The following is a 461,373-nucleotide window of genomic DNA, read 5'->3' as shown; positions in this document are numbered from 1 at the left end:
TGGTCGGGGCGGCTGTGTTTGGGTAGGCTATATCGGTACGAACCTACGCGGGGCTTCGAATTAATGATGAACGAGTACGGCCTCAACATCCTCGACTTCCATATGGCCGTCGGGGTTGACGCCGGTGAGCCGCACAGGTACCACCTCGTTGATTAGCAACGGGTCGTACTTAGCGGCTACACGCACGTAGTTTTCCGTAAAACCGTGCATTAGGCCCGATTGCCGGTCGGTGTCTTCGGCATCTTCTTCAAACAAGACCGTGCACCGGCGCCCAATCTGACTGTCATAAAAGGCCCGGCGTTTTTTGTCTGACAGAATATGCAGCATCTTCGACCGCTCGGCGCGCACGTTGCCCGGCACGATAGGCCTGATGCTCAGGGCGTGCGTGTTGGGCCGCTCCGAGTACGTAAATACGTGCAGGTACGAGATGGGCAACTCATTCAGAAACGTGTAGGTTTCGCGGAAAAGCTCGTCGGTTTCGCCGGGATGCCCTACAATCACATCCACCCCAATGCAGGCATGGGGCAGCAGTTCCTTTATTTGGGCAACCCGCTCGGCGTACAGCTCGCGCTTGTACCGACGGCGCATCAGACCCAACACTTTGTTGGACCCCGATTGCAGTGGCACGTGGAAGTGGGGGACAAACCGCTTCGATTGAGCCACAAACTCGATAATTTCGTCGGTGAGCAGGTTAGGCTCAATACTCGAAATGCGGAATCGCTCAATGCCTTCAACTTCGTCCAGGGCTTTTACCAGATCGAAAAATGTTTCGGTCCGTTCGCCGTTGACGAGGCCAAAGTCGCCGATGTTTACGCCCGTCAAGACTATTTCCTTCACGGCTGCGGCACCCTGCCCGCGCCCGGCAATTTCGTGGGCGGCCCGCACCACATTGGCCACCGTGTCGGATCGGCTTTTGCCCCGCGCGAGCGGAATGGTGCAGTAGGAGCAGGGGTAATCGCACCCGTCCTGCACTTTCAGAAACGTGCGGGTACGGTCGTTGAGCGAATACGAAGCGTGGTAGTCCAGCACCTCTTCAATGTTGGAGTTGAACACCCGCGCCTGGCCGGTAGGGGCCTTTTCAAACGAATCGATCAGCTCATGGAGCCGGAATTTCTCGGCTGCACCCAGCACCGCATCAACGCCCGGAATGGTGGCAATCTCCTGCGGTTTCAGCTGCGCATAACACCCCAGAATAGCCACGTAGCCGTCGGGGTTGATCTTTTGCGCTTCACGCACAATCTTCCGGCATTTCTTGTCGGCATTGTCGGTCACCGAACAGGTGTTGATGATGAATATGTCGGGCTGCTGATTAAACTCCACCCGTTGGTAGCCCTGCCCTTCGAGCAACCGCCCGATGGTCGACGTTTCGGAGAAGTTTAGCTTACAGCCGAGTGTATAAAAGGCAACTTTTTTCATGATTTCCGGCCGATTGGCTTGCAAAAGTACAAAAAAACGTCGGATTGGCGGTCTCTGCGGCTCCGGTGAGCGCCCACACACCTGCCTATTTGCTCAGGTAATCGCCCACGCTGACGGCTTCAAAGGCCATACCCGTTTTGAGATCGGCGTCCGAAACGGTTCCGTGCTGTTCTATAATCTGGCGGGCGTCGTTGTCGAACACCAGTGCCCGCCCCGGTCGCACAAAGCCGAAGCCGTTATGAAACGCAAAGTAGGCAAACGACTCGGGTACGGGGGCCAGCGCATCGCGGCTCCACCGAAACGCGGTCGACTCAATACCTAACTGATGCAGCAATGTAGCGGCCAGGTCGGTTTGTGAAGCCACCTGATCCATCACGCCCGGTTTTTGAAGCGCCCCACCCAGCCACAGCATCGGAATATGAAACTCGGCGGTTTTGTTGGTGCCTATATGAGGGAGTCGGTGGCCATGATCGCCCACAATAATGACGAGTGTATTGTTCCACCAGGGTTGCTGTTTAGCCTGCGCAATAAATTCGCCTAAACTCTTGTCGGCATAGTAGTGGGCGTTCAGAAACAGCGCTTCCTCGTTTTTGCCGGGTATGGCCGTGGGCATGGGTACCTCAAAAGGCTCGTGGCTGCTGAGTGTGAAGAAGGTCGTAAAAAAAGGCGCTTTCTGCTTGCCCAGATCCGCCAGTACCCGGTTGTACACCACATGGTCGTGGGCGCCCCATTTTGAGTTCCAGGTGTCGGGTGGAAAGTCAGCTTTCGAGACAATCCGGTCGTACTGGCTATGGAACAGATACGACCGGATGTTGGCAAACTCAGTTTCTCCTCCGTAGTAAAATGCCGTTTGGTAGCCTTGTTCGCGGAGCGTGCGCGCCAGCGTCGGTAGCTTGGCCGACTTTTGCGGCACGGTCATGATCGAGGTTAGTGGCTGAGCCGGAAAACCACTCAGCAGGGCCACCAGCCCTTTTTCGCTGCGGTCGCCACTGGCATAGTAGTTGGTAAACAGCAGCCCCTCGCGGCAGAGCTTATCGAACTCGGGCGTGACCCCCGTACGACCGCCCACGGGCGAGACAATCTTGGCCGTCAGGCTCTCCCATACAATGAGGAGCACGTTGGGCCGGGGATTGTTCAGCACCCGGGCCGATTGAGGCTGACTACCCACTGGATACAGCGACTGCACCGCCTGATTGGCTACGTGCTGGGGCAGAAACTGGAACGGGTTGGTTTTATCGTCGGATTTTTCGAGAGCCGAGAAAATGAAATTCCATTGCGGATTGATAGCCGCGTGGTTGGCAAACGCAACCGGCGAGAAGAAAACCCCACTCACATTCATTGGAATTTGCTGCAAGCCGCCCCGGATCGGAATAATGAGTGCGGCTGTAGCTCCCAGCAGCGGCACAAACGACCAGCGCGGTGCCGGCCGGAGCAGCACAAACGCCAGATGATTGAGCCGGTTGAAAAAGAGAAGGCCCAGCACAATCAGCCCGATAAGAATAACCGAGAGCCATTCGAGGGGCGACGACCCGATGGAAGCCAGCGCTTCGGCAGGGGTTTTAAGGTACCGTAAAAAGGTCGTGTCGAGCCGGAAGCCCCAGGTACGGTACATCTCCATATCGATGGTGGTCATAAAACTGACCAGAATCAGCAGCAGCGACGTATAGCGGGCAAAGAACCCTGGCAACCAGCGCGAGGGCAAAAAAGCCAGCGCCAGCCCCGGCAACAAACCGGCGTACCCTGCTACGGACAGGTCCATGCGGAGACCGTGCAGCAGAATGTCGGGCCAGAGGGCCAGGTCGGCTGTTCCGTGAAATGCCTGGTATATCAGAAAAATGCAACGGTTAAACTGAAGCCAGATTGCCCAGCCAATGCCGTATAGAAGCAACCAGAGTATGCGTGTAATCATGTTTAAGTTACGGAAACAGATGTTGATGATAACCACAAAATACGCCGATGCGTGCCCAACAACGCTACACTATTTGTAAGAGCGGTGTACAGAGTTAGTAAAAGGTAGGTGTACGTTTTTGGGTGTTTGGAAGAGAAATAGTCATGATTTCGGAGAAACAGGTTTCCAGATTGGCAAATTTTAGAGAGGTTTTTGCTGAATAGTCCAAACTTATGTTTGGTATTTATGGGATATGCTTCCGAATTTTATTGTCTATTTTTTGTACAGTACGAATTATAATTATGAATTTTTTGCAAATTTCAATAAAAATGGGGGTTTGATTTGCGGTTGACTTTATTATTATCTTGTTGGCTATTACATTTGCCAACAGATAATCAACGGTTTGCCGCTACCGTTTAATCGCAACAAAACCTAACATCTATATCGTTTATCATCATGGCAAAGTGCAAACTCGAGTACATTTGGCTTGACGGATACAAGCCCACTCAAAGCCTTCGGTCGAAAACCAAAATCGTAACGGATTTTTCGGGTAAGGTAGAAGACGCTGAAATGTGGTCGTTCGACGGATCATCGACTGAGCAGGCTCCCGGCGGCTCATCAGACTGTCTCTTGAAGCCTGCTTTCGTTTGCCCCGACCCACAGCGCAAAAACGGTTTCCTCGTGATGTGCGAAGTGCTCAATGCCGATGGCACTCCCCACGAGTCGAACGGTCGCGCTACGATCGATGATGATGACAATGATTTCTGGTTTGGTTTTGAGCAGGAGTACTTCCTGTGGGATGTGGCCATCGACAAGCCGATGGGCTTCCCGGCCGAAGGTTTCCCCAAGCGTCCGCAGGGGCCATACTATTGCTCGGTAGGTGCCATGAACGCGTTTGGTCGTCATATCGTAGAAGAACACCTCGATGTGTGCCTCGATGCCGGCCTGAACGTAGAAGGTATCAACGCTGAGGTGGCAACCGGTCAGTGGGAGTTCCAGATTTTTGCCAAAGGAGCTAAAGAAGCCGGCGATCAGATTTGGGTAGCTCGCTACCTGCTGGAGCGCATCGGTGAAAAATATAACGTTGCTATCAACTGGCACTGCAAGCCCCTGGGCGATACCGATTGGAACGGTTCAGGTATGCACGCCAACTTCTCAAATACGGCCCTCCGTACCGCAGGCAGCAAAGACGTTTACGACACCATCTGTCAGTCGTTTGCACCGGTAGTGGCAGAACACATCGCCGTATATGGTGCTGATAACCACATGCGCTTGACCGGCAAGCACGAAACCCAGTCGATTGATACGTTCTCATACGGTGTGTCTGACCGGGGTGCTTCGATTCGTATCCCCATCGCAACGGTAGAGCGGGGCTGGAAAGGCTGGCTCGAAGATCGTCGGCCCAACTCGGCTGCTGATCCATACAAAGTGGCTTCACGTATCATCAAGACCGTGAAGTCGGCTGAGGTGCTCGTATAAAGGGTAGGGGTAGGATTCTATACAATCGCCCAGGTCGCGGTACGTAATCACAACCCGTTTCGGTCGTAAATCAGTTGAATCCAATTACCAACCCCATAAAATCAAACCCCATCTGCCTGGCAGGTGGGGTTTTTGTGTATAGTTGCATTGATTTTTAGCCAATCTGTTTAGTTTTGGCTTTGTTTTCACCGCATATAAATGCCACTGACTTGTTATGTCGAATTACCGTTTCAAAGCCCTCGAAATAGCCCAGAATCGTTATGCCAAACCCGTGACTCCGCCTGCTGAGCGCGTGGCCGATTTTTACGGCGTCAATACATTCAATAAAGAAACCATGCGGGCGCTGCTTTCGCCCGAAGCATACCTCCGCATCACCGAAGCCATTGACACGGGTGGCAAAATTGACCGCGACATTGCCGACGAGGTGGCCAACGCCATGAAGTCTTGGGCGGTATCGCGCGGTGCAACGCATTATACCCACTGGTTTCAGCCGCTGACCGGCTCGACGGCCGAAAAACACGATGCCTTTTTTGACCTGACGATGGATGGAAAAGCCATTGAGAAATTCAAAGGGGGAGCTTTGGTGCAGCAGGAGCCCGATGCGTCGTCGTTCCCGAACGGTGGCCTGCGCAATACCTTCGAGGCTCGCGGCTATACCGGCTGGGATCCGTCGTCGCCCGCGTTTCTGATGGACAACGGGGCCGGTGGCAAAACCCTCTGTATTCCGTCGGTATTCATCTCGTACACGGGCGAGGCTCTTGACTACAAAACGCCCTTGCTTAAGTCGCTGTCGGCTCTCGATAAGGCTGCTACGGCTGTGTGCCAGTATTTCGATCGGAATATTGATAAAGTAACGGCTACCCTCGGTGCCGAGCAGGAGTACTTCGTGATCGACAAGGCCCTGTTCTACGCCCGGCCCGATCTGGTCATGGCGGGCCGTACCGTGTTTGGGCACTCGCCAGCACGCGGGCAGCAGCTTGAAGATCACTATTTCGGCTCTATTCCGCCCCGTGTCAACGCGTTCATGGTCGACTACGAATTCGAGGCCCTCAAACTGGGTATTCCGGTTCGGACGCGCCACAACGAGGTAGCCCCCGGTCAGTTTGAAGTAGCCCCGACATTTGAAGAGGTGAACCTGGCCGTAGACCATAACGCCCTGCTCATGGATTTGATGGAGCGAGTGGCTGAGCGGCACGATTTTAAGGTGCTGTTCCACGAAAAACCGTTTGCCGGTATCAACGGTAGTGGTAAGCACAACAACTGGTCGATGGGTACCAACACGGGCGTGAACTTGCTCGGACCCAGCACCAAGCCGAAAGAAACGCTCCGGTTCATCACGTTCCTGGTAAACGTAATCAAGGCTGTACACGACCATGCCGACCTGCTGCGGGCCAGTATTGCCTCGGCCGGCAACGAGCACCGGCTAGGTGCCAACGAGGCTCCCCCGGCCATTATGTCGGTGTTTCTGGGCGAAACCCTCACGAAGGCACTCGAAGATCTCGAAACCAAAAACGAAATCGCGCTCAACAAAGGCGACAACGTGTACTACAAGCTGGGCCTGAACCGGATTCCGTCGTTGATTCGCGACAATACCGACCGAAACCGTACCTCGCCGTTTGCCTTTACGGGCAATAAGTTTGAGTTCCGGGCGGTGGGTGGTGCCGCCAACTCATCGTCGACGATGATTGTACTCAACACCATTGTGGCCGCTCAGCTGCAGCAGTTCAAGGCCGACCTCGACGTGCGGCTGAACAACGGTGAGAAGAAAGAACTGGCCATAGTCGACATCCTGAAGCAGTATTATAAAGGCTGCAAGCGGATTTTGTTTGAAGGCAACGGCTACTCAGATGAGTGGGTGGAAGAAGCGGCCCGCCGGGGTCTGTCAAACATTAACTCGACGCCCGAAGCCCTCAAAGTTTACCTCAGCCAGGAGTCACTCGATGTGTTCCAGCGGGTAGGCGTTATGGGCCATACGGAGGTGCATTCGCGCTACGAAATTGAGCTGGAGAAGTACGTAAAGAAAGTGCAGATCGAGGCCCGCGTTATGGGCGATCTGGCCATCAACCACGTGGTTTCGACGGCGGTGAAATACCAGGCCAAACTGGCCGAAACGGCTAAAAACCTGGTCGATCTGGGTATGGTGACCGAGGCAGAGCCCGTGAAAGACATTCTCCGGGAGATTTCGACCCGGGTGGCGGTAATCAAGAAAAACGTGGAAGAGATGATCGAAGCCCGTAAGCGTGCCAACAACAAGGCCGACACGGCTGAGATGGCCCGCCTGTATGCTACCGAGGTGATCGGGTATTTCGACGGAATCCGGTACGAGGTAGATAAGCTGGAACAGATTGTCGATGACGAAGACTGGCCACTGGTGAAATACCGCGAGATGCTCTTTGTGAAGTAAGCTACGGAGCGGCCCGCTGTAGTATTTCTGCGGCCCGATATGATTAGTTCTGAACGGGTCCGGTGTTTTTGATTAACACCGGACCCGTATTTTTTGGGTGCCGGCCCGACCTCCTGACCATCTCCCTTATCCTGTGCATTCTGACTTGCTTGCGCACCTGACCCGATTGCCCCACCGCGGGGCGGCCACCCCCTGCGAACGGGAAGCCGCAGCTTTACTGAGCCAATGCCTCACCGACATGGGGGCCGAGGTCCGGCTCGAACCGTTTCGAACGCCCAAAACATACGTAACCGTGGTGTACTGGCTCATTGGCGGGCTGGTGCTTGGGCTGCTGCTGGTGCGGCCGGGGGCCTGGTGGACACCCGCTTTGGCGTGGGTGTATGCGGGGTTGGCCTGGCTATATTTCAACTGGCGGTACTCACCGGTGGTGCAGTTTCCGGTGCTACACACCGCCCATAACGTAGTGGGCCGGTGGCCGGCGACTACCAACCGGCCCGAGTCGGTCAGGAAGCTGATTCTGATGGCTCATTATGATACGGCTCCTGTATCGGCCCTGTACGGGTCGAGTCAGCGAACATTTCGGGCGTCGCTCATTGTCTCGCTGATGCTCATGGTACTGGCAGCAGGGCTGGCTACGCTCGAAGCTGCCGGGGTAGGGTGGGGGTGGCTGTCATATGCCCGGTACGGACTGGTCCTCTATTTTGTGTTGCAGGCGGTGATGGGTACCATTGGCTACTACCTGCACGGCTACACCAACGGTGCCAGCGATAACGCAACGGGTGTGGTGGCGGCTCTGCAAACGGCCGACCGGCTCCGGCATAACAAACCGGCCCACGTGGATCTGGAAGTGGTGCTAACGAGTGCTGAAGAAGTTGGGATGCTGGGTGCGTATTATTACGTTGAAAAACACCGCCAAAGCTGGCCGACGGGCAAAACGGCTGCTATCAACTTCGATACCCTGGGGGCTGGTAAACTAACGGTAATCGAACAAACCGGTACCGTGGAGGTTATTCAGTACAAAAATATAGCTACGCAAACGGCCCGCGAACTGCTTCAGAATGAGCCTTTTCGGGAGCAGGTGCAGACTGGACGCTGGCACACAGCCGATTTTGATAGCGTCTGGTTTGTGCGGCAGCACATACCCGTTCTGGCGTTGTGTGCGCTCGACCAAAACGGCGAAATGCCTCGGATTCATCGCCCTGAAGATACGATTAGTGCGGTGGATCAGAGACCGTTAGATATAGCGGTTGATTTGGCCGAAGCGGTTTTCCGCCGATTGTCTGTAGCTTTGTAAGTATATGGCAACGAATCAGAATCCGGGCTTTGACCCGAAAGAAATCGAAGAGCTGCGTGCTGAGTGCAGCGAAGGTGAAACCTCGTTTGTGTACATCGAAGATCCCGATCTGGACATGCTGGAGTCGGGCGAGTGCGAGCACATTCAGTTTGTGGGTACCTACAAAGGCCAGGATGTTATCTATGATGCCCTGGTGTACACGTTGCGCCTGCATCATAGCAGCATGGTGTACGAGATGGCGGTTGAGCAACTCAAAACGTCGTTTCCGAGCTACGTACCCCCCGAGGAGCGTAAGGCGAATTATAAAATCAGCCCTGAAGACGAGGAAGAAGCCGAAACCGCGCTGACTGAGCTGATCGAAGAGCTGGAAGAAACCGAGGCTGTGAAAGTGCAGGAGCATGTAGAGCTCGACCTGGATTCGGATTATGGTATTGCGCTCGACGTGTGTCTCAACGTGGAAGAAATCAACGAAGAGGTGATCGAAGCGTTTATTCAAAAATTCAATAGCGGCACCCTGCAATTAGACACAACGCTGTACTCGTTCTCCGAAGACGGCGAAGAATAGAGGCTTTGAGTTTTTAGTTTTTGGTTTATTGTTTTTGGTTGCTGAGGATTAAGTAATTACGTACAATAAACCACGAGCCAAAAACTACGAACGTTATATGTTCACTGGAACCGATTCATACATCGCTACGCGCGAACTCAGCACGGCCGTTAACGCGGCCGTGCTGCTTCAAAAGCCTCTCCTGATCAAAGGGGAGCCCGGCACCGGCAAAACCCTGCTGGCGTTCGAAGTAGCCCGCTCGCTGGGGAAACCCCTGTACACCTGGCACGTAAAATCGACCACCTCGGCCCAGCAGGGGTTGTACGAGTACGATGCCGTTTCGCGGCTGCGCGACTCCCAACTTGCCGACCGGGGCCTCGATTCGGCCCGCATCAATGACCTCTCGAACTACATTCGCAAAGGAAAACTCTGGGAGGCCTTCGAGTCGGAAGAGCAGGCCGTGTTGCTGATCGACGAGATTGATAAGGCCGATATTGAATTTCCGAACGATCTGTTGCAGGAACTCGACCGGATGGAGTTTTACTGCTACGAATTGCAACGAACCATTTCGGCCCGGCACCGTCCGGTGGTGATTATCACGTCGAACAACGAGAAAGAGCTGCCCGATGCGTTTCTGCGCCGGTGTTTTTTCCACTATATCCGGTTTCCCGATCGCGAAACGATGGAGCAGATTGTGGCGGTTCATTTCCCCGATTTGCCCCAGGAGTTGCTAGCCAAAACGTTGTCGGTGTTTTACGCTATCCGCGACGTGAAAGCGCTCAAGAAAAAGCCCTCGACAAGTGAGCTGATCGACTGGGTGCGGTTGTTGCTGGCATCGGGTGTCACGCACGACGACCTCACCGACCTCGACACGCTCAATGAATTACCGCCTTACCTTGGGGCGCTGCTCAAAAATGAACAGGACTCTGACTTGCTGGGGGCATTGAAACGAAAGGGAACCCGACCGTATTGACAATTAACAACCAACAGTTAACAACGAATAGTGATCAGTAGGTTGTGTTGTACGCTCACTGCTTATTGTTTACTGCTCACTGTTGGTTGTTCGTTGTTCATTGTTGGTTGTTCACTGTTCGTTGTTGATTGTTCACTGTTCGTTGTTCGTTGTTACCATGTTTCTCGACTTCTTTCTGCTGCTTCGTCAACACCATCTGCCGGTTACGCTGCCAGAGTACCTGACGCTGCTTGAGGCCCTGCGGAGCGATGTGGCCGAGCCAACTATCGACGATTTTTACTTTCTGAGTAAAACGACTCTGGTTAAGCATGAGCAACACTTGGATCTGTTCGACCGGGTGTTTGGTCTGTTTGTGACGGGTCGGGAGTCGGTCGGGGCCGAGGGCCTGCCTGATATTCCGCCCGAATGGCTCCGCGATGCCATGCAGCGGTCTCTGAGCGACGAAGAAAAAGCGGCTCTGGAAGCTGCCGGGGGGCTCAATGCACTCTGGGAGCGCTTTCGAAAGTTGCTCGACGAACAGCAGGAGCGGCACGAAGGAGGCAACAAATGGATTGGAACGGGCGGAACTTCGCCCTTTGGGGTAGGGGGCTATTCGCCCGAAGGCTTCAAAACCGACAAAGGTGCCCCCGGCAAAGGGAGCGGGCGGGCGCTGAAAGTTTGGGAAGACCGGGCGTACAAAAACTACGCTGACGATATTGAACTGAATACCCGAAACCTCAAGATGGCCTTGCGCCGGTTGCGGATTCTGACCCGCGAAGGGGCCGAAAATGAACTGGACATCGACGGAACCATTGACCGAACAAGCCGCAACGCAGGTATGCTCGACATTCAGATGCAGCCTTCCCGCCAAAATCGGGTGAAAGTGCTGATGCTGTTTGATGTAGGCGGATCAATGGACGAGCATATCGACCTCTGCAATCAGTTATTTTCGGCGGCCCGCTACCAGTTTAAGCATTTGGAGTTTCTGTATTTTCATAACTGTGTGTACGAAACCCTCTGGAAAGACAATTCGCGCCGGAAAGACCGTATTCCAACCTGGGAGGTGCTCCACAAATATAACAAAGAGTACAAAGTCATTTTTGTGGGCGACGCCAGCATGTCGCCCTACGAGATTACGGCTCCCAAGGGTAGCGTAGAGCATTACAACGAAGAAGCGGGCCTGGTGTGGCTCAATCGGTTCAAGGAACAGTACCCTCATTTAGTGTGGCTCAACCCCATGATTCCGGCGTATTGGTCGTATACGCAAAGCATCGACATCATCCGGAAATGGTCGGGCAACCGGATGTTTCCGCTTACGCTCAACGGCCTGACCGGGGCCATGAAAAGCCTGAAAAATCCGAAAGTGACGTTTGATGTGTAGAGTGGTTTCTGGGCCTCCTACTGGCGAGACTTTATTTCGTTGATAAGTCGATTCCTGTAGATGAATTTGCTCGCAACGGAATAGATTAACCAGAGAATCAAGGCCGCAAAAAAGTAGCTGAACGAGTCTTTCATGATATAGAAGGCCAGGGCAATGGTCAGGGCGACAATGGAAAGACTGCCAATCAAATTTCTTGTGGCAAAGAACGTATTATTCAAAAGTTGTTCCTCAGTATACAGCTCATCTAATGTCATTTCGGAAAGTTTCTTTTTGGTTGCCATGGGGTAAAGTCAAGTAGGATGAAAGAGATTGGAACCCTGTAGATTAAGATTGCATTTATCTTATGGCATAGAAGAGGCCGACGGTCACTCCAAATTAAGCCAAAATAATCATTATCTTGCCCGAAAGGCCCAACCAGCAGTACAAAGTGCATCTCTTTTACCAGCCTGATTCCATTTCTCAACTGACCGAAGACGACTCCCGCCATGCCGTTAAAACCCTTCGGCTGGGTGCGGGCGATTCCATTGCCGTAACCAACGGGCGGGGCGCCCGCTTCGACGCCCAAATCACTAAAGCTGATGCCCGGCAGTGCGCCTTTCGCGTCCTCGACGAACAGTACACACCCGCCCGTCCTTTTTCAGTGCGTATTTGTGTGGCACCCACCAAAAACATCGACCGGATCGAGTGGTTTGTGGAGAAAGCCGTTGAACTGGGTATCGAACGAATCAGTTTCTTCTTCGGGCAACATTCCGAACGGCGGGTACTCAAACTGGAGCGGCTCGAAAAAATCGCCGTGGCCGCCATGAAGCAGTCGCTGCAAAGCTGGATGCCCCAGCTCGATGAGGCCCTGCCCCTCGAAAAGCTGCTGCCCACCATCACCGAGGGGCAACGGTTTATTGCCCACCTGCCCGTCAACACTCCGCCGGAACATTTATTCAAAAAAGCCACAATAAACGGTAGCTACACGGTGTTAATCGGACCGGAGGGAGACTTTGCCCCCACCGAGCTAATCATTGCCCAACAGGCTGGTTTTGAGAATGTAACTCTCGGCAACAACCGGCTTCGTACCGAAACCGCAGCCCTCGCGGCCTGTCAGATTCTAAACTTACTGAACGCATGAAACGAATCCTGCTTCCAGCCTTACTCATGCTGCATTGTGCCTTTTTCATTGTCCCGGCTCAGGCGCAGTATGCGTACAAAATTGCCAAACTGAAGTATAACGGCGGGGGCGACTGGTACGCCAACAAAACCTCGCTGCCAAACCTGATCAAGTTTGCCAACCAGAACCTGCGCATGAATATCTTTCCCGAAGAAGATATTGTGGAGGTAGGGAGCCCCGACCTGTTCAGCTACCCATTTGTGCACCTCACCGGGCACGGCAACGTGCTGTTTTCAACGGCCGAGGCTCAGAACCTGCGCCGGTATCTGATGTCGGGCGGTTTTTTACACATCGACGATAATTACGGTATGGACAAGTTTATCCGGCGTGAGATGAAAAAAGTTTTTCCGGAGCTGTCGTTTGTCGAGTTACCCTTCAATCACCCCATTTACAGCCAACGGTTCAAGTTTTCGACGGGTTTGCCCAAGATTCACGAGCATGATGGTAAGGCCCCACAAGGGTTTGGTTTGGTCTATCAGGGACGTTTAGTCTGTTTTTACAGTTATGAGTGTGACCTTGGCAACGGTTGGGAAGATCAGAGCGTTTATAACGACCCTGAACCCGTTCGGCAACAGGCACTTCGGATGGGGGCCAATCTGTTGCAATACGCGACAACGTCCAATTAGATCCGGCTTTAAACCGATTAGAGCGGGTATATTCAAGGTTTAATCGTATTTTTGTTTAAAATAAACGTTCAAAACAATTCCACTGTGGTTGCTATCGTCGCTTTTGTGGGGCATTGGTATCTGTCCCTGTTTTGCCAGACATTCTTTCTGCACCGCTATGCTGCCCATAAGATGTTCACCATGAGCAAATTCTGGGAGCGTTTCTTTTATTTCCTGACGTACGTCTCGCAAGGGTCGTCGTATTTGAGTCCGCGGGCTTACGCCGTGCTGCACCGGATGCACCACGCATTCAGCGACACGCCCAAAGACCCGCACTCTCCCCATCACACGAAGAACCTTCTGACGATGATGTGGAAAACCAAAAACATTTACAACGCTGTGCTGCACCGCACCCAGAAGGTGGAGCGTCAGTTTGACCGCAACTACCCGGAGTGGGCACTGATCGAGAAGGTGGGCGATTCGTGGATTTCGCGGGCTGGTTGGGGTATTGCCTACTCGCTGTTCTACATTTTCGCGTTCCTGTATCTGGATATGCACTGGGCCTTTTTCTTCCTGCTGCCTATTCACTTCCTGATGGGACCAATCCACGGTGCTATCGTAAACTGGAGCGGACACAAGTACGGTTACCAGAACTTCGACAACCACGATAAGTCGCGTAACTCGCTCATGCTGGATTTCCTGATGATGGGCGAGCTGTTCCAGAATAACCACCACAAGCGGCCCAACTCGGCCAACTTCGGAGCTAAGTGGTTCGAAATGGACCCCACGTATCCCGTTATCAAAGGCCTTGAGAAGCTGAAAATCATTAAGATGCGCCCGACCAAAGGGGCGTCGGAAGAATTTGAAACCGGCCACGAGCGTCGCATCGAAGAGCACGCATAAACCGGTCGGCGTACCGAACCCAAAAGCCCCGCTACCCTCCGTAGCGGGGCTTTTTGCTTAGGCTGGAGCTAAAACTGCGCTCGCAATAGCCTCGACTCGATTAATTAGCTGCCCCTCGGGTAGGGTAGGGAGGGCATCGAAATAAGTGTAACCCCAGCCAACGGCCGCAAACGGGATGCCTACAGCCAGCGCGGCTTCCCAATCGCGAAGCTCGTCGCCCACACATAGGGTTTGGTCTGGTGATACACCACTTTGCCGAACCACCTTGCTGAATGCTTTCGCCTTGCCAAAAATGGCGGTTCCGCAAACGTAATCGGTGATGGTTGCGGCACAATCTGGCCCCAGCACTCGCCGGATATTGGCTTCGGAGTTGGAGCTGACAATGGCCAGACGAACGCCCGCATGAGCCAGTTGTGTCAATAGTTCGGGAATGCCCTCGAACAACTGCACGTCGGTAATAGACCGAGCCATACGCCGACGAACGCTGTAGGCAATAAAAGGCACCTTCCACGGGGGAATCTCAAAATGGCGGATTAGTCCCCGGGCTCCCATTGTCCGTAGGGTATTCAGTTCGGTATCCAGAATCGGCCGGGTGCCATATTGCCCCGCTACGTCGTTGAACGTGCGCAAAAACAAGGCGAACGAATCGGCCAGGGTGCCGTCAAAATCGAAAATGACGAGTCGATACTTCATAACGGACAAGTTACAGGCAAACCGGGTGAAAATCGCGAAGGCCCTGCCCAATATGGCGTGTTGGCTGTAGTTGTTGTATAGCTTTGCACCGTACACCAGTGGCCCGTTGGGGCCAAGCAACCCCGAATGATTACCAAACCCCAATTAATTGCCCTCGACGCGGATGATACGCTGTGGGCCAACCAGCCCCATTTCGATCAGGCCGAAGCCGATCTCAAGGCGTTTCTGGCCCAGTACGGTACGCCTACCGAACTCGACGAGGCTCTGCGACAGGTGCAGATTGAAAACCTACCCCTGCTGGGCTACGGAGCCAAAGGGTTTACGCTTTCCATGATTGAGGTGGCCATCAAGCTGACGGAAGGGCAGGTGACGGGTGCGGCCATCCAGCAAATTATCGATCAGGGAAAAAAACTGCTGCGATTTCCGATTGAGTTGCTCGACGGTGTAGAAGAAGTGCTGGATGCCCTTACGCCCCAGTATTCGCTGATGCTCCTGACCAAGGGTGATTTGCTGGATCAGGAAAGCAAGCTGGCTCGCTCAGGAATTGGGGCCTATTTCAGTCATGTGGAGATTGTCAGTGAAAAAAACGAAGCCGCCTATCAGAAAATATTGGACCGGTATGGGTTGCAACCGGCCGAGTTTCTGATGATCGGTAACTCGCTCAAATCGGATATTTTGCCCGTGGCGGCTTTGGGGGGGCAGGCCATCTACATTCCCTACCATACCACCTGGCACATTGAGCAGGTCACCCCACCCGATACGGGTATCCAGTACCTCCAGCTCGATAGTCTGCGCGATTGCCTGCCGCTACTGCTAAGTGAATGAATAATGTAAAAGGCACATTCAGTACTGGACATTCGGACTTCAGACACTAGACCTTAGACTTGCTACCTCTATGTATGGAGGTCTAACGCCTAATGTCCAACATCTAATGTCCAGTACTGAGCTTAGTACATGTAAGCGGTTGGCTAATTGCGTTCGGGCAACTGCCGCAGAGGTATTATCTTGCATCCAAACTGAATCAACAATCTACACATAGTATGGAGTCGATCCTTCCACTTCCTGCCCAGGCCGTAAAGCCAGGCACCAGTACAGGCCAGCAGTTCTGGCACACCTCCGACAAAACAATTGATTCATATTCACCCGTCGACGGCAAACTCATGGCACGGGTGTACACCTCAACCCGCGCCGACTATGATCGGGTAGTCGAGACCGCCCGGCAGGCCTTTGAACAGTGGCGATTAGTGCCCGCCCCCCGCCGGGGCGAAATTGTCCGGCAAATGGGTGAGCAGTTCCGGCTCTACAAAACCGATCTGGGCAAGCTGGTAAGCTACGAAATGGGCAAATCGCTACAGGAAGGTCTGGGCGAAGTGCAGGAGATCATCGACATCTGCGACTTTGCCGTCGGGCTGTCGCGGCAACTGTACGGACTCACCATGCACTCCGAGCGCCCGGCCCACCGCATGTACGAGCAGTGGCACCCGCTGGGTGTGGTGGGCATCATCTCGGCGTTCAACTTTCCGGTGGCTGTTTGGTCGTGGAATGCCATGATTGCCCTGGTTTGCGGGGATGTGTGCGTCTGGAAACCGTCTGAAAAAACACCGCTCACCGCTCTGGCCTGCCAACAAATTATTGGTGATGTACTCCGTAATAACGATGTGCCCGAAGGGGTGTCGTGCCTGGTGACGGGTGGCCGCGATACAGGTGAGTGGCTCACCCGCGACCCGCGTGTGGCCTTGGTTTCTGCTACCGGAAGCACCCGAATGGGCCGGGCCGTAGGCGCTACCGTGGCCGAGCGTATGGGCCACTGCCTGCTCGAATTGGGCGGTAACAACGCCATTATTGTCTCACAGCACGCCGACCTGAATGTGGCTATTCCGGCTATTGTGTTCGGCGCGGTGGGTACGGCTGGTCAACGCTGTACGACCACCCGGCGGCTGATTGTGCACGAAACCGTGTATGAAGAAGTAAAAGCGCGGCTGGCGAAAGCCTACGGGCAGTTGCGCATTGGCAACCCGCTCGAAGAAACCAACCACGTGGGCCCCCTGATCGACAAGGCGGCAGTGGAAGGGTATCTGGCCGCAGTAGAGGCCGTAGGGCAGGCAGGTGGCCGGTTTGTGGTAGAGCCGGGCGTGCTGGAGGGCGAACCCTACACGTCGGGTTGCTACGTGCGCCCGTGCATTGCCGAAGCGCAAAACGACTGGGCCATTGTACAACACGAAACCTTCGCGCCTATTCTATACCTGATGAAATATCGGACCATCGATGAGGCCATTGCCCTGCAAAACGGGGTACCGCAGGGGCTTTCGTCATCAATTTTTACGCTCAATCTCCGCGAAGCCGAGCAATTCCTGTCGGCGGCCGGTTCCGACTGCGGCATTGCCAATGTGAACATCGGTACGTCGGGGGCTGAAATCGGGGGCGCGTTTGGGGGCGAAAAAGAAACAGGCGGAGGTCGCGAGTCGGGGTCCGATGCCTGGAAAGCCTACATGCGTCGGCAAACCAATACCATCAATTACGGTACGACACTGCCACTGGCGCAGGGTATCAAGTTTGATATTTGAGAGGAGTGTGAATCGATCAGGCCGGCACAATACCAGCCTGATCGATGGCAATAAGGTATGCTGTTTGTACTTACTTTTGCCCCAGAATTACCAGTAAAATTCCTTATACATCGAAATGTTAAACCTATGACTAATCTGTACAAAAGAGCTAATTGGCAGATCTTCCCGGTTGGGGTGTTCTGTCTGGCTCTACTGCTTTGTAGTAATGTGCTGGCACAAGGCATACGCTACACCATCAAAGGTCGAGTTACTGACAATGCTGGTCAGGCCATTCCCGGTGTAACGGTGCTGCTGCGTGGTACCCAACTTGGTACTACCTCCGTTGCCGATGGCTCTTACAACCTCGGCGTAACGGTTGCCCCGGGCTCCTACACGCTGGCGTTTACATCCATTGGCTACACGGGCCAGGATGTACCCGTTACGTTGGGTAATCAGGAAAATATTTCGGCTGATGCCACCCTGTCTGAAGTCAATCAGACCCTCGATGAGGTTATTGTGGCGGCTCAAACCATTTCGGGGCCACGTCGGCAGTTCGGTAATGCCATCAGCACCATCAAGGGGCAGGAGCTTACACAAACGGGTACGGGTGGGCTCATCAACTCGTTGCAGGGGCGTGTGCCGGGGGCTCAGATTACCCAAAACTCGGGCGATCCGGCCGGTGGCATCACCATTCGTCTGCGCGGAGTAAAGTCGCTGTCGGGTTCCTCAGACCCTCTCTATGTAATTGATGGTGTGATTGTCAGCAACGCCAGCGATAACGTATCGCAACAGGCAGTAGGTAATCAAATTGGCGGGGCCAATGCCGGACAGAACCGTTTGGCCGACCTTAACCCGGCCGATATTGCCAGCATCAACGTAGTAAATGGGGCGGCAGCGGCAGCGCAATACGGCTCGCGGGCTGCCAATGGTGTGGTGCTGATTACTACCAAGCGAGGGGCTACGGGAGCACCCCGCGTTTCGCTCACTACCAGCTTCAATGTAAATGAGCTGCGAAAAAGCGTACCTATTTCTACGTTCGGTAAGCAGTTTGGCTTTGCCGGACTGCGGCTGCACACGATCGGCGGTATCTCGGCAGCGCAGATCGCGGCTAACCCCGGTGTGACAACTACCGGAATTGTGCGCGATGGAGCCACGACTCAGTTGGCTACCAATCTTGTCGACGTAACCCGTTACAACTATTTCGACCAGATTTTCCGTACCGGCTATGGCACCGATAATACGCTGTCGGTATCGGGCGGAGCCAACACGACGAACTATTACGTTTCGTTTGGCTATCTGAACAATCAGGGGATTATTCGGGGAACCGACTTCCGGCGTTATAATTTCCGGGCCCGGCTCGATCAGCGGCTGACCAACTGGGCCAAGCTGTCGGCGGGTCTGAATTATGCCAACAGCTTCGCTAATGAGAAGGCTAACGGTAATGTGTTTTATAGCCCTATCAACTCGGTCAATATCACCAACAATATCTGGAACATTACCCAGCGCGACGCGGCTGGCAACTTACAGGCCGTTGAGCCTACGCGCGTGAACCCACTCTCGACTATCGAGGATATGCAGTTTACGCAGGCCGTAAACCGCACTATCAGCGATATGCAACTGAACCTGACGCCCATAAAAGGGATGAGCATCGACTGGATTGTGGGGGTCGACACATACGGGCAGTTTGGCCGTAACTACATCCGGCCTTATCCGTATCAGGCACAGGCTGGTTTGCCGCTCGAGCGGTATCCAAATGGGTATGCTGCTACGGCCAACAATAATGTGTTTTTGCTGAATAACGATATTACCGTTGGCTATGAGCGTAACCTGAGCAACGATCTGAAAATGAACCTGATTGCCGGGTATAATTACCAGTTTAGCCGTACCGACTTTACCCGCAACGAAGGGCAGAACCTGGCGCCCTTTATCGAGACGGTCAGTGGTGCGGCCAGTACAACGTTCCAGTTGGGGTACGGCCTCGACCGCTTTAGTCTGAGCGGGTATTTTGGGCAGGCGACCTTTGCCTACAAGAACCTCGCGTTTCTGACGGGCGCACTGCGTCGGGACGCTTCGTCTAAATTCTCGCCTTCCGAAACCAACCAGATTTACCCGAAAGTGAGCGGTTCGTTTGTCGTGTCGGATCTGGGTTTCTGGAAAGCCTCGTCGGGTATTGGCCGTGTCTGGAATGATCTGAAGGTTCGGGCCAGCTACGGTGAGTCGGGCAACTTGTCGGGTATCGGATCGTATAGCCGCTTCTGGCAGTTCCAGCCGGTGGCGTTCCTCGGTCGGAATACGATCATCCCATCGTCGACGCTCGCCAACCCTGCTGTTCGGCCTGAGCGCATGGCCGAACTGGAAGGGGGGCTGGATATGTCGTTCCTGAATAACCGCATCAACCTGAGCGCCACTGCCTATAATCAGCGGATTACCGACCTTGTGGTAAACCGGACTACGGCACCATCGTCGGGTGGAACGGGGATTATCAACAACGTGGGTAGCATGGAAAACAAAGGAATTGAACTGATGCTCAATGCGATGCCCGTCAAACGGAAAGACCTTTCGTGGGATGTAACATTGATTTTCAACCGCAACCGCAACAAAATTCTGGCCCTGGGTAGCCCACGTATTGAAATCGCTACTGTTTCGGGGGCACCCGTATTCCTGATCGAAGGACAGCCTGCCAGTGTATTTTTTGAGTTCCCGTACGCCCGCAATGCCGATGGTTCGTTGTTGTTGACACCGCAGGGCCTGCCTCAGCGTGAGCGTGGTACGCAGGGCACGGGTGCCGACCTTTCGTACACGCCCCAGCGTACGGCCGAAGGGCAGCCAACAGGCGCGTTTATCCGCAGTGTTATTGGTGACCCGAATCCGAGATGGACCGGCTCGTTTGCGTCGAACCTGACGTACAAGAAACTGTCGTTCCGGTTCATGCTCGATGCTGTGCAGGGTAATCAGGTATTCAACGCCGATAAGCGCACGCGCGAAAACGTCGGTATTGGTAAACTGGCTGAGCAGGAAATGCGCGGAACGTTGCAGCGTGGTTACATCTTCGCCATCGGGCCTATTGGTGAGTTCCGGGTTGACGATGGTTCGTTTGTGAAGCTCCGCGAGGTTGGATTGAGCTATGCGCTGCCGCGCTTGATCAAAGGGGTTAGCAACTGGAATGTATCGTTGGTTGGCCGAAACCTGATCTCGTGGGACAACTACAACGGTTTCGATCCAGAAACTAACTCGGGCGGTAACGCCGATCTGGTGCGGGGCGTCGACTTCGGCAACGTACCCATTCCGCGCACGTACCAACTCCAACTGACGGCAACGTTCTAATAATCCGTCATGGCTACGGGTAATGAATGACTACAAACGACATTCAACATGAAAAAATATATCATCCTGATCTCCCTGTTGGCGCTGACTGTGACTCAGAATGCCTGCCAGCAGGAGTTTTTGAATCCCAGCGCGGCCAGCGAGCAGCAGGTTATAAACTCACCCGACGGGCTGGTGACGCTCGTAAACGGGTTACAATTTCGCTACACTACCACCCGTGCCGGGGCTATCTACAACGCTGTGGCGGCCGGTGGTCTGACCACCCGCGAATTGCGCGTATTGAATGCCGGAAACACCGACGAGTTGTTTCTGGAGCAGGGATTGAATAGTGTGCAAGGCTCCAACGCTGTTGTGCGGAATCTCTGGACAAGCTGCCAGCTTACCCGCGCTAGTGCCGACATTGTGCTTACAAACGCCGACCGGGTCATTACCGATGCTGGCCTCAAATCAGGGGTGGTGGCCTACGCGTCGATTTTTAAGGCTCTTTCGCTCGGAACACTTGCGCAGTTTTTCCAGCAGGCTCCGGTGGCTACAGGCACCAATGCGCCCTTTGTACCGCGCGAGCAGTTGCTCCGGGAGGCCATTCAGCAGCTGGAAACGGCTGCTACGCTGGTGAGTAGTACGCCACCCTCCGCCAGTTTTCTGACCCGTATCCCGGCGGGCATTGACATTCCGAATACTATACAGGCATTGATTGCCCGTTATGCGTTGTTTGCCGGTGACTATGACAAGGCCATTGCAGCCGCAGGGCGGGTTAACCTGACGGTTCGGTCGTCGTTTTCATTTGACGAAAATGCCCGCAATCCGGTGTTTGAGACTGCCTTTGGCAATGTGAACGTGTTTGCGCCTACCAACACCAGTTTTGGTCTGACGGGAGCCCTTCAGCCCGATCCGTCAGACCGGCGGCTGACGTTCTATTTCCGTACGAACCCCACGGCTACGCAGAACCTCGGAACAGGCTTTTATACCTCAAACAGTACAGCTATCCCGGTTTATCTGCCCGGTGAGATACTACTGATCCGGGCCGAAGCGTTTGCCCGTAAAAATGATTTGACCAACGCCGTAACCGAACTGAACCGGGTACTTACCAAAACTCCTGCTCAGGATGCATGGGGTGTAGGCGCTGGTTTACCGGCGTATGCCGGAGCCAATACGGCTAACGCGATCTTGCAGGAGATTTACCGAAACCGGCAGATTGAGCTGGCTTTTCAGGGTTTCCGGCTTGAAGACAGCCGCCGGTTTGGCCGCTCCGGGCCCGATACAACCCCTCAGGCAAATGCCGAACGGACACGTAATTTCATGCCCTATCCGTTTACAGAGCGAGATAATAACACGAATACGCCGTCGACCGATCCAAATTAATTGGTTTGAATGAGTGTTTGTTCGTGCGTAATAGGGGCGTTGCCGAATCAAATAAGATTTCGGCAACGCCCCTAAATGGTTAAAAACGGCTTGCCTGTCTCTGATTACAATAATGATTATCGTATATATTTGACTTGTATTATATAAATGCTGTATTGTTGTATTATGGCAGCTTCTCCTGATACAACATGGTCCTCAACACAAATCACTACGGGCCTGTGCCGCCCAATTGGCACCGGGCTTCAATCGAAACGGAACTCGAATTACCGTTTTTTGTCAGCTCTATTCCGGCCGGGTTCCCCAGCCCCGCCGACGACTATATCGACCTCAAACTTGATCTGAACAAACTCGTGGTGGCCAATCCTATGGCTACCTATTACGTGCGGGTTTCGGGCGATTCGATGATTGACGATGATATTCACGATGGCAATATCCTGGTGGTCGACCGGTCATTAACGGCTCAGCCGGGCGATGTGGTCATTTGCTGCGTAGATGGCGAATTTACCGTGAAGCGGTGGCAGCGGGCCGGCCGAATGATCGTGCTTTTGCCATCAAATCCCGACTATGAACCCCAGTACGTTCATCCCGGCCAGAAATTTGAAATCTGGGGGGTAGTCACGTTCTCCATTCGTAACCTCCGGCGCCGGGGCAACGGCTAACCTATGTACGCACTCGTCGACTGCAACTCGTTTTACGCATCCTGCGAACGCGTATTCAACCCTAAACTCGACAGTCGGCCGGTGGTGGTATTGAGCAACAACGATGGTTGTGTAATTGCCCGTTCAGACGAGGCCAAAGCCCTGGGTATAGCTATGGGGGCGCCGTTTTTTCAGATACAGTCCCTTGTTAAACAGCACGATGTTGCCGTTTACAGCAGCAATTATGCCCTGTACGGTGATATGTCGGACCGGGTGATGCAAACCCTGGCGCATTTTGTGGCCGAGGTTGAGGTGTACTCAATCGACGAGGCTTTTCTGAACCTGTCGGGCTATGAACGGACTCACCCCGATTTGGCGCAGTTTGCCCGACAGTTGCGGCAAACCGTAAAACAGTGGACGGGCATACCGGTATCCATCGGGATTGGCCCCACCCGTACACTGGCCAAACTGGCTAACCGATGGGCTAAGCAACAGAAAATACCCGGTGGCGTGTGCTGGCTCCAGGAACCGGAGCAGATTACGCCCGTGCTCGATGCCTTTGCCGTGGGCAATGTGTGGGGGATTGGTCGGCAGTACGGCAAACTAATGGAGCAGCACGGAATTCGGACGGCAGGTGACTTAACCCGCCAAACCGACGACTGGGTCCGCCGAAGCATGACGGTCGATGGACTCCGGCTTGTGATGGAGTTGCGCGGGGTATCGTGCCGGGAACCTGAGAATCTGCTGGGTAGTGCGCATGACCCCAAAAAAGCGATTGCCTGTTCGCGTAGTTTTGGCAAGCCTACCAACGAATACGAAATACTGTCGGAAGCCGTTGCGACGTTTGTGGGGCGGGTGGGGCGCAAACTACGCGCGCAGCAGTCGGCGGCCAATTTACTCACGGTCTTTATCCGTACCAACAAACACCGGCCCGATTTACCGCAGCAGCAGGCCTACCGTACCATCACGTTGCCAGTAGCCACCAACCACACGCCCGACCTGCTTGAACCGGCTTTGTACTTGCTTAAATCACTTTGGCTGTCCGGACATCGATACATGAAAGCGGGCGTGATGGTATCGGGGCTGGTGCCCGAAGGCAATTGCCAAACCGACCTGTTTGCCCTTCCACCCGACCCCCGCAAGGCCCGGCTGATGACCCTGATGGACGAACTGAATGGTGCAATGGGTCTCGAAACGGTTCGGCTGGCGGCTGAGGGACCAACCGTGAGGTCAGGTAAAGCCCGCTGGGATGGACGACACGATCATCTGTCGGCGCAATTTACCACCCGCTGGAGCGATCTGCTAACGGTGTAGTTTGGGGTTTATATGGGTCAGTTCAAGATCAATTACCCCTTGCTCAATGAGGCAGGAAACTGAAGGTTCGGTTCTGGTAGTATGGACGTTTGAGCAAAGCCTCCATGCCCGCAAACGATTGGTACGGGCCGCTGGCAATAAGGGTATTAGCGAGCCAGATCGGAAAATCGCCACCGGGGTCAACCTGAAACAGGTACTCGATGCGCATCCGTTGGGGGGTAATCTGCTGAACTGTCCATAGCGATCGCCAATGCGGGATTCTGACCACGCCCTTGCGTTCGGGTACCATACCCGACACGTTGTTGGCCCGGATGTGCAGGGTGTGGGTGGCCGGGTCCATCTGAAACGTCATGTGCATAACCAAATCCCGGTTTGAGGTGGGCCAGGGCATGTCGGTTTCGTTGTAATAGTAAAACTCGTGGTCGTTGATGCGCTTGATCAGGTACGCCTGTTCCACCCGAAATACGGCTTCTTTGTAGTGGTCAATATCGGAGATAAAGGCCACCAGTTGGGCCATTGTGCCATTGAGTTCGCAATTGACCTTAATCTCTTTCCGCCGACTACCCGGCATTGGTCGTGAGTACACCCGGATTCCGTTTTTGTCTTTTTCGAGCTTCCAGTGGTCGGTTTGCAGGGGCGTAGTAACCGATGTTTTCGCTGGTGGGTTTGCCAGAAACAGGGTGCTCAAAAACAAGGCATTCAACACAAAGAGGGGCATCGGTTAAGCGGGTTTTTGTTGAAAGATAAGTAAGCCGGACCTGAAAGCCAAAACGGCCTGAGGATAACCCCAGGCCGTTTTCGGAACCGTTGGATAACGGATTTGTTTACATACTTGATCCAATAAACTCAACCGTGTCGACGGCAAAGAGGGGCTTCTGCTTGGCATCGGGGTTCACCAATACAAAGTACAGCTTGTGCATGCCGTCGGGGGCCTTGGTGAGCGGTACCGAAACAGCACCGATCGAACCTGGTTTCACCACCGCCGAACCGAGAAGCTGACCCGTTTCGGAACCTAACCGAACTTCGAGTTTGCCACCAGCCAGGCGCTCATCACCCGCAACAGCCGCTACGTTGAGGGCGCTGATACCAGTCAGGTCGATGTCGTTGAAGTGGAAATGGCTACCCGATTGCGTGCCGATGGCCACTTCCGTTTTGGTGCCGGGCAGCTCAAACTTCATCATGTTGCGGCCACCGTCGTACTGGCTGGCTTTCAGGCGCGGGCTGCGCAGAGCTACGGTTGTGCTACCCGTGAGCGGACCTACCGAGCCATTGCCTTTGTCGGTGTACGAGGCTGTGAAAACGTACGAGCCGGGTTTTTTCTGCGGAGCCATTACGTAAGCACCTTTTACGGGTTGCCGCTGCACGGCCTTGCTATCGCCCAGCGACAGAATGTACCGAACCATGTCTTTGGCTTCGTCTTCTTTCAGTTGCGGGTGGGCGCTCATGGCCTGCTCACCCCACACACCACCACCACCGGTGATAACCTTGCGGGCCAGCTTGTTCAGGGCTGAGTTGTCTTTCCGGTATTTGTCGGCTACTTCGGTATAAGCAGGTCCAATCGATTTCTTATCGATGGCATGGCACGACTTACAATCGCTCAGTTCGATCAAACGACGGCCTGTTGAGAAGCCTGTGTTGGCCTGGTGGCCCTGGGCGAGCATCGTCTTGTCGAAACCTTCGAGGTAATTGATGGTCATGGTCACATCGTCAGCGCTGATTTTGCCACCTTTGAGGGTACCATCTTCCTTATCGGCCACCTCTACCTCGTATTCAACGGGGCGGTTTTCGAAGTAGAACGTCTTGTTACCTTTCACAGCGAGTGCTACTGTAGGCTCTTCGTTACCTACCTTGATTTCGAGGTTACGGCTGGTTGCGTTACCGGCTGCGTCGGTTACTTTGAGCGTAGCCTGATACACGCCTGGCTTGGCGTACGTAAAGCTTGGGTTAGCCTGCGTGCTCTTGGGGAGTCCTTTGCCAAACGTCCACTCATACTTGAGCGCATCGCCGTCGTAGTCCATCGTGCCTTTCGAATCAAAGGCCACTTTCAGCGGAGCCGCGCCTACTTTTTTGCTTGCCGAGGCCATCACAACGGGTTTCCGGTTGCCGGCATTGTACGTAATGCGGGTCAGGCGGGCGTCGTCGTTCTGAGCAAACCAGCGCGTACCGTACTCGAGTACGTACAGCGAGCCATCATTGGCAAACTGCATATCGATGGGGTGCGAGAACTTGGTGCCCGGCATAAACCGCTCCATTTTCACGAAATCGCCCTCTTTGGTCATCGTCACCGGGTTAATCCAGTCGCGCATCCAGTCGTACGCGAAGAATTTACCATCGTAATGACGGGGGAACTTCACGGCCGTTTCTGGATAGTCATCGTAGTAGTACACCGGTCCGCCCATAGCGTTACGACCACCTTTGCCCACAATTGAGCCAAACTCAGGCGAGTCGGCGTAGGGGTAGTAGATAAAGGCTTTCTGAGCGGGGGGCAGCTCGCGCAGTCCCGTAATGTTGCGTGAGTAGTTGATCGGCTTGGCCGGGTCGTTGGCCGGGCCGCTTGTGCTGTCGGCAAAATTATACTGCCGATAGGGGCGGTTGTCGGCCACGAACAAAGGCCAGCCAAAGTACCCTGCTTTCCGGGCCTGATTAATCTCGTCGTGCCCACGGGGGCCACGTTTCTCACTGTTTTCACCGGCATCGGGGCCTACTTCGCCCCAGTACAGGAATCCCGTGCGCTGATCCACCGAAATCCGGTAGGGGTTCCGGTTGCCCATCACGTAAATTTCGGGGCGGGCACCGGGGGTTCCTTTCGGAAACAGGTTGCCTTCGGGGATGTCGTAACCACCTTCGGGGCGGGGCTTAATCCGCAGAATTTTACCGCGCAGGTCGTTCGTATTACTCGACGAGGTCAGGGCGTTGTATTTCTTGCGGTCGGGGCGGTCGTCGCTCGGCGAGAAACCATTCGAGTAAAACGGGTTGGTATTGTCGCCGGTCGAGAGGTACAGGTTGCCCTGACGGTCCCAGGCAATAGAACCACCGGTATGGCAGCAATCGTCTTTGTCGTACGTACGGTGCTCAGTTACGGTGAGCAGAATTTGCTCGGTGTTCAGGAGCAGCTCATCTTTTGCATCGTCCCACTTCATCCGCACAAGCCGGTTGTTGGAGTCGGGCTTCATGGCAGAATAGTACAGGTACACCCACTTGTTCTCGTTGAATTTAGGGTCGATGTTAACCCCCATCAGGCCGTACTCCCGGTCGAAGTGAACCGGCAGATTGGTTACCAGCTTCGTGGTTTTGGTTTTGGGGTTGTAGAGTTTAACCGCTCCTTTACGCTCGGTAAACAAAACCTTTCCGCTGTTCATCACCACCAGTTCGGTAGGCTCGTCGAGCTTCTCGGCCAGCACCTCTTGGTTGAATCGGTTTTCTTCGGGGTAGGGCATGGTTTTGGCCGCGCTGTATTTCAGCTGCTTCGCCATGGCCCATTTCATACCGCCCAGCAGGTTTTGCAGGAACACCGGGTTGGTGTAGGTTTCGTCGGGGTGGCCAAAGTTGGTATAGAACGCCTTGCCACCGTCGTACTCATGATACCAGATCATGGGGTGGTCGGCGCCCATTTTGCCATCCTTGTAGGTGGTCTCGTCGATCTTGACGAGTACGTTTACGTCTTTGTTGAAATTTTTAAAGTCGTAAAACTCGTCTTTAATCTTCCAGCGCTCGGGGAATCCAAACATCGACGGGTGCTCTTTATTCACCACGTAAGCCTCCCCAGTTTGCACGTTGGGGTTGCCGGGGTGGCTGGCAAACTGACCACCTGCGAGTTTGGTGTACCACGGCCAGTTGTACTCGGTATCGGTGGCTGCGTGGATACCCACATATCCCCCGCCGGCCTGAATGTACCGCTCGAAAGCGGCCTGTTGCGCATCATCGAGCACGTCGCCGGTGGTGCTCAGAAACAAGACCAGACCATACCGCTTGAGGTTGGTCTCGGTAAACTTACCTGCATCTTCGGTCGTGTCGACGGCAAAGCCGTTTTCCTGTCCCAGCTTCATCAGCGCACGCTGACCGGCCGGAATCGACGAGTGCCGGAAGCCCTTGGTCTTGGAGAATACCAGCACCCGGTTGAGGGCCGGGGCAGCTTGTTGCGCCCAGCTGACCGTAGTGGCCATCAGGCATCCGGCCAGAAGCGCCGACCGCCAGGGGCGAAAGGATTTAAACATAGATTATAAAACGTAGAAAGTGCAAACTCAGAATTATATTCTTAAAACGCCGAAACCGACAAATTATAACCATCAAAGATACAAGAGGAAAAAATACATAGTACGGGGTATCCGACGAAAGTTGTGTGTTGTGGCTGCGGATAAAGCCCATGAACGATTCGTACCTTTTGGGAAGAATAGATACAAAAAAACGAACCGCCCAAATTGAGCGGTTCGTTCGGTTCAGATACGCCCCGGTTTGTAGCCGGTGGCCGTATATCCGATTAGCTGATGGCGATCTGCTTCACGGTGGGTTCCTCCACTTTGGGAGCTACTTTAGGTAGTGTTACGTTCAGAATACCGTCGGTGTACGATGCCTGAATGGCCTCCGTGTCGACGTTTTTGGGTAAGCGGAAGCTACGTTCGAATGCCGAGTAGCCAAACTCCTGCCGGGTGTAGGTTTCGGTTTTCTCGTCGGTTTGGGCCTCGTGCTTAAACGCAAGGGTCAATTTATTCTGCTCTACGCTTACCGTAAATTGGTCTTTTCTGAGACCGGGCGCGGCCAGTTGCAGCTGGTAAGTCGTCTCGGTTTCTTTGACATTCACCGCCGGAACTGCCGTAGCCGGTTTCTGGTAGCGAACGATGGCCGGGCGGCCAAAAAACGAATCGAACAAAGTAGGTAAGGTGTTATAACGAACAAGCGTTGCCATTGTATGTTGCTGTTTTGGGTGTTTCTAAATCAGTTACACTCCTATTTAGTCAAATCCTGTGCCATTGCGAATTCGTCTTATTTAAGGTGACAAAATGGCTTGTTCTTTGGTTTTAGATATGTAAATACGGACAAAATGGCTTGTTTTGGTTTTTGAGTAAGTACAAGACGTCAGAAAATAAGGCGTAGTAGCGGTTAGAAAGGGCCAGAAAATAAAGCACTTTTTGGACGTTGCCAATGCATCGGAGCCTGTATCCGGCAAACACACTGACTTACCTACAGCTATAGTGCCGGAGTGAGCTATAAGGTGTTAATCAGGGAATTAAAAGCTACAAAAACGTCACTCAACCAAATTTAACATAAGTCAATCTTGGCCGCTACCCCCTAAATCTCTATTTTTAGGGCCATTAAAAGTTACTAGTACCTACCAACATCTTTTTTGTACAAAACAATGATGCGACGTTTCCTGAAGTTGTCGATTGGGGTTATTGCTGTCGGGTTGAGTATGTCGGCTACTGCCCAGCAAACTGCCGCGGATTATTTCGAGAACGGAATAAGCAAAAGTAAAGCGGGCGATTTTGCCGGGGCATTACAGGCGTTCAGTATGGCTATCACCATGAACCCCGACAATGCACCGAGCTACTACAACCGGGGTCTGGCCAAGGCCAACCTGAAAGATCACCGGGGGGCTATCCTGGATTACGACAAAGCCATCGACCTGAACCCGAAAGACTCCTACGCGTTTCTGAGCCGGGGTTTGAGCAAGAGCAAGCAGGACGACCACCGCTCCGCTATTGTCGATTACGGACGGGCCATTGAGCTAAACCCCAACGATGCGCAGGCATACTACAACCGGGGGAGCAGCCGCACCCGGCTCGATCAGCACCGGGGGGCTTTGCAGGATTTCAGCCGGACCATTGAGCTGGAACCCAACAACATCAACGCGTACTACGCCCGTGGGATTACCAAGCAGAAACTCGAAGACTGGAGCAGCAGCATCACCGACTTTACCAAAGTGGCTGAACTGAACCCCAAGCGGGCGCAGGCCTACGCGGGCCGGGGCGAATCTAAAATTCACCTCAACGACTTTGCCGGGGCTGTGCAGGACCTGAACAAGGCGATCGAGTTTGAAAGCAATGATGCCGACTCGCACTACTTCCGGGGTTTTGCCAAAAGCAAACTCGAAGATTATAAAGGAGCTTACACTGACTTTGATCGGGCTATCGCGCTGGCCCCGAACAATTTCCGGGCGTATTATGGCCGGGGCATGTGCCGGAGCAAACTGAATGATCAGAAAGGAGCCATTCAGGATTTCAACACGGCTGTGGAAATGAACAACGGCAACACCGAAGGCAAGGTGTACTACACGGGCAAGATTACCCGGCCTATTCTGGACAACCTGCGCAACGTGGTACAGGAGCGGAATAAAATCAACGATCTGTCAGCCGAACGTTCGGAGGCTTATTTCAGCCGGGCCGTGAGCCGCAACAAGCAGGGCGACTCCAAGGCGGCCATGCTCGATCTGAACCACGCCATCGAACTGAACCCAACCTATGCCGAAGCGTATTTTACGCGGGGGATCATCCGCTCGCAGCAGGGCGATCAGAAAGGGGCTATCATGGATTGCAACAGCGCCATCAAACTGAACCCACGCTACGGAGAGGCTTTCTACGTGCGGGGGATTATCAAGCACAGCCTCGGCGACGACAATGCCGGTTGCCTGGATCTGTCGAAGGCTGGTGAGCTGGGATACACGCCCGCTTACAAAGTCATCAGCGAGTATTGTAATTAACGTGAGTTGCGGAAAACTGAGGGCCGACGCTGGGTAGTACCGGGTCGGCCCTCAGTTTTTTTGGGTGTTTATTGTTTCCGGAAAAGCACGTCGGCGAAGTAGTGCTTGCAATCGGTAAACCACTCGGTTACCGCAAACCCCGACTGGCGGGCCAGGTGCTCAATGTCGGGCCGGGTGAACTTGCGCGAAATTTCGGTATGAATGACTTCCCCCGGTTCAAAAACGACTGTCTGGCGGAGGTCGTCAATGGTCACGGTCTGTTTTTTCTGGCTGACCAGATAGCTACGGGCTTCGCCGGTTTCGGGGCTGTACGTTTCGTAGTGATCAAAAGCCGACAGGTCGAAATTGGCACCCAGTTCACGGTTGATTCGGCGGAGTAGATTCAGGTTAAATGCCCTGGTGAGTCCTTGTCGGTCGTTGTAGGCGGCATGAATCACGGCCGGGTGTTTTTGCAGGTCGAAACCCGTCAGAATCAGGTCGCCGGGGTGTAAAGCCTCGCTGATGGTCCTGAAAAAGTCGATGGCGTCGGCCGGGGCGAAGTTGCCAATATTCGAGCCCAGAAAAAGCACCACCAACCGGCTTCGGGTGCCTTCGTTGGCCCGCCGTCGGCTCAGTTGCGCAATTGCCGTGAGGTACTCCGCATGCTGGGGGGCAATGGCCAGCAGTGGCCACTGCGATTGTATGTCGGTTGTAAGGTCCCGGAGTGCATCGGCCGATATGTCGACGGGGGCGTACGTAAACGAAGCGTTTTGCGCCCCAAAGTGAGCCAGTAATACCTTGGTTTTCAGACCATCGCCCGCGCCCAGCTCGATCAGTTCAAAAGGTTTGCCATCGTGGCTAAAGCAGTGCAGAAGATCAGCCTTGTGGGTATCCAGAATCTCGTACTCCGACCGGGTCAGGTAGTACTCGGGTGCGTGCATGATCTCGGCAAACAGACGGCTTCCTTCGGCATCGTAGAAAAAACGCGACGAGATGCGCTTCGGAGTCTTGTTCAACCCTTCGCGTACTTCCCGGGCCAGATCAAGCCGGTTGGGGGCGTCGGGGGTAGCGGTTAGCTCAGAATGAGCCGGATGCCGGTGTACTGCCATCGTTTGTCGGGTTGAAAAAAGTTGCGATATGTGGGGCGGCTGTGGCCTTCGGGGGTGGCTACGGAAGCTCCGCGCAGCACCATCTGCCCACTCATAAACTTGCCGTTGTACTCGCCTACGGCCCCTTCGGCGGTGCTAAATCCGGGATAGGGCAGGTAAGCCGAGCCCGTCCACTCCCAGCGCAGGCCCCAGGCCAGTTCGGGCTGCTGGCGGGCGGCTACTTCCCATTCAGCTTCGGTAGGCAGGCGTGTGCCCCGCCAGCGGGCGTAGGCGTCGGCCTCGTAATAGCTGACGTGGCAAACGGGCAGCGCCGGGTCAATAGGCTGTAGGCCATGCTGAATGGTATAGTGGTACCATTCCCCGTCGATCCGGTGCCAGTAGAGCGGAGCCGTAATCTGCTGGGTGTTCACCCAGGCCCAGCCATCGGCCAGCCAGTAGCTAAACTGTGCGTACCCGCCCGCTTCGATAAACGCTAGGTAGTCGCCATTGCTCACTAGTTGGCCGCTCAGGGTGGCCCCGTTGAGATACACCGAGTGTGCGCCCAGCTCATTATCAAAACAGAATGGGCCGTCGCCTGCCCGAAAGCCAATCGGGTACACCCCCGCCCTCAGCCGGATTGGTTCGATTGGCCGGTCGGGCGCTTGTTCGGCCACCGGCAGGTCGATAGCGGGAAACAGTGGATTGTGCCCCAGCGTGTATTTGATGTCGGTAGCCAGCAGTTCCTGATGCTGTTGCTCGTGGTTGAGTCCCAGCCTAATGAGGGCTTCCAGCTCGGGTGCGAGTGAGTTTTGCTCCAGAAACTGAGCCATCGCCCGGTCGACGTAGGCCCGGTATGCGTACACCTGGGCCACCGTGGGGCGGCTCAGGTTGCCTCGTTGCGTGCGCAACACCCGCCGACCTACCGACTCATAGTAGCTGTTGAACACAAAGCTGAAATCGTCGTGAAAGAGGGTGTAGCCGGGCGCATGGGGTACCAGTACGAACGTTTCCCAGAACCAGGTTGTGTGGCCCAAATGCCATTTGGCCGGGCTGACGTCGGGGGCGGGCTGCACGACATAATCTTCAATTTCGAGCGAAGCGCATAGCCGTTCGGTCCACGCCCTGACCTGCCCGTAGGTCTCGGTGAGCGCAGACGCTGGTGATAGCGTGATGGGAGACATAAACACAAATTGACCGGATCAGTAGGGCAGATCGGGTCTTTAGTCGGGCAGGGCCGTAACCCGCAAACCCGGCACCCGATCTACGTTGTACTCGAAACGCATCTGCGCGGGAATCTTCCCCGAAAACTGCCTCAACGGGAATGGCATGGTCAGGCCACTTTGGTTGAAATTGAGAACGACGTCCTGATAAACGGTGATTTCGGTGCTCATATCCGAATGCACCCGGTTTTTCCGATTATCCGGGTCGTGTGGGTCAATGCGGGTTGTCTGGACCCAAAAGTCATGCAGTTCGTGGCAAACAGCATGCAGGGTGCCGTAATCGGTCGGGGCCGTGTCGAGCAGGCGATGGGTGATAGCGTTGAGTTCAGAGCGGATAGACACGGCCGGGGAAGAGAAGGTGGATAGCTACCGCACAAGTAGTAGCCTATTTTGCATTTTACGGGCCTCGGCGGGTTTGTCGGCCTGTTGAATCTGGTAGTCGATGTGCCAGGTGTACACGGCCGCGGGGCAGGGTGCCCCCCGGAAGGTGCCGTCCCACGCAAACGGCGGGCGGCTGGTCTGAAAAATGAGTTCGCCCCATCGGTTGTACACCGCCAACGACTGCACCCGGATGTCGTTGCAGGCAACAGGCGTAAACAGATCGTTGAGCCCGTCGGCATTGGGCGAAAAGGCATCGGGTGTAAAAATAGTGCACTCGCAACCGTTGTAGTCGACCCGTACCGAGTCGGTGACGGTGGCGCAGTCGTTGGTGACGGCCGCCCGGTACACCCCCGACTGGGCCACTACCCGGTCGACTTGCTCGTAGGGGTCGAGCCACCGGAATTTGCCTTCGGCTATGGTCGGCAACACTGTGTACACTTCTGTACCGCACAACTGTTGGTCGGGGCCGAGATCGAGCCGGGGGGCACGCACGTACCGCACCCGAATGGTATCGCTTACGGTACACGTCCCGTCGGCCACCTGCACCCGGTACGTACCGGCCTGTTTCACCAGAAAGTTGTTTTGGGTACTGCCGTCCTGCCATTGGTACGTACCAGTTTGGGAAACGCGCAGTGGGAGCGTGGCGGCATCGCAGAGGGTCGTGTCGGGACCGAGGCTGAAATCGAGCCGGTAGTTCACCGTGATGGTGTCGCGCAGCACTTTGCAGGGGGTAGTCACCTCAACCCAGTATTTGCCCGGTTTGGCTACCCGCAGGGTGGGGGCGGAGCTGCCATTATTCCATTTGTACTCGATCGCGCCGGGCGTTTCGGCATTGAGCAGAAGGGTGCTTTTGGCCCCGCAGAGCGTGGTGTCTTTGCCCAGATTCATCCGAATAGGCACCAGCGATACATCATCGACAAACAGATAGTAGTACCCCAGGCCGAGCGAAACGGGTAGCTTGCTGAAGTTGCCGATGGTCACGTGGCTTTCGCCCCCCCTGGCGGTTAGGCAGCCGCCCACTTTCTCCCAGCCAAACCGCTTGGTGAGCCGTTGCGGTACATTGTCAATGAACTGGGGTTTGCCTGTGAGCGTGAGCAGGTCTTTTTCGGCCGACGACAGAGCCTGTGTTGAAAAGTAAGCTCCAAACGACTCGGCCGGGTAGCGGTTGGGTGTTGCCGAGCTGACGTACAGTTCGAACTGGTAGGCTTCGCCCGCCTTCAGTGGCTCTTTGAGCGGGGTAGAGAGGTATTCGGCCCAGCCAAAATCCATAAATAAACGGGCTAAGCCGCTACCGGTTCGGGGCGGAACCTCAATCTGTGCGGTCGGGAAACAATAATGGTAAAAGTCGGGCGTGGCCTTGTTCGGGTTATACCAGGGGCGGGCCTCAAACAGCAGATTGTCTTTTTGCGGGCAGTTGTCAAACGTTTCGAAACTACCATTAGGTATAAGCTCCTGCCCCGCTGCCCCGATCGGCAGAAGTAAGGCCAAAAATAGCATCCGAACGAGTGCCCAGCTCATGTGAAGACAGTAACCTGATCGCGTTGTTGATGTAATTATTTGACTGATAAATTGTAAATTTAAGGGTTATCGTCGGTTCGTAGCTATTGTCGAGCCAGATTCGTGCGTTGAAGCCCGGAATACCCATGTATTCGTTAGTCTCTTTCGGGTTTGGTTAACTTAACGGATGCCATCTGCCCAGATTGACGCATGAACTCTTACCTCGCCCCCGACTACGCCACCGTTGTCCGCAACTACGCGGCTCCGTCCGAAGAAGCGGGCCAACTGAGCCCTCAGATTCTGGACCTGATTTACACCCAAAAGCTGTTCAAGCTGTATTTGCCTGCCCATCTTGGCGGTGTTGATATTGACCTGCCGTCGTTGTTAGGAATCCTTGAATCCATTGCCGAAGCCGATGGTAGCACGGGCTGGGTAGTGACCCTATGCAGTGGGGCATCGTGGTTTGCGGGTTTCTGGACTGAAGCGTTGGTTCGGGAGGTTTTTAACCGGTCCGATGCCTGCGTAACCGGAAGCGGGGCCGCAAGCGGTACGGCTACCCAAACCGCCGGGGGCTACGTGGTGGAGGGGGCGTGGCCCTACGCAACGGGCGCGCTGCACGCAACCCATTTTACGGCCAACTGCCGGATACGTACGCCCAACGGCCTGCCGGTGCTCACCGAAAGCGGTCAGCCATTGATTCGCTCGTTTCTGTTCACCGCCGATCAGGTTGAGCGGTTGCCTACGTGGTCGGCGGTGGGCATGGTTGGTACAGGTAGTCACGGGTTTGCCGTACGCGGACTGACCGTGCGCGAAGAGCACAGTTTCGACATCAACAGCCCGCTCAAACAACCGATCAACGTTGGCAACTACCCGTTTCTGCAATTGGCCGAGGCTACCTTAGCGGTCAACTTCTCAGGTATGGCCCGGCATTTTCTGGCGTTGATCGGTGAGCGTGTCGAAAGTCGGGTGCGTGGCGGAAGCTTCACCCCCGAGCAGGTCCGGTACGTGGAGCAGGCGATGAGCACCCAACGAGCGCTGTTTCTCTCCCATCGGGACCTGTTTTACAAAGCGGTGGCCGAGTCGTGCCGCCAACTGGCCGCTTCGGGCGAGATAACCGAGCCGACGCTTCGGCAAGTGAGTAGTCAAAGTCGCCAACTGGCGCACACGGCGCGGGAGGTGGTCGATCGGTTGTTTCCGTACGGGGGGCTGGACACCGTTAAGGCTGGCACGGAGCTGGGCCGGGTTTGGCGCGATATACACACCGCGAGCGGGCATTCGTTGTTGACGTTTCCGTTCTGAGTTTTGGCATTACCTCCATACCGGAATCTGAATGTAGCTGTCGTTGTGCCACTGTATCTGTAGCGGTTGGCCGGCGTCGCGGATTGTCTCGGCGGATACGGGCTTACCCGAACCATAGTTGATGATCTCGAAAGGGTGCTTATTGACGTTGAGCAGGATCACTAGCCGACTGCCGGCGCTAATCTTCTTACTCACGAACCGCGTTTTTTCGAAGGGAATTTCTGCTCGCTTGTTGGGCGTCAGTAGCTGCCGTTTGGTATTGTCCCTGGCGTAACTGGCTCGGCCAACGTAACGAGTCAGGAAAAAATAGCGGCCGTTGGGCAGGCGTTCGTAGAGGGCCAACGACACGTCCATGTCTCGTTTGTTGATGGTAGCCCAGAGCTTGCCCGAAAACGCACCGTTCAATGCAAGGGCATGCGCCAGTGGCTTTGATGTGAAGACCAGGCCATTGCTCGCATCGAGCGTATCGAACATGATTTCGGGCGTGAAATAGTTGTTCTGGCTTTGCCGGTCCCGAAAGTCTACCGTCTGTTTTTGGGCACCCTGCTTTTTGGGCTTTACAGTGCTTAGTGTTTGCTGGTCCAGATAAAACGTCAGCGTATCGTTGTTCATGGCGCGCAGTGAGGGCGCGTGTTTCCAGGTGTTGGTTCCCATAACCTGATAGGTCACCTTGTCTTTGAGCAGGGCGGGTTTGGGCTTTCCTTTCAGTACGTAGTCGAGCCATTGGTAGGCCAACTCCTGCATGCTTACGTTGGCTACGCTGTCAATGGCATACCCCATCAGGGTTTCGGCAGGTCGGCGTTGCCCGCCCCAATGGTCGTACGGCCCGATGACGACGTAGTGGTTGGCATTGGGGTTATGGCGCGTGTGCAACCGGAAGTATTCAAGGGCACTAAGCTGCGAACCGTCGTAATAGCCCGTTGTGGTCAGAACCGGGATGTCGATTCGGCTGTATTCGGCCGGCGTCGGAACCATCGATTGCCAGTAACTGTCGTAGGCGGGGTGTTGCAGCCATTTCTGAAAAATCTCGTTCCGGTAGCCCGCCAGACTATCCAGGCTCCCAAAGGCAATACCGCTCTCGAACCACTCGAACGGCAGGCTTCGGCGGATAGGCTCTTTTTTATAGATGTTGTCGTGCGGCCAGTACAAACCCAGATTCGACTGAACATTATTTTCCATGGGTGTGTCGAAACCCGGCATAACGGCCACCTGCGGAACAATGGTTTTCAGGGCCGGATGACGGTTTTTGACCGTTGCCCACTGCGAGAAACCCGTATAGCTTCCGCCATACATCCCTACGCTTCCGTTGCACCACGGCTGCTTGCTCACCCAGTCGATGATGTCGTAAACGTCCGTTTGTTCGTGCTCATAGGGCGCGTACTGACGAATGTCCGTTCGGATACCCCGCGCATAGGCTACTACCCCGACATAGTCTCTATCGGCAGAGCGTTTGCCGAAGATGGCATCGCCCGCCCCTTGATGATAGGTCGTGTAAAATAGCAGCGCGGGTAGCGGAGCGGTAGCCGCTTTTGGGCGGACAATGATTGCCGAAATGGCTATGCCGCTCCGCGTCGGAATGGGCACACTGTCCTGAATCGCGTAAAGGCTGTCGGCCGGTGCCGGTTGTTGGGCGAAGGCGGTTGTAAAACAGCTCAGCAGAGCCAACGCCAGGTTTAGGCATACACGATGGTTCTTTTTCATAGGTTATTGGTTTACCAGTACTCCATACGCTGCCGGTATTGCAACGCCCCGGAAACCGTTGGTCAGCCCGTAGAAGATTACGACTGTCAGCACCGCACCCACTGCCAGAATAGCCCCGGCCTGTGCCGTTGGCGACAGGCCCGCAACGGTTCGGGTCATCTTCTTGTGGTGAACGGCCGCAACGTGCCCGAAAAACGAGACGATGGCCAGGCCATAATAGGGCACAAAAAACAGGTTGAACGGGAAGGTGTTCAGCCCCGCTACGCCGAAGTAAAAGTTGGTATCGAGGTGCAGCACCAACCGTCCGCCCAGCACCGCACTTAGGTGAATCAGTAGGAATGCGGCCAGATAAAGGCCTGTCCAGCGGTGGAGCTTTTGAAAGAACGTAACAGCCGTGTGGCTTGTAGCCCGGAAAAGCCGCCAGCCCGACACCATCTGTACCAACACCGCTCCCAACAGCAGCATCTCTACCATCGGATGGCGGTATACGCTACGAAGCGTGTGCATCATAGCAATGTGTTGCTCAGGGCCGTATAGGCTGGCGAGGTGGTTGAGCAGGTGAAAGCCGACAAACACGGCGATCGTCAGACCGGCAACGTAGTGAAGGTGGCGCATATAAGTTGTGTTTAGACCCACAGCCGGAACGGGATCAGATGCCAATAAACCAGAAGTCCAGTAGCCTGTAGCGATAGCAACACCGCCAGTCCGTCGAGTTTGGCCCCAAACGATGCAAAGCCTGCCCGCCAGAGCCGCCAGCCGGTCAGCAGCAGGCAAAGGGGCAGCAAAGCCGTTACCAAGGCCAGCAGACCGCTACCCGCTGTGAGGTCGCCCCAGGTCGTGAACGACTGAGTAGCCAGAAACGGCACCGGAACCAGCAACAGCAGGATACCCAGCCATGCCCAGACAATGGGCCGATGCCGAACCGACGCACCCCGCCGGAACCACTGAACAAAGCCCGACAGCAGCAGCCAGACCAGTCCCAACGCGCCCAGCCCCAGGCTTAGCCAAACCCCCCAAACGGCCAGCCCCGACGTTTTTCGGTAGGGCATTTGACCGTCGGTGACCAGCGTCATGCGCCCCTCATCGTCACGGAAAGCGACCATCGACGGGAACAACCGCCCTTCAATCCGAAACTGGTTTTCGCCTACCTGATTCAGGCGGATGGCCTTCTTCTGCATCGGTTCGATTACCACCTGATTCCCCTCCGTCCGCACCTGCCGGACGTTAAAATACAGGTCGAGCAGGGCCAGGGGTTCGAGCTTGGCCACCGCCGGGAGGTAATAGCCGGTCCACTCCACCAAATCACGGCTCAGGGGTTGAATGGCGGGTTGCGGGCTATGCCGGGGCAGGTTCATGTATTGAATCAGCACCTGGTTTGAGCGATCGTAATTGGCGGTTTCGCTGTCCATGTTATGGGTGATAAAAAATGCTTTTTTCTGCTTCGGGAACAGATAGAGCATAGCGTTGTAGCCCACCATACTGCCCGAATGCGTCAGCCCAACTACCCCGTGCCGGTCGCGAGTGACCAGCCCCAGCCGGTCGCCCGTTATGATGCCCCGCCGGGCCGACTCGGTGCCCACAGGCCTGCCCATCTGCGCCAGTAAAGCCGGGTCAATAAAGGGTTGGCCGTTCAGGCTGCCGTTGCCCATCAGAAAACGCATCAGCACGCCCATGTCGTGGCCGGTGGTGGTGAGTTGGGTGGCGGGTCGCACAAAAACGGGCATAGCCGGAGCCAGTTCACCCTTGTCCAGGTGCCCATAGGCCAGTGATGGGTCGGTGGTCTGACTCACAAACTGAAACGTACTCTGCGTCATGCCCAGTGGTTTGAGCAACTGCTCGTCGAGGTAAATTTCGTAGCGTTGGCTGGTAACGGCTTCAATCACCATTGCGGCCAGTGTGAAGCCAATGTTAGAGTAAGAAAACGAATGGCCGGGGCGGGTGCGCACCCGCAGCACCGAGGGGTCGCGTCGGAACACCTCGGACAGGGGCGTATCGGGGGTTGCTTTGTTGCTGAACAGATGCCACAGCCGGAGGTCTTCCAGCCCCGCCCTGTGGTCGAGCAGATGCTCTACCCGCACGGGGTCCGTAGCGGCCCAGGGGTTCTGCAGGGGCAGGTCGGGCAGATAGCGGCTAAGAGGTGCGCTCAGGTCGAGTTTGCCTTCGGTGGCCAGCCGCAGCATACCCACGGACAGAACGGTCTTGGCAACAGACCCCACATGCACCCGGTCGGTGGGGCGGAGCCGTTGCCCGGCAGGTTTGTTTCGGTAGCCTGCACAATCTACGGCGATTTGCCCCGCCGAATCGACGGTAGCCCAAACGGCTCCCACCAGCTTTTCTTCGTCCAGCACTCGCTTAATCTGTTGCCTGAGTAGCGCCGGGTTTTGGGCGTTGGTCACCCCGGCCAGCAGGACGAAGAACCAGAGCGTGTAATGGCGTATCATTTACTTCGATTTTACCTTATAAGTGGCCCGTAACTGCTGTAACGGGGCTACCTGATACTTTTTTCGTTCTTCATCCGTGGCCAGGGTGGTGTCAATGGGTGCCAGCAACATTTCCCCCGTTTTGTCGTCAAAGACAAACTGAGTGCCAAACTTCTGGTAGCCAGCTGTGTACAACAGATACCTGTCATAGTTCAACGCTACCACTCTGGCTACGCTGTAGGTCCGAAGGGTGGCCGTGTCATTTTGTTGTTCAAGATCGCGCAGGCTGCTGGAAGACAGCTTGTAGGCTAACAAAAAATTCTCCGGGCTTAAACTGGTTAAGACCCCCTCACACAGTTTGGCCGCCGTATGCTGTAAAATCCAGGCGGCCCGCAGCTTATCCAGCGGGGTTCTGACTTTATTGTCAGCAATCAGTGCAAACACGCTTTCCCGGTGCACCTTATCGTACCGCTCCAGATTAACCGTATCGGTTTCGGCATCTAATTTCCGGATGGCTACGTCTTTCCGATAAAGGCTCTCCAGGAGCGGGTTGTCCGGGTGCCCACTTTTCAGCCGAACGTTGCCGGGAGCACAGCTTACGGCTACGATGAACAAGCCGAACGCATACAGCGCATGCATGAGCGGCTTCCGGCCAGCCGCCAGGATGTCGACTATTACGTTTCCTTTCTTCCGGCCTGAATCGACATAGTCGTGAGCCGCCACAATTTGGTCCAGCGGGTAGGTGCTGTCAATGACGGGCTTGAGCCGGCCTTCTTCTACCAGGTGATGCAACTTCTCCAGATAATGAGTGCGCTCACCAGTTATTGACAGGACCGACACAAACCGTCCGCTTGGGTTTAGCAGGGCGTTTCGGCAGGAGGTCGGTAGTTTGCCCACGGCATCGACCACTACATCGAACCGACGGCCCAGTTGGGTAAGGTCCGTCTGGGTGTAGTCCAGCACTTCGTCGGCGCCCAGCGACCGAACGAGGGCTACGTTCGCCGTGCTACACACCCCGGTCACCGATGCCCCCAGGTAGGTGGCCAGTTGCACGGCATACGTACCCACGCTACCCGACGCCCCGTAGACGAGCACGGTTCGGCCATGCAGGTTGCCCACCCGGTTGAGCAAAGCGAGGGCCGTCATGCCACCAACGGGCAGGGCAGCGGCTTCGGCAAACGTCAGGCGGCCTGGTTTGGGGGCTACTACGCCACCGCGCCACGATTCGGGCACACATAGGTATTCGGCATAGCTCCCTTGTTGTAAGCCCGTAGTGGTGCCGTACACCGCATCGCCGGGGCGGAACCTAGTGACCCGGTCGCCAACGGCCTCCACTACGCCCGCAAACTCAATGCCGGGTACGGGCCGACGGGGCCGGAAGATGCCCGCCATCAGCCGAAGCATTACCGTAAACAGTCTGGAACCGGGAAAAACACCACGTCGCAGCCAGATAGTCCCCGACGTAACGGTCGAGGCATACACCCGAACCAGCATTTCGTGGGGCTTCGGAACCGGCTTTTCCAGTTCCGACACATGGAGTACTGAAGGTGGACCATAGGTACGGTACATAACAGCTTTCATTGTCAACGCATTGCAGATTGGTCTGTTCGTACAAAATTAGGACGGCCGACCCGCTCAACTCGTTAACTTAAGTCAAGAAATACGTAGAAACTGCCGTTAAATCTGCGCCGTATTTCATAGCTGGGCACCGAAATACATCGGACCTGTTCCCGCACCAAACTATTCGGGCGAGACAGGTCCGTTGGTACATAGAGCCGTAAGGCAGAATCGGGTCGTAGCCGATGGGCTATTACTGTACCTTCAGATGTACGCTCTTGCCGAGGTACACGTTCTGGGGCAGATCGACAATAAACAAAGTGCTGTTCTGTCCCTCATTGACCAGTGTGCGGTAGTGGTCGCCTTTGCCGGTGTAAATGCCCGTTACTGAGATCCCGATTCGGTTCAGCTTCCGCGATGGGTCGGCTACGGTCAGCTCTTTCAGCCGACCGCCTTCCAGCTTCAGCATAGCCATACCCTGACTGTCCATACTTACTTGTACCCCTTTTTCGATGTCGAGCGTACCAGCCTTGTAGAAGGCCAATTGCGTAAGGCCCAATCCTTTGTGTCGTACGCCCTGCACATCCGAGGTGTTAGCCAGAATCTCAATCGACCGGTTCGTGCCGGCTGTCTCGCTTAGTTGCTGCTCGGTCACGCCGGGCACCACAATGTATTCGTACGAAGCCCCAGTCGGTTTCTTGCCGTGATCGAACCATAACGCAAAAACATCCTCGCTAACGAGTTCCTTGCTGATGTTTTTCTGATCGGTGATATCCGACCATCGCCCGGTTTCGGCCTGGTTCGAGAGGTGAACCTTGGCGGGGTTCGGGAAAATGTAGCCCACGTTGTCGTGGTGTACCCATTTGACATTGTCGAGCGGCCGGCTGCCTTTGGGCAGGGTGACGGGCGCGCCGGTCTGCATCAGACGCACATCGCTCCGCATCAGAACCTGATTGACGGTCGTAACTACCGGCAGGTCGGGTTTAGACTTAATGTCGGAGCCGAGACATACGTACTCGTTATCGAAGAAAAACCACGATTTCTGGGCTTCTACGCCATCGTGCGGGCTCTTGAAATCGAACACAACGGCCCCGTACAGCCCATCGGTTACGGCCCCTACAAAATCGGTCAGGCCATCTTTCTGAATGGCATCGGGGCCGGGTAGCTCCGGTTTTTGCAGGATGGTCGTGCCCGAAATTCGCTGCCAGTTGTAAACCGGCCAAATGTTGTGGTACTCATTGCCCTTGAGCATAAGGTAGTTGGTGCCGTCGGCCCGGTGGTGGGTGGTTTTGCCCGGCCCGTTGTAGGGCTCTTCCATGTTGCGGTTCCGGGTCGAGTACATCCGAACGGTGGTGTAAAAACCGGGCCGCTGAAATACAAAATGTTCGCTCTGCCAGAAGAATTTGGCAAACGAGGCCGAGGGCTTGGCCGTGCCTTTGCGCAGCCGGATAATCTCTTCGAGTTCGGCCTTGCGGTAGTCGGTGCTGACCATCACCCGTTCGATTTCGAGGGTGCTATGGGGCGCAAAATTGGCTTTGCTGGAGATACTCCGGTTTTTTACGCTGATGTCTTCGTAAACCCCGTACACCATCTGCTTGTAGATACCATCGAGGTAGTAATCAATCAGTTGGTTTATTTTCTCTTTCGCAAACGCATACTTCGTACCCGACACATAATACGACCATTCGCCAAATGCGTTGGCATATTTGCCGTACCCGTACGACGAGGTGTTGTTGACCCGGTCGACGCGGTGGTGGAAGCTGTAGTCGTGCTGCATACCCCGTTCGCCGGTCGAAAACTTCAGCTCGCCCTCAATGATTTTGATGATTTTGTCGAACTCCTGAAAGTTACCCTGAAAAAGTAGGTTTTTGGCCAGAATACCGGCAATTACCACGCGGTCGCCACTCGGCCGCGCGCCCGACGCATTCATGTTAGCGCGGCCAATCATGGGTTGGGCCTTGGCTACAAGGTCTTTGGGGAGTTCATCGCCAATCACGAGCATCAGGTTGCCGAGGTTGGTCGGGGTCGTAATCTGATTGTCGTGCCAGTTGTCGCCCACGAAATCGTTTTCCACCCAGAATGTAAGTCCCCTGATAATCTGATCTTTCAGGGCTTTGCTCCGGTAGTATTTCGAGGCTTTGCTTTTGTAGGCCTTCGCCATCGTGACCAGGTCGCGGGTGTGCCCTCCGTGGGGGAAACTCGCCGTGCGGCTCAGGTCGGCGTAGTTGATGCCCTTAAAACTGCCGTCTTCGTTCATTTTGGCCAGAATGGTCTCGACCTGGTTGTCGTTGACCCGCTCGGCCATGAGGTCGGCTACGACACGTTCTTTAATGAGCTTACTATCATTCTGGGCAAAGCAAAGCGAGGCCAGCAATACGAGTAGGGGAGCGATCAACAGCCGTTGGCGGATGGATTTCATCGAGTAGGGAGCGGTTTACAATTGGCTGATTGATAAAGCCAAATGGGGCCGGTTTCTATCGCTATTGGCTGTTGCGGCACATGACTTTCGCCTGCCTACTTCTCCGGCATCGGTAACTGGGACTCAAAGCCCGCGTCGGCAATCTGGCAGCCCGACTTTGTGATAATCAATACCCCAAACTTATCCGATGAGCAACCACCGCCTTCCTTGCCATCCTGCCCGTACCGGACAAACGACAGGTATGTAATCTCGTTGCGTGCGTTGCGCGACAGGACGCGAACCTGCACCTTCACACCGTACGATTGACTTGCCTGACGCTCAACCGCACGAATCTGTGAATCGGTGAATGTTTTTTCAACTCGTAGAACCGGGTCGCCGGTGGCGTAGCCTGTAGAACTTAGGGTGAAACAGAGTAACCCCAGCAGTGTTGCTTTCATGGTTGACAAACGGTTTGGTTAAACAGAATGGATAAAAACGCCACCGGGGCCACAGGTGGCTATTTGTCGGGGCGGGTAAAAAAGTAAAAAATGACATCTAGCCAACCCAGAATCCCGTGAATAATGGCCCACAGAATCGACTTGTTGCGCGACCATGAAATAGCAACGGCAATGGCCGAGCCTAACCCAATCCCGTTGTTGACAACAACTTGTTGGCCCGGTAGAGCAGATTGGCCAAGGGCGATGTTTGCGCAGAGAAGGATAAAAATCAGGGTAGGTAATAGTTTGGGCATATACATACGGTGTGGTCAGCTGGAGCCGCTAACAGAAACGTAAATAGCTTTTGTTCTATAATTAGCTGCTTAGTTTCTGACAAGATATGAAAATAAGCCGCAGGTAAACCGTTTTGCCTAAGATGATTTGTTTTTCGTTTTGTAGCTCCAGATCAGATTGGCAATGCCAGCTACATTGAGCAAAATCAGTAACGCAAACAGGACTTCGAGCGGGGATAACGAGAGGGTAAACATGGTGTTGGGGATGGAGGGTAAGCAGGTTAATCTACACGTCGCTTCAACAAGTCGTAGATGTCTATACGTGGACCAACAGCGACAATAGTAACGATCTGTTGCCCGGCTAGCCGCCCACGCGGAGTGGACACAATGCCATTACTGCTTTGTGAGCCGACGTTTACGGATAAAAGCAACAATGAAGAAAATAACAGCTATGCCATAGTAGACATTACTCCGGCCCGAAGCGGCTAAGCCTAAGAAGACGACTCCGACCAAGGCCTATAAAGGCAATATAATCCCGTCTCATAAAAATATAAAGGTGAAAGTTCTGTGATGTAACCAACACACTGTTTGCTGACAGGTCGGCAAAATGCGGCTTCACAATTTCAGGAACTGCACCCAACACCCCTGGAGGCTGAGGGTGACCCTAAGGTAGCTAATTATCAGGTATGTTATGCCTTTACACCTTTTTTCTGGTTGAGTTGCCTTTACATCAGACCTATTTTGGCCTTCAGGTCGTTATCAGCCCATTTCCAGGCCTGTGTCAAGGTAACCCGCGTTTGCCTGGCTTTATCGGTCAATCCCTGCCCTAATTGAGCTTGATGCAGGCCCGATAATGCCCAGCCATTGCGGGGAAATATCGTTAGGTCTTTCGCAAAAACGGCTTCAGCCTCCGCATACCGTTTCGCTTTCAACAGCGTGGCCCCTAAGGTGTGGCGCACCGGGAAAAACCAGTCGGGTGGCTCGTTATAGCCCAGAGCATCTTCGAGCGCAACGGCTTCCCGTAATATCCCAATGCTACGATCTAACTGACCTTCGTTCGCCAGAATGTCGGCCTTCAACACCCGACGGGCGATTTCCAGAATCGAACGCATCGAATTGACGGGCCCAACCAGCAGCTTGCCCATGTCAGGGTTGGCGGTTAACTGGTCAAGTTGTTGCAATTCCAGCTTTGCCTGGGCCAGTTGCCCTTTACCGACCAACGCTAATCCACGGGCGTAATGACGGATAGCGGTGGGATAAGCCAACCGGACCGTGTCGGCATTGCACATCCGAAGGACTTCATCCCATCGGGAAAACTTAATGGCTACGTGGTAGGGAATGGTGTAGTAATGCTGAAGGGCGCACCAGGCAGGCTGAGCCATCCATTTTTTATTCGTGTTTTCGGCTGTCTTTTGCGCCGAGCGCATAGCCCAGGCGTAGTTGCCTTCGAGCGTGGCGGTGGCAACCAGCAGGTGGTAATTGTGCGGAAAGTAGACCAAGGGAAACGCGCCTTGAGCGTGTTTGTTCATCAGGTAGATACTATCAATGGCTACGGCCTGCTGGTTGCGTATCGACCCTTCGTGGTAGTTGCCCGTTCGGATGTAAATGTGCGACGGCATATGGACCAGATGGCTGGCCCTCGGAGCTACCTTACCCAGAATAGCCGCACTTCGTAGTCCGCGTTCCGGTGTTGGAGAGGCCTCTACGGCATGGATATAATAGTGGTTCAAGGCAATGTGGTCGGGATTGCGAGCCATCAACGTTTCCAGCACCGTCACGATAGCGGGCGTCCAGGGCTTCGGGCGCCCATCTTTTTCCCACAAATCCCACGGATGCAGGTCCATCAACGATTCTGCGTAGAACCCGGCAATATCCGCGTCGTCGGGAAACTGTTCGTGGACTTGCCTGAGCGCGGTAGAATAGGCCTCATCAAATGGCTTCCTATCATCGACGGGTGTGGCTGGGTAGCGTTTCGCCAGTGCCTGAATCAACGCTTTTTCTTTATCGGTGCAATGGCCGGACAACCTGATTGCTTGCTGAATAGCCGTATAGGCCCGCTCGTAGTTGTCCGGTTCCATGCCCGCATTGTAGTTTGGTCCCAGCACGTAGCTGAACCCCCAGTAGGCCATCGCGCAGGTTGAGTCTAACCGGGTAGCTTCGTAAAACGACCGGGCGGCTTCGGCATGGTTAAACCCCACCGCCAACATAAGGCCCTGATTGAAATACCGCTGCGCTTCCTGACTCCGGGTTGTGATGGGGAAATGGATATTGCCTATGCTGTCGAAGAGCATGGCTTTTTCGTTAGCGCCGTACCAGTCCTTGTCCGTTGGCATGGTACCACAAACGACGATCGAGGTGGGTGGATTGTCAGCCGGTTTCTGCTTCGGTTGGCAACTTAGTAGCGGACCCAATCCCAATAGTGCCCCACTCAACAAGATGAGTAATCGTGTCATATTCGCGGCTAGGAAGATGATGGCTTCTAAACGACTCGTTGTCAGCACCCACCACTAATGAGGGTGTTAGACACAAGATAAGCTAAACGCAGGTAAGTTACCACCTTTGCCCCCTTGCTGGTTGAGTTGACGGGCCTGACGGCCTGTCGCTCTACGAGCCGCCCACGCGGAGCAATGCCCTGCTAAATGTCTCTTTCAAAGAACAGATAAATCGTAGCTGAATCCGAGGCCGTTGTGGAGACTAACCTATACCCTTTAGAAGCATATTCATCAAGTTTTGTTTGAGCTTCGGCTTTGGCTTCCAAGATGGCCTTATTCGAATCGAATGTGTTTTGGATGTAACGCACGATTTCAACTTTATACTCTTTCATTTTCTTATGAATTTACAGGTTCTGTTAACTCGTTTACTATGGGCGTTTGCCCGGTTGCCGGAATGCTGCCTACGAACATGCTTGAATGTTCACCCAACGCCAACGGGTGTTGATGGCCGTAACTCTACTGAACGCAAACAACGTGCCGCTGACCTTTGCACCCTTGTTTGAGTTGGGCTGAAACCTTCCTTCTACGACGGGCAACCTGTCACCAGGCAACCTGCCCACGCGGAGCGAACAAATCGTCTATTCTAACGACTTAGTCAACTCACTATCAGGAGGTAAATTCTTTCGTATCTTCCGCAATCTTTCTCCCTCCTGTATTTCACGCCTTTTTGTTTCTTCCAATACTTCTGCCCAAAACCTTTCATAGTCTTCATCAGAAGGTAAACGAAGTTTGTTACTTTCATTGTTTTCAGAGGTTTCTTCTAGATGGTTAGGTCTTTTCATATCTTTATCGGCTGGCAATTTTTCTTTTGTACCGAGCGCGTAGCCCATCGCTTTTCTCCCCGTGGCGTTTAGCCTATCAACTGCGAACCGCTGAACGAGGAAAAAACCTAACTTCTGCGGCCTGCAACCTGTCGGCCGCGACCCGGAAATAGAGACCTAAAGCCTGTCTTTGAGCCGCGCTGTTTGTCGCACGAAGCTGCCGAATACGCACTGCTTAGGCGACGCACCCAACGCCCGAAAGGGCTGATGGCGAGCGAGTCAGTTGCCTGAACGCGAGTCACTTGCACCTTTTGGGCTGAATGTCTGACTTTGGGACGTGCTTCCTGTCGCACAAGACGGTCCCCACGCGGAGCGGAAACGAAATCCCTTACAAACGAAGCCTAAGTTGCGGACCCAGATGGATACCCACAACCGGATAGTTTGGCCTGAGAATGCTACCTATTTTTAACCCGATGCCTAATCGACTTCCGATGAAATAATAAGCTTCTGCACTCAAAGGAAATTCTATGTTTGACGTTGTACGTTGCATAATAAACGCATCCCCCCGACCTGATTGCTCACGATAAGGGTACTCCAACCGTTGGGTGAGCAGTCCAACACCTGCGCCCAACTGTACCGTGAAAACTCTGGAAGCAATAACTGAATATTTGGCCATCCCGTAGGCATGTATGTCGAAACCTCGGGCGTTTGTATTGCCACGGGTGTAAATAACGGCTGTAGGTGCATTAGAACGAACGTCGTCATAATACCTAAATCGTCCTCTGAGAAAGCCGGATGAGACCGTCCACCTCTCAGTAAGATGATAGTCAAAATCGACAGCATAATACTCATCTCTTTCGTTAAGCTTAAACGAGGGGCTATAATAAGCACCATAGCTAACGGCGATGTCGAACGATTTTTGCTGAGAAAAACCTGATAATGTGCTGATACACAGCAAAGCCGAGAAGAGAATTTTCATATTATTGAGTTAAAATGTTTACGCTAATAACAATAAGCACGTGTTTTGCGGGTTTCGGTTGACAAACCGAAACCCGCTCAATACCCAAAGAAAGCCTGATCTCTGCGGCCCGCTACCTGCCGCCGGAAAGCTGCCTACGAACATGCTTGAATGTTCACCCAACGACCGCAGGGGTTGATAGCGACCCCATAAGTTAAAATGAACTACCGTATCTGATACCTTTACACAGCTGCTGGGTTGGGCTGCACACTTTCCTGCGGGGCGAGCATCCTGTCCACGGATAACTGCCCATGACGGACCTTAATCTACATTCTTATGTTTGAAATTAGCATAGTGCCATTTCATATATTCCTTTTGTTTATCGGATAACTCAATTTTGATACTTGCCTTGAGGTTAAGTAAGGCCTGATTACTCAGGGTAATATGTTTGGAAATAGCAATATTTCCTTCGGAATCAAAGCTAATAAAAAACTTGTCAAAGAGCTTGTCATGATGAGGGCAAAGTATCAAACCATTTTCTACATCCAATTTTTCATAATTTTTGCATTGGCTCCATGGCTTAATATGACTTGCCACTAATAAGTCTATTTTGTCAATTCCACAAAGTAAACAATCTTTATGCCGTGACAAGAGTCTTTCTCTGAATGAAGACTGACCTATTCTAATCTTTATCAATTGCTCTTTTTCTGTCTTTGAAAGAGAATCTGTATTTTCTTCAATTTCTCTAATTTCTTTAGAGTCTACTGAGTAATTTTCACGTGGTTCTTCAAAAGAAGAATTTCCTTCACCTAATGTGTATTCTTTTTCTAAAAATTGTAGATAACCACTTTCACCGCCATACTTATTAAATCTCTCGCTTTTTACTAAATAAAAATTACCCGAAGGTCTAGAGTGTGTGGACAATCAGAGCAACAAAATCATACTTGAAGCCAGATGAACCATCGCCAAGAAGCTGCTGGCTGTTTTTTCGTAGCGAGTTGCTACCCGGCGATACTGTTTCAAGCGGTTAAAATAGCGTTCAATCTTGTTGCGATCAGCGTACAAATTCTCATCGATTACCCGCTGCTCCACCCGATTCACTTTGGAGGGAATGATCGCGTCACAACCGTTGTGGGCCAACCCTTCCAGCAACCAATCGGCATCATAAGCCTTATCGGCAATCACAGCAAAAGCCTCACAGTCAGCCAGTAAGGTGGCTGCGCAAGGCGCATCACCCGCATGGCCAGGACTTAACTCAATGCGGATAGGATTGCCTAAGGCATCCACCAGAGCATGAATTTTTGTGGTCAAGCCGCCCCGTGAGCGGCCTAATGCTTGTTGCTGGAGACTACTTTTTTTTGCCCAGCAGCCTGTTGATGAGCTCGCACCGTTGTCGAGTCAATCATTACCCAATCCAGGTCGGGCTCTTGCAGGGCATCAAAGACCTGTTTCCACACCCCAGCCTGAGCCCAGCGCCGAAATCGTCGGTAGTTGCTGTTCCAATTGCCGAAGCGTTCAGGCAAGTCGCGCCAAGGCGCACCCGAGCGGGCAATCCAGAGCACGGCGTTGATAAACAAGCGGTTATCGAGTGCTTTTCGGCCTGCTGAGCCTGCCTGTCCTGGTAGAAGAGGGGTGATTTTAGTCCATTCCTGCTCGGTGATCTCATAGCGTCTCATGCCACAAAGATCGTAGGATTGGGTAAGTTTATCCTAATTGTCCACACACTCTAAAATTCTCCTTGTAATTAATATGATTAATAAAATCAATCCATGCTAGATTTAAACTTTCAGTATTGAAGAAAAATATATAAGGAAATTTATCACTCCCCCAAAGTGCCTCAGATAAACCATATAGCTCTACTACATGATATACCAATACTCTGCATTTTATTGGTACTAATCCTCCATTAATGCTTGCTTTTTCGACTAAAAGTACAACATCATTTTCCTTTAAATTTCTTATTACGCTCCGTGCGCCCGAGGGTACGCCCCAACAATTGGCCTCACCTTGCGGGAATCGCGATCTTAATTCATCTATTATTTTACTTTTTTGGGTTATTGTGTCTGGAATGTAATTTATAATATCCTCAATAGAAACTGTGTTATACACGGTCTTAGGAAAATCTTTGCTTGCTCCGAGCTCGCCTACATGGTGAAAACAGATATTCATTGAATATTTCTAACGTTATTTCCAGTACAAAAATAGCATCTTTTAAAACTGATAGGGCACTCATTCTATTATCCGCTACCTGCTCAACCTGTTAAAGCTCACATTATATAGCAGTTGGCTTGTCAACAGGGACTGCCCAACGCTCTAAAAGTCTGCTAATCCAAGGCTTTTATATTGTCGCAAGCCAGTTCGAAATGTAAACCTAAAGTAGGATGACGGGGCGTTTCTCGTGTCGACCGAAACAACCAGACGAGCCAAACCGCCCTGTTGCCGGATGGGTATTTTGCCACACAGAATCCGGACCTTTAAGCACTCACTGCTTGGCACCACCCAACACCCGCAGGTGTTGATGGTGAGCGAGTCACTTAACTGAACAGCTACAGCTCACACCTTTACACACCTGCTCTTGTTGGGCTGCCCGGCTTCCTTAGGGACGCGCGTCCTGTCGCCCGGCAGGTGACACATACAGAGCGAAATATATATTATTTTCTACCTCTGTTGTATGTTTCATCTACAATGATCCATTTATCTTTCTTTTTCTCGATTAAAACTAAGGTTGTATGGCTAGTTGTGGCATAATTACTTCCTTGGCCAAACCATAGATATAACATACCACAATTTAGGTTATCATTAAAACATACCCTTGAAAGCTTTATCTCTGAGTATTGTTCTTCCTCTTTTATATCCTTATTGGGTCTATATATTTGTCGAAACGGCTTTTGTAAAGTGATTGCTTTTTTTTCAAATTCTCGATAGCCAAGCTCAGAAAAAGTAGAAGAAGCCATTAGTGTTTTGTACACTACGTCAAAGGAGTTGGCTTTGTCGGGCTGGTATGTCGATTCATCATCTTCTTTTGTCTGGGCTAAGGGCATTAGAGCATCAGATAAATAAACTTTTGCATCAATTGTATCAATTGATGGTTTAGGCAGCGGAGGCAAACCCGGATAATTTGTCTGGTCTAGAAGTTCGGGCAGTCTGTAAATCTTTAAGTATTCATTAACGACTGATTCGATTGCGGTGAACTCTTCATTTTTATATTTCTCACGTTCAGTAAAGGGAGTACAACCCAAACAGACAAATAGTATTGTGGCAAGAAGCAGTGATAGATTATGCATTTGTGATTTTTAGCCAGGATGCATACGATATGCTTTTTCCATAACTCAGTTTGCATAGTAGGGGCAATTAGTCTGTCAAAGGGGCGCATCCTTGTAAGCCTAAACTTTTCGTAAGCCTAAACTTTTCAATCGAGATGTTTCTCGTGTCGACCGAAAACCGCCAACGAATCGAAAAGCCTGCCTGTCGAGACGCGCTTGTTGTCGACCGAGGCCCTCAAACACGCTTTTTATCAGCTCATTACGTTGCACCCAACGTCAACGGGTGTTGATGGTGGGCGATGCAACAAACTGAATACACGTACCTGAACCTTTACACACCCGTTTGGTTGGGCTGAAAATCTTGATCTACCAGCGTGCTGCCTGTCGCCCGCAACACGGCACACTAACTTTTAATCCTCTTTGTATGGGGTAAACTGAATGTCGTACCCATGTGGATTTTCACTTGGGGGCTGGACGGGTTCAGTTGAATAAACCTCAATCTTTCCTATCACCGTGAAGCCTATATTCTCACCAATGACCTGTATCATATCAGCCGCTTCCTCAGAATCAGTAGCCCACACCTTCATTCCCATCCAAGCACTCCCTGTGGGACAAGAAAACCCCTCTTCAAGATCACCAACAATACCCTCAGCGAGTACGGTAAAATGTTGAAATGGAGTTTGGAGTTTGCCATAGCGTAACTTCAACTTCCAATCTTTGTCAATCTGTTCTTCCATACTGCCGTTTTCAAACCTGAATTTTAGGGGCGTTCACCTTGTCGCACGAACACTACCCGGCAAACTTAACTTTCTCTAACGGGGCGGTTGGCCTGTCGCCCGGAAGCTACCCTGCCAGCACTTTTTGGACTATCACCCAACGCCCCCAAGTGTTGATGGCTTTGGACGCAAGATAACTGAACACGAGCAACTCGCAACCTTTACACACTTGGCTACGTTGGGCTGTCAGTCTCGATTCGGGACGTGCGGCCTGTCGCCAAAGCGACGGCACACAAAGAGTAGAGGCACAGATCAGCTTTCAAGCTCATCTTTGATTTGTGTCATGATCGGTTTGATAAAAAGGCCAAACTCTGTGGAGCTATTAATCTCATTATCAATCTCATATCTTACGGTTTCATCCCTGTAAACACCCATTAGATAAAAGCGATACCACTCTATTGCATGAGAATAGTTTTTATAAGATGCTTTCAGGTTTACCCAAAACTCTCTCAAGGTACGCTGGAACCGGTATTTCTGTTCAAGAAATGTATGTAGTTCTTGCATAACTTCATAGCTCTGGGTTTGATCAAAAAAAATCATACTTAAGCTACGAAAGTATTCTGTATCAAAGTCGCTACTTGGGAAAAAGCGCAGTTGATCAACGAGTTCAACAAATTCCTTGCAATCATCATCAGTTGATAAATATCTCAAAAGGTAAAGTCTTTCTGCAATTTGATTTTTGTCTTGCATTTGAAACAGTGTTTGCTGACAAAGGGGGCAAATGTGTGCCGAAGCCGCCTTACAGGGGCGTGCGACTTGTCAGCCGAAAGACGGACCTTTAAGCCCTCAACTTGCCTCACTCAGGCGTGCGGCCTGTCATGCGAAACTGCCCTAACGGACCGCCCGATGGCTTCGAGACGTGCGGCCTGTCGCCAAAACACTAGCATACAAGCACTTGATAGACCCGCACCCAACGACCATGAGGGTTGATGGATGAGGAAAACGCTTAAGAAAACGAACGAAACGTCAACCTTTACACCCTCATTTGGTTGGGCTGCCCCGCTTTCCCTCGGGACGCGCGGCCTGTCGCAAGACGGCCGCCCCCGCAGTACTCAGTCGGTTGATGTCGATTCTAACCGATTACGCCAACCTCGCTTTTCAATACTTCGCACGTTTTCAACCCCTTTTAAGCTCAGTAAGTAATCAAACAAGACTACCAATTCGTTGTCATCTTCACTACCGGTGTACTCCTTGATGTGGATGGCATTCCCATAATTAGCGCGTGACTTTTCAGGTGAGTCATCCACAATCAGTATTTTCTCCAATCGGAAACCACGCTTTTTCAACTTGTCCAGACGCTTCTCGAAACAATACGTATCACGCTCAAAATCGCGCCGGTAGCTGCAACGACTCCGCCCCCAAACCACCAGCATGTCAATAGTGTCGGGCATGATGCCTCTGACAATCTCCGTTACGTAATCATCGTCTGCTGAACTCCAAATGCCAAGTGTAAAATGGTCTGCTACGTTGGTTAAAAATGACTTTAAGTTAGGCCGCTGATAGACAAAATACTTCTCAAATTTCAAATCATACGGCCTGTTCAACTCATGTTCGGTAGCATGAATAAGTGTTTCATCTAAATCGAAAATTATCAGCTTATCAGATTTGTCAATCATAGATGGAAAGATAAAAAGCTACTCCAACGTAAGCGCTTCTACTGTCGCAGGGAAGCCGCCAAATGAGTGTGGGTTTGCCTAACCGGTACGTTTCTGGTGTCAAATGCTACATTATGAACACGCTTTTTGCCGACCCAACCGGGGCGGTTCTCGTGTCGACCGGAGCCACCTAACGCGCAAAAACCGCCCGGTTACGGGACGTGCCCCTTGTCGCACGGAAGCGGGAAATGGAAGCCCTGCTTTTTGGCACCACCCAACGCCCCAGGGGGCTGATGGTGTGGACGCCACTTGCCTGAACTGACGTACTTCACACCTTTACACCCCCTGTCTGTTGGGCTGAAGCCCTTCCTCACCGGCGAGCATCCTGTCGTAGGTAAGTTTGCCTTCTTTTAAATCGTTATTTGTTGCCGAAAAGATTAATAAGCTGCTCTCGTTTTTGATTTAACTGTTGGTCAATCATACTTTCAATGTTTTTTGACCAATGTTGCAATGATGTATTGTTAATTTCAACTAGCCTGAATGTCATATCCAAATCCTTCTGAGCTTGAGAAATAGCTTGGGCCGGATTGAGTTCTGATAAGCTAACATAAACAGTAATTCCACCAGAATAAGGTAAAATAAGCCCTCTGTCAGAACTTGAAAAGGAGTAATTATCAGGAGCGTAGGAGAAAAGCTCGTTATCTCCTGTAAAAGGAACAGAAATGGTATGTGTGTAACGATGCGAGCTTGAACCAGAAAGTTGTTGCTGAAATGAGAGTTGTCTCTCTTCGTAGCTATGGTCAACAAACGTCGGTTCACCAAAAACAACAGGCTGCAACAAAACTGCCCTTTTTATACGTTTGACAGTGTTTTGAAAAACCGCGTCCTCTTTGACATCATTTAGTTTCAAATTATTTATGAGCATATTAATTCTTAATTCTCTTTCCCTTAACAAGTCTGCAAAACGAGGAAGCTGGCGAGGTGACGTAAATGTATTCTCCATGTGGTTCTGTCAACGATTGATTAATAGTCTATAAAACAAAATATTTAAACTTCTGATTCATCGCACGAAACTCATCTCAGTAGTGTCAAGCTGAATTACCTCAGGCGTTCGCCCTGTTAACCGGAACCCGCCGAACGAGCAAAAACCTGCCCTCTAAGACGTGTGGTCTGTCGCACGATACCCGACTTTGAAATACTATTTGGCCAGTACACCCAACGCTATATTGTACGCAAGTTTACTAAACCACAAATTGCTACTATTCAGGCGGATGTGGTTTAGTCTGGCATACTATTTTACCTTTGCCATTGTCTGACTGGGCAGTTACAATAATAGGTGACTGAACAATCATTTACAAAACGGATGCCCCGAAAAGTTACTGCCCATTTATTAATCGTGCGAGTTTGGGATATTGAAGGTTTCCCCGGATATTTCTTCGGAGCCGATAAGCAACTATATCGGTACGATGGTAGAGGCTCAATTCGAAAAAATAAGCGAATCGTTGTGCGATACACCCAGGGGTATTCTCTCAGGGGGCGATTCTACAGCCTTGCCCAGTTGCGCCCGTTGCTCCGTCGTCATGATCCAGCTACAGATGGTCCAATGGACTTTTAAGGGAGCCAATGCGGTCGGCGGTTACGTGCGTGTAACGCATCGTGGTCAAAATGCTTTCATGACCGAGTAATGCCTGAATGGTACGGATATCAGTGCCCCCTTCGAGCAGATGGGTAGCAAAACTGTGCCTCAACGAGTGAATACCTCCACGTTTAGCAATCCCCGCATAACGAACGACATCGCTGTACACCTGCTGAATAGTACGATTGGCCAAAGGTTCAGACCGTTCGGCATCCTCAAACAGGAACGTGCGCGGATGATATTGAGATAGATACTCATTCAAATGGTCCTCTAATTTGGCGGATAGCATCACGATCCGGTCTTTTTTGCCTTTACCCGCTCGTACAGTCAGCAATCGACGGGCCCGGTCAAGGTCCGTCAGTTTAAGGTTGGCCACTTCGCTCAAACGCAGGCCTGTGCCGTACACAACCTGAAATAGCGTCCGATATTTCAGGCTGGTGGTTGCCCTGAAAATGGCTTTAACCTCCTCCACGCTATACACCGTAGGGAGTTTTTGCGCCTGTCGAGGGTAAGGAACCTCGTACAACTCCTTGTCGCGCTGCAGTACTTTCTCCTGGTAAAATTTCCACGAGTTGATGTGGACGTTGATCGTAGCGGCTTGCAGGCGTTTCTTATCTACCAGAAACAGCAGGTATTTCTGAAAGTCAGCTTTGGTCAGCTCCTCAACTGGTTTAGGGTCAGCATATCGAATCAGCGCAATCAGGGCCTGCTTGTAGTTCTTGAGTGTCTTATAACTGTAGTTACCGATACGCAGGGCGTCGCAGACGGCCACGATAACCGGATGCCGGTCGTACTCGCGCACGGGCGGTACGTACCGAAACGGCAAACGGTGCGAGCCGGAAGGCCGGACTCCCGTCGGGCGTTTACTGCGTGGTGGCCATGCCGGATTCGTGGCCTGCTCTACCTCGGCAGGTGTAGCAGCGGGTTTGTACAACCGTACCACGGCCTCATCGAACCGGCAGTATTCCCGGCCAAACAGTTGCCCGATTTTTACAACCGACTCGTGGGTGTTAGGCACCAGCCATAAATTAATGGATAATGTACAATGGAAAAGGAATAATGAGTAATCCGCAGAGAGGCTTCATTGTACATTATCCATTATACATTATTCAAACCGCAGGTGCTTCACCGATTCGCCCGACGAGGCCAGTTCGTGCAGCGAGTCGATCCCGATTTGCAGGTGCCGTTCGACAAAGTTGGTCGTTACCTTCTTGTCGCTTTCTTCGGTTTTTACGCCTTCGGGAATCATCGGGTTGTCCGACACGAGCAGCAGCGCCCCGTGCGGAATCGAGTTGGCGAAGCCCACAATAAAAATGGTGGCCGTTTCCATGTCGATAGCCATAGCGCGGGTTTCGCGGAGGTACTCTTTAAACTGCTCGTCGTGCTCCCAAATCCGGCGGTTGGTGGTGTACACGGTGCCCGTCCAGTAGTCGAGCTCGTGTTTTTTGATCATCGACGACACCGCCCGCTGCAACCGGAACGAAGGCAGGGCCGGAATCTCGGGCCGCATATAGTCGTTGCTCGTACCGTCGCCCCGGATGGCCGCGATGGGCAGAATCAGGTCGCCGAGTTGGGTAGAACGCTTCAGGCCCCCGCACTTACCCAGAAACAGCACCGCCTTGGGCTGAATGGCCGACAGCAGATCCATAACGGTGGCCGCCATGGCGCTACCCATCCCGAAGTTGATAATCGTAATGTTGTTGGCCGTGGCTGTTTGCATGGCCCGACCGAGGCCGTAAATCTCTACGTTGAATTTGTTGGCAAACAGCTCGACGTAGTTGATGAAGTTGGTCAGCAGAATGTACTCGCCAAACTGCTCAATGGGCGTTCCGGTATAGCGCGGAAGCCAGTTTTGTACAATGTCTTCTTTGGTTTTCATCTGTGGCAATGAGTGAAAGAGTGAAAGAGTGAATGAGTGAAAGAGTGAATGAGTGAAAGAGTGAATCGGAATGCCAATCAGCAGAGCGAATGGATGACACTTGAACAGCTGAAAAAGCTAAAGGAGCCTCTTTTTCAATCGCTCTTTCGCTCATTCACTCTTTCACTCTTTATTTTTGTGCATGGAGGCTCTGAATCTGCCCCCGTTTGGGCACAAAATTAGCGAGATTGACGGGAAGGCACACATCTTCGACGAACTGCGCCGAAAGTACGTCCGTCTGACGCCCGAAGAGTGGGTGCGCCAACACATGATTCACCTGCTGCTGAGCCACTACCGCTACCCCAAGGCGCTGATTCGCTGCGAGGGTGGATTGCTACTCAATCAACGGCAAAAACGCACCGATTTGCTCGTATTCGACCGGGAGGGGCAGCCGTTTCTGCTCGTTGAGTGCAAGGCTCCGCACGTGCCTATCAACCAGTCGGTGTTTGATCAGATTGCCCGATACAACCACGTTCACCGGGCCCCTTACCTGATTGTGACCAATGGCCTCATGCACTATTGCTGCTGCATAGATCACGAAACTGACGCCGTTACGTTTCTCGACGATTTTCCGCCGTTTGATTGATAGACTTTCAGACGTTGGACAATAGACTTTTTGATGATACAGTAAGGTCTAACGTCCAGTGTCTAATGTCTCTGTTTTCTTTCACTTACTACATGATTCGCCCGTACCACCCTGACGACCTCGAACCACTCCGCCTTGTTTTTCGGCAGAACACGCCCCTGTATTTTGCTGAGCACGAAGAAACCGACTTAATCGATTACCTGAACCGGCTCGAAAATCCGCAGTTTGTGTACGTCGAAAACGGTCAGGTTTTGGGCACGGCGGGATACTACATTCGGGCCAACGAAACCTGGGGTGGCCTGGCGTGGGTGTTTGTTGCGCCCGACTGCCAGCAGCAAGGGGTAGGGGGCCAACTGGTGGCTCATTGCCTGACCGAAATCCGGCGTTATCCGGCCATGGCACGTATCGATGTGCGGACATCGCAGCACGCCGACGGATTTTTTGCCAAATTTGGCTTTGTGCAAGTCGACTTTAAGCCCGATTTTTGGGCACCGGGTATCCATCTCTGTCATATGGAGCTACCCGCCGAACGTATTGCCGGGCACTGACCGGCTGGCATCGACGCCATCAAACCAGACGCTTAACGGCCCCTTGGCTTGCCGGTCAGTGCCCGGCAGGCTACGCAGACCATGTCAACCATAACCGGAGCGAGCCTTTTTGGCTCCCAAACCCTGACCGGCGAAGGCGCAGCCTACACGGCAACGGCCCCCGCCCGCAACGAATCGCTGCCCGAATCATTTTTCAACATCAGTCCCGCGCAGGCCGAGCAGGTTGTGCAGCTGGCGGGAGCGGCTTTCGGGCCGTACAGTCAACTACACCCGCACCGCCGGGCCGAGTTTCTGGAGGCTATTGCTGATGAGATCGAAGCGCTGGGCGATGCCCTGCCCGAGCGTGCCCATGCCGAAAGTGGCCTGCCCATGGCCCGGCTCACGGGCGAGCGCGGCCGCACTTGTGGGCAGCTGCGTATGTTTGCCAAACTGGTGCGCGAAGGCTCCTGGGTCGATGCGCGCATCAACCCAGCCCTGCCCGACCGGCAACCCTTGCCCCGGCCCGACCTGCGCCGGATGCTCGTTCCGCTGGGGCCGGTGGTGGTGTTTGGGGCCAGCAATTTCCCGTTGGCGTTTTCGGTTGCCGGTGGCGACACGGCTTCGGCCCTGGCGGCCGGTTGTCCGGTAATTGTAAAAGCGCACCCGGCCCACCCCGGCACGAGCGAGCTGGTTGGTCGCGCCATTCAGGCGGCTGCGCACAAAACCCAGATGCCCGACGGCACGTTTGCCCTTGTTCATGCCGACAATGCGGTAGCGCAGGCACTGGTGGCCCACCCGGTGGTCAAGGCGGTTGGTTTTACGGGTTCTCGGGCGGGTGGGCTTGCCCTGCTGCGGGTGGCCCAGGCACGTCCCGAACCCATACCTGTATACGCTGAGATGAGTTCGGTGAATCCGACGGTGATTCTGGCCGGGGCCATGCAGGAGCGGGGTACGGCTATTGCCGAAGGGCTGGCTGGCTCGATTACGCTGGGCGTTGGGCAGTTTTGTACCAATCCGGGCCTGGTGTTTGTGACCCAGACCGAGAAGCTAAACGATTTTCTGGGAACTCTTGGGGCTAAAATCCGGGCTACCGTACCGGCCACCATGCTCAATGCCGGTATCTGCGACCATTACCGCACGGGGCTCGACGCCCTCAGCAGCTCGGCGGAGGTAGAAGTACTGGCTCAGTCGGAAACCGACGCACGGTCCGAGGCTACCGAAGGCCGCCCAGCCGTATTGACGACCACAGGATCGGCTTTCCGGAGTAACCCGGCCCTGAGCCACGAGGTATTTGGTCCCAGTTCGCTCGTGGTTGTATGTCAGGACGAAGCCGAAGTGGCGGCCTGTCTGCAAACCATGGAGGGGCAACTCACTGCTACGCTCTTTGCTACCGACACCGATCTGCAAACGAGTGCCTATAACTGGGTTGCCTTGTTGCAGCAAAAGGCCGGCCGGGTGTTGTTTGGTGGCTATCCGACCGGGGTAGAGGTATGCGAAGCCATGACTCACGGTGGCCCGTTCCCGGCCACCTCCGACGCTCGTACCACGTCTGTCGGGACAGCCGCTATCGAGCGGTTTGCGCGGCCGGTCACCTACCAAAGCTTCCCGAACGCGTTGTTACCGCTTGCCCTGCAACAGGAGAATCCGCTCGGTATCTGGCGCGAAATCGACGGAGTGCGGGGTAAAGAATAGTTATAGTTTTTCCACCTGGAGCGTCACTTTTGACTTAATGTCGATCAGGATTTGGACGCCATCGGGACGGATGGCAATCCGCTGAGGGACAAGGCGGAAAGCGGCAATGTCGAGATCCGTTTTTTTGCCAGCTTTTCCACGGGCAAACGCCGTTTCAATTTTGTCGGGGATAGCCGCCAGTTTGTCGCCCAGGGGAAGTTTGAGTGCCGTTTGGAGTGTGTCGCGCAGGTCATCGTGCAGAAGCCAGTCGGCGGTGGCCAGCAGTCGTTCTTCGGTATGCACGTCGAAATCTACGTTGCGCATCTGAAGTGTATTGGTCAGCGTATCGAAATACGGCCGCCCGTGCAGGTAAAGCGTGCCCTTTACGGCACCACCCACTTCGGTTTTCAGAATAAGTGAGCGTTGCCCTCCGTAGAGCGACGCTCTTTTTATTTTCAGCAAGCCTTCTTTTAACTCTAGCTCACGTTTCGACAGGTTTTGGCTGATGACCCGGTTGAGGTCGGCAAACGGAATGGTAAACAAAACTTTCAGGTCCGAAACCGGTTCCAGTTTCGCTACTTTGCGCAGAACAGGCAGTTTGAGCGAGGGGTTAAACGCGGGCCGGGGGCCGAAACGTGTGGCCGCCGAGAAACCAATCCGAAGCGGAATTGTAACGTACCGCTGATTGCCCACAATAGGCCCGGCAATCACGCTCGATGGTGTGGGAACCAGCCAAACGGAATCGGGTTGTTTGTTGAGCAGCAACGGCCGCTGAATGTCGCGCCAGATTTTAGAAATCTCTTTTTCCAAATGTAATTCGCTCGAAACCGCCTTGTCGATAGCCATTTCGATGTCCTGCTTTCGGGCGTCCAGAATCCGCTCGGCAATCCGCTGTATCGACAGGCCAACGCCCAACACCCGCACTTTAGGCTTTTCGATCCACTGGTAGTCAACAAAGCGGGCTTTGGTTGTCAGCGACCAGTTGTTGTTTACCTTCAACGGGGTATCAAAATTGACCGTAAGCGCACACAAAGGCCGTTTGCTCTTGTAAAAGTCGGGGTCGGCCTCGCGCTTGCGTTGCAGCCGTTTAAAGGCCAGCGGATTGCTGATCCAAACGCGCAGGGGCGTAGTAAACGACACCCGGCCCCGGCTGTACCGAAGCCGCACCGGCCCGCTGCGTTCTACGCGCAGTTGCCATTTTTCGCCTTTCTGCCCCTTGAGGGTTTCTTCCGTGACCAGTACAACGCCCAGCTCGTCGTTGATTTTCTTTTCTAGGTCGGCCAGTTCAAACGTGATACGGCCCGTTAGGTACGACGTAGTGGCGGGTATGGGCTCATCAAACCCCTTTGCTTCGGGCGGTTTCGGGTTTACACGCTGACAACCTACCGCAAGCAGAATCGTAGAAAAGAAAAGGCATAAAAAAAAGGTTTGTCCAGTTTTCATTACTGGACAAACCTACCGGGTTACAAAAAGTTAATCCGCCTTAGCGTCTGGCCCCAAGGGCTTGCGCCTGGGGCTTGTCGGAGGCACAACCGCACCCTTTACCACAGCCCGCTTCGCGCCGGGTCATGGCTTTATAGCCGCGCCAGCTGAGGTAACCCGCAGCTGCCAGAAAAAAGCAGAGGATGAGTACGTCCTGCATAATCGTTTCGGTTCGAACGATCGGCCGTTTGCAACTCCACTGTATCGAGAGTAATGCAACCCAGCCGGTCTATTGATGTAACGGCTACACCCAGCCATTCCGTTCCGCAAGGCGGTAAATGTGCTGGTAGTGGTGTTCGCCATGCCATTGGTAATTCCGAATGACTTCGCCGAGGGTAAACGTACGGCCACTACCGGGGTGGTAATACGTCCGGTCGAAATCGGCTTCGTTCAGGCCCCGGAGCACAGCCACCCAGCGGTCGTGGAGGTTGCTCAGAATCACCAGCGAGTGCGACGCTGGTAACGCTGAGTCGGGGAGTTTGGCCCATTCACCTTCCTCGTAGGGTTTAATGGTGGGGTTATCTTCCGTCAGGGCGAGTTTGGTGCGGATGTAGGCGTTCATATGGCTGTCGGCCACGTGATGCACCAGTTGCCGTACCGTCCAGCCTTCGGGGCGGTAGGGGGTATCCAGGCGATCGTCGCCCCACTTACCCACCAGCTCGGTGAACCGATGGGCCTGATTTGCGATGTGGTCAATTGCCTCACGTACCTGCTCAGGAGTGTGCGGCTGCCCATACACAAACGGGCCGATAGGATACTGAAGGTTGGTCATAGATAAAGGGGGAAAGGAGGAAAGGGAGGATGGAGAAGGGGAGAAAAGGGAGGAAGGCGGGAGGTTTTCTCTTTCCTCCTTCCTCCATTCTCCTTTTAACGCCAATACTTCTGAATGGTTGCCAGTAGTTCGGATTGGGCCCCGCAACCGGCTACAATGTCGCCCCGGTACAGAAACGAGTCGCCCCCGTCAAAGTCGGTGACTACACCGCCCGCTTCCCGTACGAGCAGCGTACCCGCGGCAATGTCCCAGGCGTGCAAATTATACTCGAAAAAGCCCTCAAATCGTCCACAGGCTACGTAGGCCAGGTCGATAGCGGCCGATCCCATGCGCCGTAAACCGTGGGTTTGGTGCATGAGGTCTTCCAGAATGCGTAGGTAATTGGGCATCCCCTCGAACCGGTAGTACGGAAACCCGGTTGCAATGAGCGAATCGCTCAGTTGTGTAGCCGCCGACACCCGAATCCGTTCGGGCGAAGCCGTGCCGCGAGCGCAGTAAGCCCCGGCTCCTTCGCGCCCAAAGAAGCATTCGTCCCGGTTGGGGTCGAAAATAACGCCCGCAATGGGTCGAGTGCCCTCGGCCAACCCGATGCTCACCGAGAAAATAGGCAGGCCGTGGATAAAGTTGGTTGTACCGTCGAGCGGGTCAATGATCCAGTTGAGGCCAGCCCGGTCGCTGCCGCTTCCGGTGGTACCCTCCTCGGTCACAAAGCCCGCTTCGGGCAGGAGTTGGCTCAGAGCCGCCACCAGTCGTTTTTCGGTTTCTTTATCTACATACGACACCAGATCGTTGGTGCCTTTGTATTCCACGGCGTCGCGGCTAAACCGGGCTCGTTCCTGCAACAGAAACGCGCCGGCATCGCGTGCAATGGCGCACATGGAAGCGAGTAATGCGTCGGTTAAGATCATAGGTAAAATGAAAAGAAACGCTGAACGATAGAGCCTGACGAGGGTTTACCGGACTAAGGCCAGCTCCCGGTTCGCCCGGCGAACCTGTTGAATATTAGCAACGCATCGAATCAGCAGAGTCAGCATAAACAGAATATGCGCCCCGCCCGGCACGTCGGAGGTAAACAAGCCAACCACAATGAGTACCGCTGTAGCCCCAAAATAGCGGTTGATGTACCCTTGGTTACGTTGGCGCGTTACCCAGAAAATTAAGGGCATGTGCAACGGCATGAGCCAGAACAGCGAGGGGTTCCAGGCCGTCACGCCATGATCGGTAGCGACCCAAAGCAGAAACAGCAACCAGCCGCACAGACCCGCAAAGCCAAACAAGAGCCGGTCGATCCAGCGGCTCACCCGCCCCTGCACGTACTGCCGGTAGGTCACAAACCCAATTACGGCCCCTAATACGGCAAACACAAACGCGGGGTAGAGCGGGAGTGGCAGGTTTTGTTTGGGCAGATTCTGCGGCTGGAACAGTGTTTGGGTACTGCTCACAACCGGAACCTGTTGGCCGTTGGCCTGCTTGATGGTCGATTGTGCCAACTGGTTGAACACATTATCGGGCAGGTACATAGACTCCCAATTGGTTGTCACCTGATCCGACGGGCGACCAATGGCGATGTTCATCCCCAACTGCGCCCAGGGTTTCTCACCCAGATAATCGTTCATCCAGTCGCGGTACGACTTCGTGCGTTGTTCCGGGGCCGGAAACTGCAAACTGTCTCCGCAGGCCTCCTTGATCATGTCGCGGGGGCGGGTCGCACAGTTGTCGTAGTAAAACTTGTACCGATACTCCCGATTCTGCGGCAGGTAGTTGGTTTCGAGGTTGTTGAAAAGACGCTGGCGTTGGGTGAGCGACAGGTTCAGTAACTGCTCCCGAATGCTCCGGTTATTCTGCTGGTAGTAGTACACCGCCTGGTATAGGCTATGTACCGACAGCCAGTAGGGGAGAGTGCCCCGCAGAAACTTGAGAATAAAGTAATCGGTGTTGTAGTTGAAGCCACCGTAGCTGTAGTTCCGGTCGATGCCGAGCGAGGGGTCGTAAATACGGATTTCGGTATGCCCAAACGACGACGAAATATCGTCGTTGCCGGGGCCGTAGGTAATCAGGCTCACCCGGGCCTCGGGCGACAGCATCGGCATGGGCATTGATTGGCCACACGCGGCCGGGAGCCAACTTGGGGCTGCCAACAACAGGCAGCCCAGCAAAAACAGGCGGAGTTTATTCATCGTCGTCTTCATCAGCCGGCTCTTGTTCCGACCGGTAATCCTTTTTGTCTTTTCCTTTTTTCGGCTCACAGCCCTGTACGCACAGCACAATTTCGCCTTTTACGGGTTTCTCGCCAAAGTACGCTAAGATTTCGGTCAGCGTACCCCGCACCGTTTCTTCAAAAAGTTTGGTGAGTTCGCGGCTTACACTCGCCTGTCGGTCGGCACCCAATACCTCGGCCAATTGTCCGAGGGTTTTGAGCAACCGGTGGGGCGATTCGTAAAAGACCATCGTCCGTTCTTCGTTGGCCAACTGGAGCAGCCGGGTTTGTCGGCCTTTTTTGTGGGGCAGAAATCCCTCAAACGTAAACCGGTCGGTGGGGAGCCCTGAATTAACCAGGGCAGGTACAAAAGCGGTTGGGCCGGGCAGGCACTCCACCGGAATATCGTGGCGCAGGCATTCGCGCACGAGCAAAAAACCGGGGTCCGATATGGCCGGGGTACCCGCATCCGATACCAGTGCGAGTGTTTTTCCGCTTTTCAATTGCCCAATAACCCGTTGTACCGACCCGTGTTCGTTGAAAATATGGTAACTCTGAAGTGGCTTGCTGATACCCAGATGCTTCAGCAGAATCCCGGAGGTACGGGTATCTTCAGCCAAAATAGCATCGGCCGATTTAAGCACATTGACGGCCCGGAGCGTAATGTCTTCCAGATTACCAATCGGGGTTGGAACGAGAAATAACTTCATAAAAAGGCAGATAAGAAAAGCATACAGGTCGACGGAAGCGCACAAGGGTTAGGCAGGTCGGCCCATACGGCTCAATAGCTGGTCAATTTTTTCGGCCAACGCCCGGTCTTTGTCGGTTACGGTGTTGCCCGCATCGTGGGTGGTTAGCTCAATTCTGACCTGATTGTACACATTCGACCACCAAGGATGATGGTCCATTTTTTCGGCTACGAGGGCCACCTGGGTCATAAACGAGAAGGCCTCCTGAAAGTCGGCAAACTGTAGGTCGCGAACGAGCTTGTTATCCTGTTCCTGCCACATACTGGGGTTGATGGTTTGTGGTTGATGAGTTATACGGTTTGGGCCGCAACGAATCTGCCCGCGGGTAGGATCGTGTACAAAGGTAAACGCCCGGAGGGGCAACTCCGGTTAGCCCCCAAAAAAATAAGCAACGCCGGGCGTTGCTTACAGGAGAATGACAATTCGAGATAAAAAGCATTATAGAAAATACTCAGCCCATAACTGGGTTGGCTCTTTCTTCTCTGTTTTTTGGTTTACCGACCCGTCGGAATCTTTAACGAGCGCAATGTAGGGAAAGTATGAAATGTGGTACTGTTGGGAGTTGCCCAACCACTCGCAGGAAACGGTATCTCCGAAAACGGCTCGGACCGTCATTCGGAGGCCCCCGGATCGAAATTGGACGATATCGCCAGGTGCAAAATGAAGGTTAATCATTGGGTAAAATTTGTCATATGGGTTTTTGTCGCTTCGAAGTTACAGTTTTTCGAGCGATACCTTGACAATTGGTTAGGAGGGATTTAGATGAAGATTTGATTAAAACAGAGAAGTCCAGTTTAATATGGCTTTCATCTAATGAGTATTTTATGAGTGGTTTTGCTTAGGGATTCGGTTGTCTAAAAGCTATATTTTGTTTTGGGTGGGTGGCGTGGATGACCTACCACACTGTGGCGGGTACGATAGTTACGCCAGCCGGTTACTCGACCGCTTTTGCCTCGTTGCCTACATGCTTTTGGGGGGATTTTCAGCATGTTGGGCGGCTCCACCGGGCTGCGTGTTATACGACTAAAGGTACGATCATCGGCTGTTTGAAGCTGAGTTAAGGCACTACCGGGCGCGTTATCTGGCTGATCGTGAATTGTATGAGCGGTTGATGGCTCAGGAGCTCCAGAAGTGGCTGGAAAATTGGTTCATGTATGCAGCTTACCGTATGTTTGGGGCTTATTGGTGGAAACGCTAATAATTTAAGTGTTTTGGTATTCCGGAAACCCGGCTCTCAATCGAGGGCCGGGTTTTTTGCTTAACCAGTAAGCTCCACCTTGTTGGAAAGCGACAAGATGCACCCGAGCGCTTGAACACATACGCTGTGCCTTTATAGATGTTATTGGCGTTTCCAAGGGCTCCCACGATGGTATTGGCGCCCTAGATAGCCACATTGACCTTTGGGAGCGCAGTAATAGTCCTTATGCTTGATGCTGAATGCCGCCAGAACAACAAAAAAGCCTGCTCGGTGGAGCAGGCTTCCTGTTAAACTTCCGTAGAGAGAGAGGGATTCGAACCCCCGGACCTGTTACAGTCAACGGTTTTCAAGACCGTCGCAATCGACCACTCTGCCATCTCTCTAAGTGGTTTGATGGTGCAAAGGTATAGCGATTTTTAAGGTTTGTCAAGAGGTAAGCCAGAAAAAACGGGGCGTTTCCCCGCAAAAAAGCGTATTTTTGCCCTGTTGTAAGCCCTTAAAAAGACGTAAATGCTTCGTTTTTAACGGGTAAACGTTCGTTCGCCTACCGGCAAAATTTTCTTTTCTTCGTGGAAATCATCGATCAGAATCCTGCTGAACAAGCCTCCGCTGCTGCATTGCCCACTGTTGAAACCGCCCGCAAGCTGGGTTTGCTCCCTGAAGAGTTTGAGCGTATCCAGAGTATTCTGGGCCGCCAACCCAATTTTACGGAGCTGAGCATTTTCTCCGTTATGTGGTCGGAGCACTGCTCGTACAAAAACTCAATTGTCTGGCTTAAGACGCTCCCCCGCGACTCGGAGCGGATGCTGGCCAAGGCAGGTGAAGAAAATGCCGGTCTGGTCGACATTGGAGACGGCCTGGCGTGTTCGTTCAAAATTGAATCGCACAACCATCCCTCGGCCCTTGAGCCGTATCAGGGTGCGGCAACGGGGGTAGGCGGTATCAACCGCGATATCTTTACGATGGGTGCCCGCCCCATTGCGCAGCTTAACTCGCTCCGCTTCGGTGATCTCAACCTTCCCAAAACCCGGCGGTTGCTGCGAGGTGTTGTGAAAGGAATCGGCGATTACGGTAACGCCTTCGGGATTCCAACGGTTGGGGGCGAAGTGTATTTTGATGAGTGCTACAATACCAATCCGCTCGTCAACGCCTTCTCGGCGGGTATTGTGGAGGTAGGGAAAGTCGCCAAAGCCACCTCGTATGGCGTGGGTAACCCCGTGTTCATTGTTGGCTCGGCAACGGGTAAAGACGGGATTCACGGCGCTACGTTCGCGTCGGAAGATATCAGTGCAGCTTCGACCGAGAAGCTGCCTGCGGTGCAGGTTGGTGACCCGTTCATGGAAAAACTCTTGCTCGAAGCAACCCTCGAAATTATTGCGTCGGGGTATGTGATCGGGATTCAGGACATGGGCGCGGCCGGTATCATCTGCTCGACCTCGGAGATGAGTGCCAAGGGCGAACACGGCATGATTATCGACCTTGATAAAGTGCCGACCCGGCAGGCCAACATGGAACCGTTCGAGATTTTGCTTTCTGAGTCGCAGGAGCGGATGCTCGTGGTGGTTGAGAAAGGGAAAGAGGACATTATCAACGGAATATTTGAGAAGTGGGACCTGCACTGTGCGCAAATTGGTGAAGTAACCGACACGCAGCGGCTCCATTTTTACCGGCACGGTCAGCTCGTGGCCGACGTACCTGCGCACGACCTCGTGCTGGGTGGCGGGGCTCCGCAGTACCACCGTGAATATCGGGAGCCTGCTTACATTCAGGAGTTTGCCAAGTTCGATGCCGCTTCGGTAGCTGACGTAACGCCCACCGAAATCGGAGCGGTGGCCAAGCACCTGCTTACACACCCCAACGTTTGCTCACGTCGGTGGATCTATGAGCAGTACGACTCAATGGTGGGTACGGCCAACCGGAGCACCAACGCGCCTTCCGACGCGGCTGTGGTGCGGGTAAAAACGCCCGATGGCAAATCGACCGATAAGTCGATTGTGATTACGGTTGATTGCAACAGCCGCTATGTGAATGCCAACCCGTATGTAGGCGCGCAGATTGCCGTGGCCGAAGCGGCCCGCAACATCGTGTGCTCGGGTGGGGAGCCGCTGGCGGTAACCAACAACCTGAACTTTGGAAACCCGTACGTGCCCGAAGTGTATTGGCACTTCGTGGAGGCTGTGAAAGGCATGGGCGAAGCCTGCCGCCAATTCAGTACGCCGGTAACGGGTGGTAACGTAAGCTTTTACAACCAATCGTCGGACGACGGGCCGGTGTTCCCAACGCCGACCATCGGGATGCTCGGTCTGATGGAAGACACGAACAACCGCATGACGCTCAATTTCCGGCAAGCGGGCGACGCTATTTACCTGTTTGGTCAGTCGAGCAACGACATTGCCTCGTCGGAATACCTGTATTCGTACCGGGGCGTGAAAGCGTCACCAGCTCCAGCCTTTGACATGGAAGCTGAACTGGCGATGCAGCAGGCGCTGAACAAACTAATCCGCCAAAAACTGGTGCAGTCGGCACACGACCTGTCGGACGGGGGCTTGTTCGTGGCCCTGGCCGAATCGGCAATGGCGGGTAACCTTGGGTTTGATATTCAGACGGCTACGGTGGGCGGTGCGGAGGCTTTTCGGCTCGATGCAGTTCTGTTTGGCGAAGCCCAGGGCCGGGTGGTCGTGTCGGTATCGGCCGATCAGAAAGAGGCTTTCGAGTCGGCCGTGGCTGATAGCGGGGTTCCATGCATACAGATTGGTGCCGTAACAGAGGGTGCGTTTGTGATCGATGATCAGACGCTCATGTCGGTAACGGATGCCAAAGCGCTGTATGACAACGCGCTGGGTGTAATTATGGCCTAAGTGACCCACTTTGATGCTGCCTGGTAAACGTTGCGTATTTGGTTTCGAAGCTCAAAAACCAACGTTTATCAACACTATTATAACGTCCGCTACGGGTTGCTGTAGCGGACATGCTTTTGTAAGACGAATTCAATGAGCCAGCGTTATTTTATGGAACTTGCCTACTGTGGAACCCAATACCACGGTTGGCAGATTCAGGCCAATGGCCATAGTGTACAGTCAGAAATAGAAGGAGCCTTGAGTCGGCGGTTGCGGCAGCCGGTGAGCATTCTGGGGAGCGGGCGCACGGACGCCGGCGTGCACGCGCATCAGCAGTACGCCCATTTCGACCTGCCCGAACCCCTGGACGACCTTGAGCAGATTACTTACTCGCTCAATGCTATGCTGCCGCCCGATATTGCCATTCGGCGGATTTTTCCGGTTCAACCCGACGACCATGCTCGTTTCTCGGCTATTTCGCGGTATTATCAGTACCGGATTACCCGCCAGAAAGACGCCTTTCGGCATATGCAGTCTTACTATTTCCGGTATCCGCTCGATATGGAGGCCATGAACCAGGCGGCCCGTGTTCTGTTGGAGCATACCGATTACCAAAGCTTTAGTCGGGCTAAGGCGGCTGTCAAACATTTCCACTGCACCATCGACCGGGCGGAGTGGCTTCCCGAAACGGGCGATGACCTGACGTTTCATATCCGGGCCAACCGGTTTTTGTGGGGAATGGTGCGGGCCATTGTGGGCACCTTGCTCGAAGTAGGGCAGGGGCGCATGACCACCGAGGAGTTTGAACAGATAATTTTGGCTCGTGACCGCCGGGCTGCCGGGCGGGCCGCTCCAGCCAGTGGGTTGTTTTTGTTCGAGGTTGGGTATCCAGCAGGGATTGTATAGCGCCCGGTTCATGGTTACGCAAATTCAGTCAGAATGAGTTCGTCAACCCACTCACCACACCCCCAAACCTGTAATCAGAAACCATACATCATGACAATAGGAACTGTTATTCTGGCGGCTGGCTCCTCGTCGCGGTTAGGTCAGCCGAAGCAATTATTAGTACACGAAGGGAAAACGCTGGTTCGCCGGATTACAGACATGGCCCTGGCGCTCGACAAAGGCCCCGTAACGGTGGTACTGGGGGCTAATCGGCACGATATTGCCGATGAATTGGAGGGCCTCCCGGTTACGCTCATCGACAACCCCCGTCATGCCGAGGGGCTCTCGTCGTCGCTAAAAATGGGCCTTGCCGGGCTTTACATGACCCAGAAAAAGCTCGACGGGGTGCTGGTATTGCTTACGGATCAGCCGCACGTATCGCTCGGGCTGCTGTTAAATCTGGTCGAGACGTTTGCCGATGGTGAAAAAGGTATTGTAGCCTCAAAATACGGCGAGGAGGGACCACTCGGCGTACCGGCCTTATTTGCCACTAAGTACATTGAAGAACTGCTGGCCCTGACCGGCGACAAGGGGGCTCGCTGGATTATTGTAAAACACCGCGACGACTGCACCGAAATACCGTTTGAAGAGGGACTAATCGATCTGGACTCTCCACTGGATTTGGAACGATTTTACGGCCGGAAACCCGAATAGACCGGAAAAGGCTTAAAACAACTTGTGGTTGATGGGACACCCGAGCACGGCGTTCCATCAACCACAAGGTATATGAAGAAACAAGATTTTATCGCTGAATAACTTTTACCAGCATACCGCGGTTCACGCGGTCGTCGGCGCGCATGCTGTTGAGGGTACCAAGCTCTTCCAGCCGGTTAGAAGGCATGTTCAGGGCCGACATTACATCGCGGAACGAGCCGTCGCGCGGGGCCTGCACCACCTGCACACGTTCGGGCTGCCGGTTTAGCTTATCACGGTCGGTGAGGGCGCGGAAATTTTCGGCAACACTGCGGAACGAGTTCAGGCGGCTATTGAAATCGGCGGCCGACGAAAGCCCGTGCAGGGCATAAATACCTCCGTTGTACTGGATGAGCCACGTAGCCAGTTGCAGCGTATTCTGTGCCGACTGCTGCTGTTGCGGCTGCCCCTGTTGTTGCTGCGGCTGCTGTTGCGAAATAATCACGAGGGCCGGATTACCGTTGATCGTTGTCCGGCCGTTTTCAAGAACTTTCAGATTCAGTTCTTTCACCATCGTCTGCGCGGCCTCTTCGAGGGAGTTTCCTTTGGCCAGCATCAGAATCATAGCCGATTTTCCGTCGGCGGCACCCATTTGAAACTGCTCAGGCGAGTTCTGATGCTTCCAGCCCTGTGGCACCGGAAACTGAAACTTAAGCACCGGATGGTAAAACATATTGTTTTCTACGAACCCCTGCTTGGGGTCTTCGCCATACACAATGCCGTCGATCATTCGTAGGTACCGATCACGCTCCACAGCATACTGGCGCGGGTTGGCGGCCTGAAACTCTTTGGCCAGGCCCTGCACACGGGTCAAACGGTTGCCGGGATCGGGGTGTGTCGACAGAAACGTGGGTACTGCCTGGCCAGCATTATCCTGAATGCGTTTGATGGTGCCAAAAAAATTGGCCATTTCAACCGCGTTGTAGCCAATTTTACTGGAGTACTCTACCCCAATTTTGTCAGATTCCGACTCGTGGTCGCGGCTGTATTTTAAGAACAAAACCTGAGCCCCCTGCATCACCGATTCGCCCAGTTGCGGAACGGCAATGGCTACCCCGATAGCGCCGAGTGTACCGAGCAATTGGCTGGTTTGCTGACGGGCTGAGTGCCGGGCGGTGATGTGCCCAATCTCGTGGCCCAGTACCCCCGCAAACTCAGCTTCGTTGTTGAAGTGAGCCATGATGCCCCGCGTGAAATACACATAACCACCCGGTACGGCAAAGGCGTTGACTACGGGTGAATCGACGATGTAGAATTGGTAAGGCAGATCGGGCCGGTGTGAGATGGCGGCCATAGCTTTGCCCTTTTCGTTGATGAAATCCTGTAGCTTTTTATCTTCATAAAGCCCCATACTGGCCACAACAGAAGGGTGCGACTGCTGACCAATGGCAATTTCCTGCTCTTTCGACATTAAGATAACTTCGCGCTTGCCCGTGACAGGGTTGCGCGAACAGGCCAGGCCGCCCAGAAGGAAGCCGGCAATAAGAGCGCGTGTGAGAATCGACTGCATAAAAAACAAAATTGAATGATGGTAAACCTACGACCCGAAAGTAAGTGGCCCAAAGTATAACTACAAACGGGCCTCGTCAGCATCAACTACTGACGAGGCCCGTTTTGTTTTGTCACAGGATAAGAAGTCCGAATAACCTTATAAAAGGCGCTTTACAAGTTCATCGACGGAGATATTTTCAGCTTCGGCTTTAAAGTTCCGAACAACCCGGTGCCGCAGAATCGGAAGGGCTACGGCCCGCACGTCTTCGATGTCGGGCGAGTATTTTCCGTTAAGCAGGGCGTTACATTTAGCGGCCAGAATAAGTGCCTGCGACGCCCGTGGTCCTGCGCCCCACTCAAGGTAGTTATTGGCGTCGGGTGAAGCCAACTCGGTATTGGGGCGGGTTTTATGCACCAGCTTTACGGCGTACTCCACTACGTTGTCGACCACGGGAACCCGGCGTACCAAGTGCTGGAATTCGGTGATCTGCTCGCCCGAAATGACTTTCTGAACTACCGGCCGCGTGTCGGTCGTGGTGTTTTTTACAATATCAAGCTCCGACTGGTACGAAGGGTAGTCGAGCCAGATATTGAACATAAACCGGTCGAGCTGGGCTTCGGGCAGGGGGTAGGTACCTTCCTGCTCAATGGGGTTCTGGGTGGCCAGTACGAAAAATGGCCGACTCAGGTTGTACTTCTGACCCGCAATCGTAACGGCGTACTCCTGCATGGCTTCGAGCAGGGCCGACTGGGTTTTGGGCGGGGTCCGGTTGATTTCGTCGGCCAGAATGATGTTGGCAAACACCGGCCCTTTGATGAATTTGAAGTTACGCTCCTGATCAAGGGTTTCGGACCCCAAAATGTCAGAAGGCATGAGGTCGGGCGTAAACTGAATCCGGTTAAAATCCAGATCAAGCGCGCTGGCAATGGTTTGAATCAGCAGGGTCTTGGCCAGGCCCGGAACCCCCACTAGCAAACAGTGCCCCTGACAGAAGATGGCGGTCAGCAGCAGCCGAACGGTGTCGTCCTGCCCAATGACCACTTTAGAGATTTCGGCTTTGAGTTTTTTGTAGGAATCATTGAGGGCTTCGGCAGCCGCGACATCAGATGTATAGGGCACGGTTGAATAGTTTACAGGTTGCAGTTTACAGTTCCTAAGGTTTTTTGCCTTGCTTCTGCTAAGAAACAACTGAAAACCGAGAACTGTAAACTGTCAACTCGATTTTACGTTAATTTCCTCCTGTGGCCGACGCACTGTTTTGGGAGGTCCCAAAAACCCGGCATTCGTTAAATTCCGGATCGACGGTGATAAAGACCTCACCCACCGATTTTCGGAACCACTCATCAATCGCGCGGTTCTTCTTGTTGGCCGTTACAATATTCTGTAGTTTCTCGAAATCGAGTTTGTAATCGGCCGTATGCGGTGGATTTTTGGTCTTGAAATACAAGATACGCATGGCGCTTTTACCGTCTTCAGTCCGGTACGGAAGGGGCTTCGAGATAGCTCCCACCTGCATCGTGTCGAGCATCGAGTACAGGGCGTATTCCATAGTGCCGTCCATCGACAACCGCGAGCTACCCGTTTGGGGGTCGCGCAGGAGACCGCCCGCATCGGCCGTACCTTTGTCTTCCGAGAAGTCCTTGGCGGCCTTCGCAAATTTGAGCGTGTCGGCTACAATCAGGGTCCGTAGGCTATCCAGAAACCGGGTCGGCTCGTTTACATCCAGACGGTTGTAATCGGGACGGAGCAGAATATGGCGGGCGTGGTACTCGGCCCCGCGGGTTTCGATTAGCTGAATCAGGTGAAAACCGAACTCCGATTCAACAATGTCTGATAATTCGTTGGGTTTCAGTTTGAGGGCAGCTCCTTCAAACGGGGCCACCATCATGCCGCGTTTGGCAAAGCCCAGGTCACCTCCCCGTTCGGCCGAGCCTACGTCTTCCGAAAATTCCTTCGCCAGGGCCGCAAAGTCTTCACCGGCCTGCACGCGCTTTTTTATGTCCAACAAACGCTGGCGCAGTACATCTTTCTGTTCGCGGGTGGCTTTGGCAAACCGTACGATCTGACCAATTTCAACCTCGGCGGGCATGTACGGCAAGCTGTCTTTCGGAATGCTGTCGAAGAATTTCTTCACTTCGCGCGGAGTCACCTTCACGTCGTCGGTGATTTTTTGCTGCATTTTCTGCACCAGAAGCTGATCTTTCACCTGCTGGCGAAGCTCACTTTTGAGCAACTCAAGGCTTTTACCGTAAGCCTCGACAATGTTTTTCTCCGACCCAAACTGCTGAATCATGTACGACATCCGGCCGTCGAGCTGATTGTCTACCGCTTTGTCATCGACCACTACGGAGTCGATTTCGGCTTTGGCCAGCATCATCTTGTTGATGACCAGACTTTCGAGGATCTGGCAGGTGGGGGGGGCGGGTTGGTTCTGACCCACGTACGACTGCTTCGTCTCTTCTACGTCGGACTTGAGCACGTAGTAGTTGTCGATCCGGGCAATGACTTTATTCAGGCTAACGCCCTGACCCTGGCCGAAGGCAACTCCGGAAAACAGGAGACCCAGGGCCACCAAAAGCGTTTGAACAGGTAGTTTTCGCATACTATCAAAAAAAGGGGCCGATTGGCCCTGCTACAAAAATAACGGTATCGGACTGGTTTTTAACTCAGCAGCCGACTTAAATATTGTTAAGAGCGAAAGAGTGAATGAGAGAACGCAGCCCCCGCTCTTTCACTCATTCACTCTTTGTCATTTCGCCAGCTTCCGCATCTCGTCTTCGTTTATTTTGACCGGATACCGCTGCCGGAGCGAAGCCAGCCACTGTTTTTCGAGGATCGCCTGGTATTCGTTAATAACCGTACCGCGTGCTTCGGCAAAGGTTTTCAGGCGGGCCGGTTCAACCCGGCTGATGGTGATTTGCACCAGTCGGTTACCGTCGGTGGTAGTCACGGTGCCGGGCTTCCAGGGCAGGGCGTCGAGTACAGCATAGGTGCCCCGTGCAAAAATACCCTCTGTGATGGTAACCGAGTTGGGTTTCGAGGCATTGATAGCCTTGGCTACATCGAGTTTGTTCGTGGAGAAAAACTGAAACGTCACCTGGCGCGGGTTGGCCGGGTTACCAAACGCCTTGTTGTCTTTTTCCATGATCCGGGTAAGCGGAATGCCGTTGCGGTTGAGGTAGCTCACCACCGACCGAATCCGGGCCGCCGAAACGGTGTCGCGCTCGCCAGCTTCCTGCGCCCCCGATACTTCGACGAGGTAGTCGCTATTGCGTACCATCGTGACCAGCAACTGATACAGGGCGTCGCGCCCGGTAGTGGGTATGGTGGTTTCGTTTTGCCCAAACGTTACGGCGGGCGACGATCGGCGCAACTGATAAGGACTGGCTGTGAGCATGGCGTTTACCTGCTTCAGTTGCTCGTCGCTGGTGGCTTCAATCAGGGTAGCTACCACGCGCTCAGGCATTTTGTACCGGTTTTTGTTGGCTTCGTAATGTTGCCGTTGCCCTGTTGAATCGGCCATCGACCGTTCCCAAACGTTGGTTTCCATCATAGCCGAGAGTAAAACACCATCGCGAATTTCGGTCAGCAACGCCCTGAACTCCGGCGATTTACGATCCAGATTTTCTTCTTCCGTCCGAATCAGCTGATCGACCAGATACCGGTTGTACAGGCGTTGCATCACCACCGCCGGATCGGCTCCGGCTGGCCGGGGTGCCTGTTTTTGCTGTACATATTGCACAAACGGCGCAACCGGGTATGGCGTATTGTTGATGCTAAACAGAGGCTTATTGAGCAAACCCGCGTCGGTGAGCGAAACGGCTTTCCACTGGCCGCGTAGCAGGCTGCTATCGGCCTTAGCCGTGAGGGCGGTCAGGGTGGCTTTGTCTTCGGTCACGGTGTATTCACGCCGGAGCCGCTGTTCGAGGGCGTGCCGAAGTACGTCGGCGCGGGTATCGGTCACTACTTTTTGGCGCAGAGCGGGCGCGAGTTCGAGATACGACTCAAGCGGTTTGCGGCCAATCAGTTTCAGAATATGCCAGCCGTAGTTGGTCAGCACGGGTTTCGAGTAGCTGCCGGGTGTGGTGAGGGCAAAGGCGGCTTCTTCAAAAGCGGGTACGTTGCGGCCCGTTTCAAACGCGGGCAAAATACCGCCATTGTTGCGGGAGGTCGCATCGTCGGAGTTGTCGCGGGCGAGCATCTCGAACGATTCTCCTTTCTGGAGCCGGTCGTACAGGGCATCGATGCGGGTTTTAACCAGTTGCTGACCGGTGGGGTCGGCCGAGGGGCTGATCCGAAGCAGAATGTGAGCCACCTGCACTTTGCCCCGGCTAGGACGGCGGTTGTTGACCCGAATCAGGTGGTAGCCGAAACGAGTGCGAACCGGTGCCGAAATACTACCAATGGGGGTGGTATAAGCCGCTGTTTCGAGTGGGTACACAGTGGCGAAGGCGGTAAAATAGCCCAGGTTACCGCCGTTCTGTGCGGTTTGGGCGTCTTTGGAAAACTGCCGGGCCAATTGACCAAAATCTTCACCTGCGAGGGCCCGTTTCCGAACGGCCTGCACTTCTTCATAGGCCCGGAGCGTGTCGGCGGCCGACGCGTCTTCGGCCACCGGAATCAGAATATGCGAGGCATCCACTTCCTGCTGCATCCGTTGGTAGGCTTCGTTGGCAAGGGTTTCTACGGCTTCTTTGTCCGTCAGGTAATTCTGGGCCAACTGCTTGCGGTAGGTCGCCATTTCTTCGCGGAAAGCCTCGGTCGTATCCTGCCCACCGGCTTCGGCCGCGAGTACTTTCAGCTTCATGTTGGTGTACAACTCAAAGTACTCTTTAATGTCGATGCGCCCCGCCGAGTCGCCGGAAATCTGATTCTTAGTGAAGGCCTGAAAGAAATCGTCAGTCGAGAAATTGCGGTCGCCAATGCTCAAAATGACCGGTTGAGCGGGCGTAGCCTGTTGAATGGGGGCGGTGGCGGTTTTGCAACCGGAAAAGCCTGCCGTCAGTAAAACCGTTGCTGCGAGCAGGCGCGTATGGGATGAAAACAAAGTAAAGACCATTAAAAAGAGTTTCGTTTTTCGGTGGTCGACGGAGCTAAACCACAGGCCAGCCCTTATCTATAAACCAAAAAATAAAAACGATAAACTACGTGCGTACTGACTTTTTGGGAGTTGCCGCTCCGGCCTCAAACCGGGTACTCCTGAATAAACAACGAAGATACCGCCATTTTAGCGACGGTTCACCGTCAATTTTACCCTTTTTAGCCGAACATCGTACCGGAGCTGGTACGCGTAGGTGTCGCGCAGGTTGGTGCCGGTGAGGTCGGCCGTGATGGTTCGGTCGGTTGTAGTTATGTTGCCGGCGGATAGCTCTCTCTCGTTTAGTTGGGCACTGCTTTGCCCCAGCAGATCGTCATCGTCGAACTGATCCACCAGTTTTACACCCAGTCCGGCCGCGGTCAGCCCCGCCGTAATGTACTTGAGGGGGGTAAGTACTTCGGTGGCTGTCAGAAGCAGGCCCGCCGGAACACTCACTACGTTGTGAATCTGCCGAATCTGGTTCAGTATGGTTTGTGCCTGCCCGGTATCATCTACCTCAATGAGCACGACCGAGGCAACCACGCGGCCGTTTTTGGGAACGGTTAACTGCAAGGGTTGAGCCTGTTTGGCGAGGGCGATTTCCTCATTTTTGCGCACCGATGCCACGCCCCAGCCCCCGTTTACAACGCTCACCGCCCGGTTATTGGCATCATACGCGGTGAGGGCATAGGCGAGCATCACCTCGTCGCGTCGGCTCAGGGTTTCTTCCAGGTTCAGTGCTTTCAGCGAGCGGGGTTGCATTTCGGCGGTCAACACAGATTTGGGGGCGCAGGCCACCTGCCCCAGCAGAAGAACGAGAAAAACGGTAAGCTTGGTTGGCATAGAGAATGGATCAGTTTCTTAGTTCAACTCGTCGAGTAGTCGAAAATAGCGCAGTTTATCCGGGTCGACGGTACGGAGACCGTAGGCCGCAAAAAAGTGGGCACTGTACCGGTCGGTGTCGAACAGATCCCGCAGGCTACGTTCGCACAGGGCCAGATCGGCGTAGCGGTCGCCCACACCCAACCGGCCCAGATCAATGAATCCGCCCAGGGCCCAGTTGTCGAGCAGGAGGTTGTCGGGGCAAAAGTCGCCGTGAGTCACCACCCGGTCGTCCTGGGCAAACGGTTTCTGCGTGTGTAGCCGGTGTAGGATTTCCTCTGGGAGCAGGCCGATGTTTTCGTCGTCAAACTCCTCGACATCCACCAGTCCGTGCTTCACCCGAACGGCCACTTCGCGCAGTTTGGTTTGGGTCGATGCGTCAAATGGGCAACTCGCCGGGTCAATCGCGTGCAGGGCCCGCATGCTTTGCCCCAGCGTTTCGGCCAGTCGGGTTGGGTGTTGTTGCCAGCACTCGGCCGACGCCGGTTGGCCCGGTACGGCCCGGATAAGCAGAAAATCCTGACTACCAACCCGCCCGAAATAAAGCACGTCGGGAGCAGGCAGGTGTTGCCGAAGCCAGCGCAGAGCCTCCGCTTCGTGTTGGAGCCCGCCCGTCGGTTCGTGGTTGTCGATTTTGAGAAACAAACGTTCCGGTCCGTCGAGCCGGAACGTTTGTGCCGACGATTGCCCTTCAGTGGTCGCTGTCCAGCGATGGTGTTGCACCAAACGCTTTAGTTCGTCAGGAAGTGTATCCAAAAGCATACGTCGTCAGGTGAACCAAAAACCATAAACCCAAAACTTTACACGCCCGCCGGTTCCTGCTGACTCAGGCAATGGAAACTGCCCAGTCCCCAGACAATCTCGGTGGAGTCGATGCCGACCACGGGCCGGTCGGGGAAGCAACGCCCGATAATGTCGAGTGCCTGCTGATCTTGTTTACACCGGAAAGTGGGCACAATCACGGCCGCGTTGGCGATGTAGAAGTTGGCATACGAGGCCGGTAGGCGCAGGCCATCGCTCTCGACGGGGTCGGGCATGGGAAGTTCTACAATGTTTAATTGTTTGCCGTTGAGCAGGCGCATCTGCCGAAGTTCATGGTGAATTTCCTGCAAGGGCGCGTAGTTGGCGTCGCTTTTATTATGCTCGATGGCGGCCAGTACGGTGTCTTCGTTTACAAACCGGACGGTATCGTCGATGTGCCCGTCGGTATCGTCGCCTACAATGCCATCTTCCACCCAAAGTACCTGCTGCACGCCGTAGTAGTCGCAGAGATACTGTTCTATCCCGCCCTGTGTGAGGTGCGGGTTCCGGTTTTTATTGAGCAGACAAGCCCGGCTGGTGAGCACGGCTCCCGCGCCGTTGAACTCTACCGAGCCCCCTTCCATAATGATGCCGGGCGTTACGTAGGGCAACTTCCGGTAGTGGGCAATCTGCACGGGGAGCAGGTCATCGCGGTCGTAGGGGGGGTATTTGCCGCCCCAGGCGTTGTAGCCCCAGTTTACAATCATCCGCTCGCGGGCCGGGTTGGTCAGAAACGCGGGGCCGTGGTCGCGGCACCACGAGTCATTGCAGGGGTGCGGTAGCAAGGTGACCCGGTCCATATCGACACCAGCCATGAGGAGCCGCATTTTGGCTGCCTGCATCACCACCTCGTTATGGGCGTTGATGCAAACCTGCTCGCCGTGCGCAATGGTGTCGATAAACTCCAGATAGGCCGGAAACATGGCTTCCTGCCGCTCGCGGGTCCACGACGCTTCGGTATGGGGCCAGGTGAGCCAGGTGGCGGTATGAGGCAGCCATTCGGCCGGAAACGAAAAGCCCTGTGCCGCGGGCGAGGTGGCAGTGGGCGTCAAAGGCACCTGATGCTGTATGTTCATCGCTGAGGTTTCAAATTGAGGGGGCAAAATTACAAAAACTTACGGGGCTGGGTGCAGAGACCCACCGCGAAGCCCGTAGAAGAACCGGCCCTGGTCGGTAAAGGTTTAGTTTGGACAGACTACGAACGCATCCGGCGGGGGCCGTACCAGAGCCAGAAACCACTGACGGTCAGGATCAGTAACCCCAGTCCGGCCAGTGTGGTAAACACGAGCTTAATGGCCTCGCCCTCGGTGCCGAGCAGCTTGTCGAATAGGCTGCCATCGTGCAGGTTTTCGATCCAGTCGGCGGTGCGTCGTTCGAGGAGCAGCACCCGGCCGGTGGTGGCATCGAGCTGAATGCCCCAGTAGTGGTCGGCAAATACAAACTTGACAATGCCCTTTTGCGGGCGGGCATCAATGCGGTCGAGGGCCGGAGAGAGGTCGGCCCCGATGGAGTCGCGGAGGGTACGCACGGCAATCTGATGGAGACTGTCCATAGGCATCCAGGTGCGGAGGTCAGTCGACACACCGGTTTGGGTTTTGGCCAGGATAAGCCCGGCCGAGTGCTTTTTCCAGCCCAGCAGCAAGCCGGTGATTGAGACAATAAGCAGCACAATGCCCGCCATAAGGCTGACTGTACGGTGCCATTGCCGAAACTGACGCAGGGTTTTGGCGGCTGTTTTACGGTTGGCTGAACGCGGCTGGGTAGTCATGTTGGCAAAGATAATCGGCCGCATCGCTTGTTGGGGTGACGGGTGGTTTGTGGTTTATAGTTTTTGGATGGTAGCGGTATTGAGTGATTAGGTCATAATTCACGTTAAGCTGGGAACACCACCCCCCGGCCCCCTCCTTAGTTCAAGGAGGGGGAGCCAATGACGGCCCCTTTTCTGCTTCCCCTCCCTCAACTAAGGAGGAGCCAATGAAGGCTCTTTTCTGCTCCCCCTCCTTAGTTGAAGGAGGGGGACGGGGGTGGTTGAAAGAACGGTTGGCAAACCTGTCCTACACCCGTGGTTTGTAGTTTTTGATTCATGGTTTTGGGTCAGTCATTTTCCATAATTCACGTTAATATTGCACACCAAACCGGCTATATGTGGCCGTAGGGTTTCCAATACGTTGTATGAATCGTCGTCTTTTTCTGCAAAATGCCGCGCTGAGTTCAGCCGTCCTGTTTACCAAACCGTCGCTTGGCGGCTCGGAGTCTTCGTTTCCGGTGGTTCGCGTCCCCGAATCGGGCCGGAAATTCAAAAGCGCTGCTGTTGAAGCCACCATCCGGGCCGTAAAAGCAAAGGCGGGCAACCCCGAATTAGCCTGGCTTTTTGAAAACTGCTTCCCGAATACGCTTGATACCACCGTCGACTTCGAGATGGTCAACGGTAAGCCAGACACCTACGTAATCACGGGCGATATCGACGCTATGTGGCTCCGCGACTCCACAGCGCAGGTGTGGCCTTACCTGCCCCTGATGAAACAGGACGAACCGCTGCGGCAGTTGATTGAGGGGGTAATACGGCGGCAAACGCGCTGCATCAATTACGACCCGTACGCCAATGCGTTTTACAAAGAGCAGACGCGGGTGGGTGAGTGGAAAGACGATGTGACCGATATGAAGCCCGGTCTGCATGAGCGCAAATGGGAGATCGACAGTCTTTGCTACCCCATCCGGCTGGCGTACCATTATCACAAAACCACCGGCGACGCTCGCCCCTTCGACGCCGACTGGCAGCAGGCCATGCGGTTGGTGATCCGAACGTTCCGGGAGCAGCAACGTAAAACCGGCAATGGCCCGTACAAATTTGAGCGCCGGACCACCTGGGCTACCGATGGCGTGCCGCTGGGTGGTTACGGCTATCCGGTTCGGCCCAACGGTCTGATTTGCTCCATGTTCCGGCCGAGCGACGATGCCACCATTTTCCCGTACCTGATTCCGGCCAACTTCTTTGCACTGGTATCGCTCCGGCAACTGGCCGAGTTGTGTCAGACCCTGAACATTGGCGGTTCGTTGCGGACCGACGCGCTGGCGCTGGCAACCGAGGTAGACGCGGCCCTGAAGCAGTATGCCGTTACAACGCACCCGCGCTTCGGGAAGGTGTATGCCTACGAGGTGAACGGCTTTGGCAGCTTCAACCTCATGGACGATGCCAACATCCCGAGTCTGCTGTCGTTACCCTATCTGGGAGCTGTAAAAGTGGGCGATCCCATCTATCAAAACACCCGCCGAATGCTGCTGAGCCCCGAAAATCCGTTTTTCTTCCGTGGAGAAGCTGGCGAGGGGATCGGTGGTCCGCACGCGGGTATGGATATGATTTGGCCATTGAGCATTGTAATTCGGGGGCTTACCACCACCGACCCCGCCGAAATTCGGCAGTGCCTTACCACGCTCCGGCAAACGCACGGAGGTACGGGCTTCATGCATGAATCATTCCACAAAGACGACGCGACCCGGTTTACCCGTAAGTGGTTTGCCTGGGCTAATACTATCTTCGGCGAACTGGTATTCAAGACGTTCAATGAACGGCCGACTTTGCTGGGGTAAGGTTCTGTCAGGCCCATTATGCAGCACGAGGTGGTAGGTTCTAAGCCTGCCACCTCGTGCTGCATATGCCTTACCTTCTCCTTAAAACATCTTGCTCCACGCAAACCGGATCAGCACTAGTACGAGCACAAACCCCACAACGATGTACACAAACGGCACGTAGGTGAAGGCCACGAGCCGTAGCCGGTCGAAAAACCACATTAACCCGATGAGGGCGGCAATGAGGGTCAGAAAACCAGATAGCTTGCCAAACCCCGGCACGTACGCAAACGGGATTTTTTGTCGGATAAGCATCAGCGTGCCAACCATTGTCAGAATGGGGAGTACCTGGAGCGCGAGGTTCATTGTCCAGATGCTCTGCCGCTCAAACAGAAACAGGTAGATGTTGAGCGTCACGGCAAAAATGCCCGGAATGGCGGCCGCGTACACCAGCACGGCGTACACATAGCGCCACCGCCAGATTTCCTCGGCCGTGGTGCCCGACCATAGATTGATCAGAAACGTAACCGCTGGCACGGCTACCAAAAAAAGAACGGCCACACCTGAGTGCGCCGTGATGTAATTGAAAAAGTCGGAGAGGGTCATGGGAAAAGCGAAAGAGCGAAAGAGTGAATGAGTGATAAAGCGATATCGGGAACATGTACGCCTAAGTGCTCTTTCACTCATTCACTCTTTCGCTCTTTATTTTAAGGTTAGCAAATACCCAATGGTAAAGTTGGCGTCCCAGTCGAACACAAACTGCTGACAACCGGTAGCGTCGGCAATGGCTTTGTAGATGACCAGACCCGCTTTTTGCTTGGCATTTTCGCCGGTATAGTCGGCGGGGGCTTTCAGTACGGTGTACCGTTCTTTGCCGTTCCGAACCTGCTTGGCGAGTTCAAACGGAATACCGCCGATGATGAAGGCCGTTTTACGCTGTCCCGCCGGAATCTGCTTGGCTTTGGCAGCCACCTCCTGCGCTACCTGCGCATCGTCGATACCGTTCTGGAAATACTTGGAGCCGTAGGTTTCCAGCGCCTGCACCGACCCCCCGTTGCGCCACGAAATTTTGGTGTTGCCTGAGCCAATATCCACCACAAACGCGTTTTGGTCGAAGTCCGACGGCAGCACCGACCGCAGGGCCAAACGGCCTTCCTGCTCCGGCGTAACGGTATTCACCACGTAATTGAGCGACTTGAGGGCCCGGATGATCTTCTGCGTATTCTCGGCTTTGATGGCTCCCGAACTCACCACAAACTGAATGTCGCGGCCACCTACGCCAAAGTCGAGCATGTTGCCGATGTATTTTTTCAGGCCTTCGCGCACGTCCTGATCGGTCGCCATGTTTTCGAGCACTAAGCTGTTGCCAAAATCGGCTTTTTCGAGTTTCCAGCGCTTCTGATCGTCGATTCGGACGATGAACGAGTTGAACCCACTGGCTCCCAATTCCACAACGCCTTTCAGCTTGCCATTGACTGGCTCAGGCGCGGTGTACGTGAAAGCAGGGCGGGGGCCGTTGTCGGATGCCGACGATGAGGAGCCGCTACCATTGTCCGAAGCCTCGTCTGTTGCCGTCGAGGTGGCTTCATCGTTGCCGGGCAGGGTAGGTGAGCCATTATCTGTGGTCTCGGTCGAGGTGCCAGTCTGTTCGGTGGCTTGTTTGCTCCGCATGTTCTGGAGCCATTCGTTACCCCCGAGGGCTTTAAATCCAAAGTAAAGGGCGGCCAGCACAATGGCCGTGATGAGGAGCCTTCCGGCGGTGGTTAAGCGTTGCATAGTTAAAGAGTGAAAGAGTGAAAAAGTGCGGGCTGCGTTCGGCAAAGAGTGCGGGAGCGAGAGAGTGAATTGTTTGTAAGCCACTTGCGTCAGCCCACTCATTCACTCGTTCGCTCATTCACTCTTTATTCAAGCAGGTTTTTATAGTTCTGGTCTTTCGGCGGGTTGGCAATGCGGGTAGCGGGTTCGGGAGCCGGCGCGTCGAGGCTGATGAGTTTAAACTCACCTTTGTTGTACGCTTCGAGCAGGCTTTGGCCTTTGTCTGACAGGATACCGTTTTGGATATCTACGCCATTGATGAAGTCCATAGAAAGGTCCATGGCCCGCTTCATCTCGCCGAGTTTCTTGCTCATGTCGTCCTGGATATACTCCATCGACTCGTCGAAGTAGAACTTCTTGTCGGGGTCGCCTTTGAAGATGCTGACGGCCGTTTTTAGCGCGTTTGAGCTTTCCTTAACAATCTGATATTCGGTTTCTTTGAGCCGAACCTTGATCTCAGTTTCTTTGATGATGTACTCGGCGCTCTTGTTCACTTTTTCCATGAACTCAAGCACGGTTTTCATGTTGCGTTGCAGGGGCAACAGCTTCTGGTTCATCTCTTGCAGGCCAGCGCCTTCCATAGTTGCCAGCGATGCGGCCTCTTTCATGCCCGGACGGTCGGTCATGGAGTTGGCTTTGTTGGCCTCGGCAAACTTCTGCTTGATAAGCTCATTGTTCTCGTTGATTTTCTTGTTCAGCTTCACCAGCTGACCCGCCAGCGTGTTGATCTGCCCCTGCATCTTCTCCCGTTTGTCTTTGAGGTCGTCGATGTAGATTTTCATGATCGCGATGGGGTTCAGTTGAATGATCGTACCCGTGAGGCTCCGCATCAGCGATTTGAACAGGAAAAACACGCCGGTTCTGACGTCTTTGCTCGTAATCAGAAAGATCACCAGAGCCAGAGCGGCCAGGAGCCCGCCGAGGTACAGCGTATTTTCGGTAACCCGAATGAGCCACTCAAGAATATCGTTGATGCGGTAGAGAAACACGCCCCCAATGGCCAGCAGAAAAATCATACCTGCTACGCCTTCGGGGCGGCTCCAGAACGACCGTTTGTCGGCGTCGGTGGTGGTGTTGCCACCAAGTTGAGAAAAGTCTGGGGTTGCCATAGTTAATGAGTGAAAGAGCAAAAGAGTGAAAGAGCGAAAGAAGTCAGGGTAAACAGAAACACTCTTTCACTCTTCCGCTCTTTCACTCTTTATTTTAAATACGTTTGAATTTTCGATACGTCGTGCTTGATCTGCTCGGTAAAGCTGGCATAGGTGACCTCAAAGTTGTTGCGGTTTTGGGTCAGCTTGGTGCTTTGCTCGGCAATTTCTCCGCCGATGTTCGCGAGCCGGTCGTTGTTGGCCTGCTGTCGTTTCTGTAGCTCTGCAATTTGCTTCGAAATAGCCTCGTTGTCGGCCAGAAGCGTTTTTTGTTCGTTCTGCAAACCGCCCACTCGCTCGTTCAGCGCTGTTTCAACACTCTTCAAAAACAGCTCCCGGTCGGTGTTGAGCGCGGTTAGGTATCCGTTGGCGGTTGCCGTCAGCATGGCTACATCAACATTACCCGCAATAGCTTTAAACGAGGCCCAGGCGGCCTGATACCGCTTGTCTTCGGGTAGGCCCAGGTCGGCCAGGTTGCGGAGCGTTTCCCGAAACTCAAAGTAGTCGGGGCCGGGCACGTTGGCTTTCGAGAGTACTTCGGTGAAGTGATCGGCAAACTTCGCGTCGATTTCTCCGGGTGAGCTGTTCGCAACCGGAGGGGCCGGTCGCGCAGGGGCTGGCTGGGATGCGGGGGGCGGAGTGCCGGGTAAGGCCGCCCCCGATCCGGCCATTCCTGGAACGTCCGTTCGGGGAACATCCGTTCCGGGAGCGGTTTCATCTTTGACAAAGAAGCTCAGAATCTTCTGCCCAAGGCTTTTTTCGGGTTCTGGCATGCTGGTCTTGTGGTTGTTAGACAAGGCAATACTACACGATTTTACGAAAAACCCCCGAACCATTTGCTATGAACGGTTCGGGGGCTTGATAATAAATCGCCGGTGTACAGGACTGGTAAAGCCTACATATTTTGTTTCCAGGGGCTACCCGGCTGCTCGGCAAACGGCTGATTGTAGAGCCGGGTGCCGGTCGCTTTGAACATGGCGTTGGCGACGGCCGCGCCGGTTGGAGGTAAGGCAGGCTCACCTAATCCGGTGGGGTCTTTTTCGTTCTCAACGAAGTAAACTTCTACGTCGGGCACCTCATTCATCCGAATAAGCCTGAATGCATCGAAGTTCCGTTGCTCGGCGGCACCATCCTTAAGCGTCAGCTTGCCGTAGAGGGCATGGCCCAGCCCGTCGACTACCCCGCCTTTCATCTGTTGAAGGGCACCGCTCCGGCTTACCACCACGCCACAGTCGGCCGCAGCGTGAATTTTCTGGAGGACCGGCTTACCGTTTTTCTGCACCACCTCGGCCACCTGTGCTACGTACGAGTTGTGCGAGAAATAAACGCTGAAGCCCTGCTTCACGGCCGGGTTTTTACCCCAGTTGCTTTTCTCAGCTACGAGTCGTGTTACGGCTTCCATCCGGTCGACTTCGTACTTGACGGCCCCGGTTGGTGCTGATTTTGCCTTTGCAAACAAATCGAGCCGGAACTGAATCGGGTCTTTACCGGCAGCAGCGGCCACCTCGTCCAGAAACGCCTGCTCGGCAAACGCCAGGAAGTTGGTGATCGGAGCCCGCCAGGCCCAGGTAGTCACGGGCGACTTCACGTCGTGCGAGTCAATGAGCAGGTTGGGTACAGCACCAGCCGGGAAGTTGTCTTCGCGGGTCGAGTTGGCCACGTTGACACCCACGCCCCGCAGCTTGTAGCCAATGAGGTTATTGTCTTTGTCCAGGGCGGCCTCAAACCGGTAGCGGCAGGCCGGGCGGTAACTACCCCCGTTCATGTCGTCTTCGCGGGTCCAGATCACCTTCACCGGCGCTTTCACCAGGCTCGATACCTCGGCCGCTTCGACCGCAAAGTCAGCCTGCAACCGTCGGCCAAAACCGCCACCCATGCGGGTCATATGGACGCTTACTGTTTCGGGGGCCACGCCCAGCAGCTTGGCCACGTCGTTGCGGGCGCGTTCGGGTGTTTGGGTTGAGCCCACCAGTTCTACGCCGTCGGGCCGCACATGGGCAAAGAAGTTCATCGGCTCCAGCGGGCTGTGGGCCAGCATAGGACACTGGTATTCGGCTTTGATGATGCGGGCGGCCGAGGCAAAGGCGGCATCGGGGTCGCCATCTTTCCGGCGCACGGTGCCCGGCTTGTCGAGCAATTCTTTGAACTGCCGGTCAAAGCCTTCGGTGCTATCGAGGGGGGCATCGGGGTTGATTTTCTCCCACTCGACTTTCAGCTTTTCGCGGGCTTTTTTTACCGCCCAGGTATTCTTGCCGACAACTGCCACGCCGTTTTTGAGCGTAACCACATCGGTAACACCCGGCATGGCTTTGGCCGCAGCGGCATCTACTGTCTTTAGTTTCATCCCAAACGCCGGCGGACGCTGCACCATCGCAAACAGCATACCCTCCCGGTAGAAATCAATGCCGTAGAGGGGCTTACCGGTCAGAATCTCCTTGTTGTCGACGTTCGGCAAATTCTTGCCGATAATCGTAAACTGCTTCGGGGTTTTGAGCGTCACGTTGGTCGGCACAGGCCGTTTGGCGGCATCGGTCGCCAGTTCGCCGTAGCTCACTTTCCGGTTAGAGGCTTTGTGGAACACCACACCTTTGTCGGTGGTGCATTCTGAAGCCGGTACATTCCAGCGGGCGGCCGCTGTCTCGACCAGCATTTGGCGGGCGGTAGCACCCGCCTGCCGGAGCCGGGTCCAGGAGTGACGCAGCGACTGCGACCCCCCGGCTGCCTGCCGTTCGAAGCGTTTGGTGTCCAGCGGAGCCTGCTCAACCCGAACGCGGGCCCAGTCGGCATCCAGTTCGTCGGCAACCACCATCGGGAAGGCGGTTTTGATGCCCTGGCCTACTTCGGGGTTGGGCGAGAAGATGGTGATGAGGCCATCGGTGCCAATCGAAATAAAGCTGTTGAAGTTATGGGGGGCGTCGGCCAGGCCGGCGGCATCAAGAGCGGTGAGCGGCAACGCATTGGCGTCGGCGGTTTGCCAGTTGAAACCAAGCCACAAGCCACCGCTTACCGTAGCCGCGACTTTAAGAAAATCACGGCGGGATGTTGAAGTCGTTTTCATGCCTTTTTGGCGTTTGGGTTTATCGTTTTTAGCTGGCAGTGGTACGAATCCCCTTCACAAGGGGACAACCAACTGAAAACCGAAAACCGTAGACAGTAAACTTTATTTAGCTGCAAGCTGAATGGCTTCCCGGATTCGATGATACGTACCACAGCGGCAAAGGTTGCCCGACATGGCCTCTTCAATTTGCTCGGTGGTCGGCTTGGGATTCCGCTTCAGGAAAGCGGCCGCCGTCATGATTTGCCCGGCCTGACAGTAGCCGCACTGTGGTACGTCGACAGCGGCCCAGGCTTTTTGTACCGGGTGATCGCCCGTGGCCGAGAGCCCCTCAATGGTGGTAATTTTGTTGGTACCAACGGCCGAAACCGGCAGTACGCAGGCACGGGTTGGCTCGCCGTTGAAGTGCACAGTGCAGGCGCCACATTGGGCAATGCCGCAGCCAAACTTGGTGCCGGTGAGGCCGAGGTTATCGCGCAGCACCCACAGCAGCGGGGTGTCAGGATCGGCCTCGGTCTGGTAACGTTGTCCGTTGATAAGAAGAGTGTATTTTGCCATGTGCAAGATAGGTTAGCTACTCGAAGTAGAAAGCCAACGGCAAAGAGGGCTTTTCACAGCATAAAGATACGGAGCCGACCGGTCTAATGGTTCTGTAGTTATCAGAATGTCACCGACTTTCGTGTAAGCATGGGCCTGTGTAGCCGACCGGTTGAAAATGAGTTCGCTGTTCAGAAGCAGAGAGGGTTCTGGGCATTAAGCCTGATTTTAGCATCGCGCACAGTCAGCAAAGTAGTTGGTTCGTTGTGGCTTCTTTTCGGGGTAGTTGGCGGAATGAACCTTTCGCCAGTCTGAAAACCTCTAAAACGCTCAACCCGAAACGATGCTCCGACGGACTGCCCTCAAAAACATGACCCTGGCTGCGGGTGGGTTGCTGCTGTTGCCCAACTGGGCCAATGCCTGGACAAAAGCATCGTTGCCGCCCGGCCCGATTCTGCTAAGTTCGGCACAACAGGCGTTGCTGACCGAGTTGATCGATGCCCTCATTCCGGCCTCCGACACGCCCGGCGCGCGGGCCCTTGAGGTGCCCTCCTTTGTACAGACCATGATAGCCGATTGCTACGAGCCCCCGGTACAGCAGCAATTTGTAGCGGGACTGGCGGGCTTTGATGAAGTGGCCCGCGCGCGTTTCGGAAAGGCGTTCGCGGCTTGCACACCAACCGAACGAACGGACGTGCTGCTGGCTTTCGAAGCCACCACTGATACCGCCCGCAAGGAGTTTTATACCCTGCTCAAACAGCTCACTATTCAGGGGTACACAACCTCAGAGTATGTGATGACCGGGTATTATAAATACACTATGATTCCGGGACACTATTACGGCTGTGTGCCCGTGGCAACCCGCTGACCCATTCGCGCTATGGCAAACTTTCTGATTGATGCGGCCAAACAAATGACCTACGACGCCATCGTGATTGGCTCTGGGATCAGTGGGGGATGGGCCGCCAAAGAACTGTGCGAAAAAGGGCTTAAGACGCTCGTGCTGGAGCGCGGCCGCGATGTGAAGCACGTGACCGATTACCCCACCGCCAACCTAAACCCGTGGGAGTTTCCGCATCGGGGGCAGGTGCCGCTGGCCGTGCGGGAGCAGTACGGCGACATCCGCTCGTTCATGCGCGAAGAAACCCTGCATTGGGCTATCAAACCCGATGAGCAGCCGTTTGTGCAGGAGCAGCCCTTTACCTGGACACGGGGTTACCACGTAGGCGGTAAGTCGTTGCTTTGGGCGCGGCAAACCCAGCGTTGGAGCGAATTTGATTTTGACGGCCCCGCCCGCGATGGGTTTGCGGTCGATTGGCCCATCCGCTACCGTGATTTGGCCCCCTGGTACAGCCATGTGGAGAAATTTGCGGGTATTTCGGGGAATAAAGATGGCTTGCCGCACCTGCCCGATGGGGAGTTTCTGCCACCTATCGAGCTCAATTGCGTGGAGTCGCACCTGAAACAGACGATTGCCCGGCACTTCACCGACCGGCAGTTGGTTCAGGGGCGGTGTGCGCATATCACCCAGCCGCAGCCGGTGCATACAGCGCAGGGCCGGGCGCAGTGCCAGCACCGGGCGTTGTGCGTGCGTGGGTGCCCCTTTGGTGGATATTTCAGCAGCAACGCCAGCACCTTGCCCTGGGCTGAGCGCACCGGCAACATGACCCTGCGGCCCCATTCGGTGGTGCATTCGATTATCTACGACGACCGGAAAGGCCGCGCTACCGGAGTACGGGTTGTCGATGCCAATAGCTTGCAGATGATGGAGTTTTACGCCCGTATCATTTTCGTGAATGGCTCGGCCCTGAACAGCAATCTGATTTTGCTCAACTCCACGTCAAACCGGTTTCCGAATGGACTCGGTAACGATAGCGGACTACTGGGTAAATACATTGCCTGGCACAATTATCGAGGCAAAATTTCGGCCGAGTACGACGGTTTTCCGGACCAGACAACCGACGGGCGCAATCCGAGTAACGGCTACATTCCGCGTTTTCGGAACCTGTACCGGCAGGAGACGACCGGGCTGGCGTCCCAGTTTTTGCGGGGCTACGCTACGGGTGTGGGGGGCGGCCGGGGGCTGCAAACCAACCGCGAGGGCGTGGGGCTGGCGCTGAAAGAAAACCTGCTGCACCCCAAACTGGGTCCGTGGCACATTAGCGGCTGGATGCAGGGCGAGACCATTCCGCTCGAAAAAAATCACGTACGGCTTGACCCCATCTGGAAAGACAAATACGGCATTCCCTTGCTGGTAACCTCGGCGGGCTGGTCGGAGAATGACGACCGAATGGTAAACGATTTTTTGGAGCAAATGACGGAGATGTTCACGCTGGCTGGCTTTAAGAATATAAAGGCCGTGGATACCCATTCAAACCCCGGTTCCGACATTCACGAGATGGGTGGTGTACGCATGGGTAAAGACCCCAAAACGTCGTTGCTCAATCAATGGAATGCCTTACACCATTGCAAAAATGTGTTTGTGACCGATGGGGCTTGCATGACCTCCACATCGACCCAAAACCCGTCGCTGACGTACATGGCCCTCACGGCGCGGGCGGCAAACTTTGCGGTGGCCGAAATGAAAAAGAAAAACCTTTAACTGACACGTATGCATTTCACAATCACGCGCCGGCTGTTTGCGGCCGCTCTTTTATCACTCAGTCTGTCGGCTCCCGGCACCGGATGGGCGCAGTCGGGCAAGCCGGTGTACACCTTCCCGCTGGGCGTGCAAACCTACACCTACCGCAACATGATGCCCAAAGATGTGGTGGGGACGCTCGATTTGATTAAGTCGCTCGGTATTACCGAGATCGAAGGGGGCGTTCCGAAGGGGATGAGCACCGAGGAGTTTCTGAAGTTGCTCAAAGAGCGGGGCATCAAAGTAACCTCGACCGGAGCGGGTTACGAGCAAATTGTAAAAGACCCTGAAGCGGTGGCCCGTCAGGCGAAGGCGCTGGGCGCGAAATACGTAATGGTGGCCTGGATACCGCATCAGAAAAGCAATTTCTCCCTCGAAAACGCCAAGCAGGCTGTTGCTGATTTTAACCGGGTGGGCAAGGTGTTGAAAGACAATGGTATTACATTTTGCTATCACAATCATGGTTATGAGTTTCAGCCCTACGAAGATGGTACCTTGTTCGACTACATGGTGAAAAACACCGACCCCAAGTATGTGTCGTTCGAGATGGATATTTTGTGGGCGCAACACGGGGGTGCCGACCCGGTGGCTCTGCTCAAAAAGTACGGTAGCCGCTGGAAACTGATGCACCTGAAAGACCTCAAAAAAGGGGTGAAGGGCGATTTGAGCGGGGGCACCCCACCCGAAAACGATGTGGTGCTGGGCGATGGACAGATCGATATGCCGGCAGTACTCGAAACGGCCAAAAAAGTAGGTATCAAGCACTACTACATCGAAGACGAGAGTAACCACGAAGATGTGCAGGTGCCCAAGAGCATTGCCTACCTTAAAAACTTGCGGAAGTAAGCCTGTTGCTTACTGCGATAACGCACTGGGCGTTTGACCCGAGCGATGACATCTCCTTTGGAACGATGTCATCGCTTTTTTGTGCGGTACTAACGGCTTGTAGCGATACCACCCCCCTGCCCCCCTCCTTAGTTCAAGGAGGGGGATGAGACAACGTCCGTCTTGATTTACGTAGGGGGAGGCTGAAAATTTTAGTTGCTCTGAAAAGGCTTTTTGGTGTTAGGAGTGGGGGGTGAGACAACGTCCGTCTTGATTTAGATAGGGGAGCTAAAAATTTTAGTTGCTCTGAAAAGGCTTCTTTTTTTGGTTTCAGGAGGTGGGTCATTGAGGAGATAACGAATTCCTAAGAATACCATTCAGTAAGTCAACGTAGACGTTGTCTTACACCCCCTCCTTAGTTCAAGGAGGGGGCAAGGGGGTGGTCAGCCGCCACCGGTTGTTATCAACCATGAACTCTTGAAATAAATTAGGTTATACCCAATGAAATAGCTTATTAATTATTTCACTATCAATTATATAGCTGTATTTGTAGGCGAACCATACCAGCCAATTAGGTGTTTTATTAGTACACGACTCAACGAACATTCATGCCTTATTTTAATCCTTCGCTGGTGCTTTATACGGCCGATTCGCTCAATGAGCGGGGCGAGGCTATCATACACCAATTCCCGCAGGCCGAGCTCATGCAGGTGGCCCAGCACAACCGACTGCCCGAGTTAGGAATGAGCCATTTCAAGGTCAAGTCCGATGTACTGGTATTGGGTAAGCTGAAGAGTCAGGAGATTAAATGGAGCGGCCGCAGCTCGGATTACATTGCACCGAGCCTGGCTAATGGCTGCTTTGGAGGGTGTACGTACTGTTACGTCGACCGGCACAAGAAGGTGAACCCCATCACCATGTTTACCAACGTAGAGGAAATTCTGACCTCAGTCGATGCGCATGTACAGGCTTTGCCCTGGCCGAAGCCCGCCAACCAAACCGACCCGACGTACTGGACGTACGATATTGGCTGCAACTCCGATATTTCGGTGGACTATAGCCTGTCCGATGGGGTGCAGCAGGCACTGGCCTTTTACCGCGATCATCCCCGCGCCAAAGCGACCTTTGCCACCAAGTTTGTTAACCCGGATATGCTTCAGTTCGACCCGAAGCGTAAGATTCGAATTCGGTTCAGCCTGATGCCCGCCCACGTGAGCAAACTGGTTGACGTACGCACCGATAGCATCGAAAAACGAATTGCGGCCATCAACGATTTTTACGAGGCCGGGTACGAGGTACACGTCAATTTTTCGCCGGTGATTGTGTACGGCGGAAAAACCTGGCGCGATGATTACCGCGAGTTATTTCGGCAACTCGATGCAGCTTTGCGGCCCGAGGTGAAAGCACAAATGCAGGCCGAGGTCATTTTTCTGACCCACAACCAATGGCAGCATCAGGCCAATCTGGCAATCAATCCGAAGGCCGAAGAGTTACTTTGGGTGCCCGAGTTGCAGGAGAGCAAAGTGAGTCAGTACGGGGGCTGGAACATTCGGTATGCCCATCAGCTGAAAGCGAAGATGGTGGCCGTGTTTGAGCGACTCATGCACGAAGAAATTCCCTGGTGCGGGATTCGGTACATATTCTAATACAAAAGGGGCTAACAAAACCGGTCAACTTCCCGGTTCTGTTAGCCTCCTCACACACATTGATGCGCTAATCGACGCTGTTAGCGTTTTTCTTGTTGTCGGTGCGGTCCTGCGGCTCAATTTTCTCGGTTGTTTTCTTTGTTGAGCGTGGGTTTGCCCCGTCCTTACCCGCTTTGCCTTTCTCTTTCTGGTTGATGTGGCTGTTGCCACCGCCCGTTTGTGGGCTCAGATACCTTGGTGAAAACTGCATGTCTGATTGGTTTAGGGGAATGATTAACTACTGTGGCCGCCTTTGCTACCGCCGGTAGCTTTACCCGCGCTGCTGTTGCTGCTTTTCGAGTGCTTCGAACTCTTCTGCGCCGTCGATTGCCGCCCGGTGCCGGTACTGCCGTGTTGGGTGCTATTGCCGGTGCCCCCGGCCTTCTGGTCTTTGTACTCTTCCTCGACCTTGTCCAATGTGCTCTTTGCCATGACGTTGAGTTTTTAGGGTGAAAACCTACTGACTCAACCCGAAGAGAGTTATTTCTGTTTTTTCGATAGACTTAAATCTATACAAATGGCCCGATGGTCGGAGCCGGGTATTGTCAACGTGCGGAAGCGCTTTGTGACGAACCCGCCGTTGACAAACGCATGGTCAATCGGGATGAACATAAAGGGGAGGTAACGCGGCCAGGTGGGAGTCCAGCCGAAGCCGTCCCGGCAAGCGTTCAAGGGGCCTAAAACACCCGATCGGTTGGTAAAAGAGTGGGTGTATATCGGGGATAAGGGGCTGATATTGAAGTCGCCGATGAGTACGGCCGGGTTGGTTGCGTTGGCGAGCTGATCGGCCACGAATTGCAGCTGCTCGTTGCGGTGGGCAAACCAGCCGGGCAGGAGGGGAGTACGCGGATGTACCGTACTAAGTGAGACCGCCCGCCCGCGCACAGTGCTCGTGAGGGCAATAACCCGGTGCTGTTGGCGGGCCAATGAGTCGGTTCGGAAGGGGGTTCGGCTCCCAACGAGTATATAACACGGCCCCTTGGCCCACACGCTGTCCTGATACGGGTAGTCGCGTTGAAGTTCGGCAACGGCCCGCACCCCGGTGGGTGTCATCTCGTGAAGCACGAAAAAATCGGGCTGTAACCGCCGGATGGTGTCGATAATAGGTTGGTAGTCGTCGCGGGTGTAGAGGACGTTGGCGTGGAAGACCCGCAGATCCGTTTGCCCGGTGCGGGGTGGGTCGTATCTGAACAGGGGCGCACACCAGTACGCATTGAGCAGGAGAGCCGCCCCGGCCAGAAACGCCATGAATGGGCGGCCCCGGCCAATCCAGAACGCCAGCAGGAGTCCGGCCAGCCCGGTGTATTGGACTGAAAAGTGGCTGAACAGTTCGAACAGAAAGAACGAAGGGCCAAACACACGGCCCACCACCGGGGCAACCAGTAGAAAAACCGTGAAAAGCGGCAGAAACCGGGTACGAAGCAAACGCAACATTGACCGACTACACTAAGCCAAACAGATCGGTAACCCCGAGCATGCGCTGACTGATGAAGCCTTCGCCGTACTTGGCTCCAATCATGTGGCCGTATTCTTCGGCCCGGGCCCGCAGGAAGTCCATAAAATCGGCACTCGAAATGTAGCTTGCGGGTTCCTGACTGTTGGGATCGTAAAACTGACTCCGGTAGGCTTTGATTGAGGCTAATTTACCGTCCCAATAGTCCGAAATATCGACCACAAACGAGGGCTTGAGCGACCGGTCCTGAATGAAATGGTACACGTACTTGGGCCGCCAGGCTTCCTGCGGTTGCCCATCGCGGCTGGTTTGAATCATGCGCAAACCGGCATAGAAACAGGCTTCCACAACCAGTTGAGCCGCCCGGCCATGATCGGGGTGCCGGTCGTCGATGGTGTTGGTAATCACAATCTCGGGCCGATAATGCCGAATGGCCGGAATCAGCGCCATCTGGTGTTCTTCGTCATTGCGGAAAAAACCATCCCGGAACCCCATATTTTCGCGGGCCACCAGCCCCAGAATTTTGGTGGCTGCGTCGGCCTCCGCCAGTCGTATTTCGGGGGTGCCCCGGGTGCCGAGTTCGCCCCGGGTGAGGTCAACAGCCGCTACGGTTTTACCCTGGGCAATAAGGGAAAGAATGGTGCCTCCGGCGCTCATTTCGGTATCGTCGGGATGGGCTGCAATGCACAGAACGTCAACTTTCATGCTACGAAGGTAAAAAGGATTGTTGCAGCCCTGACGCCCCTTGGTGCGATTTTGTTTCGATTCCGCTATTTTGCAGCCATTCTGATACACAAAATGAGGGTACTCAAATTGGCCTCGAAACAATGACCGGCCAAAATTTGCGTTCGTTTTAGGGTGTATTTATGTCTATCCATTCACTAACAATCGGTTTGTGGTTTTAGTCGGTTAGGTGTGCCGGGTGACCAGAGCGAGCGCAACAGCCCGGTATGTCGTATCCCGTGACTAACACCGGACGTCTACTGTCTAACATCCGAACAACAAACTCTTTCTATGTATAAAACGCTGGCTCTCCAAACCGCTTGCCAAACCGTAAATGCCTGTACCTCCCGCGAGCAAAGCGAGGAGCAAATGCTACAATCTATCGAACGGGTCGAACGGCAGATCGAAGCGTCCATTAGCCGAATCGGCCGCGATACCATGCTGGTTGTCGCGCCCGAACATTTTCTGTCGGGGCCACCCCTCGGCGAAACGCTGGTTGAGTGGCGCGACAAAGCGGCTTTGGAAATCGATGGGCGGATTTACGAAGCCCTGGGGGCCATGGTGCAGCGGCTACAAATCTACTTTTCGGGTAATGCTTACGAGCAGGACCCGCATTTTCCGGATCTGTACTTCCAAACCAGTTTTATCATCGGGCCAAACGGCAACGTTTTGCTGCGGTACCGACGGCTTAACGCGCTCAACATCCCCACCCCGCACGACGTGTGGGCGTACTATCTGGAAGCGTACGGCTACGATTCTATTTTCCCGGTCGCCAAAACCAACATCGGTAATCTGGCCTGTATCGCGTCCGACGAAATTCTGTTTCCGGAGGTAGCCCGTTGTTTGGCTATGCGCGGGGCCGAAATTTTTCTGCATTCAGCCTCGGAGGTAGGTAGCCCGTTGCTCACGCCCGGGCGGGTGGCTCCGCTGGCTCGTGCCGCCGAGAATATGGCCTATGTGGTTTCGGCCAACACGGCCGGAGTAAGCGGAGGGGCCTTCCCCGCCAGTTCAGCCGATGGCGGTTCAAAAGTAGTCGATTACAAAGGGCTGGTACTGGCCGAGGCTGGCTTTGGTGAGAGCATGTCTGCCCATGCCGACATCGACCTCAACGCCTTGCGGGCACACCGCCAACGACCGGGTGCCGCTAATATGCTGGCTCGGCAGCGGTTTGAGTTGTACGCTGAAAGCTACACGGGCCATTCGTTTTCTCCGCCCAATACGCTGCTGGCCGAACCCGTCGACCGAACGCATTTTGCCAAGACGCAGCAGGCGGTTATTGACAAACTAAAGAAAGAAGTATTTTGAGAAACAATCGGAAGAGGAGCGGACGTGCGGTTGGGTTGATCCCCACCTTGATTGGGTGCCTTTGTTTTTGGGGAACGAGTTTGAGCCTGAAGGCCCAGCCGATGGTTCCCCTCGACTCGGTTTATCAACTACAGACCGGTCGCGAAATTCGGCTGATGGCGCTTGGGTTAGCGGCCAACGGAGCCGCTTTTGTGATTGGCCGGGGGCAGTCGGGCCTGACCGAAGCACAAATTGCGCGGCTCGATCCGCAGACGATCAACGCATTTGACCGGGGTGCAACCCGTAACTGGTCGCCCAAAGCGGCCCGCCTGAGCGATTTGACCTTGCTTGGAACGGTAGGCGTAGTGGGCCTGACGGGTTTACCTACCCTGCGCCAGAAAAAGTGGTTTACTGTGCCGCTCTTGTACGCCCAAACCATGTTGCTTACGCTCGGAGCCGTCGACATAGTGAAAGAGGTGTCGCTGCGCAACCGGCCGTTTGTGTACCACACTGCGGCCCCCCTGAGCGAAAAAATGGACGTAGATGCCCGGCGGGCCTTTTTTTCGGGCCATGCGGCAACCTCATTTGCCTCGGCTGTGTTTGCGTCCACGGTGTTTGGGCATTATTTCCCGGTCTCAAAACTGAAGCCGGTGGTGTGGGTCGGCTCGCTTGGGCTGGCTACCACAACGGCCCTGCTCCGCTACGAAGCTGGTAAGCATTTTCCGACCGACCTGGTGGTGGGAGCGGCTGTTGGCTCGGCGGTGGGTTGGCTCGTACCCCGGTTGCATCGGCCCCGTGCCCGTAACAAGGCGTACTCAGCATGCGTGACGCCGTGGACCAACGGCCTGGCCAATGGAATTTATGTACAGGTTGCCCTGCCCTGATTGTGCCCCGTGTTGCGAATTTGTGGGGCCGGGCGGATATATTTGCGGGTCTGAGATTACGTAGCCCGGTGGTTGGGCTTACTTTACGAACACGCTCCAAACTCAGCATAAGGAGCACAAGCCCCCCGACATGGTGCGGGGAACACACACGAAATGACCAAGATTACCGATCACATCCGTAACGCCAACGGAAAGCCCATCTTCTCCATTGAAGTTATCCCGCCGATCAAGGGCGATAATCTCAAAAATCTGCTCGATAACATCGAGCCGCTGATGGAGTTCAAACCGCCGTTCATCGACGTGACGTATCACCGCGAAGAGTACATTGAACGGCCTATGCCCGATGGTTCGATCAAGAAAATTGTAACGCGCAAACGGCCCGGCACGGTGGGTATCTGTTCGGCTATTATGCACCGGTTTGGGGTAGACCCCGTGCCGCACGTCTTGTGCGGAGGGTTTACCCGCGAAGAAACCGAGGATTTCCTCATCGACCTGCACTACCTCGGGATTGATAACGTGCTCGTGCTGCGGGGCGACCCGGCCAAACCGTTCAACACCTTCAAACCCAAAGACAACGGCTACTCCTACGCCAGCGAACTGGTCGAACAGGTGGTGAACATGAATCGGGGCGTGTATCTGCACGAAGAAGACACGGCCTTGGCGCCCAGTAGTTTCTGCGTGGGAGTAGCGGCTTATCCCGAAAAACATTTTGAGGCACTCGACCCGGATACCGACTTCGACTTCCTCAAAAAGAAAGTTGAGAAAGGGGCCGATTACATCGTGACCCAGATGTTTTTCGACAATCAGAAGTACTTCGATTTTGTGAATCGGTGCCGCGAGCACGGTATCACTATTCCCATTATTCCGGGTCTGAAACCGCTGAGTACCCGTCGGCAGCTACAGATTTTGCCCAAGCTGTTCCACCTCGAAATGCCGCAGGATCTGGTCAAAGCTGTAGAAGCCTGCGAAAACGATGCGCAAGCCCGCGAGGTAGGGGTAGAGTGGGGCATTAAGCAATCGCGCGAGCTGATGGCCGCCGGGGTGCCCGTGTTACATTACTATACGATGGGTAAAGCCGATAACGTGGCCCGCATTGCACGTGAGGTATTCTAACACGGAGCACAGGTTTTAAGGCGTCGGCCGGTTAGAAGCCGGGTTCTATTGCCTTATCGGGTAAATTAGTTCACGGCCTGTCCGGGCCATTCCAAACGATAAACCCTCTTATGCGTCTACTTCTTTCGTTTGTCATGCTCCTCTCGTGGGCAACTGTTTTTGCACAAAGCGCCGACGAGAAAGCCGTCATAGCAGCTGAAAAAGCGCGGTTCGATGCGCAGGTGGCTAAAGACTACGATGCCCTGAGCAAATTGCTCACCGACGATCTGGTGTACACGCACTCCAACGGTAATGTCGACGGCAAAGAATCGTTTATTCAGTCGATCAAAGACGGCAAATCGTCGTATAACACGATTGACGTAAAAGAACAGAAAGTGCGGGTGTATGGCAATACCGCCATTATCAACGGTCGTTGCGACATCAAAATGAATGCGCCCGATGGTAAACTTACCGATCTGCGCCTACGCTACACCGACGTGTACGTGAAGCGAAACGGCCGCTGGCAAATGGCCACCTGGCAGTCGCTGCGGTTGGCGCAGTAAACCGTAAAAAACGCAAACGAGGGGAAGAAGAGCCTGAATTGATTCTGGCTCTTCTTCCCCTCGTTGTTTCGGTTGGTTCACTACACGCCACTCGTGCCGCCCAATGTGGCATCACGGTTGGGGTTGTAGCGTGGCGTCGACGAATCGTCATCGTCCATCGACGAGCCACTGCTGTAGCCGCCTGTCGATGATGACCCCGAACCCATGCCTGAGCCGCTACCATATTGGGAACCTGATGACATGCCCGACCCTGTTGAGCCGCTGCGGTGATCCGAATCAGACGACATACCTGAGCCCGAAGTCATACCTGAGCTACTCCCGGTGTAGCCATAGCCCATAGTGCCCGAGCTTGACATACCCGCGCCCATGGTGGCTTCATTGGTCACACTGTCGCGATCCCGATAGCGGTCATAGTTATCGTTGTCCATGTCGTCGCCCTCACCGGCTGCGCGTTGGTTGATAAACGACTCGGCGAGTTGGGTCAATTTCTTATCCGTATTCTTTTCTTCGTCCAGTGTCTGCTGAAGCAGTTGAGCCGCTTCATGGTAGCCCAGCACCTTAGCCAGCGTCACGGCCGAGCCGTACGAAGCAATCTCGTGGTGCTCTACTTTTTGAGCAGCCATAATCAGGCCGGCATCACGGGTCAGTGAACCCGATTCGGTATTCGACACCACCCGCCGACCGTCATCGGCCAGTCCGTCAATGGCGTCGCAAGTCCCTTCGGTAGCCGAGACGCCGAGACTGTCGAATACACGTTCCAGCCGAGTCCGCTGATTACGCGATTCTTCCTGGTGTTGCAAAAACGCATTCCGGACCTCGTCAGTCGTAGCGGCATCGGCCTGCTCGGCTAGCGCATCGATGGCTTGTCCCTCTGCGTAATAAATGTCTTTCAGTTCGGTGATAAAAAGGCTTTTCAATCCCTCACCCGTGTCTGCGTCATTTCCACTAAAGAAATTTGACACACGATCCATCAGCGATGCCATAATCGAATAGTTTAAGGTTATGTTGAACTGCCTAACCCCTTGTCAATGATTATGCCATTACTGATTATCTGATAGTTATGCCTGAGCAAAGGGAGAAATGTGGGGTGTAAAATCTACAAATAGTGTAGACTAATTCGCTTTGTCTGCAAGTGCCAAATCGAACGGTTTAGCCTAATATTTTGTTAATTTATTACAATCTGGCTCACCTCGCAGGAAGTCGGCATGTTGCCGTGTGTTGCAACATTCAGTCGTTTTGCGTCTATATTTGGCGGAATGCGGTGGCGAATTGTGGGGATGCATCAACCTGAAAGACCATTTATGTCAAAGAACTTAGTCATTGTGGAGTCGCCTGCCAAGGCGAAAACCATTGAAGGCTACTTAGGTAAAGATTTTACGGTTCGGTCGAGCTACGGCCACGTTCGCGACCTGCCCAAAGACGGCCTGGCCGTTGATGTGAGTAATGGCTTTAAACCGGCGTACGAAGTGTCGCCGGATAAACGCCAATTGGTCAACGAACTGAAAAAAATGGCTAAGGAAGCCCAAGAGGTCTGGCTCGCAACCGACGACGACCGCGAGGGTGAGGCTATTTCGTGGCACTTGAAAGAGGCATTGGGCCTACGCGAAAACACCAAACGGATTGTCTTTCGGGAGATTACCAAAAACGCTATTCTGAACGCCATTGGGCAACCCCGATCTATTGACCTCAATCTGGTCAATGCCCAGCAGGCCCGCCGGGTTCTCGACCGGTTGGTGGGGTATGAGCTTTCGCCCGTGCTCTGGCGTAAGATCAAAGGGGGCAGCACGGGCCTGTCGGCAGGCCGGGTGCAGTCGGTAGCCCTGCGGTTGGTGGTCGACCGCGAGCGCGAAATTGATGCGCACCAGTCGAAGTCGAGTTTTAAAGTGACGGCTCAGTTTGTGGTTGATGGCGGCAAGATTTTGAACGCCGAACTGCCCAAAAACTTTGCGACTGTTGAAGAGGCTCGGGGCTTTTTGCAGCTCTGCGTCGGTGCCGAGTTTACGATTAAAAATCTGGAGACGAAGCCCGCCAAAAAATCGCCGGCTCCGCCCTTCACCACGTCGACGTTGCAGCAGGAAGCCTCGCGTAAGATGAGCTACGCTGTCGACCGGACCATGAAGCTGGCCCAAAGCCTGTACGAAGCGGGTAAAATATCGTACATGCGTACCGACTCGACCAACCTGTCGCAGGAGGCCATCGGGAAAGCCAAAGCCGAGATCGAAACCGAGTTTGGACCTAATTATGTCCAGACGCGTCAGTATAAAACCAAAAATGAGTCGGCGCAGGAGGCACACGAAGCCATCCGGCCGACCAATTTCAATGACCGCGACGCGGGGTCGAACCGCGACGAAAAACGGTTGTATGAACTGATCTGGAAGCGGGCCATTGCCTCACAAATGGCCGACGCCCAGCTCGAACGCACCACGGCTACCATTTCGATTCGATTTGGCAATGGGGCTACGCAAACCGTGCGGGCTACCTCGCTCGACGATAGCCCGTTCGATATGCCGGTGGCGGCTCCGTCCACGCCCGGCTCGTACCCCAATGAGCTGGTGGCACAGGGCGAAGTAATCAAGTTTGACGGCTTTTTGCGGGTTTACCTCGAATCGAAAGATGATGAGGATGAAGAAAGCAAAGGGATGCTCCCTCCGCTTCGGATTGGGCAGGTACTCAACCTGGGGCAGATGAAAGCCACCGAGAAGTTTTCGCGCCCGCAACCCCGTTATGCCGAAGCCAGCCTGGTGAAGAAACTCGAAGAAATGGGCATAGGCCGTCCTTCGACGTATGCGCCTACTATTTCGACGATTATTAATCGGGGTTATGTGGTGAAATCGGACCGGGCCGGTCAGGAGCGTGCCTTCCGCGAGCTTTTGCTGACCCAGAATCAGGTAAGCGAGAAAACCGGGAAGGAAATGTTCGGCTCCGAAAAGGCCAAGCTCTTCCCGACTAATACCGGCATGGTGGTCAACGATTTTCTGGTGGAGTATTTCCCCGACATCGTTGATTTCAAGTTCACCGCGAACGTCGAAAAGGATTTTGACGAAATCGCCAACGGTCGGCGCGACTGGCAGCAGATGCTTGAAGGATTCTACAACCCTTTCCACCGCAATGTGGAGGAGGTGCAGGGTTCCGATGGTGTGTCGTTCAAAACAGGCGCTCGTGAACTGGGCCTCCACCCGGCTTCGGGCAAGAAAGTATCGGCCCGGCTGGGTCGGTATGGGGCCTATGTGCAAATTGGCGAGTCGACTGACGAAGAAAAGCCTCAGTACGCCAACCTGCGCTCCGATCAGCTTATCGAAACCATCTCGTTGCAGGAAGCCCTCGATCTGTTTGCCCTTCCTCGCGAGGTTGGTTTCTTTGAAGATAAGCCGATGGTGATTGGTATTGGTAAGTTTGGCCCCTATGTACGGCACGACGATAAATACGTATCGCTGACGAAAGAAGACGATCCGTACGCTATCAGTGCAGAGCGGGCGGTTGAGCTTATTCAGCAAAAACGGGCCGAATCGGTGAGCGATACGCTGGGTGAGTTTGAAGGCAAGCCGGTGACAACGGGAAAAGGTCGATTTGGCCCGTACGTGAAGTTTGAAGATAAATATATCTCGCTGCCCAAAGGGGAGCAACTGGGTGCGATTACGCTCGATCGGGCGATTGAGCTGATTCAGCAGAAGCGGCAGGCCGAAGCGAACAAGTACATCAAGGAGTTTCCGGAAAACCCCAACGTAAAGGTGGTCAACGGGATGTACGGTCCGTATTTGGCGGTAGGTAAGCGCAACGTCAGGATTCCGAAGGAAACCGACCCGGCTACCCTGACGCTCGAACAGTGTCTGGAACTGGCGGGCGAACCTGCCGAAGGAGCCGACAAAAAAGCGCCCGCTAAAAAGGCGGCTACGGCAAAGAAAGCCGCTCCTGCCAAAAAAGCTCCAGCGAAGAAAAAGTAAGGCAAGTCCCTTCGGGGCTAAAGAATAAGAATGCGGTCGGATCGATTGGGAAAGCCTCCCGGTCGGTCCGGCCGCTTTCGTTTGTGGCCTACATTTCGTATCTTAAGAACATGGAATCGAAACGCAAACTTGTGGTTTTATCGGGGGCGGGAATCAGCGCCGAAAGTGGTCTGGCAACGTTCCGTGATTCAAACGGACTCTGGGAAAACTACCGAATTGAGGACGTTGCCACGGCCGATGCCTGGGTGCGTAACCCAGCGCTGGTACAGGATTTTTACAACAAACGCCGGAAACAGGCGCTGAGTGCGCAACCCAACGCGGGGCATAAGGCACTGGTAGCCCTCGAAGCCAAATACGACGTGACGGTGATTACGCAGAACGTTGATAATCTGCACGAAAAAGCAGGTTCATCGACCGTGTTACACCTACATGGTGAGTTGGCTAAGGCCCGCAGCACGGGCGATCCTTCGCTCGTGTACGAGCTCGAAACCGACGAAATTCAGATGGGTGATCTGTGCGAAAAAGGGCATCAGCTACGGCCGCACATTGTGTGGTTTGGTGAAGAGGTACCCATGATGGAGGTAGCGTACGAGATCACTCAGCAGGCCGATGTTTTCATTGTGGTCGGTACGTCGCTGGCGGTGTACCCGGCAGCTGGGCTGGCCTATGCCGTGCCACGCGGGGTGCCCATTTTTGTGGTCGATCCCAATACGCCGGAGTTACGCCATAAAGATCAGGTGACGTTTATTGCCGAGCCGGCAACCACCGGGTTGGTTCGGCTGGCCGAGCAACTGCTGGCCGCCTGATGGGTCGTTCGGTAGGTAATTGGGGGGCTGTATGGCTGTTTTGCGTTTCGTGGTAAACACCCGACGCATGGCTGTACAACCCCCTTTTTCTGTTATCGACTCCGACACCCTGCTCTGGTGGGCTCACCTGTGCTTAACCGAGGTGTACGGTACTCAGGCTATTTACGGACGTATGGACCCGATGCACGAGCTAATCGCAACCATACTCTCGCACCGGACCACGCATGCAAACGAGATGGCTGCGTACAAAGCTATGCTCGAGCGGTTCCCAACCTGGGAACAAGTGCGCGACGCTCCCCTCGACGACTTAATTACGTGTATCCAAACGGCGAAATACCCGGAAGTTAAAGCACCCTGGATAAAGCAGGTGCTCACCGCTATTATTGACGAACGGGGAGCCGCAACGGTCGATTTTCTGGCCGATATGTCTACACAGGAAGCCATGTCGTGGCTGACCAGCTTGCCCGGCGTGGGGCTCAAAACGGCTTCGCTGTTGCTACTGTTTTATTTCCGAAAGCCCGTTTTGCCGGTCGATACGCACGTGCACCGGGTAACGCAGCGCATTGGTGTGCTCGGCCCGAAGGTAAGTGCCGAACGTGCGCACAAACTATTGCTTGAGCAGCTTCCTAAAGACCCCGTTGTATTGTTTAACGTGCATAAGCACTTTTACTGGCACGGGCAGCGGGTCTGTACGTGGTACACCCCTAAATGCAGCGAATGCGCATTGGCGAGCCAATGCGCATTCTATCAGTCGGGTGGAGCCCTTGAACTAAGCAGTACGCCGAGCCGAAATACAGGATTACAAATCCGAATTGGCTAAGCTTTTCCGTTGTATTTTTTTTCGTGGAAGACTTTCGATTGGCCTACCCAGTTGTCGCGTTCGATGCGGCCGGGGAAGAACTCGATAATCTCGTTTACCTTGTCGATATCTTCCTTGGTAAAGTTGGCCACTTGCCGGAACGTATAAATGCCGAGGCTGTGCAGTTTGCGCTCCAGAAATGGCCCAATACCCACTACTTCTTTCAAATCGTCGGCTTCGGCAAGCGTTGCCCGGCCGATCCGGTCGAAATTAAGCTCACTCGCTCGCGAGGCAATGCGCGATAAAACGGCGGCTTCGGAGCCCAATGCGACCTGGGGGAGGGCCGGCTCTTCTGGTAAAACAGGTTCGGGTAATGGGGCCGAAATGGCCGGTTCTACAACAGTGGTAGTCTCCAACGCTGGCGCAATTGGCTGGGTCTGGGCAACGCTGACCACCGGTGCCGCTGCCGTTTTAAGCGGTTGGGCCGGGGCTACCGGCGTTGCTTTGGCCCGGCGGCAATCAGCCAGTTCCTGTTCGCGTTCGGCGATTTCGGTGCGTAAACCGTTGACGCGGCTGTTTAAAATAAGTCGGGCAATCAACCACCCAACAAAGGCCGCAAACGCCAGCAGCAGCAACATTTCGGAGATGGCTACCGGGCGGCTCAAAGGGTCTAATCCAAACATAGTGATAAGGTCAGTTATGGGGTTGATGGCAACCAGGCAGGACTGTTTCAACGTCGAAACGTACCCGGAGCCGATTCCGCAAAGGGTTATTTTCGTTTGTCTAATTCCGTGGCCTGTCCCACCCAGTTGTCGCGTTCAATGCGGCCGGGGAAGAACTCGATAATTTCATTGACCTTATCGATGTCCTCTTTTGTAAAGTTGGCCACCTGCCGAAAGGTGTAAATGCCGATGGCGTGTAGTTTGCGTTCCAGAAACGGCCCGACGCCGACAATGTCTTTCAGATCATCGGCTTCAGAAGCCTCAGCGCGGCCAATCCGGTCGAAATTAAGCTCACTTGCCCGTGCCCGGATGCGGTTGAGTACGGAGGCCTCATCGATGCCTGTCGGTAGCGGCATAATCGGCGTACGCTGGCAATCGTCGAGTTCACGATCGGTGCTGGCCAGGTCGCCTTCGAGCTGTTCGATGAGCCGCTGCCGCGAAATATATCCAATGATAAAGCCCAACGTGCCAGCCACAAACAGCATCACCCCATGCTGAATCATGGCGTCGGCAATGTTGAGGGGATTCATGTCAAACATAGTAATGTGGGTTTAGGAGGGTTTACTGGACAACAACCGTTACCCGACGGTTGGCTTTACGTCCGCTTTCAGTATCATTTGAGGCTTTGGGGTCGGCTTCGCCTTTACCGTCGACTTTTACCTGACTGGCACCAACGCCCTGCGACAGTAATCGGGTTTTAACCGAACCCGCGCGTTTTTTCGATAGGGCGAGGTTAGCGGCATCGGGCCCAACGTTGTCGGTGTACCCTGTCAGGATCAGTGACTTGTCTTTGTTTTTGCGCAGATACGCAATGGCTTCCTTAAAGAATTTCTTCGTCTCGTCGGTGCGGATGTAGTCCGACGAGTTTGTTTTGAAATACAAATCAATTGGTTTGAAGACCGACTCAAATTTTTCAGCCTTAGCCAGGGCTTCCTCGGTAACGGGTGTACCTGCCGATGAAGCAGAGGCTACCGATGTACTCGCTGCCGAAGCACTTATTGCCGACGTGGATGCGAGCGAATCGGGTTGGGCGGGTGCTGTGATCACCATAGCAGCGAAGCTACCGTTGACCCCGGCTATCACCGAGTCACCTGCGGCCGAAAACGCGATGTCGGCTTTTTCGACACCGGCCGTCAGCAACGAGGCTGCGGGTACTCCACGCTGAATGAGCATTTCCTTGACGGCTTCGGCCCGGGCGATCCCCAAATTGCTGAAGCTACTCGGATTCGTTTCGGCGGCTGAGTAATAGCCGGTGAGGGTCAGTTGCCGGTCGGGGTTGTTTTGCAGGTACGTAGCAATGGAGTCGAGCGGAGCATCGAAACCAGCCATGTTGGGGGTAACCCCCGATTTGGCAAAGTTGAACGTGCCGGGCAGACCAACGCTGAAACGAGCACCATCGGAAAGGGTAAAGACAGGAGCTGAGGAGGTAGCAACGGTGGTGGAGGGGGCATCATCGGCACAGAGCTGCTTGATTTTACAGACGTGCCACCAGGTTGATCCGGCCATCCAAAGCACCAGGAGTACAATCCACGGGGTCTTGTTGGTAAACATTAGCGGGGGTTTAATTAGGAGTGATGCGTGACCGATTGGGTCGTTCATCAGACGAGCAGAGCCCAGAAAGGTCATCCAAAAATACACGTCTTGTGTATAAATGCAAGATAGCCAGAAAATTATGCTTTTTGTTAAGGTCCGGCAGCCCACTTGCCTGCTGTTCTGTGTACTAACCTGGGCTGAGTGTAACAAAAAACCGCAGGCTCCGTGGGGCCTGCGGTTTGCAAAAATTTATACTGACGGTAACCGATCAACGATTCATCGAAATAAGGAATTCCTCGTTGTTGCGGGTGCCGCGCAGGCGATCGAGCAGGAAGTCCATTGATTCCATTGGATTCATGTCTGACATATGCTTCCGCAGAATCCAGACACGTTGCATCGTTTCCTTGTCCAGCAGGAGATCCTCCCGGCGTGTACCCGATGCAATAACGTCGATGGCTGGGTAAACCCGCTTGTTGGCCAATCGGCGGTCGAGCTGGAGTTCCATGTTACCGGTTCCCTTAAACTCTTCAAAAATTACCTCATCCATTTTCGAGCCCGTGTCGATCAGGGCCGTTGCGATGATCGTGAGCGATCCGCCGTTTTCCACGTTCCGGGCTGCTCCGAAGAACCGCTTGGGTTTGTGCAGGGCGTTGGCATCTACACCGCCCGACAGAATCTTACCCGACGATGGTACGACTGTGTTGTAAGCCCGGGCCAGACGGGTGATTGAATCGAGCAGGATCACCACGTCGTGACCGCACTCCACCATACGTTTGGCTTTTTCGAGCACCATGCTGGCTACTTTCACGTGCCGGTCGGCCTGCTCGTCAAACGTCGAGGAGATTACCTCAGCATTTACGCTACGAGCCATATCGGTCACTTCCTCAGGACGTTCGTCAATCAGCAGAATGATCAGGTGTACCTCGGGGTGGTTGCGCGTGATGGCGTTAGCTATCTCTTTGAGCAGCACCGTTTTACCGGTTTTGGGCTGCGCCACAATCATACCGCGCTGGCCTTTGCCGATAGGGGCAAACAGGTCAAGCACCCGAGTAGAGTACTGGTCGGGCCGGTTGGTTAGTTTGAGCTGTTCTTCGGGGAAGAGGGGCGTGAGGTATTCAAACGGAATCCGGTCGCGAATCTCTTCGGTAGTTTTGCCGTTTACGGTAGTTACGCGCAACAGGGCAAAGTATTTCTCGCCTTCTTTCGGGGGCCGGATAGCTCCTTTCACTGTATCGCCCGTTTTCAGGCCAAACAGTTTGATCTGCGAAGGCGATACATAAATATCGTCGGGGCTGGCCAGGAAATTGTAGTCAGCCGACCGCAGGAAACCGTAGCCGCCGTCGGACATAATTTCCAGAACGCCCTCATTTTCAATGATTCCGTCGAATTCGCGGATATGCTGATTGTATTGCCGACGAATCCGGTTTTGGTACTCCAACGACTCCCGTGAGGGTTGCGGAGCCTGCGTGGTTTGCTGCCGGTCGCCGTCGGCGGGAGCTTCGGTAAACTCGGCTGAAGCTTCGGCGGGGGCGCCTTCTGTAACCGGTGTTTCTCCGTCAGCAGGAGCGGTGGCAACGGTTGTGTTACCCTCTTCAACGACGGTCGGTGTCAGAAATTCTTCCTCCGACTCAACGCGCATACTCATCGCCGACTCATCCGTTACCGCCCGACGGCGCTCCCGCAAACCACCCGGCCGCTCATCACGGCGGGGCCGATTTTCCATATCCCGGTTACCGGGTTGTCCAAACCGGCTTGGGCGGGCATCGCCCTGACGCGGGTCACCCTGACGTGGGTCGCCCTGCCGTTGATCCCGGAAATCACGTCCACTGGGGTTGTTGCGGTCATTGCCACGGCCCATATCGGGGCGACCGGTTTCTGGGCGGCCCATGTCTGACCGACGTCCGTTTCGCTCAATACGCCCTGCATCGGGGCGGCCCACGTCAGGGCGTGTTCCGTTGGCTTCATTACCCCGTTCGGGGCGGAGCTGGTTGGGCCGGGGCGCTGGCTCACGGCGTCCTTCGGTGGGGCGCTCAGGCGTAGTACCAGCCTCAGTCGATTCGGTAGGCGTTTGCAACATACCTTCGTCAGTACGTGCAATCGATTCAGTTTCGTTGGTGGGAGGTGGTGTATCGGCTGCACCGGCATCCCGCCGAATCCGGCTGCGCGTCCGTGCGGGTGTTACAGCCGGGGTATCCGTTTCCGGGGCTGGCGTTTCGGCAACTACTTCGGGCGTGGGCTCGGCGGTTACTGCCTCAGCCCGGGGCCGGCGTCCCCGACGTGGGGCCTCCGCAACGGCTGCCTCGGGGGCCGCTTCATCGGGCATAGGCATCCGCGCCTGATGGTCCAGAATCTTATAAATCAATTCACGTTTTGGGTACTTGTTGCCGTCGGTGATTCCAAATTGATCGGCAATCGTGCGAAGCTCCGACAGAAGCTTCATATTCAGTTCTTCAATATTGTACATAAAAGTCAGGTTATCAGTAACCTTGCAGGGCGTAAAGCGTGATTAGCAGTAGACGAGCGCGAAGGGCGCTTTCAGAAAAGACGATGGATCAGAAGTAGGTCAACTAAGGATAGTGGCATTGAAAACAGGGCGCAACGGGCTGGTGAGACTCCGGGGGCTGCTTATTGGTTTGCTACGCGCTTCGTACAGGCAAGGGGCCCGGTGAGAGCCGTTGGATGTACGAGGATATTATTTGGCTTGAAATCTGACGACCTATCGGTTGATAGTCGAAGGATATGACAGGGCAAATGTAAGAACCGAGCGTCTATTTGTCAACATAACGTCAGTTTACCCGAAATGTTTCCGTTTAGAATTATTTTTCGTACAGATCTATTTTTCGGAAAGCGGTTGTTTGCGAGCCCGTTGAGTAGAGCGACTAAATATTACTTACATTAGTGTTTGTAATCGGTGCCTACCCATATGAAACGTATTCTTATTGCCGACGATCACCGGCTGTTTGCCGATGGTCTTCGGTTTCTATTCCAGTTTTCGGAGCTATACGAGGTGGTAGAGGTTGTGACGTTGGGAGCGGAGGTGCTTCCGACGTTGGAGCAGCAATCCATCGATTTACTATTGCTCGATGTCAGCCTGCCCGATCTGCCGGGCCCGGCGGTGGCGCGATTGGTGCGCGAGTTTCGGCCTGACTTGCCGATTCTGGCCATTTCGATGGAAACCGAAGCGGCTACTGTTCAAACCATGTTGCGGGCTGGCGTCAATGGCTACTGTCCCAAAACGGCCCACCATGCGGATTTGATGAAGGCACTGGATGCCGTTTGCGGGGGCGAAATCTATCTTGATCCTTCGTTGCAGCACGTGTTACTTTACTCACCGACTGCCTTGCCGCCGGACCAGAGCCAAGTGCCTGATTATCGGCTCACCCCCCGCGAACAGGAAGTGGCCCATTTGCTCGTGCAGGGCTTGAGCAACACCGCCATTGCAACCCGGACGTTTACCAGCCCCCGTACGGTGGAAACGCACCGCAAAAATATTTATGCAAAACTCGGGGTACACAACGCGGTAGAGCTGACCACCCGCTTGTTGCAGCGGGCATGAAAACGGCTTGGCTGGTTGGGTTGTTGTGCGGGATCGGGTTTCTGGAAAGCCGGGCCCAGCTACCGTTTCGGGTAGAGCGGGTCGGGCAGGAGCAAGGGCTGGTGCAGGGTACTGTGTCGGCGATGTGCAAAGATTCCCGGGGGTTTATCTGGGTGGGTACGCAGGACGGGATCTGCCGCTACAACGGAGGGCAGTTTCGGGCATACCGGCCCTCGGCTATCGATTCTACAGCCCCGGTTGGCTTGTTTGTTAACCAGATTATCGAAGCACCCACCGGCGACCTCTGGATCGGGACCGACGAGGGCCTGAATCAGTACCAGCGTGCCACCGACCGCTTTACTCCGTTTCAGCTCACCGACAGCCGCGGCCGCCGGATGAGTAACCCGACTACGCCTTTCCGGGCTACGGCCCATACGGTATGGTATTGGTCGGGGCAGGAGGGGATTGTACGGTACAACATTCGGGAGCGGAAGAAACAGGTCCTTTTCAATCAGTTTTCGTTTGCGTTCAACTACTACGTGACCCAGAATGCCACCACGTTCGACCGGCGGGGGCGGCTTTGGATTCATGCGGATGAAGGGATCATTGCATACGATACAACCACCCGCCGGGCCACCCATTATTTTAGCCGACACGCCCAGAACCGGCTGGGGCCTCCGCTGGTTTTTTTTGATTTTCATTTGGCTCGGAATGGCCTCATCTATCTCGTTTATGCTGACGGAATTGTCTGCTTCGACCCCGACCGGCAGCAGTTCGAGCTGTTTACAAGCTGGCAGGGTAAGCCAATGGGGCAGGTATTCGACCTGGCCGAAGACCCGACCGGACAGCTTTATTTAGCCACCCTCGACCACCACGTCCTTCGGTTCAATCCCGTTGCCCGAACGTTTACGGCCGTTCAGTACCGTCCCGCTGATCAGACGCAGCTTGGCGATGTGTATTACCTCTACCACTTTGGTGATGGTATTATCTGGCTTAACGAAGATCCGCAGGGGTTGGTGAAGCTAAACCCGTATGGGGCTCAGTTTGGTCTGGTGAATGGCCAAACGCACCCGAAACTGGCCAACCTTAATATTCGCTCGTTTGCCGAAACCCCCGACGGAACCTTGTGGGTGGGCACGCTTGGCGGAGGGCTACAGGCTTACGACCGGCAGGCCGACCGGCTCGATAAGCCGTTCGGGCACGACCCTGCCAACCCGCAAAGCCTGCCCGGTGATCAGATTCGACATTTGCTCACCGACGCGTCGGGTACGCTCTGGATTGCTACCGATCAGGGTTTGGCCCGCTATCGGGGGCGCGGCCAATTTCAGACGTACCGGCCGCCGGGGGCCACCCTCAATTCGGGGCGGGTGTTTGTGCGGCACCTGGCCGAAGTCGATAATCGTTGGTTGCTGGTTGGTACGGAAGACGGCCTGTACCTGTTTGATCGGGCTACGGAGCAGTTTGCCGAGCAATCGTTTTTTCGGCATAAAATTATCGGGTTTGCGGCTCCCGACCGGCACGGCCGCATTTGGGTAGGAGTCAATGAGGAGGGTATTTATGTGGGGAAACTCCATAACAGGCAATGGAAACGGAGGGCCAAACTCCTGAACGAGCCGGTTGCCGCCAGTTTTTATGCGGATGCGCAAAACGAGTGGGTGAGCACGAGTAAAGGGTTGTTTCGGTTCGATAGTCAGTTGCGGCTCAGGCAGCATTTCGACGAGGGAAACGGCCTGCCCAATGCCTTTGTGTACGGCGTGTTGCCGGGGCAGGCAGGTGAGCTGTGGCTATCTACCAACCGGGGCTTGTGCCGACTGGCGGTGGAGTCGGGGCGGGTGCGCACGTACGGTCCATCCGACGGTTTGCAGGGGAACGAGTTTAACGGCAACAGCTTTTTCCGGGCTCGCAACGGTGAATTATTCTTTGGAGGAACGTTGGGTTTCAACCACTTTTTTCCGGCCCAGATCCGACCGAATCAGTACAGGCCAATGGTGCAGCTCACGAATCTGACCGTTGCCGAAAAACCGTATGATCTACCGACCTACATTGGCGAGATTCGGCGGTTAACGCTCCCTCCCCCCGACAATACGTTTGCCCTGACCTATGCCGCGCTGGATTATTTCAGTGCCGGAGCCAATCGCTATCAGTACCGCTTGTTGGGGCTCGATAGTGCCTGGGTGCAGGCTGGCACACAAACGGTGGCCCGGTTCATCAAACTGCCTCCGGGTAGCTATGTGTTTGAGGTACGGGCCGCCAATAACGACGGCCTTTGGGGGCCGATTCGCCGGTTGCGTATTCAGCTCGAAGCCCCGTTTTATCTGACGTTCTGGTTCAGGTTGTTGTTGTTGACTACGCTGATGGCGGGTTTGTACGGCTTCTACCGCTACCGGCTATTTGCCGTGCGGCAACAACAACGGCGCGACCTGCAAACAGCCGTGCAGACGCAGGAATCTGAACGGACTCACTTTGCCCGCGAACTCCACGATGGAGTGGGCGCTAACCTGGCCGCGCTGAAACTCTACCTGAGCCATGTGGGTAGTCCGCACGTTCCGCAGCCGGATCTCAAAACCCGCTCGCTTGCCCTGCTCGAAACGTCTATTACCGACCTCAGGCGGCTCATTAATCAGTTCAGCCCACAGTCGCTGCAAGTGCTGGGCTTACCCAGTGCGTTGGCTCAGGCGGCCGAAACCGTAGCGTCGGTAAGTGGCCTGCAGGTGAATCTGCACGTTGATCCCCAACTCCCTCCGCTCGACCCGGCTTTCCAGATCAACCTGTACCGCATCGTGCAGGAGCTTTTTCAGAACGCTCTCAAGCACGCCGGAGCATCGGAGCTGACGCTCGCACTTACCGTCGGGCCGGATGGCTTGACGCTTCACTATGGGGACAATGGCCGGGGTTTCGACCCGCAGGTGGTGCGCCCCAACAGTCAGGGGCTGACCAACATCCGGCATCGGGTAGAACTGCTGGAAGGCGAGTGGACGATTCGGTCTGCACCTGGCGAAGGCGTACAGATCCGTATTCGGGTGCCACTCCCAGCCCAAAATACGTAGTTCTACGCCTGCAATATACCGTACCTACGGTATTGTCTGCCGCTACTGAGGATCAGACCTTTGTCCTGTTCCTTTTGCTCCAATTTGTTATGAAACGCTACCGTTGGTTCCTGGTTCTGATGCTCTCGGCGGTGGCCATTGCTATCGGGGTGTTGGGGCTGGTATTGCTCTGACAGAGGAAGAGCACTCATCTAAAATCCCATGTCTTATGTCTCGTTCCTTGTTTTTACTCATTGCTGGCCTGTATTCGTGTTTTCTGGGCTTGTCGATGTTGTTTTTGGCTGGAGAGTCGCTCAAAAGCTACGGCGTTTCTAACCCTGATCAGGCGCATATCTCGGTTATGCAGTATCTGGGCCTGACGAATATCGGATTGGGTATTTTGTCTCTATTGAACCGACACGTGCCGAATTCGGCGGGCTTGCGCAATGCCCTGCTTACCACGGCTTTTGTGGTGTTTGGGGGAGTACTCAAAGGGCTATACGATGTCTTTGTGTTGCATCCGCCCATGAGTGGGTTGTTCCTGGCCGATACGGTCCTTCGGCTGGGGTTGGGACTTGGTTTGCTGTACTTTCTGAACCGCGAACGTCAGCAGGCGATTCGTCAGGTAGCTCTGTAAGGCCATGAGGATCATCTGTTTCGCGCTAATCCTTTTCCTGATGAGCTCAGATCTAATTCAGGCCCAGTCGGTTGTCGGGACCTGGCAGGGGACTATGACCTCGCCCCAGAATGAGTCGGTTCAGGTACTTTCGACGCTCGCAATCCGGCAGGCTGGCACGGCCTACGCGGGCGAGCTGGTGCTCCAGTTGAACGGAGCCCGCGAAACCTACACCGTTAGCGCGGGTATGCAAAATAACCTGTTGGTAGGTACCGCTACGTATCCGGCCAATCAGACGGCGTATCAGCTTGAAGCCATGCTCCAGAATGGCAAACTGATCGTTGGAATTGGCCTGTTGAATATACCAGCCATGGGCGGGGTATTCACCAAAGTAAGCAAAGCAGCCGCTGCGGGATCGTCGGACAGGCCCGGTGGCACATCGGCAGGCGGAGGCCCCGACGGACTCCCCCGAAACAGCCGACTGGTGGGAGTGTGGGCACATACCCGCCACTACGGCAGTGGTGAATTTTATGGTTCAGTGCGAACCACACTCATTTTCTACCCCGATGGCCGCATCGGCTCCAGCGACTCTTCGGGCAATGCCAGTCTGGGTGGCAGTTCGGTCAGCAGTAACTCCGAAGGCGTGCAGATTCTGGAGGGAGTTCGCTGGTACACCAAAGGCACCGAACAGATCTGGATTCGCAACGTAGGCGGTGGGGGCGACCGTCTCTATGCCGAATACGGCATGGCCGCCGACGGCCAGAAAATGCTTCTGTACCGCAACGGCGGCAAGCAAATCTATTACCGGGCGCAGTAGCTCAACTTCCAAAACAACGATTCGTATGGCTATCGACTTCAAATCGAGAAAGACCTGGCTGTGGGGTGCCCTGGGCCTGCTGGTTTACTTAAACCTGGGAAATGACGACGATTCGACCTCATTCGGTGGGGGCGACTCGGACGCCGTGGGCGGGTGGCGAACTACCCTGTCGGGCACGCGGCTCAACTATTTCCACACCTACAACTCCTACTCGGGTGGGTTTAGCCGGTCGCAGAAAATGGACCTGTGTCCGCAAGGTACGTACACGTTTTACGCCGAAGCCAGCTTCGACGCAACTGGCCCGGCCACCGAAGCCGGTACCTGGAATGTGCAGGAAAACGGGGGTGGTGTATCGCTCGTGCTGACGCCTGATAATGGTGAGCCTACCTACCTGCCGCTTGCCTTCGACGAAAAACAGAACATTCTGGTGGGTAGCCGCTCTTATATACCGGCCAAGTCGGGTAAGCACGGCCCTGCCTGTTACTAACACAACACCTTAAACTAATTCAATGCCATGAAACTACATCGTAACACTCGCTTTTTTGGGACCCTTTTGTTGGTTACCAGTTTGCTATTGACTCAGTGCAAAGGGCCTGCGGGCGACCCCGGACCGCAGGGGCCGGCTGGCCCCAAAGGCGATACGGGTGCTGCGGGTGCGCAGGGGCCAAAAGGTGAGGTGGGCTCGGCCAACGTTACGCAGATCACCTGGCTTAAAGCAAGCGATCGTAGCAACCCTTTTGAGAGCATATATAGGCTACCGGCTGATGTGTCACTGGCCAATGCATTGGTACAGGGCTATGTAACCGTGAGTAACCTGCCTAACTCCAGCAGCTGGATTGCGGTTCCTTCTTTTCTTGATTATGCCTGGATACCGACAAGTCAGCGAGATTTCTACAGCTTCACCTACGGCACTGGACGGGTATCGTTGGAGCGATTTAATGAAGCGGGCAACCGGACTCCCAACCTGTATGATTTTTCGTTAAAGGTAATTGTGGTTCCGGCGGCTACGCTTAAAAACGGCCGTTTCGCCAATCTGGACTACACTAATTATCAGGCCGTTAAAAAAGCATTCAACCTGCCTGATTGATTGAGCGATTGCTGACCATAGGATGAAACCGAAACCCTTCACCTGGCGGCATTCCGGTCAGCAGTGATTCGGTAGCGTCAGTCTAACGAATACACACCTTATCCACTCTGTACGGTATGAATCCTCTGTTTATTTGCTGCGATCGACAGCAGATTACCCTCAACAACATTATCTGGCTCGAAGGCGACATTAACTACACCCGGATTCATCAGCAACGGGGGCGCTTGATTGTCAGTGCTTATACCCTAAAACGGTACGAAGAGCTGCTACACGGGTTTGTGCGGGTACGTCGGGATGCAATCGTCAACCCGGTACATATCGCCGAAATCAGGAATGATCCGGGGCGGCCTGCCCGGCTAACGATTATTCTCAGCGATGGACAGGAGCTGGCTGTAACCCGACGTCGGCAGTTGCACGTCCGGCACTTGTTGCTGGGTCGGTCCTTATCACCTGCCCAATTGCCAGTCAGACATACCGCTTTGAATGCTGCCAACTCACCAACTTCTTAAACCGTATGCAATTCTGTAAACTTTATACCACGCTGGCCCTGATTATTGCGCTGCTCGTCGTCAGTCCGCTGGCCTACGCCCAGATTGGCATAGGGGGGACGCCCCACTCCTCAGCAGTGCTCGACTTAAAAGGCACTAATAGAGCTTTTTATCCACCCCGGCTCACCACGATCCAACGGCAGAATTTGTATATGCCGCAGGTGGGAGCTCTGGTTTTCGATACCGACCTATCCACGTTAGTGTTGTTTGATGGGAATAATTGGATGCCACTGGTTACCACCAATTTATACAGCCTGTTTTACAGCCGTACGGCCAGTGATGGCGCGTCAGGCGATTATTTTGGCTGGAGTGTGGCCATTTCGGGCGACTATGCGATTGCAGGCGCGTACGGAGACGACATCGGCAATAATACGAGTCAGGGGTCTGCCTATGTGTTTGTGCGGTCGGGGACTGTCTGGACACAGCAGGCTAAACTCACCGCCAGCGATGGAGCTGCCTTAGACTACTTTGGGTGTAGTGTTGCGATTTGGGGCGACTATGCAATTGTCGGTGCCTATGGCGATGATGTTGGGTCCAACGCCGATCAGGGCTCCGTCTATGTGTTTGCGCGTTCAGTCGGTATCTGGTCACAGCAGGCCAAAATCGTTGCAAGCGATGGTGGCTCATCCGATTATTTTGGGGAGAGTGTCTCTCTTTCAGGTCAATCTGCGCTGGTGGGGGCTTATGGCGATGACGTGGGAACCAACGCCGATCAGGGATCTGCTTATGTGTTTCTGCGTTCGGGAACTACCTGGGCTCAGCAAACAAAACTCCTTGCCAACGATGGCGCTGCCAATGACCATTTTGGGGGCAGTGTCTCTATTCAGGGCGATCTTGCACTGGTAGGTGCAGATGATGATGATGTCGGTAGTAATGCCGGTCAGGGTTCAGCCTATGGGTATTTGCGGGTAGGCACATCCTGGTCACAGAAGACTAAACTGGTGGCGAACGATGGCCTTGCGAATGACCATTTCGGGGCCAGTGTTGCGGTCTATGGTGAGAATGCGATTGTGGGTGCAACAGGCGATGATATTGGCAGTAATATCAATCAGGGGGCAGCCTATGTATTTGGCTGGTCGGGCACTACCTGGCTTCAACAGGCCAAGCTTGTTGCCGATGATGGCCTTAGTAACGACTCGTTTGGACGGAGCGTGTCTATTTCGGGCGATTATGTTATTGTGGGAGCGAGTGGCGATGATGTGAATGGGAATACCAGCCAAGGGTCAGCTTATCTATTCAAACGCATCGGTAGTACCTGGACCCCATATCGTAAAATAACGGACAATGCCCCCGCAAACACCAACAATGGCATATCCGTCCATCTTTCCAACGGGACGTTGATCATAGGAGGTCATAATTTTCAAACGAGCCGTGGCAAAGTTGCCTTTGGAGTAGTGGAGTGAGCCATACCAAGCACTGTTCCGGCCTAAAACTCATTAAAAATCTATGCAATTGGTTAACTATTTTTGGGCAGTTGCCCTAGTGGCGGGGCTATTTACCAGCGGCCCTGCCCGCGCCCAAATTGGGATAGGTCGTATGCCTTATGAAGAGGCAATACTGGATTTAAGAAGTCCTGAGAATAACAAAGCCCTGTATTTGCCCCGGCTTACATCAGCTCAACGGCAGGCTATTGCAAGTCCACAGGTGGGGGCACTGGTTTATGACACGGATCTATCGACCCTCGTTTTGTATGATGGGACGCTCTGGATGCCGTTGGTTACCACCAGCCTGAACGCTATGCTCCTGAGCCGCGAAGGCCCCCAAGGCGCGTGGTTTGGTTATAGTGTAGCTATGTCGGGTGATTATGCGATTGTGGGAGCGCCAAACGATCATCCATACGGCGATAATCAGGGGGCCGCATACGTGTTTGTACGGTCGGGTAATATCTGGACGCAACAGGCTAGACTGATCGCCAGAGACGGTAATGCTGGGGATTTTTTTGGAGGAAGCGTAGCCATTTCGGGTGATTATGTACTCATAGGGGCAAGTGGCGATGGCGATGGTGAAGGTAATGCTTTTGCCATGTATGATATAGGGGCCGCCTATGTGTTTGTGCGTTCGGGTAGTACCTGGACACAGCAGGCTAAACTCCTTGCTAATGATGGCGCTCCGTATGATAGCTTCGGCAGTGGGGTAGCCCTTTCGGGCGACTATGCCTTTATAGGGGCCGATGGTGATGATATGAGTGCGTTAAAGGTCGAACAGGGTTCGGCTTATGTATTTGTACGTTCGGGTAGTACATGGACGCAGGAGGCTAAACTTATAGCTGATGATGGTGATACTAAGGATTATTTTGGGCGGACGGTCGCCATTTCGGGTAATTACCTGCTTGTAGGCTCAGGTAACGATGACGTTGGGTCCAACACCGATCAGGGGTCCGTCTATGTGTTTGTGCGTTCGGGGACTGCCTGGACGCAACAGGCAAAACTCACCGCCAGCGATGGCGCGTCAGAAGATTATTTTGGCGCTAGTCTGGCCATTTCGGGCGACTACGCGATTATCGGTGCTTATGGGGATGATATGGGAGCCAATGTTGATCAGGGGTCGGCGTATGTCTTTGTGCGTTCGGGCAGTACCTGGACCCAACAAGCCAAGCTCCTTGCCAGCAATGGGAGTGATAAACACTATTTTGGTTCGAGTGTGGCCATATTCGAGAATACTGCTGTGGTGGGTGCTGGGAACTTGAATGGGCCTACAGGTGACATGGGAACTACGTATATGTTTAGAAGCAATAACGGTATCTGGACAGAGATTAAACGGATCGAGCTCACTAGAGAATCGGAAGATAACGCTCGTGTTTACTCCGTCGGGATTTATAATGGGTCCTTTTCATTTAGTAGGATGGGAAAGGTGCTTTTTGGGCTGGTGGAGTAGTTGAACGTTTACGCCAGACCACAATAAAAGAGACCTTCATTGCCTTCGAAAGGCAACGCATACCTCTCCATGCCACAATCTGCCCCGAAGGCGATGTGAACTAACTCTCTGCTTTTCAGAGCTCCATGAGCTACCAATAAACACTACGCAAAACCCGGAATGCAATGCTGTTCAGACTTTTTTTGATTGTCTGCTCTTTGGCGTGCCATTACGCCAATGCCCAGACTGTGACTGTTTCGGGGGCTGGCAATGCCGCCTATAACACGTATTCGCTTAATGGAACGTACCAGTTCGATGGGCAACAAAACGGTAAAAACCGGTATCGTAAATCGTCAGGATTTACCGCCAATGGTTGCCAGGGGTGTTCAGGGTCGGCGGCTATCTTCTGGAATGGGAGTGGCTGGGTACTACAGGCCACCGGCAGCGGTCAATGTGTGTATTGCGCCATACCAACCACCACCCATTCGAGTACGGCTGTCACCGCGACAAACCCACCCTGTACCGGCTGGACTAATGGCATGACCCTGACAGGCTCCTGCGAAAGCGGCTCGACGCCCTGCACGGCCGTGTCGATGGTTGTGACCGGGCAGCAGGGGCAGCAACAAACCAATCCAACGCAGGTTACGGTAAGCTTAGGTTCCAGCCTGACCCTGTCGGCCACCGGGTGTTCGTCGGGTACGGTGCGCTGGTCAACCAGTAGCACAAATCCTGTACTGGTGGCAACGCCTACGGTGAGCACCACGTACTCAGTTACCTGCACCTCGTCGGCCTGCCCGTCTCCCAGTGAGCAGCGGGTAGCCGTTTCGGTAGTATTACCGGCGTTGCCCCCGCCGGTTATCGGTCAGATTCCCGCCGAATGGTGTCGGCAAGAGGAGTTTGTAGTGCCGTATTCAGTATCGGCCACCCACCCATCGGGAAATCGGTTCGAGGTTCAACTCTCCGACTCGCTCGGCAGCTGGAGTGCCCCGTTGGTGATTGGCACGGTAGCAGCTACCGGTTCGGGCGTGGTCAGGGCTATCATTCCGCGCGCGGTGCTGCGGGCCAATGGGTACCGGCTCCGGGTGGTGGCCACGCTTTCAGCGCTTGCTGATCCCGTGGGTGTGCCTTTCCGGGTGGTGTCGTTGTGTGTGACCACCTGTGACGACATGGTGTCGGTGCGTTCGGGAAACTGGCATGACCCAGACACCTGGTCGTGCGGGCGTGTGCCGGGCGGGGCCGATGACGTCACCATTTCGGCCGACCACATCGTCACCGTTGCCGACAGCCGGACTGCCGTGTGCCAGAATCTCCAGCAAAATGGAACCCTGACCCTGGGGGCGGGTAGTCGGCTGAGGCTCTTGGGCGACGATGAAGGCTCCACGCAGGTGCAGGGAACCCTCGTGTTGAAACCGAATGTGTTTGGCTTCGACCCGGCCAACAACGGGCAGATTATCGCCCGTACACCAACGACCATCCGGTTTCGGGGCGTGCCGGCCTTCCGAAACATTGGCAGCATGAGCGCAGGAGGGCGGTTGGCCGCCAAGTCGGGGCTTTTTGAGGGGGAGTGGGCCGTGTTTGCACAGACCACCGGAACACCATTCGGTTTTATTGGGCAGGTTACGGGTACGCGAAGCCTATCGACCACAAACGGTGATATTGAAACCGAAATTACCTTCGAGCCCGGCGACCTGTCGGACATTACCAAAGAAGCTGACATTTCGTGGCAGGCCGTGCTGAAAAAAACGATGCAGACACAGTTTACAGGTCAGTTAAAAGGGAAACAAAAAGTGGAGACCGACGAGGGGACCGAACGCGAGCGCGATGTCGAAATCAGCGTGGTGGGTACGGCGACCGACTCGCTACGGGTAACCATGGATTTTGGGCTGAAAGTGGCCAACAGTAACCTGAGTGAGTTTCGGTGCATGGCTCAGGTGGAAAATAACCTGCGATTGCGACTCAAAGCCGAGGGTAAGATCACGTACAAAGAAGCGATCCCCATTGATAAATGGGAGCGCAAAGCACCTTACATCCGGTTTGTCCTGATTGGTGGTGTGCCGGTGCCTATTGTCTTCAGACCAGTTGGTGGCCTCGACCTGACCAGCGAACTGGAAGCCGAAATCGGGTTCGATAGCGAACTGCTCAATACCACGCAGCGCGTCGGTATCGGCAAAGTGTGGCGGGCAGGGCAGGGGTGGAGCGACATTGAGCTGCCTGCCCCCCTGCAACACCCCGACAAACCCCTTGCCCTTGCGGTGAAAGGTAAAGCCCAGATTGGCCTGAAACCCAAAGTGGGGGTTAAATTTTATGAGCAGGACAACTGGAAGGTAGAAGTTGGGGCCGAGGGGTATGCGGCACTGCAAGGGGCCTGTAATTACGACAATACCGGCCTCATCGTGAGTAGTGCCATTGGCTTAAAGCCCGAGCTGGAAGCCGAGTTTGCCTGGAGTCCCCTGGTGATTGAAGGTAAACTGGCTATGCAAATCGACTCGATACCGCTGGGGCAAACACCCGTCAATGTAGACTTTTGCCGCCTGGTCCAAAACTGCATTGATCAAATTGGTCCTGGTAATATTGATTACGCGCCCAGAAGCCACCGTCAGGTTGTAACAGATACAGATAATCGAATCAAAACGATCAAAACGTTTCAGACCGACTCCGGAATCAAAGAAACGGTATTTAATTATAATGCGCAGGGCAAGGTGATCGGTGCCGATTTGTATAATCTGGGGGATGGGTCGTTACCTCGTGTTTTGTATCCGACGAATAGTCAAACCTTCGTGTATGGTACGAACCAGATTGACCAGTACTACTATACACTTTATCAAGGGTTGAGCGTACTGCGCTACAAACTGTCTGACAGTGGGCAGATCACCCACATTCAGAATCATACCCTTGCGGAAGCCAATCCGGCCGATTTGTCAAGCATTGCCATTACCCTTAGTTACTACCCAAACGGGTATCTACAAACCGCACGGATCGTTTATGGTTATGGGGGTTGGCTGGAAAAACGATATACCTACAACGAAGCAGCGGGGCAGGTCATCTGTGATTACGATGACCCTGGCGACGGCATGACCAGTGTCACGCTGGTTTACGACACCAGCCAAAAGCAATTTGGTACGGAATTGAACGCTCAGAACCAGGAAAGTGGTGGGTTAGGGTTTCTGAAAGGCTATCGGTTTCTGGAGGATTTAGGTCGTGTTACAGACATAGAGTCACTGGAAACTCCGCTTATTCATCAGGATAAATTTTACTTCGGGGCACCCGTGACGAGGTATTTAAAAAAATATACAATACCAAGTGTCAATTATTACGCAGAGCAGGGGTACACAGTAGACTACAGTTATGACACCGACGGGAAACCGATTTCATTCACGCGTACGGAATACAGGGCCGAAAGAAACCTGAATGGTACGTTGGAGGGCCGAACCAGCACCTACCCGCCCGTGCCAATCCTCTGGAAAAGCTGTCAGTGATCGGATAAGATAAATAGTGCGGGTAAACAGGTTCTGGCGGGGTATGGTGTTAGGTGCGCCATACCCCGCCTTTTTTTCTAAAAACTACCCCCGGCACGAGCCATCCGGGCTCTCATCCTTTTCTTAAATTTCGTTAATTCCCCCGCTTATATCCATTTTTGCGCCCACATTTACCGTTACGTTCATGAATGTTGCCATTGATTGGGGGAACACACGGCTTAAAGTAGGGTGGTTCAGCGAGGGGCAGCTGGTTCGCACGGCGCAGCTTACGTCGGTCGACGAGCTGGCCCAGGCATTGGCTCACCAGCCCGCCGATGCGGGGATTGTATCGTCGACGAGCCACCCCGCCGAAACGTTACCCCCGTTGTTAGGAGCTGACCGGGTGGAGCAGTGGGTGTTTCTGAACGGGCAAACCCCCGTTCCGATTCAAAAAGCGTACGATACGCCCCACACCCTAGGTGCCGACCGGGTAGCGGCTGCGGTGGGAGCTATGCACCTGTTTCCCAATGAGGATTGCCTTATTCTGGATTTGGGCACCTGCATCACCGCCGACCGGCTCGACCGAACAGGGGTGTTTCAGGGCGGGCTGATTTCGCCGGGGCTGCGTATGCGCCTGCAAGCCATGCATCAGTTTACGGCCCGGCTGCCGTTGCTGGAAATTGACCGGGCCAACCCGCCCGCCTGGCCGCGGCTCGATGCCCGCAATACCCGCGAGGCCATGTTGAGCGGAGCCCTGAACGGAATGCGGCTTGAACTGGACGGAATTGTGGCCGAATACCGGCTTGAATACCCATCCGGGCGTGTGCTTGTGTGCGGGGGCGACGGCCCGTTGTTTGAAAGTCGTCTGAAACCCCCGATATTTGCAGTGCCGCCGTTGGTACTGTGGGGACTGAATCGTATTTTACACTATAATGTCAAGAAATTACCGGCTAATCCGTAGACGTGTCCAAGTTTTTGCTCTCGTTCTCTCACTCACTGCCCCTGCTCTGACCCGAGCACAAGGTTTAGGCAACTCTCCGTACTCAGCCCTTGGGGTTGGGGAGTCCTACAACCCAACGAATGCGGCTAATCTGGGCATGGGAGGCATCGGCGTCAGCAATGCCAGTCCGTTTTACCTGAATATGCAAAACCCCGCGCTGTTGGCTCGCCGGGGTCGTTTTACGGCTTTTGAAGTAGGTCTGATCGGTCAGTACAAACCACAAATCAGCCAAATACGCGCCGGGCAAACACAAAGTCAGCGTGATTTTGGAGCTAACCTCAACTATGTAGCGTTGGCGTTTCCGGCCTCATCCCGCTGGACCATGATGCTCAGCCTGCGGCCTTACACCTACGTCGACTATTCGACCAAAAGCTACGGCCGGGTACTGCGCAACAACGCCAACACCATTTACGAAGCCGAATACACTTACTCGGGCCGTGGAGCCATCAATAAGGCGGCCTACACCACGGGTTTCCGGCTGGGTAAAAATATTTATGTGGGTGCCGAAGCGGGCTTCCTGTTCGGTAATATTACCAATAACTCCGATGCCCGGGTGCTAATCAACGATGTGGCCCCGACATCGCAGCAGCTTAATCCACAACCACAGGATATTGTGGTGTCGCGCTCAAACCGGGTACTTTACAATGATTTTGTGTGGCGACTTGGTGCTGGCTGGCGACCCAAGCTGAGCGAAAAATGGTCGCTGAACCTCGGTGCAACGATCGACCCGGCTACTCGGGTTGGCGCTACCGAAACCGATGTGTATCAGCAGGTTTCGCTGGGTACGGGTACCGGTGGTGGTGGCACCAGCCTCTCCGACGAAGATACGCTGCGGGCCAACGTGGCCTCGTCGATTCGGTTGCCGCAACAGGCTCACTTCGGCATCAGCATTGAGCAGATCAATAAACTGATGGTGGGCCTGGATGTAGGCTTCCAGAAATGGTCACAGTTTCAGGCCGTGAATGGTCGGTCGGGTAACCTGCTCGATGCCATGACGATCGGGGTTGGTCTGGAATACATGCCCAAAGCCAACTCAACCAAGTACTGGGATCTGGTAACCTACCGGGCTGGTTTTCAGATTAATCAGACACCCTATTTGGTGGATGGACAGCGGGTAAAAGATGTAAACGGTAGCGTTGGTCTATCCTTGCCGATGGGCTCGTACTTTGTCAATTATGTGAATCTGAGCGTGCAGGGTGGCCAACGGGGTGCCCTGGTCGGCTCGCAGATTCGGGAGCGGTACGTGCGGTTTGCCCTTGGGCTCTCGCTAAACGACTGGTGGTTCCGTAAGCCGGTGCTCGACTAAGCGTTCAAACAATCAATACAAAAGCGTGTGGTGCATAGTCTATGAGCCACACGCCTTTTTTTATCGGTAGGGTCACGATGTTAGGCGTATGAAGCAGTATTCGGTCTCGTTGGATAATTCGGCTAAGGTGATTACAGGACTCGTGCTCGCCCTGACGGTTTCCCTGTTGGCCTTTGGGGCGTTTAAGCCGGGTGTGGTGCTGGCTATTGTAATGGTCATTTGCTACGGCTACCAACCCCAAAAATACATACTGACGCCCGAGACACTCACGGTGGCCCGGTTGTTTGGGGCTGTTTCGTTTGACCTTAACACGATCCGGGAGGTACAGGAAATTGCCCCTGAGCAAATGAAAACGAGTTTACGCGCGTTTGCTGTAGGGGGGCTGTTCGGGTATTACGGTCGGTTTGTGAATGCCTCCATCGGGCAAATGACCTGGTATGCCACCCGTCGCTCAAACTACGTGCTGGTGCGTACGGCCGACGATCGCCGGATTGTGTTAACGCCCGATGGGCCAAAGCAGTTGGTAGCTGATTTGCATCGACTACTGGCTGCGTGAGTACCCGTTTTTGAATGTCCACTATTGAAAACGAAAAACTACGTTAATGATAACTCGATTGCTGTGGTGTGGCCTCTTGCTGATGGTTGGCCTCTGGGGCTGCGAAGAGCCAAAAACAACCCGGAAAACCAATGCCTATCAGGGACCCATTGAAGAGATCAACAACGTGAAAATGCTGTACAGTGAGGCCGCTGTGTTGCGCGTTCGGATGACGACGGCCAAACAGTATCGGTATCAAAACGACGACCGCAAGTACCCTCAAACGGTCAATATCCTGTTTTTTGGCCCCAATGGAGAGGAAGTAACAACCTTACGCTCCGACTCGGGCCGGTATGATAAAGCCAAAAACCTATATACGGTTATGGGCAATGTGGTGGTGATTAACAAGCAGAAACAGGAAAAGCTGACTACCAACGAACTGAACTGGAATCCGCAAACAAAGAAGGTATTTACCGAAAAACCGGTGCTCGTGCAAAGCAAGCTGACGGGCGAAAGCCTGCGCGGTCTGGGTCTGGATGCGAACCAGGATTTTTCGCAGTATTCGATTCGCAAAGTGACCGGCGTGTTCAACGTCGAAGGGGGCGGGGGCTTCTAAGCCGTGTGTTCCAGAACAACCTAACGAAGACGTATGAAATTCTTGCAAAAACTGGTGCCGGGCTTATTTGCTCTGTCCACTTACGGCGCTGTGCTGGCCCAACCGGCTGTCATCCCCGGCGATTATCCCGACCCTTCGGTGACCAAAATAGGCGATACCTACTGGGCATCGGCCACTACGTCGAACTGGTTTCCGGCTTATCCGTTGCTCAAGTCCACCGATCTGGTTAACTGGCAAACCGTCGGCAATATCTTCAATAAAGTCCCCGACTGGGCCGATTATTACTTCTGGGCTCCCGAAATCACAGCCGAAAATGGCAAAGTATATGTCTACTACACGGCCCACAAAAAGGGTGGCAACCTCTGTGTGGCCGTTGCCAGTGCCGACCGACCTGAAGGCCCGTACCGGGATCATGGCCCGCTCGTGGGGCAATCCGACGGGTCTATTGATGGCTTTCCGATGCGCGACGAAACGGGTAAACTGTACCTGATCTGGAAAGAAGATGGTAACAGCGTGAAGCAGCCGACCCCCATCTGGGCGCAACCTATGAATGAGGAGCGCACAGCGCTGACGGGCGAGAAAAAAGAGTTATTCCGCAATACAGACGCTTGGGAAGGCAATTTGGTTGAGGGAGTATCGATGATTCGGCACGGCGACTATTTCTACGCGATCTATGCCGGGGCTGGTTGCTGTGGAACGGGGTGTACCTACGCAACGGGCGTGGCCCGGGCCAAAAACCTGCTCGGCCCCTGGGAAAAGTTCGGCCAGAACCCGATTCTGGCCGACGAGGGTAACTGGCGCTGCCCCGGGCATGGTACCGTTGTAGAGAAAGACGGTCGGTATTTCTTTCTGTACCACGCCTATGACAAGCAAACGAATGTGTACACCGGTCGGCAGGCACTTCTGAAAGAGTTTTCGTTTACGGCCGACGGCTGGCTTACGTTTTTACCCAATACCCCGGCCTTAGCCAGCGTGAAGCCTGTTTCTCCACGCCTGAACGATTCGTTTGCGGGTAAAACGTTATCCCATCTGTGGCAATGGTCCGTGTTTAAACAGCCCGATTTTGGCGTTCGGAAAGGGGCACTTACCCTGCATGCTCAGCCTTCTAAACTGGGGAGTGCTGTAGCACAGCGCACCATCACCGGTAACTATACGGTCACCACAACCATTGACCGCAAACGCTCGGCCGGGCAACCGGGGCTGGCGGCCATCGGCGACGACGACAACGCACTGGGTATCTCGCTTGAGGGCTCGGCACTGACCGTTTGGCGACTGGAACGGGGCAAAAAAACGGTGGTAGCGACTCAACCCGTGGGCGAATCTCGTAAACTGACACTACAACTGCGGGCACAGCAGGGTAACCGGTTTTCGTTTGGCTACGCTACTGATGGTAAGACGTTCCAGACCGTAACCAAAGACCCCATCAACGGAGCGTTTTTGCCGCCCTGGGACCGGGCCGTTCGGGTAGGGGTTCTGGCAATGGGTTCGGCTGGAGAGTCGTCTGTATTTGAAGACTTTGTGCTCGAAAACACGCAACCGTAGCCCATTCCGTTACTGTTTGCCCAACACCCGATCTACATGTTTAACGTCGATAAAGAGGTCTTTTTGACCCCACTCGGCGTTAATGTAGCTTACAATTTCGGCAATTTCGAGGTTACTCAAATGGGTTTGTGGAGGCATGGGCCGGTTGTACCGTTTCCCGTTGACCACAATAGGCCCCTGCTGACCATGCCGGATGATATGGATAATACTGTCAGGCTTGCTCAGGTACTCTGATCCGGTTATGGGCGGGTAAAGAGCTTCGAGTCCCTTACCGTCTTTCTGGTGGCAGTTGGCGCAGTTCGTTTGGTAGAGCAGGATGCCCTCGGTAATGTATTTCTGGCGTTTGATTTCTTCCTCACTTTGGCAGGCAGAGCTACCAATAAAGAGGGCCGCCAGAGCGGCCCAACTCAATCGTTTCATCATTCGTTTGGTTCGGCGAGTAACTTGTCAATGTCGGCCATAAGCTTGTCGACACCTTCGGGCGTGGTGCCGTCGTAAATACCGCGTACCCGTTTTTGGGTATCGACCAGAATAAAGGCACCGCTATGCACCACCCCGCCGGGGGCCGTAGCGTCTTCGGCGGCACTCACCATATAGGCGTTCTGGCCAATGTTGTAAATCTGGTCTTTGTCGCCCGTTACAAATAACCATTGGCGGTCGTTGACACCCAGACTCTGCGCAAAATCGCGCAGTACGGCAACGGAGTCACGCGTGGGGTCAATGGTGTGCGACAAAATCATGACGTTCGAATTCCCCTTGAAACGGTCGTACACGCGTTTCATCTGGGTTTTCATTTTGGGGCAAATGGTGGGGCAGGTCGTGAAAAAGAAATCGGCCACGTACACCTTACCCGCTAGTGTGCCGGCCGTAACAGTATCTCCATACTGGCTCACAAACCGGAAATCAGGAATCGTATGATCAACTGAATCGGTCACGGTTTTGCCGTCTACGGTGCGGGTAACGGCTTCTTTCTGGCCAAGTACCGGCAGGGTATCACCCGACGAGCCGCAGGCCGCCAAAAACAAGCCGGCCATAACCAGCCCCAGGCTATTGCGCACCCAGGTACTGACGAGCCTGCTTGATGCTTTCGTTGACTTGCTTGTTGACATCCGTGATTTTTTCTTTCTGGTCGGCGAGGTAGCGTAGGGCTTCATCGCCCGAAATTTTGGTCAATGTATCCCCGTTGTATTGGCTCATCCAAACGTCCATACTTTCGTTGGCCTGGCTCAGACTACGGTTGATCCGGCTTATTTCTTCTTTAGTTTCATCGTTGCGCACCTGCTCGCTCGGTTGCCGGTTGGTGAGGCTATCGAGGGTCGAAATTCGACTGCGAAGGGCCTTCTGTAACTTCGGAATTTCGTTCATCGTGAGAGGCATGACTTCGTCGTGTAGCTTGAAAACCTCCGATTCAGCGGCTTTGATGGCTTCGCTCTGATCGTTCTGGCAGGCCATTGTTCCGAGCAACAGCCCGGCTATAACAAAGGTGTATTTCATAGTGAAGTGGGTAACTCAAATAGGTGCGGGCACACCGCCCGACGGGTACTTTTATTTAGCAACCGCCGTGGCCTTGCCTTGTTTCAAAATTTCACGGGCATTTTTTACCGTGTTGGCCGATGGGTTTTTGCCACCAATCATCTGGGCAATCTCCATCACCCGTTCGTCGAGCGAAAGCTGCCGGATTCGGCTTACGGTTTTGTCGGCTGAATGATCTTTGTACACAAAATAATGGCGCGAGCCCTGAGCCGCAATCTGGGGCAGGTGTGTGATGGCAATAATCTGATGACTATGAGCCATGTCTTTCATCATGTTGCCCATCCGAATCGCAATTTCGCCTGAAACCCCCGTGTCGATCTCGTCGAAAATAATAGTCGGGAGTGAGCGTTTGCTGGCCAGGATATACTTGATGGCCATCATCAGTCGCGAAAACTCACCGCCCGAGGCCACATTTTTAAGCTGTTGGGGTTTTATACCCTTGTTAGCACTGAACAAAAACGTAACGGTGTCGATACCCGTTGGCGACGGCTTACCCGACTCGGCCTCGATCCGAATCGAGGCATTGGGCATGCCCAAATCATGGAGCAATCCACTGATTTCGCGCTCGATCTCGGGCAGTACCGCCCGGCGGGCCTGCGACAGCACATCGGCACTCTGCATCAGTCGAGCCCGCGCTTCGGCGGCTGCGTGTTCGGCGGCTATAATCTCTTCGTCAAGGTTTTCGACTTTACTTACTTTCTGCTGCAAGTCGGTCTGAATGGCCAGCAGCTCCTCCACCGAATCGGCCGAGTGCTTTTTCTGCAACTGGTAAATCGTGTTGAGCCGCTCCCGAACAGTCTCGGCCCGGCTCTCGTCGGTATCAATCGAATCCTGTTCTGTGCTGATTTCGTCGGCCAGGTCGCGGAGTTCAATCAGGGCACTTTGCGCTCGCTCCTGTAGCGTAGCGTATTGCCCCGAAAGCTTACTCACCGACGCCAACGTACCCACGGCACCCTTCAAAAGCGACACGACCGACTGCTCGGGATTGTCGAGGTATTCGTAAGCCAGCTGGAGTTTTTCGCGGATTTCCTCGGCGTTTTCCAGAACGTTCAGTTCGCCCTCCAGGTTTTCCTGTTCGTCGGGCTGGAGTTGTGCCTTGGCCAGTTCGCGGTAGAGGAAATTATTATAATCAAACTCTTTCCGCATCGCCGAGGCATCGGCCCGGAGCTTTTCGAGGGTGTTGCGCTTGGTGCGGTAGTCTTGATAATGGAGGTTATATGTACGCAGTAGGGGTTCGTCCTGGGCGTACGTATCGACGATCTGTAGCTGGTATTCGTTGGAGCCCAGTTGCACCGAATCGTGCTGGGAGTGAATATCCATCAACTGACTCGTTACCCGCCGAAGGGTTTCCAGATTGACCGGTGTGTCGTTAACAAAGGCGCGGCTTTTACCGCTCGGGCTTATTTCCCGACGTACCACGCACGAGGTGGAGTAATCGAGTTCCTCTTCCTCAAAAAGCTGTTCGATAAAATACCCCGAAACGTCGAACGTGCCCTCTATCACGCATTTCTGATCCAGATGGTACAGCACACGCGTGTCGGCCCGGTTGCCCAGCAATAAGCCCAGTGCTCCCAGCATAATCGACTTACCGGCTCCCGTTTCGCCCGTAACGATGTTCAGTTCAACATCGGGCGACAGTTCGAGTTGGTCAATCAGGGCGTAATTTTTGATCAATAAGTGGGACAGCATAGTACAGGCTCCTTAATAAACTAACACGCTCGGCCGGGGGCAAGTTTCCTGAGCAGGCCTTTCGTTGGGGTAATTAGCTCGCCGATTAAACCCGTAAATTGGGCGGGGTTATTGCCATAAAAGCTTCCGGTACGCTTCGGTTTTGCCGGGGTCAAGCTGGGTGAGCAGATCAAAACCGCGTTTGCGCTCGGCCAGTGACCCCTCGTACAACACATTGATAAACTCCTCAGACTTAGCGTCCATGAAGGAATTCATTAACACGGAAAGGGATACCTGGGTTTGAATACGACGCATGGTGGTCAGCAAGTCCAGTAGGGCTTTGCGCGATTGGATGGGGTTGGTCGTAAAGGTATCGAGCGCCAGCCGGTGATACGTGTACAGGCCGTCGCGGAACGGACCGAACTGCGGAGCCTGTAGGTTTTCGATCAGGTAATACCGGTTGCGTTTGTCGCCACCCACCAGCCAGCCCGCGCCGTTGGCCGTCTGGGCTAAGTTCATGATGTTGAAGGCTCGCTGCATGTGCGGTGTTCCTCCCTGCCGACTGAATGTATCGTAATCAAGGGCCAGAAAAATATTCGCGTAAAAGCCGAGGATTGAAGTCAGCTCGTCGGTGTAGGCGTTGTCGCGGAAGAAGACCGGCGTCGTGGGCAGATACACGATGTTAAAATTCCGGTCAACGTAGCTAATCACCGTCGATTCGAGGTTTGTACCGTACACAGGCCGTTTCAGAATCAGTTGGGCATTACCCTCAAAAACACCCTGTTGCGTCGATTTGAGCAGGTTAATATTCAGAATGCAGTTGATACGCTCCGATGGCTGAAACTGATCGTTGGTCCAGCGTCGGGTGTTCAGCAACTCCGTAATCACGCCTTTCAGCTGATTGAAATACGAAAAATCCGTTTTCTGTTGCGAAAACAGCTGGTCGTAATTCAGATTTACCTGGCAATTTAGTTCCTGAGCCTGTACCGACACGGTCAGGAGAATACCACTCAGCAAACAAAGTAATTTGGTCACGGACCGAATCATGGATTGGCTAATTTTTCTTTTACTAAGGTAAGCAAATCTTCGGCTACTTCCTCTTTGGTTTTAAGGTCGAATACCCGCACGTTGCCCCCTCTGTCCATAACGGTTATTTTGTTCGTATCGTGTCCGAAGCCAGCGCCCGCATCGCGTAGTGAGTTGAGCACGATCCAGTCCAGGTTCTTGCGCTGAAGCTTGCCCAGGGCATTCTCGTGTTCATTTTCGGTTTCGAGCGCAAAGCCCATCATCAGCTGCCCCGGCCGTTTTCGGGTGCCGAGCGTAGCCGCAATATCGACGGTTTTGGTCAGTTCGAGCGAAAATTCGGCTTCCTTTTTCTTTATTTTCTGGTGGGCCGGGTGGGCCGGGGTGTAGTCGGCAACGGCCGCGTTCAGAATCAGAAGGTCAGCCTGTTCAAAGTGGGCTTCGGTAGCGCTAAACATCTCCGCAGCCGACCGTACCGATACCCGGCGCACGGCGGGGTGGGGCAGGGGGAGGGCCGTGGGGCCGCTCACCAGCGTAACCTCGGCGCCAGCCATTGCAAAGGCCCGCGCAATGGCATAGCCCATTTTTCCGGTCGAATGGTTGCTGATGTACCGCACCGGGTCAATCGGCTCCTGTGTGGGGCCGGCCGTTATCAGCACGCGTCGACCAACCAGCGCCCCACGCTGGCTGAAGAAATGAGTTAGTTGCTCGACAATGGTTTCGGGCTCGGCCAGCCGACCTTCGCCAACCAGCCCGCTTGCCAGTTCGCCGTGTTCGGCCCGGATAATGTGGTTTCCGTATGAAGCAAGCCGTTCGATATTGTGCAGCGTACTTGGGTGCCGGTACATGTCGAGATCCATAGCCGGCGCGAAAAATACCGGACACTTAGCCGACAGATACACCGCCGAAAGCAGGTCGTTGCAGAGGCCAAACGCGCAGCGGGCAAGGGTGTGTGCCGAAGCCGGGGCAATCACCAGGGCGTCGGCCCAAAGCCCCAGCTCCACGTGATTGTTCCAGGTACCTTCGGCAGGGTTACCCACAAACGACGAGAGCACCGGCCGTTTCGACAGGGTGCTTAGGGTGAGCGGTGTGATGAACTCGCCGGCCGCTTCGGTCATGACGACCTGCACCTCAGCGCCCGCTTTTACAAGCAACCTGACCAGCAGGGCGGCTTTGTAGGCGGCAATGCTGCCCGTTATACCCAGAAGAATGCGTTTGGCGTGTAGCATGGTCAAAAAAAATGGATGAGCAACGACTCAAACCGCCACCCATCCATCTGCTCTATGTGCTAAAATTTGATTACTGCGCTGCGTCTTCTTCGTTGTAACGCGAATAGATTTTGCCTTCCAGAAACTCGTCGGTAGCGACTGAGGTTGGCTTGGGCATACGCTCGTAAAACTTCGAAATTTCGATCTGCTCCCGGTTTTCAAATACCTCTTCGAGGTTATCAACCGCCGAAACAAACTCCGACAGCTTGTTGCTCAGTTCTTCTTTGTTTTTGGCGGCAATCTGCCGGGCGCGTCGCGAAATAATCGAAACAGATTCGTACAGGTTGCCAGTAGGAGCCGCAATCTTGTCGGTGTCGCGGGTGATCAATGAGGGATTCGTTGCCATATTCTTCCTTGGTAAAGTTCTCAGCTCAGGCATTTACACGCGCTCAATCAGAACGCTAAACCCTAAACCGAAAACTGTAAACTCTATTTTAGTTGCTTGCAGCAGTCACTTTTGCCGGTCGGTTGGCGTCGTTCTGCTTCTGCTGTTCTTTTTCTTTTTCCAGTTTTGCCAGGCGTTCCACCTCTTTCACGCTGCTTTCGTACATTTTCTCCGCCTGCTTCAGATACTTGCTCGACGGATACTTGTCGACCATCGCCTGATAAAACGTGACGGCGTCCTGAAAACGTTCCTTTTGCTTCGTTTCCAGACTATTAACGGCGTAGTTGTACTGCGAATCGACTTTCAGATACGCTAACTCTTCGTTGTATTCGGAGTCAGGAAACTCTTTCTGGAAATTGTCGATACTCACCACCGCCGACTTCAACGAAGCGATATTGAATCCACTTGTTTTGTGGTACAGTTTAGCTTTTTCGTATGCTTTCTGTTCCAGCCGTTGCCGAAGCTCCAGAATCATTTTGGTACAACCCTCGCGGAATTCGCTCTCCGGGTAGGAGTTGATAAAATCCTGAAGAGCCGACATAGCCGCTACCGTGTTCGACTGATCGAGGTTGAATTTAGGCGTGTCTTTGTATTGCGAGAGGGCGTACATGTACTGAGCCTCCTGCGCTTTTTCACTGCGCGCAAACGTCTCGTAGAAACGCTTGAACAGTTGCGCACTGACCGAATATAACTGCTGATGATATTGCGTGTAGGCGTAATAGAACTGCGCCATTTCAGACTCGTTACTGCCTTTAAGCACCGGAATCAACTCTTCGAACAACATCCCGGCCCGGTACCAATCTTCTTTCTTGTAATACTCCAAAGCCCCTTTGTACTTCTCTTCCTGCGTGCCGTTTTTCTGCAACTTCGAGAAAGGGCTGCACGAACCGAGCAGCGCCACGAACAGCACACTCCAAAACACTCTAACTATCTGACGTTGTTGCATAGGGACGCAAAGATAATAAAACCACTCCTCAGTAACGATAGAGTGGTTTGAAAAGTGTCTGCTGATAGGGCAGACAAGCCGTTACGGCCGTTAAAAAAGCTTAAGTCCGAATCCTGATTGGCTACCTGCCGGGTCTGAATTCAAACCACAAGGTTAGCGATGCTGTACCAGTAATTTTTTAGTTGCTACCTTTTTGCCATCCAGCGACAGCCGGTAGAAGTACATCCCGGTTGGCATTTCGCGTGTGGCTATACGTACTTTCCGGTCGCCTGAGTCGAGGGTGTACTCCGAAATGGGTGAACCCAGCAAATCAAGAACGGTGATTTTTGCTTCGCCAACGGGCGCAATAATCTGGTAGTCAATGTCGGCATAATCCGAAGCGGGGTTCGGATACACGTTCGAAACCGAAATCCGGTCATTGGCAAACAGCCGATCGTCTGACGTACGCTCCAGGCGCAGGCTTTCTTCGGTTGGGGCTTTGGCTTCAGTTGGAGCAGCAGCCGTGCTTTCAGCCAGTGCCGAACGGGTGGCCGGTTTGGTAACCGATGTTGTAGCGGGCGCAATCAGCAGCGAACGATAATACGAATTGATAACGGATGTCTTGCTCGAAGGCACTACCCGATCCAGCCCTGTGCTGTTGGGTTGAGCCAGAAACGGAAACTTGCGGGCAAATGCCGAGCTTTCCGTCCGGGGGGTAAGCTTAGGACTTGACCCCGTTCGGCCCGTTTCAAGCCGGCTCCGGGTCCGGGCATCCGACTGAGCCCGGAGCGGAGCACCTGCCGAAAGCACGAGGCCGGTGAGACACGCCCAAAAAAGTATATGTTGCTTCATGTAAATTTCTAGTCGATACTACAGATTACGAGTGAATTAGATAATCCGTTGCAAACCTATGATGAAAAGTAGTGAATGCGAACGAATCTACCTCCTAAAAATTGTTAAACGGCAAAAATCATGCTATTTTTTGGTATTTAGAACCGGTTCCGTAGCCGAAGGTTTAACCGAAGCCGTTGTTTTTTCGGTTTTCTTAACGACTGGTTTGTAATTGATCACGTCGTTTTTGCCTGGCTTATCAGCTGTGCGCCAGCGGAAACCCTCCAATTCTTTCTTCGGTCCCGTGATTTCCTGCGGGGGAACAAACTGCGAATCGGGCTGCCCGTAAAACCGTATCTCATTGACTTTCTGGTTCTCAAAATCAATATTCATCCGACTGCATTCGACGCGATTCATCCCCACTAACTTGTTCTTATCGTCCACAGCAAAGTAGATACTTTGTCCGTTTCCTTCCACAATCACGCGGTCGAGCACCGTATTTTGCCGAACGGTCAACGGGGCCGCAACCGTACTGGAAGCTGCGTTTGTCGCAACTGCCGGGCGGGTCGGAAGTTTACCTTTTACCACGGTTGTTGACGTTGGCATGGTGCTTGTAACAGCCCGCACAGTATCGTTTTTGGTCTGGAAATACGCGGTAATCGCTCTGCCCTTGATCTGGTTGAAGTTCTGCAACGTATCGCGGGCAACTACAAAGGAGCGGGTTCGCAAAAACATCCGGTCAATTCGGTTATTCTTCATCCTGGTCGTTACCGAGTCTGCCTCCAGCTGATATTGCCCGCTCCAAATGATTGGCTTTTTGAAGAAATAGATGGTCGAATCGGCTACATCGTACACGAGCGAGTCGCACCGGCTTTGCAAGTCCGATTTAAACACCACCACATTACGCTGACCAATCAGTTTGCGTACGGGTTTGGTGCCCGGCTTGGGTTTCGTACGAGCCGTGTCGCGGGGAGTATCGTACGAAAACAGGGTGTCGGCCCGCATAAACAGGGTGTCCTGGTTACTTACCACGCTTTTTACGAGCGCGTTGCCCGTTACCCGCGAGATTCCAATCCGACCGTTGTACCGGGTGTGTTCGCCGGTAATTATCGTTTTGTCTTCCTTGGCTACCATCACCACGTTCCCTTTGGCAATGCCCAGGTCGGTGTTGTTGTCGTAAAAGAGGGTGTCGCCGGTGAGGGTGTACTTGGGGGTTTCGACGGTAGCCCGCTGCTGAAAATTCGATACCCGCGTTACGGTATTATACTGCCCTTGTGAAGCCAACAGAGTACCATCTTTATTGACAATCTTGGTTGGCCCCTGAAAGTCGGCAATTTTGGTTAGCGAGTTGTACAGCAAATTATCGGCGGTAAGGGTGTATTTGGGATTTACCAGCCGTACGTTCTGACGGAATGTAAACTGCTTGGTTCGGGTATCGTAAAACCCTTCCTGACTGGTCAGAATGTTCTCCCGGTCAACAATACGGCCCTTGTTGGGGTAGTGCGCCACCCCCATAGACATATCGTAATCGAGTTGTCCGGTTGTCAGTGTCATTTTACGATCTTTCATGGTCACACGTCCGCGCAGATTGGCCTGCCGCACGTTGCCATAGTAATACATGGTATCGGCCCGCACGCTGATGGTGTCACCTTGCAGAATACGCACGTTTCCGTAAGCTTCAATCACGTTGGTGGTTACGTTCTGTATGGCCTGGTCACAGTACATCAGCACGCCCTTATGCCGGAATCTTACGTTATTATACAGTTTTCGGATTACCTGTCCCGGATCATTTAACACCACCAGGCTATCGGCTCCGGGCGGTAACAGCTCCACTTTTTCGACCGGGCCGCTGTTGCCCCCGCTCATGGGCGGACGGCCCACTTGTGCCCGACCGGGCAGCCAGCAGGCTGTGAGTAACAGGGTGGTCAGTATAGAGATTCGCAAAAAAGCGAAAGGGTTGCAACGACTCATAAACAATAGTAAGGAAAGGGCCACCGAACGATTAAATAGGGCGGAAATTGCACCCGGTAGGCGTGTCTGCTCGTACCTTTACCGATGCAAAGCTATGTCAATAAACGCGTATCGGCCATGTATGATTCGTTTTTAGAGTTTATTAACGATCAGCACCTCTTTCAACCGACCGACCGGGTACTGCTGGCCGTAAGCGGGGGGCTCGACTCCGTTGTGATGACCGACCTGATGGTTCGGGCGGGTTTCGCAGTCGGCATAGCACATGTCAATTTCGGTCTGCGCGGGGCCGACTCAGACGCCGACGAGGCCTTTGTAACACAACTGGCCGTTGGGTACAACCGGCCGTGCCACACCATTCGGTTTGATACAACGTCGGTGGCGCGCGAGCGGGGTTTGTCGGTGCAGGTGGCAGCCCGTCAACTCCGGTACGACTGGTTCGAGGCTGTGGCCCGCGAGCATGGTTACACCTGGATTGCCACGGCTCACCATCAAAACGACGTACTCGAAACCTTGTTGCTCAACCTGGTGCGGGGTACCGGATTGGCCGGGTTACGCAGTATTCCAATCCGGCAGGGGCGCATTGTCCGGCCACTCTGGTTTGCCAGTCGGGAAGAGGTTCGGGTGTACGCCCAGGAACGTGGTCTGCCCTGGCGCGAAGATGTCTCCAACATGAGCGATAAATACGCCCGAAACCGTCTGCGGCATCAGGTGGTACCCGTGCTGGAAGCTATCAACCCCCATTTGATCACCACTTTTGGCCGCACCGTAGAGCGGCTGAGGGCGGCCGAGTCGCTCCTAAACGAGACGCTCGCGGCATCGTGGCAAGCCTGCGCCCGCGAATCGAGTGGAATGTGGACGATTGATCTGGAATGGCTACGGGCCCAATCAGAGTGGGCGTTTCGACTGAGCGAATGGCTCAAACCGTTTGGGTTCCCGTATGGTCAGGTGCAGGAGGTGGTCCGTGTGGTTGAAGCAGGTCAGAAAGGGCAGGTGTTTCGGTCGGCAACGCACGGACTGTGGCACGACCGGGCCGGGCTGATGGTGGCTCCTTTATCGGTCGAGATACCGTATGATTTCCCGCTTCCTTCAGGAGAGACCGGTACGTTGTTGCTGCCCGACGGTCGGCAAGTGAGCTGGTTTTACCAGGAGAGCCCGGACCGCTTTGTTCCGCCAAACGAGCCAGATGCGTCTGTGGGGTATCTCGACGCCGACCAATTGGACCAGCCTCTGCATATTCGGTCCTGGCGGCAGGGTGACCGATTCCGACCGCTGAATATGCAAGGCACCAAACTGGTGAGCGACCTGCTCAACGACCGGAAAGTGTCATTGCCCGAACGCGCCCGGACGGCCGTACTTACGGCGGGTGATAAAGTGGTTTGGGTGGTGGGGCATCGGTTGGCACACGAGGTCCGAATAACCGACTCTACCCGGCGGATACTGGTTGTTCGGTTACAGAATAGCGAATCTAAACGCTAATTTGTGTAACTTTAAACCCCTTTGTACTAAGCCGTAAACTCATTGTTTTAAGGTGTAAACTACCGTTAGGGGGCTGTGGAGGGCGAATCTGGGATGTTTTCGGAAGTTTATAAACTATTTACCCTAAGTCTGGCACTGTATTTGTTTGGTGACGGGTGGCCCATACTCCTAAACGGTAATTTAAGTTAAGCCATGAACCGATCATTACTCATTGTGCTGTTGCTGGCTGGTTTTCTGACCGGAGCACATTCTCTCCGGGCGCAAAGCGTGAAACTGCGGGCTGCTAACAAGCAGCTTGAAAGCTTCAGCTACATCAACGCCGTCCGCTTGTACGAGGATTTTTTACGTACAGACAAGCAAAAGAACGCTGCCGAAACCCGTGAGGCATTGACCAATCTGGGTTTCAGCTACCGGAAATTGCAGGATACCCGTAACGCCGAACGGGTGTATGGCGAACTGGTCAATAAGTACACGGATCTCAATAGCGAGATTTATATGTACTACGCCCAGGCCCTGGCTGCCAACGGCAAGTACCGGGAATCGCAGAAAATGTATAGCAAGTACGGTGAGCAGCAGACCCAGGATTTACGCGGTCGGCGGTTTACGGTCTCTTATATGGACGTGGGTCGTTTCTTCCAGGACTCATCGTCGTACAAAACCTACAGCTTACCCATCAATACCCGGCAGGCCGATTTCAGCCCAATGTACTACAAGGGCGGTATCGTGTTTGTGTCGGCGCGCGATGAGGGCGGTCCGCTGAAACGGGTGTTTACCTGGAATCAGACCCCTTTCCTCGATTTGTACTACCATGCCGACACCACTGAGATTCGGGCTCCGAATGTCGATATGCTCCGTCAGCCCAACACGGCGGTGCTGGGTGGCGGTTCGCCGTCGGCAACCAAAGCGCCCGAAATTGCGGCTCCGGTAGAGCAGAAGCTGTCTAAAACACAGGAGTTTAGCCGGACGCTGAATACCAAATACCATGAAGGCCCGATGACATTTTCGCGGGACCAGAAAATGATTGTATTCACCCGGAACAACGGCAGCAAAGGCAAGACCGGCAAAAGCAACGACGGGGTGCGTAAGCTGAAGTTGTATTCAGCTATCAACGAGAAGGGAAACAAATGGTCGAACGTGCGGGAGTTACCTTTTAACAACAAGGAATATTCGGTTGGTCACCCGGCTTTCTCGCCCGACAATAGTAAAATGTACTTTGTGTCGGATATGCCCGGTGGCTTTGGCGGAACCGACCTATACGTGGTCGAATACCGCAACGGTGAGTGGGGCACGCCCGTTAACATGGGTAAAGACATCAATACGGAAGGTAACGAGATGTTCCCCTATGCCGATGAGAACGGTAATCTCTACTTTTCGTCGGATGGGCACGAAGGCCTCGGCGGGCTCGATGTTTTCTTTGCCGAGCTGAAAGATGGTGTCGCGTACAAAGGGGTTGAAAACGTGGGGGCACCCATCAACTCTGAGAAGGATGATTTTGGTATCATCACCGACAAGTACCGGACTTCAGGGTATTTTAGCAGCAACCGGAAAAAGGGCATCAGTGACGATGATATCTACAGTTTCCGCCGGAACTGCCGTGAACTTAAAATTCTCGTGTTCGACGCGAAAACTAACGCACCCATTGATCAGGCCGACGTGCGCATTGTGCGTAACGGAACCAACCTCGACCTGCTGCTGACCGACCCGAAAGGCGAAACCAAGCTCTGCCTGGATGCCAACACGGAGTACGAGTTTAAGGCGGTGAAAGAAGGCTACGCGCTGAATACGGTTCGGTTCTCAACTCTGACTCAGTCGCCAAAGCCGGTGATGAGCGTAACCATTTACCTCGACAAGAGCGAAAACAGCATTGTCCGTGGAGTGGTGAAACGGGAAGTCGATCAGGTGCCGGAGCAGGGCGTGAAAGTGACCCTCCGCAACGAACGCGACAAGTCGGAGCGGACTATCGAAACGGGTCCCGACGGTGGGTACGAGTTCGACATGAAGCCCGGTGCACCGTACACCATTACGGCCTCGAAAAACAAGTATGCCACTAAGAAAGTACAGTTGCCCAAAACCAAGACGCCTAAGGTTGTCACCGATTCACTGGGTCTGTATGGCGAGGGCGACGTATTCCAGCTCAAGAATATCTACTACGATCTGAACAAGTTCTTTATCCGGCCCGATGCCGCTCGCGAACTCGAACACGTGGTTAAGATCCTGAAGGAATACCCAACCATGAAAATCGAACTTCGCTCGCATACCGATGCGCGTGCCAGCGATGCCTATAACCTGAAACTGTCGGAAAACCGGGCGCGTGCCGCCATGGACTACATTGTATCGCGCGGCATCAAGCCGAACCGCCTGGTAGCCCGTGGTTATGGGGAAAGCGAAATTCTGAACGGCTGTATCGATGGTACCGATTGTGCCGACGCAGATCACCAACAGAACCGACGCACCGAGTTTAAGATTCTGGCGGTGCAGTAGAAAGGAAAAAGAGTAAAAGGAACAGGGAGAACGTAGCTGACGCGAGCAAAATTCTGCAAGTCAGCCACGTTCTCCCTGTTTTTTTGTGTGCTGTCGATTTTAAATTACGGTTCCGCCGTCGGCGTAGAACAGGCTACCCGTTGTGTACGATGAAGCCGCTGAGGCCAGAAAGAGAGCCATTGGGCTGATTTCGTCTGTAGTACCCATCCGGGCAATGGGGAGCCGTTTGGTGAAATGGTTCAGGATTTTTTCATCCTGCCAGAGCGCCTGGCTAAACTTGGTTTTGATCAGGCCGGGACAGATCGCGTTGACCCGAATTCCGTCGGGGCCCCACTCTTTGGCCAGTACCTTGGTAAGCATGTTGAGGCTTGCTTTGCTGACGCTGTAGATACCCAAACCGGGGTCGGGTGTGTGGCCGGCAATACTGCTCATCATAATAATACTGCCCCCTCCGCGGGCCTTCATGCTGGGGTAACAAAGCTTGCTCAGCTCAAATGGCGCTTTTACGTTGGCCTGCATGATTTTATCAAACGCAAGGCCATCGCAATCGAGCGACGGGCCAAATACGGGGTTAGAGGCTGCGTTGTTGACCAGAATGTCGATGCCGCCGTAGGTTGCAATTGCCTCATCAACGAGGTTTTTTAGCTGATCCATGTCGCCAACGTGCGCGGCCACACCCGTAGCCTCACCTCCCTGTGCGATAATGTCAGCCGCGAGGGCATCGCAGGCTTCCTGTTTGCGGCTACTGACAATTACCCTGGCGCCAAACCGGGCAAAAACACGGGCAATATCTTCGCCAATGCCTTTACTGGCTCCGGTGATAATGGCTACTTTTCCGCTTAAGTCGAATAATGCTTTTTCGGCGGCTTGCGTGGTCTCCGAATTCATAATGCTGGTTTATGTTTGTTTGCCCGAAAGATAAGCCCAAAAGGCAAACAGAACATGCATAACGGGCCGGGGTTGGCTTCTCACCGCATGGCTGTCACGGGGCGGTCCTGCGGGAAACGGTCGGCTCGCACAAAGATTGCTTGCCCTTCGACCACCGCCTGTAGCCGGTACTGGGTGTGTAAATACCGTTTTAGGCAAGGGTAACGCGCCATCCGAAACCGTGTAGGGTCGGACAGAACAAAGCTGGCTGGCCCCGTTGCATCAACGATCCAGACCGGCTGGTTTCGCTTCAGATCCTGCATGTATTTAGCCAGATACGCCGACTGTAACGAATGGTCGACAGCCGAGCGGAAGGAGTGGTTTTCACTAACACCCTGGGCGAGCTGAGCCTCTACATAGTACGTTGTATTCCAGCCCCAAACGGCCAGTTGGTCGCCTTCATGTGCGTGCCTGCGCAGGTACGCGCCCACGGCCGAGGGCGGAGACGTACGATTGTGCAGGGTGGTAGCCAGATAGGGATTATACAGAAATGGAGCTACGCCATACGTCCACATGGGCAAAAGCGTGGCCAGCTGCCCAATCACGTACAGCCCCATAATGTAGTTGACCCGGTTACGCGAAAAGGCAACCGCAAACGCGGTGCTCACCAGCCAGGTTACCGGCAGAACAATAAAAAGCAGGTGGTGATGGAATTCGGTACCCGGCGCAATGGCTACGTAGAACGACCCCCAAAGCCAGATAACCAAGGCCCAAGCTTTTGCCAGAGCCCCCTTGTTCAACCAGCGACGCCAGGCGATTGCCAACACCACGGCGCTCGAAAGACCCAGACAAAACAGGTACCGCACCGTTGGTTCTACCCACAGAAAGTGAGGTAGGTTACTCAGCTTCGTCAGTATTGATCGGTGCGTGGGCAGGCCCAGATGCTGCTGCAGCTCATGGTAGTTGCTCAGGTTGGCCCGGATGTAAAACGTCCAGAAATTATCCCAGACTCCGAAGGCAAGGCAATAGCCAACTACCAGAAAACTGGGCAGAAGCCCACCAGCTACAAAAATTAAGGCCGCCCGGCGGTTACCATTGAGTAACGGTTTTCCAGAACACAAAAGAGATACAACCAGACAAAGGGCTAACAGACCGACCACCGGGACTGCCTGTAGCTTGGCAAATGGGGTGAGCCCGGCGAGCAATCCGGTCCAGAGCCAGGATAAAGCCGACAGGGGAGACGAAGTGGTAAGCAAGCGCATCCATTGCCACCACAACACTGCAATGAGCGGTAAAGCCACCAGTTCGCTGCTGTAATGTACGAGATCAAAGTGCGTGGCAAAGGAGAAAAATGCCGTGCTAATGAGCAACCCTACATAGGCCACGCCCGCACTGAACCGCACCGACAACGCCTTGTAAAAGAAAAAAAGGCTGATCAGAATCAGAATCAGACCCGTAATGCGGGCCTGCAGATAGCCTGTCTCAAACCCAAACAACGATGGCCAGGTCAGCACAAAACTGGCCAAAGGACCGGTGGTGGTACCATCAACCGACTCCCAGAATCGTGGATGTTTGGCCAGTGTCAAACCCTGCGCCAGTAGCTGACTCTCATCGGTGTTGAGCTGAGCGGAATACGTGATACTGGGAATTCGACCAATCAGTAAAAGCAAGCCGGGCACCACAAGTGCCCAGCGCGAGCGACTTCGGGTCGACTTGAGCTGGTTAGCTGCTATACCCGATCCAGCCAGAAACAGCCCGACGAATACCGTAGTAAAGACTGCCAGAATAACAGGAACTAACATGCAAATTCAGTGGAACACATTGGCCACGTATGAGTTTGTTAGATGAATTTAAGTATAAAAATTATACTAATTAAATACATATAATTTGTTTGTATAATGGTCTTAGGGTGCTTACTTAGTAATTTAATCTGGGTTTTAGGCACAAGCGCCTTGTTGGGCATTTAAGCGCGTCTTTGTATTATCTTCCAAGAAAGCGAGTGTGTAAATTTTAATCCTGGCAACGTGAAAGGGGGGAGAAAAGCGGCTGGGCAGACAGGTTACAAACAACGGCTGATGGAATGGTTTTTGTGTATCAACCTAAAAATTGCGGTTTGTGAATTATTTTTTGTGAGTCTGATCAAGTTTGTCGTTTATGTATTCGGGGAGTTACTCATCCGTTTCTCCTTTCCTGCCTGTGCCTTTTTGTCTATTTTCGCCCCTCATTCCCTACAGCCTACCGTATGAGCCCTCGAGATCCCGATCTACCTCCCTTTGTCAACAGCTGGCGCCAGTTATATACCATTGTACTGGGTGCGCTGGTGGCTGAGATTATTATTTGTTACGCCCTAATGACCTGGCTTTCATGAGTACACTTGACTGGGGCGTTCTGGGTCTTACCCTTACGGTTATCATTGTTTACGGCATTTACCGGAGCCGGGGCAATCGGAATATGGACGATTACCTGCTGGCCGGAAACTCACTGCCGTGGTATCACGTGTGTTTGTCGGTGATGGCAACGCAGGCCAGTGCGGTTACGTTTTTGTCGGCACCGGGTCAGGGCTTTTCCGACGGAATGCGCTTTGTGCAGTTTTATTTTGGTTTGCCATTGGCCATGGTCGTGCTCTCGATCACCTTCGTCCCGATTTTCCACCGGCTCAAGGTGTACACCGCCTACGAGTTTCTGGAAGGCCGTTTCGATCGGCGGGTGCGTAGTTTCACGGCCATTCTGTTTCTCATTTCGCGGGGTCTTTCAACGGGCATCTCGATTTACGCACCGGCCATTATTCTGTCCACTATTCTGGGTTGGAACATCTACCTCACCAACCTCATTATGGGGGGCATCGTACTGGTTTACACGGTTACGGGTGGTACCAAAGCCATTTCGTACACGCACCTGCAACAGATGCTCATTGTGACGGGTGCTATGGCCGTAGCCGGGTATATCACGGTGCATATGTTGCCCGACGGCGTAGGCTTTACCGATGCCCTGCAGGTGGCAGGGAAGGCCGGGCGGATGAATCTGGTCGACCTGGAATTTAACCCCGAAAGCCGGTACAATATCTGGTCGGGACTGATTGGCGGCTTCTTCCTGCAACTCTCCTATTTTGGCACCGATCAGTCGCAGGTAGGGCGCTACCTTACGGGGCAGTCGGTGGGGCAAAGTCGGCTGGGCTTGCTCATGAATGGTATGCTCAAAGTACCCATGCAGTTTCTGATTCTGCTTGTAGGGGTGCTGGTCTTTGTGTTTTACCAATACCGTGAGTCGCCCATTTTCTTCAACACCCAGGAGACCGATAAGCTGCGCAACAGCCCGCACGCGCAGGCATACAACCTGCTCGAAATTAAGCATCAGCTGCTCACGACAGCCCGGCAAAAAGAGGTGTTAAACCTGCAGGAAGCTCTCCAGACTGACAACGAAACGGGCGTCGAATCGGCCCGTAAAGCCTTGCTCGATGCCGATGCGGCCATCAAAACCAACCGGGATAATGTGGTGAAACTGATCAAGAAAAACAATCCCACGGCCGACACCAACGATACGAACTATGTTTTTCTCCGGTTTGTGCTCGACTACCTGCCGCACGGGCTCATTGGGCTACTCATCGCTGTGATTTTTAGCGCGTCGATGGGGTCCATTGCGGCTGCGTACAACTCGCTGGCCTCCACTACGGTCGTTGATATTTATAAGCGCAGTTTGCGCCCCGGTGCCAGTGATGCGCATTACGTAGCCGCGTCGCGCTGGGCTACAGTAGGGTGGGGTGTATTTTGTATTGTGGTTGCTCAGTTTGCCAACCGAATGGGCAACATGATTGAGGCCGTCAATATTCTGGGGTCGCTGTTTTATGGGGTTATCCTGGGCATTTTCGTCGTCGCGTTTTATTTCAGGAACATCGGCGGTCGGGCCACCTTTCTGGCCGCGGTCATTGGCGAAATACTGGTTGTGGTTTGCTGGCAGTTGAATCTGATGGCATTCCTATGGCTCAATGTGGTAGGCTGCGTTCTGGTAGTGGGTATCGCCTGGCTCATCGAACAGTTTAAAAAAGAAGTGCCCGAGGCATAGCGACACCCGTTTGAGCCGTCAATGTCTGGCTGAGATCGATAAATGAAAAAGGATAGCCCAGTTACGGGCTATCCTTTTTTTCGTACAGATTATGATTCCTGAGTGGCTTGTGCGTTCGGGATTTATCGTAGTCCATAAGCCGCAGACCGGCTCGCTTTCCTCCCAACCACTCGGCTAATTAGCTTTTCTTCTTCTTGCCTTTAGCAGCTGGCAAAGCAACTGGCAGTTTTGAGGTGTACTCGGTTACGCCTTTGGCAATGGCATCTTTAAAGAACGGGAAGGCAGCATCGCCCGACGTCTCCCCCAAGCTCAGGGCCTTCTGTGCCAGGGGCACTGCTTCGGCAAACTTGCCCATTTTGGCCAGAATCTGAGCCTTCAGCCACACATTGCGGAAGGTCTCTTTCATGCCGATTGACTTATCGGCCCACGACAGTGCCTGCTCCAGGTTGCGGCCTTTTGAGAGGTTGTAGCCCGCAGCGGCCTGCAACACGGCTGGGTCTTCGGGTTTGTCGGCAACGGCCTTGTCTACGTTGGCTGATGCATTGGCAGTTACGTCGACACCCAGCTTAGCGGTTGCCTTCGCGTTACCAAACACGATATTCATGTTGGCTGTGCTGTCGGTTACGTCGCTGAAGTTGATGGTAAACGTTTCCGTTTTTTCAGCAGCCGGAGCTGCGGCAATCTGAACACGCAGGGCGTCTTCTTCCTGCTTATAGTTTTGCTCGGTTACCGATCCGTTTTTGCTGAAAATAAGCGTCCACTCGTTCTGGTTGGGAATCGAGAGCAGCGCGTACGAACCAGCGGGCAATTTCTGGCCACCTACCGTCAGGTCGGTTGTGGTGTTGAAATTGGTAGCCGCGTTGGCACCGGTACGCCATACTTTACCATAGGGAACAAAGGCGCTCGTAAACGGCTCGCGGCCTTTGAGGCTGGGGCGCGAATATTTTACCGTAATATCGGTAGTGCCAATAGTTTGCATTACCGACGCACCGGGGCTCGGCTGAGGTAGACGGATTTGAGCGGTGGCCAATTGGGCCGCCAGGCAAAGCGTGGTTGCTGAAAGAAGTAATTTACGCATGATGTTAAACACGTTTTGGATAAGCCAATTACGGCGCGAAATTGCATTTTTTTTCTATAACTGTGACAATGCACCGTCAACCATTGCTTACCCAGCTGCGCCGGTATCAGCCAACCGACCCGCACGAACGAACTATGTGGCTCAACACCATTGCTTTTGTTGAGGAAAACCCCGATTGTTTTGAGCGATCACTTTCGGTAGGGCACGTTACGGGGTCGGCCTGGATTGTGGCCCAAAACCCGACCCAGCCCGATCGAACGCAGGTGGTCTTGATTCATCACCGGAAACTCGATCGCTGGTTTCAGCCGGGCGGGCATGCTGATGGTAACCCCGATATTCTGGCCGTGGCCCGGCAGGAGGCTCAGGAAGAAACCGGCCTGACTCAGCTGACGGCTCTCGGTTCGGCCGATGACACACCGGAAATTTTCGATGTCGATGTCCATCTGATACCAGCACGTGGCACAGAACCGGCTCATTTTCACTACGATATTCGGTTTTTGTTCCGGGCAAATCCGTTGGAACCCTTCGTGCAGTCAGGCGAAACAAAAGCTATATGTTGGGTAGATTTACAAGATATCATTCGTTATACTACCGAAGAGTCAATAGAGAGAATGGTCAAAAAGACGAAGGTTTTGCTGTGTTTTTAAAAGGAAATAGAAAAAATACCTGCTAACTAAAAGAATAGTTATGTTTTTGGTGGTTATAATTGTGTAAACGCTCGAAAGGGCATGTACAACAAAACCACAGGAACATGAATAGTCAAACGAAAGAGGCAACCCTCCGGACCTTCGTTTGGCGTGCGGTGGGATCGTTTTTCCTCGGCGCGGTTTTTCTCTCAACAGCTTTTGCTCAGCAGGAGACCAAACTGCAAAATGATCCGACGTACTCCACTCGAAACTATAAACATCCGAACAAAGCGGCCGCAGCCAAGGCGTGGGAGTCGGAAATTACCCTGGGTCGTCAGGAACGGCGTCAGGTACGAATGGGCGACTACAAACGGTCGGCCAATACCGAGCAGGGGGCAACCCGGCTCACCTTTACGCCCCGCCGGAACCGGAATACCAACCCGGAGATGGTAGCGGGATACAACTACAAAAACCCGCGCCCTCAGGTGGCCAATAAAGAATCGCGCAAGCCAGCTAAGCCCATAGCGATTGTCCCGGCCGAAGAGAGCGAAGTGCCAACTGGAAATTAAACCGGGCTAGCATACCCTGTTTAGGACGTAAACGCCTGAACTGTTCATAGATTTGCCGAAGGGACAGCGTATCATTGCGCTGTCCCTTTTTAGTTTTGGGGTAACTAACTCGTCCATGCGTACCCGATTCCTTCTCTCCATTCTGTTTTGTAGCGGCTGGATAGGTTTGACCGCTTTTCAGACCCAATCGCGCCCTAAACCCCGATCGCTCCGCCCAAACATCCTGTTTATTCTGGTCGATGACCTGGGTTTTGGTGACCTATCGTGTTACGGGGCCAACGATGTAAAGACTCCGCATATTGATAGCCTTATTCGCGGAGGAATGCGGTTCACGAGCTTTTACGCCAACAGCCCGGTTTGTTCGCCGTCGCGGGCGGCTTTGCTGTCGGGCCGGTACCCGGAGCGAATGGGCGTGCCGGGCGTTATCCGCGACGATACCACAAACAGTTGGGGGTATCTGGCCCCCGGCCGGCTGCTACCCGATTATCTGGCCGAACAAGGTTACCACACCGCTCTGGTTGGCAAATGGCACCTGGGGCTGGAGCCTGAAAACCACCCCAACCGGCGTGGCTTCCGCGAGTTTTACGGGTTTCTGGGCGATATGATGGATAATTACGTTGAGAAAAAACGGAATGGCCAAAACTTCATGCGCCACAACCGGGAGGTGATTAACCCACCCGGTCATGCAACCGATGTGTTTACCAATGCGGCTATTACCTATCTGAACGGACAGGTTCGGCAGCGTCGGCGGGCCAATGACCCTCCTTTTTTTCTGTACCTCTCTTACAACGCCCCGCACGATCCGCTACAACCGCCGGCGGCCGATCTGGATCGTGTGACCCGTACGCGTCCCGGTATCGACCCCACCCGGGCGAAACTGGTGGCCCTGATTGAACATCTGGATGCAAACGTCGGGCGGGTATTGGCTGCTCTGCGGGCCAATGGGCAAGACCGGAATACCTTGGTCGTGTTTACGAGTGACAATGGCGGCTGGGGGCCAGGCAAAGCCAACGTCGGCGGGTACCGGGGTGTCAAGGGCACGATGTACGAGGGCGGTCTGCGCATTGCGGCCGGGGTACGCTGGCCAGCTGGTATTCGGCCCCGCACCGAATCTGATCGGCCATTGCTGCTGATGGACTGGATGCCAACACTGCTTCAGTTGGCAGGAGCGCCCGTGCCAACAGGCATTCAGGGGCAGTCGTTTGCTGGGCTTATTACCGGAAAAGATACGTTAGGCGATCGGCAAAGGCCACTTTATTTTGTTCGTCGTGAGGGGCATGATACCTACAAAGGATTGCAGATTCATGCCGTGCGGCAGGGCGATTTCAAGTTGCTGCAACCCACGCCCTTTGCCCCGTACGAGTTGTACAACCTCCGCGCTGATCCGTACGAGAAGACCAATTTGGCCGATACCGACCGGCCTATGCGCGAACAGCTAACCCGGCAGCTAATGGAGCATATCCGACGGGGCGGGTCCGTGCCCTGGCAACGCCCGGCCGGTGTGGCCCGACAATAAACTAATTGCATAAACACAAAGGCGGTCGGATGCTTGCTCAGGCATCCGACCGCCTTTGTGTTGGTCAATACGGGCTTACAATTTCCGAACGGGCACTACCCGGCGCCGATTCTGCTGGATGATTTCGATGAAATACGCCCCGGCCGGAAGGTTGCGGGTTCCAAGTATCCGTTCCGACTCGGTTCCCGGTATGGTAAACTGGAGGTAGCTCCGCCCGTCGGCTCCGATCAGTCGCCCCTCACTATCCTGGCCGTTCGGGCTTAGTTTTACCGTGATATTGTCGTCAAACGGATTGGGATAGGCAATTACGTCCAGCTCGGTCTCGTCTACCGAAGCACTCAAGCGACTCGATGCGGGCAACGGACTATTGCAGGAGCTGCTCATGGCGGGGCCGGTGCCGGTTGGCGTGTAGGTAGCACTGGTGGTAAGCACAAACTTGTCTATTCGGACGCCATCTTCGCGCATCCAGAGGTTAAACGTGTACGAACCGGGCGTAGAAATCACGATTCGGAATGCGGTCGAGCCGGCCGCTTTGAGCCAGGTCCAGGCTGTGCTGCCGTTGTTGTAATTGCTTGTGCTGGGGCTCAGGGTAACAGCCGTGCCGTTCAGGCCGAGGTGAAACGAATCGTCGCTGGTGGTACTGGGCCCGGCTGCCATGCGCACCCACACATAATACGTACCTGCGGTGGTGAAGTTGATCGCATAATCGAGCCGTGGCCCAACCAAATTGTTCTGCAAATTAAGCCCCGTTCCCGATGCCGACATGGCCTGCCCGCCCGATGCCGTGCTGCTACTCAGGGGTGACCAGACCCGACCGGCTGCGGCTCCGGTGCCTGCCACGGCAGTTCGGTAGTTTTCGGCTTCAAATACCACCTGCCCACCCGTCTCGCGGAAGCAGGTTTGGAGGAGGGTTTTAAACGATGCTACGGCGTAGGTGCCGCATGTTGGCTTTACCCGCCAATCGTAATCGGTGCCGTTGATGAGGCCTGTTACGGCATACGAGTTTGTCGAAACGAGCACATCGGCGGGCCAGGCCGTGGTGCTCTTAGGTTTTACAGACACGGCATAACTGGTTGCCCCGGACACAGGTAGCCAGCCCAGCGTAGCGCTCGTTTCTGTAATGGGTGACGCCGTCAGCGCGGAGGGGGTACCACACGAGGGGCTAAACGTTAGCGTCACCGTATCTCGAATGACCGACAACCCGTTATCGACTGCAATCTCAAAAGGCAATAGGGTGCCAGTCGGTGTGCTGGCGTCAACCGTGAAGCTGAGCGAGCCGGGACTACTCTGGAGCATGGCCTGCCCGCTGAAGGTACGGCTTGGGCTGCTGATGGCGAGGGCCGGGCTCAAACTGGTGGTAGCCACGGTATAACTGGCAGGCTTAATGCTGAAGTTCTGAAACTGGTAAGCCAGGGTGGCAGCCGTACCGCCGGGCTGTGTGATCGAAAGCGGGCCGCTGACGGTAGCCCGACCGTAGTACGTAGAAATGCGCAGCATCCGGCGGTTCATCTCAATCATGGTATTGCTCAGCGGGATGATCCGCGACGAAGCGGGCCAGAAGCCATCGGTCGACGAGCCGATTTCGGGGGTGAATCCGTAGATTTTGCTTTTAGCCACCTGCTCACCAAACTCCCAGTCGGGGGCGGTACCGTTGGCCTTGTATCCTACGGTTTCGTAGGCATTGCCAATTTTGAATCCGTTGTCGGCGGTGAGGTAGGTAGCCGCACTTCGGAATGTGCTCAGTTCGGCGTTGTTGTTGGGGTTGAGGCTTTCAAACGGATAAATGCAGACGTTGCTGTACGAGTGGTAATTAAACGCCGTGACGAACTGCCGACTGGCAGAAAACGCCCGCAGGGCTGCCGTTTCGGGCTCTGAAAACGCCCCCGTGCCCCGGTAGGTGTCCGACGACGGGGTGGGCGATGAGCCGGTATTGTCGAGGGCGTAGTTGTACGAGTAATTTCGGTTGAGATCAACGCCGAAAGTGCCGTCTGCATTGGTACGTCGGTTTTTGCGCCATAGGCCACCCCCGTTGGGGTTGGTGGTTTGGTTATGCACATACCCATCGGGGTTTACGCAGGGCAGAATGTAAATCTCCGAGCTGTTGAGCAGCGTTCTGATCTCTTTATCGCTGTTGTAGTTTTCGAGCACATGCCACATGAAAAAAATCAGCTGGCTTAGGCTCATGGGTTCGCGAGCATGGTGTAGTGCGTTGAGAAGTAGTTCGGGCTCATTTTCGTCTACATCAGGGTTGTCGCTGATCTTCACCATGTAAAGCGGCCGTCCCTGCACCGAGTTACCAATACTCGACCGCACCGAGATCAGGTTAGGGTAGAGAGTCCGCATCCGATCCAGAATGGCGGGAAGTTCGGTATAGGCGTAATAACCGGCGTATGACCCGAGGCTGAAGTTGACCGGTGTACTCACCGCAGCGACCCGCGCCTTGCCCGATTGGGCGGCTGCCCGGTCGATGCGGGCGTTGATAGCCCTGTAATTTTTTTCAAGATCCCGAACCAGGTAGGTAACCTTGACACCTGCCCGCCGAAATAGGGCCACGTCGGCGTCGGAGACTTCGGCCGTGAAATCGCGCTTGTTTTCGTAGCTGAAATGGTCTACATCCAACCCGTGGTTGAACAGATATTCTAGTCGTTGGGGGTCAATGGCAACCCGAATTCGATGGTATTTTCCCGTTTGGGCAAATAGTAACATCGGCATCAGGAAGACCACGCTAAGGAAGAAACAGGTGTATAGTTTTTTCATAGCCAAGGGTGAATTATAGGTAATTTTATGCCAATATATGAAAATGTAATTTGTGTATTGATATTCAGATTTATAACTCAATTAGCTGGTTATTTTTTGTAAGTACTTTTTTAGGGCGGTGCCCTGTTTAAGTGTCCATGATTCGGAGGGTTTTGGGATCTTTTTGGCCATCGAAGTAAGCATTCAGAACAGCTTCAAAGACAGCGTCGGTATTGTTGGTCATGCTGAACAACGTCATGCATGACCGTAGCTTGGCATCATCGGGACTGTCAAAGATTTCGTTGGCTGTTTTTCCGTGTATGGATAGTACGGCGCTTGAGATTTCGATCAGTCTGCGTCTCAATAGCTCATTTTCTAAATAACGGGTAGCTTCGTCAAGGCCGGCGATACCGTAAAATTTGGCCGTTTCGCTGTAGCCGATGCCCTTCAGTTGCGGGAAAATAAACCACATCCAATGGGATCGTTTCCGGCCATTCCTGATTTCCAAAAGAGCTCGTTCGTAAACGCCCTCCTGAGCGTCGATGAACCGTTGCAGGTTGTATGGATCAGTCATCTGGTGTGTTTGATTTTGTTTTAACGTAATGCCGGCAAGTACTGTATGCTGGCGGTGGTAAGGTAGCAATTTTACCGTTAACCCGGCGTTACATAGTCGGTAACTTCCCAAATCTGTACATACACTTTCTACATGAAGCAATCGCTACGTTACACGTCACCGTGCTTATAAAACCCCATGCGATTGGCTTCATTTTCACTACTTCGCTGTACTCTGTTGAGTGTAGCTACCATGTCCTGTCAGTCATCTGACCGCCTGAACAGTGCACTCTCTCCCGATACCGATTGCCTTGTAAAAGCCTCGGCTTCCAATGGACTGGCAATCAGCGGCCAGTATATCGTAACCACCACGTTTGCAGACATTCCAGACGCTCCCAATGCCCGGCAGGCCAGCCCGGCGGCCGATCGGCTGGTGGAAACCTTCCTGCAAAATCACCGGGTACGTCAGCCTCAGGCTCATGTATTGACAGCAACCGATGCCCAAATTACGTTTGTTGCCACCCTCGACACCTTTGAGGCCGAAGCACTCTGGCGCGACACGTCGGTGAAATTGCTTGAACCCGACCGGACGGTTTCGTTGTGTGCCTGTGTTGACGTGAGTAGCCCTACTACGCTCGGCTGGAACATCCGACAAACGGGCTATGGCCGGGGCGACCGCCAAACGGGCCGCACAGCCTGGGTAATTGATACCGGTATAGACCTCGATCATCCCGACCTGAATGTGGATACCGGCCGCAGTCGGTCGTTTTTGAGCGGGGCTACCTCGGCTGCCACCGAGGCCGAAGACAACAACGGGCACGGCACCCACGTAGCGGGTATTATTGGAGCGCTCAACAACAATATCGGCGTAACGGGCGTGGCATCGGGGGCGCAATTGGTGGCTCTTAAAGTGCTTGATCAGTTAGGGGAGGGGCGACTTTCGGGCGTCATCGCGGCCGTCGACCATGTGTACCGCACCGGCAAGCCGGGCGATGTGGTCAATCTGAGCTTGGGCGGGGAGGGGCAGTCGCCCACGCTCGACCGGGTCATCCGGCTGGCGGCCGACCGGGGCATTTTGTTCGCCATTGCGGCTGGTAACGAGAGCGAATCGGTTGAGGGGCAGTCGCCTGCCCGCGTCAACCATCCTAATGTGTTTACGGTATCGGCCATGGATGCGCAGGATCGTTTTGCGGCATTTTCCAATTATGGCCCCTCGGTCGATGTGGCTGCCTACGGGGTTAGGATCCAATCGACGTACCGAAATGGCCGATACGCGACCTTGTCGGGTACCTCCATGGCTGCTCCGCACGTGGCTGGTTTGCTGTACATACGCGGCAGCAAATTGCCACTGAAAGGCACTGTTTCGGGTGACCCCGACGGGCAGCCCGATCCTATGGCCAGGGAATAAAACAGGACAACAGACAAACCCTTACCGTTTCATAAGCCGGACGGTTTTGCGGGTGCCGTTACTCTGCAAAGTGAGCAAATAAAGACCCGGCGGGAGGCCCAGTTGCCGGAACGAAACCGTCGGAGTCCGTTCGGCCGGGAGGGTTTGTTGCCAGAGTACCCGGCCCGTCAGGTCGGTCAGGCGGGCGTCAATAGGCTCGGTGGTCGGGGTGTCGCTCCACGGAATCGTCACAAAGTCGGCGTCGGTGAATGGGTTGGGTGAAGCCAACGTGTACGAAAGCCGCTCGGCCAGGGCCGATGCCCGTTCAAAGTTTGGAATGCCATACCCGAGTTGGCTATCGGGGTTCAGGGCCTGATGCCCCGCCCGCCGAACAACACCGACAATCTCGCGGGCGGTGAGTTTGGGGTAAGCCTGCCAGAGGGTCGTAACAAAACTGGCCATAAGCGGACTCGAAAACGACGTTCCCGAACCACTCACAATCCGGCCGCTGCTGTTGCCCAGAATGGTACCCTGCCCAACAGCGGCTACGTCGGGCTTCACCCGGCCGTCGGGCGCAGGGCCAAAACTGCTGAATGCAGCTCGCACATCGCCTGTAGTGGTGGCTGCTACGGCCAGTACATCGACCGCGTCTGACGGAGCCGAAATATACCGCCACGGGCTTGCCCCTTCGTTACCCGCCGATACCACCACCACCATACCCGACTCCGCTGCCCATTGCGCAGCCCGGCTCACGAGGGTAGTTCGGCCATCCATCTGGCTATACGTATGATCGACCGCGCTGAAATCAGGATCGAACTCGGTATAGCCAAGCGACGAGTTGATGACATCGGCTCCGGTGCTGTCGGCCATTTCGGCACCCAGTAACCAGTACGCTTCTTCAATGGGCGACTCCGTAGCGGCATTTTCGGTGCGGAACAGCAGGTAGCTGGCTTTGAAGGCCCCGCCGTACAACTGATTGTCGGCCGTAGCGGCCATAATCGAGAGTACATTGAGCCCGTGACTGTCGTCGTCGTACACGTTTCGGTTGTTAGCTACAAAGTCGTACGTGGCTACAATCCGGTTTTCACTAACAAGGGGGCGTAGGTACGACACCGTGTTGGCGTTGGGAAACCCAGAGTCCAGAATGGCCACGAGTTGACCTTCGCCCCGGAATCCGCGTTCGTGTAGTTGGTTAAGCCCCAGCTGGTTTAGTTGGGCCGACGAGAAGCCGTAGGGGAGGGGGTCGGCCATGACTTGCCCAAATTTTCCGGCGGCACTGGTTTGTTCAGAGGCTCCGATGCGCGCCCGGCCAATGGTTTGCCCGTACTCAAGCCCCTTCACAAATGGCAAGGCGAGCACCCGCTGCAAGGTGGTCGCCGACGTACGAATGAGGGCCGCATTGAGCCATCGCGATGTGTATAGCACTTCGGCCCCCGCCTGCCGGATTTGGGCTACGTAGGCAGGGTTCACCGGGAGGTCGTGCTCCGTTACGGCAATTGCCTGTCGCGCGCGCCGGGCAATTGCCCGTGCCGACAGAAACTGTTCCGGTTGGGTGGTCCGAAACGGCGAGTTGGCCTTGTCGCGAAGCAGGACGAGGTACCGCCCGGTCTCTGTCTGAGCCTGAGCCCCCGCACTCACCAGCCCGATCACCAAACTAAACCAAAGTATCAGTAGCTTATTTGTTTCCATAGTCCGTCAAACGGATAAATTGTCTAATTCCAGACTTGATCGCTGTGGGGGAGCCGCAGCCAGATTCGGCAGCACAGTAGCGCACCTGTTGCCGTTCGGCGTACACCAGCCCCGCGCCCTGAGCATACACCTCGATCCGCTTGTCCTGAGAGACTAAGGTAGAATCGTTTTGTTGAATAACGGTTAGGGTGCGGGCAAAGTCTTTCTCGCCCGTACGAAAGGGGGTATGGCACTGTTGCATCACAAACTCGTCGGGAGGGTCATTTCGGTAGCGATTGCCGTTCCAGCGGGTGCCATTGGCTACCGGAAAGGCGAGGGTTACGGTGGTTTGGCCGCCATGTGTGAGCAACGCTTCGGCCGCGGTTAGTTGGGTGGCACCAACCGAATCGGTATGCCATTCTGAATCTGAATTGAGCCGGTGTGCGTACGTAATAGGGTAGGTGTTATTGCCCGAAAGGCCCAAAAAGGGAGCGCCCGTTGTGTGTCGCCATTGGTACTGTCGGGTAAGCAGAACCTGGCCTGGTCTGTACAGGTGCTCCGTGACCGAGTACACCCGAAAACTGCCCGCCTGGAGCGGAAAGTAGGAAGAGTCGGGTAAGGCGGTCGGGGCTGGGTCCGGGCGGCACGAGGCCAGTAAAACTAACCACACGATGTATCGCATACGCAAATTGGGCAACCGGTTCAATGGCTGAGCGGGTAACCGAAATTAATTAACCGAAACGTTAGAGCAAGATTACGAAGTCTCAAAGGGGATTGGGTGTCAATTTCCTACTCAAATCCGGTAAAAACACCTGCGTTCAGGCCAACAATTTTGTTCGACAAACCGTCCTGAAAAGTAGTACCCACTGCGTACATTTGAGAAATAAACAAATCATATATATGTCAATTGATAATTTAAAGGCTGCTATTGAGCCGGTTCGTTCTGAACTTCTCCGACATGAAATCTACGGAACTGTGCAGGATTTGAACGGTCTGCGTGATTTTGCCCGTTACCACGCTTTTGCGGTTTGGGATTTTATGTCATTGCTGAAGGGATTACAGATTCAGCTTACCTGCACCTCGGTACCCTGGGTGCCGGTGGGAAATGGCTCTGTGCGGTACCTAATCAACGAAATCGTAACGGGCGAGGAGTCCGACGAAACCCCCGATGGTCGGCGTTTGAGCCATTACGAACTGTATCTCGAAGCCATGGAGCAAATGGGGGCCGATACCGCTCCGGTGAGCCAGCTGGTAAGTGAGGTAGCCGCTGGAAAACCGGTACGGGAGAGTTTGGCAAACCTCAACCTGCCCGAGGGCGTACGGAAGTTTGTCGAGTTTACGTTCGATGTGATCGATACCGGTAAGCCGCACCTGGTTGCGTCGGTGTTTACGTTTGGTCGTGAGGACCTGATTCCGAACATGTTTATCGAGATTGTGCGACAGCTTGATGCCGGTAATGGCCAACTTGACACGTTCCGGTACTATCTGGAGCGGCATATTGAACTCGACGGGGACCATCACAGCCACCTGGCGATGCAGATGGTCGAAGAACTGTGCGGTGCCGATGAAGAGAAATGGGCCGAGGCTACCGATTGGACCATCCGGGCGCTGCAAGCGCGTATTCGGCTGTGGGATGCCGTTTGTGCTGAACTGAGCCTTGTGAATGGGTAAAATCAGATAAAACAAAAGCCCCCGCTTGTGGGCGGGGGCTTGTCGATGAAGTTGTATATTCGACACTATTCTACATCCTATAAAAACCCGCGGAGGGGTATATAAGCGTCACACCGTGCTGGCGTATCTATAGTTTTTAACGATATTGGTGGATAATTGTTCAACTATTAGGCAAAAAAGTTGATCAAAACTTAAACAAACCTGGGGGTAAGCGCATCAAATGGGCCTATTTTGTCTCATTCGCTGGCTGATGAACCTCTGGTTAACTCACCGGCCAATCTGAAACTTCATGACCGTAACTGCCCGGATTGAACAGACTCCGTACGAAACGCATATTTCAACCGATACACAGGTAATTGTTTGCGATGAGCCCGCCGAAGTTGGTGGGGGTGATAAAGGAATGAAGCCGGGCGATCTGCTGGCGGCATCGTTGGGGGCTTGTACCGTCATTACGCTGCGTATGTACGCCGACCGTAAGGGATGGCCCATGACCTCAGCAGTAGCGCATGTTGACCTCGAAAATGATCCGCTTACCCAACGGGCGAAAATGCATATGCGGCTCATCATCAATGGTAATCTGACGGAGGAGCAGCGAGAACGCCTGCTCGAAATTGCCGACCGCTGTCCGGTTCATCGGATTCTCGAAAATCCAATTGATTTCAGTACTACGTTGGTCAGATAGTAAGCTACCCGGCCACCAAACCAGCAGGTAATCATGCTTTACTACACGCAGGTGATCTACATTCAGGAAGGGAAAGAATCGACGTTTCATACCTTCGAAGACAACGTACTTCCGCTGATTGAACGACACAATGGCGAGCTACTGTACCGTGTTCGGCCCGATGCTACGGCCGTTGTTGCTACCCGTATGGGTTATCCGTACGAAATTCATCTAGTTTCATTTCCGAGTAAGGCCGATTTCGAACGTTACCGCGACGATCCTGAGCGTCAGCAGTACCTTTCTCTGAAGGTTGAATCGGTGGAGAAAGCCATACTTTGGGAAGGCCATCCGTTATAAAATCAGTAGAGCCAATGAACGACGAAAACAAAATTCGAGATACGAAGTCCGAGACTCCCGATATAACCAGGACGTATACAAACGGGGAAATAACGGTAGTCTGGAAACCGGCCATCTGTGTTCACTCCAAAATCTGTTGGACGCAGTTGGGGGAAGTCTTCAATCCCCGGCTACGGCCGTGGGTAAACATGCAGGGGGCCGAAACCGAACGGATTGTAGAGCAAGTAGACCGTTGTCCATCGGGGGCGCTGAGTTACGTACGTCAGGAGGAAGCCGCCGAAATAGAAACCGTGGAAGGAGAAAGCCTGGTAGAAGTGATGCCCAACGGGCCACTCATGGTGTATGGTAATTTGCTGGTGAAAGACAGCAGCGGCCACGAAACTCCCAAACACCGTGTCACGGCTTTTTGCCGGTGCGGAGCCAGCCAAAACAAGCCGTACTGCGATGGCTCCCATGTACGTACAGGTTTTCAGGGGTAAACGTGCCTATACAGGCCAGGGGGGGCGGATAAACCGGTGCTTCCGACCAAATCTGTTTAGGGCTAAATCTGCTCGGGCGTATCATTGTAGCGCCCGAAGGCCCTAACAGTACCGTTTCGGGCCTGACCGCCGACTGCGAAGCTTACATGGCCGCTGTAAAAGCCGATCCCCGGTTCGAAGCGCTTGAGTTTAAGGTGGAAGAGCACGAACAGCACGCTTTCCAGAAACTGCACGTCCGGGTGAAGCCCGAAATTGTGCACTTTGATTTGCCCGTCAACTCGCTCGAACGAACGGGGGTGCACCTCGATCCCGAATCGTTTCGGAAGCTCAAAAACGACCCCGATGTGGTGTTAGTAGATATGCGGTCCAACTACGAGCATTCGGTGGGTTGTTGAATGTACATAGCTGACGTGGCTACCCTTTTATATATAGGATTAAATAGGATTTTTTTTGTTATTTGGGTACTTCTTGTAAAAGGATTTTTAGGAAGTATATCGGTTAATAAACTTTCTTTCCTGGACCAGCTTACCTAAGTCTAATAGATAATAAAAGCGCTCACCTTTATGTATATTTTGATATATAAATGACAATTCACCGGTTTTTGTAGACTAATAAGTTCTAATATCTTTCTAATGTATTTCTAAGACAGCTCTAACAGGTTTAGGTAACCATTCGTTGCGTACGGAGTTTTAAGAGTAATTGCTAACATAATTATTTCATGAAACTTCACTCACTTGTTGCCACTCTGTTCGTTTCAACCTGTCTGGTAACAATTTCCGAAGCACAGACACGCCGTCGGGCGGCTGCGCCAGCTCCTCCCACACCGGTCACGATCGACTCAGTCCAGTGGCGTAAAGATCATTACGTTGTTAATCGGGACTCGGCGTATGCTGATCCTCGAATCGCCTTGTGCAAGCTCATGGGGGGCAATCGTCGATTCGTTGAGCACAAAAGTATCCGACCTCGTCAGGACCAGGCTGCCCTGACCAATACCGAGAAAGGCCAAAAGCCGTTTGCCATTGTTGTAAGCTGTGCCGATAGCCGGGTGCCCAACGAGATTATCTTTGATCAGGGTGTGGGTGATTTGTTTATTATCCGTACGGCCGGTCAGGTGATGGCCGAAGCGTCGTATGGTAGTATTGAGTATGCGAGTGTCGTGCTGGGTTCTAAGCTGATTGTTGTTTTGGGACACCAAAGCTGTGGAGCCGTCGATGCCGCCATCAAACGGCCCGAAAATCTCCCCGGCCATATTATTGCCCTTGTCAACAGTATTAAACCAGCAGCCCAGAAAGCGAGAGCCATGGGAGGTAACTTGCTCGAAAATGCCATTCGTCAGAATGTGCTTGAGCAGGTCAATAGCCTGCGTGATCTGGACCCGGTACTCTCGCGCAAATACCAGAAAGGGGAAATCCTGATTGTGGGTGCGGTTTATAATCTGGGCACAGGTAAAGTGGAATTCCTGCCCGAAACCCTGCCCAACATGGTCGGCTATACTACCTCGGGACGATGATCGGCATTGGATCGGAGCGACAATCCCCGGCAATTGGCTCATTACTAATGCTCTTTGGCTGGTTGACTTTTGGGGTGGCACAGGCGCAGAACACCCGTTTGCGTGATAATAACACGATTGGCTGGTTCACCAATGCGTCGACTTTGACATTTTCAAGTCGTTGGAGTGGGCATCTGGAGTATCAGTTTCGGCGCGATGAGTTTGTGACGAAATGGCAGCAAAGCCTGTTACGGACAGGAATCAACTACCGGGTAAATGACCGGTTAACGCTGCGGGCCGGGTATGCCTGGATCGAAACGTTCCCGTACGGCGATTACCCTATTCAGGCTGCGGGGCGGCAGTTTCCCGAGCACCGCCTTTTTCAGATGATGACCCTGAGTAACCCGGTCGGCCGGGTCGATGTTTCACACCGATTCATGCTGGAACAACGGTGGATTGGTCGTTATCTGAGCGCCGATAGTCGTCGGCCCGATGAAACAGTGTACTCCAACCGTATACGGTATATGTTTAGGGCGCAGTTGCCGCTGGGCAAACCCAAGCTCGAAGACCGGACTCCGTACGTGGCTGCATACGATGAGCTGTTTGTCAGTTTTGGCCGTAATGTAGGTGAGAATGTGTTTGACCAGAATCGCCTTGGACTGCTGGCAGGGTACCGGTTCAACCCAGTATTCAGACTCGAAGGCGGTTTCTTTCAGCAACTCGTGCAGTTGCCCCGTGAGATACAAAACCGGAATGTGTTTCAGTTTAACAATGGATTGATTGTTAATACAATCGTCAACCTGGATCTTCGGAAAAAGTAACAGCTCAGGCGTATGCTGAAGCTGTTTCTACAGCTACAGGGATCTGAGTTAGGTGCTTGTTCGAGCCGCCGATGCATCGATAGATGCTTCGGCGGCTTTTTGTTAGATTTGGGAGGACAGATGCAGCACTTGTAAAACGTATATAGTAATCAGACATAAACGGCTTTGGTTGGTAGTAGGGTCAGGGTACCATGGTTCACCAAAAGGCTTCCGACCAAATAGGTAACATCTGAACGCCGAAAGCCGTATCTTTGCGGTCTGAAATAGCACCCATACTAATGAAACCATATCGCGTTTTACTATATTATTGCTATACCCCAATTGCTGATCCTGAAGCCTTTCGGGAAGAGCATCACTTACTCTGTTTAAGGCTTAATCTGCTCGGGCGCATCATTGTAGCGCCTGAAGGACTCAACGGTACCGTTTCGGGCCTGACCGCCGACTGCGAAGCCTACATGGCCGCTGTAAAAGCCGACCCCCGGTTCGAAGCGCTTGAGTTTAAGGTGGAAGAGCACGAACAGCACGCTTTCCAGAAACTGCACGTCCGGGTGAAACCCGAAATTGTGCATTCTGATTTGCCCGTAAACCCGCTCGAACGAACGGGGGTGCACCTCGATCCCGAATCGTTTCGAAAGCTCAAAAACGACCCTGATGTGGTGTTGGTCGATATGCGGTCGAACTACGAACACTCGGTGGGTAAGTTCAAAGGGGCTATCACCTTCGATATGGAGAACTTGCGCGAACTGCCCGAGCATGTCGACGAGATCGCCCATCTCAAAGACAAGAAGGTAATCACCTATTGTACTGGCGGTATCAAGTGCGAAAAAGCCAGTGCCTACCTCATTTCGCAGGGTTTTCAGAATGTCTACCAGCTTCATGGCGGCATCATCAAATACGGCCTTGAAGCGGGTGGCGAAGATTTCGATGGCAAGTGTTACGTGTTCGATAACCGGGTGGCTGTGGAGGTTAACCAGGTGAACCCGACCGTTGTCTCGACCTGCTACCGTTGCGGAAAAGCCTCCGACCGCATGGTCAACTGCGCCAGCCCGGCCTGCAACAATCACGTAGCCATGTGCGAAGAGTGCGGCTGGGAGCATCAGGGCACCTGCACTGATGACTGCCTCAACGACCCACAGTTGCGGGCCTACGATGGCACGGGCTACTACAGCAAAAAGTCGGAAGGCTACACCCCCTGGCAGGGGTACAAGAGTTTTGCCGGTAGTCAGGCAACAACACACTAACCCGGTTGTCGTGTTGGGGTATCGTCACCTGTTTGCTTTCGGGCAAGCGCGGGTGCTTACTCCCAAACGGTATCTCATAACCTACTCGTATGGCTCATCAAAAGCCTTTGATTTTAGTAACCAACGACGACGGCATTACGGCTCACGGCATACGGACGCTCGTTGAGGTAATGCAGGAACTTGGTACCGTTATTGTGGTAGCTCCCAATAGCCCCCAGTCGGGTATGGGGCACGCCATTACCATTGCCAACCCCCTGCGGCTTTACCCGGCCGATATTTTCGGCGACGTAATTGCCTACGAATGCTCCGGTACACCTGCCGACTGCGTTAAACTGGCCAAACATCACGTTCTGAAAGACCGCTCGCCCGATTTGGTCGTGAGTGGCATCAATCACGGCTACAATACCGCTATCAGCGTACTGTACTCGGGTACCATGTCGGCAGCTATTGAAGCAGCCATCGAAGGGATTCCGGCAATTGGCTTTTCGCTGGGTGATTTCAGCCGCCAGCCTGACTTCTCGCACGTACGCGAGCACGTGTTCAACATTGCCCAGAAAGTATTGCAGAACGGCCTGACCAAGGGCGTTGCTCTGAACGTAAATTTCCCGGCGCGTGGGGCTGAGCCGCTGCGCGGGGTTCGGGTATGCCGGCAGGCTAACGCCAAATGGGAGGAAAGTTTCCACGAACGGCGCGATCCGCACGGTCGACGGTATTTCTGGCTCGATGGTGAATTCGTAAATTACGACGCCCAGGCTGAGGACACCGACGAGTACGCGGTAGCCAACAATTATGTGTCTGTAGTGCCGTGTCAGTACGACCTGACGGCGTATTCGACGGCCGAGCAGATGCAGCAGTGGGGGCTATAAAAAAGGGGTGATGATGCCCCGGTGGAGCAACAGGTGGCGGAGCAGGATTGCGGGGGAAAGCATCACCACAGGTAATCATTCAACATTTTCATTGACAAGACTATGGCCCTTCTGGGAAACGTTTTAAAGCGCGGCATTCGGTTGACGGAAGTGGTGCGTCGGCGCCGGATCAACGCGCTGAAAATGCAGCGTAAGACCTTCAGTAAGCTGGTTGGCAAAGCGCGATATACGGCTTTTGGCGAGACGTATCACTTCGATGAACTGCTGCGGTCGGTGGAGTTTGGTTCGGAGCGGGACTTCTACGAGCGATATAAAAAACTGGTGCCAATTCACGATTACAACCGGATGTTTGCCAACTGGTGGCACCGGTCGCTCGATGGCGAGAAAAACGTAACCTGGCCGGGTCGGGTGAAGTATTTTGCCCTCAGCTCGGGTACCTCCGAAGCAGCCTCCAAGTACATCCCCGTGACTAAGGCGATGGTAAAAGCCATCCAGAAAACGGGCGTCCGGCAAATCCTGACCTTGTCGGGGTATCACGACCTCCCCGCGACTACCTTTGAAAAAGGGTGTCTCATGCTCGGCGGCAGCACCAACCTCAATAGCCGGGGGCGGCAGCTTGTGGGCGATCTGAGCGGCATCACGGCCAGTCAGATTCCGTTTTGGTTCGAGCGGTTCTACAAGCCGGGAAAAGACATTGCCCGTGAGCGCGACTGGGCTCTGAAACTCGATGAAATTACGGAGCAGGCCATTCACTGGGATATTGGCTTTATTGTGGGTGTACCAGCCTGGCTTCAGCTGCTCATGGAGAAGATCATTGCCCGCTATAACGTTAAAAATATCCACGAAATCTGGCCTAATCTGGCCGTTTTCTGCCACGGTGGCGTATCATTTGAGCCGTACCGGAAGGGATTTGAGAAACTGCTGGGCAAGCCCATTGCGTACATCGAAACCTACCTGGCTTCGGAGGGTTTTCTGGCTTACCAAACCCGCCCCAATGCCGAGGGGATGCAACTGGTGCTGAACAACGGGATTTTCTTCGAATTTATCCCGTTCAACGAGCGCAATTTTACGTCAGATGGGGAAATGGTCGAAAACCCCGAAACGCTCATGATCGACGATGTGGAGGAAGGACAGGAGTATGCGCTCTTGATCTCGACCTGCTCGGGCGCGTGGCGTTACCTGATTGGCGACACCATCCGGTTTACGAGCAAACGCCGGGCCGAAATCGTGATTACGGGTCGTACCAAACACTTCCTGAGCTTGTGCGGAGAGCACCTGTCGGTCGATAACATGAATAAGGCCGTCGAGCTGGTGTCCGACGACCTCGGTATTGCCGTGCGTGAGTTTACCGTGGCCGGGCAGACGTTCGACCGCGAGTTTGGCCATCACTGGTACATTGGTACCGACGACCCGGTGGATGCCGATGATCTCAGGCAGCGAATCGATGCTAAGCTTTGCGAGCTAAACGACGATTATGCCGTAGAGCGCCGTCATGCCCTTAAGCGGCTCGAACTGACGGTAGTGCCAGCCCGGCTTTTCTACGAGTGGATGGACTCAAAAGGGAAAATGGGCGGGCAGCATAAGTTTCCTCGAGTGCTGAAAAAAGCACTTATCGCCGATTGGCAGGGGTTCCTGGACAAAGTCCGCGTTCAGCCGTAGAGTTGAGGTAAGCAGCTTGACGAGAATGATGTACGTCATCCATCTCGACGCATCAAAAAGGGGGACCGAAGCTATTTGGTCCCCCTTTTTGATGTAAATGCATCCCGTCTGTTTGAACGGCTCGCTGGATTACATTCACTAAAAACCCAAAACGATAAATCTTAGACCCCAAAGTGGATGGCTATTTCAACTCAGCCAGTTGCTGCACATTACGTTTGGTATCAATACGGGCGGCTTTGGCGAGTTCCAGCGCTTTCTGGGCGGCTTTGCGGGCTTCGGCGTCTTTGTTTGCACGGTGTTGGGCCTGCGCCAGCTCGTAATACAGATCAGCCTGCTCCTGAATTGTAGCTTTGTTGGTGCTCAGGGCCTTGTTGATCCATTTGGTCACTGTTGGTACATCACTTGGGTCGGGGCTTTGTTTGTTAAACAGCCGCGAAATGTATAGATACTCAGCCACCGAAAGCGGAAAATTCGTGGCCTGACTGTCCATCCGGGCAACAGCCTTCGCGGTCTGACGGGCTCTGAAATACGCGTTTACTTCGGGGAGCAGGGTACGGTTGGCCGCTACCTTGGGGTCAATTCCAATTCGGGTCAGGCCAGTACGAACCTGCATAATCTTGCTCACCGGAAACTGAGCCCCACGGCCGCTGTACAGGGTCGACATCAGGATGTTTTCGGCTACGTTGCGTGGTTCTTCGGCCCCGTATGCCTTGTACTGCCCGATGTTGTTGATCAGGTTCTGGGCCAGTGGGTTGTCCATGTCCATCACCAGTTTCTGGGTAACAAGCCAGTTGGTCTGGCTCGCCAGCTGATTGGCAGGCTGTTGCCGGGCGTATTCTTCCATCACCCGAATGTTTGTGACAGTATCCGTAGTTACCTTGGCAAACATACCGTAATCGATGAGGAAATTGCCATTTCGCTCGCCGTTGGCAAATCGCTGCCGGAAGTTGGTGCCGCGTGCGGCTGGGTCGAGGGCTTGCGTACCGTGCCGGATCACCTCATCGGCCGAGTTGTTGCTCATGGCCAGGTGCATTAGGTTACCCTTGTTATCGAAATACAAAAATAGGGGCAACGAAGGCACGTAAAGCTTCTTTTTGGTAAGCCAGGCCTGTGTTGCCTTGTTCATGATGTCGAGCTTGGTGCTCACATACTTGCCGTTATAAAACTTGCCCACCCGGCTATCGGCCAGGGTCGGAATAAAGCTCTGGCACACATGACAGGTTGGTGAGTAAATCTCAACAAACACGGGTTTGCCCGCGCTACGAGCCGTGGCAAATATGCCATCAATTGGCTCCGTTCGGAACGTAATGCCGCCCTTTTGGGCCAATACGTTGGTCAGGCTAATCAGCAGCAACAGGCAGGTTGCGAATTGTTTCATGGTACAAGTGTCAGGAGAAAATCTCGACGGCCCGGCTCCGGGTTCGACGGAACATGCCGTTGGTCATCAAAGCCCAAAACGGGGAAATTACAAACGTTTCGTGTATCGCTTTCGGCATGTTCTCAGCAAAAAACGGGCCGATTCACGCCGAAAACGATACACGAAAAACGACAAATGTATTACGGCTGTTGTTGCTGTTTCATTTCTTCTTTCACCCGGCGGCTCAACACCTGGCAAAGACTCATGATGTCGCGGGCCATGTGCTCATCGCCCGTAGCCGACTCAACGGTGCTGGCCAGGCCGTCCATGATCTCAATCACGAAGCGTTTCATATCGAGAACCTCCATGTCTTTGGTCCAGAGGTCCATTTTGAGCGTGCCCTGATGATAATGGTCCCAGATCGAAATGGCAATAGCGCGGGTGTCGCTCAGGCCTTCGTTTGGATTATCGGTGGCGTCCCAGTAGATTTTATCGGGTACGTTCTGGGGATCCAGCTCAACGGTAAAGTGAATATCTGACTTCTTCATGGCACAAAGATACGGAGAGATTTGTCGGGGCTAAAGCGTTTGGTTGCGTACGGGCCAGCGAAAAACAAAGGAGCCCAGCGATGCGCAGAATATGCAGTTCTGGGCTAATCACTGGGCTCCTTTGTTGAGTGATCGTGTTGCTGCGCTAATGATCTTAGCTTCCAAACACCCGACGGAGAATCTCGCTCACCCGGGCGGCCGGGTTTTCGCGAATGTTTTTCTCCTCCTGTGCCACCAGAATAAACAACCCATCCACGGCTTTATTGGTGGCATACTCGGTTAGGTTTGGGTTCACCTTTTGCACCAGCGGAATCCGGTTGTAAGCATTGACCAGATCGCTGTAGTATTTGGTGGTGTTGTTTTTCTTCAGAGCGGCATCGATGTCGGGCGTGAAGGCCTTCACCAGTTCCTGCCCTGATGTCCGGCGTAGGTATTGCGTGGCGGCATCCTGTGGCCCACGTAAAATACCAATGGCATCCTGAATAGTCATTGACATGATGGCCTTCACAAAAATCGGTTTCGATTTCTGGGCGGCATCTTCCGCAGCCCGGTTCAGCGACATCACAAACCGGTCGACCTGCGGGCCGAGGCCAACTTGCCGGAGCCGGGTTTCAACGCGTTGCAACTCGGGCGGAAACAGGATTTTGATGAGCGGATTCTTGTAGTATCCGTCTGTAGCCGATGCCTGATCGGCTCCTTTGTTGATGCCGACCCTCAAGGCTTCGCGGAGGCCGCTGGCAATATCGGCATTGGAGAGAGCACCACCCGAAGCTGGTTTTGTGACGGCGTCCAGAATCTGCCCAAATACCGAACGGGGCTTTTGGGGAGTCGTGGTGTCCTGAGCGTATGATGTAGCGTGAAGGCACAGCAGAGGCAGGGCCATCAACCAAATTTTCTTTCTCATTCGATAAAGCGTTTTGTACTTTTGACGCATAAAATACCCGAAAGGTTTAGCCTTTGGGCGAAAATTTAGACCTCAACCATGACAGAAATGGTCCGCGCCGAGGTAATCACTATCGGCGACGAAATTTTATTCGGTCAGATAACCGATACAAATACGCAGTGGATCAGCACTGAACTTACCAATCTGGGTATTCGAACGGTGCGCAAAACGTCGGTCGGCGATGGAGCCCCGGCTATTCTGGAGGCTCTGCACGAAGCCCACAATCGGGCTGATCTGATTATTATGACCGGCGGGCTGGGACCAACCAAAGACGATATCACCAAGAAAACCCTGTGCGAGTATTTTGGGGTTGGTATGGTACGGAACCAGGTGGCCCTCGAACTGGTAACGAGTTTCTTTGTGAAACGCGGCCGCGAAATGACCGACCTGAACCGGACGCAGGCCGACTTGCCAGCCAACGCTGAGTATATTCAGAATGACTGGGGTACAGCACCCGGCATGTGGTTTGAACACCGGGCAAACGAAGGTGACCGTAGTGTGGTGTATGTGTCGTTGCCGGGCGTACCTTTTGAAATGAAGAGCCTCATGACCAACCGGATTCTGCCAAAGCTGCAGGAACGGTTCGAGACGCCTATCATCAAGCACAAGATGATTCGGACGGTGGGCATTGGCGAATCGTTTCTGGCCGAGCGTATCGAGGCTTGGGAAGATGCGCTCCCTCCGCACATCCGGCTGGCTTACCTGCCTCACTTCGGGCAGGTTCGGTTGCGGCTCACCGCAACGGGCTCAGCAACGGATGCCGACCGGCTCGATCGTGAGCTGGCAGAGCAGGTAGCCAGGGTGATGCCCCTGATTGGGGAGCATGTGTTCGGGTTTGACAATGACGAGCTCGAAACTGTGGTGGGGCGGTTGCTGACTGAGCGCGGCCTGATGTTTGGCACAGCCGAGAGTTGTACGGGTGGGTATATTGCCGCCCAAATCACCAAAACGCCCGGTTCGTCGGCCTATTTTCAGGGGAGTATTGTGAGTTACGCTAATGCCGTCAAGGTAGGGCAGTTGGGTGTCGACCCGGCCACGCTTGCCGAGCACGGTGCTGTGAGCGAACAAACGGTTCGGCAAATGGCCGAAGGGGCTCGCCGGGCGCTGGGTGCAGATATTGTCCTCGCAACGAGTGGCATTGCCGGGCCCGATGGCGGTACGCCCGATAAACCCGTAGGCACAATCTGGATTGCCTGTGCCACTCCCGACCGAACCGTGACCCGGTTGCTCCGGCTGGGGCAGTACCGCGATCAGAATATTCAGCTCACCACGGCCTACGGGCTAAACATGGTGCGTGAACAATTGCTTGCTTCATCAACATACACTTCATAAAACCACAACGATTTAATCATGGCCTTAGTCGACATGGTGATGCCCAAAATGGGCGAGAGTATCATGGAATGTACGGTTATTCACTGGCTCAAGCAGCCGGGCGAACGAATCGAAGCCGACGATTCCATTCTGGAGGTGGCGACCGATAAAGTCGATACCGAAGTGCCTGCTACCCACGCTGGTATTCTGAAAGAGTGCCTGGTGCAGGAGGGCGATGTGGTGCCCGTGGGCGCACCCATTGCCCGGATCGAAACCGAAGCGTCTGTTTCGGCCGAACCGGCCACGCCTGTTGCGGCCGCTCCGGTCGAAACCTCGTCTACGCCGGTTGCTCAGGAAACCCCTGAGGAGACCGAGCCAGAAGTACTCCAGGTAGCGCAGGGGTTGGAGTCGAGCATTGCATCGATGCGTACGCGGCCCGACCTCGCCGATGGTCCCTCGTTTGCGGGTCGGTTTTATTCGCCCCTCGTGCTGAGTATTGCCAAGGAAGAGGGCATCGGCCGGGAGGAACTTGACCGGATTCCAGGCACTGGAGCCGAAAACCGCCTGACAAAAAAAGATATTCTCGGGTATCTGGAAAACCGGTCGGCCGAAGTAGCTCCGGTAGCACCAATACCAGCACCTGCTCCCAAAGCGGCTCCAGCCTCGACTGCTCCCGCTACGGCGGCCAAAGCTCCCGCTTCGGTATCGCTCAACGGGCAGACAGACATCATCCAGATGGACCGGATGCGCAAGATGATTGCGCAGCGCATGGTGGAGTCGAAGCAGATTTCTCCGCACGTGAGCTCGTTTGTGGAGGTGGATATGACGCCCGTTGTACAGTGGCGTGCCCGCATGAAAGACGAGTTCAAGCGCAAAACAGGGGAGAACCTGACCTTTACGCCTATCCTGATCGAAGCGCTGGTGAAGGCCATTAAGGACTTCCCCATGATCAACGTCTCGGTGGATGGCGATACTATTATCGTCAAGAAGGCCATTAATATCGGCATGGCGGTAGCGTTGCCCTCGGGCAACCTGATCGTGCCCGTGATTCACGATGCCGACAGTTATAACCTGGTGGGGTTGACCAAAAAGGTAAACGACCTCTCGAAGCGGGCCCGTGAAAACAAGCTCACCGCCGACGATCTGGCCAATGGCACCTACACCATGTCGAACATCGGTACGTTTGGCAACATCATGGGTACGCCCATCATTTTGCAACCACAGGTAGCCATTATGGCCTTCGGAGCCATTGTAAAAAAGCCCGCTGTGATCGAGACCCCGCAGGGCGACCTGATTGGTATTCGGCAGCTGATGTTCCTGTCGCATTCGTACGATCACCGCGTGGTTGACGGGTCGTTGGGTGGTCAGTTTGTAAAGCGCGTTGCCGACTACCTCGAAGGGTTTGATACCGACCAGAAGATCTAAGCCCTTATATTGCTATGAAACAGCGCATTGCCATCGACATGGATGATGTCATGGCCGACACCTACGGCAAGTTTGCTGAGCTTTACCTACGGGGTGAGGCCCCCCGTTACACGCTCGAAGAATTGCGGGAAAAATCATTTCACGAGATTCTGGACGAAGGAGAGTTCAAGACTCTGATGCAGAACGTTTATGAGCCGGGTTTCTTCGCTGATATTCCGGTAATGGAAGGCGCTCAGGACACGATTGCCCGGCTCATGGAGAAGTACGAGGTGTTTGTGGCCACGGCAGCTATGGAGTTTCCGAATAGCCTCCGTGAGAAATACGACTGGCTGGCGCGGTATTTTCCGTATATCCACTGGCGAAATATCATTTTTATGGGCGACAAGAGTATTCTGGGAGCCGAGTACCTGATCGACGATCTGCCGCGTAATATAGAGACATTTGCCGGGCAGGGGCTGTTGTTCACGGCCCCGCATAACCGCGATGAAACCGCGTACAAGCGTGTCAACAACTGGCAGGAGGTTGCCGACCTGTTGTTGTAGACTGAACTTTGGTGAGGGGCTTTACACCAAAAACTGGGTGTTGCTCTTTGGTTTACAGCGTTCTGTTTTTAGATTAGTGGTTGTGGGTGTCGGAGTGCCCAAATGGGACGCTCCGACACCCACAATTGTCTTGTGCGACCCCAACAACTTTACGTACTATTGCCTGCCAAACGTATGCATATTGCCATTACCGGAAACATTGGCGCGGGTAAAACCACGCTGGCCCAACTTCTTGCTAACCATTACGGCTGGGATGTCCTGTACGAAGCCGTCGAAGGAAACCCTTATCTGGCCGACTTCTACGGCGACATGGAACGCTGGTCGTTCAACCTTCAGATTTACTTTCTCAACAGTCGGTTTGAGCAGGTAAAAACGATTCGCGAAAGCGGGCGGAGTGTGATTCAGGACCGTACCATCTACGAAGATGCCTACATCTTTGCCAGCAACCTGTACCGCAGCGGCAATATGAGTGAGCGCGATTATGAAACTTACCGCTGCCTGTTCGACAACATGGTAAGCACGGTGCAGGCCCCCGACCTGATGATCTACCTCCGGGCCGACCTGCCTAAGCTCATGGGGCAGATTCGGAAACGGGGCCGCTCGTTTGAGCAATCGATCGGTGAAGATTACCTGGACAGTCTAAACGTATTGTACGAGGAGTTTGCCCGCAAATACACCGCTGGTGAGCTGTTGATTATCGACGTAAATGATCTGGATTATGCCAATCGGCACCAGGATCTACAGCATGTAATTGGCCGAATCGACGAGCGTTTGGGCGTTAATTCCTAAGAAACTGGCAGTATCACTAAATAGCCATCGCGGGGTCACAACATCGAACGTTGGCCTCGCGATTGCTTTTTAATTAACGTGAGTTAAGGGCAAGATGCGTATCAATCAGCTGTTAAACAGATAGTTGCTGACTCGTCAGCCATTATCCATAATTCACGTTAATCACAGGTTGAGCAACGCTTTCAGTTTATCGTAAAAGCCGGTATTGGCAAATGTAAACCGCTTGTGCAGTACGTAGTTGTTCAGGAAGCTGAGCCCCATACCGATCACCTGCGCGCCCAGTTTATTGAAATTGACCTCTTTGACCGAGTACGGAATCGTAAAAATATACTGGTCGAATTGAGTGGCCGTAAAATCGTAGATCCACGCTGACCCATACACCGTGATAATGCATGAAATAACGGAAACCATCGTGAATTTGACCATTTCACGCTTGGTTTGGGCCGAGTTGCGGGCGTTAAACGCAAACAGCTTGGTCAGAAAGAAACCGGCCGCAAACGCGACCACGTAGCCAACAAATAAGGCCTGTACGTACGTGATAGGGAACCACTCCTGTAGCAGACTACACACCACCAATTGCATGGAAGCGCCAATAGCTGCGACAATAAAATAAGCAATGACATCCCGGCGGTTAAAGAGTTCACTTGCCATGGCGGGAGGGGGGCAGACAAGTGATAAAATAGGTAATCTTCACAGAATAAGTAAGTTGCAGTAGCAGGATGGTCGGTGTGCACCAAACTGGCTAGCGGAGCAGATGCCCCGGCCGAAGCCTGTCTTTCCGGCAACGGGCTGAAAAAACATGAGAAAATGGGTTGATGCCCGACTTTGGACTGTCAAAAGTAGCACCAAAATACGAGTTACGTCGGGTGCGATGCTCTCTTTCTTAGGGTGCGGTGTGTGCCATTGGCCCGTGAATCAGCCCGACGGGGTTGAGTTGGGATGGAGGCAGTTTTGCCAGTACTCGATGATGAGCCGGAGTTGCCCTTCTACAGCCTCCAGCCCGGAAGCTTTCCTGAAAAAGCCCTGTACGCTCAGTTGGTACGCAAAATTGACCTGTTCCTGAAGGTCTTCCGTTCGACTGGTGGAGGTATAATACACAAACGGAATTGCTTTTTGGCGCAGGTAATCATCCTCGTTGATGCGTTGGCGCAGGTCGATGCCATCCATGAGTGGCATACGGATATCACACAGAATCAGAAAGGGCGTTTCGGGTGTTGTGGCCAGATACTGGAGCGCATCGAGACCCGTGCGGAAAAACCGAACGGTGTTAGGTAAGCCCAGCCGACCGATTATATCGCTGATTATCAATTGATCGTCGTCATCGTCTTCGATAGAAATAATCGGGCCGTGTAGAGACATATAACGTAATAATTAGTGAGGAACCGTTTCGTAAATTTTTCAAAAGTAAGGTACGACACCGAAACTGGATTAGCCGTTGGCTCAAAAGGTGGCAAAGCTTAGCCGACGGAATGGGTTTGGGAAGATACACCAACGGAGTTGACTGAGGTCGGCTGTTTAGGGGAGAAGCTACGGATGAATGACTGTTTGATAGGGGAGAGTTAGGGGTGTTACTATTTGCGTTGTATATTACAAGTATAATTTAGCTACTCAGGCGACACCACCTCCACAAAAAGCAAATGAAACCCACGAATTTTATAGTCGCACTCTTGATGGTCACTGCCTACTTTGGCATTGTTGGCTTTTCCAGTGCTTCGGTAGTCGGCCTGATAATTGCCCTTATTTTATTGGCGAGTAAGCGAAACTTGTGGTTCGACTAAAACCCGATTGGTTAAGGAAGCAGTAGGGTTGAGGCCAATGATAAAGTTTGGGCTGCAACAGGATTTGTGTCACAAAGTACGTTAACCTGACCTATGCAAGATTTAATCGATTACGCGCTCAAAAAGGGTATTACCTTACAAGATCAGGGTGATTGTCAGTTTTGTGGGGCCAACGTTGCAGGGGGCGTTTATGAATGCCACGCCAACGCGCATCACCTGGTTGAACTCCTTGATTTCAATAATCCCCTCTTTTACCAAACCCGCTTTTTAAGTGTGGATGCTATGGCTTTACAGCATAGCGAGATTCATGGCCCCTGGAACAATCATATCCATTTGACAAGGTTGTTTCTGATATTTGAGAAGGAAGTCCAATGGACCTATCTAAAAACGCCTTTGTTGAGTGTGGTTATAAACCAGTATAAGAAAAACAAAGAAGAGTTTCTGACACCTCCGCCTTTGCAACAAAGAGGAACTCTGACAACGTCAGATTTAGTAGGCCTTACTTCGACGCAGGATTGTGTCAAACTGGTACGACAATGGGCAATGGATGTCTACACGTCATATAGTGACCATCATCATTTGGTTTCTTTGATAGCCGATACGTTCCTGACCAGGTATCGTTAGTCATTACATGTGATCCGTAAAGAGCTGCTTTGACGCATTTAGCGGAGGGGCTTGTCCACTGTTTTATAAGCCTATCAAACGATGGGGGGGAAATGCAGCGGCTTGTTTTCAAGCCTATTCGGCCGACCGATCTACAAAGCGACCCATAAACTGATGAGGGTACCACCGCAGCCTATTTTACAGGGTATGTAGGAGCGGCCGGAAGGCGAGTAGGCTTGTGGTAATAGTATCAACGTTGTCTATTGTTAATCGTAAATAGTAAAATGTTTGAATAATTAGATCAAAGCCAAACTTTAGCAATTAATTGTCTCTCCAATTCAAACTTACACAACAGGAATATTGATGATAACGTACTCAACAATTCAGGATTCCAAATGGCAGAATCGGCTGTTTCGCGCATCAGTTGCGGGATCTATTTTTTGGATACTTGCTATTGTTGGGCAGTGGTGCGTCTTATTCGATGATGGATTTTGGTATGGCATTTTTGTAATGGCGCCTGCACTCTTTCTCATTCCCCCAATGCATTTGTTGCTGATTGGATTGACTGCTTATAGCTGGTCGGCCTGGTCCAATAAGCGAAGACGAATGATAACGTTGATCTGCTCGCTTAGTGTGCCAGTTTTGCTGTTCTTGATTACAACTCTGCGCCTTTTTTAATATTTGAAAAAGTGATATGATATATGTACGTTGCAATACTTGAAGCGTTAACCTAATAGCAACTAATACAACATTAATGATGGTTCGGTTAATCTATGTTTATACCGCCGTTCTAATTTTGCTAATTCTGCCTATCGCATTTATGCTCGGTATGAGATTTTTCAATCCTTTCCGAACATTCGACATCTATCTCGTTTATTTTGCTGCCGGAATTGCCCTAAAATAGCTTGACATTCTCGTGTAATTCAATGAATATCAGCTTTCTAAAAAAAGTTAAAGATCAGCGAAAAACTGGCTTAGTCAAACGTCAGGTTATTGAACTATATCGTATGGGTAGCTTAACAGAACGTCAGGTTCTGGAAGCTGTTGGAATTTCCAGGACGATATTAAGGCGGTGGAATCGTTATTACCAACGGTATAAACAGCAACGACATATTGAGAACCTTAAAAAATACCGGCTTATGAAACCGAAGAACATCAATGAAGTGGCACTTCTAAAGCGCAAGATTGCTGATTTAGAGGGGCATAATAAAAAGCTCCAATTGGAGAATGAAGCATTAATCACTGTCATAGACTTGGCAGAAAGTCAGTTTAAGATACCGATTCGAAAAAAGTATGGTCCCAGGCAGTAACTCAACTTAGCATGCAACACCCACTGGTGAGTATGCGTGAACTCTGCGGTCTGTTTGGGAAAAGCCGCCAGGCTTGGTATGATGGGCAGAAGCAAGAAGATCAAACGACATTGGAGTATGAACTTCTTTTGGAGCAAGTACGTGCGATTCGTCATGATTTACCACGAATAGGTGCTGAAAAATTGCATTTAATGACAGCAGACTGGTGTCACCAACATGGTATAAAGATTGGTCGTGATCGGTTTACAGAGCTGTTGAAAGAACATAATCTGTTAGTGCCACGCCGAACGCGGAAAGTATCGACGACCATCTCGCACCATCAGTACTTCAAGTACTCAAATCTGGTCAAGGATGTAAAAGTCAATCGACCTAACCAGTTATGGGTAAGCGACATAACCTACATCCAAGTGGTAAATAGGTTTTCCTATTTAAGCTTGATCACGGATGCCTACTCCAAAAAAATAGTTGGTTGGGCCTTAAAACCTAATTTGGGGGTTGGTGGCCCCGTGGCAGCCTTGAGAATGGCCTTAGCTCAAAAAGGGACTAATGGGAAAAAAAAATTGATACACCATTCGGATCGGGGGATTCAGTACTGTTCCAAGCAATACACAAGTCTTTTGTTAGGGCATGATATTCTGATTAGTATGACGAGCCAAAATGAATCGAGTGAAAATCAGATTGCAGAGCGTGTCAACCGGACTATTAAAGAGGAGATTCTGGAAAATCGTGGCTTTCACTCTCATGATCATGCAGCAGCAGAAATCGAACGCGCTATCAAAGCGTATAATTTAGTTCGCCCCCACTCTAGTTGTGATTATCTAACTCCTGAGAAGGCGCATCTTCGAGAAGGTGAATTGCGCAAGAAATGGCGCTTATCAAATCGCCATCGTCAACGCAAAATACAAATCGAGGAGCTTGAAGAGATTAGTTGAAACCTGTCAAGTAAAAGCAGGGTAACTCCGATTTTTTTTTTGCACCTATGCGACTTCTGAAAATTGTAGGTATTGTTCTACTGTGCTGTATAGCCGATGGCATTGCTCGTAGTTTTATACCTGGCTGGGGAGGCAAAGGTGCTTGGTTTTACTATATACTGAAGATTCTAACCGTAGGTGATATTTTCTTTTACCTGATTTTTGTACTAGCATTTGAATTAATCAACTCCCGGCTAAATCGACAATCAGCAATACAATCTATTTTTATAAGCACTGCTCTGGCCGTAGTTTGTTTTCTGCTTTTCGGGCCAAGTCGCTTTTGGACTTTAGAACAGAAAACTATTATGGGATTTGCCTACGGAATGATAGGTATCCTGTACGGCTATCTGCATTACAAATGGGCATCTACAGTAAATGATGCTAATTGAATTTTATATTGATCTTCATAATTTGACCGGAGCTTACACAAAAAGAATAAGCTCTTAACACAAGTGTAGTTATATCGCTCAACTTCGGAAAGTATAAATTAACCTGTTTTTGATTGGTTGTACTATACAAAGTTGGTAGCTCTTTGCGAATACACTTGACCGTCACCCCATCAGGTTGGCGGTTTTTTCATGTCCTATTGTACCGGGGAAGTAAGTTTTCCTGCATTTTTTTACGGGGCTACGGCGAATTGAAACTTGCCATTTTTCTGCCCCCAGCAACACAAAAACGCCTGTAAGATCTTGTCTTACAGGCGTTTGAAGAGTGACCACGGGGAGACTCGAACTCCCATGCCGTGAAGCACCACCCCCTCAAGATGGCGTGTCTACCAGTTTCACCACGTGGCCATTTCCTTGAACTGGGTGCAAATATAGGGCAGTAGAATAGCTTTGTCAACCCGTAGATAGATAATTCACCCCAATGATCCTGCTAACAACTAGTTGCTTCCGGCCTTATAACTAGTTCGTAATCACGGGCTGGAGGGCTTATTTTAGGGGCAAAACGGGTCATAAAATTTGTCAAAAAAAGCCGAAAAATGACCAAAATTTTGTAATTTAGACCTTCATTTAAGCGCATACGGGCGGGGCTGGTCAGTTGGCTCAGCCTCTTACAAACCCGATTTTTGAATCAATCATTATGGCATTAGAATTAGTCGGTAAGCTGCACAAGTTGTTGCCGGAAGTAACGGGTCAGGGGCGGAACGGAGCCTGGAAAAAGCAGGAGTTTGTTATTGAAACAGCTGATTCGCAATTCCCCAAGATGGTGTGTCTGTCTATCTGGGGCGACAAAACAGACGATCTGAAGCAGTTCGCGCTGGGCGACACCCTCAAAGTGACCTTTAACGTGGAGTCCCGCGAATACAACGAGCGTTGGTACACCGAAGCTCGGGCGTGGCGCGTAGAACTCGACAATGGTAGTGCGGCTCCGGCAGCAGCGGGAGCACCTCGTCAGTCGTCGGGGGCGTCGGCTCCGCAGGCACGAGCGGCTTCGTCGCCGATGCCGTTCAGCAGCTCGTCATTCGATGAGGAAACCAACGATTTGCCGTTCTAAACAGATCCGATAGTTTACACACAGGGCCGATAGATAGTGGACGTACCGTTCTCAGTCTATCGGCCCTTTTGCGTGCTGTCGTGCACTGGATAAGAACGTGTGTGACGCCAAGACCCATACAGTAAACGTGTATTGTTCTGCTGGGTGTAGCAGAAGTTCATTACCGCAGCTTTACCAAAAAATATTCTGACAGGATTACAGGATAAACAGGATTTATTGAGTCCCAAGAAAATCCTGTTTATCCTGTAACCCTCCGGACCGCCGACCGGTCAGAAAAAGAAACTTGTCCTATACCCGGGATTGTCAAACTGGCTAAACATACGAAAGCCCCGAGGTCGGGGCTTCTTGGTGATCCGGCTGGGATTCGACCGGCAGCGGCCGACCGCCAGGACCCATACAGTAAACGTGTATTGCTCTACCAGCTAAACGCGGGGATTGTCAAACTGGCTAAACATACGAAAGCCCCGAGGTCGGGGCTTCTTGGTGATCCGGCTGGGATTCGAACCCAGGACCCATACATTAAAAGTGTATTGCTCTACCAGCTGAGCTACCAGATCGATTACTTTTGTATTTCAGTGGGCAATCGTGACTGCTTTCTGAAATCGTGGTGCAAAAGTATGCCCTTTATTTATTCAATGCAAGCCCCTACTCTCAAAAAAAGCCTATTTCTCGTTTTTTTTCTTTGTCAACTTGGGTTGACAAGCTGGAGCGCGGTGCCCTTACGAACGGCCGATTCGCTCTTTGCGCTGGGTCGTTTAGACGATGCCGTTCTGCTTTACGAAGCGGCATTAGCTGAGGGTCAGATGGCTACCGATCCGGTGCTGCTTAAACTGGCGTATGCCGCCGAGCGCAACAACGATCCGGCCCGGGTTCTTTTCTACCTGCAAATTTTTTTTGATCGTCACCCAAATGAATCCGTGCTGCGGAAGATGAATGAGGTGGCTCGCTCGAATGGGTTGATTGGTTATGAAACCGACGACCTCAATTATTTTTATTTATTCTACAAGCAGTACGGCATTTACCTGTTACTCTTTCTGCTTGGGCTGGGTATATACGTTTTTGTGATACTCGTGCTGAAAATGGCCCGCAAGGAATTTTCGCCCGCCCGGCACAAGTGGGTGGTACTTTTGTACCTGATTACGCTGCTTCTGTTTGTTAATCTACCCGAAGGTTACCGGTCGGGTATTACGAGCCGTGACCGCGTGTATCTGCGGCAACAACCTTCGGCGGCCGCGCCCGTGTCGGAGGTGATTGGGCGCGGCCATAAGGTGAATATTCTCGGCAGTGAGGATATCTGGCTTCGGATCTTCTGGAACGACCGGCTGTACTACGTCCGTAAAGATCAGGTTTGGCTTATTTAGAAGGGGCGTTGTAACGCAAAAGCTCCGCAGCCTACCGTTTCAGGGGAGAGTTCTTTTCTTTCGCCAGTGTGTTGTACACGAGGGTGTCGGTGAGTTTCGGGAAAAGTTTGTTCAGGAAAACGGTCAGTTTGCCCTGTGCTGTCAGAACAAGCTCGCGTTTCCGGTGTTTTACCGCGCGCAGAATATGGTCGGCACACTCTTCGGCACTCATCATTTTTTCTTCGTCGCGCACGGTCTCACCCGCTTCGTGCCCCGATGCATCGAGAGCGGCCGTTCGGATATTCGAGCTGGTAAAGCCTGGGCATGCTGTCAGCACGTGTACGCCCGAATGCAGTAACTCGGTGCGGAGAGCCTCCAGAAAGCCATTCATGGCAAATTTGGACGCCGAATAGCCCGCCCGGACAGGTAAGCCCCGATACCCCGCAATCGACGAAATGCCGACAATCGAACCTTTCGTTTTCAGGATGTGCGGTAGGGCGTAGCGGGTCGCGTACACGGTGCCCATATAATTGATGTCCATTACTTTGCGGAATACCTCGGGGTCGGCGTCGACAACCATCGAGCGCATGGTAATCCCGGCATTGTTGATCAGAACATCCAACCGGCCATAATGCGCTACGGCTTCATCAATCAGTTTGACGACATCGGCCTGCACGCTGACGTCGGCCGTGAGGGCGAGGTTGTCAATGCCTGCTTCGGTCAGTTCCTGACTGACAGCGGTCAGCGCATCGGCCTTGCGCGCACAAATCACGATGGAGGCTCCTTCTTTTCCGAACGCAAAGGCAAGCGCCCGCCCAATTCCGGACGAAGCGCCGGTGATCAGGACAACTTTTTGTTGCATAGAGTGGGTAACGTTAAACCGCAAAGATAGGCACTATGCCGCGTGATACCGGCTTTTACCCCCTACCTGTATAGGGTTACGGTGCCTTTCCACTGCTGTCGGGTGTACTTGATGAGATAGTAGTACACCCCCGGCGTTGTGTTGGCACCCGTCCAGCGGAAGTTGCGGTCTTTGGACCGATACACCACCTGTCCCCACCGATTGACAATCTCGACTGACTGGAACTGCTCGGAACAATTGTCGGCGGGCAGGTCGGCTACCGACCAGTAGTCATTGATGCCGTCGTTGTTGGGGGTAAATACGTTCGGAATATTCAGGGTGTAATCCACGGTCGGGTTTTTCAGACGAACGGTTACCGAGGTTGTATCGGCATGCTTGGGCTGGCAGCTCCGGTCGTCGGCCACAAAGTCAAACACGAAGGTAGCTTCCTCTTTGCCTTGCAGCAGCTCACAGGACGGTTGCCACAGGAAGCCCGATTGAAGAGAAGGCCGGCCAAACAAATCGCGCCAGTTGACGCCCAAATCGGCCATACTACCCCCACGAACGGTACCGGTGAGCCGGATGGAGTCGCGGTCGGGGTCATTGCCCAACACATCGAACTGAATGGACGAGCGGGTCTCATCGGCCGGATTCAGCGTCAGCTCAATGACCGGATTGGGCAGGCTGGTGCGGATGGTGGGCGGTTGGCTGGGCAGGCCCACGGCCGTCAGGTCGACGGTGACGGTATCGCGGAGGGTACGGTTGCATCGAGTTTTCGTTACCACAAAATCGACCAGGTATTTGCCGCGTGTGGCCTGCGTGCAGCTCGGACGCCAGACGAACGGCTGGGTAATGCGCCCTGTGCCCGAGCCAGTGGCAAAATTCATGTTGGCCGATGCCAGCGTAAACCCCCGCCCAATGGCCTGTACGGATACAATGTCGTTGTCCTGATCAGTGCCGACCACGTTGAACGAAAGTGAACCGCCTACGGTCACCTGAGCCTTGTCTTGCGGGAGCGTGGTAACCACCCGTGGCCGGTTGATGGGCGCGGCAATAACGTTGAGCTGAACCAGCAGGGTATCGGTCAGGCCCTGCGGGCAACTTTCATCGGTAGCCCGAATCGCGAGCGTTACCCGACCGCTCACCCCGTTGGTGAGGCAGCGACCAAAGCAGAACTCGGCCCTGACGGTATCGGTGCTTGTACGGGTGGTGACGATGTTGGGGGTAAGCGAGAGGCCCGGCAGGGTGCCGCTGGCGTTGGTAATCGTGATGCGCTGGTTGGGGTTAGGGTCAGTCAGGAACAGCGTGAGGCAGTTTTGGTCGGCTTCGCTGATGGTCAGTACCGTGCCACGCTTGTAATAGTCTTTCGCGCCCTGTGGTTTCATCAGAATCCGGGGTGGGTCGTTGGGTGGGCAGTCGACCACTTGCAGCTGAAAATCGCGCCGGACCTGCCCAATCCGCACCGGAGCTCGACCGGCTGTTCGGCGGTATTCCTCTACCAATACCGAGAAAACGTACAGTCCCGGTGTATTAGCCACAACGGTAAGTAGGCCCGTGCGTGGATCGACGCGGAGGGGTTGCGTTCCCGGAATAGCATTGGTGGCCGACAGGCCCGGTGCCCAACTGACAAGCGGGTAGGGGCCTCCACGTACACTATTGCTCTGGCTGGGGTCGGGTACGGTGGCTGTACTGAAGCCGTTGAGGGGCGTAGCCATCGAATACACAAGGCTGTCGCCGTCGGTATCGCGGGCGCTGAAATCAAAGCTAAACGGCCGATTGGTGCAGATGTAGTCGCCTTTGGCAACACCGAACGAAGGCGTGGAGTTGACAAACGGCCGACTGTTCTGCCAGGGTGCAGCAAATTCGAGCCAGAACGTAGAACCCGCCCCTCCCGGATTGATAATATTCGCGATCGAGTTGTTGCGACAGCACCGTTCCCAAACCATGTAGTATCCTTCAGGATCGCTGAAGTTGTTGGTGAACGTCACATCGATACTGTATCGGAGCAATCTGGTACGCAGGTTGCCGATGGCGCAGGCCGCGTTGGTGTAATTGACAAACGTATCGCCCACGAGTGGCAGGGCTACGCGCCCTTCAAGTCCGTTGTCGCGTTTCCGAAAAACATACACGAACACAGTCGGATCGACGGCCCCCCGGTTTCCGTTGATATCGTCGAAATAAAGGTTCATGTTGATGCGGTGCGAGAACGTGCTGGAAGCCCCCAGATACTGGAGTTCCAGTTCACCGCCCACGATGTGAGTAGCCCGTGCGGTAGTCCAGCTTAGCAGGAACAGGACGGCGATAAGTAGCTTAGAACGAGTCTGTTGGTAAAAAGTGGGCATGAGTAAACGTTTTCCAATCTGCACAGGTCCAAAATGTGGGTTAATTTAGCATTTTATTCAGGTATTATGCGAAGAAGGAGTCATAAAGCACCCCAACGGTTGGAAGGCGTACAAATTGATGCGGTAGCTGCCGAAGGGAAGTGCTTAGTGCGTACCCCAGAGGGGATAATTTTTGTGGAAGCCGGGCCGGGCCATCCGGCAGTGGCTCCGGGCGATGTGGTCGATCTGCGCATTGTTAATGTGAAAAAACAGTACCGTGAGGCTGTTGCCGAGCGGATTCATTCGTATTCGGCCGTCCGGGCTGAGCCGTTCTGCGAACACTTTGGCACCTGCGGAGGCTGCAAATGGCAACACATTCGGTACGAAGAGCAACTGGCGTTTAAGCAACAACAGGTCGTTGATCACCTTACGCGGATCGGGAAGGTTGCGTTGCCGTCTATTCGGCCAATTATGCCGGCCGACGTACGGCAGTATTACCGGAACAAACTTGAATTTACCATTGCCGAAGGGCGCTGGATGACGCAGGCCGAGGTAACCTCCGACGAACGCATCGATCAGCGGGTGGTGGGCTTTCACATTCCGCGCCGGTTCGATAAGGTGCTGCCCATTCGGCATTGCTACCTACAGCCGGACCCTTCCAATGCAATTCGGTTGGCGGTTTCGGAATACATGCACGCGCACAATCTGGCCGCGTATAACCTCAAAACCCACGTTGGCTACCTTCGTACGCTCATTATCCGCACGGCCGAATCGACGGGACAGGTGATGGTGACCATGCAGGTAGCGCAGGATAACCCCGATCGGCTGGCGCACCTGCTCGATTATCTGCTCGAACAGTTTCCGCAGATTACGTCGCTCAACTACATCATCAATACCAAAAAGAACGACACCTACGGCGACCTGGAGGTGATAAACTATGCGGGTACGCCCTACATTGAAGAGCAGATGAACGATGGCCACAGTGCCGACGGAAGCCCGCTGACATTTCGGGTGGCGCCCAAGTCGTTCTATCAGACCAATGCCGGTCAGGCGTTTAATCTATACAAAGTTGCCCGCGAATGGGCTGGGCTAACCGGTCAGGAGCTGGTGTATGACCTGTACACCGGTACCGGCACCATTGCGTTATTTGTGGCCCGGCAGGCCCGGCAGGTGGTGGGGGTTGAGTACGTCGAAGATGCGGTGAAAGATGCCCGTGTGAATGCGCAGGTCAATGGAATCACGAATGTGAATTTCCACGCGGGCGATATGAAAGAGTTGCTCACTGACGCCTTCATGGATCAACACGGCCACCCCGATGTGGTCATTACTGATCCGCCCCGGGCAGGCATGGATGAGGCTGTTACCCGGCAGTTACTCAAGGCTGCGCCCAAGCGTATTGTGTACGTGAGCTGTAATACGGCAACGCAGGCTCGTGACCTGGCTATTCTGGACGAAGCGTATCAGGTAAGTAATGTGCAACCGGTTGATATGTTTCCGCACACGCACCACGTCGAAAATGTAGTTTTGCTGACGCGCCGGGCCTAATTTTAACCATACCATGTAACCCCTTGAGTCTTTATGAAACAACATGTACGCACGCAGCGATGGATCGGGCTGATACTGCTACTTTGGGGGCAGTCGGTCGGGGTTAGTTTCGGGCAGGCCGGTATTCCCGACCCCACCTCGCCGGGGGGCTCAACGGCACCGGCCGGAGCAACTGTACCCGGTAGCTCGACCGCTACGGGCTGGCTAAGACTCAATGGTCGGATAGGCATTAATAACTCCGACCCCCGGTCGAGCCTGCACGTAAGCGCGGGCGATGTGTACATCGACAACATTGGTTCGGGGGTAATTATGCGGTCGCCCAACGGGTACTGCTGGCGTGTAACGGTCGACAACACAGGCAACTTCGTTCGAACCCGGATTGCCTGCCCCGGTGAACCAGCACTGGCCTCTGAGATGCTGACGCTTCAGCCCGCAACCGGCGAAGGGCAGGACGCGTTTACGTCGACCTACAGTACTACAGCTGTTACCGGGGCTGGGTACGGCATGGCGGTAGGGGCCTGGACTACAGACGGAACACCACTTACCTACCAAAGCTATCTGCGATTCAATCTATCCGCTATTCCAGCAACGGCGCGTATCGACAGTGCGTTTCTGAGACTGACCTATTACGATATTCCCTGGTTTGCGCCATCGCCTAACACCGGCAACAATCCGGTGTATCTGCAGCGTGTGACCTCGGCCTGGGATCAGACCACATTGAATTACGCTACACGCCCAACGAGCACAACCGCCGGACAGATAGCCGTTCCGTCGGCTGAGTCGCAACCGGGCGTGTATCAGAAGCTTGATGTGAAAAGTCAGGTGGCGTCTATGGTCGCCAATCCGGCCACTAATTTTGGGTGGCTACTGCGTTTGCAGGATGAGTCGCCCGCGCCCCCGTACCGCGCTTTGCAGTTCTGTACAAGTGAGCATCCAACCCCCGCCAACCGGCCACGGCTGGTGGTATATTACAGTTTATAGGAAAAAGGATAAGGGGGAAAGGCGAAGGGGGCTAATGCATGTGATAAACATACGTTAGCCCCCTTTGCCTTTTTACCTGTTGCCTTCTCCTGATTAAAACGGCGTCTGCTGATTGGGGTCGGCGTTGCCAAAGTTTGATAAATCGTTGGCGCGGCTGCGTAAAGTGCCTCCCGTGGGCGGGATTGGGGGCATACCGCCGGGGCCTGATGGGCCTACGGGGGGGAACCCACCAACGGGGCCACTGTCGAAGCTACTCAGACCCGTTACATTGCTTGGGAAACCTTGTCCTTGCGGTACCGGATCGAAATACGTATCGAGGTCGCAGAATTTGGTGAAACGGTTGACGAACCGGAGCTGAATGGTGTCGAGTGAGCCCGAACGGTTTTTCGCCACAATCACCTCACCGATGCCGGCCGTAGAGTTACCGGCTTCATCCTGCGTAATGTTATAATACTCAGGCCGGTAGAGGAACATAACCATGTCGGCGTCTTGCTCGATAGAACCCGATTCCCGAAGGTCAGACAGCTGTGGTTTTTTGTCGCCACCCCGGGTTTCAACGGCCCGGCTCAGCTGTGAAAGGGCAATTACGGGGACATTCAACTCTTTCGCCAGGTTTTTCAACGCCCGCGAAATCGATGCAATTTCCTGTTCACGGTTGCTGCCCTTGCTATTATCGCCCTGCATCAGCTGGAGGTAGTCAATCACGACCATCTGAATATCGTGCTGAGCTTTCAGACGGCGGCACTTGGCGCGTAGTTCCAGAATCGACAGGGCGGGGGTATCGTCAATGAAAATTGGGGCCTCCGTCAGTCGCTGAATTTTATGGTGAAGCTGGGTCCATTCGTGCGGAGCCAGGTTTCCTTTCTTAATTTTTTCACTGTCAATTTCTGCTTCGGCCGAAATCAAACGATTAACCAGCTGCACGGCCGACATCTCCAATGAGAAAATAGCAACCGGCTGCCCAAAATCGACGGCGGCATTTCGGAGTGCTGACACAACGAATGCAGTTTTCCCCATAGCCGGTCGGGCAGCTAGGATAACCAATTCGGTCGGTTGCCAACCGGAGGTAAGCCGGTCGAGCGCGCTGAAACCCGACGGAATGCCGGTCAAACCATCCTTATTGTTTTTCTTGATTTCCAGCTCGTTGAGGGCCTGCCGAACAATGGTGCCCATGTCGGCGTAGTTTTTCTTGATGTTCGACTCCGAAATCCGAAACAGCGACTGTTCGGTTTGGTCGAGCAACTGAAAAACATCCGTGGTATCTTCGTAGGCGTCGCGCAGGATGGTGGAGGCCATGGTAATCATAGCCCGCTTGAGCGAATGCTCCGAAATAACCCGCGAGTGGTACTCAATATTGGCTGCTGAGTTGACTTTGATGGTCAGCTCAGAAACATAACCCGCTCCCCCCACAAACTCCAGCTCGCCCGTTTTGCGGAGCTGCTGGGTTACCGTGAGCAGATCGATGGGTTCTGAATTCTGAAATAAGTTCAGAATGGCGTTGTAGATACGCTGGTGGGCTTCTTTATAGAAACTCTCCGGCTTCAGAATGTCAATAACTGCCGAGAGGGCATCCTTCTCAATCATGAGGGCTCCCAGTACAGCCATTTCGAGGTCGGTAGCCTGCGGAGGGAGTTTGCCCAACCCGGTGTCGAGCCGGTCTAACCACCCATTGCCTGATTGTGAGCGGGTTCCGCCAAAGCCAGGGTTTTTTCGTAAGTGCTGATTGGGTCGTGCGTTTTCCATGATTAACACAATGTTACGCAATGTTTGGGGTCAAAGGCAACTCCCCCGGCGGATAAAAAAGGAGACTTTATCGTACGTTGCCCGCTAACGTGCTGGTAATAAAAGAACTCCCCCGAAGCGGCTGTCCATTAAAATCGGCTAAAGGACAGGGGCTCCGGGGGCGTTATGAAAAGGGAAACTCGGTTGGGTCAACGACCCCAGCTGCCGGGGTCTTCACGCCAGGCACCGAGCGAGCTTAATTGCTCGGCCTGTACATAGTCCATTCGTTGGGCTTCTTCGATCAGGGCCGAATAGTCGCTCAGGCATACAAGCGGAACGTTGGCGTTACGGAAATTTTCGTCGGCCAACGGAAAGCCATACGTAAAAATAGCGGCCATCCCCAGCACGTCGGCACCAGCTTGCCGGAGGGCCTCCACCACCTTGAGCGAGCTGCCGCCCGTCGAAATCAGGTCTTCAATCACAACAACCCGTTGCCCGGCCTCAAACCGCCCTTCAATCTGGTTGCCCATCCCGTGTTTTTTGGGCTCCGGCCGTACATAACAATACGGCAGATTGAGCACATCCGCTACGAGCGCCCCCTGCGCGATACCTGCCGTAGCCACGCCCGCAATGATGTCGGCCGCCGGGAAATTCTGCCGGATCGCATCGGCTAAGGCGTTTTTGATAAACGTACGGACCTCGGGGTACGAAAGTGTTACCCGGTTGTCGCAGTAAATGGGCGATAGCCAGCCTGAACTCCAGGTAAACGGTTCCTCGGGCCGTAGTTTCACGGCTTTCACTTCCAGCAGATGCCGGGCAATTTGGGAATTGATCATGGGAAATCGGAGAGTTGTTAGCCGTCGGCGAAACCGCCCGGAAGCGGCTCGTGTAGCCCGGCAGCCGGTTTATTCGTCGTCGACGCGGGTAACCAGAATCTTGTCGATCCGGCTCTTATCCATGTCGATAATCTCGAATCGGTAGTCCTGCCAGCTGAAGGTTTCGCCCGTTTTCGGAATGTCTTTCAGAATATGCAAAGCAAAGCCACCGAGGGTATCGAAGCCGGTCAGGTCGCGCCGTTTCTGTTCCGACACGTTGATGTCGAAGTGGTTCAGAAAATCGTCGAACGGAAGTTGAGCGTCGATCAGGAAACTGCCGTCGGCCCGCTCGCTGATTTCGTAATTAAACTCGCTCGTTTCCGAAATATCACCCACCAGGGCGTCGATAATGTCGTTGAGGGTCACCATGCCCAGTACCCCACCGTACTCATCCACAATAATACCGACATACTGCCGCCGTTCGCGGAAGCGTTCGAGTACCTGATAGGCCCGGTTGTTTTCAGGAATAAACAGCACCTCGCGGCTGATGGCTTCGAGGTTATTTATTTCGGTGTTGAGGTCTTTGCCGAGTAAGTCTTTCGACGCAACCAACCCGACTACTTCATCGACCGAACCGTTGCAGAGGGGGTAGGTAGAGTGTTTGTACGTCGTGATTTTTTCGATGTTCTCCTCGGGCTCAGCCTCCAGATCGAGGTACACGATTTCCTGCCGGTTGGTCATGAGCGACGTAATCCGCCGATCGCCGAGCTGAAACACGTTCTGCACAATTTCCTGCTCAATTTCTTCGATGACCCCACCCGTGGTACCTTCCTGAATCAGGCTTTTGATTTCTTCTTCCGTAACGGCGCTTTCGTTGGGTTTGATGCCCATCAGTTTGATCAGACCGTCGCTGGAAACGCTCAGCAAACCAATAAACGGTGAGGTGACGCGCGACAGCACGTTCATGGGCCCAACCATGGTTTTTGCAATGCCTTCGGGGTTAGAGAGGCCAATCCGTTTGGGCACCAATTCGCCCAGTACCAGCGAAAGGTAGGTGAGCCCCAACAGCACCAACGCGACCGCAATAGGCCGAGAGTAGGCCCCTATGTAAGGGAACTGGGCCACAAAGTTCTGGACGTCGGTAGTGAGCTGGTCACCACTAAAAATACCGAGTAAAATGCCAATAAGGGTGATACCGATCTGAACGGTCGATAAGAAACGGTTGGGCGAGTTGGCCAGATCGAGGGCTGCCTGGGCGCGTCGATCGCCGTTTTTGGCACTGGTTTCGAGTTTAGCTTTCCGGGACGATACCAGGGCAATTTCTGACATAGAAAAAACGCCGTTAAGTATCGTCAGTAAGAGGATTATAAGAATTTCCACAAAGGGAGTTAATTGGCCTGTTGCAAAAATAGCAATTGTCGGCTCAACGCAAACAAAAGCGCTTTTTTCTAATTTTGTTCATCAAACCGAACGGGCAACAGAGGCAAAGCCGCCCTGTGCCGTCAGAAATGGTTTTTCACGGAACACGTCTGCATGAGATGATTGTATTTATCGACGACCGCCCGATTCGGTTCATCAACACAAAGAAAGCCAACCGCTTAGACGACCTGACCCACTACGATCAGATCGTGGACGCCCGGCTTGAAATCCTGAAAGATGACGCCCTGAAAGGCCATCTGCTGGTGCTTAATGTAGCCCCGACGATGGTCGAGAAAGTGGTGACTCTGATGCAAACCGCCGATGTGAGCGATCTGCAATCGATCACGCTCATCTGCAAGGATAAAGAAGCCTGCGAAGAGCGGTTTGCGAGCCTTTTCAAGGTTGTCAAGGCCGCAGGAGGGGTGGTTTTTAAGAACGATCAGATGCTGCTGATGTTCCGCCGGGGAGTATGGGACCTGCCCAAAGGCAAACTGGACGACGGCGAGTCGTCGCGTGAGGGGGCGGCCCGCGAGGTGGAAGAAGAAACCGGGGTCGTGGTGGCTATCGAAGATAAAATCTGCACCACCTACCACACCTACACGGACAACGGAAGCCGGATTCTGAAACGAACCAAATGGTATCGAATGCGGCTGGTAGACGACAGTCGCATGGCCCCGCAGGAAGACGAAGACATTGAAAAACTGGCCTGGCTCGACCGGAAGCAGGCTTTGGTAGCCCTAACCAATTCGTTTAGCTCGATTCGTTACGTGATCGATCAGGTGTATCAGGCTACGGTAAATACGCGGTAAGTCGGGTGTTCATAAACAGTGAAGCCGGGCGGAAGATCTTCCGCCCGGCTTCGCTGTTTATACTAATGTATAATGCATAATGTAGAATTTATGGATAATTGACTAATATTCAATGTGTTGAAAAAGTATGTTGCTTGCTCTACATTAATCATTATACATTCCACATTATCCATTAGCTACATTCTCAGTTACTGATCGAGTTTGTAGGGTACAAAGGCATCCACATTTTTGCCGTAGCGGTGCAGATCCCGGATAATGCTCGAACTGATAGGAGCGAGGTGGGGCGATGTGATCAGAAAGACCGTTTCGACGTCTTCGTACACATATCGGTTTACCTGCGAAATGCTGTTTTCATACTCAAAATCCGTGGTGTTGCGCAAGCCTCGGAGTAGAAATTTGGCCCCGGCCTCGCGGGCCACGTTGGCCGTCAGGCCGTCGTACGGTAAAACCGACACCGAGGGATAATCGCGAAACGTTTGCTCAATAAAGCGGACCATATCATCGAGCGGAAAATACCGTTGCTTATTGGCATTCCGGCCAATGCCGATAATAATCTGGTCGAAGAGGTTCAGGCCGCGCAGAACAATGTCTTCGTGGCCTTTGGTAAATGGATCAAAGGAGCCGGGAAAAAGGGCAATTCGCGCCATGTTGTGAAACGTAAGAAAGCCAGCGCCTGTAGGCCCCGGCAATTGAACAGGCGAAGTAGCGAATAAAATCGTTACGACCAGTAACAGCGAGGCCGTTCGGGAGTGGGTAATAGGCAAATTTACTCGGCGTAAAGCCGCCAACGTGGAAACAGGGGCAAGGTAAGAATGCAATAATTTCCTACATTGGGCCAAAATTTTAAAAACGTTGCCCCCATGAATCAGCAACCCGTATTAACTGAGCAGGAACGGAATCCGCTGGCTTCCCTCGAAGAGTGGGAAGACGACCTGTTGGCCCGGTACCCCGAAACACCGGCCTCAGTGAATCCAGAGCACAAAACCAAAGAAGAATACCGGAACTACGAGGCTCCGGCCCGTGATACCGTTCGGGAGTTTTACCGGCTCAACCACCGCTATCAGACGTTCGATTTCGTGCGTGAGAAGCGGGAGGAGTTCTTGGCGTTCAACAAAAAAGAGATGACCGTTTGGGGCGTTGCCGAATTTCTGAACACGCTCGTCGACGACTCCGATCCCGATACCGACCTCGATCAGCTTCAGCACCTGCTGCAAACCTCGGAGGCTATCCGCGCCGACGGACATCCCGATTGGTTTGTGCTGACGGGCTTCCTGCACGACATGGGCAAGGTGCTTTGCCTGTTTGGTGAGCCGCAGTGGGCTGTAGTAGGCGATACGTTCCCGGTGGGTTGCGCGCATTCCGACAAGATTGTGTACTCTGAGTTTTTTGCCGAAAACCCCGACAGCCAAAATGAGCAGTACAACACCAAGTACGGTGTGTACGAGCCTAACTGTGGCCTTCGGAACGTACACATGTCGTGGGGCCACGATGAGTATCTGTACCACATGACGAAGGACTACCTGCCTGAGCCGGCCCTGTACATGATTCGGTACCACTCGTTCTACGCACAGCACCGCGAAAACGCGTACAATCACCTGCTCGATGACCACGACCATGAGATGTTCAAGTGGGTGCGGGCCTTCAATCCGTACGACTTGTACTCGAAGAGCCCCAAGCCGCCGGTTGTGAGCGAGCTGAAGCCTTACTATGAGGATTTGATTGCTAAATACCTGCCCGCAACGGTACGTTTATAGTAGAACTTACCCCTATTGGACATTGGATAGTGGGTGTTGGAAGGCAAAGGCATACTCCGTACGCTTTTGTCTCCGGCGCCCGGTATTCAATGTCCAATTTTTTTTGCCCAATGGCTCCGAAACGTTCTCTCCAAACTCCGATACTCGGGCTGGCTACGCTGGCTCTGGTGGTGGTGTCCTGCGTTAAAATGATGCCTGGCAGGGCCGCCAACGATACCGCCCTTATTGTGCGGGAAGACCCCGCCGAAGGCCGTCAGAAAGCGAAAGACATCCGCGAAAAAACAGCCCTGACCGTAGCCGATGGGCTTCAGGTTTCGCTGTGGGCCTCCGACTCCCTCGCGCCCGACCCGGTGGCTATGTCGATTGATGATCAGGGGCGCGTGTACCTGACCCGGACCAACCGGCAGAAAAACTCCGAATTTGATATTCGGGGGCATCGCAACTGGATGACCCCCTCTATTGGCTTGCAGACCGTAGAAGACCGTCGGCAGTTTCTGCGCAGCACCTTCGCCCCCGAAAAAAGCAAAGAGAACGAGTGGCTGAAAGACCTCAACGGCGATGGCAGTCACGATTGGCGCGACCTGAAAGTGGAGAAAGAGGAAATCTGGCGCCTGGAGGATACCGACAACGACGGAATCGCTGATAAGTCGATGCGGATTCTGAACGACTTCTTCGATGAGGTGTCTGACATTGCGGGCGGCTTGCTTGTCCGGGCCGAAGACGTGTTCGTAGCCATGGCCCCCGACATGTGGCGGCTCCGTGATACCAATGGCGATGGCGTTCTCGATCATAAAACCTCCATTAGCACGGGCTATGGCGTACACATCGGGTTCAGCGGGCACAACATGTCGAACCCGATTGAAGGGCCGGACGGGAAAATCTATTGGAACATGGGCGACATCGGGGCCAACATCACCACGGCCGAAGGCGTCAATCATAAGCGTTCTAACGAGGGGATCATTGCCCGCTCGAATCCCGATGGTACTGATTTTGAAGTGTTTGCGGGTGGGTTGCGCAACACACACGAGTTTGTGTTCGATGAATACGGTAACCTCATCAGCTCCGACAACGACGGTGACCACCCCGGCGAAAGCGAGCGACTCGTCCACGTGGTCGACGGGTCCGATGCTGGCTGGCGTTCCAACTGGCAATACGGCAAATACACCGATCCCAAAAACAACAGCTACAAAGTCTGGATGGACGAGAAGCTGTTCAAGCCCCGGTGGGACGGGCAGGCGGCTTACATTATTCCGCCCATCATGAACTTCCATAATGGCCCCACGGGCATGGTGTATAACCCCGGTACGGCCTTGGGATCGGCCTGGAAAAATAAGTTCTTCCTGGTAGAGTTTGTGGGTAACCCGGCCCGTTCGCCGATCTGGGCCTTTGGCCTGAAGCCAAAAGGGGCGTCGTTTGAACTGGATGGCGAGCAAAAAGTGCTGACAGGATTGCTGCCCACCGGCATTCGGTTCGGGCCGGACGGTGCCCTGTACGTGGCCGACTGGATTAACGGTTGGGATACCAAAAACTACGGCCGGGTCTGGAAACTCGACGTGACCGAAGAACGCAACGACCTGAAAGCCCAACGCGCTGAAACGAAGCGGCTGATGCAGATGGCCTACGCGACCCAAACGCCCGAAGCCCTGTACGATTTGCTGATGTATCCCGACATGCGGATTCGGCAGAAAGCCCAGTTTGAACTCGTAAACCGGGGCGCTGCGGGGGCGGCTCAGTTGCAAAAAGCAACGGCCCAAACGGCCAATCAACTGGCGCGGGTTCATGGCGTTTGGGGAATCGGCCAACTGGCGCGTAAAAACAAAGCCGATGGTAAGCCGCTGCTGGCGTTGCTGCGCGACGCTGACCCCGAAATTGTGGCACAGGCCGCTAAAGTGATTGGTGATGCGGACATGAGTGAAGCTACCGCGCAACTGATCGGGCTGCTGAAAAGCAATACCCCACGGGTGCAGTTCTACAGCGCACAGGCCCTCGGCCGCATTCGTGATCAGAGCGCCGTCGGGCCATTGCTCGATATGCTCAAAGCCAACAACGACGAAGATGTGTACCTGCGCCATGCGGCCGTAATGGCGCTGTCGCGGATTGGGCAGGTAGAGCCGATGGTCGCTTTGGCCAATAGCCCTGATAAATCGTTGCGGCTGGCTGCTGTGCTGGTACTGCGCCGGTTGAAAAACGAAAAAGTGGCCCTGTTCCTGAACGACCGCGACGAGTACATCGTGACCGAAGCGGCCCGCGCTATCAACGACGATGAGTCGATTCCAGGTGCCTTGCCTGCCCTGGCTGCAACGCTGGGCAACACCCGCTTCACCTCGGAGCCCTTACTCCGGCGTGCCATTAACGCTTGCCTGCGGGTGGGTGGTAACGCGCAAATTGACGGATTAGTCTCGTTTGCGAATCGCAAAGATGTGAATAAAGCCCTCCGGGCCGAAGCCCTGGCAACGTTGGGTAGCTGGTCGAATCCATCGGTAATGGACCGCGTGGATGGCCGGTACCGGGGAGCGCTCAACCGCGATGCAGCTCCGGTACGGGCGGCTTTGCAGGCGAGCCTGAACACCCTGTTGCAAGATGCTGAGCCGAGCATTGTGGTGGCTACCGCGCAGATGATCAGCGGACTGGGACTGACCAATGCCACGGCACAATTGGCTACCTTGCTGAGTCAGGGCGGATCGGCCGAGGTGCGGTCGGCGGCCCTCACGGCTTTGGGTAATTTGCGGTACGCGGGCATGGAGTCGGCTATTAAGCAGGGCATGACCGATGCCGACGCCGATGTGCGTACGGTGGCCCTCGGCCTCATGCGTGGGCAGGACTTGTCGGCGGCAACGTTGGCCGAAGTGTCGAAACCGATTTTCGAAAAAGGCACGGTGAAAGAGCAGCAGCAGTTGCTTCAGGTGTTGGGCACCATGCCTGCAGCCCGTACGGAGTCGATTTTGGCTGGGCTGATTGACAAACTGGCGTCGAAATCGTTGTCACCGAGCCTGGCGCTTGAATTGGGCGAAGCGGTCGATTCGAGCCGATCGGCCCCGTTAATTGCCAAACTGGCCCCGTTCCGCACGGTGGGGACCACCACGGCCGATTACACAGATGCCTTGTTTGGCGGTAATGCGCTTCTGGGGCGTCGGTATTTCATGACCAACTCGACCGGGCAGTGTGTGCGCTGCCATGCCATCAACGGGCAAGGGGGCGAGGTAGGCCCCTCGCTTACCCGCATTGGCGAACAACTGAGCCGCGAGCAACTGTTGCAGGCTCTGATCGAGCCGAGCGCCCGTCTGTCGCCTGGGTACGGGAGTGTGATGCTGACCCTATCCGACGGGCAGACCGTGAATGGCGTGCTGACGGCGGAAAACGAACGCGAACTGGTGCTTAAAACTACCGACGCTGAGCCGCTCAAGATTGCGGTGTCGCGAATTACGAAGCGCGAAAATATGCCGTCGAGTATGCCGCCCATGGGCTACATCATGTCGAAGCGCGAAATCCGTGACATGGTTGAGTTTCTGGCCAGTCTGAAACGGCAGGAGAAGTAAGGGGGTGGATACTGTAAAATGCATGATGAACAGTTGAGTTAACAATTGATAGTCGACTTTTTCATTGTCCATTCTACACTTTACATTATCCATTTAATTCAGCCTACGTACTTAATAGCAAGGGGGCCACGACATAATGCCGTGGCCCCCTTGCTTTGGATGACGTACCTGTTTCCGAAAAAGAGGTCGGTATGGGGCAAATCGCTACAGTTACCGGTTCGACGAACCGCCACTGCCCAGTTTACTCAGAATATCCTGCGATACCTTCAGGTGGTTTTTGACGAGCGGATGAGCGGCCATTTCGAGGCTTTTCAGGCTGGCGTCCGATGCCTGACTCCGTACCATATCCATCACTTTATCGAGCTTCTGGTGGCCGTTGACCCCGCTCTCGCGTACATACGCCATGTCGAATTGTGTACCGGCGGCTGTACCTTCCATCTGAGCAATCATGGCCTGGGCTTCGCTGTCGGGAGCTGTCGGCAGCGTAACGCCTTTAGCTGCGGCAATCTCTTTCAACTTGGCGGCTAACCCGGTTTGTTCCTCTACTTCGGCGCGGGCCAACTCGCGTACTTCGGGGTTGGTAGCTTTTTCGGCCGCAACTTTACTGACAGCCAATTGCACCATACCCCCTTTGGCTACCTCCATCATCAGCTTACTGTCGGCGTCGGAAAGTTTCGCGCTCGACGGACGAACCCCCGAGACGTCGGCGGCTCCTTTCTTGTTCATGCGGTCGAATTCGGCCTTGCTTTCGCGGCCCACCATGGTGCCCGTTGAAGCGGTTGTGCCACCCGTATTCATGCCCGAATTTTGTTGGGCCATGGCGCCTGACGACAGGGTCAGAGCGGTCAGTACGCTTAGGCTCAACGCCCATTGTTGCGAAGTTTTCATGCGCGTTTTAAATAACGTTAGTAATTAATATAAAATCTATCAAGTATATATATAATAACTTGTTCTGTCTGGTTGTTCTCCGTTGTGCCGGATTTTAATACGCTTGTTGTTCGACCTCGTAAAAACAAGGCCAACCGACCCGATGAGGCCACTTTAGAGCAACACCATCCTCAAAAAAAATAAGCATTCGGTCCCCAAATGACGTTGTTAGAATAGGTGCATCAACCATGCAACGTACTCAACACGATGAAAAGCAGACTTCTTTTAGCCGCGTTGTGCCTGTTTGGCATAACGGCCCGCGCCCAAACCAAACCAGCCACGACCACACCACCCGCTGTTGTGTCGCTGATTGAAGGCATTACCGACAAGCAATTTATGCCCGACACGGCCTTTGTAGCCCTGTCGAAGCAAGACGAAGCCCAACTGGCCAGAGAGCCCGTGGCCAACTGGGGCCTCGCGCAGGAGTCGGGTGGGAATATGACGTACTACAACCTCGTCATCGGGACACTGTCGTACCAGCTGGTGATTACCCGTCCGCCAAAATCGGCGTATCCGATAGCGACCCTACTGCGGTACAGTACACCCAAATCGAAACCTGAACCGCTGGCGCGGGGTACCCTGCGACCGGTAGAGGCAGGAAAGCCAAAGTAAACCGCTCCCGATTTGTTAATTTTTCGCATTGGCTGCAACAGGGCCGAGATGGCCTCCGTATTGGGGAGTAGGTAGTCCGGAGTGCAAGACTTCGGGTAGGCCGACCCTGTCCGCAAAACGAGGTGAGCATATCCGAGTGTGGGTGTTCAGGCCTAATACAGCAATCAAGGCGATTTTAGAGAGTGACCCGGATGGTGGTCACTCTCTTTTGTTTGTACGCTGCTCAAGTGAAATTAATAATGGGACTTGCCGCCAGATGCGTCAACTATGCCTGGGTAGGCGGGTTGGGGAGTATGGGTTGTACGTATTGTCGACGCAACCACCGACTGAGACCATCGAGTCCGGGGAAAAGCACCCGTTCGTTGATGTTGGCCTGATCGAGTTTATCCCGGATTTCCCACTTCAACTCGTTGGCCACGGTAATCTTCCGGTACACATCGGGCCGTTGTTCGAGCCAGCTTTTCATGCTGATCGTCGGGTTCGAAATGACCGAGAACAGGGCGTACTGGTTTACAATCCGGTCGTCGATAGAGGGTGGCTCAAAAAACAGGGCAAAGGGGTGCTCACTACGGGCGTCGAACTCCCGCAGCGAATGAATTGGACTGAGCATATCGATTGTAAACACATCGGCTCCTTCGTCTTCGAGCAATCCACTCAGGGCGGCCGGGAGGTAGCTATGCACTTTTTTGTAGTCAAGGCACCAGATAATGCCATCGGAATGGTAGCGCTCGGTATTGGCCGTAACGAAATGAAGGGCCACGTAGGGTGAAAAGGTCCAGTCCATCAGGCGGGTGGGCAGCCCGTGGTGCTGGGCCACTGAGAGCCAGTACCAGAGCGAGTCGCGTTCAACTACATCGCGCAGGGCGTATTTTTTGAAATTCCGTAGCAGGTGCCCCTCAATGCGGGCGCAGTCTTGCCCCATACGCATGAGCGAGGTGTCGAGCACAAACGACTCGTCGGGTAGGCCCCGGAATGCAAAGGGGGGCCTGAACCGGCGGAGCGATGGCATCCAGGCATCTTCATAGAGTAGCTCCATGAGCTGGCTCCAGGTGGTAGCGCGTATCGAATTCATGGGGAGAACAAAAAGGTATCGGTGGTACAAGCCGGCTTTGCCAGAAATAGAGATGAGTTTACGAAAAAGCGGCTACAAGCCCAACGCGACTGTATCGCGTTGGGCTTGTAGCCAGGAAAGTAGGTACCGGAACTCTAAGCTTTTTCGTGCCCCGAACCCTGCATCTGTTCGGTTTGGGCGTGCCCCTGCGGGATCGGTGGGGCCAACTGGGGCTCCTGTCCGAGTGGTTGCGCCTTTATTTCGCGGAACGTGCCGCGCCCATCGAGCGAGGGACCGTGGGTCCAGCGCCGGTTGGTACCAGCCGACGGTTGCTCGGGGTCGATGTTGGTGTTTACAAACGCATAGCTGAACTCCTGCACTTCCTGCGCCTGCGGGAAGCTGTTCGGAATGGGCAGCACTTTATATAGGTTGCCTTGTCCAAGCTCTTCCAGTACGGCCAGCCACTGCTGCTGGTGCATGGTGTCGCGGGCGATCAGAAACGCCAGCATATCTTTCATGCCCGCATCGTCGGTCATCTCGTACAGGCGCGTGGCCAGGGTGCGCCCGGTGGCCTCGGCCGTTACGTTGGCGAGCATATCCGACGCCATATTGCCCGAACTCACCACCCACGAGCCGTTGAACGGCACCCCGTTGGCATCGGAGGCCAAAGCCCCCAAACCACCCGACAGGTAGTGGCGTGGGTCGCCCCCGCCCACAATTTTCTCCATGAGTGGGTCATTCCCCACAATCGTGTCGATCACACTGCTGGAGGCACCTTCGAGGTTGAGGCAAACAGCTGTAGCCAGCATTTCGATATGGGCTATTTCTTCGGTACCGGTATCGAGGAGCATATCCCGGTATCGCACCGGCCCGCGTGCGTTCCAGGCCTGAAACAGGTACTGCAAACACACCCGGATTTCGCCTTCAATACCGCCGATGGCCTGTTGCAAGGCGCGGGCAAACTGCGGGTTCGGTTTGTCGACCCGTACTTTGTACTGGAGTTTCTTATCGTGATAGAACATGCTTACGTCGGTTAAAAAGGTTACTGATTGCCCGTGCGTGAGCCTGACGTAGTGTTACTGTTGCCTGAGCCTGAGCTACCCGTTCCTGAGCCGCTGTTGCCGTTGTTGGTGGCTTTGGTGTTGGTTCGGCGTGTCTTGGTCGTTTGACTCCGGCGATTCATCTGGCCTTGCCCCGATGTGCTGCCCGACTGACTGCGTACGTCAGTGCCGCCCGTGGTGCCGCCTGTAGTACCCGTACCCACATTGGCGTTGTTGGTTTGCCCGGTGTTGCCTCCCGAAGTGGCACCGGAGCTGGACTGGCGGGTGCTGCTACCCGATGATTGGCTGCTGGTACCGGAGCCCGATTGCCGGGTCGAGCCCCCCGAAGCGGCTCCGTTGTTCGCCTGCGCGTTTGCGTTGGTGGCGGCTACTGCCATAAGCAGTGCTGCGGCCATGATTACCTTTTTCATGCGTTGAATTGGTTTATGCCGTTGCCAGTCGACAACTCTTTGTAAAGTCCCAATTCGCCGGATGAGTCTGCCTTCGGGCTGTAACTAGTGAGAAAACGGTTCTGGGGCATGAGCAGGTCGGGGGCGTTCCGAAGCCAGAATGACCGTACCGTTTTCGAGCAGATAAGGCTGCTGTGGGTGGGGGCGCATCTTGGCCCTGCGGACTTTTTTACGCTTCCGTTCGGGGCGGAGGTCGCCCGCCCGACGCATGGGGTCGTGGGTGATGTAGGTAAGCAAAATGGCCGCCAGCAAAAGCAAAGGCAGCAGATACATCAATGGGATCTGGGTTTCCATAACGAATAGGTTGAGTGAAGTTTTGGCCAGTATATTGCCAGAACCGTCGGGTCGGGCAAACAGGCTCATTAATACAACGCCCGCACCCTGCTTCGCTGTTGCTAAATATAGGAAACGGTCCGTTGGGGCCGTTCCCTTACTTCTGGCGAAGTAGCGGGTCGTACTTCGCGCGGTTTCGGGTTGGAAACTGTATCGGCCCGCTCACATCAGCGCCGAGAGGATAACGTTTACTCAACCAACCTGAAAAACACCTGTATGACTATGCAACCCCGGCTCTGGCGGTCGCCCGATAGCGATGCCGCCGACCAACCGGTCCCGGTGTACTCGCCCGAAAATAGTGCCGGTCTCAATCAAACCCGTACCCACGATGCGCCCGTGACCAGCAGCCCGGGCGAAACGCCGTACACGGGGAGTCACGCCCCGGATTATAACTCCGAAACGGAAGCCGACCAACCCGGACCGAGTGGCGAAAACAGCAAAGCCCCCGCCCAACAGGGGGGTGGTCTCTGGACAAGTGGAGGAGCCGTAACGACTGGCACTCCGTATCACGACGAAGACTAATCTGCTATGAAACGAACACGCCTGATTCTGCTTTGTATTTTGCCCCTGTGCGGGCTTAGTGCCTGTTTTTTCGGTGATCAAAGCACCACGACCGATGCGGCCAATGATGCCGCGGGCACGGGCGATCCGCACGAGGCCCGTGAGGTCTCGGGGGTTTGGCTCCTGAGCACCGACTACAACTACGACCAACGGTGCAATTACCTGCCGGTTGAGTTTGTTCGTAACCTCTTTAAACTGGGCGAATCGGTCGAACTCGAAAAGTACGATATGCTCAACGGCTGCGAGGTGCGCTGGGGGGGCGAAAAAGTGACTTTTTCGTTTGAGAAAGACTCGCCTTACGAGTCTACGTTTCAGTCGGAATACGCGTTTGACCGGTTATTTCAGCCCCAACGTGTGGCCGAACGCGACTCTGCTGCCCTGACGCTCGGTGTGAAAGAGGGTTCGTACCACGGCCCAAATCCGGAGGGTACAGCCGCCGAACGGCCCGAATCCGGTATTCGGCCGGGTGGGGGGGTAGGCGACGCGTCAGCGGATAACGATTCCTCGAATCACCCGTCGCCTAACCTGACTCCCGCCATGACAAAACTCGTAACCCCAGCTCAGAATACGCCCACAGGGGTGGCACTCAACGGCGTGGGCGACAAAGCCATTTGGGAGCCGCGTAAGCGTACCCTGCACGTGCTCTACCTCAATCATATCATGCACGTAACGGCCCCTGTTCGGATGAACGAGCGCGTGGCTCGCGAGGGTGCCGTGAATCTGGCTACCGCCATACTGGGCCGATTGAACAACAAAGAAGCCTGAGGCTAAGGAGCGGCCCTGCCGACCATCCCCTAACCCCCCTCCTGAAAAGCAGGATGGGGAATGAAACGTCTACTTCGAGCCATTAGCGAGCTGGTAAAAGGCTCATAATTTGGCTTGTAAGATTCCCCCTCCTGAAAAACAGGAGAGGGTAAGGGGGTAAAAATTCAAGAACAATAAACAACGTAAACCGAATACTATGCTGGCGATGAATTACCGGGGCCCTGGGCGGGTCCGTATTGATCACAAGCCCATGCCCGAGATCAAGCACCCCGAAGATGCGATTGTTCGGGTGACGCGATCCTGTATCTGTGGGTCCGACCTGCACCTGTACAATGGCAACGTGCCCGATACGCGCGTAGGCTCCACGTTTGGGCACGAGTTTATCGGTGTGGTCGAAGAAATAGGCCCTGAGGTGCACAAACTCAAAGTTGGCGATCAGGTTCTGGTACCGTTTAACGTAGCCTGCGGAAAGTGCCACTTCTGCAAGCAGGGTATGTTTGGAAACTGCCACGAATCGAACCCCGAAGCTACGGCCGTGGGGGGAATTTTCGGCTACTCACACACGGCGGGTGGCTACGATGGCGGGCAGGCCGAGTTTGTTCGGGTGCCTTATGCCAATGTGGGCCCAACGGTGATTCCGCCCGGTATGGACCCCGACGATGCTGTGTTGCTCACCGACGTGGTGCCCACCGGCTATCAGGCTGCCGAAATGGGCGGAATTCAGCTCGGCGATACAGTGGTGGTCTTTGGCGCGGGGCCGGTTGGGATCATGGCTGCACGCTGTGCGTGGCTGTTTGGAGCCGGCCGGGTTATCGTGTTCGATCAGTACGAGTACCGGCTCGAATTTGTGCGCAACTATGCGCCCTGCGAGGCCTATAATTTTAAAGAGATCGACGATCCTGTATTATTCATTAAGAAAATGACCGACTGGATGGGGGCCGACGTGTGCATCGATGCCGTTGGAGCCGAGGCTGCCGGAAGCGCCCTGCAAACCATTACAGGCCGTAAAACCTTGTTGCAGGCAGGCTCGGCAACGGCGATGCACTGGGCCATTAATTCGGTGAAAAAAGGGGGCATCATATCGGTGGTTGGGGTGTATGGCCCAACCGATAATCTGATTCCGATTGGTAACTTCATGAACAAAGGCCTGACCATGCGCGGCAATCAGACCTCGGTAAAACGGTTGTTGCCCCGGCTCATCGAACACGTGCAGAATGGCGTGCTCAATCCCAAAGCGCTCATCACACACCGCGTACCGCTCGAAGATGTAGCTGATGCCTACCACATCTTCTCCGAGAAACTCGACAATTGTATCAAACCGGTTCTTATCCCCCCTTCAGCCAATGCCTAATCTGGAAGAATTAGCCCCCCAATTTGCCCATATCAAGGGCTGGGGCATCGACGCAGACCCGAAAAACGATCCGACCTACCCCATGAAACAACGCACCAATGCCGAGCATTCGGGGTATTCGTGGGAGCGGCCCACCCAGCAGGTAGCGCAGGAAGAGGTACTGCACTCCAACGAACGCCCCGGCCTGACGGCGGTATTTGGCACAACCGTGCCGCCAACCGGCCTGAGTGGGGCCCTTCGGCGGTACGCTTTCAAATACAGCGAGTCGAGCTACGGCCATTGGTTGCCGCTGCTGCTGGCCGACCGCGTCAACGTGGTCGAGGGGATTATCGACGATTTTAAGCAGGGGCGGGTACCCAATATTTTTGCCGAGAAAGGCTGGAAATCGGAGTGGAAACATAACCCGCAGGGGTTGGCAACTAAGGTGCTGATTACAGTAGCAGTCACGGCGGGTATAGTGGCCCTGTTGCGCGGAAACCGGAGCCGTTCGTTGCAACGGGCGTAAGGAACAGACACGCTTCAATTGGCAGAAACCCATCCGTTTCGGGGTGGGTTTTTGACTTTAACGTCCGTTTTCGGAATTAATCAGTCGGGTTGGGCTGTTGCCATCGAGTGAGCTGTTCGGTCAGTTCTACAGAGTATGTGTTATTAACGTTGTGATAATGAGAATACGAATGAAGCGGCATTACCGTGTAGCCCGGTATGTGATCTATCGTCAAACCTTGCTTCGGCCCGCCGACCATTTCTGGACCTTTCTGGGCGCGTTTGTGGCTATTGCCGCTATCGGACTCATGCAGCAAACGCATTTTACCCAACAGGACAATGTATTTCTGATTGGCTCTTTGGGTGCTTCGTGCGTGCTTATTTTCGGGTCGGCGCACAGCCCGCTGGCGCAGCCGCGCAACTTGGTCGGTGGTCACCTGATTGCCTCGCTCATTGGGGTAGCTGTGTACAAGCTGTTTCCGGGGCAACTTTGGTTGTCGTCGGCCCTGGCGGTGTCTTTGTCGATCGTCGCCATGCAAATCACCAAGACCATGCATCCGCCCGGTGGTGCCACGGCGCTGATTGCTAATATTGGCTCCGAAAAAATCAAAAGCCTTGGCTTTGCCTACGCTCTCTCGCCCGTGCTCACGGGCGTTGGTATTTTGCTTCTGACGGCCATACTCATCAACAATATCCCTGCCGACCGGTCGTATCCTGCCGACCCTCTGTCCTGGCGGAAGTTCCGGCTGCGGGCCCGCAAACATCTCCGAAAGGCGGTGAAGTAGGCGGGTAAAGGTGGTTTGTGGTTTATCGTTTTTGGTTTCTGGTTTATCATTTTTAGTTGATTGACCAGAAACGACAAGCCAAAAACCAAAAACCAGAAACTAAAAACCAAAAACCCCTTCAGAGCCGTTTAATGCGCTTTACCAGTGCCCGCGCAATCCGTTCGTAACCGGCGTCGGAAGGATGAAGACCATCGTACGTTTGCGCCACCGATTCGGCGGGGTAGGGGTACTCATCGGTTTCCGGGTTAAACGGAACATCAATAAAATCGGGGTATCGGTAGTTCCGGTACTGACCGGTTTGCGGGTCTTTCAGCCGCTTAAACTTTACCAGTTTTGTATGGTCCAGCCCTTTGAGGTGGTACAAATCTACCACGGGCAGTTTCTCATGGCGACCAATAGAGTCGATGGCTTGTGCGAAGGCTTCGAGCGACTGCCCGTTTTTGGGCTTGTATGAGCCAAACGCGTTGTTCTTAAAGTTGAACAGGTACACAAAATCAACACGCTGCATGGGGGTAATCAGGATGATCGGCGCGTTGGGGTTGAGGCTCCTGAGCTTATCAATAATAATCCGATAGGAGCCGTACACCGTCTGGTTGCCCGTATTGGCTATATAATCGCTCAGCTGCCCCAGCGGCCGACCGGCCCACCAGTCGTTGGTGCCCAGAAACACCGAGTAAAGATCCGCTTTGGTGAGGTTTAGCGTCTCAATCTGCGCGGCAATGCGCCCGGCTGTCCAGCCATTATGTCCCTGATTCACAAACTGGACGTGGGGCAATTGCTCGGTTACACGGGTCATATACCCTTTGGTAACCCGATTGCCGGTCTCGTTCAGGTGGTCGTTGAGGTACGTGATCGAGTCACCGATGGCTACCCACGTCAGGGTATCGCGCCGGAACGAGCTAAATAAGCCAACCAGGCAGCAGAAAAGGAGAAGTTTACGGAACATACCTATAAAATCACAGACAGAAGCGCAACTACCCGTTTGAGTGCGGGTCAGGGTTGGCCTACGACAATCATGTGGAGAGTCCCGTCAAACACAGCGCTGCTGTTTCCAGCATTATAAAAGCGCACTTTGAATAAGTTGGTTGAGGTATTTACATCGTGGATGGTCAGTATAAATTGGTGCCATGTGTTGCCTGTACTAACGGCCTGTGCAATGCTGATTCGTGGTGTACCCCCAAACGATGTCATGCTAAAAGGGATATCAATAAAGTTATTGGCGGGTAATGTGATGGATAGAACACCACTTGAGAAACTCACTTTCAACTGCGTCGAACTATTGCTGCGGACAATGCCGAAATTGCCATTGACCTGCAAGTTTTCACTGATGCGTGCATTCCCCACTACATCGAGAGGCATATCGGGCGAAGTAGTACCAATGCCGACCCGATTGTAAGCGTATAGATTATTTTTTGCGTAGACATCCCGTTCAACGATGGCGTCAAAGTCGCTACGGAGGTAACTGCGTGATCGAATTGTACCATTGACATCCAGAGCATACGCTGGCGAGCTGGTTTGTATCCCCACAAAATTATTGGTGAATAAAGCAGAATTGCTGCTTTGCCATTTATCCGTGATTTCGCGCCAGGCAGCCCCCGTATGGTACCAAAATGAACTTTGCGTGGTGTCATACACCATCAGACCTTTAACCGGCGGAATGGTTTGTCGGGTAGTTGTGGAAGTGCGGGGAATAAGCAAGCCTTTATTGGGGCTTTTTAAATCTAAAACCGCATTGGGGTTTGGCGTGCCGCCCAGACCGATCTGCGCCATAGCGCGCAATGAACTTACCAATAAGAGAAGGAGTAGTGAAAGTTTCATGAACATGAATGGATTTTTGGTGCGAAAGTGAGTATGCGATTGTCTGATTGACAATAGTTTTGACGCAACGGTAGGTGGGGGTATCAAACGGTTTAGTTGCTGAATGTCATCGGTCCGAAAAAAGATGGATGAACAGCAAAAAACTGGTACTGAACTTCGCATAAATTAGGGCTTTGCGTACTTTTGACGTAAAGGTGGTTCGGTGAGCTACCCAGTAGACATTTTAGACATCGACTTGTATGACAAAATCGTTTATGCTCGGCCTTTCGGTATGGGCGTGTAGTACGCTGGCCGTGGCTCAGCCGCGCTGGACCGAAACAGATGCGGGCTCGTTTCGGGTGGTGACGAATCCGGGCGGACAAACGCTTGGTTATTCTGCTGAATCGGGCGTTAAGCTGCTTACGGTTGCTGGTTTGGCGTTTAAAGACCTGAACCGAAATGGTGTGCTCGACCCGTACGAAGACTGGCGGTTGCCCGTCGAACAGCGCGCCAAAGACCTGGCCTCGAAGCTGACCGTCGAGGAAATTGCGGGCCTGATGCTGTACTCATCGCACCAGTCTATTCCGGCGCGGGCAGGCGGCTACTTTGCGGGTACCTATGGCGGCAAACCGTTTAAAGAAGGCGAAACCGACCCCACGGCCCTGACCGATCAGCAGCAGAAATTTCTGCAAACTGACCACCTGCGGCACGTGTTGATTACCTCCGTACAGACGCCCGAAGTGGCAGCCCGCTGGAATAACCGGATGCAGGCGTTCTGCGAGCGGGTTGGCAAGGGGATTCCGGCCAACAACAGCTCTGACCCCCGGCATGGGACGGTGGCACGGGCTGAGTACAACGCGGCTGCGGGTGGCCGTATTTCCATGTGGCCTTCGTCGCTCGGTTTGGCGGCTACGTTTGACCCGGCACTGGTAGAGAAGTTTGGGCAAATTGCCGCCAACGAGTACCGGGCGCTGGGCATCACAACGGCACTTTCTCCGCAGGTTGATATAGCCACCGAGCCACGCTGGGGCCGGTTTGAAGGTACATTCGGCGAAAGCCCCCGCTTGTCGGCAGCGATGGCACAAGCCTACTGCAACGGGTTTCAGACGTCGCTCGGACCGAAGCTGGTAGCGGGTGGCTGGGGTTTCGGATCGGTCAACGCTATGGTCAAACACTGGCCGGGTGGTGGAGCAGGCGAGGCTGGCCGCGATGCACACTATGCCAACGGTAAATACGCGGTGTACCCCGGCAATAATTTCGATCAGCACCTGATACCATTTACTCAGGGCGCGTTTAAGCTCAACGGCAAAACCGGCATGGCGTCGGCCGTGATGCCTTATTACACCATCTCGTGGAATCAGGACAAGAAAAACGGCGAAAACATAGCCAACAACTACAACCGTTACCTGATTACTGATTTGCTCCGGCAGAAGTACGGGTACGATGGGGTAGTGTGTACCGACTGGAACGTGACCGGCGACCACAAAGTGATGGACTCGTTTATCGACGGAAAGTCGTGGGGTGTCGAAAAACTGTCGCTTGCCGAGCGTCACTACAAAGTACTGATGGCGGGTGTTGATCAGTTTGGGGGGAACAACGATGCCAAACCGATTCTGGAGGCCTACCAGCTTGGCGTAAAACAGCACGGAGAATCGTTTATGCGGACCCGGATGGAGCAGTCGGCCGTGCGGTTGTTGCGGAATATTTTCCGGGTTGGTCTGTTTGAGAATCCGTATCTGAACGCGGATGAGTCGAGCCGGATCGTGGGTAAGCCCGCGTACATGCAGGCCGGGTACGAAGCCCAGCTCAAGTCGATCGTTATGCTCAAGAACAAAGCCAAAGCGCTGCCGTTGGCCCCCACTAAAACGGTGTACGTACCGAAGCGATACATAGCCGCGAGCCGGAATTTTCTGGGCATCGAAACTCCATCCTCAACCGATTATCCGGTGAATATGGAGCTGGTGAAGAAATACTTCAAGGTGACCGACAACCCCGCCGAAGCCGATGTGGCCCTGGTGTTTATTGAGAACCCCAAAACGGGTATTGGGTACGATGTGGAGGATCTGAAAAAAGGGGGTAATGGCTATCTGCCCATCAGTTTGCAGTACGGCCCTTACACGGCTACCGATGCGCGGGCCACGAGCCTGGCCGGGGGCGACCCGCTGGAGTCGTTTACCAACCGCTCGTACAAGGATAAATCGGTAACGGCGCGCAACATGACCGACGCACAGTTGGTATCCGAAACCCGCCAGAAAATGAACGGTAAGCCCGTTATTGTTTCGGTGGCTGTATCAAACCCGATGGTGTTCAGCGAAATTGAGGGCGATGCAAGCGCCATTCTGGTCAGCTTCGGGGTACAGGATCAGGCGTTGCTCGATATTATGTCGGGTAAAGTACAACCGTCGGGGCTGTTGCCGATGCAGATGCCCGCTTCGATGAGCGTTGTTGAAAAGCAGGCCGAAGATGTGCCGTTTGATATGCCTTGCCACCGCGATTCAGAAGGGAACGCATACGATTTTGGCTTTGGTCTCAATTGGAAAGGGGTGATTAAAGACGCCCGTGCGACCATGTATAAGAAGTAGTTATTGAGTCGGAATGCCCCAAAAGGCAAGTGTCCCCCGGCTTTCGCTCTGGAAGCCGGGGGACACTTGCCTTTTGGGTGTTTGGTTAGAATAAAAAACCTGGTTCGGGGGTTTTAACGATTCGCCATCCATCATCGTAGAGCCGGAAGGCGAACAAATTCTTTTTCTCTTGTTGGGCTTTGGGGTTGGTCTTTTCTAAAAGTTCGAAAAAAGGGGTTTTGCCTTCGAGCTCATACGTACATTCTACGAGTGCTTTAGTACCCGACGGGTCCTTTCGAATACCAGTAACTTCTTTAAGCTTGTGATAACTTACAACTACGCGCTGAAACTTGTTTGTTCTATAGGTAAATAAGGATATTCTCTCTGTCTCGTTATACATATCGCCTGCCAGGTAGGGTTTTGCTTTTTCGGTGAACTGAATATTCAGACCATTTTTAGCAGTAGCCTGGGTATTAAGTCGCCAGTAGCCTTCTTTCTCAAGCGATAATTTTTTGAAATTGGCGGCTGTATACTCGTTGTTTAGCGTGATTTGAAATCGATTCGTATCTATTATAGCGTTGTTTTCGACCAAAAGCTCCTCGGCCCGATCGCGGTCGAGAACGGTGGGATCACTGCAGGCCATGAAGCCAAACGACAGGATCAAAACCAGCAAAAAGTTGGTAAGAGTAGCGCCGAACGTGCGCGATTGGGTGCCTTGACGAGACATACGGTTGGTTGTTTTAAAGTACACCTCTATATCGCCGGAGTGGGGGCGAGGTTATCAGGGAAGAGACAAAAAAATCGTAAAAAATTCAGGCCAACCTGTTACGCTACAGGTTGGCCCAATCAGCATGCCACCAAGGCGGAGTTTGCCTAACTCTTACCGACAATCTTGAACTCAACCCGCCGGTTTTTCTCGCGGCCTGCCGGGGTCGTGTTGGGCGCTACGGGCTTCGACGATCCCAGCCCAATCGCCTTAATCTGACCCGCCCCGATGCCGTTACCCTGTAGGTAGTACGACACCGATATGGCCCGGTCCTGCGAGAGTTTCTGGTTCAGTGTCGCGCTGCCCTGCATGTCGGTATGGCCCGAAATCTCCACTTTCACCGACGGGTTAGCCTTCATGAACTTGGCTACCCGACTCAGTTCGGTATACGATGCCGGCAGAAGTCGGTCTTTGCCTGTCTCGAAGAATATATTGTTGAGTGTGATGGCACTTCCCACGTCGAGAGCTGAGATAATGGCAATTTCATCGAGAACAATGCGTTCGTTGGGTTGGGTTTTGCGGGCGAGGTTGACGTATTGCGAGCTACTGATGGCGCCATCTTCCGTAGTAGCCGTAATAGCGTATTTACGGCCGGGCGGTACCATAATTGAGTAATTGCCTTTGTCGTCGGGGAGAGCTTCGCCCAATTTTTGGCCTGTGTCTACATCTTCGTACACCACTTTGACCCCACGGAACGACGAGGCCGACCGGGGCAACCGAATCCGACCGCTCAACAACACATCGGCCAGAATCTGCGCAGCTTTACCGGTGCTTGCAGGGGCCGTTGTGGCCGGGGCTGGTGCTGGTGTAGCGGCCCGTTGGTTGGCGTTCACAATGGGGCCGGCGTGTCCCCAAACCATCAGCTCATAATCGCCCACGGTAGCTTCTTTGGTTTCAACCACCAGCTTGAGGGTACCTTCCTGCTTCACCGCAAAGGAACGGTCTAATAGTTGATTGTACGACTCATAGCCTTGTCTGAAAAAGCTTTCGATAGGCTGATTAAACTGATCGTACAGGGTAAAACTGGCGGGTGTATTGGTTGAGCGGTAAATGATTTCGACGTTGCCAAGCCGGGCCGGAATCCGGTATTCGTGCCGTTTTTGGGAGGCCACAAACTGGCCATTAATCGTCTGTTGGGTTGTTTCTACCCGCGTTGGGTTTTGTTTAAACGTACCTACTACATCCAGTTTATAGGTGCCACGCCCGTTCGTCTCCCTGGTTGCTACCCAAATTTTATACACTCCTTTCTGAGTGGCCTTCTGAACCAAAAAAGGCGCACCATCTTCAGAACTGTAATGCTGACTCGTGACTTTACCAGTTGGATCAACTACACAGATTTTTACAGGTACTCCGTTCGACTCGGCCTGTACATCAAACCAGGAGTCTAACTCCGGCTCAAAAGTGTACACATGGTTTCGGGGCGAAAAAAAGTTGTCATAACCACCCCCTCCTCCTTCGTTTCCAAAGCTTACTTTATCTTGTTGCCAATGGGCAAACTGCTGTTTTACTACATTACGTACGGGACCGTCGAGGGTTATCATATATCGTCCTGTTTTCACTCGATCAGTTGCCAAAATTAAATAGTAGGTACCCGCACGTAAATTTGTTAACGTATTGTTCCATGAGCTTAAACTTTTTCCTGTTTCGGTATAAATGGAAAGTTGAGCCTCGCAAGTGGATTCAAATGGATAACTTAAGGTCGCGTTGTCCTGAGTAATGGAAAATGTGTAATGATGATTTCGAGGAGAAAAAGACCCCCATCCCCCCGGTCCCAGTTCTTTCCACTCGCCCCGGATGGTGTTGCCGCTTATGAGGCTCGAACCGGTGTTGCCCGCCGTTTGCCCCGATGAAGATGAGTTGAGCGGGGTAACCGGAAACACTTCGCGCTGTAACAATATGTTGCCTGCAACAGCCCCAACTCCTTTCATGGTTTGCCAGAACGCTGATTTCTTTTTGGTACTGTCCGCCTTGGTTCGGTCTTGCCCAAAGCTTGTCGAGAGGGTAAAGAGTAATAAAATTGCGAAGTAGGTGAGTGTATTGGATTTCATAGCTGACTTGTGAGGTTGTTCTGACTGGGTATCGGCAAACCGGTCGGAAGGTTATCAAAACTCGTTCTACATTTGTCGAGATTTTTGCACCCGTCTGACCGAATGAAGACGGGGGTAAGACGTCTGAATGCATAGATTGTCACGATTTCGAATGATAGTTTTAGTGACTTATGCGCTCTTTAGTCAACGGTTTATTGGTTTACGAGTATTATGCGGCAGCTTTTGGTTTTTTTGGGGGCGTTGGTTCTGTGGGTCGGTCCGGCCGGGGCGCAAAACCCCGCTCCCGCGCTTGAGTGGGTAAAACAGGCCCGGCAGGCGTACGACCGCTCGGCCTATGAAGAGGCCCGGCAGTTGTACACCCGCGCCATCGAAGCGGAGCCGGGGCTTGCCGTTGCCTATGCCGAACGTGCCGATGCGGAACTGCAACTAACCCGATACAACGAAGCCCATGCCGATTGTGAGCGGGCCATTCAACTGAATCCCCGCAACCATTTTGCCTTTTTTATCCAGGGCGATGCCTTTCTGCGGCTCAATCAAACGGAGCAGGCCATTGCAGCCCTCACCCGTGCCGTAACCCTAAAGCCGGACTTTGGCTCGGCTTATTTGTTGCGGGCGCGGGCCTATCGGGTTTCCAAAAACCTGGAAAACGCGCAGGCTGATTATGGGCGCAGCCTTGCCTTCCTGCCCGAACAAGCGGCCCAGATTGAGTCTGAGCAAGACGAACTGACACGCTTATTACCCCCCCGCCCGGCAACCCAGGCAGTGGTTACGAGCCAAACGGCCATCGCAGCGACCAACACCCCTTCGATTGTGTGGGTAAGCCCCAACGCCCTGAAATTTCCGGACGGATACCCGGTGGTCGGTAATACGTTGACAATTGAACTGACCATCAGTGCGCCGACGACCGAAACGGAGCTGCGTCAACACACATCGGTATGGGTCGACGGGCGGTTGTACGAGGGTAAAATGGGGGAGAAAAAACTCAAAAAGTCGGCCCGGCAACAACTGTTTTCGTTTGATTATGCGCTTGATTTGCCGCCCGGCCGTCATTCGGTGGTGGTATGGGTACGGGTGCCGGGCTTGCCCCCCAAAAGCAGCGAACCCCTTACGGTACTTGTGTCGGACGACGACAAACCCAACCTGTACTTGTTGGCTTTCGGCGTAAAATCGGACTTGCTTTTTACCCGAAACGATGCCGATGATCTTCGGAACCTCTTCAAAGCGCAGGAGGGGCAATTATTTGAGCAGGTTGATGCACAAGCCGTTACGGGCGACGAAACTACCGCCTTTGATATGGCCGCGCGACTCGAAGAGCTAAGCCAGCGACCCATCCGGGATAAAGATTTGGTGATCGTTTTCTTTTCGGGCCACGGCATGCTTTATAACGACGAACTTCGATTGCTGGGCTACAAGTACCGCACCGAAGCCCCCCGGACTACCTCCCTCAGTTACCGCGATGCGCTCATTGGGCCATTATCCCGGCTCAAAGGCAAGAAGCTTATTTTGCTCGATGCCTGCCATAGTGGACAGGCCGTGCAGCCGGGGCCGGGCGAACGCTCGACTCCGCTCAAGGTAGCCGAGGCCAGCCGGATTCTGGCTGACACCCCGCCCGGCATTGCCATTATCACCAGCAGTTCGTCGGCCGAAAAATCATACGAAGACCCGGTTTGGCAAAATGGCGCATTCACCGAAACCCTGCTCGAAGCCCTGAACGCGGGCAAAGCCGACGCTAACCGCGACGGAATTGTGTGGTTGCAGGAGTTGTATACCTATCTGAATCAGGAGGTGCCGCGCAAAGTAAGCCGGGTAAAACAAGCCCGGCAAACGCCCGCCTTTCGTTCGGAGGGGGCCGACTTCCCTCTGTTTGGGTCCCGACCCAAAGCGTCGCATTAGGGTTTTTTCGGTGCAGTTTCGAGCCGAAGCAGTAGCGCGACGGTATCGGCCGGTCCCTCTGTTTGGGCTTCAAACTGCATCTTATCTGTCAGATACCGCACCGTACGCGTCAGCAGCCGTTGATCGAGGGCCGCAGCAAGGCGTTGCTGAATGGTTCCTTTGGCCGCTTTCAAGCGCGAAAGTAGGGCCGGTAAATTGGGCAGGAGGGGCTGGCGGCTGAAAAGCACACACAGATAGTCGGTACCGGGCGTGTCGAGGGTCAGAGCTGTTTCGGCATCGGGCAGTACCGAGTCGAACCCGTTAAACGGGAGCAGGTCGCTTTCATTGAGGGTGGCTAGGGCCGGATTGTAGGAAGCCAGGGCTCGGTTTCGGGGAAAGTGAACCGTCAGCTTATCGGTAGCATCGAGGCTAAACACGCACATATACTCGCCCGGTTGGGTATTTTCGGTCAGTAACTGAAACGCCTGCCCAAGGGGCTGTACTTGCTGACGAAGTTGATACATGCCGGGGGCAACCTGTTGTACCGTTAACGTATCGTAGCGTAGGGAGTCGGCTTGTTCGTGTACCGCCCGGATGCCCAGTCGACCACCCAGTCGCAGGGGTTTGCCCGTACCGGCCAGCAGGTCGGGTTCTGCCATGACCAGCACAAGGCCGGCAATGGCATCGCGTGCAAAATCGCGATAGCTAATCCAGAAAAATCCTTTTTCGCCCCAGTTTGGCCCAAAGCTATTGAGCACCTTGAAAGCGGCCCGGCGGTCGTCGTATCCAACTACCACAACGGCATGGGCGGTTGTCGGTCGGCCGGTGGTGGGCTCGGGTTGGTAAAGCCCTTTTTGCAGATTGAAGAAGTTAGCCGCTACGTTGAGCCCCAGAATAACCGGTTGTTGGTGGCTCAGTTGCCGTTTTACCCGTAGTACTTTTTCGTCGGGGTCATCAGTACGGCTAAAGATGCGTAGCAAGTCGCTGATGGCGGGTACGGTTGGTGAGCGTTGTGGTAGGGCCGCTTTGCACGATACCCCCGAAAACTCGCGGAACCGCATACTGGGGTTCTGGGTCATAAACCGACCCACAGCCTGCATAGTGAGCGGCTCCCAGCACGGATGATTTATTCGTTTGAGCGGAAAAATAGGCGATAGGGCAAACTGTCGGGTAACCTCGGTGGGTGAGAGGGGTTTCCCCAAGCTGGCAGCCTGCTGAATGGCATACGCACCATAGGCGGTGGCAAAAGCCACGCAGGTTTGTTCATTACCCTGATCGGCCGGTTGTGGGCAAAAGGGTGTCAAATCTACAACTTTAGGCCCGGTTCGGGTTTCTTTTTCGCCTGTGTACGTGGGTAGTCCTGGAATCGAATCAAACGATGCCCCCTCGAACCGAAGCCCGGTAGTGGGTTGAGCCAGTAATTGACCCGATGCCAATGCGAACAACAACCAAACCAGAATGCGAAACATAGTCAATCGAAAAATGAAACCGGCCCAAAATACAGGATTTGGGCCGGTTGATGGATAAGGGTTAGCAGAAATTACAGTTTGACCAATCGGCGCGATACGGTCTTTTCGGCGGTTTTCAGTTCAATGATGTACATCCCGGCCGGATACCCCGTCAGGTCTAATGGCAAGGATGCAGCTGAGCCACCGCCCGACAAACGAATCGATTTCAGGAGTTGGCCATTCTTACCGTAAACCTGGATTTGGCCGTCCTGAGCCGCTGTTTGCAGCGTCACCAGCCCTATGCTTGGGTTTGGGTACACCAGCAGGGTCAGGTCTTCGGGGGAGTTGGCAGTGCCAAACCGGGCATTGCCCGCGCAGGCGGCCCTGAAATCCCAGCGGTAGCTTATCTCCTGACCCGACTGACGCGCGAAAAGCTGGAAAGGTTGCGCGTCGGGGGCTGGTTTTACCGTAAATGGCCCGGCATTGGTGGTCCAGCCCGTAATACCAATTGCCATAAACGATACAGGCGTACCATCGCCCCCGGCCGAACGGAAGACAAACGCGCCCGTCTGGCAATTGTACTCAGGAGCCAGTAGGCTTAGGCTGGTACCTGTTGAGCCGGGTGTGGGCGGTACAGGCGTTGGCGTGCCAGGCGAGGGTGTTGGGACTGGGTTCCCTCCGTTACTACAGGCGGCTTTCCAGTCCCAGCTGTACTGGGTGCTACCGTTAGCGGCCTGAGCAAACAGGGTGAACGCTTGTGCGTCGGGGGCTGGTTTTACGGTAAACGGCCCGGCATTGGTGGTCCAGCCCGTAATGCCCGGAGCCATGTACTGCACCGACCCCGCCCCGCCCGATGAGCGGAAGATAAACGCGCCTGTCTGGCAGTTGTACTCAGGGGCCAGTAACGAAAATCCCTGTCCAGAGGGCGTAGTGGTCGGCATCGACGGGGTAACGGGTGTGGGTGTATTTGTGTTACTCCCTCCGTTACTACAGACAGCTTTCCAGTCCCAGCTGTATTGGGTGCTACCGTTAGCGGCCTGCGCAAACAGGGTGAATGCTTGTGCGTCGGGGGCTGGTTTTACGGTAAACGGCCCGGCATTGGTGGTCCAGCCCGTAATGCCCGGAGCCATGTACTGCACCGACCCCGCCCCGCCCGATGAGCGGAAGATAAACGCGCCCGTTTGGCAATTGTATTCAGGAGCCAGTAAGCTTAAACTACTGTCCGTTGGGCCGGGTGTGGGGGGGACGGGCGTTGGCGGTACGGGGGTAGGTGGTGCGGGCGTGGGTGAAATAGGCGAAGGCGTACTGCCGTTGGTACAGGCGGCTTTCCAGTCCCAGCTGTATTGCGTGGAGCCGTTGTCGGCCTGCGCAAAGAGAGTGAATGGCCCGGCATCAGGGGCGGGTTTTACCGTAAATGGCCCGGCATTGGTGGTCCAGCCTGTAATGCCGGGGGCCATGTACTGCACCGACCCGGCCCCGCCCGATGAGCGGAAGATAAACGCGCCTGTCTGGCAGTTGTACTCAGGGGTCAGTAAACGTAAACCCTGCCCCGTAGGCGGAGGGGTAGGGCTTATGCCCGTACCTTGAACTGTAAACGCTTCACTTAGTTCGCCCGTTACCGATGGCGACGATGCCGAAACCCGAATTCGGTACCGGCCGCTCGGCAGTCCGCCCGGAATCTGAATTGGTGCCGGGTTTTGGTTGGTCTGCGACAGCAGGGTCACAAAGCTGCCACTTTCGGTACAAAGCTCAATGCGGTACAGATTGTCGCCCCGGACAGCGGCCGTCGATCGAAACGGCACCGAAACGGTTTGCCCACTTTGCACGGTAAAAGGGAAAATATAGCCGGTGGTGATAGTCGGAAAGGATTGGGGTACCGAGGGCTGTACGTTGGTAAAAAAGCCGTTGTGTAGTTGCTGACTCCAAAGGTCGGCCAGAGGCTGGCAGTCGTCGCGGTCGAAGTGAAGACCGTCGGATTTTCGGTAGGCGGGCAACCGGTAAAGATCGGTATTGGGGCCGGCCCAGTTGTTAAATTGCGATGCCAGCGCATTTTGGGCCTCTATGATGGCGTTGTCGGTTTCGTGGTTTACGTATTCGTTTCCGTACCGGGCGGGCATGTAGCTTACCCGCGAAATAACCCACGACAAAGCCCCGAAGCCGGATTGAGTGCGCGATTTCTGGATTACCGTATTCACGTTATCGATATACCCCTGGTAGCTGCGGTAGAAGTTGTCACCTTCGCCCTGATGCCACAAAACGGCCCGTACCCCGGTTCGTTTGAGGTAGTGCAAAATGGTGGCGCCGAGCGCCCGGTAGGGCGCGTTGTTGCTGTAATAGCCGCCCACGTTCTGCTCGCCATTGGCCGACTCCATCCACGACTTACTGTTGGTGCCTGAGTGCGACGCGCCAAAAAACAGGACCGGCACGCCCAGGCGTTGCGCCAGTCGATCGCCGAGTGCTCCCCACATAAACAAGGGGGCTGCGGGTGCCATCGAGACGGTACCACCGGGTGCACCGGGCTCAAATCCGGCGTGCGAAAACTGCATGGGTAAGTTGGCTTCATCAAACTGACTGTTGCCCCCGCCCCAGTAGTTGGCCACCGAGACCCGGTCATCGGTGGCTACGCCTATATCGTAGTTGGAGCCATAACTGTTCGATTGGCCTGCCGTCACAAACACCTCGCCAACACCCACTCGTTCGAGAGTGCCAGTACCAACCAGTTGATCGCCCGCCCAGGCCCGAATTTCGAGATTATACCAGCCGCCCTGCACATTATAGAGCACTCCCCGGAAAATACCCCGGTCGGGCGCGGAGTCTACAGTGGTCCAGTTGGTCGTTTGGCCGCCTTGCCGCACCGTCACGCGGGCTTCAACGCGGGTTGCGTGAGCCGGGCAATGGCCATTGAGGGGAATATGGGCGGTATTGGCGTTGTTGCGCTGAAATACCATCCGGGTGGTTGGGTGAGTGAGGTATAGTTGAGCATACCCATCCTGAACGAATACACCCAGTAAAAGTACCCAAAACAGAAAAAAATGCTTGACTGACAATAGTGAAAGAAAACGGTTCATACACATTAGTTGACTTGGTTTTGTAACCGTATCGGCAAATGGCATGAGAGGTTATCAACGATTGTCACAAAAAATATACTTATTTTTGAAGGTTAGTACCCACCTCACCTGATCATAGTCGTATAAAATGCACACTTCATTTACTATTTTCTCGGACCCTGAATCGCTGATAAAGGCCCTCCAGCAAGAAAATCGAAATGCCCAGTCTTACCTATACAAACGATGTAAGCAAGTTTGTTTTCACTATGCTGAACCTCGAACGAAGCTATCCAGGGATGTTTTAGAGGATATATTGCAGGATGCTGTGGTGGAGTTTTTCATGCAACTCCGCAACCGGCGCTATGTGTATGAGGGGATTCCCCCAGAGCAGTACGTAAAGCGAATTTTCTGGTTTAAGTGCGTTGACTACTGGCGGAAAACCGGTAAGGAGATGTATATGTCAGAAAATGAGGAGTTTTTTGATAACCTACCAGCCGACGATTCGATAGAAGCAGAAGAACGAGAGCAGCGTCTTGGCCGGGTTACGCAGATTTTGAATCAGCTAGACGAAAAATGTTTGAAATTTGTAACGCTATTTTACTTCCATAGCAAGTCAATTGCCGAATGTGGGAAGGCCCTGAACATGACGCCAGAATCGGCTAAGGTGAAGAGACATCGCTGTATTGAGAAGCTTAGAAACTTTGTTTTGTAATCGACCATGCGTGTAGACGACGAGCTGTTGAACCGGATCAACGCTTACTTGGACCATAAACTACCCCAGGCCGAACGGGAATCGTTTGCCCGGCAAATGGCTGCTGATTCTGAGTTAGCCGAGGAGGTAAAACGGCAGGATGTTATTCGGGAGGCAGTGCTTAGAAACGAGTATGCATCATTGATTAAGGGTATACGGCATGAGTTAAATGCGCAGGAGCAGGCTGAAGAAGCTCGGCGTACAGAGACACCTGTTCGGCCCTTGAACCCGGTACGTTCAGTGCGTTGGTCATATTGGGCAGCAGCGGCCTCACTGGTATTACTTGCCGGGGTCGCATGGTTTTTTCTGAATCAAGGCCCTGATACCGAACGCCTTTATGTCGATAACTTTACAGCCCAGCCCAAACAGCCGCCCGTTAGTTCAGATCCTGAGCTTATGGGGGCCGGTCAGCCGCCAACCGGCGAATCTGACTCAACCCAGGTCATGCGGGCGCTCGGCGTGTTTAACACGGCAAACCTGTCGGCCGTGGAGCCGGTGTTAAAACAAGTCGCAACCCAATCAAATAGTCACTGGAGCCGTGTGGCTCAGTGGTATCTAGCCATGCTGTATCTCAAACAAGGAGATGTTGAACGGGCGCGGCAGCAAGTTCAGACCATAGCCGCCGAAGCTAACCACCCGTACCAGGTCGAAGCGGCTCGTTTGAAAAAGGAGTTAGAATAAGCGATTACGTTTAAAAGCAAACCCCGGTACTGAAAAGAGCCGAGTGAAAGCTTATAGCGTGAAGTATTGATTTGTATCCATTTTCTATATTGTTTTAGCTTATAAGGTGGTTCTTGATGCGTATATAACTTATTGTTAATACGTAAAGTAGGGTTGCTGATACACTTCATTAGGCTCATCGAAAGCGCTACAGACGACGGAATGCCCGCAATAAAAAATCGGAACCATTAAACTGATAACCTTTATCCAACGCAACGATATAGCGGTAAATAATCTTTACCAATCGTTGTATGACTCCATTTTTGTTTGCCTTTCGGGTAGGCATGTTGCGCTTTTTAGGCGTAATGATACTTTTATTATGGGCATCCTTTGCTCCGGCACAAACCGTCTCTTTTAATGTTGTTCCGCATTATGGTTCTCCACGGTCGTTGAAAAACCCGATTCAGGTACGCGGGGGAGCACCTACCCTGACCCATACCGATCAATTTATTTATGAAGGACGCCTGTTTGGGCCGAGTGGGGCAAGCCGGGAAGTTAACGTATTCGAAAAACTGATCGGTTTGGGATTTGAGCTAACTCGTAAAAATGACCGTACCCATCGGGGGTGGGGGCTTACGGCCGGAGGGGTGCAGCAAACGCATGTTATTGGACTGGAGACGGCCTCATACCTATCTTCAAAATATCTGCTCATTTACCGCTATCTCGGTTTTGGAGGAGGCATAAAGCGTTTTTGGGAAAACCCCGACAAAAACGTCCACTATTTTGTGCATTTGTCGGCCCGGTACGCGACCAACGCCCGCGAGCATACGATTGAACAAAAATGGCCTAAGGTGACCGAAGGTGGTGTACTCGATTATGTTGAGCGGGGTACTGGCTATCGAATGATCAACCGGGCACCAACTGCCAATTGGGCCATTTGCCCGGAGGTGGGCGTGCAATGGGGCGGAACGGTGCCTGTTCGTTTAAGTATTCAGTATGTCAAACCGCTGACGGATCCGCTCTTTTTGAAGCAATTTGATTATTACCAGAGCAACCTCCTGCGTAGTTCGGAGGTACTTAGCTTATCGCAGCATTCGGTAGTGCTTAATCTCGGTATTCCCTTGACTATTTTTGAGCACACATTTCGCAGACAGCCACGGGTTCAGCCTACACCTAAACCGAAGCAGCCCCAGGTAACTTCTAAACCGGCTCCCCCGGCTCCCAAGCCGGTTCTGCCCCCAACAGATACCTTGCCTGTGGTTAAACCGGCCGAACGAATCCGGCTGAATAATGTGCTCTTTGCCCCCTCACGTGCCGACTTGTTTGCCAGCTCATACGCCGAACTCGACAGTTTGGTGAGCCTCATGCTCAGTCGACCAACGCTCGTCATCCGGCTCGAAGGGCATACCGATAAAATAGGGGAGACTGGCGCCAATCAGCAGCTGTCAGAGAACCGGGTTCGGGCCATCAAGACCTATGTGGTAAGCAACGGGGTTGCGGCCGATCGAATCACAACGGTAGGCTACGGCGATACCCGCCCTATTTGCCCATCGCCCTGTGCCGAAAACCGGCGGGTGGAGTTTGTGATTGTGCGTGAGTGATGCACAAAAAAAACCGCTCAATTTCTTGAGCGGTTTTTACTTTTTGAGCCCCCAGTCGGGATCGAACCAACGACCTACTGATTACAAGTCAGTTGCTCTACCAGCTGAGCTATGGAGGCTTTACTCTTACGACGCCCCGTTTCCGGTGAATCGTGGTGCAAAAGTAGGGCGAAGTAGTATTTCGCGCAAGTGTTTTAGAGAAAAAATATTCGTTTTTGGTGGTCTAGGGGCGTATTTTGCTGAAAAACAGGCTGTTTAAATAAAATAAAACGCTAAAGTTGAGGCCGACAACTGACTGCCTGACTTCACAGCAAGACGGCTTTCGGTTAACTCCGTCTGTTCAGGGTAGTTTTTTTACGGGTAGTCACGAAAAAAGCCTGTGCGAGTCAACGCACAGGCTTCTGGTTAATCATTTCGAATTCGCTTAGGCCGACTGGGCAGCCCGTAGCTGATTGCGGAGATCGTCGAGCTGCTTTTGCGCATCGGCAATCTTCTTGTCGATATCGGCACGGAGTTTATCGGCGTTCTTCGACCGGGCAAAAAACTCGATGTTGTTACGGTACGTGGCGATGTCGTTTTCGAGGGCTGTTATCCGACGACGGATATCGCCACCCCGGCTATCGCCGTCACCATGACCACCCCGACGGTACGAATCCCGGTCGCGGTCGCCCCGGTTTCCACCGCCCCGACGGCCTTGATTTACTTCGGCTTCGGTTTCCTGGATTACCCGGTCTTTTTCTTTCTGGGTCATCTTACCCATTGCACCGACCAACGCGTTGATCGCGTTGATGTAGCGCTTCTGCGTTGCCTGCATGTCGCGCTTGGGTACAAAACCGATGCTGCTCCACTCCCGCTTGAACTCGTTCATTTGTGAGAGGTCGGCACCTTCCGATGCAGCAGCTTCGATGCGGGCAATCAGTTCGTTTTTCTTCGCGAGGTTATCTTCAAACTCCCGCTCTGTTTCCTGATTCTTGTTGCGCTTGCGGTTGAAGAACGAATCGCAGGCATTCTTGAACCGATCAAAAATCGAGTTTTTGAACTTCTCAGGTACCTGGCCGATGTTTTTCCACTGCCGTTGCAGCTCAATCACGCGCTGGGTCAGCTCGGGAGTATCTTCGCCCGATTCGAGAATAGCCTCTACCTGCTCACACAGTTCGGTTTTCGCTTTCAGGTTCTGCTCACGCTTCGCTTCCAGCTCTTTGAAGAACTCGCCTTTGTTGTAGAAGAACGATTTCAGCGTGGCCCAGAACTTCTTGCTCAGCTCTTTGCCTTCCTCGCGCGGCATCGAACCTTTCAGCGCGTTCCAGCGGTCCTGAATCGCCATAACCTCCTTGGTCTTGTCGTTCCAATCGTTGATGCTTGATGAAGAGAATGACGTAAACGGAACCAGTTCTTCGTAGATTTTCGACTTCTCTTCGTACAACTGAGCCGATTCTTTCCGCTGCTCTTCGGTTTGGCCCCGACGCCGTTCGTACAGCGTATCCAGAGCCGCTTTCATACGGCCCCAGAGTACTTCCTGCTCGGCTTTGGGGGCCGGGCCGATATGCTTGTACTCTTCAAACAGCGCATTGGCTTCGTCGATTGTCTGACGAGATACCGGCTTGTCGGCCAGTTCCTGCGCCATAGCTTCAACCTTCTGGATAACCTCCGTTTTGAGGGTGGCATTCCGCTTACGGTCAAGCTCTTTCAGCTCGAAATAGATATTCCGGTTGCTGTAATAGCGGTCGACCAGGGCGTGGTACGTAGCCCAAAGCGTAGCGTTGTGGGGTGAGTTGATGTTACCCGCGGCTTTCCACTCGTCCTGAACCTGCTTGAACTCATTCCAGCTGGCCTTGGGATCGGCCGCGCTGTTTTCGTCGTTCTCAACCAGTTCGCGAAGCCGCCGGAGCAGTTCGGTCTTGGTAGCGAAGTTCGAATCTTTAGCCTTGTCCAGATTCTGGAAATAGGTATTCTTCAGGCTCTTGATCTGCTTGTACAACGCATCAAACTGGTTGACGCTCTCGTCGTACTTAAACTCGAAGCCCTCGTCTGACCCGTTTTCTTCGGTGTATTTAGAGAGAGCCGATTGGCGGTCTCCTGCTTTCAGCTGATCAAACAGCGGCTTGGCCTCTTTCAGAATGGCGTCGGCCCGCTTGAAATCACCAGGTGTTACCCCTTCGGCGCTGATGGTCGTGAGCTGCTCTTGAAGCAGGGTCACAAACTCAGCCTTACCAAACTGACTGTAGTCGATAGCAGGCTGGGCAGCCGCTTCTTCCTCGGCCGTCTCCGTGTCGGCGTAGTCTGCCGAGATTTCTTCGGCTACCGATGGTTCGATGGCGTCTGCCGGAGCTACTTCGGCTTCGGGCGCTGCAGTTTCGGCTACAACCTCGGCTTGCGGGGCTGCTTCGTCCAGAATGGAAGGCACCTCGGCATCGGCCGGGAGTTCTTCGGCGGGAGCCTCGTCGGTCGAAACCGCCTGGGCGTCTGACACATCGGTGGGTTCAGCCTCCGTAGCGGCTGTCGGAACCGATGACTCTTCACTGGTAACCGGCGCGACTGGGGCTTCAGCGGATGCTTCTACCGGGGCCGGTTCTTCCGAGGTTTCGACGGGCGTTGATGCCTCAACCGTTTCAGTTGACTGGGCAGCAGGTTCGTCTGTTACATCCTCTTGAGCAGGCTCAGCAGCAGCGTTCTCTGTCGCATCCAGTTCCAACATTTCGGCTGGCTTACTGGTCAAATCCTCAGGTCCTTTGATTTCTTTTTCTTCGTTTGCCATGTTGGTAACGTACCGATTACTTTTGCAAAAATAGAAAGAATTGCGGATTCGGAGGATTTTTCCTTCCCTAACGATCGCAAAGAAAACGAATTATGTCGGTAGAAATAGCAGACTTAAGAAAGGAGTACACCCTCAATGGGCTTGATCGGAGCGATGTTTTGGCCGACCCTTTCGCCCAGTTTCGGCAATGGTTTGAGGCAGCATTGGGGGCTGGTATTCCTGAGCCAAACGCTATGCACCTGGCTACCGTCGGCGAAAATGGCCGCCCATCGGGTCGGATTGTGCTTATCAAAGAGGTCGATAGTCGGGGTTTTGTGTTCTATACCAATTATGAAAGTGACAAAGGGCATGACCTGGCGGCAAATCCGGTGGCCTCGCTCACTTTCTTTTACCCTGAACTCGAACGGCAGATCCGGGTGGAAGGAGTTGTGGAAAAAGTGACCCCCGAAGAGTCAGATATTTATTTTGGGAGCCGGCCCCGGGGAAGTCAGATTGGTGCCTGGGTGTCGCGGCAGAGTACCATAATCCAAAACCGTGACGAGTTAACAAACCGTCAAAACGAGCTGGAAACACAATTTGAAGGTAAGCCGGTACCCCGGCCCCCGCATTGGGGGGGCTACCGGGTAGTGCCCGACCTAATCGAGTTTTGGCAGGGCCGCCCCAGCCGACTACACGACCGAATTCGGTATCGGTTGGTCGACGGAGCCTGGGTGATCGAGCGCGTGTCGCCCTAATTGCTCCATCCGAGTCATTTTATTTTAGTAAACGGTCTGTTTAAATCGGGTCGAACAGTACTAAGCCCTGAGGTTAGCTCATTACAAATGGGCTTGTCTCGGGGTTTTATGTTCAGAGCGTTCACGTTTGATTGCTTTTCGGGAAGCGTATGGGCGTATCTCTCTCTGTATAGCTATTCTGCTCAACTGCGCCAGTCGGGTATCTTTGCGCATGGATTATTTCAAACAGCTCCTTCAGCTTCTTAAAGCCGAACGAAACGAAGACCGTGAACAGTACCGCCGACTGACCGAATCGACCTCGATTGCCGAGCGCCGGGCCGATGGGTTGACGTGGTACCCTATCGCCATTCGGGGGTCGGAGCTGGGCCGGGGTGATTACCTCACCGTCGAGGTCGAGCGAACGACGCACCAGGATATTGCTCATCAGTTTCGGGTAGGTACACCCGCCATGCTGTTCAGCAATCACGATTCCAAAAATGACCGGGTTGAGGGGACAATTGCCTATCAGGGCGGCAACCGGCTCAAGATTACCCTGCTTACCGATGAACTGCCCGATTGGTCGCGGGATGGCAAGCTGGGTGTTGAACTGCTGTTTGATGATCAGAGCTACGATCAGATGCAGGAGGCTCTGCAACTGGCCAATTCGCTGGCCGACAAAGGCGAGAACCAGCTTGTCCGGATTCTGACGGGAGACGCAAGCCCCACCTTTCGGCCGTTGCCCACGTTACCTGTCATTCCCCGGCTTAACGAGAGTCAGGTGCAGGCCGTCGGGACTATTCTGGCGGCCAATGAGCTGGCTATTGTGCACGGCCCGCCCGGTACCGGTAAAACGACCACGCTGGTGCAGGCCATCAAGGCTCTGTACGGGCAGGATCATAAACAGATTCTGGTGGTGGCACCGAGCAATGCTGCTGTTGATCTGTTGAGCGAAAAACTGCATGACGAAGGCCTTCGGGTGCTGCGGGTAGGCAACCCGGCGCGGGTGTCGGAACGGTTAATGGGCCTGACCCTCGATCATCAGATGGCCGACCACCGGATGATGAAGGACATCAAAAAACTCCGCAAGCAGGCAAGCGAATTCAAGGCAATGGCGCATAAATACAAGCGCAGCTTTGGCCGGGCCGAACGGGAGCAGCGAAAGGCGTTGTTTGATGAGGCCCACCGAATCATGAAAGATGTTGCCCAAATCGAGCAGTATATTATCGATGAACTGCTGGCGCAGGCGCAGGTCATTACGGCAACACTGGTAGGGGCCAACCAGTACCTGATTCGTGACCGTAAGTACCACACCGTCGTGATCGATGAAGCCGGTCAGGCCCTTGAACCGGCGTGCTGGATTCCGATTCTGAAAGCGCAAAAAGTAGTGCTTGCGGGCGACCATTGCCAGCTGCCCCCGACAATTAAATCAATGGAAGCGGCCCGGCAGGGTTTGGCGACTACGCTGCTTGAAAAAGGAGTAGCCCAGCATCCCGAAGCGGTGCGGCTGCTCAATGTACAGTACCGGATGCACGAGCGGATTATGGGGTACTCATCGGCCGTATTTTATGGTGGACAATTGCAGGCCCATCGCTCGGTGGCCACGCATAGCCTGCTTACGGGTGACTTGCCGCTTCTGTTTGTGGATACCGCCGGGTGCGGCTTTGACGAAAAACTAGAAGGTACCAGCTCGACCAACCCCGAAGAGGCTGCGTTTCTGATCCGTCATCTGGGCCTGTTGGCCGAGGAGTTAAGCCCGGCGTACGGAGCGGCCGATTTTCCATCGACGGCGGTGATTTCGCCCTACAAGGCCCAGTTGAATCTATTGGCCGATCAACTGGCACAGACGCCCGAATTGGCTCCGCTTCGTGCTCGGATTGCCGTTAACACCATTGATAGCTTTCAGGGACAGGAGCGCGACATTGTGTATATCTCGCTCACACGCAGCAACGACAAAGGCGAAATTGGTTTCCTGTCCGACATCCGGCGGATGAATGTAGCCATGACCCGAGCCCGTAAGAAACTGGTCATGATCGGTGACAGTGCCACGCTGGCAACCCATTCGTTCTACGCCGACCTGATTAGCTATGCCCAAACCCACGATGGGTACCGTAGCGCCTGGGACTGGATGTAATATCTGTTTGCGGGAGACTGCTTGTGGTTAGCCTGCTTTTTCGACCGTGCAAACCGTGCCCAAACCAGCCGGTAAAAATTGGGTTGCCTTTTCCGGCTGAACCTGTTTCCTTTGCTCGCAAAAACCCACGTCGTGATGAAAACAAACTGGATTGGTTTCTGGGCAATGCTGATGTTGGCCTGCTTTAGTAGCCGGGCGCAGACGGTGTACGCCGGCGAACAGACAATAGAGAAGAATAAGTTGTCGGGCTTGTTTCTGACAGTACCTATCGACGAAAAAGCGGTTAGCCGTGAGTGGGAACAGGCGCTTCGGTCGTACGGCCGACTGAATCTCTCGCGAGGAGTGTTTCGGGTGACCAATGCCGATATTCCGTCGGTATCGTCGGAACCGATTAATCTGATTAGCCAGGTAAAAGGAGGTAAAACGTCGACAACCCTGTTCGCGTCGTTTGATCTGGGCAGCGGCAATTTTGCCCGGCCCGGCGACCCCAGCTACAGTTCTGCTGAGACGTTGCTGAAAGATTTCGCGGCTAAGGCGCTATATAATAACGAAGTGCGTATTGCCGAAGAAAGCTTTGCCGAGGCTCAGAAAGCACATCAGCGGTCGGTGCAGAAAGGCGAACGGCTTGGGCGGGATATTGAGCGGAACAAGCGCGAAAAAGAGCGGCTCCAGCGTAGTCTTGATGAAAATGCGAAGGAACTCGAGCAGTTGACCAAAGACATTGACCTGAACAAAACCGAACAGGAAAACGCGCTGACCGAAATGGATGTAAAAAAGAAGAATGTAGAGACCGTAAAGGCCAAAAAGCAATAACCTGGCCCCTGCTCAACAAAAAAGCGCCCCCAGACTGAGGGCGCTTTTTTGTTGGCTAAGCCGCGCATTACTGAGGCTTGAACTTCATCTGAAGACCCAGCGATTCTTTCGGGGTAATGCCGAGGAAAATGGCAATAAACGCCAATCCGAAATCATCATTTTGACTTACCGAAGAAAGCTTCTGTTCGGCTTTTACCTGTAATTCGCTGCTGGTCAGACTGGTAATGTCGTATGTCTCAACGGTCTTGTCTTCGTAGGTGAGTTGCAGCTTTTTGTTGGAGTCGGTCAGTTTCCAGGTGCCCTTATCCTGATAGGGTTTTCCCTGATCATCAACGTCACTCTCCACAAAGGTGCCGTTGCTGTTCAGGTTCATTTTGAAGTTTGACATATCCAGTGGGTTGTCTTTAGCTCCTTCTTTATAGAGGGCAGTTCCCACTTTTCCGTCGACTAACAGGTCAGTTTGGGTGTTTTTCCAGTTTTTGGCGATTAGGGTGGTGGGGTCGCTGGCAGGTGTGGGATCATCACTCTTAGAACAGCTGGTGAGGGTAAGGCCGAAGATAGCGGCCATAAACAGGAAACGTTTCATTTGTGTGTAGTGAATTGTTGGTAATAGTTTCAAATGTATGTTATGGTAAGTTTACTGGAAGCATACTATTGTGTAAACGGTAAGTTGATTAAGAGAGACTTTTCTATCGAATTGTTTGTCTGATAGTTATAAAAAAAGGGCAGTATAAGTACTGCCCTCGATCAATATGGGTTGGTAAAGGAAAGTTAGAACGTGGCTACGCTCAGGCGTCCGCCCGTTACGCACCGGCCCGACAGAGATGCGGTTGGTACGGTGGTGTTCAGGATGGCCGACTTAATTTGTGAAGCCGTAGCCGTTGGGTACAGCGATTTGTACAGAGCAACAGCTCCGGTCACGTGCGGAGTCGCCATCGATGTTCCGTTATACGAAGCATAGCCCGACCCACCGCTCGACGTCGGTACCGTCGACCAGATGCCCGAACCCGGTGCCCCGAGATCGACCGTTGTTGCGCCGAAGTTTGAGAAGCTCGACCGAGCCCCCGACGAGGTAATGGCCGCTACCGCAATCACGTTGGTGTTGTTGTAATTTGAGGGGTAGTTAGCCACGGCGTCATTGTTATCGCCAACCCCATCGGAGCCCCCATTCCCAGCGGCAGCCACAAACAGAATTCCCGCTGCATTGGCGCGCTCAATGGCGTCGCGCAGTGCCTGCGAGTAGCCGCCACCACCCCATGAGTTATTGCTGGCTACAATGTTGAGTCCATGACGCCGTTTCAGGTCGGTCAGGTAATCAATGGCTTTGATGGCATTGGCGGTGCTGCCTCCGCTACTGCCCAAAAACTTCAGACCAATCATCTTTACGTTCCAGCACACACCAGCCACGCCGGTGCCGTTGCCGCCCCGTGCGCCAATAGTGCCCGCTACGTGCGTACCATGATCGTCAGACGGGCCGTCGTAAATCGAGGCATTGTTCGATGCAAAGTCCCAGCCGTACAGATCGTCTACGTAGCCATTTCCATCGTCGTCGATGCCATTGCTCGTTTCGTAAGGGTTTACCCAGCTGTTGGCCGACAGGTCGGTATGCGTCCGCATGTACCCTTCGTCGATAATACCGACGATCACGCTGCTCGAACCGAGTTTATTGGCGTTCCAGGCCACGGCGGCCCCGCTGCCAAACTGATTAGCGGGTGAGGTCGATGCGCCGTACATGCCCCAAAGTTGTCCGCTGGTGAAATACGAATCGTTGGAGGTGGCATCCAGCGTGTAAATGTAGTTTGGCTCGGCATACTCAACTTCCGGCATGCCTTTTAGCTCGTTGATGGCCTCAAACACATCCAGCGACGTCGAAAGGAGCGTAACTCCTTCTTTGTCGCCTTTGTCTTCCATCATTTTGGTCAGAATTTTCTCGGCTTTGCTGTACTTCTGTTTGCTAAGGGCTTTGAGAACTTTTTCCGATACGACGCCATCTTTAAACTTCACCAACACCTCGCCAGGGACAAAGTTGCCCCGTTCGGCAACCCGGGCCTGACCGGTTGTTGTTGGCGTTAATTCAATCTGGGGCTGGCAACTGTACAGCAGAGCACTGCTCAGCAGAACGGTTGCCGCCCGCTTTCCAAGAGAAGTTAGTTTGTTCATAAAAAAATAGGATTAAGAATTGGATCACAACTTAATCAAAATTTTACGTATGAACAAAGTCTCACCTTATAATTTTAATTCATTATTAATAATTGAAAGCATTTAACTTTCTGAAAATGAGACGTTTGAGTGGGATGCATTTGTCACTCTTTGTAAAAAACCCGCTTTACCCGGTCGCTTACGTTGGTGAGAAGTTCGTAGGGGATTGTACCTATCTGATGGGCCAATTGTTTAACCGAAACGTTTGGGCCGAAGATTTCGACCTCGTCCCCTTCTGATACCGAAGCCCCTGTTACATCAATCATCGTCATGTCCATGCAGATGTTCCCGACGGTGGGGCAGAGGGTCCCGTTGACCCAGATTTTACCCACGCCATTGCCAAAGCGCCGGTCGTAACCGTCGGCGTATCCGATGGCAAGCGTAGCAATGCGGGCGTCGTGGTCAAGTACGCCCCGGCGGCTGTAGCCAACGGTGTCGCCCGCCGGTACGGTTTTAATCTGGCTAATGACAGTGCGGAGCGTTCCGACGGGCAATACGCGCCCCGGTTCAATCTGACTGCTTTCGACACCGTACAGGCCAATGCCCAGCCGTACCATATCGAGCTGAAACTCGGGAAACCGTACAATCCCGGCCGAGTTGAGCAGGTGCCGCGTAGGCAGGTACCCCAGGCCTGCTTCGAGCTGGGTAGTGGCTTGCACAAAGCGCATGTACTGTTCCTGCGAGAAGGCGTTGAACTGGGCTTCGTCAGCCCCGACCAAATGGCTAAAAACGGTAGATACCCGCAGATTGGGGTGTTCGTTGAGCAACGCGATAACAGCGGGTAAATCGTCGGGCAAAAAACCAAGCCGGTGCATACCCGTATCAATTTTGAGGTGTAGCCGTACCGATTCATCGGGGTTCAGATGGGGCCGGGTTTGCACAAAATCGCACCATTCACGCAAGAGTCGAAGGCTATATATTTCGGGTTCGAGCCGATGGTCGAGCAGGGTGGCGAAGGTTTCGGGAGCCGGGTTCATGACCATAATGGGTAAATCGACGCCATTTTGCCGGAGTTGTACTCCTTCGTCCGCATACGCAACGGCCAGATAATCGACCCGGTTGAACTGGAGCAGTTGGGCCACCTCAACGCTGCCGCTGCCGTACGCAAAGGCCTTCACCATCACCATGATTTTGGTTTGAGACGGTCCGGCGCTCCGGCTAACCTTGGCGCGGTAGTAATTGAGGTTATGGGTGAGGGCATCGAGGTTGATGTGCAGTACCGTGCCGTGTACCTTGCGCTGTAGCCGATTGATAATCCGCTCAAAGGTGAACGACCGGGCTCCTTTGACCAGCACCACGGCATCGCGGAAAAGCTCGGCGGGTAACTGAGCCAAAAACGACTCGGTGTCGGGGTAAAAAGCGCTCCCAGCCGGAAAATGGCTTCTTTGTTGGTTCATAACCGGGCCAATGCCCACAAACAGGTCTGGATGCTGTTCGGTAATGAGTTGTCCGATTTGGGTGTAGAGGTCGGCTTCGGGTTGACCTGATTGCAGCACATCCGACAAAATAATCACCTGCCGGGGGCGCGTACGTTGCTGATTCAAAAAGTTAAGAGCAAGCTGCAAACCGGCTACGTCGTTGTTGTACGAGTCGTCGATGAGCACACTATTATGGATACCTTCTTTCAGTTCGAGTCGCATAGACACGGGCCGGAGCCGATTGAGCCGTGTTTGTAGCCCGACCTCGTTGGTCAGGCCCAGTTCCAGAAGCACGAGCAGGCAGTGAATGAGGTTTTCGACCGAAGCCGGGTCGGTAAAGGGGAGCTGAAGGTGCCACCTTGTGCCGTCGGAGCGAGAAAGCAGGAGCGCACTGCCGCTCACCCCAGCCGTAAAGTCGGCTGTCTGATCGGTGGTCGACCAGCTCACGAGCCGAATAGCCGGGTTGACAGCTTTGAGCAACAGCCGGATCTCCTCGTCGATGTCGGAATAGTCTTTCCGGTAAATGAGGCATGGGGCGTGGGTAAAGAGCCTCAGTTTCTCAGCGACTTTTTGCTTACGGCTCCGAAATCCTTCATCGTGGGCAGTTCCGATATTGGTAAACACCCCGATGGTAGGGGCCACAATCGGTTCCAGGTTGGCCATTTCGTGAGGAGCCGAAATGCCGGCTTCAAAAATGCCGAGCGTGTGCGACCCGTTGAGTTGATGCACCGAAAGCGGTACGCCCACCTGCGAATTATAGCTTTTTGGGCTACGGGCGATCACAAAATCGGTAGCGAGGAGCTGGGCCAGCCACTCTTTCACAATGGTTTTGCCGTTGCTACCTGTAATACCTACCACCGGAATCGAGAATTGAGCCCGGTGTCGGGCGGCTTCCTGCTGAAGCGCCCCCAGTACGTTGGGCACCCGAATTAGCTCGGCATCGGGCAGGGCCTGCCATTCGGGGCGTTCCATGCCCTGTTGCACCACAAACTGCCGGACTCCGCGTTCGTACAGCTCGTTGATATACAGGTGGCCATCGTGCCGGGTACCCGGAATGGCAAAGAAAACAGTGTTTTGGGGGTCGGCAATGACCTGGCGAGAATCGGTAAGCCAGATGGGATTCATGCAAGAAAGGGGTTACATCCAGCCGCGACGGCGGAAATAAATAATGAGCCCGGCGGCCGTAGCGGCCATGACCCCGAGCGTAATGAAGTATCCGTTGGTGGTTTTCAGCTCGGGCATATTCTCGAAGTTCATGCCGTAGATACCCGCAATGAACGTGAGGGGCATGAAAATAGCCGAGAAAATGGTGAGCGTTTTCATGACCGAGTTCATCCGGTTGCTCATGGTCGAGAGGTACACGTCCATCAGACCCGGAATCAGTTCTCGGTACGAATCAATGGTTTCAATTACCTGCGTCACGTGGTCGTACAGGTCACGGAGGTAGGGGAGGGTACCCGGCTGAATAAGCGGGTGTTCTTCGCGAATAAGTGCGCCGATCATGTCGCGAAGGGGCCACACCATCCGTCGGGTGTAGGTTAGTTCGCGCTTCAGGCTGTAGAGCTCGGTGAGGGTGGGTTGCTGTACGCCATTGCCCCCAACCTGCACCTGTACAATCCGGTCTTCGAGCTTATCGAGCTGAGTACCAATAAAATCGAGTACTTCAAAATATCGGTCGACAATCAGGTCCATCAGGGCGTACATGAGGTAGTCGGGGCCGTTGCGCCGGGTTTTGCCCGCCGATGCTTTGATCCGGTCCAGTACCGGTGTGAAAATGTCCGACGTCCGTTCTTCCTGAAACGAAATGAGGTAATTGGGACCGAGCACAAAACTGATATGTTCGGCGTCGATTTCGCTGATGCGGTTATGGCAGTGCAGCATTTTGAGCGTTACGAACAAAACGCCATCATCGTAAGCCTCGCTTTTAGGTTTCTGCTCTGTATTGACCACGTCTTCGAGCAGGAGTGGGTGCAGGTTGAACTGCTGCCCCAGTGCCTCGATCACCTGCGGCTGGTGAATACCGTCGACATCGATCCAGGTCACAAACGGCGTACTGGCCGCGGGAATACGGCAGTTGCTCAACCGCCCCGATCCATCAATGTGATACTCGGCCGTGTTGTACTCAATGCGCGAGATTCGAGTGGCATGGGCCACCTCGCGACCCACATACGTGATGGTACCGGGCGAGGCTCCGGCCTGTTTCTGACCTGTTTTATATCGGCGTCGACTCATTGGGGCAAAATTGGGCATTAACCGACGAAATTATCCACGTCCTGGCTAACTTTTTGGCCGGTTGGTATCGAGGTCTGCCCAGCAGGGAATTACGGGTAATATTTTCAGAACAAGGGCCCAACCGAACCGGAAATGTGTTTTTTTTGGGGTGTGGTCCGCGGTTTTCATCACAAACGCCCACCTACCCTCTAAATTACCCCAGTATGTTCCAAAAACTTTTACGTCTTTGTGCGGGCTCGTTGCTGAGCCTGTCGATAGCCGTTGCCCAGCCGATTCCGTCGCCAAAGGAACACTTTGGTTTCAATATCGGTGATGACTACCAACTGGCTAATTACACCCAAACGGAGGCCTACTTTAAAAAGCTGGCGCAGTCGGACCGGGTAAAACTGGTTGACATTGGCCTCACCGAAGAGGGCCGCCATCAGTATATGCTGGTGGTGTCGTCGCCCGAGAACCTCAAAAATCTGGCGCGGTATCAGGACATTTCGCGTCGGCTGGCCCGTGCCGAAGGCCTCACCGACGAGCAGGCCCGCGCGCTGGCGGCCGAAGGTAAAGCCGTGGTCTGGATTGACGGAGGTTTGCACTCGACCGAGACTGTTGGTACCATGCAGCTGATCGAAACGGCCTGGCAACTGGTAAGCCGCAAAGACCCCGAGACAACCCGGATTCTGAACGATTGTATTGTGTTGCTCGTACACGCTAACCCCGACGGGCACGAACTGGTGGCCAACTGGTACATGCGCAACCCTGTACCGCAAAAGCGCAGCCTGGAGTACCTGCCCCGCCTGTACGAAAAATACGCTGGGCATGATAACAACCGGGATTTTTACATCATGAACCTGAAGGAAACCCAGAACATGGGTCGGCAATTATTTGTCGATTGGATTCCGCAGATCATGTACAACCACCATCAGCGTGGCCCGGCCGGGTCGGTACTGGCGGGCCCGCCGTACCGCGACCCGTTCAATTACGTGTTCGATCCGCTCATGATTACGGGTCTGGATGCCATCGGGGCGTCGATGATTAACCGCCTGAACTCCGAGAACAAGCCTGGTTACACCCGTTTGAATGGCTCGGTGTTTTCGACCTGGTACAACGGTGGTTTGCGGACAACCACGCACTTTCACAACATGCTGGGCCTGTTGACGGAGATTATCGGCGGACCCACGCCAGAAGATGTGCCCGTAGTGCCGCAGCGACTTTTGCCCAATGGCAACACTCCGCTACCGGTATTGCCGCAGAAATGGCATTTCAAGCAGTCGATTGACTACTCGATGTCGCTGAACTACTCGGTGCTCGACTACGCAGCCCGGCACCGCGATCAGGTGTTGTACAACATCTACCGCATGGGTAAAAACTCAATTGAGCGCGGCAGCAGCGATTACTGGACCTTGTCGCCCAAGCGCATCGATGCTATCCAGCAGGCTTACCGGGCGGCCGTTCAGAAGCCCCGCCCCGATACGGCTGGTCATGCCGCAGCCGCCCGCGAAGGTGGTATTCCGAAGCGCTACTACGATGCTGTTCTGAAAGATTCGACCCTGCGCGACGCCCGTGGCTACATCATTTCGGCCAATCAGCCCGATTTTCCCACGGCCGTGAAGTTTCTCAATGCCCTCATCCGTACCGGTATTCAGGTGCACCGGGCTACGGCTCCGTTCAGCGTGAACGGCCGGAATTACCCGGCGGGTTCGTATGTGGTAAAAACGGCGCAATCATTCCGGCCGCATATTCTGGATATGTTTGAACCCCAGGATCACCCCAACGATTTTGCCTACGCGGGTGGCCCACCGATTCGGCCGTATGATGCCGCTGGCTGGACCCTGGCGTTCCAGATGGGCGTTCAGTTCGACCGGGTACTGACCGATTTCAACGGGCCGTTTGAAGCGCTGCCGTATGGTGAGTTGCTTAGTGCGCCGGCTGCTACCGTTGCGGCAACCGGTGCGGCCGCGGGGTATGTGCTGCCTGCCCGTATGAACAATGCCTTTGTGGCAGTCAATGACCTGCTCAAAGCGGGTGTCGAGGTATTTCGGATGCCCGCCGGTTCGGGCAAAGGTGATGCCGGTTCGTTTTTTGTGCCGGCCTCGGCTAAGTCGCGCGAGATGCTGACAAAAGCGGGTGTAGATCTGGGCCTGAGTGCCACCGGCGTGTCGAAGCGGCCTGCCGGTAAACTGGTGAAACTGAAGCCCGCCCGTGTGGCTATCTGGGACACCTACGGCGGTTCGATGCCGTCGGGCTGGTTGCGCCTACTTATGGAGCAGTTCCATTTCCCGGCGAGCGTGGTGTACTCACCCGAAATTGACGGGGGCGACCTCCGCAAAAAGTACGATGTGCTGGTGTTTGTGCCACGCGCTATTCCGGCCAAGGGGGGCCGTGGTGGTGAGATGGGCGGCTACACGCCCCGCGAACCCAAAGTAGATTCGATTCCGGCCGAGTTCCGGTCGTGGGTGGGTCGTATCACGCCCGATAAGTCGATCCCGGCCCTGAAGAAGTTTCTGGAAGACGGTGGCACCATTGTCACCATGGGCAGCAGTGCTAACTTGGCTTATCACCTCGATTTGCCCGTTCGCAATGCCCTCACTGAACTGGGACCCACGGGTCAGGAGCGTCCGTTGCCTGCCGAGAAGTACTACATCCCCGGCAGCTTGCTCCGCGTATCGCTCGATTCTACCCATCAGGCAAACTGGGGTATGCCCGCGCAGACCGATGTGTACTTCGATTCGAGCCCGGTATTTCATGTTGCCCCCAGCGCCATTGCGAGCGGGGCCGTGCAACCATTGGCCTGGTTTGCTACCGACAAGCCCCTCCGCAGTGGCTGGGCCTGGGGTCAGCAGTACCTGCAGGATGGTGTAGCTGCCTTTGCCGCCCCGGTCGGTGCGGGTCGGCTGGTGGTGGTTGGCCCCGAAGCAACGTTCCGGGCACAGCCGCATGGCACCTTCAAATTATTGTTTAATCAGCTTTACCGTCTGGAATGATCCCTGCCGACGCTGCCCTGAGCCATCTGGCCAATGACCCGGTTATGGGTAAAATTATTGCCGAAACGCCCCTTCCGAAGGCGTTTTACGACTGGAACGACGATGTGTATCTGGCCCTGCTGGAAAGCATTGTGTCGCAGCAGATTTCGGTGAAGGCAGCCGACGCTATTTTCCGGAAATTCCGGCTCTTGTTTCTCGACCCGACCCCCGCACCCGACCTACCCTTGTCGGGTGCGGGAACCCCGGCCGAGGGCTACCCCGACCCGGTGCGGTTGCTGGCCAAAACGCCCGAAGAACTGCGCAGTGCAGGGTTGTCGTTTCAAAAAATAGGCTACCTGCGTAGCGTCGCCGAGTTTGCACTGGCCAACCGAATGGATCGGCCGTTTTTCGATGCTCTGACCGACGAAGAGGTGATCCATTACCTTATTCCGATCAAGGGCGTTGGTCGGTGGACCGTTGAAATGCTGCTGATGTTTGTGCTCGACCGGCCCGATGTGTTGCCCGTCGATGATCTGGTGATTCGGCAAAAGATGGTCCGGGCCTATGGGCTCACCGAAACCGGCCGACCGCTGTACCGTCGGTTACACGAAATCGCCGAACCCTGGCGACCGTACCGGACCCTGGCCTGCCGGTACCTTTGGCGCTGGCAACCCCGACCGGTAAGCGAAGAAGGATAACCACCCGGGTGGAATAGTCACGAGTAAAGGGTAAGGTGAAAGCCTTACCCTTTACTTTTGTAAAAAATGATAGCATTACTTTTAAACAAAAAAGTAAAAGTGTCGTTTCTGGTATATTCATTAACCACAGAACCATGATTACACGACTGAAAAGTTTTTGGCTTGCCTCATTCTTACTACTGGCTACGCTCACAGCCCGCGCCAACAATCCTGATGCGGTACTGGGCGTCTGGAAAAATGGGGAAGGCACCGGTATGGTGCAGATTTACAAAAAGGGGGATAAGTATTTTGGGCGAATTGTATGGCTAAAAGTGCCCAACGACGACGCCGGTAAACCCCGAACGGATGTTAACAACCCGGAAGCAAACCTGCGTAATCGCCCGCTCAAAGGCCTCGAAAACCTGCGCGACTTTGCCTACAAGGGCGAAAACAAATGGGAAGATGGCCGTATCTACGATCCAAAAAACGGCAACGATTATGCCTGTGAAATGAAGCTCGTCGACGAGAATACGCTCGAAGTACGCGGCTATATCGGCGTATCCATGTTCGGCCGGACCGACGTCTGGAAACGGCAAGTCAAAAAATAGATTGTTCAGTACCTCCCATCGTACGTATGTATTCTCGCTTCATCAAACTGCTAGCTCTGGCCTGCTTGACGTATAACACGGCTACTGCCCAAACCACCCCGGCCGATACCACCTCGGCCCCACCCGAAGACCTCAACTTCGACGAGTTTTCGGATGCCGACGACCGCAAGGTGAAAACTTTTGCTACCCAAAAAGTGCTGTACATGTCGCCCACACGCCTGATCTCGGTCGGGTACGAAGCACAGTTTGGCCCTCAGTTAACCTCAGTGGGTAGCCCGGAAGGAGGGGCCTCAATCACCGACGCCCGGCTTACGGCTTACCGGGGGCTTCGGCTGGCGTATAACACACCCGTGATTTCGCGCTCCAATTTTATCCTGAATCTGGGCGTTTCGTACTGGAATACGGGCATCCGAACCAATTTATCGGCACCAACGGGCCTGAAAGGGGCACTGGAGCAGGGGCTGCGTACGGCGGGTGTCAATGCTACGGTATTCAAACCGCTCAATAACACCCATTTCCTGATTGTACAGGCCAACGCCGATGCCAACGGGAACTACCGGGCCTTATCGGACCTGCGTAACAAGCATCTGACGTACAGCGGCACGGCTATTTTCGGCTGGAAAAAAGATGACAATTTTATGTGGGGTCTTGGCCTGACCCGCACCTATCGCGGGGGCGACCTGCTGCATATTCCGGTCTTATTTTACAACCGCACCTTCAGCCCGAAATGGGGTGTTGAGGCCATTTTGCCCGCCCGGGCGGCCATCCGGCGCAATTTTGGCACCAATGCCCTGCTCTCGTTTGGGTACGAACTGGAAGGAAACTCATTCTTTCTGAGCAATAATGCGGGCCGTAATACCGATTGGTTTGTACGCCGAAGCGAAATAAAGCCGCGCCTGAACTACGAGCGCAAACTGAAAGGGTTTGTCTGGCTGGCGGTGCAGGGCGGTATGGCCATCAACTGGCGGTACGATGTGCTGGGTACACAAAATCCGGTGGCCAACGAAAAGCCGCTTTTTGCCAATACCCTGCGCAATGCTCCGTACATCAACGTGAGTTTGAACTTAGTGAGCCCGTAAGTTTAACTGCGGTTGCCGGGGCAATACACACAATTTCTCCAGAACGCGAGGCTTTGCTCTCGCGTTTTTTGTATGTTTAGGCGCTTCATCAATTTGAGAATCTATTTCAATGAGTTCAGTACCTACACCGGTCATCACGACCTCTTTGTTTGACCTGTTTAAGATCGGCCCCGGTCCGTCGAGTTCGCATACCATTGGACCCATGAAGGCCAGCTTCGATTTTCGGCAGCGGATGACACAATTGCCCGCTGAAACCCTCGACCGCGCTTCCGAGATTCATATTCATTTGTACGGCTCGCTCAGTGCAACCGGCAAAGGGCACGGCACCGACCGCGCCGTAGTGGCCGGGCTGCTCGGCTGGCAACCCGAAACTACCGACCCTGATGGGTTGCTGGCTTTGTTGAGCGACGAAACGGTGACCTATCCCGTCGAGTTGGGCGTGAAAACAATTGAGGTTGGGCCAGCCAATATTCATTTTGAGCGTAAACCGCCGTTTCGATTGCCCTACGCAAATACCATGATCCTGCGGTTGACCGAGGCAGGGGGCAGCACCTTAGCCGAGGAAGAATATTATTCCATTGGGGGCGGGTTTGTGATTCGGAAAGGCGAACCCGAAACGCCCGCCAACTCGGTTACGGTGCCGTATCCGTACCAGACCATGAAGGAGCTGAAAGCGCACCTGAAAGCAAACCGGATGACGCTCGAACAGCTCATGCTGGCCAACGAAAAGGCCATCACGAGCGCTTCGGAAAAAGAAATTAATCGCCGGATTGATCAGCTACTCGACGTAATGCACCGTGCTGTTCGGCGGGGACTCCGGCAAAAAGGCACCCTGCCGGGCAATATCCGGCTTCGGCGTAAGGCCCCGATGCTTTACGCGCAGGCGAAGGGGCTCGCTCAAACGAGCGACAGCTTTCTGATTTTTCTGAATGCGTACTGTCTGGCGGCTTCCGAAGAAAACGCAGCCGGGGGGATTGTTGTGACGGCCCCAACCTCGGGGGCATCGGGCGTGATTCCGGGATTGACCTATCTGGCCAAGAACCATTTTCATTACGACCGGGCTACGCTCCGCCGGGGCATGTGGGCTGCGGCCGCGGTTGGGTTTCTGGTAAAACACAATGCGAGTATTTCGGGGGCCGAAATGGGCTGCATGGGCGAAATCGGCACGGCTTCGGCAATGGGTGGGGCGTTTCTGACCGAGTGCGCTGGCAAAACCATTGAAGCCGTAGAGGCTGCGGCCGAAATTGGCATTGAGCACCACCTGGGTATGACCTGCGACCCCATTGGCGGCTATGTGCAGATCCCCTGCATCGAACGCAACGCGATGGGAGCCGTAAAGGCGTACAACGCTTTTCTGCTGGCTACAGCTGGTACGCCCTCCGACCAGAAAATCTCGCTCGATGCAGTCGTGAAAGTAATGAAAGCCACCGGCCGCGACATGTCGACGAAGTACAAGGAAACATCGGAAGCTGGCCTGGCCCTGAGTGCTACTGAGTGCTAACTGAGGCTGTTGGCTCAGATTTTACCCGTAAAACGAACTACCTTACCGGTCGGACGTTAAGAAGCTGTTTGTATAATCCCCTTCAAACAGCTTCTCATACGGGGAATCTTATTGCGTACTTTTTACTATGGCCAATATTTACACGCCACGCCAACAGCGTATTTTGCTCATTACCAGTCTGGTAGTTATTGCCGGATTCATCATTGCCGGGTTACGTCAGTATGCGACCGCCTTTCTGGGGGCGGCTATCCTTTTTGTGGTGTTTCGCCCCTGGTTTCATTCGCTGACGCAGAAAAAGAAGTGGAATAAGCGGCTGGTGACCGTGTTGCTCATGCTGTTTTCGCTCATTGTCATTATTCTGCCTTTTGCCGTGCTGAGTGTGTTGCTCGTAGACCGTATTCAGGTTTACGCCCGTAACCCGCAGGAGATTCTGGACTTGGTGAACCAACTCGAAAAAGCCACCGGTTTCAAGCTGACAACCCAACAGAATGTGCGGCAGCTGGTAACCGAGGGGGCTTCCTTTGCCAGTAAGCAGTTTCCGTCTATTCTGGGCGGTACACTCGACTTTGTGGTCATTCTGGGCCTGCTGTATTTTGCCCTGTATTTCATGTTCATGGAGGAAAAAACCTTTATGAAAGGCTTACAGCGCTACCTGCCTTTTGAGCAGAAAACCCTCAACGAACTGGGCGAATCACTCAAGAACAACGTCAACGCCAACGTGATTGGTCAGGCAGTGGTTTCGTTTGTGCAAGCCATTCTGACCGGGGTAACGCTCTGGATTTTTGGTACGCCCGACCCGGCATTCTGGGGAATGATTGCCTTTTTTATGGCATTTATACCGGTATTGGGTACCCCGTTGGTATGGGGCCCGGCAGCACTCATCAAATTTTCGCAAAACGAAACCGGGCAGGGGCTGGGGATTCTGCTGGTTGGCCTGATCGTGATTATCAACATCGACAACCTGTTGCGAATTCTGCTCGCCAAACGCATGGGCGATGTGCACCCGCTCATTACGCTTACGGGTATTGTGCTTGGGGTACCGATTTTCGGCATTTTGGGTCTGGTTATCGGACCGTTGTTGCTCTCTTACTTCATTGTGCTGATGGACGTGTTTGAACGCCAAAATCGGCAACAACGCGTAGAGGCCGTAGCCGACGAGGTTAAGGTGGAAGAGCAGGCCCGGCAGGGGTAGGGCAGAATAACGGATTTGGGCAGAGGACCTGCTGAAATAGAGGCCATCCCCTAAATGATTTGTGGTTTTTCTGAGTTATTTTTGTTTTTTACTCAGGAGAAATTCACAATAAGTATGGAACAAGTCGTTAAGTATTTTGAAACGATTCCGTCGTTGCACAGGAGCCTGATTTTGGTGGGTGGTATTACATTTTTCTGGCTTCTGGAGAGTGCTGTACCCTTATTTCGCTTCGATCAGTCGACGCCTGGCTACCGCAAAGCTCGGCATGCCGGTATCAACTTCTTTTTTACGCTCACGACCATCGTAGTCAATTTCTGCCTTGCGTTTCTGCTCGTGAAAACCAGCGATTGGGCGGTAGCCAGTCGGGTGGGCGTATTGCCCTGGCTCAATTTGCCACTTTGGGCCGAAGCACTGGTGGGGCTGTTACTTCTCGACCTGATTGGGGCGTGGCTGGCACACTGGACAGAGCACCAAGTAAAATGGATGTGGCAGTTTCATTCAGTGCATCATTCCGATCAGTACGTCGACACCACAACCGCTAACCGGCACCATCCGGGCGAAAGTGTGATTCGGTTTGTGTTTACGCTGGTGGCCGTTGTGGTCACGGGGGCGCCCATGTGGCTGGTTTTTATGTACCAGTCGCTATCGGTAGTGTTGTCGCAGTTCAACCATGCCAATATTGAGTTACCTCGCTGGGCCGACCGGTTACTGGGGCTGGTGGTGGTTACGCCCAATATGCACCATGTGCATCATCATTACGTGCTGCCCTTGTCGAATACCAACTACGGGAACATTTTTCCGTATTGGGACTGGATTTTCGGGACGTTTGCGCGGGAGGAGGGCCGCCGGCTGGTGTATGGCTTAGATACCCACCCTGACCCACACGAGCACGACCATATCGGTGGTATTCTGAAAGTACCGTTCCAACAGTACCGCCCACCGGTGGGGGAGCGGGACAAAAAAGAATTAGTGGAAGAGTGAAAGACCGGGCCGCCGGGCGGTGAAAGAGCGAAAGAGTGAAAGAGTGAGCGTGGTTGCACACTCACTCTTTCACTCTTTATTTTTGTCGGAAGCTCTTCATAATCCAGCCACCGCCTACTACGTCGTTGCCCTCGTAAAAAACAGCCGCCTGCCCCGGCGCAATGGCCGAAACGCCCTGCTCAAACAGAACCTCAATTTGATCGTCGCTGGTTTGGGTAATCAGAGCACGGGTGCCGGGGTCTTTGTAACGTACCCGGGTGACGGTATCGAGTGGTTCGGTGATCCGGGCGTATTTCTGGAGATTCAGCTTGCTCACCATCATGCCGTCGCGGAATAGGTCGGTATCAACACCCAGAACTACCTCGTTCGTTTCTTTCCGGATTTCGGTCACAAACATCGGCTTCCCAAAAGCCATCCCCAGTCCTTTCCGCTGTCCGATGGTGTAAAAAGGATAGCCTTCATGCTTGCCCAGAATCCGGCCGGTGCCTTCTTCCACAAAATTACCGCCCGCAACTTCGGCTTCCAGTGTCGGAATCCGCCGTTTCAGAAAACCCCGGTAATCGTTGTCGGGCACGAAGCAGATTTCGTACGATTCCGACTTGGTCACGAGTTCGATAAAGCCCCGGTCGGTGGCCATATCCCGAATTTCGGACTTGCGCAGGTGACCCAACGGCAGTTTGGTGCGGCTCAGACTCTCCTGCGATACCCCCCACAATACATACGACTGATCTTTGAGCGTATCAACGCCTTTCGAGATTACGTACCGACCCGCCGAGGGACCTTCGGAGTCCTGCCTGATGTTGGCATAATGTCCTGTTGCGATAAATTCACAATCGAGCCGGTCGGCCCGGCGGAGCAGCGCGTCCCATTTGATGTGGGTGTTGCACAACACGCAGGGGTTAGGGGTGCGCCCCTCAATATATTCGCCCGTGAAATGGTCGATGACCGCATCGCCAAATTCGGAGCGGATGTCGAGAATGTAATGCGGAAAACCAAGGCTTACCGAGATGTTGCGGGCGTCGTTGATACTGTCGAGGCTGCAACAGCCGGTTTCTTTTTTGGTCCCGCCCGACGAGGCATAGTCCCAGGTTTTCATGGTCATGCCAATCACCTCGTAACCTTCTTCGTGCAGCATAACCGCTGCCAGCGAAGAGTCGATGCCGCCACTCATGGCGACCAGAATGCGTCCGTGTTTGCTCATAAATGCTCTGCGAGGGTTCAAAGCCCTCCGATAGGGGTCGGGTAAACGTACCGACAATAGGGCCAACAACCGAAACCGGGCGTTTGGTTTCCGGCCGGGCTGTACAGACGTAACTAACGTGAGTTATGGATAATACGCACGGCAAAATCCCTGTCCTACAAGTAGTTGCTGTCGAAGGCCCTTGCGTCAGCCATTATGCATAATTCACGTTAACTAGTATTCCGTTTGTGGAATTGACTCGGGGATTACTCGTTCCGCAGACTGTTAACAGGGTTTTGCAGGGCTGCTTTCAGGCTCTGAAAACTAACCGTTAGCAAGGCAATCCCGGCGGCTATGAATCCGGCAGCCACAAAAACCCACCAGTCAACCGAGATTCGGTACGCAAACCCTTGCAGCCACTGGGTTGTCGCATACCACGCCAGGGGCGAAGCCACCAGCAGAGCTACCAGCACGAGCTTGAGAAAATCGGTGGAGAGTAGGCGCATGATGCTCAAAACGGATGCCCCCAGTACTTTTCGGACACCTATCTCCTTGGTGCGTTGCTCGGCCGTGAACATGGCCAGACCAAACAGGCCCATGCACGAAATCAGGATAGCAATAACCGTGGCTATGTTGACGAGCTGAGCTGTTTTGGCTTCTTTTTCGTAAAGCTGCGCAATGGAATCGTCGAGAAACGTATAGCTGAAGGCATGGTCGGGATAAACGGTGTGCCACACACGCTCCATATCGGTGAGCGTTGCCTGTACCTCCCGAGCAGATTTACCTTTACTCACCAGTTTCACGCCTACATTACCGGCTTGTCGGGGCATATACCCGATAAATACCGGCCCCACTTTTTCGTGCAGCGATTGTTCGTGAAAATCGGCCACAACGCCCACAATCGGGTAACTGCGTCCCTGGAGTTCAACGGTCTGACTGACGGCGTCGGTGGGTTTCTGGAAGCCAAGTGCTTTGGCGTACGTTTCGTTGATGACGATCTCCCGCAGCGAGTCACTTCGGAGATAATTGCGGCCAGCAAGCAGTTGCAATTGGTACAACGGAATAAAGTTTTCGTCGCCCGCCTTGATCGAAACGTCCATCTCCACTGTTTTTTTACCCCGATATTTCAGATTAGCCACCATGTAGCTGCTACCCATGGGCGGAAACCACTCCCGCGTGACCAGTTGGACATCGGTAAGCTGCCGGAGCTTTTCGGCCAGGATGTCGGCTTTGCCCAGTTGGGCAGTGTGCAGCGATACCACTGCGTCGGTTGAGAAACCCAGTTCTTTGTTGCGCATAAACGCCAGCTGACGGCCAATAAACAACGTGCCGATGATGAACAGCAGCGATACTGTAAACTGAAACACAATGAGGCTTTTGCGGAAGTACCCGTTACGCCCGCCTGCGGGTACCTTGGGTCCTTTGAGCGAGCGGGCGGGTTGGTACGACGCCAGCACCCACGACGGATACAAACCAGCCAGCAGAGCCGTAATCCCAGTTAATAGAAGCAGAAAGAGCGCAGTTTGCGGAGTAAGGCCATCGTATTGGACACCGCCCGGAATAAACGCTTTAAATTCGGTCAGTACGGGCTGCACCAGCAGTTGAGCGAGCAGTACGGCCCCAAGGGTCAGCACGAGCGTTTCGCTCATAAACTGCGTGAGGAGTGAGCCTCGACTGCTTCCGAGCACTTTGCGAATGCCAACCTCCTGCGCCCGGCTCATCCACTGGGCTGTGCTCAGGTTTATGAAGTTGATGGCCGCGATGAGCAGGATAAACAACGCAACGCCCATAAGCCCGTACAAGGTTGGGAGGTGGGCCTTGCGCGCGTAGTTGTCATTATACGCTTCATTGAAATGCAGGTCGGCTAAGGGTTGAAGGGCAGGCGTGAATACAAACGGGCCTTTGTAGTGCTGACGGCCAAATTTGGAAAAAGCACCCGACAATTGGGCCGGGGTTACACCCGGTTGCAACTTCACAAACGCCTGCGACGACGACCAGATATCGTCCCACTGATCCAGATTGATCGACCCTTTGAGGAGGTTACTGCCCCGAATGGTGCGCGACGATATGAAATCCGTAAATGTGAGGTCGGTGGGCGTGGCCCAGTCTTGCACAACCCCCGACACGGTCACCCGCAACGAATCCCAATAGATGACCTGTTTGCCTAAATATTGGTGTGGGGGCAGATCACCGAAGTATTTCCGGGCTTTTCGGACCGATAAGACAAGTGAAAAAGGCTCACTAAGGGCGGTTTTGGGGTTACCGACCAGCCATTGGTAGCTAAACAGGTCGAAATACTGAGGGTCCGTTACGATGATTTCGGCGGGGTCGATCCCGCGTTTGCGCGCTTCAAACCGTTGGGGTTTGGTCGTGCCGTTTGGGATAAGCACATCGGACTCAATATTGTGGAAAGCAGCTACCGTTTCAATGCCGGTAATCTCCTGACGAACGCCCTCCGGTACGGCATTTGGCACAAAACCGGCCGGGCGTTTTTCGGGCGGATTTCCAAATTGGGTTTCGCCCACCAGCCGGTAAATACGCTCGTGGTCGGGGTGAAACGTATCGTAACTCAGTTCGTGCCGGACAATCAGGTAAATGGTCAGGCAGGTTGTAACGCCAATGGTGAGCCCAAACAGATTGATCAGCGTGCTGACCCGATGTTTCATCAGGTTACGAAAGGCGATTTTCAGGTAGTTGCGAAACATAGCGGGGGACAGGTTTACAACGGCTCGGAAGGTACAAATGCTTTGCCAAACGTTGTAAAGCCGCTTTTCGACTCACTTTAGCCCTCGAAGCGGGCGCGTGTTGTCCGAAAGCGTACACTTTTTGTCCGAACCTGAACAGCCGTTTCGTGTATGGGGTACGACAATGCCCACTGACTTGTAACTTCGCGCCAGCTTTGACCAACTGGTCTATTTCGATTCAACATGACGCGCGGGCGGCCGCGCTACGTACACATGGCCTTACAAACAATTGTAAAAATTTCTAACGTAACCAACCTCAGCGATGCCCGCTACTGTGCCGGTATGGGCGTTGATATGCTCGGATTCTCGATGGACGAAAGCTCCCCCGATTATGTGGAGCCCGCCCGCTTTAATGAAATTCGGGGTTGGCTGGCCGGTGTTCAGATTGTAGGCGAAACGGCCGAGATCGATCAGGAGCGTATTCGGGAGCGTCTGGAAACATATGCGCCCGATATGCTGCAGGTGGATGAACCCGCTTTGCTGCCTGCTCTTTCGTTGCTGGGAAAGCCGCTCATTCTTCGTCTGAACCTGGTTGATCTCACGCTCGACCAACTCGATGCCCTGATTGATTCCAATCCCGTTGATGCCGATTACATTTTGCTCGAGAGTGGTGCCCCGCTGCACCTGGACGACGATATTAGCCTGGCCATCGGACGGTTGGCCAGCCGACACGCCGTGCTGCTGGGCGTTGGTATCACGGCCGAAACGGTGCACAACCGCTTGGCGCAGTGGCCCATCAAAGGTATTGCCCTCACGGGTGGCCCCGAAGACCGACCCGGAAGCCGCGAGTTTGGCGAGTTGATGGATATTCTGGAGTCGCTGGAGATAGATTAGAAGGTACTATGTATTACCTACTATCAGTAAAATAAAGCATTCATCATAGCCCGTATCCACTCTTACGAATCGCGTTGTTGGCAATCGAGTCGTGGTCTACTTTTACATCAGTTTCAACCACGAAAACAAACAAATACAATGGAAACTCGACTCGAACGATTGCGCGATGAAGCCATGTTAGGCGGGGTGGCTGCTGGGATAGCCCGCTACTTTAACATCGACCGGACGTTGGTACGGGTGCTGTTTCTGGTCGGATTATTCATTCCCCATTTTCCGGCCGTCATCGTTTATATTATCTTGTGGGTAGTGTTGCCCGAACGCCGGTTCGGGGTACTCCAGGAGCCAATTTTGTATTCTAATCCAACTTTTTCTACCATGAATCCGTACAACCCAAGTAACCCCGACCGCTCGCAGGGGAGCCTCATCGGTGGCGTTATCCTGATCGTTTTAGGGGTCCTGTTCTTACTCGACCGCTGGTTCGATATTGACCTCGGCGATCTGTGGCCGCTGGTACTCATTGCCGTCGGGGTCTGGTTACTGTTTAAAGACCGGATCTCGAATCGGAACGACCCATTCAACCGGAACAACGATCCGTATAACACCAACAATCCATCCTAAATGACGTTGAGCACCGGACGTTAGCCAACCGACCGTATCTGACGGATACGTCGACAGGCTAACGTCCGTCTGTTTAATGTCCCCTTCAACTATGAACCGAGGACTTTTCTGGGGTATTTTCTTCATCACGATTGGCCTGCTGTTTCTGGGGCGTAACCTAGGCTGGCTCGCTATCGACTGGGAAACGATCCGCAATCTCTGGCCCCTTTTGCTCATCCTGGCGGGCATTAACATGATTCTGGAACGGCGTGGCAATCAGGCGGCTGTCGTCTCTACGGTATTGCTGGCCGTAGCCTTGCCTGTTGCCCTGTTTAGTTTTGTGGGCCGCAACCGGCACTGGAACGAAGACGAGAACCGGTGGGAGTACCGCCATCGTGACCACGACAACCACGAGGATGAGCAAGCCGATGCTGATATCAATACCGACTCTGATGAGGACGATGAGCGCGAAACGAGCGTTGCCAACTTTGTGGAGTCGATGGATGGCGAAACACCCGAGGCTGTGCTGAAATTTGGCGGGGGAGCCGGGCAGTTTTCCATTGAGGAAACGACGAGTAATCTGATCGAAGCCGAGGCCCGGCAAACGGTTGGCACCTACAAAATGCTCGTGGAGCGTGACCCTACCACCCGAATCCCGACTATCGAACTGAAACCCAACGAAGGCAAAGCCGAATTGAAAGAAGGTAAACTGGCCAACCGGGTTGAAGTGAAGCTAAACAGCCGCCCGCAGTGGACCATGGACCTGGCCCTGGGCGCGGGCGAAGGTGATTTCGACCTGAGTGCGTTTAGTGTAAAAAATCTGAAAGTGCAGGCCGGGGCTGCCGATGTGGAGCTGAAACTGGGCGACCGTGCCGACCTGACTTCGGTCGATCTATCGGCGGGTGTCGCATCGGTGGTGGTCCGTGTACCCGAGGGCGTGGGTTGCCGGGTTGAGAAGCAGGGCGGACTAAACGTGAATCAGCTCGATGGGTTTGTGGAGGTCAGCGACCGGCTGATGCAAACCTCGAACTACGATAGCGCTGCCAAGAAAATCAACATTGTTTTCAACGGTGGTATCTCCCGCTTTAAGGTGGAGCGGTATTAATCCGAATAAACCCATCTGGACAAATAAAAAATCCCGGCCGCAAGAGGGGCCGGGATTTTTGCTCTCTTTCCATAGTCTTGATCCAACGATTCCGGGTCGTGATCAGAAGTACTTACGGAAAAGAGTGTTGGGCAGATTTTGCCAGATGATAATTTTTTTCAAAGAAAGACGAATTGAATCCGTCAGAACGTTTAGTCTTTGTTAAGCCGCTTCAGCAACATCTGGTTAAACGACCGTTCGGCGTTTTGAAGCTCAGCCAGTTGAGCCGGTGAAATCACTTTCAGAAAACGCGGCATGTACTCCTGATCGAGGTCTGCAATTTTTTGCTTGGCGTTGTTACTCTCTCGCAGGTTATTCAGGACATCCTGCTCCGACAGACCCTGCTGCACCGACCGGGTGTTCAGCTGCCGGACTTTCTGGTTCAGCTCCCGCTTCCGGGCGCTGTATTCGTTGTAAATCGGCCAGAACTGCGGAGCCTGCTCGGGTGTCAGGTTAATGCGGTTGGTAATATGGCCAATCTTCGCTGACTCAATTTTCTGTCGTCCATCGTCCTGGGCCTGGACGGTGCTGACCGCTGGTAACAATGTCATCATCATCAGCCAGCCCATTACTACTTGTTTCATATCTCAGGTGTATTTATAAAATCATTTACGAGTTTGCGTTTGCCATGTCTTCAGCTACCACGTCGAGGTCAATCTCTTGCTGAATCACTTCCGGGTTTACGTCCTGAAGCTGGGTTTCGATGGCTTCTGGCTCAAACGATTGCTGAATTGGCGTGTAATCCGCCAGATCCATGGAGCTAACGCCCTGCTCGTCGAGGTAATTCGTGATAGCGGTATTGCTGACGTCGGCGAGGCTCTCCTGACCGAGGGAGTCTTGCCGGGCGGGCCAGGTCACCCAAACCAAAGCCGCTACCAGACCAGCACCCGCCAATGAAGCCACCGACCGTTGCCACGACCAGTTGATCGACCAGCCGTGCTGTTTCGTCACGACCCGTTCCTGAATCTGGTGCGGGAGGGCATCAAAGTAGCCGTCGGGCACGCCGAGGTTGGTAGCCTCAAACGGGTGCTTTCGGAGCGGATGTCCCGCATCGAGTTCATCGAGCCGTATGTATCGTTTCTCATTCATAGCGTGTTATGGACCGATATTTCACGTATTGGACAGACAGGCACGGCAGGGGTTTAATCATTATTTAGAAAATCCTCAATTTTCTTCACGGCCAGGTGATACGAAGCTTTCAGAGCCCCCACCGATGTACCCGTGATGGCAGCAATGTCCTCGTATTTCATGTCATCGAAGTACTTCATGTTAAACACGAGCCGCTGTTTATCAGGCAATTTTAATAAAGCTTTCTGAAGTTTCAACTGAACCTCATCGCCACTGATATCGCCCCCGGAGGTGGTGTAATCCGAATTCTCTTCCAGTTTCTCCATCAGTTCGCCCTCCACATCACCGATAGGCAGGAAAAAGCGACGACGTTTTTTATTCAGAAAATTCAAACATTCGTTTGTGGCAATGCGGTAAATCCACGTATACAACTGACTATCACCCCGAAACTGTTCCAGACTCGACCACACTTTGATGAACGTTTCCTGCGTGAGGTCGTTGGCATCATCATGGTCAATCACCATCTTCCGGATATGCCAATAGATTTTCTGCTGGTACTTCCGCACCATCAGGTTAAAGGCATAATTCCGGCTCGACGGGTCGCGAAATTTTTCTAACAGTTCCTGGTCAGTCATAGGGAGGTTAGTTTGCAGTTTACGGTTTAAAGTTTACAGTTGCGCGAAGCGGTTAATATGCGCCAGCACACTGTAAACTCTAAACCGTAAACTGTAAACTCATTTTCTTGCCATCGCCTTTTTGGCAGCTTCCACAATTTTGTCTGCCGTGAGGCCGTACTTAATCATCAGCTGATCGGGCGTGCCGCTTTCGCCAAAGGTATCGTGTACGCCGATCATTTCGAGTGGGGCCGGGAGGTTACGTGCCAGTACCTGTGCCACGCTGTCACCCAAACCGCCGTTAAGCATGTGCTCTTCGGCCGATACGGCGCACCCCGTTTTCTTCACCGATTCGAGAATGGCCTGCTCATCGAGGGGTTTAATCGTGTGAATGTTAATGATGTCGGCTTCAATACCTTCTTCGGCCAGCATTTCGCCCGCTTTGATAGCTTCCCATACCAAGTGGCCCGTTGCGAAAATCGAAACAGCCGTACCTTCGTTCACGTGCCATGCTTTCCCGATCACAAACTTCTGATCGGTCGGGGTAAAGATAGGCACAACCGGCCGTCCGAAACGCAGGTAAACCGGCCCTTCGTGCTCGGCAATGGCGATGGTAGCCGCTTTGGTCTGGTTAAAGTCGCATGGGTTGATGACGGTCATGTTGGGCAACATTTTCATCATGCCCAGGTCTTCCAGAATCTGGTGCGTGGCTCCGTCTTCCCCCAGGGTCAGGCCGGCGTGTGAAGCACAGATTTTAACGTTCTTGTTGGAATAGCACACCGACTGCCGAATCTGATCGTACACGCGGCCCGTAGCGAAGTTGGCAAACGTGGTGGCAAACGGAATTTTACCGCCAATGGTCAGGCCTGCCGAAACGCCAATCATGTTGGCCTCGGCAATACCGCACTGAATGTACCGGTCCGGAAAATCTTTGATAAAGTTTTCGAGCTTGAGCGAGCCCGCCAAATCAGCCGTGAGGGCTACCACATTGGGGTTCGTTTTGCCCAGCTCATAAATGCCCGCGCCGAAGCCCGAACGGGTGTCTTTCTTCTCGGTGTATTCGTATTTTTTCATGATTGTTTTCTGATCAATAGTCCGACATACCCGCCGTGAGCGGCAACTGATTAAGGGCCGTAGCAAGTTGCTCGGCATTGGGAGCTACGCCGTGCCATTTGTGGCTGCCCATCATGTAATCGACGCCGTAGCCCATTTCGGTATGCATCAGAATGAGGGTCGGTACATCGGGATTCTGGCGCGCTTCTTTCAGTTTTGCTACTACCTCGGCCATGTTGTTGCCCTCCATGTGCTCTACGTGCCAGCCGAAGGCTTCGTACTTAGCCCCCAGGTCGCGGTTGTTCATCACCAGTGAGGTGGGGCCGTCGATCTGCTGCCCGTTGAGGTCGATAACGGCCGTCAGGTTGCCCAGTTTGTGGTGAGGGGCAAACATGGCGCCTTCCCAAACCTGACCTTCCTGCTGCTCCCCATCGCCCATGAGTACGTACACGTGGTTGGGGTCTCCGTTGAGCTTTTTGGCAAAAGCGGCCCCGCAGGCTACCGACAGGCCCTGTCCCAACGAACCCGACGCGATGCGTACGCCCGGCAGGTGTTCGGCCGTAGTGGGGTGGCCCTGCAGGCGGCTATCCAACTTCCGGAACGTGCTCAGTTCCGAAATCGGGAAGTAGCCCCGGCGTGCCAGTACGGAGTAAAACAGCGGAGAAATATGACCGTTCGACAGGAAGAAAATGTCTTCGTCCCGGGCGTCCATATCGAATACTACCTGCCCACCATCGTCGGTTTTCAGGTTCATTACCTCAAAGTAGAGGGCAACCATAAAATCGGTGCAGCCTAATGAGCCGCCGGGGTGGCCGGAGTTAACCGCATTCACCATCCGTACAATGTCGCGCCGAACGGCAGTAGCGACGTGTTCGAGTTGTTGTATTTCCATAGTTTTCAAGTCTACAGTTTTCGGTTTACTGTTTTCAGTTCACGAAGCCCTTTTATTTAAGCGTCAGTTCCTGTAAGCTGTAAGCCAGACACTGTAAACTATTTTAAAATTTGATCTGTGTGCTTCTTCGTATCTACTTTGTCGATGATGTCGGTAATGATGCCATTCTCGTCGATCAGGAACGTGGTGCGTACGGTGCCCATGTATTTACGGCCGTACATCGATTTTTCCTGCCATACGCCGTACGCTTCGACCACCTGCCTGTCGGTGTCAGCAATGAGCGAAAACGGTAATTCATACTTGCCAATAAACTTCTGGTGCGACTTCTCCCCGTCGATGCTCACGCCGAGTACGTCGTAACCAGCGGCCTGTAGTTGAGCGTAGTTGTCGCGGAGGTTACAGGCCTGAGCCGTACAGCCCGAGGTGTCGTCTTTGGGGTAAAAGTACAAAACAACTTTTTTGCCCCGATAATCGGATAATTTTAGGGGGTGGCCGTTCTGATCGGTCGTCTCGAAATCGGGAGCCGGATCGCCGGGCTTTAGTTTGGTCATGGTGGTTTTGTTTACAAGTTGGGTTAACGTCGGCGTTTTTTACGGGCGGTTGGTTTGGCTTTGGGCTTTGCCTTAGGTTTTGGAACCGACACCACGCCCTGTACCGACGTTACGTTGCCCGCATTGTCGGTCACTTCGAGCAGTACTTCGGCCCCGTCGGGAAAGGGTTCGTCGGCGTTCAGCTTGTCTGACCAGAGAAGGGCCCGTTTGTAATCGTACTGCATCAGCAGCCACTGCCCGTCGACCATCGCCCGAAACGACCGGATACCCGACCGGTCGTCGGTAATGCGGGCCGAGATACCGTTCGGTTGCAGCGACAGAAACTGTGCCTGCGGGGGCGTGGCGTCGGTGAGCAACTGAAACCGGCCCAGCTCCCGGGTTTTGAACGACAGCTTGTTTTTTTGCCAGCTGCCGCCCACGTAGCGCTCGCGGCCCACTTTGTCGACAAGGTACGCCTTGGTCCGCGACGTATCGGCTACACCGGCCGTATTCCAGACCACACCCAGCGGTTCGTTGAGCGGAATGGTGTTCTGGTTAATCTCCAGCCCCCCGCCGGGCAGTGAGCGCACGGCCAGATAGAGTGTGTCGAACAGGGTTTTTGCGCCAAAATTCAGGCTCACGGTGCCATCTTCGTAGGTCTCGTCGCGGCCGGGGATAACCCGTTTTTTGAGGTTTGTTGCTACGCGTCCGGCCCCGACCATAACGGCCTCGGGCAAGTGCGTGTTGAGGTCGATCAGGTACACAGCCGCATTGTTGTGTACGTAGCTGACTGGTTGTTCAGAAACTTTCTTCCCTTCAAACAGCCGGGCGGCCGGTGGCAAGGAGTCGGGCAGGTTCCGAACCGCCAGTTTGAGCACGTTTTGATCTGTGGTGATCGTAGCCGCTTCGGCCTGATTGGATGGTTTGAGGCTTAGGGGCAGATCGGTGGCCGATGAATCGGGCTGCACCGTAAAACGCAAAACCGCCGAGTTCTGGTACGAATCGAACAGGGTTACTGTTACGTCGTGGGGCTTGCCATCCATGAGCGGCAGCCGCCCGCGCCGGGCCGGAATGTGGGGCTGATCGGTATGGTACAACGACAACTGATTGCCGTCGGCTACATAACACCGGTGGTACCGTTGCCCGAAGAGCCGCTCGGTTTCGTAGTCCATATGGACGTTGATAAACCGGGTTTCTTCGTGCGGAAACGAGTCCATGTTGTACGTAAACATCTCGCGCCCGTCGAGCTTTACCTCCACGCAGTTGATACCATTTCGGTAAGGTGAGCCCGTTGTTTTGTCGTAGGCCAGAATTTCAAGGCCAATCAGGCCCGAAGCCGTGATGGGCTGGTTCAGGCCATATGACCCATCGGCCCGCCGAACCGGCGCAAAACTTTGGCGGGTGTACTCCCCGTTGAGCCGCGAACCGGTAGTCAGGGTGCGCAGGGCAATGCGTTCGAAATAGGGTGGGACTTCGTCGCGTAGTTCGCGGAAGTTGTATAGCAGCGGGTTAATGAGGTTGTCGCGCTCATCGCGAATCTCGAAGTGCAGGTGCGGTCCACCAGAACCGCCGGTATTTCCCGACAGGGCAATGATGTCACCTTTCCGAACCGGATACTGCCCCGGTGCCGGGCGCAGGTCAATCTCAAACGTCTGTTTGCGGTATTGTTCGGAGCGGAGGTAGGTGCCGAGGGTGTCGTTGAGGGTTTTGAGGTGCCCGTACACGGTGGTCATTCCGTTGGGGTGCTTCAGAAAAATAACGTTGCCATACCCACCCGTAAACACGGCAATGCGCGACACGTACCCGTCGGCGGCAGCGTACACGGGTAGGCCCTCGCGGCCGCCCGTGCGGATGTCAAGGCCGGCATGAAAGTGATTGGCCCGCAGGTCGCCCATACCGCCGGAGAGCGAGTTTTGCCCTCCCGGCTGAATCGGAAACATAAAATAACCGGGTACGACAACCTGCCGGATAGGAGGTCGGTTGTTTGGCGCTGGTTTGGGTGTCTGACCAGAGGCCAGAAAACCTGTACCGAGGCTGGCAATCGACAAAAAGAAAAGGGCAATTCGATTCTTCAAAACAGTACGAGCTTATTTCACCCCAATTTCCAGGAGCTTACGGTCTTCAATATAGGCCGTCAGAGTATCGCCTACCTGAACCGGACCCACCCCCTTGGGCGTACCCGTAAACAGAATGTCGCCTTTCTGAAGCAGAAAATACCGCGACACAAACGAGATGAGGTAATCAATCTTGAACAACATAAGGCTGGTGTTGCCCTGCTGCCGGGTCTCGCCGTTTACGTCGAGCCGGAAATTGATGTTGTTCAGATCGGTGAATTCGGTTTTAGGGACAAACGGCGAGATAGGAGCCGAGCCATTGAAGGCTTTGGCCAGTTCCCAGGGGAGGCCCTTTGCTTTCAGTTTGCTCTGTACATCGCGGGCTGTGAAGTCAATACCGATCCCGATTTCGTCGTAGTATTTATGGGCAAACTTAGGGTCAATGTTTTTGCCAACCCGGTTGATTTTTACCAGAATCTCAACCTCGTGGTGTACGTCGTTTGAGAAGTCGGGGTAGAAAAAAGGCTCGTTTTTTAGGGGAACGGCCGTTTCGGGCTTCAGAAAAATCACAGGATCATCGGGTTGCTCGTTGTTCAGCTCCCGAATGTGTTCGGCGTAGTTACGCCCCACGCAGATAATCTTCATACTCGACCAGGGCAGCGACCGGTTGGCCAGCCGCGTTAACGTTTAGATGCGTCACAAATCTAAGGAGTATCCATGGGTCGACCGAACCTCATTCTAAAAAAGCTGAACAAATCGGGGTTCTGGACCGCTTTTGTACCATAGGGATTTACTCAACCAGACACGAACGATGAAAAAAGTAATGATGATGACGTTGGCCCTCGCCCTGGCGATTGGTTGCCAGCGCGTACCTCTTTCAGGTCGTAAGCAGTTACTGCTGGTTCCGAACAGCGAACTCCTTCCGCTCAGCTTTAGTAATTACCGGGGTGTGCTCGATACAAGCCGGGTAATTCGTTCCGGCAACGATGCCCAGATGATTCAGCGCGTGGGCAACCGGCTCCGTACCGCTATGGAAAGCTACCTGCGTGCCAATAATTTTGCCGACCGGCTCGAAGGGTTTCAGTGGGAGTTTGCTCTCATTCAGAGCCCACAGGTAAACGCCTGGTGTATGCCCGGCGGGAAGGTGGCTTTTTATACGGGAATTTTGCCTTACACCCAAAACGAAGCCGGGGTAGCTACCGTAATGGGGCACGAAATTTCGCACGCCATTGCCGAACATGGTAATGAGCGAATGAGCGAGAGCCTGATTGCCAGCAACCTGTTGCAGGGTGGTCAGCTTGCGCTCGGAGCCGTAGCCCAGTCGCGCCCGCAACAAACGAGCGCCATGCTGCTACAGGCGGCCGGTGCGGTGTTGCCCATTGCCTATCAGGTAGGTCGGGCGTTGCCGCATAGCCGGAAACAGGAGCTGGAGGCCGACAAGCTCGGGCTTATTTTTATGGCGATGGCGGGTTATAATCCAAACGAAGCCGTTGGGTTCTGGACTCGAATGGCCCGCGCTGGCAGTGGTCAGAAACCCCCTGAGTTTCTGTCGACGCACCCATCTGATTCGCGCCGGATTCGGGATATTCAGAATCAACTCCCCGACGCCATGAAATACTACCGCCAAACGGCCCGCCGGTAGAGTGCCGAACAAAAAACCGGGCAAGCGAGGCCGCTTGCCCGGTTTTTTGTTGCCTTTAGATTACTGAACCCAGACTTTGATTTGCCCCTGGAGTGCGTCGCCGGGTTCGAGTACCGAAAGCCCCTCGTTGTTATTGAAGGCGTTGACATTGGCTGTCAGCGGTTCAATGGCAATGTGGTCGCGCCGACCGGGCGTGTACACTACCAGATACGGAAAGGCCGGGTCTTGCCAAACGTGCAGGGAAAGTTGCTGCCGGGGCGAGTGCAACACTGTCGTAACACCCTCGGGCTTCGATACCACCCGAAACGCATTGTCCAGGTTCCGGTCGCGCAGGGCCAGAATGCCCTGATCCTCAAACGGTGATCGGCCGGTCGGTAATAGGTTTTCGTCGAGGTGAATCAGTTCGCTTACTGGCATATCGATGGTCAGCGCGTCGGTGTCTTCACCGTTCAGACTAAAATACGGGTGCCACCCAAACGAAGCCGGGCAGCGCGTATCGCCGGTATTGAGCGCCGAAAAATCGAGTGTCAGCGTACACGACTGATTGGGCTGATCGGCCGGGGGGGGAGTCAGGATGTACGAAACTGTCAGCGAAAACGGAAACGGATACCCTTTGATTGGTTCGGCGTTGGTGTAGCGGATGGTCAGTTGGGCTTTCTGGTCGGTTATTTCCTGCCCGATCACTTCAAACGGCTGCGGGTGTACCAAGCCGTGGATGGCATTGTCGCGGGCGGTTTCGTTCATGGGCAGGGCGTACTCTTCGCCCTCAAACCGGTAAATACCATGCCGAATCCGACTCGGAAACGGGTAGAGCAACGCACTCGCGTAGGTTTCGTCGGTAAACAGAGCTTGTGGCGAGTCGGGAGCACGCAGCACATTGATGAGCAGTGATTTGGGGCCCAGAACCAGTTGGCGCAGAATGCCGCCATAGGCGGGAAGTACCGAAAAGCCTTCGCCGGTTTCGGTGTATTTAACAAAGTATTCGAGGATGGGTTCGCTCGTTTCGGCAGTTGGTAAAACGCCAAAAGGCTGAGTGTCGATAGAAAATAGCATATCAGATCGGCAGTAAAATCGGGACAGAGGATGTACAAAGGCTACCCAAAAGTAAGTCGGGTTGTTTACGTTTTTTACCCTTCAGACCTACATTTCGCCTTCGACACCCAGCCCAAAGAGGGCAAAATCGTACCGAACCGGGTCGGTGGGGTCGAGTTGGCGCAGGGTTTCGGTCAGGGCAACGGCCGTGTTCCAGTCGGGCGAATGGGTGGCCGTCGACCGTTGGGGGAGGAGCCCCAGCAGGTTGGCTACACGGCCTACGTGCACATCAATCGGAATCACGAGCTGATCGGGCCGGATACGGGTCCAGAGCCCAAAATCGACTCCGTTGTGGTCGCGTCGGACCATCCAGCGCAGAAACATCAGCAGCCGTTTGCACGACGAATTACGGGCCGGTGTGGCAATGTGCTTGCGGGTGCGTGGGGTAAAATGGGGCAGGCTACAAAACTGGTCATGAAAGTGTTCGAGATGCCGCCGGACCGTAGTGTCGTTGGTTGCCCCGTCGGGTGGGAGAAACGCATCTTCGAGCGAGTTGTGCTGCCGGTAGTATGTCTGAAAAAACGACAGAAAATACGCGGTGTCGGTGAAGTTGAACGTGCGGTGTTTGAAAGCGGCAAACCGCGCCAGATCGTGCTCGTCGTGGTTGAGCACAAAATCGTACGGGGCTCCGTCCATCAGGTCGATCAGTTCGGCTGCTTTCTTCAGAATCACCGGCCGTTGCCCCCAGGCCAGAATGGCCGCCCAGAAGCCCATGATCTCAATGTCTTGCTGCAACTGAAACCGATGGGGAATGCTGACGGGGTCTTTGGCAATAAAAGAAGGCCGATTGTACCCATCGGCCTTGACGTTCAACAAATCGATAATGTCGGGGCTCATCGGCTTTTTCCTCCGCTGACAATCCAGGCTATTCCGCGTGAAATGGCCGAAAAGAAGGCCAGAATCCCTGAAAACACAGTTGTAAACACGGCCACAAACGGGTAGCCGATCGTAAACATAACGCTGAACACTTTATAACCCGGTGTGGCTTTCATCCGCTCGTCGCGCAACCGGTGCCGCCGGGCAATACGCTCTTCTTTTGAATTCATCGTCTGTAAATTTTAGTTTACAGTCTTCAGTTTACGGTTTTCAGTTATTCTGTGATGCAGTTGCGCGAAGCGTTCCTGGTGCGTCAGCTAACTGGAAACTCTAAACCGTAAACTGTAAACTTTTTAAGGCACCATATAACTGACCTCAGCCCGAAAACTCTGATTGTTGGGCGAAAGTTTCGAAAAGGCTTTTGACGATAACTTGATCAGCACCCGCTCATTGACGCCGGTATTGGGCAGCCGGCCAATCACCTTTACCCACAGGCTCTGGTTGCTAATGTCGTTGCGAACCTGCACCAGTGAGCCAATAGGCGCGGTGCGGTGCAGGGCAAGGTATTTGTTCGAAGAGTCGTCGGAGTCGATGCGCTCGGCCATCCCGATTTCGGCCATTCGGCGGCCTTTGGCAGGTAGGTTGTTGCCCGACTCACCGGGTCGGATGGGGCGCTCCTCGGCCGGGCGGGCCGGTGCTTCTGGTTTCGTCTCGGCCTTGGCCAATTCTTTTTTCGGCGCTTCGGGCTTTGGTTCGGGGGCTTTGGCGGCCGGTTCGGTTTTGGCAGCCTCGGTGTTTGCTGGTCGGCTGGCGTTGCGAGCAGTAAAGCCTTTTTCCGACACGATCAGGGTTTGCCCCAACTGAATATTATCTGAGGTAAGGTTGTTCCACCGGCGTAGGTCGGCCATGAGTACCTGATATTTAACTGCCAGGCTGTACAGCGTTTGGCCCGGCTCAACCACGTGGGTATCGGCCGCTTTGCGCGTCTCAGCTTCTTTGGTTTCGGGCTTCGCCGTCCTGGTCTCTGTTTTGGATGCCGGTTCAGTCGGCTTCATCAGTTGCTCGTCGTCTTTGTCGGCCTTGCGAGCCGCTTTTTCTTCACGCCGGGCCGCCCGTTCGGCCGCTCGCTCTTCGCGTCGGCTCAGTTCGGGCAACGGAATACGCACCACCTGATTGTACTGAAGCGCATCTTTCAGGTCGGGGTTCGCCGATTTTATGACTTCAACAGAGGTATTGTACCGGCGGGCAATGGCATAGAGCGTTTGCCCCTGATTAACCCGGTGCAGTATAAACCGCTTGCCGTCGCGCTTCTCGACCCCAATCGAGTCGACAGTGGTGTGGTTGGTGGGGCGGAGAGGGAAATCGGAGAGTGAAGCTGCCTGAATTCCACCGGGCAACAGCAAACCCAGGGTTGCAAAGGCAAGTAGGGATTTCATGGGTAAGTAACGTTCAAAAAAGGCGCAGACGTACCTTATTGGGCATGTCCTTGCGTAAAATTATGGTTTCCGGGGGTTATTTCAAATCCAATCAGCCCGTACAATTCCGTATGTTTACGGCCATGAAGATTCTCGGACTCATTCCGGCCCGCTACGCATCTACACGTTTTCCGGCGAAGGCGTTGGCCGATATTAACGGTAAAAGTATGATTCAGCGGGTCGTGGAGCAGGCCCGTCAGACGCCGTCGCTCAGCCGGGTGGTGGTGGCTACCGACGATGAACGGATCCGGGCGCACGTGGCCGATTTTGGGGGCGAGGTGGTTATGACGAGCACGCATCATCAGAGCGGTACCGACCGGTGTCAGGAGGCTCTCACGGCGCTGGGAGAGCCGTTCGATTATGTCGTGAATATTCAGGGCGACGAGCCGTTTATTCAGCCTCAACAGATCCAGCTGCTGACATCGGTACTCGACGGTACCACCGAGCTGGCAACGCTGGTGAAGGCCATCACCGACGCCCACACGCTGTTCAATCCGAACTCGCCTAAGGTGGTGGTAAGTCAGACGGGTGAGGCTCTGTATTTCAGCCGCCAGCCGATCCCGTATCAGCGCGACCGCACCACAGAGGAGTGGCTGCGGCACCATACATACTATAAACACATTGGCCTGTACGCGTATCGTACCGACGTACTGGCGCAGATTACCCAACTGCCGCCCTCGGCACTTGAACGGGCCGAAGCCCTTGAACAACTCCGATGGCTCGAAAACGGCTACCGAATCCGGGTTGTCACCACCGAACTGGAGAGTTATGGTATTGATACACCGGAAGATTTGGAAAAGCTAACAGTGAACAACGAACAGTGAACAACGAACAACCAACAGTCAGCAGTGAACAACCAACAAGTCACTCTAGATCTTATAGAATAACTGTTTGTTGTTCACTGTTCGTTGTTTACTGCTATGTTTCGTTACGCTCCAACGCCTTCCGGATTCCTGCATATCGGTAATGGCGTCAATTTTGTCTTGACGTATCTGTGGGCGCAAGCATTAGCTGCCCCTATTTTGCTGCGCATTGACGATCTGGATGCCGATCGGAAACGCCCCGAGTACGTCGACGATGTGTTTTTTACCCTCGACTGGCTTGGTTTACGTTACGACGTAGGCCCTACCGGTCCCGACGATTTTGAGCGGCATTGGTCGCAGCGGCACCGCCTGCCCTTGTATCGCCAAATGCTGACCCGGCTGGTTCGGCGGGGCGTGGTGTATGCGTCCGATTTTTCGCGTCAGCAGATTCGTAGCCTGGGTGAGGCCGAAGCTATCCGGCTCATGCGCGCCCAAAACCTCTCGCTCCGTACGCCCGATGTGCCGTGGCGCGTGCGGGTACCCGATCATCTGCCGATTACGGATTTTGTGGTGCGTCGGCGCGATGGTATCCCGGCGTATCAGGTGGCTTCCCTTACCGACGATTGCCATTTCGGCGTTACGCACATCGTGCGGGGCGAAGACCTGCGCGAGTCGACCGCCATTCAGCTGTTTCTGGGAACCTTACTCAACGACGACCGATTTGCGCAAACGACCATCTGGCACCACCCGTTGCTGACCGATTCAGGTGGTCAAAAGCTATCGAAATCGGCGGGAAGCACCTCGTTGCGGGCCCTGCGCGAATCGGGAAATAGCCCGGTTTTTGTGTACCAAACGGCGGCCCGATTGCTCGGGTTTTCGCCCACAAACGTCTATTCACTGCTTGATTTACAGGTGCTTCTTGCGCCCGTTTGGGCTAGCCCAGAACTGGGAGCTAACTCATAAAAAACCTTAAATAGACCCGGCGGATGGGATGCCTAAACACTCCCTTCCGTTAGTAGGTTAAGCAAGAACCGGCCGGGTCGGTCGTTCTAATTGATGAACCAGCCCCCGACGAGGGGCTATTTTACTACGAAACCATACAGTTATGCAGCAATATTCCATCCTTTGGGCCGACGACGAAATCGATCTGCTCAAGCCACACATCATGTTTCTCAAAAACAAGGGCTACACAGTGACGCCCGTAAATAGCGGGGCCGATGCGCTGGAGCAGGTGGAGCAGGAGAAGTATGATCTGGTTTTGCTCGACGAAATGATGCCCGGTATGACCGGACTCGAAACACTCGCCCAAATCAAACAGATGCGGCCCAACATGCCCGTGGTGATGATTACCAAGAGCGAAGAGGAGCACATCATGGAAGAGGCCATCGGGTCGAAAATTGCCGACTACCTTATCAAGCCAATTAACCCGAACCAGTTGCTGTTGTCGCTCAAAAAGAACCTCGACAACAAGCGGCTCGTGACCGAACGGACCAACATCGGCTATCAGCAGGATTTTCGGAACATTTCGATGCAGTACAACGACCGCATCGGGCATGAGGAGTGGGCCGAAATTTATAAGAAGCTTATTTTCTGGGAGTTGGAGCTCGATGGGGCTCAGGATAAAAGCATGGGCGAAGTGCTCAATATGCAGAAAAGTGAGGCCAACTCGAACTTCTGTAAATTCATCGAGGAAAACTACGAAGACTGGCTCAACGACCCCAAAATCGACAAGCCCTTGATGTCGCACCAGTTGATGCGTAAAAAAGTATTTCCGCTTGTTGAAGCCGACACGGCTTCGACCAAGCCGCTCTTTTTTCTGCTCATCGACAACCTGCGTTACGACCAGTGGAAGGTAATTGAGCCGATTCTGACCGATTATTTTACGGTCGAAGAGGAGTCGTCGTACTACTCTATCCTGCCTACGACTACGGCCTTTGCCCGCAACGCTATTTTCTCAGGCATGATGCCGAGCGAAATGGAAAAGCAACACCCCGACCTGTGGGTGAATGACGACAACGACGAGGAGGGACTCAATAACCACGAAGAAGAGTTTTTGCGTCGGCAACTCGACAAGAGCCGCCTGAACGTGAAAATGTCGTACAACAAGATTCTGAATATCAACCAGGGCAAGGCACTCGTTGATAACGTGAGCAACCTGATGCAGAATCCGCTGAACGTGATTGTTTACAACTTCGTGGATATGCTCAGCCACGCCCGTACCGATATGGCCATGATTAAGGAACTGGCCCCCGACGAGGCCGCTTATCGCTCTATCACTCGGTCATGGATTCAGCACTCACCCTTACTCGAACTACTGCGTAAGATTGCCGACAAAGGGGGCCGCCTGATCGTAACCACCGACCACGGCATGATTCGGGTGCAGAAACCGGCCAAGATTGTGGGTTACCGCGAAACCAATACCAACCTGCGGTATAAGCAGGGTAAGAATCTGGGCTTTGATGATAACCACCTGTTTGTGGCCCGTAAGCCCGAGCGGTTGTTCCTGCCCAAGCCTAACGTATCGACGGCCTACGTCTTTACTATGGAAGATTACTTCTTTGCGTACCCCAACAACTACAATTACTACGTGAACTACTACCGCGATACGTTCCAGCACGGGGGTGTTTCGTTGGAAGAAATGGTGGTGCCGTTTGTGTATTTACGGTCGAAGTAGGGGTATAAAACAGAAAAGGGAGAAAGCAGAAAGAACGGGCGCAATGCCTTTTCCTTTCTGCTTTCTCCCTTTTTCGTTGTGCTATTTACCTCAAAACCGGGTTCCGGGGGGCACTTCCTCTACTGTTCCTTCGCCTACGCGGAGTGTGCGGGCGGGGTAGCGGGTGAGGAGTTCGTAGTTGTGTGTAGCCATCAGAATAGCGGTTCCGGCATTGTTGATGGCCCGAAATACCTGCATAATCTGATCCGATACAGCCGGGTCGAGGTTACCCGTGGGCTCGTCGGCAATCAGAATCTGCGGTTCGTTGAGCATGGCACGGGCAATGACCACCCGTTGCTGCTCACCCCCTGAGAGCTGATGGGGCATTTTACGCTGAGCCGTACCCAGCCCGACCTGCATCAGCACTTCGGAAATACGGTCGGTCATTTTTTTCTTGTCGGTCCAGCCCGTTGCTTTCAGCACAAAGCGCAGGTTCTCTTCCACATTGCGGTCGAAGAACAGCTGGAAATCCTGAAACACGATACCAATTTTCCGGCGTAGAAACGGAATCTGCTTTTTATCGATCCGGTGCAAAGGTGTGCCGGCAACGTTTCCCTGTCCGCTCTGCAGTTTCAGGTCGGCGTAGAGCGTCTTGAGCAGAGATGTCTTTCCACTGCCTGTCCGGCCGATCAGATACACGAATTCACCTTTCTGAATCGAGAAACTAATATCGCCCAGAATCAGCTTCGTATCCTGAAAAATGTCGGCTCTTTCGAGCATCAGAACGGGTTCGGTGCTGAACATAGAGAAAGTTTACGGTTTACAGTTTACGGTTTATAGTTCACAATATCTAACGGGAATCACGTTGCCATCAGCATTAACTGTAAACTATAAACCGCAAACCGAAAACTTATTTATTTGCTGCCTTCTTGTTGTCTTCCAGGAATTTGGCGAGGCCAATATCAGTGAGGGGGTGGTTGAGCAGGGCTTTGATAACGCTCAACGGGCCCGTCATCACGTCGGCACCAATTTCGGCGCACTGAATCAGGTGCATCGGGTGCCGTACCGAAGCGGCCAACACCTCAGTGGTATAGCCGTAATTCCGGTAAATTCCCACAATCTGCTCGATCAGCGCGATACCATCGGTCGAAATATCGTCGAGCCGACCCACAAACGGTGATACGTACGAAGCCCCGGCTTTAGCAGCCAGCAAAGCCTGACCCGCCGAGAAAACAAGTGTACAGTTAGTGCGGATACCTTTTTCGGAGAAGTACTTGATCGCTTTAACGCCGTCTTTGATCATCGGCACTTTAACCACGATGTTCTCGTCGAGTTCGGCCAACTCCTCGCCTTCGCGAATCATTTCGTCAAACGTCGTCGCAATAACTTCGGCACTTACGTCGCCCTCTACAATGTCGCAGATTTGCTTGTAGTGACGCAGCACGTTGTCTTTGCCGGTGATACCTTCTTTGGCCATGAGTGACGGGTTAGTGGTTACACCGTCGAGGATACCCATGTCCTGCGCTTCACGAATTTCGGCCAGATTTGCCGTATCGATGAAAAATTTCATAGAGTCAGTCTGATTTTGTACAAAAATAAAGGAATGTTAGAGAAGGTGCGTGCCATTCTGAATCTGGCAGGTATGAATCAGCGTGTCGGTACCGGTGCGGGCCCGGAACTGCTCCAGCATCGTTGTGGTGAAGGCATCGAGTGCCTCGGCCCGAACCAGATTGATCGTACAGCCGCCAAACCCCCCGCCCATCATGCGGGCTCCCAGTACACCCGGAACGGTACGCGCAATATCGACCAGGATATCCAGCTCAGGGCAACTCACTTCGTACCAGTGGCTCAACCCCTCGTGTGAACCGTACATGAGTTGGCCAAACGCGTCGAGATTACCGGCGTCTAAGTGACCTACGGCGCTCAGGAGCCGCTCGTTTTCCTGCACTACGTAGGCACAACGCCGATAGAGCAGGGGCTCGCGGTCGCGCAGCTGGGCATCAAGCATGTCCATTGTCACATCGCGCAGGCTGTGGATCGTGTCGCCGTACGCAGCCCGTACGATTCGGACACCAGCCTCACACTCTGCCCGGCGGGTGTTGTATTCCGATGCCGCCAGCGAGTGTTTCACCCGCGAGTCGCAGAGGACAATCCGAATCCCATCCATTTGCAAGGGGGCGTAGGCGTATTCGAGCGAGCGGCAGTCGAGCTTAATCACGTGGTTGGCCCGCCCCATCATGCTTGCAAACTGATCCATGATCCCGCATTGTACGCCCACAAACCGGTTTTCGGCCCGCTGGGTCAGCTTCACCATGTGCAAACGGTCAGTTTGGTCGTGGTTGTACAGGTGGTCAAGCGCGAGGGCGACGCCGTTTTCGAGGGCCGCCGACGAGGATAAGCCCGAGCCAATCGGAATCGTACCACCAAAAACGATGTTCATGCCGCCTACCGGCAATCCGGCTTGCGCAAACTCACTTACCACGCCCAGCAGGTAATCGGCCCAAGAGTTTGTTTTCTGTAGCGAACCCACCGACCCGGTAAAGGTCTCGTTCAGGTCGGCGGCTACAAGGTGCAACTGATCGTCGGGGCGGGCACCAACAGCCAGATAAATCGCTTTGTCGATAGCCGCCGGTAGCACAAATCCTTCATTATAATCGGTATGTTCACCAATCAGGTTGACCCGGCCGGGCGAACAGATAAGCGTAGGATTAGCGTTGAATCGGGCAAGGAAAGCCTCGCGGAGCGTGTGGGTCAATTCCATGGGGAGGGAAGGGAAAGGACACAAAAAAAGGCAAATCGAATGTCTCACCGCTACGACCACCTACCCTTGCTTCGGTCAAGACCTGGGGGATTCAGCGGGAGCTGGTAGCACCGATTTGCCGATGCAAACATACACCAATTTTCGGGGTTTGTAAAGGTCTGGTTGTACTTTTGTGATTGTTTGGACCCGGTTTTTTGGCTGTTAAGCCGAAAAACCATTGATGCTCAAGTTAATAATGAATCTAAAAAATACATGGTACGCAGGTTTTGTTCTCGTCCTGCTACAAGCCTGTACGTCGTCGGATGCGTATCTCGAACAAGGTCGGGCACTTTTGAAAGAAGGTAAAACCCGTGAAGCCATTGCGGCCCTGAATCAGGCGGTGGAGGCTGATGAAGAAAATGCCGAAGCCCTGAACACCCGGGGGGTAGCGTATTTCGAGCAAAAAGAATACAGCAACGCCCAGCTCGACTACGATCAGGCCATACAGGTGGCCCCCAACTTTTACCGTCCTTATTACAACCGGGCCTTGCTCAAAATAGCCCAGAGCGATCTGGAAGGGGCTCTGAAAGATTATTCTGATGCCATCCGGCTTGTACCCGATACCGCGCGTTCGGCCAGTTCGGATCTGTACCTGAACCGGGGACAGCTGTTTGCGACCCAGAGTCAGGTGCAGCCCGCCATCACTGATTTTACAAAGGCCATTGAGTTGAACCCAAAAAATGCCCTGGCTTTATACAATCGGGGTAATCTGTATTTCAACCAGAAAAATTTGCCGGCTGCCCTGGCCGACTTTCAAAAATCAGTCGAAGCCGATCCGGCATTTGGCAAAGCGTTTTACGGCTTAGGGCTGGCGCAGTTGCTTAATAACCAACGCGATGCGGCCTGTCTGAGTCTGAAGCAAGCTAAGCAATTGGGATATGCTGATGCCGTCAATGCCGTTGCACAGTACTGTCAATAACTCCATTGGCGGTTGGCGTAAGAAATATGGAGTAGGCGAGAAGGTTTTTGGTGCTTCTTACCTTAATCCGAGTCCCTAAATTTCTTTACCGTATATCCTTATGTTGAAATCACTTTCCATCGTATTTGCGCTATTGTTTGCCCTGTTCGCTGGGTTTCAGTACAACGACCCCGACCCCGAACTCTGGATTCCGATCTACGGATTGGCGGCTGTAGCGAGTGTCATGGCCTTGTTTGGCACTGGCCGGCCCTGGTTCTTCTGGCTGATGGCAGCTATGTACGTGGTAGCAGCCGCATACCAGTGGCCCCCGCATTTCGAGGGTTTTCTGTTGGATGAAATGGGCATGAAAACGCTCAATATTGAGCTTGCCCGCGAGTCGGGTGGGCTGGCCATCTGTGCCATTGCCATGGGGGTACTCGGATGGCTGGTTCAGAAAAAAGGATAAACCTGGCGTGTTTGCACGAAAAAAGGGGCTGACGAATCAGCCCCTTTTTTCATATAGTATATGCCCGATTGGTTAGACCGTTCGGCGGCTACCTTTAATCAAGGCGGCAATACCCAGAATAATGACGGCTCCGACAAACGCAGTCAGAATCCGGTCGAGGATACCGCTTGCACCCGTCGTGAACGTATTACCGAAAATCCAGCCACCAATTAAACCACCAATGATACCGAGAAGGATCTGGGTCAGCAGAGAGAACGAAAACCGCTTGAAAACGAGGTCGGCCAGCCAACCGGCAATGGCACCAACCAGAATGGAGATTAAGAAGCTCATGACTTTATTAACGTTGAGTGTTGAATTGTTACCCTGCCATAGGGTAATCTACCGTTAAGAACGATTGAGTTTTCTAAATGTTTAAGATTTTAAGCCAATTATCGCCATCAATCGGCCGGTTTGTCCACTTTCATACCGATGCGAAAAATAGTCTTCGTTATTCAACACGGTTGAATAGGTCGAAAGGGCGATTTGAGCCGTTGGAATGCCGAAATTGGTTAACTGGCGGGTGTTTGCCGAGCGCAGATTCACAAATGTCCGTTGCGTAAATTCATCCACTCGCTTAAACTCAGGCGCAAACTGATCAGCCACATCAGGCCCTACTTCAAACGAGGTTTCGTCGATACACGTACCCACGTAGGCATAGCAGTCGCCGGGACGGGTGTGGTAACGCTGCTGCATGGTTTCGAGTGTAAGCCGGACTAATTCGGCCACGGTACCTTTCCAGCCTGCATGAATGGCGGCAACCGCTTTGTTTTTGCTGTCGTACACAAGGATAGGCACGCAGTCGGCAATGCTTACGGCCACAAACAGGTTTGGCTGGTTGGTGATGATGGCATCGTACCCCTCATACCGGCCGGGCTCGGTAGCTTCCAGAATCTCTTTACCATGTATCTGGTGTGAGGTGGCCACGCGTTCGGGGTCAATGGCCAGGGCCGAAAAGAAACGAAGCCGGTTTTCTTCAACAAAGCGTGGGTTGTCGGCCGTATTCAAGCCCAGATTGAGCGATTGGTAAGGAGCCGGGCTGACGCCCCCGTGCCGCGTACTCTCGGCTGCGACGAGATTTGAAAACGAGCTGAACAGGGCAGGAGCCCGAAATAGGGGCTTTTCGGCGGTTGAAAACATAAAAAAGTGGAGTCCGTTAGCTCAGGTAAACAGACAGATTGCCGTTCGTGTTCCGAAACGAACCGCTCATGTACTTTGTAATGCAAGGTACTGTTTACGGCCTATATCTTTGTATCGTCAATAAGGCAAAAAACAACAACTACTATACGCACATGAAAACGTTCATCAAATCACTCGCACTGGCCCTGACTTTGGGTGTTGTATCATTCGCCAACGTTTCGGCTGCTCCCGAAAAACCGGGCAAGAAAAGCAAAGTTGAAAGCTTTGCCACGTACCAAACAGCCGTTTATCCGTCAACGAGCCAATCCGTGATTAACGTCATGCTGGAGAAAGGCGAAGGGGGCCCGGTCCACATCAGTTTCAAAAACAAGGCGGGTGAGACCATGGCCGTGCAAACGGTTGGCCGTAACAAGGATCGGGTCTCAATGAAGTTTCGCATTGACGAATTGCCCGATGGTCAGTATTCAGTTGAAGTATCGAACGGTCGGGATGTAACCTCAAAACAGATTACCATTGCCACCCGCCCTGAGGCTTCGCCCCGTACCATTGTTCTGCAATAATACGAGCCACACTAACCTGTAAAAAAGGGCCGCCAGGCGGCCCTTTTTTTATGCGATAAAGTAAACGTATTCAGTGGTGCGTTATCGGCGCTAAACATCGGTTCGGAGTGCCTTAACCGGCGCTCCGTCCCCAGTTTTGGCGTTCCTCCGGCGTCCATAGATCCGGGAAGAAAAACCGTTGCTGCTCCACAGGCGGCAGGTACCGTTGCCAGTTGGTGCCGCCCGTAGCTGCAACCGCTTCGGGCGTTTTGTGGAGGTAGCGCACCGCCGAACGCAGGTGCGAGAGTTTCCACCGCACATTGACCCGCTGATCGAAGTCACGGAGCTGGCGGGCAAGGGCGTCGGTTTGTTCGCCTTTCTCGGCCAACCCCAACCAGCAGGCGTATAGGTTTCGGGATTGATACTCGGTGGCAAGCCGCACAAGTGAATCACCGTATTTTTTCTCAAACTGCTTCAGCGTCAGTGTTTTTTGCTGGGTGGCCAGTTCGGTCGCTCCCTGTTTCCAGTAAATAAACTCGTACAGTTGGTCGAGCGGGGCGTTGGTGGGGATGGGCGCTGATGGGCTAAGCAGGTTGCGGAAATGGGTGGCCATAATTTCTATATGCCGGAACTGCACCGACTGAAACCCGCTCGATGGGAGCAGAGCCATCCGAAACTTCAGAAATTGGTCTTTGTCCATTCCTTCGACCATAATCGCGAATGACTGCTCCAGAATGGCAAAGTAGCGATTGATCCGTTCCATTCGTTCGGTAAAAAAATGGGCAGTCAGGGCCGGGTGGTAGCCAATCTGCGTTATCTCGTGCTTCACCAGTTTGAAGTACAGTTCCGTGATCTGGTGATACGTGATAAAAATCAGCTCGTCGGGATAAGCCGTTCGGGGGTTCTGGAGCGAGAGCAGAGTTTCGAGGTGCACGTAGTCCCAGTACGTGAGGTAATCAGCTTGTAGCAGCCCATCAAGGTAGGAGGTCATGTCCTGCCCCATGGCGGCATATTTTTCGGAAAGTTGATGAAGTTTCTCCACCAGTTCTGGGTGGAGTTGGGTATCCTGTGGTAAAGACATAAGGTAATTGCAGGACGGTTAATACGGGTAAAGGTAGTTTTTTTACGCCATCGATCGTGAACTAATTTAGGTCGCTGTCTTTATAGTTAGAACCTGAAATTCGAGTCGATTCTGTCCCAATCCAGCCCGGTCTCGTCAGGTAAACCTGAATAATTACATGAACATTACCCAATCGCAACTGTCGGCGGCTTTCCCGGCCATCGACCAGGTCCCGAGTGCCTACCAATTCGAACCTCTCCACCAGCGTGAGTATCTGATCAACGGTCAGATGCGGCCGTGGGATGGCCCAACGGTCGATGTGTTGTCGCCGGTTATGCTCCGTCAGCCCGATGGTTCGCTGGAGCGGCCCGTAATTGGCAGTTACCCCGTAACGACCGATACCCAGGCGCTCGAAGCCCTCGATGCAGCCGTGGCGGCCTACAACAATGGTCGCGGTGAGTGGCCAACCATGAGTGTGGCCGACCGCATTAGCTGCATGCAGAATTTTGTGGGTCGCATGATCGAGCAGAAAGAACAGGTGGTGAACCTGCTTATGTGGGAGATCGGTAAAACGCTGGCTGATTCGACGAAGGAATTCGACCGGACCGTGCAGTACATTTATGACACCATCGACGCCCTGAAAGACGTAGACCGGGCCGGTTCGAGGTTCGAAATCACCGAGGGTATCATTGGGCAGATCCGGCGTTCTCCGCTCGGCGTTGTGTTGTGTATGGGGCCGTTCAACTACCCGCTCAACGAAACCTACACCACCCTCATTCCGGCGATTCTGATGGGGAATACCATCTTGTTTAAGCCCCCCAAGCACGGAACGCTCCTGCACTATCCTTTGCTCGAAGCGTTCCGGTCGTGTTTCCCCGCCGGGGTTGTCAATACCATTTACGGACGGGGAGCCTCTGTGGTGCCGGCCCTGATGCAGTCGGGTAAAATCAACGTATTAACCCTCATTGGGTCGAGCCGGGTGGCGGACAGTCTGAAAAAGATGCACCCGAAAAGCAACCGGCTCCGGGCGGTCTTGGGCCTCGACGCCAAAAACGCGGCCGTGGTTTTGCCCGATGCCGACCTCGACCTGACCGTGAAAGAGTGTATCCTGGGTACCCTTTCGTTTAATGGGCAGCGTTGCACTGCCATCAAGATTATCTGGGTGCACCGGTCGGTGGCCGATGCGTTCCTCCAGAAGTTCAGTGAGGCTGTCAATGAGTTGAAATTCGGTATGCCCTGGGAAAAGGGGACGAATATTACCCCCTTGCCCGAACCACAAAAGCCCGACTACCTGACGGAGTGCATCGCCGATGCCAAAGCACAGGGCGCGCGGGTGATAAACGAAGGGGGCGGAACGGGCGCAGGCTCGTTGTTTTACCCCGCCGTGGTGTACCCCGTTGCCGAGGGCATGAAACTCTACCGCGAGGAGCAGTTTGGGCCGGTAGTACCCATTGTGCCGTTCAACGATGTGGAGCAGCCGATTGAGTACATTATCTCATCCGATCACGGGCAGCAGGTGAGCTTGTTTGGTTCTGACCCTGATGAACTGGCCCGCTTAATTGACCCGCTGGTGAATCAGGTGAGCCGGGTAAACTTGAATGCCCAGTGTCAGCGCGGTCCCGATACGTTTCCCTTCACGGGCCGTAAAGATTCGGCTGAGGGTACGTTGTCGGTCGAAGATGCTCTGCGGGCGTTTTCAATCCGGACGGTGGTTGCCACTAAAGATACGACGGCTAACAAGGCGATTGTGAACCAGATTATCCGGGAACATGAATCCAAATTCCTGTCGACTAACTTTATTTTCTAACCGACTTTCGTTTTTGTACCCTGCTCAGTTGTTGCTTGGGTAGATCACAGCCGCTCCAACGTAACGGAGCGGCTTTTTATATTGCCTATAAATAACTGGGCCGACCGCGTAAAAGACACGTTTGACAGGTGCCCAGCGTGCCAATTTTGTCCATATTAGCCGACAAATCCCCCTTCGACGTTTGTAGAGGTTATGCATACACAATCGGTTACGGCTCTCACGGGCCTGTCTACAGAACAAGTCACGGCCGCCCGGCAGCAGTACGGCGCTAATGAAATTACGACGGCCGAAAGCCAAACGGGCTGGCTGCTGGTCAAAGAAGTGGTTACGGAGCCCATGTTTATGCTGCTGGCCGCGGCCAGTCTGATTTATGTCCTACTGGGCGAATGGCAGGAGGGTATCACATTGGCTGTGGCAATGGTGCTCGTAGCCGGTATTTCGGTGTACCAGACCGTCCGCAGCGATCAGGCTCTGAAAGCCCTGCGCAAACTAACCGAACCGACTATCTCGGTGGTTCGAAACGGGGAGCTTATTACCGTCGGAATTGAAGAAGTCGTGGTCGGCGATCTCATCTGGATTACCGAAGGCCAAACCGCCCCCGCCGATGGGCTACTGGTACAGGCCAACGATTGCTCAATTGATGAATCGGTGCTGACCGGCGAGTCGGTGCCGGTGGTAAAGTCGGTGCCCGACAAAGACCCGGTGTATGCTGGTACCATACTGGTGTCGGGCAGTGCCTACGTGCGGGTTACGGCCGTGGGCGATAGCACGTCGTTGGGTAAGCTGGGTCGGTCGCTGCAAGGGGTAGAGGTAGAAAAAACACCTCTCCAGCGGCAGATTGGGCAGTTTGTGCAGCGCATGGCCTACGCGGGTTTTGGGGCCTTTCTGCTGGTTTGGGGTATCAATTTCGCGCAATCGGGCGAGTGGGCCACCTCGTTGCTGCTTGGCCTGACCATTGCCATGTCGGTATTGCCCGAAGAAATTCCGGTAGCTTTCAGCAGTTTTATGGCGCTGGGTGCGGCCCGCATGATTCGGTCGGGCGTGCTGACCCGGCAACCCCAAACCGTTGAGAGTCTGGGGTCGGCAACGGTCATTTGCACTGATAAAACCGGCACCATCACGCAGGAAGGAATGCGGCTGGCAGTGGTGTACGATGTTCGGGATGGGTCGTTGACGAAATTACCCGATGCGTTGACGCCAACCGGGGCTGAGGTTGTTGCCTACGCCCGGCTGGCCAGCGAGCCCGAACCTTTTGACCCGATGGAGAAGGCCATCACCGATGCCTGGGCTGTTCTACCCAACAAAGCAATAGCCACCGACGGGCCGCTTATTTACGAGTACCCATTGGGTGGAGTTCCGCCTATGATGACGCACCTGTATCCGCTCGGTGAGCACACGGCTCGCGTAGCCGGTAAGGGGGCTGTGGAGCGGATTATCCGGGTGTGTAAGCTGGAATCGGCAGTAGCCGAACAAATCAAACAGCAGGCCCATCGGTTAGCCACCGAAGGGTATCGGGTGCTGGGCGTGGCCGGGGCCGAGGTAGTTACGGGCGCTTACCCCGCCGAGCAGGATGAGTTTGACTGGCAATTCAAGGGCCTGATTGCCCTCGAAAACCCGCCCAAAGTCAACGCCCGCGCCGTACTGAACCGGTTCGACGAGGCTGGTATTCAGGTTAAGATGATTACCGGTGACTCTGCCGAAACGGCCCGCGCCATTGCCGCACAGGTGGGCATGCGCGACGCCCAGGCCGTATTGACAGGTAATGAAGTGATGGCCTTGACCGACGAAGCCCTGCAAACGCAGGCGGCTTCGGTCAATGTGTTTGCGCGTATGTACCCCGAGGCCAAACTTCGCGTGATTCGGGCCCTGAAAGCGGCTGGCGAAGTGGTGGCCATGACCGGCGATGGCGTCAACGACGGACCAGCGCTCAAGGCGGCCCACATTGGGGTGGCTATGGGGCAGCGGGGCTCGGAGTTGGCCAAGCAGTCGGCCTCGTTGATTCTGGTTGAGGACGACCTGAGTAGCATGGTCGATGCGATTGCCCAGGGTCGCCGAATTTACCAGAACCTGAAACAGGCCGTGGGCTACATCGTTTCGATTCACATTCCGATTATTCTGACCGTGACGGTGCCGCTCCTGCTGGGTTGGAAGTTCATCAACCTCTTCAATCCCGTACATGTCATTTTTCTGGAATTGGTTATGGGCCCGACCTGCTCTATCGCCTTTGAGAATGAACCTGCCGAAACCGACCTGATGAAACAGAGGCCCCGCAAACTGAGCGATACGTTCTTCACCTCCCGTGAATTGGGTTTCCGGGTGGTGCAGGGCCTCTGCATTGCCCTGGCTACGCTTGGGGTGTATTACGCGCAAATGCAGGCCGGAGCGTCGCTGGAGCAGGTTCGTACGATGACCTTTGCCACACTGGTGATTAGTAATATCTGGCTGACGCTCGTGAGCCGTTCGAGCCGGGCGTCGGTACTAACCACGCTGCAACGGCCCAACACCTTGCTCTGGATCATGTTGTTGCTGACTGCGCTTATGCTGGCCGGCTTCCTCGGTTGGCCGGTCCTGCGGAATCTGGGGCAGTTCACGACCATCTCTCTCGCCGATTTGGGTGTGTGTGCCGGGGCTTCGTTCCTGGGGGTTATCTGGGTTGAGTTGTATAAACTCTGGTTGCGCAACCAGCCCGCGTAGGGTGGGGGTATAAACACAGAAAAGCCGCTCCGAAACTTCGGAGCGGCTTTTCTGTAAGCTGTAAAAAACTAACCCAGATACGTTTTCAACGCTTTTGAGCGCGACGTATGCCGGAGCCGCCGAATGGCCTTCTCCTTAATTTGCCGAACCCGCTCGCGCGTCAGGTTAAATTTCTCACCGATTTCTTCGAGCGTCATGGCGTGCTCACCGTTCAGACCGAAATACAGCGTAATCACATCGGCCTCGCGCTGAGTAAGCGTCGACAGCGCACGCTGTACCTCCTTGCGGAGTGAGTCGTTGATCAGGCCCGAATCCGGCTTGTCTTCGCCATCGTTTTCGAGCACGTCGAGCAGGCTGTTTTCTTCACCCTGCACAAACGGCGCATCCATCGAGACGTGACGACCTGAAATCTTGAGTGTATCTACCACCTCGGCGGGCGTAATGTCGAGTACGGCGGCCAATTCTTCCGGCGACGGCTCGCGCTCAAACTTCTGCTCCAGATCCGAGAATGTCTTCGAAATCTTATTCAGCGAACCTACCCGGTTCAGGGGCAGACGCACAATACGAGACTGCTCGGCCAAAGCTTGCAGAATCGACTGGCGAATCCACCAAACGGCGTAAGAGATGAATTTAAAACCACGGGTTTCGTCGAAACGCTGAGCGGCTTTGATCAGACCGAGGTTACCCTCATTGATCAAATCACCCAACGACAGACCCTGGTTCTGATACTGCTTCGCTACCGATACCACAAAACGCAGGTTGGCCTTGGTGAGCCGTTCGAGCGACAGTTGGTCGCCTTCGCGGATCTTCTGCGCCAGAATCACTTCCTCATCAGGCGTCAGCAGGTCAACCTTACCAATCTCCTGGAGGTACTTATCCAGCGACTGACTTTCGCGGTTGGTAATTTGTTTTGAAATCTTTAGCTGTCTCATGGTACGTACACCCCTTTAGATTGTGCGGTAATATAACGTAAGGATTTGACGGTCAATTACACAAAAAAGTAACAATTCGCTTTTAGTTTTTGTTCTCCGGTTTCGGTAACAAAACTTTGCGCGACAAACGGTATTTTCCGGTCTTTTTATCGATATCAACCAGTTTTACGCGTACTTCTTCGCCAACTTCCAGCACCCCATCCATGGTTTCGAGACGCTCCCACTTAATCTCGGAAATGTGCAAAAGTCCGTCCTTGTTCGGCAGGAACTCGACAAAGGCACCAAACGGCATAATCGTCTTTACCTTGCCGACGTATTCCTCACCAATTTCGGGTACGGCCACAATGCCTTTCACGCGGGCGATAGCCTTGTCCATGCCTTCTTTGTTCGTCGCAAAGATGCTTACATAACCGGCATTGTCGCGCTCTTCGATGACAACCGTGGTGCCTGACTCTTTCTGAATTTCCTGTACGACTTTACCACCGGGTCCGATTACGGCACCAATCTGGCTCTGGTCGATCCGAATCACGTGGGCCCGTGGCGCATGTGGCTTCAGATCCGAACGAACCTCGGCAATGGCTTTCTTCATTTCGCCGAGGATGTGCAGACGGCCCGCCCGCGCTTGTTGCAGGGCTTCGGTCAACACTTCGTACGACAAGCCGTTCACCTTCATGTCCATCTGGCAGGCCGTAATACCGTTTTCGGTACCGGTTACCTTGAAGTCCATATCACCCAGGTGATCTTCGTCGCCCAGAATATCCGACAGTACGGCGTATTTGTTCGAGCCGGGCTCGGTATCTGAAATCAGACCCATGGCAATACCGGCCACAGGAGCCTTGATTTTCACCCCGGCGTCCATCAGAGCCATGGTGCCGGCGCAAACCGTTGCCATCGACGATGAACCGTTCGACTCCAGAATATCAGATACCACCCGGATTGTGTACGGGTTATCGGCATCGGGGGGCATTACTTTTTTGAGCGCCCGGTGAGCCAGGTTGCCGTGACCGACCTCGCGCCGACCCGGTCCGCGGTTCGGTTTCACCTCACCCGTTGAGAAGCCGGGGAAGTTGTAATGCAACAGAAACTTGTTGTAACCCTGGTACATCGCCATGTCCACAATCTGCTCGTCCATTTTGGTACCAAGCGTTGCGGTGGTCAGCGACTGGGTTTCACCCCGGGTAAACAGGGCCGATCCATGCGCCATCGGCAGGAAGTCAGGCTCGCAGGTAATCTGACGAATTTCGTCGAGTTTGCGGCCGTCCAGACGGGTACGCTCATCGAGTACCAACCGGCGCGACGCTTCCCACACCAGATCGTGGAAATACGTTTTAACCAGTGCTTCGTTTACCTCTGTGCCTTCGGGCAACGAAGCCATGTACTCGTCGCGAACGGCTTTAAACCCTTCGCTACGGGCTTTCTTGTTGGCTTGCTGTAACTGGGCTACCGCGTAGATTTTGTCGTAGCAAGCCGCCCGAACGGCAGCGCGCAACTCCTCATCATGCGTTTCGTGGCTATACTGGCGCTTTTCGGTTTTGCCGACTTTCGCTTCCAGCTCTTTCTGGGCCGCACACTGTTGCTTGATTACGTCGTGAGCAACGCGCAGAGCCTCTACAATTTCTTCTTCTGAGCACTCGTTCATCTCGCCCTCTACCATGCAGATATCCTGTGCGGTAGCGCCAACGATCAAGTCGAGCGAAGCCCGCGACAGGTCGGAGGTTTTGGGGTTGATGACATAGGCACCATCAATTTTGGCAACCCGTACTTCGGAAATCGGTCCGTTGAAGGGAATGTCGGATACCGCTAAAGCCGCCGAAGCCGCTAAAGCTGCCAACTGATCGGGTAATACCTCCGGGTCGGCCGAGATCATGGTAATCATGACCTGCGTATCGGCATGATAATCTTCGGGGAAGATCGGGCGGAGGGCACGATCGACCAGACGGCTAATCAGGATCTCGTGGTCCGACAACCGGCCTTCACGACGCTGAAAGCTGCCGGGAATCCGGCCCGCTGACGCGAATTTTTCCTGATAATCAACTGACAGGGGTAGGAAGTCGACGCCCTCTTTGGCGTCTTTGGCCGATACAACCGTGGCCAGCAACATCGTATTGCCTAAGCGAACCACTACGGCTCCGTCGGCCTGACGGGCGAGCTTGCCCGTTTCGATGGTTATTTCCCGGCCATCGGGCAGGGGTACTGATTGGGTGGTGATTTGAAACATACCGTTCGTTGAAACACGCTACTACAGCTTTGACCGCTTACTGAACTGGTTTCGTGGTTTTACGTTAAAAACGGGTGATGAGCTGAGGCAGACATACCCGTCTAAACAAATAACGAATTGTGAAACCGTTTACTTCTGGTATAAGCACAAAAAGCAGGGAATCTACCAGTGGCAGATTCCCTGTGTGCGTTGGTTGCAGGATTACTTCCGGATGCCCAACGCGGCAATAATGGCCCGGTACCGGTTAATATCTTTGCGCATGAGGTAATCGAGCAGACGGCGACGCTTACCTACGAGCTTCAACAGACCTTGACGCGTACCATGATCGTGCTTGTGCGCTTTCAGGTGTTCGGTCAGGTGAGAGATGCGGTACGTAAAGAGTGCGATCTGGGATTCGGCCGAACCCGTGTCTTCAGCGGATTTCTTGAAGCCCTGGGTTGCAAAGATTTCTTGCTTCTTTTCGGTCGGTAATGACATCTTCAGACAGCTTAAGTAAATGAAAAAATTAAATGAACGCGCAAAGGTACGAAAATACAGTGAACAGTGAGCAACGAACAGTGAACAGTTTTCTCATTGACTGTTGTTCGTTGTTCGTTGTTTACTGATAGCTGTTTTGAACCGCTCCCAGGCGATTACATACACATCTTTATCGAACAGTCGGGAGTCGTGCCGGGCCTGATACATAAAATACAGACCCACCGGGAGGAGCAGAACGTTGGCCATCCAGGCGCCGGCCGGTACCCAAAGTACGCCGTCTTTGGCAAACTTGTCGCCATTGAGGGTAAGCACGTAGAGCAGAATAAAGAAGATGATGGAAACAAGTACGGGCAGGCCAAAGCCTCCTTTTTTGATGATAGCACCCAGCGGGGCTCCAATCAGAAACATGATGAACACTGAGATTGCCTGCGTAAACTTGTGGTGTTTCTCGAGCTCGTATTTATAAACCTGCCGTTGTTTCTCCTGTAGATACACGACGTTGGAGTTCGCATAACTTTGTACACTCTGCGCCTGCAGCAGGGCTGTTGCGGCCAGTTCATGGGGCCGATAGCTACTCTTCTTCATCACCGAGTCGACCCAGGGGCCATCTTTCAATGCGGTGGTTGAGCTAACAGGGGTAGCCGTGGGACCCTCGTTTCGAAACTGATAACTGTAATACTGCCGCGACGAGTTGGCCACGTTGAGGGCGGTACTACGGAAATCTTTCTTGAGCGAGTCGGTAATGGTGGTTAGTTCGCCCAGGTTTTTCATATACTCGTGGTACTCAAACTGCTGCTCATCGGTGCGATGAATCCCAAATGATTCGAGGCCGATAACCAGCTTGTAGTGCCCAAAGCTGTTGCGGATGAACTGAGAAGACTGGTTAGGGGTGCCGTTGCTGGCGTAGCTAACGTTGTTTGGGTCCGACTGCTCCTGATAGTCGTTGCCATTGTAAAGCTCAAACACCAGATACGAGCGGTCTTTGTCGGTGTACATACGCCCCGAATCAGCCAGAATTACCTCCCGGTTGCCCGATTCAATGCCCGATGTAGCGTGTTTGTAGATAATGAGCCCCTTGAGCAGGTCGCCGGTGGTACTGTTGGGGTCGGTAGTAATTTTCTTGTCGACCTTGATACTGTAACCCGGCAAGTCGTTGTAGAAGATGCCTTCTTTCAGGTTCAGCGTAGCTTTGGCGGTTTTGATATCGTACAGCAAGCTATACCCTTTTAGGTTTGCCCAGGGGGCTACCACATTATTGAACCAGAACGAAAAGCCACTGATCAGGACGGCTACAATGAGCAGCGGGCGCATGGCGCGCGTGAGCGAAATGCCCGCACTCTTCATAGCCGTCAGTTCAAAAAACTCACCCAAGTTACCATACGTCATGAGCGACGACAGTAACGTGGCCAGCGGCAGGGCCGTAGGAATGGTCAACAGGGAAAAGAAAAACAGAACCCGCCCAAACGTTACCAGGTCGACATCTTTGGATACGAAGTCGTCGATGTAGAACATCAGCAAGCGCATCAGAAAGATAAAAATGACCACGCAAAGGGTCAGCACAAACGGTCCCCAGAACGACGAGAGGATAAGCTTGTCTATTTTTTTCAATGGATAATGGTTAATGTAGAACGGAAAACGAGTTCGTTAGCAGAACGCGCCTGCCCCGATGAATTGTTCATTATTCATCGCCCATTATACATTTTTAACTACCGACAATCTCGCGGAGTTTTTCCATCAGGCCATCCCAAAGGTCCTGTAAGTCTTCGGCATCCGTGTTGGTCGAATAGTCGGTGATGCGGAGGTAAGTCGATTGTGTCAGTTCGCTTTGATCGACCCGAAAGTCCACATAGTTATTATCGTGCCCATTTTCGGCAGTATCCAGAAACTCGAAGCGAACGCTTTTATTTTGGCGGAGCGACACCTGACGGGCAATGTGGCTCTCGTTGTCCCAGAGAAAATCGAACCGGTGTTCGGGGAGGGTATTCACTTTGGCTGCAAACCACTGCGACAGGCCTGAGGCCGTGCTAATGTAAGGAAACAGCATTTTGGGCGAGGCCCGAAGCTCGTATTCGGTCACAAACTTAAACTTCTCCATATCAATTCGGTAGCATAGGGCTATGGGCAAAGGTAAAATTTTTTTGATGCGAAAGACAAACCTACCCCTTGCGCACAAAATAAATTTTCGTACTTTTGCACTACAAAACGGCGGGGTAGCTCAGATGGTTAGAGCGTAGGATTCATAACCCTAAGGTCGGCAGTTCGATCCTGCTCCCCGCTACTACTGAAAGCAGTTATAGGTTGGTCCTGTAGCTGCTTTTTTGTTTGGTGCTCTGTTGGGCGCGGAGAGACACAAACGATTTGCTACTGCTCCAAAACGCCAGAAGGTAAAAATCAACGTACACGTTTCTACACGCCCATCTCAAACTTCTTAGACCATAGATTGAGCCGCTCCTGCAACCCAATGATGGAGAGCGGAAAGAACAGGAGTACTAAAAAGTTGGCTACCGTATCGCTGTTGTTTGGCCGGGAAACAGCCTGAACATGACTCAACCCTTTCGCCACAAAATAGACACTGTACAGGAGCGCGATAACGTAAATAATCATCCCGTATGACTCGACCTGCTCGAAGGGTAGGGTGGTTAGCAGGTTGGGGGCTGCAAAAAACAGTTCTAACCGCAGAGCCGGTTCCGCAACAGCCAGGGTCTGAACAAACAGGGCCACCACAAACAGGCTGAACTCGGCCCCGCGCGGCAGGTGGTTGGTTTGGATGAGAAAATTGACGATGGCCCAAAACCATGCAACGCGCATGAGCGTAACCCAGGCGCTACCAATCTGCGAAACGGTCGAATCGATAAACGGATTATCAAACGGGATACCCTTCAGAAGAATCATCGGGGCCATTGCGAGGATAAACAACGGCCAGGTTTTCAGGCGTAAAAGGGCGTTCATGCGTGTAAATGGTGAATGATACGGGGTCAAGATAAGTGTATTATGACAGAAAGTAGTTTTTATGTCTCCTTTTTTGGGAAGAATGGGGGAGAATAATTCGGGGTTGGAACCAGGTCATACCATGACCAACCCCCAACCCCGAATTAGTAGCCCAATGATGGGCCCTTTATTGTGCGTTGATAGCGGGCATACGCTGCTCGGCAACCATCTGGTTAAACGCCGGAATCTGCTTCTGCACCAACTCTTTCAACTTGCTCAAAGCCGTGTCGGCCTGCTTCGACAAATCTTCAAACACCGTGTACGACGCTTTGGTGGGTTTCGTATCGGCCGACGATACCACCGAGGCCACCCCGGCCAATTTGTCATTCAGACGGATGGGGTAAGCCAGGGCATCCTGAAACGCCTTTGATTTGGGTTGCATCAGGGTCGACTCCAGCTGATCGAGTTCATCGAGCATGGGTTTGGTTGCTTTCTTGAACTTCTCGGCCACCGATGGGTCTTTCACGTCTTTCAGGTAGCCGTTGATCTGGTTGCGAATCTGCCGGATCTGATTCACGCCTTTGTGCGTTTCTGAAAGCTTGTTGTTGATCTTCTGCAACAGCTCAAACTGAGCCCGGTAATCGTCGGCGCTAGTGTTGATTTTCGGGTTCTTCCGAATCTCAATGGGTTGCTCGCCCACCACCTTGTTATCAATCAGCAACTGTACTTTGTACATGCCCGGTACCACTTTGGCCCCGGTTCCGCGGCCGGTCCACATGATGTTGGTGCCTTCTACGGCCGTAGCGTCGGGGTAGCGCATATCCCACAAAAAAGTATTCAGACCCGGTTTGGTGGCTACCACGTCGGCGCGCTCATTGTCGGCGTCTTCGTAAAAGTCTTTGATTACTTTCAGCGGCTGCCCTTTCTTGTCTTTCTGGCTGGAGTACGAAATGATGGTGTCGCCCACCGTAGTCATAAACAACAGCTTGACTTCCTTGTCGGGTTTACCGTTCAGTGCATACCGCACCAGCACACCGTTGGGGGCATTTTCGCCCTGATCGGTGGGGGCTCCGCGTCGGCCGCCCGCGCCCCCTTCCATCCGGTACGCATGGCGAGGTTTAAACAGATGGGCGGGTTTGTCGGCTAATGACTGCCCTGTGTTAGCGGCCATCTCGTGCAGGGGCGTTACATCGTCCATAATCCAGAACGAGCGGCCGTGTGTAGCGACCACAAGGTCTTTCTCGCGTTTATGAATCTGCAAATCGCGGATAGGCGTAATGGGCATGTTCAGGCTGAGCGGTTGCCACGACGCCCCGTCGTTGAACGACACGTACACGCCCCGTTCGGTGCCGGCATAGAGCAGACCGGGCTGGTTAGGGTCCTCACGTACCACATGGCAGTATTCATCGGCCGGAATCCCGTTAGCAATGGAAGTCCAGGTTTTGCCGTAGTCGGTGGTTTTGAGCAGGTACGGCTTGCGGTCGCCCGACATGTAGCGTTTGGCCGCCACGTAGGCCTTGCCGGTCGTGTGGTCGGACGGGTGAATAATGCTGATCAGCGCCCACTCCGGCACGAGGCTGGTAGAGGGTGTAATTTTTTGCCAGGTTTTGCCCGCATCCCGGCTGATGTGCATCAGGCCATCGTCGGAACCAGCCCAGTAAACGCCTTTTTCGAGGGGCGACTCGGCAAACGAATACACCGTCGGGAACGTCTCGGCACCGGTATTGTCTTTAGTGATTGGGCCGCCGGTATCGCCCTGGGTTTTGGGGTCGTTGCGGGTTAGGTCGGGGCTGATGTCCTCCCACGAATGGCCATTGTCGGTGCTCCGATGCACAAACTGCGAGGTACAGAACAGGACGTTGTTGTCGTGGGGTGAAAAAACAATGGGGTACGTCCACTGGAACCGGTATTTCCGGGCCGACGACGGCGCACCCATGCTGTACTCGGGGTACACGTTGACCACCTGATTCTGATCGTTGTTTTTATCGTAGCGGGTAATCAGCCCGTCGTAGCTACCGCCAAATGTCACATTCACATCTTTGGGGTCGGGGGTAATGTACCCCGACTCGCCCCCGGCTACCGACCACCAGTCGCTTGGGCCGATAGCGTAGCCTGTCGTGCGGCTTGCAATCCGAATCGACGAGTTATCCTGCTGGGCGCCGTACACATTATAGGGGAAATCGTTGTCGAGGGCTACATGGTAAAACTGCGCCGTTGGGATGTCGATATCCGAAAATGTAGCCCCCCCGTTGAAGGTCACTTCGCCACCTCCATCATCGGCAATGATATAATTCTGCGGGTTTTTGGGGTTCCACCAGATGTCGTGCGTATCGCTGTGGTGTACCGGGATGTTGGTAAACGTTTTGCCGCCGTCGGTCGATTTGAGGGCACTCACATTGAGTACAATCAGGCTGTTTTCGTTTTTCGGGTCGGCGGCCAGCATCATGTAGTACCAGGGCCGTTGCCAGAGGTTTTTGTCTTCGTTAATCAGCTGCCAGCTGTTGCCCGCGTCGTCGGAGCGATACAAGCCGCCCTTGGCACTTTCGATCATGGCGTACAACCGGTTGGGGTTGGCCGGTGATACCGTAATGCCAATTTTGCCGAGCATCCCTTTGGGCATACCAGGCCGGTTGTTGAGGCTTACCCAGGTATCGCCCCCGTCGGTCGATTTGTAAAGGCCACAGCCCGGACCACCACTGCTCATCTGGTAGCTGTTTCGGTAGGCCTGCCAGAGCGAAGCGTACAAAACCCGTGGGTTGCTCGGGTCCATTTTGATGCAGGCCGCGCCGGTGCTGTCGTTTTTCGAGAGAATGTGTTGCCACGTTTTTCCACCGTCGGTTGTGCGGAAAATCCCGCGCTCCTTGTTGGGTGCAAACGGGTTGCCGAGGGCTGCAACGTAGGCGATATCTGGGTTCTGGGGGTGTACCTCGATGTTGCCTATGGCGTCGGCCATTTTCAGACCCATGTGTTTCCAGGTCTTACCGGCATCGGTCGATTTGTAGACGCCATCGCCGTTGGCGATGTTACCCCGGATTTCGGCTTCGCCCATACCCACATAGAGTACGTTGGGGTCGGAGGGGGCTACGGTAATGGCACCCACCGACGACGATTTGAACGTACTGTCTGAGATGTGCGTCCAGTTGGCTCCTCCGTCAACCGTTTTCCAGACGCCCCCGCCGGTGGCTCCGAAATAGTAGGTGAGCGGTTGATCGGGGTGCCCGGCTGCCGCCAGTGCCCGCCCGGCCCGGAAGGGGCCAATGTTACGCCACCGAAGCCCTTCAAGCAGCTTGTTTGTGGTGGTGGGCGTGGCCGCTACGGTAGGGGTGGCCGCTTTGGTTTTTTTGCGCTGGGCCAGCGTGGGGTTGGCTATGAGTAGCGCGGCCAGTACAGTTACGGAGAGGGTAGTACAGGAGTTTAGCATAGATTGTTGGTTGGAGTGTCAGTAGCCACGGCTGAGCTGAACCGGGTTTTCGAGTGGTTTGCCCTGTTCAAGGTGCTTCAAATTGCGGACAAATAAAGCCATTTTGCCTTCATCTTCAAATCGTTGCCCGCCGGCCGTGTGTTGTGTAAGCATCACGTTGGGCATGGTCCAGAGAGGGCTGTCGGTAGGGAGGGGTTCCTGCACCGTTACGTCGAGCGCTGCCCCGCCCAAGTGGCCCTGTTGCAGGGCGTCGATTAGGGCGGTCTCGTCGGCGGTATTGCCCCGGCCAACGTTGGCAAACACCGACCCCGGCTTCATGGCGGCAAACACCTCCGCATCGACAAACGAATGCACCGAGCCGGGCAGGCAGTTGATAAGCAGGTCGGTATGGGGCAATACGGCCAGTAGTTCCTCGCGGGTATGCAGCTGGGCACTTGGGTCGGTGCGGGCCATGAGACTGATGGCGCACTCGAAACCGGTCAGGATGGTACGTACGGCCTGCCCAATGGTACCCGCGCCCAAAATCACGACCTGTTGTTTGTGCAACAGGCTCATGCCGTAGCGCAAGGGCGCGCCAATCCACTTCTTGTCCTGCTGCAATACGGCTAATTCGTTGATTCGGCGGTAGAGGGCCAAAATTCCGGCCACGATGGTCTCGGCGCAGGGCCAGGCAAAAAAGTCGCCCATATTACTCACCGGGAAGCTCAGGTTCAGGCCGCTGTATTTGTCGAAGCCTGCCGAGTCGAGTTGCCAGAATTTCAGGTTCGGGGCGTCGGTGAGCCATTCAGCGGGTGGGTTGCCCATGAGTACTTCGGCTTGTCGGAAGGCCGTCAGGGCGTCGGATTCGGGCAGTTCGGTGCGGAACGTAACGGCGTGGCCGGGGCCAACCTGTGCGCGTAGAGCGGCCCGGTTGGTTTCGTTCAGGGTGGTATGTATGAAAAGGTTCATGACGGAGAAGGTTTGGTTAGTGAAGTACGTCGAATACCAGTTCGCGCAGGATGTCGCTTTCGCTCATGGTGGGGCAGTCGATGCCTTTGGAGCGGGCGTCGGCCCGGCGAATGGCGTGAATTATGTCGGCAACTTTGGCAATCGGAAAGGTGCGCGCGGCCGCCAGGTAATCTTTCACAAAAAACGGATTGACCCCCAGTACCGAGGCTAGCCCTTTTTCTGACTGATCGCGCGAGGATTGCGCCAGCAGCACCTTGGCAAAATAACCGTAAAGTTGCGCCAGAATCACGACCAATGGATTGTCTTTGGGGTTACGGCCAAAATAATCGACAATCCGGTTCGCCTTGACCACATCGCGTTGCACCAGTGCCTTTTGCAACTCAAACACGTTATACTCCCGGCTGATGCCCACGAGTCGTTCGACGGTAGCCGCCGAAATCTCTTCGTTGACACTTAGGTTGAGCAGAATTTTGTCGATTTCACCCGCCAGCCGTTTCAGGTCGTTGCCAATCGAGTCGGCGAGCAACTGACACGCCTTAGGGCTTACTTTCACGCCCTGTTTGTGGCAGTAATCGGCTACCCAGTCGACGAGTTTGTTTTCGTAGAGTTTTTTTATGCCGAGCAGTACGCCCTTGTTGCCGAATGCCTTGACCCAGGTTTTTCGCTCATCGACGCCCGATTTGCCGTCTTCCTTGTTGAAACAGAGCATCAGAATCGTGCTCTGTAACGGGTTCAGGGCGTAGTCTTCGAGCAGTTGCGCACTCGATTTATCGTTGAGGCCCCCCATCTGCTGAGCCTCTTTCACAAGCACCAGCTGACGCTCGGCCATGAAAGGGTACCGCCGGGCGTAGTTGATTACGGCCCCTACGTCGGTGTCTTTGCCAAAGAGCACAAACTGATTAAAGCCTTTCTCAGCGACCGGAATGGCCACTTTTTCAAGTTGATCGGCAATCAAATCGAGGTAGTAGGGCTCATCGCCGTGAATCAGATAAACCGGGGCAATGCGTTTGTTACGGATGTCTTTAAGCAGCGTTTCGACGGCGGGAATCATGCGGGCAATCGGGAGTTGGAACGACAAAGATAAGACCTGACCCGCCAGGTTTTGGCAGGGTGCGTTAACCTTTCGGGCCTACTGGGCTGTAGTTGGGGCTGTCAGTCAAATATTCCTCTGTTTTTCAGGATTCCCGCTTTGTAGTGTAAGAACAGGTCTTCGGCGTAATTACCCATAACCACCACGGCTTTGTTGCCCTCGACTCGGTAGTAAGGAGCCGTGTACGACTCGGCCCGGCGCCCGCCAAGACCAATTGACACCTCCTCGACAAAATCGATGGGTTCGGGTTTGAGGGGGGTATGGACGTTGATGAGTTGATTGTAAAGGTACGTGCCGGCATCACCGGCCCAGCGCCCGTTAGTAGTCGGGTACACGGCAGTGTAGAGGTTTACCTCTGAATACAGCTTGCCATTTTGGCGCGAAACAAACAGCAGCGCGTGTTTGTAGGGAGCAAATAGCGGCTTCCCGTAGTGGGTGTAATCGATAAACGCGACGGTGTCTTTGGGCAGAGTGTTATACACGGACTTGACCACTTTGTAGGTGGCTAAAAACCCCGACCGGAACGGTACCCCATACGTTTTTCCGTACGTGGTATCTTTGCCAATAATCATCGGGACAATTTCTTCCTTGATCGGCTCCCGGGGCAGGGCTCTGAGGGAAATACGTTCACCGACAAAAACGTAAAAACTGTCCCGCTGTGCTTGTCCGTATGTCAGCTCAGTTAGCAAAATCAGCCACAGAAAGCTCAGGCGTTTAGTGTTCATGGAGGGAAGTTACAATGCCTTCTCCCCAAATCGCGCTACCTCGGCTACTAATTGGGGCCAAAACCGCCCAAATGCCTCCCCAATGGGCTCATAAAATTGTTCCAGATCAAGGACCGCGGTGTCGAGACCCGAGGGGAATTGGGTTCGTCGGGCAATGCCCCTTAGCGACCGGTCGACCCCGTCGAACGTGGCGTAATGGGGAAGCCAATTGTGGGTAATCAGGGCACTCAGCATCCGGCGGGCCGGTTCGGGGAAATTGGCTTCGTGCTGTTGCAGGGTCTGGTAATACGTGGGGATAAACTCGGCCAACGTCAGGCCGGTGAGAGTGGTGAACTGCCGGGCCAGAAAATGGTCGAAAAACACATCGACGGCTACACCGGCGTATTTGTGGCAACGCGGGTGCAGCAAATCACGCACCAGGGCTACGTCGGGGTGGGAATCCGTAAACGCGTCGATGATTCGGTGCAGGCGGACGCCCGCAACAACCTCTGGTTGCAGGTGGTGGCGCGGGTGGTCGGGGGCACCTTTGATAAAGTCGCCCAGAAAGTTACCCACCATAAGGCCAGCCGTCGGGTGGTCTCTGGGTACCGTGGATAAGTAGCCGTGCGCCAGTAGGTTCATGCGCGCCGAGCCAAAGGTGGATCAGAAAGGAGCGTAAACCCCTCGCCGGGAACGTACTCCTCCACCTGAACCCCAAACCGACGCAAAAAGTCGACGCCTTCGTCGGTGCCGATGCCTTTGTAGTGAGCGTAGGAGTGTAGATAAATGACCCGCTCGATTTTCATGCTGTAGATAATGCGGGCGCAGGCAATGCAGGGTGACAGGGTCACGTACAGGGTTGAGCCGGCAATATCGGAGCCGTTTTTGGCCGCGTACAGAATGGCGTTTTGTTCGGCGTGCAGGGCGAGCGAACACGAGCCTTTGGAGTCGCGGGGGCAGCCCACTTCCGGAAACTCAATATCACAGTTGTGCGTACCGGCCGGGGGGCCATTGTACCCGATGGAGATGATGCGCGTGTCTTTGGTCAGCACGGCTCCGACCTGCGCTTTGATGCAGTGCGACCGTTTGGCCAGGTTCACGGCCAACTCCATAAAAATGTCTTCGAAATTAGGGCGGGGCATTAGGCGAGCAAAAGTTTTTGGGGAGGCCCTCAATGTAAAGGACCTCCCATCAAAATGGTTTGACTGAGGAAGTCGGCTGATCGTAACTTCAACTAAGAATTACTGTTGAGACTGACCTATTCGGTGTTCCAATTGCTTTAACAGCGGATAATTCAGGGTAACGATGTCAAGAACAAGATTGTGTGCTATGCTACTTTCGTATGCCGACGCAACTAATGCTCGTGAGCGCATCAGCTGCGTCCATTCAGCTTCACTACCAAAATATCCTTTCTGTTGCGCCAATCTGAAAATGCTAACCGGACTTGGTGTCTGACTATACTTCTCGTGCGTACATATCGCTTGTAGAGTCCGCCAGGCCAGTTCATACGAGTATTTGAACCGCTGAATCACTCCGTCCTTTTCCAATTCAGAAAATGTGGCAACTGCGTCCAGGCTCGCTACGGCTCCCAGCCGATTCACAGCCCTCTTATAGTTGCTAAAACGCTGTTCCCAGCGACTGTCGGGCCCGTTTGTCATACTGCAATGATAAGACAAAAAGGCCGCCGGTCAAACCGCGAGCGCCTTCTTCGACCGGAGCCAATCGGGCTTACGGGTCACCACAACGGCTTTTAGCTCGTTGAGCATGGCGTATAAACCGTAGTACGTCCGGTTGATGTACAGGCCATCTTTTGAGCCCCGCACTACCTTCGACGTCCGCAGCTCTTCGAGCCGGGTCAGCTCGTCGGCAAAGGCGTACACCTTGTTGAAGTACTCGTCGTTGCCGAAGTCAAACGTCTCTACGGCAAAAGGCTCGCCCAGCATGTGAATCATCTGCACAAACAGGTCTGAGAAAAAGGCCCGGTCTTTGGCAGAATCAACCGGGTGTAGAAACTCCAGATTCTCGAAAATCTGCTGGGTCAAGACCTTGTCTTCCAGCGTGTCGGGGTTGATAAGCCGGAAGTAGTTGTCGTAGTAATAATCCGGGATCACCTTCACACACCCAAAGTCAATGACACCCATTGTACCGTCAGGGCGCATCAGGAAATTACCGGGGTGCGGGTCGGCGTGTACCTGCCGAAGCGCGTGGATCTGATGATCGTAGAAATCCCACAGCAGCTGCCCAATGCGGTTGCGGACTTCCTGCGACGGATTCGTAGCCAAAAACTCTTTCAGGTGTAGCCCTTCGAGCCAGTCCATGGTCAGAATCCGCTTGCTCGACAAAGCGGGGTAGTATTTCGGGAATACCAGCCCATCGATATGAGCGCAGGCTTCCGAAATTTCGATAGACCGTTTCAGTTCCAGTTCGTAGTCGGTTTCTTCGAGGAGCTTGGTTTCCACCTCGTCCATGTACCGGTCAATCTGCCGTTCGTCGAGGTTCAGGAGCCGAACGGCGAGGGGCTTGGCGATTTTCAGGTCAGAACTAACCGAATCGGCTACGCCAGGGTATTGAATCTTGACCGCCAGACGCTTACCGTCTTTCCAGGCCTGATGTACCTGCCCAATGCTGGCCGCGTTGACCGACTTGATCTCGAATTTGTCGTACAGCTCAGACGGCGATTTGCCGAAGTACGTGCGGAAGGTTTTGACCACAAGCGGGCCCGATAGCGGGGGCGCTGAGTACTGCGACATGGCAAACTTGTCGGTGTAGGCCGTAGGTAGCAAACCCCGGTCCATACTCAGCATCTGCGCCATTTTGAGCGCCGACCCTTTCAGTTCGCTCAGGGCACCATAAATATCGGCGGCATTATCCTGATGCAATTCGTCCTTGGTCAGGTCCGGGTTTACCAGTTTTTTGCTGTAATGCTTAAGGTAGTTGCCTCCGACCTTGATACCCGCCTTTACAAACTGACCCGCACGGGCTACTTTGGTGGTAGGGATAGACGATTGTTCTTTCATGAAGTGAAAGAGCGCAAGAGTGCAAGAGTGAAAGAGCGATTATTCCGAAGTATCACTCATTCACTAATTCACTCATTCACTCATTTAGTTTGGTAGATGAATTTCGCCAGGTCGAATACCGAGTCGAGGGGGGAGCGGCCAATTAGGTCGAAGGCCGTGTTGACGGTTTTTTCGATGGCGGTATCGGTTTGCTCAAAATTTCTGCTGACGTCGCGTACCCAGAAATCCAGAATGTAGAGAGTCTGGAGCCAGAGTGCGTCGGGGTAGCGGTTGGTCACAAAAGGGCGCTGTTCTACCTCGCGGCTTTCGCGGCCCTCGGCCAACAGATCTTTAGCGAAGTCGTAAAAGGCATCCTTAAACGGAAACAGCGTGCGGCTTCCGCTCGCCATGGGGCCGCGGGCACGCATACGAGCCAGGGCAATGCGCGAGCCGGGGCGGGTAGGGCCGCTCATAAGACCCCCGTCGGGTGCCGTCATTTGTCCCCGTACGCGGCCATAGCTATACACAACAAAGCTCCGCTGGGCTTTGAGTAATTCGATCCAGGTGTAGTAAAACGCCAGTAGTTTTTCCCGAACCGAGTACGTCTGGTACGTTTCGTCGGCCTCTACGGTCTGCCGGGCTTCAGTAAAGAACGCCAGCCAGATGTCGGCCTCGATGGCATCAAACGAAGAATAGTGATTATAAAACTCGGCTTCGGGAAGTTTCAGTTTCTTTGCAAACTGATAAACGGAGGGTGGTTGTATGCCGTTCTCGAGTACGTACTCAGTGTACGCTTTACGGATTTTTTCGAGCGTTTCCATATAGTTATTGAACGGCCTGTTTTGGTAAAAAGTTTTTAAAAATCTGGGATTAGAGCACCGAACAATAGTTCTTCAACCAAAGACCTCAGCGCACCAACGGCCAAACAGCCCCTGCCCCGGTAATGTGTAGCTGGCTCCGGCCGGCTGGTTTGCCCAGGGGCTTTGGTAGTTTTCCGTAAGGGCGAGTGCGTAACTTTCAGATAAACAGATCTTAGCGTTTTATGCCCGTATTGCAACCCATCGTCAATATTGCCGAACTGATTTACCGAAAAGGAATTACGGATGTAGTGATCTCACCGGGGTCTCGGTCGGCCCCGCTAACCATTGCGGTCGCCCGGCACCCCGGCCTGCGTACCCGCGTGGTGGCCGACGAGCGGTCGGCGGGGTTTGTGGCGCTCGGAATGGCCATGCAGTCGGGGCGCCCGGTCGCGGTTATCTGCACGTCGGGGAGTGCTGTGTACAACCTGGCCCCGGCCGTAGCCGAGGCTTATTTTGCCGAAGTACCACTCCTGCTACTCACTGCCGACCGGCCGCACGAATGGCTGTATCAGCAAGATGGGCAAACGATGGTGCAAGCCGGGGTGTTTGGGCCGCACGTGAAGCGTAGTTTCGACCTCCCGGCCGACTATACCCACGCTGATAGTCGTTGGTTTATTGAGCGGTCAGTCAACGAAGCCGTAAATCTGAGCCGGTTGGCGCCCGCTGGGCCGGTACACATCAATGTGCCCCTGCGTGAACCGTTTTACCCGGCACCGGGCGACGAGCTGAGGTTTGAGTCGGTGCGCCTGATCGAAACGCTGGCAACCACCGCGCAACTACCGGCCGACGTCTGGCATCGGTTGCTCGACGAATGGGATGAAACCGACCGGAAGCTGATTGCTGTGGGACAAATGCCCTACAACCCGGCTCTGCTGGCGGTTCTGCACAAAATTAGCGAGGAGTTGGGCGTGCCAGTGGTGGGTGAGCTACCCGGCAATATTGGGCAAAATGGCCTGTTTATCACCCGGACCGATACCTTTTTGTCCGGTGCCGACGAAGCCCTGCTCGATAGCCTCCGGCCTGATTTGCTCATTACAATTGGCGGTTCGTTTCTGACCCGCAACCTGAAAACGTATTTTCGGCAGTACCCAGCGCGGGTGCGGCACTGGCATATCGGCCCGGATGCCGGTCGTATCTCCGACCCGTTCCGGTCGCTTACGACGCTCGTGCCGATGGAACCCCTGCCGTTTCTGGAAAAGCTCTTTGCCGACATTGATTACCAACGGTTTCGGCAGGGCGACGACGATAGCGATGAGTCATTTGCGTTTCGGGAAAGCTGGCAACAGGCCGACCGACGGGCCGCCCGTGTGGTGGCGCAGTCGCTAGCCCGGTCGGCCTTTACCGACTGGACAGCTACGCAGGCTCTGATGGATGCGCTGCCCCAGGGCTCGGTGCTGCATTTGGCCAACAGTATGCCGGTTCGGTACGCTAACCTGTGTGGTCTGCCCGCCGACCGGCAGGTGGCCGTGTGCGCCAACCGGGGCGTAAGTGGCATTGATGGCTGCCTGAGTACGGCGGTTGGGGCAGCTTTGCAAACAGACCAGATTGTGACGGTGCTCATTGGCGACGTTGCTTTTTTCTACGACCGCAACGCCCTGTGGCACGCACAGTTGCCACCAAACCTGCGGATTGTCTTGCTCAACAACCACGCCGGGCATATTTTCCGGATGATTGACGGACCAAGCCGTCAGCCCGAACTCGACGAGTTTTTTGAAACCGAACAGCCGCTTACGGCCGCCCGCACGGCCGAAGATGCCCAGATTTCCTATCATTTTGCGGATGATGCAGTGGGGCTGAAACAGGCGTTCGACCGCTTTTTTGAACCTTCGGAAACGGCCAGATTACTCGAAGTCAGAACAGATAAGCAGGTGAACGAGCAGGAGTTTAAACGGTACAAGGAACGGCTGAGGGAGGGGTGATAGTTTTTTCGTAGATTAACCATTAGCTCACAAACTTTACTAAATCAAACCTGCATTGTATGAGAATTGTCCTCGAAAACGTGGATGCGCAGTATATGAGCGTAATCAACGAACTGGCTCAAGCTCTTCGGTTTAAAGTGGCCAAAGTCGAACGGGAGAGCAAGAAAGCCGAAATAGACCGACGGATCGACCGTTACGAAGCAAGCCAGACGAATCTTGTACGACCCGACTGGCAAAAAATCGTTGAAGAAGCCGGGTCAATCTGATGCGTGCCATTCGCTTTGACCCAGATGCCTGGCAAGAATTTACCCAAGAGCACCGACGTATATACAAAGCCACTGACGAGGAGATCGTTATTATTTCCTGTGAAGGTCACTATTAAACAAATCCGCTACTTTCGTGCGAATTATTCTCCTCCTTTTGTCGATCCTACCCCTGATGGGGCAAGCCCAAACACCGCCCAAAATAAAGGTGACGCCGATTACGGATCGCCTGTATGTGCATACCACGTTTCGGACGTACGGGGGCGAGTTGGTCCCGTCGAACGGAATCATTGCCAAGACGGCCGATGGCGTAGTGTTGGTGGATACGGGCTGGGACATACCGACCGATCAGCACCAGACCGAGCAACTGCTACATTGGGTTGAGCAAAACCTGCATCAACCGGTTCGGCTTTGTATTGTTACTCATTTTCACGACGACCGGGTGGGCGGTATAGCCACGCTCCGGCGGGCGGGTGTGCGGGTGGTGAGCACAGCACTCACGGCCGACAAATCGGAGAAAGCAGGTTACGAACGGCCCGAAGGAATTTTATCGAACGATACCACGCTGGTGGTGGGAAAGCTACCGATTCGGTGCATTTTCCCCGGCGAGGGGCACACAGCCGATAACATTGTGGTTTGGTTCCCGACCGAGAAACTCCTGCACGGGGGCTGTTTTGTCAAAAGCTACGCGGCTATGGGTTTGGGCAACGTTGCCGACGCTAACCTGCGGGAGTGGGCCAACTCGGTTAGGCGACTACAGCAAACCATCCCGAAACCGAAGCACGTGATCCCCGGCCATCAGGAATGGGACAAAACCACCTCGCTGGAACACACGATCCGGTTGCTGGAAATGAAAAAATAGGTCAGTGCCCACTCCAGAGAGCCAGCAGACAGAAGGCATCGATAACGAGCAGACCGGTCGGTACTTCGTGCCGTTTACCCACGGCGAGTTTAATCACCGTCCAGCTCAGAAAGCCCCAGATAATGCCCTGCGTGATGGAATAGCTGAACGGAATGAGTACCAGCGCCAAAAACGCCGGGATGGCATCGTCGAGTTGTTCCCATCGGATACGCGTGATGGGCTGCATCATAAACGCACCCACCAGCACGAGTGCCGGGGCTGTAGCTATGGCCGGAATCACCGACAAAAGGGGCGATAAAAACAAAAACGGCAGAAACAAACACGCGGCCACTACGGCCACCAAACCGGTGCGCCCTCCCTGTGCAATACCCACTGCCGACTCGATATAGGCCGTACCGGGGCTAGTACCCAGCACACCCGCCAGTGTGGTGGCTACGGCGTCGGTCAGTAACGACCGGTTGAGGTTGCGTGGTTGCCGAAAAACGGGTGCGTTGGCTGGCTGATTGTCGGGGAGGGGGTCGTACAGGTTACCTGCTTCGGCTACGCCCACAAACGTCGAAATGCTATCGAACAGGTCGGTGAAGACAAACGCAAAAATGACCGGCCACAGCGACCATTGCAGCGAGTTGACGAGGTCAAGCTGACCAATCAGGCTGAAATCAGGCGTGGCAAACAGGCCGTTGTAGTTGACTAACGCTTTCCGACCGAAATTAATGGCCGAGGCATCGCCCCACCACCGCCCGATGGGCCATGCCGCCAGTGTGGTCAGTACAATCCCGATGATAATGGCCCCCGGTATTTGCCGGACCACCAGAATGGCCGTGAGCAATAACCCGGCTACAAACGTGAGCACAACCGGGTCGTGCACCGAAGCGATACTGACGAGGGTAGCCGGGTTGCCAATAATAAACCGGGCGTTTTCGAAGCCGATCAGTGTGATAAACAGCCCGATGCCTGCCGAAACCGCGTAACGTAGCGGCACCGGAATAAGCCCCACAATGGCCGACCGGACTCGCCCCACGGAGAGGAGTAAAAACAGAATACCCGCCCAGAACACGGCCCCCAGCGCCACCTGCGGACTCAGGCCCATACCCTTGACCGCCGTAAAGGTGAAAAATGCGTTGAGCCCCATGCCCGGCGCGACCACGATTGGGTTGCGGGCGTAAAGGCCCATCATTAAACTCCCAAAAAAGGACAGGAGTACCGTAGCCGTGAGAACCCCACTAAACGGCAGGCCGGTCTGACTCAAAATGGACGGGTTGACCACAATGATGTACATCGTAGCCAGAAACGAAGAGATACCGGCGAGAACCTCGGTACGACGGGAGTACGTCATGGTATGTAGAGAAAGTTTGGGGTATTGTCAGATCGGGGGGCGGTGTGACCGCTCGAACTGACCGTATTTCGGGAAATTAGCCGATCTGACACGCCGTATCAATCCAAACGTGCGCGTGGGGGTGCTTTTGGATGATACTGGCCGGAAACTGCTCTGTCACGGGCCCATTCAATGCCTGCCGGATCACCTCGGCTTTACGCTCGCCCGATGCCATCAGGATGACTTCGTGGGCTTCCATCAGGTGCTGCAAACCGAGCGTAATACCATGGGATAGCGCGGTGGGGGAGGAGAAGTATTTTTGGCCGACGGTTATGGTCGTTTCGGCAAGCTCAGACACGTGGCAGTAATTGGTGAAGGGCGTTCCGGGCTCATTGAGGGCAATATGGCCGTTAAGTCCAATGCCTACCAGCAGTAAATCAAGGCCGCCCCGCTCATGAATCACCGTGTCGATACGGCGGCATTCGGCGGCAAGGTCAGTGGCTTTGGCGTCGAAATAATGAATTTGCTCCGGCCGAATCTGGAGGGGCGCAAACAAATCCCGAAACAGGTAATAACTGCAACTCCCCTCATCGGTCGGGCCCATACCCACCCATTCGTCGAGCCCCACAAACGTACAGCGGTCGAGGTTCGCGTGCCCCGACTGTGCCAGCGCGACCAGGGCATGAAAGGTAGCAATGGGCGTTTCGCCAGAGGCCAGGCAGAGCGTAGCGTCGGGCTTACGGGTGAGGAGGTGGGCAATGTGCCGGGCTGCATGATCGGCCAGAGCCGAGGAGTCGGGAAATACGCGTAGAGCCATAGAGTCGGGTATTCGTTAGGAATTCTGCGCAAGTACGTCATGAACGGCTCCTGGCGCAAACACCCCCCGCAATCATTGGCGCATACGAGCAGATTTGCACCCATTTATCATTCGTCGCCAGGTGCGCGCACTCGTAACGTTGCCGCCTGCGGTAGGCAAAGCACCGTCCAAGCCAGTGAGGATGGGGCAATGAATAGGATAATGGGGGGATTTGAAACCTTATCCAATCATTTTCGGGCGTTTCCGGTTGTATTTGATGGATAACAAATACGTAAGAAATATGTATCAGAAAGGACCGATAGTTTTCATCAGCGATGATGAAGACGACCAATTGATCTTCAAGCCGATTTTAGAGGAGCTGGCTCCCATGAGTGATATTCTCTTTTTTAACGATGGCCATGAGGCTATTGAGTACCTGAAAGCAACCCCCGAGCGACCGTTCCTGATTATTTCGGAAGTGAGTATGCAGGTGGTCAACGGCCTTGAACTACGCCGACAGATTGAGGCCGACAGTCAGCTGCGTCGGCGGGCTATTCCGTTTATATTTTTTACCCATCCGGTGTACCGGCACCTGGTCGAGGAAGCCTACGAACTGACCATTCAGGGGTTCTTTGAAAAGAAACAAAGCGTGGAAGAAATGCGCACCCAATTGGACGCCATTGTGAGGTATTGGTCTGATTGCCTGCACCCAAATCGCTTTGCCGATCACGAGTAAGCGATTTGTAAGACCCTAAACCCAAAAGAAAGCCCGGCACGCTCACGTGCCGGGCTTTCTCTGTTACGAAAGACCTGGATTTGGGTTGGGAGCTTCCGGATTGCTTTGCCGACGTTGCCGGAGAGCCTCGAGCCCCTTCTTCCCGTAGGCAAGCCGCGTAATGGCGACATACAGCACCGGTACCACAAAAATGGCGAGCGATGTTGCCGCCAACATACCCCCCAGAACGGTACGGCCAATCGTGACCCGAGCCACGCCACCCGCTCCGGAAGCAATCGCCAGCGGCACAACCCCCAGAATAAAAGCCAGTGAGGTCATCAGAATGGGCCGGAGCCGCAGCCGAACCGCTTCGATGGTCGATTCGAGCAGATCCTCGCCCCGGTCAACGCGCTCCTTGGCAAACTCGACAATCAGAATGGCATTTTTAGCGGCCAGACCAATGAGGGTAATCAGACCAATCTGCGCGTAAATATTATTGGTCAGGTAGGGGAAAATGGTCAAGGCCAGAATTGCGCCCAAGGCCCCAATTGGCACTGAGAGCAAGACCGAAAACGGCACCGACCAGCTTTCGTAGAGGGCGGCCAAAAACAAAAACACAAACCCAATACTGAGCGCAAAAATGTAGATCGAACTGTTGCCCGCACTGATTTCTTCCCGGCTTAGGCCCGAAAAATCGTACGAATAGCCAGCGGGCAACACCTGCGCAGCTACTTCGCGCAGAGCGTCGTTGGCCTGACTGCTGCTGTACCCCGGTTTGGCCCCGCCGTTCAGCTCAACCGACCGAAACAGATTGAAGTGTGAGATGAGCGGTGCATTTTCGATCACTTTGGTCTGAATGACGTTGCTGATCGGAATAAGCTGCCCACCCGCGTTCCGAACGTAAAACTGGTTGAGGTTCCGAACGTCGCTCCGGTACAGGGTGTCGGCCTGTGCCACCACCCGAAACTTACGACCGTAGATAATGAAATCGTTCACGTACTGACTCCCCAAAAACGTTTGAATCGTTCGGTACACATTGGATACCGAGACCCCCAGCCGCTTGCACTTCTCCCGATCGACCTCGACCCGGTAGGCGGGTGCTTTAGCCGTAAAATATGTGAAAGCCCGGCCAATTTCGGGTCGTTTGGCGGCTTCGGCGAGGAAGTTTTGCACCACCGCGTCGAATGCCCGTACATCGTCGGCGGTTTCGCGTTGCTGAATCTGAAACGTAAAGCCCGACGATTGCCCCAGGCCCGGAATGGCCGGAGGCTGGACTACCTGCACCCGGGCGTCGTAAAGGCCCGCAAGCGCCCGTTGTAGTTTCGGCACAAGTGAGTCGGCCTGCATACTGCGCTCCTTACGCTCGGCCCAGGGCTTCAGCTGGATAAACACGGTGCCGCTGTTCGATTTCGACGCGAACGTGATGGCGTTAAGGCCACCCAGAGCCGAAAAGTGGGCAACGTAGGGTTGTTTCTTGAGGGTATCCATCACCGCCCGAAGCACCTCCAGACTGCGGGTGGTAGAGGCTGCCTCAGGAATCTCGTAGGTCACAATCAAGCGGCCTTCATCTTCTGTCGGGATAAACCCGGTTGGTTTCGCCCGAAACAGCAATCCGGTACCAATGTACAACACCACCAAGCCCACAATCACGAGGGGCGTGGCCTTGATGAGCCGTTGTACACTCGCCGAATACGCATTGGTAACCCGGTCGAACCAGCTGTTAAACCGGTAAAAAAACTTGTTCAGCCCTGTCGATTGCGCATCAATGTGCATGGGCCGGAGCAGAAGCGTACACAGGGCGGGTGTCAGTGTAAGGGCTACAAACGCCGAGATCAGCACCGATACCGCAATGGTAATGGCAAACTGCTGGTACAACCGCCCTACAATGCCCGGAATAAAGCCCACTGGCACAAACACGGCCGCCAGAATCAGCGCGATGGCAATCACCGGGGCCGAAATCTCGCGCATGGCTTCAACAGTGGCTTCGTAGGGACTCATGCCTTTGTCGATGTTGGCCTGCACAGCCTCCACCACCACAATGGCGTCGTCGACCACAATCCCGATGGCGAGCACAAAGGCAAATAGAGTAAGGGTGTTTACCGTAAAGCCAAGCGGCACAAACAGGGCAAACGTCCCGATAATCGACACCGGAATAGCCAGCAGAGTAATGAGCGTGGCCCGCCAGCTTTGCAGAAACAGAAAAACGACCAGAATTACCAGCACCAGCGCTTCGGCCAGCGTTTTGATAACCTCCGAAATAGAAACCTGAATCACCGATACCGACTCGAAGGGCACCACGTAATCCACATCTTTCGGAAACGTTTTTTTGAGGTTGTCCATAGCGGCATACACCCCTTTGGCCGTTTCGAGGGCGTTGCTGCCCGGCAACTGGTAAATGAGCAGATAGGCCGCCCGGTTGCCATCCACAAACGAGTTGTTAGCGTACGAGAACTTACCCAACTGCACCCGCGCCACGTCTTTGAGGTACACCAGCGAGCCCCGCGCCGGGTCGGAGCGAACCACAATCTGGTTAAACTCTTCCTCTTTGCTGAGTCGACTGTTGGTAAAAACCGTGTATTCAAACGCCTGTGAACTGGGTTGCGGAGGAGCCCCCACAGAGCCCCCGGCCACTTGCAGGTTTTGTTCCTGAAGCGCAGCCACCACATCGTCGGCGGTGAGGCCAAGCTGGGCCAGCCGGTCGGGTTTCATCCAGATTCGCATACTGAAATCGTCGGCCCGGCTGAAAATATCGCCTACCCCTTCAACCCGCAGCAGGGCGTCGCGGATGTAGATGTTGGCGTAATTGTCCAGAAACGAAACATTGTGCGAGCCCTTGGGCGAATAAATCGCCACCAGCATAAATAACGATGGGTTACGCTTCCGCACGGTCACACCGAGCCGGGTCACCTCTTCCGGCAATTGCGGCTGGGCAATACCGACCCGGTTCTGCACGTCGAGCGCGGCAATGTTCACGTCGGTGCCCACGTCGAAGGTCACGTTCATGCTCATCCGGCCGTCGTTGGTTGCATTGGTTTGCACGTACGACATGCCGGGGGTACCGTTCACCTGCGTTTCGATGGGGGTGGCTACGGTCTGTTCAACCGTTTGGGCATCGGCACCGGTGTAGGTAGCCGAAACCTGCACCACGGGGGGCGTAATATCGGGGTATTGGCTGACGGGCAGGCTCAGCAGAGCAAGCGTGCCGAGGGCCACAATAACCACCGAAATCACGATGGCCATGACCGGCCGTTTGATGAATATTTCTGCAAACATAGATCTGTGCGGGAGTGAGGAGATAGAAGTGAGGAGTAAGAAATGCGGACGCGTACACTTCTGGCGGAGCATTCTCGCTTCTCACTCCTATCTCCTCACTCCTCGTTAATTTACTTTTACCCGCGCCCCTTCCCGGATTTTCTGGGTGCCTTCGGTGACTACCAGTTCGCCCTCATTGAGGCCGCCTTTAACAATCACCTTGTCGTTGATGCGCGCGCCAAGGGTCAGCTTTTTCTGGGTAACCTTGCTACTGTCGCCTACCACAAACACAAAGTATTCGCTCATTTGCTCCGTCACGGCTTTGTACGGAATGAGCAGTTGGGGGTCGCCGGTGCTGTTTTTCACGCGGAGGTTGGCATTGAGGCCCACTTTCAACTGACGGTCAGGGTTCGGAAACGCAACCCTGACGCGGAGGGTGCCCGTTTGCGGGTCAACTGCCCGGTCGACAATACGGACCGTGCCGGGGTAGGGGTAGCGGCTACCGTCGGGCATTACCAGAACCAGCGTTGAATCACGGTTGGTGCCTTTGCTCGTTTGCAAACGCAGAAAACGCCCAATTTGCCCTTCATCGACCTGTATATCGGCAGCAATGGGGTTGTCCGACGAGATGGTGTTGAGGGGGGCTGTGCCCGGTGCAACGGCCGCGCCCATGCGCACCTGCGAGATCCCTATAGTACCGTCGAGCGGGGCGTAGATGGTGGTGTATTTGAGGTTGGTAGCCACAGCTTCGATGCTTGCCTGAGCCGCTGCTACCTGCATGCGGGCGGCTTCGAGGGTCGCGTTGGCGTTGTCAACAAGTTGCCGGGCCACGGCATCCTGTTGGGCCAGCGTGTTGTACCGGTCGGCATCTTTCTGGGCGCGGTTGAGGTTCGCCTTTTGCACGTTTAGGTTCGCTACAGCCTGATCGTAGCCGGCCCGGTATTGTTGCGGGTCGATGGTGTACAGCTTTTGGCCTTTCCGAACCACCTGCCCATCCTGAAAGAAAACGCCGGTAATGTTACCCGCCACTTGTGGCAGCACGTCAACTTCGAGCAGGGCCGTAATCGTAGCCGGAAACTCGTCGTAGTAAACGGCATCCCCTTTGGCCGCTCGTACGGCACTCACGGGTGTGGGTGGGGGAGGGCCCTGCTTCTGCTCATTTTTTTGCCCACCGCAGGCAAGGGCAAACAGGCAGATGGCTGTCAAAGACAGAGTCTGGATGTGTGGTTTCATGGTCAAAAAAATCAAAACGAAATAGTGCCTAACGCCCGCTGAACATCCAATTTGCTGATGAGCACCTGATACAGGGCGTTGAATAGGTTGAGCCGGGCCGTGCGCAGGTCGGCTTCGGCAACGGTTACGTCGAGGTATGTCTTGATCCCCGAGCGGTACTGAAGGTTGATAATGCGGTACACATCCTGCGCCAGCTGAAGGTTTTCCTGAAGGGCGAGGTAGTTGGCCAGATTGCCTTTGTAGTTCGACAGGGCCTGCGCGTATTCAGCATCAATAGCACTCACGAGCGCCGTACGGTCCCACCGTAGCCTGTCGACCTGCAACTCAGCAATCCGTAACTGCTGCACCCGCCGACCTCCCTGAAAAATTGGAAACAGCACCGACAGACCAATCAGTGAGTTCGGGAAGGCCTGACTGTAAAGCTGCGTGAAGGCATTGTTCTGAAACAGCAGATTGTAATTGGCGTTAGCGTTGACCGTAGGCAGGTAGGCCCAGCGGTTGTACTGTACGTTGGCGTCGAGCAGACGGCCCTGGGTTTGTAGCAACTGATACTCAATACGGTTTTGCGGAGCAACGAGCAGGTTGGTGTCGAGGGCAGCCTCATTGGCCAGTTGCAGGGTGTCGTACGTCAGACTGATGCGCTCATTGGGCGGATAGCCCATGTATTGTTTCAAAATCTGCTGCTTGGCACCCACCTGATCCTGAAACTGTTTGCGTTGGGCAAGCGCATTGTTAAGGGCAATACGGGCGCGTTGGGCGTCGGTTTTGTCTACTATCCCGCTCTGATACTGATTGGTGGCATCCTGCAAGCTGCGTTGCAGGCGGGTGATGTCCTCATTCAGAATATCGACCTGCCGCTGCGTCAGAATCACGTCGTAAAACGCCTTACTCACGTTCACCACCACGTCGATCTTGTTCTGAGCCGTTACCTGCGTGGCCTGCACCCTATAGGCATCGGCCGTCCGGTTGGCCAGTAGTACGTCGCGGTTGAAAATCGCCTGAGATAACGAAAAGGATACTGAGGAGGTATTTTTGGCCCCCAGTGCAATAGGTCGGCGTTCGCCCGTGTTGGCGTCGGGGATCAGGGTGACCGGGAGTTGCAGATTATGCACCAGATTGTAGCCGGCATTGAGTTGCGGGAGCCAGCCCGCCTGAGCAGAGCGGACGGTACGGTCTGCTATTTTCTGATCAATGACCGACTGCCGGAGAAGGGGCTGATTTTCGAGTGCGTACTGGATGCAATCGGGCAGGGGAGCTCGCTGGGTTAAAGCATCGGTTGTTTTCTGACCAAAAGCAATGTGCAGGCACCCGGTTCCCAGGCCGAGGAGCAGCGTCAACCAACTGTTTTTCATAACGGAGTGAACAAACAAGGGCACCCCGTGGCCAGTTGGTCAACGGGGTGTACTATCGGATAACCACCGGGTACTACCTTTTTGTTCAGCAATCACCCAGCCGCAGTACCCTCAGTTGCGTAAAAAGATGCTTTCCAAAGAGCCTGAGCCCCGAAACACAGCCAGTTAGGGTTCGTGAAATTTTTTAAAAAGTTGTCAGCTTTCGCGCCTTTGCAGGTCTTAAACAAACAACCCAAACCCTGTCGGTGGTCGTAGACCCGGACAGTGGTTTGGGTTGTTACTTCAGACTCCCGTACAAAAGCAGGTTGGGTGCTGAGTAGTGGAGCAGAATTAAATGTATGATGTATAATGAACGATGTATAATGAAGCAGCTGATTGTCACCAGGCAACCCAATTGTTCATTATACATTGTTCACTGTTCACTGTTAGTTGTTCATTGTCCATTATCCATTGCTCACTGTCCATTCCATTATCTCTGCAACTCCAGCAGCAAAGCCGTTTGGGCGGGTACGTTGAGCGTCGTCAGGTTCGAGATCACCTCGCCCGTCAGCACATTGCGAGCCCGGCTGTAGCCTTTCATTCGCTCGGCAAAACGGGCTGTTTCGACAGTTGCGTCTTTTTTGCCGCTGTTCATAAACACCATCACGGTTTGTGCGTCGGTGTAGCGGGCATAGGCGTACACGTTGTTTTGGGGCAGAAACTGCATCAGTTTGCCCGTTTTCAAGGCCGCCGACTGCTTGCGGTACTGACCCAGTTGCCGCACGAAATCAAACACCTCATTCTCGACTTTGGTACGCCCGGCGGCCGTGAATTTGTTTGCTTTATCGTCGGCAAAGCCGCCCGGAAAGTCCCGGCGAACCTCGGCGTCGGAAGGATCTTTGAAGTTCTTCATTAACACCTCGGTGCCGTAGTAAATCTGCGGAATCCCCCGGCTCGTCATCAGAAACACCAGGCCCATTTTAAACTTATTCATATCCTCGCCAATCACCGAGAAATACCGATCGGTGTCGTGGTTGTCGAGAAAAATAAGGTTGCGCGATGCGTCTTTGTACAGATAATCCTGCGCCAGTACGCTGTACACCGTTTCGGGGTTGTCGCGTTTGAGGGTTTCGTTCAGGGCATTATAAACCTGAAAATCCATGCCACCGGGCAGATTACACTTGAACGATGATTCGATGTTGTTGCGGGTGAAATAGGCCTGATTGGGCACACTACCTACCCACGACTCGCCAAACAGGTGAATGTTCGGGAAATTATCGAGCAGTGCCTGATTGCAGCGGTTCATAAACGCCAGATCATTGTAGATGTACGTGTCGATCCGCCAGGCATCAATGCCGAACTCTTCGACCGTCCAGAGGGCGTGCTGAATGAGATAATTGGCCACCACCGGGTTTTTCTGATTCAAATCGGGCAGGTGAGGCACAAACCAGCCGTCGAGCGTCACTTTTTTGTCGAGCGCCGATGCATAGGGGTCCAGCAGGGGCTGATCTTTGTACGACGTGTTGGTGTAGGTGGGCCATTGATTGAGCCAGTCTTTGGCGGGCATGTCTTTGAGCAGCCAATGGTTGGCTCCCACGTGGTTATACACCGCGTCCTGAATAATCTTAATGCCTTTTTTGTGGGCCTCGTTCACCAGTTTCTTGTAAGCCTCGTTACCGCCCAGCCGCCGGTCTACCCGGTAGTGATCGGTGAAACCGTACCCGTGGTAGGCCGAGCGCATGGCTCCGCCCTCGTTAGTCAGGGGTTGATCGTTTTCGATGACCGGGTTAAGCCAGAGGGCCGTTACGCCCAGCTCATTGAAATAATCGAGGTGATTGATAATGCCCTGCAAATCGCCCCCATGCCGAAAGTACGGATTGCTGCGGTCGGCGTTGGGGTCGGCCATATCGGCAAACTTATCGTTGGAAGGGTCGCCGTTCGAGAACCGGTCGGGCAAAATCAGGTACACCAGATCGGCCGAGGTGAGACCCTGCACACGGTCGCGGCTCCGGTCTCGGGCGGCAATCCGGTAATTGTGGGTAATCGTTTGGCTACCTACCGTAAACAGAAGCGGAACCGTACCCGGTTTGGTGGTTGGGGCAATGGTCAGGTCAACAGCGACGTAGTTGGTGTTTGGAAACGAAGTGATTTTGCCAACCGTGATGCCCGGATACCGCGTGCTTACTTTCGCTTTGCTCAGGTTTTTACCGTACACCAGCAGCTGGAGTTTGGGGTCTTTCATGCCCACCCACCAGTTGGTTGGGTCAACCCGTTGAATGCGAGCGTCCTGTGCCTGAAGCGTAGCAGCCGAAAGCCCCAGCAGGCAAAGCAGGGTTACACAGAAATGTTTCATAAAATTGGTAAAAGATACCCGACAAATGTACTAAAGGGAAATGAGACCCGGATAATGCGCGGCTCTCGTAACCCAGTAGTCGAGTGACCGGCGCACGACTTGATCGAGTTTTCGAGGTACTTACGGGATTCCCGTCTTAATTTTGCGGTATGAATACCACCGTTGCGAAGCCTAAGCTGGATAAGCTGGTCATCTATCAGATATTTACCCGTCTGTTCGGTAATCAGAATACAACCAACCACCGAAATGGGACATTGGCCCAGAACGGAGTCGGTAAATTTGCCGATATTGACGACCGGGCCCTGACCGACCTTCGGGCGTTTGGGGCTACGCATCTCTGGTTCACGGGGATTCTGGAACACGCCACCGCCACCGATTACTCAGCCTTTGGTATTCGTCCCGATGACCCCTCGGTGGTCAAAGGTCAGGCCGGGTCGCCGTATGCCGTCAAAGACTACTACGACGTTGACCCCGATATGGCCGTCGACGTGCCCAACCGCATGGCCGAGTTCGAATCCCTGCTCCATCGCACGCAGGGGCATGGGCTGAAAGTAATCATCGACTTTGTCCCCAATCACGTAGCGCGGCAGTACCACTCAGACAGGAAACCGGCGGGCGTGCGCGACTTAGGCGAGGCCGACGACACCCAACAGGCGTTTTCAGCTCAGAACAATTTTTACTACCTGCCCGGCCGTCAGTTTGTGACGCCCGCCTGTGAACCCGACCGCCAGCAGATCCGCGAATACCCGGCCAAAGTGACGGGCTCCGGCTCGCTTACCGAAGCGCCTTCTATCGACGATTGGTACGAAACCGTGAAGCTCAACTACGGGATCGACGTGTTCAACGGCTGGGTGGGCCATTTTGACCCGCCCCCGGCTACCTGGCATCAGATGCTCGATATTCTCCTGTTCTGGGCTGCTAAAGGCGTAGATGGTTTTCGGTGCGATATGGCGCATCTGATTCCGGTCGAGTTTTGGCACTGGGCCATTGGGCAGGTGAAAAGCCGGTATCCGCACCTGATTTTCATTGCCGAAATCTACGACCCCGGTTTGTACCGGCGGTTTATCGAGGAAGGCGGCTTCGACTATCTCTACGATAAAGTGGGCTTGTACGACTCACTCCGGCGGCTCATGGAAGGACACGGTTCGTGCCACGACATTACCCGCGTGTGGCAGCAGGAGTCGGGCGATTTTAGCGAACACATGCTGCGGTTTCTCGAAACCCACGACGAGCAACGCATTGCTTCGCGGTTTTTTGCGGGCGACCCCTGGATTGCCGTACCGGCCATGGTGGTCACAGCAACGTTGCATACGGGGCCGCTATTGCTCTATTTTGGGCAGGAGTTGGGGGTTAGGGCCGAGGGAAGCGAAGGATTTAGTGGTGACGATGGCCGGACTACAATTTTCGATTATTGGGGCATTCCCGAATGGCAGGATTATCTGCGGTCAGGGTTCGATAATGGGGCTCTCCCGCCCGATACCCAACAACTCAAAGCTTTTTATGGGCGGTTGAATGCGCTTGTCAACCAATCTGACGCGATTCAGAACGGGGCTTTTTATGATTTGCAGTGGGCCAACAACCAGACCCCCGGCTACAACGGCAACCGACTGTATTCGTACCTGCGCCATACCGGGCAGCAACGCTTATTGATCGTGTGTAATTTTGACCGGACGCAACGGGCCGACACTACGATTCAGATTCCGACCCATGCCTGGCAAACCATGCAACTCGACGAAACGGCTACTTACCGGTTTGTCGATGTGTTCGGGGCTAATTTTGACGCGGAAATAATTGGCTCGTCGGGCGTACCGGTGACTTTGCCCCCGCTTGGCGTCTTAATCCTTGAAATCCGGTAACTTGCGCGTTCATGCTTGCATAAACCCACCGAGCCTATGCACAACTATTACCTCGTTTTGTTTCAATTCTTGTGGGCCTCCGCTGGTATGGCCCAAACCCTGCCTGAGCCGCGTGAGCTGGCAACGGCCTCGGGCCCTACGGTTGCGGAGACAGTACTGGGCGTAGGACGGCTGTTTCTGGGTAAACCGTACGTACCGCATACGCTCGACAAGAGCGATACCGAACAGCTGATTGTCAACGTGGGCGAGTTCGATTGTACCACGTTCGTCGAAACGACGATGGCGCTTACTCTGGCGTGGCATGAGGTGACCGACAAGAAGAATGCCGCACAGATCGAGACGTTGTTTCGGAAGCAACTGACCAAAATCCGGTATCGTAACGGACAAATCGATGGGTACGCCAGTCGGTTACACTACTTCTCGGAGTGGTTGCGCGACAACGAGCGGAAAGGCGTTTTACAGGATGTTACATCGCTACTGACGGGCCACGTGCGGGTATCGAAGCCGTTGTCGTACATGACCGCCAAAACCCATAAGTACCCGGCTCTGCAAAATCCGACCGTGTACAAACAGATCGCCCAGATCGAAACAGCGTTGAGTCAGGAACGATTTGCCTTTGTACCAAAGAAAAACCTGCGTCAGGCAGAAAATAACCTGCGCGATGGAGATATCATCATGCTGACGGCGTCGCGACCCGGCCTCGACATGAAGCATTGCGGATTTGCCGTCTGGCAAAATGGCCGGGTGCATCTATTACACGCGTCGTCGGATTTGGGGCGGGTCGTGCTGACGAGTCAGCCGCTCACCGAGTATGTGCTGGCCAACCGCTGGTTATCGGGCATCCGGGTGGCTCGTTTCAAACCCGCCGGTAGCCCACTCACCGCCAGTGCGCAGTAAGCCGATCTGGTAACAAAAAAGGGGCGTAGCAGTTTGCTACGCCCCTTTTTTGTTCTTTTTGGATTCCCTTGAACGGGAGCAGGTAACTCGAAACGGGTTGAATGGTTGCTACGAGTTCACCCTTGACTAAAAGCGAAGAACCCAAACCCGAAACGAACGACTACAGGTTAGCCACCACCGCCCGAACTTTCTCGGCCGCTTCTTTCAACTCCACCGCCGACTGAACTTTCAGTCCTGATTCGTCGATGATTTTTGCGCCTTCGGCCGCGTTGGTGCCCTGCAAACGAACGATGATCGGAACCGGAATATCGCCGATTGCTTTGTAGGCTTCCACGACCCCGGTCGCAACGCGGTCGCAACGAACGATACCCCCAAAAATGTTGATCAGGATGGCTTTTACGTTCGGGTCTTTCAGGATGATCCGGAAACCGGCTTCTACCGTCTTGGCGTTGGCACCACCCCCTACGTCGAGGAAGTTGGCAGGCTCACCACCCGACAGCTTGATGATATCCATCGTCGCCATGGCCAAACCGGCACCGTTTACCATACAGCCCACGTTGCCGTCGAGCTTCACATAGTTCAGGTCGTTCGATGAGGCTTCTACTTCGAGGGGATCTTCTTCCGTGATGTCGCGGAGATTGGCCAGGTCCGGGTGACGGTAAAGGGCGTTGTCGTCCAGATTCACCTTGGCATCAACGGCCAGGATTTTGTTGTCCGAGGTTTTCAGTACGGGGTTGATCTCAAACATCGAAGCATCCGTATCAACGTACGCTTTGTATAGCGATGTTACAAACTTCACCATCTCTTTGAACGCTTCACCCTGCAAGCCGAGGCCAAACGCAATTTTGCGGGCCTGGAATGCCTGAAGACCAACGGCCGGGTCGATCCACTCTTTCACGATTTTCTCCGGCGTTTTCTCGGCAACTTCTTCGATGTCCATACCGCCTTCGGTGCTGGCCATGATTACGTTGCAGGCCTTCGAGCGGTCGAGCAGAATACCCAGATACATTTCCTTAGGCTCTGATTCGCCGGGGTAGAATACGTCCTGAGCTACCAGTACCTTATTTACTTTCTTGCCTTCTGGGCCCGTTTGGTGCGTTACAAGCACTTTGCCGATCAGGTTTTCGGAAATCTGGCGTACGTCTTCGACCGATTTAGCCAGGGCCACACCCCGCTGCTCTGATCCCTGAACCTTACCTTTACCGCGCCCTCCAGCGTGAATCTGAGATTTCACCACAACAAACTTTGAGTTGGTTTGCGCCATAATCTGCTTGGCGGCCTCAACGGCTTTGTCGGGTGATTCGGCTACAATGCCTTCCTGGATTCGAACGCCGTAGCGCTTTAAAATTTCTTTACCCTGATACTCGTGTATATTCATGACGGATGCAACCGCTTCGGCGGCCCGAAAGGAATGTTGAAAACACTAATTTTGCGCGGCAATTTACTACGCAATAAGCAGTGAACAGTAGGCAATGAGCAGTTTTTTCAGTTATCCATGAATTACAAACGCTTATTCACCGATACCTTTAAGGGGTGTACGGTTCGCTGCCCACGGTTCGTTGTTCCCGAATAACTCATTTATGACATCCATTCTCACCGCTTCAAATATCCAACGTTCGTACGGTACGCTGCCTGTTCTGCGGGGTATCGACCTCACCATCAACTCCGGCGAAATTGTGTCCATTGTGGGCGCGTCGGGCGCTGGCAAAAGTACCCTGCTGCACATTTTGGGTACCCTCGACCGGCCCGATGCGGGCGAGGTCTTTCTCGCCGATCAGAATGTGTTTACGCTGAACGATAATCAGTTGGCCCGTTTCCGAAACGAAAAGATTGGGTTTGTTTTCCAGTTTAATAACCTGCTGCCCGAATTTACAGCGCTCGAAAATGTGTGCCTGCCGGGCTTCATTGCCGGTAAGCCCGAGCGTGAGGTTCGCGAGCGCGCGCAGGTGTTGTTACAAACGCTTGGCCTGCCCGACCGCGGAGGGCATTTCCCCTCGCAGATGTCGGGTGGTGAGCAGCAGCGGACTGCCGTTGCCCGCGCGCTCATCAATCAACCGGCCGTTGTGTTTGCTGACGAACCCAGCGGGAATCTGGATTCGCACAATGCGGAAGAGTTACATAAGCTCTTTTTCAACCTGCGCGACAATTTCGGGCAAACCTTTATCATCGTCACGCACAACGAAGGCCTGGCCGATCTGGCCGACCGGAAGATTGTGATTCGAGACGGGCAGGTTAATCCACCTGATGTAGAATAGGCGGGCGCTAACTGACTCATATTGTGAACCCTCTGGCGTGTTTGGGCCAGGGTTTCGGTAAAATTGAATTCATGTTGTGCCCATTAATTAGATTTTAATTATTTTTAAAATTCTAATAAACAGGCAGTTATGTTTTTGTTGAAAAAATTCTACAGTGTGGAAAACCTTTCATAGTCCCTTTTGTTATATAATTGCGTCGAAAAGAAAAGTTTTTCATAACGTTGAGTAAATCAGAAAGCCAAGAGAGAGTCTCGCTTGGCTTTTTCGTTTTTTATAGGGTACCCAAGCAAAACGCGGACGGTCAGATGGAAGTAGTAAAACTACCTCACTCTGACCGTCCGCGTTTTGCTTAGACCTTAAATGCCCCCTCTGGGGCCAGTTGTATTAGTTGGTGTACACCCGATACTCCCAGGGTTTGAGGGTAATCGTCATACCGGGTTTAATTTCGGACGAAGTGCGGGTAAAAATCTCCATGAATGTCCCCTCGTAGCCCGCTCCTTCGAGTCGGGTAGTTACGGGTTTCTCCGACAGATTAAGTACAACCGTAACCTGATCATTGTCTTTCTTCCGGTAAAAGGCGTACACTTTATCGTCATCACCCGTTTGAATCTTCACGGCTTTACCGCCTGCCTGACCGTTCCAGAGAGCACGGTTACGGTGTTTGAGGGTCAGTAGTGACTTAAAAAAGTCGGTTTTGCTGTACGTTCCCCAGGGAATCGAGTCTTTCTCAAAAAAAGCCAGTCGCTTGTTCAGGTTCGATTCCATACCGTTATAGACCAGCGGCATCCCGTCGATGGTGTGGCTCAGTACCACAAACGCATCGGCCCCTTCCTTAAACGATTCGGTGAGTGTGCCGTTCCACGAGTTTTCGTCGTGGTTCTGCAAAAACTGCATCTGATAAAACCATTTCGGAAACCGCTTCTGGTTGAGCACAATCATGGAGTCGATCACGGTAGCCGGTCGAGCCCCCTGGGCAACGGCCTTCATGACAGTGTGCATGCCCCAGGCGTAATTGGCGTTGAAGCAACTCGAAAAATGACCGGGTTCGTCCTCCCATTCGGCCAGCATGAAAACCGTTTTGATTTTGTCGAGCGCCGGGCGCACTTCCTGCCAGAAATCATCGGGAACAAAGCCGGCGACATCGCAGCGGAAACCGTCAATATCACACTCCCGTACCCAGTACGACATGGCGTCGATCATGGCCTTACGCAGATTCGGGTTGTCGTAATCCAGATCCACTACATCGGTCCAATCGGTCGGCTTGCCGGTTTTCGGATCGAGCGGGGTGGTCATTTTCCCTTTTACCTTGGTGTAATAATCGGGGTGCTCCGTAATCCATTTATGGTCCCAGCCGGTATGGTTCGGAATCCAGTCCAGAATAACCCGCAGGCCCAACGCATGAGCCCGCTGCACCAGTGCCTTGAAATCATCGAGGGTACCGTAGTCGGGGTTAACCGACATGTAATCGGCCACGGCATAGGGGCTACCCAGAGGTCCTTTTTTGTTTTTGAGGCTGATGGGATAAATCGGCATGAGCCAGACAATATCGACTCCCAGTTCTTTCAGCCGAGGTAGCTGCGCCGTAACGGCCTTGAACGTACCCTCCCGCGAAAACTGGCGGGTGTTTACTTCATAGATTGTCGCATTTTTTGCCCATTCGGGCGCGGGAGGAGCCTGCCCAAACTGAACCGTAGTGGTATCAGTAGGAGTAGTGCTCGTCTCCGTCTGGTCGGTTTGCGTTGAGTTTTTACAGCCTCCGGTTAGTATCAACAGGCTCAGCGCACTGGCCAGCAAGTACTTCGTCATATAGGTTAGTCGCAAGATCGTTCGTAAGTGAGAACAAATATTAAGCCATCGGTGAGGGCTGCTGCGTAAAGGGCCGTTCTTTTAAGGCCCGGATAGCCTCAGCCGGATCGTCGGCTTTGAAGACCGAGGTGCCCGCTACAAAAACATCGGCACCCGCTTCGGCGAGGGCTGTGATGGTATTCAAATCAACGCCCCCGTCTACTTCAATCAGGGCTGGGCTTTGGTGTTCGGTCAGCAACCGGCGCATCTTGCGCACTTTCTGAATTGAGGCTGGGACCAGTTTCTGACCGCCAAAGCCGGGGTTGATCGTCATCACCAGCACCTGATCAATGGAGTCGAGCACATCTTCGATGGCCGTCACGGGGGTTTGCAGATTCAGGGCAACCCCCGCCTTGCAACCCAGCTCGCGGATACGCGTAAGCGTGCGGTGCAGGTGCGTACAGGCTTCGTAATGAACCGTGATGGTTGCGGCTCCCGCTTTGGCAAACTGCTCCAGATAGCGGTCGGGCTGTACAATCATGAGGTGCACGTCGAGGGGTTTTTGGGCGTGTTTCTGGATGGCTTCCAGCACCGGAAAGCCAAACGAAATGTTAGGCACAAACTCGCCATCCATGATATCGATATGGAACCAGTCGGCGTCGCTGTGGTTAATCATTTCCACATCACGTTGCAGATTGGCAAAATCGGCCGCCAGAATCGACGGGGCAATAATCGGTTGGTTCATAGCTCATAACGGGGCAACGGCGAAAAAGAAGTCTGTTACCCCCAGAAACGCGCTTAGCGGTTACTAAGTGGTTTTTTGTCCGTAAAACTAACTTTTTTTGCCGAAACCCCTGAGGTGGACCGCCGGATATTGGGCATCTGAACTGGGGCAGGAGGTATGGAAGGTTGGCCGTTGGGTAGTAGCTTTGTTGTCGGAGGTGCCCCACAGGTTGGGTACCGGCCTACCCAATACAACGCACTAGTACATGTCGCCCCAGGAGCAGATAAATGGGCTAACAGACCAGCTCAATTATTACAATCACCAATACTATCAGAACAGCGTGTCGGAAGTGGACGATTTTACGTTCGACCGGATGCTGGAGCAGTTAACGGCCCTCGAGGCCCAATATCCCGAATTTAAGCGCCCCGACTCACCGACCAACCGGGTAGGCGGTGGCATCAGCAAGGAGTTTGCAACTGTGTACCATCGCTTTCCGATGCTCTCGCTGGGTAACACCTATTCGGAAGCCGAGTTGGTTGAGTTCGACAATCGGGTTCGGCGCGGCCTCGACGGGCAGACCTTCGAATACGTTTGTGAACTAAAATTTGACGGGGTGGCCCTGAGCATGACCTACGAAAATGGGGTGTTAGTGCAGGGAGCCACCCGGGGCGATGGCGTTCGGGGCGACGATATCACGGCTAATATCCGTACCATCCGGACCCTTCCGCTGCGGGTTGGCCATTCGATAGGGCAAAGTACGGATGTCCCTGTGGCGGTGCCCGCCCTGTTTGAGGTTCGGGGCGAGGGTTTTCTGCCCATCGCTGAGTTCGAACGGATCAATAAGGAGCGCGAAGATATTGGTGAGTCTCTGCTGGCCAACCCGCGCAATGCAGCCTCAGGCACGTTTAAACAGCAGGATTCGCGGATTGTAGCCCAGCGCCGGTTAGACTGTTACCTGTACTCGTTTCTGGCAGACGAAGAGGTGTTCAAAACCCATGAGGAAAGCCTGATTGCCCTCAAAGCCTGGGGGTTCAATGTGTCGCCTACGTGGCGGAAGTGTACCGATATTCGGGAGGTGATGCAGTTTATCAACGACTGGGACACCCGACGGTTCGAGTTACCGCTGGCTACCGATGGCATTGTGATCAAGGTGAACAGCTATGCCCAGCAGCGCGAGTTGGGCTACACGGCCAAAAGCCCCCGGTGGGCCATTGCCTTTAAGTATAAGGCGATGGCTGCGAGTACCACGCTCAACCACGTTACTTATCAGGTTGGGCGCACAGGGGCGGTTACGCCGGTAGCAAACCTGACCCCGGTATTGTTGGCAGGTACGGTAGTCAAACGGGCGTCGTTACACAATGCCAATGAGATTGAGCGCCTGGGGGTGCAATTGGGCGATACGGTATTTGTTGAAAAGGGCGGAGAGATCATTCCGAAAGTGACCGGCGTTGACCTGACCAAGCGCACCGATGCCGTACAGCCCATTGTTTACCCAACCACCTGCCCCGCCTGCCAGACTCCGCTGGTGCGTATGGAAGATGAGCGGGGGGGCGTTCAGGCGCATTTCTACTGCCCCAACGAGAAAGGCTGCCCCCCGCAGCGTCAGGCCCGGTTCGAGCATTTCATTCAGCGTCGGGCCATGAACATCGAGAGCCTGGGCGAAGGTAAAATTGAGCTGCTTATTGAGCGGGGGCTGGTGCAGTCGCCCGCCGATTTGTACGAGCTGACAACAGAAAAGCTGCTTGGGCTCGAAAAAACCTACCCGGCCACGCCTGTACTGTCCGACGACGGTTCGGGGCGGACGTCTGCGGAAGAGCCCGGTAAGGCCCGCACCGTGAAGTTTGGGCAGAAAACGGTCGACAATATTCTGAAAGCGGTGGAGCGGTCGCGGCAGCAACCGTTTACCAACGTATTGTTTGCGCTCGGAATCCGGTACGTGGGGGCGACGACCGCCGAAAAACTGGTTGACTATTTCGGCACCATGGATGCACTGATGGCGGCTCCGCTGGAGGTGCTCATTACCGTGCCGGAGGTGGGCCCCCGCATTGCCCAAAGCGTGGCCAACTGGTTTGCCGACCCCGACAACCGGGACTACGTAGAACGGTTGCGGGCGGCCGGGCTTCAGTTTGTGGGCGAACGCAAAGTAGTAGAGGTGCGTAGTGATCGGCTTACTGGTAAAACCTTCCTCTACACGGGCACGTTTGCCAACTTCAGCCGCGAGCAACTCGAAGCCGAGATTGCCGCCCACGGGGGCAAGCTGGTCAGTGGCGTTTCGAAAAAACTCAACTACCTCATCGTGGGCGAAAATGCGGGTCCCTCGAAGGTAAGTAAAGCCGAAAGCCTTAAAGTTCCGATGATTAGTGAGGACGAGTTCATGGCGATGTTGACGTAATTGACGTAACTTTGTGATAATACGGCTGGGGTGGCCCGGTTCAGGTCGGAGCCACCTTTGCACAACTAAATCTGATTGATGAACAATCGCTTTCACGGTGTCGGAGTGGCTATCGTCACGCCATTTCACGCCGACCATTCTATTGATTTTGACGGCTTCGGCCGTCTGATTCAGCACGTCTCAGACGGAGGGGTGCGCTACATCGTGCTGCAAGGCACAACCGGCGAGTCGCCGACGGTGACGAAAGCGGAAAAGAAACAGTTGTTGCAGTACCTGAAGGAGAATAATCCGAAACAGCTGCCCATTGTGTACGGGGTGGGAGGAAATGTGACGCCCGACGTTGTGAATACGCTTAAGGAAACTGACTTCGAAGGCGTTGACGCCATCCTGTCGGTTTGTCCATACTATAATAAACCGGGTCAGCGGGGAGTGATCGAACACTTTACCCGTGTGGCCGATGCTTCGCCGGTGCCCGTCATTCTGTACAACATTCCGCCCCGGACAGGCATCAACATGACCGCCGAAACGGTATGTACGCTGGCTCAGCATCCCAATATCATCGGGGTGAAAGAGGCCTCGTGCATTATTGAGCAGTGCATGGAAATTGCCCGCGACAAACCGGACGATTTCCTCCTCATCTCGGGCGATGATGTGCAGGCTGTGCCCATTATCAGCATCGGTGGTGTGGGCGTGATGTCGGTTATTGCCAACGCCCTACCGGCTCGGTTCAGCGCGCTGATCGATGCGGCTTTGCAGGGTGATTTCGCGTTTGCTTCGAAAGAACTGAGTCATTTCCTGCGTATCGACCCTCTGTTGTACGAAGAAGGCAACCCGGTCGGGGTGAAAAACATCCTCGAAATTATGGGCCTCATCGAAGGGCACGTTCGGTTGCCGCTGATGAAAGCGTCGGAAGGCCTGAGCGAGCGGCAGCGGGCCGTGCTCCAGCAGGATCACCTGCTTGAGCTGGTTGCGTAAACACCATACAAGATTCATTTTAAGCCCCCAGCGGGGCGTAACAACCCAAGTGGTTTCTGTTACGTCCCGGCTGGGGGCTTTTTTTGACAAAATGCGCTCTCGGGTGTTCGCTGACAAGTTGTTGGTGGGCAGGCTTAGGAAGGATGAGGTAAGCAAAACAAGTAGTTGCGGGCGTTCCTAACTTTTTACACAAGATCACCACATGTACGTCGATCAACCGACTACTCCCTTTATAATGTATTGTATGAGAAGGTTAAAGGCAGGGGCTTCCCTGATTTGTTGTTTTCTATTCATTGCTCTTTGTTCCTCCCCCGGTTCTGCCCAGATAAATTCGCCGTCAGCGGCTCCGTTTACCCTCAAAAAAGGCGACCGGGTGGTATTTGTGGGCAATTCGCTCTTCGAAAACGACGTTCAATTCGGGTATCTGGAACTGGCTCTTACCACCCGCTGGCCCGACAAAGAGGTTACGTTTCGGAACATTGGCTGGACCGGCGACAACGTGTACGGTGTAGCCCGTAGCACCATTACCAACCCGCCCACGGCTTACGAACTGCTCATGGAGCACCTGACCAAAGCGCAACCGACCGTCGTGTTTATTGGCTACGGCAATATCGAAGCGCAGGAGGGCGAAGCCGGTTTACCCCGTTTTGTGGAGGGCCTGAACAAACTGGTCGACAAGGTGGACGAACTGGGGGCGCAGGCTGTTCTGCTGTCTACCATTCCGGTGTTGTCCGACTCCATTCCCAACCGCACCGAGTACAACGCCATGCTGCAACGCTACGCCGGAGCGATTGCCAAAACAGCCACCGACCGGGGCAAACGGTATATTGATCTGTTCGGCCCGCTGGCGGCTATCCCCGACAAACGGACAATCACCGAAAACGGCATACACCTGAACGAAGCGGGCTATTACCGGCTGGCAACCCTGCTGGAAGAACGGCTGGGCCTCCCCGCACGACATGGAGCTATTCAGGTGGCAGTCGGTAAGACCTCGGTCGATGCATCGGGGCCGGTGCGGGCGGCAACTGCTGACCCCAAAGCCGAGCGGATTGGGTTTACGGTAGATGAGCGTTGGCTGCCACTGCCCAAGCCTGCCGATGCCGGGGTAATTCCCGAAAAAGGGAATGTGCTTGCAGTGACTGGCCTCAAAAAAGGCTATTACACACTCCGAATCGACAATGCCGAGGTCGTAACGGCATCGGCAAAAGAGTGGGCCGAGGGCGTCGAAATCCGACAGGGGAGTGGGGTCGAGCAAGCCCGCGACCTGCGTCACCTGATCAACAAAAAGAACGAGCTGTTTTATTTCCAGTACCGGCCGCTCAACACAACGTATATTCTCGGCTTTCGCTCGTATGAGCAGGGCCGACACGTGAAAGGGCTTGAAGAGCAGAATTTTATCATTAAGTGGCTCGAAAGTCAGATTGCCCTCACCCGCACCCCCAAACCAAGAGTTTATCAACTTACCCTTTTGAAGTAAACCGAACGTGATGAAAACAAGCTGGTTTCCCAGGCCCCTCTCAACCCTGTTGAGCGTCCCGGTTTTTCTGATTCTTACCGCCACCGTTCATCAGGAGAATCTGACCGATATTCCGAAACCCGACATTAAGCGCGAACTTGAATCGTTTAAGATTGCCGATGGCTTCGAGGTTACGCTCTTTGCCGCCGACCCACTCGTGGCCAAGCCCATTCAGATGAACTGGGACGCCGACGGGCGGTTGTGGGTGGTGAGCAGCACGGCCTATCCGCACCTTAAAACCGGTGAAGAGGCCAACGATAAAATCTTTGTGCTCGAAGACACCGACGGCGACGGAAAGGCCGATAAGTCGACCATTTTTGCCGAAGGCCTGCTGACACCCACCGGAATTCTGCCCGGCGATGGGGGCGTGTACGTAGCCAACTCCACCGAGATTCTACACTTTGCCGATACGGATGGCGATGGTAAGGCCGACCAAAGACGCCGGATTGTGAATGGTTTTGGTACCGCCGACACGCACCACCTTATTCACACGTTCCGCTGGGGTCCCGAAGGTCTGCTGTATTTCAATCAGTCAATTTACATCTATAGCCACGTCGAAACACCCTCGGGGATCAAGCGGCTCGAAGGCGGTGGCGTTTGGCAGATGAACCCTAAAAAGCGGGAGCTCGACGTGTACGCCAAAGGGCTTGTGAACCCCTGGGGCCTGCAATTTGACAAGTGGGGACAGTCATTTCTGACCGACGGGGCCGGGGGCGAAGGCATCAACTACGCTTTTCCGGGGGCTACGTTTGTTACAGCACCCGGTGCGGCCCGTATTTTGCGCGGTCTGAATCCGGGGCAGCCGAAGCATTCGGGGCTCGAAGTGGTGTCGGGGCGACACATGCCTGATTCGTGGCAGGGTACGCTCATTACCAACGATTTCCGGGCCAACCGAATCAACCGGTTTAAGCTCGAAGAACAGGGGAGCGGCTATGCGTCGCGACAGCTCGACGATTTGCTTTGGACCGATAACGTCGCGTTCCGGCCCGTGGATATTTCGGTAGGCCCTGATGGCGCCATTTACGTGGCCGACTGGTACAACCCTATTATTCAGCACGGCGAGGTCGATTTTCACGATCCCCGGCGCGACCAGGAGCATGGTCGCATCTGGCGCATTGTGGCTAAAAACCGACCCCTGGTCAAAAAGCCACCGCTGAGCAAAGCGTCGGTGAGTGAGTTGCTCGACATGCTCAAACTACCCGAAGACTGGACCCGCCTTCAGGCCAAACAGGTGCTCAAAGCCCGCGGGGCTGCACAGGTGATTCCGGCCTTGCGGCAGTGGGTGGATGGGCTGGACAAAAACCACCTCGACTATGAGCATCACCTGCTCGAAGCGCTCTGGACGTACCAAACGCTCGAAGTGGCCAATGAACCGCTACTGTTGCGGCTCCTGAACGCGCAAAACCACCGGGCGCGGGCTGCGGCCCTGCGTGCCTTGCAGGTGTGGCCGGGCAAGGTTGCCAATGTGCCCGCCCTGCTCACCAAGGCCGTGGCCGATCCGCACCCACAGGTTCGGCTGGAAGCGGTGATTGGCCTGCGGCAGGTGAAAACACCCGAAGCCGTGCGGACGGCCCTGGCGGCTCTGGATAAACCGATGGACGAGTTTCTGGATTTTGCCCTCTGGCAAACCGTTCGCGAGGGTGAGTCGTACTGGGCACCCCGTCTCAAAACCGAGGCCGACTTTTTCGGATCACCCCAGAAAACGGTGTTCGCCCTCAAATCGGTGAGTAGCCCCGAAGCCGTGGCGCAACTGGCCCGGTTGTACGGGCAAAATCAGGTGCCTGCCGAGTATCAGAAAGATGTACTGGCCTCCCTGGCGAAATTTGGTAAACCCGCTGACCTGTCGGTGGTGTTCGATAAAGCTTTGCTCCAAGCATCTGACCCAAAGGCGGTTGCCTCACAGTTGGGTGCGCTGGAGGAAGCCGCCCGTCGGGGCGAAAAACCATCGGGTAACCTGAGTCGGCTGACGGGGTTGATAACGAGCGATGACGAAGCTGTGGCTGCCAGTGCCGTGCGTCTGCTGGGCTTGTGGAAGCTCGAAGACCAAACCGCTACCCTCACAGCTCTGGCTCGTAAAGACGATAAAACGCTGCGCAAAGCCGCCCTGACTTCGCTGGCCGCCATGAACAGCGATGCGGCCCGCAAAGCCCTGACCGAGATGGCTGGCGCTAAAAACCCGGTCGACCTACGGTTGGCGTCCGTGGCTCAATTGGCCGTTGCCAACCCAACGGAGGCAGCCCCCATAGCGGGGAATCTGCTGCGTACGCTGCCGGCCGATACCGACGTGACCGATTTGTTCCGGGCTTTTCTGGTGCACAAGCAGGGGGCTCGTGCTTTGGCCGAAGAGCTGACGGCCCGCAAAATTCCGGAAGGCTTAGCCACGGCGGGCCGCCAGACTATGCAGCGTCATGTGCCCTGGAACCGGCGCGGTGATGAAACCGTGACGCAACTCATCAAAGCCATCGAAGCATCGGGAGGGGTGTTGCCCGCTGAGAAAATGCCGCAGGAACTCAGCGCATCAGACATTGCGGCCATGGCGAAGCTCGTAAAAGAAACGGCCGACCCGGTCAAGGGCGAGATCGTGTACCGGCGTACGGGCCTGGCCTGTCAGTCGTGCCATGCTATTGGCGGGGCGGGTGGCCGGATTGGCCCCGACCTGAGTAGCCTCGGAACCAGCTCGCCCGCTGAGACCATTATTCGATCAATTCTGTACCCCAGCCAGTCGATTAAAGAAGGCTACGAATTGCAGCGGGTAGCCAAAAAAGACGGCTCCGAACTGATGGGGTATCTGGTCAGCAACGGTACATCCGACGTTGTCCTGCGCGACGTGACGGGGGCCGAAGTATCGGTGCCGAAAAGCCAGATCAACGTGATTGAGAAGGTGCCGGGCTCACTCATGCCCGCCGGGCTGACCGCTACTTTGGACAAAGCCGAGTTTATAAATCTGGTTAGTTTCCTGACCAAAATGGGCGAATCGGGGCAGTTTCGTGTGCCAACTGCCCGGTTTGTGCGCCGGTGGAGTACCGTGGTTCCAACGCCTGAGTTGAGCCGTAAACTCCGCGATGAAGGGCTGGGTTACCTGGTGCGTGACATTGGCAAAGTGACTTCTCAACCGTTGTACAGTACCGTTGCGGGCTCGGTTCCCCTAGCCGAACTGCCCATCGTCGAACAGGCTGGCGGCCGTCGGCACAGTGTGCTGCGGTTCGAGCTGGAGGTGCTGACTAAAGGCAACGTGAATCTGGATCTGAGCACCACAAATGGCCTGACCGCCTGGGTGGGCAACCGCCCCCTTAAACTGACCGACCGGGGTGCCCTGCTCGAACTACCCGCGGGTATGCATACCGTGACCCTGGCTATTGACCGGAATCTGCAAAAAGAGGGAACGTTCAATGTGCAGCTCGGCGAAGCCGACAAAGTACCCGCTCAAACCCGATTGGTGATGGGTCGGTGATGAGTGAATGTCCAATGGACGTATAATGTACAATGCAAAATAGGGAGTAAGTTACTAATTTGACTGTCAAACTATTAATTGTTCATTGCTCATTGTATTCTAACTCGGTACTTATCTGCTTTCAAAACCACAACGCCCCCGGTAACCAATTTGGTCTGCCGGGGGCGTTGCGGTTTTGGAGGATACTTCCCCTTTATACATTCCACCAGTACGTCAACTTAAACACGAGTGCCCGACTTTTGACCCGGAAATTTTCGGGTAGGTAGTTGTCTGTGTACACAATGAATAAGTCAGACGCGGGCTTGTAACGCCATTGTAAACGGGTATTCAGATTCACGTTTTTTGCCTGCTCGTTGTACTGCATAAACGCCGTGACAAAGAGCGAATTGGTCATGGTCAGATCGAGCCGGGGGCCTACCAGCCAGAAGGTCGTCAGGCCCGAGAGGTTGGGTAGATCAATGCGGTTGTAGCTGGAGGTGAGGGCGAGGCTGGCGTAGGGCTGAATCCGATAGGCCATATCGGTGGTGATGTTCAGGCGGGTGCCGCCGTCGTAAAAGCCGCCGTACCGGGTTGAGAAACCGTAGGTAAACATACTTTGCGGCCGCGATACAAACTCGGTGCCCCAGGCGCGCCAGTAATGCAGCGTACCAGTACCTAACCTGGCTTTCCCGCTATTGGTGGGGTCGAGGTCGGCCAGCAGCCGCACAAAATTGGAAGCAACCCAACCCGCAAAAGTACTTTTGTTACGGAATTGCAGTCCGTACAGAATATAGTGTTCATTGTCGAGTTGCCGGTCGAGCCTGGTGTTCATAAACACGGTCGTGTTTAGCTGCGGACCGTGACTCAGAATACTGCCTCCTTTCGGGAAAAACAGATAGCCAATCTGGGCATTGAACTTCTGGTAGCCACGCCGGGGTACATACCCCACTTCGGGGTTATAGTTAGTACCTACGTACTCGTACTGCCCGTTGATCAGCCACTTGCGGTTGTTGTATTGCAGGTTACCGGCCATCACCCCGTTGTCGGGGCGGCTATTGGGCGAAAACGATTTCAGGTACAGGGCCTTACCCGTCCAGAGGTTGTTGGCCGACGCCAAGTTGTACTCCAGACCCAAGTTGCGGTTGTACTGCGAATACGTCGGAAAATTTTCGCGGGGCTCGTAATTCATCGACTGCTTATTGATCATCAGCAGCCCCACGTTGGAGCGGGCGGCTACACGCCGTTGCAGAGCGGCTACCGTGAAGTTCTGCCGGGGCAGGTTCACGTCCTCTACCTCACCTGTCTGCATGTGCATGACGCCAATCCGCCAGTCTTTATTCAGCTTGCCACTCAGGCGGGCACCGTACCGGATAGGTACGCCCAGCCCGATCCGACGGCTGAAAAATGGCCGGATATTATTATAGCCGAAGTTGGCAAAGAGGTCACCGTTTTCAAGGAAAAACTGTCGCCGTTCGGGGAAAAACAGCTCGAATCGGTCGAGGTTAGTCACCTGCCGGTCGACCTCAACCTGCGAAAAGTCGGGGTTGACGGTCAGGTCCAGATTGAGCGACGAGGTCAGAGCCACTTTGGCGTCGCCCCCCACGGTAGCTTCTGGGGCCGGTCGGTCGGGCCGGGAAAAATCGCGGGCGGTAGAGGCCAATACGTAGGGAATCACCGAAATATTTGGGCCTGCCTGTGGGGGCGCCTGATCCCACACGAGTGTGCCTGTGTACGCGAGCGAGGCCGTTGGAAACTGCCGGGGAATGGGCGTCCACGACGATTTTTCGGTGCTCGTCAGGTCCTGGCGGCTAAAGTTGACCCCCCAGCGGGTAACCCCTTTTTTGTACCGGATGGTTTTGAACGGAATGGCGGCTTCGAACACGTATCGGTCGGGGTAGTTGCGTACCACCGAGTACCACTTGTTGTCCCAGCTGGTGTTTATTTTGGCCCCTTCAAACATCAAACCGTCCCACTGTGCGCCCACGGCGTTGGCCCCAAAACTGAACCCGTTGGTCTGATCGTCGAACGTGTCAAGAAAGAGAAGAAAGTTATCGTTTTTCCCAAAATTCCAGTCGCGCCGGAGCGATTCGACCACGTAGGGCTGATTTTCGGGATGGTAGCAAATAGCCACCATGTACAGGTTGTTGTCGTCGTAGGCCATCCGAACCTCAGTGCGGATGCGAGCCCGGCTGGTGTCCATCGGAAGCACCATGTAAAAGTCAGTAGCAAGCTGTGCACTCTGCCAGGCGGCTTCGTCGGCGGCCCCGTCGATCCGAATCGGCGAAGTGGCCCGGGAAATATGGTACTGGAAGGCGTCGTTCTTTTTTTGACCCCAAGCCGACAACGACAGCCAGCTCAGGCACACCAGTAGCAGTAAACGATTCACGAAATAATCTGTAAGTGGTTTTGTAAGTGGGTAAGCCGGTTGCGGTTTTGCCGCGCTGGCGGCTGCAAAGGTCGGGGCTAAATCACTATAGACAAAAACAAAAGGTAACCTCATCATACTGACAAGGTCACCTACGGAGAAGAGAAAATAAGTGAATAGAGCCCACAAAGGCCGCGGAGATAGTCTATTTACAAGGCTTGCCCGAATGTAAGCAGGTTATGATCGGGGTCAATTACCGAAAACTCTTTTTGCTGCCACGGTTTTAGGGCCAGTTCACCGCCGGGGTGAATCGGGGTTCCGTTTTGCACCAGCGACTGATAAACCGCATCGATATGGCTCGTGCGGATGTAAACCTGCCCATAGTTCTGATGCGGGTCAAGGTCAGGGAAATGGAAAAAGTGAATTTCCACCTCATCCCGGTACAGTATCAGGTAATCGGGGTAGTCGCCACTCACCGTAAAGCCCAGTTGGTTTACGTAAAACGCTTGCGTGACCTGTTTGTCGCGCATGGGCAATTTAGGGTGAATGGCGCTAAGCATTGTTCGTTACGCTTCAACGGTTGGTTGTGCGGGTGTACCTTCGCCTTGTGGGCTGGGCTTGCGACCGCGGTTTCGGTTGCGCCGACGGGGCTTTTTGGCCTCTCCTTCGGCTGCTCCAACGGTTGGGTTAGCTACAGCTTCGCCCTCAACTGCTCCGCCCGGCTGGGGGGCAACAGCACCCTCGGGGCGGGGTGTGCCCGGTTTGCCATCCCGGCCACCGCGCTTACGGTTGCGGTTTTTCGGGCGAGGAGTATCCGAACTGGCTTGTGATTCGGGGCGGGGGCCTTCGGCACGGGGCGTATTGGAGCGCTCAGGCCGGCGGTCGCGTTCGGGTCGTTTGCCCGTTTTTGATCGGTCGTTGCGGCCGCGGTCGGCGGGTCGGTCGCCCCCATTTTCTGAAGGCGCGGGACCAAGGCCCAGTTCTTCGGTAATGGCCCGCTTTTCAATTTTTTTGTCGAGCAGCCGCTCAATTTTCCGCACCCGCTGCATGTCCATCTCATTGACAAACGTGATGGCGGTACCGGTATTTTCGGCGCGGGCCGTGCGGCCAATCCGGTGCACGTAGTCTTCGGCATCGCGCGGTACATCGTAGTTGACTACGTGACTCAGGCTGTCGATGTCAATACCGCGTGAGAGTACATCCGTAGCCACCAGAATCGGGAATTGCTTGTTTTTGAAGCCCCGTAAGACCTTCTCGCGCTCGTCCTGCTCAATGTCCGACGAGATTCCGTGGGCTTCGTAGCCCAGTTTCGTCAGCGCACGTACAATGGGGTTCACCTCCGATTTGCGCGAGGTAAACAACACCATGCTTTGGGCGTTGGCCTGCTGAATGAGGTGCATGAGCAGCGGCAACTTCTGGTGATCTTTGGCCAGATAAAACTGCTGATCAATTTTTTCGGCTGGTTTGGAAACCGCCAGCGTAATCTCATCGGGATTGGTGAGCAACTTCTTGGCAAACTCCCGGATTTTGCCGGGCATTGTGGCCGAAAACATGAGCGTTTGCCGGTTTTTGGGCAGTTCCCGTACAATTTTCAGAATATCGTCGGCAAAGCCCATATCGAGCATTTTGTCGGCTTCGTCGAGCACCAGATAATTGAGCTGATCGAACTTCACGTAGCCCAGCTGCATGTGTGCCATCAGCCGGCCCGGTGTGGCAATGATAATATCGGCACCGGTGGTGAGGGCATTGCGTTGCTGATCCCAGTTTTCGCCTTTACCACCGCCGTAGAGCGCAATACTCGTGGCTGATACAAAGTAGGCAAACCCCTCAACCTGCTCGTCGATCTGCTTGGCCAGTTCACGGGTAGGAACCAGAATCAGGGTGCTGGTGTGCTGATGCCCGGCATGCGAGATCTTGTCGAGCAGCGGAATCAGGTAAGCGGCTGTTTTGCCGGTACCGGTTTGTGCGCAGGCGATCAGGTCTTTACCCTCGATGATCTTGGGAATGGCCATCTGCTGAATGGGCGTGGCCTGCTGGTAATTCATGGCGTCGACGCCCGTCAGTACGTCGTCGTGGAGATTAAAGTCGTGAAAGGTCACGTGCAGAGAAATAAAATGTGAATGCAACTGCAACTGACCTTTGGTTCCCGGCCAGTTTACCGCTTATTTTTTCAAATATACAATTCCTTAACCGGAATATCCACATTATCGTTCGGGTGTATTGGGCGGCTTTAGGGAGTATATACCCCTGAAATCGGGTCAACGAATTAACCTTTCTCTACCGTACATTCAATTTTCTTTGCTGAATAACCTGTTAACACTCAACTTTCATCCACGACTCACCACTCGTCGGGAATCCGTAATTTCTCGGCATTACTTACTTAATCGACATGAAACACCTGCTACCTATTTTGGGGTTGCTGCTTGCTCCGTTGCTTGCCGTAGCCCAACCCACCCAAACCCTGCGCGGTCGGGTGGTTGACCGGGAATCGAAGTATCCCTTGTTCGGCGCGACGGTTCAACTGCTCGACAAGGCCAACAAACCCACAACCGGCACTACGGTCGATACGCTCGGGCGGTTTCGGCTGCCTAATGTGCCGGTTGGTCGGCAAACGGTGCTCGTCACGCTCATCGGCTACAAAAATGCCTTGTTGAACAACATTGTGGTGGATGCTGGCCGCGAAACTATTCTGGATGTGGAGCTCGATGAAGCCATCAATGAACTGGCCACTGTGACCGTAAAGGCGCAGCGTACGGGCGACGCCAAGAACGAGATGGCCCTGGTGTCGGCCCGGCAGTTTACCGTCGACGAGGCCGACCGGTACGCGGGCAGCCGGGGCGAACCCGCCCGGATGGCTTCGAACTTTGCCGGGGTGCAGGGCGCCGACGATTCGCGCAACGACATCGTGATTCGGGGAAACTCGCCCAGCGGGGTGCTCTGGCGCGTAGAGGGCATCAGTATTCCGAACCCCAATCACTTTGCCATACCGGGTACGTCGGGCGGGCCGGTGAGCATTATCCGCAACAACACCCTCGCCAACTCCGACTTTTTTACGGGGGCTTTTCCGGCCGAATTTGGCAACGGTATTGCTGGGGTATTTGACCTGAAGCTGCGCAACGGTAACAACGAGCGGCATCAGCGGTCGCTTCAGTTTGGGTTTCTCGGAACCGAAGCCATGGCCGAGGGGCCACTCTCGCGCAAATCGGGGGCGTCGTATCTGGTCACGTACCGGTACGCCAACCTGTGGTTATTCAACAAAATAGGTATCGATATTGGCACGCAGGCTGTCCCGACGTATCAGGATGCGTCGTTTCGGTTTAGTTTTCCGCTCAAAGGACGCGACGGTGCCCCCGGCGGGCGGCTCTCGTTCTGGGGCTTTGGCGGGACCAGTACGGTCGATATTCTGGTCAGTGAACAGTCGGTATCGGATCGGAACATATTTGGCCAGAACGACCGCGATCAGTACTACACCTCGCGCATGTTTGTGTCGGGCCTGACCTTCGAGAAGCCGCTCAGTCGTAAAACCTTCCTTAAAGCCACGGTAGCCGCGTCGGGTACGGTGCAGGATGCCAACCACAATTATCTGTTTTTGCGGAACGGGCCGGATGGGAAGCCCGCCGTGCAGAACGACCGTTTTGTGATCGACCGGATTGCCCCCATTCTCGATTATCGCTTTGCTGACACTAAGGCGTCGGTTTCGCTTGCATTGACGCACAAATTCAACGCCCGCAGCTCGCTCAAGGCGGGTCTGAACGCCGATACGTACTTTTTCAACCTTTACGACAGCGTTCGGGTGGTCGTTACCCGGCCGGGTGTGGTGCCCGAGTTACAGCCCTGGCAACCCCGCTGGGATACCCGCACTAGGGCCCTGCTGTTGCAACCGTTTGTGCAGTGGCGCACCAACCTGACCGAAAAGCTGACCCTCAGCGCTGGGCTGACAAGCACTATTTTCACCCTGAACAAACACAGTGTATCGCCCGTGGAGCCCCGCGCCGGGCTGGTGTACGAGTTGCCCAATCGCCAGAAACTGAGCGTGGCTGTGGGCCTGCATAGCCAGATGATGCCGACCTACGCGTATTTCTACCAGACGCCCGACCTTACGTCGTCGTTCAGACCTACGCCGATGAGCGAGCTGAACCGTGAGGTGGGGCTCACCAAAAGCTGGCATTACGTGGCTGCTTACGACCGCCTGCTGGGCCGCAACGTGCGGATGAAACTGGAGGCTTATTACCAGTATTTGTTCAACGTACCGGTGGAGGTAGGCCGCACGTCGTTTTCGATTCTCAACACGGGGGCAGGGTTCTCACGGGTGTTCCCGCAGAAACTCTACAACGGCGGTACGGGTCGGAACTACGGGGTAGAGCTGACGCTCGAAAAATTCTTTAGCGATAGTTATTATTTTCTCGTAACGGGCTCGCTGTTCGATGCCCGCTACCGGGGCTCCGATGGGGTGTTGCGGAATACTGATTTTAATGGTCGGTACGCTTTCAATGCGCTGGTAGCCAAAGAGTTTACGTTTGAGCGGGGGCAGGGTAAGCGGAATAGCCTGAATGTGGGCGCCAAGTACACGGCAGTAGGGGGGCGTTGGTACGGCCCGGTCGACGAGGCCGCGTCGCAATTGGCGCAGGAGATCCTGTTCAAGGATGCGACCCGCAATACCCTTCAGTTTGCGCCGTATCGCCGGTTTGATATAAAGGTTGATTACAAAATGAACCGAATGAACGCCCGGGGAGGCCGTCTGACGCACACCATTGCCGTTGACCTGGTGAACATTCTGGGCATTGAGAATTTACTGTCGCTCAGCTACGCGCCCCAACCCGATGGGTCGTTTATCAAGCAGGAGTATCAGTTGGGCTTTCTGCCCGTGTTTTACTACCGAATCGATTTTTAGGTTTTCTTTGAGCCCGATTAACAGCCAGTGCCGACCCGCAACCCGCGTCGGGGCTGGCTGTCCGGTTTTGTCTTCGTTTGTGTTATGAAAAAAAGCTTCCTTATTCTGAGCCTGACGGCCGTGCTCGCCGGCTGTGGCCGTTCTGAAACCGCCCAAACCGATACGGCATCGACTACCGCGGCCGACTCTGTGACGGCAGCCGCAGCCCCGGCTAAACCCGAAAACTGTAAATCGGTTGTTGAGCCGGCCAAACTGGGCAAAGCCGACGAATATCAGGAGTCAGGGAAAGACCTGAAAGTAGCGTTGACGCTCAATCAGGCCGATAACACAACGCCCGGCCCCGATGGATGTTATTTCAATAACTCGGTGGATGTGACGGCCACCCGCAAATCGGGCAAGCCGGTTTTTCGGCGTACGCTGGTTAAAGAAGATTTGGGGTACTTCTCGGAGAGCGATTCGGTGATTGAAAAAGGAGTGCTGCAATCGGTGCAGTATAAACCGACCTTCAACAGCCAGAAGTACGTTAGCCTGACCATGCGCCTGCGTGACCCCGAAACGGACAAAACCACCGACTTCACGGTGTACATGAACTACAACGGCGAAATTCTACGGGTAAAATAAACCGGTGGCACCCCGATGGTGCCACCAATCTTACCAATTAAAAGCCAATATCGAGCACCAGCGGCTCTATCTGAAACTCGCCCGTGTTGAGGGCGTAGGTAGCCCGTGCACCTACCTCAAACGGCAGCCGGAATCGCAGCACATTGAACACAAACGATAGGTCGGCCCCGACGGTAGCGAGGTTCCGGCGTCGATTCTCGAAGCGTAACAACTGCCCGTTCTGATTCACGACGGCTACCTGCACATCGCCCTGAGCGGCATCGTAAAAACCGGCCGCTTTGATTCGTTGAATGTAGGCCAGCCGCCCGATGTTCCAGTGCGTGTCGGCCACGGGGAATCGGTATTCGGCCCCGCCCACCCAAAGTTTGTCGAAGCTGGTGTACAGTTGCCCCCGTGGGTAAAACGTAGCCGGGCTAAACCGGTAGGTATCCTGAAACTGTTGCTGGTAGCCGCCCCGCAACCGCAGCGAATGGTGCTTGATAAGGCCGGGAAAAAACAGGTTACCCTGAGCGCTGATCTGTTCGGCCCGTAAGGCTCCGCCAAAAGGCGTCGTGCGCCAGGTCAGGCTGAGGGCCTGCCCCCAGGGTGGTGCCACATCGCGCTTGTTTTGTTTCAGGAGCCGTTGGTACGTCAGGCCGTAGTTGAGTGCGTTGAGCACCCGGCCGCCCCCAACCTCATTAAGTGGTCGGGCGGGCAGGTCGTACCCCGATACCTGAATCAGATTGTACTGGGCCGAAAGGGTGAGGCTCTGCCGGTATTTTGTTTGAGTGAGCTGAAACGGTAGTCGAATGCCGGCGGAAAACTGATTGTAATTCCAGGTATCAGAGCGCAGGCTGTCGAGCGGAAGCCGCCGGTCTACATAAACACTGGTTTGATTACGGCCCGTCTGAAACGACAGGTCGAACACCGGAAACAGGCCCTGATAGCTGGCATTGGCAAAAAAAGCGCCGGTTCGTTCGGCCTGATTGTACAAAAAGCCCGTGGAGAGCTGGGTAGTAGCCAGCAGATCGCGCGAGTCGATGCCGAGCGTCAATTCCTGCCCCGTCGATGAAAAAATAGGCCCCCAGCCGTAAATATTGAGGGCGTGTGGCAATCGCCGAAACCGCGACGCCGGGAAGGGAGCCGGTAACGGGGCAGAGTCGCTCAGGGCCACACGGGCCTGACCCACACCGGGCTCCTGTGCCACAAGTGGACCAAAATACCGCACGGTCCGGTCGTTAACTTCGGTAGCGGGTGTCCAGCGTTCGGGGGCCAGCGGCATCTCCTGCACACGGTGCCCATCGGCCGAAAAATCATGAAACGCCAGATGTTTTCCATCGGGCGAAATAGCCGCGTGGTAGGCCCCCAGCGGCCGCGACGTGACCTGGTATGTACGGCCGTTGCGCGTGTCGACGGCGTAAATATTGTCGATGCCCGACTGGGGTGAGTTGTACAGCACGTATGGCCCCCAGGGCTGCGGGTGGCTGATGTTGCGGTTCAGTTCGGGGAGCAGGTCGGTACGCTGGCCCGTAACGGGGTCGATGCGCTGAATCGTTTTGCGGCCATCGCGCAGGGCTACGGCAATGATGGCTTTACTATCGTCGGTCCAGCGGGGATGCAGGTAAAAATAGTCAAATGGGTTGGGTAACGTTTGTTTCACCCGGCCCGTTTCGGCGTCGAGGACCAGCAGCCGGGTTTTATAGTCAGCGGTGTGCTCAACGGCGGCAATGCTGAAACCATCGGGCGAGAGGGCTACGGCCGTGTACCGGGTCTGGCTCGTCAGGCGGGTTTGGCGGCCGGTGGTCAGGTCGAGCGAACGAAGTTCTGACCAGACTTTCTGGCCCCAGCGGGGGTGATACCGAAACTCCACCCAAACGGCCCGCCCGGCATTGACCGACAGCATATCGGGGTCGTTGTACAGGCCGAGGGTAAAGGCCTTTTTCTCCGTACCGTTGCGCCGAAGGAGTACCAGCTGGGCAATATCGCCCAAACCCGTTTTGAGGGCCAAAAGCGTACTGTCGGATACATACTGCGGATTCTGGTAGTTGGTGAACACTCGCTTTTCGGGGCGCACGGGTAGGGGCGTGGCCGGGGTCAGTTTGAGCCCTTCCTGTTGTTTGGTCCAGGTTTCGGTCAGGTCCGTGAGGGTACGTTTGTAGAGATTGTCGACACGCGAGCCGGTTACTTTTTTCACACTGCCCGAAAACGAAAACGGCCACGGAAACCGGTGGTAGTATTCGTTGAGCACACGGCTCCAGCCATCGGCCCCGTTTTCGCGCCGGAGGTTGGTGGTCAGCAGGTAGCCCAGCACGTAGTGGTCGGGTACGTTGTCGCGAAACGAGCCCGCTACCGCTTTGTTATAACTAAACCGCCGACCGGCGAGCAAGTTGGCCCGGAAACCCATGTCGAAGTTCGGAATCCGGCCGCGCCCCGATCCACTCAGGGCCGTTTCTACCCCTACGGCATCGCCCTCCGAAAACCAATCGGGAACACCCAGGGTGGCCAGAGCCAGCGCATTGTTGCCAAACAGGTAATAAGCGGCTTTGCCAAACCCTTGCAGGGCTTTTTCAAACTGAACCACGTGCCGGTACTCATGCACGGTGAGCAGGTCGAGCCAGTCGTAGGTACCAAGCAGAAACGGGTCCTGGGGGGGCGTGGTAAAAAACTCCGACCGCCGGGGGGTAAGCGTCACAAACCCATTGCTGACAGTGGTTTGGTTTTGCAGTAGCAGCGGCAGCCGACGCGGGCGTTTGTCGAGGGTTGCGCTGACGGGTTCGTAGATACCTTCGAGCCGGTGGGCGGTTCGTTGAGCGGGCTTCTCGAACCCTTCGGGGTACAAAACCGAGAAGTGCGGGGTACGAATGCGGTACCAGCGTAACCGGGCCGGTGTTTGTTCGAGGATAGGAAGCGTTTGTGCCGTAGCCGAAGCAAACGATAAAGCCGCCAAAAATGGCAGCACGCGGGTTTTGAGCGACATAACGCTAAGTAACAAAGAAAACCAATTGCCCGCGTCAGGCCGGGGGCGTGGTTTGTAGTTTATTGTTTTTGGTAGCCTAGAGGGCGGGTCTGGGTAATTGGCGTAATCGGGTAATTGTTCTGTCGGGGCTCACCGTTGGGCACATTGGATAAAAAAAGGGGCCGTACGCTGGTCGAGTCTCACCGTCGGGCGGCCTATGAGGTTGCAGAGTCAGATTACCGGAGCGCGGCTCCTAAGGCCTGTGGCCACCCGGTAGCGATTATCACCCCCAACACTACCATGAAAGCACTTTCGTTGAGTCAGGTAAATACCCGGCTGGCCTTTGCCGTATTAGGAATCGGTATTTTGTATCTCGGTCGGCCGTTTCTGGTGCCATTGGCCTTTGCTGGTATTCTGTCGTTACTTTTTATGCCGGTAAGCAACTGGCTTGAGCGCCGGGGCATCGGCCGAATCTGGGCCACACTGTTGTGCGTACTTCTGTTTCTGATGCTGATTGGCCTTTTTGTGGGCGTTATCTACGCGCAGGCCGCCAGTTTCTCAAAAGACTGGCCGCAGATTCAAACCAAACTAACCACCGGTATTGAGCAGGCGCAAGCCTGGATTCAGCAGCAGTTTGGCGTGAGCCGGCAACGGCAGTTGCAAGCCCTCAAAGAAGGGGTCTCCAAGCTATCGAGTGCATCGAGCGGCTCGCTGACGGCGGTTTTTGGTGGTTTGTCGGGGTTCCTGACGGGGCTGGTATTGGTCGTGTTGTACCTCTTTTTTCTGCTTTGGAAGCGCGAGAAATACAAAGCGTTTGTCCTGAAACTGGCCGCGCCCGAAAACCGACCGGCTGTCAACGATGCCCTGAGTCAGATCAGCAGTGTGTCGGCGCAGTACCTGAGCGGCCGTCTGGTTTCCATGGGGTTTCTGGCCCTATTCTACAGCATCGGACTTTCCATTGTCGGCGTCGAGAACGCTATTCTGATGAGTCTGGTGGCTGTGATTCCCACGCTTATTCCGTACATCGGGGCGTTTGTCGGCGGAGCTTTTCCGTTGTTTATGGCGTTGGTGAGTGGCTCGCCCGATATGCTCCTGCCTACGCTCGTAGTGCTCGTGTCGGCGCAGGTCATCGACAACAACATCATCGAACCGCTCGTGATGGGCGCACAGCTCGATCTGAGCCCTATCTTCACCATTATCGCCATTGTGCTGGGTGAACTCATCTGGGGGGTGCCGGGCATGATTCTGTTTGAACCCCTGTTTGCGGTAATCCGGATCGTATGCGCGCACATTCCGACCTTGCACCCGTACGCGTTTCTGCTCGAAAATGAGGTCGAAGAGCCGGGCTGGGTAAAGGCGGTCAAGAAAAAAATAGGCTAATTCACTCACTTACTCAATCAATTATGAAGCGGTTTCTGCACGAAAATGGCCTGTCACTGGTCTTGTCGCTCATCACCGTCCTGACGTTGGTGGGGCAGATTCTGGTGGGTTGGCATACGTTTAATGAGGAATTGGCCGACTACGGCCGGGCTCCGCTGACATTGATGGTCTACGTTAGCAGTGGGCATTGTATCGAAGCCATTTTTGAAAACTGGGAAAGCGAGTTTTTGCAAATGGGCTTATACGTGTTGCTGACGGCCTCGCTTTTCCAGAAAGGCTCCTCAGAGTCCAAGAGCCTCGACGAACCCGAGGCCGTTGACCGGGAACCATCGGCCGCGCGGCCGGGCGCACCCTGGCCGGTTCGGCAGGGCGGCTGGGTGCTGACGCTGTACAAAAATTCGCTCAGTCTGGCGTTTCTGCTCTTGTTTGTGATTTCGTTTTTCCTCCATGCCCTTGGCGGAGTTGAGCAATACAATACCGAGCAAAGTCTGGCTGGGCAGCCCGAACGGCTGACCCTATGGGCGTTTTTGGGGACGAGTGAGTTCTGGTTTCAGTCGTTGCAAAACTGGCAAAGCGAATTTTTGTCGGTTTTGTCGATTGTAGTTTTGTCGATTTTTCTGCGGCAGAAAGGCTCACCCGAATCCAAGCCGGTTGATGCGCCGAACGCCGAAACGGGTAAATAATCCCGGCTCGGTGATTTATTTGGTAACGGTGCCCGAACCGACCATTTGGCTACTTGCCTAAGAAGCTGTTTGAGTTAGCGATTTGAGATCGTAGGGAGCGGATTTTAGTCGCTGACAAGCCAATTTTTGCCGGGCGTAGCTGTTGCTACGGCCCAAAAAAGTGGCGCAGACAGCGACCAAAAGCTGCCTTTACGGGCCAAAGTGATTAACTCAAACAGCTTCTTAGGGTAGGTTTCACCCGATTGGCCACCGTTGTCTAAACATACCCCTTCATGAAGTCCATTTTTTTTGTGCTGGCCTGTAGCCTGTTGATGATCCACCAAAGCTCGGCCCAGAAAAATGCCCCCATCCGGGTGGCCTCGTACAACCTGCGGTACAACACGCCCAACGATGGCGTCAATGCCTGGCCTAACCGTAAAGAGATGGTGAAGGGCCTGATTCGGTACCACGGCTTTGAGTTGTTTGGCGTGCAGGAAGCCCTGCGTGGGCAGATGAATGACCTGCTTGAGCTGAACGATTTTGCGTATCTGGGTAAAGGCCGCGACGATGGCAAAGAAGCGGGCGAGCACTCGGCTATTTTTTACAAAAAGGACCGCTTTAAGGTGCTCGATTCGGGTGATTTCTGGCTCAGCGAAACCCCCGATAAGCCCGGTAAAGGCTGGGATGCTACCTGCTGTAACCGCATTTGTTCGTGGGCGAAGTTCAAAGACCTGACCACCAAGAAAGACTTCTTCTTTTTTAGTGTACATTTCGACCATCAGGGCGTGGTGGCCCGGCGCGAATCGGGTAAGCTGATGGTGCAGAAGATCAAAGAGATCGCTAAAAACGCCCCCGTCATTTGTGTGGGTGACCTCAATTCAACGCCTGAAACCGAGCAGGTTAAAACCATTGAAACCTTGCTCAACGATACCTACCGCGTAACGGCTACTCCGCCCTATGGCCCGGTAGGTACATTCAACGCGTTTAAGTTTGATGCGCCCATGAAGCAGCGTATCGACTATATTTTTGTGAGTAAAGACATCGCCGTGAACAACTACGCGGTACTGACCGATGCCCTTGAGCAACGGTATCCCTCAGACCACCAGCCTGTTGTGGCAACTGTTGTGCTGAAGTAAATACCTGCGTTGTTGCGTGGGATGGTTATCCGTCTCTGACAGCTCCCCAAAACCAAAAAAGCGTCCGGGTTCACAAACCCGGACGCTTTTTGTATTGGCGTAAGTAGATTTCTAAACGGCCGCCAGCATCGACTCCGCTTTGGCTTCCAGCAGGCTTTCGCCCATCAGGAAGGTATCGGCGGCACGGGCGGCTTCGCGGCCTTCCGAGATGGCCCAAACTACCAGCGACTGACCCCGGCGCATATCGCCCGCGGCAAACACATTCGGAATGCTTGTCTGGTAGTTGTTGGCTTTCACATTGCCACGCTCATCGAGCTCAACGCCCAGGTCGGCCAGTAGTCCTTCTTGTTGCGGGTGCAGGAAGCCAGCCGCCAACAAGGCCAGTTCGCACGGAATTTCGCGCTCTGAGCCAGGCACCTCAACCATTTGCATCCGGCCGTTCTCATTTTTCCACTCCAGATTCACGAGCTGAAGGGCTTTCAGATTGCCGTTTTCGTCGCCGATAAACGCCTTGGTATTAATTGACCACTGCCGCTCACAGCCTTCCTCGTGCGAGGTGCTCGTACGGAGCATCATGGGCCAGTTGGGCCAGGGGGTACTTTCGGCGCGGTCTTTTGGCGGCATGGGCAGCAGCTCAATTTGCGTGATAGACGCTGCACCGTGCCGGTTGGAGGTACCCACACAGTCGGAGCCTGTATCGCCCCCACCGATGACTACCACGTTCTTGCCCGTTGCCTGCAAATCGCCGTTGGCGTATACAGCCCCCCGGTGGTCAACTTCGAGCGGCCGGTTGGCCACGCGCTTGTTTTGCTGGCTTAAAAACTCCATGGCCGGGTAAATCCCCTTGAGGTTGCGGCCCGGAATCGGTAAGTCGCGCGGAACGGTAGAGCCGCCCGCCAGTAAGACCAGATCAAACCCATCGAGTAGTTCCGATGCTTTGAGATCAACACCTACGTTGACGCCCGTCCGGAAGGTGATACCTTCGGCTTCCATCACGGCCAAACGGCGGTCAATCACGGCTTTGTCGAGTTTGAAATCGGGAATGCCGTAGCGGAGCAAACCACCAATCTGATCGGCCCGCTCAAACACTGTAACCGTGTGGCCGGCTTTGTTGAGCTGTGCCGCAGCCGCGAGGCCCGCCGGTCCTGAGCCTATTACCGCCACGGTTTTGCCGGTCCGCTTTTTGGGCGGGTTTGGCTTTACATACCCGTTGGCATAGGCCACCTCGATAATCGACTTTTCGATAAACTCAATGGCTACGGGGGGCTTGTTGATACCAAGCACGCACGACGACTCGCAGGGTGCCGGGCAAATACGCCCTGTAAACTCCGGGAAGTTGTTGGTTGTGCTCAGAATCTCATACGCGTACTGCCAGTTTTGCTCATACACGGCGTCGTTGAACTCCGGAATGATATTGCCCAGCGGGCAGCCGCTGTGGCAAAATGGCGTACCGCAATCCATGCAGCGGGCCGCCTGTTTTTGGGTCAGGGCTTCGCTGAATGGGGTATCAATTTCCTGGTAATCATGTATGCGTTCCTGAACCGGCCGCTTGGCGGGCAGTTCACGCGAAAATTCTAAAAATCCTGTGGGCTTTCCCATTGATACTTAAACAGTTTCTAAGGTTCGCTTGGTTAGCACATCGTGTTCGGTAAGCGCTTCGAGAGCCTCTTCCTCCACGATAAACACGGCAATCGTGTTGCCAACGGCGTTAAAAGCTTCTACGTAATAAGCATTGGGCAAGTCGCGCCGGGCTTCTAAAAACTCAACTGTCGTCACAACGTCCCCTTTCTTAAGGCCTTCCTCTGGAAAATCCTTCAGCAGGGCGTGCTGCTTGTATAGTGGCCACTTCATGCTTATGTATCATTTTGGAGGATATAACGTAATAAATTTAGTTAATTCCTCGTCATCATCCCGCATCCAGATTGTCTTCACCAGAATTGACCGCCCGTTTGGGCCAGTTAGATATCCTGTGACACTATACAGGGTGCCATACCCATTTGTGCGCTCCAGCACAGCATCGGTGCTTTGTACTAATCTGAATAGGTCTTGTTCGAGCTGTTTCCAACTAAGTTGCTCGTAGCCAGCTAAACTGAGGTAGTTCGACTTGTCATCTTGTTCCAACCGCACCAGTAAGTAGTGGGTCAGCTTTCGAATATCAACTCGAAGAGGAGGCTCCAACCTCATGCTTACCCGCCAACTACATCGACGACAATGTCCTGATAGACGACGTTTTTGTCGCGGATCTGCTCCGAAAGCGAGATACCCCGGCTTGCCAGTGCCTGACTGAAATCGGTGGGCAGCACCTTCACAAACTGACCCAGTTTATTGTCCCAGTCCTGAATCAGGGCCAGAGCCACGTTGCTGGTGGTGTACTGGAAGTGCTTATCGATGTACTCGCGCAGAATGGTCGAATCTTCAGCGTTAAGTGGCTCAAGAGCCACCATTTCGGGGTTTACCTTGCTCGCAAACGTGCCGTCCTGATCCCAGACGTATGCTACCCCGCCCGACATACCGGCGGCAAAGTTGCGCCCTGTCTGACCCAGAATTACGGCCAAACCACCCGTCATGTACTCAAGACCGTGGTCGCCCACGCCCTCTACAACTACTTTGGCACCTGAGTTTCGAACGCAGAACCGCTCGCCGGCCATACCCCGGATAAACGCTTCGCCTGAGGTAGCCCCGTAGAACGAAACGTTACCCACGATGCTGTTTTCTTCGGGCTGGAACGTTGCCGTCCGATCGGGGTACACAATCAGTTGCGCCCCACACAGGCCCTTACCGAAGTAGTCGTTGGCATCGCCTTCGAGTTCGAGTTTGAGGCCGCTCGTCGAGAACGCCCCGAAGCTTTGGCCCGCCGTGCCGCGCATTTTAACGTGGATGGTGCCATCGGGCAGGCCGGGGCCGCCGTACACCTTCGATACCTCGTTGGAGAGCATCGTGCCAATTGAGCGGTTTAGGTTATTCACCGTAAACTCGCCGTAAACGGGTTCGGTGGGTTTGCTACCCGTCAGCACCGGCTGCGCCAGTTCGATCAGTTCGCGGTCGAGTACTGTGTCGATGCCGTGATCCTGCTCTTCCTGCTTGTATAGGGCAGTATCGAGGCTGACAGGCTCTTTGTACAGCAGGGCTGTCAGGTTTATGTTTTTGTATTTCCAGTGGGGCAGATCGTCGCGGGTTTCGAGAACCTGTACCTGACCCACCATCTCATCGACCGAGCGGAAGCCCAGTTCGGCCATGATTTCGCGCATTTCGGTGGCCATGAACGTAAACATGTTCACCACGTGCTCGGGCTTGCCCGTAAACATGGCGCGCAGCTCTTTATTCTGCGTAGCCACACCCACCGGGCAGGTATTCAGGTGACACTTCCGCATCATGATACAACCGGCGGCCACGAGCGCGGCCGTAGCCACACCAAACTCTTCAGCACCCAACAGGGCGGCAATGACCAGGTCACGACCGGTCCGAATCTGTCCGTCGGCCTGCACGGTTACGCGGCCGCGCAGTTTGTTGCGTACCAGGGTCTGATGGGTTTCGGCCAGACCCAGCTCCCAGGGCAGACCCGCGTGCCGGATACTCGACAGCGGAGAGGCTCCGGTGCCGCCATCGTGACCCGCAATCAGGATATGGTCGGCATGGGCTTTGGCAACCCCGGCCGCAATGGTACCCACGCCCGCTTCCGACACGAGCTTGACGCTGATGCGGGCTTCACGGTTGGCGTTCTTCAGGTCAAAAATTAATTGGGCCAAGTCCTCAATCGAGTAAATATCGTGGTGAGGAGGGGGCGAAATAAGGCCCACACCGGGGGTCGAGTGGCGCGTCCGTCCGATCCAGTCATCAACCTTGTGGCCGGGCAACTGACCACCCTCTCCGGGCTTGGCACCCTGCGCCATTTTGATCTGAAGCTCACGGGCGTTGCTCAGGTAGTGGCTCGTGACGCCAAACCGGCCCGAAGCCACCTGCTTGATGGCCGAGTTGAGGCTGTCGCCGTTGGCGAGCGGGGTGTAGCGTAGTTCGTCTTCGCCCCCTTCGCCTGAGTTACTCTTGCCCCCAATGCGGTTCATGGCAATGGCTAAGGTCGTATGGGCTTCCCAGGAGATAGACCCGAACGACATAGCACCCGTCGCGAACCGCTTGAAAATAGATTCGATTGGCTCTACCTGATCCACCGGGATCGGCTGTCCCTTCTTGAATTTCAACAGTCCGCGCAGGGTAATAGCCTTCTTCGACTGATCGTCGATCAGCTTGCTGTATTTTTTGTACAGACCGTAATCATTACGCTTGGTCGACTCCTGTAGCAGGTGGATGGTGTCGGGGTTGAAAATGTGCTTTTCGCCCCGCTGCTTCCACTGATACACACCACCTACTTCGAGCCGTTGTACAGCGGCCGAAGGAACCTCTGGATAGGCCGTCCGGTGACGCACCAGAATCTCTTTGGCAATTTCGTGCAGGCCCATACCGCCAATACGCGAAACCGTGCCCGTGAAATACCGTGACACCACGTCTTCGTTGAGGCCAAGGCACTCGAAAATCATGGCTCCCTGGTACGATTGCAGGGTTGAGATGCCCATTTTCGAGAAAATCTTCAGCAACTCACCGTTGACCGCCTTCACGTAGTTCTTGTACAGCTTGTCGAGGTCGTAGTCTACCTGCAACAGGCCCTTTTCCTTCATGTTGGCAATCGTTTCGAAAGCCATGTAGGGGTTTACACCCGAGGCTCCGTAGCCAATGAGAGTGGCTACGTGGTGGGTTTCCCACACATCGCCCGCTTCGACCAGAATCCCTACCTGCCCGCGCAGACCCCGACGAATCAGGTGGTGGTGTACGGCGGCCGTAGCCAGCAGCGACGGCACCGGGGCATGGTCGGAGTCGATGGCGCGGTCGGAGAGAATGATAATCTCGAAACCGTCGTCGATGGCATCTTCTGCATAGCGACAAATCCGCTCCAGGGCCCGCTCCAGTGATTTACCGTTGCCATCTGCCCGGAAATAGGTGTTGATGGTTTTGGCCTGGAAATGGTGCCGGTCGATAAACCGAAGCTTGTCGAACTCTTTGGTAGTCAGTACCGGCTGATCCAGTTCCACCTGTTTGCAATACTCAGGCGACTCTGAGAGCAGGTTGTAGGTGGCACCCACAAACGAGATCAGCGACATGATAGAGCGCTCCCGGATTGAGTCAATCGGGGGGTTGGTTACCTGCGCAAAGAGCTGCTTGAAATAGTGGCTCAGGTGCTGGCTTTGCTCCGACAAAACGGCGAGTGGTACGTCGACACCCATGGAGCCGAGGGCTTCTTTACCCGTCTCGACCATGGGGGCCAGAATCATCCGAAGGTCTTCCGACGTAAAGCCGAATGCTTTTTGGCGGGTCAACAACTCTTTTTCACCGTAGTTGCTGTACGTCCGGGCAGGCGCTTCGAGCTGGGAGATGTGAATCTTATACTCATCGAGCCACTGCTGGTAGGGCTGGGCCGCACAGATTTCGGCTTTCAGCTCTTCATCGGCAATGATCCGGCCCTGCTCCATGTTCACCACAAACATCTTACCGGGCTGTAAGCGGCCTTTTTTGACGATCTTGGCCGGGTCAAGGTCGAGTACACCGGCTTCCGACGCCATGATGACCACATCGTCGTCGGTAACCCAGTAGCGCGAAGGCCGCAGACCATTCCGGTCAAGGGTAGCACCCACAATACGCCCGTCGGTGAACGAAATTGAAGCCGGGCCATCCCAAGGCTCCATCATACTGGCGTGATACTCGTAAAACGCCCGGCGCTGTGGGTCCATTTGGGTGTTGCCGTCCCAGGCTTCGGGAATAAGCATCATCATGACGTGCGGCAACGAGCGGCCACTCATCACGAGCAGTTCAATGGCATTATCGAGATTCGCCGAGTCCGACTGCTTATGGTCGCAGATGGGCAGCAGCATGGCCATTTCTTCGTCGGTAAACTTCGACGACTTGAGCATCGTCTCGGCGGCCTTCATCCAGTTTACGTTGCCACGTACGGTGTTGATTTCACCATTGTGGGCAATGTACCGGAACGGCTGCGCCAGTTTCCACGAGGGGAATGTATTGGTTGAGAAGCGCGAGTGCACAACCCCCAGCGCCGAAACGACTTCTTCGCGACCGAGATCGGGGAAGTACTCGGCTAGCTGACCGGTTGTCAGCTGCCCTTTGTACGTGATTGTCCGGCAAGAGAGCGACGCGAAATAGAAATTATTGTCGACGCCTTTCACCGTTTCATTGATGATGCGCGAACTGTAATTTCTTAAAACGTAGAGTTTCCGTTCAAAATCGTCTGAGTTTGTAACGCTATCCGGGCGTTTAATGAATACTTGCTCCATCTGCGGCTCAGCTGAGCGCGAGCCATTACCCAGGTCGCTGTTGTTGGTAGGCACTACCCGGTAGCCGAGGAGTTCCATGCCCAACTTCTTGATTTTCCGGTTCAGGATGGCGCGGCACTCCTCCCGAAGCCGGGCTTCGCGGGGAAAATACACCATACCCACACCGTACTCATCGGCGGCAGGAAGCTGGATAAATTGACGGCGGCATTCGTCCACGAAGAATTCGTGTGGAATCTGAATGAGCAGACCCGCTCCGTCGCCCGTGTTGGTTTCGCAACCGCACGCGCCCCGGTGTTCCATCCGGTGTAGCATGTGCAGCGCATCCGCCACAATTTGGTGCGATTTGCGGCCTTTGATATCGGCTACAAAACCGATACCGCAGTTGTCGTGCTCGAATTCAGGACGATACAGACCTGTTTCATAGGAGAACCCGCTTTGGGCGGGCTGGTCGCTTTGGTCAGACATAGACGTAACGGATTGTTGTCAAGCCCTCGCGCCGGTAGGTTGTACTCGTCGGCTACCGTCGCTACGACATTTATAAAATTGAAAAATCGTTAAATCAATGGGTAATCCGGCGATACGAATAAATAGTGTCAGGGGCCGGACTTTTACGTGTTTGCGATAAAGTCTTGCAATATAGTACGCATTTTATTTTGAAAACAGGTGCTTTGGCCAAATTTCATTTTACAAAGTCCATTTTGTGAAATTGATTATAAATCTTCTTGGATACTGACTATTTTGCAAAAACATTTATCTATTTTTTAAGAACGTTCATTTTGAGAGCCGTCTGCAAAGGTCAATTTGAGCGTATAAAAAAAGACAATTTGGTAACTACATGAGTGACCTACAGGTATAGTTTGCCGGGTTGATAGGCAAAAAAATGCCTGATGACCCTTTCTCAGACGAAAGAGTCATCAGGCGAGGTAATCAGAGGCCAAATGAAGCCGTAAATGGCCCTTAGTGAGCCCGCGTATCGTGGTAGTTGTCAACCAGGTGACCCAGAATTACCTGCGCCAGGGTAGCGGCTCGTTGTTGTTTCTGCATATCGCTGCCCGTGGTTTTTACCTGAATATTCAGGATGTGGTTATTCAGCAACACATGTAAGGTTTGCTTGGCGGGCTCCCAAACGGCTTTGTCGCCCACATCGGGTACGGCCTTGAAGCCTGCCATCGACCGAACGGGCTCGGTGAACTGAGCCGCTCGGGCGGGCCTCCCCGATACGGTACTGGCGGTGTCGTTGGCGGCCGATGTGTCGCGTTTGGCGCTGTTGAGGTTTGTGGCGGGGAGTTCGGCCCCGGTGCCTTCGGAGTCCGGTCCGCTGAGGGGTGCCCGGGTATCGCCTGCACCCGTTTGGCCCGTAGTAAGGGCCACCGCTTTGGGTTGGTACAGCCGATCGAATACATACTCGGCGTGGTAGATCGACGGGAACGGGCGTTTATCGCCCAGCATAAGCGACACTTTATTGGTACCCCAGACAAACTCGCAGCCGTTGGGTTTGTCGAACTTTTCGAGGGTGACGCCCTCCAGCCCGAAGGTTTCGGTCACGAACTCTTCGGCCAGGTAGTTGCAGGGCTCATCGTAATTGATGTCGGTACTGAGCATGTGGACGCCTACAACCTCGCGGGCGAGAAAGGGGCTACCGGTTCCGGCCGCATCGTTGGCCGCGTCGGTAGTAGTTGATGATCCACCGCAGGCAAAAAGCAGGGCGGGGAGTGTGGCGATGAAGATGGATGGATAACGCATAGGGGTACGAAAAGAAAAGTTGTTCTGTAGACTAATACTATTTTGGCGGGCAGATGTTTCCGGGCCTTAGCGTACCCCGCAATGCCCTATCTTTGCGCCCGAATCAGGACATCTGCTGAATGCCCCCCGTTGAAACGATTGAGCTGCGCCCCGGCCAGAAAGTTTACTTTGCCTCCGATTTCCACCTCGGTACACCGACCCCCGAGAAAAGCCGCGAACGCGAACGCGCCATTGTCGATTGGCTCGAAACGGCCCGGGCCGATGCGGCCGCCATTTTTCTGGTGGGCGATGTGTTTGATTTCTGGTTCGAATACAAGCGTAGTATCCCGAAAGGATTTGCCCGTTTGCAGGGCAAGTTGGCCGAGCTGACCGATGCCGGCCTGCCAATCACGCTGTTTACCGGCAACCACGATATGTGGATGTCGGACTACTTCACATCCGAAATGGGTATTCCGGTGTATCGGCAACCCCGCGTGTACGACATCGGTAGCAAACGGTTCTACGTAGGGCATGGCGATGGCCTCGGCCCCGGCGACCATGTGTACAAACAGCTCAAAAAAGTGTTTGAAAACGGCCTGGCCCGTTGGTTGTTTCGGTGGGTTCATCCCGATATTGGTATCTCGCTGGCGTTGGCATGGTCGCGCAAAAGCCGGGCGAGTGGGGCCGAAAAAGGGGAGGAGGTTTTTCTGGGTGAAAACCGCGAATGGCTGTACCTCTATTGCCAGGAGGTTGAAAAGTTGCAGCATCACGACTACTACATTTTTGGGCACCGGCATCTGCCCCTCGACCTCTCCGTTACGCCGAATAGCCGTTACATCAACATCGGCGAGTGGCTCCACGCCCGTACCTACGGCGTTTTTGATGGCCAAACGATGGCGTTGAGGGAGTGGTAATGAGGGAGGAAAGAGAGAAAGAAAAAAGGGGAAAGGTGGGGAGGTTTTTCGGTGGGGGAGCTAACGCCCTTTTCCCATCTCCTTTTTTCCTTTTCCCATTTTCTAATATTCTGAAACTAAAGGGGGTAAAGCGCGAGTTGGAAGTACTTTAGCCAGAAAAAGCATCGGCTATGAGACGGTCTTTCGCTTCCGTGTTGCTGTTGTGTCTGCTCGCTGCTCCCTTGGCAGGTTGGGCCCGGTCGATTCTTATCCCGATGGATGAGCGACAATCTAATCACCTCAAAGCGTACGGGATTGCCTATGCCGTGCTGAAGGCCGATGCGGAGGTCGAATGGCTACTCAATTACCGGGGTGGGAGCTTCATGATTGCCCATTCGGCTGCGTTTGAGGCCGAGTGCCGCATCCGGGGTGTCTCAGCCGAAATTATCTCCGATGCCGAAGCGGCATCTATCCGGCAAAAACTGGCCGACCCCAACCTCAACGGCGATGTGGTGAAGCTGCTCAAAGCCGCCAAAATTGTGGTGTATTCGCCCATCAAAATCAGCACCGCCGAGTTTGAAAATACCGATGCCGTGTTACAGGTGCTCACCTATGCCGAAATTCCCTACGAGGTGGTGTACGACGAGGAAATTCTGAAAGGCGACCTGCCCAAGTACGATTGGCTGCACCTGCACCACGAAGACTTTACGGGGCAGTTTGGCCGGAGTATGCACCGCATGACCGTCGATGATATCAAAGCCCAGGAAACTATTGCGAAGAAGTTCGGGCACGCGAAGGTGTCGCACATGAAATTGGCGGTGGCCAAGCGGATTAAGGAATTTTGCGCCGGAGGGGGCTACCTGTTTGCCATGTGTTCGGGCGCTGAGACCTTCGATATTGCCTTAGCCGCTGAGGGTGTAGATATCGTACCCAGCAGTTATGATGGCGACCCCGCCGATCCGGATGCGCAGTCGAAACTGGATTTTAGTAAGACAATGGCGTTCCAGAATTTCACCCTCGAAGGCGACAACGGCTACCGGGGTTTCTCGACGTTTTCGGACATCAATGCCAACGGAAGTCGGGGGTACGAAAGTGGGAATACCTATTTCGAATTGTTCAATTTCTCAGCCAAATGGGACGTCATTCCGGCTATGCTGACGCAAAACCATGAGGCAACCATCCGGGAGTTTGCCGGGCAAACAACGGCCTTCCGAAAAGGGGCCGTAAAGCCCAATGTGCTGGTCATGGGCGAGGGAAAAACCTCGCACCGGTACATCTACGGCGAAATTGGCCGGGGGCGATGGACGTTTTACGGCGGGCACGACCCGGAGGGCGTCCGGGGCGGCAACTTCCGAATGCCAACCAACCTGAATCTGCACCCCCACTCACCGGGCTACCGGCTCATTCTGAACAATGTTCTATTCCCGTCGGCGCGGAAGAAAAAGCGCAAAACCTAATCTGTGGTCGGATACTACCGGGTGCCGCTGGTCAATAAATGAGGTAAAAACGCCCTGCCCCAAGCTTTTGCGTTTTTGTAACCCTGTCGCCTTTGACCAGCCTTTTGTATGTTTCTTCTCCGTCGAATCGTATTGTCAGCCCTGCTGCTGTGTAGTGTTCTATCGTTTGCGTGGGCGCAGCCCAAACCCAGCCCGAAGGATTGGGAGTCGTTATTTAATGGCAAGGATTTAACCGGTTGGGACATTAAGATTGCCGGACATTCACTCAACGACAATTACCTGAACACGTTCCGGGTCGAAAATGGAATGCTGCGCATTGCCTACGACCAATACCAGAAATTCGACGGGAAGTACGGGCACATTTATTACAACAAGCCGTACTCGCACTACATTTTGCGGTTTACCTACCGGTTTGTGGGCAATCAGACGCCCGGTGGCGCGGCCTGGAACGTCCGCAACAGTGGGGTGATGGTGCATTCGCAGTCGGCGAAGAGTCTTACGTTAAAACAGGATTTTCCGGTATCGCTCGAAATACAAATGTTGGGGGGCCTGGGAAAAGGCCCCCGGCACACAGCCAACCTCTGTACGCCCGGCACGCAGGTGTACATGAATGGTAAGCTAAATCCGGCTCATTGTATCGATTCGGACTCGAAAACCTACGACGGCGACGGTTGGGTGACGATAGATGCCGTTGTGCTGGGCGATTCGGTTGTTCACCATATTATTGAGGGTGATACGGTGCTTACCTACAATCGGCTCGAAGTGGGGGGCGGCTTTGTGAGTAAAGACTACACCTTTCTTTCGGCCGGGATCGACGAAGCCGGTGCACGCTACTGGATGGAGCGTCAGAATACCCCTCTCGGTAGCGGTTACATTGCCTTGCAGGCCGAGAGCCATCCGATTGATTTCCGGCGGGTCGAACTGCTCAATCTGAAAGGTTGCACCGACCCCAAAGCACTCAATTACAAGTCGTATTTTGTGAAATCGGATAACAGTCAGTGCCGCTATGCAAACCGACGGTAGCCTTTCTGTATCGCCCGTAACCGGAAGTACAACCGGGCGTATTACGTCCATTGATGTGGTGCGGGGTCTGGTGATGGTCATTATGGCCCTCGACCACGTGCGCGACCTGTTGCACGTGACGGCCACCGATCAGGACCCTACTAACCTGGCTACCACTACGGCCCCGCTTTTTCTGACCCGCTGGATTACGCATCTCTGCGCGCCTACGTTCGTGTTTTTGTCGGGCACATCGGCCTATCTGTCGCTGCGGAAGCGGAACGACGGAGTCGCCCGCCAATTTTTGCTGAAGCGAGGTTTGGTGCTCATCCTGTTCGAGCTGACCATAGTCAATTTTGCTTTCTGGTTCGAAATCCCGTTTCGTGCTTTGCTATTGCAGGTGATTTATGCCATCGGGGCAGGGTTTGTGATCCTGTCGGTTCTGGCCCGTTTTCCGGCCCGTACGTTGGGTATAGTCGGGTTGGTTATCCTGTTCGGGCATAACCTGTTGGCGTTGGTTACGCTGCCCCCAAACCCAACCCTTGGGTTTGTGTGGGCGTTGTTGTTTCAGACAAACTTTTTTCAACTATCCCCCGATTTTGCCGTGCTGGTCGGTTACCCGGTTGTGCCTTGGCTGGGTATTATGCTGGTTGGGTTTGGGCTGGGGCCGCTGTTCGAGAAGCCCTTACACGAGCGCAAGCGGCAACTGACGCGTCTGGGCCTGGGGGCTCTGCTCCTGTTCGTAGGACTTCGGTTCCTGAATGGTTACGGCGATGGGGCGCCCTGGTCGGTACAGGCTACCCCCATGTTTACGGTTCTGTCGTTTATCAACGTGAGCAAATACCCCCCGTCGCTTTTGTACAGCCTGCTCATGCTGGGTATTGCGCTGCTGTTGCTGGCCTGGTCCGATGGCGTGTCGAACACCATGAGTCGGGTACTCACAGTGTACGGAGCCGTACCCATGTTTTACTACATTCTGCACTGGTATATGGTGCATCTGATTTTACTGGGCTTGCTGGTGCTACAGGGCTTTTCGCTCGCGAATCTGAACCCCGCGCCGTTTTCGTTTGGGCGGCCCAAAGGGTCAGGGGTTGAGTTGAGCTGGGTGTATCTGGTTTGGGCGGGGGTGGTTATCGGGCTATATCCGCTTTGCCGGTGGTATGGCCGTTACAAGGCCGCGCACCCCGAAAAAGGGTGGTTGCGGTATGTGTAGAACCTGCAAGCCGGGCCAGTTAAGTGTAGAATGCATAATGTAGAATGAATAATGATTTACCCTGCCGATTAGTAGCTTGTAAATCATTGCTCATTCTACATTGTGCATTCTACATTATGCATTCACTCAGACAGTTTCGTTTGCTAATACGGCTGAGCTGTGTGCGACTGCTCTTCGGCCTGCCGAACGGCTTCGTTGGTATTGGCGCTGCCGATAGGACCGCTCGTATGCTGATCGGTATCAGATGCCTGTAAACCTTCCCGTACGCGTCGGCCATATTCCTCATCGCACTGACTGAATAGCTCCACCATTTTGTCCTGAATCCGTTTGTCGGCGGGTTTCAGGGTATTTACGAGGTTCGTAATCAGGTCGTCGCGTTCCCAGTCTTCAAAGGCCCGGAATCGTTCGCCGGCTTGTTTGAAGTTGTTCTGCCGATCAATTTTTTGCCTTACCAGATTGGCTTCGTACCGGGGTGTGTAGTCGGCTCCGCTTTTTGGGGCTTCCTGCAAGCCGCCCAGAATAGACGGTTCGTAGTTGACGCGTGGATTTTGCCCCGGTGCCATGTCGACGTTGTAGGCCATTTGTCCATCGCGTTGGTTGGTAGCCACCCGTTTTTTGGGAGAATTGATGGGCAGTTGCAGGTAATTGGCCCCCACCCGGTACCGTTGCGTGTCGGAGTAGGAGAGGGTACGGCCCTGCAACATCTTGTCGTCCGAAAACTCCAGTCCATCTACCAGCACCCCCGTACCAAACGCCACCTGCTCTACCTCGGCAAAGTAATTTTGCGGGTTTCGGTCCAGCACCATTCTGCCGACTGGCAGAAACGGAAACCTATCCGTGGGCCAGATTTTTGTATCGTCGAGCGGATCAAAATCGAGTTCGGGGTGCTCGTCATCGCTCATGATCTGCACACAAAGTTCCCACTCCGGGTAGTCGCCCCGCTCGATGGCATCAAACAGGTCCTGCGTAGCATGGTTGAAGTTTTTGGCCTGAATTTGTTCGGCTTCGGCCTGCGTCAGGTTGCGGATTCCCTGCTTAGGTTCCCAATGGTATTTCACCAGCACGGCTTCGCCGGCTTCGTTTACCCATTTGTACGTGTTTACGCCTGAGCCCTGCATTTGTCGGTAGTTGGCCGGAATGCCCCAGGGCGAAAACAGAAACGTGATCATGTGCATGGCTTCGGGCGTGTTGCAGATAAAATCGAAGATGCGCTCGCCCGACTGTATGTTGGTGACCGGATCGGGTTTGAAGGCGTGCACCAGATCCGGAAACTTCATAGCATCACGGATAAAGAATACTTTCAGGTTATTGCCGACCAAATCCCAGTTGCCGTCTTCGGTATAAAACTTCACGGCAAAGCCACGCGGATCGCGGAGGGTTTCGGGTGAGTGTCCGCCGTGAATAACCGACGAAAACCGTACAAACACCGGCGTCTGTTTGCCCTTTTGACCGAACAATTTGGCGCGGGTGTATTGGCTAATCGGCTCATCGCCCACGGTTCCGTAGGCTTCAAAGTAGCCGTGTGCCCCGGCTCCCCGGGCGTGTACCACCCGCTCGGGTACGCGTTCGCGGTCGAAGTGGGTGATTTTTTCGATGAAGGCGTAGTTTTCCAGCGTGGCCGGTCCCCGACGCCCAACCGTGCGGGTGTTCTGGTTATCCGTGATGGGGTGCCCTTGCCGGGTGGTCAGGGTCTGATCGGTTTCGGTACTGCCGTTGGTGGGGCCTGAGCCATTAGGCGGCAGGGGCACGTGGCCGTTAGGGGTTTGTTTTTCGTTGTTTTCCATAACTGTATGCGGAGAAGTGGTTCTCAAAGAATCAACTCCCTATACAGTCTTGTGTTTTAGTAGATTATTCTGGGTCCCTAAAAAAAGTGGGCGCCAGAGGATGGGCGGGTGTTACAATCGCCGAATTTTGATGTTTCGGAACCAGACGGGGCTGCCCCAGTCCTGTAATCCGATACGCCCGGCAAACAACCCCTTGCCAATGGGCGCGTCTTTCAGTTTACTGCCCGACAGGCGCGATTTCCAATCGGCCCCATTCAGGTCGAACTCATGAATGGTAAAGCCGTTGAGGGTTACGGTCAGCCGGTTTTTCTGCTTCTTGACATACACCTGATTCCACGAGCCGACCGGGTTAACCTCCCGCACCCGAGCGTTGGCAACGCCGAAAAAGTCGCCTGCCCGGTGTTTGTTTTCGTCGGCTTCGCCATAAATCGCGTTGTCGAGTACCTGTAGTTCCAGCCCCGTATCATACACGTTTTTGTGTGTGGGCGACTCCTGCACGAAGAAAAAGATACCGCTGTTGGTGAGCCGGTCAACTTTCCAGTCGGCTTTGAATTCAAAATCGCCGGTAAAGGTCGCGTCGGTTACCAGATCGCCCCCGTTGGCGGCTTTGTTGCCTACCCGGTTAGGTACCGAAAGGTGCAGAGCGTTATCCTGAATCTGCCAGGCGGCCCCAACCCCTTTGCCGTTGTAGGTGTGCCAGCCCTGCGTGTTGCGCCCGTTGAAGAGCAGTTGCCAGCCGTCGGCTTTCTCTTTGGCTGTGAGTGTATTTTGGGCGTGGAGGTGGGTGAGGGGGGCGGTTAGCCAGAAAATCAGGGTAAGAAACTTGGGAGGAAGATGCATAAGAGAGGTTGTTTTAGGAATAATGTAAGGAGAGAGTTGATCTGCTCGCAGAATGTTAAGTGGCTTACAGGTGGGTAATTATTTTTGTTGTGAGCGTAACATTCCCTTCAAATATAACAAATACGCCGGACCTCGCAGCCCGGCGTATTTGTAGTGAAGATGCTTCGCTTCTCAGCATGATAAAGCTACACCAGCGCCCCTGCCTTGATCTCGTCCACTACGGCCGGGTCGAGGAGGGTTGTGGTGTCGCCGAGGTTGTTCACGTCGCCCTCGGCAATTTTGCGGAGAATCCGGCGCATGATCTTGCCGGAGCGCGTTTTGGGCAGGCCCGTCACAAACTGAATCTTGTCGGGCTTGGCAATAGGCCCAATCACGCGGGTAACGGTGGCCAGAATGTCGCGCTTGGTCAGGTCGGCATCGTGGTCGGCGGGGAGGGCTTCCGTAATCACGTAGGCGTAGATGCCCTGCCCTTTGATGTCGTGCGGATAGCCCACCACGGCGCTCTCCACCACGCCCGTGTGCATGTTGATGGCGTTTTCGACTTCCGCCGTGCCAATCCGGTGGCCCGATACGTTCAACACGTCGTCGACGCGGCCCGTAATCCGGTAGTAGCCATCTTCGTCGCGCAGACAGCCGTCGCCTGTGAAGTACATGCCGGGGTAAGTAGAGAAGTACGTTTGGCGGCAACGCTCATGGTCGCCGTAGGTGGTACGGAGCATACCCGGCCAGGGGAACTTGATGCAGAGGTTGCCCGACACGCCGTTGCCCTCGATAACGGTCCCGTTTTCATCGACCAGTACCGGTTGCACACCCGGCAGGGGCAGGGTAGCGTAGGTTGGCTTGGTCTTGGTCAGACCCGCCAGAGGTGAAATCAGGATGCCGCCATTTTCGGTCTGCCACCAGGTGTCTACAATCGGGCAGCGGTTTTTGCCGATGTTATCGTCGTACCAATGCCAGGCCTCGGCGTTGATGGGTTCGCCTACTGAGCCCAGTACCTCCAGGCTGCTCAGGTCGTGTTTCTGCACCGGCTCCAGCCCGAAGCTCATCAGAGACCGGATGGCCGTGGGGGCCGTGTACAGAATATTCACCTTGTGCTTGTCGACAATCTCCCAGAACCGCCCGGCATCGGGCCAGGTAGGCACACCCTCAAATAGCAGGGTGGTTGCTCCGCAGGCCAGCGGGCCGTATACAATGTAGCTGTGGCCCGTAATCCAGCCAATATCAGCGGTACAGAAATGCACCTGTTTTTCTTTGTACTGGAACACGTTAGCAAACGTGTATGCCGCGTACACCATGTAACCCCCGCAGGTATGCACCACGCCCTTGGGCTTACCCGTTGAGCCGGAGGTGTACAGGATAAACAGCATATCTTCGGCGTCCATCTCTTCGGCAGGGCAGTCGGCTGTAACCTGTTTCAGCTCCTGCTCCATCCAGACGTCGCGGCCTTTGAGCATAGCCACCGGGGTGCGGGTGCGGGTCATGACCACTACGCGCTCCACGCTCGGGCACCCGATGAGGGCGTCGTCGACCACGCTCTTGAGCGGAATTTCTTTGTTGCCCCGGTAGGCGCCATCGGCCGTAATCACGAGTCGGCATTTGGCGTCGTTGATCCGGTCGGCAATACTTTGGGCCGAGAAACCACCAAACACCACCGAGTGAACGGCTCCAATGCGGGCGCAGGCCAATACGGCAATGGCCAGTTCGGGTACCATGGGGAGGTAGATACAAACGCGGTCGCCTTTGGCTACGCCGTTACGTTTCAGGACGTTGGCCATCCGGCATACCTGATCGTGCAGCATCCGGTAGGTGAGCGTCACGCCAGACTCGTGCGGGTCGTTAGGCTCCCAGATAATCGCCGGTTGGTCGGCGCGGGTTTCGAGGTGCCGGTCGAGGCAGTTTTCGGTAATATTCAGTTTACCGCCCTGAAACCACTTCACGTTGGGTTCTTCGAAGTTCCATTGCAGGGTTTTGGTCCAGGGTTTGCGCCATTTAAACTCCGAGGCTACCTCGGCCCAGAAGGCTTCGGGATCGGATACGCTTTTCTGGTAGGCTGCTTCGTACTCGGCAAAGGTTTTAAGCTGAAAATTCATAGTAGGTTTTTGTATAGATGGATGGCGTCGGAACGCGTTGGGGTGGTTAGGCTGCAAAATAAAGGGGTTCTGCCCCCGCTGCGTACCGACAGAAAAAATTATTCAAAAGCAAGGCCGATGCCCCGTGCGGCCAATTCTGCCCGGATTTCGTCCAGAATCACGGGGTCATCGATGGTCGAGGGTACCGCAAACGATTCGCCATCAGCTAGTTGACGGATGGTCTTTCGTAGGATTTTGCCCGACCGGGTTTTGGGCAATCGTTTCACAATGACGGCCTGCCGAAAATAAGCCACCGCCCCAATCTGATCGCGGATCAACGTGACCAGTTCGTCTTCGACTGTGCGGGATGTTTCGGCTGCGGGAAGAGCCTCATCCGGGGTTTTGCCCCAGTCGTCTTTCAGAACCACAAAACCGACCGGGCGTTGACCACGCAGGGAACAGGCCAGCCCCACCACAGCGCATTCGGCTACAGCCGGGTGACTGCCCACGAGTTCTTCCATTTCGCCCGTCGACAACCGGTGCCCGGCTACATTAATCACGTCATCGACCCGGCCCATGATAAACACGTAGCCGTCTTCGTCGATATAGCCGCCATCGCCGGAGAGGTAGTACCCCGGAAACCGGCTCAGGTACGACTGCCTGAACCGCTCCGGGTCGCGCCAAAGGGTAGGCAGGCAACCCGGTGGCAGGGGTAGTTTCAGGCAAACGAATCCTTCCTGATTGGGGCCGAGGGGCTCCCCGGCTTCGTCGAGAATTCGGAGGTCGTACCCGCAAACGGGCACCGTAGCCGACCCGGCTTTCACGGGCATCGGGCTAATACCCATCGGGTTGGAGAGCATCGGCCAGCCCGATTCGGTTTGCCACCAGTGATCGATAACCGGTACGCCCGACACCGCTTCGAGCCAGTGCAACGTGGGCGGGTCGCAGCGTTCGCCAGCTACGAAAATCGTGCGTAACGAGCCCAGGTTGTAGCGGTGGCGGAGTTTGCCATCCGGGTCTTCTTTGCGAATGGCCCGGAACGCGGTGGGCGCGGCAAAAAAGACGTTTACCTGGTGCTGTTCAATCACCCGCCAGAAAGCTCCGGCATCGGGCGTCCGGACGGGCTTACCCTCGTACAATAGGCTCGTACAGCCGCCCAGCAAAGGGGCGTACACGATGTAGCTGTGCCCCACGGCCCAGCCCAGGTCCGAGGCTGCCCAGAATACGTCGCCGGGCTCCACGTTGTACACTGCTTTGAGGCTGTACCGGAGCGCCACGGCATGCCCACCGTGGTCGCGCACAATGCCTTTGGGTTTGCCCGTTGTGCCCGAGGTATACAGAATATACAGCGGATCGGTGGCGTTTACGGGTACGGGTTCGGTGGGTGTAGCACCGGCAACGGTCTGGGCCCAGTCGAGGTCGCGCCCGGCCTCCATCGACGCCGTACATTCGCGCCGTTGCAGAATGAGGCAATGGTCTGGTTGGTGGGTGGCCTGCCGAATAGCCTCGTCGAGCAGGGGCTTGTACGGAATCACCCGGTCGAACTCAATGCCGCACGAGGCCGACAGAATCAGCTTTGGTTGGGCATCGTTGATGCGCAGGGCCAGTTCGTGGGGCGCAAAGCCGCCAAACACCACCGAGTGAATAGCCCCGATGCGGGCGCAGGCCAACATGGCAAACGCGGCTTCGGGTACCATGGGCATGTAAATCACCACAGTATCGCCGGGGCCTACGCCCAGTTGCCGGAACGCCCCGGCCAGTTGGGCCACTTTGTCCAGCATCTCGCGGTAGCTGTACCGGCGCACGGTACCCGTTACTGGCGAATCGTAGATCAGGGCGGTTTGGTCGGCCCGGCCGTTTTCGACGTGATAGTCCAGTGCGGCATAGCAGGTGTTCAGAACACCATCGGCAAACCAACGTGGGTAGCCGTGCGCATCGGCCGACAGAATCTGTTCGGGAAACTGCACCCAGGGTATGGCCCGGGCCTCGGCCTGCCAGAAACCGGCCGGGTCGTTCAGGCTACGCTCATGGGCGGTGGTGTAGGAGGTTGGCAACATACCGGAATGTGGTTTTAGGCCCAACAGGCAAAAACAAAAAACAATACATGGCCTTACGCCAGCAATTCATGCGCTTTGGCCATTAACTCGCGGGTCGAGAACGGCTTGGGCAGGTACAGGTCGGCGCCGGCATCGTACCCCTTCTGAATTTCGGACTCGCGGCTTTTGGCACTCAGAAAAATGACTTTCCCGTGCTGATGCTCGGGCGACTGCTTCACAAACTGGCAAAGCTCGTATCCATTCATGTGCGGCATCATAATGTCGAGTAAAAGCAAGTCGGGTTTCTCGCGCTGAATCAGCTCGTAGGCTTCGGCCCCGTCGCGGGCAATCAGCACCCGGTACCCTTCTTTCTTCATCAAAAACTCCAGCGACAAGAGAATATTCGGTTCGTCGTCGGCAATGAGTACGGTGAACTTAGTGTTTTTCATAAGTGACAGCCCCTCCCGGAGCCAATGGTAGTCGAACGGTAAAGCAACTTCCTTCGCCTAACTTACTTTCTAATGTGATTGTCCCCTGATGCAAATGAATAATTCGCTGGGTAATGGCTAAGCCGAGGCCGCTGCTTTTCAGAACCCGGCCCGATTTGGCGGATCGGCCGCTTCCTTTGTCGGTTTGTCGGACGGCGTGCGTCTGGTAAAACTTCTCAAAGATCAACTCCTGATGCGCGGGGTCGATGCCGATACCCTTATCCTGTACGGAAACCAGTAAAGACTCCTCATCGGTACGGGTGGTGATGATGATTGGCCCGGCGGCCCGGTCGGAATACTTGATGGCGTTGGACAGCAGATTCACGATTACCTCCATCAGCCGGTCGCGGTCGCCCAGTACATGATCGGTTGGCCCGGCCTGGGTATCGACCCGGATCGGGATTTCTTTCTCGGTCGCCAGTGGTTCAACAGCCTCGACGGCCTCGCTCACCAGTTCGGGCAGGTAGAGCCGCTCGGGCGAGAGCTGGTACCGACCCGACTCGATTCGCTCCAGATCGAGCACCTGATTGATGAGCCGGGTGAGCCGCTCCGATTCTTTAATGACGGTCCCCAGAAAGTGCTGCCGGGCGTCGGGGTCCATGTCGGGGGTGTCGTGCACAATTTCGGTCAGCGCCCGAATGGAGGTGATGGGCGTACGGATCTCGTGTGTCACCGTCGACAAAAAATCGTCTTTGTGCATATCGGCTGCTTTGAGCCGCTCGTTGGCTTCGCTCAGTTGGCGGGTGGTGCGTTCGAGTTCAACCGATTTGCGTTTCAACTCCTTGTTGACCAGGATCAGTTCCTGCGACGATTTCAGAATCCGAATCATCTCATCGACCAGAATAGGCTCTTCTTTTGCCACCGAAGCCACCAGCGTACGGGCCGAAGCGGTGCCGATGGCTCCGGCCAGTACCCGCTCGGTGTAGGTTACTAATTGGGCGTCGGCGTACAGGCTTTTGGGCGTGGCCGACTCATCGGTGGTGACGTACCGATGGATGGCCCGGTTGGCGCGTTCGGGGCCGAAAAAGGTGGTGAGCAGGGAGCGTAGGTCGGCAATGAGCACTTTACCCCGCCAGACCACTGAGTTGTCGATAGCTCGCGAAAGTTTAAAAATATCGACGAACAAGATGGCCTGATTGTATTCGATTGACGATTGGGGCCAGTTGACAGATCCCCACAAATATCCGATGGTATTGACCAGCAGCGACCAGAACATACCGTGGGCAATGGGTTCGAGTGTGTTCAGCCCGAAAAGATTCTGGGGCCGTAGCCACCCGATGCCGAAGGGGCCGTGGGTAAGCAGGTCGGCGGGTAACAAAGCCGGTACCAGCGTGGGTAACACCAGGGTGTAAAACCAGATCAGACTACCTGCCCACAAGCCAAGGCGGGCACCCGTCAGGTTACCCCCTTTCCAGAACAAACCGCCAATAACAGCCGGCAAAAACTGGGCGACGGCCGCAAATGAAATAAGGCCAACGGAAACGAGTGAGAAGTGGTGTGATACCCCCCGGTAGTACAGATACGCCATCAGCAGAAACACCAGAATGGTAATTCGGCGGGTATTGATTACAAACGAACCCGTACCCACCCGGCTCTGCCAGCTCGGCCGCCCAATCACCAGCGGCATCACCACGTTGTTGCTCACCATCACGCTCAGGGCAATCGTTTCGACGATAATCATGCCGGTTGCGGCCGAGAAACCGCCCATGTAAGCCAGCAAGGCGAGCCCTTTCTGCCCGTACTGAACCGGGAGCATGAGCACGTAGCTATCGGCATGAATGGGCAGATCGGCCAGTAAAATATGGCCCCCAAAGGCAAGCGGCAGCACAAATAGATTAATCACAAACAGATACAGCGGAAACAGCCAGATAGCCCGGTCGAGGTGCTTCTCGTTGACGTTTTCGACCACAGCCACCTGAAACTGACGGGGCAGGAACAGAACGGCCGCCATCGACATGAGGCAGTTCCAGAACCAGTCGCCGGTGGTGTGACCGGGGCCAAACGTGAATTGCTCCCTCAGCGCGGGCATCTCCAGCGCCCGGCTAAAAATACTTACGGGCCCATCGAACAGCCCGAATGTGACAAACACCCCCAGGGCCACAAATGCCACCAATTTTACCAGCGACTCAAACGCAATGGCCGTTACCATGCCCTCGTGCCGCTCGGTCGCTTCGAGCGTTCGGGTACCAAACAGAATGGTGAAAGTACCGAGTAGCAGGGTGGTGTAAAAGGCAGGGTCGGTCAGGAAAAGGCTTTCGTCGTACCCATCGGTTCTGCCCGAGAGCACGGATAGGCTGCCCGATATGGCCTTGATCTGAATCGAAATGTAGGGAATAATACCCACCAGGCAGAGAACCGTGACAAAGACCCCCAGCCCCCGGCTTTTGCCGTAGCGGGCCGAGATAAAATCGGCAATGTTGGTGATGCGCTGTTGCTTGCAGATTCGGATAATCTTGCGCAGGATAATCCACCAGAGCGGAGCGGTGAGTGTTGGGCCGATGTAGACCGGCAGGAATTGGACGCCCTGTTCGGCGGCCCGGCCCACGCTGCCGTAGAACGTCCAGGCGGTGCAGTACACCGCCAGCGACAGCGAATAGATGTACGGATTATTGACCAGACTCCGGCCGGTGCGACTTCGGCGCTCGGCAATGTCGGCAATCACAAAGAGCAGACACAGGTACCCCGCCGATACGAAGAGGAGAATAAGGCTATTCATCGGCGTGGGGCGAGTCGTCGGTGTTCTGGTGTTTATTTAAAACAGCCACGAGTACGATAATCATCAGCCCCCAAACCAGCAAAATATAGGCATACGTGAGCGGAATCCCGGCCAGCAACCGGGGCTGGTTCACAATTGATAGTACTGGTTCGTTGAGGAGTACTGCAAACAGGAGACTGATGAAAAGTAGCCGCTTCGTTTTCATGACAAGTTACGGTGAGTAGAACAAGCGCTGAAGGTCGGGTCGGGATAGAAACGCTGCACCCAGTCGGGTGCAGCGTTTGCCTGTATCTTCCAATCCGATTTTCTGACGGTTAGCCAGAAACCCTACTCATTTCGGCTGGCCCCGTCGCTGTACTCGCCCTGAAGTGCGTACAGCCCAAACGTAGCCAGACCTCCCACGATAATCGGCATCAAGACAAATACGATGATGATGCCAAACACGAGATCTTCCTGTTTACCCGTCGATAGTTTGGGTAACCCAAAGGCGGTAAGGCCGTAGTAGCCACACACTGCGGCCAGGCCAAGCCATACAACACCCATTATTCGTTTGATTGCGTCCATGTCTTTAAACGGTTTATGCTGTTTTTTTGAATGATTAGGGCGTTGGCGGGTGTAGTTAGCCCGCCAACGGGTAAGGGTTAGTTAGTCAGCCGCCGATGGCCGGTTTTTGATGTACAGTACGCCAATCACGAAGCTTACAGCTGCCACAATAATCGGGTACCAGAGGCCTTCGAGGTACGGTGCTGCGTAGGGTAGGGCCGCACCGGCTTTTTCGGCCGCTATGTTGGCGTCTTTAGCACCCGTAGCGAGGTAGGTAGCCACCGCTGGCAGCAGACCGCCAAATACCCCGTTGCCAATGTGGTATGGCAGCGACATGGATGTGTACCGAATCTTGGTGGGGAACATCTCGACGAGGAAGGCCGCAATAGGACCATACACCAGTGTTACGTAAATCACCTGGATAAACACGAGCCAGATGAGCGTCCAGCGGTCGCTGTCGTTGAGGGTCAGCGTTTTCTTGATTTCTGGTTTAGCTGGTTCGGCAGCGGGATCGCTCGGCATTTTGAGCTTCGTGACTTCGGTTAGTTTGGTGCCGTCGGTGTACTCTTTTTTCACGGTCTTGGTCATAATCGACAGGCCCGCTACTTTGGGGTCGGCCGTTACCACCGAGTCGACGGTGGTGGCAGCGGCTACCTCCTGTTTATTAGCCACGTTGGTGGTTTGGTACATCCGTTCGTAAATAGGGCGATACGTAAGCAGAGCTACCAGCATACCTACGAGCATGATGCCTTTCCGGCCGATTTTGTCGGACAGCCAGCCAAACACGATAAAGAAAGGAGTACCCATCAGCAGGGCTACACTCATGAGGCTATCGGCCTGAATGGCGTCGACGTTACACACCGTTTTGATGAAGCTCATGGCGTAAAACTGCCCCGTGTACCAAACTACGCCTTGCCCCATGGTGGCACCAAACAGGGCCAACAACACAAACTTGAAGTTGTACTTATTGCCAAAGCTTTCTTTAAGCGGATTGGTCGACGTTTTGCCCTCGGCCTTCGCTTTGGCAAACAGGGGCGACTCGCTCATGTTGCGCCGGATAATGAACGATACGTACACCATCAGGACTGACACCCAGAACGGCACCCGCCAGCCCCAATCATCGAAAGCCTCTTTGCTCATCGAGGTGCGGGTGATCAGAATCACGATCAGCGATACAAACAAACCCGCAGTGGCAGTAATCTGAATCCACGAGGTCCAGAAGCCGCGCTTGTCGGCTGGTGAGTGCTCGGCTACGTAGGTGGCAGCACCGCCATATTCGCCCCCGAGCGCCAGCCCCTGCAGCAAACGTAGGATCAATACCAGCAGCGGGGCCAGAAAGCCAATGGTTTCGTAACTCGGAATCAGGCCGATGGCAAACGTGGCGCCCCCCATCAGCATCAGGGTAACCATGAAGGTGTATTTCCGGCCGATGAGGTCGCCCAGCCGCCCGAAAAACAGGGCCCCGAACGGACGCACCACAAAACCGGCGGCAAACGTAGCCAGTGTAGAAAGGAAAGCGGCTGTTGGGTTGCCTTCGGGGAAAAATTTGGTGGCCAGCACCGTGGCCAGTGAGCCGAAGATGTAAAAGTCGTACCACTCAATGAGCGTCCCGACAGACGATGCCCCGATAACGCTCACAAGCGTGCGGGTGCTGCTGGCCTTAGCGGTTGTTGGTTCTGATACCATGGGAGAAATAAGGTTTTATTGGTTAATTGGAATACGATGCGTTTGTGAAAAATGGGTTACAGGTAAATTTGAGCCTGCAACAGAAACTCCCCTTTGTAATCGCTGATAGTGTTCTTGTCGGTGTAAATAGGCCGTACAGACCACTGGGGGGTAATTTTGGCATGATGCCCATCGAGGTAGAAGTTACAGCCCAGGTCGTAATAGCTACCTGCCTTGCCGAGTGCTTCCAGATTCTTGTAGGTATAGGCTGCGAACGGCTGCACCCGCATTTTGGGCTTGTCAGTCGTTTTGGGCAGCAATAAGCCAGCCTGCGTGTACCAGATCTGCCCCGTACCGAGCAGCGGGCGGGCATCGCCCGGCCCGGCCAGTGCCCGCTTACCCTCGAAAGCAGGGTTGTTGGCACCGGGGTTCATAATGCCCAGGTTTCGGATATAGTTAGGACCAAAATTGTAGTCGTAGAAGACACTGTAGGCGGTCAGGGCCATATTCTTCTTCTTGTCGTCAAAAGGCAGATCCGCGAACATATCCACAGAAAACAGATTAATATCACTCGGTTTCAGACTGCCCCCACTGTAATAGCGGGTTCCCTCGGGTTGCCGGTAGAAACCCGCGCCGATGTTAAACACTCGTTTGGTGCCCACATACGTGCCAACCTTGAAGGGCAAAATATTAGCCTCCTGATCCAGAAACTGATACTCTAAGTACGCGCCGTACGACATTTTACTTACCCCGTTGTTGTCGACGGCTACATCGGGCGTAACCACCGTGCCCGATGTGGGCGGAGTCTGGTTGGTGGCAAACGGCTTATTGTAGTTGAGCCGGTACTCAAACTTGCCCAGCTTTCCCTTGGCGTACACCCCAAACAAGCGGGCAAACTGATCGGAGTTTTCGATGAGCGGCCAGTTGAAAATGGGGGCATCAATGGCCAGAAAGTTGAGCGTACTGGCCGATGTCATGCGCGAAACCCCGTGCCAGTAATGCAGCCCCGCACCGAGGTAAAGCGTGTTTTTAACCGCCGAACCGTCGGGTTTCTTACCGGCCGGAACGACCGCGTATTCATTCCAGACATCGTGGAAGAAAATGCCGGGTTTCTTACCCTGCCCATAGCCGCCCGTGCCGCTGCTGCCCGAGGCCCCGCCGTTGACAAACGTCTGGTTGTTGATACCGGCATGCACCAGAATCAGGTAGCGGGGCGAAATCTGGGCGTACCCCAACAACCGGAGCCGACGGGCGCCCACGTCGGTGAGCCGGTCGGTTGGAGTACCGTTGACGGTTGTTCCGGGGTTCATTTGCATGGATCGGAACCAGATCTGATTCCACATAATAATGCGTGCGTACTTGGTACCATCCGGGCTCAGATTGAATTTGAGACCAGAACCATACTCACTCGAACCCTGGGCTCGCAGCCGGGTGGGGGTGGCCAGGCTCAGCAGAGCCAACGCCAGCGTAAACGTTACGGAACGGGACAACATAGTTAAGACAAGTAGCGGTTTAGGTGGTCGTGAAAACCAGGTCAAAACTGCTCATCTCTCTCATCCAAAGGAAATAGATGCTATAGCTATGCTAAAACCTATAGATATTCCCTCGTCATCCTCTTACTCCCGGAATCGCTCCCACTTGATCAGCATAAATTTGTCGCCCAGCTCCGTCACGATCATGCCCGCGCCACTCACATTCTCCGGTTTGCTGAAATACTCCGCTAACTCTTTGTTGCTGAGTATTTTATAGGTGGGGTGATAGTTGTTGTTTTCAGGTACTTTGATCTGGTATTTTTTTACCCAGTTCATTACCGAAACGTGACTTACACCCAGCAGCCGTTCGATCTCGCGGTAGCTAACGCCCTCAATATAAAGCTGTAGCGCCTTGATTACATAGTAGCTGCTGATACTCTTTCCTGCTTTTTCAACCGTAAAGTTGTAGTGGCACTGTTTGCAGCGAAACCGTTGCCGACCATTGAGTACGCCATTACGAACGGCGTTTGTGTTTGAACACTTAGGGCATTTGGGCGTTGCCATGCGGGCGTAGGACAAAATCTATAGTTAATTAGCGAATGTATAGCAAATTAGCGGATTAAGCTAATTCTATCTTGCTATCCTTTTATTTTGTCCGTTTTCCGCTAGGGCTGGGCGCACACTTTCCGTAGGCCGTTCAGAATAGGCACAAAGTATTTTTTGTCGGCCGAACTGGTATTGCGGCTTTCATTATGCGTTTGCAGCACAAACGGGGCCTCGTCGGCCTGATACACCCGAATCGTAGTAGCCACACTAACGATAATGTTGCTTCCCTGTGTGTAGGTGGCATCGAACAGATAGGGGCCATTGTACTGCATATTTTCGCCCTGATTGGATTGGCTCTGTGCCTTGGTAGCCCGTACCCGTGCCAGGGTGGGGTTTGCCTCGATGATCTTGTAGCCGTTGTCGGTCAATAGTTTGGTACAGCGTTCTACAAACACATCCTGCGATACGGCGCATGGGATATACATGGGACGGGGTTTGGTATTGATGCAGCTGGTCTGAAGCCCCATCAGCAACAGCACAGACAAGTAGAGGAAGGAGGCCCTTTTCATACGGTGGCGGTTAGAAAAAGATGAAAAACTGGGTAATAATTTCGGATTTCCGGTCTGTAATCCGCATACCGCCAAGGCCCTCCTGTCCGGGTATTTCGTTGGTGGCCGCCGAATAAATTGGGCGGGGGCGGTAATGTACCGTAATCTTGGCATTGTGCCCGGCCAGCAACCAGTTCAGACCCCCTTCGAGCAGGTTGTAGGGCTGATTGAGCCGCTCAAAATTAGCCCGGCTGTACGACACATACGGTTGAAACTGACCAAAGCTGCGCGTCCAGGCCCGGGGGAACATATACCCGGCTTGCACATGAAACACAGTGCCCGTGCCCCAGGTTGGGTACGTATTGCCGGCTCCATTGAAAGCCTGTGGCTGCGAACCGGGTTGCGTGGGTGCACTGGCTAAGTTCATGGTGCCAGCGTTGCGCACAAAGTTGGGACCGTAGTTGAACCAGTAATGAGCCGCGTAGGCCGTCAGCGACGAGCGGTTTTCTCCTTCGGGCCCCAGCGGGAGCTCCAGAAAGCTATCGAGGGCAAAATGCTTCATGGCAGTCACGGTTGTATCGACGTTGGCTGTTTGCAAAGCAATACGCTGATTCTCTGGCAGCGACGAAAAACCTGTAATCGCGGCCGGATACCGCCCAGCCTGAAGTTCGCTTGTTTGTTGCGCCGTAAGCGATACCCCCGCCGGAATGGTTGGCGTGGCCGAAATGGGTGAGCGGTGCCACATGGCGTCGGGCTGAATCATGAAACCACCCCCAATATTGAATACTTTTTTGGTACCCAGATACGAGCCAACCATAAACGGCAGGGTCTGGCTTTCCTGCTCAAAGAAATCGTAGGTGGTGTACAACTGGTACAGCGGTTTGTTGAGTGTACGAGAGTTATACTGGGAGATATTGTACGCGTTGGGTAGTGCCGTGAGGCCGGCGGCCCAGCCTGCCCCGCGCCCGGCCAGCGTGGTCATAGGGGCTGCGCCCGTGCGTTGTGCCTGCGAGTAAGGGGTTGTCCAGCCGGTGGCCGCTTCGGGAATGGTGAAGGGCTTTGTCAGCACGGCTCTGTAGCTGAGTTTACCAATCTCCCCCTTGGCATACAGGCCAAACGTGCGGGCAAACTGATCGTTGGCATCGAGCAATGCCCAGCCGTAAAGCGGAGAGTCGAGCGTAAGGAAGTTGAGCGTTGCGGCATTGGACAAACGCGACAGCCCTGACCAGGTCAGCAACCCCGCTCCGAACGAGAACGCCCGGCTGGCTTTAAACTCGGTCCAGGCATCGTGTACAAACACCGACTGCCGTTTGCCATCGGTGACGCCATCGGGGCCCGTCAGTAGGCCCCCGCCCCCGGTATTGAAGGTCTGGTTGTTGGCACCGATAATCCAGAAAACCAGAATGCGGGGGGTCAGTTGCCCGTGCATTAAAATCCGGCTCCGCCGAATACCCACATCCCAGGTTTGTGGCACGTTGTTGTTGCCGGAAATACTGGTACCGGGGTTTTGCTGTTGCCAGCGCATCCAGATCTGCGACCACATGAGTAGTCGGATGAAGCTCGTACTGTCTTTGTTCAGGTACAATCTTAAACCATTCTTGTAGTTGGAACCGGCCCAGTAACCCTGGGCTGAAGCCGGTGAACAAATCAGTGCGGAGCCAAGCAGTAAAATACCCAAAAGTGCATGCCGTAAGGGACTGAGCATAAACGAAACGTTTGTGAAGTGTTTGTATTCATTTGATAAAAACTTGCACAAAGTTTATTGGGCGGCACGTATGAGGTCAAATAGATACTATCAATAATGCCTTTCTGAGCGTGTAGAACGAGGTTTATCTATAGTATTTTACCAAAATTATCTTTTGCAAAGCCAACAAAACGCAGAGCAATCAGTTTGAGAATACATTCATCAACCACCTTAACTGCTTGCCTTTATGTTACTCCGCCAGTTGGAATACATTATTGCCGTTGATACGGAGCGCAGCTTTACCCGGGCTGCGGATCGGTGCTGCATAACACAGCCTACCCTGAGTCAGCAAATCCGTTGTCTTGAAGCCCACCTGAATATCGAGATTTTTAATCGTCAGCAAGTGCCCGTTGTTCCGACACTGGAGGGGGAGCTTATTCTCCAGAAAGCGCGGGGTATTGTGGCCGAGGTACGTGCCCTGGAGCAGTTTGCCCGGCAACTAAACCGTAAAGAGCTCGCGGTGTGTAATTAAAAAGCGGCCCGCTGTGTGGAGTTGGATAAACCACACAGCGGGCCGCTGTATTTTATCTTTAAGCGTATCAGCTGATCAGTACTTCTTTGATCGGCTCTACTTTCGGGAGGGCACTTTTCGTTTTAATCACGTTTTTCAGTTCGTACGAAATCCCCTGCGCCTTGGCCGTTTCGGTGTAGTCGCGCAGCATGTTGTAGATGTCGTGATCAATGAATTGAGCATTTGTACCATCAACAATAACCTGATCGCCGGGCTGCAACGTGCGCAGAATGACTTTCAGCTGGGGCTTGCTTAAAAAGTATAGATCCTTCAGAATCTTGATTTCGATGCGCTTGCCGTGCCGGATCACCTTTACCGTCGACTGCGAGTTTGTGTACAGAATGAACAGGACGCCAATGACAGCGCCAATGGTGATGCCAATGAGCAAATCAGTGAAGATGATGCCAAGCACCGTCAGAATGAACGGAATAAACTGATTCAGGCCATCGTTGTAGATGCTCTTGAAGATTTTCGGTTTGGCCAGTTTGTAGCCCACCATAATCAGGATAGCCGCCAGACACGACAGCGGAATGTAGTTGAGCAGCGACCCGGCGGCAAACACCGCAATAGCCAGCAGTACCCCGTGTACAATGGTCGACACGCGGGTTTTGGCCCCGCTAAACACATTGGCGGAGGTACGTACCACTACTGATGTTACGGGCAAACCGCCGATCAGCCCGGATACCATATTGCCCACGCCCTGCGCAATCAGCTCCTGATCCGTTGAAGATACCCGACGTTGTTCGTCGAGCTGATCGGCCGCTTCGAGGTTAAGCAGCGTTTCCAGACTCGCCACAATGGCAATGGTAGCGCCTACCGCCCAGATGCGGGGATTTGATAAAGCCGAAAAGTCGGGAAATGTGAAAATTGACCACCAGGGTTTGTCGGCTGCTACCACCGGAATCTGTACCATGTGCTGATGGGCCGTGTCGCCCATGTACCACTCGGGCATGTACAACCGAAATAGCTCATTTAGGCCAATACCTACAAATACCACCATCAGGGCTCCGGGCAGCGTTTTGAAAAAACGCCAGCCCCGGCCGGCCAAACGCTCCCAGCCAATAAGAAGTGCCAGGGATACGGCGCTGATAATCAGGGCGCCGATGCTGGCGGTTTCGACGGCCCGGTAAATTTCAGACAAGGTGTTTTCGCCGTCGGCCAATTGCTGAAACGCAAACTCTCCCTCGTAGTCGTTGTCCCGACCGAGGGCGTGCGGAATCTGTTTGAGCACAATCACAATCCCGATAGCCACCAGCATTCCCTTGATCACAGAGTCGGGAAAAAAGCTGCTCAGCTTACCCGCTTTGAGCAGGCCCAACCCAAGCTGAATGGCACCGGCGAGTACAACACCTACCAGGAAAACTTCGTAAGCCCCTACATTTGTGATGGCGTCGGCCACAATAACGGCCAAACCGGCTGCCGGACCACTAACGCTCATTTCGGAGCCCGACAAAAAGCCAACCACGATTCCGCCGACGATACCCGCTACCAGGCCCGAAAACAGCGGAGCCCCCGATGCCAGCGCAATACCAAGGCAGAGGGGGAGGGCAACCAGAAAAACGGATAACCCGGCCGGGAGGTCACTGCGGAGTAACCCGGACGAGTACGTGGAGAAGGTATAGAGAGGGTTTGAGGTCTTCATCGATCGTTGGATAAAATGGAAAAAGTCGTAAGATACAGTTGGTGGTTCAGACAAAATTAAAAGGACATTAAACAAAAAGTTAGTTTTAACCAATATTATTTTGGAATCAATCGGATTGACAGTTGAGGAGAGAGACTTCATGACTGCGCACGTTCAGGACAATGTGCAGCAGTTATTGTTGCGGTATGCAGCTAACAAACAGATAGATATCCGAAAAGTGGCGGTTCAGATTGCGGCTCGTCAGCGGGTGCGCGACAAACTTCCTACCTGGTGCGCCAACCCGGGGGTTTTGTTCCCCCAGACCCTCCCGCTCGAACAGGCCTCGTCGGAGCGAACGGCGCGGTATAAAGCCACTGTCGTATCGGCCCATACCCCTCAGCCAAACCGACTGGTTGATCTGACCGGGGGGCTCGGCGTTGATGCCTGGGCGTTGGCTAGCGCAGCCCAACACATAACGTACGTGGAGCGTCAGGCACCCCTCGCCGAACTGGCAACGCACAATTTTCCCCAATTAGCGTGCCACAACGTGGAGGTGCTGAACGCCCAAAGCGAAACGGTACTCCAGCAGCTCGATGCCCCTGTCGACTGGATTTACCTCGACCCGGCCCGGCGCGACGACCGGGGTGGCCGTGTGGTGCGGCTCGATGATTGTGAGCCCAACGTGGTGGCCTGGTGGCCCTTACTCCGCCAGAAAGCAACGTGTGTACTGCTCAAAACCTCACCTCTGATCGACATTGAGGCTACCCTTCGGCAATTGCCCGGTATTGTGTCGGTGCAGGTGGTGGCGGTGCGGCACGAGGTAAAAGAGGTGTTGTTTGTGGCCACGCCCGACGAGGTGGCCGCTGATGCCGTTGATGTAACCGCGGTGGATCTGCTGGCTGATTCAGCCGTTCGATTTTCGTTTCGGCGGGGTGATGAACGAACCGTTGCCGTGTCGTTTGCCGATCCGCAAAACTACCTCTACGAACCCAATGCGGCCGTTCTGAAAGCCGGTGCGTTTCGGGCGGTAGCCGAGCGGTTTGGGTTGGCCAAACTGGCCCCGCACAGTCACCTCTATACGTCTGCCGTGCCGATAGTGAACTTTCCGGGCCGGGGGTTTAAACTGGAGGGCATCTGCAAACCAGGCCGGGCCGACGTACAGGCGCTGGTGCCAGGTATGAAAGCGAATCTGACGGTTCGGAATTACCCGCAGTCGGTAGAAGAGTTACGCAAGAAAGTGGGGCTGAAAGAAGGGGGGGATGTGTACATTTTTGCGACTACGTTGCTTAACGGCGACAAGCGGCTTCTTGTAACCCGCAAATGTTGAATTGACCAAAAGTTTGGGCATCTTTTTGGAGTATCGAACCCGCGCTTTGAACTTATCTGGGCAGAGGTTCCTGACCTTCCTTTTTTCTATGGAATTATTACGTTGTGTGGCTCCGGGCCATTTAGCATACGAACAGGCCCCAAAGCCGCAGCTTCAACCGGGCCGGGCACTGGTACGCATCACCCGAATCGGTATTTGCGGAACCGACCTGCACGCGTTCGAGGGAACGCAGCCGTATTTCACCTACCCGCGTGTGCTGGGACACGAACTGGCTGGTCAACTGGTTGAGGCAGACGGGGAAACGGACATTCGGCCGGGCGACACGGTTACCATCATGCCGTACTTCTATTGCGGACAGTGTGTTGCTTGTCGGGTTGGCAAAACGAACTGCTGCGAGCGACTCCAGGTCTGCGGAGTGCATACCGACGGCGGCATGGCCGAGTTTCTTTCGGTGCCTACGTACGCACTGGTACCGGGAACGGGCCTTGCCGACGACCAACTGGCCCTGGTTGAACCGCTTGCCATTGGCGCACATGGCGTTCGGCGGGCGCAGGTTCAGCCGGGCGAATACGTGTTGGTGGTGGGAGCCGGACCTATCGGGCTTGGGGTGATGCTGTTTGCGCAGATAGCCGGGGCGCAGGTGATTGCACTCGATGTCAACGCGGGTCGGCTTGCGTTTTGCGGGAAACACCTCGGTATTCCGCATCGGGTGGATGCGACCTCGGCCGATGCCCTTGAACAGATTCGGGCCATTACCGGGGGGGATATGCCAACGGTGGTGATCGACGCAACCGGTAACCGCCGGGCCATCGAGAGCGGGTTCGGGTATCTGGCTCACGGGGGGCGGTATGTGCTGGTGGGCCTGCAACGGGAAGCGGTTAGTTTTAGCCATCCCGAATTTCACAAACGCGAAGCCACGCTCATGAGCAGCCGCAACGCTACCCGTGCCGATTTCGATGCCGTAATGACTGCCATGCGCAATGGTCAGATAAATCCCATGACGTTTATTACCCACCGGGTGAGATTTGGGGAGGTGCAATCCGAATTTAGCGGTTGGCTCGATCCGGCCAATGGTGTTATCAAAGCGATGGTCAGCCTGGCGTAAATTTCATAGAAATACATGCGTTCAACCTTTTTCTGGGCCACGGTCTGTAGTTGGTTCGTAGCCGTGGTAACGCTGGCAGCCCCGGCACAACCCGTTTACCGGATTGCCTCGCCCGACAAACAGACACAGTTTGACGTACAGGTCGATGCCCGGCAGCGGCTGGTGTATCGGGTAATTCAGGCGGGGAAGACGGTAGTGGGCCCCTCCGTGCTGGGTTTCCGGCTGAATGAGCTAACCATCGGCCAACAGACTGTGCTGGGGGGGATGCGCCAACGCACCCACCGCGAGCAGATCAAGTGGCCGTTGGGTGAGAACGACATTATCCGTAATCATTACACCGAAATGAGTGTGCAGGCTCGGTCGGCAGGGGTGGCCTACACACTGGTGGTTCGAGTATTCGATGGCAGTGTGGCGTTTCGGTACGTGTTGCCCAACACATCGGCGCCGGGTGTAATCCGGCAGGAGTTAACTTCGTTTGACCTGGGTGAGGACTACACAATCTACCAATACAATGAGGAGTCGGTGTTTACGCCAACGTCTTTGAGCGCGCTTCACAAAACCTGCGACTTCCCCGCTACCCTGACCAACGGCAGGCTGTACCTGTCTATTGGCGAGGCCGACAACCAATCGTACACAAAAGCGGTGCTCGCACGAGCCGACTCACCCCATGCCCTCACGCTGGCGTTTGGTCGCGATTCTGTCAGAACCAGTGGCCCATTTGTGTCGCCCTGGCGCACCATTAGCGTGGCTACCTCGGCCATTGGGCTGCATCAGTTCAGCGATCTGGCTCTGCGTCTCTGTCCACCTCCGCGTGCGGGCGTTCCCGGCTGGATTAAACCCGGTAAGCTCATCCGGGCGGCCCTCACAACGCAAGGTGGCCTCGACTGTATTGACTTTGCTGCGGCTCACGGGTTCAACTACATTATGTTCGACGCAGGATGGTACGGGGCCGAATTCCGGTCTAGCTCTGATCCTACCCAGGTTATCCCGGCTATCGACATGCCCCGGGTTATCCAATACGGTAAAGACAAAGGCCGTACCGGCCAGCCCATTGGGGTGATTCTGTACGTGAACCGGGTGGGATTGCGGGCCAAGCTCGACACCATTTTGCCGCTCTACAGGCGTTGGGGGGTAGCGGGGCTCAAGTTTGGGTTTGTAGATGGCCTGAGCCATGAGGGGCTCAACTGGCTTATTCCAGCCATTAAAAAAGTGTACGACCACGGGTTTGTGCTCAACATTCACGACAACTACAAACCCACGGGGCTGAGTCGAACGTACCCCAATTTGCTTACGCAGGAGGGCATTCGGGGCAACGAGAACAACCCGGATGCCTTTCATAACACCGTACTCCCCTTTACCCGGTTTGTGGGCGGAGCGGCTGATTACACGTTTTGCTACCCGAACGCAAATGAGCAATTCTCCGACAACCTTCTGAAAACCAAACTTCAGGTCACGAAAGGGCAGCAACTCGCCCTGACGGTAGTGTATTTCAGTCCGTTGCAGGCCATGCTTTGGTACGGCAACCCCGTCCATTACACCAACGAAGTTGAACTGGAGGTGTTTGCGCGGGTGCCCACCGTCTGGAATGAGTCACACTACCTCACCGGCGAAATAGGCCGTCATGTGAGTGTGGCCCGCCGGAAGGGCAATACCTGGTATGTGGGCACGGTGGCCGGTCTGACCGATTGGCAAGGGACTATTCCTCTCTCATTTTTGCCAAAGGGGAAAAGGTATGTGGCTACCGTCTACGAAGACGACGGTGGGGGGAGTATCCAGAAGCGGAGCGTTACCCTGACCGGTGGCCAAGCGTGGCCGGTCCGGATTAAAGCGCGGGGAGGGCAGGTAATAATGCTTCAGACCCTGTAACATAAACGTGGTTTTCGGCGTCTGTATAGGCAAAGGGACTAATTTAGCCTTTTTAGTATCAAATGTAATCAACATAGTATTGGTTGGTTGCCTTAAGCAGAAGACATAAACACGCATGGAATTAGGCATTAGCAGTTTTGGAGAAATGAAGCCGGATGGCGTAGCGGGGCAAGCTGTCAATGCGCATCGGCGGATGCAGGAACTTCTCGAAGAAATAAAATTGGCCGACGAGGTTGGTCTGGATGTATTTGGGCTGGGTGAACACCACCGCCCTGATTTTTTGGTGACAGCTCCTGAAGTAGTGCTTGCGGCTGCGGCCACCCTAACCCGCCGGATTCGATTGTCGAGTGCCGTAACCGTGCTCAGTTCGGCCGACCCGGTGCGCGTTTTTCAGAATTTTGCCACGCTCGACCTGGTCTCGAATGGCCGGGCCGAAATTATGGCGGGCCGGGGTTCATTTATCGAGTCGTTTCCGTTGTTTGGGTACGACCTGAACCAATACGACGAGCTGTTCACCGAGAAGCTCGATTTGCTCCTGAACATCAATAAAAGCGAAATTGTGACGTGGGAGGGAAACCTGCGGGCGTCTATTGAGGGGCGGGGTGTGTACCCGAGGCCTATTCAACCGGCAATCCCAATCTGGCTGGCTGTGGGGGGGACCCCCGCTTCGGCCGTTCGGGCGGGAACGCTCAACATCCCCATGACGGTCGCGATTCTGGGCGGTACTCCCGATCGGTTTGTGCCGTTTGTAAACCTGTACCGGCAGGCGGCCCGCAATGCCGGGCACGATACTACCCAGCAAAAATTGGGTATAAACTCGCAGTTTTACCTCGCCGACGATTCGCAGCGGGCCGCCGATGAGTTTTTTCCACCCTACGAAATCCTGATGAATCGCGTCGGGCGGGAGCGGGGCTGGTCGCCCATAACACGGGCGCATTTTGAGCAGATGCGTCAGTTGGGCCCGCTCATGGTGGGTAGCCCAGAGCAGGTAATCGATAAAATTCTGTATTTCCACGAGCTATTTGGCAACACGCGTTACATTGCCCAAACCATCAGCGGCTACGGCATTCCACATGCCCGTACGCTGCGCTCCATCGAGCTGTTTGGCACCAAAGTGGCCCCGGCGGTTCGGAAAGCCCTCGGTGTGTCGGCCGTCGCAACGGTCTGATTCCAGCCAATACCAGTAACAAAGAATCCCAAACGATAAACCATAATCCCCAAACCGTACCTTAGCTGCATGAACCCCGTTCGTACCCTGTTTTTGTTCTTTCTTTTGGTGAGTGCTGGCTCGCTCCGGGCGGCCAAGATCGACACGGTAGAAACCTACAGCGCGTCGATGAAAAAAACGATCAAAGCCGTTGTCCTTACGCCCGACTCGTACAGCAGCGGCCGTGAGTTTCCGGTGGTGTATTTGTTGCACGGGTACAGCGGCAACTACGCCGATTGGGTCAAAAAAGCACCTGCACTTGCTGGGGCGGTGGATGCGCAGGGCGTCATGGTGGTATGCCCCGACGGAAATTACGGGAGCTGGTATTTTGATAGCCCGGTCGATGCGTCGTTTCGGTACGAGACCTACGTGGCCAATGAGCTGGTAAACTGGGTCGATACGCACTACCGGACAATCAAAAACCGGCAGGGGCGCGCCATTACAGGCCTGAGTATGGGCGGTCATGGCGCGCTTTATCTGGCGTTTCGGCATCAGGATGTGTTCGGTGCTGCGGGCAGTATGAGCGGTGGGGTCGATATTCGGCCGTTTCCGGCTAATTGGGACATTGCCAAACGGCTGGGCACCTACGCGCAGTTTCCTGAACGCTGGGAGCAGAACACGGTCATCAATATGCTGCACCTGCTCATGCCGGGTTCACTCGCGCTCATCATTGATTGCGGCACGGAAGATTTCTTTTTTCGGGTCAACAACAACCTGCACGACAAGCTGCTCGAACGAAACATCGCGCACGACTACATTACCCGGCCCGGTGGCCATAACTGGGCGTACTGGAACAACGCCGTGAACTACCAGTTGCTCTTTATGCGGCAGTTTTTCGATAAGCCCAAACGGAATTAACGCGTTTTTTCGAGATAAATCTCCACACGTATGAAATGGGTTCTTTGCGCGGTTTGGCTGCTTACTGGCCTGCTATTGACCGAAATTACTACCGCCCGGCCCTTTCCGCGCCGGGCCCATCGGATCTTGTTTCTGGGGAATAGCATCACCTATGCCGGCACGTACGTGGCCGATATAGAAGCGTATCTGCTGGCTAAATACCCTAAGCTAACCTATGAGTTTATCAATGTGGGATTGCCGAGCGAAACGGTATCGGGCCTGAGTGAGCCCAATCACGCCAACGGCCGTTTCCCGCGCCCCGACCTGCACGAGCGGCTCGACCGGGTACTGACTCAGACCCGCCCCGACGTGGTTTTTGCCTGCTACGGTATGAACGACGGGATCTACCTTCCGCTCGATGAGTCGCGGTTTCGGGCGTACCGCGAAGGGATGAAGTGGCTGCACACCGAACTAAAGAAGGCGGGTGCCCGGCAGATTGTATTTCTGACGCCCCCCGTGCACGACGACCCGCAACTGGGCCTCAACGGCTACAACCGCACCCTCGACCGGTATTCGGAATGGTTGCTGGCACAGAAAGACACGCTGGCCTGGGAGGTGGCCGATGTACATTTTCCGATGGTCCGGTTTCTGGAAAACAAGCGACAGTCGGACCCCAGCTTCAAACTGGCGGCCGATGGCGTTCATCCCGGCGAGCTGGGGCACTGGCTCATGGCGCGGGCTGTACTGGGGTATCTGGGTGAGAAAGTAGCTGACGAGCCAACGGCGCAGGCGGCATTGGAGAAGGTCGCTTCGGCCAAAAACGTGCGGGCCGACGAAATCAGGCGGTTGGTTGGCCAACGGCAGGGTGTCATGAAAGATGCCTGGTTACGGGCTACGGGTCACAAACGGCCTGAGATGGCCGTGGGCAAACCCATGCCCGAAGCCCGAACCCTATACAACGAACTCGAACGGCAGATTCGGGCTGTTAGGGTGGCGAAGAAAGGCCGCCCCTGAGCCAGCCTGGCAGAAGGCGACAAAAAAAGCAGCGATCCGAGGGGACCGCTGCTTTTTTATGCGAGGAATAGCTTGTCAACTTCAGATACCACTCGTTGCGCGCTTGAGTGGCTGGAGCATCGAAGCCTCACACCGTAGCCTATTGCTCCGTGTGTTTGCCGTACATTCTTTCTTTGTAGGCAGCTTTGATGACCTCTGTCCGGCGCTTAACCGACGGTTTTTGGAAAGCCGTCCGCGACCGGAGTTCACGCAACACGCCCGTCTTCTCAAATTTCTTCTTGAAGCGTTTCAGGGCCTTGTCGATTGACTCGTTTTCTTTTACGTTAATGATTAACATAATCCGGATACTGTTTTTTTTCGTTTAAACGGTCGGCAAAAGTAGTGTTTTACGATCGCTTTTCAAAGCCAAACCCTCGAAATTAAGGCGCTAAAGCCCATAAATAGCCCATTTGTGCGGTAATTATGGGAAAACTTACGTCTGGTTGTGTCACCTAACCCCCCATTCCGGTTCGGGGGTTATCCAGGCTGGGTTAGTTCGAGCAGTTCGGTTAGTAGTTGCGTCGCTTGCTGTAAGTTGCGTTGCAGCATGGTAATCAGACGCGCCCGATCCGAATCAGATTGGGCCATCTCAAGCATATTGGCCGTACCCAAAATAACGCCGAAGTGACTGCGCAGATCGTGGGAGGTATCGCGTAGTCGCTCATTTTGCGCCCGAATGGCATCCTCAATCCGGGGCAGAGTACTTTCGGTCCGTTCAAATCCTGAAGCGACCGCTGTAGGGGAGGGTTGTGAAGGCCGAAGAGTCAATACTCCGTCGATAATTTCGGGGGTTTCGCCAGCCGGGATAATGTACACCGTATCGGGGTGGACGCGTTGGCCTGCCTGAGCCACCTGTACCGGCATCGACGTCGACCCGCTTAAGACGGTCGCTGTTTGGTGGGTTTCAATGGAGCCATCCGGTTGAAGGTAAAGGAACACAAATCCTGTTTGTGCCGGAAGATGCGTTAACAACTGCCGAATGGGGGTAAGCCCGGCGGCAGAGGTTTGCTGGCTGACCAATGAAACAACTGGGGGAGTATGGATGTCAGGGTTTGGGATAAATTGCTTCGTAGCCATACGATACAGATAGTCGCTACAGATAAACCCGTCCCGTTGGGGATGGTTTGCCAAACGAGGGCAAGTTGTACTTTTGTCGAGATGAAACAAGCAGTTATCGATTTAGGTACCAATACCTTTCACCTCATGATTGTCGAACAGACCGTTGCCCAACCCTGGACGGTGCTGTTTCGGGAGAGCCGACCCGCTAAAATAGGCAAAGGTGGCATTGGTCAGAACCAAATTACCGACGAAGCCATAGAACGGGCGCTGACGGTACTGACTTATTTTCGGTCGGTGCTCGACGAGCACGGCATCGACCCGGCTCAGGTGCCCGCTTTTGGTACGAGTGCCATCCGGGTAGCAGCCAATCAGGATCACTTTATCGAGACGGTGGCTCAGGCAACGGGTATCCGAATTCAGGTGATTTCGGGCGATCAGGAGGCTGCGTACATCTATGCCGGGGTACGGGCGTCGGGGGCCATGAACCTCCTGCCTTCCGGCGACTCCGAATCACCCGTCTCGCTTGTGATGGACATTGGCGGGGGGAGTGTTGAGTTTATTCTGGGGACTACCGAGCGGATTTTCTGGAAACAAAGTTTTGAGATTGGCGGGCAGCGGCTCATGGACCGGTTTATGCCCAATCCGCAAAACGCCATCAGTCTGGCGGCTGTGGAGCGCATGAACGACTACTTCCGGGAACAACTCCTGCCGTTAGTCAACGCTATTCATCAGTACGCCCCCACTACCGGCCGACCGCTGCAACTCGTGGGCTCATCGGGTACGTTTGATACTCTGATCGATATGCAGTATTGCCACGAAACCGGCCATTGGCCCGACCCTGAGCAGGCTGCATTTGTGCTGCCCGTAGCCGAATTTTATCGGGCTTACGAGCTGCTACTTACCCGTAATCATGACGAGCGCATGCAGCTGCCGGGCATGATAGAGTTGCGCGTAGACATGATTGTGGTAGCCGTTTGCCTAATCGATTACATCCTGACCACCTTTGGTATTCAAACCATAACGGTGTCGCGGTATTCGCTGAAAGAGGGTGTGCTGGCGGGTAGTTGACGCCTAATCCTGGCTTACCTCAACTAAAACCCCTAAACGCCCTCCTGGCCCGACCTCCAACCCTATGCATGGCGAAACGAGTACGTCGTCTTCTTATCGTAATCTTCTTTACACACTTCTGATTGGAGTGGCCGTTGTGCTGGCCCTGCTGTTTCCGGGACTTTTTACCGAAGTCGGTGGGTTCCCACTCAAAAAGCTGATTGTTCCGCTGTTGCAGATTATCATGCTAGGTATGGGTACCACCATGTCGCTCGCTGATTTTGAGGGGGTTGTAAAGCAGCCGAAGGCTGTGCTGATTGGGGTGTTGTGTCAGTTCACCATTATGCCAACGCTGGGGTTCGTGCTGGCCAACAGCTTTAGTTTTCCGCCCGAAATTGCGGCTGGTGTTGTGTTGATTGGCTGTTCGCCGAGTGGGTTGGCCTCTAACGTTATCAGCTTTGTGGCCAAAGCCAACGTACCCCTGTCGATCACCGTGACCACAGTGGCTACGTTGCTGGCCCCGTTTCTGACTCCTGCTCTGATGACCCTGTTGGCGGGTCAGTTTATCGAGATTGGGTTCTGGAAAATGATGGTGGAAATTGTGCAGATGGTTATTCTGCCGATTGCCGTTGGTTTGGTGCTGAACCGGGTATTCCGGAAATCGACCGTGTTTATCAACGGAGTTATGCCGCTTATCTCGATGGGTGGAATTGTACTTATTGTAGCCATTATCACGGCCGCCGGCCGGGAGAGCCTGCTCAATGTAGGCTGGGCTTTGGCTTTGTGCGTACTGATTCACAATCTGCTGGGCTTTGCACTCGGCTACTGGTCTGCCCGACTTTTTGGCCTCAACGAGCAAAGTAGCCGGACCATAGCGATTGAAGTAGGGCTGCAAAATGCCGGACTGGCATCGGGCCTGGCTGTGCAAATGGGTAAAGTAGCTACCGTAGGACTGGCTCCGGCTTTGTTTGGCCCGATCATGAACACAACAGGCTCGTTGCTGGGTACCTATTGGAGTCAACGACCAGTTAACAACCAACAACGACCAGTTAACAACTAACAATGAACAACTGACAACTAAAACCAACAACTAACAACGTGCAGCGAACAATATGTTTTCTACCAGATAGGGCAGTTGTTCACTGTTCGTTGCTCGTTGTTAGTTGTCAAAGTCCTACCCAGGCTGATACCTTGATGGCGAAGGGCGTTACGCCGGGGTTGTCGCGGTAGGTGAGTCGGTGTGTGGCATCGACGCGGAACAGCTTGAATATATTGTCGATACCGTAGCCCAGTTCAATGTAAGGCACCTTGCCCAGCGATTGAAAACCCGTAACCGGCTGACCCAGATCGTTGACGGGGGCTACCAGCCGCACATTTTCGGGGCGAATGCCACCTGCCATGATGCGACCTGTGACTAACGTACGCCATTTGAGCCGCTTAATGGCCGGAATCCGGTTGAAAAATAAACCCTCGAAGTTGTGCTCAACGTGTGCCGATGCGTAGCGATCGGTCGCAAACTCGAAGAAGTTCATCAGGTTGTACGCGTTGTATACGTAAAAAGAGGTCTCGTTGCCAAGTGGGATAAACAGCAACGGATACGGCACCCGCGAGGGTATCAGGCCTGCCCCCAGCGTGTAGCTCGTGCGGCCCAGCACCCCCATTCGAAATGAGTGCTTCATCTCCAGCTGAAACCGCCCGTAGGGCACATACGAAGCCGAGCTGTTGTGCAGGCCGAGTGTGTACCGAAATGTAAGTTCGGGCTTACGGGTGGCCCCAAAACTGAGCCGCTCATTGTCGCTTTGTACCACTACCTCATCGGGGGCAAACCGGGTTTCGAACACCATCTCGGCCGTCCGAAACTGGCTGCGAATACTCTCGTCGGCCGGATTATCGGGGTTGGCGTAGTACGCAAACGGAAACAGGGGGTTAAACGAGCGTTCGCGAAGGGTCACAGTCTGGGTAAACCCTTTGCCCAGTTCCCGCCGGATGTAAGCCGAGCTTTGTTCCTGCAGGTAAGGCCGCCGGATAATGCCAAAGCGGGAGTACGCCAGAAACAGGTAGTTGGTACCAATGTTTTCCGACGAAACACCCAGTCGCTCTAGGTCGTATGAGTGTCGGAAACCGACTACCGTCCAGGGTTTGCGCTTCAGAATATAATCAGCGCCGATAGCGTATTTAAAACGTTCGTCGCGGGTGCCGTACGCCAGATAGCCGCTGAGGGTCCACCGGCGGCTGAAATAGCTGTTTGTACGGAGACCCACCCGAAACCGGTTGCCTTCGATATCGTTGTTGGCATAGGTGTAGAGCAGAGGGCCTACGTCGACGTTGACCTTGCCGATGGGCTGGTACCCGTTGGCAAACAGCCGGATAGCCTCGCCGGTAACTTTCACAATAGGCACATTGCGTACCGAATCGACTACCCGAAACGCCCGTAGTTCATCGGCCGAGATGGAGTCGGGGCGGGCCGCCTGCCAGTACCCTTTGGGCACATCGCGATAGTCGTCGGCCAGTTCGAGCGAGGGGCTGTAAAACGAGAGCGGCTGCGGCTGGTTGATTACGATGTTGCGGGCTGAGGCAAAAAAACGGACCAGCGCACCGGGGGCGTTGGGCGTCAGTTCGTCGGTGTCGATACGGACTTCGGTACGCACCGGTAAGCGGGCCCCGCCGGGTAGGGTTTCCAGCTCCTGCCCGACCCTAATTTCGTCGATGAAATTGATATTGGCGCGCCGGTCAATGCGGGTTTCAATCTGCACCAGACCCAGCCGGTTGGTATCGAGCCAGGCCGTACCCACAAATGCCAGATCAGTGGCGCGTTTGGGTTCAAAGTCGATTTCGTAGCAGATCTGATCGCCCACGGCGACCGTATCCATCATCTGCACTTTATAAAGGGCTTCCCAGGCTTCGCCCAACGGCGAAGGGATGTCTTTGCGTAATACCCGGACGTAGTTCTGGTAGAAGTTGTACTGCTGAAACGAAGCGCCGGTAAATTGCGAAAGCAGACCCCCTTCCTGAATCCCGACGGCTTTGATCTGGGTTTTCAGGATTTTTTCCTTCGTTCGGTCGGGTTGGTTGCGCTGGTAGTATTCCGAGTGATTTTCAGTAATGAAGACCGGAACGGCCGGTTGCCCACTTTCGTCGGTGATAGCGGGTAGCCGGTTCAGCACCTTGCCGATGGGCCCCTTGCGCCGGACTACCGTTTCGCCATTGCGTTTGGTCCGGGTCTTCTTTTCAACGTTGTTGATATATGCTTCAACCTTTGTGTAGCTTTCGTACTGAAAGGCGCTCAGTTGTTCGGGGTTGAACTCATTGCGCCGGGTAAGGGCCGCCCGGAGGACCCTGTACGCAGGGTCGCCCCCTTTGCCATAAACGCGTACCTCCTGAAGCCGGTTTTCGGCGGATTCGAGCGCAATAGTCAGCGTCTGGACAGGTTCGCGGGTGAGCGCCACGGCCTTCGTTCGGAACCCCAGACTGGTTACCAGAAGGGAATCGCCAATTTGGGTGGTCTTGAGCTGAAAACGCCCCTCAGCGTCGGCTGTTGTGCCCACGGTGCGGCCTTTGATGGACAGCGAAGCAAAGGGTACGCCCGCATTATTGGCAGCCTCCTTTACCTGGCCCGTAATGGTGTAAACAACCTGCGCCTGCAGTGTTACCGGCAACAGGAGTAAAAACCAGACAAGGCCAGAAATCACAAATCGTATCGAAGGAATCATGAACAGCGGGAAAATGAGAATCGTCCTATTAACGGCAAACCCGTCAACTTGGTTTACCAGCTAACAAATATTGTGATGAACGGTAGAGAAAACCCAGACGTGATTGCTTACAGGGGCGTAAGCGGGTCGGTGAGCAGAAAAGAATAATACTATTCTGGGATTATTTTGTTCAGGGCGTCCGGGCTGGGATTTCTACTAACAGGGGTATCCGTACACTCATAAGGGGTTGCGAGCGTGTGCGGATGGCTAAAAATTGAGTGAGCGGGTCTGTACCAGCACAAGCCACCCCAACTGTAAACTCTAAACTGTAGACTGTAAACCTATTGTTGCAGTGCCTGTAGCTGAACTACAACCCGGTTGACGATCGTGTCGAGCCGGGTGAGGAGAGTTTCGAGCTGTGCCGTCGTTTGATAGACCGTGGCTTTCTTTTCGATTTCCCGAATCGGTTCCTTGAGCGAATCGATTCCTAAATTATCGATCGAGGGCTTGATGCGATGGGCTGTCTTGGCAACCCGCTCAAAATCGCGGTTGGCGTAAGCCTCTTTGATTTCGGCGACCGAAGCCGGTACGTGCTGGATAAACAGTTCAATCATTTTGTGCACAAACTCATCATTGCCGCGTGCAATGGTCTCCAGCGCCGTGAGGTTATAAAGCGGTAGGATGTCGGCCTCGTTGTGTTGGGGGACCGCTTTTTGTTTGTCAATCCATTTACCAACAACCGAGAGTAACTGGGATTCCTCAAACGGTTTGGAGAGATAGTCACTCATGCCGGCGGCAATAAACTTCTCACTGTCACCTTTGACCGCCAGTGCCGTCAGGGCAATTACAGGCAGCTGCGTGCTAATGTGCTTCCGGATGGCCTGCGTAGCCTCCACACCGTCCATGACGGGCATCTGCACGTCCATCAAAACCAGATCTACGGGCTTTTCTTTGAGCTTTTCGAGGGCCTCCTGGCCATTCTGCGCTTCTTCGATCAGGGCTCCGTAGGTACGCAGGATCGTAGAGGCCACCAACCGATTCATCTCGTTATCGTCGGCCACCAGAATCCGCTTACCCGCCAAAATCTCAACGTTGGTGAAGCCGGGTTCCTTAATAGGCAACTGCTCTTCGGTGCCTTTCTGAAACGACACCATAAACGAGACCGTCGTGCCAACGCCCTTCTGGCTTTCAACCTCAATGGTACCCTCCATCAGTTCAACCAGATGTTTGCAAATGCTCATGCCGAGGCCGGTGCCGCCGAAGCGCCGGGTAACCGACTCGTCTTCCTGCTGAAACTTTTTGAAGAGGCTTTTGACAAACGATTGATCCATGCCAATGCCCGTGTCTTTCACGGTTACGCGGATGGTTTGCTGGCTCTCGTCGTCGCTCACAACACGGCAATTAATGTCGACGCTCCCTTTCTCCGTGAACTTAATCGCGTTCGAAATGAGGTTGATGAGTATCTGATTGAGCCGGTAGGGGTCGCCCAGCAGTACGGGCGAGAGCCGATCATCGCAGAACGAGTTGACCAGCGCCAACCCCTTTTCTTCGGCTTTGTGCATCAGCACCTGCATCACCTGCCCAACTACCTGTTTCGGCTCGAAACCGATTTTTTCGAGGGAGAGCTGCCCGGCCTCAATCTTCGATAAATCCAGAATATCGTTGATGATGATCAGCAGATGGTCGGTAGCCGACTGGATGGTGTTGACAAAAAACTGCTGTTCGGAGTTGAGCGCCGTTTTGTTGAGCTGGTTCGCCATACCCATGATCGCGTTCATGGGTGTGCGGATTTCGTGGCTCATATTGGCCAGAAATAGCTCTTTCGCCTTCGTCGATTCCTCGGCGGCCACTTTGGCCTGCGTCAGTTCGAGTTCCAGTTTTTTCTGGCGGGTGATGTCAACATGAGTGCCAATAATTTTCAGGGGTTTGCCATCGTCGGATGTCTCCGTGACTACCCCCCGGTCGAGTACCCAATGCACCGATCCATTCCGGTGAATCATCCTATACTCGTAATGGTGATTATTGATACGCCCGTTTTTGTAATTCTCGTCATTCTGCTGCAGAATATGCCGGTCATCAGGATGAACGCGGCTCCACCATAAACTGGCCAGGTCGGGGTACTCATCCATCGAAAAACCGAGCATGGCATTGTCGGGGTTCGAAAACGAAGTGACCCCGGTTCGGAAATCATGTTCCCAGTAGTTGTCGCCCACGTTGGTGAGCGCCATTTTGAGCCGTTCCTCATATTCTTTCACTTTCCGCTGGGCTACTTTCTCCTCCGAAATGTCTTCGAGCATCGCAAAATAGTGCGAAATGGCTCCGTCTTTTCCCACAACGGGCTGGCTGTGCGCCCGGCCCCAGAACCAAGAGCCGTCTTTGCGGTAAAAAATCAACTCACCTGTGTACGGCTCGTCCAGCTTGAACAGGTTCTGCAACCGCTTCAGCGCTACAGGGTCGGTAAGTGGCCCCCGCAACAGGCAAGCCGGGTGCTCGGCCAGGATTTCGGCGTTTGAATAGCCGGTAATTCGGCTTAGGCCTTCATTGGCCCAGGTAATCCGGCCATTCAGATCGGCAAATACAATTCCGTTTTTATTGGCACTCGCCACCAGTGACAGGCCTTCGAGCTGTGCTTCATTCTTTTTGCGTTCCGAAATGTCGCGGATAAACGAGCAGAAAAACTCATTGTCGCCCTGCTGCACCGGAATAATGTACAGCTCAATCGGGAAGTGCTCACCGTTGCGGTTTACAGCCTCCAGTTCCATTTGTTTGCCCAGTACCGGACCCTTGTGGGTATTATGGTAGCGGGCCATCCCCTGTGAATGCGCTGCCCGGTGCACCTCCGGGATAATCCGGTCGGCGAGTTGGGTCCCAATAACCTCGTGCGCCTGCCAGCCAAAAATTTTCTCGGCCTGCGGGTTCCAGAATGTAATGGCACCCGTCATGTCGATGGTGATAATAGCGTCGAGGGCCCCGTTCATGATCAGGCGGTTTTTCAACTCGCTCTGTTCAAGGGCGTCCTGTGCTTTTTTGCGCTCGGTAATATCCGTATAGCTCCAGAGGTGCCCTTTGTAGCGTTCATCGATGTAGATCGGGATGTAGTCGCGCTGAAAAATAGTACCGTTGGCCAGCTCCAGAATCTCCCCCGTCACCAGCTGCTTATTCTTCAGAATCAGGCTGATGTTCTGGACAAACTCCTCGGGGTTTCGAAAGAGGTCTTTGGTTTGTTCGGCGGTGTTGCTGCAGTCGATACCCGGCATTTGCCTAGGGTTCAGCGGAATGCCGAACAGGTTGCAGAAACCCTGATTGCAGTAAACAATTTTGCGGTTTTCATCTTCGAGCAGAATCCCACTGCGCATATTGGCAATGAGCGAGATAAACACCTCTTCGGCACTTTTTCGCTTACTTACCTGCTGGTATAGTAGCCGGGCGATCGTCAGCAGGTCGTCGGAGTCGGGTTGAAGTTCGACCTCCGAAATAGCGTTCACGGCCTCCCGCAACTGTTCGACCGACTGCCTCCGGACGGTAATTTCGTGTTTGAGCTTGTTGTTGAGCTCCACGTATTCTTCCTCGCTGATGCTAAAGGCCCGCTCGGCCAGTTCGCGATCGCGGTTCAGGGTTTTGTATGACTCATTAACAACGTCGAGAAATTTTGCCAGAGCCGGGTTATCCCGCAGGTCGTCGGGCAGGTATTTGCTTACCTGCTTGGCCAGCATTTTATGGTAATTCATAAAACGATGTGATGGTCATGGTCTGGTTATGCAGTTGGCAATCCCCACCATTGGGAAAGGGGGAGAGTTCGCCATTGGCATAAAATCCAATCAGGGGAACGTTGCTGCCCAAGGTTTGGCTTACAGCCTCTACCTCTTCGTCAATGTGCGGGCCCAGGACCAGCTTTCGCCCTACGCAGCTGATGAGCAGCGAGAAGTGCGGATGATGGTGCAGCGGATCGACCAACTGCCGGGCGGCTGTGGAGGCCGCCGAGGTCAGGCGGTCAAAGTTGGCCTTCATAAACCGGACCTTCGAACCGACCGGTACATCGCCCGCAAAGGTCATGGTTTTCCGCTCCGTATCGACCGACAGGATTGTCCGGACAATAGGTTGCTCGACACCCGGCATCAGCACCGACAACGGGAAGAGCAGGGCAGAGGCTGGCAGGTCGTCGGCATCGGAGCCGAGGTATTTCATATACAGGTCGAGGGCGTTTTGGTGATCAATTTCGTGCAGGATATTACTCTCCGAATGCGTCACCTCCTTTTCAAGTCCAAACGTATCCCACCCGCCTTCAGACCCGTGCCGGACAATCAGCTTGTCGCCGTAAAAACCAATGGCAATGATGTTGCCTTCTGCAGGTTGGGTATTCAGCCCCAGCAGGGTCGATTTAAAGTTGGCGGCATCGCCCGCCAGGCCGCCTGTAATGAGCAGGTTATCTGTAGCGACATTGAGCCCCTGCGCCAGTTCACTTCCGTTGACCAGACTCCCATCCGACAGTATCAGCAAGTACGTGAGGCCCTCGGTCGGTAACTGACGCACCAGTGCCTGCGCGGCTTCGTAACTCGACGCGTACTGACGTACATTGACCGAAGCCGTCTGAATCGTGGTCTCGCGGAACGCAACGGCCAGCCCTACCAGCGAATCATCCTGAACGGTATCGTGGTAGATTTCGCCCGAGGTACTGCACAACGCAATCTGAGCGTGTGGGAATCGGGCTCTTACCTGATCATAAATGGTTTCGGAGCGAAGAATGTAATCGGCTGCAAAGCAAAGGAATAACTGAACGTCAGTATCAGGTAGTGACTGGCTGACGGGATGTCGACTCCAGGTGTTATCTGACAACTGAACAAGTGCCGTGCGCATAGAGCGGATCTGCTAAGATGGGATGAAGATAAAAACTAGATAAAAAAATAGTGCCAGTAGCTAACCTGTTAGTTAATGTATTGATAGTTAAAGGTTTATGTTTTTATTTTTTTTGACTTCTTTCCGAAAAAAGGAAAATTATCCAAATTTCGGATAAAGTTTTAGGTGATCTCGCCCGATTGAATCATTTTATAAATGGTGCTTTTGCCAATGTCGAGCTGCCGGGCGGTAGCCAGTACGTCATCGTTGTTTTTGCGCAGGTAGTACTTGACAATATCGCAGGTGTATTGTCGAAGGGTCTTGAGTTCGCCTGTAAACAGTTCTTCTTCCCGCAGTTCGCTGAATATAATGTCGTTATCTCTGATCTCGTTGTTTTCGCACATAACCGCGGCCAAATCCACCACGGCTTTTAGTTCCCGCACATTGCCGGGGAAGGGGTAGCGCAGAAGCTTCTCTTTTGCTCCTTTGGTTAGTTGAATAGGCTCCAGATGGTTTTCTTTCGTAAAGGCATCAATGAAGTGTTTGGCCAGAATAAGTACATCGTTGCCGCGTTCGCGCAGGGGAGGCAGGTGAATCGGCAGGCCCATGATTCGAAAGTAGAGGTCTTCCCGAAAGAGACCCTTTTTCACTTCCTGCGCCAGATTCTTGTGCGTGGCTACAATGAGCCGAATATCGAGCTTTACTTTTTCCTGACCCCCTACTCGAACCACCTCGCGCTCCTGAAGCACCCGCAAAAGCTTGCTCTGAATGTTCAGGTCCATCTCGGCAATCTCGTCGAGGAAAATGGTACCGCCGTTGGCTTCTTCAAACTTACCAATCTTGCGGACCAGCGCACCCGTAAAAGCGCCTTTCTCGTGGCCAAACAGTTCGCTCTCGACCAGTTCGCGGGGGACGGCCGCCATATTGACCGCAACAAAGTTTTTCCTTTTCCGGTCGCTGTTGTAGTGAATGGCCTTGGCCACCACCTCTTTGCCCGTACCCGTCTCGCCCGTGATCGAAACATTAATTTTAACTTTTATGGCTTTTTCCATCAGCGCAAATACCTTTTTAAGGCTTTCGTGCTGACCAATAAGGGTTTTACTGAACGAGAACTTCTGCCCCAGTTCTTCGCGCAGGTGCTCAACTTCTTTTTTGAGACTCTGGTTTTCCCGGATCCGGATGATACTGTTCCAGAGCAGGTCCTTGGTAGTATCGTCCTTCACCAGATAATCGGTAACCCCCATTTTCAGGAGATTGATGGCCACCGAAATGTCTTCCTGTGAACTGATCACAATGACCGGAACTCCGGGCATCAGGTTCCGAATCTTTCCAAACAGCTTGTCACCGGTGGTGTCGGGCAGCGAAAAATCAAGCACAAACAGGTCGGGGCGTAACTCCAGGTTGTCGAGGCAGTCCTGTCCGGTTGTAAAGCGGACCAGTTTATGGTCTGGGTTCAGGCTCAGGTGATATTCCAGAATCTCGCCGTACCAAGGGTCATCTTCAACTATAAAAATGGTGTAGGCTTCGGCTTTCATCTTATATATATCGCTTTGTTCTTTTTGGACTGAAACTTACAACCGTCGAATGTTTTTATGACAACATAGTGCCTAATCAGGAATGTTTTTCCGAAATATGGAAAAAATTAGCATGAACGCTCTATTAAGTATCTGATTATCAATGGTGTTGTTCGTTGGCATTCGAATTGGAATAATGTCTGTTATCAGGCTAACCATTAATCCCACGAAAATGCTTGAGTCTAAAGATACAAACCGAATGGTTATTAGCAAACCTTCCGACACTGTCGTTTCAAGTCACCGTTACGGCATTATTGTCCCCTGTTTCAATGAGGAAATTCGTTTCCCATTTGGTAGTTTTCTTTCATTTGCCAAGAAGCATCCCACGGTTTTATTGTGCTTCGTAAACGATGGGAGTAATGATAAAACCGTTGCGCTGCTAAGAGGTATTCAGGCGGAGTCTCCCGAAAATATTTCGGTGTTTTCCATGAAGAAAAATGGCGGCAAATCGGAAGCGGTGCGTCAGGGTATGTTGTATGTGCACCAAAAATTTAACGTGGAATTATTGGGTTTTCTGGATGCCGACCTGGCTACCAAACCGGAAGAATGGCTACAGATGGCACAATATCGGGATCAGTACCCGCAATTTGGTGCTATTATCGGTAGTCGTATCAAGCGACTGGGAGCCAACATCCGCCGGGACGATAGTCGCTCGCTCTTTAGTAGTGTAGTGAAACTCGCTATTAAGGTAATCCTGAATGCCTCGTTTCAGGATACCCAATGTGGGGCCAAAGTTTTTCATCGGAGTCTGGTACCTTATCTATTCAAGCAATCGTTTATGACGCCCTGGTTGTTCGATGTTGAAATCTTCCTGCGTCTGCAAAAGAAGTTTGGTAAATCATCACTGCAGAAGGGAGTACTAGAATATCCATTAATGCACTGGACGGAGGTAGGCGAATCGAAGCTAAAATTGAAGCACACCATCAAAATTCCGATGCAGTTAATGCAGCTCTATTATCAATACCGCTTGCCGGCGTTTCTGCAATTCGAAGCTCACCCTGAATTCCGGTCGAGTAAAGCCGATAAGTAGTTTTGATAAAGGTAGCCTCCAACATTGTCTGATTGCACCAATTTGAAGCTAGTTACCTTTATCGCTTTGCAAGAATTCGCTCACACAAACAGGTTTTCAGAAAGGCGATCTAACAAGAGGTGTAGTTAATAGTATTGGCATTTCCTATATTAGCCTATGCCTGAGAAAAGGTAAGTAGATTGTGCCAGCCTTCTGTCCACTGATAGCCAATACGTTGTGAATGATTTCAAGCAAACTATCTGGAACGATTATTTTGGGAAAAAATTATTGCTGGTGGCCATGTCGCTTACCTTGCTGACCCACGGCGTAATTATCTACTATACATTGCCCAGAACGTACGATGCCTTCGTTCACATCTTCTTCGCCGACCACTACGCCCGCTTTTGGTTCGAACCTTGGGAGTATCGGTGGTACACGGGTTTTCTGACTATCAGTTACCCTCCTTTGGTTCACCAATTGATTGCGCTGATCAGTAAGGTGTTTCCGCTGAAGGTGGCATTTTGCATCTACGCCATTAGTATCTTTCAGGTGTTACTGGTGGGGGTTTACCGATTTTCCAAGTTATTCTTCGACAAGACGGTGGCCGGTGTAGCGGCTTTGCTAACGGTTGTTCTGTCGTCGATCGTCGAAACGCTGCACGTATACGGCCAAATGCCAACGTTGACGGGTTTATCGTTTCTGCTGAACGCGCTGCCTTTTCTGTACCAGTATATGGTCAGGCGACGTCCTATCTACCTCGTGATGGCGCTGGCTTTTCTGGCGGTTGTCATTTGCTCGCATCACGTGACCGCCATTTTCGGGATGGCCTTTTTCATTATGCCAACCCTGTTTATGGCGTTGGTAGATGGACTACCGGCCCATGAGCGAGCCCAAAACCTGTTGGGGTTTGCCTGGGCTATGGTGAAGGCGGCTTTTGCGCGCTACCGCCAGTTTATTCTGTTTGGTGGACTCATGCTGACAATGGCCGTCGGGCTGATTTTTCCGTACTGGTACTGGAGCAAAACTGATCCCATTACCCAGGTTTCGATTCCGCATGGCTCCCGCGACAACTTTCTGAAGGTCAGCTCGTCGGGCTTAATATTTTTTGTCATTCCTCTGTCGCTCGTGTTTGCGCTGCTGCCAGCCATTTCGTATTCGATTACGCGTCAACGGCGTTTTATTGGCTGGGCGGTGGCATTTTTTGGGTGTTTGCTGCTGGGAAGCGGGGGCACTACGCCCTTACCCAAGATGCTGCTCGGTGCTAACGCATTCAATATCCTGACGCTCGACCGGTTCGGCTTTTGGGCGTCTATCATTGCGATCCCGTTCATGGCCAAGTTTATCTATTCCTTTCTGGCCGGGAGCGTGCAGGCGTATTGGACCAGTCGGTTCAGGGCCCCCAACCACTTCGTGCTATCGGCCACGACCGGGTTTTCGTACCTGTTGTTTATTCTGTTCATTTTTCATCTGGGCAGCTTCCGGCCGCTACAGCCAAAGGAAGTCGAGATCCAGCCCATTCTTAATTTTCTGAATCGGGACGAACATATGCGCTGGCGGTTCCTGACGCTTGGGTTCGGCGATCAGATGGCCTGGCTCAGTGCCAACTCGCTGGCTGCTTCGGTCGATGGCAACTACCATTCGGCCCGGCGATTGCCCGAGCTAACTACCCGGCCGGTGGAGCGCCTGGAGAATGCCAAATTTTCGGGTGATGAAGGCATGGCATCGCTGGAGGATTTTTTGGTCAATTCGGAAAAATATAGCCTGAAGTACGTTTTCAGCAACGATCGATACTACGATCCCCTGCTTTACTACAATGGCTGGAGCCGAACGATTCGTCTCGAAAATGGAATCATGGTTTGGGAAAAAGGGAATATCTCCACCATCAGGCCGGTTACGCCCAAAGCGATTCATCCCTTTCTGAAAATGACATGGGGCCTGTTTCCGGTATGTAGCTTAGGCATGGCCATTCTGCTCACCGCTTTTTACATGATCCTGTACAAGCAGAAAGGCTATTTCGAAGCGGTACCCAGCACGGGCGATACATACCCCCGGTCGGTCGCCTTGTCGTCGTCGCTGCTGCCGCTGATCTTTTCGGGCGGGTTTATGGTGAATCAGGTCTACGAGTTGTTGCTGGTCGATGAGCAGAAAGACCCGCTTTCGACCGTGCTCCATTATTACAATCATCTTGATTTTCAGCGGTTCGAGGAGGCTTTTCATTTTTTTAAACCCTTCCCTACGTATCCGTTCGACCAATATCTACTCGAAAAATCAGTGACCGACGGAGGGCTCTTACCCTCGTACGCCAAGCTGGACGATATTAAGGTCAGGCGGCTCCCTTCGGTTGGCGATACGGTTGCGGTGCAGGTATCGACGAATTGGCGGACCGCACTCGGCTACTGGAAACGGACGGATTCGCTGCGGCTGGTTGAGGCCAGCAACAAGTGGTTTATCCTGCCGCCGAAGTTCATTCCTGAGATTCCCGACGAGCAGATGAGAAGTTATGCCTATACCCTGTTCAGGAAACAGGGTAAACGGGTCATCAGCAGTTTTCCGACGGTGAAGGATGATCGGGTGAAGAAGCCGTTTGCGGCTTTCAGGCAGGTAAATGTGATCCGGGATGGAGCGCTGAATGTGGTGACGGGGGAGATCCTGAACGCTGATGACATCCCGGTGAATATTGCCCTAAAAGTGACGGTTCGTTACCAGAACAACATCACCCGCGATTATTACCCCGGCACGGCTTTTCAGTACAATCTGTCGCCCAAAGCCAGTACGTATTTCCAGATCCGGCTGGATAGTACGCACGTCATGGATTCATTGAAGGTCAGTTCCCTAGAGGTGTACGGCAGCACGGACGTCAGCGAGCGAGGGTACATTCACGGGGGTACGATTGGCTATTCTGTGGGGCAGGGCCGGGGCGATTGGGTGCAGGTGCAGGCCAAACTCTACAATGAGCTGACAACCGAAATCAATATTCCCGGTCTGCTGATTGCCGAGAAAGACGAACAGGGCACCATTTGGCAGGTCAGGTTAGCGGTGCACAGCACGGCCGTGCGGAGTGGCCTGCATAAGCGCTTCTGTAAGTCGTTTCGGAAAATTCAGGGACACGCCCGGTTGATGAAACAGTACCCGTTGACTGTATTCATCAATGGGCAGAAGCGAACGATACTCCCCCTGCAACCCGACGCAATTGCCAACGCCAATCGGGGCATTTCGGTATTACCTCACTGTTTTTTAGCCCAGGAAATTTATCTGCAATGAGATCACTGGCTGCTTTGTTGGGTATCACACTGCTGGCAATGGGTTGCCAAAGGTCAGCCGTGAAAAAGCCTGTCTGGCTGAATCCGGCAGCGGTGGTTGCTGTGCCCGGTGCGCTGCTGCATTTTAACGGTAGTGCCGCCGATTGGCAGGCGTGTCTGTACAGCTTTACCCAGCCCATTCAGCTCAACGTTCGGTCCGGCGCATCCGGCTTTACGGTCTCGTTAGCGGGGGTGGGGGGCGTTCTGGAAGGACCGGCTCAGCTATGTTTGACAGCGGGTGAGCAGTCGTTTTATTTCCCGGTTGAGCTGCGAAACAGCAAAAGCGCAGCGATTACACCCAGAGATTATCGGTCGCCCAAAACGGTCAATCCCGACAGCAGCTTGCAGCAACAGCGGATCACCCATGCCGTGGATAGCTACCGGAATCTGATTCCGTCGGAAAAGGACGCCGGTTTTTTTGGGGAACAGGAGGTTAACCTGTCTCCGCGGTCGGCCACGTACCGCGCTATTCCGAACGAAAGCCTGACCGCTTATTATGTGCAACCCGGCTCCTGTACAGACATTCCGATCGAAGCCCGGTACCGGCGCGATGTGGATAGCTACCAGGTTACGGTTGGGCCTTTGGTAGACCGATACCAGAATCAGGTGGCCGACGGAACACTCGTCAATTTTATGTACGAAGGCTCCGGGGAGACGTATCGGATGGAGGCCACTGTACTGAATGGGTTTTCTACCGTTATGATACCCGCTGAGCACCGTAGTCGGTACCGGCTGAAGGCCGCGATTCAGAATGCGGTTTCGAAAACCATTACCCTGCAACCGTAAATGATACTCCGAATCTTGTTTGTTGGCCTCGCCGGGCTGGTCGTTAGCTTTTTCGTTTTACAGGGGAAAACCATGCAGCGGAACTCAGAAAAGCCTATTTTTCTGCGAACCGATTCCATCGCCGAAGCCCATCGGACCGACATAAAGGTGAGCGTGAACTCGCCTTACAAACCGAGTGATGAAGAGTTGGCCGCCTTAACGGCAGATTACAGCAACATCTGGGCTCATCTCAATCATCTCTACAGCACCAATGACGTCGAAGCGGGCAAAGAATATTACACGGAGGCCTGGTTCCGACAGATTTGTACGCATTATACCGGTGTGCAGCCGCAGCGGATTAGCCGAACGGATACGAAACACGACTGGCAGATTCGCAACTGGTCGAGCGATGGTCTGGTCTGCACAGCGATCGACAACGCCCTTCTTACCTATCAATATCCCGATCAAACCAAACGATCCACTCAGGTGCGCCTGGCCGTTGTCCTCCTGTTCCAGGGCGATCACTGGCGAATTGATGCCATGCGGTTTCTGAATGAATCACTTGTACAATAACCCCGACGAAACTAAAATCAGCTATGAAAATTGCGTTTGTATCGCCTTATCCCCCCAGTCAGGTAACACTCAATGAATATGGCTACCACCTGATCCGAAGCTTTGTTGGAAAACCAGAAGTTGAAGCCGTTTATGTGCTTACCAATCACCTCAACGATAACCTCCGCTACAGCCAGTATGCGCTTGAGGGCCTGGAGCTGATACCATGCTGGACTTTTAATAACTGGTTTAGCGTGCTGGATATTCGCGAGCAGCTTCAAGAGCTAAAGCCGGATGTCGTCATCCTGAACTTGCAGTTTATGACGTTTGGCGAAGGAAAAATCCCGGCCGCACTTGGCCTGCTGACCCCCTGGATGATCAAACAAATGGGAATTCCCTCGATCGTAATTCTGCACAATATAACCGAGACCGTTAAGCTCGATACGATTGGTATGGCGGAGAGTAAGCTGAAAGGTGATCTGTTTCTGTGGATCGGGAAGCAACTCACCAAATTCATTCTGAAGGCTGACCTGGTGGGTGTAACGATCTCGCAGTATGTAGACATTCTGAAAAGTAAGTATAAGGCCAAAAATGTCATTCTGTTACCCCATGGTAATTTTGAGCTACCTCCCCGCAAACCCGTTCCGGAGCCGCTGAAGGAAATAAACCTGATGGCGTTCGGCAAGTTTGGTACGTACAAAAAAGTGGAGGTGATGCTCGATGCCGTGAAACTGCTGGAACGTCGGTATCCGGACAGGAAATTTACGGCCACTATTGCAGGCACTGACAACCCCAACGTAAAAGGGTATCTGGACGGCATTCGGCAGCGGTATAGCGGTATGAGTAACCTGGTCTTCACCGGCTATGTGCCCGAAGAAAAAGTAGCCGATATTTTCCACGAGAGCACGTTTGTTATTTTCCCGTACACCACCACAACAGGTAGCTCGGGTATTCTGCACCAGGCTGGGAGTTATGCCCGGGCCTGTATTCTACCCAAGATCGACGATTTAGAGCGGGTCGTGGAAGAAGAAGGCTACGGTGGCGCGTACTTCGAGACCGATAATGCGGAGAGTATGGCCGATGCGGTGGCACATCTGATCGACCACCCCGAAGAGCGGAAGAAGATCGAAGAGATGAATTATGCGGCTGCCAAGGGGTTACCCATGAACGAACTGGCTCAGTGGTACCTGTCGCACATACAGCCGTTGGTTTTGTCGGAGAAGGGCCAGCCCCTGGCTATTCAATAACGTCAACAATTGATTGGTCTGATGAATTTTAAAAAAGGTATTAACGTCCTTCTGGATTTATTTTATCCGATTTTCAGGAAGGTGTTGCCCTTTCAGCTGTACGCCTATCTGGCCGTGGGTGCTATGAACACGGCACTCAATATTCTGTTGTTCGCGGCCATCTACGCGCTATTGCCCCAGCCGGGTTTGTTTATTAATGATTTTTTGGTTGCATCTTATACAATCAGTCTGGCTATCGCCTTTGTACTGACGGTACCGACCGGATACTGGTTGGCCAAAAACTTCGCGTTTCGTGAAAGCGGGGGAGGAGAAAGGCAGGCAGGGCAGCGACTGGGTAAGTACGTTCTGGTTGTGCTACAGGGGTTAGGGTCAGATTATCTTTTGATGAAGGCGATGATCGTTTTTCTGGACATCCACCCAACGGTTGCCAAGATTATCTCAACCGTAGTTGTGCTTACATTGAATTACCTGTTGCAAAAGTATTTTACGTTCAAGTCGCAACGGGTAACTCCGTAACGAGGAATTGGAAGTAATACGCTCATTATAAGTTGCTGACGCGAGGGCCTTCGACAGCGTCCTTAGTTTTACCACTTCAAAAGCAGACGTAGGGTGTACCAGTCGAAGGCGTAACCGGTACCAACGGCCGATGCGACGTTGCTGGTTTGGTACTTCAATGAAGTCTCAAAATGGTTGGCCCGGAAACCAACCTCGCCCTGGACCCGGAAAGCGGGTTGCCAGGCCTGCGTTTCTATTTGCTGCATACCGACTCCAGCCTGAGACTGAAAATAGAACCGGGATAAGTGAGGTAAAGCGGTGCTGTAATCGGCGAAAACCTCCGAACTCAGGTAGCGATTAGGGGCGAAATAAGCCGTAATCGTATTGTTGGTGAAGTGAAGGGCCGAGATGTTCACGCCCGCCTTCAGAGTTGGCTCCGTACGGAACAAGTGATAGAGTGACCCGAAAAACTGATACCGCTGATTCTGATCGGTCAACATACCGAAGCTCCCCTGTGAGTAAATGCCCGTTTTACCACTCAGCAGAATATGGGTTACGTAGCCGAAGTTATTGCTGCGGATGTTTTTCTCCAGTAGGGAAGCTGTGTAGTTGAGCACATCGCCGTTGTAATACAGCCCAATCATCCGGCGGTCGTTGGGCTGGTACTGAATCGTTTGCTTGCCCAGTAGCCCGCCCATTGGCCGACCCACCTCGGGTCGTATCGTTTGTAAATGTAAATCGGTTTGGCCACTCCAGGCTTTGTTGAAGCGCTCGTTAATCGTTACATGGGCAAACTGTGAAGTGGTTTTCTGGCCTTCAACCGAGGTGATTGCCGAGGTGCCGGCACTCAATCGAAACCGGTAACGAACACCGTCGTGTTGCTGAAACCACGCAATTTGCTCGATGCGGGTGTTTTTGGCGATGTCGCTGAAATAAACGAATTCAGTACCGGCATTCTGAAACTGGGCAGCCTTTAGTTTTTGCGTAAACGAGTGATACTCAGTCGCTGAGAACAGCGTTTGATGTTGCTGCATGGTTTCGCGCGAACGCTTTATTTCTTTCTTCCCCAACAGCACTTCCGAGTATTCCTTCAGGTAGTGTTTGTCCGGAAAAGCCCGAACCAGACTATCGTAAAAGGCTAAGCCCTTAGTATAGTTGCCGCTGGTTGTGTACAGGCGGGCTTTAAGAACCAATCGCTGCGCTGGGCTGAGTAGAGAATCCTGGGCTGATAAAAACTGAGCCGCTTGTTTGGTCTGACTATTCCAGAGCATAGCGTTGAAATAGTTAACCGTAGCGCTGGGGTTCGTCTTATTCTGCGTCCAGGCTTCGGCTGCGTAGTAAAGGGCCTTGGCTGGCCGATGATTCATGAAAAGGGCGTAGGATAAGTTGATCCGGGCGATTGTGGGCTCATAATTCAGCAGCAACAATTCTTTGTATACATCAACTGCTTCGCTAAAGCGATTGCTCTGAAGCTTCAAATCCCCCTTGAATAATAGAATGCCCGCGTCCTTCGGATTTTTGGCCAGGATGCTGTCTAGCTGAATGATGGCGGCCGAATAGTTCTCCTCCTTACGCAACTGAACCGCCTTCTGAACGTATGCTTCGCGTTGCTGGCCGGTTAATTCCTGAGCCTTAGCCGTTACATGGAGCCCAATTATATGTAGACAGATTATGATATAGATTGGATAGCGGTTCATATTTTTGAGGGGATCTTTCTAAAAAGTCACACGAACATGAGCATTGTCAGCGGTCCATTTACGATCATGGATTATGAGAAGGACTGTTTTCGAATCAAGGTTAGCGGTCAGCTTACCGGCGCGGAAGCCGCTTTATTGCGTATGGAGGTCGCGGAAAGCGCTTGTAATGGCTACGACGTCATTTATCTTGATGCCAAAGAAGTGACCGAGATGGACTTGTCGGGAATCAATGAAGTCATCAATTCGCACTACACACTCGATAAGGCATCCAAAAAGCTAATCTTTCTGTACAAAAAGGATTCGCCGGTCGAAAGCTGGGTGGCTACCACGGCGCTCGATAAGTTTGTCGCTACTGCGATTGTTCCTGCCAGCTAAACTCCTCGAAAGCCTTGAAGAGCATCGAGACACCAATCAGCGCGTAGACCAGGCTGCCCATACCCGCAAAAAACAGATCCCAGAAAGTCTGATGATCCGGCAGGCTTATCCATCGAATAAGCAGCAGGGTTGCGGCCGAATTGATAATGGCCCACCAGTACAAGGGAGAAGGCGTTCCGGTGGTGTCGGGTACGGTGGGCAGTGTAGCAACAGCCCGATACACCAACCAAAGCCCAATCACGCTGCTGACCAACTGAACAACCATATAGCCAGGTATGCTATGCTGGAAAAGGGTTAGTTTGGCCTGGAGTAAGGGAAACCATTGCACAAATACGCCGTCGTGATGTGCGAACCCATCCAGAAACAGGTGGGTCAGCAGCCCGACCAGGCAGGACAAGAAGACCCTCATCTTATTGTTCAGGGCGTAAGAAACCCAGTTGAAACCGGCAAACGGAGCCAATCGAACCCGGAACCATTTGGGCAGGTGCGTGATGAGCAGATCCCGAACGTAATGATGAAAAAGCACGCTCAGGAGGAGGGCTACCGGAACGTCGAACAGGAAAAAGCCAATTGGGTGATGCCCGATGTTTTCGGCCACCTGCATCCGTAAAATAAACTCGAAGTCGGGTACCATACTGCCCATAACCAGCGCCGTCAGCGAGAAGCCATAGCGAGCCTGTTTCAGGGGGAGAATTGCGGCTGGATGAGCGAAGGTGAACGGCATGTCAGGAACAAATCAAATCTACAGATCGTAAATACGGTCGGTGTGCGATACGATAATAGACTACGCGCTGATGATCGAAGCAACCTCCTGTCGGTTGGCATTACCTTTGAGCAGGTAGTCGAGCGAACCGTACTGAAGCGCATCAATGGCGACTCCCAGGTCTTCGTGGGCAGTGCAAAACACAACGCTGATCTTCGAATTGTAGGCTTTGATTTTCTGGAGAACCGTTAGTCCATCCATACCTTCCATCTGGTAGTCCAGAAAAATCAGCTCGGGGTTCAGGTGAAGATTCTGAAAGCATTCTGCACCTGACGAAAAGGTGGTGATATTCGTGAAGCCCAGGTCGTTCAGGATTTGGGTAAGCATGGCCGTCCAGAACGGGTCATCGTCAACTACAAATGTTTTTTTTGCTGAATTCATCCTCTCGTCTGATTTATTGTTTCTTCTAATCAGCGTATAACGAATTCAATGCCGAAGTTTTAAGATATTGATAGTGAGATAGTTGACTTTTTCTCGCAAGGTGTTTTGTTTCCAAATTCTGGAAAGTCGTCCATAGTAAAGATGAGGGCGGTATTGAGCGCAGCCTATTTTCGACTGTTTATCCTCGTTGCTTCCCTCTGCCCACGTATTCTTCACGCTGATGTTTCCACCGCTTGTGCGACCAAAGCCAGTCGGAGGGGGTGGCTTGAATGGTGCGCTCCAGCCGGTCGCGGTACCGGGTCAGAATGGCTTCATCAGGCAGGTCATTGTAGGGCGGCTCGGCCAGCGTATGCAACGTAACATCGTAGTAGCCCCGGCGTACCCGTACCATTTCGACATAGAAAACAGGGAGTTGCAACGAGCGGGCCAGCTTTTCGGGGCCCGGATAAAACGCGGTTTCGTGGTTCAGGAAGGGAAGCCAGTAAGCCACCTCGGGCGAGGCCGGAATCTGATCGGCCACCAGCGCAATGGCACGGGGCACATGCCGACGTACGGCTACGTCGCGCAGGAGCCGGTGCATCGGAATGGGGTTTACGCCGAACGTAGACCGGATTTCACGCATCAGGTTCTCAAAAAATGGGCTCGACAGTTGCTTGTACACACTGTCGGCAATAATGCCGTTGAGCTGTGCCGAAGCGGGGAGCCACTCCCAGTTGCTCTGGTGCGAAGCCAGAATGATAACGGGCTGCCCGGCAGCAATCCGGCTGCTAATGAGTTCGGGATTCTGAAACCGAACCCGCCGAAGCAGTTCGTCGGCGCTCAGGGCGGGGAGTTTGATCGTCTCCACAATCAGGTCGGTCAGGTTGCGGTAGAACCCCCGCGTGAGCTTGTTTATGTCATGTGCCGACTTCTCGGGAAAAGCGGTAGACAGATTCTGAACGATCACCTGGCGTCGGTAACGAACCACGTAAGCCAGTACAAGGTACAGCAAATCCGACAGGGCGTAGAGCCACGAAAAGGGCAGTCGGGATAACCAATGGAAGAAAATCATAATTCTGCCAAAATTAGTTGGAGTGATTTCTTTTTTTTCTTTAATTGGTAAAAAGTTGAGTTACGTTGGAAAACAACACCCCGTCGCGTTTACTGATTGAATTGCCTTTTTTACCCTGTTTGGATTTTTTTGTGGGTATGCTCACGCACGATGAGGTGCATCTTGAGGCCCACGAGCAGTACCAGAAACAGAGTTACCGAAACCGGTGCTATGTGCTCACGGCCAACAAGATTGACTGCCTGACGGTACCGGTAGCCGGGGCCACCAACCATCAGCCCATTCGCGAGGTTCGGATCGACAACGGGACGGCCTGGCAACAGCGGCACTGGCGGTGTCTGGAAAGTGCCTATCGGAAGGCGCCTTTCTTTGAGTACTACGCTCCCCAACTGGAGGCCGTTTATCGTCGGGAGTGGAAGTTCCTGTTTGACATATCGTGGGAGATGCTGACAATTTGTCGGCAAATGCTGGGGATAAAGACCGCACTTTTGCTGACAGAATGGTACCAGAAAAACCCACCCGATGGTACATTTGACGCACGTTCGCGGATGAACGCTAAGAATCCGCCCGATAAGCCGCTGTTTTACCATCCGGAGCCATACATGCAAAACTTTGGCCCCCATTTTGCCCCCAACCTGAGCATAGTAGATCTTTTGTTCTGCATGGGGCCGGAAGCGAGGCAATATTTAACGAGTGAAAGAGTGAAAAAGTGAAAGAGCGCAATAAACGAAGCGAAAACCTTCGTTTATCCGGCTCGTATCGTTGCTGGAGGAACCCAAAACAGGATTATTTCAAAAAAATCACTCTTTTGCGCATTCACTCATTCACTCGTTCACCCATTGAACAAACCCGATTTTTATTTCGTTACCCCATTATAAGACGCACACGACTGGAGAGCCAAAGCGAATGGATGCAAAATTTTCGAATCGCGTTAAAGAAGTAATCACCTTGAGCCGGGAGGAAGCCCTCCGGCTGGGTCACGATTACATCGGCACCGAACACCTGCTGCTGGGCATGATCCGGGAGGGGGAAGGGGTGGCCATCGGCTTGCTAAAAAAACTCGGAATATCGCTCGACGAACTCCGGGTGACTATTGAGCAGGCGACGAAAGGAACGGCCACCAACAATGTAAAAAATCTGGCGAATATCCCGCTGACCCGTCAGTCGGAGAAGACGCTCAAGATTACGTATCTGGAGGCCAAAATCTTCAAAAGCCCGCTGATTGGTACTGAGCATTTGCTGTTGTCCATTCTCCGCGACGAAGACAATGTAGCCACGCAGATTCTGAACAAGTACAACGTTAATTACGAAGTGATTAAGGAGATGCTGGAATATCAATCATCCGGAACCCGTCCACACATGGGACCTGAAACCGACGACGATGACAACGATCGGGGGATGTTTGGCGGAGGTGGCAGCACCGGCCAGGGCAAGGAAAAAGGGGGCGAGAAATCGCGTACGCCCGTCCTTGACAACTTTGGCCGTGACCTGACCAAACTCGCTGAACTCGGCAAACTCGACCCAATCGTTGGCCGTGAAAAAGAAATTGAACGTGTGGCCCAGATCCTGAGCCGCCGGAAGAAAAATAACCCGATTCTGATTGGTGAGCCTGGCGTTGGTAAAACTGCTATCGCGGAAGGCCTCGCCCTGCGTATCGTTCAGAAAAAGGTATCGCGGGTGCTGTTTGGCAAGCGCGTCGTTACGCTCGACCTGGCTTCGCTGGTAGCCGGTACCAAGTACCGGGGTCAGTTTGAAGAGCGGATGAAGGCCGTAATGAATGAGCTGGAAAAGTCGCCCGAGGTGATTCTGTTCATCGACGAGCTGCACACGATTGTGGGCGCGGGCGGTGCCTCAGGTTCGCTTGATGCGTCGAACATGTTCAAGCCGGCACTGGCTCGGGGCGACATTCAATGCATTGGCGCCACTACACTCGACGAATACCGTCAGTACATTGAGAAAGATGGTGCCCTGGCCCGTCGTTTCCAGATGGTGATGGTCGATGCGACGTCGATTGACGAAACGATCGAAATCCTGAACAACATCAAGGATAAGTACGAAGATCACCACCACGTAAACTACACGCCGGAGGCTGTTGAGGCTGCGGTGAAACTGTCAGAGCGGTATATCTCTGACCGGTTCCTGCCCGACAAGGCGATCGACGTACTCGATGAAGTAGGTGCCCGCGTACACATCTCGAACATCACGGTGCCCGAAGATATTCTGAAGCTCGAAGAGCAGATCGAGAATATCAAGAAGGAGAAAAACCAGGTGGTGAAGAGCCAGAAATACGAAGAGGCCGCTCAACTCCGCGACAAGGAGAAGCGCCTGATCGATCAGCTGGAGCGTGCCAAGCAAGCCTGGGAAGAAGATACCAAGAAGCGCCGGTACACGGTCAACGAAGACAACGTAGCCGAAGTGGTGGCTATGATGACGGGCATCCCCGTAACGAGCGTTTCGAACGACGAAGGCAAGAAGCTCATTAACATGGGCGAAGAGCTGAAAGGTCGGGTAATTGGACAAAACCCCGCTATCGAGAAACTGGTGAAAGCCATTCAGCGGACGCGGGTGGGTCTGAAAGATCCGAAGAAACCGATCGGCTCATTTATCTTCCTCGGCCCAACCGGGGTTGGTAAAACCGAGTTGGCGAAAGTTCTGGCCACCTACCTCTTCGATAAAGAAGACGCGCTGGTACGGATTGATATGTCGGAGTACATGGAGAAATTCAGTGTAAGCCGACTGGTAGGAGCTCCTCCGGGCTACGTAGGCTACGAAGAAGGCGGTCAGCTGACCGAGAAGATTCGTCGGAAGCCGTACTCGGTGGTGTTGCTCGACGAAATCGAGAAAGCACACCCAGATGTGTTCAACATTCTGTTGCAAGTGCTCGATGATGGTATCCTGACTGATGGTCTGGGTCGCCGGGTCGATTTCCGCAACACGATCATCATCATGACCTCGAACATCGGGGTGCGTGACCTGAAAGACTTCGGTGCTGGTATTGGTTTTGCTTCGCGCAGCCGTACCGAGAATCAGGACGACATGATGAAGAGCACGATTCAAAGTGCGCTCCGGAAGGCGTTCTCGCCCGAATTCCTCAACCGTCTGGACGACGTGATCGTGTTCAATTCGCTGCAACGCGAAGACCTGCATCAGATCATCGACCTGCTGTTGGCGAAGTTGCTGGGCCGGGTTACGAGCCTGGGCTACAAGGTAGAGCTGACCGAGAAAGCGAAGGATTTCCTGGCCGAGAAAGGCTACGATCCGCAGTATGGTGCCCGCCCGCTCAACCGCGCCATCCAGCGTTATCTGGAAGATCCCGTTGCGGAAGAAATTCTGAAGGGTGATCTGAAAGAAGGCGATGTAATTCTGGCCGACTACTCAGGCGAAGGCGAAGCCCTGACCATTTCAGTGAAGAAGCAGGAAGTTGTTGAAGAATAATTTGTCCTGACAGATAGATTCAAGCAAAAAGGCCCGAACGTACGTTCGGGCCTTTTTTTTGTCAGCTTAGTGTCGGTAATCTATTTGTTAGCCAGGTCAACACATTCCTGATCGAACATAAACACGTGGTAACAGAAGTCGCGCCAGGCGAAGTCTTTGCCGTATTTGGTCATCAGGCCTTTGCAGGAGCTGAACAAATCGACAAAAGCCTTGTCGTAATCTTTCTTTTTCAGCCGAAACGTTTTGCCGTTGGCGCGTACATAAAATGACTTGTCCATACCACCGGTAACCTGCACACCCGCAAAGCCGACCCCCATAGTCTCGGCTGCGAAAGGGTCATTATACACCCGAATCCGCGACTCAAAGCCCGGATTTACCAATTGTAGCAGAGCCTCGCGCCGGGGTTCGTCGAGCTGTTCATTGTAAAACAGGACGAGGTTCCGGGCCGATTCATTGACCTGGTTGCGCTGCATCTTGGCGATTGACCGGGTGCTTTCTGAGATGGAAGCCAGTTTGGCATAGTCGGATGGTGTGAGACCCAGCTCCTGAATCTGTTCGGCGCTGTACGAAAACTTCTTGCCATCGGCCGTTTTACCGGCAACATTAACAATGAGGCCGCGCTTACGATCCAGATCGTCGAGGGTGAATTCAACGCGCTCGCCGGTTTTGAGCACCAGATAACCCGGCTTGCTGCCCGAATAGCGTTCGATGGGGGGCAAAAACTGTTGGGCAGATGCGCTCACTATAAACAGACCTTGAAGCAGGCAGAGTGTTAGGAGATGTTTAAACATGCAGAGTTTTGGAAAATGTGACAGTAAATGAGTTAGTGCCTGTATGGCAAGTTGGCTCGAAAGATACAGATCAATTGGCGGTATGGAGCCCAATCGGAATAAAGCACTTCGTGAACGGTTACCTAATTTTGGAGCACTCGGGTAGCCTGGGTGTTTTGTCGCTCCTGAATGGGTATGTGCCAACCTAAATGGGCTTATCTTCGCAGGCTCCGCTGACGCGTAGTACGGTTCAGTCGGGGCAATCACCGTTCACATGCACGACTCATTTAAACAAACCCTGTTTGGCGTACTGATGGGGTGCGCGCTGGTAACGCAGGTCATGGGGCAGCAGACCCCGGCCCGTTCATCGGCAGCATCGGTTTCGGTATGGCTCACGAATCCCGACGATCCGGCGGCCTTGTTCGTCAAACAGCCTGGCACCCTCCGATTTGATGCGGCTATCAAGTCTGTTTCAGACCCAATTATTACGGTCGATAAGGCGCAACGGTTTCAGTCAATAGATGGATTCGGCTACACGTTGACAGGTGGCAGTGCTCTGTTGCTGAGCCGGATGGGCCCCTCGGAGCGGGCGGCTCTGCTCCGGGAGTTGTTTGGTACGCAGGGCAACAGCATCGGGGTGAGTTATCTGCGGGTAAGCATCGGGGCATCGGACCTCGACGAGCGCGTGTTTTCGTACAACGACCTGCCCGACGGACAGACCGACCCCAAGCTGGAACGGTTTTCGCTCGACCCCGACCGGCAGTACCTGATTACGGTTCTGAAACAGATTCTGGCCATCAACCCGGCCATCAAGATTCTGGGATCACCCTGGTCGCCCCCGGCCTGGATGAAGACCAACGGTAGCTCAAAAGGGGGCAGCCTAAAGCCCGAGTTTTACGATACGTACGCGCAGTATTTTGTGAAGTACATCCGGGGAATGCAGGCCGAAGGGATCCATATCGACGCCGTGACGATTCAGAACGAGCCGTTGCACCCCGGCAACAATCCCAGTTTGCTCATGCTGCCCGAAGAGCAGGGTTTATTTATCAAAAAAAGCCTCGGTCCGGCTTTCCGGGCGGCCAGGATTCAGACCAAAATCGTGTTGTACGATCATAATGCCGACCGGCCCGATTACCCGATCTCGATCCTGAACGACCCCGAAGTAAAGCCTTATGTCGACGGGTCGGCGTTTCATTTGTACGCGGGGCCTATCACGGCCCTGTCGGAAGTACACAAGGCGCATCCCGACAAAAATCTGTATTTCACCGAACAATGGACGGGGGCACCGGGTAATCTAAAAGGGGATCTGGGCTGGCACGTTAAAAACCTCATTATTGGGGCTACGCGCAACTGGAGCCGGACGGTGCTGGAGTGGAATCTGGCGGCCGACCCCCGGCAGCAACCGCACACGCCGGGGGGGTGCACGCAGTGCCTGGGGGCACTCACACTCGACGGTAACGCTGTAACCCGTAACTCGCCGTATTACGTGGTGGCGGTAGCCTCCAAGTTTGTCCGACCGGGTTCGGTTCGGGTTGGCTCCGAGGGTCCGGATTCATTGCCAAATGTGGCGTTTCTGACGCCTGATAAGCGCTGGGTACTCATTGTGTACAATGACACAAAAACGGCGCAGTCGTTTGCAATCCGGGAGAACGGAGCCCTTGCTCGAACGTCGTTACCGGCCGGAGCTGTTGGCACGTACGTCTGGGGGGCAATTAGGCAGAAGCCGTCCAAATGAATTCTAACTACTGGACATTAGATAGTAGACGTTAGACCTTCATACAGAAAAGTAGTAAGTCTAACGTCCAGTGTCTGAAGTCCGAATGTCCAGAAATGAGCAAATGATCTATCGAAACCAGTAAATAGTTTACAATTAATGGAATATCGGAAGTTAGGAGAAACTGATCTGGCCGTGTCGGCCATAACCTTCGGGGCCTGGGCCGCCGGTGGCTGGATGTGGGGCGGCACCGAACGTCAGGGGGCTATTGAAGCCATTCGGGCTTCGTATGATCTGGGAGTAACCTCGATTGATACGGCCCCAATCTACGGGCAGGGCACCAGCGAAGAGATCGTTGGGGAGGCTATCAAAGGCATTCCGCGCGACAAGGTGCAGATTCTGACCAAGTATGGGATGCGCTGGGACTCTACCCAGGGTGATTTTGGGTTTAAGAGTCAGGACAACGACGGCAACCCGATTGATGTGTACAAGTACGCCGGTAAGGAAAGCATCATGAAGGAGTGCGAAGATAGCCTCCGGCGGTTAGGCACCGACTACATAGACTTGTATCAGATTCACTGGCCCGACAAAACAACCCCGATCGAAGAGACGATGGAGGCTGTATTGCGGCTTATGGAGCAGGGGAAGGTGCGGCAGGCCGGGGTGAGCAATTACAATGTGGAGCAGATGAAGCGGGCCGAGTCGGTTTTGTCGCTCGCTTCTAATCAGGTGCCGTTCAGCATGATCAACCGGGGGATTGAAGACGAGCTGGTGCCGTATTGCATTGCCCACAAAAAGTCGATTCTGGCGTACAGCCCCATGGAGCGGGGCCTGCTGACGGGGAAAATTAAGCCTGGTCATCAGTTTGCGCCCGGTGACCATCGGGCGGGCTACCGGTTCTTCAACCAAGAGAATATCGCCAAGACAGATACCCTGTTGAATGCCCTGAAGCCATTAGCCGACAGTAAACAGGCTACTCTGAGTCAGTTGGTGATCCGCTGGACCATCGAGCGGCCCGGTATCACGGTGGCACTGGTAGGGGCCCGCAACGCCGAGCAGGCCATTCAAAACGCCAAAGCCATTGAGGTAAAACTCTCTGCCGACGAGATCGCATTCATCAATGCGCAGTTCGAGACACTTATTTTTGCTTAGCGTATCTGTCTGGTCGATAACCAGATTATTTAGGCGTGCGTTATGGGTCGAAGCCTTTTCAAGTGTTTGGTTTTTAGTTAATTAATGGTGTATAGGGCTTTGACTCACGGTTGTATAACAAGAAATTCGGCGGGCCGAAAGGAGTCATAAAAACTCTTTCCGGTCCGCCGAATTTCTTGTTGAAATAAGCCCGACCTAAAACAGATTGGGGTAGTCGGTGATGATGCCGTCGACGCCCAGTTTTACCAGATTACTGATTTCTTCTTTCGTATTTACCGTCCACGGGATGATCTGCATTCCTTTCTGGTGGCAGGTTTTTACAGTTTGGTCGGTTACGCCCTTGTAGTAGGGGCTATAGGCAAACGGCGTAAATCCGAGTGCGGCCAGGTTTTCGTCCACGGTTTTGGCGTTGGCGGTCAGGTACGCAATGGGTACCTCCGGGTGCTGTTTGTGAATAACCTGCAACGGCCGCACATCAAACGACTGCACATAGAACCGCTTGCCCAGCTTTTTCTGGCAAATCGGCAACACCAGATCCACAAACTCCTGTGGGGCTGGGTGCGATACGTTATCCCCCGCCGGAGCCGATTTTATTTCAATATTATACCGGGGCAACGGCAGCCCCTTTGTGCGGGCGTAGGTGTCAACCGAGTCGATCAGTTCAGCCAGCAGGGGTTTGTAGGCCTTAAATTTTTTCTGATCGGGAAACTGAGCGTGGGGTCGGCTACCTACATCAAACGCCCGAATGTCGGCGTAGGGCATCTGGTACAGGTTGATGGATTTCTGCTCGGCCTCGGTCACGGGCGTGCCATCGGGTTTGGTCGAAATACTCGCGGCCATGTAGTGGTCGTGCGATACCACCACCTGCTTGTCTTTCGAGATTACCACGTCCAGCTCCAGGGTTTCGACACCCACATCGAGCGCCTTTTTCATAGCGGCCACGGTATTTTCAGGCATCAGGCCCCGGGCGCCCCGGTGTCCCTGACGGTCGAGTTTGGTTTGGGCAAACGTGAGTTGGGCGCACAACAACAGGCCCATCGCACCGATTGATTTGAACATTGAGTTTGGGGTTGGTTTATGAAAATGGTTTTGCGTGTAGGGTATCGATCCCCAAACGCAAAACCGGAAAAGAAGCTTCAACTACTGCAACCGTTAAAATCCGTAACGAATACCGAGCTGAACCTGGAACGGATCACCAGAAGGAGTAACCACTCCGGCCGTGTTGACCCGGTACACGTAGCGGGCATTGGTCCGGTCGAAGGGCGAAACGGCGGGCGTGCTACCCGATGCCGGAATCCCCAGCGCGTACAGGGCCTGCGACCCGAGCGTGCGGTTGGTTCCCCAGCTCTTCTTGAGGAAGTTGGCGAAGTTAAAGATGTCGGCCGATACCTCGATTGTGTGGTTCCGGTACACCCGTACCCGCTTGCTGGCCCGAATATCGAAGATACCGTAGAACCCGTTGATGCCTCCGTTGCGCTCGGCAATCTGCCCAGAGTACCGATTAATATAGTCTTTGATACTCTGGCTCGCATTGGGGTTGTCCAGAATAGCCTGCAAGCCCGCGCGTACGTTGGCCGGCACGCTCTCGCTGTTGCGGTCGAAGATAAACGCCAGGTCATTTTGCCCGGACACAAAGTCGGCGTTGCTGTTAGCCCCCGACAGGAGGGTGTAGCGCGTGCCGCCCAGCCCCGAATACCGCACCCCTACCGATACGCCCCAGAACGTAGGCAAGGTGCCATACACGACTACTTTGTGCCGGAAATGGTTGTCAGAATAGGTTACGCGGCTCAGGTTGCGCGGGTCGTCGGCAACGGGCTGCACCAGGGTAGCCGTGTTGGCTACGTTGCCATTGTACGAGGTGTTGTCGCGGGTATCGTTCCAGGTGTAGCTGGCGGTAAATTCGCCATCGCGGAAATACCGGTACGTAGCATCAACCACGGCGGCAAAGTTGTTCACCTTACCGTCGCTGGTCAGCTCAAGTACCCGGCCCAACCGTTGACTGATGCGGCCCTGCAACCAGTCGCCGGCACCGTTGGCGGGCATAGTGTTGAGCGGCACGTACACGCCCCGGTTACCCTCGTTGGCGAGCCGGAAAAAGGGCTCCGTCACCATGTTCCGGTCTACGTAGGTGTAGTTGTTGCGGGCCAGCGACATAAAGCCCGACAGGCTCACTTTCAGGCGATCGGTCACAAACCGGGTGTACGAGAGGTTGGCTTTGTACAGAACCGGTACGCGGGCGTTGGCCCCGGTCATGTTGATGGTGGGTAGCTGAAACTGCCCGAGCGAGGGAATGCTGCTGTAGTTGGCCCGGTAAGCCGCAAAGTCGGGCGTAGGCACGTTGGCCCCGCGAACATCGACCGTAGCCAGATTGGTACCGTCGAAGGTCAGGTTGTTGATCAGTACATAGTTGTTGATGTCCGAGGCAAATACCCCGCCCCCGAGCCGGATAATGTCGCGCCGTTGCTCGTTCACGTCCCAGGTAAATTGCAGGCGTGGCTGTGCCACAAACGACCGGAGCCGGTTGTCGGTGCGCAAATTCAAGTCCTGCAATACGGCCTGATTGAGAGCCGCTTTGGGGTAGTGAGCGTAGTCGAAGCGGAGACCGGCCGTCATGTCGAGGCCGGTGGCAAGCCGGGTACTCATTTGGCCGTAAATCCCCGCGTTCCAAATGCTACCGCGCACGCTCCAGTCGTCTTTCAGGGGTACCTCGCGGAAGTACCGGTAGGGCTGGAGCCGCTCAAATTTGTCGAGGGCCGACAGCGACCCGTCCACGGTGAAGTGGAACCGGCCGTTAACCTCGCTACCATACACCGAATTCGAATGCGTGTACATCAGGTCGGTGCCAAACGTAAACTGGGCCTTGTCGGTATTGTAGTACAAGTTGTTGACCAGTTGCAGCACGTTGTTTTTGAAGCCTTCCTGCGCAAATCGGTGTCCACCCATCTGGATGTTGGTCGAGCGGTTTGCTCCCCCGACAGTCGACACCACGTTTTCGACAATGGCCCGTGGAATGTTGGCCGAGGGCAACTGATCGCCGGGGCTGCTGAGCTGGTAGGTGTACAGGTGCTGGAATTTCAGTTCGTTGGTGACCCGTGGGCTTACCGAGGTGCGCAGCGTGGCCAGCATGCTGTTATCCCAATTGAAGTCGTTGCCGTACGATTCGTAAATATTGATCGAGGTATTATCGGCCAGGCCCAGCTTGTTGCGGTCGCTCGTGAAGTTGTTGCGGATGGTCAGCAGGTTTCGGTTGTTAATCTGCCAGTCGAGCCGCAGAAAACCCGCGTTGGAGCCACGCACCTTGTCGAACTGCCCGTATTGGGGTGTGTTGGCCGTGCCGTACAGCGAACGGGCAATACCCACAAACCGGTCAAGCGTGGCCCGGGTTACGTTGAAACGGTTCTCATCAACCGGCGACTGCACGTCGGCTACAATGAGCGGGCGCGAGTCCTGCTGCCGGTCCCACACCACAAAATAGTGCAGCTTGTCTTTGATGATGGGGCCACCCAGCGAGAACCCAAACTGGTTGGTCGAGTACTTGATCGTGCGCGGATTACCCCGGATGTCGTATTTGCTGGCGAGCCAGTTGGCACGGGTGTAGTTAAACACGCTCCCCGTGAGCTGATTGGTCCCCGACTTCGTTACCGACGAAATCAGGCCACCCCCGGCCCGGCCGTACACCACGTCGTACTGATTGGTAATCACCTTAAACTCCCGGACGGCTTCGATCGAGATGGAGTAGGGGGCCCCGCTCCGGCTCGTGGTCGACCCGGCCGAGGTGGGGTTTTTGGCCGTCATCCCGTCGATGGTGAAGTTGGTCGATGAGCCGAGTTGCCCCGACAGGTTTCCACCCCGGCCCGCGAGTGGAGAAAGGTCGGTGAGGGAGGTGAAATTCCGGCCGTTTACGGGCAGGGTTGCAATAGATCGGGCCGAGACGGCGGTTGCAGCGCCAAAGTTTTCGACTTTGTTTTTGAGGCCCGAGGCTACTACATCCACCACGTCGAGATTCTGTCCGCTCTCCTGCATCGTGAGGTTAATGCGGATCAGATCACCCTGGTTGAGCATGTAGCCTGTTTGTTTCTGCTCACCAAAGCCCACAAACGTAGCGCGCACGGTGTAAGGCCCACCGAGTGGGAGCTCTTTGAACGAGTATTCGCCTTTTACGTTTGTAACGGTGCCGGTCGAAAAGCCCGTCGATTCGTTGCGGAGGAGCACGGTTGCTCCGGGTAGCGGTGTTTTTCCGTTTTCGAGCACCACGCCAACTATGGATGTTTGGGTGGTTTGTGCGCGTAGTTCGGTACTGACAAAAGCACTCAAAAAGAGAAGCGAGAATAGTAGTTTTTTCATGAAAGACGGTACGTCTAGTTACCGCTGCAAAGAGACACTCGCTACGTTACGTAGGTGTTACCCCACGATTACCAATTCGTGACCAATTGGGACACAAAACCCCTCTCTCTGCGGGATAGAGGCGGAAAAAGACGCGCTGCCTGCGTCGACACGGACGCCGTTCGATCCATCAACAGACTGATTTATAACGGAGCGCGCGGCACAGCGCCCGGCCGGGGTGGGCATACAAATTGCTTCACATTGCCTGTATCGAATGAAACTCCTTTGGCTAAATAAACAGGTGCTGTGTAGAAAAACCGTACGTGTAGAGAGGTGCCACTATTTTGTAACAGTTTGAGAATCCTTTTCCACAATGTAACGTGATACAATAAACGTTAACATGGGTTAATTGCCTGATAATCAGTTATAAGATAGTTCTGGTATGATATTTATATAAACCCTTAGTACATTCTAACATTCAAACTATCATGGGAAACATACTGTACACCATTGCGGTGATTTGCATCATCCTCTGGCTCATCGGATTCTTAGGTTTTGGTGGCTTTGGCCTTGGTAACCTGATTCACGTTCTGCTCGTTATCGCAGTTGTTGTGATTTTGCTTCGGATTATTCGAGGGAATTCGCCGGTGTAAGATAAACGGAAAAGACAAAAACGGGCGAAGGGAGTCTATGACTGATTTATCAGTCATAGACTCCCTTCGCCCGTTTTTAGTTAATCGAGATTAAACCAACTTCCAGCCTTCGCGGTACTCGCGCTTCACAAACTGGTTGGCATCATCGAAGTTCGTCACCTTCATGTTCACGCCGTCCCACATCAGGCGCTTACGGCCGGGGTAGTCGAAGCTGCGGCTGTTGGCCCGAGGTGTGCGCAGGGTGTAGCTCCGAATGGCGAGGTTACCCATCAGTACCGACTCGGTGAGCGGGCCGGCAAAGTCGAACGATGAGTGCAGGGCTTTGTGCTCCTTGCTGTTGAAGCCAGCCTTACAAGCCTCGGTCCACAAAATCTGGTGGCCGTTTTCGGGCAGTTTGGTTACGCTCTCCGGCTTCGGATCGCCCACGTATTTCTGACCACTCTTGGTGTACAGACGAGGATCGTTGCCGTACAGACCGCAAACGAGCAAGCCTTTGTCGCCGATCATCAACATGCCGTTTTCGCCGTTTTCGGGCATCGGCTCGCCTTCGGGCAGCCATTCGGGCCGGAACGGACGAATACCACCATCGGACCAGGTCATCCGAACGTCCTGCTTATTTTTGGCCGTTGCCGGAAACTTCAGCTCCACGTGCGACGACGGTGGGCAGCCTTCGGGAATATACTCGGGCGTCCAGTCTTTGAGGAATACCGAACCAATGCTGGCCTCCACTTCAGTGGGGTAGCCCAACCGGAGTACCCGGAACGGTACGTCCATGATGTGGCAGCCGATGTCGCCGAGTGCTCCCGCTCCGAAGTTCCACCAGCCACGCCACTTGAAGGGGTGGTACGCTGGCGTGTACCCTACTTTCTGAGCGGGTCCGAGCCAGGTATCCCAGTCGAGGTCGGCGGGGACTTCGCCAGCCGGTGGCGGTACCGGAATCCCCTGTGGCCATACCGGGCGGTTGGTCCAGAGGTGTACTGTATGCACTTTGCCGAGCAGTCCTTTGTCAAACCAGGCTACCATTTGCTCCTGCTGCGGGTTTGAGGCACCCTGATTCCCCATCTGCGTCACCACCTTGTATTTGCGGGCGGCTTCGGTCAGCATCCGGGCTTCGTAGATATTATGAGTGAGCGGTTTCTGCACGTACACGTGCTTACCCAGCTGCATGGCGGCCATAGCCACAACGGCGTGGGTGTGGTCGGCAGTCGAAACCGTAACGGCATCGATGTTTTTGGCTTCCTTCTCCAGCATCTGGCGGAAGTCTTTGTAGCGCGTAGCCTTTTCGTGCTTCTTGAACTGAGCCTGCACCTGTTCGCGGCCCCAGTCAACATCGCATAGAGAGACTATGTTGTTGGCTCCGTTGTTGAACGAATTGTTGGTGTCCGAAAAGCCTTTGCCAGCGATTCCGACGCCAGCAATGTTCAGCTTGTCGCTGGGGGCAATGAACCCCTTGCCCAGCACATGGCGGGGTACGATAAAGAAGCTACTCGCTGCGGCCAGTGCCCCGGTTTGCAGGAACTGACGCCGTGAGGGGCTCGTTGACTGTTCTGACTGATCCATGAATCAGGTGGAAATGTGGTTGATAGTTGCGTGCATGACTGCCCCTTAGCAGTCGGCTAAATTAGAAAGGGTTGCTCCCCTGCATTTTACCCGCAACCGACCGAAAAATCGTCGGCCGACTTAACCACCAGAAACCAGCCGTTGAGAGGGCACAGGCACAGGTCGCTACCCACCATAACGTAACAAACCCCGCCGATCCGGCTATTTGGGCGCCCACCAGCGGACTGATGAGTTGCGAAACGGCCCACGCCATCGAATACAGGGCCATATACTGCCCCCGGTTTTGGGCATTCGACCGGGTAACGGCGAGTGTTTGCATAAACGGCATCGCCAGCATTTCGCCAAAGGTCATGAGCAGGATGGTGACGAGTGCCAGACCCGGCCAGGTACTCAGGGTAAGCCCGGCATAGGCCATGCCGGTAAGCCCCACGCCGAGGGCGATGATGCGGAGCTTGGAGCGGGCTTCGGGCAGGCGTTTTTCGAGGGTAAACACCAACGCCATTTCGACCGCTACAATTAGTAATCCGTTCAGGCTCATGAGCAGGCCAATCTGGGCTTCGCGGAGGTGGAGCACCTGCTTGAAGTAGAGCGGTAACAGGCTGAACATGAGCACAAACGCGCAAACGAAGAGCAACGTCAGGGCCATGACCCGCAGGAAATACCCGTCTCGGTAGGCCGATTGTACAGGCTCGGCATGGGTCGGAGGGGTATGTAGGCTTTCGGTGGAGAGCGGGGTGAGCGGAACCGGCGTTTTTTTCGCGCGGGGTAGGCTCAGGTATAGAACCACGGCCGCCAGAATGCACGTCAGGCCATCGGCCCAAAAGAGCAGGCTATAGTCGATACCGGCCAGAAAACCGCCCAGACCGCCCCCGACTGCCCAGCCGAGGTTGATTGCCAGTCGGTTGAGCGAAAACGCCCGGGTGCGCGTGGCTTCGTCGCTATAATGGGCGATAGCGGCCGAGTTGGCCGGGCGGAAGGTGTCGCCGAGCAGGGTAAAGCAAAAAGCCGCCCCACACATGGCCGTAAAGTCGGTCACAAACTGGAAACCCAGCAGAAACACTCCGCCGAAAAAGAGGCTGTACAACTGCACGGGGGCAAACCCGAACCGGTCGGTCAGGCGGCCGCCGAGGTATGCACCCACAATGGCTCCGCAGCCGTACAAGGCCATCACTACGCCCGTTTGAGCTACGGTGTAGTGCAGATTTTGGGTGAGGTAGAGGCTCAGGTAGGGGAGCACCATGGTACCGCACCGGTTAATGAGCATCACCCCCGATAAAAGCCAGACCGACGGCGACAGGCCCCGGTATGCATTTCGGTACAGCTGAATAACCCGGTTACCCATCCACAAAAATTTTCTTGTCGGTGATAAGGGCGCGGTGCTCGTTCAGAAAAGTCTTGAAAAGCCGGATTTCTTCCAGCTGCCGATCGATGGGATTGGTCAGGGCGTAGCTTTCCACGTATACGTCCTGAAAATCGGTGACCACGTACTCCATAAGCCGAATCCCTTTCGTTTTGAGAGCGTGCAGATACAGGTTCTGATGGTTGTGTACGTACCGGTCTTTCTGATACGAGGAGGTCGTTTTAAGGTCAACGGCTTTGAATTTGCCGATCAGGTCTACATAGCCGTAAAACAGTACATCGTCAATTTCCCACTGGCAATAAACCTGCACATCTACAATAGGCCGGGGGAGCAGCTTGCGTACTTTGGCCAGAATTGTCGGGTCGAACCGCTCCTCGTCTGTGCCTTTGATTACGGCTTCCTCAAACGAGGTGCCCCGTTCCTGCGCGGCAGTGGCAGGCCTGGGCACGCGGTTGACTACGGCCAGTACATCGGCCTCGCTCACCGGGCCACCCTGCAGGTAGCGCGAAAAAACGTTGAGTAGCGTGGGGTAGAAACGGTAGCGAATCATGCCTAATTTTTTACGACAAATACGACCCCCGCAATGATGAGGGCCACACCGACCAATCGCCAGATATTGGCCGGGTGCGACTGAAAGCCAAGCAGTCCGTAGTGGTCCAGAATAACGGCGGCAATCAGCTGCCCGGCCACACTGAGGCTCAGCAGGTTGGCCGGGCCAATTTTCGAGACACTAATAATAACCGTAGTGACGTAACACGCGCCAATGACGCCACCAGTCCATTTCCACCAGTTGATCTGCCGGAGCTCGTCGGCAGTGGGAGTTGGGTTACCTGAAAACAGGTGAACAGCTACCAGGGCAAAAAAGCCGGTGCCGAACGAGATGAGGGCGGCTAAAACAGGGTTGCTCAGGGCGTGCCGGAGCGAGGAGTTGACCCCCGACTGTACGCTGATGCCAACGCCCGTCAGAATAGCCAGAATAAAAAACAGATACTGCATGCAGAGAAGGCAAAACGATACAGTCGCAAAAATAGCGGTTGCCCCCGGCATCCGGGTTACCGGCGGCTCTTTTTCATCTCCTGTTGCCGCATATACATCCCGTCGATGGTGGTAAAGAGTTGTTTGAGCGTAAACGGCGATGACTGACGGAGCTTAACCCCGCCATCTTTCCCGATGAGCAACGCCTGAAAGCCCGCTCCGGGCACGTCGAGCGTGCGGGCGAGGTAGGCTTGGTCGGTGGCGGAGAGGTTGTCGGCCGTTACTTCCCGAATGAGTAAATCACGTTCATCGAGGCCGGGCCGGTCGGCGCTGAGCAGCTGGCGTTGCTGCCGGAGTTCGGGCGAGTTGGCCGAGGGGGCGTACAGAAGTACAATCCGGTTTTTCCATTGGCGTTCGGCGAGCCACTGCCGGAGGGTTGGTTCTGCGGGTAAGGCGTCCATCGGCGAAAGGAGCATAAACAGCAGTAGGAATCGGCACATGGGCAGAGCAGTTTGGTCTCTGTCTAACACGCCCGGCGGCTAACTGTTTCGCTTGTCGAGGGCCCGAATCTGATCGAGGTACTCGGTCGGTAACAAGACCCGCTGCACCACCGACCGCAGCCCGAGGCCGTTGAGAATTCGGTATAGGCCAATGGTTTGAGCCAGCACCGGTTTTTGGGGTAGGGGCAACCGTTCGCTTACGGCTCTGGGCACCAGCAGTGCCTGTGCCTGAAGCAGCAGGTTGTACCGCCAACTGCCCAATTGTTCGCGGTAACGGGCGAAAAGCTGGTCGGTAAAATCGCTATGAGCCAGGTCGCGGTCGAGGTGAAGTTGCCGGTCTCGTTGCCAGTCGGCGTAGGTCGTGGGGAGGTCAGCTACGCCCATGCCCGCGCCCACCGCCCGGAACACCGTAAACAATTCATTCTGCTCGTCGGGCAAAAGGGGCCGGTGCAGTAGGGCATAGGCCCGCTCCGAATAGTCGATGAGCATGTAGAGGACATCGCGGTAGGCCCAGTCGGGAATGGCGTATCCGCGTTGCCGCTCAACCCCGCCATGAATAGCACCCATGCGGTGAACGGCCTGCCGCGCCCGGTCTTCGGGGGCAAATACAATTTCCTGCGCGTATCGAACGGTGGAAAAGAGCCGGGCAATCGGGTCGGCGGGGAGCTTACCGGTGAAAAACAGCCAGTCGACCGCCTTGTTGAGGGCAAATTCGGCCGCCGAGCCGGCAAACACCAGCAGAATTACGTCGGCATCGCCCCAAATACGCCGGACAATCGAATCGGGTTTGACGAAATACGTCGTCGTCATAGTTACGGGTTGGGATTTGTCGTTTACAGTTTCAAAACCACAAATTCAACGCGCCGGTTCTTCTTTTTGTTGTCTTCCGAATCGTTGGGAGCCACGGGTCGGGCGTCGCCGTATCCTTTGGGAGTAAGGCGGTTAGCGGTGATGCCCCGCGTCACGAGATAATTGGTGATGACCCGCGCCCGGTTTTCCGACAGCGCCTGGTTGAGCCGACGGTCGCCCACGTTGTCGGTATGGCCCGCAATTTCAATGGTGAGGCCGGGATTCGTGCGAAGAGTTTTCAGTAGCTTGTCGAGTTGCACGCTCGACTCGGGCCGGAGTACGTAGCTGCTCTGATCGAAATATACATTGTCGAGCCGGATGGCCTGATTGACTTTCAGGTCAGTAAATACCGTATCGATCCGCTCCATAACGGCGATGTGCTCATAAGTGCCGCAAGTATCGCACGACACCAACAAGACCTCCTCGGTTTTGTAGTAGCCTTTTACATCGGTTTTTACCACCAGCGTATCCGTCCGGGTGAGTACAAACCGGAAGGGTTGCCCCGGCTTACTGCTACCCTTGAACGACTTTTTGGCCAGCACAGCCTGAATTTCGTATTGCGCGCTAATGTCTGCCTGCGTTTTTTCGTCGATGGCCCGCACCGTAAAATCAACCGGATTTGCTGCTGTGGTGCTTTGTGTTGCCCCCGATACCGCCGACTGCTGCACATCGGTGCGTTTGACGGTTACGTTCTGGGCCAGCACTCGGGCGTGGGTAATCAGAACGAGAACGCTCAACAGGCTAATCAGAACAAGGCTACGGCGGTACAGACAAGGCACGGCGAAAGAGAGTTGGTAACAGTTACTTTGTCGTACAAAGACTGTACCAGCCTCAGCTTACCGCTCTAATTGGCGGGATGTAGGCTACTGGTTTATTGTTTTTGGTTTGCCGTTGCTGACGTTTCGGCCTACGCTATTTCTCATGACACACGTTGAGAGACCCAACCCCTGACAGGGTATTTGACCCCTGTCAGGGGGTAACGAATACAGATTCAACGCAAAAGCCACAATGCGTCAGGTCAGGTTGGGCTCAGGGCCGCGGAAGGCGTCTTTCTTCTCGACAGGCGGCAATTTGACCGGGCGGCCTTCGCGCGCCGACTGGTAAATGGCTTCCATAATCTGTTGATCCTGCAAGCCTTCCTGACCGGGCGTGTACGGATCTTTATTCGTCAGGATGCAATCCGAAAAGTGGTCCATTTCGGTAGCAAACTGGTTTTTGGCCGTGATGCTCACGTTTTCCTGCCGCACAATCGGGCCATCGGCGCGGGAGGTAGTCAGTTTTTGCCCCTCATAGGCGTAGGCATTGCCGAGCTCGTACCAGCCGCGTTCGGTCATGACCCGGTACTGCCGGGCGTCGTGCACGTTGTAATGGGTGGCGCAATTAGCAATTACGCCACTCGGAAACTTCATTTGCCAGGAGCACACTTCTTCCACCTCCTTAAACAGCGGATTGGATGGGTCGCTGGCTGTGTAGGCAAATACTTCAGTGGGCTCTTCGCCCAGAATAAACCGGGTTGTGTTGAGGCAGTACAGCCCAATGTCGGGTAGGGCACCGCCCCCGGCCAATGCTTTGATGTGCCGCCAATGATTGGGATTAGCCGACGACTGGCAGTTGTAGGCATCCACAAACTTGGGCTTTCCGAACTCGTTTTTCTGGAGTTGCCCGCGTACGTACCGGTTGTATGGCTCATACTGAATCCGGTAGGCGATCATCAGTTTTCGGTTCGCTTTCTGGCAGGCATCGATCATGGCCCGGCACTCGGCCGCGGAGTTTGCCATTGGTTTTTCGCAGAGAATGTGCTTACCGGCCTGTGCCCCCCGAATGGTAAACTCGGCGTGCATGGAGTTGGGCAAAACAATGTAGATGACCTGCACTTCAGGGTTGTCTTTGAGCTTGTCGTAGGTGTCGTAACTATAGCAGTTTTCGGGTTTGATGCCGTACTGCCGGGCTACTTTCCGGAGTTTTTCGGGGCTGCCGCTCACCAGCGCTACAGGCTTCGATTTTTTGCAGGCACCAAAGGCGGGCAGCAGTTCCTCCAGAGTCAGGTGGCCTAACCCCACCAGGGCATACCCCACCCGGTCGTCGTTGGGTAAGGGAGTCGGTACAGGCCCCGACTGCCGGTCGGCGTCCGATTTCCAGGCTTCCAGCTCAATGGGTGCATCGGGCTCGGTGGGGACGGTGGCCGGGGGAGAGTAGGGTGGCGAACTGGGCACCTGCTGGCCCGTGGGGGCTTTGTAAGTCCCCGACGTAGGCACCGGGTATTTGGGCGATTGACCCTGAGTCTGGCAGGAAGCCACCACACCCGTGGCTACCCCAGCCGCAACCGCACTGCCAGCCGCTTGTAAAAAGCTTTTTCGGCTGATGAGCCCGTCAGGGTCTGGCATCGTCAGCTCGGCCCGGCCCTTCATGAATTTGTCTAATAACGACATACTACCACCTGTTTTGTTCAGAAGGTAAACCCGTCGTCAGACGATGTTTCTGTAAAATCTATTAAAATGATAGAAATTAACCCCGCCGTCAACCAAAAACCCCAAACCCAAAACCTACCGATTCTCCGTGCGGAAGTAAGCTCCAATGGCCCGGATGGTGGGAGCGGCATCGTGCGGCATGGCGTTGATTTTGCGCCATAAGTCGTGCCGGGCATCATCGGAGAGATACCAGCCGAGGGGTAGTGGAACGCCCGAATGCCGGTCGAGCGAAATTTGGTAAAAGGCCGTTTGGGGCGTGTACCGGGCTAGCATATTGCGGGTCTGCCCGGCCACAGAGGCTGATTTGCGCTGATTGGCATTCATCGACGCTTCGATAGGCATGACCACGTCGATAAACGTATCGGACACCCGAATATCGTCGTCAAGCATGGAATTTTGCAGGTACAGCAGCACTGGCACCACCCGAAACCGGGCGTCTGGTTGTTGGTTGTGGGCTTCGATGGCGGGGGTCACGGCGGCCAGAACGGAGAGGGCGGTTTCGAGGCCCGTATTATCCCAATACCCGCCGTCGACCACGTGCCCAAACGCCCGACCGTTGGGCTGGGTGATGAGGCCCCCGCCCGTGAGCCACGGAAACCGGGCTGTGAGCGATGCCGCCGTTTTGGCGGGCATATCGCGCCGGGTAATGTCGTAAATATCAATTACATCGCGGAAGTACGTGCTGTCGATGCGCAGGTTGCTCAGAATACATTTCTGGCCGCTTTCGGTCAGTACACTGTTCAGAAACAGACTCGGCGTGTGGAGCGGATCGGCCCGAAAAGTATCCATAAAGGGCTTTTCGAGGGTTTCGAGCCGCAGGTGCTTCTGGTACGACAGGCTCCAGGCGTCTTCGAGCCAGTTGCTGCGGTTGAGTTGCTGCACCGCAACAGGCAGCATCCGCTGAAACGATTCGTGGAAAATAAGCGGCCCCAGCACCGGCGACAGAAAGTCTTCACCGATGGCCTGTTGAAATTGGCTTGTTTTCAGTTGGGGGCGAGTGCGCCGGTCGTGCTGGAATGTAGCGTATAGCGCGGCCCCGGCCCCCCCGCCCGATACGCCACTGATGGCAAATGTCTGTTGCCGAAACGCCGGAAACAACGAATCGAGCTTGTGCAGTACCCCCGCCGTCCAGTTCAGACTTCGGATGCCCCCGCCCTCGGTGGCCACAATGAAAACGGGCAAGGTGTCGCCCGGCCAATTTGCCCGGGCTTGCAGCCACCGGTCGAAATGGGCCGGTACAGTTGGGCGGGCGGCCAGTAACGCACTCGGCCGGGTGTCGGAAAATCGGAGTTCGGTATGGTCGTTAAAAAAACTGCAAAAGATGATCCAGAGGAGCGTCAACAACAGAACCGGTCGGGTAGGGCGGTTCCAGTACGTAAGCACTGATACAAGCGGGGTAAGCCACACAAACCCGATGAGCAGTACCCCCAGCGGACCGAGCTTACGGTAAATCATCCAGTCGGCGGGGATAAACATGATGGCCATCCACAAAAACCAGTTGCCCACCAAAAAGGCGTAAATCAGCCGGGTTGGGTTGTTGGAAGCCAGCCAGACATTATGCCAGTGCCGCCGGTCGGGGTAGTACAGATACGGATCGAACCGAATGCCGGGCAGCAGTTTGCGAAGCAGAGCCCGGTGGTACAAAAACCAGACGCCCAGCCCCAGGGCGAGCACCACAAACCAGATCACGTAAACCGGCTGCACGTTCTCGGCCCGCCCAAACGCCATCGCAATCAGTATGGGGGGCAACACGCCCAGCAGCATCGGAACAATGCGGATAAAAACCGTGAGTCGTTCGCGCTCCCGTTCGGACTCCTGTTGCGGAAACCGCCGGAACGTAGCCAGTAGTTTCGGGCCTCGCACATCGGCCAGGGTGAGGAGGGTACGCCCACAAAACCAGATGCTCAGCCCCCAGATGGCGGTGTAGAGCGTGGCAATCCGGAAGGGCCGGTTGGTGAAAAAATTGGGATCACTCGCGTTGAGCGACCGGAAAATGTCGTCGATCTGCGGCCCGCTTGTCAGGCTCAGGTAAGCCACCAGCAGCAGGAGCAGGTGCATCAGCACATGCCGGAGTACCGCCCACGAATAAATGAGGAAGTACTGAAAACTAAGCAATATGTGACGAACACGACGGAGCAATGGATAGCTGGTTTACAAGGTGTGAATGGGAAAATCTAAGCACAACGGAGCGAAATTCATCCTACTCGCTTCCTTTCTGGTGCAGGACAAGTTTTTTACGGCAGGCTTACCAAAATAGTTTTGGGACCGCCGGGTGGCCCGGAGAGATTACAGGATAACCCGGATTTTCTCCGACCAGAATGAATCCTGTTTATCCTGTAATCCTGTCCGAAACGTGTCCTACTCGCTTCCTGCCTGCTTTGGGCCTTCTTTCTCTCGTTTCCATTCTTCCTTTAGTAAAGCTAACAACCGGGGTAACTGATTGTCGATATACGCCCGATCGGCTTCGGTCCAGTGCCGGGGTTGCCCAAACATGCACGGTTGCAGAATACCCCAGAGGGTATCGCCCTCAACCACGTGGGCGTGGACAAGGGCCCGGTGTCCGAAGGTCTGAGCCTCAAAATCGCGGTTGAGTACGGTGGCCGGGGCGGTCTCTACATCGTCTACATACACTGAGGGCTGGGTGAGCAGGGCGGCCCGGAACAACGGATCTATATCAGGCAGGGTGCGGGCATCCTCTTCCCACTCGGCCCGGATGGCGTCGGGGATGCTTTCATCACGTCGCCAGCAGTAAGCAATGCGGCCTAAACCCTGTTCGGGTTTGCGGATGTGCAGAAAACAGCGGTCGGCGTTTAGATGTTGACCAACATCGGTAACCAGTTGCTGTAGCTGGCGGGCCGTGTCCGAAGTGGACTGAGACATATGCATGGGCAGGTTAGTGTGATGAAGCCGACAACTCAATAGCGCCGGTCTTTCCACTCCACCTGGCCCGGCCACCTATAATAGAGCAGCAACAGCAGACCAGCTATGGTTTGGTATGGCTCGTAAAGAAGCACATAATGCCAGTAGCGCGTTTGTCGTAACCGAATTAACCCATCACCCAAAAGAAGTGTTTGGGTAAGTACTTTGGCGGTGTACAAACCGAGCGCAAGGGCCGGAAACCAAAACGCCAGCACGAGCAGCAGGGGGGGCAGCAAATACTGACCGAGGGTGGTGAGCCGTAGCAAAAGAGGAAGGTCGAAAACGCCCTGCATCCAGCGTTTGCGTTGCCGGAAATAAGCCCCAATCGAAGGGGGAGGTAGCGTCCAGACAAGCGTTTCGGGGCTGATGAGCTGACGGAAACCGTAGCCCTTTCGCACAATCGACTGAAACAGGGTGTAATCTTCAACTACCGAAAACGGTTGCCCCTCAAAGCCACCAACTGCCGTGTAGGCCTCTTTTCGGATCGCCATATTGTTGCCCGCGCCAGTGAGGGCCACGCCCATTTGCGCTGCTAACGCCAGTAGCCTGAACACCAGTGCCGACTCAACGGCCTGCAATTTTGCCCCAACCGAGTGCCCCGATACGAGCGTGCACCCGTTGACAATACCCACCGTCTGCCCATCGGTTTGCTGCCCAAACGGAGCCAGCATAGCCCGCAGCCAGCCGGGTGGCACGCGGGCGTCGGCATCGGTCGTGAACAGGTACTCGCCCGTTGCGTGGTGGGCCAGTTGGGCCAGTACGTTAGCTTTCCCGTTGAGCTTAGGTCTAGCGAGACCCGGTCCGGCCAGATCGGGCAACTGTTCGGTAATGTCGATGAGCCTGAATTGGGGCTTGCCCTGGATAAAGTCGCGCACGACCGTACCGGTGCGGTCGGAGGAGCTATCGTTGCCAATCAGTACCTGTAGGCGGTCGGTCGGGTAATCGAGCCGCTCTACTGACCGGAGGCAGTCCAGAATGGTCAGTTCTTCGTTGCGGGCCGCAATCAGTACCGTTACGTTGGGTAATTCGCCGGGTAATAGCTCACTCATACACCGATAAAACAGGCTGCGGCAACGCCCTGAATTCGTACCCGCGCATGGCAAAATACCGCAGCATCCGGGGCAGGGCGTACCGCATGTTCGGAAACGCCTTGATACTGTCGTGGAAAACCACAATCGAACCCGGTTCGGTGTATTGCAGGGTTTTACGCAGGCAAACTTCCGGCGAAAGACTTTGGTCAAAATCGCCCGAAAGCACATCCCACATCACAACGGCGTACTGTTCGAGTACTTCGGCCGCCTGACTTTTCTTAATACGACCGTAAGGCGGTCGGAACAAGGCCGTTTCGATTCGCATCTGATCCCGGCATTGGTCGATATTGTCCAGATATTCGTCGTCGTCAGTTTTCCAGCCGTTCAGGTGGTTAAACGTGTGGTTACCAATTAGATGTCCGGCTTCAATAACCTGATAAAACACGTTTCGGTGTTTTCGTACGTTATCGCCAATACAGAAAAACGTAGCCTGAGCTGCAAATTTGTCTAATTGTTCGAGCACAAATTCCGTCACATCCGGTATAGGCCCATCGTCGAACGTCAGGTAGATAACCGGCTCGGAAGGGTCCATGCGCCACCAGAATTCCGGGTAAACCGAACGAAGTAGAAAATTGGATTTATGCAGGAACAAGGTTGTATGTTGATTAGTGGCGTGTCGGTATACTGGTTGGTTGATAAACCGTTTGGTCTGATGCTACATGAGCAAAGAACGGAAAACTAAGCACCTAAAAACGAATTACTTTAGCGATCGGCCTTTCCAGGTAAACCCTTTTTGCTGAGCGGCTAGCCCGAACAGCACGACGTAAAACGGATACACAAGCTGAGTAGCCGGTATCCAGCGAGCGGCCCCTGGTTTTTGCAGAAAACGAAGGATAGCCCGCAAAAATATAAACTCTGGTATAGTTTTCAAGCCAATGATTAATAGAACTATGGGCCATGGAACCAGCCCGCCTACACCTCCCAGTACGGCAACAACCGGAGCCATGTTGCTTAGAAACACAAAAATAGCCAGGGCCGACGGGTGCCAGCTTTCGTAGGCTTTCCATTTACTCGCCCAACGCTTGCGTTGCTGGTAGAAGGCGACCCACGAGCTGTGCGGGGCCGTTTGCACAATGGCATCCCGGTTTTTCAGAAACTGAACCCCACCCGGGTACCGCCTGGCGATCTTGTGCATCAGCAGCTCATCGTCGCCCGATGCTACGTGGTCGATGCCCGCAAACCCATTGACTTCCTCAAAAACTCGTTTTTCATAACAAAGGTTGGCGCCGTTGCACATAGTTGGGTTGTTCAGGGCCAACGTAGCCGCTCCCGATCCAATCAAACTCGAAAATTCGACGGTTTGCAGCTGACCAAATAGCCCAACCAGCCCCCCACCAGACTGGACAGATGACATCTCTCCAAACGAGATGTCATCTGTCCAGTCTGGCGTAAACGTGACGGGACCAGTCATCATGCGGGGTTGATGCTGGCGGTAGTACGCAGCAAAGCTCCTAACCCAGTCGGGGCCAACCCGGCAATCGCCGTCGGTAGTCAGAATCAGTTCGCCCTGGGCGATACGAATGCTCTGGGCAATGGCCCGCTTCTTGGGCGCACCGGTTTTTTCGTTGGGTAAGGGGAGTAAATGGAGCGTATAGGGTAAGTCGTTCACTAGTTTCTGAACCACCGCTACGGTATCGTCGGTGGAGGAGTCGTCGGCGACAATCACCTCAAATCGGGTGTAGGTTTGCCGGGCCAGATCGGCCAGCAAATGGGGAAGGTTAGCCGCTTCGTTACGCACCGGAATCACGACCGAAATAAGCGGTCCGTCGGTTAGCGGTGTCGTCTGAGCGTATGGAATACGTCGCCAACCCCACCAGAGAGTTAGGGTCATGAAGACGTACAGGACGCTGATGATGAGCAGAATAGTCGTAATCATGTAGTTCGGGTGCCTGCCAGGCGGATTCGCCAAACGCCCACCAGCCCCACCAGCACCGGAGCCAGCACATTGACGATCCAGAGCGTGAGCGTAGCGGCTATCAGCAGAGGGGCGGGTAGGTTATACGGGGCAAATACCCACAGGGCTGCGGCCTCGCGCACGCCCAAATCGCTCAGCCAGTTGAAAGCGGGCGTGATGGTTTTTACCAGAAACACCAGCCCGATGCCCGCCAGCAGATCGGCCGGGGGCAACGACAGACCGTAGAGGTGCAAAACGAGCAGAAACTGAACCGAAAAGGTCAGGTAACGGCCCGTTGCAGCCCCAAAAGCGGCCAGTAACTCACGGCCAGTGTACTGGGCTGCTACGGCCCAGTATGCGCTAAATCGGTTCAGGAAGGGCACATGACCCGACCAGCGCAGCAACATCGGCCTGATGTTGGCCAGCAGAACCCCCAGCCCGACCAGGGTCCAGAGGCCAATGGCCAAGGCCCGTGCCGCCGTGCCGTCGCGTTGGGGTACCCGGTCGATGTAGAGCGTCCAGGCGGGAGCGCCCAGACAAATGGCGACGTAAAACTGCATCCCGCCCGATACCAGGGCCGCCCCAATAGAGTCGGCCCGGCGCGTTGAGCGGAGGGAAAGCACTCGCCCGACCGTATCGCCTACGCCGGTCGGAATCGCCATGCTCAGGGCCAGCCCGGCCAGTACACCCCGGTAAGCGTCGGCGAATGAAATGGGCTCTATCCGCCGGACGAGGCCTTGCCACTTGAGGGCTTCGAAGCCCCAGTTTACGGGTGTAAGCAATAGCAGCAGACTTACCCAAAAAAACGGGTTGGGCGCTTGAGCCAGGGCTAGCCAGATCACCCCCAGGTCGGCGGGTTGGCGGCTAAGGGTGTAGACGATGTAGGCAATCAGGCCCGATAAAACGGCCATTTTAAGCCCAAACGCGATTTTTTTGTCTTCTAAACGCATCAAAGCGGTTCCGAAAGCGTTACCTTGCACACATGGCTTTACCAACTGCACACAATACGGAAAAAATTATCCTTGGCGTTGATCCCGGTACGCAGGTAGCGGGTTACGGCGTCATTGCGGTGCAAAACGGGGGCGTCATGCGGCTGTTGCAATACGGCGTTGTTCAACTGAGCAAATATACAACCTACCAGCTGAAGCTTCAGAAACTGCACGAAACCATGATCCGGCTTATCGAGCAACATAAGCCCGACGAAATGGCCATCGAGGACCCGTTTTTCGGGAAAAACGTGCAGTCGATGCTCAAGCTCGGGCGGGCGCAGGGGGTCGTGATGGCGGCCGCTCTGTCGCGCAACATTCCGATTGTCGAGTATGCCCCGCGCCGGGTAAAACTATCGGTCACGGGCAACGGTAACGCGTCTAAAGAACAGGTCTCGCAAATGGTTTCGCATCTGCTCAGAGCGGAACTTGACCCGCAATTTTTCGATGCGACCGACGCGCTGGGTATCGCTATCTGCCACCATTTTCACGCCAATGCCCAGCCCGTAGTGTCGAGCAAGAAAACCAAAAAAGGGGCCTGGGGTGCGTTTGTCAGCGAGAATAACGATCGGATTCTGTAAACGTCAACGCCATAGCGACACTGTCGACAAAGCTCCCGTCGCGGTTGCGGGTTTTGTTGCGGTAAACGCCTTCCCGTTCAAACCCAAGGCTCTCGTATAGCCGCAACGATGCTTCGTTGGTGGCCCGGGCTTCCAGCTCGACCCGCCGGATGTCGGGAAACGTCTGCCGGACATCCCGCAAAAACTGACTAAACAACGCTTTGCCAATGCCTCTGCCCTGATGCCGGGGGTGCACCACAACCGTGATACCGGTCAGGATGTGCGTAAAGATGCGTAACCGGTATCGCTCCCCATGAATTTCGCCCATCAGCTCGCCCGCTTCGTCGGTGACAACCCGTTGCAGGCCCACGGGCGGCTGCAGGTTGAGCAACGACGCGATGTAGGCATCGGTAATTTCGTCGGGCATACGGGCTATGCCGTTGGGGTCTTGGGCAACGGCCCGGTGTAGGGCGAGCAGGGCAGCCTGGTCGGCCGGGGTGGCAGGGCGAATGGTCATACGTGGTAAACGGAGTAAGCACAAAATAACGCCTTCTAGCGTCGGTGTTGAAAAGTTTTCCGTCTGCATTGGGGGTAACGTCCAAAAAAATCGTCTTCACGTTATACGTACTTCAGCCTGCCTATGCCTTTTTCTACGTCATCAGAAAATGCTTCCTCGCCTTCGGGGCTTCCTGCGCTGGGAGGGCAGCCAGATATAAGCCGGGCGGGCACCGATCCTGACTTTTTTGTTCGGCAGGCGTTTGCCAAAGACCCGACGCAGGGGTGTGCGCTGCTATTCCGGCAGTATTACCGCGATTTGTGCAGCCATGCTGTGCGGTTCGTGTACGGGCGCGATGTGGCCGAGGATATCGTCGGGGAGGTATTTCTGACGTTCTGGCGCACCCGTGCCTACGAACACATCACCAGCAGCTACCGGGCTTACCTCTTCCGTGCCGTGCGCAACCGGGCTATCGACTACCTGCGGGCCGAGTTTGGCCCCATCGAATCGTTACCCGATTCGCTCGACGAGCTGACCATCACCGCGGGCTACGATCAGCCCGATCGGATTATTTTTCTGGATGAACTGGTGCAACAAATCGGGGCGGCCGTCCAAACGCTACCTCCACAGGCACAGCGCGTGTTTATGATGAGCCGATTTGAAGGCAAAAGCCAGGCCGACATCGCGGCCGAGCTTCAACTCACCCCCAAGACAGTCGAAAATCACCTGACACGCGCCCTCGGGCGGCTCCGCAAGGCCCTCCGGGGCGAATGGCTCGTACTGGTTCTGGCTTGCGGGCCCGGTCTACATTTGCTTTCACGTTATTTCGTACCCACCAATGGATAACCCGATTCAGCCCGAACTGCTTCAGACGTACCTCGATGGGCGGGCTACTCCGTTGCAGAAGCAGCTAATCCGAACGTGGTTGCTCGACCCGGCCAATCAGGAGATGTTTTACGCGCAGTTGCAGCGACGGGAACAACAGCAACCCCAACTCGTGGTCGATGATACCGACGCATACGCCCGTTTTGTAGCCCAGCTCACCCAAACCGCCGAGGCCCAGCCCCCGCGCCCGGTTCGGGGGGGGCGGGGGTCGCGTTGGCTCATGGGTGTGGCAGCGTCGCTTGGGTTGGCGGGCTTGGCCGGGCTGCTAACCCTCACCGAGCCCTACTGGAATACGCGTACCATTGCCACTGAGTATGGCGAAATTCGGTCGGTGGTGTTGCCCGACGGTAGCCGGGTGACACTCAACGCAAACTCCGCTATTCGGCTGCCCCGTTTTGGCTTTGGTCGATCGACCCGGCAGGTGAGCCTGCGCGGGGAGGCCGAATTTGCGGTGGTGCATACCCCCGATGCACAGCGGTTTGTGGTGACCGGCGCCGACGGGGTTGAGGTGGTGGTGCTGGGGACCGAGTTTGTGATGAACACCCGACGGGGTACCCGCGTGGTGCTCAACCGGGGTAAAGTGCAGCTACGCTATGGCAAACAGCAACGCCCGCAAACCCTCACTATGCTACCCGGCGAGTGGGTGCGGGTACGGCCCGGCACGGCGTTGCAGCGTGGGCGTAGTGCCGACCCGGTTCCTGCCGAACCCGCCTGGAAACTGTTTCGCTACGATTTTCGGCAGACACCACTGCCCGAAGTAGCCCAGCTAATTGAAGATAATTTCGGCCTGCGGGTGATATTGGCCCCCGAACTTGCCGACCGCAAACTAAGTGGGCAATTCCACGCCCGCACGGCCGACGAAATTCTGACGGCGCTAACCGAACTGTTTGATGTACGGGTCACCCAAACGGATAAAACCGTGCAGATTGAGTCAGCTTTTGTCGATAATCCTTACTAAACCAGTTAAGTGAATGAACAATGTAAAACGCATAATGAACAATTGGATTATCTGTTGATAGTCAACAGTTTAATTGTACATTTCACATTATTCATTATACATTTAATTTTGCCTGAATACTTATGAACAAACCACTACTGTACGGGTGTATGGGGCTATGGTTGCTGCATCATACCTCTTTTGCCCAGACGTTGGCTATTGCCCCCCGGGCCCTTGCCCGCCAGCAGACGGTCGACGGGCAGCCCGCCCGAACGGTGCGCCTGACCGATGCGCTCAATAGCCTCCAGCAGCGATACCGCGTCGACATCCTGTTTGAAGAAGCGGGTATGAATCAGGTGATGGTGCCCGGTCATGTACTGAGCCGCACCAACACGCTCGAAGCCGGCTTGACCGAACTGCTTAAATCGACTGGTTTTGAGTTTCGGCAGCTGAAAAATGGGGCCTACGTGGTGCGCCGGTCCGACCGTCGGGCGCGGTCGGTGTCGCAAACCGAACAGGCCCCCCTGCCCGAAACCACTGCCGACGATGCCAGCCCCCGTCTCGAAACCGTCCGCACTGCCGACGACCGGACCATTACCGGTAAAGTAACCGACGGCTTGTCGGGGCAGGGCTTGCCGGGGGTGAATATCGCCGTGAAAGGTACCAACCGGGGGACCACGACCGATGGCGAAGGTAACTTCCGGCTGGCCGTACCGACCGAGGCTACCACGCTTGTTTTTTCGTTTATTGGCTACCAAACCCGCGAGGTGCCGCTCACGAGCGAGTCGGTGATGACGATAACCCTTTCGTCGTCAGATCAAACCCTCAATGAGGTGGTGGTTACGGCACTGGGCATCAAGCGGGAGAAAAAAGCTCTGACGTACGCAACGGGTGAGATTCAGGGCCGTGATCTGGTAGGAGCCCGCGAAACGAATTTAGCCAATGCACTTTCGGCCAAAGTACCGGGCGTACAGGTGACCAGTTCGGCGGGGGGCATGAGTGGCTCGTCGCGGGTGGTGATTCGCGGAAACTCGTCGCTGTCGGGTAATTCGCAGCCGCTGTATGTAATCGACGGGGTGCCTATCGACAATTCGAACCGGCGGAGTATCGGCTCGTTTGCGCTGCAAAGCGGTCTGGACGGGGGCGATGGTATTTCGAACCTCAACCCGAACGATATTGAGTCAATCTCGGTGCTCAAAGGGCCCAATGGGGCAGCTTTGTACGGTCAACTCGGTGCCAACGGGGTCATTCTGATCACCACCAAGGCTGGTCGGCGCAATCGGAAACCAACGGTTTCGTACTCCGGCAATGTGTCGGTCGGTCGGGCGCTGGTGAAACCCGATTATCAGAGTGAGTACGGGCAAGGGTACAACGGAGCCTTTACGTTTTACCGCAAAGCCGACGGTTCGGTGGTGCCTTACGACGCGGCTCTGACGGGTGGCATTCCGAAACTGGCCGGGGGGCGTAACCCAACTACGCGCGGCAGCTGGGGACCCAAAATGCAGGGCCAAACCTACGAGGATATGTGGGGCGACACGCTTCAGTACCGGCCCATCGACGACCCGTACACCGCCTTTTTCCGGCCTGAGCGGCAAATGAGCCACACGCTGAGCGTAGATGGGGGCGGGGAAAATACAAACTACTTTATCTCGGTCGCAAACCTCAGCAATGACGGCTTTGTGCCGACCAACACCCTCAAGCGCAACAGTGTGACGGTAAAAGTGGCTACCGATATTGTGAAGGGCCTTAACCTCGACATGAAACTGAACTACATCAATCAGGCCGTAGTGAACCGCCCCTATGTGGGCGACGACGGGGCCAACCCGGTGTACCGTTTCCTGTACGTGCCCCGCTCGCTGTCGATGGATGGCCTGCGCCGGTACGAGTATAGCGCCAAAGACATTCGACTGTCGCGCGATTTGGGTGGCAACGGGTTCTTTGTGGGTGGGGAGAAAATTTTTGAGAGTAACTCGGTCACCTCAAACCCATTCTGGACTATCAATAACACCCGCAACGGCGACACCCGCGACCGGGTGATCGGCTACGCCAAACTGAGCTACGAAATTGCCAAAGGGCTTTCGGTGCAGGGGCGCTACGGTACCGATTTCTACTACGAGCGGCAGTATGGCTGGCGGGCGGTAGGCACGCGGGTTGCGCAAACCGGCGATGTTTTTGAAAACAATGAGTACAACAAAACCGAAAACGCCGACCTGCTGCTGACCTACAACCACGACTTTGGCGAGACCTGGTCGATGAACGTACTGGCCGGGACAAACCACCAGAATAACCGTTATCGGCTGGTGGGCAACTTCGGATCGCAATTGAGTATTCCGGGCCTGTACGCCGTGGGCCGTACCGTGCTCAACACGCCAAGCTACAACCTGGTGGAGTCGGTCATTAATTCGGTGTATGCGTCGGCGAGTGTAGGGTTCAAAAACTACGCGTTTCTGGATCTGTCGGCACGTAACGACTGGTCGAGTACCTTGCCCGTGCAGAATAATTCGTACTTCTACCCCTCGGTGGGGGGCAGCTTTGTGGTCTCCGACGCCTTTGGCCTGCAAAATAACTACCTTAGCTACCTCAAGCTTCGCGGGTCGTGGGCACAGGCCGGCCGGTCGGGCAATCCGTACACCACAACCGGGTATTATAACCTGAACGCCAATACGTTTCAGGGCTTGCCGCTGGCAACGTACACCAACACGATTGTTGACCCGAACCTCAAAAACGAGCTGAAGGAATCGTACGAGGCCGGGGCTGAGGTGCGGTTGTTCCGCAACCGGATGAACATCGACTTCACGTACTACCACTCGGTAACCAGCAACCAGATTCTACCCATCGTGATCTCGGAGTCAACGGGGTATTCGACCAAGCTGACCAACGCGGGTAAAATCCAGAATCAGGGTATCGAGCTCCTCGTGGGGGGGACCCCTGTACGGTCGCGGTCGGGCCTGACGTGGGAGGCAAGTTTTAACCTTGCCGTGAACCGCAACAAGGTACTCGAACTGATCGACGGGGTATCGGAACTGGTGATTGGGTCGGACCGAAATATTCGCGTGACAGCCAAGCCGGGTGAACCCTACGGTGTACTGAGCCAGGCCGACTATGCCTGGGTGAAAGATGAGAAAGGCAACCGCCTGATCGACACGCAGGGTCTGCCCGTTCGGCAGAGCATCTCGACCCAGCCGATTGGCAACGCCAGCCCGCGCTGGATTGGCGGGTTGAGCAACAGCCTGTCGTATAAAGGACTCGTGTTCTCGTCGCTGATTGATATCCGGCGGGGTGGTCAGATTTTCTCGCAGGGTCGTGTGCAGGAGGCCGCCTACGGAACCTCAAAACGCACTCTCGACGGCCGCGAGGGTGGCCTGATTGCCGAAGGTGTGAAGGCGAAACTCGAAAACGGCAAGTGGGTAAGCACCGGTCAGCCCAACGACATACCGACTACCGCCCAGGCTTACTGGAACCGGGTTGCGTCGGACAAGGGCTTCGCCATAGCCGAAGAGTTTCTGTACGATGCCAGCTACATTGCCATCCGCGAGTTGCGGCTGGGCTACCAGCTGTCGGCCGACTGGCTCAAGCGGACGCCCTTTAAGTCGTTGGCAGTAAGTGTGTACGGACGTAACCTGGGGTATCTCGAACGGCATACCGATGGGTTCTCGCCCGAAAATGCGTCGGTCAATGTTAACTCCGGCACTATGGGTATGGAGCAACACTCGCTGCCCCTGATGCGGACCGTGGGTCTGGACCTTAATCTGAGTTTTTAACCGGCATTTGTTTCCGTGAAGATGAAAACGATAGCAACACCCCGCCTGCTGATGATCGCGCTGACGACGCTGGCAGTTGGTTGTACCCAAAATTTTGAGGAGATCAATACCTCGCCGGTCGCTCCGGCCAGTGTGCCGGCCGAATACCTGCTCACGCAGGCGCAACTCTCAGGCATCACGGCCGATGGCGACAACAACTGGCAGGTTGGTTCCTGGATTCAGCAGTGGGCCAGCGGCTCGCTCTCGGCCCCGTCGCAGTACCTCGAAGACCGCGACCTGTACGAAACCAACAACTGGCGTAACCATTACGACCTGATCAAGAACCTGGCTCAGATTCGGAACCGGGCGTTGAAAGGGCAGGAGGATACCCCCAACGGCCGTACCAAGCTGGCGATTGCCAAAATCTACGAAACATTTATCTGGCAGCGTATGACCGATTTCTGGGGGGACATTCCGTACACCCAGGCCGGTATGCCCGACGATAATCTGGCACTGTTGCCCAGGTACGACAAGCAGGAGGATATTTACCGCTCGCTCATCAGTAATCTGGATGGAGCCGTGGCCCAGCTGAACCGGAACGATGTGTCGTTTGGGGCCGCCGATATTGTCTACAAAGGCGACATTGAGAAGTGGCGAAAGTTTGCCAACGTGCTGAAGCTGCGTATGGGGATGCGGATACGCTTTGCCGACCCGGCCCTCGCCCAGAAAACCGTGACCGAAGCCCTGGCTGGACCTGTGTTTGTGAGCAACGCCGACAACGCAGCCATGCCCACCAACACGCTGGATGGCAACGCTCTGGGCTACCACCCGATCATTGCGAGCTATAACAGCAGTAAGGAGCTGAACCAGATGGCGGCAGCTTTTGTCGACGCCCTCCAGACCCGCAACGACCCGCGTTTACCCCGGATTGCCGAGCCAACCGAGAACTCCAAGAAAGCCGGTAAGCCTGTTTACCGGGGACTGGGTGTGGCTCTTGGCGGTAGTGTGATCATCAACCGCGACGATTATTCGTACATGAACATCGCCGTTTTCAACGACCGCAAAGCCACCTTCCCGTACCTGTTTCTGACGTTCTCGGACCTTTGCTTCTACCGGGCCGAAGCCGCCCTGCTTGGTTGGGCGGGCCTCAACCCGTCGCAGGCCGAAGGCTTTTATCAGGCCGGTATCCGGGCGGCTATGCAGGTGCAGCCCTACAACATTGCCGAAACAGCCATTGCCGAATACATCGGCCGGCAGGGTAAGCTGACCGGCTCCGACGAGGAGAAGCTGGAGCAGATCATGACCCAGAAATGGATAAGCCTGTTTATGCGGAACTACGAGGCCTATGCCGAGTGGCGCCGGACGGGCTACCCCCGGCTGACGCCCGGCCCGAATCCCGGCGTGACGGGTGGTCAGATTCCGCGCCGGGGTGTGTACTCAAGCACCGAGCGTCTGCGCAACGCAACCAACTACAACGAGGCCGCGAGCCGGTTGAACCGGGGCGATACGTACCTGAGCCGCGTTTGGTGGGATAAGCGATAGAATAAAATACCCGTTGGGGCCCGGCTTCTTGCAGAAAGAAGGCCGGGCCCTTCTATTTTTGCCCGTTCAACACGTACCCCTACGAACTTGCTCGAAGCCCTGTCTATCTCTAAATCCTTTACGGCCGATGTCCGGGCCGTTCGGCGCGTGTCGCTCCAGTTACAGCCGGGTCAGATTATGGGCCTGGTGGGGGCTAGCGGTTCGGGCAAAAGCACACTGCTCAATGTGCTGGCGGGCCTGACCGATGCCGACGCGGGCGAGGTACGCCTGAACGGCGAGCGGCTCAAAGGGCCATCGGAGGTACTGGTGGCCGGGCACCCCGACATCCGGCTGGTGCATCAGGAGTATCAGCTCATGCCCAATGTGTCGGTGCGTGAAAACATAGCCTACACCATCCGCTACTACGAAAAAGCGTACCAGGCCTACCGGGTGGATCAGCTGCTCCGAATCTGCCGGCTTGAGGCCGTACAGGACCGAACGCCCAAACAGATTTCGGGGGGCGAAAAACAACGGGTGGCCATTGCGCGGGCCGTGGCCGAGAAGCCGCCCGTGCTTTTGTTCGATGAGCCGTTTGCGCACCTCGACCTCCCCAACCGAACCATTGTGCGGGCCATGCTGCTCGATCTGGTGCGGCACGACCCCGATCACCAAACGGCCTGCCTGTTTGTGACACACGATGCCACCGATGCCCTGTCGATTGCCGACACCCTCGGGGTGATGCATCAGGGCCAGATTATCCAGATGGGGACGCCCCGCGAGCTGTACACGAGCCCCCGCACGGCCTACGTAGCCCGTATGACAGGCCCTGCCAATCTCGTCAAAGCGAAATACCTGCCGCAGCTGGGCCTTGCCGCCGACCCAAATCCTGAGCGCTACGCCTGTATCCGGCCCGAACGGGTCCGGGTGGGGCTCCCCGATGGCGCTGAGGGCGTGGTGAAGGCGGTGTATTACAAAGGTGGGTTCTCCGAAATTGAGGTGGCCATTTCCCGATACGTTCGGTTGCTGGCTAATACCACCGAGCCTATTTCCGAAGGTGACCGGGTTCGGCTTACCCTCGACCCCGCAGCCGTGGTGTGGGTCGATTGAGGCCGCTTACCCGAATCGGAGTTTTTCGATAGTTGCCTGGGTTTGTCTAATCTGACTTTCGCGCATCAGTTCAACCGGGGGGGCGGCCCGTACGGCGCAGTCGGGGATCGGGCACCGTTGGCAGGTTTCGCCCACAGACGTACGTGGAATGGCCGGATCGTCGAGAAACCGGAACACCTCGCGCAGTTGGGGCGTCAACGGAAAGCCGATATTGATGCTGCTGTTGGTAGTTGTTGGGGGCGACGACTTGGCAATCGAAAAAACAAAATACGTGTTACCGTTGGTCGAAAACGTAATCTGCTGGGCCCGGCAGATTGGCTGCCCGTTCCAGGCACCGGACTGCTGTAATTGCCGTAACTCCGACAAAATCGTGACCGACACCTGCCGACGGCAGTAATGCTCGTCGCGGGCGGTGCCGTGGGGGGTGTGTAACTTACTCAGATGCAGCTCTTTGTTGAGCGTGTACCGGCCATCGGCATTTTGGTTGAAGCGGATAAAAAACAGCTCTTTCAGCCCGAAATGACTCGTGAGTACATTGGTCATGCGCAGCAGAAACATTTCGGGCGTCACGGCAAAGGGCAGCATCATATCGAGGAGCCGGTTGTTGCTCCAGGTGGCTGAACCCGCCAGTTCGGTCAGCTCGTCGATGAGTCGCTGCCGGGGAATGAGCACCGCGCGGGCAAAGTACGAGGCTCTGAAATTAGTAAACACTTCCTCAAACGACCGGGCCGACAAAACTGACGATTCGAGGGGGCGGATGGTCGCCTTGAGCCGCCGGTAGCCTATTTCGCGCGCCAGCGTGAAGGCCCGCTGCTCGTTGGAAAGCTGCCGGTTGAGTAACAGGGTATTTTTTTCGGGCAGGTAAACCGAGCGCAGAGCTGCCAGATTGGGCTGATCGGTGGTGTCGTAGGTTTGGATGGTGCAGCCGTAGGTACGCGTCAGCAGGTCGAAGAGCCAATTGGGGCAGTCGGCCGGGTTGGGGGGGAGTGGGTGCTCACTCAGAAACAGGTCGGCTTCCAGCTCCAGATCCTCGAAATAATTGTCGTGCATGGCCTGATAGGTCCGCAGCACCGAGAAGTAAAACTGCTCGACCCGCAGATCGTAATTACGGCCAATTTCGATCAGCGTACTGATGAGGGCACTCAGCTTGGCCGGGGCATTGGCCATCACCTCCAGAAAATACCCCGGCTCGATACCGAAGAGGTCGAGGGGGAGTTCGTTCAGAATGTTCGAATCGAACAGCTCCACCACCGGCTCCAGCTGTTTGCTCACCCGCAACGACACCAGGGAGTCGTAATCGGTTTGTAAGGCTTTGGCCAGCGCGAAGATTTTTTCGGTTTTCGGGTACTTCTTCCCTTTTTCGATTTCATTCAGGTACGAAGGCGACAGCCCTGTCTGGGCCGCCAGGTCGTAGGTCGACAAACCGAGTTCGGTGCGTAACTGCCTTACTTTTAACCCAAATACCAAACGTACCTTTTCCCGATCTGATGCCATGCCACAAAAATAAGAGTAGAGATTGATCCAGCAGGGTTTAGCACCTAATACACACGAGGGGCCTCAGTACTGGACATTCGGACTTTAGACACTGGACATTAGACTTACTACCTTTATATATGGAGGTCTAACGTCTAATGTCCAACATCTAATGTCCAGTACTGAGATGAGGGTCTTTACCGGCTTGAGCAGACAAACATACAATAAGCCCCATAACCATTCACGAAAAACCAGTAACACGGGCGGGTAGTCATGATAAATTTCACGGTGGGGTCCATTAACTTAACCGGACCTCACGCCAGACAATGGCACCATTCACCCCCAAAACAAACGAGCTATGCGTACCTTTCTTTATAGTTTCCTCCTTTTCCTGACAGCGGCCGTCCAGGCGCAAGATAATGTGTCGGCACGCGGAGCCCGGTGCGTGGCCGTTGATAGCCGCGACAACCTGTGGGTAGGGGTGAGCGACCGGCTGCTCAAGGTGACCCCCGACGGGAAACCGACTTTGGTGCTCGATGGCTGGAAAAACTACATCAAGCCCCTGACGGTCGGGATCAGCTACATGGCCATCGATTCGCGCGATAACCTGTATGTGGTGGCATCCCGCGATAACCTCATTCGAAAAATCACGCCCGAGGGTAAGATCAGTCTATTTGCCGGGCAGCCGTATCAGTATAGCGTGATCGATGGTCCGCTGGCCAAAGCCAATTTTCGGAGCCTCGACCATATTACTATCGATCGGACCGGTAATATGTACGTGACCGATGCCGACGAAAAAACACCCAAAACCAACCTGAGCTATCATAATTACGTAATTCGGCACATCAGCCCGGCCGGTGAGGTGACCACCCTGCGCGATAAAGCTACCGGCGAAAAGCTCTGGTTTGATCTGATCGACGGACTGACCTCCGATGCCGAGGGCAACCTCTACATCAGTGATGCTTACCCGCGCTGTATCAAAAAGCTCACCCTGACCCCCGATCGTCGGCAGGCTACGGTGAGCGTGGTGGCCGGGCAGTGTGGTAAGCGTGAGTTTCACCCGGTTTACACACCCGGCGACGTTAAAACCGCCGAGTTATTTACGCCCGGTCCGTTGGCCTTTTCGCCGAAAGGGGAGCTGCATTTTGCGGATGTCCGGCTGCACCGGATTATTAAAATTGCACAGAATCAGGTGGTCGACGTAGCCGGTAACAGCAAAATTCAGAAAGGCGTGAACATGGGTGGCCGGGCTACAGAAGGCTACAAAGATGGCCCGGCCCGGCAGGCGTTGTTCGATTTTCCGCTTGGCAATGCCATCACGTTCGACAGCCGGGGCAATCTCTACATTGTCGACGGGGGCAACTACTGCATTCGTAAACTCTCAGCTGATGGGATAGTCAGCACCTTTTTGAAATGAGAGCACCTGTATTGTAGTGGGTATGAATTGTGTGTTGCCAACAGGGTCTATCAATACCGGTTAGATTATTTAAGGAGCTTTCTGTAAAAAACGTAGAATTATGGCGGATTGGATAAAAATAGCGAACGTTCGCTATTTTTATCCAATCCGCTTTATATCTTCATGCCCAGAATATGATGACCAACTAAAATAAATCCGCATGGTAGCCCAGGAAATACAGCCGACCTCTGCTTTCGCTCTCGACACGCCCGACGAAAAAGCGTTGCGTTTCCTCAAAATCAGTGATGTAAAGGAATTGAACTTTCAGTTGCCGCCCGCTGCGTTGGTACAGCATGCACTACGGCGTAACGAAGGGCAACTGACCGATCAGGGCGCGCTGATGTGCGCCACCGGGCAGTTTACCGGCCGCTCGCCCAAAGACCGGTATATCGTGAAAGACGAACTGACCGAGTCGCGGGTTGATTGGGGTGCCGTCAATATTCCGTTCGATGCGGGGCAGTTTGACCGGCTGCACCGCAAAATGTGCCATTTTCTGGAATACCAGAAAGTGTATGTGCGGTACGCTATTGCCGGTGCCGACCCTCGCTACGCCCTGAAACTGTGTATTCTGACGACTTCTGCCTGGCAGAATCTGTTTTGTGCCAACATGTTTCTGCGGCCCGATGAAGATGAATTAGACGATTTCGAACCCGATTTTACCATTTTGGCCGTGCCTGAGTTTATGGCGCACCCGTCCGAAGACGGTACCCGCAACGCCAACTTCGCTATTCTGAACCTGAGTAAGCGGGTAGTGCTCATTGGCGGAACGGGCTATGCCGGTGAAATCAAAAAAAGTGTGTTTTCGGCGCTGAACTTCCTGTTGCCTGCTCAGGGGGGACTGCCCATGCACTGCTCGGCCAATCGGGGAGCCGAGGGCGATGTGGCTATTTTCTTTGGACTCTCAGGCACAGGCAAAACCACGCTCTCGGCCGACCCCGAACGCGGGCTCATCGGCGATGATGAACACGGTTGGAGTAATCAGGGCGTGTTTAATTTCGAAGGGGGTTGTTACGCCAAAGTAATCGACCTCACCCGCGAACGCGAGCCGCAGATTTTCGACGCCATCCGCTACGGGTCTATCGTGGAAAATACATGTTTTGTGCGCAACAGCCACACAGTCGACTACACCAACACGTCGATCACTGAAAACACGCGTACATCATACCCCATTGACTTTATCGACAATGCTGTGGTGCCCTCGGTTGGTACGCACCCGAAGGCTATCTTCTTCCTCACCTGCGACGCCTTCGGGGTGTTGCCGCCTATTTCGCGGCTCACTCCCGAACAGGCTATGGATTACTTCGTGATGGGCTACACCGCCAAGGTAGCCGGTACCGAAATGGGTGTTTCTGAGCCGCAGGCTACGTTTTCGGCTTGTTTCGGGGCGGCCTTTATGCCGTTGCCCCCGACAGTGTATGCCCGAATGCTGGGCGATAAAATCCGGGAGCATCAGACAAGTGTGTGGCTCATTAATACCGGCTGGACGGGCGGCAGCTATGGCGTAGGCGAGCGCATGAAACTGAGCTATACCCGCGCCATGATCCGGGCGGCACTCAACCACACACTCGACAAGGTAGCTTTTGAAAAACACCCCGTGTTTGGTGTGCAGATGCCCACAAGCTGCCCCGGCGTACCCGAAACACTCCTCAATCCCCGCCAAACCTGGGCCGACCCGGCGGCTTATGACGCCAAAGCGGAGCATCTGAATAGCTTGTTTGCGAGTAAGTTGGCGTCGTACTCTCCAGCCCTGTAACGGTATGCTCATCCATCAGGAACGAATTACGGGGCGGTCCAATGCCTCCCAAAATGGCGAGTTGGCCATGCCGGTGGGCACCACGCTCGACCGGTACATTATGCGTCGGCAAAACGACTTTCCGTACGCAACGGGTGAGTTGTCGCAGCTACTGCGCGACATTGCCCTCGCCAGCAAGATTGTCCACCGCGAAATTAACCGGGCGGGGTTAATGGATATTGCCGGCTCGGCGGGGTCGGGCAATGTGCAGGGCGAGACCCAGCAGAAGCTCGACGTTATTGCTAACATCCGGTTTATCCGGGCCTTGAAAAATGGGGGTGAGGTATGCGCCATTATCTCGGAAGAAGATGACGATATTGTGCATACCGGCAACGTGAATGCCCGCTACGTAGTGGCTATCGACCCGCTCGACGGCTCGTCTAACATCGACGTAAACGTGTCTATTGGGACTATTTTCTCCATTTATCGGCGGATAACACCCGTGGGGACCGAGGCCACCGAAGCCGATTTTTTGCAGGGCGGCCGGTGCCAGATTGCCGCCGGGTACATTCTGTACGGCTCATCGACCCTGCTCGTGCTTACGTCGGGCGCGGGTGTGAGCGGCTTCACCTACGACAATTCCCTGGGTGAGTACATCCTGTCGCACGCTAACCTGCGGCAACCACCGATCGGGACTATTTTTTCGTGCAACGATGGCAACGTCGACGACTATCCCGCGCATGTACAGGCCTACCTGTCCGATTGCCGCCGACGGCGCTTCACAGGTCGGTACATCGGCTCGCTCGTGGCCGATTTTCACCGGAATCTGATCAAGGGCGGCATTTATCTGTACCCGCCCACGGTGAAGTCGCCCAACGGTAAGCTGCGGCTTTTGTACGAGTGTTACCCAATGGCCTTTATTGTCGAACAGGCCGGGGGACGGGCTACCAACGGGCATGAATCGATTCTCGACGTTGCCCCTATATCGGTGCATCAACGCTCAGCCCTGTACATTGGCTCGGCCGCTATGGTCGACGAGTTGTAGACAGAGTTGTTGACAAGTAAAAACGGGCCGCCAGATAATCTGGCGGCCCGTTTTTGCTTGTAGCCCGGTCAGTTACACGCGCTCGATAATAATGGCATAGCCCATACCTACGCCTACGCACATGGTGGCGAGGGCGTAGCGTTTGCCAGTTTTGGCTAATTCGAGCGCGGCCGTCTGGATAATCCGGGTGCCCGACATGCCCAACGGGTGCCCCAGCGCGATAGCTCCGCCGTTGGGGTTAATGCGGGGGTCGTTGTCGGCCAGGCCAAGTGCCCGTGTACAGGCGAGTGATTGGGCCGCGAAGGCTTCGTTTAGCTCGATGACGTCGATTTGGTCGAGGGTCAGGTTCGCTTTCTGGAGGGCTTTGCGGGTAGCCGGTACGGGCCCAATCCCCATGATGCGTGGCTCCACACCCGCAACGGCCGAGGCCACAATTCGGGCTTTGGGCGTGAGCTTGTACTGCCGAACGGCCTCGTCGGAAGCAAGCAGCATGGCCGCTGCGCCATCGTTCAGGCCCGACGCATTGCCGGCCGTTACCGTACCACCTTCTTTCCTGAAGGCTGGCTTCAGTTTCGCCAGCACTTCGAGGGTGGTTTGGGGCTTGATGAACTCGTCGGCGTCGAACACGGTAGCAGGGCCTTTTTTGACCAGAATCGGAACCCCCACAATCTCTTCAGCGAAACGGCCTGCCTGTTGGGCTTGGGCTGCTTTTTGCTGCGAATGGTAGGCAAACAGGTCCTGATCGTCGCGGCTGATGTTGTACAGCTCGGCGAGGTTTTCGGCCGTTACGCCCATCGCATCGGTCCCGTACAGCTCATGCATTTTGGGGTTCACAAACCGCCAGCCAAAGCTCGAATCAAACATCTGGGCGTCGTTGCCAAAAGGTTTCGAGGTTTTGGAGATAACCCAGGGGCCGCGCGTCATGTGCTCCATACCGCCCGCAATAAACAGGTCGCCATCACCGGCTTTGATGGCCCGGTTGGCGTGTACCACGGCCGACATGCCCGATGAGCAGAGCCGGTTGACGGTTTCGCCGGGTACGGTATAGGGTAAACCAGCGAGCAACAGGGCCATGCGGGCCACGTTACGGTTGTCTTCACCGGCCTGATTGTGGCAACCCAGTATCACGTCGTCGATGGCGTCGGCCGGGATGTTTGGGTTGCGCAACAGGAGTTCTCGTATAGGTAAAGCCGCCAGATCGTCGGCCCGAACGGGCGACAAACTACCCCCAAAATTGCCAATGGGCGTCCGGACGGCGTCGATGATGAATGAATCCATAGGTATTGAGTGAATTAGCGAATGAGTGATTGAGTGAATGTATTCCGTTTTCGCTCAATTACTCAATCGCTCATTAAATGTTGCGCTCGTCTTGGCGCGAACGTCGTCCAGGGTTACGCCGGGCATCAGGTCGATCAGGGTGAGTTGCCCGTCGGGGAAAGCGAAAACGGCCAGATCGGTTATGATCATGTCGACAACGCCCGTGGCTGTGAGCGGCAGCGTGCATTGGGGCACTACCTTCGATGATCCGTCGGGGTTGATGTGGGTCATTGTGATGATCAGCCGCTTGGCTCCTTTGGCCAGGTCCATGGCTCCGCCCACACCCAGCAACGGCTTGCCCGGTACGGCCCAGTTGGCCAGATTCGCCTGCTCGTCTACTTCCAGACCGCCCATGATGGCCACGTCGATATGCCCCCCCCGAATCATGGCAAATGAGTCGGCACTGTCGAAATAGCTGCTGCCTTTGAGGGCCGTTACCGGAATTTTGCCCGCGTTGACGGGGTAGTCCATCGCACCACCGCCATCGGCCGGTACGGGACCCACGCCCAACATGCCATTTTCGGTGTGCATGATAATTCCGTGCTCGTCGGTGATGAGGTCGGCCACGAGGGTCGGAATACCAATGCCGAGGTTGACCACATCGCCTTTTTTCAGTTCGGCCAAGGCCCGCCGGGCCATGTTCATACGAACTTCGTCTACTTTTTTCGACGACGATACCGATGCCGAGCTACCGAGGTCTTCGAGCGTGAGGGTCGCCTGCACCAGATAGTCGACGTAGCAGCCGGGCGTGTGTACGTGTTCGGGGGCAATAGCACCCACGGGCACAATTTCTTCCACTTCGGCAATTACCAGGTCGGCGGCCGTGGCCATCGCCTTATTAAAGTTGTTTTCGGTCATGCGGTATTGCAGGTTCCCGGCGGTATCGGCGCGCCAGGCCCGGATAAACGCCACGTTACCCCGAATACTTTTGATAAACACCTGCTCCACACCGTCGATCACCTTGGTTTCGCGGCCTTCGGCCAACGGCGTACCGGCCGATGTAGGCGTGTAAAAACCGCCGATACCCGCTCCACCGGCCCGGATGGCCTCGGCGAGGGTTCCCTGCGGCAGCAGTTCGTAAGCCACCTGCCCGCTTTGGGCGGCCTTAACGGCGTCGGGGTTCGACGTAAAAAACGAACCGATCATTTTCCGAATCTGTCCGTTGCGCAACAGCCGACCTCCGCCCAGACCGGCCTCGCCGGTGTTGTTGCCCACAAAGGTCAGATTACCGGTGCCCCGTTCGGCGAGGGCGTGCATCAGGTGAACCGGATTGCCGGTCATACCGAAGCCGCCTTGCAGGAGCACATCACCCTCCTTAACCAGGTCGGCGGCTGTTTGACTATCAATTACTGGTACTTGCTTCATCTTGTTGGAGTAGGTGTCGTGGAGAATGAATAATGTATAGTGCACAATGGATAAGCTGATAATCAATAGCATTATCCTTTAACCATTGTACATTATTCATTACCCATTGTGCATTATTCCTTCACTTAACTATTCATTTATTAAACGATTCGAAAGGCAGCCCGACATAGTTTTCGGCGACGGTGGCCGCGTAATTGTCCGAAATACGAATGTAGTCGAATTTGGCCCGTTGCAGGCGGTACTGAAACGACCCGTGTTCGTCCTGCTTGTGGAGGAGCGTGGTCATAAAGTTCGAGAAATCCTGTGCCCGCCAGATGCGCCGGAGGGCCGTGGGCGTGTAGGTATCCAGCCCGGTTGTCGAGTTGTTATGGTAGTAATCAATGAATGCATCGACTAAATGCTTCACATCAGCAATGGCGAGGTTGAGGCCTTTGCCCCCCGTGGGCGGTACAATGTGCGCGGCATCGCCCGCCAAAAACAACCGCCCGGCCTGCATGTTATCGATGAAATAACTGCGCATGGGGGTGATGGCTTTTTCAAAAATTGGGCCGGATTGCAGGTTCCAGCCCGGCGTGCCCAGCCGTAGGGATAGTTCTTCCCAAATCTGATCGTCAGACCAGTTGTCAACTTTGTCGTCGTTTTCGACCTGAATATACAGGCGGCTCACCGTCGATGACCGCAGGCTGTGGAGGGCAAAGCCCCGCTCGTGGTAGGCATAGATCAGCTCGTCCGACGAGGGCGGCACGTGGGCCAGAATCCCCAGCCAGCTAAACGGATACGTGAGCGAATATTCTTTGTAGGTGTTTTTGGGTAGGGTTTTGCGACCCAGCCCGTGGAACCCGTCGCAGGCGGCAATGAAATCGCATTCTACAACGCCTTTTTCGCCGTTTTGCTCGAAATAGATTTTTGGGTGGTTCGTATCGTAATCGGCCAGTTCGAGGGCGGGGGCCTCAAACAGGAGCGTGCCGCCCCCCGTGAGCCAGGCATCGGTCAGGTCCTTGACTACTTCCTGCTGCCCGTAAATGGTGATATGCCGCCCGTTGGTGTAGGGGCCGAAAGGCACCCGGATGCGTTCGCCGTCGAAGCTCAGGTACACGCCGTGGTGCTCGTGACCTTCGCGCACGAGCCGGTCGGCCAGACCGAGGGTTTTCAGAATATCGACGGTGTTTTGCTCCAGCAAGCCAGCCCGTACCCGAGCCTCAACGTACTCGCGGCTGCGGTGCTCAATAATAACCGAGTCGATGCCGTGTTTTTTGAGCCAGTGAGCCAGCGTAAGCCCCGCGGGCCCTGCGCCAATAATGCCTACCTGTGTTTTAATCGTTTTCATACATGAATCGTGGTTTGGGAGTCTGGGTTCCGTGTGAATGTACCGGTGCTTATTCAAGGGCAAAAGGAGGGCTGTGGCTTGCCTAAGCAGCCAGAAACAATCGCCTGAAACGCCAGAATCGTTTTGTTTACGCGTGGTTTATCGGTAATGTTGCCAGCACCTCCTGAGCGGCATGAAAGGCTTCGTTGGCAGCCGGTAGCCCGCAATACAGGGCCGACTGCATAATGACTTCTTTGATCTCGTCGGGGCTAACCCCGTTGTGAATGGCTGCCCGTACGTGCATCTGAAATTCGGCTTTCCGGTTCAGGGCAATCAGCATGGCGAGGGTAATCAGGCTCCGGCTGTGCTTGGGCAGACCCGGCCGGGGCCAGATTTCGCCCCAGGCGTAGCGGGTGATAAAATCCTGAAAGTCGGCTGTAAACGGGGTCGTTTGGCTATTGGCGCGGTCCACGTGGGCATCGCCCAGCACCGTGCGCCGAACGTGCATCCCCTGCTCGTAGCGGGTGTCGCCCACCAGAAAATCAATCAGCACTTGCGCGTATTGCCGGGGCAGCTCCGTGCTGGCGAGGTGCCGGGCGGGCAGCACCACCAGATTGGCCACCGGGATGTTTTCTTGCAAAAACTGAGCCTGCTCCACGTTAGTTACGGGGTCTTCGTCGCCGGTAATCACGAGCGTCTCGACCGAGAGCCGGTTGAGGTCCTGGCGGAAGTCGGCGTCGCGGATAGCCGCGCAACAGGCCGCGTAGCCGGGCACGGGGCTTCGGAGAAACATAGCCCGCATCTGCGCCACGCGGGTAGGGTTGTCGGCCCGGAACAGAGAGGTAAACCAACGCTCCATTGTGTCGTCGACAATGGCTTCCATGCCGTGCTCGGTAATGGTAGCAATGCGGCCGTTCCAGCGTTCGTCGTTGCCGATTTTGGCGCCTGTATTGCTGATAACCAGTTTTTTAATCCGGTTGGGTCGGTGAATGCCCAGCCACTGCCCCGTCAGCCCACCCATCGACAGGCCGCAGAAGTAAGCCTGCCCGATGCCAAGTTCATCCATCAGATTGATGACATCTTCGCCGAGCTGCGCGATGGTGTAAGCGTCGCCCGACGAAGCGTCGCCCGGCAATGTGGCTGGTTGATAGCTACCGCCATGCCCCCGGGTGTCGTACTGAAGCACCCGAAAATAGGGCAGGAGGTAGGGCAACAGCTCGTCCCACATGCACATTTCCGAACCGAGCGAGTTCGAGAAGATCAAAACCGGGCTGTTAGGCGCGCCAGAAAGCTTGTAGTTCAGAGACATGGGAAATGAGTGAATGAGTGCGGGCCGTCGCTCCGGCGCACCGGGGCGGCAAAGAGCGAAAGAGTGAATGGGCGAGTTAGTCCCAAAATCAGAAACCGGTGCGTCGGCCACCAAAAACAATAAACAATAAACCAAAAACAATAAACTCGTTATGACCCCGCCAGAATCGAGTCAATCAGGGCGAGGGTTTCGCCGAGTGAGTTGACGGGGTCAAACAGGGCGTCGAGGTTGGTGAGCGGCAGGTTCATACGGGCCAACACCGCTTTCAGATGCCGTTTTTCGGTGACCGCTACCCGGCTTGCTTCCTCCACCTGCGCGTGGGCCTCGGCTTTACCCAGATGGGCTGCCAGAGCCAGCGAGACGGTTTCGGCGTAAATCAGGCCGTTGGTCTGTTCGAGGTTCTGGCGCATCCGGTCGGGGTCAACGTCCAGATTAGTCAGTAAATCAAGCCCCTTGTCAACGGCCCCGGCTGTTAGCTGCATGATCTCGGTCAGTACGTCCCATTCGGAATGCCACAACCCCGCTGATCGTTCGTGCTCCTGCGGCATAGCCGCGAGTAAGGTGGCCACCAGTTGCGGCACCCGGTTGGCATTGGCTAAAATGGCCGTGCAGGTAACCGGGTTGCGCTTGTGCGGCATTGTGCTCGACCCGCCCTTGCCCTCTGCTTTGCCTTCGAACACCTCGGCTACCTCGGTTTGCATCAGCAAGGCAATATCGCGGGCTATTTTGCCCAGGCTGCCCGTCAGAATGCCCAGCGTAGCCCCAAACTCGGCCAGATTGTCGCGATGGGTATGCCACGAAACCGACTCCGAGAGGTCCAGCTGCGTAGCCATTGTCCGGTGTACCTCGGCCGGTATCGACGCGTTGCGGCTCCCGACTGCCCCGGCCAATTGCAGCACTAGCACCCGTTTCTGCCCCTCCGCCAGTCGCTGCCAACTCCGCCGAAGTGCGTCGAGCCAACCGGCGGTCTTGAGTCCAAACGTGATGGGTTTGGCCTGTTGTAGCAACGTGCGGCCGGGCATCACGGTGGTTCGGTAGGTGCGAGTCAACCGAATAAGCTGTTCCTCAACGGCCGTCAGTCGGGTCGTTAGCCAGTCTGAAAATGTTTTGATTGTCAGTACGGTAGCTGTATCGACAACGTCCTGACTCGTGGCCCCGAGGTGTACGTACCGGGCGGCCTCTTCGCTTTGGCTGCGTACCTGCGCCGTCAGTTGCTTTACCAGCGGAATAGCCGCATTGCCCCCCAGTGCAATGTCAGCCTGTAGTTTCGACAGATCGAGGAGCGGATGGGCACAGCAATCAGCGATGATTTGGGCCATCGGTTCGGGAACGAGCTCGTGTTGGGCCTGCGCCTGTGCCAATGCCCCCTCAAACGCGAGCATTCGACCCAGCATAGCCTCGGGCGAAACCATTGGCTCGACCTCCGAACTGTAGAAAAGACCGCTGTAAAGAGACATAATCAGGCCGGTTGGAGTGAGCAGGCTAAACCTCGAAAAACACGGTCTCGTTGTCGCCCTGCATGTAAATATCAAAGGTATAGCCGCCGGGCGTTTTTTGCGCCAGAAGCGTAGCCCGCCGGTTGGCCGGTACGGCATCAAGTACGGGGTCGGCTTCGTTCAGGGCTGTTTCGTCGGCAAAGTATAGCCGGGTGTACGAGTGAATAAGTTGCCCACGCATGAACACGATCACCCAGAAGTGCGGAGCCTGCCCATCCACCGAGCCGGGCTTAGTGGCCTGAAACACAAAGCGGTTCTGTGGGTCGGTGCCCGTGCCAAACCGGCCAAACCGCTTGTTAGCGGGGTCCCAAAGCTCGATCATGGCGTCGGAAATGGGTTGTCCCTGCCCGTCGAACACCCGACCCGTGATGGTAATGGCGTCTGGGGTGTTCAGCGGGTCCACCAACTGGTTACCGACCAGACTTTTGAAGTCGTACAGGTATTGTTCGGGGGTGAGGCCGTAGGCAAAGTACGGGCCCACGGTTTGCGAAGGTGTCTGTAGCATGTCGGTCGGGTTAAACGGTTTCGAAAGGGGTAGCCTGACTGCCTCTCAGGACAAAATCGAAGCGGTAGCCCAGGGCAAAGGCCGGTTCGGTGATGTCGAGGTCGAATTTGGAAATAAGCAGCTCGCGGCCTTTGGGAGGCACACCCAGAAAAATAGGGTCGTGCTGCAGGAGCGGGTCGCCGGGGAAATACATCTGCGTGACGAGCCGGGTGGTAATGTTCGGTCCGAACAGCGAAAAATGGATATGGTTGGGCCGCCAGGCATTGTGGTGATTACCCCACGGGTAGGCGCCCGGCTTAATCGTGTAAAATTTGTAGTTTCCTTCGGCATCGGTTAGCACCCGGCCCGCGCCCAGAAAATTAGGGTCGAGGGGGGCATCGTGCTGATCGACCTTGTGCACATACCGTCCGGCCGCGTTGGCCTGCCAGATTTCGATCAGCGTAAACGGTATAGGGCGGCCGTTTTCGTCGGTCACTTTGCCGTGAACCACGATACGCTCACCGAGGGGTTCGCCATTTCGGCGGGCGTTTTTGGTCAGGTCGTGGTCGAGCGGGCCGACGTTCATGTCGCCAAAAACAGGCCCTGACAACTCCGAAAGCGATTGTTTGACCACCATCAGCGGCTGACTGGGAGCCCGCAACAGGGTTGATTTATACTCAGGCGACAGGTACGGTGGGTGCACCTCCCGATCAAACGGATTATAGATAAGCTGGCTCATTTGTGTGCGTATTTGCTTAGGAAAGTCACTATGCAAAACTATCGATAGGGTACTAAACTATCTTGGATAAATAAAAATTAAGCTTGTACAAATCGAACATTTTCCGGTAATTAGGGCCTGAAATTGTCTAATTGGAACATAAAACGTAGACTGCTCAAAACCAAAACCCATGCGGAAGGCACTCAAAAACTTTGAAGGGCTCTACGGCGATAAGCAGCACCCATTTACGGATGGTTTTATACATCATGAGTTGCTGGAGGTTAGGAGTCGCCTGTACGACTGGGCTATCGACACCCATTTGCATACTGACTTGTTGCAGGTCTTTTTCTTTACCTCAGGCAACGGCGTGTTGCTCACCGAGCAGAACCGGGTGCCGCTCAACCCGCCCTGTGTCTTGCTAATTCCGACCAACACGCTGCACGGTTTTCGGTTTGAAGCCGGCATGGTAGGTGAGGTGTTTACGATTACCGAAGGGGCGCTCGACGCCTTTTTCAAAACGGCTCCGCACGTGTTGCTGGAGGTGAACCGCCTGAATCACCTGACGTTTCGCGAGCACGAGTCAGATTTTGCCGAATTGGTGGCGTTGCGGGATCGAATTTGTGCCGAGCTGGTGGGCGATCAGCTGGAAAAGGAACGGGCGCTGGGCTTTTGGGTGCAGTTACTCTGGGTGCAATTGTACCGGTTAAGTCTGGCATCCAGCGTGTTTATTCAGAAGGCCGACAACCGAACGCTGGGGTATTTTCAGGGCTTTCAGAAACGCATCCGGCAAGCTGGCTACCAAACGCAATCGGTGCAGGAGTACGCCCGCGAGTTGTCGATTACGACAGTTCACCTGAATCGGGTCTGTCAGTCGGTGGTGGGTAAATCGGCTTTGCAGGTTGTGCACGATTACCTCATTGGCGAAGCGAAAAAGTACCTGCTCGGAACGAGTTATTCGCTGTCGGAGATCTCGTATCTGCTCAATTTTAAGGACCCGGCTTATTTTTCGCGCCTGTTCAAAAAACAAACGGGCCTGACGCCGGGGGCGTTTCGGAAGCAGGCAAAGTAGGGGCGGGGGTGGAACACGGACCGAAGGGCGTACCCGTTCCATCCGTGTTCCTGACTACAGCACCCCGTTGAGATTGAAGCTCAGGTCGGTAATTTGAGCCTCGGTGGGCGTGATACCCGCTTCGAGGAGCTTGCGGGCGTTGAGGTGATCGGCCGGGCGGTTGAGCGAGTCGACCGCCAGCAGCTTGTCCCCTTTGAAATAGTAAACCGAAAATTTTTCGGCCGCTTCGTCGCCCCGAATCAGGTAGGTATCAAAGCCCGCCGAAATCCCGGCCATTTGCAGTTTCAGGTGGTACTGATTGGTCCAGAACCAGGGTACGGCCCGGTACGGACGAGGGTTGCCCAGCAGGTGACTCACAACGGTTTTGGCCTGATCGACGGCATTCTGCACCGATTCGAGACGGAGACACTTGCCCGCGAAGGGGTTATCGTGCGCAGCACAGTCGCCAATGGCGTAAATAGTTGCCACCGACGTTTGCCCGTATTCATTGATCCGAATCCCATCTTCACACACCAGACCCGCCGATGCGGCCAGGCCCGTTTCGGCAATAACCCCAATTCCCGCAACCACCAGATCGGCAGTCAGGCTTTGGCCGTCGGTCAGGGTCAAGGTGTGTGTATGTCCTTGTTTTTGGATAGCCTGAAGCCCAACGCCCAGCCGAAGCCCAACGCCGTGCTGCTGATGGGTACGCCCAAACACGTCGGAGATAACCGGGGGTAACACCCGCTGCATGAGTCGCGGCTGGTACTCAACTACGGTTACTTCCTTGCCTTTTTCAACGGCCACAGCCGCCAGTTCGAGCCCGATGAAGCCGCCCCCAATGATGGCCACCCGTTTGGCCTGCGCCAATCGGTCGCCAATTTGCCGGGCATCGGCCAGCGTACGGAGGTACAAGACCTCATCGGCACCGGGCATCGGAAGCCGCCGGTTTGCGGCCCCCGTCGCCAATATGAGGTGCGTGTACGTCAGGGTATCGCCTGTTGAGGTGGTCAACTGATTCGTAGCCGGGTCGAGGTGGGTAGCCGAAACGCCCAGCCGCAGGTCGATTTGGTTGGTTGTGTACCAGGTTGCCGACCGAAACAGGATAGCCTCGTCGGTTTGTTTGCCCTGCAAATAGCCCTTACTCAGCGGGGGTTTCTGGTAGGGCAGGGCGGGGTCTTCGGAAAGCAGCGTGATGTCTCCCTCAAATCCCTCTTCGCGGAGCGATGCGGCCGCCTGAATACCCCCGTGCCCGGCCCCGACTATGACGACACGCGGTTTCATTGTTTGTCAGGAATACGGACGATCAGCCCGTCCAGTTGGTTCGAAATCCGCACCTGACAGCCGAGCCGGCTATTGGCTTTGCGTTCGGCCGAGGCACCGTCGAGCATCTCGTTTTCTTCCTCTTCCATTTCCGGCAGCCGGTCCAGAAACGTTTCGTCGACGTACACATGACAGGTAGCACACATGCAGGAGCCCCCACACTCGGCCACAATGCCTTTTACGTCGTTTTGTACGGCTCCTTCCATGAGGGTAGCGCCAAGCGGCAGATCGACCAGATGCTCTTTTCCGCTTGTTTCGATGTAGGTTACTTTTGGCATAATTTTAATGAGTGAAAGAGTGAATGAGTGAAAGAGTGCGGGGCGTCGCTCTGGCGCACCGGGGCGGTAAAGAGCGAAAGAGCATGTCCTTTATCCCTTCTCCCTTTCCTCCTTTTTTTAAATAAACTGCTTGCCGCCATCGACAATGACGGTTTGGCCGGTTACGAAATCGGATAGGGGCGAGGCCAGATACAAGGCTGTTCCGGCAATATCTTCGGCGGTCGACGGGCGTTTGATAGCCCCCCGGTCGACACCGTACTGCCCTGCATTTTCCATCAGGTTCAGGCTCGCTTCGGTCAGGGTAAAGCCGGGCGCAATGGCGTTGACGTTGATGTTGAAGCCGCCGAGTTCTTTCGCCATCGAGCGGGTCAGGCCAATAACGCCCCCTTTTGAGGATACATAATGCGACCAGTTGGGCGAGCCACTCATGACCGTTGCCGACGAGATGTTGATGATTTTGCCACCAACGCCCTCGTTCTTGAATCGCTCTATCATCGGCTTGACAACGGCTTTGGTACACTGCCAAACCCCCTTGAGGTTGACGTTCATCACCAGATCCCATTCCGCGTCGGTCAGTTCGTAAAACGGCTTGCGGTTGATGGTGGCGTAAATGGCCGCGTTGTTGATAAGCACGTCGATCCGTCCGTACGTGTCGATGATCTGTCTCGTCATGCGTTCGACGGATGCGGCATCGGTCACGTCGACCTCCAGCCCCAGGCCGCCAACGAGTTGAGCGGTTTCGTCGGCCCCGGCTTTGTTTTTGTCACAGGCTACAACCTGAGCACCCCCGCCCGCAAAAGCCTGCGCAAAGGTGCGGCCCAGGCCACCCGCTGCGCCCGTGATGACCACTATTTTGTCTGTATAATCGAGCATGGGTAAAGAGTGAAAGAGCAAAAGAGTGAAAGAGTGAATGTTTTGATTAGTAAGCTTTTGTAGCTGTTGCGGTTTTAATCCGCTTAATCAATCATTGCCGCCCCGGTGCGTCGAAGCGACGGCCCGGCCCCATTCGCTTATTTTCTGATCGAGCCGGGCCGTTTGCAGGAGCAGGGTAGCCAGTCGGCGGCCTTCGTCGGTCAGGAAACCCGGCAACACAAAGTTTTCGAGGATGTCCAGTACGTCGGCGAGGCCAATTTCGAACCACTCGCCAATGATGCGGTTGCCGTGGGGCGTGTACCGCCAGAGCTTATCGGCATCTTTATGAATGGCATCGTTGAGTGAGCGGGCGTGTTTGGTGGTATCATGCCCGTCGATCAGGTTCAGAATCTGCTCAACGGCCTCATCGGCGTAGCCCAGCTCCGTGAGCACCGGCATGGCAATGTCGAGGCTTTCCAGTTCGTGCTGCCGCGTCAGTTCCGGGTACTTATTGTTGGGGCCAAACGCGTGCAGAATCTTGTCTTGTGGAATCTTCGACCAGCCCGTGTCGTGCAACAGAATGGCGGGCAGCACCAGCCCGGCGTCGGCTTCCGGGTACGTCTCGCAGAGTGTTTTGGCGTACAAGAACGAAAACAGCGTGTGCTCGTCGTTGTTGCGCACGTTCAGATGCGGCCGCGCCCGGAGCCATACCTCCTCCAGATTGCCGGCGGGCGTATCGAAAAAGTGAGCGGTTTGCGTTGGGGTCATGGCTCAGTAGTTCAGGTAAATCGTTTTCAGCTCGGTATAAGCCTCTACCCCGTACCGGCCTTTTTCCCGCCCGATGCCACTCTGCTTGTAGCCCCCAAAGGGTACATCGTGGTACGAGCGGTGGATGTTGTTGATCCAGACCGACCCGGCTTCCAGCGACTCCGCCACGCGCAGGCCGGTGCTCAGATTTTCCGAAAACACGTATCCCGCCAGGCCATACTCCGAATCGTTGGCCCGTTGTACGGCTTCCTCCACCGTTCCGAACGGCATCACACCCACCACCGGCCCGAAGGTCTCTTCGGTCATGATTTTCATGGAGTGGTCCGTATTGGCCAGAATCGTTGGCGGGAAAAACCAGCCATTGTCGTACTGCGGGCCGGTGAGTCGTCGGCCGCCCGTTTTCAGGATAGCCCCTTTGCCGAGCGCATCGGCCACCTGAATCTCGCTGTTCTGGTAAATTTTTTGATTGACCATCGGCCCCATGTCGGCCCCCGATTGCGGATGCCCCACGCGCAGATTACCCGTTAGCGTAACCATCTGATCCAGAAACCCGTCATAGATGCTCTCGTGTACGTACAGCCGGTTTACGCGGTAGCAAAACTGCCCGCTGTTGGCAAAGGCGTGCCGAACAATGGCCGGTACAGCTACGGCGAGGTTGGCGTCGGCGCAGACAATGGCCGGCGACTGCCCGCCCAGTTCGAGCGTCACGCGTTTGTTGTGCATGGCCGCCAGCGCGCCAATGCGCTTGCCCGTGCCGGTGCCACCTGTAAAGGCTATTTTAGCCGTGGCGGGGTGCTCAATCAGGGCGTTACCAATTTCGTGGCCGTAGCCCGTAATCACGTTGAACACACCCGCCGGGTAACCCGCCTGCATAAACAGTTCGGCCAGTCGGAGGGTCGACAGGGGCGTATCTTCCGACGGTTTAGCGACCACGGTGCAACCCGCAATCAGGGCTGCGCCCAGTTTCATGGTGAGCAGTGTAATGGGGTAATTGAATGGCGTAATAGCCACCACCACGCCAATGGGCTCGCGGACAATCAGGGCCTTCTCGCCGTCGAGGTTATGCAGCGGAATTTCGCCTTTGAGCCGGAGTCCCTCTTCGGCGTAAAAGTCGAGGAGGTCGGCGCTACGGCTTATCTCGGTCTGGCAACCCGCCATGGGGCGGCCCAGTTCACGGGCAAGGGTTTGGGCCAGTTCGTCGGCGTGTTCGCGCATCAGGCGGGCGGCAGCGTGCTGCAACCGGGCCCGCACGGCTACGGGTGTTTTGCGCCAGTCGCGGTAAGCCTCCTGCGCCACCTGCATCACCTTGGTCACGTCGGTCAGGTCGCTACAGGCAAACGTGTCCACAACGTCGCCCGTGCAGGGGTTCAGCACCTCGGCATACCGGCCCGAATGGGGCTTCGACCAGATCCCATTGATAAAGTTTTCCATACTCAGATTACGTCACAGCACAAGGTTGCGCGGGTTTCGGTGAGGTCGGCCTCGGCCATCGCTACCGATTCGGGCAAGTGCAGATAAGGAATCACTTCGGTCACGAGCCGGCGGCAGTACTGACTCGGAACCAGTTTGAACCAGGTGCTGGCAATGCTGACACCCGTTACGGTAAATCGCCAGAGCTTGTCGGCATCGCGCACAATTTGGTCTTCGAGGGAGCGGGCTTCCCGGCGGGTATCGTGCCCGTCGATGATGGTGCCTACACGCTCGATAAACTCATTCGAATACCCCAGTTCTTTCAGCAAGGGGGCCGACAGCCGTACGCCCTCCGACTCGTGGAGGTAGCGCACATCGCTGTAGAGGTAGTTTTCGGTTTGAAACCCTTTTTTGAAAATATCGTCCTCGTCGATGGAGTACCAGCCGATGTCGTGCAGAATAATGGCCGCAGCCACAATGTCTCTATCGGCTTCGGGGTACAACTCGGCAAGCCGCATGGCGTACCCAAACGAAATCGGAATATGCACATCATTCTGGCGCACCCGCATATACGTTTCGGCCGCTTTCAGGATGGTTGAGTGGGCGTCGTCCATGTAAATAGGTAAAGAAAGGGTTTATGGTTTTAGGCGTATGGCTTTTAGAAAAACACCAGTTGGACTATTAACCTGTTACTCAGCAACCAAAAACGCTAAACCATAAACCCAAAACGAAACATTAAGCTGCCTGTAAAATCGTTACTTCGCCCTGTGCACCATTGACCCGGATAAGGTCGCCGGTTTTGATGGTCGTGCTGGCTGAGCCCGTTCCGGTCACGGCGGGGAGGCCATACTCCCGGCATACGATGGCCGCGTGCGACATCATACCGCCAATGTCGGTAACCGTAGCTTTGATCTTGCCAAACACCGGTGCCCAGCTGGGAGCCGTGACCCGCGTCACCAGAATTTCACCTTCCTGCAACTGCCCCAGCTCATCCGGATTGTTGATGACCCGGGCCACTCCTTCCACCGTTCCGGGCGAGGCCGCCATGCCTTTCAGCTTGTTGGTTACCTCTGCCGTGCTCAGCCAGCCCTGCACGCTTTCGGTGGTGATGCCCCACAGCATAATCGTAAACGGCTCGGTTACCACGGCGGGTGGCTCGTTGAAGGCCGGCTTGGGCGGTGCCGTCGACAGGGCGTCGACAATGGCTTTCCGGCGGGCCACTTCGCCGGGCAGGTAGCTCGGCCCAATGGCCGGTACGCCCATAGCCCAACCCCGGCCGTAGTCGAACAGGAGGTTCTGGATTTCTTCGCGCCGGAAGTAGAACATATCGTTCGGGTCGGCGAAGAAGCCAGCCCCGGTCAGCACGTTGGCCAGTTCGCGCATTTTCCGCCAGAAAACGCTCATCGCCCAGTGCTCGATATAGAAATTATGATTCTCTACGTAGGGGAACACCACGCGCGCCAGCCCCAGCTTGCCATCAAAAGCAGCCTGAGCTTCCTCGTCGAAGAGCGAGTCGCGATACTCCTCAGTGATTCGGTCGCGCTCGGCGGCAATGGCCTCAGTTGGGCGGTCAATGCTGACGCCAGCCTGCACCTTGCGGGTGTAGTCTTGCACGTAACCGAACGGAATGTCCAGATGCTCAATCCAGTACTTATCGGTCGAGTAGAAGCCGTTGCCCACCGTAAAATTGAACCAGGGGTACTTGGCTCCTTCCCAGGCGGCAATCCACTGTTGCCCGGCTTCGGTTTCGGCGAGGGCCGCCAAAGCCGTTGTGAGGTCGTGGTTGACAATGGTGTCGGCAACGCCCAGCTCCACGGCCCGCTTGGCCAGTTTCCGCAGTTCATCGTCGGGCCGGAACAGTTCCGAGTCAATACCCTGCACCATTTTGGCAATCGACAGGTCGGGGATACCGGGGAAAGCCTCTTTGCAGAACCCGAAGAAGTCGAGGTAAGCCGCATAGCCAAGGTTCAAAAATTCAAAATGATACATCCATGTCTTATAGCACAGATCAATCATTTTGGTATAGTTGTGAATCAGGTGGTAGGTAGGGTCGAGGCCCACACCGCCCGTTACCCAGTCCATCGGAATGACCTCGGGGAGCGGCTCAAACGTAACGGCTTCCATCTCGTCGATGGTAGCTTTTACTTTTTTGTGCCAGTTGTCGAGCAGGTCGTTCCAGTTCTGGAAATAGTACCCGGCTCGCTCCAGAAACTGCGGTACGCGCTCACCAATCAGCTCGGGGGCCACGGCTACGGGGCTCATGTAGCAGTAGCCATTGTGAATTTTGAAGTCGATACCGTTGGCGGGCGGAATGAGCCACTGCCGGGTGTTGTACTGCCCGAGGCATTTCACGGCAAACTCAACCGTAATGGCATCGAACGGCTTAAACACGTTGGGCCAGTGTTGCGAATCGCAGAAGAAAAACTTGGCATTTTCCGACTCCTTGAGGTTGTCCTGAAACACCATGTAGTACGGGTACAGGTCTTTCCAATTCTCGGCACCCGCTGGCGCGTGGTGGTCATACGGGCTAATGAATTTGTGATCCATGCTGAATTGTGGTTAAAGGAACTCGATTACGGGTGAGTGGTAGCCGGACTTCCGGTCCACCGAGTTTGCTATGGAGGCTGTGCAAACGGGTGAACCTGAAGCCGGTTTGTCGTACGTTACGGGGGTAATATGAGCTTACTGACGGGCGGCCAGCGGGTTCATCAGGGTGTTCAGAATGCCCTCCATGCCGGTTTTGGTGGTTGCCTGCGTTGTCGCTTTTTTCTGCGTCCAGACCGTTTCGGGGCGGCTTTGCAGGAGTGTGAAGTTCTCGCCGTCGGGAAGGTCGGCATCCAGCGCCCACTCAATATCCTGCGGGCATCGGTAGTGCTTCTCAATCGTTTTAGCGATTCGGCACACGGCCTTCACCTCGTCGTCGGAGAGGCAGGGCTGGGCGGCCCGGTCGGGTTCTATGTCGCGCGTGATTACCCGGCGGTTTACGCGGTCGGGGACGTGTTCAACGGCCTTGTGCTGAATGTCTGCTTTGATGATTTCCAGCATCACCTTGTCCACCAGGAAGTTATCGGGGGTTACCTCGCCCGACACCACGGCTTCGCCCAGGCCCCAGGAGGCATCAATCACAATTTTGGAACGGTCGCCGTTGGTGGGATTGAGGGTCATGGCTACCCCGGCCGTGCGGGCGTTGACCATTTTCTGTACCACCACGCTCATCAGCACATCGTTTTCGGGGATGTTGCCATTCCGGCGGTAATTGATAGCGCGGGCCGTGTAGAGGCTGGCCCAGCACCGGCGTACGTGTTCGATCACCTCGTCTTCGCCCACTACCCAGAGGTAGGTGTCCTGCTGACCGGCAAAGCTGGCGTCGGGCAGGTCCTCGGCCGTTGCGCTCGACCGCACCGCTACGGGCAGGGTGCCGGGCAGGCCGGTGAGGTCGCACAGTTGCCGGTACGAGCTCCGAATCACCGATTCAACCTCGGCAGGCAGGGGCTTGTCCAAAATCAGGGCCCGGATTTCGGCCGACTGCCGGTCGAGTTCAGCCACATTGGCACAGTCGACCTGTTCGACCTGCGCCATGATGGTATCGAACAGATCCGATGCGTGCAAAAACGCCGAGTAGGCGTGGGTTGTCACGCAAAAACCAACCGGTACGGGCAGGTTAGCCGCGCTCATGCTGGCCAAACTAGCGCCCTTACCACCCAGCAGCGGGTAGTCTTCGGGTTGGGCTTCTTTGAAAAAAAGGGTATACTTCATCAGGTAGGAACGCTTACAAGGGTAAAAGAACGAAAGAGTGAATGAGTGAAAGAGAGAAAGAGTGAATGAGTGAAAACAAGGTGGTTCTGATTCAATGATCTCAGTACTGGACATTAGATGTTGGACATTAGACGTTAGAATTACTACCATTCTGTAGAGAAGTCTAACGTCTGGAGTCTGAAGTCCGACTGTCCAGTACGGAGTTCAATAATCTTGTTTTTGTGCGAATGGGCTAAATGTGAGCTTGTTAGTTCACTCTTTCTCTCTTTCACCATTCATTATGTCCACTCCACCTCTACGGCTACTGGTGCGCGGAATGAGGTGTTGGGGGCAAATTTGAATGCCTGATCCGGTTTGATACGGAGGTTCGGGATCAGGCGGGTGAGTTCTTCAAGCACAATTTTGGATTCGAGCTTGGCCAGCGGGGAGCCGAGGCAGAAGTGAATCCCGTACCCGAACGACAGGTGCTCTTTGGCGTTGGTTCGCTCAATATCAAAGGTTTCGCCTTGTTCGAACTGAGCTTCGTCGCGGTTGGCTGAGCCCATTACGAGCAGCAAATTGGAGCCGGCCGGGATGTGTACCCCGCCGACGATGCTGTCTTCGAGCGCGCGCCGACGCCATGACACAATCGAGGGCGAGTACCGCAGCACCTCTTCAATCGCGTTCGGAATCAGGGCCGGGTTGGCGCAGATAGCCTCCCAGCTTTCGCGTTTGAGCAGCAACTCCCGGATGCCATTGCCGATGAGCGAGGTTGTGGTCTCGTGGCCTGCAAACAGCTGACTGTAGCACATGGCGGCAATCTCGCGGTCGCTGATTTCGTGCCCTTCGGCCTGAAGCCGCACCAGGTCGCCGGGGAGGTCGTCGGTGGGGTTTTCGTGGCGTAGCTTCACTAGGTTCTGGCAGTAGTTCCAGTACTTGATCATGTTCTCGGCATGCACCAGCTGCTCGTCTTCGGTGAGGTCGCCCCAGGTCATCAGCAAACGGCTTTCGGCCCAGCTTTTTACCTGCTGCACATCTTCGTTAGGAACGCCCAGCAGCATGAATATAACGAAGGCGGGTAGGTCGTAGGCCAGCTGACGGACCATTTCGGCGTGGCCGTCGGCCTGAAACTGACCAATCATGTTAATCGCCAGTTCGCGGATGCGCGGCTCCAGTTTTTTGAACCGGCTTACGTTGAACGCCATGCTCACAATGCGCCGGATGCGGGTATGATCGGGTGGAATACGCCCCGACAATCCCGACAGCCCAATCATGCCGTGGGCTTCCATGAGTGCCTTGGCTTTGGGGGCAATGGGCTTAAACGGCGACTGTGCGTTTTCGGAAGTGTACGTTTTCCAGTTGCTGAAAACCGCCTTGATGTCTTCGTAGCGGGTCACGACGTAGTAGCCGAGTTCTTCGCTGAAGAAAACAGGCTCCTCTTCACGGGCCTGCTTGTAAAACGGGAAGGGATTGGTCAAGTCGAACGGCTTGAATTCCTCGCGGGTCTGGTGATAAGGGCAACCGCTCATAGGCGTTACACGTTGGTTTTGTAAAAACGTAACCAAATATAACTGGCCTTTCTTTGGTTAATCTTTGGTTTTTTTAGAAGTTTTTCAATTATTTCTTGAAAGATTTAGGTACAACAAGCGAATTTCGTCCGAAGGCGACCCCAGGTTGAATTTTTTGCGCGATTCGACGTAAATCCGGTATTGCCGGTGCAGGGCGTCCGTGCGGCCCGATTCGGCCAGAGCCAGCATTTTTTCGCGGTGGGCCTCTTCCAGATTCGGGTTTTCGTCCAACGCTTTATCGGCATAGGCAATTGCCTGCGCGAGGTTGCCCATTTGGCGGTGAATTCGGGCCAGGCTGTAGAGCAGTTTATAGTACATGTCGCGGTACCAGGTTCGCTTACTCCAGCACCAGTCGTTTTCGTTGTTGTCGATGTACTTGGGCGGAATGTCGTTGAACAGGTCCCCGCTATACAACCGCTCGGCCGATTCGTAGCATATTTTACAAGGTTCCAGATTGCCGTCGGTCAGGTGTTGATTGCCCTTGAAACACAACTCCTGAAACATGGGTAGGTCGATCCAGCTATCGTAGGGTAGGCGGAGGTAGTAAATGGAACTTTGCTGCACCACAAACGACGACTGCCGGGTGTCGGCTGCACTGCCGTTGAGTACCGCCCGGAGGTACCGCACGGCATGATAGAGCCGGTTCATGGCCTGCTGTTCGCTCTCGGCATCGGGCCAGAGCAGGTCGGCGAGTTCGTCGGCCGTAGCCCCTTTTTCGCCCCGAAGCAGCAGAAACGCGAATATGGTTTTGAGCTTCCGGGTGGAGCCGGCCTTGGTGTTCCAGTCAATCAGCTCACCGTTTTCGCGGTGAATGCGGAGTTCGCCGAAGCACCGGATTTTCCAGCGGCCTTCGGCGGTTTGGGCCACCATTTTCTGAAACGGCTTCTCGACCGGGTACGCTTTTTTCTCAGCGACCGGGTCT

The 461,373-nt window shown here is 54.4% G+C and carries 386 protein-coding genes, 6 tRNA genes and 1 pseudogene (1 of these 393 cut by a window edge); 168 read left to right on the top strand and 225 right to left on the bottom strand.

What is annotated here, in order from left to right; genetic code table 11:
- Nucleotides 1-60: 60 nt before the first annotated feature.
- The gene (gene mtaB, locus RUDLU_RS0104500) at nucleotides 61-1,416 is read right to left on the bottom strand and encodes a tRNA (N(6)-L-threonylcarbamoyladenosine(37)-C(2))-methylthiotransferase MtaB (RefSeq protein ID WP_044129901.1); all 1,356 of its coding nucleotides are present in this window, start codon (nucleotides 1,414-1,416) and stop codon (nucleotides 61-63) included.
- An 85-nt stretch (nucleotides 1,417-1,501) separates the two neighbouring features.
- Nucleotides 1,502-3,325 (bottom strand): LTA synthase family protein, encoded by a 1,824-nt coding sequence (locus RUDLU_RS26945; RefSeq protein WP_052316739.1) that lies wholly within the window; start codon nucleotides 3,323-3,325, stop codon nucleotides 1,502-1,504.
- Nucleotides 3,326-3,760: 435 nt separating this feature from the next.
- Between RUDLU_RS26945 and RUDLU_RS0104485 the strand changes: the two genes are divergently transcribed.
- The 6 genes from RUDLU_RS0104485 to RUDLU_RS0104460 all read left to right on the top strand — a co-directional run bounded on the left by RUDLU_RS0104485 (nucleotide 3,761) and on the right by RUDLU_RS0104460 (nucleotide 11,358).
- Nucleotides 3,761-4,783 (top strand): glutamine synthetase beta-grasp domain-containing protein, encoded by a 1,023-nt coding sequence (locus RUDLU_RS0104485; RefSeq protein WP_019987159.1) that lies wholly within the window; start codon nucleotides 3,761-3,763, stop codon nucleotides 4,781-4,783.
- Between the two features lie 214 nt (nucleotides 4,784-4,997).
- Nucleotides 4,998-7,187 carry a glutamine synthetase III family protein gene (locus RUDLU_RS0104480; RefSeq protein ID WP_019987158.1) on the top strand — a complete coding sequence of 730 codons (2,190 nt, stop codon included), beginning with the start codon at nucleotides 4,998-5,000 and terminating at the stop codon, nucleotides 7,185-7,187.
- A gap of 133 nt (nucleotides 7,188-7,320) precedes the next feature.
- Nucleotides 7,321-8,481 carry a M20/M25/M40 family metallo-hydrolase gene (locus RUDLU_RS0104475; RefSeq protein ID WP_027302757.1) on the top strand — a complete coding sequence of 387 codons (1,161 nt, stop codon included), beginning with the start codon at nucleotides 7,321-7,323 and terminating at the stop codon, nucleotides 8,479-8,481.
- A 4-nt stretch (nucleotides 8,482-8,485) separates the two neighbouring features.
- On the top strand, nucleotides 8,486-9,046 hold the full coding sequence (locus RUDLU_RS0104470; protein ID WP_019987156.1) for a hypothetical protein: 561 nt from the start codon (nucleotides 8,486-8,488) through the stop codon (nucleotides 9,044-9,046).
- 97 nt (nucleotides 9,047-9,143) lie between these two features.
- Entirely contained in the window at nucleotides 9,144-9,998 is an 855-nt protein-coding gene (locus RUDLU_RS0104465) for an AAA family ATPase (protein ID WP_019987155.1), read from the top strand.
- A gap of 157 nt (nucleotides 9,999-10,155) precedes the next feature.
- Nucleotides 10,156-11,358, top strand: coding sequence for a vWA domain-containing protein (locus tag RUDLU_RS0104460; RefSeq protein WP_019987154.1), 1,203 nt, complete (start codon nucleotides 10,156-10,158; stop codon nucleotides 11,356-11,358).
- Nucleotides 11,359-11,375: 17 nt separating this feature from the next.
- Here RUDLU_RS0104460 and RUDLU_RS0104455 read toward each other — a convergent pair whose 3' ends face one another.
- Nucleotides 11,376-11,639: a hypothetical protein gene (locus RUDLU_RS0104455; RefSeq protein WP_019987153.1), complete on the bottom strand. Its 264-nt coding sequence runs from the start codon at nucleotides 11,637-11,639 to the stop codon at nucleotides 11,376-11,378.
- Between the two features lie 146 nt (nucleotides 11,640-11,785).
- Here RUDLU_RS0104455 and RUDLU_RS0104450 point away from each other — a divergent pair, with 146 nt between their 5' ends.
- The 3 genes from RUDLU_RS0104450 (at nucleotide 11,786) to RUDLU_RS0104440 (ending at nucleotide 14,025) form a co-directional block, all read left to right on the top strand.
- Nucleotides 11,786-12,478 carry an RsmE family RNA methyltransferase gene (locus tag RUDLU_RS0104450; RefSeq protein ID WP_027302756.1) on the top strand — a complete coding sequence of 231 codons (693 nt, stop codon included), beginning with the start codon at nucleotides 11,786-11,788 and terminating at the stop codon, nucleotides 12,476-12,478.
- Nucleotides 12,475-13,143, top strand: coding sequence for a DUF4159 domain-containing protein (locus RUDLU_RS0104445; protein ID WP_019987151.1), 669 nt, complete (start codon nucleotides 12,475-12,477; stop codon nucleotides 13,141-13,143). The genes RUDLU_RS0104450 and RUDLU_RS0104445 overlap by 4 nt, the downstream gene beginning before the upstream one ends.
- Before the next feature lie 84 nt (nucleotides 13,144-13,227).
- Nucleotides 13,228-14,025: an acyl-CoA desaturase gene (locus RUDLU_RS0104440; RefSeq protein WP_019987150.1), complete on the top strand. Its 798-nt coding sequence runs from the start codon at nucleotides 13,228-13,230 to the stop codon at nucleotides 14,023-14,025.
- A gap of 57 nt (nucleotides 14,026-14,082) precedes the next feature.
- On the opposite strand, the gene RUDLU_RS0104435 is transcribed toward RUDLU_RS0104440, so the two are convergent.
- Nucleotides 14,083-14,718: an HAD hydrolase-like protein gene (locus tag RUDLU_RS0104435; RefSeq protein WP_044129353.1), complete on the bottom strand. Its 636-nt coding sequence runs from the start codon at nucleotides 14,716-14,718 to the stop codon at nucleotides 14,083-14,085.
- Between the two features lie 126 nt (nucleotides 14,719-14,844).
- Here RUDLU_RS0104435 and RUDLU_RS0104430 point away from each other — a divergent pair, with 126 nt between their 5' ends.
- The 6 genes from RUDLU_RS0104430 to RUDLU_RS0104405 all read left to right on the top strand — a co-directional run bounded on the left by RUDLU_RS0104430 (nucleotide 14,845) and on the right by RUDLU_RS0104405 (nucleotide 23,899).
- Complete coding sequence (locus RUDLU_RS0104430) at nucleotides 14,845-15,543, top strand: HAD family hydrolase (protein WP_019987148.1); 699 nt, start codon at nucleotides 14,845-14,847, stop codon at nucleotides 15,541-15,543.
- Between the two features lie 215 nt (nucleotides 15,544-15,758).
- Nucleotides 15,759-17,282 carry an L-piperidine-6-carboxylate dehydrogenase gene (gene amaB, locus RUDLU_RS0104425; RefSeq protein ID WP_019987147.1) on the top strand — a complete coding sequence of 508 codons (1,524 nt, stop codon included), beginning with the start codon at nucleotides 15,759-15,761 and terminating at the stop codon, nucleotides 17,280-17,282.
- 126 nt (nucleotides 17,283-17,408) lie between these two features.
- The gene (locus RUDLU_RS0104420; RefSeq protein WP_019987146.1) at nucleotides 17,409-20,585 is read left to right on the top strand and encodes a SusC/RagA family TonB-linked outer membrane protein; all 3,177 of its coding nucleotides are present in this window, start codon (nucleotides 17,409-17,411) and stop codon (nucleotides 20,583-20,585) included.
- A 48-nt stretch (nucleotides 20,586-20,633) separates the two neighbouring features.
- A complete protein-coding gene (locus tag RUDLU_RS0104415) occupies nucleotides 20,634-21,947 on the top strand; it encodes a RagB/SusD family nutrient uptake outer membrane protein (protein WP_019987145.1) in 1,314 nt (437 codons plus the stop codon).
- Nucleotides 21,948-22,135: 188 nt separating this feature from the next.
- On the top strand, nucleotides 22,136-22,606 hold the full coding sequence (locus RUDLU_RS0104410; protein ID WP_019987144.1) for a LexA family protein: 471 nt from the start codon (nucleotides 22,136-22,138) through the stop codon (nucleotides 22,604-22,606).
- A gap of 3 nt (nucleotides 22,607-22,609) precedes the next feature.
- Complete coding sequence (locus tag RUDLU_RS0104405) at nucleotides 22,610-23,899, top strand: Y-family DNA polymerase (protein ID WP_019987143.1); 1,290 nt, start codon at nucleotides 22,610-22,612, stop codon at nucleotides 23,897-23,899.
- Nucleotides 23,900-23,942: 43 nt separating this feature from the next.
- Here RUDLU_RS0104405 and RUDLU_RS0104400 read toward each other — a convergent pair whose 3' ends face one another.
- The 3 genes from RUDLU_RS0104400 to RUDLU_RS0104390 all read right to left on the bottom strand — a co-directional run bounded on the left by RUDLU_RS0104400 (nucleotide 23,943) and on the right by RUDLU_RS0104390 (nucleotide 28,802).
- Nucleotides 23,943-24,617, bottom strand: coding sequence for an START domain-containing protein (locus tag RUDLU_RS0104400; RefSeq protein WP_019987142.1), 675 nt, complete (start codon nucleotides 24,615-24,617; stop codon nucleotides 23,943-23,945).
- Between the two features lie 106 nt (nucleotides 24,618-24,723).
- Nucleotides 24,724-28,113: a ThuA domain-containing protein gene (locus tag RUDLU_RS0104395; RefSeq protein WP_019987141.1), complete on the bottom strand. Its 3,390-nt coding sequence runs from the start codon at nucleotides 28,111-28,113 to the stop codon at nucleotides 24,724-24,726.
- A 263-nt stretch (nucleotides 28,114-28,376) separates the two neighbouring features.
- Nucleotides 28,377-28,802, bottom strand: a complete 426-nt coding sequence (locus tag RUDLU_RS0104390; protein WP_019987140.1) for an Hsp20/alpha crystallin family protein — start codon at nucleotides 28,800-28,802, stop codon at nucleotides 28,377-28,379.
- 450 nt (nucleotides 28,803-29,252) lie between these two features.
- Here RUDLU_RS0104390 and RUDLU_RS0104385 point away from each other — a divergent pair, with 450 nt between their 5' ends.
- Nucleotides 29,253-30,593: a tetratricopeptide repeat protein gene (locus RUDLU_RS0104385; protein WP_027302755.1), complete on the top strand. Its 1,341-nt coding sequence runs from the start codon at nucleotides 29,253-29,255 to the stop codon at nucleotides 30,591-30,593.
- Between the two features lie 68 nt (nucleotides 30,594-30,661).
- Here the strand turns inward: RUDLU_RS0104385 and egtD are convergent, their stop codons facing one another.
- The 4 genes from egtD to RUDLU_RS0104365 are packed head-to-tail and all read right to left on the bottom strand — an operon-like array spanning nucleotide 30,662 to nucleotide 34,779.
- Complete coding sequence (gene egtD, locus RUDLU_RS0104380; RefSeq protein ID WP_019987138.1) at nucleotides 30,662-31,681, bottom strand: L-histidine N(alpha)-methyltransferase; 1,020 nt, start codon at nucleotides 31,679-31,681, stop codon at nucleotides 30,662-30,664.
- Nucleotides 31,645-32,841 (bottom strand): ergothioneine biosynthesis protein EgtB, encoded by a 1,197-nt coding sequence (gene egtB, locus RUDLU_RS0104375; RefSeq protein ID WP_019987137.1) that lies wholly within the window; start codon nucleotides 32,839-32,841, stop codon nucleotides 31,645-31,647. Before egtB ends, egtD begins: the two co-directional genes overlap by 37 nt.
- 39 nt (nucleotides 32,842-32,880) lie before the next feature.
- Nucleotides 32,881-33,222: a hypothetical protein gene (locus RUDLU_RS29610; protein WP_019987136.1), complete on the bottom strand. Its 342-nt coding sequence runs from the start codon at nucleotides 33,220-33,222 to the stop codon at nucleotides 32,881-32,883.
- A gap of 24 nt (nucleotides 33,223-33,246) precedes the next feature.
- Entirely contained in the window at nucleotides 33,247-34,779 is a 1,533-nt protein-coding gene (locus tag RUDLU_RS0104365; RefSeq protein ID WP_019987135.1) for a T9SS C-terminal target domain-containing protein, read from the bottom strand.
- 189 nt (nucleotides 34,780-34,968) lie between these two features.
- Here RUDLU_RS0104365 and RUDLU_RS0104360 point away from each other — a divergent pair, with 189 nt between their 5' ends.
- A complete protein-coding gene (locus tag RUDLU_RS0104360) occupies nucleotides 34,969-36,057 on the top strand; it encodes an acyl-CoA dehydrogenase family protein (protein ID WP_019987134.1) in 1,089 nt (362 codons plus the stop codon).
- Nucleotides 36,058-36,066: 9 nt separating this feature from the next.
- Here RUDLU_RS0104360 and RUDLU_RS0104355 read toward each other — a convergent pair whose 3' ends face one another.
- The 21 genes from RUDLU_RS0104355 to RUDLU_RS0104250 form a co-directional block, all read right to left on the bottom strand.
- Nucleotides 36,067-37,758 carry a CocE/NonD family hydrolase gene (locus tag RUDLU_RS0104355; protein WP_019987133.1) on the bottom strand — a complete coding sequence of 564 codons (1,692 nt, stop codon included), beginning with the start codon at nucleotides 37,756-37,758 and terminating at the stop codon, nucleotides 36,067-36,069.
- Nucleotides 37,759-37,761: 3 nt separating this feature from the next.
- Nucleotides 37,762-38,373 (bottom strand): succinate dehydrogenase/fumarate reductase transmembrane subunit, encoded by a 612-nt coding sequence (locus tag RUDLU_RS0104350; RefSeq protein ID WP_019987132.1) that lies wholly within the window; start codon nucleotides 38,371-38,373, stop codon nucleotides 37,762-37,764.
- A gap of 11 nt (nucleotides 38,374-38,384) precedes the next feature.
- A complete protein-coding gene (locus tag RUDLU_RS0104345) occupies nucleotides 38,385-40,199 on the bottom strand; it encodes a serine hydrolase domain-containing protein (protein ID WP_019987131.1) in 1,815 nt (604 codons plus the stop codon).
- Nucleotides 40,200-41,759: an NAD(P)-dependent alcohol dehydrogenase gene (locus RUDLU_RS29165; protein WP_019987130.1), complete on the bottom strand. Its 1,560-nt coding sequence runs from the start codon at nucleotides 41,757-41,759 to the stop codon at nucleotides 40,200-40,202.
- 229 nt (nucleotides 41,760-41,988) lie between these two features.
- Nucleotides 41,989-44,154 carry a polysaccharide lyase family 8 super-sandwich domain-containing protein gene (locus RUDLU_RS0104335; RefSeq protein ID WP_019987129.1) on the bottom strand — a complete coding sequence of 722 codons (2,166 nt, stop codon included), beginning with the start codon at nucleotides 44,152-44,154 and terminating at the stop codon, nucleotides 41,989-41,991.
- 95 nt (nucleotides 44,155-44,249) lie between these two features.
- Nucleotides 44,250-44,591 (bottom strand): hypothetical protein, encoded by a 342-nt coding sequence (locus RUDLU_RS0104330; RefSeq protein ID WP_019987128.1) that lies wholly within the window; start codon nucleotides 44,589-44,591, stop codon nucleotides 44,250-44,252.
- A 59-nt stretch (nucleotides 44,592-44,650) separates the two neighbouring features.
- Nucleotides 44,651-44,884, bottom strand: a complete 234-nt coding sequence (locus RUDLU_RS26930) for a hypothetical protein (protein ID WP_211220195.1) — start codon at nucleotides 44,882-44,884, stop codon at nucleotides 44,651-44,653.
- Between the two features lie 704 nt (nucleotides 44,885-45,588).
- Nucleotides 45,589-47,196, bottom strand: coding sequence for a tetratricopeptide repeat protein (locus RUDLU_RS0104315; protein ID WP_019987125.1), 1,608 nt, complete (start codon nucleotides 47,194-47,196; stop codon nucleotides 45,589-45,591).
- A gap of 302 nt (nucleotides 47,197-47,498) precedes the next feature.
- Entirely contained in the window at nucleotides 47,499-47,687 is a 189-nt protein-coding gene (locus RUDLU_RS0104310; RefSeq protein WP_019987124.1) for a DUF4177 domain-containing protein, read from the bottom strand.
- Between the two features lie 246 nt (nucleotides 47,688-47,933).
- On the bottom strand, nucleotides 47,934-48,185 hold the full coding sequence (locus RUDLU_RS29605; RefSeq protein ID WP_157580089.1) for a hypothetical protein: 252 nt from the start codon (nucleotides 48,183-48,185) through the stop codon (nucleotides 47,934-47,936).
- A 319-nt stretch (nucleotides 48,186-48,504) separates the two neighbouring features.
- Nucleotides 48,505-49,095 (bottom strand): hypothetical protein, encoded by a 591-nt coding sequence (locus RUDLU_RS0104300; RefSeq protein ID WP_019987122.1) that lies wholly within the window; start codon nucleotides 49,093-49,095, stop codon nucleotides 48,505-48,507.
- Nucleotides 49,096-49,395: 300 nt separating this feature from the next.
- A complete protein-coding gene (locus tag RUDLU_RS29600) occupies nucleotides 49,396-49,998 on the bottom strand; it encodes an HNH endonuclease (RefSeq protein ID WP_157580088.1) in 603 nt (200 codons plus the stop codon).
- Nucleotides 49,999-50,750 (bottom strand): IS5 family transposase gene (locus tag RUDLU_RS29160; RefSeq protein ID WP_152127412.1). Its coding sequence is split into 2 segments (ribosomal slippage): nucleotides 49,999-50,414 and nucleotides 50,414-50,750, totalling 753 coding nucleotides; the frame shifts between segments, so codons are not numbered across the junction.
- A 28-nt stretch (nucleotides 50,751-50,778) separates the two neighbouring features.
- Nucleotides 50,779-51,243 (bottom strand): hypothetical protein, encoded by a 465-nt coding sequence (locus RUDLU_RS29595; protein WP_157580087.1) that lies wholly within the window; start codon nucleotides 51,241-51,243, stop codon nucleotides 50,779-50,781.
- A 482-nt stretch (nucleotides 51,244-51,725) separates the two neighbouring features.
- Nucleotides 51,726-52,358: a hypothetical protein gene (locus tag RUDLU_RS0104280; RefSeq protein WP_019987118.1), complete on the bottom strand. Its 633-nt coding sequence runs from the start codon at nucleotides 52,356-52,358 to the stop codon at nucleotides 51,726-51,728.
- 389 nt (nucleotides 52,359-52,747) lie between these two features.
- Nucleotides 52,748-53,074, bottom strand: coding sequence for a hypothetical protein (locus RUDLU_RS30130; RefSeq protein ID WP_019987117.1), 327 nt, complete (start codon nucleotides 53,072-53,074; stop codon nucleotides 52,748-52,750).
- 291 nt (nucleotides 53,075-53,365) lie between these two features.
- Nucleotides 53,366-53,803: a hypothetical protein gene (locus tag RUDLU_RS0104270; RefSeq protein ID WP_019987116.1), complete on the bottom strand. Its 438-nt coding sequence runs from the start codon at nucleotides 53,801-53,803 to the stop codon at nucleotides 53,366-53,368.
- Nucleotides 53,804-54,165: 362 nt separating this feature from the next.
- Nucleotides 54,166-54,729: an HAD family hydrolase gene (locus RUDLU_RS0104265; RefSeq protein ID WP_019987115.1), complete on the bottom strand. Its 564-nt coding sequence runs from the start codon at nucleotides 54,727-54,729 to the stop codon at nucleotides 54,166-54,168.
- A 397-nt stretch (nucleotides 54,730-55,126) separates the two neighbouring features.
- Nucleotides 55,127-55,711 carry a hypothetical protein gene (locus RUDLU_RS29585; protein WP_019987114.1) on the bottom strand — a complete coding sequence of 195 codons (585 nt, stop codon included), beginning with the start codon at nucleotides 55,709-55,711 and terminating at the stop codon, nucleotides 55,127-55,129.
- Between the two features lie 586 nt (nucleotides 55,712-56,297).
- The gene (locus tag RUDLU_RS0104255) at nucleotides 56,298-57,362 is read right to left on the bottom strand and encodes a tyrosine-type recombinase/integrase (protein WP_019987113.1); all 1,065 of its coding nucleotides are present in this window, start codon (nucleotides 57,360-57,362) and stop codon (nucleotides 56,298-56,300) included.
- An 87-nt stretch (nucleotides 57,363-57,449) separates the two neighbouring features.
- On the bottom strand, nucleotides 57,450-58,223 hold the full coding sequence (locus tag RUDLU_RS0104250; RefSeq protein WP_019987112.1) for an AMP nucleosidase: 774 nt from the start codon (nucleotides 58,221-58,223) through the stop codon (nucleotides 57,450-57,452).
- Between the two features lie 181 nt (nucleotides 58,224-58,404).
- On the opposite strand from RUDLU_RS0104250, the gene RUDLU_RS0104245 reads away from it, so the two are divergent.
- The 3 genes from RUDLU_RS0104245 (at nucleotide 58,405) to RUDLU_RS0104235 (ending at nucleotide 61,067) form a co-directional block, all read left to right on the top strand.
- A complete protein-coding gene (locus tag RUDLU_RS0104245) occupies nucleotides 58,405-58,848 on the top strand; it encodes a type I restriction enzyme HsdR N-terminal domain-containing protein (protein WP_019987111.1) in 444 nt (147 codons plus the stop codon).
- 65 nt (nucleotides 58,849-58,913) lie between these two features.
- Nucleotides 58,914-59,396: a GNAT family N-acetyltransferase gene (locus RUDLU_RS26915; protein WP_019987110.1), complete on the top strand. Its 483-nt coding sequence runs from the start codon at nucleotides 58,914-58,916 to the stop codon at nucleotides 59,394-59,396.
- 81 nt (nucleotides 59,397-59,477) lie between these two features.
- The gene (locus tag RUDLU_RS0104235) at nucleotides 59,478-61,067 is read left to right on the top strand and encodes an aldehyde dehydrogenase (NADP(+)) (protein ID WP_027302752.1); all 1,590 of its coding nucleotides are present in this window, start codon (nucleotides 59,478-59,480) and stop codon (nucleotides 61,065-61,067) included.
- Here the strand turns inward: RUDLU_RS0104235 and RUDLU_RS0104230 are convergent, their stop codons facing one another.
- The 8 genes from RUDLU_RS0104230 to RUDLU_RS30575 form a co-directional block, all read right to left on the bottom strand.
- A complete protein-coding gene (locus RUDLU_RS0104230) occupies nucleotides 61,068-62,489 on the bottom strand; it encodes a DUF4403 family protein (protein WP_019987108.1) in 1,422 nt (473 codons plus the stop codon).
- A 40-nt stretch (nucleotides 62,490-62,529) separates the two neighbouring features.
- On the bottom strand, nucleotides 62,530-62,688 hold the full coding sequence (locus RUDLU_RS29580) for a hypothetical protein (protein ID WP_019987107.1): 159 nt from the start codon (nucleotides 62,686-62,688) through the stop codon (nucleotides 62,530-62,532).
- A gap of 84 nt (nucleotides 62,689-62,772) precedes the next feature.
- Nucleotides 62,773-63,300, bottom strand: a complete 528-nt coding sequence (locus tag RUDLU_RS0104220; RefSeq protein WP_019987106.1) for a YfiT family bacillithiol transferase — start codon at nucleotides 63,298-63,300, stop codon at nucleotides 62,773-62,775.
- A 95-nt stretch (nucleotides 63,301-63,395) separates the two neighbouring features.
- The gene (locus RUDLU_RS0104215) at nucleotides 63,396-64,208 is read right to left on the bottom strand and encodes an inositol monophosphatase family protein (RefSeq protein ID WP_211220194.1); all 813 of its coding nucleotides are present in this window, start codon (nucleotides 64,206-64,208) and stop codon (nucleotides 63,396-63,398) included.
- Between the two features lie 45 nt (nucleotides 64,209-64,253).
- Nucleotides 64,254-65,489 (bottom strand): Lnb N-terminal periplasmic domain-containing protein, encoded by a 1,236-nt coding sequence (locus tag RUDLU_RS26910; protein WP_019987104.1) that lies wholly within the window; start codon nucleotides 65,487-65,489, stop codon nucleotides 64,254-64,256.
- Nucleotides 65,470-66,207, bottom strand: a complete 738-nt coding sequence (gene rsmI / locus RUDLU_RS0104205) for a 16S rRNA (cytidine(1402)-2'-O)-methyltransferase (RefSeq protein WP_027302751.1) — start codon at nucleotides 66,205-66,207, stop codon at nucleotides 65,470-65,472. Before rsmI ends, RUDLU_RS26910 begins: the two co-directional genes overlap by 20 nt.
- 48 nt (nucleotides 66,208-66,255) lie before the next feature.
- Nucleotides 66,256-66,507 (bottom strand): 4a-hydroxytetrahydrobiopterin dehydratase, encoded by a 252-nt coding sequence (locus RUDLU_RS0104200; RefSeq protein WP_019987102.1) that lies wholly within the window; start codon nucleotides 66,505-66,507, stop codon nucleotides 66,256-66,258.
- A gap of 177 nt (nucleotides 66,508-66,684) precedes the next feature.
- Nucleotides 66,685-66,921 carry a DUF2158 domain-containing protein gene (locus tag RUDLU_RS30575; RefSeq protein ID WP_019987101.1) on the bottom strand — a complete coding sequence of 79 codons (237 nt, stop codon included), beginning with the start codon at nucleotides 66,919-66,921 and terminating at the stop codon, nucleotides 66,685-66,687.
- Between the two features lie 215 nt (nucleotides 66,922-67,136).
- On the opposite strand from RUDLU_RS30575, the gene RUDLU_RS30570 reads away from it, so the two are divergent.
- Nucleotides 67,137-67,307 carry a DUF1353 domain-containing protein gene (locus tag RUDLU_RS30570; RefSeq protein WP_425414097.1) on the top strand — a complete coding sequence of 57 codons (171 nt, stop codon included), beginning with the start codon at nucleotides 67,137-67,139 and terminating at the stop codon, nucleotides 67,305-67,307.
- Between the two features lie 435 nt (nucleotides 67,308-67,742).
- Here the strand turns inward: RUDLU_RS30570 and RUDLU_RS0104190 are convergent.
- A tRNA-Ser gene (locus RUDLU_RS0104190) sits at nucleotides 67,743-67,827 on the bottom strand.
- Nucleotides 67,828-68,013: 186 nt separating this feature from the next.
- On the opposite strand from RUDLU_RS0104190, the gene purL reads away from it, so the two are divergent.
- The 3 genes from purL to RUDLU_RS0104175 all read left to right on the top strand — a co-directional run bounded on the left by purL (nucleotide 68,014) and on the right by RUDLU_RS0104175 (nucleotide 71,880).
- The gene (gene purL / locus RUDLU_RS0104185) at nucleotides 68,014-70,302 is read left to right on the top strand and encodes a phosphoribosylformylglycinamidine synthase subunit PurL (protein ID WP_019987100.1); all 2,289 of its coding nucleotides are present in this window, start codon (nucleotides 68,014-68,016) and stop codon (nucleotides 70,300-70,302) included.
- A 150-nt stretch (nucleotides 70,303-70,452) separates the two neighbouring features.
- Nucleotides 70,453-71,187 (top strand): tRNA pseudouridine(38-40) synthase TruA, encoded by a 735-nt coding sequence (truA, locus tag RUDLU_RS0104180; protein ID WP_019987099.1) that lies wholly within the window; start codon nucleotides 70,453-70,455, stop codon nucleotides 71,185-71,187.
- 90 nt (nucleotides 71,188-71,277) lie between these two features.
- A complete protein-coding gene (locus RUDLU_RS0104175; protein WP_019987098.1) occupies nucleotides 71,278-71,880 on the top strand; it encodes a nucleotidyltransferase family protein in 603 nt (200 codons plus the stop codon).
- 88 nt (nucleotides 71,881-71,968) lie between these two features.
- Here RUDLU_RS0104175 and RUDLU_RS0104170 read toward each other — a convergent pair whose 3' ends face one another.
- From RUDLU_RS0104170 to RUDLU_RS0104135, 8 genes are all read right to left on the bottom strand, one after another.
- The gene (locus tag RUDLU_RS0104170; RefSeq protein WP_019987097.1) at nucleotides 71,969-73,429 is read right to left on the bottom strand and encodes a M48 family metalloprotease; all 1,461 of its coding nucleotides are present in this window, start codon (nucleotides 73,427-73,429) and stop codon (nucleotides 71,969-71,971) included.
- Between the two features lie 138 nt (nucleotides 73,430-73,567).
- Nucleotides 73,568-74,530, bottom strand: a complete 963-nt coding sequence (locus RUDLU_RS0104165; protein WP_019987096.1) for an AAA family ATPase — start codon at nucleotides 74,528-74,530, stop codon at nucleotides 73,568-73,570.
- Nucleotides 74,531-74,639: 109 nt separating this feature from the next.
- Entirely contained in the window at nucleotides 74,640-76,013 is a 1,374-nt protein-coding gene (locus RUDLU_RS0104160) for a peptidylprolyl isomerase (protein WP_019987095.1), read from the bottom strand.
- A gap of 147 nt (nucleotides 76,014-76,160) precedes the next feature.
- Nucleotides 76,161-78,458, bottom strand: coding sequence for a peptidylprolyl isomerase (locus tag RUDLU_RS0104155; protein WP_245581621.1), 2,298 nt, complete (start codon nucleotides 78,456-78,458; stop codon nucleotides 76,161-76,163).
- Between the two features lie 180 nt (nucleotides 78,459-78,638).
- On the bottom strand, nucleotides 78,639-79,331 hold the full coding sequence (locus RUDLU_RS0104150; RefSeq protein WP_019987093.1) for a hypothetical protein: 693 nt from the start codon (nucleotides 79,329-79,331) through the stop codon (nucleotides 78,639-78,641).
- 18 nt (nucleotides 79,332-79,349) lie between these two features.
- On the bottom strand, nucleotides 79,350-80,126 hold the full coding sequence (locus tag RUDLU_RS0104145) for an APH(3') family aminoglycoside O-phosphotransferase (protein ID WP_169578023.1): 777 nt from the start codon (nucleotides 80,124-80,126) through the stop codon (nucleotides 79,350-79,352).
- 44 nt (nucleotides 80,127-80,170) lie between these two features.
- Nucleotides 80,171-81,247, bottom strand: coding sequence for an agmatine deiminase family protein (locus RUDLU_RS0104140; protein ID WP_019987091.1), 1,077 nt, complete (start codon nucleotides 81,245-81,247; stop codon nucleotides 80,171-80,173).
- Nucleotides 81,248-81,366: 119 nt separating this feature from the next.
- Nucleotides 81,367-81,963, bottom strand: coding sequence for a PepSY-associated TM helix domain-containing protein (locus RUDLU_RS0104135; RefSeq protein ID WP_019987090.1), 597 nt, complete (start codon nucleotides 81,961-81,963; stop codon nucleotides 81,367-81,369).
- A gap of 380 nt (nucleotides 81,964-82,343) precedes the next feature.
- Between RUDLU_RS0104135 and RUDLU_RS0104130 the strand changes: the two genes are divergently transcribed.
- Entirely contained in the window at nucleotides 82,344-83,759 is a 1,416-nt protein-coding gene (locus RUDLU_RS0104130; RefSeq protein ID WP_019987089.1) for a glycoside hydrolase family 125 protein, read from the top strand.
- Nucleotides 83,760-83,840: 81 nt separating this feature from the next.
- Here the strand turns inward: RUDLU_RS0104130 and RUDLU_RS0104125 are convergent, their stop codons facing one another.
- From RUDLU_RS0104125 to RUDLU_RS0104100, 6 genes are all read right to left on the bottom strand, one after another.
- The gene (locus RUDLU_RS0104125) at nucleotides 83,841-84,344 is read right to left on the bottom strand and encodes a hypothetical protein (protein WP_019987088.1); all 504 of its coding nucleotides are present in this window, start codon (nucleotides 84,342-84,344) and stop codon (nucleotides 83,841-83,843) included.
- Nucleotides 84,345-84,440: 96 nt separating this feature from the next.
- The gene (locus RUDLU_RS0104120; RefSeq protein ID WP_019987087.1) at nucleotides 84,441-85,514 is read right to left on the bottom strand and encodes a hypothetical protein; all 1,074 of its coding nucleotides are present in this window, start codon (nucleotides 85,512-85,514) and stop codon (nucleotides 84,441-84,443) included.
- A gap of 125 nt (nucleotides 85,515-85,639) precedes the next feature.
- Nucleotides 85,640-86,662 carry a hypothetical protein gene (locus tag RUDLU_RS0104115; RefSeq protein WP_019987086.1) on the bottom strand — a complete coding sequence of 341 codons (1,023 nt, stop codon included), beginning with the start codon at nucleotides 86,660-86,662 and terminating at the stop codon, nucleotides 85,640-85,642.
- 89 nt (nucleotides 86,663-86,751) lie between these two features.
- Nucleotides 86,752-87,474 (bottom strand): hypothetical protein, encoded by a 723-nt coding sequence (locus tag RUDLU_RS0104110; protein ID WP_027302746.1) that lies wholly within the window; start codon nucleotides 87,472-87,474, stop codon nucleotides 86,752-86,754.
- A 122-nt stretch (nucleotides 87,475-87,596) separates the two neighbouring features.
- Nucleotides 87,597-89,759, bottom strand: a complete 2,163-nt coding sequence (locus tag RUDLU_RS0104105; protein ID WP_019987084.1) for a xanthine dehydrogenase family protein molybdopterin-binding subunit — start codon at nucleotides 89,757-89,759, stop codon at nucleotides 87,597-87,599.
- A gap of 102 nt (nucleotides 89,760-89,861) precedes the next feature.
- Nucleotides 89,862-90,314, bottom strand: coding sequence for a (2Fe-2S)-binding protein (locus tag RUDLU_RS0104100; protein ID WP_019987083.1), 453 nt, complete (start codon nucleotides 90,312-90,314; stop codon nucleotides 89,862-89,864).
- A 322-nt stretch (nucleotides 90,315-90,636) separates the two neighbouring features.
- On the opposite strand from RUDLU_RS0104100, the gene RUDLU_RS0104095 reads away from it, so the two are divergent.
- From RUDLU_RS0104095 to RUDLU_RS0104080, 4 genes are all read left to right on the top strand, one after another.
- Entirely contained in the window at nucleotides 90,637-91,161 is a 525-nt protein-coding gene (locus RUDLU_RS0104095) for a gluconate 2-dehydrogenase subunit 3 family protein (protein WP_019987082.1), read from the top strand.
- Between the two features lie 12 nt (nucleotides 91,162-91,173).
- On the top strand, nucleotides 91,174-92,895 hold the full coding sequence (locus RUDLU_RS0104090; RefSeq protein WP_019987081.1) for a GMC oxidoreductase: 1,722 nt from the start codon (nucleotides 91,174-91,176) through the stop codon (nucleotides 92,893-92,895).
- 9 nt (nucleotides 92,896-92,904) lie between these two features.
- Nucleotides 92,905-93,780: a sugar phosphate isomerase/epimerase family protein gene (locus RUDLU_RS0104085; RefSeq protein WP_019987080.1), complete on the top strand. Its 876-nt coding sequence runs from the start codon at nucleotides 92,905-92,907 to the stop codon at nucleotides 93,778-93,780.
- A gap of 587 nt (nucleotides 93,781-94,367) precedes the next feature.
- Nucleotides 94,368-95,405: a spore photoproduct lyase family protein gene (locus RUDLU_RS0104080; RefSeq protein ID WP_019987079.1), complete on the top strand. Its 1,038-nt coding sequence runs from the start codon at nucleotides 94,368-94,370 to the stop codon at nucleotides 95,403-95,405.
- A 67-nt stretch (nucleotides 95,406-95,472) separates the two neighbouring features.
- On the opposite strand, the gene RUDLU_RS0104075 is transcribed toward RUDLU_RS0104080, so the two are convergent.
- Genes RUDLU_RS0104075 through bshB1 form a run of 4 tightly spaced genes read right to left on the bottom strand, consistent with a single transcriptional unit; the run spans nucleotide 95,473 to nucleotide 97,602 of the window.
- Complete coding sequence (locus tag RUDLU_RS0104075) at nucleotides 95,473-95,655, bottom strand: hypothetical protein (protein ID WP_019987078.1); 183 nt, start codon at nucleotides 95,653-95,655, stop codon at nucleotides 95,473-95,475.
- A gap of 23 nt (nucleotides 95,656-95,678) precedes the next feature.
- Nucleotides 95,679-95,876: a hypothetical protein gene (locus tag RUDLU_RS0104070; RefSeq protein WP_019987077.1), complete on the bottom strand. Its 198-nt coding sequence runs from the start codon at nucleotides 95,874-95,876 to the stop codon at nucleotides 95,679-95,681.
- Between the two features lie 48 nt (nucleotides 95,877-95,924).
- The gene (locus RUDLU_RS0104065) at nucleotides 95,925-96,878 is read right to left on the bottom strand and encodes an endonuclease/exonuclease/phosphatase family protein (protein ID WP_019987076.1); all 954 of its coding nucleotides are present in this window, start codon (nucleotides 96,876-96,878) and stop codon (nucleotides 95,925-95,927) included.
- Nucleotides 96,879-96,885: 7 nt separating this feature from the next.
- Nucleotides 96,886-97,602: a bacillithiol biosynthesis deacetylase BshB1 gene (gene bshB1 / locus RUDLU_RS0104060; RefSeq protein WP_027302744.1), complete on the bottom strand. Its 717-nt coding sequence runs from the start codon at nucleotides 97,600-97,602 to the stop codon at nucleotides 96,886-96,888.
- A gap of 309 nt (nucleotides 97,603-97,911) precedes the next feature.
- On the opposite strand from bshB1, the gene RUDLU_RS0104055 reads away from it, so the two are divergent.
- The 4 genes from RUDLU_RS0104055 to RUDLU_RS0104040 all read left to right on the top strand — a co-directional run bounded on the left by RUDLU_RS0104055 (nucleotide 97,912) and on the right by RUDLU_RS0104040 (nucleotide 101,443).
- A complete protein-coding gene (locus tag RUDLU_RS0104055; protein WP_019987074.1) occupies nucleotides 97,912-98,925 on the top strand; it encodes a nitrilase-related carbon-nitrogen hydrolase in 1,014 nt (337 codons plus the stop codon).
- A gap of 101 nt (nucleotides 98,926-99,026) precedes the next feature.
- Nucleotides 99,027-99,788, top strand: coding sequence for a phosphatase PAP2 family protein (locus RUDLU_RS0104050; protein ID WP_157580519.1), 762 nt, complete (start codon nucleotides 99,027-99,029; stop codon nucleotides 99,786-99,788).
- 153 nt (nucleotides 99,789-99,941) lie between these two features.
- Nucleotides 99,942-100,901, top strand: a complete 960-nt coding sequence (gene metF / locus RUDLU_RS0104045) for a methylenetetrahydrofolate reductase [NAD(P)H] (protein WP_019987072.1) — start codon at nucleotides 99,942-99,944, stop codon at nucleotides 100,899-100,901.
- Between the two features lie 110 nt (nucleotides 100,902-101,011).
- Nucleotides 101,012-101,443, top strand: coding sequence for a nuclear transport factor 2 family protein (locus RUDLU_RS0104040; RefSeq protein WP_027302743.1), 432 nt, complete (start codon nucleotides 101,012-101,014; stop codon nucleotides 101,441-101,443).
- 80 nt (nucleotides 101,444-101,523) lie between these two features.
- On the opposite strand, the gene RUDLU_RS0104035 is transcribed toward RUDLU_RS0104040, so the two are convergent.
- The gene (locus tag RUDLU_RS0104035) at nucleotides 101,524-102,426 is read right to left on the bottom strand and encodes a YciE/YciF ferroxidase family protein (protein WP_019987070.1); all 903 of its coding nucleotides are present in this window, start codon (nucleotides 102,424-102,426) and stop codon (nucleotides 101,524-101,526) included.
- Between the two features lie 318 nt (nucleotides 102,427-102,744).
- Between RUDLU_RS0104035 and topA the strand changes: the two genes are divergently transcribed.
- From topA to RUDLU_RS0104020, 3 genes are all read left to right on the top strand, one after another.
- On the top strand, nucleotides 102,745-105,384 hold the full coding sequence (gene topA, locus RUDLU_RS0104030; protein ID WP_019987069.1) for a type I DNA topoisomerase: 2,640 nt from the start codon (nucleotides 102,745-102,747) through the stop codon (nucleotides 105,382-105,384).
- A 110-nt stretch (nucleotides 105,385-105,494) separates the two neighbouring features.
- Nucleotides 105,495-106,190: an SIR2 family NAD-dependent protein deacylase gene (locus RUDLU_RS0104025; RefSeq protein WP_019987068.1), complete on the top strand. Its 696-nt coding sequence runs from the start codon at nucleotides 105,495-105,497 to the stop codon at nucleotides 106,188-106,190.
- 67 nt (nucleotides 106,191-106,257) lie between these two features.
- Nucleotides 106,258-107,010, top strand: a complete 753-nt coding sequence (locus RUDLU_RS0104020) for an endonuclease III domain-containing protein (protein WP_019987067.1) — start codon at nucleotides 106,258-106,260, stop codon at nucleotides 107,008-107,010.
- Here the strand turns inward: RUDLU_RS0104020 and RUDLU_RS0104015 are convergent.
- The 4 genes from RUDLU_RS0104015 to rho all read right to left on the bottom strand — a co-directional run bounded on the left by RUDLU_RS0104015 (nucleotide 107,007) and on the right by rho (nucleotide 111,708).
- Complete coding sequence (locus RUDLU_RS0104015; protein WP_019987066.1) at nucleotides 107,007-107,672, bottom strand: hypothetical protein; 666 nt, start codon at nucleotides 107,670-107,672, stop codon at nucleotides 107,007-107,009. The genes RUDLU_RS0104020 and RUDLU_RS0104015 overlap by 4 nt on opposite strands.
- 86 nt (nucleotides 107,673-107,758) lie before the next feature.
- The gene (locus tag RUDLU_RS0104010; protein WP_019987065.1) at nucleotides 107,759-108,250 is read right to left on the bottom strand and encodes a hypothetical protein; all 492 of its coding nucleotides are present in this window, start codon (nucleotides 108,248-108,250) and stop codon (nucleotides 107,759-107,761) included.
- Nucleotides 108,251-108,272: 22 nt separating this feature from the next.
- Entirely contained in the window at nucleotides 108,273-109,262 is a 990-nt protein-coding gene (locus RUDLU_RS0104005) for an OmpA family protein (protein ID WP_019987064.1), read from the bottom strand.
- A gap of 250 nt (nucleotides 109,263-109,512) precedes the next feature.
- The gene (gene rho / locus RUDLU_RS0104000) at nucleotides 109,513-111,708 is read right to left on the bottom strand and encodes a transcription termination factor Rho (protein WP_019987063.1); all 2,196 of its coding nucleotides are present in this window, start codon (nucleotides 111,706-111,708) and stop codon (nucleotides 109,513-109,515) included.
- A gap of 459 nt (nucleotides 111,709-112,167) precedes the next feature.
- Here rho and RUDLU_RS0103995 point away from each other — a divergent pair, with 459 nt between their 5' ends.
- The 15 genes from RUDLU_RS0103995 to RUDLU_RS0103920 all read left to right on the top strand — a co-directional run bounded on the left by RUDLU_RS0103995 (nucleotide 112,168) and on the right by RUDLU_RS0103920 (nucleotide 130,180).
- Nucleotides 112,168-112,800: a response regulator gene (locus RUDLU_RS0103995; protein WP_019987062.1), complete on the top strand. Its 633-nt coding sequence runs from the start codon at nucleotides 112,168-112,170 to the stop codon at nucleotides 112,798-112,800.
- A complete protein-coding gene (locus tag RUDLU_RS0103990; RefSeq protein WP_019987061.1) occupies nucleotides 112,797-115,826 on the top strand; it encodes a sensor histidine kinase in 3,030 nt (1,009 codons plus the stop codon). Before RUDLU_RS0103995 ends, RUDLU_RS0103990 begins: the two co-directional genes overlap by 4 nt.
- Nucleotides 115,827-116,034: 208 nt before the next feature.
- On the top strand, nucleotides 116,035-116,442 hold the full coding sequence (locus tag RUDLU_RS0103980) for a hypothetical protein (RefSeq protein WP_157580084.1): 408 nt from the start codon (nucleotides 116,035-116,037) through the stop codon (nucleotides 116,440-116,442).
- A gap of 40 nt (nucleotides 116,443-116,482) precedes the next feature.
- Nucleotides 116,483-117,238 (top strand): hypothetical protein, encoded by a 756-nt coding sequence (locus RUDLU_RS0103975; RefSeq protein WP_019987058.1) that lies wholly within the window; start codon nucleotides 116,483-116,485, stop codon nucleotides 117,236-117,238.
- Between the two features lie 25 nt (nucleotides 117,239-117,263).
- The gene (locus tag RUDLU_RS0103970; protein WP_019987057.1) at nucleotides 117,264-117,725 is read left to right on the top strand and encodes a hypothetical protein; all 462 of its coding nucleotides are present in this window, start codon (nucleotides 117,264-117,266) and stop codon (nucleotides 117,723-117,725) included.
- Between the two features lie 27 nt (nucleotides 117,726-117,752).
- The gene (locus RUDLU_RS30410) at nucleotides 117,753-118,325 is read left to right on the top strand and encodes a collagen-like triple helix repeat-containing protein (protein WP_019987056.1); all 573 of its coding nucleotides are present in this window, start codon (nucleotides 117,753-117,755) and stop codon (nucleotides 118,323-118,325) included.
- Nucleotides 118,326-118,441: 116 nt separating this feature from the next.
- Nucleotides 118,442-118,834 carry a LytR/AlgR family response regulator transcription factor gene (locus RUDLU_RS0103960; RefSeq protein ID WP_019987055.1) on the top strand — a complete coding sequence of 131 codons (393 nt, stop codon included), beginning with the start codon at nucleotides 118,442-118,444 and terminating at the stop codon, nucleotides 118,832-118,834.
- Nucleotides 118,835-118,839: 5 nt separating this feature from the next.
- Nucleotides 118,840-120,276 (top strand): FG-GAP repeat protein, encoded by a 1,437-nt coding sequence (locus tag RUDLU_RS26905; RefSeq protein WP_019987054.1) that lies wholly within the window; start codon nucleotides 118,840-118,842, stop codon nucleotides 120,274-120,276.
- 193 nt (nucleotides 120,277-120,469) lie between these two features.
- Nucleotides 120,470-121,747: an FG-GAP repeat protein gene (locus RUDLU_RS26900; protein WP_245581620.1), complete on the top strand. Its 1,278-nt coding sequence runs from the start codon at nucleotides 120,470-120,472 to the stop codon at nucleotides 121,745-121,747.
- 164 nt (nucleotides 121,748-121,911) lie between these two features.
- Nucleotides 121,912-125,202, top strand: a complete 3,291-nt coding sequence (locus RUDLU_RS0103945; RefSeq protein WP_019987052.1) for a hypothetical protein — start codon at nucleotides 121,912-121,914, stop codon at nucleotides 125,200-125,202.
- A gap of 184 nt (nucleotides 125,203-125,386) precedes the next feature.
- The gene (locus RUDLU_RS0103940) at nucleotides 125,387-126,142 is read left to right on the top strand and encodes a type III pantothenate kinase (RefSeq protein ID WP_019987051.1); all 756 of its coding nucleotides are present in this window, start codon (nucleotides 125,387-125,389) and stop codon (nucleotides 126,140-126,142) included.
- A complete protein-coding gene (gene bamG / locus RUDLU_RS0103935; RefSeq protein ID WP_027302741.1) occupies nucleotides 126,114-127,487 on the top strand; it encodes a BamG family beta-barrel-assembly machinery protein in 1,374 nt (457 codons plus the stop codon). The genes RUDLU_RS0103940 and bamG overlap by 29 nt, the downstream gene beginning before the upstream one ends.
- 88 nt (nucleotides 127,488-127,575) lie before the next feature.
- Nucleotides 127,576-128,043 carry a PH domain-containing protein gene (locus RUDLU_RS0103930; protein WP_019987049.1) on the top strand — a complete coding sequence of 156 codons (468 nt, stop codon included), beginning with the start codon at nucleotides 127,576-127,578 and terminating at the stop codon, nucleotides 128,041-128,043.
- A 46-nt stretch (nucleotides 128,044-128,089) separates the two neighbouring features.
- Complete coding sequence (gene lptC / locus RUDLU_RS26895; RefSeq protein WP_052316738.1) at nucleotides 128,090-128,638, top strand: LPS export ABC transporter periplasmic protein LptC; 549 nt, start codon at nucleotides 128,090-128,092, stop codon at nucleotides 128,636-128,638.
- Between the two features lie 33 nt (nucleotides 128,639-128,671).
- Nucleotides 128,672-130,180 (top strand): family 43 glycosylhydrolase, encoded by a 1,509-nt coding sequence (locus RUDLU_RS0103920; RefSeq protein WP_019987047.1) that lies wholly within the window; start codon nucleotides 128,672-128,674, stop codon nucleotides 130,178-130,180.
- A 9-nt stretch (nucleotides 130,181-130,189) separates the two neighbouring features.
- On the opposite strand, the gene RUDLU_RS0103915 is transcribed toward RUDLU_RS0103920, so the two are convergent.
- The 10 genes from RUDLU_RS0103915 to RUDLU_RS0103870 all read right to left on the bottom strand — a co-directional run bounded on the left by RUDLU_RS0103915 (nucleotide 130,190) and on the right by RUDLU_RS0103870 (nucleotide 139,757).
- The gene (locus tag RUDLU_RS0103915; protein WP_019987046.1) at nucleotides 130,190-130,603 is read right to left on the bottom strand and encodes a c-type cytochrome; all 414 of its coding nucleotides are present in this window, start codon (nucleotides 130,601-130,603) and stop codon (nucleotides 130,190-130,192) included.
- Nucleotides 130,600-131,214: an SCO family protein gene (locus tag RUDLU_RS0103910; RefSeq protein WP_169578022.1), complete on the bottom strand. Its 615-nt coding sequence runs from the start codon at nucleotides 131,212-131,214 to the stop codon at nucleotides 130,600-130,602. The genes RUDLU_RS0103915 and RUDLU_RS0103910 overlap by 4 nt, the downstream gene beginning before the upstream one ends.
- Nucleotides 131,215-131,227: 13 nt before the next feature.
- Nucleotides 131,228-131,674: a hypothetical protein gene (locus RUDLU_RS0103905; protein WP_019987044.1), complete on the bottom strand. Its 447-nt coding sequence runs from the start codon at nucleotides 131,672-131,674 to the stop codon at nucleotides 131,228-131,230.
- 51 nt (nucleotides 131,675-131,725) lie between these two features.
- Entirely contained in the window at nucleotides 131,726-133,402 is a 1,677-nt protein-coding gene (gene recN / locus RUDLU_RS0103900; RefSeq protein ID WP_027302739.1) for a DNA repair protein RecN, read from the bottom strand.
- A 108-nt stretch (nucleotides 133,403-133,510) separates the two neighbouring features.
- A complete protein-coding gene (gene porD, locus RUDLU_RS0103895) occupies nucleotides 133,511-134,428 on the bottom strand; it encodes a type IX secretion system protein PorD (RefSeq protein WP_019987042.1) in 918 nt (305 codons plus the stop codon).
- Nucleotides 134,425-135,633, bottom strand: coding sequence for a bifunctional phosphopantothenoylcysteine decarboxylase/phosphopantothenate--cysteine ligase CoaBC (gene coaBC / locus RUDLU_RS0103890; RefSeq protein ID WP_019987041.1), 1,209 nt, complete (start codon nucleotides 135,631-135,633; stop codon nucleotides 134,425-134,427). The genes porD and coaBC overlap by 4 nt, the downstream gene beginning before the upstream one ends.
- A 70-nt stretch (nucleotides 135,634-135,703) precedes the next feature.
- The gene (locus tag RUDLU_RS0103885; RefSeq protein ID WP_027302738.1) at nucleotides 135,704-136,018 is read right to left on the bottom strand and encodes a DNA-directed RNA polymerase subunit omega; all 315 of its coding nucleotides are present in this window, start codon (nucleotides 136,016-136,018) and stop codon (nucleotides 135,704-135,706) included.
- An 88-nt stretch (nucleotides 136,019-136,106) separates the two neighbouring features.
- On the bottom strand, nucleotides 136,107-137,003 hold the full coding sequence (locus tag RUDLU_RS0103880) for an outer membrane protein assembly factor BamD (RefSeq protein WP_027302737.1): 897 nt from the start codon (nucleotides 137,001-137,003) through the stop codon (nucleotides 136,107-136,109).
- Nucleotides 137,004-137,156: 153 nt separating this feature from the next.
- Nucleotides 137,157-137,834, bottom strand: a complete 678-nt coding sequence (locus RUDLU_RS0103875) for a T9SS type A sorting domain-containing protein (protein ID WP_019987038.1) — start codon at nucleotides 137,832-137,834, stop codon at nucleotides 137,157-137,159.
- A 123-nt stretch (nucleotides 137,835-137,957) separates the two neighbouring features.
- On the bottom strand, nucleotides 137,958-139,757 hold the full coding sequence (locus RUDLU_RS0103870; protein ID WP_019987037.1) for an OstA-like protein: 1,800 nt from the start codon (nucleotides 139,755-139,757) through the stop codon (nucleotides 137,958-137,960).
- A gap of 111 nt (nucleotides 139,758-139,868) precedes the next feature.
- Between RUDLU_RS0103870 and tilS the strand changes: the two genes are divergently transcribed.
- Nucleotides 139,869-141,260, top strand: a complete 1,392-nt coding sequence (gene tilS / locus RUDLU_RS0103865) for a tRNA lysidine(34) synthetase TilS (RefSeq protein WP_019987036.1) — start codon at nucleotides 139,869-139,871, stop codon at nucleotides 141,258-141,260.
- Nucleotides 141,261-141,452: 192 nt separating this feature from the next.
- Complete coding sequence (locus RUDLU_RS0103860) at nucleotides 141,453-143,741, top strand: OmpA family protein (RefSeq protein WP_019987035.1); 2,289 nt, start codon at nucleotides 141,453-141,455, stop codon at nucleotides 143,739-143,741.
- Between the two features lie 99 nt (nucleotides 143,742-143,840).
- On the opposite strand, the gene RUDLU_RS0103855 is transcribed toward RUDLU_RS0103860, so the two are convergent.
- Together RUDLU_RS0103855 and RUDLU_RS0103850 are read right to left on the bottom strand one after the other, a co-directional pair.
- Nucleotides 143,841-144,629, bottom strand: coding sequence for a glucose 1-dehydrogenase (locus tag RUDLU_RS0103855; protein ID WP_019987034.1), 789 nt, complete (start codon nucleotides 144,627-144,629; stop codon nucleotides 143,841-143,843).
- 80 nt (nucleotides 144,630-144,709) lie between these two features.
- The gene (locus RUDLU_RS0103850) at nucleotides 144,710-146,410 is read right to left on the bottom strand and encodes a hypothetical protein (RefSeq protein ID WP_019987033.1); all 1,701 of its coding nucleotides are present in this window, start codon (nucleotides 146,408-146,410) and stop codon (nucleotides 144,710-144,712) included.
- Nucleotides 146,411-146,972: 562 nt separating this feature from the next.
- Here RUDLU_RS0103850 and RUDLU_RS0103835 point away from each other — a divergent pair.
- Entirely contained in the window at nucleotides 146,973-148,667 is a 1,695-nt protein-coding gene (locus RUDLU_RS0103835; protein WP_019987030.1) for a sodium:solute symporter family protein, read from the top strand.
- Between the two features lie 178 nt (nucleotides 148,668-148,845).
- Here the strand turns inward: RUDLU_RS0103835 and RUDLU_RS0103830 are convergent, their stop codons facing one another.
- Nucleotides 148,846-149,745, bottom strand: coding sequence for a DUF2911 domain-containing protein (locus tag RUDLU_RS0103830; protein WP_027302734.1), 900 nt, complete (start codon nucleotides 149,743-149,745; stop codon nucleotides 148,846-148,848).
- Between the two features lie 68 nt (nucleotides 149,746-149,813).
- Here RUDLU_RS0103830 and RUDLU_RS0103825 point away from each other — a divergent pair, with 68 nt between their 5' ends.
- From RUDLU_RS0103825 to RUDLU_RS0103815, 3 genes are all read left to right on the top strand, one after another.
- Nucleotides 149,814-150,392, top strand: a complete 579-nt coding sequence (locus RUDLU_RS0103825) for an NUDIX hydrolase (protein ID WP_044129339.1) — start codon at nucleotides 149,814-149,816, stop codon at nucleotides 150,390-150,392.
- A gap of 104 nt (nucleotides 150,393-150,496) precedes the next feature.
- Nucleotides 150,497-150,940, top strand: a complete 444-nt coding sequence (locus tag RUDLU_RS28620) for a hypothetical protein (RefSeq protein ID WP_019987027.1) — start codon at nucleotides 150,497-150,499, stop codon at nucleotides 150,938-150,940.
- A 115-nt stretch (nucleotides 150,941-151,055) separates the two neighbouring features.
- On the top strand, nucleotides 151,056-152,456 hold the full coding sequence (locus RUDLU_RS0103815) for a sulfatase family protein (protein WP_019987026.1): 1,401 nt from the start codon (nucleotides 151,056-151,058) through the stop codon (nucleotides 152,454-152,456).
- A 75-nt stretch (nucleotides 152,457-152,531) separates the two neighbouring features.
- Here the strand turns inward: RUDLU_RS0103815 and RUDLU_RS28615 are convergent, their stop codons facing one another.
- Nucleotides 152,532-155,213, bottom strand: coding sequence for a M14 family zinc carboxypeptidase (locus tag RUDLU_RS28615; RefSeq protein WP_052316737.1), 2,682 nt, complete (start codon nucleotides 155,211-155,213; stop codon nucleotides 152,532-152,534).
- 127 nt (nucleotides 155,214-155,340) lie between these two features.
- Nucleotides 155,341-155,766: a DUF1810 domain-containing protein gene (locus tag RUDLU_RS0103805; protein ID WP_027302733.1), complete on the bottom strand. Its 426-nt coding sequence runs from the start codon at nucleotides 155,764-155,766 to the stop codon at nucleotides 155,341-155,343.
- 231 nt (nucleotides 155,767-155,997) lie between these two features.
- Here RUDLU_RS0103805 and RUDLU_RS0103800 point away from each other — a divergent pair, with 231 nt between their 5' ends.
- Complete coding sequence (locus RUDLU_RS0103800; protein ID WP_019987022.1) at nucleotides 155,998-157,152, top strand: S8 family serine peptidase; 1,155 nt, start codon at nucleotides 155,998-156,000, stop codon at nucleotides 157,150-157,152.
- Between the two features lie 21 nt (nucleotides 157,153-157,173).
- On the opposite strand, the gene RUDLU_RS0103795 is transcribed toward RUDLU_RS0103800, so the two are convergent.
- Together RUDLU_RS0103795 and RUDLU_RS28610 are read right to left on the bottom strand one after the other, a co-directional pair.
- Complete coding sequence (locus RUDLU_RS0103795) at nucleotides 157,174-158,820, bottom strand: S8 family serine peptidase (RefSeq protein ID WP_027302731.1); 1,647 nt, start codon at nucleotides 158,818-158,820, stop codon at nucleotides 157,174-157,176.
- Entirely contained in the window at nucleotides 158,807-159,481 is a 675-nt protein-coding gene (locus tag RUDLU_RS28610; RefSeq protein ID WP_019987020.1) for a hypothetical protein, read from the bottom strand. Before RUDLU_RS28610 ends, RUDLU_RS0103795 begins: the two co-directional genes overlap by 14 nt.
- Before the next feature lie 218 nt (nucleotides 159,482-159,699).
- Between RUDLU_RS28610 and RUDLU_RS0103785 the strand changes: the two genes are divergently transcribed.
- The 10 genes and pseudogenes from RUDLU_RS0103785 to RUDLU_RS0103740 all read left to right on the top strand — a co-directional run bounded on the left by RUDLU_RS0103785 (nucleotide 159,700) and on the right by RUDLU_RS0103740 (nucleotide 168,043).
- On the top strand, nucleotides 159,700-160,470 hold the full coding sequence (locus tag RUDLU_RS0103785) for a DUF3050 domain-containing protein (protein ID WP_019987019.1): 771 nt from the start codon (nucleotides 159,700-159,702) through the stop codon (nucleotides 160,468-160,470).
- 289 nt (nucleotides 160,471-160,759) lie between these two features.
- Nucleotides 160,760-161,152, top strand: coding sequence for an OsmC family protein (locus RUDLU_RS0103780; protein WP_019987018.1), 393 nt, complete (start codon nucleotides 160,760-160,762; stop codon nucleotides 161,150-161,152).
- A 33-nt stretch (nucleotides 161,153-161,185) separates the two neighbouring features.
- Nucleotides 161,186-161,488 (top strand): hypothetical protein, encoded by a 303-nt coding sequence (locus RUDLU_RS0103775; RefSeq protein ID WP_019987017.1) that lies wholly within the window; start codon nucleotides 161,186-161,188, stop codon nucleotides 161,486-161,488.
- Between the two features lie 14 nt (nucleotides 161,489-161,502).
- On the top strand, nucleotides 161,503-161,967 hold the full coding sequence (locus RUDLU_RS0103770) for a (4Fe-4S)-binding protein (protein ID WP_019987016.1): 465 nt from the start codon (nucleotides 161,503-161,505) through the stop codon (nucleotides 161,965-161,967).
- Between the two features lie 50 nt (nucleotides 161,968-162,017).
- Nucleotides 162,018-162,356: pseudogene (locus RUDLU_RS26875) on the top strand (rhodanese domain-containing protein); the annotation flags it as partial.
- Between the two features lie 329 nt (nucleotides 162,357-162,685).
- Entirely contained in the window at nucleotides 162,686-163,477 is a 792-nt protein-coding gene (locus RUDLU_RS0103760; RefSeq protein ID WP_157580083.1) for a carbonic anhydrase, read from the top strand.
- Nucleotides 163,474-164,277 carry a DUF2490 domain-containing protein gene (locus RUDLU_RS0103755; protein WP_245581619.1) on the top strand — a complete coding sequence of 268 codons (804 nt, stop codon included), beginning with the start codon at nucleotides 163,474-163,476 and terminating at the stop codon, nucleotides 164,275-164,277. Before RUDLU_RS0103760 ends, RUDLU_RS0103755 begins: the two co-directional genes overlap by 4 nt.
- Before the next feature lie 278 nt (nucleotides 164,278-164,555).
- The gene (gene trhO, locus RUDLU_RS0103750; protein ID WP_019987012.1) at nucleotides 164,556-165,518 is read left to right on the top strand and encodes an oxygen-dependent tRNA uridine(34) hydroxylase TrhO; all 963 of its coding nucleotides are present in this window, start codon (nucleotides 164,556-164,558) and stop codon (nucleotides 165,516-165,518) included.
- A gap of 89 nt (nucleotides 165,519-165,607) precedes the next feature.
- Complete coding sequence (surE, locus tag RUDLU_RS0103745) at nucleotides 165,608-166,384, top strand: 5'/3'-nucleotidase SurE (RefSeq protein ID WP_019987011.1); 777 nt, start codon at nucleotides 165,608-165,610, stop codon at nucleotides 166,382-166,384.
- 102 nt (nucleotides 166,385-166,486) lie between these two features.
- Complete coding sequence (locus RUDLU_RS0103740; RefSeq protein ID WP_019987010.1) at nucleotides 166,487-168,043, top strand: GH3 auxin-responsive promoter family protein; 1,557 nt, start codon at nucleotides 166,487-166,489, stop codon at nucleotides 168,041-168,043.
- Between the two features lie 181 nt (nucleotides 168,044-168,224).
- Here the strand turns inward: RUDLU_RS0103740 and RUDLU_RS0103735 are convergent, their stop codons facing one another.
- From RUDLU_RS0103735 to RUDLU_RS0103725, 3 genes are all read right to left on the bottom strand, one after another.
- Nucleotides 168,225-169,421: a thioredoxin family protein gene (locus RUDLU_RS0103735; RefSeq protein WP_027302729.1), complete on the bottom strand. Its 1,197-nt coding sequence runs from the start codon at nucleotides 169,419-169,421 to the stop codon at nucleotides 168,225-168,227.
- A gap of 179 nt (nucleotides 169,422-169,600) precedes the next feature.
- Nucleotides 169,601-169,948 (bottom strand): gliding motility protein GldC, encoded by a 348-nt coding sequence (gldC, locus tag RUDLU_RS0103730; RefSeq protein ID WP_019987008.1) that lies wholly within the window; start codon nucleotides 169,946-169,948, stop codon nucleotides 169,601-169,603.
- 154 nt (nucleotides 169,949-170,102) lie between these two features.
- Complete coding sequence (locus RUDLU_RS0103725; RefSeq protein WP_044129851.1) at nucleotides 170,103-170,852, bottom strand: DUF4197 domain-containing protein; 750 nt, start codon at nucleotides 170,850-170,852, stop codon at nucleotides 170,103-170,105.
- A 78-nt stretch (nucleotides 170,853-170,930) separates the two neighbouring features.
- Between RUDLU_RS0103725 and RUDLU_RS0103720 the strand changes: the two genes are divergently transcribed.
- The 4 genes from RUDLU_RS0103720 (at nucleotide 170,931) to RUDLU_RS0103705 (ending at nucleotide 174,958) form a co-directional block, all read left to right on the top strand.
- Nucleotides 170,931-172,223 (top strand): competence/damage-inducible protein A, encoded by a 1,293-nt coding sequence (locus RUDLU_RS0103720; RefSeq protein ID WP_027302728.1) that lies wholly within the window; start codon nucleotides 170,931-170,933, stop codon nucleotides 172,221-172,223.
- 18 nt (nucleotides 172,224-172,241) lie between these two features.
- Entirely contained in the window at nucleotides 172,242-173,627 is a 1,386-nt protein-coding gene (locus RUDLU_RS0103715; protein WP_027302727.1) for a dihydrolipoamide acetyltransferase family protein, read from the top strand.
- Between the two features lie 14 nt (nucleotides 173,628-173,641).
- Entirely contained in the window at nucleotides 173,642-174,169 is a 528-nt protein-coding gene (locus RUDLU_RS0103710; RefSeq protein WP_019987004.1) for a 5' nucleotidase, NT5C type, read from the top strand.
- A gap of 174 nt (nucleotides 174,170-174,343) precedes the next feature.
- Nucleotides 174,344-174,958: a deoxynucleoside kinase gene (locus RUDLU_RS0103705; RefSeq protein WP_019987003.1), complete on the top strand. Its 615-nt coding sequence runs from the start codon at nucleotides 174,344-174,346 to the stop codon at nucleotides 174,956-174,958.
- A gap of 162 nt (nucleotides 174,959-175,120) precedes the next feature.
- Here the strand turns inward: RUDLU_RS0103705 and RUDLU_RS0103700 are convergent, their stop codons facing one another.
- Together RUDLU_RS0103700 and RUDLU_RS0103695 are read right to left on the bottom strand one after the other, a co-directional pair.
- The gene (locus RUDLU_RS0103700) at nucleotides 175,121-175,609 is read right to left on the bottom strand and encodes a GtrA family protein (protein WP_019987002.1); all 489 of its coding nucleotides are present in this window, start codon (nucleotides 175,607-175,609) and stop codon (nucleotides 175,121-175,123) included.
- A 264-nt stretch (nucleotides 175,610-175,873) separates the two neighbouring features.
- Complete coding sequence (locus RUDLU_RS0103695; protein ID WP_019987001.1) at nucleotides 175,874-176,317, bottom strand: response regulator; 444 nt, start codon at nucleotides 176,315-176,317, stop codon at nucleotides 175,874-175,876.
- Nucleotides 176,318-176,829: 512 nt separating this feature from the next.
- Here RUDLU_RS0103695 and RUDLU_RS0103685 point away from each other — a divergent pair.
- The 4 genes from RUDLU_RS0103685 (at nucleotide 176,830) to RUDLU_RS0103660 (ending at nucleotide 180,009) form a co-directional block, all read left to right on the top strand.
- Nucleotides 176,830-177,360: a DUF5946 family protein gene (locus RUDLU_RS0103685; protein ID WP_019986999.1), complete on the top strand. Its 531-nt coding sequence runs from the start codon at nucleotides 176,830-176,832 to the stop codon at nucleotides 177,358-177,360.
- Between the two features lie 905 nt (nucleotides 177,361-178,265).
- Nucleotides 178,266-178,649: a hypothetical protein gene (locus RUDLU_RS0103670; RefSeq protein WP_019986637.1), complete on the top strand. Its 384-nt coding sequence runs from the start codon at nucleotides 178,266-178,268 to the stop codon at nucleotides 178,647-178,649.
- A gap of 11 nt (nucleotides 178,650-178,660) precedes the next feature.
- Nucleotides 178,661-179,581, top strand: a complete 921-nt coding sequence (locus RUDLU_RS0103665; RefSeq protein WP_019986996.1) for an IS3 family transposase — start codon at nucleotides 178,661-178,663, stop codon at nucleotides 179,579-179,581.
- A 47-nt stretch (nucleotides 179,582-179,628) separates the two neighbouring features.
- On the top strand, nucleotides 179,629-180,009 hold the full coding sequence (locus tag RUDLU_RS0103660) for a hypothetical protein (RefSeq protein WP_019986995.1): 381 nt from the start codon (nucleotides 179,629-179,631) through the stop codon (nucleotides 180,007-180,009).
- 323 nt (nucleotides 180,010-180,332) lie between these two features.
- On the opposite strand, the gene RUDLU_RS0103655 is transcribed toward RUDLU_RS0103660, so the two are convergent.
- Nucleotides 180,333-180,414: transfer RNA gene (locus RUDLU_RS0103655), tRNA-Leu, on the bottom strand.
- Between the two features lie 289 nt (nucleotides 180,415-180,703).
- Between RUDLU_RS0103655 and RUDLU_RS0103650 the strand changes: the two genes are divergently transcribed.
- A complete protein-coding gene (locus tag RUDLU_RS0103650) occupies nucleotides 180,704-181,117 on the top strand; it encodes a DUF3127 domain-containing protein (RefSeq protein WP_019986994.1) in 414 nt (137 codons plus the stop codon).
- Between the two features lie 346 nt (nucleotides 181,118-181,463).
- On the opposite strand, the gene RUDLU_RS29575 is transcribed toward RUDLU_RS0103650, so the two are convergent.
- Together RUDLU_RS29575 and RUDLU_RS0103645 are read right to left on the bottom strand one after the other, a co-directional pair.
- Nucleotides 181,464-181,546: transfer RNA gene (locus RUDLU_RS29575), tRNA-Lys, on the bottom strand.
- 52 nt (nucleotides 181,547-181,598) lie between these two features.
- Nucleotides 181,599-181,674, bottom strand: a tRNA-Lys gene (locus RUDLU_RS0103645).
- 156 nt (nucleotides 181,675-181,830) lie between these two features.
- On the opposite strand from RUDLU_RS0103645, the gene RUDLU_RS29140 reads away from it, so the two are divergent.
- Nucleotides 181,831-182,478, top strand: coding sequence for an SH3 domain-containing protein (locus tag RUDLU_RS29140; protein ID WP_157580082.1), 648 nt, complete (start codon nucleotides 181,831-181,833; stop codon nucleotides 182,476-182,478).
- A gap of 31 nt (nucleotides 182,479-182,509) precedes the next feature.
- On the opposite strand, the gene RUDLU_RS0103635 is transcribed toward RUDLU_RS29140, so the two are convergent.
- Together RUDLU_RS0103635 and RUDLU_RS0103630 are read right to left on the bottom strand one after the other, a co-directional pair.
- Nucleotides 182,510-183,319: an SDR family oxidoreductase gene (locus tag RUDLU_RS0103635; protein ID WP_019986992.1), complete on the bottom strand. Its 810-nt coding sequence runs from the start codon at nucleotides 183,317-183,319 to the stop codon at nucleotides 182,510-182,512.
- Nucleotides 183,320-183,381: 62 nt separating this feature from the next.
- Nucleotides 183,382-185,640, bottom strand: a complete 2,259-nt coding sequence (locus RUDLU_RS0103630) for a T9SS type B sorting domain-containing protein (protein WP_019986991.1) — start codon at nucleotides 185,638-185,640, stop codon at nucleotides 183,382-183,384.
- A gap of 66 nt (nucleotides 185,641-185,706) precedes the next feature.
- Here RUDLU_RS0103630 and rlmD point away from each other — a divergent pair, with 66 nt between their 5' ends.
- On the top strand, nucleotides 185,707-187,164 hold the full coding sequence (gene rlmD / locus RUDLU_RS0103625) for a 23S rRNA (uracil(1939)-C(5))-methyltransferase RlmD (protein WP_027302726.1): 1,458 nt from the start codon (nucleotides 185,707-185,709) through the stop codon (nucleotides 187,162-187,164).
- A gap of 33 nt (nucleotides 187,165-187,197) precedes the next feature.
- Complete coding sequence (locus RUDLU_RS0103620) at nucleotides 187,198-188,145, top strand: DNRLRE domain-containing protein (RefSeq protein ID WP_019986989.1); 948 nt, start codon at nucleotides 187,198-187,200, stop codon at nucleotides 188,143-188,145.
- A 93-nt stretch (nucleotides 188,146-188,238) separates the two neighbouring features.
- Here the strand turns inward: RUDLU_RS0103620 and dnaB are convergent, their stop codons facing one another.
- The 3 genes from dnaB to RUDLU_RS0103605 all read right to left on the bottom strand — a co-directional run bounded on the left by dnaB (nucleotide 188,239) and on the right by RUDLU_RS0103605 (nucleotide 192,062).
- Complete coding sequence (dnaB, locus tag RUDLU_RS0103615; protein WP_019986988.1) at nucleotides 188,239-189,888, bottom strand: replicative DNA helicase; 1,650 nt, start codon at nucleotides 189,886-189,888, stop codon at nucleotides 188,239-188,241.
- 188 nt (nucleotides 189,889-190,076) lie between these two features.
- Entirely contained in the window at nucleotides 190,077-190,703 is a 627-nt protein-coding gene (gene pyrE / locus RUDLU_RS0103610) for an orotate phosphoribosyltransferase (protein ID WP_019986987.1), read from the bottom strand.
- A gap of 69 nt (nucleotides 190,704-190,772) precedes the next feature.
- Nucleotides 190,773-192,062: a hemolysin family protein gene (locus tag RUDLU_RS0103605; RefSeq protein WP_083940514.1), complete on the bottom strand. Its 1,290-nt coding sequence runs from the start codon at nucleotides 192,060-192,062 to the stop codon at nucleotides 190,773-190,775.
- A 158-nt stretch (nucleotides 192,063-192,220) separates the two neighbouring features.
- Between RUDLU_RS0103605 and RUDLU_RS0103600 the strand changes: the two genes are divergently transcribed.
- On the top strand, nucleotides 192,221-192,910 hold the full coding sequence (locus tag RUDLU_RS0103600; protein ID WP_044129847.1) for an NUDIX hydrolase: 690 nt from the start codon (nucleotides 192,221-192,223) through the stop codon (nucleotides 192,908-192,910).
- Between the two features lie 188 nt (nucleotides 192,911-193,098).
- Here the strand turns inward: RUDLU_RS0103600 and coaD are convergent, their stop codons facing one another.
- Entirely contained in the window at nucleotides 193,099-193,557 is a 459-nt protein-coding gene (gene coaD / locus RUDLU_RS0103595) for a pantetheine-phosphate adenylyltransferase (RefSeq protein ID WP_027302725.1), read from the bottom strand.
- A gap of 213 nt (nucleotides 193,558-193,770) precedes the next feature.
- Here coaD and RUDLU_RS0103590 point away from each other — a divergent pair, with 213 nt between their 5' ends.
- Together RUDLU_RS0103590 and RUDLU_RS0103585 are read left to right on the top strand one after the other, a co-directional pair.
- Entirely contained in the window at nucleotides 193,771-194,664 is an 894-nt protein-coding gene (locus RUDLU_RS0103590) for an inositol oxygenase family protein (protein WP_044129839.1), read from the top strand.
- A gap of 110 nt (nucleotides 194,665-194,774) precedes the next feature.
- Nucleotides 194,775-198,200, top strand: coding sequence for a PVC-type heme-binding CxxCH protein (locus RUDLU_RS0103585; protein WP_044129338.1), 3,426 nt, complete (start codon nucleotides 194,775-194,777; stop codon nucleotides 198,198-198,200).
- A 210-nt stretch (nucleotides 198,201-198,410) separates the two neighbouring features.
- On the opposite strand, the gene RUDLU_RS0103580 is transcribed toward RUDLU_RS0103585, so the two are convergent.
- On the bottom strand, nucleotides 198,411-199,088 hold the full coding sequence (locus tag RUDLU_RS0103580; RefSeq protein ID WP_019986981.1) for a DUF4142 domain-containing protein: 678 nt from the start codon (nucleotides 199,086-199,088) through the stop codon (nucleotides 198,411-198,413).
- Nucleotides 199,089-199,334: 246 nt separating this feature from the next.
- On the opposite strand from RUDLU_RS0103580, the gene RUDLU_RS0103575 reads away from it, so the two are divergent.
- Entirely contained in the window at nucleotides 199,335-199,739 is a 405-nt protein-coding gene (locus RUDLU_RS0103575; RefSeq protein ID WP_019986980.1) for a hypothetical protein, read from the top strand.
- A gap of 265 nt (nucleotides 199,740-200,004) precedes the next feature.
- Here the strand turns inward: RUDLU_RS0103575 and RUDLU_RS26870 are convergent, their stop codons facing one another.
- The 4 genes from RUDLU_RS26870 to RUDLU_RS0103555 form a co-directional block, all read right to left on the bottom strand.
- Nucleotides 200,005-200,811, bottom strand: a complete 807-nt coding sequence (locus RUDLU_RS26870; protein WP_019986979.1) for an FRG domain-containing protein — start codon at nucleotides 200,809-200,811, stop codon at nucleotides 200,005-200,007.
- Nucleotides 200,812-200,945: 134 nt separating this feature from the next.
- On the bottom strand, nucleotides 200,946-201,812 hold the full coding sequence (locus tag RUDLU_RS0103565; protein ID WP_019986978.1) for a manganese catalase family protein: 867 nt from the start codon (nucleotides 201,810-201,812) through the stop codon (nucleotides 200,946-200,948).
- A 20-nt stretch (nucleotides 201,813-201,832) separates the two neighbouring features.
- Entirely contained in the window at nucleotides 201,833-202,261 is a 429-nt protein-coding gene (locus RUDLU_RS0103560) for a hypothetical protein (RefSeq protein WP_019986977.1), read from the bottom strand.
- 84 nt (nucleotides 202,262-202,345) lie between these two features.
- Nucleotides 202,346-202,594: a hypothetical protein gene (locus RUDLU_RS0103555; protein ID WP_157580081.1), complete on the bottom strand. Its 249-nt coding sequence runs from the start codon at nucleotides 202,592-202,594 to the stop codon at nucleotides 202,346-202,348.
- 255 nt (nucleotides 202,595-202,849) lie between these two features.
- Between RUDLU_RS0103555 and RUDLU_RS0103550 the strand changes: the two genes are divergently transcribed.
- From RUDLU_RS0103550 to RUDLU_RS0103530, 5 genes are all read left to right on the top strand, one after another.
- Complete coding sequence (locus RUDLU_RS0103550; protein WP_157580080.1) at nucleotides 202,850-203,155, top strand: hypothetical protein; 306 nt, start codon at nucleotides 202,850-202,852, stop codon at nucleotides 203,153-203,155.
- A gap of 6 nt (nucleotides 203,156-203,161) precedes the next feature.
- On the top strand, nucleotides 203,162-203,959 hold the full coding sequence (locus RUDLU_RS0103545) for a hypothetical protein (RefSeq protein ID WP_019986974.1): 798 nt from the start codon (nucleotides 203,162-203,164) through the stop codon (nucleotides 203,957-203,959).
- A 196-nt stretch (nucleotides 203,960-204,155) separates the two neighbouring features.
- Nucleotides 204,156-205,310 (top strand): zinc-dependent alcohol dehydrogenase, encoded by a 1,155-nt coding sequence (locus RUDLU_RS0103540; RefSeq protein ID WP_019986973.1) that lies wholly within the window; start codon nucleotides 204,156-204,158, stop codon nucleotides 205,308-205,310.
- On the top strand, nucleotides 205,303-205,815 hold the full coding sequence (locus RUDLU_RS0103535) for a hypothetical protein (protein WP_019986972.1): 513 nt from the start codon (nucleotides 205,303-205,305) through the stop codon (nucleotides 205,813-205,815). Before RUDLU_RS0103540 ends, RUDLU_RS0103535 begins: the two co-directional genes overlap by 8 nt.
- Nucleotides 205,816-205,972: 157 nt before the next feature.
- A complete protein-coding gene (locus tag RUDLU_RS0103530) occupies nucleotides 205,973-206,578 on the top strand; it encodes an HPP family protein (RefSeq protein ID WP_044129337.1) in 606 nt (201 codons plus the stop codon).
- 118 nt (nucleotides 206,579-206,696) lie between these two features.
- On the opposite strand, the gene RUDLU_RS0103525 is transcribed toward RUDLU_RS0103530, so the two are convergent.
- Both RUDLU_RS0103525 and RUDLU_RS0103520 read right to left on the bottom strand, forming a co-directional pair.
- Nucleotides 206,697-207,524, bottom strand: coding sequence for an SGNH/GDSL hydrolase family protein (locus tag RUDLU_RS0103525; RefSeq protein WP_019986970.1), 828 nt, complete (start codon nucleotides 207,522-207,524; stop codon nucleotides 206,697-206,699).
- A gap of 47 nt (nucleotides 207,525-207,571) precedes the next feature.
- The gene (locus RUDLU_RS0103520) at nucleotides 207,572-208,396 is read right to left on the bottom strand and encodes a hypothetical protein (protein ID WP_157580079.1); all 825 of its coding nucleotides are present in this window, start codon (nucleotides 208,394-208,396) and stop codon (nucleotides 207,572-207,574) included.
- A 239-nt stretch (nucleotides 208,397-208,635) separates the two neighbouring features.
- On the opposite strand from RUDLU_RS0103520, the gene RUDLU_RS0103515 reads away from it, so the two are divergent.
- Nucleotides 208,636-210,957 carry a glycoside hydrolase family 3 protein gene (locus tag RUDLU_RS0103515; RefSeq protein WP_019986968.1) on the top strand — a complete coding sequence of 774 codons (2,322 nt, stop codon included), beginning with the start codon at nucleotides 208,636-208,638 and terminating at the stop codon, nucleotides 210,955-210,957.
- A gap of 85 nt (nucleotides 210,958-211,042) precedes the next feature.
- Here the strand turns inward: RUDLU_RS0103515 and RUDLU_RS0103510 are convergent, their stop codons facing one another.
- Both RUDLU_RS0103510 and RUDLU_RS28605 read right to left on the bottom strand, forming a co-directional pair.
- On the bottom strand, nucleotides 211,043-211,663 hold the full coding sequence (locus RUDLU_RS0103510; protein WP_019986967.1) for a hypothetical protein: 621 nt from the start codon (nucleotides 211,661-211,663) through the stop codon (nucleotides 211,043-211,045).
- A 146-nt stretch (nucleotides 211,664-211,809) separates the two neighbouring features.
- A complete protein-coding gene (locus RUDLU_RS28605; RefSeq protein ID WP_019986966.1) occupies nucleotides 211,810-213,243 on the bottom strand; it encodes an OmpA family protein in 1,434 nt (477 codons plus the stop codon).
- Between the two features lie 717 nt (nucleotides 213,244-213,960).
- Here RUDLU_RS28605 and RUDLU_RS0103500 point away from each other — a divergent pair.
- Nucleotides 213,961-215,643: a caspase family protein gene (locus RUDLU_RS0103500; protein ID WP_019986965.1), complete on the top strand. Its 1,683-nt coding sequence runs from the start codon at nucleotides 213,961-213,963 to the stop codon at nucleotides 215,641-215,643.
- On the opposite strand, the gene RUDLU_RS0103495 is transcribed toward RUDLU_RS0103500, so the two are convergent.
- Both RUDLU_RS0103495 and RUDLU_RS28600 read right to left on the bottom strand, forming a co-directional pair.
- The gene (locus tag RUDLU_RS0103495) at nucleotides 215,640-217,091 is read right to left on the bottom strand and encodes a C1 family peptidase (protein ID WP_019986964.1); all 1,452 of its coding nucleotides are present in this window, start codon (nucleotides 217,089-217,091) and stop codon (nucleotides 215,640-215,642) included. The two genes, RUDLU_RS0103500 and RUDLU_RS0103495, sit on opposite strands and share 4 nt — an antisense overlap.
- Nucleotides 217,092-217,162: 71 nt before the next feature.
- A complete protein-coding gene (locus RUDLU_RS28600) occupies nucleotides 217,163-220,138 on the bottom strand; it encodes a T9SS type A sorting domain-containing protein (RefSeq protein WP_019986963.1) in 2,976 nt (991 codons plus the stop codon).
- Nucleotides 220,139-220,265: 127 nt separating this feature from the next.
- Between RUDLU_RS28600 and RUDLU_RS0103485 the strand changes: the two genes are divergently transcribed.
- From RUDLU_RS0103485 to RUDLU_RS0103475, 3 genes are all read left to right on the top strand, one after another.
- The gene (locus RUDLU_RS0103485) at nucleotides 220,266-220,829 is read left to right on the top strand and encodes an RNA polymerase sigma factor (RefSeq protein ID WP_019986962.1); all 564 of its coding nucleotides are present in this window, start codon (nucleotides 220,266-220,268) and stop codon (nucleotides 220,827-220,829) included.
- Between the two features lie 6 nt (nucleotides 220,830-220,835).
- Nucleotides 220,836-221,549: an anti-sigma factor gene (locus RUDLU_RS0103480; RefSeq protein WP_019986961.1), complete on the top strand. Its 714-nt coding sequence runs from the start codon at nucleotides 220,836-220,838 to the stop codon at nucleotides 221,547-221,549.
- A 428-nt stretch (nucleotides 221,550-221,977) separates the two neighbouring features.
- The gene (locus RUDLU_RS0103475) at nucleotides 221,978-223,129 is read left to right on the top strand and encodes an OmpA family protein (RefSeq protein WP_019986960.1); all 1,152 of its coding nucleotides are present in this window, start codon (nucleotides 221,978-221,980) and stop codon (nucleotides 223,127-223,129) included.
- 46 nt (nucleotides 223,130-223,175) lie between these two features.
- On the opposite strand, the gene RUDLU_RS0103470 is transcribed toward RUDLU_RS0103475, so the two are convergent.
- Both RUDLU_RS0103470 and RUDLU_RS0103465 read right to left on the bottom strand, forming a co-directional pair.
- Nucleotides 223,176-223,248 (bottom strand) — tRNA-Thr (locus tag RUDLU_RS0103470).
- Between the two features lie 305 nt (nucleotides 223,249-223,553).
- Nucleotides 223,554-225,884: a DUF349 domain-containing protein gene (locus tag RUDLU_RS0103465; RefSeq protein WP_019986959.1), complete on the bottom strand. Its 2,331-nt coding sequence runs from the start codon at nucleotides 225,882-225,884 to the stop codon at nucleotides 223,554-223,556.
- Between the two features lie 92 nt (nucleotides 225,885-225,976).
- Here RUDLU_RS0103465 and pdxH point away from each other — a divergent pair, with 92 nt between their 5' ends.
- The 3 genes from pdxH to RUDLU_RS0103450 all read left to right on the top strand — a co-directional run bounded on the left by pdxH (nucleotide 225,977) and on the right by RUDLU_RS0103450 (nucleotide 229,541).
- Nucleotides 225,977-226,618 (top strand): pyridoxamine 5'-phosphate oxidase, encoded by a 642-nt coding sequence (pdxH, locus tag RUDLU_RS0103460; RefSeq protein ID WP_019986958.1) that lies wholly within the window; start codon nucleotides 225,977-225,979, stop codon nucleotides 226,616-226,618.
- A 211-nt stretch (nucleotides 226,619-226,829) separates the two neighbouring features.
- On the top strand, nucleotides 226,830-228,728 hold the full coding sequence (locus tag RUDLU_RS0103455; protein WP_019986957.1) for an AAA domain-containing protein: 1,899 nt from the start codon (nucleotides 226,830-226,832) through the stop codon (nucleotides 228,726-228,728).
- Between the two features lie 135 nt (nucleotides 228,729-228,863).
- Nucleotides 228,864-229,541 carry a hypothetical protein gene (locus tag RUDLU_RS0103450; RefSeq protein WP_027302723.1) on the top strand — a complete coding sequence of 226 codons (678 nt, stop codon included), beginning with the start codon at nucleotides 228,864-228,866 and terminating at the stop codon, nucleotides 229,539-229,541.
- Between the two features lie 67 nt (nucleotides 229,542-229,608).
- Here RUDLU_RS0103450 and RUDLU_RS0103445 read toward each other — a convergent pair whose 3' ends face one another.
- From RUDLU_RS0103445 to corA, 4 genes are all read right to left on the bottom strand, one after another.
- A complete protein-coding gene (locus RUDLU_RS0103445; protein WP_019986955.1) occupies nucleotides 229,609-230,127 on the bottom strand; it encodes a lipocalin-like domain-containing protein in 519 nt (172 codons plus the stop codon).
- Nucleotides 230,128-230,312: 185 nt separating this feature from the next.
- Entirely contained in the window at nucleotides 230,313-231,701 is a 1,389-nt protein-coding gene (locus RUDLU_RS0103440; protein ID WP_019986954.1) for a S8 family peptidase, read from the bottom strand.
- 143 nt (nucleotides 231,702-231,844) lie between these two features.
- Nucleotides 231,845-234,283 (bottom strand): bifunctional UDP-N-acetylmuramoyl-tripeptide:D-alanyl-D-alanine ligase/alanine racemase, encoded by a 2,439-nt coding sequence (locus RUDLU_RS0103435; protein WP_019986953.1) that lies wholly within the window; start codon nucleotides 234,281-234,283, stop codon nucleotides 231,845-231,847.
- A 12-nt stretch (nucleotides 234,284-234,295) separates the two neighbouring features.
- Complete coding sequence (gene corA, locus RUDLU_RS0103430) at nucleotides 234,296-235,390, bottom strand: magnesium/cobalt transporter CorA (RefSeq protein ID WP_027302722.1); 1,095 nt, start codon at nucleotides 235,388-235,390, stop codon at nucleotides 234,296-234,298.
- A 203-nt stretch (nucleotides 235,391-235,593) separates the two neighbouring features.
- Here corA and RUDLU_RS0103425 point away from each other — a divergent pair, with 203 nt between their 5' ends.
- From RUDLU_RS0103425 to RUDLU_RS0103395, 7 genes are all read left to right on the top strand, one after another.
- Nucleotides 235,594-238,362 (top strand): M14 family metallopeptidase, encoded by a 2,769-nt coding sequence (locus RUDLU_RS0103425; RefSeq protein WP_027302721.1) that lies wholly within the window; start codon nucleotides 235,594-235,596, stop codon nucleotides 238,360-238,362.
- A complete protein-coding gene (locus RUDLU_RS0103420; protein ID WP_019986950.1) occupies nucleotides 238,359-239,039 on the top strand; it encodes a DNA-3-methyladenine glycosylase family protein in 681 nt (226 codons plus the stop codon). Before RUDLU_RS0103425 ends, RUDLU_RS0103420 begins: the two co-directional genes overlap by 4 nt.
- A 134-nt stretch (nucleotides 239,040-239,173) precedes the next feature.
- Nucleotides 239,174-239,626: a DUF2147 domain-containing protein gene (locus RUDLU_RS0103415; RefSeq protein ID WP_019986949.1), complete on the top strand. Its 453-nt coding sequence runs from the start codon at nucleotides 239,174-239,176 to the stop codon at nucleotides 239,624-239,626.
- Between the two features lie 26 nt (nucleotides 239,627-239,652).
- A complete protein-coding gene (locus RUDLU_RS0103410; protein ID WP_019986948.1) occupies nucleotides 239,653-240,705 on the top strand; it encodes a DUF6268 family outer membrane beta-barrel protein in 1,053 nt (350 codons plus the stop codon).
- Nucleotides 240,706-240,814: 109 nt separating this feature from the next.
- A complete protein-coding gene (locus tag RUDLU_RS0103405; protein WP_027302720.1) occupies nucleotides 240,815-242,206 on the top strand; it encodes an L-serine ammonia-lyase in 1,392 nt (463 codons plus the stop codon).
- A gap of 127 nt (nucleotides 242,207-242,333) precedes the next feature.
- Nucleotides 242,334-243,398: an AI-2E family transporter gene (locus tag RUDLU_RS0103400; protein ID WP_019986946.1), complete on the top strand. Its 1,065-nt coding sequence runs from the start codon at nucleotides 242,334-242,336 to the stop codon at nucleotides 243,396-243,398.
- A gap of 114 nt (nucleotides 243,399-243,512) precedes the next feature.
- Nucleotides 243,513-244,379 carry a sterol desaturase family protein gene (locus RUDLU_RS0103395; protein ID WP_019986945.1) on the top strand — a complete coding sequence of 289 codons (867 nt, stop codon included), beginning with the start codon at nucleotides 243,513-243,515 and terminating at the stop codon, nucleotides 244,377-244,379.
- Nucleotides 244,380-244,455: 76 nt separating this feature from the next.
- Here the strand turns inward: RUDLU_RS0103395 and mnmA are convergent, their stop codons facing one another.
- Together mnmA and RUDLU_RS30405 are read right to left on the bottom strand one after the other, a co-directional pair.
- Entirely contained in the window at nucleotides 244,456-245,580 is a 1,125-nt protein-coding gene (gene mnmA, locus RUDLU_RS0103390; protein WP_027302719.1) for a tRNA 2-thiouridine(34) synthase MnmA, read from the bottom strand.
- A 245-nt stretch (nucleotides 245,581-245,825) separates the two neighbouring features.
- Nucleotides 245,826-248,264, bottom strand: coding sequence for an ABC transporter permease (locus RUDLU_RS30405; RefSeq protein WP_019986943.1), 2,439 nt, complete (start codon nucleotides 248,262-248,264; stop codon nucleotides 245,826-245,828).
- Between the two features lie 252 nt (nucleotides 248,265-248,516).
- On the opposite strand from RUDLU_RS30405, the gene RUDLU_RS0103380 reads away from it, so the two are divergent.
- The 3 genes from RUDLU_RS0103380 to RUDLU_RS0103370 all read left to right on the top strand — a co-directional run bounded on the left by RUDLU_RS0103380 (nucleotide 248,517) and on the right by RUDLU_RS0103370 (nucleotide 250,839).
- Nucleotides 248,517-249,137, top strand: coding sequence for a beta/alpha barrel domain-containing protein (locus RUDLU_RS0103380; protein ID WP_027302718.1), 621 nt, complete (start codon nucleotides 248,517-248,519; stop codon nucleotides 249,135-249,137).
- 138 nt (nucleotides 249,138-249,275) lie between these two features.
- Nucleotides 249,276-249,755, top strand: coding sequence for a PspC domain-containing protein (locus tag RUDLU_RS0103375; RefSeq protein WP_019986941.1), 480 nt, complete (start codon nucleotides 249,276-249,278; stop codon nucleotides 249,753-249,755).
- A gap of 91 nt (nucleotides 249,756-249,846) precedes the next feature.
- Complete coding sequence (locus RUDLU_RS0103370) at nucleotides 249,847-250,839, top strand: LiaI-LiaF-like domain-containing protein (RefSeq protein ID WP_019986940.1); 993 nt, start codon at nucleotides 249,847-249,849, stop codon at nucleotides 250,837-250,839.
- Between the two features lie 191 nt (nucleotides 250,840-251,030).
- Here RUDLU_RS0103370 and RUDLU_RS0103365 read toward each other — a convergent pair whose 3' ends face one another.
- The 8 genes from RUDLU_RS0103365 to RUDLU_RS0103330 all read right to left on the bottom strand — a co-directional run bounded on the left by RUDLU_RS0103365 (nucleotide 251,031) and on the right by RUDLU_RS0103330 (nucleotide 257,734).
- Nucleotides 251,031-251,462 carry a hypothetical protein gene (locus tag RUDLU_RS0103365; RefSeq protein WP_019986939.1) on the bottom strand — a complete coding sequence of 144 codons (432 nt, stop codon included), beginning with the start codon at nucleotides 251,460-251,462 and terminating at the stop codon, nucleotides 251,031-251,033.
- Nucleotides 251,463-251,487: 25 nt separating this feature from the next.
- Entirely contained in the window at nucleotides 251,488-251,967 is a 480-nt protein-coding gene (locus RUDLU_RS0103360) for a hypothetical protein (RefSeq protein WP_019986938.1), read from the bottom strand.
- Nucleotides 251,968-252,020: 53 nt separating this feature from the next.
- The gene (locus tag RUDLU_RS0103355; RefSeq protein WP_019986937.1) at nucleotides 252,021-252,581 is read right to left on the bottom strand and encodes an RNA polymerase sigma factor; all 561 of its coding nucleotides are present in this window, start codon (nucleotides 252,579-252,581) and stop codon (nucleotides 252,021-252,023) included.
- A gap of 99 nt (nucleotides 252,582-252,680) precedes the next feature.
- Nucleotides 252,681-253,634, bottom strand: coding sequence for a transketolase family protein (locus RUDLU_RS0103350; protein ID WP_019986936.1), 954 nt, complete (start codon nucleotides 253,632-253,634; stop codon nucleotides 252,681-252,683).
- 13 nt (nucleotides 253,635-253,647) lie between these two features.
- Entirely contained in the window at nucleotides 253,648-254,514 is an 867-nt protein-coding gene (locus tag RUDLU_RS0103345; protein WP_281168762.1) for a transketolase, read from the bottom strand.
- Between the two features lie 89 nt (nucleotides 254,515-254,603).
- Entirely contained in the window at nucleotides 254,604-255,056 is a 453-nt protein-coding gene (bcp, locus tag RUDLU_RS0103340) for a thioredoxin-dependent thiol peroxidase (RefSeq protein ID WP_019986934.1), read from the bottom strand.
- Between the two features lie 23 nt (nucleotides 255,057-255,079).
- Complete coding sequence (locus RUDLU_RS0103335; protein ID WP_019986933.1) at nucleotides 255,080-257,110, bottom strand: peptidoglycan DD-metalloendopeptidase family protein; 2,031 nt, start codon at nucleotides 257,108-257,110, stop codon at nucleotides 255,080-255,082.
- 12 nt (nucleotides 257,111-257,122) lie between these two features.
- The gene (locus RUDLU_RS0103330) at nucleotides 257,123-257,734 is read right to left on the bottom strand and encodes a fumarylacetoacetate hydrolase family protein (protein ID WP_019986932.1); all 612 of its coding nucleotides are present in this window, start codon (nucleotides 257,732-257,734) and stop codon (nucleotides 257,123-257,125) included.
- A 166-nt stretch (nucleotides 257,735-257,900) separates the two neighbouring features.
- Here RUDLU_RS0103330 and RUDLU_RS0103325 point away from each other — a divergent pair, with 166 nt between their 5' ends.
- Complete coding sequence (locus RUDLU_RS0103325; protein ID WP_019986931.1) at nucleotides 257,901-258,731, top strand: M48 family metallopeptidase; 831 nt, start codon at nucleotides 257,901-257,903, stop codon at nucleotides 258,729-258,731.
- Nucleotides 258,732-258,791: 60 nt separating this feature from the next.
- Here the strand turns inward: RUDLU_RS0103325 and RUDLU_RS0103320 are convergent, their stop codons facing one another.
- The 4 genes from RUDLU_RS0103320 to RUDLU_RS0103305 form a co-directional block, all read right to left on the bottom strand.
- A complete protein-coding gene (locus tag RUDLU_RS0103320) occupies nucleotides 258,792-259,784 on the bottom strand; it encodes an aldose 1-epimerase (protein ID WP_019986930.1) in 993 nt (330 codons plus the stop codon).
- An 87-nt stretch (nucleotides 259,785-259,871) separates the two neighbouring features.
- Nucleotides 259,872-260,660: a TIGR02757 family protein gene (locus tag RUDLU_RS0103315; RefSeq protein ID WP_019986929.1), complete on the bottom strand. Its 789-nt coding sequence runs from the start codon at nucleotides 260,658-260,660 to the stop codon at nucleotides 259,872-259,874.
- Nucleotides 260,657-260,869 (bottom strand): hypothetical protein, encoded by a 213-nt coding sequence (locus RUDLU_RS0103310; RefSeq protein WP_019986928.1) that lies wholly within the window; start codon nucleotides 260,867-260,869, stop codon nucleotides 260,657-260,659. Before RUDLU_RS0103310 ends, RUDLU_RS0103315 begins: the two co-directional genes overlap by 4 nt.
- A gap of 123 nt (nucleotides 260,870-260,992) precedes the next feature.
- The gene (locus RUDLU_RS0103305; RefSeq protein WP_019986927.1) at nucleotides 260,993-262,075 is read right to left on the bottom strand and encodes a LysM peptidoglycan-binding domain-containing protein; all 1,083 of its coding nucleotides are present in this window, start codon (nucleotides 262,073-262,075) and stop codon (nucleotides 260,993-260,995) included.
- 122 nt (nucleotides 262,076-262,197) lie between these two features.
- On the opposite strand from RUDLU_RS0103305, the gene kdsB reads away from it, so the two are divergent.
- The 3 genes from kdsB to porX all read left to right on the top strand — a co-directional run bounded on the left by kdsB (nucleotide 262,198) and on the right by porX (nucleotide 265,591).
- Entirely contained in the window at nucleotides 262,198-262,938 is a 741-nt protein-coding gene (gene kdsB / locus RUDLU_RS0103300) for a 3-deoxy-manno-octulosonate cytidylyltransferase (protein WP_044129818.1), read from the top strand.
- Between the two features lie 96 nt (nucleotides 262,939-263,034).
- The gene (locus RUDLU_RS26850) at nucleotides 263,035-263,880 is read left to right on the top strand and encodes a glutamate--tRNA ligase family protein (protein ID WP_019986925.1); all 846 of its coding nucleotides are present in this window, start codon (nucleotides 263,035-263,037) and stop codon (nucleotides 263,878-263,880) included.
- 142 nt (nucleotides 263,881-264,022) lie between these two features.
- Nucleotides 264,023-265,591 carry a T9SS response regulator signal transducer PorX gene (gene porX, locus RUDLU_RS0103290; protein WP_019986924.1) on the top strand — a complete coding sequence of 523 codons (1,569 nt, stop codon included), beginning with the start codon at nucleotides 264,023-264,025 and terminating at the stop codon, nucleotides 265,589-265,591.
- Between the two features lie 90 nt (nucleotides 265,592-265,681).
- Here the strand turns inward: porX and RUDLU_RS0103285 are convergent, their stop codons facing one another.
- The 3 genes from RUDLU_RS0103285 to galK form a co-directional block, all read right to left on the bottom strand.
- A complete protein-coding gene (locus RUDLU_RS0103285) occupies nucleotides 265,682-266,374 on the bottom strand; it encodes a cell division ATP-binding protein FtsE (RefSeq protein ID WP_019986923.1) in 693 nt (230 codons plus the stop codon).
- 106 nt (nucleotides 266,375-266,480) lie between these two features.
- Entirely contained in the window at nucleotides 266,481-267,140 is a 660-nt protein-coding gene (gene fsa / locus RUDLU_RS0103280; protein ID WP_019986922.1) for a fructose-6-phosphate aldolase, read from the bottom strand.
- Between the two features lie 36 nt (nucleotides 267,141-267,176).
- Nucleotides 267,177-268,331, bottom strand: a complete 1,155-nt coding sequence (gene galK, locus RUDLU_RS0103275) for a galactokinase (RefSeq protein ID WP_019986921.1) — start codon at nucleotides 268,329-268,331, stop codon at nucleotides 267,177-267,179.
- 235 nt (nucleotides 268,332-268,566) lie between these two features.
- Between galK and RUDLU_RS0103270 the strand changes: the two genes are divergently transcribed.
- Nucleotides 268,567-269,289: a tetratricopeptide repeat protein gene (locus tag RUDLU_RS0103270; protein WP_019986920.1), complete on the top strand. Its 723-nt coding sequence runs from the start codon at nucleotides 268,567-268,569 to the stop codon at nucleotides 269,287-269,289.
- A gap of 100 nt (nucleotides 269,290-269,389) precedes the next feature.
- Nucleotides 269,390-269,734, top strand: a complete 345-nt coding sequence (locus RUDLU_RS0103265) for a transmembrane 220 family protein (RefSeq protein ID WP_019986919.1) — start codon at nucleotides 269,390-269,392, stop codon at nucleotides 269,732-269,734.
- A gap of 72 nt (nucleotides 269,735-269,806) precedes the next feature.
- On the opposite strand, the gene RUDLU_RS0103260 is transcribed toward RUDLU_RS0103265, so the two are convergent.
- Nucleotides 269,807-270,064, bottom strand: a complete 258-nt coding sequence (locus RUDLU_RS0103260; RefSeq protein ID WP_019986918.1) for a GlsB/YeaQ/YmgE family stress response membrane protein — start codon at nucleotides 270,062-270,064, stop codon at nucleotides 269,807-269,809.
- Nucleotides 270,065-270,145: 81 nt separating this feature from the next.
- Nucleotides 270,146-270,910, bottom strand: coding sequence for a peptidoglycan editing factor PgeF (pgeF, locus tag RUDLU_RS0103255; protein WP_019986917.1), 765 nt, complete (start codon nucleotides 270,908-270,910; stop codon nucleotides 270,146-270,148).
- Nucleotides 270,911-271,062: 152 nt separating this feature from the next.
- Between pgeF and RUDLU_RS0103250 the strand changes: the two genes are divergently transcribed.
- Nucleotides 271,063-271,470: a hypothetical protein gene (locus RUDLU_RS0103250; RefSeq protein ID WP_027302715.1), complete on the top strand. Its 408-nt coding sequence runs from the start codon at nucleotides 271,063-271,065 to the stop codon at nucleotides 271,468-271,470.
- Between the two features lie 112 nt (nucleotides 271,471-271,582).
- Here the strand turns inward: RUDLU_RS0103250 and RUDLU_RS0103245 are convergent, their stop codons facing one another.
- On the bottom strand, nucleotides 271,583-272,530 hold the full coding sequence (locus RUDLU_RS0103245; protein ID WP_157580078.1) for a tryptophan 2,3-dioxygenase family protein: 948 nt from the start codon (nucleotides 272,528-272,530) through the stop codon (nucleotides 271,583-271,585).
- Between the two features lie 157 nt (nucleotides 272,531-272,687).
- Here RUDLU_RS0103245 and RUDLU_RS0103240 point away from each other — a divergent pair, with 157 nt between their 5' ends.
- A complete protein-coding gene (locus RUDLU_RS0103240) occupies nucleotides 272,688-274,316 on the top strand; it encodes an NADP-dependent glyceraldehyde-3-phosphate dehydrogenase (RefSeq protein ID WP_019986914.1) in 1,629 nt (542 codons plus the stop codon).
- A gap of 192 nt (nucleotides 274,317-274,508) precedes the next feature.
- A complete protein-coding gene (locus RUDLU_RS0103235) occupies nucleotides 274,509-277,010 on the top strand; it encodes a cation-translocating P-type ATPase (RefSeq protein WP_019986913.1) in 2,502 nt (833 codons plus the stop codon).
- A 68-nt stretch (nucleotides 277,011-277,078) separates the two neighbouring features.
- On the opposite strand, the gene RUDLU_RS0103230 is transcribed toward RUDLU_RS0103235, so the two are convergent.
- From RUDLU_RS0103230 to RUDLU_RS0103210, 5 genes are all read right to left on the bottom strand, one after another.
- A complete protein-coding gene (locus RUDLU_RS0103230; RefSeq protein WP_019986912.1) occupies nucleotides 277,079-277,942 on the bottom strand; it encodes a sigma-70 family RNA polymerase sigma factor in 864 nt (287 codons plus the stop codon).
- An 82-nt stretch (nucleotides 277,943-278,024) separates the two neighbouring features.
- Nucleotides 278,025-280,160 (bottom strand): polyribonucleotide nucleotidyltransferase, encoded by a 2,136-nt coding sequence (locus RUDLU_RS0103225; RefSeq protein WP_019986911.1) that lies wholly within the window; start codon nucleotides 280,158-280,160, stop codon nucleotides 278,025-278,027.
- Between the two features lie 201 nt (nucleotides 280,161-280,361).
- On the bottom strand, nucleotides 280,362-280,637 hold the full coding sequence (gene rpsO / locus RUDLU_RS0103220; RefSeq protein WP_019986910.1) for a 30S ribosomal protein S15: 276 nt from the start codon (nucleotides 280,635-280,637) through the stop codon (nucleotides 280,362-280,364).
- Between the two features lie 93 nt (nucleotides 280,638-280,730).
- Nucleotides 280,731-282,245: an LptF/LptG family permease gene (locus RUDLU_RS0103215; RefSeq protein ID WP_019986909.1), complete on the bottom strand. Its 1,515-nt coding sequence runs from the start codon at nucleotides 282,243-282,245 to the stop codon at nucleotides 280,731-280,733.
- A 94-nt stretch (nucleotides 282,246-282,339) separates the two neighbouring features.
- Nucleotides 282,340-282,732, bottom strand: a complete 393-nt coding sequence (locus RUDLU_RS0103210) for an START-like domain-containing protein (RefSeq protein ID WP_019986908.1) — start codon at nucleotides 282,730-282,732, stop codon at nucleotides 282,340-282,342.
- Between the two features lie 109 nt (nucleotides 282,733-282,841).
- Between RUDLU_RS0103210 and RUDLU_RS0103200 the strand changes: the two genes are divergently transcribed.
- Nucleotides 282,842-282,915: transfer RNA gene (locus RUDLU_RS0103200), tRNA-Met, on the top strand.
- A gap of 128 nt (nucleotides 282,916-283,043) precedes the next feature.
- Here the strand turns inward: RUDLU_RS0103200 and RUDLU_RS0103195 are convergent.
- The 10 genes from RUDLU_RS0103195 to RUDLU_RS0103150 all read right to left on the bottom strand — a co-directional run bounded on the left by RUDLU_RS0103195 (nucleotide 283,044) and on the right by RUDLU_RS0103150 (nucleotide 293,545).
- Entirely contained in the window at nucleotides 283,044-283,586 is a 543-nt protein-coding gene (locus tag RUDLU_RS0103195; RefSeq protein WP_019986907.1) for a hypothetical protein, read from the bottom strand.
- A gap of 166 nt (nucleotides 283,587-283,752) precedes the next feature.
- A complete protein-coding gene (locus RUDLU_RS0103190; protein WP_019986906.1) occupies nucleotides 283,753-286,986 on the bottom strand; it encodes a WD40/YVTN/BNR-like repeat-containing protein in 3,234 nt (1,077 codons plus the stop codon).
- Between the two features lie 18 nt (nucleotides 286,987-287,004).
- Nucleotides 287,005-287,934 (bottom strand): D-2-hydroxyacid dehydrogenase, encoded by a 930-nt coding sequence (locus RUDLU_RS0103185; protein ID WP_019986905.1) that lies wholly within the window; start codon nucleotides 287,932-287,934, stop codon nucleotides 287,005-287,007.
- A gap of 16 nt (nucleotides 287,935-287,950) precedes the next feature.
- Nucleotides 287,951-288,985, bottom strand: a complete 1,035-nt coding sequence (gene holA, locus RUDLU_RS0103180; protein WP_027302713.1) for a DNA polymerase III subunit delta — start codon at nucleotides 288,983-288,985, stop codon at nucleotides 287,951-287,953.
- Between the two features lie 101 nt (nucleotides 288,986-289,086).
- Nucleotides 289,087-289,749 (bottom strand): hypothetical protein, encoded by a 663-nt coding sequence (locus RUDLU_RS0103175; protein WP_019986903.1) that lies wholly within the window; start codon nucleotides 289,747-289,749, stop codon nucleotides 289,087-289,089.
- 9 nt (nucleotides 289,750-289,758) lie between these two features.
- Nucleotides 289,759-290,370 carry an acyl carrier protein phosphodiesterase gene (locus RUDLU_RS0103170; protein ID WP_027302712.1) on the bottom strand — a complete coding sequence of 204 codons (612 nt, stop codon included), beginning with the start codon at nucleotides 290,368-290,370 and terminating at the stop codon, nucleotides 289,759-289,761.
- The gene (locus RUDLU_RS0103165; RefSeq protein WP_019986901.1) at nucleotides 290,367-290,870 is read right to left on the bottom strand and encodes a deoxycytidylate deaminase; all 504 of its coding nucleotides are present in this window, start codon (nucleotides 290,868-290,870) and stop codon (nucleotides 290,367-290,369) included. Before RUDLU_RS0103165 ends, RUDLU_RS0103170 begins: the two co-directional genes overlap by 4 nt.
- Before the next feature lie 99 nt (nucleotides 290,871-290,969).
- Complete coding sequence (locus RUDLU_RS30565; RefSeq protein WP_019986900.1) at nucleotides 290,970-291,386, bottom strand: nucleotidyltransferase substrate binding protein; 417 nt, start codon at nucleotides 291,384-291,386, stop codon at nucleotides 290,970-290,972.
- Nucleotides 291,387-291,416: 30 nt separating this feature from the next.
- The gene (locus RUDLU_RS0103155) at nucleotides 291,417-292,745 is read right to left on the bottom strand and encodes an ABC1 kinase family protein (protein WP_019986899.1); all 1,329 of its coding nucleotides are present in this window, start codon (nucleotides 292,743-292,745) and stop codon (nucleotides 291,417-291,419) included.
- A gap of 80 nt (nucleotides 292,746-292,825) precedes the next feature.
- Nucleotides 292,826-293,545 (bottom strand): TetR/AcrR family transcriptional regulator, encoded by a 720-nt coding sequence (locus RUDLU_RS0103150; RefSeq protein WP_019986898.1) that lies wholly within the window; start codon nucleotides 293,543-293,545, stop codon nucleotides 292,826-292,828.
- A gap of 221 nt (nucleotides 293,546-293,766) precedes the next feature.
- Between RUDLU_RS0103150 and menD the strand changes: the two genes are divergently transcribed.
- The 3 genes from menD to bla all read left to right on the top strand — a co-directional run bounded on the left by menD (nucleotide 293,767) and on the right by bla (nucleotide 296,628).
- Entirely contained in the window at nucleotides 293,767-295,503 is a 1,737-nt protein-coding gene (gene menD, locus RUDLU_RS0103145) for a 2-succinyl-5-enolpyruvyl-6-hydroxy-3-cyclohexene-1-carboxylic-acid synthase (RefSeq protein WP_019986897.1), read from the top strand.
- A gap of 59 nt (nucleotides 295,504-295,562) precedes the next feature.
- Nucleotides 295,563-295,769 carry a hypothetical protein gene (locus tag RUDLU_RS0103140; protein WP_019986896.1) on the top strand — a complete coding sequence of 69 codons (207 nt, stop codon included), beginning with the start codon at nucleotides 295,563-295,565 and terminating at the stop codon, nucleotides 295,767-295,769.
- 133 nt (nucleotides 295,770-295,902) lie between these two features.
- Nucleotides 295,903-296,628 carry a subclass B1 metallo-beta-lactamase gene (bla, locus tag RUDLU_RS0103130; protein WP_245581618.1) on the top strand — a complete coding sequence of 242 codons (726 nt, stop codon included), beginning with the start codon at nucleotides 295,903-295,905 and terminating at the stop codon, nucleotides 296,626-296,628.
- 1 nt (nucleotide 296,629) lies between these two features.
- Here the strand turns inward: bla and RUDLU_RS0103125 are convergent, their stop codons facing one another.
- Nucleotides 296,630-297,964, bottom strand: coding sequence for an NCS2 family permease (locus RUDLU_RS0103125; protein WP_019986894.1), 1,335 nt, complete (start codon nucleotides 297,962-297,964; stop codon nucleotides 296,630-296,632).
- A gap of 76 nt (nucleotides 297,965-298,040) precedes the next feature.
- The gene (locus tag RUDLU_RS0103120) at nucleotides 298,041-298,760 is read right to left on the bottom strand and encodes a glucosamine-6-phosphate deaminase (protein WP_019986893.1); all 720 of its coding nucleotides are present in this window, start codon (nucleotides 298,758-298,760) and stop codon (nucleotides 298,041-298,043) included.
- Between the two features lie 280 nt (nucleotides 298,761-299,040).
- On the opposite strand from RUDLU_RS0103120, the gene RUDLU_RS0103115 reads away from it, so the two are divergent.
- The gene (locus tag RUDLU_RS0103115; protein WP_027302710.1) at nucleotides 299,041-299,475 is read left to right on the top strand and encodes a response regulator; all 435 of its coding nucleotides are present in this window, start codon (nucleotides 299,041-299,043) and stop codon (nucleotides 299,473-299,475) included.
- 63 nt (nucleotides 299,476-299,538) lie between these two features.
- On the opposite strand, the gene RUDLU_RS0103110 is transcribed toward RUDLU_RS0103115, so the two are convergent.
- From RUDLU_RS0103110 to RUDLU_RS0103095, 4 genes are all read right to left on the bottom strand, one after another.
- Nucleotides 299,539-302,727 carry an efflux RND transporter permease subunit gene (locus tag RUDLU_RS0103110; RefSeq protein ID WP_027302709.1) on the bottom strand — a complete coding sequence of 1,063 codons (3,189 nt, stop codon included), beginning with the start codon at nucleotides 302,725-302,727 and terminating at the stop codon, nucleotides 299,539-299,541.
- Between the two features lie 105 nt (nucleotides 302,728-302,832).
- Entirely contained in the window at nucleotides 302,833-303,939 is a 1,107-nt protein-coding gene (locus RUDLU_RS0103105; RefSeq protein WP_027302708.1) for an efflux RND transporter periplasmic adaptor subunit, read from the bottom strand.
- Nucleotides 303,940-303,950: 11 nt separating this feature from the next.
- Entirely contained in the window at nucleotides 303,951-305,291 is a 1,341-nt protein-coding gene (locus RUDLU_RS0103100) for a TolC family protein (protein WP_019986889.1), read from the bottom strand.
- A gap of 469 nt (nucleotides 305,292-305,760) precedes the next feature.
- Nucleotides 305,761-307,623, bottom strand: a complete 1,863-nt coding sequence (locus tag RUDLU_RS0103095) for a glycoside hydrolase family 13 protein (protein ID WP_019986888.1) — start codon at nucleotides 307,621-307,623, stop codon at nucleotides 305,761-305,763.
- Between the two features lie 149 nt (nucleotides 307,624-307,772).
- On the opposite strand from RUDLU_RS0103095, the gene RUDLU_RS0103090 reads away from it, so the two are divergent.
- Both RUDLU_RS0103090 and RUDLU_RS0103085 read left to right on the top strand, forming a co-directional pair.
- Nucleotides 307,773-309,479: an alpha-amylase family protein gene (locus RUDLU_RS0103090; RefSeq protein ID WP_019986887.1), complete on the top strand. Its 1,707-nt coding sequence runs from the start codon at nucleotides 307,773-307,775 to the stop codon at nucleotides 309,477-309,479.
- A gap of 36 nt (nucleotides 309,480-309,515) precedes the next feature.
- Complete coding sequence (locus RUDLU_RS0103085; RefSeq protein ID WP_019986886.1) at nucleotides 309,516-310,376, top strand: N-acetylmuramoyl-L-alanine amidase-like domain-containing protein; 861 nt, start codon at nucleotides 309,516-309,518, stop codon at nucleotides 310,374-310,376.
- Between the two features lie 160 nt (nucleotides 310,377-310,536).
- Here the strand turns inward: RUDLU_RS0103085 and sucC are convergent, their stop codons facing one another.
- Nucleotides 310,537-311,754 (bottom strand): ADP-forming succinate--CoA ligase subunit beta, encoded by a 1,218-nt coding sequence (gene sucC / locus RUDLU_RS0103080; RefSeq protein ID WP_019986885.1) that lies wholly within the window; start codon nucleotides 311,752-311,754, stop codon nucleotides 310,537-310,539.
- 202 nt (nucleotides 311,755-311,956) lie between these two features.
- Between sucC and RUDLU_RS0103075 the strand changes: the two genes are divergently transcribed.
- Nucleotides 311,957-312,631, top strand: coding sequence for an ABC transporter ATP-binding protein (locus tag RUDLU_RS0103075; protein ID WP_019986884.1), 675 nt, complete (start codon nucleotides 311,957-311,959; stop codon nucleotides 312,629-312,631).
- Between the two features lie 384 nt (nucleotides 312,632-313,015).
- Here the strand turns inward: RUDLU_RS0103075 and RUDLU_RS0103070 are convergent, their stop codons facing one another.
- Both RUDLU_RS0103070 and rpe read right to left on the bottom strand, forming a co-directional pair.
- Nucleotides 313,016-314,437 carry an alpha-amylase family glycosyl hydrolase gene (locus RUDLU_RS0103070; protein ID WP_019986883.1) on the bottom strand — a complete coding sequence of 474 codons (1,422 nt, stop codon included), beginning with the start codon at nucleotides 314,435-314,437 and terminating at the stop codon, nucleotides 313,016-313,018.
- 40 nt (nucleotides 314,438-314,477) lie between these two features.
- On the bottom strand, nucleotides 314,478-315,161 hold the full coding sequence (gene rpe, locus RUDLU_RS0103065) for a ribulose-phosphate 3-epimerase (protein ID WP_019986882.1): 684 nt from the start codon (nucleotides 315,159-315,161) through the stop codon (nucleotides 314,478-314,480).
- Between the two features lie 244 nt (nucleotides 315,162-315,405).
- On the opposite strand from rpe, the gene ligA reads away from it, so the two are divergent.
- The 4 genes from ligA (at nucleotide 315,406) to RUDLU_RS0103045 (ending at nucleotide 323,474) form a co-directional block, all read left to right on the top strand.
- Entirely contained in the window at nucleotides 315,406-317,532 is a 2,127-nt protein-coding gene (gene ligA / locus RUDLU_RS0103060; RefSeq protein WP_019986881.1) for an NAD-dependent DNA ligase LigA, read from the top strand.
- Between the two features lie 78 nt (nucleotides 317,533-317,610).
- Nucleotides 317,611-318,507, top strand: coding sequence for a 4-hydroxy-tetrahydrodipicolinate synthase (gene dapA, locus RUDLU_RS0103055; RefSeq protein WP_019986880.1), 897 nt, complete (start codon nucleotides 317,611-317,613; stop codon nucleotides 318,505-318,507).
- 244 nt (nucleotides 318,508-318,751) lie between these two features.
- Nucleotides 318,752-319,984 carry a GDSL-type esterase/lipase family protein gene (locus RUDLU_RS0103050; RefSeq protein WP_027302707.1) on the top strand — a complete coding sequence of 411 codons (1,233 nt, stop codon included), beginning with the start codon at nucleotides 318,752-318,754 and terminating at the stop codon, nucleotides 319,982-319,984.
- 10 nt (nucleotides 319,985-319,994) lie between these two features.
- Entirely contained in the window at nucleotides 319,995-323,474 is a 3,480-nt protein-coding gene (locus tag RUDLU_RS0103045; protein ID WP_019986877.1) for a PVC-type heme-binding CxxCH protein, read from the top strand.
- Nucleotides 323,475-323,667: 193 nt separating this feature from the next.
- Here the strand turns inward: RUDLU_RS0103045 and RUDLU_RS0103040 are convergent, their stop codons facing one another.
- From RUDLU_RS0103040 to RUDLU_RS26840, 3 genes are all read right to left on the bottom strand, one after another.
- On the bottom strand, nucleotides 323,668-325,839 hold the full coding sequence (locus RUDLU_RS0103040; protein ID WP_019986876.1) for a carbohydrate binding family 9 domain-containing protein: 2,172 nt from the start codon (nucleotides 325,837-325,839) through the stop codon (nucleotides 323,668-323,670).
- Between the two features lie 188 nt (nucleotides 325,840-326,027).
- Nucleotides 326,028-326,348 carry a bleomycin resistance protein gene (locus RUDLU_RS0103035; RefSeq protein ID WP_245581617.1) on the bottom strand — a complete coding sequence of 107 codons (321 nt, stop codon included), beginning with the start codon at nucleotides 326,346-326,348 and terminating at the stop codon, nucleotides 326,028-326,030.
- Nucleotides 326,349-326,384: 36 nt separating this feature from the next.
- Nucleotides 326,385-327,863 carry a DEAD/DEAH box helicase gene (locus tag RUDLU_RS26840; protein WP_083940659.1) on the bottom strand — a complete coding sequence of 493 codons (1,479 nt, stop codon included), beginning with the start codon at nucleotides 327,861-327,863 and terminating at the stop codon, nucleotides 326,385-326,387.
- A 344-nt stretch (nucleotides 327,864-328,207) separates the two neighbouring features.
- Here RUDLU_RS26840 and RUDLU_RS0103025 point away from each other — a divergent pair, with 344 nt between their 5' ends.
- Both RUDLU_RS0103025 and RUDLU_RS0103020 read left to right on the top strand, forming a co-directional pair.
- Nucleotides 328,208-330,709, top strand: a complete 2,502-nt coding sequence (locus tag RUDLU_RS0103025) for a TonB-dependent receptor (RefSeq protein WP_019986873.1) — start codon at nucleotides 328,208-328,210, stop codon at nucleotides 330,707-330,709.
- 84 nt (nucleotides 330,710-330,793) lie between these two features.
- Nucleotides 330,794-331,330, top strand: a complete 537-nt coding sequence (locus tag RUDLU_RS0103020) for a membrane lipoprotein lipid attachment site-containing protein (protein ID WP_044129807.1) — start codon at nucleotides 330,794-330,796, stop codon at nucleotides 331,328-331,330.
- 37 nt (nucleotides 331,331-331,367) lie between these two features.
- On the opposite strand, the gene RUDLU_RS0103015 is transcribed toward RUDLU_RS0103020, so the two are convergent.
- Nucleotides 331,368-334,286, bottom strand: coding sequence for a BamA/TamA family outer membrane protein (locus tag RUDLU_RS0103015; protein WP_019986871.1), 2,919 nt, complete (start codon nucleotides 334,284-334,286; stop codon nucleotides 331,368-331,370).
- A 144-nt stretch (nucleotides 334,287-334,430) separates the two neighbouring features.
- On the opposite strand from RUDLU_RS0103015, the gene RUDLU_RS0103010 reads away from it, so the two are divergent.
- From RUDLU_RS0103010 to RUDLU_RS0103000, 3 genes are all read left to right on the top strand, one after another.
- On the top strand, nucleotides 334,431-335,645 hold the full coding sequence (locus RUDLU_RS0103010) for an AI-2E family transporter (RefSeq protein ID WP_245581616.1): 1,215 nt from the start codon (nucleotides 334,431-334,433) through the stop codon (nucleotides 335,643-335,645).
- Nucleotides 335,646-335,668: 23 nt separating this feature from the next.
- The gene (locus RUDLU_RS0103005; RefSeq protein WP_019986869.1) at nucleotides 335,669-336,328 is read left to right on the top strand and encodes a DUF6766 family protein; all 660 of its coding nucleotides are present in this window, start codon (nucleotides 335,669-335,671) and stop codon (nucleotides 336,326-336,328) included.
- A gap of 272 nt (nucleotides 336,329-336,600) precedes the next feature.
- Entirely contained in the window at nucleotides 336,601-337,443 is an 843-nt protein-coding gene (locus tag RUDLU_RS0103000; protein ID WP_019986868.1) for an endonuclease/exonuclease/phosphatase family protein, read from the top strand.
- 111 nt (nucleotides 337,444-337,554) lie between these two features.
- Here the strand turns inward: RUDLU_RS0103000 and RUDLU_RS0102995 are convergent, their stop codons facing one another.
- The 5 genes from RUDLU_RS0102995 to RUDLU_RS0102975 all read right to left on the bottom strand — a co-directional run bounded on the left by RUDLU_RS0102995 (nucleotide 337,555) and on the right by RUDLU_RS0102975 (nucleotide 345,521).
- Nucleotides 337,555-339,042, bottom strand: coding sequence for a glutamate synthase subunit beta (locus RUDLU_RS0102995; protein WP_019986867.1), 1,488 nt, complete (start codon nucleotides 339,040-339,042; stop codon nucleotides 337,555-337,557).
- A gap of 6 nt (nucleotides 339,043-339,048) precedes the next feature.
- Entirely contained in the window at nucleotides 339,049-339,294 is a 246-nt protein-coding gene (locus RUDLU_RS0102990) for a DUF4926 domain-containing protein (RefSeq protein ID WP_019986866.1), read from the bottom strand.
- 9 nt (nucleotides 339,295-339,303) lie between these two features.
- The gene (locus tag RUDLU_RS30560) at nucleotides 339,304-339,627 is read right to left on the bottom strand and encodes a DUF6883 domain-containing protein (protein WP_019986865.1); all 324 of its coding nucleotides are present in this window, start codon (nucleotides 339,625-339,627) and stop codon (nucleotides 339,304-339,306) included.
- A gap of 2 nt (nucleotides 339,628-339,629) precedes the next feature.
- A complete protein-coding gene (gltB, locus tag RUDLU_RS0102980; protein WP_019986864.1) occupies nucleotides 339,630-344,243 on the bottom strand; it encodes a glutamate synthase large subunit in 4,614 nt (1,537 codons plus the stop codon).
- A 492-nt stretch (nucleotides 344,244-344,735) separates the two neighbouring features.
- On the bottom strand, nucleotides 344,736-345,521 hold the full coding sequence (locus RUDLU_RS0102975) for a hypothetical protein (protein WP_019986863.1): 786 nt from the start codon (nucleotides 345,519-345,521) through the stop codon (nucleotides 344,736-344,738).
- A gap of 119 nt (nucleotides 345,522-345,640) precedes the next feature.
- On the opposite strand from RUDLU_RS0102975, the gene RUDLU_RS0102970 reads away from it, so the two are divergent.
- The 4 genes from RUDLU_RS0102970 to RUDLU_RS0102950 all read left to right on the top strand — a co-directional run bounded on the left by RUDLU_RS0102970 (nucleotide 345,641) and on the right by RUDLU_RS0102950 (nucleotide 350,062).
- Nucleotides 345,641-346,414, top strand: a complete 774-nt coding sequence (locus RUDLU_RS0102970; RefSeq protein ID WP_019986862.1) for a UDP-2,3-diacylglucosamine diphosphatase — start codon at nucleotides 345,641-345,643, stop codon at nucleotides 346,412-346,414.
- A gap of 170 nt (nucleotides 346,415-346,584) precedes the next feature.
- The gene (locus RUDLU_RS0102960; protein WP_027302705.1) at nucleotides 346,585-347,850 is read left to right on the top strand and encodes a hypothetical protein; all 1,266 of its coding nucleotides are present in this window, start codon (nucleotides 346,585-346,587) and stop codon (nucleotides 347,848-347,850) included.
- Nucleotides 347,851-347,958: 108 nt separating this feature from the next.
- On the top strand, nucleotides 347,959-348,873 hold the full coding sequence (locus RUDLU_RS0102955; protein ID WP_019986859.1) for a 3-keto-disaccharide hydrolase: 915 nt from the start codon (nucleotides 347,959-347,961) through the stop codon (nucleotides 348,871-348,873).
- Nucleotides 348,857-350,062: an acetyltransferase domain-containing protein gene (locus RUDLU_RS0102950; RefSeq protein WP_019986858.1), complete on the top strand. Its 1,206-nt coding sequence runs from the start codon at nucleotides 348,857-348,859 to the stop codon at nucleotides 350,060-350,062. The genes RUDLU_RS0102955 and RUDLU_RS0102950 overlap by 17 nt, the downstream gene beginning before the upstream one ends.
- 143 nt (nucleotides 350,063-350,205) lie before the next feature.
- Here RUDLU_RS0102950 and RUDLU_RS0102945 read toward each other — a convergent pair whose 3' ends face one another.
- The 13 genes from RUDLU_RS0102945 to RUDLU_RS0102885 all read right to left on the bottom strand — a co-directional run bounded on the left by RUDLU_RS0102945 (nucleotide 350,206) and on the right by RUDLU_RS0102885 (nucleotide 366,474).
- Complete coding sequence (locus tag RUDLU_RS0102945) at nucleotides 350,206-351,846, bottom strand: catalase (protein WP_019986857.1); 1,641 nt, start codon at nucleotides 351,844-351,846, stop codon at nucleotides 350,206-350,208.
- A gap of 111 nt (nucleotides 351,847-351,957) precedes the next feature.
- Entirely contained in the window at nucleotides 351,958-352,686 is a 729-nt protein-coding gene (locus RUDLU_RS0102940) for a 3-keto-disaccharide hydrolase (protein WP_019986856.1), read from the bottom strand.
- Nucleotides 352,687-352,871: 185 nt separating this feature from the next.
- On the bottom strand, nucleotides 352,872-354,776 hold the full coding sequence (acs, locus tag RUDLU_RS0102935) for an acetate--CoA ligase (RefSeq protein ID WP_019986855.1): 1,905 nt from the start codon (nucleotides 354,774-354,776) through the stop codon (nucleotides 352,872-352,874).
- A gap of 98 nt (nucleotides 354,777-354,874) precedes the next feature.
- A complete protein-coding gene (locus RUDLU_RS0102930; RefSeq protein ID WP_019986854.1) occupies nucleotides 354,875-356,812 on the bottom strand; it encodes a propionyl-CoA synthetase in 1,938 nt (645 codons plus the stop codon).
- A 53-nt stretch (nucleotides 356,813-356,865) separates the two neighbouring features.
- Nucleotides 356,866-357,240, bottom strand: a complete 375-nt coding sequence (locus RUDLU_RS0102925; RefSeq protein WP_019986853.1) for a response regulator transcription factor — start codon at nucleotides 357,238-357,240, stop codon at nucleotides 356,866-356,868.
- The gene (locus RUDLU_RS0102920; RefSeq protein WP_019986852.1) at nucleotides 357,227-359,995 is read right to left on the bottom strand and encodes a sensor histidine kinase; all 2,769 of its coding nucleotides are present in this window, start codon (nucleotides 359,993-359,995) and stop codon (nucleotides 357,227-357,229) included. The genes RUDLU_RS0102925 and RUDLU_RS0102920 overlap by 14 nt, the downstream gene beginning before the upstream one ends.
- Nucleotides 359,988-360,200 carry a hypothetical protein gene (locus RUDLU_RS0102915; RefSeq protein WP_019986851.1) on the bottom strand — a complete coding sequence of 71 codons (213 nt, stop codon included), beginning with the start codon at nucleotides 360,198-360,200 and terminating at the stop codon, nucleotides 359,988-359,990. The genes RUDLU_RS0102920 and RUDLU_RS0102915 overlap by 8 nt, the downstream gene beginning before the upstream one ends.
- 122 nt (nucleotides 360,201-360,322) lie before the next feature.
- Nucleotides 360,323-360,559, bottom strand: a complete 237-nt coding sequence (locus RUDLU_RS0102910) for a DUF6814 family protein (protein ID WP_027302704.1) — start codon at nucleotides 360,557-360,559, stop codon at nucleotides 360,323-360,325.
- Between the two features lie 81 nt (nucleotides 360,560-360,640).
- Entirely contained in the window at nucleotides 360,641-362,224 is a 1,584-nt protein-coding gene (locus tag RUDLU_RS0102905) for an MFS transporter (protein ID WP_019986849.1), read from the bottom strand.
- A gap of 56 nt (nucleotides 362,225-362,280) precedes the next feature.
- Nucleotides 362,281-363,696 (bottom strand): hypothetical protein, encoded by a 1,416-nt coding sequence (locus RUDLU_RS0102900; RefSeq protein ID WP_019986848.1) that lies wholly within the window; start codon nucleotides 363,694-363,696, stop codon nucleotides 362,281-362,283.
- A 123-nt stretch (nucleotides 363,697-363,819) separates the two neighbouring features.
- Nucleotides 363,820-364,239, bottom strand: a complete 420-nt coding sequence (locus RUDLU_RS0102895; protein WP_019986847.1) for an IS1/IS1595 family N-terminal zinc-binding domain-containing protein — start codon at nucleotides 364,237-364,239, stop codon at nucleotides 363,820-363,822.
- A gap of 101 nt (nucleotides 364,240-364,340) precedes the next feature.
- Nucleotides 364,341-364,790: a hypothetical protein gene (locus RUDLU_RS0102890; protein WP_157580076.1), complete on the bottom strand. Its 450-nt coding sequence runs from the start codon at nucleotides 364,788-364,790 to the stop codon at nucleotides 364,341-364,343.
- A gap of 10 nt (nucleotides 364,791-364,800) precedes the next feature.
- Nucleotides 364,801-366,474, bottom strand: a complete 1,674-nt coding sequence (locus RUDLU_RS0102885; protein WP_019986845.1) for a hypothetical protein — start codon at nucleotides 366,472-366,474, stop codon at nucleotides 364,801-364,803.
- A 226-nt stretch (nucleotides 366,475-366,700) separates the two neighbouring features.
- Here RUDLU_RS0102885 and RUDLU_RS0102880 point away from each other — a divergent pair, with 226 nt between their 5' ends.
- A complete protein-coding gene (locus tag RUDLU_RS0102880; RefSeq protein ID WP_019986844.1) occupies nucleotides 366,701-366,985 on the top strand; it encodes a LysR family transcriptional regulator in 285 nt (94 codons plus the stop codon).
- Between the two features lie 67 nt (nucleotides 366,986-367,052).
- Here the strand turns inward: RUDLU_RS0102880 and RUDLU_RS0102875 are convergent, their stop codons facing one another.
- Entirely contained in the window at nucleotides 367,053-368,666 is a 1,614-nt protein-coding gene (locus RUDLU_RS0102875; RefSeq protein ID WP_019986843.1) for a SulP family inorganic anion transporter, read from the bottom strand.
- Nucleotides 368,667-368,805: 139 nt separating this feature from the next.
- Here RUDLU_RS0102875 and RUDLU_RS0102870 point away from each other — a divergent pair, with 139 nt between their 5' ends.
- From RUDLU_RS0102870 to RUDLU_RS0102845, 6 genes are all read left to right on the top strand, one after another.
- Nucleotides 368,806-369,972, top strand: coding sequence for a class I SAM-dependent methyltransferase (locus tag RUDLU_RS0102870; RefSeq protein ID WP_019986842.1), 1,167 nt, complete (start codon nucleotides 368,806-368,808; stop codon nucleotides 369,970-369,972).
- Nucleotides 369,973-370,060: 88 nt separating this feature from the next.
- Nucleotides 370,061-371,077: a zinc-binding alcohol dehydrogenase family protein gene (locus RUDLU_RS0102865; RefSeq protein WP_027302702.1), complete on the top strand. Its 1,017-nt coding sequence runs from the start codon at nucleotides 370,061-370,063 to the stop codon at nucleotides 371,075-371,077.
- A 15-nt stretch (nucleotides 371,078-371,092) separates the two neighbouring features.
- Entirely contained in the window at nucleotides 371,093-372,943 is a 1,851-nt protein-coding gene (locus tag RUDLU_RS0102860; RefSeq protein ID WP_019986840.1) for a glycoside hydrolase family 97 protein, read from the top strand.
- Nucleotides 372,944-373,058: 115 nt separating this feature from the next.
- Entirely contained in the window at nucleotides 373,059-374,111 is a 1,053-nt protein-coding gene (locus RUDLU_RS0102855) for an LLM class flavin-dependent oxidoreductase (protein ID WP_027302701.1), read from the top strand.
- A gap of 69 nt (nucleotides 374,112-374,180) precedes the next feature.
- A complete protein-coding gene (locus tag RUDLU_RS0102850; RefSeq protein ID WP_019986838.1) occupies nucleotides 374,181-375,008 on the top strand; it encodes an alpha/beta hydrolase in 828 nt (275 codons plus the stop codon).
- Nucleotides 375,009-375,038: 30 nt separating this feature from the next.
- Nucleotides 375,039-376,001: an SGNH/GDSL hydrolase family protein gene (locus RUDLU_RS0102845; RefSeq protein ID WP_019986837.1), complete on the top strand. Its 963-nt coding sequence runs from the start codon at nucleotides 375,039-375,041 to the stop codon at nucleotides 375,999-376,001.
- Between the two features lie 139 nt (nucleotides 376,002-376,140).
- On the opposite strand, the gene rpsU is transcribed toward RUDLU_RS0102845, so the two are convergent.
- Together rpsU and RUDLU_RS29135 are read right to left on the bottom strand one after the other, a co-directional pair.
- Nucleotides 376,141-376,338: a 30S ribosomal protein S21 gene (gene rpsU, locus RUDLU_RS0102840; RefSeq protein ID WP_019986836.1), complete on the bottom strand. Its 198-nt coding sequence runs from the start codon at nucleotides 376,336-376,338 to the stop codon at nucleotides 376,141-376,143.
- Nucleotides 376,339-376,517: 179 nt separating this feature from the next.
- Nucleotides 376,518-377,117, bottom strand: a complete 600-nt coding sequence (locus RUDLU_RS29135) for a chemotaxis protein CheB (protein WP_157580075.1) — start codon at nucleotides 377,115-377,117, stop codon at nucleotides 376,518-376,520.
- A gap of 81 nt (nucleotides 377,118-377,198) precedes the next feature.
- Between RUDLU_RS29135 and RUDLU_RS0102830 the strand changes: the two genes are divergently transcribed.
- Complete coding sequence (locus RUDLU_RS0102830; RefSeq protein ID WP_019986834.1) at nucleotides 377,199-378,167, top strand: Ppx/GppA phosphatase family protein; 969 nt, start codon at nucleotides 377,199-377,201, stop codon at nucleotides 378,165-378,167.
- A 64-nt stretch (nucleotides 378,168-378,231) separates the two neighbouring features.
- Nucleotides 378,232-379,206 (top strand): bile acid:sodium symporter family protein, encoded by a 975-nt coding sequence (locus RUDLU_RS0102825; RefSeq protein ID WP_019986833.1) that lies wholly within the window; start codon nucleotides 378,232-378,234, stop codon nucleotides 379,204-379,206.
- A 106-nt stretch (nucleotides 379,207-379,312) separates the two neighbouring features.
- Here RUDLU_RS0102825 and RUDLU_RS0102820 read toward each other — a convergent pair whose 3' ends face one another.
- From RUDLU_RS0102820 to RUDLU_RS0102805, 4 genes are all read right to left on the bottom strand, one after another.
- On the bottom strand, nucleotides 379,313-381,856 hold the full coding sequence (locus tag RUDLU_RS0102820) for a DUF5686 and carboxypeptidase-like regulatory domain-containing protein (protein WP_019986832.1): 2,544 nt from the start codon (nucleotides 381,854-381,856) through the stop codon (nucleotides 379,313-379,315).
- A gap of 320 nt (nucleotides 381,857-382,176) precedes the next feature.
- Nucleotides 382,177-385,563, bottom strand: coding sequence for a PAS domain S-box protein (locus RUDLU_RS0102815; RefSeq protein ID WP_019986831.1), 3,387 nt, complete (start codon nucleotides 385,561-385,563; stop codon nucleotides 382,177-382,179).
- Nucleotides 385,550-386,689, bottom strand: coding sequence for an FIST signal transduction protein (locus RUDLU_RS0102810; RefSeq protein ID WP_027302700.1), 1,140 nt, complete (start codon nucleotides 386,687-386,689; stop codon nucleotides 385,550-385,552). Before RUDLU_RS0102810 ends, RUDLU_RS0102815 begins: the two co-directional genes overlap by 14 nt.
- 161 nt (nucleotides 386,690-386,850) lie before the next feature.
- Nucleotides 386,851-388,203, bottom strand: a complete 1,353-nt coding sequence (locus RUDLU_RS0102805) for a sigma-54-dependent transcriptional regulator (RefSeq protein ID WP_019986829.1) — start codon at nucleotides 388,201-388,203, stop codon at nucleotides 386,851-386,853.
- Between the two features lie 211 nt (nucleotides 388,204-388,414).
- Between RUDLU_RS0102805 and RUDLU_RS0102800 the strand changes: the two genes are divergently transcribed.
- From RUDLU_RS0102800 to RUDLU_RS0102775, 6 genes are all read left to right on the top strand, one after another.
- Nucleotides 388,415-389,272, top strand: a complete 858-nt coding sequence (locus RUDLU_RS0102800) for a glycosyltransferase (protein ID WP_245581615.1) — start codon at nucleotides 388,415-388,417, stop codon at nucleotides 389,270-389,272.
- Nucleotides 389,273-389,488: 216 nt separating this feature from the next.
- Nucleotides 389,489-392,512: a hypothetical protein gene (locus tag RUDLU_RS0102795; protein WP_019986827.1), complete on the top strand. Its 3,024-nt coding sequence runs from the start codon at nucleotides 389,489-389,491 to the stop codon at nucleotides 392,510-392,512.
- A 59-nt stretch (nucleotides 392,513-392,571) separates the two neighbouring features.
- Nucleotides 392,572-393,336 carry a hypothetical protein gene (locus RUDLU_RS0102790; RefSeq protein WP_019986826.1) on the top strand — a complete coding sequence of 255 codons (765 nt, stop codon included), beginning with the start codon at nucleotides 392,572-392,574 and terminating at the stop codon, nucleotides 393,334-393,336.
- On the top strand, nucleotides 393,337-393,888 hold the full coding sequence (locus tag RUDLU_RS0102785) for a hypothetical protein (protein WP_019986825.1): 552 nt from the start codon (nucleotides 393,337-393,339) through the stop codon (nucleotides 393,886-393,888).
- 23 nt (nucleotides 393,889-393,911) lie between these two features.
- The gene (locus RUDLU_RS0102780) at nucleotides 393,912-395,114 is read left to right on the top strand and encodes a glycosyltransferase (protein ID WP_019986824.1); all 1,203 of its coding nucleotides are present in this window, start codon (nucleotides 393,912-393,914) and stop codon (nucleotides 395,112-395,114) included.
- Nucleotides 395,115-395,135: 21 nt separating this feature from the next.
- Nucleotides 395,136-395,630, top strand: coding sequence for a GtrA family protein (locus RUDLU_RS0102775; RefSeq protein ID WP_019986823.1), 495 nt, complete (start codon nucleotides 395,136-395,138; stop codon nucleotides 395,628-395,630).
- A gap of 68 nt (nucleotides 395,631-395,698) precedes the next feature.
- Here the strand turns inward: RUDLU_RS0102775 and RUDLU_RS0102770 are convergent, their stop codons facing one another.
- Nucleotides 395,699-397,306, bottom strand: a complete 1,608-nt coding sequence (locus RUDLU_RS0102770; protein ID WP_019986822.1) for a tetratricopeptide repeat protein — start codon at nucleotides 397,304-397,306, stop codon at nucleotides 395,699-395,701.
- A 36-nt stretch (nucleotides 397,307-397,342) separates the two neighbouring features.
- On the opposite strand from RUDLU_RS0102770, the gene RUDLU_RS0102765 reads away from it, so the two are divergent.
- On the top strand, nucleotides 397,343-397,681 hold the full coding sequence (locus tag RUDLU_RS0102765; RefSeq protein WP_019986821.1) for an STAS domain-containing protein: 339 nt from the start codon (nucleotides 397,343-397,345) through the stop codon (nucleotides 397,679-397,681).
- Here RUDLU_RS0102765 and RUDLU_RS26835 read toward each other — a convergent pair.
- The 3 genes from RUDLU_RS26835 to RUDLU_RS0102750 form a co-directional block, all read right to left on the bottom strand.
- On the bottom strand, nucleotides 397,656-398,405 hold the full coding sequence (locus RUDLU_RS26835) for a DUF4184 family protein (RefSeq protein WP_019986820.1): 750 nt from the start codon (nucleotides 398,403-398,405) through the stop codon (nucleotides 397,656-397,658). The genes RUDLU_RS0102765 and RUDLU_RS26835 overlap by 26 nt on opposite strands.
- A 60-nt stretch (nucleotides 398,406-398,465) precedes the next feature.
- Nucleotides 398,466-398,825, bottom strand: coding sequence for a response regulator (locus RUDLU_RS0102755; protein ID WP_019986819.1), 360 nt, complete (start codon nucleotides 398,823-398,825; stop codon nucleotides 398,466-398,468).
- Between the two features lie 178 nt (nucleotides 398,826-399,003).
- The gene (locus RUDLU_RS0102750) at nucleotides 399,004-399,876 is read right to left on the bottom strand and encodes a lysophospholipid acyltransferase family protein (RefSeq protein ID WP_019986818.1); all 873 of its coding nucleotides are present in this window, start codon (nucleotides 399,874-399,876) and stop codon (nucleotides 399,004-399,006) included.
- Between the two features lie 119 nt (nucleotides 399,877-399,995).
- Here RUDLU_RS0102750 and RUDLU_RS0102745 point away from each other — a divergent pair, with 119 nt between their 5' ends.
- Together RUDLU_RS0102745 and RUDLU_RS0102740 are read left to right on the top strand one after the other, a co-directional pair.
- A complete protein-coding gene (locus tag RUDLU_RS0102745; protein ID WP_245581614.1) occupies nucleotides 399,996-400,586 on the top strand; it encodes a WbqC family protein in 591 nt (196 codons plus the stop codon).
- Nucleotides 400,587-400,779: 193 nt separating this feature from the next.
- A complete protein-coding gene (locus RUDLU_RS0102740; protein ID WP_019986816.1) occupies nucleotides 400,780-403,308 on the top strand; it encodes an ATP-dependent Clp protease ATP-binding subunit in 2,529 nt (842 codons plus the stop codon).
- Between the two features lie 80 nt (nucleotides 403,309-403,388).
- Here RUDLU_RS0102740 and RUDLU_RS0102735 read toward each other — a convergent pair whose 3' ends face one another.
- Nucleotides 403,389-404,099: a hypothetical protein gene (locus RUDLU_RS0102735; protein WP_019986815.1), complete on the bottom strand. Its 711-nt coding sequence runs from the start codon at nucleotides 404,097-404,099 to the stop codon at nucleotides 403,389-403,391.
- Nucleotides 404,100-404,352: 253 nt separating this feature from the next.
- Between RUDLU_RS0102735 and RUDLU_RS0102730 the strand changes: the two genes are divergently transcribed.
- Together RUDLU_RS0102730 and RUDLU_RS0102725 are read left to right on the top strand one after the other, a co-directional pair.
- Complete coding sequence (locus RUDLU_RS0102730; RefSeq protein ID WP_019986814.1) at nucleotides 404,353-405,813, top strand: glycoside hydrolase family 30 protein; 1,461 nt, start codon at nucleotides 404,353-404,355, stop codon at nucleotides 405,811-405,813.
- A gap of 138 nt (nucleotides 405,814-405,951) precedes the next feature.
- The gene (locus tag RUDLU_RS0102725) at nucleotides 405,952-406,944 is read left to right on the top strand and encodes an aldo/keto reductase (protein ID WP_019986813.1); all 993 of its coding nucleotides are present in this window, start codon (nucleotides 405,952-405,954) and stop codon (nucleotides 406,942-406,944) included.
- Between the two features lie 195 nt (nucleotides 406,945-407,139).
- On the opposite strand, the gene RUDLU_RS0102720 is transcribed toward RUDLU_RS0102725, so the two are convergent.
- Nucleotides 407,140-408,003, bottom strand: a complete 864-nt coding sequence (locus RUDLU_RS0102720; protein ID WP_019986812.1) for a glycerophosphodiester phosphodiesterase family protein — start codon at nucleotides 408,001-408,003, stop codon at nucleotides 407,140-407,142.
- Between the two features lie 93 nt (nucleotides 408,004-408,096).
- Nucleotides 408,097-411,288 carry a TonB-dependent receptor gene (locus tag RUDLU_RS0102715; protein ID WP_027302699.1) on the bottom strand — a complete coding sequence of 1,064 codons (3,192 nt, stop codon included), beginning with the start codon at nucleotides 411,286-411,288 and terminating at the stop codon, nucleotides 408,097-408,099.
- Nucleotides 411,289-411,755: 467 nt separating this feature from the next.
- Between RUDLU_RS0102715 and RUDLU_RS29565 the strand changes: the two genes are divergently transcribed.
- Nucleotides 411,756-411,920: a lmo0937 family membrane protein gene (locus RUDLU_RS29565; RefSeq protein WP_019986810.1), complete on the top strand. Its 165-nt coding sequence runs from the start codon at nucleotides 411,756-411,758 to the stop codon at nucleotides 411,918-411,920.
- A gap of 90 nt (nucleotides 411,921-412,010) precedes the next feature.
- Here RUDLU_RS29565 and RUDLU_RS0102705 read toward each other — a convergent pair whose 3' ends face one another.
- The 14 genes from RUDLU_RS0102705 to RUDLU_RS0102640 form a co-directional block, all read right to left on the bottom strand.
- Nucleotides 412,011-413,480 (bottom strand): Gfo/Idh/MocA family protein, encoded by a 1,470-nt coding sequence (locus tag RUDLU_RS0102705; protein ID WP_019986809.1) that lies wholly within the window; start codon nucleotides 413,478-413,480, stop codon nucleotides 412,011-412,013.
- A 61-nt stretch (nucleotides 413,481-413,541) separates the two neighbouring features.
- Nucleotides 413,542-414,822 carry an MFS transporter gene (locus RUDLU_RS0102700; RefSeq protein WP_019986808.1) on the bottom strand — a complete coding sequence of 427 codons (1,281 nt, stop codon included), beginning with the start codon at nucleotides 414,820-414,822 and terminating at the stop codon, nucleotides 413,542-413,544.
- Nucleotides 414,815-415,390 carry a hypothetical protein gene (locus tag RUDLU_RS0102695; protein WP_019986807.1) on the bottom strand — a complete coding sequence of 192 codons (576 nt, stop codon included), beginning with the start codon at nucleotides 415,388-415,390 and terminating at the stop codon, nucleotides 414,815-414,817. Before RUDLU_RS0102695 ends, RUDLU_RS0102700 begins: the two co-directional genes overlap by 8 nt.
- Nucleotides 415,391-415,392: 2 nt before the next feature.
- Nucleotides 415,393-415,836, bottom strand: coding sequence for a DMT family transporter (locus RUDLU_RS0102690; protein WP_027302698.1), 444 nt, complete (start codon nucleotides 415,834-415,836; stop codon nucleotides 415,393-415,395).
- A gap of 56 nt (nucleotides 415,837-415,892) precedes the next feature.
- Nucleotides 415,893-416,315 (bottom strand): DUF4174 domain-containing protein, encoded by a 423-nt coding sequence (locus tag RUDLU_RS0102685; RefSeq protein WP_019986805.1) that lies wholly within the window; start codon nucleotides 416,313-416,315, stop codon nucleotides 415,893-415,895.
- A gap of 39 nt (nucleotides 416,316-416,354) precedes the next feature.
- Nucleotides 416,355-417,125 (bottom strand): oxygenase MpaB family protein, encoded by a 771-nt coding sequence (locus RUDLU_RS0102680; RefSeq protein ID WP_019986804.1) that lies wholly within the window; start codon nucleotides 417,123-417,125, stop codon nucleotides 416,355-416,357.
- Nucleotides 417,126-417,148: 23 nt separating this feature from the next.
- On the bottom strand, nucleotides 417,149-417,901 hold the full coding sequence (locus RUDLU_RS0102675) for an OmpA family protein (RefSeq protein ID WP_342663116.1): 753 nt from the start codon (nucleotides 417,899-417,901) through the stop codon (nucleotides 417,149-417,151).
- 276 nt (nucleotides 417,902-418,177) lie between these two features.
- Nucleotides 418,178-419,593 carry a Gfo/Idh/MocA family oxidoreductase gene (locus tag RUDLU_RS0102670; RefSeq protein ID WP_019986802.1) on the bottom strand — a complete coding sequence of 472 codons (1,416 nt, stop codon included), beginning with the start codon at nucleotides 419,591-419,593 and terminating at the stop codon, nucleotides 418,178-418,180.
- Between the two features lie 114 nt (nucleotides 419,594-419,707).
- Nucleotides 419,708-421,771: a patatin-like phospholipase family protein gene (locus RUDLU_RS0102665; RefSeq protein ID WP_211220193.1), complete on the bottom strand. Its 2,064-nt coding sequence runs from the start codon at nucleotides 421,769-421,771 to the stop codon at nucleotides 419,708-419,710.
- A 219-nt stretch (nucleotides 421,772-421,990) separates the two neighbouring features.
- Nucleotides 421,991-422,512: a GAF domain-containing protein gene (locus RUDLU_RS26830; protein ID WP_019986800.1), complete on the bottom strand. Its 522-nt coding sequence runs from the start codon at nucleotides 422,510-422,512 to the stop codon at nucleotides 421,991-421,993.
- A 35-nt stretch (nucleotides 422,513-422,547) separates the two neighbouring features.
- A complete protein-coding gene (locus RUDLU_RS0102655) occupies nucleotides 422,548-423,600 on the bottom strand; it encodes a glycosyltransferase family 2 protein (RefSeq protein ID WP_019986799.1) in 1,053 nt (350 codons plus the stop codon).
- A complete protein-coding gene (locus tag RUDLU_RS0102650) occupies nucleotides 423,593-424,174 on the bottom strand; it encodes a polysaccharide deacetylase family protein (RefSeq protein WP_019986798.1) in 582 nt (193 codons plus the stop codon). The genes RUDLU_RS0102655 and RUDLU_RS0102650 overlap by 8 nt, the downstream gene beginning before the upstream one ends.
- A gap of 165 nt (nucleotides 424,175-424,339) precedes the next feature.
- The gene (locus RUDLU_RS0102645; protein ID WP_019986797.1) at nucleotides 424,340-425,518 is read right to left on the bottom strand and encodes a glycosyltransferase; all 1,179 of its coding nucleotides are present in this window, start codon (nucleotides 425,516-425,518) and stop codon (nucleotides 424,340-424,342) included.
- Nucleotides 425,515-426,486 carry a lysylphosphatidylglycerol synthase transmembrane domain-containing protein gene (locus RUDLU_RS0102640; protein WP_019986796.1) on the bottom strand — a complete coding sequence of 324 codons (972 nt, stop codon included), beginning with the start codon at nucleotides 426,484-426,486 and terminating at the stop codon, nucleotides 425,515-425,517. The genes RUDLU_RS0102645 and RUDLU_RS0102640 overlap by 4 nt, the downstream gene beginning before the upstream one ends.
- A 32-nt stretch (nucleotides 426,487-426,518) precedes the next feature.
- Here RUDLU_RS0102640 and ruvC point away from each other — a divergent pair, with 32 nt between their 5' ends.
- Complete coding sequence (ruvC, locus tag RUDLU_RS0102635) at nucleotides 426,519-427,103, top strand: crossover junction endodeoxyribonuclease RuvC (RefSeq protein WP_019986795.1); 585 nt, start codon at nucleotides 426,519-426,521, stop codon at nucleotides 427,101-427,103.
- Here the strand turns inward: ruvC and RUDLU_RS0102630 are convergent.
- Nucleotides 427,075-427,599 (bottom strand): GNAT family N-acetyltransferase, encoded by a 525-nt coding sequence (locus RUDLU_RS0102630; RefSeq protein ID WP_019986794.1) that lies wholly within the window; start codon nucleotides 427,597-427,599, stop codon nucleotides 427,075-427,077. The two genes, ruvC and RUDLU_RS0102630, sit on opposite strands and share 29 nt — an antisense overlap.
- A 123-nt stretch (nucleotides 427,600-427,722) precedes the next feature.
- Between RUDLU_RS0102630 and RUDLU_RS0102625 the strand changes: the two genes are divergently transcribed.
- From RUDLU_RS0102625 to RUDLU_RS0102605, 5 genes are all read left to right on the top strand, one after another.
- The gene (locus RUDLU_RS0102625; protein WP_019986793.1) at nucleotides 427,723-428,424 is read left to right on the top strand and encodes an RNA polymerase sigma-70 factor; all 702 of its coding nucleotides are present in this window, start codon (nucleotides 427,723-427,725) and stop codon (nucleotides 428,422-428,424) included.
- Nucleotides 428,417-429,421 (top strand): FecR family protein, encoded by a 1,005-nt coding sequence (locus tag RUDLU_RS26825; protein WP_019986792.1) that lies wholly within the window; start codon nucleotides 428,417-428,419, stop codon nucleotides 429,419-429,421. Before RUDLU_RS0102625 ends, RUDLU_RS26825 begins: the two co-directional genes overlap by 8 nt.
- A 122-nt stretch (nucleotides 429,422-429,543) precedes the next feature.
- Nucleotides 429,544-433,161, top strand: coding sequence for a SusC/RagA family TonB-linked outer membrane protein (locus RUDLU_RS0102615; protein WP_083940509.1), 3,618 nt, complete (start codon nucleotides 429,544-429,546; stop codon nucleotides 433,159-433,161).
- A gap of 21 nt (nucleotides 433,162-433,182) precedes the next feature.
- The gene (locus RUDLU_RS0102610; RefSeq protein WP_019986790.1) at nucleotides 433,183-434,682 is read left to right on the top strand and encodes a SusD/RagB family nutrient-binding outer membrane lipoprotein; all 1,500 of its coding nucleotides are present in this window, start codon (nucleotides 433,183-433,185) and stop codon (nucleotides 434,680-434,682) included.
- A gap of 87 nt (nucleotides 434,683-434,769) precedes the next feature.
- The gene (locus RUDLU_RS0102605) at nucleotides 434,770-435,768 is read left to right on the top strand and encodes an ABC transporter ATP-binding protein (protein ID WP_019986789.1); all 999 of its coding nucleotides are present in this window, start codon (nucleotides 434,770-434,772) and stop codon (nucleotides 435,766-435,768) included.
- Nucleotides 435,769-435,774: 6 nt separating this feature from the next.
- Here RUDLU_RS0102605 and RUDLU_RS0102600 read toward each other — a convergent pair whose 3' ends face one another.
- Complete coding sequence (locus RUDLU_RS0102600) at nucleotides 435,775-437,262, bottom strand: helix-turn-helix domain-containing protein (RefSeq protein WP_019986788.1); 1,488 nt, start codon at nucleotides 437,260-437,262, stop codon at nucleotides 435,775-435,777.
- Between the two features lie 337 nt (nucleotides 437,263-437,599).
- On the opposite strand from RUDLU_RS0102600, the gene RUDLU_RS0102595 reads away from it, so the two are divergent.
- The 3 genes from RUDLU_RS0102595 to fbp all read left to right on the top strand — a co-directional run bounded on the left by RUDLU_RS0102595 (nucleotide 437,600) and on the right by fbp (nucleotide 441,474).
- Nucleotides 437,600-438,658: an NHL repeat-containing protein gene (locus RUDLU_RS0102595; RefSeq protein ID WP_019986787.1), complete on the top strand. Its 1,059-nt coding sequence runs from the start codon at nucleotides 437,600-437,602 to the stop codon at nucleotides 438,656-438,658.
- 199 nt (nucleotides 438,659-438,857) lie between these two features.
- A complete protein-coding gene (gene pckA / locus RUDLU_RS0102590; protein ID WP_019986786.1) occupies nucleotides 438,858-440,450 on the top strand; it encodes a phosphoenolpyruvate carboxykinase (ATP) in 1,593 nt (530 codons plus the stop codon).
- Nucleotides 440,451-440,454: 4 nt separating this feature from the next.
- On the top strand, nucleotides 440,455-441,474 hold the full coding sequence (gene fbp / locus RUDLU_RS0102585) for a class 1 fructose-bisphosphatase (protein WP_019986785.1): 1,020 nt from the start codon (nucleotides 440,455-440,457) through the stop codon (nucleotides 441,472-441,474).
- Nucleotides 441,475-441,546: 72 nt separating this feature from the next.
- Here the strand turns inward: fbp and pcaF are convergent, their stop codons facing one another.
- The 7 genes from pcaF to pcaH form a co-directional block, all read right to left on the bottom strand.
- Nucleotides 441,547-442,752, bottom strand: coding sequence for a 3-oxoadipyl-CoA thiolase (pcaF, locus tag RUDLU_RS0102580; RefSeq protein ID WP_019986784.1), 1,206 nt, complete (start codon nucleotides 442,750-442,752; stop codon nucleotides 441,547-441,549).
- 54 nt (nucleotides 442,753-442,806) lie between these two features.
- Nucleotides 442,807-444,156: a 3-oxoacid CoA-transferase gene (locus RUDLU_RS29130; RefSeq protein WP_019986783.1), complete on the bottom strand. Its 1,350-nt coding sequence runs from the start codon at nucleotides 444,154-444,156 to the stop codon at nucleotides 442,807-442,809.
- Between the two features lie 133 nt (nucleotides 444,157-444,289).
- Nucleotides 444,290-445,483, bottom strand: a complete 1,194-nt coding sequence (locus RUDLU_RS0102570; protein WP_019986782.1) for a 4-hydroxybenzoate 3-monooxygenase — start codon at nucleotides 445,481-445,483, stop codon at nucleotides 444,290-444,292.
- Nucleotides 445,484-445,610: 127 nt separating this feature from the next.
- Nucleotides 445,611-446,771 (bottom strand): bifunctional 3-oxoadipate enol-lactonase/4-carboxymuconolactone decarboxylase PcaDC, encoded by a 1,161-nt coding sequence (pcaDC, locus tag RUDLU_RS0102565; RefSeq protein ID WP_019986781.1) that lies wholly within the window; start codon nucleotides 446,769-446,771, stop codon nucleotides 445,611-445,613.
- A 149-nt stretch (nucleotides 446,772-446,920) separates the two neighbouring features.
- Nucleotides 446,921-448,228: a 3-carboxy-cis,cis-muconate cycloisomerase gene (gene pcaB / locus RUDLU_RS0102560; RefSeq protein ID WP_019986780.1), complete on the bottom strand. Its 1,308-nt coding sequence runs from the start codon at nucleotides 448,226-448,228 to the stop codon at nucleotides 446,921-446,923.
- Nucleotides 448,229-448,253: 25 nt separating this feature from the next.
- Nucleotides 448,254-448,772 carry a protocatechuate 3,4-dioxygenase subunit alpha gene (gene pcaG / locus RUDLU_RS0102555; protein ID WP_019986779.1) on the bottom strand — a complete coding sequence of 173 codons (519 nt, stop codon included), beginning with the start codon at nucleotides 448,770-448,772 and terminating at the stop codon, nucleotides 448,254-448,256.
- A 10-nt stretch (nucleotides 448,773-448,782) separates the two neighbouring features.
- Entirely contained in the window at nucleotides 448,783-449,490 is a 708-nt protein-coding gene (gene pcaH, locus RUDLU_RS0102550; protein ID WP_019986778.1) for a protocatechuate 3,4-dioxygenase subunit beta, read from the bottom strand.
- 169 nt (nucleotides 449,491-449,659) lie between these two features.
- Between pcaH and RUDLU_RS0102545 the strand changes: the two genes are divergently transcribed.
- Nucleotides 449,660-450,538, top strand: a complete 879-nt coding sequence (locus RUDLU_RS0102545; protein WP_019986777.1) for a helix-turn-helix domain-containing protein — start codon at nucleotides 449,660-449,662, stop codon at nucleotides 450,536-450,538.
- 54 nt (nucleotides 450,539-450,592) lie between these two features.
- Here the strand turns inward: RUDLU_RS0102545 and RUDLU_RS0102540 are convergent, their stop codons facing one another.
- The 10 genes from RUDLU_RS0102540 to RUDLU_RS0102495 form a co-directional block, all read right to left on the bottom strand.
- The gene (locus RUDLU_RS0102540; RefSeq protein ID WP_019986776.1) at nucleotides 450,593-451,801 is read right to left on the bottom strand and encodes an NAD(P)/FAD-dependent oxidoreductase; all 1,209 of its coding nucleotides are present in this window, start codon (nucleotides 451,799-451,801) and stop codon (nucleotides 450,593-450,595) included.
- Nucleotides 451,798-452,118, bottom strand: coding sequence for a 2Fe-2S iron-sulfur cluster-binding protein (locus RUDLU_RS0102535; protein WP_019986775.1), 321 nt, complete (start codon nucleotides 452,116-452,118; stop codon nucleotides 451,798-451,800). The genes RUDLU_RS0102540 and RUDLU_RS0102535 overlap by 4 nt, the downstream gene beginning before the upstream one ends.
- Nucleotides 452,119-452,235: 117 nt before the next feature.
- Complete coding sequence (locus tag RUDLU_RS0102530; RefSeq protein WP_019986774.1) at nucleotides 452,236-452,991, bottom strand: SDR family NAD(P)-dependent oxidoreductase; 756 nt, start codon at nucleotides 452,989-452,991, stop codon at nucleotides 452,236-452,238.
- Nucleotides 452,992-453,078: 87 nt separating this feature from the next.
- The gene (locus RUDLU_RS0102525) at nucleotides 453,079-453,738 is read right to left on the bottom strand and encodes an HD domain-containing protein (protein WP_019986773.1); all 660 of its coding nucleotides are present in this window, start codon (nucleotides 453,736-453,738) and stop codon (nucleotides 453,079-453,081) included.
- Nucleotides 453,739-453,741: 3 nt separating this feature from the next.
- Complete coding sequence (locus tag RUDLU_RS0102520; RefSeq protein WP_019986772.1) at nucleotides 453,742-455,169, bottom strand: aldehyde dehydrogenase family protein; 1,428 nt, start codon at nucleotides 455,167-455,169, stop codon at nucleotides 453,742-453,744.
- A gap of 2 nt (nucleotides 455,170-455,171) precedes the next feature.
- On the bottom strand, nucleotides 455,172-455,762 hold the full coding sequence (locus RUDLU_RS0102515) for an HD domain-containing protein (RefSeq protein ID WP_019986771.1): 591 nt from the start codon (nucleotides 455,760-455,762) through the stop codon (nucleotides 455,172-455,174).
- Nucleotides 455,763-455,883: 121 nt separating this feature from the next.
- On the bottom strand, nucleotides 455,884-457,695 hold the full coding sequence (locus RUDLU_RS0102510; RefSeq protein ID WP_019986770.1) for a PEP-utilizing enzyme: 1,812 nt from the start codon (nucleotides 457,693-457,695) through the stop codon (nucleotides 455,884-455,886).
- Between the two features lie 135 nt (nucleotides 457,696-457,830).
- Nucleotides 457,831-458,904 (bottom strand): PEP/pyruvate-binding domain-containing protein, encoded by a 1,074-nt coding sequence (locus tag RUDLU_RS0102505; protein ID WP_019986769.1) that lies wholly within the window; start codon nucleotides 458,902-458,904, stop codon nucleotides 457,831-457,833.
- 278 nt (nucleotides 458,905-459,182) lie between these two features.
- On the bottom strand, nucleotides 459,183-460,412 hold the full coding sequence (locus tag RUDLU_RS0102500; protein ID WP_019986768.1) for a cytochrome P450: 1,230 nt from the start codon (nucleotides 460,410-460,412) through the stop codon (nucleotides 459,183-459,185).
- Between the two features lie 84 nt (nucleotides 460,413-460,496).
- A protein-coding gene (locus RUDLU_RS0102495) for an AfsR/SARP family transcriptional regulator (RefSeq protein ID WP_019986767.1) crosses the window boundary here: on the bottom strand, nucleotides 460,497-461,373 show its 3' portion. It continues 596 nt past the right edge of the window; the window shows 877 of its 1,473 coding nt (coding positions 597-1,473); its start codon lies off the right edge, out of view; its stop codon occupies nucleotides 460,497-460,499.

The organism is Rudanella lutea DSM 19387, from assembly GCF_000383955.1.
GTDB classification, from domain to species: Bacteria; Bacteroidota; Bacteroidia; order Cytophagales; family Spirosomataceae; genus Rudanella; species Rudanella lutea.
Note: the sequence above shows the minus strand (reverse complement) of the source record. Positions and strands in the feature narration are given on the sequence as shown.

What these genes read in the sequence shown, in the direction of transcription:
- recN (WP_027302739.1), bottom strand. Translation starts at nt 133,402, where the DNA reads ATGCTGTCCCACTTATTGATCAAAAATTACGCCCTGATTGACCAACTC.
- metF (WP_019987072.1), top strand. Translation starts at nt 99,942, where the DNA reads ATGACCAAGATTACCGATCACATCCGTAACGCCAACGGAAAGCCCATC.
- rpe (WP_019986882.1), bottom strand. Translation starts at nt 315,161, where the DNA reads ATGAACCAACCGATTATTGCCCCGTCGATTCTGGCGGCCGATTTTGCC.
- RUDLU_RS0102520 (WP_019986772.1), bottom strand. Translation starts at nt 455,169, where the DNA reads ATGGAAAACTTTATCAATGGGATCTGGTCGAAGCCCCATTCGGGCCGG.
- pyrE (WP_019986987.1), bottom strand. Translation starts at nt 190,703, where the DNA reads ATGATCAATTCCCAAATTGCCCGGCATCTGCTGGAAGTGAAAGCCGTG.
- RUDLU_RS0104115 (WP_019987086.1), bottom strand. Translation starts at nt 86,662, where the DNA reads ATGGCAACCCCAGACTTTTCTCAACTTGGTGGCAACACCACCACCGAC.
- RUDLU_RS0103075 (WP_019986884.1), top strand. Translation starts at nt 311,957, where the DNA reads ATGACATCCATTCTCACCGCTTCAAATATCCAACGTTCGTACGGTACG.
- RUDLU_RS0103230 (WP_019986912.1), bottom strand. Translation starts at nt 277,942, where the DNA reads ATGAGACAGCTAAAGATTTCAAAACAAATTACCAACCGCGAAAGTCAG.
- RUDLU_RS0103115 (WP_027302710.1), top strand. Translation starts at nt 299,041, where the DNA reads ATGTATCAGAAAGGACCGATAGTTTTCATCAGCGATGATGAAGACGAC.
- RUDLU_RS29135 (WP_157580075.1), bottom strand. Translation starts at nt 377,117, where the DNA reads ATGGCTACGAAGCAATTTATCCCAAACCCTGACATCCATACTCCCCCA.
- RUDLU_RS0103930 (WP_019987049.1), top strand. Translation starts at nt 127,576, where the DNA reads ATGAAGCAGTATTCGGTCTCGTTGGATAATTCGGCTAAGGTGATTACA.
- corA (WP_027302722.1), bottom strand. Translation starts at nt 235,390, where the DNA reads ATGAGTCGACGCCGATATAAAACAGGTCAGAAACAGGCCGGAGCCTCG.
- RUDLU_RS0102735 (WP_019986815.1), bottom strand. Translation starts at nt 404,099, where the DNA reads ATGTTTAAACATCTCCTAACACTCTGCCTGCTTCAAGGTCTGTTTATA.
- RUDLU_RS29565 (WP_019986810.1), top strand. Translation starts at nt 411,756, where the DNA reads ATGGGAAACATACTGTACACCATTGCGGTGATTTGCATCATCCTCTGG.
- RUDLU_RS0103155 (WP_019986899.1), bottom strand. Translation starts at nt 292,745, where the DNA reads ATGAAAGAACAATCGTCTATCCCTACCACCAAAGTAGCCCGTGCGGGT.
- RUDLU_RS0102910 (WP_027302704.1), bottom strand. Translation starts at nt 360,559, where the DNA reads ATGGACGCAATCAAACGAATAATGGGTGTTGTATGGCTTGGCCTGGCC.
- RUDLU_RS0104140 (WP_019987091.1), bottom strand. Translation starts at nt 81,247, where the DNA reads ATGAACATACAGCATCAGGTGCCTTTGACGCCCACTGCCACCTCGCCC.
- RUDLU_RS0102500 (WP_019986768.1), bottom strand. Translation starts at nt 460,412, where the DNA reads ATGAGCGGTTGCCCTTATCACCAGACCCGCGAGGAATTCAAGCCGTTC.
- RUDLU_RS0103520 (WP_157580079.1), bottom strand. Translation starts at nt 208,396, where the DNA reads ATGAAACTTTCACTACTCCTTCTCTTATTGGTAAGTTCATTGCGCGCT.
- RUDLU_RS26830 (WP_019986800.1), bottom strand. Translation starts at nt 422,512, where the DNA reads ATGTCTCAGTCCACTTCGGACACGGCCCGCCAGCTACAGCAACTGGTT.
- RUDLU_RS0104085 (WP_019987080.1), top strand. Translation starts at nt 92,905, where the DNA reads ATGCATTTCACAATCACGCGCCGGCTGTTTGCGGCCGCTCTTTTATCA.
- gltB (WP_019986864.1), bottom strand. Translation starts at nt 344,243, where the DNA reads ATGTCTGACCAAAGCGACCAGCCCGCCCAAAGCGGGTTCTCCTATGAA.
- rlmD (WP_027302726.1), top strand. Translation starts at nt 185,707, where the DNA reads ATGCGAAGAAGGAGTCATAAAGCACCCCAACGGTTGGAAGGCGTACAA.
- RUDLU_RS0102750 (WP_019986818.1), bottom strand. Translation starts at nt 399,876, where the DNA reads ATGATTTTCTTCCATTGGTTATCCCGACTGCCCTTTTCGTGGCTCTAC.
- RUDLU_RS0102595 (WP_019986787.1), top strand. Translation starts at nt 437,600, where the DNA reads ATGCGTACCTTTCTTTATAGTTTCCTCCTTTTCCTGACAGCGGCCGTC.
- RUDLU_RS0104460 (WP_019987154.1), top strand. Translation starts at nt 10,156, where the DNA reads ATGTTTCTCGACTTCTTTCTGCTGCTTCGTCAACACCATCTGCCGGTT.
- RUDLU_RS0102915 (WP_019986851.1), bottom strand. Translation starts at nt 360,200, where the DNA reads ATGAAAACGAAGCGGCTACTTTTCATCAGTCTCCTGTTTGCAGTACTC.
- pgeF (WP_019986917.1), bottom strand. Translation starts at nt 270,910, where the DNA reads ATGTTTTCAACCGCCGAAAAGCCCCTATTTCGGGCTCCTGCCCTGTTC.
- RUDLU_RS0104135 (WP_019987090.1), bottom strand. Translation starts at nt 81,963, where the DNA reads ATGCGGCCGATTATCTTTGCCAACATGACTACCCAGCCGCGTTCAGCC.
- RUDLU_RS0103720 (WP_027302728.1), top strand. Translation starts at nt 170,931, where the DNA reads ATGACAGAAATGGTCCGCGCCGAGGTAATCACTATCGGCGACGAAATT.
- RUDLU_RS0104420 (WP_019987146.1), top strand. Translation starts at nt 17,409, where the DNA reads ATGACTAATCTGTACAAAAGAGCTAATTGGCAGATCTTCCCGGTTGGG.
- lptC (WP_052316738.1), top strand. Translation starts at nt 128,090, where the DNA reads ATGATAACTCGATTGCTGTGGTGTGGCCTCTTGCTGATGGTTGGCCTC.
- RUDLU_RS0103315 (WP_019986929.1), bottom strand. Translation starts at nt 260,660, where the DNA reads ATGAGCCCCGACATTATCGATTTGTTGAACGTCAAGGCCGATGGGTAC.
- RUDLU_RS0103265 (WP_019986919.1), top strand. Translation starts at nt 269,390, where the DNA reads ATGTTGAAATCACTTTCCATCGTATTTGCGCTATTGTTTGCCCTGTTC.
- RUDLU_RS0104435 (WP_044129353.1), bottom strand. Translation starts at nt 14,718, where the DNA reads ATGAAGTATCGACTCGTCATTTTCGATTTTGACGGCACCCTGGCCGAT.
- RUDLU_RS0104055 (WP_019987074.1), top strand. Translation starts at nt 97,912, where the DNA reads ATGTATAAAACGCTGGCTCTCCAAACCGCTTGCCAAACCGTAAATGCC.
- RUDLU_RS0103235 (WP_019986913.1), top strand. Translation starts at nt 274,509, where the DNA reads ATGCATACACAATCGGTTACGGCTCTCACGGGCCTGTCTACAGAACAA.
- RUDLU_RS0103165 (WP_019986901.1), bottom strand. Translation starts at nt 290,870, where the DNA reads ATGCCCCGCCCTAATTTCGAAGACATTTTTATGGAGTTGGCCGTGAAC.
- RUDLU_RS0103250 (WP_027302715.1), top strand. Translation starts at nt 271,063, where the DNA reads ATGAAAACGTTCATCAAATCACTCGCACTGGCCCTGACTTTGGGTGTT.
- RUDLU_RS0103725 (WP_044129851.1), bottom strand. Translation starts at nt 170,852, where the DNA reads ATGAGAAAGAAAATTTGGTTGATGGCCCTGCCTCTGCTGTGCCTTCAC.
- RUDLU_RS0103120 (WP_019986893.1), bottom strand. Translation starts at nt 298,760, where the DNA reads ATGGCTCTACGCGTATTTCCCGACTCCTCGGCTCTGGCCGATCATGCA.
- RUDLU_RS0102505 (WP_019986769.1), bottom strand. Translation starts at nt 458,904, where the DNA reads ATGAAGTATACCCTTTTTTTCAAAGAAGCCCAACCCGAAGACTACCCG.
- RUDLU_RS0103140 (WP_019986896.1), top strand. Translation starts at nt 295,563, where the DNA reads ATGAGAATTGTCCTCGAAAACGTGGATGCGCAGTATATGAGCGTAATC.
- pcaB (WP_019986780.1), bottom strand. Translation starts at nt 448,228, where the DNA reads ATGTCTCTTTACAGCGGTCTTTTCTACAGTTCGGAGGTCGAGCCAATG.
- RUDLU_RS0102785 (WP_019986825.1), top strand. Translation starts at nt 393,337, where the DNA reads ATGATACTCCGAATCTTGTTTGTTGGCCTCGCCGGGCTGGTCGTTAGC.
- RUDLU_RS0103310 (WP_019986928.1), bottom strand. Translation starts at nt 260,869, where the DNA reads ATGAATTCAAAAGAAGAGCGTATTGCCCGGCGGCACCGGTTGCGCGAC.
- RUDLU_RS0104100 (WP_019987083.1), bottom strand. Translation starts at nt 90,314, where the DNA reads ATGGCAAAATACACTCTTCTTATCAACGGACAACGTTACCAGACCGAG.
- RUDLU_RS0103910 (WP_169578022.1), bottom strand. Translation starts at nt 131,214, where the DNA reads ATGGCCGGCTTGTTTTTGGCGGCCTGCGGCTCGTCGGGTGATACCCTG.
- RUDLU_RS0104445 (WP_019987151.1), top strand. Translation starts at nt 12,475, where the DNA reads ATGAAACGAATCCTGCTTCCAGCCTTACTCATGCTGCATTGTGCCTTT.
- RUDLU_RS0102525 (WP_019986773.1), bottom strand. Translation starts at nt 453,738, where the DNA reads ATGACCCCAACGCAAACCGCTCACTTTTTCGATACGCCCGCCGGCAAT.
- RUDLU_RS0102535 (WP_019986775.1), bottom strand. Translation starts at nt 452,118, where the DNA reads ATGCCAAAAGTAACCTACATCGAAACAAGCGGAAAAGAGCATCTGGTC.
- RUDLU_RS0103085 (WP_019986886.1), top strand. Translation starts at nt 309,516, where the DNA reads ATGCACAACTATTACCTCGTTTTGTTTCAATTCTTGTGGGCCTCCGCT.
- RUDLU_RS0102695 (WP_019986807.1), bottom strand. Translation starts at nt 415,390, where the DNA reads ATGATTCGCTACCGTTTCTACCCCACGCTACTCAACGTTTTTTCGCGC.
- RUDLU_RS0102960 (WP_027302705.1), top strand. Translation starts at nt 346,585, where the DNA reads ATGAGACGGTCTTTCGCTTCCGTGTTGCTGTTGTGTCTGCTCGCTGCT.
- RUDLU_RS0104485 (WP_019987159.1), top strand. Translation starts at nt 3,761, where the DNA reads ATGGCAAAGTGCAAACTCGAGTACATTTGGCTTGACGGATACAAGCCC.
- RUDLU_RS0103090 (WP_019986887.1), top strand. Translation starts at nt 307,773, where the DNA reads ATGAATACCACCGTTGCGAAGCCTAAGCTGGATAAGCTGGTCATCTAT.
- RUDLU_RS0103620 (WP_019986989.1), top strand. Translation starts at nt 187,198, where the DNA reads ATGAAACAACATGTACGCACGCAGCGATGGATCGGGCTGATACTGCTA.
- RUDLU_RS0102995 (WP_019986867.1), bottom strand. Translation starts at nt 339,042, where the DNA reads ATGGGAAAGCCCACAGGATTTTTAGAATTTTCGCGTGAACTGCCCGCC.
- RUDLU_RS0102715 (WP_027302699.1), bottom strand. Translation starts at nt 411,288, where the DNA reads ATGAAAAAACTACTATTCTCGCTTCTCTTTTTGAGTGCTTTTGTCAGT.
- RUDLU_RS0102800 (WP_245581615.1), top strand. Translation starts at nt 388,415, where the DNA reads ATGCTTGAGTCTAAAGATACAAACCGAATGGTTATTAGCAAACCTTCC.
- RUDLU_RS0103600 (WP_044129847.1), top strand. Translation starts at nt 192,221, where the DNA reads ATGATTGTATTTATCGACGACCGCCCGATTCGGTTCATCAACACAAAG.
- RUDLU_RS0103590 (WP_044129839.1), top strand. Translation starts at nt 193,771, where the DNA reads ATGAATCAGCAACCCGTATTAACTGAGCAGGAACGGAATCCGCTGGCT.
- RUDLU_RS26910 (WP_019987104.1), bottom strand. Translation starts at nt 65,489, where the DNA reads ATGAAGACGACGATGAATAAACTCCGCCTGTTTTTGCTGGGCTGCCTG.
- RUDLU_RS0103565 (WP_019986978.1), bottom strand. Translation starts at nt 201,812, where the DNA reads ATGTTCTATCACGATAAGAAACTCCAGTACAAAGTACGGGTCGACAAA.
- RUDLU_RS0103695 (WP_019987001.1), bottom strand. Translation starts at nt 176,317, where the DNA reads ATGTCTCTACACGGCCCGATTATTTCTATCGAAGACGATGACGACGAT.
- RUDLU_RS0104385 (WP_027302755.1), top strand. Translation starts at nt 29,253, where the DNA reads ATGATGCGACGTTTCCTGAAGTTGTCGATTGGGGTTATTGCTGTCGGG.
- rpsO (WP_019986910.1), bottom strand. Translation starts at nt 280,637, where the DNA reads ATGTCATTACCGACCGAAAAGAAGCAAGAAATCTTTGCAACCCAGGGC.
- RUDLU_RS0103795 (WP_027302731.1), bottom strand. Translation starts at nt 158,820, where the DNA reads ATGGAAACAAATAAGCTACTGATACTTTGGTTTAGTTTGGTGATCGGG.
- RUDLU_RS0103415 (WP_019986949.1), top strand. Translation starts at nt 239,174, where the DNA reads ATGATTACACGACTGAAAAGTTTTTGGCTTGCCTCATTCTTACTACTG.
- RUDLU_RS0103245 (WP_157580078.1), bottom strand. Translation starts at nt 272,530, where the DNA reads ATGTCTTTACCACAGGATACCCAACTCCACCCAGAACTGGTGGAGAAA.
- RUDLU_RS0104170 (WP_019987097.1), bottom strand. Translation starts at nt 73,429, where the DNA reads ATGCAGTCGATTCTCACACGCGCTCTTATTGCCGGCTTCCTTCTGGGC.
- RUDLU_RS0103835 (WP_019987030.1), top strand. Translation starts at nt 146,973, where the DNA reads ATGAGTACACTTGACTGGGGCGTTCTGGGTCTTACCCTTACGGTTATC.
- RUDLU_RS0103515 (WP_019986968.1), top strand. Translation starts at nt 208,636, where the DNA reads ATGACAAAATCGTTTATGCTCGGCCTTTCGGTATGGGCGTGTAGTACG.
- RUDLU_RS0103880 (WP_027302737.1), bottom strand. Translation starts at nt 137,003, where the DNA reads ATGCAACAACGTCAGATAGTTAGAGTGTTTTGGAGTGTGCTGTTCGTG.
- RUDLU_RS0103760 (WP_157580083.1), top strand. Translation starts at nt 162,686, where the DNA reads ATGAAACTTCACTCACTTGTTGCCACTCTGTTCGTTTCAACCTGTCTG.
- RUDLU_RS0103875 (WP_019987038.1), bottom strand. Translation starts at nt 137,834, where the DNA reads ATGAAGCAACATATACTTTTTTGGGCGTGTCTCACCGGCCTCGTGCTT.
- dapA (WP_019986880.1), top strand. Translation starts at nt 317,611, where the DNA reads ATGAACAATCGCTTTCACGGTGTCGGAGTGGCTATCGTCACGCCATTT.
- RUDLU_RS0102975 (WP_019986863.1), bottom strand. Translation starts at nt 345,521, where the DNA reads ATGCGTTATCCATCCATCTTCATCGCCACACTCCCCGCCCTGCTTTTT.
- RUDLU_RS0104005 (WP_019987064.1), bottom strand. Translation starts at nt 109,262, where the DNA reads ATGTTTACCAACAAGACCCCGTGGATTGTACTCCTGGTGCTTTGGATG.
- RUDLU_RS0103755 (WP_245581619.1), top strand. Translation starts at nt 163,474, where the DNA reads ATGATCGGCATTGGATCGGAGCGACAATCCCCGGCAATTGGCTCATTA.
- RUDLU_RS0103585 (WP_044129338.1), top strand. Translation starts at nt 194,775, where the DNA reads ATGGCTCCGAAACGTTCTCTCCAAACTCCGATACTCGGGCTGGCTACG.
- RUDLU_RS28620 (WP_019987027.1), top strand. Translation starts at nt 150,497, where the DNA reads ATGAATAGTCAAACGAAAGAGGCAACCCTCCGGACCTTCGTTTGGCGT.
- RUDLU_RS0104235 (WP_027302752.1), top strand. Translation starts at nt 59,478, where the DNA reads ATGTCAACCATAACCGGAGCGAGCCTTTTTGGCTCCCAAACCCTGACC.
- RUDLU_RS0103770 (WP_019987016.1), top strand. Translation starts at nt 161,503, where the DNA reads ATGAACGACGAAAACAAAATTCGAGATACGAAGTCCGAGACTCCCGAT.
- RUDLU_RS0104360 (WP_019987134.1), top strand. Translation starts at nt 34,969, where the DNA reads ATGAACTCTTACCTCGCCCCCGACTACGCCACCGTTGTCCGCAACTAC.
- RUDLU_RS0102855 (WP_027302701.1), top strand. Translation starts at nt 373,059, where the DNA reads ATGGAATTAGGCATTAGCAGTTTTGGAGAAATGAAGCCGGATGGCGTA.
- pdxH (WP_019986958.1), top strand. Translation starts at nt 225,977, where the DNA reads ATGTCGGTAGAAATAGCAGACTTAAGAAAGGAGTACACCCTCAATGGG.
- RUDLU_RS0104330 (WP_019987128.1), bottom strand. Translation starts at nt 44,591, where the DNA reads ATGAAAGCAACACTGCTGGGGTTACTCTGTTTCACCCTAAGTTCTACA.
- RUDLU_RS30570 (WP_425414097.1), top strand. Translation starts at nt 67,137, where the DNA reads ATGACCTACCACACTGTGGCGGGTACGATAGTTACGCCAGCCGGTTAC.
- RUDLU_RS30560 (WP_019986865.1), bottom strand. Translation starts at nt 339,627, where the DNA reads ATGAGGTTGGAGCCTCCTCTTCGAGTTGATATTCGAAAGCTGACCCAC.
- RUDLU_RS28605 (WP_019986966.1), bottom strand. Translation starts at nt 213,243, where the DNA reads ATGATAACCCTCGACGGTCCCGTACGTAATGTAGTAAAACAGCAGTTT.
- RUDLU_RS0104160 (WP_019987095.1), bottom strand. Translation starts at nt 76,013, where the DNA reads ATGCGAAAACTACCTGTTCAAACGCTTTTGGTGGCCCTGGGTCTCCTG.
- RUDLU_RS0103480 (WP_019986961.1), top strand. Translation starts at nt 220,836, where the DNA reads ATGCGTGTAGACGACGAGCTGTTGAACCGGATCAACGCTTACTTGGAC.
- gldC (WP_019987008.1), bottom strand. Translation starts at nt 169,948, where the DNA reads ATGAAGAAGTCAGATATTCACTTTACCGTTGAGCTGGATCCCCAGAAC.
- RUDLU_RS0104035 (WP_019987070.1), bottom strand. Translation starts at nt 102,426, where the DNA reads ATGGCATCGCTGATGGATCGTGTGTCAAATTTCTTTAGTGGAAATGAC.
- RUDLU_RS0103465 (WP_019986959.1), bottom strand. Translation starts at nt 225,884, where the DNA reads ATGGCAAACGAAGAAAAAGAAATCAAAGGACCTGAGGATTTGACCAGT.
- RUDLU_RS0103630 (WP_019986991.1), bottom strand. Translation starts at nt 185,640, where the DNA reads ATGCCCACTTTTTACCAACAGACTCGTTCTAAGCTACTTATCGCCGTC.
- RUDLU_RS0102530 (WP_019986774.1), bottom strand. Translation starts at nt 452,991, where the DNA reads ATGCTCGATTATACAGACAAAATAGTGGTCATCACGGGCGCAGCGGGT.
- RUDLU_RS0102540 (WP_019986776.1), bottom strand. Translation starts at nt 451,801, where the DNA reads ATGAAACCGCGTGTCGTCATAGTCGGGGCCGGGCACGGGGGTATTCAG.
- RUDLU_RS0103320 (WP_019986930.1), bottom strand. Translation starts at nt 259,784, where the DNA reads ATGCTATTTTCTATCGACACTCAGCCTTTTGGCGTTTTACCAACTGCC.
- RUDLU_RS0103330 (WP_019986932.1), bottom strand. Translation starts at nt 257,734, where the DNA reads ATGAAGATTATCTGCGTGGGGCGTAACTACGCCGAACACATTCGGGAG.
- RUDLU_RS0103785 (WP_019987019.1), top strand. Translation starts at nt 159,700, where the DNA reads ATGTCAATTGATAATTTAAAGGCTGCTATTGAGCCGGTTCGTTCTGAA.
- RUDLU_RS28615 (WP_052316737.1), bottom strand. Translation starts at nt 155,213, where the DNA reads ATGAAAAAACTATACACCTGTTTCTTCCTTAGCGTGGTCTTCCTGATG.
- RUDLU_RS0103885 (WP_027302738.1), bottom strand. Translation starts at nt 136,018, where the DNA reads ATGGCAACGAATCCCTCATTGATCACCCGCGACACCGACAAGATTGCG.
- RUDLU_RS0104250 (WP_019987112.1), bottom strand. Translation starts at nt 58,223, where the DNA reads ATGAAAACCAAAGAAGACATTGTACAAAACTGGCTTCCGCGCTATACC.
- RUDLU_RS0104355 (WP_019987133.1), bottom strand. Translation starts at nt 37,758, where the DNA reads ATGAAAAAGAACCATCGTGTATGCCTAAACCTGGCGTTGGCTCTGCTG.
- rsmI (WP_027302751.1), bottom strand. Translation starts at nt 66,207, where the DNA reads ATGAAGTTATTTCTCGTTCCAACCCCGATTGGTAATCTGGAAGACATT.
- RUDLU_RS0102755 (WP_019986819.1), bottom strand. Translation starts at nt 398,825, where the DNA reads ATGAATTCAGCAAAAAAAACATTTGTAGTTGACGATGACCCGTTCTGG.
- RUDLU_RS0102720 (WP_019986812.1), bottom strand. Translation starts at nt 408,003, where the DNA reads ATGTTCAAATCAATCGGTGCGATGGGCCTGTTGTTGTGCGCCCAACTC.
- RUDLU_RS0102730 (WP_019986814.1), top strand. Translation starts at nt 404,353, where the DNA reads ATGCACGACTCATTTAAACAAACCCTGTTTGGCGTACTGATGGGGTGC.
- RUDLU_RS26825 (WP_019986792.1), top strand. Translation starts at nt 428,417, where the DNA reads ATGGATAACCCGATTCAGCCCGAACTGCTTCAGACGTACCTCGATGGG.
- RUDLU_RS0104200 (WP_019987102.1), bottom strand. Translation starts at nt 66,507, where the DNA reads ATGTGGCAGGAACAGGATAACAAGCTCGTTCGCGACCTACAGTTTGCC.
- RUDLU_RS0103000 (WP_019986868.1), top strand. Translation starts at nt 336,601, where the DNA reads ATGAAGTCCATTTTTTTTGTGCTGGCCTGTAGCCTGTTGATGATCCAC.
- RUDLU_RS0103125 (WP_019986894.1), bottom strand. Translation starts at nt 297,964, where the DNA reads ATGACGTACTCCCGTCGTACCGAGGTTCTCGCCGGTATCTCTTCGTTT.
- RUDLU_RS0103685 (WP_019986999.1), top strand. Translation starts at nt 176,830, where the DNA reads ATGCAAGATTTAATCGATTACGCGCTCAAAAAGGGTATTACCTTACAA.
- RUDLU_RS0103945 (WP_019987052.1), top strand. Translation starts at nt 121,912, where the DNA reads ATGCTGTTCAGACTTTTTTTGATTGTCTGCTCTTTGGCGTGCCATTAC.
- RUDLU_RS30405 (WP_019986943.1), bottom strand. Translation starts at nt 248,264, where the DNA reads ATGTTTCGCAACTACCTGAAAATCGCCTTTCGTAACCTGATGAAACAT.
- RUDLU_RS26905 (WP_019987054.1), top strand. Translation starts at nt 118,840, where the DNA reads ATGCAATTCTGTAAACTTTATACCACGCTGGCCCTGATTATTGCGCTG.
- galK (WP_019986921.1), bottom strand. Translation starts at nt 268,331, where the DNA reads ATGGAATTGACCCACACGCTCCGCGAGGCTTTCCTTGCCCGATTCAAC.
- RUDLU_RS0102690 (WP_027302698.1), bottom strand. Translation starts at nt 415,836, where the DNA reads ATGCAGTATCTGTTTTTTATTCTGGCTATTCTGACGGGCGTTGGCATC.
- RUDLU_RS0102860 (WP_019986840.1), top strand. Translation starts at nt 371,093, where the DNA reads ATGCGTTCAACCTTTTTCTGGGCCACGGTCTGTAGTTGGTTCGTAGCC.
- RUDLU_RS0103110 (WP_027302709.1), bottom strand. Translation starts at nt 302,727, where the DNA reads ATGTTTGCAGAAATATTCATCAAACGGCCGGTCATGGCCATCGTGATT.
- RUDLU_RS0103175 (WP_019986903.1), bottom strand. Translation starts at nt 289,749, where the DNA reads ATGAACACTAAACGCCTGAGCTTTCTGTGGCTGATTTTGCTAACTGAG.
- RUDLU_RS0102890 (WP_157580076.1), bottom strand. Translation starts at nt 364,790, where the DNA reads ATGAAAAGGGCCTCCTTCCTCTACTTGTCTGTGCTGTTGCTGATGGGG.
- RUDLU_RS0102765 (WP_019986821.1), top strand. Translation starts at nt 397,343, where the DNA reads ATGAGCATTGTCAGCGGTCCATTTACGATCATGGATTATGAGAAGGAC.
- RUDLU_RS0103035 (WP_245581617.1), bottom strand. Translation starts at nt 326,348, where the DNA reads ATGCGCGACAAACAGGTCACGCAAGCGTTTTACGTAAACCAACTGGGC.
- RUDLU_RS26870 (WP_019986979.1), bottom strand. Translation starts at nt 200,811, where the DNA reads ATGAATTCGATACGCGCTACCACCTGGAGCCAGCTCATGGAGCTACTC.
- RUDLU_RS0103970 (WP_019987057.1), top strand. Translation starts at nt 117,264, where the DNA reads ATGGCTATCGACTTCAAATCGAGAAAGACCTGGCTGTGGGGTGCCCTG.
- RUDLU_RS0102885 (WP_019986845.1), bottom strand. Translation starts at nt 366,474, where the DNA reads ATGCTCAGTCCCTTACGGCATGCACTTTTGGGTATTTTACTGCTTGGC.
- RUDLU_RS0103025 (WP_019986873.1), top strand. Translation starts at nt 328,208, where the DNA reads ATGAAACACCTGCTACCTATTTTGGGGTTGCTGCTTGCTCCGTTGCTT.
- fsa (WP_019986922.1), bottom strand. Translation starts at nt 267,140, where the DNA reads ATGAAATTTTTCATCGATACGGCAAATCTGGCCGAAATTCGTGAAGCG.
- RUDLU_RS0103445 (WP_019986955.1), bottom strand. Translation starts at nt 230,127, where the DNA reads ATGAAACGTTTCCTGTTTATGGCCGCTATCTTCGGCCTTACCCTCACC.
- RUDLU_RS0102780 (WP_019986824.1), top strand. Translation starts at nt 393,912, where the DNA reads ATGAAAATTGCGTTTGTATCGCCTTATCCCCCCAGTCAGGTAACACTC.
- rpsU (WP_019986836.1), bottom strand. Translation starts at nt 376,338, where the DNA reads ATGTTAATCATTAACGTAAAAGAAAACGAGTCAATCGACAAGGCCCTG.
- egtD (WP_019987138.1), bottom strand. Translation starts at nt 31,681, where the DNA reads ATGGCAGTACACCGGCATCCGGCTCATTCTGAGCTAACCGCTACCCCC.
- RUDLU_RS0103050 (WP_027302707.1), top strand. Translation starts at nt 318,752, where the DNA reads ATGAGAAGGTTAAAGGCAGGGGCTTCCCTGATTTGTTGTTTTCTATTC.
- RUDLU_RS0103405 (WP_027302720.1), top strand. Translation starts at nt 240,815, where the DNA reads ATGAGTTCAGTACCTACACCGGTCATCACGACCTCTTTGTTTGACCTG.
- egtB (WP_019987137.1), bottom strand. Translation starts at nt 32,841, where the DNA reads ATGTCTCCCATCACGCTATCACCAGCGTCTGCGCTCACCGAGACCTAC.
- RUDLU_RS0104095 (WP_019987082.1), top strand. Translation starts at nt 90,637, where the DNA reads ATGCTCCGACGGACTGCCCTCAAAAACATGACCCTGGCTGCGGGTGGG.
- RUDLU_RS0104265 (WP_019987115.1), bottom strand. Translation starts at nt 54,729, where the DNA reads ATGATTGACAAATCTGATAAGCTGATAATTTTCGATTTAGATGAAACA.
- RUDLU_RS0103660 (WP_019986995.1), top strand. Translation starts at nt 179,629, where the DNA reads ATGCGACTTCTGAAAATTGTAGGTATTGTTCTACTGTGCTGTATAGCC.
- RUDLU_RS0102850 (WP_019986838.1), top strand. Translation starts at nt 374,181, where the DNA reads ATGAACCCCGTTCGTACCCTGTTTTTGTTCTTTCTTTTGGTGAGTGCT.
- RUDLU_RS0102810 (WP_027302700.1), bottom strand. Translation starts at nt 386,689, where the DNA reads ATGCGCACGGCACTTGTTCAGTTGTCAGATAACACCTGGAGTCGACAT.
- topA (WP_019987069.1), top strand. Translation starts at nt 102,745, where the DNA reads ATGTCAAAGAACTTAGTCATTGTGGAGTCGCCTGCCAAGGCGAAAACC.
- holA (WP_027302713.1), bottom strand. Translation starts at nt 288,985, where the DNA reads ATGATTCCCGCCGTCGAAACGCTGCTTAAAGACATCCGTAACAAACGC.
- RUDLU_RS0104480 (WP_019987158.1), top strand. Translation starts at nt 4,998, where the DNA reads ATGTCGAATTACCGTTTCAAAGCCCTCGAAATAGCCCAGAATCGTTAT.
- RUDLU_RS26835 (WP_019986820.1), bottom strand. Translation starts at nt 398,405, where the DNA reads ATGCCGTTCACCTTCGCTCATCCAGCCGCAATTCTCCCCCTGAAACAG.
- RUDLU_RS0103700 (WP_019987002.1), bottom strand. Translation starts at nt 175,609, where the DNA reads ATGGCAAGTGAACTCTTTAACCGCCGGGATGTCATTGCTTATTTTATT.
- RUDLU_RS0103455 (WP_019986957.1), top strand. Translation starts at nt 226,830, where the DNA reads ATGGATTATTTCAAACAGCTCCTTCAGCTTCTTAAAGCCGAACGAAAC.
- RUDLU_RS26945 (WP_052316739.1), bottom strand. Translation starts at nt 3,325, where the DNA reads ATGATTACACGCATACTCTGGTTGCTTCTATACGGCATTGGCTGGGCA.
- ruvC (WP_019986795.1), top strand. Translation starts at nt 426,519, where the DNA reads ATGGCTTTACCAACTGCACACAATACGGAAAAAATTATCCTTGGCGTT.
- RUDLU_RS0102990 (WP_019986866.1), bottom strand. Translation starts at nt 339,294, where the DNA reads ATGAAGTGGCCACTATACAAGCAGCACGCCCTGCTGAAGGATTTTCCA.
- RUDLU_RS0104025 (WP_019987068.1), top strand. Translation starts at nt 105,495, where the DNA reads ATGGAATCGAAACGCAAACTTGTGGTTTTATCGGGGGCGGGAATCAGC.
- RUDLU_RS29605 (WP_157580089.1), bottom strand. Translation starts at nt 48,185, where the DNA reads ATGGGCTACGCGCTCGGTACAAAAGAAAAATTGCCAGCCGATAAAGAT.
- RUDLU_RS0103530 (WP_044129337.1), top strand. Translation starts at nt 205,973, where the DNA reads ATGAGAATACGAATGAAGCGGCATTACCGTGTAGCCCGGTATGTGATC.
- RUDLU_RS0103400 (WP_019986946.1), top strand. Translation starts at nt 242,334, where the DNA reads ATGGCCAATATTTACACGCCACGCCAACAGCGTATTTTGCTCATTACC.
- RUDLU_RS0103105 (WP_027302708.1), bottom strand. Translation starts at nt 303,939, where the DNA reads ATGAAACCACACATCCAGACTCTGTCTTTGACAGCCATCTGCCTGTTT.
- RUDLU_RS0104270 (WP_019987116.1), bottom strand. Translation starts at nt 53,803, where the DNA reads ATGCAAGACAAAAATCAAATTGCAGAAAGACTTTACCTTTTGAGATAT.
- kdsB (WP_044129818.1), top strand. Translation starts at nt 262,198, where the DNA reads ATGAAGATTCTCGGACTCATTCCGGCCCGCTACGCATCTACACGTTTT.
- RUDLU_RS0104080 (WP_019987079.1), top strand. Translation starts at nt 94,368, where the DNA reads ATGCCTTATTTTAATCCTTCGCTGGTGCTTTATACGGCCGATTCGCTC.
- RUDLU_RS0104070 (WP_019987077.1), bottom strand. Translation starts at nt 95,876, where the DNA reads ATGGCAAAGAGCACATTGGACAAGGTCGAGGAAGAGTACAAAGACCAG.
- acs (WP_019986855.1), bottom strand. Translation starts at nt 354,776, where the DNA reads ATGAATTTTCAGCTTAAAACCTTTGCCGAGTACGAAGCAGCCTACCAG.
- RUDLU_RS0103350 (WP_019986936.1), bottom strand. Translation starts at nt 253,634, where the DNA reads ATGAAAAAATACGAATACACCGAGAAGAAAGACACCCGTTCGGGCTTC.
- RUDLU_RS0102870 (WP_019986842.1), top strand. Translation starts at nt 368,806, where the DNA reads ATGACTGCGCACGTTCAGGACAATGTGCAGCAGTTATTGTTGCGGTAT.
- RUDLU_RS0103375 (WP_019986941.1), top strand. Translation starts at nt 249,276, where the DNA reads ATGGAAACTCGACTCGAACGATTGCGCGATGAAGCCATGTTAGGCGGG.
- RUDLU_RS26840 (WP_083940659.1), bottom strand. Translation starts at nt 327,863, where the DNA reads ATGAATTACCAGCAGGCCACGCCCATTCAGCAGATGGCCATTCCCAAG.
- RUDLU_RS0104075 (WP_019987078.1), bottom strand. Translation starts at nt 95,655, where the DNA reads ATGCAGTTTTCACCAAGGTATCTGAGCCCACAAACGGGCGGTGGCAAC.
- RUDLU_RS0103780 (WP_019987018.1), top strand. Translation starts at nt 160,760, where the DNA reads ATGACCGTAACTGCCCGGATTGAACAGACTCCGTACGAAACGCATATT.
- RUDLU_RS0103395 (WP_019986945.1), top strand. Translation starts at nt 243,513, where the DNA reads ATGGAACAAGTCGTTAAGTATTTTGAAACGATTCCGTCGTTGCACAGG.
- RUDLU_RS28600 (WP_019986963.1), bottom strand. Translation starts at nt 220,138, where the DNA reads ATGAACCGTTTTCTTTCACTATTGTCAGTCAAGCATTTTTTTCTGTTT.
- RUDLU_RS0103260 (WP_019986918.1), bottom strand. Translation starts at nt 270,064, where the DNA reads ATGAGCTTCTTAATCTCCATTCTGGTTGGTGCCATTGCCGGTTGGCTG.
- RUDLU_RS29130 (WP_019986783.1), bottom strand. Translation starts at nt 444,156, where the DNA reads ATGAAGCAAGTACCAGTAATTGATAGTCAAACAGCCGCCGACCTGGTT.
- RUDLU_RS0104365 (WP_019987135.1), bottom strand. Translation starts at nt 34,779, where the DNA reads ATGAGCTGGGCACTCGTTCGGATGCTATTTTTGGCCTTACTTCTGCCG.
- RUDLU_RS0102880 (WP_019986844.1), top strand. Translation starts at nt 366,701, where the DNA reads ATGTTACTCCGCCAGTTGGAATACATTATTGCCGTTGATACGGAGCGC.
- RUDLU_RS0103710 (WP_019987004.1), top strand. Translation starts at nt 173,642, where the DNA reads ATGAAACAGCGCATTGCCATCGACATGGATGATGTCATGGCCGACACC.
- RUDLU_RS0102705 (WP_019986809.1), bottom strand. Translation starts at nt 413,480, where the DNA reads ATGGATCAGTCAGAACAGTCAACGAGCCCCTCACGGCGTCAGTTCCTG.
- RUDLU_RS0104015 (WP_019987066.1), bottom strand. Translation starts at nt 107,672, where the DNA reads ATGTTTGGATTAGACCCTTTGAGCCGCCCGGTAGCCATCTCCGAAATG.
- RUDLU_RS0103185 (WP_019986905.1), bottom strand. Translation starts at nt 287,934, where the DNA reads ATGAACCTTTTCATACATACCACCCTGAACGAAACCAACCGGGCCGCT.
- RUDLU_RS0102655 (WP_019986799.1), bottom strand. Translation starts at nt 423,600, where the DNA reads ATGAGTGAGCTATTACCCGGCGAATTACCCAACGTAACGGTACTGATT.
- RUDLU_RS0103665 (WP_019986996.1), top strand. Translation starts at nt 178,661, where the DNA reads ATGCAACACCCACTGGTGAGTATGCGTGAACTCTGCGGTCTGTTTGGG.
- RUDLU_RS0102775 (WP_019986823.1), top strand. Translation starts at nt 395,136, where the DNA reads ATGAATTTTAAAAAAGGTATTAACGTCCTTCTGGATTTATTTTATCCG.
- RUDLU_RS0103850 (WP_019987033.1), bottom strand. Translation starts at nt 146,410, where the DNA reads ATGTTAGTTCCTGTTATTCTGGCAGTCTTTACTACGGTATTCGTCGGG.
- RUDLU_RS0104150 (WP_019987093.1), bottom strand. Translation starts at nt 79,331, where the DNA reads ATGCCAACCAAGCTTACCGTTTTTCTCGTTCTTCTGCTGGGGCAGGTG.
- RUDLU_RS0102685 (WP_019986805.1), bottom strand. Translation starts at nt 416,315, where the DNA reads ATGTGCCGATTCCTACTGCTGTTTATGCTCCTTTCGCCGATGGACGCC.
- RUDLU_RS29580 (WP_019987107.1), bottom strand. Translation starts at nt 62,688, where the DNA reads ATGCAGGACGTACTCATCCTCTGCTTTTTTCTGGCAGCTGCGGGTTAC.
- RUDLU_RS0103100 (WP_019986889.1), bottom strand. Translation starts at nt 305,291, where the DNA reads ATGAAAAACAGTTGGTTGACGCTGCTCCTCGGCCTGGGAACCGGGTGC.
- RUDLU_RS0103190 (WP_019986906.1), bottom strand. Translation starts at nt 286,986, where the DNA reads ATGCTAAACTCCTGTACTACCCTCTCCGTAACTGTACTGGCCGCGCTA.
- RUDLU_RS0102740 (WP_019986816.1), top strand. Translation starts at nt 400,780, where the DNA reads ATGGATGCAAAATTTTCGAATCGCGTTAAAGAAGTAATCACCTTGAGC.
- RUDLU_RS0104280 (WP_019987118.1), bottom strand. Translation starts at nt 52,358, where the DNA reads ATGCATAATCTATCACTGCTTCTTGCCACAATACTATTTGTCTGTTTG.
- RUDLU_RS0102940 (WP_019986856.1), bottom strand. Translation starts at nt 352,686, where the DNA reads ATGCATCTTCCTCCCAAGTTTCTTACCCTGATTTTCTGGCTAACCGCC.
- RUDLU_RS0103425 (WP_027302721.1), top strand. Translation starts at nt 235,594, where the DNA reads ATGTTCCAAAAACTTTTACGTCTTTGTGCGGGCTCGTTGCTGAGCCTG.
- RUDLU_RS0103270 (WP_019986920.1), top strand. Translation starts at nt 268,567, where the DNA reads ATGAATCTAAAAAATACATGGTACGCAGGTTTTGTTCTCGTCCTGCTA.
- rho (WP_019987063.1), bottom strand. Translation starts at nt 111,708, where the DNA reads ATGTACAATATTGAAGAACTGAATATGAAGCTTCTGTCGGAGCTTCGC.
- RUDLU_RS0103440 (WP_019986954.1), bottom strand. Translation starts at nt 231,701, where the DNA reads ATGAACAAACTAACTTCTCTTGGAAAGCGGGCGGCAACCGTTCTGCTG.
- RUDLU_RS0103740 (WP_019987010.1), top strand. Translation starts at nt 166,487, where the DNA reads ATGGCCCTTCTGGGAAACGTTTTAAAGCGCGGCATTCGGTTGACGGAA.
- porD (WP_019987042.1), bottom strand. Translation starts at nt 134,428, where the DNA reads ATGATTCGGTCCGTGACCAAATTACTTTGTTTGCTGAGTGGTATTCTC.
- RUDLU_RS0103670 (WP_019986637.1), top strand. Translation starts at nt 178,266, where the DNA reads ATGAATATCAGCTTTCTAAAAAAAGTTAAAGATCAGCGAAAAACTGGC.
- RUDLU_RS0103435 (WP_019986953.1), bottom strand. Translation starts at nt 234,283, where the DNA reads ATGAATCCCATCTGGCTTACCGATTCTCGCCAGGTCATTGCCGACCCC.
- RUDLU_RS30575 (WP_019987101.1), bottom strand. Translation starts at nt 66,921, where the DNA reads ATGATTAACCTTCATTTTGCACCTGGCGATATCGTCCAATTTCGATCC.
- RUDLU_RS0103325 (WP_019986931.1), top strand. Translation starts at nt 257,901, where the DNA reads ATGAAAAAAGTAATGATGATGACGTTGGCCCTCGCCCTGGCGATTGGT.
- RUDLU_RS0103905 (WP_019987044.1), bottom strand. Translation starts at nt 131,674, where the DNA reads ATGAAATACACCTTTGTTATAGCCGGGCTGTTGCTCGGAACAATGGCC.
- RUDLU_RS0102820 (WP_019986832.1), bottom strand. Translation starts at nt 381,856, where the DNA reads ATGATTCCTTCGATACGATTTGTGATTTCTGGCCTTGTCTGGTTTTTA.
- RUDLU_RS0104350 (WP_019987132.1), bottom strand. Translation starts at nt 38,373, where the DNA reads ATGCGCCACCTTCACTACGTTGCCGGTCTGACGATCGCCGTGTTTGTC.
- RUDLU_RS0102865 (WP_027302702.1), top strand. Translation starts at nt 370,061, where the DNA reads ATGGAATTATTACGTTGTGTGGCTCCGGGCCATTTAGCATACGAACAG.
- RUDLU_RS0102945 (WP_019986857.1), bottom strand. Translation starts at nt 351,846, where the DNA reads ATGGAAAACAACGAAAAACAAACCCCTAACGGCCACGTGCCCCTGCCG.
- RUDLU_RS0102610 (WP_019986790.1), top strand. Translation starts at nt 433,183, where the DNA reads ATGAAAACGATAGCAACACCCCGCCTGCTGATGATCGCGCTGACGACG.
- RUDLU_RS0103825 (WP_044129339.1), top strand. Translation starts at nt 149,814, where the DNA reads ATGCACCGTCAACCATTGCTTACCCAGCTGCGCCGGTATCAGCCAACC.
- RUDLU_RS0103095 (WP_019986888.1), bottom strand. Translation starts at nt 307,623, where the DNA reads ATGAAACATTTCTGTGTAACCCTGCTTTGCCTGCTGGGGCTTTCGGCT.
- RUDLU_RS0103920 (WP_019987047.1), top strand. Translation starts at nt 128,672, where the DNA reads ATGAAATTCTTGCAAAAACTGGTGCCGGGCTTATTTGCTCTGTCCACT.
- RUDLU_RS0103070 (WP_019986883.1), bottom strand. Translation starts at nt 314,437, where the DNA reads ATGACGAAGTACTTGCTGGCCAGTGCGCTGAGCCTGTTGATACTAACC.
- RUDLU_RS0103735 (WP_027302729.1), bottom strand. Translation starts at nt 169,421, where the DNA reads ATGAAACAATTCGCAACCTGCCTGTTGCTGCTGATTAGCCTGACCAAC.
- trhO (WP_019987012.1), top strand. Translation starts at nt 164,556, where the DNA reads ATGAAACCATATCGCGTTTTACTATATTATTGCTATACCCCAATTGCT.
- RUDLU_RS0103305 (WP_019986927.1), bottom strand. Translation starts at nt 262,075, where the DNA reads ATGAAATCCCTACTTGCCTTTGCAACCCTGGGTTTGCTGTTGCCCGGT.
- truA (WP_019987099.1), top strand. Translation starts at nt 70,453, where the DNA reads ATGGAACTTGCCTACTGTGGAACCCAATACCACGGTTGGCAGATTCAG.
- pcaDC (WP_019986781.1), bottom strand. Translation starts at nt 446,771, where the DNA reads ATGTCTCTGAACTACAAGCTTTCTGGCGCGCCTAACAGCCCGGTTTTG.
- RUDLU_RS0103370 (WP_019986940.1), top strand. Translation starts at nt 249,847, where the DNA reads ATGAACCGAGGACTTTTCTGGGGTATTTTCTTCATCACGATTGGCCTG.
- RUDLU_RS0103210 (WP_019986908.1), bottom strand. Translation starts at nt 282,732, where the DNA reads ATGGAGAAGTTTAAGTTTGTGACCGAATACGAGCTTCGGGCCTCGCCC.
- RUDLU_RS0103195 (WP_019986907.1), bottom strand. Translation starts at nt 283,586, where the DNA reads ATGAACGCCCTTTTACGCCTGAAAACCTGGCCGTTGTTTATCCTCGCA.
- RUDLU_RS0104175 (WP_019987098.1), top strand. Translation starts at nt 71,278, where the DNA reads ATGACAATAGGAACTGTTATTCTGGCGGCTGGCTCCTCGTCGCGGTTA.
- RUDLU_RS0103045 (WP_019986877.1), top strand. Translation starts at nt 319,995, where the DNA reads ATGAAAACAAGCTGGTTTCCCAGGCCCCTCTCAACCCTGTTGAGCGTC.
- RUDLU_RS0103580 (WP_019986981.1), bottom strand. Translation starts at nt 199,088, where the DNA reads ATGAAAACTTCGCAACAATGGGCGTTGAGCCTAAGCGTACTGACCGCT.
- RUDLU_RS0103485 (WP_019986962.1), top strand. Translation starts at nt 220,266, where the DNA reads ATGCACACTTCATTTACTATTTTCTCGGACCCTGAATCGCTGATAAAG.
- RUDLU_RS0103510 (WP_019986967.1), bottom strand. Translation starts at nt 211,663, where the DNA reads ATGTCTCGTCAAGGCACCCAATCGCGCACGTTCGGCGCTACTCTTACC.
- coaBC (WP_019987041.1), bottom strand. Translation starts at nt 135,633, where the DNA reads ATGCTACACGCCAAACGCATTCTTCTGGGTATAACGGGCAGCATTGCC.
- RUDLU_RS0103815 (WP_019987026.1), top strand. Translation starts at nt 151,056, where the DNA reads ATGCGTACCCGATTCCTTCTCTCCATTCTGTTTTGTAGCGGCTGGATA.
- surE (WP_019987011.1), top strand. Translation starts at nt 165,608, where the DNA reads ATGGCTCATCAAAAGCCTTTGATTTTAGTAACCAACGACGACGGCATT.
- RUDLU_RS0102830 (WP_019986834.1), top strand. Translation starts at nt 377,199, where the DNA reads ATGAAACAAGCAGTTATCGATTTAGGTACCAATACCTTTCACCTCATG.
- RUDLU_RS0102920 (WP_019986852.1), bottom strand. Translation starts at nt 359,995, where the DNA reads ATGAATAGCCTTATTCTCCTCTTCGTATCGGCGGGGTACCTGTGTCTG.
- RUDLU_RS0104040 (WP_027302743.1), top strand. Translation starts at nt 101,012, where the DNA reads ATGCGTCTACTTCTTTCGTTTGTCATGCTCCTCTCGTGGGCAACTGTT.
- RUDLU_RS0102805 (WP_019986829.1), bottom strand. Translation starts at nt 388,203, where the DNA reads ATGAAAGCCGAAGCCTACACCATTTTTATAGTTGAAGATGACCCTTGG.
- RUDLU_RS0102645 (WP_019986797.1), bottom strand. Translation starts at nt 425,518, where the DNA reads ATGATTACGACTATTCTGCTCATCATCAGCGTCCTGTACGTCTTCATG.
- RUDLU_RS0102670 (WP_019986802.1), bottom strand. Translation starts at nt 419,593, where the DNA reads ATGTCGTTATTAGACAAATTCATGAAGGGCCGGGCCGAGCTGACGATG.
- RUDLU_RS0103575 (WP_019986980.1), top strand. Translation starts at nt 199,335, where the DNA reads ATGAAAAGCAGACTTCTTTTAGCCGCGTTGTGCCTGTTTGGCATAACG.
- RUDLU_RS30130 (WP_019987117.1), bottom strand. Translation starts at nt 53,074, where the DNA reads ATGGAAGAACAGATTGACAAAGATTGGAAGTTGAAGTTACGCTATGGC.
- RUDLU_RS26915 (WP_019987110.1), top strand. Translation starts at nt 58,914, where the DNA reads ATGTCTCTGTTTTCTTTCACTTACTACATGATTCGCCCGTACCACCCT.
- RUDLU_RS0104110 (WP_027302746.1), bottom strand. Translation starts at nt 87,474, where the DNA reads ATGCCAGAACCCGAAAAAAGCCTTGGGCAGAAGATTCTGAGCTTCTTT.
- pcaF (WP_019986784.1), bottom strand. Translation starts at nt 442,752, where the DNA reads ATGGATTCATTCATCATCGACGCCGTCCGGACGCCCATTGGCAATTTT.
- RUDLU_RS0103635 (WP_019986992.1), bottom strand. Translation starts at nt 183,319, where the DNA reads ATGCAACAAAAAGTTGTCCTGATCACCGGCGCTTCGTCCGGAATTGGG.
- RUDLU_RS0103015 (WP_019986871.1), bottom strand. Translation starts at nt 334,286, where the DNA reads ATGTCGCTCAAAACCCGCGTGCTGCCATTTTTGGCGGCTTTATCGTTT.
- RUDLU_RS0103860 (WP_019987035.1), top strand. Translation starts at nt 141,453, where the DNA reads ATGAACCGATCATTACTCATTGTGCTGTTGCTGGCTGGTTTTCTGACC.
- RUDLU_RS0102545 (WP_019986777.1), top strand. Translation starts at nt 449,660, where the DNA reads ATGCGGAAGGCACTCAAAAACTTTGAAGGGCTCTACGGCGATAAGCAG.
- RUDLU_RS0102770 (WP_019986822.1), bottom strand. Translation starts at nt 397,306, where the DNA reads ATGAACCGCTATCCAATCTATATCATAATCTGTCTACATATAATTGGG.
- RUDLU_RS0103995 (WP_019987062.1), top strand. Translation starts at nt 112,168, where the DNA reads ATGAAACGTATTCTTATTGCCGACGATCACCGGCTGTTTGCCGATGGT.
- pcaH (WP_019986778.1), bottom strand. Translation starts at nt 449,490, where the DNA reads ATGAGCCAGCTTATCTATAATCCGTTTGATCGGGAGGTGCACCCACCG.
- RUDLU_RS29585 (WP_019987114.1), bottom strand. Translation starts at nt 55,711, where the DNA reads ATGGAGAATACATTTACGTCACCTCGCCAGCTTCCTCGTTTTGCAGAC.
- pcaG (WP_019986779.1), bottom strand. Translation starts at nt 448,772, where the DNA reads ATGCTACAGACACCTTCGCAAACCGTGGGCCCGTACTTTGCCTACGGC.
- RUDLU_RS0103410 (WP_019986948.1), top strand. Translation starts at nt 239,653, where the DNA reads ATGTATTCTCGCTTCATCAAACTGCTAGCTCTGGCCTGCTTGACGTAT.
- RUDLU_RS0102845 (WP_019986837.1), top strand. Translation starts at nt 375,039, where the DNA reads ATGAAATGGGTTCTTTGCGCGGTTTGGCTGCTTACTGGCCTGCTATTG.
- RUDLU_RS0103535 (WP_019986972.1), top strand. Translation starts at nt 205,303, where the DNA reads ATGCCTAATCTGGAAGAATTAGCCCCCCAATTTGCCCATATCAAGGGC.
- RUDLU_RS0102600 (WP_019986788.1), bottom strand. Translation starts at nt 437,262, where the DNA reads ATGGCATCAGATCGGGAAAAGGTACGTTTGGTATTTGGGTTAAAAGTA.
- RUDLU_RS29595 (WP_157580087.1), bottom strand. Translation starts at nt 51,243, where the DNA reads ATGAATATCTGTTTTCACCATGTAGGCGAGCTCGGAGCAAGCAAAGAT.
- RUDLU_RS0103170 (WP_027302712.1), bottom strand. Translation starts at nt 290,370, where the DNA reads ATGAACCTACTGGCGCACGGCTACTTATCCACGGTACCCAGAGACCAC.
- RUDLU_RS0104455 (WP_019987153.1), bottom strand. Translation starts at nt 11,639, where the DNA reads ATGGCAACCAAAAAGAAACTTTCCGAAATGACATTAGATGAGCTGTAT.
- RUDLU_RS0103240 (WP_019986914.1), top strand. Translation starts at nt 272,688, where the DNA reads ATGAACATTACCCAATCGCAACTGTCGGCGGCTTTCCCGGCCATCGAC.
- RUDLU_RS0102825 (WP_019986833.1), top strand. Translation starts at nt 378,232, where the DNA reads ATGCATGGCGAAACGAGTACGTCGTCTTCTTATCGTAATCTTCTTTAC.
- tilS (WP_019987036.1), top strand. Translation starts at nt 139,869, where the DNA reads ATGCAAAGCTATGTCAATAAACGCGTATCGGCCATGTATGATTCGTTT.
- RUDLU_RS0103560 (WP_019986977.1), bottom strand. Translation starts at nt 202,261, where the DNA reads ATGAAAAAGGTAATCATGGCCGCAGCACTGCTTATGGCAGTAGCCGCC.
- RUDLU_RS0104120 (WP_019987087.1), bottom strand. Translation starts at nt 85,514, where the DNA reads ATGCAACGCTTAACCACCGCCGGAAGGCTCCTCATCACGGCCATTGTG.
- RUDLU_RS0104390 (WP_019987140.1), bottom strand. Translation starts at nt 28,802, where the DNA reads ATGGCAACGCTTGTTCGTTATAACACCTTACCTACTTTGTTCGATTCG.
- RUDLU_RS0102930 (WP_019986854.1), bottom strand. Translation starts at nt 356,812, where the DNA reads ATGTTGCCAACCTCCTACACCACCGCCCATGAGCGTAGCCTGAACGAC.
- RUDLU_RS0103980 (WP_157580084.1), top strand. Translation starts at nt 116,035, where the DNA reads ATGTCTCGTTCCTTGTTTTTACTCATTGCTGGCCTGTATTCGTGTTTT.
- RUDLU_RS30410 (WP_019987056.1), top strand. Translation starts at nt 117,753, where the DNA reads ATGAAACTACATCGTAACACTCGCTTTTTTGGGACCCTTTTGTTGGTT.
- RUDLU_RS0103990 (WP_019987061.1), top strand. Translation starts at nt 112,797, where the DNA reads ATGAAAACGGCTTGGCTGGTTGGGTTGTTGTGCGGGATCGGGTTTCTG.
- RUDLU_RS0103715 (WP_027302727.1), top strand. Translation starts at nt 172,242, where the DNA reads ATGGCCTTAGTCGACATGGTGATGCCCAAAATGGGCGAGAGTATCATG.
- ligA (WP_019986881.1), top strand. Translation starts at nt 315,406, where the DNA reads ATGTCGCCCCAGGAGCAGATAAATGGGCTAACAGACCAGCTCAATTAT.
- RUDLU_RS0104050 (WP_157580519.1), top strand. Translation starts at nt 99,027, where the DNA reads ATGGTTCCCCTCGACTCGGTTTATCAACTACAGACCGGTCGCGAAATT.
- RUDLU_RS26930 (WP_211220195.1), bottom strand. Translation starts at nt 44,884, where the DNA reads ATGCCCAAACTATTACCTACCCTGATTTTTATCCTTCTCTGCGCAAAC.
- RUDLU_RS0104470 (WP_019987156.1), top strand. Translation starts at nt 8,486, where the DNA reads ATGGCAACGAATCAGAATCCGGGCTTTGACCCGAAAGAAATCGAAGAG.
- mtaB (WP_044129901.1), bottom strand. Translation starts at nt 1,416, where the DNA reads ATGAAAAAAGTTGCCTTTTATACACTCGGCTGTAAGCTAAACTTCTCC.
- RUDLU_RS0104105 (WP_019987084.1), bottom strand. Translation starts at nt 89,759, where the DNA reads ATGAAAACGACTTCAACATCCCGCCGTGATTTTCTTAAAGTCGCGGCT.
- RUDLU_RS0103150 (WP_019986898.1), bottom strand. Translation starts at nt 293,545, where the DNA reads ATGGAAACGCTCGAAAAAATCCGTAAAGCGTACACTGAGTACGTACTC.
- RUDLU_RS0102970 (WP_019986862.1), top strand. Translation starts at nt 345,641, where the DNA reads ATGCCCCCCGTTGAAACGATTGAGCTGCGCCCCGGCCAGAAAGTTTAC.
- bshB1 (WP_027302744.1), bottom strand. Translation starts at nt 97,602, where the DNA reads ATGAAAGTTGACGTTCTGTGCATTGCAGCCCATCCCGACGATACCGAA.
- RUDLU_RS0102955 (WP_019986859.1), top strand. Translation starts at nt 347,959, where the DNA reads ATGTTTCTTCTCCGTCGAATCGTATTGTCAGCCCTGCTGCTGTGTAGT.
- bamG (WP_027302741.1), top strand. Translation starts at nt 126,114, where the DNA reads ATGTCAAGAAATTACCGGCTAATCCGTAGACGTGTCCAAGTTTTTGCT.
- RUDLU_RS0102680 (WP_019986804.1), bottom strand. Translation starts at nt 417,125, where the DNA reads ATGACGACGACGTATTTCGTCAAACCCGATTCGATTGTCCGGCGTATT.
- RUDLU_RS0104400 (WP_019987142.1), bottom strand. Translation starts at nt 24,617, where the DNA reads ATGCCCCTCTTTGTGTTGAATGCCTTGTTTTTGAGCACCCTGTTTCTG.
- RUDLU_RS0102625 (WP_019986793.1), top strand. Translation starts at nt 427,723, where the DNA reads ATGCCTTTTTCTACGTCATCAGAAAATGCTTCCTCGCCTTCGGGGCTT.
- RUDLU_RS0103855 (WP_019987034.1), bottom strand. Translation starts at nt 144,629, where the DNA reads ATGAATTCGGAGACCACGCAAGCCGCCGAAAAAGCATTATTCGACTTA.
- RUDLU_RS0102570 (WP_019986782.1), bottom strand. Translation starts at nt 445,483, where the DNA reads ATGAAAACGATTAAAACACAGGTAGGCATTATTGGCGCAGGGCCCGCG.
- RUDLU_RS0103500 (WP_019986965.1), top strand. Translation starts at nt 213,961, where the DNA reads ATGCGGCAGCTTTTGGTTTTTTTGGGGGCGTTGGTTCTGTGGGTCGGT.
- RUDLU_RS0102900 (WP_019986848.1), bottom strand. Translation starts at nt 363,696, where the DNA reads ATGTTGTCCCGTTCCGTAACGTTTACGCTGGCGTTGGCTCTGCTGAGC.
- RUDLU_RS0103805 (WP_027302733.1), bottom strand. Translation starts at nt 155,766, where the DNA reads ATGACTGATCCATACAACCTGCAACGGTTCATCGACGCTCAGGAGGGC.
- RUDLU_RS0103555 (WP_157580081.1), bottom strand. Translation starts at nt 202,594, where the DNA reads ATGGAAACCCAGATCCCATTGATGTATCTGCTGCCTTTGCTTTTGCTG.
- RUDLU_RS0102650 (WP_019986798.1), bottom strand. Translation starts at nt 424,174, where the DNA reads ATGGACCCTTCCGAGCCGGTTATCTACCTGACGTTCGACGATGGGCCT.
- RUDLU_RS0102700 (WP_019986808.1), bottom strand. Translation starts at nt 414,822, where the DNA reads ATGGGTAACCGGGTTATTCAGCTGTACCGAAATGCATACCGGGGCCTG.
- mnmA (WP_027302719.1), bottom strand. Translation starts at nt 245,580, where the DNA reads ATGAGCAAACACGGACGCATTCTGGTCGCCATGAGTGGCGGCATCGAC.
- RUDLU_RS0103960 (WP_019987055.1), top strand. Translation starts at nt 118,442, where the DNA reads ATGAATCCTCTGTTTATTTGCTGCGATCGACAGCAGATTACCCTCAAC.
- RUDLU_RS0104300 (WP_019987122.1), bottom strand. Translation starts at nt 49,095, where the DNA reads ATGAAAATTCTCTTCTCGGCTTTGCTGTGTATCAGCACATTATCAGGT.
- RUDLU_RS0103365 (WP_019986939.1), bottom strand. Translation starts at nt 251,462, where the DNA reads ATGAAACAAGTAGTAATGGGCTGGCTGATGATGATGACATTGTTACCA.
- RUDLU_RS0104130 (WP_019987089.1), top strand. Translation starts at nt 82,344, where the DNA reads ATGAATCGTCGTCTTTTTCTGCAAAATGCCGCGCTGAGTTCAGCCGTC.
- RUDLU_RS0103975 (WP_019987058.1), top strand. Translation starts at nt 116,483, where the DNA reads ATGAGCTCAGATCTAATTCAGGCCCAGTCGGTTGTCGGGACCTGGCAG.
- RUDLU_RS0102905 (WP_019986849.1), bottom strand. Translation starts at nt 362,224, where the DNA reads ATGGTATCAGAACCAACAACCGCTAAGGCCAGCAGCACCCGCACGCTT.
- RUDLU_RS0104245 (WP_019987111.1), top strand. Translation starts at nt 58,405, where the DNA reads ATGGAGGCTCTGAATCTGCCCCCGTTTGGGCACAAAATTAGCGAGATT.
- RUDLU_RS0104410 (WP_019987144.1), top strand. Translation starts at nt 22,136, where the DNA reads ATGGTCCTCAACACAAATCACTACGGGCCTGTGCCGCCCAATTGGCAC.
- RUDLU_RS0104230 (WP_019987108.1), bottom strand. Translation starts at nt 62,489, where the DNA reads ATGAAAACTGGACAAACCTTTTTTTTATGCCTTTTCTTTTCTACGATT.
- RUDLU_RS0102640 (WP_019986796.1), bottom strand. Translation starts at nt 426,486, where the DNA reads ATGCGTTTAGAAGACAAAAAAATCGCGTTTGGGCTTAAAATGGCCGTT.
- RUDLU_RS0103495 (WP_019986964.1), bottom strand. Translation starts at nt 217,091, where the DNA reads ATGTTTCGCATTCTGGTTTGGTTGTTGTTCGCATTGGCATCGGGTCAA.
- RUDLU_RS0104125 (WP_019987088.1), bottom strand. Translation starts at nt 84,344, where the DNA reads ATGACCCTCTCCGACTTTTTCAATTACATCACGGCGCACTCAGGTGTG.
- RUDLU_RS0103380 (WP_027302718.1), top strand. Translation starts at nt 248,517, where the DNA reads ATGGCCTTACAAACAATTGTAAAAATTTCTAACGTAACCAACCTCAGC.
- bcp (WP_019986934.1), bottom strand. Translation starts at nt 255,056, where the DNA reads ATGACCAAACTAAAGCCCGGCGATCCGGCTCCCGATTTCGAGACGACC.
- RUDLU_RS0102950 (WP_019986858.1), top strand. Translation starts at nt 348,857, where the DNA reads ATGCAAACCGACGGTAGCCTTTCTGTATCGCCCGTAACCGGAAGTACA.
- RUDLU_RS0104310 (WP_019987124.1), bottom strand. Translation starts at nt 47,687, where the DNA reads ATGAAAGAGTATAAAGTTGAAATCGTGCGTTACATCCAAAACACATTC.
- RUDLU_RS0103525 (WP_019986970.1), bottom strand. Translation starts at nt 207,524, where the DNA reads ATGTTCCGTAAACTTCTCCTTTTCTGCTGCCTGGTTGGCTTATTTAGC.
- RUDLU_RS0104405 (WP_019987143.1), top strand. Translation starts at nt 22,610, where the DNA reads ATGTACGCACTCGTCGACTGCAACTCGTTTTACGCATCCTGCGAACGC.
- RUDLU_RS0103355 (WP_019986937.1), bottom strand. Translation starts at nt 252,581, where the DNA reads ATGACTGACCAGGAACTGTTAGAAAAATTTCGCGACCCGTCGAGCCGG.
- porX (WP_019986924.1), top strand. Translation starts at nt 264,023, where the DNA reads ATGCAGCAATATTCCATCCTTTGGGCCGACGACGAAATCGATCTGCTC.
- RUDLU_RS0104315 (WP_019987125.1), bottom strand. Translation starts at nt 47,196, where the DNA reads ATGCCAACGGACAAGGACTGGTACGGCGCTAACGAAAAAGCCATGCTC.
- RUDLU_RS0103800 (WP_019987022.1), top strand. Translation starts at nt 155,998, where the DNA reads ATGTCCTGTCAGTCATCTGACCGCCTGAACAGTGCACTCTCTCCCGAT.
- RUDLU_RS0102725 (WP_019986813.1), top strand. Translation starts at nt 405,952, where the DNA reads ATGGAATATCGGAAGTTAGGAGAAACTGATCTGGCCGTGTCGGCCATA.
- RUDLU_RS0103775 (WP_019987017.1), top strand. Translation starts at nt 161,186, where the DNA reads ATGCTTTACTACACGCAGGTGATCTACATTCAGGAAGGGAAAGAATCG.
- RUDLU_RS0102615 (WP_083940509.1), top strand. Translation starts at nt 429,544, where the DNA reads ATGAACAAACCACTACTGTACGGGTGTATGGGGCTATGGTTGCTGCAT.
- RUDLU_RS0104465 (WP_019987155.1), top strand. Translation starts at nt 9,144, where the DNA reads ATGTTCACTGGAACCGATTCATACATCGCTACGCGCGAACTCAGCACG.
- RUDLU_RS0103650 (WP_019986994.1), top strand. Translation starts at nt 180,704, where the DNA reads ATGGCATTAGAATTAGTCGGTAAGCTGCACAAGTTGTTGCCGGAAGTA.
- fbp (WP_019986785.1), top strand. Translation starts at nt 440,455, where the DNA reads ATGCTCATCCATCAGGAACGAATTACGGGGCGGTCCAATGCCTCCCAA.
- pckA (WP_019986786.1), top strand. Translation starts at nt 438,858, where the DNA reads ATGGTAGCCCAGGAAATACAGCCGACCTCTGCTTTCGCTCTCGACACG.
- RUDLU_RS0103225 (WP_019986911.1), bottom strand. Translation starts at nt 280,160, where the DNA reads ATGTTTCAAATCACCACCCAATCAGTACCCCTGCCCGATGGCCGGGAA.
- RUDLU_RS0102510 (WP_019986770.1), bottom strand. Translation starts at nt 457,695, where the DNA reads ATGGATCACAAATTCATTAGCCCGTATGACCACCACGCGCCAGCGGGT.
- RUDLU_RS0104020 (WP_019987067.1), top strand. Translation starts at nt 106,258, where the DNA reads ATGGCTGTACAACCCCCTTTTTCTGTTATCGACTCCGACACCCTGCTC.
- RUDLU_RS0103830 (WP_027302734.1), bottom strand. Translation starts at nt 149,745, where the DNA reads ATGCGTAAATTACTTCTTTCAGCAACCACGCTTTGCCTGGCGGCCCAA.
- RUDLU_RS0103020 (WP_044129807.1), top strand. Translation starts at nt 330,794, where the DNA reads ATGAAAAAAAGCTTCCTTATTCTGAGCCTGACGGCCGTGCTCGCCGGC.
- RUDLU_RS0104335 (WP_019987129.1), bottom strand. Translation starts at nt 44,154, where the DNA reads ATGAAATCCATCCGCCAACGGCTGTTGATCGCTCCCCTACTCGTATTG.
- RUDLU_RS0102875 (WP_019986843.1), bottom strand. Translation starts at nt 368,666, where the DNA reads ATGAAGACCTCAAACCCTCTCTATACCTTCTCCACGTACTCGTCCGGG.
- RUDLU_RS0103285 (WP_019986923.1), bottom strand. Translation starts at nt 266,374, where the DNA reads ATGTTCAGCACCGAACCCGTTCTGATGCTCGAAAGAGCCGACATTTTT.
- RUDLU_RS0103005 (WP_019986869.1), top strand. Translation starts at nt 335,669, where the DNA reads ATGAAGCGGTTTCTGCACGAAAATGGCCTGTCACTGGTCTTGTCGCTC.
- RUDLU_RS0104395 (WP_019987141.1), bottom strand. Translation starts at nt 28,113, where the DNA reads ATGTTTAAATCCTTTCGCCCCTGGCGGTCGGCGCTTCTGGCCGGATGC.
- RUDLU_RS30565 (WP_019986900.1), bottom strand. Translation starts at nt 291,386, where the DNA reads ATGACAAACGGGCCCGACAGTCGCTGGGAACAGCGTTTTAGCAACTAT.
- RUDLU_RS26850 (WP_019986925.1), top strand. Translation starts at nt 263,035, where the DNA reads ATGTTTCGTTACGCTCCAACGCCTTCCGGATTCCTGCATATCGGTAAT.
- RUDLU_RS0102630 (WP_019986794.1), bottom strand. Translation starts at nt 427,599, where the DNA reads ATGACCATTCGCCCTGCCACCCCGGCCGACCAGGCTGCCCTGCTCGCC.
- RUDLU_RS0104415 (WP_019987145.1), top strand. Translation starts at nt 20,634, where the DNA reads ATGAAAAAATATATCATCCTGATCTCCCTGTTGGCGCTGACTGTGACT.
- RUDLU_RS0103450 (WP_027302723.1), top strand. Translation starts at nt 228,864, where the DNA reads ATGAAAACAAACTGGATTGGTTTCTGGGCAATGCTGATGTTGGCCTGC.
- RUDLU_RS0102925 (WP_019986853.1), bottom strand. Translation starts at nt 357,240, where the DNA reads ATGAAAAACACTAAGTTCACCGTACTCATTGCCGACGACGAACCGAAT.
- RUDLU_RS0103915 (WP_019987046.1), bottom strand. Translation starts at nt 130,603, where the DNA reads ATGATGAAACGATTGAGTTGGGCCGCTCTGGCGGCCCTCTTTATTGGT.
- menD (WP_019986897.1), top strand. Translation starts at nt 293,767, where the DNA reads ATGCCCGTATTGCAACCCATCGTCAATATTGCCGAACTGATTTACCGA.
- RUDLU_RS28610 (WP_019987020.1), bottom strand. Translation starts at nt 159,481, where the DNA reads ATGCGATACATCGTGTGGTTAGTTTTACTGGCCTCGTGCCGCCCGGAC.
- RUDLU_RS0102895 (WP_019986847.1), bottom strand. Translation starts at nt 364,239, where the DNA reads ATGGCAACGCCCAAATGCCCTAAGTGTTCAAACACAAACGCCGTTCGT.
- RUDLU_RS0103420 (WP_019986950.1), top strand. Translation starts at nt 238,359, where the DNA reads ATGATCCCTGCCGACGCTGCCCTGAGCCATCTGGCCAATGACCCGGTT.
- RUDLU_RS0103540 (WP_019986973.1), top strand. Translation starts at nt 204,156, where the DNA reads ATGCTGGCGATGAATTACCGGGGCCCTGGGCGGGTCCGTATTGATCAC.
- RUDLU_RS0103705 (WP_019987003.1), top strand. Translation starts at nt 174,344, where the DNA reads ATGCATATTGCCATTACCGGAAACATTGGCGCGGGTAAAACCACGCTG.
- RUDLU_RS0104215 (WP_211220194.1), bottom strand. Translation starts at nt 64,208, where the DNA reads ATGATCTTAACCGACGCATTACTCGCTTCCATGTGCGCCATTGCACGC.
- RUDLU_RS0102815 (WP_019986831.1), bottom strand. Translation starts at nt 385,563, where the DNA reads ATGAATTACCATAAAATGCTGGCCAAGCAGGTAAGCAAATACCTGCCC.
- RUDLU_RS0103360 (WP_019986938.1), bottom strand. Translation starts at nt 251,967, where the DNA reads ATGAATGAGAAACGATACATACGGCTCGATGAACTCGATGCGGGACAT.
- RUDLU_RS0103550 (WP_157580080.1), top strand. Translation starts at nt 202,850, where the DNA reads ATGACTATGCAACCCCGGCTCTGGCGGTCGCCCGATAGCGATGCCGCC.
- RUDLU_RS29165 (WP_019987130.1), bottom strand. Translation starts at nt 41,759, where the DNA reads ATGAAAGCTGTTATGTACCGTACCTATGGTCCACCTTCAGTACTCCAT.
- RUDLU_RS0104010 (WP_019987065.1), bottom strand. Translation starts at nt 108,250, where the DNA reads ATGTTTGACATGAATCCCCTCAACATTGCCGACGCCATGATTCAGCAT.
- RUDLU_RS0104345 (WP_019987131.1), bottom strand. Translation starts at nt 40,199, where the DNA reads ATGATACGCCATTACACGCTCTGGTTCTTCGTCCTGCTGGCCGGGGTG.
- RUDLU_RS0104220 (WP_019987106.1), bottom strand. Translation starts at nt 63,300, where the DNA reads ATGACCAACCTTCAGTATCCTATCGGCCCGTTTGTGTATGGGCAGCCG.
- RUDLU_RS0104090 (WP_019987081.1), top strand. Translation starts at nt 91,174, where the DNA reads ATGGCAAACTTTCTGATTGATGCGGCCAAACAAATGACCTACGACGCC.
- RUDLU_RS0102515 (WP_019986771.1), bottom strand. Translation starts at nt 455,762, where the DNA reads ATGGACGACGCCCACTCAACCATCCTGAAAGCGGCCGAAACGTATATG.
- RUDLU_RS0104430 (WP_019987148.1), top strand. Translation starts at nt 14,845, where the DNA reads ATGATTACCAAACCCCAATTAATTGCCCTCGACGCGGATGATACGCTG.
- RUDLU_RS0104065 (WP_019987076.1), bottom strand. Translation starts at nt 96,878, where the DNA reads ATGTTGCGTTTGCTTCGTACCCGGTTTCTGCCGCTTTTCACGGTTTTT.
- amaB (WP_019987147.1), top strand. Translation starts at nt 15,759, where the DNA reads ATGGAGTCGATCCTTCCACTTCCTGCCCAGGCCGTAAAGCCAGGCACC.
- dnaB (WP_019986988.1), bottom strand. Translation starts at nt 189,888, where the DNA reads ATGGAAAACGCACGACCCAATCAGCACTTACGAAAAAACCCTGGCTTT.
- coaD (WP_027302725.1), bottom strand. Translation starts at nt 193,557, where the DNA reads ATGGCGCGAATTGCCCTTTTTCCCGGCTCCTTTGATCCATTTACCAAA.
- sucC (WP_019986885.1), bottom strand. Translation starts at nt 311,754, where the DNA reads ATGAATATACACGAGTATCAGGGTAAAGAAATTTTAAAGCGCTACGGC.
- RUDLU_RS0103940 (WP_019987051.1), top strand. Translation starts at nt 125,387, where the DNA reads ATGAATGTTGCCATTGATTGGGGGAACACACGGCTTAAAGTAGGGTGG.
- RUDLU_RS0103545 (WP_019986974.1), top strand. Translation starts at nt 203,162, where the DNA reads ATGAAACGAACACGCCTGATTCTGCTTTGTATTTTGCCCCTGTGCGGG.